General features: G+C 42.2%; 434 protein-coding genes, 13 tRNA genes, 18 pseudogenes, 1 riboswitch and 1 other annotated feature (2 of these 467 cut by a window edge). Of the genes and pseudogenes, 283 read left to right on the plus strand and 182 right to left on the minus strand.

The genetic code is table 11. The features are described 5' to 3' along the window. The 3 genes from NQU59_RS03545 to NQU59_RS03555 all read left to right on the plus strand — a co-directional run. Positions 1-902, plus strand: the 3' portion of a protein-coding gene (locus tag NQU59_RS03545) for an aldehyde dehydrogenase family protein (RefSeq protein WP_257065041.1). The gene continues 541 nt to the left of window position 1, outside the view; only the last 902 of its 1,443 coding nucleotides appear in the window; its start codon lies off the left edge, out of view; the stop codon is at positions 900-902. A gap of 377 nt (positions 903-1,279) precedes the next feature. Then, positions 1,280-2,758, plus strand: a complete 1,479-nt coding sequence (locus NQU59_RS03550) for a sodium-dependent transporter (RefSeq protein ID WP_257065042.1) — start codon at positions 1,280-1,282, stop codon at positions 2,756-2,758. A 10-nt stretch (positions 2,759-2,768) separates the two neighbouring features. Continuing rightward, the gene (locus NQU59_RS03555) at positions 2,769-2,912 is read left to right on the plus strand and encodes a methionine/alanine import family NSS transporter small subunit (protein WP_005237973.1); all 144 of its coding nucleotides are present in this window, start codon (positions 2,769-2,771) and stop codon (positions 2,910-2,912) included. Between the two features lie 41 nt (positions 2,913-2,953). Here the strand turns inward: NQU59_RS03555 and rsmB are convergent, their stop codons facing one another. Further along, a complete protein-coding gene (gene rsmB / locus NQU59_RS03560) occupies positions 2,954-4,261 on the minus strand; it encodes a 16S rRNA (cytosine(967)-C(5))-methyltransferase RsmB (protein ID WP_257065043.1) in 1,308 nt (435 codons plus the stop codon). Further along, positions 4,258-5,220 carry a methionyl-tRNA formyltransferase gene (fmt, locus tag NQU59_RS03565; protein WP_257065044.1) on the minus strand — a complete coding sequence of 321 codons (963 nt, stop codon included), beginning with the start codon at positions 5,218-5,220 and terminating at the stop codon, positions 4,258-4,260. Before fmt ends, rsmB begins: the two co-directional genes overlap by 4 nt. A gap of 210 nt (positions 5,221-5,430) precedes the next feature. On the opposite strand from fmt, the gene ilvD reads away from it, so the two are divergent. The 3 genes from ilvD (at position 5,431) to NQU59_RS03580 (ending at position 9,504) form a co-directional block, all read left to right on the plus strand. Next, entirely contained in the window at positions 5,431-7,260 is a 1,830-nt protein-coding gene (gene ilvD / locus NQU59_RS03570) for a dihydroxy-acid dehydratase (protein ID WP_010590150.1), read from the plus strand. Positions 7,261-7,403: 143 nt separating this feature from the next. Next, positions 7,404-8,693: a hypothetical protein gene (locus tag NQU59_RS03575; protein WP_005237980.1), complete on the plus strand. Its 1,290-nt coding sequence runs from the start codon at positions 7,404-7,406 to the stop codon at positions 8,691-8,693. Between the two features lie 79 nt (positions 8,694-8,772). Then, positions 8,773-9,504 (plus strand): sulfite exporter TauE/SafE family protein, encoded by a 732-nt coding sequence (locus tag NQU59_RS03580; RefSeq protein ID WP_257065048.1) that lies wholly within the window; start codon positions 8,773-8,775, stop codon positions 9,502-9,504. A gap of 6 nt (positions 9,505-9,510) precedes the next feature. Here the strand turns inward: NQU59_RS03580 and NQU59_RS03585 are convergent, their stop codons facing one another. After that, complete coding sequence (locus tag NQU59_RS03585) at positions 9,511-10,407, minus strand: LysR family transcriptional regulator (RefSeq protein WP_257065049.1); 897 nt, start codon at positions 10,405-10,407, stop codon at positions 9,511-9,513. 101 nt (positions 10,408-10,508) lie between these two features. Next, a complete protein-coding gene (locus NQU59_RS03590) occupies positions 10,509-11,411 on the minus strand; it encodes a LysR family transcriptional regulator (RefSeq protein WP_257065052.1) in 903 nt (300 codons plus the stop codon). A 123-nt stretch (positions 11,412-11,534) separates the two neighbouring features. Here NQU59_RS03590 and NQU59_RS03595 point away from each other — a divergent pair, with 123 nt between their 5' ends. Further along, the gene (locus NQU59_RS03595) at positions 11,535-12,281 is read left to right on the plus strand and encodes an SDR family oxidoreductase (protein WP_257065055.1); all 747 of its coding nucleotides are present in this window, start codon (positions 11,535-11,537) and stop codon (positions 12,279-12,281) included. Between the two features lie 52 nt (positions 12,282-12,333). Here NQU59_RS03595 and NQU59_RS03600 read toward each other — a convergent pair whose 3' ends face one another. The 3 genes from NQU59_RS03600 to NQU59_RS03610 all read right to left on the minus strand — a co-directional run bounded on the left by NQU59_RS03600 (position 12,334) and on the right by NQU59_RS03610 (position 17,324). Continuing rightward, the gene (locus NQU59_RS03600) at positions 12,334-13,629 is read right to left on the minus strand and encodes a solute carrier family 23 protein (RefSeq protein WP_257065056.1); all 1,296 of its coding nucleotides are present in this window, start codon (positions 13,627-13,629) and stop codon (positions 12,334-12,336) included. Between the two features lie 306 nt (positions 13,630-13,935). Next, positions 13,936-16,617: a phosphoenolpyruvate carboxylase gene (gene ppc, locus NQU59_RS03605; RefSeq protein ID WP_257065058.1), complete on the minus strand. Its 2,682-nt coding sequence runs from the start codon at positions 16,615-16,617 to the stop codon at positions 13,936-13,938. Between the two features lie 83 nt (positions 16,618-16,700). Further along, positions 16,701-17,324 (minus strand): TetR/AcrR family transcriptional regulator, encoded by a 624-nt coding sequence (locus tag NQU59_RS03610; protein WP_257065059.1) that lies wholly within the window; start codon positions 17,322-17,324, stop codon positions 16,701-16,703. Between the two features lie 151 nt (positions 17,325-17,475). Between NQU59_RS03610 and NQU59_RS03615 the strand changes: the two genes are divergently transcribed. The 6 genes from NQU59_RS03615 to NQU59_RS03640 all read left to right on the plus strand — a co-directional run bounded on the left by NQU59_RS03615 (position 17,476) and on the right by NQU59_RS03640 (position 25,159). After that, positions 17,476-18,576 carry an efflux RND transporter periplasmic adaptor subunit gene (locus NQU59_RS03615; protein ID WP_005237988.1) on the plus strand — a complete coding sequence of 367 codons (1,101 nt, stop codon included), beginning with the start codon at positions 17,476-17,478 and terminating at the stop codon, positions 18,574-18,576. A 2-nt stretch (positions 18,577-18,578) separates the two neighbouring features. Beyond that, positions 18,579-21,707 (plus strand): efflux RND transporter permease subunit, encoded by a 3,129-nt coding sequence (locus NQU59_RS03620; RefSeq protein ID WP_257065063.1) that lies wholly within the window; start codon positions 18,579-18,581, stop codon positions 21,705-21,707. Between the two features lie 133 nt (positions 21,708-21,840). Next, entirely contained in the window at positions 21,841-22,218 is a 378-nt protein-coding gene (locus NQU59_RS03625; protein WP_005237992.1) for a hypothetical protein, read from the plus strand. 142 nt (positions 22,219-22,360) lie between these two features. Continuing rightward, positions 22,361-23,476 carry a molecular chaperone DnaJ gene (dnaJ, locus tag NQU59_RS03630; protein WP_005237993.1) on the plus strand — a complete coding sequence of 372 codons (1,116 nt, stop codon included), beginning with the start codon at positions 22,361-22,363 and terminating at the stop codon, positions 23,474-23,476. Between the two features lie 114 nt (positions 23,477-23,590). Continuing rightward, entirely contained in the window at positions 23,591-24,412 is an 822-nt protein-coding gene (gene dapB, locus NQU59_RS03635; RefSeq protein WP_005270115.1) for a 4-hydroxy-tetrahydrodipicolinate reductase, read from the plus strand. Positions 24,413-24,508: 96 nt separating this feature from the next. Further along, positions 24,509-25,159 carry an START domain-containing protein gene (locus tag NQU59_RS03640; RefSeq protein WP_005270116.1) on the plus strand — a complete coding sequence of 217 codons (651 nt, stop codon included), beginning with the start codon at positions 24,509-24,511 and terminating at the stop codon, positions 25,157-25,159. Between the two features lie 44 nt (positions 25,160-25,203). On the opposite strand, the gene NQU59_RS03645 is transcribed toward NQU59_RS03640, so the two are convergent. Further along, positions 25,204-26,391, minus strand: coding sequence for an MFS transporter (locus NQU59_RS03645; RefSeq protein WP_257065066.1), 1,188 nt, complete (start codon positions 26,389-26,391; stop codon positions 25,204-25,206). A gap of 1 nt (position 26,392) precedes the next feature. Beyond that, positions 26,393-27,199: a 2,5-didehydrogluconate reductase DkgB gene (gene dkgB / locus NQU59_RS03650; RefSeq protein WP_257065067.1), complete on the minus strand. Its 807-nt coding sequence runs from the start codon at positions 27,197-27,199 to the stop codon at positions 26,393-26,395. Between the two features lie 137 nt (positions 27,200-27,336). Between dkgB and NQU59_RS03655 the strand changes: the two genes are divergently transcribed. After that, entirely contained in the window at positions 27,337-28,239 is a 903-nt protein-coding gene (locus tag NQU59_RS03655; protein WP_257065070.1) for a LysR family transcriptional regulator, read from the plus strand. Here the strand turns inward: NQU59_RS03655 and NQU59_RS03660 are convergent. After that, positions 28,187-28,597, minus strand: a complete 411-nt coding sequence (locus NQU59_RS03660) for a hypothetical protein (protein WP_257065073.1) — start codon at positions 28,595-28,597, stop codon at positions 28,187-28,189. The two genes, NQU59_RS03655 and NQU59_RS03660, sit on opposite strands and share 53 nt — an antisense overlap. Positions 28,598-28,687: 90 nt before the next feature. On the opposite strand from NQU59_RS03660, the gene NQU59_RS03665 reads away from it, so the two are divergent. Continuing rightward, entirely contained in the window at positions 28,688-30,115 is a 1,428-nt protein-coding gene (locus NQU59_RS03665) for an aminotransferase-like domain-containing protein (RefSeq protein WP_257065075.1), read from the plus strand. Between the two features lie 101 nt (positions 30,116-30,216). After that, the gene (locus NQU59_RS03670; protein WP_257065077.1) at positions 30,217-30,972 is read left to right on the plus strand and encodes an isocitrate lyase/PEP mutase family protein; all 756 of its coding nucleotides are present in this window, start codon (positions 30,217-30,219) and stop codon (positions 30,970-30,972) included. Between the two features lie 50 nt (positions 30,973-31,022). Here the strand turns inward: NQU59_RS03670 and ahr are convergent, their stop codons facing one another. The 7 genes from ahr to NQU59_RS03705 all read right to left on the minus strand — a co-directional run bounded on the left by ahr (position 31,023) and on the right by NQU59_RS03705 (position 36,051). Then, positions 31,023-32,048, minus strand: a complete 1,026-nt coding sequence (ahr, locus tag NQU59_RS03675; RefSeq protein WP_257065079.1) for an NADPH-dependent aldehyde reductase Ahr — start codon at positions 32,046-32,048, stop codon at positions 31,023-31,025. Between the two features lie 36 nt (positions 32,049-32,084). Then, on the minus strand, positions 32,085-32,639 hold the full coding sequence (locus NQU59_RS03680; protein ID WP_257065081.1) for a DNA-3-methyladenine glycosylase I: 555 nt from the start codon (positions 32,637-32,639) through the stop codon (positions 32,085-32,087). A 36-nt stretch (positions 32,640-32,675) separates the two neighbouring features. Continuing rightward, positions 32,676-32,921 (minus strand): hypothetical protein, encoded by a 246-nt coding sequence (locus NQU59_RS03685; protein ID WP_005238008.1) that lies wholly within the window; start codon positions 32,919-32,921, stop codon positions 32,676-32,678. A 9-nt stretch (positions 32,922-32,930) separates the two neighbouring features. Next, the gene (locus tag NQU59_RS03690) at positions 32,931-33,434 is read right to left on the minus strand and encodes a M23 family metallopeptidase (protein ID WP_373462998.1); all 504 of its coding nucleotides are present in this window, start codon (positions 33,432-33,434) and stop codon (positions 32,931-32,933) included. 62 nt (positions 33,435-33,496) lie between these two features. Beyond that, on the minus strand, positions 33,497-34,543 hold the full coding sequence (mutY, locus tag NQU59_RS03695; RefSeq protein WP_005238010.1) for an A/G-specific adenine glycosylase: 1,047 nt from the start codon (positions 34,541-34,543) through the stop codon (positions 33,497-33,499). Between the two features lie 446 nt (positions 34,544-34,989). Beyond that, positions 34,990-35,727: a dienelactone hydrolase family protein gene (locus tag NQU59_RS03700; protein WP_257065087.1), complete on the minus strand. Its 738-nt coding sequence runs from the start codon at positions 35,725-35,727 to the stop codon at positions 34,990-34,992. 165 nt (positions 35,728-35,892) lie between these two features. Further along, positions 35,893-36,051 (minus strand): DUF1328 domain-containing protein, encoded by a 159-nt coding sequence (locus NQU59_RS03705; protein ID WP_004656956.1) that lies wholly within the window; start codon positions 36,049-36,051, stop codon positions 35,893-35,895. A gap of 186 nt (positions 36,052-36,237) precedes the next feature. On the opposite strand from NQU59_RS03705, the gene NQU59_RS03710 reads away from it, so the two are divergent. From NQU59_RS03710 to NQU59_RS03740, 7 genes are all read left to right on the plus strand, one after another. Beyond that, entirely contained in the window at positions 36,238-36,690 is a 453-nt protein-coding gene (locus NQU59_RS03710; RefSeq protein WP_257066144.1) for a YcgN family cysteine cluster protein, read from the plus strand. A gap of 107 nt (positions 36,691-36,797) precedes the next feature. Continuing rightward, complete coding sequence (locus tag NQU59_RS03715) at positions 36,798-37,961, plus strand: PQQ-dependent sugar dehydrogenase (RefSeq protein ID WP_257065089.1); 1,164 nt, start codon at positions 36,798-36,800, stop codon at positions 37,959-37,961. A 72-nt stretch (positions 37,962-38,033) separates the two neighbouring features. After that, positions 38,034-39,173, plus strand: a complete 1,140-nt coding sequence (gene ampC / locus NQU59_RS03720) for a class C beta-lactamase (protein WP_373462999.1) — start codon at positions 38,034-38,036, stop codon at positions 39,171-39,173. An 83-nt stretch (positions 39,174-39,256) separates the two neighbouring features. Beyond that, complete coding sequence (locus NQU59_RS03725; protein ID WP_005270145.1) at positions 39,257-40,534, plus strand: replication-associated recombination protein A; 1,278 nt, start codon at positions 39,257-39,259, stop codon at positions 40,532-40,534. A 101-nt stretch (positions 40,535-40,635) separates the two neighbouring features. Continuing rightward, positions 40,636-41,520 (plus strand): aromatic amino acid DMT transporter YddG, encoded by an 885-nt coding sequence (yddG, locus tag NQU59_RS03730; protein ID WP_257065091.1) that lies wholly within the window; start codon positions 40,636-40,638, stop codon positions 41,518-41,520. A gap of 129 nt (positions 41,521-41,649) precedes the next feature. Next, positions 41,650-42,768 (plus strand): acyltransferase family protein, encoded by a 1,119-nt coding sequence (locus NQU59_RS03735; RefSeq protein WP_257065094.1) that lies wholly within the window; start codon positions 41,650-41,652, stop codon positions 42,766-42,768. Between the two features lie 147 nt (positions 42,769-42,915). Next, a complete protein-coding gene (locus NQU59_RS03740; RefSeq protein WP_257065096.1) occupies positions 42,916-44,655 on the plus strand; it encodes an amidohydrolase in 1,740 nt (579 codons plus the stop codon). A gap of 40 nt (positions 44,656-44,695) precedes the next feature. Here NQU59_RS03740 and NQU59_RS03745 read toward each other — a convergent pair whose 3' ends face one another. The 4 genes from NQU59_RS03745 to dapA all read right to left on the minus strand — a co-directional run bounded on the left by NQU59_RS03745 (position 44,696) and on the right by dapA (position 49,610). Then, positions 44,696-47,104, minus strand: a complete 2,409-nt coding sequence (locus NQU59_RS03745) for a TonB-dependent receptor plug domain-containing protein (protein WP_257065098.1) — start codon at positions 47,102-47,104, stop codon at positions 44,696-44,698. 238 nt (positions 47,105-47,342) lie between these two features. After that, positions 47,343-48,062 (minus strand): phosphoribosylaminoimidazolesuccinocarboxamide synthase, encoded by a 720-nt coding sequence (gene purC / locus NQU59_RS03750; protein WP_005238020.1) that lies wholly within the window; start codon positions 48,060-48,062, stop codon positions 47,343-47,345. 36 nt (positions 48,063-48,098) lie between these two features. Beyond that, positions 48,099-48,701: a lipoprotein-34 precursor (NlpB) gene (locus NQU59_RS03755; RefSeq protein WP_257066146.1), complete on the minus strand. Its 603-nt coding sequence runs from the start codon at positions 48,699-48,701 to the stop codon at positions 48,099-48,101. 15 nt (positions 48,702-48,716) lie between these two features. Then, positions 48,717-49,610, minus strand: a complete 894-nt coding sequence (dapA, locus tag NQU59_RS03760; protein ID WP_005238024.1) for a 4-hydroxy-tetrahydrodipicolinate synthase — start codon at positions 49,608-49,610, stop codon at positions 48,717-48,719. Between the two features lie 292 nt (positions 49,611-49,902). Between dapA and pncA the strand changes: the two genes are divergently transcribed. The 3 genes from pncA to NQU59_RS03775 all read left to right on the plus strand — a co-directional run bounded on the left by pncA (position 49,903) and on the right by NQU59_RS03775 (position 51,946). Beyond that, entirely contained in the window at positions 49,903-50,535 is a 633-nt protein-coding gene (gene pncA, locus NQU59_RS03765; RefSeq protein WP_005238025.1) for a bifunctional nicotinamidase/pyrazinamidase, read from the plus strand. Positions 50,536-50,626: 91 nt separating this feature from the next. Then, entirely contained in the window at positions 50,627-51,091 is a 465-nt protein-coding gene (locus NQU59_RS03770) for an Lrp/AsnC family transcriptional regulator (RefSeq protein ID WP_257065100.1), read from the plus strand. 216 nt (positions 51,092-51,307) lie between these two features. Next, positions 51,308-51,946 carry a YitT family protein gene (locus NQU59_RS03775; RefSeq protein WP_257065101.1) on the plus strand — a complete coding sequence of 213 codons (639 nt, stop codon included), beginning with the start codon at positions 51,308-51,310 and terminating at the stop codon, positions 51,944-51,946. 69 nt (positions 51,947-52,015) lie between these two features. Here the strand turns inward: NQU59_RS03775 and glmS are convergent, their stop codons facing one another. The 8 genes from glmS to NQU59_RS03815 all read right to left on the minus strand — a co-directional run bounded on the left by glmS (position 52,016) and on the right by NQU59_RS03815 (position 60,324). Further along, positions 52,016-53,854, minus strand: a complete 1,839-nt coding sequence (glmS, locus tag NQU59_RS03780) for a glutamine--fructose-6-phosphate transaminase (isomerizing) (RefSeq protein ID WP_257065102.1) — start codon at positions 53,852-53,854, stop codon at positions 52,016-52,018. Between the two features lie 12 nt (positions 53,855-53,866). Next, the gene (gene glmU, locus NQU59_RS03785) at positions 53,867-55,231 is read right to left on the minus strand and encodes a bifunctional UDP-N-acetylglucosamine diphosphorylase/glucosamine-1-phosphate N-acetyltransferase GlmU (RefSeq protein ID WP_257065104.1); all 1,365 of its coding nucleotides are present in this window, start codon (positions 55,229-55,231) and stop codon (positions 53,867-53,869) included. Positions 55,232-55,253: 22 nt separating this feature from the next. Next, entirely contained in the window at positions 55,254-55,769 is a 516-nt protein-coding gene (locus NQU59_RS03790) for a phosphatidylglycerophosphatase A family protein (RefSeq protein ID WP_257065105.1), read from the minus strand. Then, positions 55,747-56,664 carry a thiamine-phosphate kinase gene (gene thiL, locus NQU59_RS03795; RefSeq protein WP_257065106.1) on the minus strand — a complete coding sequence of 306 codons (918 nt, stop codon included), beginning with the start codon at positions 56,662-56,664 and terminating at the stop codon, positions 55,747-55,749. Before thiL ends, NQU59_RS03790 begins: the two co-directional genes overlap by 23 nt. A 14-nt stretch (positions 56,665-56,678) precedes the next feature. Continuing rightward, positions 56,679-57,128: a transcription antitermination factor NusB gene (gene nusB / locus NQU59_RS03800; RefSeq protein WP_004657014.1), complete on the minus strand. Its 450-nt coding sequence runs from the start codon at positions 57,126-57,128 to the stop codon at positions 56,679-56,681. A gap of 3 nt (positions 57,129-57,131) precedes the next feature. Further along, positions 57,132-57,602 carry a 6,7-dimethyl-8-ribityllumazine synthase gene (gene ribH / locus NQU59_RS03805; RefSeq protein WP_004637206.1) on the minus strand — a complete coding sequence of 157 codons (471 nt, stop codon included), beginning with the start codon at positions 57,600-57,602 and terminating at the stop codon, positions 57,132-57,134. An 11-nt stretch (positions 57,603-57,613) separates the two neighbouring features. After that, positions 57,614-58,735: a bifunctional 3,4-dihydroxy-2-butanone-4-phosphate synthase/GTP cyclohydrolase II gene (ribBA, locus tag NQU59_RS03810; RefSeq protein WP_005238032.1), complete on the minus strand. Its 1,122-nt coding sequence runs from the start codon at positions 58,733-58,735 to the stop codon at positions 57,614-57,616. Between the two features lie 293 nt (positions 58,736-59,028). Then, complete coding sequence (locus NQU59_RS03815; RefSeq protein ID WP_171057842.1) at positions 59,029-60,324, minus strand: hypothetical protein; 1,296 nt, start codon at positions 60,322-60,324, stop codon at positions 59,029-59,031. A 61-nt stretch (positions 60,325-60,385) separates the two neighbouring features. Between NQU59_RS03815 and serB the strand changes: the two genes are divergently transcribed. The 3 genes from serB to NQU59_RS03830 all read left to right on the plus strand — a co-directional run bounded on the left by serB (position 60,386) and on the right by NQU59_RS03830 (position 62,972). Next, positions 60,386-61,606, plus strand: a complete 1,221-nt coding sequence (gene serB, locus NQU59_RS03820) for a phosphoserine phosphatase SerB (protein ID WP_257065107.1) — start codon at positions 60,386-60,388, stop codon at positions 61,604-61,606. A gap of 402 nt (positions 61,607-62,008) precedes the next feature. Then, on the plus strand, positions 62,009-62,344 hold the full coding sequence (aciT, locus tag NQU59_RS03825; protein WP_005238035.1) for a ciprofloxacin tolerance protein AciT: 336 nt from the start codon (positions 62,009-62,011) through the stop codon (positions 62,342-62,344). A 148-nt stretch (positions 62,345-62,492) separates the two neighbouring features. Then, positions 62,493-62,972 carry a hypothetical protein gene (locus NQU59_RS03830; RefSeq protein WP_005238037.1) on the plus strand — a complete coding sequence of 160 codons (480 nt, stop codon included), beginning with the start codon at positions 62,493-62,495 and terminating at the stop codon, positions 62,970-62,972. Positions 62,973-63,026: 54 nt separating this feature from the next. Here NQU59_RS03830 and dtd read toward each other — a convergent pair whose 3' ends face one another. Continuing rightward, positions 63,027-63,467, minus strand: coding sequence for a D-aminoacyl-tRNA deacylase (dtd, locus tag NQU59_RS03835; RefSeq protein WP_010589860.1), 441 nt, complete (start codon positions 63,465-63,467; stop codon positions 63,027-63,029). 197 nt (positions 63,468-63,664) lie between these two features. On the opposite strand from dtd, the gene NQU59_RS03840 reads away from it, so the two are divergent. The 8 genes from NQU59_RS03840 to NQU59_RS03875 all read left to right on the plus strand — a co-directional run bounded on the left by NQU59_RS03840 (position 63,665) and on the right by NQU59_RS03875 (position 73,383). Continuing rightward, positions 63,665-65,188 carry a catalase gene (locus tag NQU59_RS03840; RefSeq protein WP_257065110.1) on the plus strand — a complete coding sequence of 508 codons (1,524 nt, stop codon included), beginning with the start codon at positions 63,665-63,667 and terminating at the stop codon, positions 65,186-65,188. Positions 65,189-65,314: 126 nt separating this feature from the next. Further along, positions 65,315-65,800, plus strand: coding sequence for an ankyrin repeat domain-containing protein (locus tag NQU59_RS03845; RefSeq protein ID WP_257065111.1), 486 nt, complete (start codon positions 65,315-65,317; stop codon positions 65,798-65,800). A gap of 142 nt (positions 65,801-65,942) precedes the next feature. After that, positions 65,943-67,160, plus strand: a complete 1,218-nt coding sequence (pncB, locus tag NQU59_RS03850; RefSeq protein ID WP_257065114.1) for a nicotinate phosphoribosyltransferase — start codon at positions 65,943-65,945, stop codon at positions 67,158-67,160. Positions 67,161-67,486: 326 nt separating this feature from the next. Beyond that, positions 67,487-68,335 (plus strand): sulfurtransferase, encoded by an 849-nt coding sequence (locus tag NQU59_RS03855; RefSeq protein WP_257065115.1) that lies wholly within the window; start codon positions 67,487-67,489, stop codon positions 68,333-68,335. Further along, positions 68,332-69,183, plus strand: a complete 852-nt coding sequence (asd, locus tag NQU59_RS03860; RefSeq protein ID WP_257065116.1) for an archaetidylserine decarboxylase — start codon at positions 68,332-68,334, stop codon at positions 69,181-69,183. The genes NQU59_RS03855 and asd overlap by 4 nt, the downstream gene beginning before the upstream one ends. 274 nt (positions 69,184-69,457) lie before the next feature. Next, positions 69,458-70,276, plus strand: a complete 819-nt coding sequence (locus NQU59_RS03865; RefSeq protein WP_257065117.1) for a hypothetical protein — start codon at positions 69,458-69,460, stop codon at positions 70,274-70,276. Next, positions 70,273-72,375 (plus strand): DNA methyltransferase, encoded by a 2,103-nt coding sequence (locus tag NQU59_RS03870; RefSeq protein ID WP_257065118.1) that lies wholly within the window; start codon positions 70,273-70,275, stop codon positions 72,373-72,375. The genes NQU59_RS03865 and NQU59_RS03870 overlap by 4 nt, the downstream gene beginning before the upstream one ends. A gap of 138 nt (positions 72,376-72,513) precedes the next feature. Next, the gene (locus NQU59_RS03875) at positions 72,514-73,383 is read left to right on the plus strand and encodes an IS982 family transposase (RefSeq protein WP_161419859.1); all 870 of its coding nucleotides are present in this window, start codon (positions 72,514-72,516) and stop codon (positions 73,381-73,383) included. A gap of 404 nt (positions 73,384-73,787) precedes the next feature. On the opposite strand, the gene NQU59_RS03880 is transcribed toward NQU59_RS03875, so the two are convergent. Beyond that, a complete protein-coding gene (locus NQU59_RS03880; protein WP_257065119.1) occupies positions 73,788-74,705 on the minus strand; it encodes a LysR family transcriptional regulator in 918 nt (305 codons plus the stop codon). A 96-nt stretch (positions 74,706-74,801) separates the two neighbouring features. Here NQU59_RS03880 and NQU59_RS03885 point away from each other — a divergent pair, with 96 nt between their 5' ends. After that, a complete protein-coding gene (locus NQU59_RS03885; RefSeq protein WP_016651291.1) occupies positions 74,802-74,927 on the plus strand; it encodes a hypothetical protein in 126 nt (41 codons plus the stop codon). A gap of 265 nt (positions 74,928-75,192) precedes the next feature. Here NQU59_RS03885 and NQU59_RS03890 read toward each other — a convergent pair whose 3' ends face one another. Beyond that, positions 75,193-76,086 carry a LysR family transcriptional regulator gene (locus tag NQU59_RS03890; RefSeq protein WP_257065120.1) on the minus strand — a complete coding sequence of 298 codons (894 nt, stop codon included), beginning with the start codon at positions 76,084-76,086 and terminating at the stop codon, positions 75,193-75,195. Positions 76,087-76,180: 94 nt separating this feature from the next. On the opposite strand from NQU59_RS03890, the gene NQU59_RS03895 reads away from it, so the two are divergent. Beyond that, positions 76,181-76,633, plus strand: coding sequence for a PACE efflux transporter (locus tag NQU59_RS03895; RefSeq protein WP_257065121.1), 453 nt, complete (start codon positions 76,181-76,183; stop codon positions 76,631-76,633). 96 nt (positions 76,634-76,729) lie between these two features. Here NQU59_RS03895 and NQU59_RS03900 read toward each other — a convergent pair whose 3' ends face one another. The 4 genes from NQU59_RS03900 to NQU59_RS03915 all read right to left on the minus strand — a co-directional run bounded on the left by NQU59_RS03900 (position 76,730) and on the right by NQU59_RS03915 (position 80,317). Beyond that, positions 76,730-77,197, minus strand: a complete 468-nt coding sequence (locus tag NQU59_RS03900; RefSeq protein WP_257065122.1) for a DUF2147 domain-containing protein — start codon at positions 77,195-77,197, stop codon at positions 76,730-76,732. A 112-nt stretch (positions 77,198-77,309) separates the two neighbouring features. Further along, positions 77,310-78,668 carry a phosphate regulon sensor histidine kinase PhoR gene (gene phoR / locus NQU59_RS03905; RefSeq protein WP_257065123.1) on the minus strand — a complete coding sequence of 453 codons (1,359 nt, stop codon included), beginning with the start codon at positions 78,666-78,668 and terminating at the stop codon, positions 77,310-77,312. 10 nt (positions 78,669-78,678) lie between these two features. Beyond that, positions 78,679-79,389, minus strand: a complete 711-nt coding sequence (phoB, locus tag NQU59_RS03910) for a phosphate regulon transcriptional regulator PhoB (RefSeq protein ID WP_004657056.1) — start codon at positions 79,387-79,389, stop codon at positions 78,679-78,681. Positions 79,390-79,639: 250 nt separating this feature from the next. After that, the gene (locus tag NQU59_RS03915) at positions 79,640-80,317 is read right to left on the minus strand and encodes a TetR/AcrR family transcriptional regulator (protein WP_257065124.1); all 678 of its coding nucleotides are present in this window, start codon (positions 80,315-80,317) and stop codon (positions 79,640-79,642) included. Between the two features lie 305 nt (positions 80,318-80,622). On the opposite strand from NQU59_RS03915, the gene NQU59_RS03920 reads away from it, so the two are divergent. Continuing rightward, entirely contained in the window at positions 80,623-81,450 is an 828-nt protein-coding gene (locus tag NQU59_RS03920) for an SDR family NAD(P)-dependent oxidoreductase (protein ID WP_257065125.1), read from the plus strand. A 387-nt stretch (positions 81,451-81,837) separates the two neighbouring features. Here NQU59_RS03920 and NQU59_RS03925 read toward each other — a convergent pair whose 3' ends face one another. The 5 genes from NQU59_RS03925 to NQU59_RS03945 all read right to left on the minus strand — a co-directional run bounded on the left by NQU59_RS03925 (position 81,838) and on the right by NQU59_RS03945 (position 87,161). Further along, entirely contained in the window at positions 81,838-83,205 is a 1,368-nt protein-coding gene (locus NQU59_RS03925; RefSeq protein ID WP_257065126.1) for an MATE family efflux transporter, read from the minus strand. A 97-nt stretch (positions 83,206-83,302) separates the two neighbouring features. Then, entirely contained in the window at positions 83,303-84,457 is a 1,155-nt protein-coding gene (locus NQU59_RS03930) for a pyridoxal phosphate-dependent aminotransferase (protein ID WP_257065127.1), read from the minus strand. A gap of 245 nt (positions 84,458-84,702) precedes the next feature. Beyond that, entirely contained in the window at positions 84,703-86,010 is a 1,308-nt protein-coding gene (locus tag NQU59_RS03935) for a DUF445 domain-containing protein (RefSeq protein ID WP_257065128.1), read from the minus strand. A gap of 17 nt (positions 86,011-86,027) precedes the next feature. Then, positions 86,028-86,585, minus strand: a complete 558-nt coding sequence (locus NQU59_RS03940) for a CC0125/CC1285 family lipoprotein (RefSeq protein ID WP_257065131.1) — start codon at positions 86,583-86,585, stop codon at positions 86,028-86,030. Positions 86,586-86,621: 36 nt separating this feature from the next. Beyond that, positions 86,622-87,161 (minus strand): DUF924 family protein, encoded by a 540-nt coding sequence (locus NQU59_RS03945; RefSeq protein ID WP_257065132.1) that lies wholly within the window; start codon positions 87,159-87,161, stop codon positions 86,622-86,624. Positions 87,162-87,389: 228 nt separating this feature from the next. On the opposite strand from NQU59_RS03945, the gene gshA reads away from it, so the two are divergent. From gshA to NQU59_RS03990, 8 genes and pseudogenes are all read left to right on the plus strand, one after another. Beyond that, the gene (gene gshA, locus NQU59_RS03950; protein WP_257065134.1) at positions 87,390-88,964 is read left to right on the plus strand and encodes a glutamate--cysteine ligase; all 1,575 of its coding nucleotides are present in this window, start codon (positions 87,390-87,392) and stop codon (positions 88,962-88,964) included. 18 nt (positions 88,965-88,982) lie between these two features. Continuing rightward, the gene (locus tag NQU59_RS03955; protein WP_005270227.1) at positions 88,983-89,489 is read left to right on the plus strand and encodes a disulfide bond formation protein B; all 507 of its coding nucleotides are present in this window, start codon (positions 88,983-88,985) and stop codon (positions 89,487-89,489) included. A 178-nt stretch (positions 89,490-89,667) separates the two neighbouring features. Next, positions 89,668-92,994: a type VI secretion system Vgr family protein gene (locus NQU59_RS03960; RefSeq protein WP_257065137.1), complete on the plus strand. Its 3,327-nt coding sequence runs from the start codon at positions 89,668-89,670 to the stop codon at positions 92,992-92,994. Further along, positions 92,991-95,201, plus strand: coding sequence for a LysM peptidoglycan-binding domain-containing protein (locus tag NQU59_RS03965; RefSeq protein ID WP_257065138.1), 2,211 nt, complete (start codon positions 92,991-92,993; stop codon positions 95,199-95,201). Before NQU59_RS03960 ends, NQU59_RS03965 begins: the two co-directional genes overlap by 4 nt. Positions 95,202-95,211: 10 nt before the next feature. Next, a pseudogene (locus tag NQU59_RS18825) lies at positions 95,212-96,139 on the plus strand (hypothetical protein). 711 nt (positions 96,140-96,850) lie between these two features. Further along, positions 96,851-97,724 (plus strand): annotated as a pseudogene (locus NQU59_RS03980) (hypothetical protein). A gap of 101 nt (positions 97,725-97,825) precedes the next feature. Continuing rightward, positions 97,826-98,526 (plus strand): annotated as a pseudogene (locus NQU59_RS03985) (hypothetical protein). A 46-nt stretch (positions 98,527-98,572) separates the two neighbouring features. Further along, complete coding sequence (locus tag NQU59_RS03990) at positions 98,573-99,121, plus strand: hypothetical protein (protein ID WP_257065141.1); 549 nt, start codon at positions 98,573-98,575, stop codon at positions 99,119-99,121. 80 nt (positions 99,122-99,201) lie between these two features. Here NQU59_RS03990 and NQU59_RS03995 read toward each other — a convergent pair whose 3' ends face one another. Continuing rightward, positions 99,202-100,548 carry a PGAP1-like alpha/beta domain-containing protein gene (locus tag NQU59_RS03995; protein ID WP_004803536.1) on the minus strand — a complete coding sequence of 449 codons (1,347 nt, stop codon included), beginning with the start codon at positions 100,546-100,548 and terminating at the stop codon, positions 99,202-99,204. A gap of 262 nt (positions 100,549-100,810) precedes the next feature. Here NQU59_RS03995 and NQU59_RS04000 point away from each other — a divergent pair, with 262 nt between their 5' ends. The 7 genes from NQU59_RS04000 (at position 100,811) to urtE (ending at position 109,161) form a co-directional block, all read left to right on the plus strand. After that, positions 100,811-101,401 (plus strand): YqiA/YcfP family alpha/beta fold hydrolase, encoded by a 591-nt coding sequence (locus NQU59_RS04000; protein ID WP_005270254.1) that lies wholly within the window; start codon positions 100,811-100,813, stop codon positions 101,399-101,401. 14 nt (positions 101,402-101,415) lie between these two features. Continuing rightward, entirely contained in the window at positions 101,416-103,299 is a 1,884-nt protein-coding gene (gene parE / locus NQU59_RS04005) for a DNA topoisomerase IV subunit B (protein WP_005238075.1), read from the plus strand. Between the two features lie 258 nt (positions 103,300-103,557). Continuing rightward, positions 103,558-104,835: an urea ABC transporter substrate-binding protein gene (gene urtA, locus NQU59_RS04010; RefSeq protein WP_257065143.1), complete on the plus strand. Its 1,278-nt coding sequence runs from the start codon at positions 103,558-103,560 to the stop codon at positions 104,833-104,835. Positions 104,836-104,927: 92 nt separating this feature from the next. Beyond that, positions 104,928-106,550: an urea ABC transporter permease subunit UrtB gene (gene urtB / locus NQU59_RS04015; RefSeq protein WP_257065144.1), complete on the plus strand. Its 1,623-nt coding sequence runs from the start codon at positions 104,928-104,930 to the stop codon at positions 106,548-106,550. Positions 106,551-106,554: 4 nt separating this feature from the next. After that, positions 106,555-107,625: an urea ABC transporter permease subunit UrtC gene (gene urtC / locus NQU59_RS04020; protein WP_251115862.1), complete on the plus strand. Its 1,071-nt coding sequence runs from the start codon at positions 106,555-106,557 to the stop codon at positions 107,623-107,625. Next, positions 107,626-108,453 carry an urea ABC transporter ATP-binding protein UrtD gene (gene urtD / locus NQU59_RS04025; RefSeq protein WP_257065147.1) on the plus strand — a complete coding sequence of 276 codons (828 nt, stop codon included), beginning with the start codon at positions 107,626-107,628 and terminating at the stop codon, positions 108,451-108,453. A 9-nt stretch (positions 108,454-108,462) separates the two neighbouring features. Then, on the plus strand, positions 108,463-109,161 hold the full coding sequence (urtE, locus tag NQU59_RS04030) for an urea ABC transporter ATP-binding subunit UrtE (protein ID WP_004776300.1): 699 nt from the start codon (positions 108,463-108,465) through the stop codon (positions 109,159-109,161). A gap of 291 nt (positions 109,162-109,452) precedes the next feature. Here urtE and NQU59_RS04035 read toward each other — a convergent pair whose 3' ends face one another. The 3 genes from NQU59_RS04035 to NQU59_RS04045 form a co-directional block, all read right to left on the minus strand. After that, positions 109,453-110,193, minus strand: a complete 741-nt coding sequence (locus NQU59_RS04035) for a hypothetical protein (RefSeq protein ID WP_257065148.1) — start codon at positions 110,191-110,193, stop codon at positions 109,453-109,455. Between the two features lie 82 nt (positions 110,194-110,275). Beyond that, positions 110,276-110,827: a GNAT family N-acetyltransferase gene (locus NQU59_RS04040; protein ID WP_257065149.1), complete on the minus strand. Its 552-nt coding sequence runs from the start codon at positions 110,825-110,827 to the stop codon at positions 110,276-110,278. Between the two features lie 128 nt (positions 110,828-110,955). Further along, positions 110,956-111,681, minus strand: coding sequence for an outer membrane protein OmpK (locus tag NQU59_RS04045; RefSeq protein WP_005238090.1), 726 nt, complete (start codon positions 111,679-111,681; stop codon positions 110,956-110,958). 370 nt (positions 111,682-112,051) lie between these two features. Here NQU59_RS04045 and NQU59_RS04050 point away from each other — a divergent pair, with 370 nt between their 5' ends. From NQU59_RS04050 to NQU59_RS04070, 5 genes are all read left to right on the plus strand, one after another. Beyond that, the gene (locus NQU59_RS04050; protein WP_005238092.1) at positions 112,052-112,426 is read left to right on the plus strand and encodes an HPF/RaiA family ribosome-associated protein; all 375 of its coding nucleotides are present in this window, start codon (positions 112,052-112,054) and stop codon (positions 112,424-112,426) included. A gap of 143 nt (positions 112,427-112,569) precedes the next feature. Then, entirely contained in the window at positions 112,570-113,115 is a 546-nt protein-coding gene (locus NQU59_RS04055; protein ID WP_005238094.1) for an ankyrin repeat domain-containing protein, read from the plus strand. Positions 113,116-113,146: 31 nt separating this feature from the next. Then, entirely contained in the window at positions 113,147-113,914 is a 768-nt protein-coding gene (locus tag NQU59_RS04060) for a transporter (RefSeq protein ID WP_257065150.1), read from the plus strand. A gap of 79 nt (positions 113,915-113,993) precedes the next feature. Beyond that, positions 113,994-115,844: a protein-disulfide reductase DsbD gene (gene dsbD / locus NQU59_RS04065; protein ID WP_257065151.1), complete on the plus strand. Its 1,851-nt coding sequence runs from the start codon at positions 113,994-113,996 to the stop codon at positions 115,842-115,844. A gap of 2 nt (positions 115,845-115,846) precedes the next feature. Beyond that, positions 115,847-116,548: a glutathione S-transferase family protein gene (locus NQU59_RS04070; protein ID WP_257065153.1), complete on the plus strand. Its 702-nt coding sequence runs from the start codon at positions 115,847-115,849 to the stop codon at positions 116,546-116,548. Between the two features lie 38 nt (positions 116,549-116,586). Here NQU59_RS04070 and NQU59_RS04075 read toward each other — a convergent pair whose 3' ends face one another. Next, positions 116,587-117,774 carry a GGDEF domain-containing protein gene (locus NQU59_RS04075; RefSeq protein WP_257065154.1) on the minus strand — a complete coding sequence of 396 codons (1,188 nt, stop codon included), beginning with the start codon at positions 117,772-117,774 and terminating at the stop codon, positions 116,587-116,589. Between the two features lie 271 nt (positions 117,775-118,045). After that, entirely contained in the window at positions 118,046-118,957 is a 912-nt protein-coding gene (locus tag NQU59_RS04080; RefSeq protein ID WP_257065155.1) for an alpha/beta hydrolase, read from the minus strand. Between the two features lie 205 nt (positions 118,958-119,162). On the opposite strand from NQU59_RS04080, the gene NQU59_RS04085 reads away from it, so the two are divergent. After that, on the plus strand, positions 119,163-119,600 hold the full coding sequence (locus tag NQU59_RS04085; protein ID WP_005238113.1) for a DUF2147 domain-containing protein: 438 nt from the start codon (positions 119,163-119,165) through the stop codon (positions 119,598-119,600). A gap of 63 nt (positions 119,601-119,663) precedes the next feature. Here NQU59_RS04085 and NQU59_RS04090 read toward each other — a convergent pair whose 3' ends face one another. After that, a complete protein-coding gene (locus NQU59_RS04090) occupies positions 119,664-120,014 on the minus strand; it encodes an arsenate reductase (protein WP_257065156.1) in 351 nt (116 codons plus the stop codon). A 424-nt stretch (positions 120,015-120,438) separates the two neighbouring features. After that, positions 120,439-121,263: an exodeoxyribonuclease III gene (locus NQU59_RS04095; protein WP_005270296.1), complete on the minus strand. Its 825-nt coding sequence runs from the start codon at positions 121,261-121,263 to the stop codon at positions 120,439-120,441. Between the two features lie 41 nt (positions 121,264-121,304). On the opposite strand from NQU59_RS04095, the gene pyrE reads away from it, so the two are divergent. Beyond that, the gene (pyrE, locus tag NQU59_RS04100; protein WP_005209496.1) at positions 121,305-121,955 is read left to right on the plus strand and encodes an orotate phosphoribosyltransferase; all 651 of its coding nucleotides are present in this window, start codon (positions 121,305-121,307) and stop codon (positions 121,953-121,955) included. Positions 121,956-121,958: 3 nt separating this feature from the next. Here the strand turns inward: pyrE and NQU59_RS18830 are convergent. From NQU59_RS18830 to NQU59_RS04120, 4 genes and pseudogenes are all read right to left on the minus strand, one after another. Beyond that, a pseudogene (locus NQU59_RS18830) lies at positions 121,959-123,201 on the minus strand (benzoate/H(+) symporter BenE family transporter). Beyond that, positions 123,202-123,513: a GNAT family N-acetyltransferase gene (locus NQU59_RS04110; protein WP_306436585.1), complete on the minus strand. Its 312-nt coding sequence runs from the start codon at positions 123,511-123,513 to the stop codon at positions 123,202-123,204. It abuts the pseudogene before it with no gap. A gap of 120 nt (positions 123,514-123,633) precedes the next feature. Beyond that, entirely contained in the window at positions 123,634-124,245 is a 612-nt protein-coding gene (locus tag NQU59_RS04115) for a 2OG-Fe dioxygenase family protein (protein ID WP_257065158.1), read from the minus strand. Positions 124,246-124,712: 467 nt separating this feature from the next. Next, complete coding sequence (locus tag NQU59_RS04120; protein WP_257065159.1) at positions 124,713-125,432, minus strand: SDR family oxidoreductase; 720 nt, start codon at positions 125,430-125,432, stop codon at positions 124,713-124,715. 214 nt (positions 125,433-125,646) lie between these two features. On the opposite strand from NQU59_RS04120, the gene NQU59_RS04125 reads away from it, so the two are divergent. The 3 genes from NQU59_RS04125 to NQU59_RS04135 all read left to right on the plus strand — a co-directional run bounded on the left by NQU59_RS04125 (position 125,647) and on the right by NQU59_RS04135 (position 127,029). Further along, on the plus strand, positions 125,647-126,600 hold the full coding sequence (locus NQU59_RS04125) for a hypothetical protein (RefSeq protein WP_257065160.1): 954 nt from the start codon (positions 125,647-125,649) through the stop codon (positions 126,598-126,600). After that, the gene (locus NQU59_RS04130) at positions 126,579-126,959 is read left to right on the plus strand and encodes a hypothetical protein (protein ID WP_257065161.1); all 381 of its coding nucleotides are present in this window, start codon (positions 126,579-126,581) and stop codon (positions 126,957-126,959) included. Before NQU59_RS04125 ends, NQU59_RS04130 begins: the two co-directional genes overlap by 22 nt. Continuing rightward, positions 126,954-127,029 (plus strand) — tRNA-OTHER (locus NQU59_RS04135). The genes NQU59_RS04130 and NQU59_RS04135 overlap by 6 nt, the downstream gene beginning before the upstream one ends. A 46-nt stretch (positions 127,030-127,075) precedes the next feature. On the opposite strand, the gene NQU59_RS04140 is transcribed toward NQU59_RS04135, so the two are convergent. Both NQU59_RS04140 and NQU59_RS04145 read right to left on the minus strand, forming a co-directional pair. Then, on the minus strand, positions 127,076-127,279 hold the full coding sequence (locus tag NQU59_RS04140) for a DUF3565 domain-containing protein (RefSeq protein WP_257065162.1): 204 nt from the start codon (positions 127,277-127,279) through the stop codon (positions 127,076-127,078). Beyond that, complete coding sequence (locus tag NQU59_RS04145; protein ID WP_257065163.1) at positions 127,280-127,732, minus strand: MarR family winged helix-turn-helix transcriptional regulator; 453 nt, start codon at positions 127,730-127,732, stop codon at positions 127,280-127,282. A gap of 182 nt (positions 127,733-127,914) precedes the next feature. Between NQU59_RS04145 and NQU59_RS04150 the strand changes: the two genes are divergently transcribed. From NQU59_RS04150 to lpxC, 9 genes are all read left to right on the plus strand, one after another. Beyond that, the gene (locus NQU59_RS04150; protein ID WP_257065164.1) at positions 127,915-128,394 is read left to right on the plus strand and encodes a glutathione peroxidase; all 480 of its coding nucleotides are present in this window, start codon (positions 127,915-127,917) and stop codon (positions 128,392-128,394) included. 225 nt (positions 128,395-128,619) lie between these two features. Continuing rightward, complete coding sequence (gshB, locus tag NQU59_RS04155) at positions 128,620-129,564, plus strand: glutathione synthase (RefSeq protein WP_257065165.1); 945 nt, start codon at positions 128,620-128,622, stop codon at positions 129,562-129,564. A gap of 228 nt (positions 129,565-129,792) precedes the next feature. Continuing rightward, entirely contained in the window at positions 129,793-130,890 is a 1,098-nt protein-coding gene (gene murG, locus NQU59_RS04160) for an undecaprenyldiphospho-muramoylpentapeptide beta-N-acetylglucosaminyltransferase (RefSeq protein WP_257065166.1), read from the plus strand. 13 nt (positions 130,891-130,903) lie between these two features. Further along, positions 130,904-132,355 carry a UDP-N-acetylmuramate--L-alanine ligase gene (gene murC / locus NQU59_RS04165; RefSeq protein ID WP_257065167.1) on the plus strand — a complete coding sequence of 484 codons (1,452 nt, stop codon included), beginning with the start codon at positions 130,904-130,906 and terminating at the stop codon, positions 132,353-132,355. A 91-nt stretch (positions 132,356-132,446) separates the two neighbouring features. Beyond that, the gene (locus NQU59_RS04170) at positions 132,447-133,373 is read left to right on the plus strand and encodes a D-alanine--D-alanine ligase (RefSeq protein WP_004657145.1); all 927 of its coding nucleotides are present in this window, start codon (positions 132,447-132,449) and stop codon (positions 133,371-133,373) included. Positions 133,374-133,380: 7 nt separating this feature from the next. Then, positions 133,381-134,238, plus strand: coding sequence for a cell division protein FtsQ/DivIB (locus NQU59_RS04175; protein ID WP_257065168.1), 858 nt, complete (start codon positions 133,381-133,383; stop codon positions 134,236-134,238). 61 nt (positions 134,239-134,299) lie between these two features. Beyond that, positions 134,300-135,562: a cell division protein FtsA gene (ftsA, locus tag NQU59_RS04180; protein WP_005238132.1), complete on the plus strand. Its 1,263-nt coding sequence runs from the start codon at positions 134,300-134,302 to the stop codon at positions 135,560-135,562. Between the two features lie 164 nt (positions 135,563-135,726). Then, entirely contained in the window at positions 135,727-136,908 is a 1,182-nt protein-coding gene (ftsZ, locus tag NQU59_RS04185) for a cell division protein FtsZ (protein WP_005238142.1), read from the plus strand. Positions 136,909-137,019: 111 nt separating this feature from the next. Then, positions 137,020-137,922 (plus strand): UDP-3-O-acyl-N-acetylglucosamine deacetylase, encoded by a 903-nt coding sequence (gene lpxC, locus NQU59_RS04190; protein WP_005238144.1) that lies wholly within the window; start codon positions 137,020-137,022, stop codon positions 137,920-137,922. Between the two features lie 98 nt (positions 137,923-138,020). Here lpxC and NQU59_RS04195 read toward each other — a convergent pair whose 3' ends face one another. Beyond that, positions 138,021-138,461, minus strand: coding sequence for a DciA family protein (locus NQU59_RS04195; protein ID WP_005238147.1), 441 nt, complete (start codon positions 138,459-138,461; stop codon positions 138,021-138,023). A 105-nt stretch (positions 138,462-138,566) separates the two neighbouring features. Between NQU59_RS04195 and NQU59_RS04200 the strand changes: the two genes are divergently transcribed. The 10 genes from NQU59_RS04200 (at position 138,567) to recJ (ending at position 151,950) form a co-directional block, all read left to right on the plus strand. After that, positions 138,567-139,268, plus strand: a complete 702-nt coding sequence (locus tag NQU59_RS04200; protein ID WP_005238149.1) for a M23 family metallopeptidase — start codon at positions 138,567-138,569, stop codon at positions 139,266-139,268. 205 nt (positions 139,269-139,473) lie between these two features. Then, positions 139,474-142,191, plus strand: a complete 2,718-nt coding sequence (aceE, locus tag NQU59_RS04205; protein WP_257065171.1) for a pyruvate dehydrogenase (acetyl-transferring), homodimeric type — start codon at positions 139,474-139,476, stop codon at positions 142,189-142,191. 2 nt (positions 142,192-142,193) lie between these two features. Then, positions 142,194-144,170: a 2-oxo acid dehydrogenase subunit E2 gene (locus NQU59_RS04210; RefSeq protein WP_257065172.1), complete on the plus strand. Its 1,977-nt coding sequence runs from the start codon at positions 142,194-142,196 to the stop codon at positions 144,168-144,170. Positions 144,171-144,291: 121 nt separating this feature from the next. Continuing rightward, on the plus strand, positions 144,292-144,579 hold the full coding sequence (locus tag NQU59_RS04215) for a hypothetical protein (protein ID WP_257065173.1): 288 nt from the start codon (positions 144,292-144,294) through the stop codon (positions 144,577-144,579). A 34-nt stretch (positions 144,580-144,613) separates the two neighbouring features. After that, positions 144,614-144,755, plus strand: a riboswitch (yybP-ykoY riboswitch). An 83-nt stretch (positions 144,756-144,838) separates the two neighbouring features. Further along, positions 144,839-145,414, plus strand: coding sequence for a TMEM165/GDT1 family protein (locus NQU59_RS04220; protein ID WP_005238156.1), 576 nt, complete (start codon positions 144,839-144,841; stop codon positions 145,412-145,414). 165 nt (positions 145,415-145,579) lie between these two features. After that, entirely contained in the window at positions 145,580-146,386 is an 807-nt protein-coding gene (locus NQU59_RS04225) for an MBL fold metallo-hydrolase (RefSeq protein ID WP_005238158.1), read from the plus strand. A gap of 267 nt (positions 146,387-146,653) precedes the next feature. Continuing rightward, positions 146,654-148,120, plus strand: a complete 1,467-nt coding sequence (gene guaB, locus NQU59_RS04230) for an IMP dehydrogenase (RefSeq protein WP_005238160.1) — start codon at positions 146,654-146,656, stop codon at positions 148,118-148,120. Positions 148,121-148,248: 128 nt separating this feature from the next. Next, on the plus strand, positions 148,249-149,586 hold the full coding sequence (glmM, locus tag NQU59_RS04235) for a phosphoglucosamine mutase (RefSeq protein WP_005238161.1): 1,338 nt from the start codon (positions 148,249-148,251) through the stop codon (positions 149,584-149,586). A 12-nt stretch (positions 149,587-149,598) separates the two neighbouring features. Beyond that, on the plus strand, positions 149,599-150,249 hold the full coding sequence (pdxH, locus tag NQU59_RS04240) for a pyridoxamine 5'-phosphate oxidase (RefSeq protein WP_257065177.1): 651 nt from the start codon (positions 149,599-149,601) through the stop codon (positions 150,247-150,249). After that, complete coding sequence (gene recJ, locus NQU59_RS04245) at positions 150,250-151,950, plus strand: single-stranded-DNA-specific exonuclease RecJ (RefSeq protein WP_257065178.1); 1,701 nt, start codon at positions 150,250-150,252, stop codon at positions 151,948-151,950. A 50-nt stretch (positions 151,951-152,000) separates the two neighbouring features. Here recJ and NQU59_RS04250 read toward each other — a convergent pair whose 3' ends face one another. Together NQU59_RS04250 and NQU59_RS04255 are read right to left on the minus strand one after the other, a co-directional pair. Next, the gene (locus NQU59_RS04250) at positions 152,001-152,858 is read right to left on the minus strand and encodes a putative porin (RefSeq protein WP_257065179.1); all 858 of its coding nucleotides are present in this window, start codon (positions 152,856-152,858) and stop codon (positions 152,001-152,003) included. 203 nt (positions 152,859-153,061) lie between these two features. After that, entirely contained in the window at positions 153,062-153,868 is an 807-nt protein-coding gene (locus tag NQU59_RS04255; RefSeq protein ID WP_005238170.1) for a putative porin, read from the minus strand. Between the two features lie 408 nt (positions 153,869-154,276). On the opposite strand from NQU59_RS04255, the gene prfB reads away from it, so the two are divergent. From prfB to NQU59_RS04270, 3 genes are all read left to right on the plus strand, one after another. Beyond that, positions 154,277-155,372, plus strand: a protein-coding gene (prfB, locus tag NQU59_RS04260) for a peptide chain release factor 2 (protein WP_111841898.1) whose coding sequence is annotated in 2 segments (ribosomal slippage) — positions 154,277-154,348 and positions 154,350-155,372 — 1,095 coding nt in all. Because the reading frame shifts where the segments join, the coding sequence is not laid out codon by codon here. 161 nt (positions 155,373-155,533) lie between these two features. Next, entirely contained in the window at positions 155,534-155,836 is a 303-nt protein-coding gene (locus NQU59_RS04265; protein ID WP_010590065.1) for an ArsR/SmtB family transcription factor, read from the plus strand. Positions 155,837-155,863: 27 nt separating this feature from the next. Next, the gene (locus NQU59_RS04270) at positions 155,864-156,928 is read left to right on the plus strand and encodes an alkene reductase (RefSeq protein ID WP_005238173.1); all 1,065 of its coding nucleotides are present in this window, start codon (positions 155,864-155,866) and stop codon (positions 156,926-156,928) included. A 60-nt stretch (positions 156,929-156,988) separates the two neighbouring features. On the opposite strand, the gene NQU59_RS04275 is transcribed toward NQU59_RS04270, so the two are convergent. Then, positions 156,989-157,939 carry a hypothetical protein gene (locus tag NQU59_RS04275; protein ID WP_257065180.1) on the minus strand — a complete coding sequence of 317 codons (951 nt, stop codon included), beginning with the start codon at positions 157,937-157,939 and terminating at the stop codon, positions 156,989-156,991. Positions 157,940-158,391: 452 nt separating this feature from the next. On the opposite strand from NQU59_RS04275, the gene NQU59_RS04280 reads away from it, so the two are divergent. Together NQU59_RS04280 and NQU59_RS04285 are read left to right on the plus strand one after the other, a co-directional pair. Next, positions 158,392-159,711 (plus strand): 3-deoxy-D-manno-octulosonic acid transferase, encoded by a 1,320-nt coding sequence (locus NQU59_RS04280; protein ID WP_257065181.1) that lies wholly within the window; start codon positions 158,392-158,394, stop codon positions 159,709-159,711. Beyond that, positions 159,708-160,418, plus strand: a complete 711-nt coding sequence (locus NQU59_RS04285; protein WP_257065182.1) for a 16S rRNA (uracil(1498)-N(3))-methyltransferase — start codon at positions 159,708-159,710, stop codon at positions 160,416-160,418. The genes NQU59_RS04280 and NQU59_RS04285 overlap by 4 nt, the downstream gene beginning before the upstream one ends. On the opposite strand, the gene NQU59_RS04290 is transcribed toward NQU59_RS04285, so the two are convergent. Beyond that, complete coding sequence (locus tag NQU59_RS04290; RefSeq protein ID WP_005238179.1) at positions 160,407-161,378, minus strand: mechanosensitive ion channel family protein; 972 nt, start codon at positions 161,376-161,378, stop codon at positions 160,407-160,409. The two genes, NQU59_RS04285 and NQU59_RS04290, sit on opposite strands and share 12 nt — an antisense overlap. A gap of 123 nt (positions 161,379-161,501) precedes the next feature. Next, positions 161,502-162,065, minus strand: a complete 564-nt coding sequence (locus NQU59_RS04295; RefSeq protein ID WP_005238180.1) for a DUF805 domain-containing protein — start codon at positions 162,063-162,065, stop codon at positions 161,502-161,504. Between the two features lie 283 nt (positions 162,066-162,348). On the opposite strand from NQU59_RS04295, the gene acs reads away from it, so the two are divergent. After that, positions 162,349-164,292 carry an acetate--CoA ligase gene (gene acs, locus NQU59_RS04300; RefSeq protein ID WP_257065184.1) on the plus strand — a complete coding sequence of 648 codons (1,944 nt, stop codon included), beginning with the start codon at positions 162,349-162,351 and terminating at the stop codon, positions 164,290-164,292. Between the two features lie 55 nt (positions 164,293-164,347). On the opposite strand, the gene NQU59_RS04305 is transcribed toward acs, so the two are convergent. Then, entirely contained in the window at positions 164,348-164,893 is a 546-nt protein-coding gene (locus NQU59_RS04305) for a cysteine hydrolase family protein (protein WP_257065185.1), read from the minus strand. 104 nt (positions 164,894-164,997) lie between these two features. Between NQU59_RS04305 and NQU59_RS04310 the strand changes: the two genes are divergently transcribed. After that, complete coding sequence (locus tag NQU59_RS04310; protein WP_005238183.1) at positions 164,998-165,411, plus strand: AsnC family transcriptional regulator; 414 nt, start codon at positions 164,998-165,000, stop codon at positions 165,409-165,411. 75 nt (positions 165,412-165,486) lie between these two features. On the opposite strand, the gene sfnG is transcribed toward NQU59_RS04310, so the two are convergent. Together sfnG and msuE are read right to left on the minus strand one after the other, a co-directional pair. Beyond that, positions 165,487-166,593: a dimethylsulfone monooxygenase SfnG gene (sfnG, locus tag NQU59_RS04315; RefSeq protein ID WP_005275589.1), complete on the minus strand. Its 1,107-nt coding sequence runs from the start codon at positions 166,591-166,593 to the stop codon at positions 165,487-165,489. Positions 166,594-166,618: 25 nt separating this feature from the next. After that, positions 166,619-167,359 (minus strand): FMN reductase, encoded by a 741-nt coding sequence (msuE, locus tag NQU59_RS04320; protein ID WP_005238185.1) that lies wholly within the window; start codon positions 167,357-167,359, stop codon positions 166,619-166,621. 348 nt (positions 167,360-167,707) lie between these two features. Between msuE and NQU59_RS04325 the strand changes: the two genes are divergently transcribed. Further along, complete coding sequence (locus NQU59_RS04325) at positions 167,708-168,358, plus strand: response regulator transcription factor (RefSeq protein WP_005238186.1); 651 nt, start codon at positions 167,708-167,710, stop codon at positions 168,356-168,358. Between the two features lie 108 nt (positions 168,359-168,466). Here NQU59_RS04325 and omp33-36 read toward each other — a convergent pair whose 3' ends face one another. Beyond that, entirely contained in the window at positions 168,467-169,363 is an 897-nt protein-coding gene (gene omp33-36, locus NQU59_RS04330; RefSeq protein ID WP_257065186.1) for a porin Omp33-36, read from the minus strand. A 729-nt stretch (positions 169,364-170,092) separates the two neighbouring features. On the opposite strand from omp33-36, the gene blaOXA reads away from it, so the two are divergent. Together blaOXA and NQU59_RS04345 are read left to right on the plus strand one after the other, a co-directional pair. Continuing rightward, positions 170,093-170,929 (plus strand): OXA-286 family carbapenem-hydrolyzing class D beta-lactamase, encoded by an 837-nt coding sequence (gene blaOXA, locus NQU59_RS04335; protein ID WP_373462973.1) that lies wholly within the window; start codon positions 170,093-170,095, stop codon positions 170,927-170,929. 1,316 nt (positions 170,930-172,245) lie between these two features. Then, positions 172,246-173,967 (plus strand): GGDEF domain-containing protein, encoded by a 1,722-nt coding sequence (locus NQU59_RS04345; RefSeq protein WP_257065188.1) that lies wholly within the window; start codon positions 172,246-172,248, stop codon positions 173,965-173,967. Between the two features lie 334 nt (positions 173,968-174,301). Here the strand turns inward: NQU59_RS04345 and uvrA are convergent, their stop codons facing one another. Next, entirely contained in the window at positions 174,302-177,139 is a 2,838-nt protein-coding gene (gene uvrA, locus NQU59_RS04350; RefSeq protein WP_257065189.1) for an excinuclease ABC subunit UvrA, read from the minus strand. Between the two features lie 265 nt (positions 177,140-177,404). Between uvrA and NQU59_RS04355 the strand changes: the two genes are divergently transcribed. The 3 genes from NQU59_RS04355 to NQU59_RS04365 all read left to right on the plus strand — a co-directional run bounded on the left by NQU59_RS04355 (position 177,405) and on the right by NQU59_RS04365 (position 179,428). Continuing rightward, positions 177,405-177,971 (plus strand): DUF2939 domain-containing protein, encoded by a 567-nt coding sequence (locus NQU59_RS04355; RefSeq protein ID WP_257065190.1) that lies wholly within the window; start codon positions 177,405-177,407, stop codon positions 177,969-177,971. Between the two features lie 53 nt (positions 177,972-178,024). After that, complete coding sequence (locus NQU59_RS04360) at positions 178,025-178,378, plus strand: DUF1304 domain-containing protein (protein WP_257065191.1); 354 nt, start codon at positions 178,025-178,027, stop codon at positions 178,376-178,378. 315 nt (positions 178,379-178,693) lie between these two features. Then, positions 178,694-179,428 carry a hypothetical protein gene (locus NQU59_RS04365; protein ID WP_005238201.1) on the plus strand — a complete coding sequence of 245 codons (735 nt, stop codon included), beginning with the start codon at positions 178,694-178,696 and terminating at the stop codon, positions 179,426-179,428. Positions 179,429-179,491: 63 nt separating this feature from the next. On the opposite strand, the gene tenA is transcribed toward NQU59_RS04365, so the two are convergent. Then, positions 179,492-180,160 (minus strand): thiaminase II, encoded by a 669-nt coding sequence (gene tenA, locus NQU59_RS04370; RefSeq protein WP_257065192.1) that lies wholly within the window; start codon positions 180,158-180,160, stop codon positions 179,492-179,494. Positions 180,161-180,332: 172 nt separating this feature from the next. Between tenA and NQU59_RS04375 the strand changes: the two genes are divergently transcribed. The 4 genes and pseudogenes from NQU59_RS04375 to NQU59_RS04390 form a co-directional block, all read left to right on the plus strand. Beyond that, complete coding sequence (locus NQU59_RS04375) at positions 180,333-181,415, plus strand: DUF475 domain-containing protein (protein ID WP_005238203.1); 1,083 nt, start codon at positions 180,333-180,335, stop codon at positions 181,413-181,415. A 156-nt stretch (positions 181,416-181,571) separates the two neighbouring features. Then, positions 181,572-182,933: an MFS transporter gene (locus tag NQU59_RS04380; protein WP_257065193.1), complete on the plus strand. Its 1,362-nt coding sequence runs from the start codon at positions 181,572-181,574 to the stop codon at positions 182,931-182,933. 51 nt (positions 182,934-182,984) lie between these two features. Further along, entirely contained in the window at positions 182,985-183,581 is a 597-nt protein-coding gene (gene ssb / locus NQU59_RS04385; RefSeq protein ID WP_005238205.1) for a single-stranded DNA-binding protein, read from the plus strand. Between the two features lie 138 nt (positions 183,582-183,719). Continuing rightward, positions 183,720-183,836, plus strand: a pseudogene (locus NQU59_RS04390) (LysR family transcriptional regulator); the annotation flags it as partial. 10 nt (positions 183,837-183,846) lie between these two features. Here NQU59_RS04390 and NQU59_RS04395 read toward each other — a convergent pair. Both NQU59_RS04395 and ycaC read right to left on the minus strand, forming a co-directional pair. Then, positions 183,847-184,773, minus strand: a complete 927-nt coding sequence (locus NQU59_RS04395; RefSeq protein WP_257065194.1) for a LysR substrate-binding domain-containing protein — start codon at positions 184,771-184,773, stop codon at positions 183,847-183,849. Positions 184,774-184,842: 69 nt separating this feature from the next. Beyond that, positions 184,843-185,469, minus strand: coding sequence for an isochorismate family cysteine hydrolase YcaC (gene ycaC, locus NQU59_RS04400; RefSeq protein ID WP_005238209.1), 627 nt, complete (start codon positions 185,467-185,469; stop codon positions 184,843-184,845). 283 nt (positions 185,470-185,752) lie between these two features. Between ycaC and NQU59_RS04405 the strand changes: the two genes are divergently transcribed. From NQU59_RS04405 to NQU59_RS04420, 4 genes are all read left to right on the plus strand, one after another. Then, on the plus strand, positions 185,753-186,619 hold the full coding sequence (locus NQU59_RS04405) for a pirin family protein (protein WP_257065195.1): 867 nt from the start codon (positions 185,753-185,755) through the stop codon (positions 186,617-186,619). 431 nt (positions 186,620-187,050) lie between these two features. After that, positions 187,051-188,349: an FAD-dependent oxidoreductase gene (locus NQU59_RS04410; protein ID WP_257065196.1), complete on the plus strand. Its 1,299-nt coding sequence runs from the start codon at positions 187,051-187,053 to the stop codon at positions 188,347-188,349. 2 nt (positions 188,350-188,351) lie between these two features. Beyond that, a complete protein-coding gene (locus tag NQU59_RS04415) occupies positions 188,352-189,179 on the plus strand; it encodes an SAM-dependent methyltransferase (protein ID WP_257065197.1) in 828 nt (275 codons plus the stop codon). A gap of 7 nt (positions 189,180-189,186) precedes the next feature. Beyond that, a complete protein-coding gene (locus tag NQU59_RS04420; protein ID WP_257065198.1) occupies positions 189,187-189,609 on the plus strand; it encodes a GFA family protein in 423 nt (140 codons plus the stop codon). Between the two features lie 9 nt (positions 189,610-189,618). Here NQU59_RS04420 and NQU59_RS04425 read toward each other — a convergent pair. Together NQU59_RS04425 and NQU59_RS04430 are read right to left on the minus strand one after the other, a co-directional pair. Continuing rightward, positions 189,619-189,694 (minus strand) — tRNA-Thr (locus NQU59_RS04425). Between the two features lie 100 nt (positions 189,695-189,794). Beyond that, positions 189,795-190,121: a gamma-glutamylcyclotransferase family protein gene (locus NQU59_RS04430; RefSeq protein WP_257065199.1), complete on the minus strand. Its 327-nt coding sequence runs from the start codon at positions 190,119-190,121 to the stop codon at positions 189,795-189,797. 316 nt (positions 190,122-190,437) lie between these two features. Here NQU59_RS04430 and NQU59_RS04435 point away from each other — a divergent pair, with 316 nt between their 5' ends. From NQU59_RS04435 to NQU59_RS04480, 9 genes and pseudogenes are all read left to right on the plus strand, one after another. Further along, positions 190,438-191,694 (plus strand): hypothetical protein, encoded by a 1,257-nt coding sequence (locus tag NQU59_RS04435; protein ID WP_257065200.1) that lies wholly within the window; start codon positions 190,438-190,440, stop codon positions 191,692-191,694. A 56-nt stretch (positions 191,695-191,750) separates the two neighbouring features. Beyond that, a pseudogene (locus tag NQU59_RS04440) lies at positions 191,751-192,038 on the plus strand (type VI secretion system tip protein VgrG); the annotation flags it as partial. Positions 192,039-192,251: 213 nt separating this feature from the next. Continuing rightward, a complete protein-coding gene (locus NQU59_RS04445) occupies positions 192,252-192,704 on the plus strand; it encodes a T6SS immunity protein Tli4 family protein (RefSeq protein WP_257066153.1) in 453 nt (150 codons plus the stop codon). A 10-nt stretch (positions 192,705-192,714) separates the two neighbouring features. Beyond that, the gene (locus tag NQU59_RS04450) at positions 192,715-194,607 is read left to right on the plus strand and encodes an esterase/lipase family protein (RefSeq protein WP_005238228.1); all 1,893 of its coding nucleotides are present in this window, start codon (positions 192,715-192,717) and stop codon (positions 194,605-194,607) included. Positions 194,608-194,794: 187 nt separating this feature from the next. Next, positions 194,795-195,085: a hypothetical protein gene (locus NQU59_RS04460; protein WP_257065201.1), complete on the plus strand. Its 291-nt coding sequence runs from the start codon at positions 194,795-194,797 to the stop codon at positions 195,083-195,085. A gap of 214 nt (positions 195,086-195,299) precedes the next feature. Then, positions 195,300-195,797, plus strand: a complete 498-nt coding sequence (locus NQU59_RS04465) for a DUF4007 family protein (RefSeq protein WP_257065202.1) — start codon at positions 195,300-195,302, stop codon at positions 195,795-195,797. Positions 195,798-195,805: 8 nt separating this feature from the next. Continuing rightward, positions 195,806-196,240, plus strand: coding sequence for a DUF4007 family protein (locus tag NQU59_RS04470; protein WP_257066155.1), 435 nt, complete (start codon positions 195,806-195,808; stop codon positions 196,238-196,240). Beyond that, a complete protein-coding gene (locus NQU59_RS04475; RefSeq protein WP_257065203.1) occupies positions 196,230-196,631 on the plus strand; it encodes a hypothetical protein in 402 nt (133 codons plus the stop codon). The genes NQU59_RS04470 and NQU59_RS04475 overlap by 11 nt, the downstream gene beginning before the upstream one ends. 38 nt (positions 196,632-196,669) lie before the next feature. Next, positions 196,670-198,499, plus strand: coding sequence for a hypothetical protein (locus tag NQU59_RS04480; RefSeq protein WP_257065204.1), 1,830 nt, complete (start codon positions 196,670-196,672; stop codon positions 198,497-198,499). Here the strand turns inward: NQU59_RS04480 and NQU59_RS04485 are convergent. Continuing rightward, positions 198,496-199,035, minus strand: a pseudogene (locus NQU59_RS04485) (IS3 family transposase); the annotation flags it as partial. The gene NQU59_RS04480 and the pseudogene NQU59_RS04485 overlap by 4 nt on opposite strands. Positions 199,036-199,041: 6 nt before the next feature. On the opposite strand from NQU59_RS04485, the gene NQU59_RS04490 reads away from it, so the two are divergent. Continuing rightward, a complete protein-coding gene (locus tag NQU59_RS04490; RefSeq protein WP_257065205.1) occupies positions 199,042-199,821 on the plus strand; it encodes a phosphoadenosine phosphosulfate reductase family protein in 780 nt (259 codons plus the stop codon). A gap of 119 nt (positions 199,822-199,940) precedes the next feature. Here the strand turns inward: NQU59_RS04490 and NQU59_RS04495 are convergent, their stop codons facing one another. The 9 genes and pseudogenes from NQU59_RS04495 to NQU59_RS04535 all read right to left on the minus strand — a co-directional run. Beyond that, positions 199,941-200,264 carry a hypothetical protein gene (locus tag NQU59_RS04495; protein ID WP_257065206.1) on the minus strand — a complete coding sequence of 108 codons (324 nt, stop codon included), beginning with the start codon at positions 200,262-200,264 and terminating at the stop codon, positions 199,941-199,943. Positions 200,265-200,593: 329 nt separating this feature from the next. Next, the gene (locus tag NQU59_RS04500; RefSeq protein WP_257065207.1) at positions 200,594-200,926 is read right to left on the minus strand and encodes a hypothetical protein; all 333 of its coding nucleotides are present in this window, start codon (positions 200,924-200,926) and stop codon (positions 200,594-200,596) included. 158 nt (positions 200,927-201,084) lie between these two features. Continuing rightward, positions 201,085-201,402: a hypothetical protein gene (locus NQU59_RS04505; RefSeq protein ID WP_257065208.1), complete on the minus strand. Its 318-nt coding sequence runs from the start codon at positions 201,400-201,402 to the stop codon at positions 201,085-201,087. Between the two features lie 318 nt (positions 201,403-201,720). Then, positions 201,721-202,065 (minus strand): ATP-binding protein, encoded by a 345-nt coding sequence (locus tag NQU59_RS04510; protein ID WP_257065209.1) that lies wholly within the window; start codon positions 202,063-202,065, stop codon positions 201,721-201,723. 312 nt (positions 202,066-202,377) lie between these two features. Next, positions 202,378-203,247: an IS982 family transposase gene (locus NQU59_RS04515; protein WP_161419859.1), complete on the minus strand. Its 870-nt coding sequence runs from the start codon at positions 203,245-203,247 to the stop codon at positions 202,378-202,380. A gap of 74 nt (positions 203,248-203,321) precedes the next feature. After that, complete coding sequence (locus NQU59_RS04520; RefSeq protein ID WP_257065210.1) at positions 203,322-203,555, minus strand: hypothetical protein; 234 nt, start codon at positions 203,553-203,555, stop codon at positions 203,322-203,324. 106 nt (positions 203,556-203,661) lie between these two features. Continuing rightward, positions 203,662-204,855, minus strand: coding sequence for an ATP-binding protein (locus NQU59_RS04525; RefSeq protein ID WP_257065211.1), 1,194 nt, complete (start codon positions 204,853-204,855; stop codon positions 203,662-203,664). After that, complete coding sequence (locus NQU59_RS04530) at positions 204,828-205,094, minus strand: hypothetical protein (RefSeq protein WP_257065212.1); 267 nt, start codon at positions 205,092-205,094, stop codon at positions 204,828-204,830. The genes NQU59_RS04525 and NQU59_RS04530 overlap by 28 nt, the downstream gene beginning before the upstream one ends. Positions 205,095-205,245: 151 nt before the next feature. After that, a pseudogene (locus tag NQU59_RS04535) lies at positions 205,246-205,848 on the minus strand (tyrosine-type recombinase/integrase); the annotation flags it as partial. A gap of 50 nt (positions 205,849-205,898) precedes the next feature. Between NQU59_RS04535 and NQU59_RS04540 the strand changes: the two are divergent. Then, positions 205,899-207,118, plus strand: a protein-coding gene (locus NQU59_RS04540; protein WP_107114716.1) for an IS3 family transposase whose coding sequence is annotated in 2 segments (ribosomal slippage) — positions 205,899-206,175 and positions 206,175-207,118 — 1,221 coding nt in all. Because the reading frame shifts where the segments join, the coding sequence is not laid out codon by codon here. Next, positions 206,174-206,290: a sequence feature (AL1L pseudoknot), on the plus strand. (Overlaps the previous gene by 117 nt.) A gap of 39 nt (positions 207,119-207,157) precedes the next feature. On the opposite strand, the pseudogene NQU59_RS04545 reads toward NQU59_RS04540, so the two are convergent. Next, positions 207,158-207,728 (minus strand): annotated as a pseudogene (locus tag NQU59_RS04545) (tyrosine-type recombinase/integrase); the annotation flags it as partial. A 166-nt stretch (positions 207,729-207,894) separates the two neighbouring features. Then, positions 207,895-207,984: transfer RNA gene (locus tag NQU59_RS04550), tRNA-Ser, on the minus strand. A gap of 125 nt (positions 207,985-208,109) precedes the next feature. On the opposite strand from NQU59_RS04550, the gene NQU59_RS04555 reads away from it, so the two are divergent. From NQU59_RS04555 to NQU59_RS04565, 3 genes are all read left to right on the plus strand, one after another. Further along, on the plus strand, positions 208,110-209,990 hold the full coding sequence (locus NQU59_RS04555) for a potassium transporter Kup (protein ID WP_257065213.1): 1,881 nt from the start codon (positions 208,110-208,112) through the stop codon (positions 209,988-209,990). Between the two features lie 158 nt (positions 209,991-210,148). Continuing rightward, positions 210,149-211,222, plus strand: coding sequence for a DNA/RNA non-specific endonuclease (locus tag NQU59_RS04560; protein ID WP_010589714.1), 1,074 nt, complete (start codon positions 210,149-210,151; stop codon positions 211,220-211,222). Positions 211,223-211,293: 71 nt separating this feature from the next. Then, positions 211,294-211,536, plus strand: coding sequence for a hypothetical protein (locus NQU59_RS04565; RefSeq protein ID WP_016651382.1), 243 nt, complete (start codon positions 211,294-211,296; stop codon positions 211,534-211,536). 50 nt (positions 211,537-211,586) lie between these two features. Here the strand turns inward: NQU59_RS04565 and aqpZ are convergent, their stop codons facing one another. Together aqpZ and NQU59_RS04575 are read right to left on the minus strand one after the other, a co-directional pair. Next, positions 211,587-212,276 (minus strand): aquaporin Z, encoded by a 690-nt coding sequence (gene aqpZ / locus NQU59_RS04570; RefSeq protein WP_005275701.1) that lies wholly within the window; start codon positions 212,274-212,276, stop codon positions 211,587-211,589. 176 nt (positions 212,277-212,452) lie between these two features. Further along, positions 212,453-213,460, minus strand: coding sequence for an AraC family transcriptional regulator (locus tag NQU59_RS04575; RefSeq protein ID WP_257065214.1), 1,008 nt, complete (start codon positions 213,458-213,460; stop codon positions 212,453-212,455). A 115-nt stretch (positions 213,461-213,575) separates the two neighbouring features. Between NQU59_RS04575 and NQU59_RS04580 the strand changes: the two genes are divergently transcribed. Continuing rightward, positions 213,576-214,229, plus strand: a complete 654-nt coding sequence (locus NQU59_RS04580) for a sterol desaturase family protein (RefSeq protein ID WP_257065215.1) — start codon at positions 213,576-213,578, stop codon at positions 214,227-214,229. Positions 214,230-214,537: 308 nt separating this feature from the next. On the opposite strand, the gene hisF is transcribed toward NQU59_RS04580, so the two are convergent. Next, entirely contained in the window at positions 214,538-215,296 is a 759-nt protein-coding gene (hisF, locus tag NQU59_RS04585; RefSeq protein WP_005238260.1) for an imidazole glycerol phosphate synthase subunit HisF, read from the minus strand. A gap of 101 nt (positions 215,297-215,397) precedes the next feature. Between hisF and NQU59_RS04590 the strand changes: the two genes are divergently transcribed. From NQU59_RS04590 to NQU59_RS04600, 3 genes are read left to right on the plus strand one after another with little or no spacing between them, the layout of a single operon-like run. Beyond that, a complete protein-coding gene (locus NQU59_RS04590; RefSeq protein ID WP_005238261.1) occupies positions 215,398-216,348 on the plus strand; it encodes a homoserine kinase in 951 nt (316 codons plus the stop codon). Positions 216,349-216,357: 9 nt separating this feature from the next. Beyond that, positions 216,358-216,975 carry a DUF1294 domain-containing protein gene (locus NQU59_RS04595; RefSeq protein WP_257065216.1) on the plus strand — a complete coding sequence of 206 codons (618 nt, stop codon included), beginning with the start codon at positions 216,358-216,360 and terminating at the stop codon, positions 216,973-216,975. 22 nt (positions 216,976-216,997) lie between these two features. Then, positions 216,998-217,393, plus strand: a complete 396-nt coding sequence (locus NQU59_RS04600; protein ID WP_005238265.1) for a DUF4870 family protein — start codon at positions 216,998-217,000, stop codon at positions 217,391-217,393. 33 nt (positions 217,394-217,426) lie between these two features. Here NQU59_RS04600 and NQU59_RS04605 read toward each other — a convergent pair whose 3' ends face one another. Next, a complete protein-coding gene (locus NQU59_RS04605) occupies positions 217,427-218,827 on the minus strand; it encodes an LLM class flavin-dependent oxidoreductase (protein ID WP_257065217.1) in 1,401 nt (466 codons plus the stop codon). 351 nt (positions 218,828-219,178) lie between these two features. Here NQU59_RS04605 and NQU59_RS04610 point away from each other — a divergent pair, with 351 nt between their 5' ends. Together NQU59_RS04610 and NQU59_RS04615 are read left to right on the plus strand one after the other, a co-directional pair. Beyond that, the gene (locus NQU59_RS04610) at positions 219,179-220,429 is read left to right on the plus strand and encodes an SfnB family sulfur acquisition oxidoreductase (RefSeq protein ID WP_257065218.1); all 1,251 of its coding nucleotides are present in this window, start codon (positions 219,179-219,181) and stop codon (positions 220,427-220,429) included. 12 nt (positions 220,430-220,441) lie between these two features. Continuing rightward, positions 220,442-221,701, plus strand: a complete 1,260-nt coding sequence (locus NQU59_RS04615) for a monooxygenase (RefSeq protein WP_257065219.1) — start codon at positions 220,442-220,444, stop codon at positions 221,699-221,701. 54 nt (positions 221,702-221,755) lie between these two features. On the opposite strand, the gene NQU59_RS04620 is transcribed toward NQU59_RS04615, so the two are convergent. Continuing rightward, entirely contained in the window at positions 221,756-222,664 is a 909-nt protein-coding gene (locus NQU59_RS04620) for a DMT family transporter (protein ID WP_257065220.1), read from the minus strand. A gap of 96 nt (positions 222,665-222,760) precedes the next feature. Here NQU59_RS04620 and NQU59_RS04625 point away from each other — a divergent pair, with 96 nt between their 5' ends. After that, a complete protein-coding gene (locus NQU59_RS04625) occupies positions 222,761-223,312 on the plus strand; it encodes a helix-turn-helix domain-containing protein (protein ID WP_257065221.1) in 552 nt (183 codons plus the stop codon). A gap of 44 nt (positions 223,313-223,356) precedes the next feature. Here NQU59_RS04625 and hisA read toward each other — a convergent pair whose 3' ends face one another. The 5 genes from hisA to hisB all read right to left on the minus strand — a co-directional run bounded on the left by hisA (position 223,357) and on the right by hisB (position 226,835). Continuing rightward, entirely contained in the window at positions 223,357-224,088 is a 732-nt protein-coding gene (gene hisA, locus NQU59_RS04630; protein WP_005238277.1) for a 1-(5-phosphoribosyl)-5-[(5-phosphoribosylamino)methylideneamino]imidazole-4-carboxamide isomerase, read from the minus strand. 66 nt (positions 224,089-224,154) lie between these two features. After that, entirely contained in the window at positions 224,155-224,826 is a 672-nt protein-coding gene (locus NQU59_RS04635; protein WP_257066157.1) for a 3'-5' exonuclease, read from the minus strand. 90 nt (positions 224,827-224,916) lie between these two features. Continuing rightward, on the minus strand, positions 224,917-225,450 hold the full coding sequence (locus NQU59_RS04640; protein ID WP_005275728.1) for a DUF805 domain-containing protein: 534 nt from the start codon (positions 225,448-225,450) through the stop codon (positions 224,917-224,919). A gap of 174 nt (positions 225,451-225,624) precedes the next feature. Further along, the gene (hisH, locus tag NQU59_RS04645) at positions 225,625-226,242 is read right to left on the minus strand and encodes an imidazole glycerol phosphate synthase subunit HisH (RefSeq protein ID WP_257065222.1); all 618 of its coding nucleotides are present in this window, start codon (positions 226,240-226,242) and stop codon (positions 225,625-225,627) included. After that, positions 226,242-226,835, minus strand: a complete 594-nt coding sequence (hisB, locus tag NQU59_RS04650) for an imidazoleglycerol-phosphate dehydratase HisB (protein WP_000194096.1) — start codon at positions 226,833-226,835, stop codon at positions 226,242-226,244. The genes hisH and hisB overlap by 1 nt, the downstream gene beginning before the upstream one ends. Positions 226,836-226,939: 104 nt before the next feature. Here hisB and NQU59_RS04655 point away from each other — a divergent pair, with 104 nt between their 5' ends. From NQU59_RS04655 to NQU59_RS04670, 4 genes are all read left to right on the plus strand, one after another. Continuing rightward, positions 226,940-227,317 carry a GNAT family N-acetyltransferase gene (locus NQU59_RS04655; protein WP_005238285.1) on the plus strand — a complete coding sequence of 126 codons (378 nt, stop codon included), beginning with the start codon at positions 226,940-226,942 and terminating at the stop codon, positions 227,315-227,317. A 110-nt stretch (positions 227,318-227,427) separates the two neighbouring features. After that, positions 227,428-227,503: transfer RNA gene (locus NQU59_RS04660), tRNA-Phe, on the plus strand. 140 nt (positions 227,504-227,643) lie between these two features. Further along, positions 227,644-227,719, plus strand: a tRNA-Phe gene (locus tag NQU59_RS04665). 98 nt (positions 227,720-227,817) lie between these two features. Beyond that, a complete protein-coding gene (locus NQU59_RS04670; RefSeq protein ID WP_257065223.1) occupies positions 227,818-228,555 on the plus strand; it encodes a class I SAM-dependent methyltransferase in 738 nt (245 codons plus the stop codon). A gap of 47 nt (positions 228,556-228,602) precedes the next feature. Here NQU59_RS04670 and NQU59_RS04675 read toward each other — a convergent pair whose 3' ends face one another. From NQU59_RS04675 to ompR, 3 genes are all read right to left on the minus strand, one after another. Continuing rightward, the gene (locus NQU59_RS04675; protein WP_257066159.1) at positions 228,603-230,117 is read right to left on the minus strand and encodes an acetyl-CoA hydrolase/transferase family protein; all 1,515 of its coding nucleotides are present in this window, start codon (positions 230,115-230,117) and stop codon (positions 228,603-228,605) included. Positions 230,118-230,410: 293 nt separating this feature from the next. Beyond that, positions 230,411-231,868: an ATP-binding protein gene (locus tag NQU59_RS04680; protein WP_005238291.1), complete on the minus strand. Its 1,458-nt coding sequence runs from the start codon at positions 231,866-231,868 to the stop codon at positions 230,411-230,413. 17 nt (positions 231,869-231,885) lie between these two features. After that, positions 231,886-232,650, minus strand: coding sequence for an osmolarity response regulator transcription factor OmpR (ompR, locus tag NQU59_RS04685; RefSeq protein ID WP_004657337.1), 765 nt, complete (start codon positions 232,648-232,650; stop codon positions 231,886-231,888). 395 nt (positions 232,651-233,045) lie between these two features. On the opposite strand from ompR, the gene NQU59_RS04690 reads away from it, so the two are divergent. Together NQU59_RS04690 and NQU59_RS04695 are read left to right on the plus strand one after the other, a co-directional pair. Then, positions 233,046-235,397, plus strand: a complete 2,352-nt coding sequence (locus NQU59_RS04690; RefSeq protein ID WP_257065224.1) for a Tex family protein — start codon at positions 233,046-233,048, stop codon at positions 235,395-235,397. Between the two features lie 108 nt (positions 235,398-235,505). Beyond that, positions 235,506-235,994: a hypothetical protein gene (locus NQU59_RS04695; RefSeq protein WP_257065225.1), complete on the plus strand. Its 489-nt coding sequence runs from the start codon at positions 235,506-235,508 to the stop codon at positions 235,992-235,994. 31 nt (positions 235,995-236,025) lie between these two features. On the opposite strand, the gene NQU59_RS04700 is transcribed toward NQU59_RS04695, so the two are convergent. Further along, positions 236,026-236,769, minus strand: coding sequence for a hypothetical protein (locus tag NQU59_RS04700; RefSeq protein WP_043972411.1), 744 nt, complete (start codon positions 236,767-236,769; stop codon positions 236,026-236,028). Next, on the minus strand, positions 236,770-237,693 hold the full coding sequence (locus NQU59_RS04705) for a DUF2167 domain-containing protein (RefSeq protein WP_257065226.1): 924 nt from the start codon (positions 237,691-237,693) through the stop codon (positions 236,770-236,772). A gap of 311 nt (positions 237,694-238,004) precedes the next feature. On the opposite strand from NQU59_RS04705, the gene NQU59_RS04710 reads away from it, so the two are divergent. From NQU59_RS04710 to NQU59_RS04720, 3 genes are all read left to right on the plus strand, one after another. Then, on the plus strand, positions 238,005-238,835 hold the full coding sequence (locus NQU59_RS04710; RefSeq protein WP_257065227.1) for an AraC family transcriptional regulator: 831 nt from the start codon (positions 238,005-238,007) through the stop codon (positions 238,833-238,835). A gap of 77 nt (positions 238,836-238,912) precedes the next feature. Then, positions 238,913-239,626 (plus strand): AzlC family ABC transporter permease, encoded by a 714-nt coding sequence (locus NQU59_RS04715; RefSeq protein WP_257066161.1) that lies wholly within the window; start codon positions 238,913-238,915, stop codon positions 239,624-239,626. Further along, on the plus strand, positions 239,623-239,940 hold the full coding sequence (locus tag NQU59_RS04720) for an AzlD domain-containing protein (protein WP_005238305.1): 318 nt from the start codon (positions 239,623-239,625) through the stop codon (positions 239,938-239,940). The genes NQU59_RS04715 and NQU59_RS04720 overlap by 4 nt, the downstream gene beginning before the upstream one ends. Before the next feature lie 49 nt (positions 239,941-239,989). On the opposite strand, the gene NQU59_RS04725 is transcribed toward NQU59_RS04720, so the two are convergent. Next, positions 239,990-240,745 carry an SDR family oxidoreductase gene (locus NQU59_RS04725; protein ID WP_257066163.1) on the minus strand — a complete coding sequence of 252 codons (756 nt, stop codon included), beginning with the start codon at positions 240,743-240,745 and terminating at the stop codon, positions 239,990-239,992. Positions 240,746-240,852: 107 nt separating this feature from the next. Here NQU59_RS04725 and NQU59_RS04730 point away from each other — a divergent pair, with 107 nt between their 5' ends. Further along, positions 240,853-241,737, plus strand: a complete 885-nt coding sequence (locus NQU59_RS04730) for a LysR family transcriptional regulator (protein ID WP_257065228.1) — start codon at positions 240,853-240,855, stop codon at positions 241,735-241,737. A 50-nt stretch (positions 241,738-241,787) separates the two neighbouring features. On the opposite strand, the gene NQU59_RS04735 is transcribed toward NQU59_RS04730, so the two are convergent. Next, entirely contained in the window at positions 241,788-243,095 is a 1,308-nt protein-coding gene (locus tag NQU59_RS04735) for a CitMHS family transporter (RefSeq protein ID WP_005238309.1), read from the minus strand. Between the two features lie 399 nt (positions 243,096-243,494). On the opposite strand from NQU59_RS04735, the gene NQU59_RS04740 reads away from it, so the two are divergent. Beyond that, positions 243,495-244,256 carry an HD domain-containing protein gene (locus NQU59_RS04740; protein WP_005238310.1) on the plus strand — a complete coding sequence of 254 codons (762 nt, stop codon included), beginning with the start codon at positions 243,495-243,497 and terminating at the stop codon, positions 244,254-244,256. Between the two features lie 66 nt (positions 244,257-244,322). Here NQU59_RS04740 and NQU59_RS04745 read toward each other — a convergent pair whose 3' ends face one another. Together NQU59_RS04745 and NQU59_RS04750 are read right to left on the minus strand one after the other, a co-directional pair. Continuing rightward, entirely contained in the window at positions 244,323-245,615 is a 1,293-nt protein-coding gene (locus NQU59_RS04745) for an MFS transporter (protein WP_005238311.1), read from the minus strand. 499 nt (positions 245,616-246,114) lie between these two features. After that, positions 246,115-246,492, minus strand: a complete 378-nt coding sequence (locus tag NQU59_RS04750) for a MerR family DNA-binding protein (protein WP_005238312.1) — start codon at positions 246,490-246,492, stop codon at positions 246,115-246,117. Between the two features lie 107 nt (positions 246,493-246,599). On the opposite strand from NQU59_RS04750, the gene NQU59_RS04755 reads away from it, so the two are divergent. After that, positions 246,600-247,697 (plus strand): SDR family NAD(P)-dependent oxidoreductase, encoded by a 1,098-nt coding sequence (locus tag NQU59_RS04755; RefSeq protein WP_257065229.1) that lies wholly within the window; start codon positions 246,600-246,602, stop codon positions 247,695-247,697. Positions 247,698-247,766: 69 nt separating this feature from the next. On the opposite strand, the gene NQU59_RS04760 is transcribed toward NQU59_RS04755, so the two are convergent. Next, on the minus strand, positions 247,767-248,654 hold the full coding sequence (locus NQU59_RS04760; protein ID WP_005238314.1) for an SDR family NAD(P)-dependent oxidoreductase: 888 nt from the start codon (positions 248,652-248,654) through the stop codon (positions 247,767-247,769). A gap of 245 nt (positions 248,655-248,899) precedes the next feature. Then, positions 248,900-250,177 carry an O-acetylhomoserine aminocarboxypropyltransferase/cysteine synthase family protein gene (locus NQU59_RS04765; RefSeq protein WP_005238315.1) on the minus strand — a complete coding sequence of 426 codons (1,278 nt, stop codon included), beginning with the start codon at positions 250,175-250,177 and terminating at the stop codon, positions 248,900-248,902. Between the two features lie 301 nt (positions 250,178-250,478). On the opposite strand from NQU59_RS04765, the gene ettA reads away from it, so the two are divergent. Then, positions 250,479-252,140: an energy-dependent translational throttle protein EttA gene (gene ettA, locus NQU59_RS04770; RefSeq protein ID WP_005238316.1), complete on the plus strand. Its 1,662-nt coding sequence runs from the start codon at positions 250,479-250,481 to the stop codon at positions 252,138-252,140. Between the two features lie 43 nt (positions 252,141-252,183). Here ettA and NQU59_RS04775 read toward each other — a convergent pair whose 3' ends face one another. Further along, positions 252,184-252,561 (minus strand): tetratricopeptide repeat protein, encoded by a 378-nt coding sequence (locus NQU59_RS04775; RefSeq protein WP_005238327.1) that lies wholly within the window; start codon positions 252,559-252,561, stop codon positions 252,184-252,186. Positions 252,562-252,866: 305 nt separating this feature from the next. Continuing rightward, the gene (locus tag NQU59_RS04780) at positions 252,867-253,559 is read right to left on the minus strand and encodes a hypothetical protein (RefSeq protein ID WP_257065230.1); all 693 of its coding nucleotides are present in this window, start codon (positions 253,557-253,559) and stop codon (positions 252,867-252,869) included. 152 nt (positions 253,560-253,711) lie between these two features. Here NQU59_RS04780 and NQU59_RS04785 point away from each other — a divergent pair, with 152 nt between their 5' ends. The 5 genes from NQU59_RS04785 to NQU59_RS04805 all read left to right on the plus strand — a co-directional run bounded on the left by NQU59_RS04785 (position 253,712) and on the right by NQU59_RS04805 (position 261,031). Further along, positions 253,712-254,092: a cation efflux protein, CzcI-like gene (locus NQU59_RS04785; RefSeq protein ID WP_202948693.1), complete on the plus strand. Its 381-nt coding sequence runs from the start codon at positions 253,712-253,714 to the stop codon at positions 254,090-254,092. Between the two features lie 54 nt (positions 254,093-254,146). Further along, entirely contained in the window at positions 254,147-255,565 is a 1,419-nt protein-coding gene (locus NQU59_RS04790; RefSeq protein ID WP_005238334.1) for a TolC family protein, read from the plus strand. Then, positions 255,565-256,800, plus strand: coding sequence for an efflux RND transporter periplasmic adaptor subunit (locus NQU59_RS04795; RefSeq protein ID WP_257065231.1), 1,236 nt, complete (start codon positions 255,565-255,567; stop codon positions 256,798-256,800). The genes NQU59_RS04790 and NQU59_RS04795 overlap by 1 nt, the downstream gene beginning before the upstream one ends. Beyond that, a complete protein-coding gene (locus NQU59_RS04800; RefSeq protein WP_257065232.1) occupies positions 256,790-259,957 on the plus strand; it encodes an efflux RND transporter permease subunit in 3,168 nt (1,055 codons plus the stop codon). The genes NQU59_RS04795 and NQU59_RS04800 overlap by 11 nt, the downstream gene beginning before the upstream one ends. Before the next feature lie 129 nt (positions 259,958-260,086). After that, positions 260,087-261,031, plus strand: coding sequence for a cation diffusion facilitator family transporter (locus tag NQU59_RS04805; protein WP_257065233.1), 945 nt, complete (start codon positions 260,087-260,089; stop codon positions 261,029-261,031). A gap of 27 nt (positions 261,032-261,058) precedes the next feature. Here NQU59_RS04805 and NQU59_RS04810 read toward each other — a convergent pair whose 3' ends face one another. Beyond that, complete coding sequence (locus NQU59_RS04810) at positions 261,059-261,397, minus strand: hypothetical protein (protein WP_005238340.1); 339 nt, start codon at positions 261,395-261,397, stop codon at positions 261,059-261,061. Between the two features lie 230 nt (positions 261,398-261,627). Here NQU59_RS04810 and NQU59_RS04815 point away from each other — a divergent pair, with 230 nt between their 5' ends. Next, positions 261,628-263,238, plus strand: coding sequence for a hypothetical protein (locus NQU59_RS04815; protein WP_257065234.1), 1,611 nt, complete (start codon positions 261,628-261,630; stop codon positions 263,236-263,238). A gap of 177 nt (positions 263,239-263,415) precedes the next feature. Beyond that, a complete protein-coding gene (locus NQU59_RS04820; RefSeq protein WP_004657391.1) occupies positions 263,416-264,351 on the plus strand; it encodes a hypothetical protein in 936 nt (311 codons plus the stop codon). Positions 264,352-264,394: 43 nt separating this feature from the next. Here the strand turns inward: NQU59_RS04820 and NQU59_RS04825 are convergent. The 7 genes from NQU59_RS04825 to NQU59_RS04855 form a co-directional block, all read right to left on the minus strand. Next, a tRNA-Glu gene (locus NQU59_RS04825) sits at positions 264,395-264,470 on the minus strand. A gap of 101 nt (positions 264,471-264,571) precedes the next feature. Next, positions 264,572-264,647, minus strand: a tRNA-Glu gene (locus NQU59_RS04830). Between the two features lie 208 nt (positions 264,648-264,855). Continuing rightward, the gene (locus NQU59_RS04835) at positions 264,856-266,262 is read right to left on the minus strand and encodes an amino acid permease (protein WP_257065235.1); all 1,407 of its coding nucleotides are present in this window, start codon (positions 266,260-266,262) and stop codon (positions 264,856-264,858) included. A 110-nt stretch (positions 266,263-266,372) separates the two neighbouring features. Then, a tRNA-Glu gene (locus NQU59_RS04840) sits at positions 266,373-266,448 on the minus strand. A 69-nt stretch (positions 266,449-266,517) separates the two neighbouring features. Next, positions 266,518-266,593 (minus strand) — tRNA-Ala (locus NQU59_RS04845). A 58-nt stretch (positions 266,594-266,651) separates the two neighbouring features. After that, positions 266,652-268,160, minus strand: a complete 1,509-nt coding sequence (gltX, locus tag NQU59_RS04850; RefSeq protein WP_043973327.1) for a glutamate--tRNA ligase — start codon at positions 268,158-268,160, stop codon at positions 266,652-266,654. Between the two features lie 105 nt (positions 268,161-268,265). Next, a complete protein-coding gene (locus tag NQU59_RS04855) occupies positions 268,266-268,571 on the minus strand; it encodes a hypothetical protein (RefSeq protein WP_043973329.1) in 306 nt (101 codons plus the stop codon). 394 nt (positions 268,572-268,965) lie between these two features. Here NQU59_RS04855 and NQU59_RS04860 point away from each other — a divergent pair, with 394 nt between their 5' ends. The 8 genes and pseudogenes from NQU59_RS04860 to NQU59_RS04895 all read left to right on the plus strand — a co-directional run bounded on the left by NQU59_RS04860 (position 268,966) and on the right by NQU59_RS04895 (position 278,183). Further along, a complete protein-coding gene (locus NQU59_RS04860) occupies positions 268,966-269,961 on the plus strand; it encodes a sulfate ABC transporter substrate-binding protein (protein WP_096911218.1) in 996 nt (331 codons plus the stop codon). Positions 269,962-270,158: 197 nt separating this feature from the next. Further along, positions 270,159-271,079 (plus strand): 16S rRNA (cytosine(1402)-N(4))-methyltransferase RsmH, encoded by a 921-nt coding sequence (gene rsmH / locus NQU59_RS04865; protein WP_257065236.1) that lies wholly within the window; start codon positions 270,159-270,161, stop codon positions 271,077-271,079. A 2-nt stretch (positions 271,080-271,081) separates the two neighbouring features. Then, positions 271,082-271,420 carry a cell division protein FtsL gene (gene ftsL / locus NQU59_RS04870; RefSeq protein WP_005275798.1) on the plus strand — a complete coding sequence of 113 codons (339 nt, stop codon included), beginning with the start codon at positions 271,082-271,084 and terminating at the stop codon, positions 271,418-271,420. A 10-nt stretch (positions 271,421-271,430) separates the two neighbouring features. Next, positions 271,431-273,264: pseudogene (gene ftsI, locus NQU59_RS04875) on the plus strand (penicillin-binding protein PBP3). 3 nt (positions 273,265-273,267) lie between these two features. Next, entirely contained in the window at positions 273,268-274,767 is a 1,500-nt protein-coding gene (locus NQU59_RS04880; RefSeq protein WP_151837928.1) for a UDP-N-acetylmuramoyl-L-alanyl-D-glutamate--2,6-diaminopimelate ligase, read from the plus strand. 21 nt (positions 274,768-274,788) lie between these two features. Further along, on the plus strand, positions 274,789-276,186 hold the full coding sequence (locus NQU59_RS04885; protein ID WP_257065237.1) for a UDP-N-acetylmuramoyl-tripeptide--D-alanyl-D-alanine ligase: 1,398 nt from the start codon (positions 274,789-274,791) through the stop codon (positions 276,184-276,186). After that, on the plus strand, positions 276,187-277,305 hold the full coding sequence (mraY, locus tag NQU59_RS04890; protein WP_257065238.1) for a phospho-N-acetylmuramoyl-pentapeptide-transferase: 1,119 nt from the start codon (positions 276,187-276,189) through the stop codon (positions 277,303-277,305). It begins immediately after the preceding gene. 59 nt (positions 277,306-277,364) lie between these two features. After that, positions 277,365-278,183, plus strand: a complete 819-nt coding sequence (locus NQU59_RS04895) for a putative RNA methyltransferase (protein ID WP_005238355.1) — start codon at positions 277,365-277,367, stop codon at positions 278,181-278,183. A 15-nt stretch (positions 278,184-278,198) separates the two neighbouring features. Here the strand turns inward: NQU59_RS04895 and ponA are convergent, their stop codons facing one another. Continuing rightward, positions 278,199-280,814, minus strand: a complete 2,616-nt coding sequence (ponA, locus tag NQU59_RS04900; protein WP_257065239.1) for a penicillin-binding protein PBP1a — start codon at positions 280,812-280,814, stop codon at positions 278,199-278,201. 163 nt (positions 280,815-280,977) lie between these two features. On the opposite strand from ponA, the gene NQU59_RS04905 reads away from it, so the two are divergent. The 24 genes from NQU59_RS04905 (at position 280,978) to NQU59_RS05025 (ending at position 306,456) form a co-directional block, all read left to right on the plus strand. Continuing rightward, complete coding sequence (locus NQU59_RS04905; RefSeq protein ID WP_005238361.1) at positions 280,978-282,036, plus strand: pilus assembly protein PilM; 1,059 nt, start codon at positions 280,978-280,980, stop codon at positions 282,034-282,036. Next, complete coding sequence (locus NQU59_RS04910; RefSeq protein ID WP_005238362.1) at positions 282,036-282,686, plus strand: PilN domain-containing protein; 651 nt, start codon at positions 282,036-282,038, stop codon at positions 282,684-282,686. The genes NQU59_RS04905 and NQU59_RS04910 overlap by 1 nt, the downstream gene beginning before the upstream one ends. Next, positions 282,683-283,426, plus strand: a complete 744-nt coding sequence (locus NQU59_RS04915; protein WP_043973348.1) for a type 4a pilus biogenesis protein PilO — start codon at positions 282,683-282,685, stop codon at positions 283,424-283,426. Before NQU59_RS04910 ends, NQU59_RS04915 begins: the two co-directional genes overlap by 4 nt. Positions 283,427-283,428: 2 nt before the next feature. Beyond that, positions 283,429-283,956 carry a pilus assembly protein PilP gene (locus NQU59_RS04920; RefSeq protein WP_005238366.1) on the plus strand — a complete coding sequence of 176 codons (528 nt, stop codon included), beginning with the start codon at positions 283,429-283,431 and terminating at the stop codon, positions 283,954-283,956. Between the two features lie 61 nt (positions 283,957-284,017). Next, entirely contained in the window at positions 284,018-286,153 is a 2,136-nt protein-coding gene (pilQ, locus tag NQU59_RS04925; RefSeq protein WP_257066167.1) for a type IV pilus secretin PilQ, read from the plus strand. A gap of 19 nt (positions 286,154-286,172) precedes the next feature. Then, positions 286,173-286,733 carry a shikimate kinase AroK gene (gene aroK / locus NQU59_RS04930; protein WP_005238370.1) on the plus strand — a complete coding sequence of 187 codons (561 nt, stop codon included), beginning with the start codon at positions 286,173-286,175 and terminating at the stop codon, positions 286,731-286,733. A gap of 20 nt (positions 286,734-286,753) precedes the next feature. Continuing rightward, positions 286,754-287,836 carry a 3-dehydroquinate synthase gene (aroB, locus tag NQU59_RS04935; protein ID WP_257065240.1) on the plus strand — a complete coding sequence of 361 codons (1,083 nt, stop codon included), beginning with the start codon at positions 286,754-286,756 and terminating at the stop codon, positions 287,834-287,836. Positions 287,837-287,855: 19 nt separating this feature from the next. Continuing rightward, positions 287,856-288,719, plus strand: a complete 864-nt coding sequence (locus NQU59_RS04940) for a hypothetical protein (RefSeq protein WP_043973354.1) — start codon at positions 287,856-287,858, stop codon at positions 288,717-288,719. A 461-nt stretch (positions 288,720-289,180) separates the two neighbouring features. Then, on the plus strand, positions 289,181-293,659 hold the full coding sequence (gene gltB / locus NQU59_RS04945; protein ID WP_257065241.1) for a glutamate synthase large subunit: 4,479 nt from the start codon (positions 289,181-289,183) through the stop codon (positions 293,657-293,659). 71 nt (positions 293,660-293,730) lie between these two features. Continuing rightward, entirely contained in the window at positions 293,731-295,152 is a 1,422-nt protein-coding gene (locus NQU59_RS04950) for an FAD-dependent oxidoreductase (RefSeq protein WP_005238378.1), read from the plus strand. A 217-nt stretch (positions 295,153-295,369) separates the two neighbouring features. Further along, positions 295,370-296,749 (plus strand): MFS transporter, encoded by a 1,380-nt coding sequence (locus NQU59_RS04955; protein WP_257066169.1) that lies wholly within the window; start codon positions 295,370-295,372, stop codon positions 296,747-296,749. A gap of 114 nt (positions 296,750-296,863) precedes the next feature. Continuing rightward, positions 296,864-297,754 (plus strand): metal-dependent hydrolase, encoded by an 891-nt coding sequence (locus tag NQU59_RS04960; RefSeq protein WP_257065242.1) that lies wholly within the window; start codon positions 296,864-296,866, stop codon positions 297,752-297,754. A 176-nt stretch (positions 297,755-297,930) separates the two neighbouring features. Further along, entirely contained in the window at positions 297,931-298,521 is a 591-nt protein-coding gene (locus NQU59_RS04965) for a LemA family protein (RefSeq protein WP_005147322.1), read from the plus strand. A 36-nt stretch (positions 298,522-298,557) separates the two neighbouring features. Further along, on the plus strand, positions 298,558-299,625 hold the full coding sequence (locus tag NQU59_RS04970) for a TPM domain-containing protein (RefSeq protein ID WP_257065243.1): 1,068 nt from the start codon (positions 298,558-298,560) through the stop codon (positions 299,623-299,625). Then, positions 299,619-300,179, plus strand: a complete 561-nt coding sequence (locus NQU59_RS04975) for a TPM domain-containing protein (protein WP_257065244.1) — start codon at positions 299,619-299,621, stop codon at positions 300,177-300,179. Before NQU59_RS04970 ends, NQU59_RS04975 begins: the two co-directional genes overlap by 7 nt. 426 nt (positions 300,180-300,605) lie before the next feature. Then, on the plus strand, positions 300,606-301,025 hold the full coding sequence (locus NQU59_RS04985) for a pilin (protein ID WP_373463000.1): 420 nt from the start codon (positions 300,606-300,608) through the stop codon (positions 301,023-301,025). A gap of 69 nt (positions 301,026-301,094) precedes the next feature. Beyond that, positions 301,095-301,412, plus strand: a complete 318-nt coding sequence (locus NQU59_RS04990) for a hypothetical protein (RefSeq protein ID WP_257065245.1) — start codon at positions 301,095-301,097, stop codon at positions 301,410-301,412. Positions 301,413-301,944: 532 nt separating this feature from the next. Then, the gene (locus tag NQU59_RS04995) at positions 301,945-303,033 is read left to right on the plus strand and encodes a tetratricopeptide repeat protein (protein ID WP_257065246.1); all 1,089 of its coding nucleotides are present in this window, start codon (positions 301,945-301,947) and stop codon (positions 303,031-303,033) included. After that, positions 303,030-303,881 carry a glycosyltransferase family 2 protein gene (locus NQU59_RS05000; RefSeq protein WP_257065247.1) on the plus strand — a complete coding sequence of 284 codons (852 nt, stop codon included), beginning with the start codon at positions 303,030-303,032 and terminating at the stop codon, positions 303,879-303,881. The genes NQU59_RS04995 and NQU59_RS05000 overlap by 4 nt, the downstream gene beginning before the upstream one ends. An 8-nt stretch (positions 303,882-303,889) precedes the next feature. Continuing rightward, positions 303,890-304,240, plus strand: a complete 351-nt coding sequence (locus NQU59_RS05005; RefSeq protein WP_257065248.1) for a hypothetical protein — start codon at positions 303,890-303,892, stop codon at positions 304,238-304,240. Between the two features lie 422 nt (positions 304,241-304,662). Continuing rightward, a complete protein-coding gene (locus NQU59_RS05010; RefSeq protein WP_257065249.1) occupies positions 304,663-304,911 on the plus strand; it encodes a hypothetical protein in 249 nt (82 codons plus the stop codon). Positions 304,912-305,082: 171 nt separating this feature from the next. After that, a complete protein-coding gene (locus tag NQU59_RS05015) occupies positions 305,083-305,577 on the plus strand; it encodes an ATP-binding cassette domain-containing protein (RefSeq protein WP_257065250.1) in 495 nt (164 codons plus the stop codon). A 46-nt stretch (positions 305,578-305,623) separates the two neighbouring features. Then, positions 305,624-306,109 (plus strand): hypothetical protein, encoded by a 486-nt coding sequence (locus tag NQU59_RS05020; RefSeq protein ID WP_257065251.1) that lies wholly within the window; start codon positions 305,624-305,626, stop codon positions 306,107-306,109. A gap of 5 nt (positions 306,110-306,114) precedes the next feature. Then, the gene (locus tag NQU59_RS05025) at positions 306,115-306,456 is read left to right on the plus strand and encodes a hypothetical protein (RefSeq protein WP_257065252.1); all 342 of its coding nucleotides are present in this window, start codon (positions 306,115-306,117) and stop codon (positions 306,454-306,456) included. On the opposite strand, the pseudogene NQU59_RS05030 reads toward NQU59_RS05025, so the two are convergent. The 7 genes and pseudogenes from NQU59_RS05030 to NQU59_RS05050 all read right to left on the minus strand — a co-directional run. Beyond that, positions 306,449-307,039, minus strand: a pseudogene (locus NQU59_RS05030) (TylF/MycF/NovP-related O-methyltransferase); the annotation flags it as partial. The gene NQU59_RS05025 and the pseudogene NQU59_RS05030 sit on opposite strands and share 8 nt — an antisense overlap. Positions 307,040-307,248: 209 nt before the next feature. Then, positions 307,249-307,611, minus strand: a complete 363-nt coding sequence (locus NQU59_RS18835; RefSeq protein ID WP_373463001.1) for a glycosyltransferase — start codon at positions 307,609-307,611, stop codon at positions 307,249-307,251. Positions 307,612-307,675: 64 nt separating this feature from the next. Continuing rightward, a complete protein-coding gene (locus NQU59_RS18840; RefSeq protein WP_373463002.1) occupies positions 307,676-308,128 on the minus strand; it encodes a glycosyltransferase in 453 nt (150 codons plus the stop codon). 627 nt (positions 308,129-308,755) lie between these two features. Further along, the gene (locus NQU59_RS05035) at positions 308,756-309,031 is read right to left on the minus strand and encodes a hypothetical protein (protein ID WP_257065253.1); all 276 of its coding nucleotides are present in this window, start codon (positions 309,029-309,031) and stop codon (positions 308,756-308,758) included. 40 nt (positions 309,032-309,071) lie between these two features. Further along, a complete protein-coding gene (locus tag NQU59_RS05040) occupies positions 309,072-309,446 on the minus strand; it encodes a hypothetical protein (protein ID WP_257065254.1) in 375 nt (124 codons plus the stop codon). Continuing rightward, the gene (locus NQU59_RS05045) at positions 309,447-309,857 is read right to left on the minus strand and encodes a glycosyltransferase (RefSeq protein WP_306436586.1); all 411 of its coding nucleotides are present in this window, start codon (positions 309,855-309,857) and stop codon (positions 309,447-309,449) included. It abuts the gene before it with no gap. 253 nt (positions 309,858-310,110) lie between these two features. Next, a complete protein-coding gene (locus NQU59_RS05050) occupies positions 310,111-310,587 on the minus strand; it encodes a glycosyltransferase (protein WP_257065255.1) in 477 nt (158 codons plus the stop codon). A 217-nt stretch (positions 310,588-310,804) separates the two neighbouring features. Between NQU59_RS05050 and NQU59_RS05055 the strand changes: the two genes are divergently transcribed. Beyond that, positions 310,805-311,260, plus strand: coding sequence for a pilin (locus tag NQU59_RS05055; RefSeq protein ID WP_043972822.1), 456 nt, complete (start codon positions 310,805-310,807; stop codon positions 311,258-311,260). Between the two features lies 1 nt (position 311,261). On the opposite strand, the gene tviB is transcribed toward NQU59_RS05055, so the two are convergent. Then, positions 311,262-312,536, minus strand: a complete 1,275-nt coding sequence (tviB, locus tag NQU59_RS05060) for a Vi polysaccharide biosynthesis UDP-N-acetylglucosamine C-6 dehydrogenase TviB (protein ID WP_373463003.1) — start codon at positions 312,534-312,536, stop codon at positions 311,262-311,264. A 267-nt stretch (positions 312,537-312,803) separates the two neighbouring features. Between tviB and NQU59_RS05065 the strand changes: the two genes are divergently transcribed. Next, positions 312,804-314,444: a PglL family O-oligosaccharyltransferase gene (locus NQU59_RS05065; protein ID WP_257065256.1), complete on the plus strand. Its 1,641-nt coding sequence runs from the start codon at positions 312,804-312,806 to the stop codon at positions 314,442-314,444. 61 nt (positions 314,445-314,505) lie between these two features. Here the strand turns inward: NQU59_RS05065 and bfr are convergent, their stop codons facing one another. The 6 genes from bfr to gmk all read right to left on the minus strand — a co-directional run bounded on the left by bfr (position 314,506) and on the right by gmk (position 319,550). After that, the gene (gene bfr / locus NQU59_RS05070; protein ID WP_005238394.1) at positions 314,506-314,970 is read right to left on the minus strand and encodes a heteropolymeric bacterioferritin subunit Bfr; all 465 of its coding nucleotides are present in this window, start codon (positions 314,968-314,970) and stop codon (positions 314,506-314,508) included. A gap of 244 nt (positions 314,971-315,214) precedes the next feature. Further along, positions 315,215-315,409 (minus strand): bacterioferritin-associated ferredoxin, encoded by a 195-nt coding sequence (locus NQU59_RS05075; protein ID WP_004657461.1) that lies wholly within the window; start codon positions 315,407-315,409, stop codon positions 315,215-315,217. 177 nt (positions 315,410-315,586) lie between these two features. Continuing rightward, a complete protein-coding gene (locus NQU59_RS05080; protein ID WP_257065257.1) occupies positions 315,587-315,967 on the minus strand; it encodes a RidA family protein in 381 nt (126 codons plus the stop codon). Positions 315,968-316,124: 157 nt separating this feature from the next. After that, entirely contained in the window at positions 316,125-318,248 is a 2,124-nt protein-coding gene (locus NQU59_RS05085) for a RelA/SpoT family protein (protein WP_005238399.1), read from the minus strand. A 329-nt stretch (positions 318,249-318,577) separates the two neighbouring features. Continuing rightward, positions 318,578-318,856 carry a DNA-directed RNA polymerase subunit omega gene (gene rpoZ, locus NQU59_RS05090; protein ID WP_004657467.1) on the minus strand — a complete coding sequence of 93 codons (279 nt, stop codon included), beginning with the start codon at positions 318,854-318,856 and terminating at the stop codon, positions 318,578-318,580. 70 nt (positions 318,857-318,926) lie between these two features. Further along, the gene (gene gmk / locus NQU59_RS05095; RefSeq protein ID WP_005238402.1) at positions 318,927-319,550 is read right to left on the minus strand and encodes a guanylate kinase; all 624 of its coding nucleotides are present in this window, start codon (positions 319,548-319,550) and stop codon (positions 318,927-318,929) included. A 103-nt stretch (positions 319,551-319,653) separates the two neighbouring features. Between gmk and ispH the strand changes: the two genes are divergently transcribed. From ispH to NQU59_RS05195, 20 genes and pseudogenes are all read left to right on the plus strand, one after another. Then, positions 319,654-320,604, plus strand: a complete 951-nt coding sequence (gene ispH / locus NQU59_RS05100) for a 4-hydroxy-3-methylbut-2-enyl diphosphate reductase (RefSeq protein WP_005238404.1) — start codon at positions 319,654-319,656, stop codon at positions 320,602-320,604. A gap of 140 nt (positions 320,605-320,744) precedes the next feature. Continuing rightward, a complete protein-coding gene (locus tag NQU59_RS05105; protein ID WP_043972830.1) occupies positions 320,745-321,251 on the plus strand; it encodes a pilus assembly FimT family protein in 507 nt (168 codons plus the stop codon). Next, entirely contained in the window at positions 321,248-321,811 is a 564-nt protein-coding gene (gene pilV, locus NQU59_RS05110) for a type IV pilus modification protein PilV (protein ID WP_257065258.1), read from the plus strand. Before NQU59_RS05105 ends, pilV (NQU59_RS05110) begins: the two co-directional genes overlap by 4 nt. A 1-nt stretch (position 321,812) precedes the next feature. Beyond that, positions 321,813-322,982 (plus strand): PilW family protein, encoded by a 1,170-nt coding sequence (locus NQU59_RS05115; RefSeq protein WP_043972835.1) that lies wholly within the window; start codon positions 321,813-321,815, stop codon positions 322,980-322,982. Then, complete coding sequence (locus NQU59_RS05120) at positions 322,979-323,788, plus strand: PilX N-terminal domain-containing pilus assembly protein (RefSeq protein WP_043972838.1); 810 nt, start codon at positions 322,979-322,981, stop codon at positions 323,786-323,788. Before NQU59_RS05115 ends, NQU59_RS05120 begins: the two co-directional genes overlap by 4 nt. Positions 323,789-323,798: 10 nt before the next feature. Then, a complete protein-coding gene (locus NQU59_RS05125; RefSeq protein ID WP_257065259.1) occupies positions 323,799-328,154 on the plus strand; it encodes a PilC/PilY family type IV pilus protein in 4,356 nt (1,451 codons plus the stop codon). A 10-nt stretch (positions 328,155-328,164) separates the two neighbouring features. Beyond that, a complete protein-coding gene (locus NQU59_RS05130; RefSeq protein WP_043972843.1) occupies positions 328,165-328,689 on the plus strand; it encodes a type IV pilin protein in 525 nt (174 codons plus the stop codon). Further along, a complete protein-coding gene (locus tag NQU59_RS05135; protein WP_043972846.1) occupies positions 328,689-329,153 on the plus strand; it encodes a type IV pilin protein in 465 nt (154 codons plus the stop codon). Before NQU59_RS05130 ends, NQU59_RS05135 begins: the two co-directional genes overlap by 1 nt. Before the next feature lie 362 nt (positions 329,154-329,515). Beyond that, a complete protein-coding gene (locus NQU59_RS05140) occupies positions 329,516-330,103 on the plus strand; it encodes a GspH/FimT family pseudopilin (protein ID WP_257065260.1) in 588 nt (195 codons plus the stop codon). Continuing rightward, a complete protein-coding gene (pilV, locus tag NQU59_RS05145; RefSeq protein WP_005238423.1) occupies positions 330,100-330,588 on the plus strand; it encodes a type IV pilus modification protein PilV in 489 nt (162 codons plus the stop codon). The genes NQU59_RS05140 and pilV (NQU59_RS05145) overlap by 4 nt, the downstream gene beginning before the upstream one ends. Position 330,589: 1 nt before the next feature. Next, positions 330,590-331,615, plus strand: a complete 1,026-nt coding sequence (locus NQU59_RS05150; RefSeq protein ID WP_151837770.1) for a PilW family protein — start codon at positions 330,590-330,592, stop codon at positions 331,613-331,615. Further along, a complete protein-coding gene (locus tag NQU59_RS05155) occupies positions 331,612-332,364 on the plus strand; it encodes a pilus assembly PilX family protein (RefSeq protein WP_042876170.1) in 753 nt (250 codons plus the stop codon). The genes NQU59_RS05150 and NQU59_RS05155 overlap by 4 nt, the downstream gene beginning before the upstream one ends. Before the next feature lie 12 nt (positions 332,365-332,376). After that, a pseudogene (locus NQU59_RS05160) lies at positions 332,377-336,890 on the plus strand (pilus assembly protein PilY). Further along, the gene (locus tag NQU59_RS05165) at positions 336,883-337,407 is read left to right on the plus strand and encodes a type IV pilin protein (protein WP_010589700.1); all 525 of its coding nucleotides are present in this window, start codon (positions 336,883-336,885) and stop codon (positions 337,405-337,407) included. The pseudogene NQU59_RS05160 and the gene NQU59_RS05165 overlap by 8 nt, the downstream one beginning before the upstream one ends. A gap of 163 nt (positions 337,408-337,570) precedes the next feature. Further along, positions 337,571-337,828 carry a 30S ribosomal protein S16 gene (gene rpsP, locus NQU59_RS05170; protein WP_004776006.1) on the plus strand — a complete coding sequence of 86 codons (258 nt, stop codon included), beginning with the start codon at positions 337,571-337,573 and terminating at the stop codon, positions 337,826-337,828. A gap of 16 nt (positions 337,829-337,844) precedes the next feature. Then, the gene (rimM, locus tag NQU59_RS05175) at positions 337,845-338,393 is read left to right on the plus strand and encodes a ribosome maturation factor RimM (RefSeq protein ID WP_005238430.1); all 549 of its coding nucleotides are present in this window, start codon (positions 337,845-337,847) and stop codon (positions 338,391-338,393) included. Positions 338,394-338,438: 45 nt separating this feature from the next. Then, entirely contained in the window at positions 338,439-339,179 is a 741-nt protein-coding gene (trmD, locus tag NQU59_RS05180) for a tRNA (guanosine(37)-N1)-methyltransferase TrmD (protein WP_005238432.1), read from the plus strand. A gap of 193 nt (positions 339,180-339,372) precedes the next feature. Next, positions 339,373-339,744, plus strand: a complete 372-nt coding sequence (gene rplS / locus NQU59_RS05185; RefSeq protein ID WP_004657502.1) for a 50S ribosomal protein L19 — start codon at positions 339,373-339,375, stop codon at positions 339,742-339,744. Between the two features lie 138 nt (positions 339,745-339,882). Continuing rightward, positions 339,883-340,776, plus strand: coding sequence for a tRNA pseudouridine(55) synthase TruB (gene truB / locus NQU59_RS05190; RefSeq protein WP_257065261.1), 894 nt, complete (start codon positions 339,883-339,885; stop codon positions 340,774-340,776). A gap of 11 nt (positions 340,777-340,787) precedes the next feature. Continuing rightward, positions 340,788-341,555 (plus strand): sulfite exporter TauE/SafE family protein, encoded by a 768-nt coding sequence (locus tag NQU59_RS05195; RefSeq protein WP_257065262.1) that lies wholly within the window; start codon positions 340,788-340,790, stop codon positions 341,553-341,555. A 15-nt stretch (positions 341,556-341,570) separates the two neighbouring features. On the opposite strand, the gene NQU59_RS05200 is transcribed toward NQU59_RS05195, so the two are convergent. The 4 genes from NQU59_RS05200 to serA all read right to left on the minus strand — a co-directional run bounded on the left by NQU59_RS05200 (position 341,571) and on the right by serA (position 345,179). Continuing rightward, positions 341,571-342,428 (minus strand): EamA family transporter, encoded by an 858-nt coding sequence (locus tag NQU59_RS05200; protein WP_257065263.1) that lies wholly within the window; start codon positions 342,426-342,428, stop codon positions 341,571-341,573. A gap of 39 nt (positions 342,429-342,467) precedes the next feature. Next, the gene (locus NQU59_RS05205) at positions 342,468-342,944 is read right to left on the minus strand and encodes a GNAT family N-acetyltransferase (protein WP_151837768.1); all 477 of its coding nucleotides are present in this window, start codon (positions 342,942-342,944) and stop codon (positions 342,468-342,470) included. A gap of 16 nt (positions 342,945-342,960) precedes the next feature. Beyond that, a complete protein-coding gene (locus tag NQU59_RS05210; RefSeq protein ID WP_005238443.1) occupies positions 342,961-343,842 on the minus strand; it encodes an EamA family transporter in 882 nt (293 codons plus the stop codon). 104 nt (positions 343,843-343,946) lie between these two features. Next, complete coding sequence (gene serA / locus NQU59_RS05215) at positions 343,947-345,179, minus strand: phosphoglycerate dehydrogenase (protein WP_005185444.1); 1,233 nt, start codon at positions 345,177-345,179, stop codon at positions 343,947-343,949. Positions 345,180-345,526: 347 nt separating this feature from the next. Between serA and NQU59_RS05220 the strand changes: the two genes are divergently transcribed. The 4 genes from NQU59_RS05220 to NQU59_RS05235 all read left to right on the plus strand — a co-directional run bounded on the left by NQU59_RS05220 (position 345,527) and on the right by NQU59_RS05235 (position 348,547). Further along, positions 345,527-346,936: an FAD-binding oxidoreductase gene (locus tag NQU59_RS05220; RefSeq protein ID WP_005238444.1), complete on the plus strand. Its 1,410-nt coding sequence runs from the start codon at positions 345,527-345,529 to the stop codon at positions 346,934-346,936. Positions 346,937-347,004: 68 nt separating this feature from the next. Further along, positions 347,005-347,133 (plus strand): hypothetical protein, encoded by a 129-nt coding sequence (locus NQU59_RS05225; RefSeq protein ID WP_257065264.1) that lies wholly within the window; start codon positions 347,005-347,007, stop codon positions 347,131-347,133. Further along, positions 347,121-348,239: a DUF262 domain-containing protein gene (locus tag NQU59_RS05230; RefSeq protein WP_257066176.1), complete on the plus strand. Its 1,119-nt coding sequence runs from the start codon at positions 347,121-347,123 to the stop codon at positions 348,237-348,239. The genes NQU59_RS05225 and NQU59_RS05230 overlap by 13 nt, the downstream gene beginning before the upstream one ends. A 44-nt stretch (positions 348,240-348,283) precedes the next feature. Continuing rightward, positions 348,284-348,547: an HNH endonuclease gene (locus NQU59_RS05235; RefSeq protein ID WP_257065265.1), complete on the plus strand. Its 264-nt coding sequence runs from the start codon at positions 348,284-348,286 to the stop codon at positions 348,545-348,547. Positions 348,548-348,610: 63 nt separating this feature from the next. Here the strand turns inward: NQU59_RS05235 and NQU59_RS05240 are convergent, their stop codons facing one another. Then, a complete protein-coding gene (locus NQU59_RS05240; RefSeq protein ID WP_257065266.1) occupies positions 348,611-349,405 on the minus strand; it encodes a xanthine permease in 795 nt (264 codons plus the stop codon). A gap of 136 nt (positions 349,406-349,541) precedes the next feature. Between NQU59_RS05240 and NQU59_RS05245 the strand changes: the two genes are divergently transcribed. After that, entirely contained in the window at positions 349,542-350,306 is a 765-nt protein-coding gene (locus NQU59_RS05245) for a nucleotidyltransferase domain-containing protein (protein WP_257065267.1), read from the plus strand. A gap of 100 nt (positions 350,307-350,406) precedes the next feature. Here the strand turns inward: NQU59_RS05245 and NQU59_RS05250 are convergent, their stop codons facing one another. From NQU59_RS05250 to NQU59_RS05260, 3 genes are all read right to left on the minus strand, one after another. Then, entirely contained in the window at positions 350,407-350,721 is a 315-nt protein-coding gene (locus tag NQU59_RS05250; protein ID WP_257065268.1) for a putative quinol monooxygenase, read from the minus strand. A 13-nt stretch (positions 350,722-350,734) separates the two neighbouring features. Continuing rightward, entirely contained in the window at positions 350,735-351,325 is a 591-nt protein-coding gene (locus NQU59_RS05255) for an NAD(P)H-dependent oxidoreductase (RefSeq protein WP_257065269.1), read from the minus strand. Positions 351,326-351,437: 112 nt separating this feature from the next. Then, on the minus strand, positions 351,438-352,313 hold the full coding sequence (locus NQU59_RS05260) for a DUF4349 domain-containing protein (protein WP_257065270.1): 876 nt from the start codon (positions 352,311-352,313) through the stop codon (positions 351,438-351,440). A 180-nt stretch (positions 352,314-352,493) separates the two neighbouring features. Here NQU59_RS05260 and NQU59_RS05265 point away from each other — a divergent pair, with 180 nt between their 5' ends. Continuing rightward, positions 352,494-352,865 (plus strand): hypothetical protein, encoded by a 372-nt coding sequence (locus NQU59_RS05265; RefSeq protein WP_005238457.1) that lies wholly within the window; start codon positions 352,494-352,496, stop codon positions 352,863-352,865. 361 nt (positions 352,866-353,226) lie between these two features. After that, positions 353,227-354,457, plus strand: a pseudogene (gene craA / locus NQU59_RS05270) (chloramphenicol efflux MFS transporter CraA). Positions 354,458-354,835: 378 nt separating this feature from the next. On the opposite strand, the gene yccS reads toward craA, so the two are convergent. The 4 genes from yccS to NQU59_RS05290 all read right to left on the minus strand — a co-directional run bounded on the left by yccS (position 354,836) and on the right by NQU59_RS05290 (position 359,778). Then, the gene (gene yccS / locus NQU59_RS05275) at positions 354,836-356,986 is read right to left on the minus strand and encodes a YccS family putative transporter (RefSeq protein WP_257065271.1); all 2,151 of its coding nucleotides are present in this window, start codon (positions 356,984-356,986) and stop codon (positions 354,836-354,838) included. 240 nt (positions 356,987-357,226) lie between these two features. Next, positions 357,227-357,808 (minus strand): superoxide dismutase family protein, encoded by a 582-nt coding sequence (gene sodC, locus NQU59_RS05280; RefSeq protein WP_043972872.1) that lies wholly within the window; start codon positions 357,806-357,808, stop codon positions 357,227-357,229. 108 nt (positions 357,809-357,916) lie between these two features. Beyond that, positions 357,917-359,011: an AI-2E family transporter gene (locus tag NQU59_RS05285; RefSeq protein WP_043972889.1), complete on the minus strand. Its 1,095-nt coding sequence runs from the start codon at positions 359,009-359,011 to the stop codon at positions 357,917-357,919. Between the two features lie 122 nt (positions 359,012-359,133). Continuing rightward, entirely contained in the window at positions 359,134-359,778 is a 645-nt protein-coding gene (locus NQU59_RS05290) for a ParA family protein (RefSeq protein ID WP_043972874.1), read from the minus strand. 130 nt (positions 359,779-359,908) lie between these two features. Between NQU59_RS05290 and NQU59_RS05295 the strand changes: the two genes are divergently transcribed. After that, positions 359,909-360,376, plus strand: a complete 468-nt coding sequence (locus NQU59_RS05295; RefSeq protein WP_005238469.1) for a Holliday junction resolvase-like protein — start codon at positions 359,909-359,911, stop codon at positions 360,374-360,376. On the opposite strand, the gene NQU59_RS05300 is transcribed toward NQU59_RS05295, so the two are convergent. Continuing rightward, positions 360,373-361,008, minus strand: a complete 636-nt coding sequence (locus NQU59_RS05300; protein WP_043972876.1) for a class I SAM-dependent methyltransferase — start codon at positions 361,006-361,008, stop codon at positions 360,373-360,375. The two genes, NQU59_RS05295 and NQU59_RS05300, sit on opposite strands and share 4 nt — an antisense overlap. 169 nt (positions 361,009-361,177) lie before the next feature. Here NQU59_RS05300 and NQU59_RS05305 point away from each other — a divergent pair, with 169 nt between their 5' ends. Beyond that, entirely contained in the window at positions 361,178-361,741 is a 564-nt protein-coding gene (locus NQU59_RS05305; RefSeq protein ID WP_005238473.1) for a hypothetical protein, read from the plus strand. A gap of 54 nt (positions 361,742-361,795) precedes the next feature. On the opposite strand, the gene NQU59_RS05310 is transcribed toward NQU59_RS05305, so the two are convergent. Both NQU59_RS05310 and NQU59_RS05315 read right to left on the minus strand, forming a co-directional pair. Continuing rightward, positions 361,796-362,368, minus strand: coding sequence for a hypothetical protein (locus tag NQU59_RS05310; RefSeq protein WP_005238475.1), 573 nt, complete (start codon positions 362,366-362,368; stop codon positions 361,796-361,798). 19 nt (positions 362,369-362,387) lie between these two features. Further along, a complete protein-coding gene (locus NQU59_RS05315) occupies positions 362,388-363,167 on the minus strand; it encodes a class I SAM-dependent methyltransferase (RefSeq protein WP_005238477.1) in 780 nt (259 codons plus the stop codon). 121 nt (positions 363,168-363,288) lie between these two features. On the opposite strand from NQU59_RS05315, the gene NQU59_RS05320 reads away from it, so the two are divergent. Next, the gene (locus tag NQU59_RS05320) at positions 363,289-364,560 is read left to right on the plus strand and encodes a hypothetical protein (RefSeq protein ID WP_257065272.1); all 1,272 of its coding nucleotides are present in this window, start codon (positions 363,289-363,291) and stop codon (positions 364,558-364,560) included. A 63-nt stretch (positions 364,561-364,623) separates the two neighbouring features. On the opposite strand, the gene NQU59_RS05325 is transcribed toward NQU59_RS05320, so the two are convergent. Continuing rightward, complete coding sequence (locus tag NQU59_RS05325) at positions 364,624-365,238, minus strand: hypothetical protein (protein WP_005238481.1); 615 nt, start codon at positions 365,236-365,238, stop codon at positions 364,624-364,626. A gap of 608 nt (positions 365,239-365,846) precedes the next feature. On the opposite strand from NQU59_RS05325, the gene NQU59_RS05330 reads away from it, so the two are divergent. Beyond that, entirely contained in the window at positions 365,847-366,158 is a 312-nt protein-coding gene (locus NQU59_RS05330) for a hypothetical protein (RefSeq protein ID WP_005238483.1), read from the plus strand. A gap of 74 nt (positions 366,159-366,232) precedes the next feature. Next, the gene (locus NQU59_RS05335) at positions 366,233-367,588 is read left to right on the plus strand and encodes a S8 family serine peptidase (protein ID WP_257065273.1); all 1,356 of its coding nucleotides are present in this window, start codon (positions 366,233-366,235) and stop codon (positions 367,586-367,588) included. Positions 367,589-367,676: 88 nt separating this feature from the next. Here the strand turns inward: NQU59_RS05335 and NQU59_RS05340 are convergent, their stop codons facing one another. The 7 genes from NQU59_RS05340 to NQU59_RS05370 all read right to left on the minus strand — a co-directional run bounded on the left by NQU59_RS05340 (position 367,677) and on the right by NQU59_RS05370 (position 373,437). Next, the gene (locus tag NQU59_RS05340) at positions 367,677-368,087 is read right to left on the minus strand and encodes a hypothetical protein (RefSeq protein WP_257065274.1); all 411 of its coding nucleotides are present in this window, start codon (positions 368,085-368,087) and stop codon (positions 367,677-367,679) included. 221 nt (positions 368,088-368,308) lie between these two features. Then, the gene (locus tag NQU59_RS05345; RefSeq protein ID WP_043971449.1) at positions 368,309-368,731 is read right to left on the minus strand and encodes a hypothetical protein; all 423 of its coding nucleotides are present in this window, start codon (positions 368,729-368,731) and stop codon (positions 368,309-368,311) included. Positions 368,732-368,836: 105 nt separating this feature from the next. Beyond that, positions 368,837-369,310, minus strand: coding sequence for a hypothetical protein (locus tag NQU59_RS05350; RefSeq protein WP_257065275.1), 474 nt, complete (start codon positions 369,308-369,310; stop codon positions 368,837-368,839). A gap of 73 nt (positions 369,311-369,383) precedes the next feature. Next, complete coding sequence (glyS, locus tag NQU59_RS05355) at positions 369,384-371,450, minus strand: glycine--tRNA ligase subunit beta (protein WP_257065276.1); 2,067 nt, start codon at positions 371,448-371,450, stop codon at positions 369,384-369,386. Continuing rightward, complete coding sequence (locus NQU59_RS05360; RefSeq protein WP_005238496.1) at positions 371,447-371,923, minus strand: DUF6678 family protein; 477 nt, start codon at positions 371,921-371,923, stop codon at positions 371,447-371,449. Before NQU59_RS05360 ends, glyS begins: the two co-directional genes overlap by 4 nt. 13 nt (positions 371,924-371,936) lie before the next feature. After that, positions 371,937-372,914, minus strand: a complete 978-nt coding sequence (glyQ, locus tag NQU59_RS05365) for a glycine--tRNA ligase subunit alpha (protein WP_004657598.1) — start codon at positions 372,912-372,914, stop codon at positions 371,937-371,939. Between the two features lie 112 nt (positions 372,915-373,026). After that, positions 373,027-373,437 carry a phosphoesterase gene (locus tag NQU59_RS05370; RefSeq protein WP_257065277.1) on the minus strand — a complete coding sequence of 137 codons (411 nt, stop codon included), beginning with the start codon at positions 373,435-373,437 and terminating at the stop codon, positions 373,027-373,029. 191 nt (positions 373,438-373,628) lie between these two features. Between NQU59_RS05370 and NQU59_RS05375 the strand changes: the two genes are divergently transcribed. From NQU59_RS05375 to NQU59_RS05390, 4 genes are all read left to right on the plus strand, one after another. Further along, on the plus strand, positions 373,629-374,891 hold the full coding sequence (locus NQU59_RS05375; RefSeq protein WP_005238500.1) for a putative DNA modification/repair radical SAM protein: 1,263 nt from the start codon (positions 373,629-373,631) through the stop codon (positions 374,889-374,891). Positions 374,892-374,893: 2 nt separating this feature from the next. Beyond that, positions 374,894-375,685, plus strand: a complete 792-nt coding sequence (locus tag NQU59_RS05380; RefSeq protein ID WP_257065278.1) for a TIGR03915 family putative DNA repair protein — start codon at positions 374,894-374,896, stop codon at positions 375,683-375,685. Positions 375,686-375,815: 130 nt separating this feature from the next. Beyond that, positions 375,816-376,232 (plus strand): lysozyme inhibitor LprI family protein, encoded by a 417-nt coding sequence (locus NQU59_RS05385; RefSeq protein ID WP_043971440.1) that lies wholly within the window; start codon positions 375,816-375,818, stop codon positions 376,230-376,232. Positions 376,233-376,353: 121 nt separating this feature from the next. Next, a complete protein-coding gene (locus NQU59_RS05390) occupies positions 376,354-377,454 on the plus strand; it encodes an HPP family protein (RefSeq protein ID WP_257065279.1) in 1,101 nt (366 codons plus the stop codon). Positions 377,455-377,527: 73 nt separating this feature from the next. Here NQU59_RS05390 and NQU59_RS05395 read toward each other — a convergent pair whose 3' ends face one another. After that, positions 377,528-377,797, minus strand: coding sequence for a PspC domain-containing protein (locus NQU59_RS05395; protein WP_257065280.1), 270 nt, complete (start codon positions 377,795-377,797; stop codon positions 377,528-377,530). A gap of 344 nt (positions 377,798-378,141) precedes the next feature. On the opposite strand from NQU59_RS05395, the gene NQU59_RS05400 reads away from it, so the two are divergent. Beyond that, positions 378,142-378,813, plus strand: a complete 672-nt coding sequence (locus tag NQU59_RS05400; protein WP_257065281.1) for a hypothetical protein — start codon at positions 378,142-378,144, stop codon at positions 378,811-378,813. A gap of 56 nt (positions 378,814-378,869) precedes the next feature. On the opposite strand, the gene NQU59_RS05405 is transcribed toward NQU59_RS05400, so the two are convergent. Further along, positions 378,870-380,693, minus strand: coding sequence for an acyl-CoA dehydrogenase C-terminal domain-containing protein (locus tag NQU59_RS05405; protein WP_005238515.1), 1,824 nt, complete (start codon positions 380,691-380,693; stop codon positions 378,870-378,872). Between the two features lie 239 nt (positions 380,694-380,932). On the opposite strand from NQU59_RS05405, the gene NQU59_RS05410 reads away from it, so the two are divergent. Beyond that, positions 380,933-383,239 (plus strand): hypothetical protein, encoded by a 2,307-nt coding sequence (locus NQU59_RS05410; RefSeq protein ID WP_257065282.1) that lies wholly within the window; start codon positions 380,933-380,935, stop codon positions 383,237-383,239. Between the two features lie 64 nt (positions 383,240-383,303). Here NQU59_RS05410 and aroE read toward each other — a convergent pair whose 3' ends face one another. From aroE to ribA, 5 genes are all read right to left on the minus strand, one after another. Continuing rightward, entirely contained in the window at positions 383,304-384,092 is a 789-nt protein-coding gene (aroE, locus tag NQU59_RS05415) for a shikimate dehydrogenase (protein WP_257065283.1), read from the minus strand. A 49-nt stretch (positions 384,093-384,141) separates the two neighbouring features. Further along, entirely contained in the window at positions 384,142-384,579 is a 438-nt protein-coding gene (locus NQU59_RS05420) for a type II toxin-antitoxin system VapC family toxin (protein WP_257065284.1), read from the minus strand. Further along, the gene (locus NQU59_RS05425; protein WP_005238519.1) at positions 384,573-384,845 is read right to left on the minus strand and encodes a type II toxin-antitoxin system Phd/YefM family antitoxin; all 273 of its coding nucleotides are present in this window, start codon (positions 384,843-384,845) and stop codon (positions 384,573-384,575) included. The genes NQU59_RS05420 and NQU59_RS05425 overlap by 7 nt, the downstream gene beginning before the upstream one ends. 107 nt (positions 384,846-384,952) lie before the next feature. Continuing rightward, a complete protein-coding gene (hemF, locus tag NQU59_RS05430; protein ID WP_005238520.1) occupies positions 384,953-385,894 on the minus strand; it encodes an oxygen-dependent coproporphyrinogen oxidase in 942 nt (313 codons plus the stop codon). Between the two features lie 130 nt (positions 385,895-386,024). After that, positions 386,025-386,627, minus strand: coding sequence for a GTP cyclohydrolase II (gene ribA, locus NQU59_RS05435; RefSeq protein WP_257065285.1), 603 nt, complete (start codon positions 386,625-386,627; stop codon positions 386,025-386,027). A gap of 304 nt (positions 386,628-386,931) precedes the next feature. Here ribA and dxs point away from each other — a divergent pair, with 304 nt between their 5' ends. The 8 genes from dxs to NQU59_RS05475 all read left to right on the plus strand — a co-directional run bounded on the left by dxs (position 386,932) and on the right by NQU59_RS05475 (position 395,934). Then, positions 386,932-388,827: a 1-deoxy-D-xylulose-5-phosphate synthase gene (gene dxs / locus NQU59_RS05440; protein ID WP_257065286.1), complete on the plus strand. Its 1,896-nt coding sequence runs from the start codon at positions 386,932-386,934 to the stop codon at positions 388,825-388,827. 133 nt (positions 388,828-388,960) lie between these two features. Next, on the plus strand, positions 388,961-389,791 hold the full coding sequence (locus tag NQU59_RS05445; protein ID WP_005238523.1) for an inositol monophosphatase family protein: 831 nt from the start codon (positions 388,961-388,963) through the stop codon (positions 389,789-389,791). Between the two features lie 585 nt (positions 389,792-390,376). Further along, on the plus strand, positions 390,377-392,293 hold the full coding sequence (locus NQU59_RS05450) for a DEAD/DEAH box helicase (protein WP_257065287.1): 1,917 nt from the start codon (positions 390,377-390,379) through the stop codon (positions 392,291-392,293). Positions 392,294-392,711: 418 nt separating this feature from the next. Continuing rightward, positions 392,712-393,530: an ABC transporter ATP-binding protein gene (locus NQU59_RS05455; protein WP_005238527.1), complete on the plus strand. Its 819-nt coding sequence runs from the start codon at positions 392,712-392,714 to the stop codon at positions 393,528-393,530. Next, positions 393,527-394,306: a lipid asymmetry maintenance ABC transporter permease subunit MlaE gene (gene mlaE / locus NQU59_RS05460; RefSeq protein WP_005238529.1), complete on the plus strand. Its 780-nt coding sequence runs from the start codon at positions 393,527-393,529 to the stop codon at positions 394,304-394,306. The genes NQU59_RS05455 and mlaE overlap by 4 nt, the downstream gene beginning before the upstream one ends. Further along, the gene (mlaD, locus tag NQU59_RS05465; RefSeq protein WP_005238530.1) at positions 394,306-394,983 is read left to right on the plus strand and encodes an outer membrane lipid asymmetry maintenance protein MlaD; all 678 of its coding nucleotides are present in this window, start codon (positions 394,306-394,308) and stop codon (positions 394,981-394,983) included. Before mlaE ends, mlaD begins: the two co-directional genes overlap by 1 nt. Positions 394,984-395,002: 19 nt before the next feature. After that, the gene (locus tag NQU59_RS05470) at positions 395,003-395,635 is read left to right on the plus strand and encodes an MlaC/ttg2D family ABC transporter substrate-binding protein (protein ID WP_257065288.1); all 633 of its coding nucleotides are present in this window, start codon (positions 395,003-395,005) and stop codon (positions 395,633-395,635) included. 11 nt (positions 395,636-395,646) lie between these two features. Next, positions 395,647-395,934 (plus strand): STAS domain-containing protein, encoded by a 288-nt coding sequence (locus NQU59_RS05475; RefSeq protein WP_005238532.1) that lies wholly within the window; start codon positions 395,647-395,649, stop codon positions 395,932-395,934. Between the two features lie 48 nt (positions 395,935-395,982). Here the strand turns inward: NQU59_RS05475 and NQU59_RS05480 are convergent, their stop codons facing one another. Continuing rightward, positions 395,983-396,999 (minus strand): CorA family divalent cation transporter, encoded by a 1,017-nt coding sequence (locus tag NQU59_RS05480; protein WP_005238533.1) that lies wholly within the window; start codon positions 396,997-396,999, stop codon positions 395,983-395,985. Between the two features lie 167 nt (positions 397,000-397,166). Here NQU59_RS05480 and NQU59_RS05485 point away from each other — a divergent pair, with 167 nt between their 5' ends. Together NQU59_RS05485 and NQU59_RS05490 are read left to right on the plus strand one after the other, a co-directional pair. Continuing rightward, positions 397,167-397,751 carry an LOG family protein gene (locus NQU59_RS05485; protein ID WP_043971415.1) on the plus strand — a complete coding sequence of 195 codons (585 nt, stop codon included), beginning with the start codon at positions 397,167-397,169 and terminating at the stop codon, positions 397,749-397,751. A 10-nt stretch (positions 397,752-397,761) separates the two neighbouring features. Further along, positions 397,762-398,166: an NUDIX hydrolase gene (locus NQU59_RS05490; RefSeq protein WP_005238538.1), complete on the plus strand. Its 405-nt coding sequence runs from the start codon at positions 397,762-397,764 to the stop codon at positions 398,164-398,166. Here NQU59_RS05490 and NQU59_RS05495 read toward each other — a convergent pair. Both NQU59_RS05495 and recG read right to left on the minus strand, forming a co-directional pair. After that, on the minus strand, positions 398,111-398,794 hold the full coding sequence (locus NQU59_RS05495; RefSeq protein ID WP_257065289.1) for a ComF family protein: 684 nt from the start codon (positions 398,792-398,794) through the stop codon (positions 398,111-398,113). The genes NQU59_RS05490 and NQU59_RS05495 overlap by 56 nt on opposite strands. Continuing rightward, entirely contained in the window at positions 398,787-400,832 is a 2,046-nt protein-coding gene (recG, locus tag NQU59_RS05500) for an ATP-dependent DNA helicase RecG (RefSeq protein WP_257065290.1), read from the minus strand. The genes NQU59_RS05495 and recG overlap by 8 nt, the downstream gene beginning before the upstream one ends. An 18-nt stretch (positions 400,833-400,850) precedes the next feature. On the opposite strand from recG, the gene NQU59_RS05505 reads away from it, so the two are divergent. Continuing rightward, positions 400,851-401,669 (plus strand): NAD-dependent epimerase/dehydratase family protein, encoded by an 819-nt coding sequence (locus tag NQU59_RS05505; RefSeq protein WP_005238542.1) that lies wholly within the window; start codon positions 400,851-400,853, stop codon positions 401,667-401,669. Positions 401,670-401,794: 125 nt separating this feature from the next. Continuing rightward, positions 401,795-402,778, plus strand: coding sequence for a putative solute-binding protein (locus NQU59_RS05510; protein ID WP_005238544.1), 984 nt, complete (start codon positions 401,795-401,797; stop codon positions 402,776-402,778). Between the two features lie 40 nt (positions 402,779-402,818). Here the strand turns inward: NQU59_RS05510 and plsB are convergent, their stop codons facing one another. Continuing rightward, positions 402,819-405,365, minus strand: a complete 2,547-nt coding sequence (plsB, locus tag NQU59_RS05515) for a glycerol-3-phosphate 1-O-acyltransferase PlsB (RefSeq protein ID WP_257065291.1) — start codon at positions 405,363-405,365, stop codon at positions 402,819-402,821. A 299-nt stretch (positions 405,366-405,664) separates the two neighbouring features. On the opposite strand from plsB, the gene NQU59_RS05520 reads away from it, so the two are divergent. Then, on the plus strand, positions 405,665-406,537 hold the full coding sequence (locus NQU59_RS05520; protein ID WP_005238548.1) for an acyl-CoA thioesterase: 873 nt from the start codon (positions 405,665-405,667) through the stop codon (positions 406,535-406,537). A 130-nt stretch (positions 406,538-406,667) separates the two neighbouring features. After that, a complete protein-coding gene (locus NQU59_RS05525; protein ID WP_005238550.1) occupies positions 406,668-407,909 on the plus strand; it encodes a dicarboxylate/amino acid:cation symporter in 1,242 nt (413 codons plus the stop codon). A gap of 54 nt (positions 407,910-407,963) precedes the next feature. Here NQU59_RS05525 and NQU59_RS05530 read toward each other — a convergent pair whose 3' ends face one another. The 6 genes from NQU59_RS05530 to NQU59_RS05555 all read right to left on the minus strand — a co-directional run bounded on the left by NQU59_RS05530 (position 407,964) and on the right by NQU59_RS05555 (position 414,546). Beyond that, the gene (locus tag NQU59_RS05530) at positions 407,964-408,908 is read right to left on the minus strand and encodes a metal-dependent hydrolase (RefSeq protein ID WP_005238552.1); all 945 of its coding nucleotides are present in this window, start codon (positions 408,906-408,908) and stop codon (positions 407,964-407,966) included. A gap of 132 nt (positions 408,909-409,040) precedes the next feature. Further along, positions 409,041-409,817: a ribosome biogenesis GTP-binding protein YihA/YsxC gene (gene yihA / locus NQU59_RS05535; RefSeq protein WP_005238553.1), complete on the minus strand. Its 777-nt coding sequence runs from the start codon at positions 409,815-409,817 to the stop codon at positions 409,041-409,043. A gap of 84 nt (positions 409,818-409,901) precedes the next feature. Continuing rightward, positions 409,902-410,354 carry an RrF2 family transcriptional regulator gene (locus tag NQU59_RS05540; RefSeq protein ID WP_005238554.1) on the minus strand — a complete coding sequence of 151 codons (453 nt, stop codon included), beginning with the start codon at positions 410,352-410,354 and terminating at the stop codon, positions 409,902-409,904. A 79-nt stretch (positions 410,355-410,433) separates the two neighbouring features. Continuing rightward, on the minus strand, positions 410,434-411,645 hold the full coding sequence (hmpA, locus tag NQU59_RS05545) for an NO-inducible flavohemoprotein (protein WP_257065292.1): 1,212 nt from the start codon (positions 411,643-411,645) through the stop codon (positions 410,434-410,436). A 140-nt stretch (positions 411,646-411,785) separates the two neighbouring features. Further along, positions 411,786-413,333 carry a DUF853 domain-containing protein gene (locus NQU59_RS05550; RefSeq protein WP_257065293.1) on the minus strand — a complete coding sequence of 516 codons (1,548 nt, stop codon included), beginning with the start codon at positions 413,331-413,333 and terminating at the stop codon, positions 411,786-411,788. Positions 413,334-413,352: 19 nt separating this feature from the next. Beyond that, entirely contained in the window at positions 413,353-414,546 is a 1,194-nt protein-coding gene (locus NQU59_RS05555) for a PLP-dependent transferase (protein WP_257065294.1), read from the minus strand. A 167-nt stretch (positions 414,547-414,713) separates the two neighbouring features. Between NQU59_RS05555 and NQU59_RS05560 the strand changes: the two genes are divergently transcribed. The 32 genes and pseudogenes from NQU59_RS05560 (at position 414,714) to NQU59_RS05715 (ending at position 432,284) form a co-directional block, all read left to right on the plus strand. Beyond that, positions 414,714-415,442: a type 1 glutamine amidotransferase gene (locus NQU59_RS05560; RefSeq protein ID WP_005238558.1), complete on the plus strand. Its 729-nt coding sequence runs from the start codon at positions 414,714-414,716 to the stop codon at positions 415,440-415,442. A 226-nt stretch (positions 415,443-415,668) separates the two neighbouring features. Then, entirely contained in the window at positions 415,669-415,980 is a 312-nt protein-coding gene (rpsJ, locus tag NQU59_RS05565; RefSeq protein WP_000070912.1) for a 30S ribosomal protein S10, read from the plus strand. Positions 415,981-416,038: 58 nt separating this feature from the next. Beyond that, positions 416,039-416,677, plus strand: a complete 639-nt coding sequence (gene rplC / locus NQU59_RS05570; protein WP_004657674.1) for a 50S ribosomal protein L3 — start codon at positions 416,039-416,041, stop codon at positions 416,675-416,677. Between the two features lie 11 nt (positions 416,678-416,688). Next, positions 416,689-417,291, plus strand: coding sequence for a 50S ribosomal protein L4 (gene rplD, locus NQU59_RS05575; RefSeq protein WP_004804113.1), 603 nt, complete (start codon positions 416,689-416,691; stop codon positions 417,289-417,291). After that, a complete protein-coding gene (gene rplW, locus NQU59_RS05580) occupies positions 417,288-417,608 on the plus strand; it encodes a 50S ribosomal protein L23 (protein WP_004641070.1) in 321 nt (106 codons plus the stop codon). The genes rplD and rplW overlap by 4 nt, the downstream gene beginning before the upstream one ends. Positions 417,609-417,619: 11 nt before the next feature. Further along, a complete protein-coding gene (rplB, locus tag NQU59_RS05585) occupies positions 417,620-418,444 on the plus strand; it encodes a 50S ribosomal protein L2 (protein WP_004657675.1) in 825 nt (274 codons plus the stop codon). A 13-nt stretch (positions 418,445-418,457) separates the two neighbouring features. Then, positions 418,458-418,733, plus strand: a complete 276-nt coding sequence (gene rpsS / locus NQU59_RS05590) for a 30S ribosomal protein S19 (protein ID WP_004775885.1) — start codon at positions 418,458-418,460, stop codon at positions 418,731-418,733. An 11-nt stretch (positions 418,734-418,744) separates the two neighbouring features. Continuing rightward, positions 418,745-419,074: a 50S ribosomal protein L22 gene (gene rplV, locus NQU59_RS05595; RefSeq protein WP_005238559.1), complete on the plus strand. Its 330-nt coding sequence runs from the start codon at positions 418,745-418,747 to the stop codon at positions 419,072-419,074. A gap of 1 nt (position 419,075) precedes the next feature. Further along, positions 419,076-419,892, plus strand: a pseudogene (gene rpsC, locus NQU59_RS05600) (30S ribosomal protein S3). Then, positions 419,832-420,245: a 50S ribosomal protein L16 gene (rplP, locus tag NQU59_RS05605; protein ID WP_004657678.1), complete on the plus strand. Its 414-nt coding sequence runs from the start codon at positions 419,832-419,834 to the stop codon at positions 420,243-420,245. The pseudogene rpsC and the gene rplP overlap by 61 nt, the downstream one beginning before the upstream one ends. Beyond that, complete coding sequence (rpmC, locus tag NQU59_RS05610; protein ID WP_000849927.1) at positions 420,245-420,442, plus strand: 50S ribosomal protein L29; 198 nt, start codon at positions 420,245-420,247, stop codon at positions 420,440-420,442. The genes rplP and rpmC overlap by 1 nt, the downstream gene beginning before the upstream one ends. Next, positions 420,439-420,696: a 30S ribosomal protein S17 gene (rpsQ, locus tag NQU59_RS05615; protein ID WP_004657679.1), complete on the plus strand. Its 258-nt coding sequence runs from the start codon at positions 420,439-420,441 to the stop codon at positions 420,694-420,696. The genes rpmC and rpsQ overlap by 4 nt, the downstream gene beginning before the upstream one ends. A 92-nt stretch (positions 420,697-420,788) precedes the next feature. Then, entirely contained in the window at positions 420,789-421,157 is a 369-nt protein-coding gene (gene rplN, locus NQU59_RS05620) for a 50S ribosomal protein L14 (RefSeq protein WP_004657680.1), read from the plus strand. A 9-nt stretch (positions 421,158-421,166) separates the two neighbouring features. Beyond that, positions 421,167-421,484, plus strand: coding sequence for a 50S ribosomal protein L24 (gene rplX, locus NQU59_RS05625; protein ID WP_004641054.1), 318 nt, complete (start codon positions 421,167-421,169; stop codon positions 421,482-421,484). Between the two features lie 15 nt (positions 421,485-421,499). Next, positions 421,500-422,036, plus strand: a complete 537-nt coding sequence (gene rplE / locus NQU59_RS05630; RefSeq protein ID WP_004657683.1) for a 50S ribosomal protein L5 — start codon at positions 421,500-421,502, stop codon at positions 422,034-422,036. Between the two features lie 9 nt (positions 422,037-422,045). Then, positions 422,046-422,351, plus strand: coding sequence for a 30S ribosomal protein S14 (gene rpsN, locus NQU59_RS05635; RefSeq protein ID WP_004641050.1), 306 nt, complete (start codon positions 422,046-422,048; stop codon positions 422,349-422,351). A gap of 11 nt (positions 422,352-422,362) precedes the next feature. Further along, entirely contained in the window at positions 422,363-422,758 is a 396-nt protein-coding gene (rpsH, locus tag NQU59_RS05640; protein WP_004775883.1) for a 30S ribosomal protein S8, read from the plus strand. Positions 422,759-422,771: 13 nt separating this feature from the next. Further along, complete coding sequence (gene rplF, locus NQU59_RS05645) at positions 422,772-423,305, plus strand: 50S ribosomal protein L6 (RefSeq protein ID WP_005238560.1); 534 nt, start codon at positions 422,772-422,774, stop codon at positions 423,303-423,305. Between the two features lie 14 nt (positions 423,306-423,319). Next, complete coding sequence (gene rplR, locus NQU59_RS05650) at positions 423,320-423,670, plus strand: 50S ribosomal protein L18 (RefSeq protein ID WP_005147119.1); 351 nt, start codon at positions 423,320-423,322, stop codon at positions 423,668-423,670. A gap of 2 nt (positions 423,671-423,672) precedes the next feature. After that, positions 423,673-424,170 carry a 30S ribosomal protein S5 gene (gene rpsE / locus NQU59_RS05655; RefSeq protein ID WP_004657688.1) on the plus strand — a complete coding sequence of 166 codons (498 nt, stop codon included), beginning with the start codon at positions 423,673-423,675 and terminating at the stop codon, positions 424,168-424,170. 6 nt (positions 424,171-424,176) lie between these two features. After that, complete coding sequence (gene rpmD, locus NQU59_RS05660; protein ID WP_000849088.1) at positions 424,177-424,353, plus strand: 50S ribosomal protein L30; 177 nt, start codon at positions 424,177-424,179, stop codon at positions 424,351-424,353. 3 nt (positions 424,354-424,356) lie between these two features. Then, positions 424,357-424,797, plus strand: a complete 441-nt coding sequence (rplO, locus tag NQU59_RS05665) for a 50S ribosomal protein L15 (RefSeq protein ID WP_005238561.1) — start codon at positions 424,357-424,359, stop codon at positions 424,795-424,797. A 45-nt stretch (positions 424,798-424,842) separates the two neighbouring features. After that, positions 424,843-426,162 carry a preprotein translocase subunit SecY gene (gene secY / locus NQU59_RS05670; protein ID WP_171067087.1) on the plus strand — a complete coding sequence of 440 codons (1,320 nt, stop codon included), beginning with the start codon at positions 424,843-424,845 and terminating at the stop codon, positions 426,160-426,162. Positions 426,163-426,183: 21 nt separating this feature from the next. Continuing rightward, a complete protein-coding gene (gene rpmJ / locus NQU59_RS05675) occupies positions 426,184-426,300 on the plus strand; it encodes a 50S ribosomal protein L36 (protein WP_000867907.1) in 117 nt (38 codons plus the stop codon). A gap of 107 nt (positions 426,301-426,407) precedes the next feature. Next, positions 426,408-426,764, plus strand: a complete 357-nt coding sequence (gene rpsM, locus NQU59_RS05680) for a 30S ribosomal protein S13 (RefSeq protein WP_004657696.1) — start codon at positions 426,408-426,410, stop codon at positions 426,762-426,764. 19 nt (positions 426,765-426,783) lie between these two features. Next, positions 426,784-427,170 carry a 30S ribosomal protein S11 gene (gene rpsK / locus NQU59_RS05685; protein WP_004281491.1) on the plus strand — a complete coding sequence of 129 codons (387 nt, stop codon included), beginning with the start codon at positions 426,784-426,786 and terminating at the stop codon, positions 427,168-427,170. Between the two features lie 12 nt (positions 427,171-427,182). Further along, positions 427,183-427,809, plus strand: coding sequence for a 30S ribosomal protein S4 (gene rpsD / locus NQU59_RS05690; RefSeq protein WP_005238565.1), 627 nt, complete (start codon positions 427,183-427,185; stop codon positions 427,807-427,809). A gap of 18 nt (positions 427,810-427,827) precedes the next feature. Next, complete coding sequence (locus NQU59_RS05695; RefSeq protein WP_004657700.1) at positions 427,828-428,835, plus strand: DNA-directed RNA polymerase subunit alpha; 1,008 nt, start codon at positions 427,828-427,830, stop codon at positions 428,833-428,835. 18 nt (positions 428,836-428,853) lie between these two features. After that, positions 428,854-429,219: a 50S ribosomal protein L17 gene (rplQ, locus tag NQU59_RS05700; protein WP_004641032.1), complete on the plus strand. Its 366-nt coding sequence runs from the start codon at positions 428,854-428,856 to the stop codon at positions 429,217-429,219. A 195-nt stretch (positions 429,220-429,414) separates the two neighbouring features. Then, positions 429,415-429,912 (plus strand): GNAT family N-acetyltransferase, encoded by a 498-nt coding sequence (locus NQU59_RS05705; RefSeq protein WP_257065295.1) that lies wholly within the window; start codon positions 429,415-429,417, stop codon positions 429,910-429,912. A 254-nt stretch (positions 429,913-430,166) separates the two neighbouring features. Continuing rightward, positions 430,167-431,657 (plus strand): flavin-containing monooxygenase, encoded by a 1,491-nt coding sequence (locus tag NQU59_RS05710; protein ID WP_005238570.1) that lies wholly within the window; start codon positions 430,167-430,169, stop codon positions 431,655-431,657. A gap of 126 nt (positions 431,658-431,783) precedes the next feature. After that, a complete protein-coding gene (locus NQU59_RS05715) occupies positions 431,784-432,284 on the plus strand; it encodes a DUF2059 domain-containing protein (RefSeq protein ID WP_257065296.1) in 501 nt (166 codons plus the stop codon). 59 nt (positions 432,285-432,343) lie between these two features. On the opposite strand, the gene NQU59_RS05720 is transcribed toward NQU59_RS05715, so the two are convergent. After that, positions 432,344-433,516, minus strand: coding sequence for an acyl-CoA dehydrogenase family protein (locus tag NQU59_RS05720; protein WP_005238572.1), 1,173 nt, complete (start codon positions 433,514-433,516; stop codon positions 432,344-432,346). 187 nt (positions 433,517-433,703) lie between these two features. On the opposite strand from NQU59_RS05720, the gene NQU59_RS05725 reads away from it, so the two are divergent. The 9 genes and pseudogenes from NQU59_RS05725 to NQU59_RS05755 all read left to right on the plus strand — a co-directional run bounded on the left by NQU59_RS05725 (position 433,704) and on the right by NQU59_RS05755 (position 440,450). Then, positions 433,704-433,961, plus strand: coding sequence for an FAD assembly factor SdhE (locus NQU59_RS05725; protein WP_005238573.1), 258 nt, complete (start codon positions 433,704-433,706; stop codon positions 433,959-433,961). After that, a complete protein-coding gene (locus NQU59_RS05730; protein ID WP_005238574.1) occupies positions 433,954-434,343 on the plus strand; it encodes a hypothetical protein in 390 nt (129 codons plus the stop codon). The genes NQU59_RS05725 and NQU59_RS05730 overlap by 8 nt, the downstream gene beginning before the upstream one ends. A gap of 205 nt (positions 434,344-434,548) precedes the next feature. After that, the gene (locus NQU59_RS05735) at positions 434,549-434,758 is read left to right on the plus strand and encodes a hypothetical protein (RefSeq protein WP_005238575.1); all 210 of its coding nucleotides are present in this window, start codon (positions 434,549-434,551) and stop codon (positions 434,756-434,758) included. A 359-nt stretch (positions 434,759-435,117) separates the two neighbouring features. Beyond that, positions 435,118-436,233 carry a hypothetical protein gene (locus NQU59_RS05740; RefSeq protein ID WP_005238578.1) on the plus strand — a complete coding sequence of 372 codons (1,116 nt, stop codon included), beginning with the start codon at positions 435,118-435,120 and terminating at the stop codon, positions 436,231-436,233. Between the two features lie 76 nt (positions 436,234-436,309). Next, positions 436,310-436,870 (plus strand): rhombosortase, encoded by a 561-nt coding sequence (gene rrtA, locus NQU59_RS05745; protein ID WP_257065297.1) that lies wholly within the window; start codon positions 436,310-436,312, stop codon positions 436,868-436,870. Positions 436,871-437,032: 162 nt separating this feature from the next. Next, positions 437,033-437,203, plus strand: a pseudogene (locus NQU59_RS18845) (hypothetical protein); the annotation flags it as partial. After that, positions 437,193-437,387 (plus strand): annotated as a pseudogene (locus tag NQU59_RS18850) (hypothetical protein); the annotation flags it as partial. The pseudogenes NQU59_RS18845 and NQU59_RS18850, both read left to right, overlap by 11 nt. Positions 437,388-437,872: 485 nt before the next feature. Beyond that, positions 437,873-440,077 carry a TRAP transporter large permease subunit gene (locus tag NQU59_RS05750; RefSeq protein ID WP_005238586.1) on the plus strand — a complete coding sequence of 735 codons (2,205 nt, stop codon included), beginning with the start codon at positions 437,873-437,875 and terminating at the stop codon, positions 440,075-440,077. Between the two features lie 64 nt (positions 440,078-440,141). Continuing rightward, positions 440,142-440,450 carry a hypothetical protein gene (locus NQU59_RS05755; protein ID WP_043971373.1) on the plus strand — a complete coding sequence of 103 codons (309 nt, stop codon included), beginning with the start codon at positions 440,142-440,144 and terminating at the stop codon, positions 440,448-440,450. A 2-nt stretch (positions 440,451-440,452) separates the two neighbouring features. On the opposite strand, the gene NQU59_RS05760 is transcribed toward NQU59_RS05755, so the two are convergent. Then, positions 440,453-441,334, minus strand: a complete 882-nt coding sequence (locus tag NQU59_RS05760; protein ID WP_257065298.1) for a DMT family transporter — start codon at positions 441,332-441,334, stop codon at positions 440,453-440,455. 91 nt (positions 441,335-441,425) lie between these two features. After that, complete coding sequence (locus tag NQU59_RS05765) at positions 441,426-442,205, minus strand: AraC family transcriptional regulator (protein WP_257065299.1); 780 nt, start codon at positions 442,203-442,205, stop codon at positions 441,426-441,428. A 119-nt stretch (positions 442,206-442,324) separates the two neighbouring features. Between NQU59_RS05765 and NQU59_RS05770 the strand changes: the two genes are divergently transcribed. Then, complete coding sequence (locus NQU59_RS05770; protein ID WP_257065300.1) at positions 442,325-443,239, plus strand: DMT family transporter; 915 nt, start codon at positions 442,325-442,327, stop codon at positions 443,237-443,239. 48 nt (positions 443,240-443,287) lie between these two features. Here the strand turns inward: NQU59_RS05770 and NQU59_RS05775 are convergent, their stop codons facing one another. Genes NQU59_RS05775 through NQU59_RS05785 form a run of 3 tightly spaced genes read right to left on the minus strand, consistent with a single transcriptional unit; the run spans position 443,288 to position 446,020 of the window. Next, the gene (locus NQU59_RS05775; RefSeq protein WP_373462978.1) at positions 443,288-443,725 is read right to left on the minus strand and encodes a hypothetical protein; all 438 of its coding nucleotides are present in this window, start codon (positions 443,723-443,725) and stop codon (positions 443,288-443,290) included. A gap of 10 nt (positions 443,726-443,735) precedes the next feature. Continuing rightward, the gene (locus tag NQU59_RS05780; protein WP_043971358.1) at positions 443,736-443,942 is read right to left on the minus strand and encodes a YheV family putative metal-binding protein; all 207 of its coding nucleotides are present in this window, start codon (positions 443,940-443,942) and stop codon (positions 443,736-443,738) included. A 38-nt stretch (positions 443,943-443,980) separates the two neighbouring features. After that, positions 443,981-446,020 carry a M3 family metallopeptidase gene (locus tag NQU59_RS05785; RefSeq protein ID WP_043971463.1) on the minus strand — a complete coding sequence of 680 codons (2,040 nt, stop codon included), beginning with the start codon at positions 446,018-446,020 and terminating at the stop codon, positions 443,981-443,983. A 314-nt stretch (positions 446,021-446,334) separates the two neighbouring features. Here NQU59_RS05785 and NQU59_RS05790 point away from each other — a divergent pair, with 314 nt between their 5' ends. Then, the gene (locus tag NQU59_RS05790; RefSeq protein WP_373463004.1) at positions 446,335-446,748 is read left to right on the plus strand and encodes a putative four-helix membrane protein; all 414 of its coding nucleotides are present in this window, start codon (positions 446,335-446,337) and stop codon (positions 446,746-446,748) included. Between the two features lie 125 nt (positions 446,749-446,873). On the opposite strand, the gene rnr is transcribed toward NQU59_RS05790, so the two are convergent. Further along, entirely contained in the window at positions 446,874-449,309 is a 2,436-nt protein-coding gene (gene rnr / locus NQU59_RS05795) for a ribonuclease R (RefSeq protein ID WP_257065303.1), read from the minus strand. 260 nt (positions 449,310-449,569) lie between these two features. Between rnr and NQU59_RS05800 the strand changes: the two genes are divergently transcribed. From NQU59_RS05800 to NQU59_RS05810, 3 genes are all read left to right on the plus strand, one after another. Further along, positions 449,570-449,659, plus strand: a tRNA-Ser gene (locus NQU59_RS05800). Positions 449,660-449,670: 11 nt separating this feature from the next. Then, positions 449,671-449,747, plus strand: a tRNA-Arg gene (locus NQU59_RS05805). Between the two features lie 46 nt (positions 449,748-449,793). Further along, a tRNA-Arg gene (locus NQU59_RS05810) sits at positions 449,794-449,870 on the plus strand. Positions 449,871-449,991: 121 nt separating this feature from the next. Here the strand turns inward: NQU59_RS05810 and NQU59_RS05815 are convergent. Continuing rightward, positions 449,992-453,159, minus strand: a pseudogene (locus tag NQU59_RS05815) (hypothetical protein); the annotation flags it as partial. A 125-nt stretch (positions 453,160-453,284) separates the two neighbouring features. On the opposite strand from NQU59_RS05815, the gene NQU59_RS05820 reads away from it, so the two are divergent. Next, positions 453,285-453,361: transfer RNA gene (locus tag NQU59_RS05820), tRNA-Arg, on the plus strand. A gap of 42 nt (positions 453,362-453,403) precedes the next feature. On the opposite strand, the gene NQU59_RS05825 is transcribed toward NQU59_RS05820, so the two are convergent. Continuing rightward, on the minus strand, positions 453,404-454,702 hold the full coding sequence (locus tag NQU59_RS05825) for an SRPBCC family protein (RefSeq protein WP_257065305.1): 1,299 nt from the start codon (positions 454,700-454,702) through the stop codon (positions 453,404-453,406). 310 nt (positions 454,703-455,012) lie between these two features. On the opposite strand from NQU59_RS05825, the gene NQU59_RS05830 reads away from it, so the two are divergent. Together NQU59_RS05830 and NQU59_RS05835 are read left to right on the plus strand one after the other, a co-directional pair. Beyond that, entirely contained in the window at positions 455,013-455,510 is a 498-nt protein-coding gene (locus tag NQU59_RS05830) for a YcxB family protein (protein WP_005238614.1), read from the plus strand. Between the two features lie 33 nt (positions 455,511-455,543). Continuing rightward, complete coding sequence (locus NQU59_RS05835; RefSeq protein ID WP_257065306.1) at positions 455,544-456,185, plus strand: fumarylacetoacetate hydrolase family protein; 642 nt, start codon at positions 455,544-455,546, stop codon at positions 456,183-456,185. A gap of 107 nt (positions 456,186-456,292) precedes the next feature. On the opposite strand, the gene NQU59_RS05840 is transcribed toward NQU59_RS05835, so the two are convergent. Next, entirely contained in the window at positions 456,293-457,093 is an 801-nt protein-coding gene (locus NQU59_RS05840) for an AraC family transcriptional regulator (RefSeq protein WP_257065307.1), read from the minus strand. Between the two features lie 107 nt (positions 457,094-457,200). On the opposite strand from NQU59_RS05840, the gene NQU59_RS05845 reads away from it, so the two are divergent. Beyond that, on the plus strand, positions 457,201-458,106 hold the full coding sequence (locus NQU59_RS05845) for a DMT family transporter (protein ID WP_257065308.1): 906 nt from the start codon (positions 457,201-457,203) through the stop codon (positions 458,104-458,106). A gap of 28 nt (positions 458,107-458,134) precedes the next feature. On the opposite strand, the gene NQU59_RS05850 is transcribed toward NQU59_RS05845, so the two are convergent. Continuing rightward, positions 458,135-459,385, minus strand: coding sequence for a YihY family inner membrane protein (locus tag NQU59_RS05850; RefSeq protein ID WP_005238622.1), 1,251 nt, complete (start codon positions 459,383-459,385; stop codon positions 458,135-458,137). 113 nt (positions 459,386-459,498) lie between these two features. Here NQU59_RS05850 and wrbA point away from each other — a divergent pair, with 113 nt between their 5' ends. Beyond that, positions 459,499-460,098, plus strand: a complete 600-nt coding sequence (gene wrbA, locus NQU59_RS05855; protein WP_005238623.1) for an NAD(P)H:quinone oxidoreductase — start codon at positions 459,499-459,501, stop codon at positions 460,096-460,098. Here wrbA and NQU59_RS05860 read toward each other — a convergent pair. Then, positions 460,095-460,420: pseudogene (locus NQU59_RS05860) on the minus strand (type ISP restriction/modification enzyme). The gene wrbA and the pseudogene NQU59_RS05860 overlap by 4 nt on opposite strands. Positions 460,421-460,570: 150 nt before the next feature. Further along, positions 460,571-461,373: the 3' portion of a prolipoprotein diacylglyceryl transferase gene (gene lgt, locus NQU59_RS05865; RefSeq protein WP_005238626.1), read on the minus strand. Its footprint extends 10 nt past the window's final position; 803 of the gene's 813 nt are visible here — the last part of the coding sequence; the start codon falls outside the window, past its right edge; the stop codon is at positions 460,571-460,573.

The raw sequence follows: 461,373 nt of genomic DNA on the forward strand, positions 1-461,373 counted from the left end.
TGAAACCTGCCAGTTTGACTCCGATCAGTGCCTTAATGATTGCCAAGGTATTAGCCGAAACCGATTTACCGAAAGGTTCGTGGTCGGTATTGCCTTGTGAGCGTCAGGCCGCTGATATTCTGGTCACGGATGATCGCTTCAAGTTGTTAAGCTTTACAGGTTCCGATCAGGTGGGGTGGGACATGAAAGCCCGTGCTGGTCGTAAGAAAGTCACCTTGGAATTGGGCGGGAATGCTGCGGTTCTGATTGATGCGGATACAGTGATTGATGACGCTTTGATTGATCGTTTAATCAGTGCAGCCTATGGGCATGCGGGGCAGATCTGTATCAGTGTGCAGCGGATTTTAATTCATGCTGACTTATATGCCGAAGTGAAAAAGAAACTCATCGCCAAATTGAAAAAAATTAAAGTGGATGATCCCACTTCAAGTACCACATTGGTTGGCCCCATGATTAAGGAGGCTGAAGCGATCCGTCTGAAAAAATGGCTGGATAAGGCCGAGAAAAAAGGAGCAAAAATACTGACAGGAGGACGTTTAGAAGGGGTTTTGTTCGAGCCCACTTTACTGGAAAATGTAGATGCCAAGCTGGAAATCTATAAGGATGAAGCATTTGGTCCAATTGCAATCTTGGAGAAATTTAAGGACTTTCAGCAGGGGATTGCGACCATCAATCAAAGTCGTTTTGGCTTACAGGCAGGCGTATATACGCAAAATCTGAATAAGATGCTATATGCATGGGATCATTTACATGTTGGAGGTGTGATTATTAATGATGTCCCGACATTCCGCGTCGATAATATGCCGTATGGTGGGGTGAAGGATTCGGGCCTTGGCCGTGAAGGGATTCAGTTTGCTATTCGGGATATGCAAGAGGAAAGATTATTAGCCATCAAACAATAAAAAGAGAGTGGCCCAAGCGGAGTAAATGCTTCGCTTGATTGTTTTATGTACTTGATTTTTATAGCTTGACTGTAAGGTCAAAATTACAGGCTGTTGAAAAATAATCAGTTGTTTAAAAAAGATGATTTTTTCTTGCAGAATTTACAGTAAAAAGAAATAAAAACAGGTATTGTTCGGCTATTAAAAGCAGAAAAACAACGCCCGATCTTTAAGGAAGATGGTTTGGTTTTTTGTTTGTTTGTGCATGGAAATAACACACTCACAAGGTTGAATTTTCATACAAACAAGACAAGATTTTTATGGCATTTTTCATGTCTGTTGGACAATAACAAACCACAAACAGTATGGAAAGGCCAGCAGGACAATTTAGGTGTTTTATGACAGATACTCGTGAAAACTGGACATCACGATCTGGTTTTATTATTGCAGCTGTAGGTTCAGCTGTCGGTTTAGGCAATATTTGGCGTTTCCCTTACGTTGCCTATGAAAATGGCGGCGGGGCGTTTCTTATCCCTTATTTACTGGCGTTGATTACCGCTGGTTTACCTCTTTTATTCCTGGACTATGCAACGGGTCATCGTGCGCGTAATTCTCCACCAAAGGCGTATCGTGCGCTATTTAAAGGCGGAGAGACGCTGGGTTGGTGGCAGGTTTGTGTCTGTATCATCATTGGCCTGTACTATGCCAGTGTACTGACGTGGGCGGGGAGTTATGTGTACTTCTCGATCGGTCAGACATGGGGGAGTGACCCGGAAAGTTTCTTCTTCAATACGTATTTACAGACCTCGAAAGCGGCAGGTTTTGACCTTAATTTCGTGAGTCATTTGTTCTGGCCAATCGTCGGAATCTGGGCACTGACCTTGATCATTTTATATGGTGGGGTGAAGAAGGGCGTTGAATTATCCAACAAGATTTTCATGCCATTGTTATTCGTGTTGTTCACCATTCTGGTGGTTCAGTCATTACGTTTACCAGGTGCGGTGCAAGGCTTAAATGCTTTCTTTACCCCGAACTGGTCGGCCATGATGGATTATAAAGTGTGGTTAGCCGCATATGGCCATACTTTTTTCTCACTGTCTGTGGGCTTCGGGATCATGGTGACCTATGCCTCTTATCTCAAACCTAAAACCGATTTAACTGGCTCGGGCCTGATTGTTGGTTTTGCCAATGCCTCGACTGAAATTTTGGCAGGCATCGGAATCTTTGCAGCCTTGGGCTTTATGGCGCATACGGCAGGTAAAGAAGTACAGGACGTAGTGAGTGGTGGTATTGGTCTGGCATTCATCGCTTTCCCGAAAATCATTTCAAGTTTGGGTGCAGGTGCTGACTTATTCGGTCTGCTGTTCTTTTCATCACTCTTCGTTGCGGGTATCTCGTCAATGGTGAGTATCTTGGAAGTGCCGATTGCCGCAATGCAAGACAAATTGAAATGGGGGCGTACCAAAGCCGTGACCATTATTGGTGGCGGTAGTGCCTTGGTTTCGGTGTTCTTATTCTCCAGTGTCAATGCGATTAAACTGGTCGATATCGTCGATCACTTCATCAATAACATTGGTATTGTTGGCGGAGCACTCGTTTCTATTCTGTGGATTACATGGTTTAAGCGTTCGGCTTTGATTGAACTGCGTGATCATATCAACCGCATTTCAACGATTCAACTGGGTAAAGGCTGGGCATTTACCTTAACGGTGATCACTTCTTTGATCTTGTTAACCACCTTAAGCATGACGGTATTTAACTTGGTGAAAAACGGTTACGATAGTTATAGCATGAGCTTACAAGGCATCTTTGGATGGGGCAGTGTGATTTTCTGTGCTGTTGTTGCAATCGTCCTCAGCAAGCTCAAAGATCGCTAGGAGAAAGAATATGAATACTTCTGCAATCGTGATGATGGTTATTGCTATGTTGTTTGTTTGGGGGGGATTGGCTTTGTCGATCCTGCACCTGATGAAGCATCCAGAAGAACTCGATGAGGTTCTGGAAGAAGTCAAAGATCAACATACGCTTTAAAACAGATTTAAAAAAAAGCAGGCTTCAAGCCTGCTTTTTTATTATGCCAATTTTTTAATCCGGCAATAATAGAAACCATCACCAGCGTGTGCAGAAGGAAGCAACTGACGACCATGCGTCTGCTCAATCCCCCAATCGGCTTCGATTTTGACTTCTTCGGCATCGGTATGTTCAGCAAAGAAAGTTGCCATTTGCTGCTCATTTTCAGCTTTAAGTATTGAGCAGGTAATATACAGCAAGGTGCCACCGACTTTAAGCTGTTGCCACATCTGCTGCAAAATCTGCTGTTGTAGTGCCACGGTTTGTGCAATATCGGTTGATTGTCTCAGCAGACGAATATCGGGATGACGACGGATCACGCCTGTTGCAGAGCAGGGTGCATCCAACACGATACAATCGACAAGTTCTGGTGCCTGCCACGTGGTCGCATCTGCTGTCACAATCTCTACAAGCTTCTGATCTAGGACAAGACGTTCTAAATTTTCAGAAACACGCAGTAAACGTTTTGCATCATGATCAAGTGCAATCAATTTTTTCGGATTAAAGCGCTCAAGGATATGCGCGGCTTTACCTCCTGGTGCAGCACAAGCATCGATCACCACTTGGTTATTTAAGTTGGGTAAAAGCGTGGCACATAATTGAGCATGCTCATCCTGAACAGAAAAACCGCCTTCTTCAAAACCGGGTAAATGGGTAATATTGCCGGTTTGTTCCAAAACAATACCTACATTTGAAAGCATACAAGGACGAGCATCAATCTGTTCTTCGTCCAAAATCTCTAAATATTCGTTACGACTGACTTGGCGTTCATTGACGCGCAGCGTCAGTGGCGCGACTTGTTTCAAGGCTTGGCATAGCGACTCTGCTTGCTCAGGCCAATCTTTTTTGAGCCGTTTGAATAACCAGCTTGGTAAACCATGCGTATTATTCAAAGCGGTTTGAAATTCATCTGTTTCACGTGAAACACGACGTAGAATTGCATTGACCAAACCACTCATTGGCTCAAAACCGAGTTGCTTAGCCGCATTTACGGTTTCTGAAATCGCAGCATGTACAGGAACACGCGTACATAAAATTTGATATAAACCCAGATATAAACAACTTTCGAGTGCTTCATTATCTAATGGTTTTGTGAGCAAGGGTAAGGTAATGGCTTTTAAGGAATACCATTGGCGTAAACAGCCTAAAGTAAGCTCGTGATATAAACCACGGTCACGTTCAGAAACCATATTGAGATGTTGATTCAGAACAGAAGACAAAGATTGCCCATTTTGAACAGCCAAAAGAGTTTTGACCACTTGCGCACGCAGATTCAAATTTTTTGCAGCTGATTGATTCGATTGGCTCATGGGAGAATTTGTCCAATATGTAATTTCTGGGTTTGTGCAATTTGTACTGGATTTAAGGCTTTCGCGCCGGGCCATTGCAAGCTGGTGAGGCACACGGCTGCATTGTCGCCACACGCCACATGCACGCCTTGTTTATCCAAAGCCAAGATTTCACCTGCTTGAGCATCGGCTTTGCGGTGTTGGGAAAGCATTGAGCCCCAAACACGTAAAGCATTGTTTTCATCTAACTGAATAAACGCCACTGGCCAAGGATTAAAAGCACGAATATTACGGTCGATTTGCACTGCACTTTGCTTCCAGTCAATACGCGCTTCGGCTTTGACTAACTTATGCGCATAGACCGTCAGTGTCTCATCTTGCACTTCACGTTTTTCGATGAAATCCTGCAAGCTTTGTTCTGATTCGAGTACTGTACAAATCGCTTCTGCACCTTGAGCAGCCAATTTGTCATGCAAGCTGGCAGAGGTATCTTCCGCAGTAATTGGACAATAGGTTTTATACATCATATCGCCCGTATCTAAACCTGCCGCCATTTGCATGATGGTAATCCCCGTTTCTGCATCACCTGTGGCGATGGCACGTTGAATTGGGGCAGCCCCGCGCCAGCGCGGCAGCAATGAACCGTGAATATTCAGACAGCCGTACTTTGGAGTGTCTAACACGGCTTGCGGCAAGATCAAGCCATAAGCGGCCACCACCATCACATCCGCGCCTAAGGCTGCAAGTTGTTGTCGGGCTGCCAAGCCATCTTCCGTCGACGCTTTAAAATTCAAAGGTTGATAAACGGGCAAACCATGTTCAAGTGCCAATTGTTTAACAGGAGAAGGTGTTAATTTTTGCCCACGGCCCGATTTACGATCCGGCTGGGTATAAACCGCAATAATCTGGTGGGATGTTTTTAATAATGCCGCCAATGCGGTTGCCGCAAATTCAGGCGTACCAGCAAAAATGATTTTCACAAATGGAATCCAAACAAAACTTACCTCAAATTATAAGCGAAAAAGCGACGAGTCCCTAATTCACTGCCTGAATTGCTTTTGTGCAAAAAAAGATAGGCCTGTTGGTCATCTGTTAAACGATAACTTGTAGTATGATGCAGAGAGCTCAGTATCATTTCGCCAGAGCGAATGTCCTATTCGTCTCGAGCACACACTTGTTGGGAATAAAAAATGCCTGATTATCGTTCGAAAACATCGACACATGGAAGAAATATGGCTGGCGCACGTGGTTTATGGCGTGCGACGGGTATGAAAGATGAAGATTTTGGCAAGCCCATTATTGCAGTGGTCAACTCATTTACCCAATTTGTGCCAGGTCATGTGCATCTCAAAGATTTAGGTCAACTTGTTGCACGAGAAATTGAAGCGTCTGGTGGTGTGGCAAAAGAATTTAATACCATTGCCGTTGATGACGGGATTGCCATGGGTCATGACGGGATGCTGTATTCACTGCCATCACGTGATTTGATTGCCGATTCTGTAGAATATATGGTCAATGCCCATTGTGCCGATGCAATGGTATGTATCTCGAACTGTGACAAGATCACACCGGGAATGTTGATGGCAGCAATGCGCTTGAACATCCCTGTGGTATTCGTGTCTGGTGGGCCGATGGAAGCGGGTAAAGTCAAATTCCGTGGTGATGAAAAAGCAATCGACTTGGTTGATGCGATGGTGGTTGCAGCCGACGAAAGCTATACCGATGAAGAAGTCGCTGCGTTTGAACGCTCAGCATGCCCAACCTGTGGTTCTTGTTCAGGCATGTTCACCGCGAACTCGATGAACTGTTTAACCGAGGCTCTGGGTTTGTCTTTACCGGGCAATGGTTCTATTGTGGCGACGCATGCCAACCGTGAAAAATTGTTCTTGAGAGCAGGGCGTTTAGTGGTTGAACTGGCGAAGCGCTATTATGAGCAGAATGATGACAGCATCTTGCCGCGTTCGATTGCCACCAAAGCTGCTTTTGAAAATGCCATGACCTTGGATATCGCCATGGGTGGTTCGACCAATACGGTATTACATTTGCTGGCTGCTGCACATGAAGCAGAAGTTGATTTCACCATGGATGATATCGATCGTTTGTCACGTCAGGTTCCAGTCTTGTCAAAGGTTGCACCTGCAAAACAAGACGTACATATGGAAGATGTACACCGTGCGGGTGGGATCATGGCGATCTTGGGTGAGCTCGATCGTGCCAACTTACTCAATACCTCATGCCCAACCGTACATGAAAAAACCCTGAAAGATGCTTTGGACAAGTGGGATATTATCCGTACCGAAGATGCAGATGTTTATGAATTCTATCGTTCATCTCCAGGGGGGATTCCAACCCAAGTCGCGTTCTCACAGAACCGTTATTATTCAACCTTAGATGGTGACCGTGAGAAAGGTGTGATTCGTAATGCTGAACATGCCTTCTCTAAAGATGGCGGTTTGGCTGTGCTTTACGGCAACATCGCTCTAGATGGCTGTATCGTCAAAACCGCAGGTGTGGATGAGTCGATTCTTAAATTCACTGGTACAGCCCGTGTGTTTGAGAGTCAGGATTCGGCAGTTGAAGCAATTCTGGATCATAAAATCGTGGCGGGTGACATCGTGGTGATTCGTTATGAAGGCCCACGTGGTGGACCCGGGATGCAGGAAATGTTGTACCCGACCAGTTACCTGAAATCGAAAGGTTTGGGTAAAGACTGTGCCTTGATTACTGATGGTCGTTTCTCGGGTGGTTCCTCAGGTTTGTCGATCGGTCACGTATCTCCAGAAGCTGCCGAAGGTGGTGCAATTGGTTTGGTTGAGGATGGTGATACGATCCAGATTGATATTCCAAATCGTACCATTCACCTTGATATTGACGATGCCACCCTGGCACATCGCCGTACGGTTCAGGAAGCCAAAGGCTGGCATCCGGCAGAAGAACGTAAACGCAAAGTGTCTAAGTCATTGAAGATTTACGCATTGCATTCAACCAGTGCAGCCAAAGGCGCAGTACGAGTTTTGTAATCCCTTTGAGTCCCTCTTTCAATTAAGGGGGACTTTTTTGTTATTTTATAAGATACTGAACATATTTATTGGCTCACTTGTTCCGACACAAGTTTGAGTATATCCATCCATATTTCAATTTATGACCATTAGAGGCTGTCGACATGTCTTTGTTACGTCGTTGGTTTGATCCCATACGATCGAGTTGGTACTATCAGAAACCTTCTCGTCAGGCGGAGTTACCCACGGAACAGGGTTTAAGTATTTACCTGCGTCTAGACGATGTTTATAGCTATCTTGCAGTGCAACAACTTGGTCAGCTCAATGAAATCCTGAGTGATGAACTCAAACCGTTAAAGGTGATTATTTCGAGGCAAGACGCTGAACCTCCTAATGAGATGTCGAAGCAAGACTGGCAAACTTATTGTTTAAATGATGCCAAAATTCTCGCCAAGCAACATCGTTTTGGTTTTGATGACACCCCAGAAATCCCCAGCGCAGAAGCCTTACAACAAGCTGAAACCATTCTTAGAAACACGCCATTGCGTGAGCAGAACTTCTTACATTTGCTCGAAGACGTCTTTCATATGTTGTGGCAACAACAATATGGCAAATTGCGTACCTTGCATGCCATGGCTAGCCAGCATCAAAGCCCTCAAGATTATCCTGAACGCATTTTTAAAGATGTGCCTGTAGCCGCCAGTTATTTCGAGTTTGGCGAGCGTAAATATCAAGCCGTTGATGACTTACTCCGCTTGACCCGTCGGCTAAAACAACAGAAATTGCTGACAGGAAATCCAATTTTCCTGATCAACCATATCGAATGGCGTGAGCATTTGATTAATGATGGTGAAGCGCTGAGCGAAGTTCAAGCCATGCATTCTGAGTTGGATCTGTATATTGCGCTTGAAGATCCAATGAGCTGGTTATTATTGGCATATATCAAAGAAGAACTGGCGGATTATTATAATATTCAGTTGAAAGTTTACCCATTGAGTTATCATGGGCGAGACTGGTTTGACTGGAGTCTGGCCACTCGCGTCTCCAAGCGGACACAAGTCGCATTTACACCATTCTGTCGCCCAACCAAAGACGCAACCTACGAGATGGCACGGCTGTTTTATAGTGTGCCTGAAGAACAGCAAGTGGACTGTATTCATCAGATATTAGAAGGCGTGTGGACACGCGGTAGAGACCTGTCATTTAAAGCCCATTTTCAGCGTATGCAGAGACGCTTGGAGATCGATCAGATAACTGAACAGGATGTGGAGGCTCTATTGCAACAGAATGATGAACTGTGCCAGCAAAAGCATCAGCCTGATTTTCCAGTTCTGGAATTGCGCATTGATGGACAGAGCTATGTATTTAATAGCTTATACCGGGTCTGGATGATTGAAAGTATTATTAGCAATGTGTTGGAAGATAAATACCGAATAGCCTCAAGCTCTGCCTGAGGCCAGCTCCCAAAAATAAGAATAGGGGGAGCCCCCGTTTTTTCGTAGCATAACTCCGGTGCAACATCGGAGATCGCGCATGACTTTTTTAGCAATCATTATTGTAGTATTTGCCTTTGCAGGCATGATCAAAGGTATGATTGGTCTAGGCTTGCCTGCGGTATCCATGGGGCTACTGACCATTGCCATGAGTCCCTTTCAGGCTGCATCCCTGTTGATTGTTCCTTCCATGGTGACCAATATTTGGCAACTGTTTGCTGAGGGGCGGGTCTGGATGTTTATCCGGCGTTTCTGGACCTTACTTGCAGGCATTATTGTGGGTTCGATCTGGAGCTTTTTACCGACCTTAAACCAGAGTCATGGGCATAGCAGCGAAATTTTATTGGGATGCATGCTGGCCTTATACGGATGTTATGGCCTCTGTGTCAAAAAGCTGCCCCATCTGGCCAAATATGAGCGTTGGCTATCTCCTGTCGTGGGCTATATTGGTGGTGCAGTCACAGTCGCAACGGGCGTGGTGATTATTCCCGTTGTGCCGTATTTGCAGTCTTTGCATTTAAAACGAGATGAACTGGTACAAGCCTTAGGATTGACCTTTACCGTATCTACGATTTGTCTGGCGGTATTTCTACAGCATAACCCGATGGCTGGCATGCACCTGGATTATCGACTCTCTGCCGTAGCTTTAGTGGCGGCATTGGTTGGGATGTGGCTCGGTAAAAAGATCCGTTACCAACTCAATGAGCAACGCTTTCGTCGCCTGTTTTTTATTGGGTTAATGACTTTAGGGATGTATATGATTGCGCATTAGCATGGATCAGTTGGTGGGTTGATGCTGTAGTAAAAATTCAGCAAATTGTTGATAGCCAAGCGGCAGTTGGGAAAAGTCCTGTGCGGCCAAAAGCAGCTTACGATTGGCCCATGCACCCAGTAACTGCACGGTATGGAAAGCGTAATCGGCCTGTAAGCGCTGTGCCGCACGGGCAGGCATAATGGCAATGCCGACCCCTTTCGCCACCACTTCTGCAATTGCAGCAAAATTGGGCAAACGCAAACGGTATTGGATATTAAAGCCCAGCAATTTGGCTTGGGTTTCAATCGATTGCTGTAATGAATGATGCGGCATCAAGCCAATAAAGCCGTAATTTAAGGCCTCGATCAGGTTCAGGGCTGCCTGTTGGGCTAAGGCATGTTCTGCTGGACAAATCAGCACCAGCGGGTCGCTGGCAAATTCTTGGGTGTGTAAATGCTGGGTATCAAAAAAGCTGGATACCAATCCCAAGCGTGCAATGCCTTGGGTCAGGGCTTCAACAATTTCAGAGCTTTCCGCTTCGTGTAGATCAAGATTAATGGTTGGATGTAACATCAGATATTGCGGCAAGAGTGGGGGTAAATACTCACTTTGAGCAGAAGAGTTACACCAGAGCGTCAGAGCTTCAGGTTGCTGTTGCCGAAAGCGTTGCATGTCATGTTCAAGCACCGCTTTTTGTTTCATTAAACGGCGGGCATGTTCTGCCAAGGCATGACCCGCAGTGGTCAGTTCAAGGCCATTGCTATGACGAATAAATAAGGGGGTATCGAAATAGAGTTCAAGTTTTTTTATGCGTTCGCTGGCGGCCTGCAAAGAAATTGCAGAGCATTCCGCGCCTTTGGTCAGACTGCCGGTACGGATGATATGTAGAACAAGCTGTAAATCAAAAAAATCAAAACGCATGATGGCAACGTATTGAAATGTAAAAATTCATCATACTAAATATCGCTTCAGGAAAGATAGTGGACTGAAGTGTGGCACAAACTGTTTTTGGTAAGGCGATTTTAACTTTGATCCAAAGGATGATCTTTAAACAACTGTATGATCCATTCTATAAATACGCGTTGTCGGGGTGAAACCCATGTTTTTGAAGGGTAAAGCAAAGAAACGGGTAAAGAGGGAACCGTGTATTGGGGTAATACAGGGCAAAGCTGACCATTTTCGATTTGTTGTAAATGAGCATAACGTGGCACCTGAATAATACCAAAGCCTTGTTCTGCTGCAGCCGAATAGGTATGCGCCCCATTGACTTGAATTAAGGAACTGAGGTCATAAAATGCAAGCTGATGATTGATGATGAATTCTAGGGGAAGCTGTTTTTGGCGTGCGCTGGAGTAAAAACCCACCATAAAATGCTGTTTTAAATCGCTGAGTAGCTTCGGTGTGCCGTATTTGTTGAGGTATTCAGGACTCGCAAGCGTGATTTGCGGGATCTGGCCCAAGGATCTGACCACCAGTTCACTATTATTTAAATGACCAATCCGAATCACACAGTCTATGCCTTCTTTAATCAGATCAACATAGCGATCACTTTCAGTCAGTTGTAATTGTATTTGAGGATATTCACCGAGAAACTGATGTAGTTTGGGCAGAATAAAATGCGCAGCAAAGAGACCGTGAACTTCCACCTTTAACGAGCCTTGCGGTTTGGCATGTAAAAAATCATGATCTGATTCATTAATATAAGTCAGAATATATTTACAGCGCTGATAGTACAAATGGCCTTCGTCAGTCAGATTGACCTGTCGTGTGGTCCGAAACAGTAAGCGGGTATTTAGCTGCGATTCCAATTGTTTAATCGCATCTGTCAGGGTCGAGCGTGGCAGACTCAGAATATGAGCTGCTTTGGTAAAACTGCGCTGCTCAACCACATGCACAAATGCTGACATTGCATTTAACTTGTCCATAGGCTTGATTGTTTTGTTCGCTCTATTCGGATAAAGAAGCCGAAATTTGATGGATTATCTTGTTCTCACTGAACAGTATCATAGATCGTATTCCGTGATAAGTTGACTTGAGTGAGGTTAAACATGAATATGCCATCAAATCATAAGAAAGTAATTTTGATTACAGGAGCATCCCGAGGAATTGGTGCTTTTACCGCAACCTTATTGGCACAGCAAGGCCATCAAATCGTGATTAATTATGCACGCAATGATTTAGAAGCAAATCAGGTCGTTGAAAAAATTACAGCTGCGGGTGGTACAGCAAGTGCATTTAAAGCAGATATCAGCCAGTCGCATCAGGTTGAGCGGCTATTTGACTATGTCATGCAAAACTACGGGCGAATGGATATTCTGATTAATAATGCAGGCATTATGTGCTTTCAAAAAATTGAAACTTTAGATGATGAAACTATTGAGAAGGTTCTGGCGATTAATTTAAAAGGTAGTTTATATACCATGCGAGAAGCGGCGAAACGACTTGAGCAGGGTGGGAAAATTATCAATCTCTCTAGTAGTGTGATTGGTATGAAGCTGGAAGGGTATGGTATTTATAGTGCCTCTAAAGCAGCCATAGAAGCTTTGACGGCTATCCTTGCCAAAGAATTAAGAGGCAGAAACATTAGCGTTAATGCGATTGCACCAGGACCTACAGCAACTGAACTATTCTTTGAAGGGAAGAGTGAGGCATTAATTGAACAGTTGGCCAAAGCAGCCCCTTTAGAGCGTTTAGGCACAGTGGAAGATATTGCTGCGGTGCTTGATTTTGCTGTGAGTGATGCGAGTAACTGGATTAATGCACAGGTGATTAGAGCCAATGGAGGCATTATCTAGTCATGTATCCTTCTCAACATAAAAAAAGGCAGCTTGTGCTGCCTTGAATATTTTAGTTTTTGTCTTTTAAATTAAACAGCAAGTTTAGGAAAATCGCAGCAAAAGTTGCAGTGCCGATCCCACCTAAATTGAAGCTACCAAATAACAATTCAAAGTTACCTGCGCCGAGGATAATCGTAACAGAAGCGATGATCAGGTTTTTATTGTTTGAGAAATCGACTTTGTTTTCGATCCAGATTTTCGCACCTGCAATGGTAATCAGACCAAACACCACAATCGATGCGCCAGTGAGTACCGCATTTGGAATGGTGCTGATGACGGCACCAAATTTAGGGGAAAGGCCCAAGAAAATAGCAAACACACCAGCAATCACAAAGACCAGCGTCGAGTAAACGCGAGTGACAGCCATCACCCCAATGTTCTCGCCATAGGTGGTCATTCCGGGTGCTCCGACACCGCCTGATAAGGTGGTTGCAACGCCATCGGCAACAAAAGCTTTACCCAGTTGCGGTGTGAGGTTTTCACCTGTCATTGCGCCAACGGCTTTGATATGGCCCAGATTTTCTGCCACCAAAATTAGTGCTACGGGTGCAATGATCAGAATCGCATTTAAATCAAAAGTTGGGTGTGACAAGCTCGGAATACCGAACCAAGGCGCGGCCGAGATTTGGGAGAAATCAATCGGTTTGCCATAACCTAAACCATTACTGGCGATTGCATAAATCGCATAGGCAATTAAAAGGCCAATTAGCAGTAATAGACGTTGTAATAGCCCTTTGGTAAAGACGGCGATGATGCCCATGCTGAGTACCGTAATCAGCGCCATCCACATTTCAAACGGCTGACCTGCAACCGCTTTGATGGTCACGGGAGCCAGATTAAGGCCAATAATCATGACGATCGCACCTGTCACCACAGGGGGCATCAGTTTCTCAATCCAGCGTGTACCAGTCAGCATCACTGCAAAACCGATGAGGGCATAAACAATCCCGCAGACCACGATCCCGCCCAAAGCGACTGACAGGTTTGGATTGGTACCCGAGCCGGTAATATGACCTGTTGCTGCCGCAACCACCCCGATAAAAGCAAAACTTGAACCTAAATAACTCGGAACACGACCACCTGTCATAAAGAAGAACAGGATGGTACAGATTCCTGACATTAAGATGGCCAGATTGGGGCTAAAGCCCATCAATAAAGGTGCAAGGACGGTTGAACCGAACATTGCAAATGCATGTTGGACCCCGAGCACCGCACTTTGTAAGGGCGGTAAATATTCATTTGTTGCAACAGGGCGATGATCAACCTGTCCCTGATACGGCTGCCATTTTGGAAACCAACTTGACATAAATTAGACTCATTATGTGATATCAGCGCGTATGATACCCTGTCTTAAAACGCGCTTTCACCTATAAGTCATTGAGGGGATTGCCAGATCAGCCTTTTAGCGTTTGTATTTTTACCTTTTGGTAAAATTTATTTCAAAATAAGCGTGTGGATTTATTATTGATTTTGTCGAGATTATTTGAAAAGTTAAATATCTTATTTTCAAAATAATTTTTTGAATTTTTCTCATTTTTTATTGAAATGGCATATTTTGCCAGCCTTGCCATCAACAGGAGCCTTTCTATTGATGGCAAGGCTGAGGTGCGACTTAACCTGTGTTACGCAGACCTGCGGCAATCCCTGCAATACTGACCATGAGGGCATGATCGACAGGGCTGTGTTCGGTCTGGTGTTCGGCCAGATACAGGCGGCGACGTTTCATCAACTCGGCTTGGAGTAAATGTAACGGCAATAAATACGGTTTACGCACCTGCATGGACTGATCCAGTACATCATTATTACTCAGCAGTTTCGATTCCCCTTTCAGGCTGAGCAGGGTATCCACTGCATTTTGTAAGCGTTGCCGTAATTCCACGCCAAGCACTTTTAAATCCTGATCTTGGGTTAGATGAGATTCATAATACAGGGCAATATCAGCATCGGATTTAGACAACACCATTTCCAGCATATCAATCAAAGTCTGGAAATATGGCCATTGTTCCAGCATCTCGTTTAAGGTGCTTTTATGTTGCTCGTGCACCTGATTAATCGCGGTACCTGTCCCCAGCCAAGCCGGTAGCATCAAGCGGATTTGAGTCCATGCAAATACCCAAGGAATGGCGCGCAGCGATTCAATACCACCACTGACTTTACGCTTAGCAGGACGTGAACCGAGTGGTAGCATTTGTAATTCCAGCTCAGGTGTGACGGTACGCAGGTAGCTGACAAAGTTAGGATTTTCACGCACGGTTTGACGATACACTTTGACCGATAAATCCGTCATGTGGTTCATTAGCTCACGCCATTCCTGTTTCGGTTCGGGTGGCGGCAACAAGGTCGCCTCTAAAGTCGCTGCGGTATAAATTTCCAGATTTTGTAGCGCGATACCTTCCAAGCCGAATTTGAAGCGAATCATCTCACCTTGTTCGGTCACACGGATGGCACCAGAAATTGAACCTGGTGGTTGTGAAAACAGGGCTTGCTGCGTTGGCGCACCGCCACGGCTAATAGAACCACCACGACCATGGAACAGGGTCAATTGCACACCATGCTGTTTGGCGATGGCGGTCAGCTCTTCCTGAGCACGATATTGCGCCCAGTTGGCCGACATAAAGCCAGCATCTTTGGCTGAATCTGAGTAACCAATCATCACTTCATGTTTGCCTTGAATATGCTGTTTGTACCAATGCATATTGAACAAGGTATTCATGGTTTTGGCCGCGCCGTCCAGATCCTTTAAGGTTTCAAATAAAGGCACCACACGCAGTGGATGTTGAATCCCAGCCTCTTTTTGCAGCAGCAACACGGCCAGCACATCACTTGGATATTCTGCCATGGAAATAATATAGGCACCCAAGCTCTCGGTGGGCTGTTCCGCCAAAGTGCGCATGGTAGCAAACACTTCCAGAACATCGGGGTGTTGAATCAGGCTGCCTTCAGGTTCATTGAAGAATTTCGGTAATAATGGGCGCTTGCTCTGTAATTCTTGAATCAGAAAGTTCTGACGTGCTTGTTCGGTCCATGATTCAAAATTACCCAGACCTAAATATTCGGTAATCGCAGAAATGGCTTGGCGATGGCGGCCGGACTCCTGACGGATATCCAGTTTGAGCAGTTCAATGCCGAAGCAATTGACGCGATAAATAAAATCCAGCAATTGCCCATTGGCAATCTCGGCCAGATTGCTGTCGATCAGTGAGCGGTAGCAGAGGAGCAATGGCGCCAACAATTCATCTTTGCTTTTGATGATATTGCTGTCATCGGCTTCAGTGCCTTGAAGGCGGTGTGCCAACCACGAACGGGTGGCTTTTAAACGCTCACGGGTGTCACGTAAATATTCACGATAGGGCTCAGGGTGTTCATAGCCCAATGCTTGAGTCAGTTCTTCAGAACAGCTCTGAATTGACAATTCCCAACGTAGATTTTCAATATCACGCAGGTATAGGTCGGCTGCTTGCCAACGTGATAACCACAATACTTCTTGGGTCACCTGATGGGTGACATTCGGGTTGCCATCACGGTCACCGCCCATCCAGGAGGCAAAACGAATCGGTGCGATGTGCAGGGGTAAGGCTTGCGCACAATGTTGCTGGGTCAGCTCATTCAGTTCGCGTACAAATTTAGGTACGGCATTCCAGAGCGATTGTTCTATCGTAGCAAAGCCCCATTTGGCTTCATCGACAGGGGTTGGACGATGCTGGCGGATTTCATCGGTTTGCCATGCGGAGCTAACCAGTTGTTTCAGGGTGGCGATGGTCTGTTGACGTTCTTTGGGTGTCAGCTTTTGCTGATCGAGTTGTGATAGGCAATCGGTAATATCATCATATTTTTGAATAAGAGTACGGCGGCTGACTTCAGTTGGATGAGCCGTTAGCACCAGTTCAATTTTTAAATCACAGATCTGTTGAAACAGTTGCTTTGCGTTGATCTGTTGGGTTTTGAATTTTTCAAATAGATGCGGGAGCGGATTTGGACTGGGTGCATGTTCATCAAACTCGGCCTGACGACGGCTACGTACCACATGATACTGTTCAGCAATATTGGCGAAGTTAAGAAAATGTGAGAATGCGCGAGTCAGTGGCAAAATCTCTTCATCTTTTAAACCGAGAAACAATTGTTCGAGCTGTTTTTCCGCTTCGATCTGGCCGTCACGTGCGCCTTTGGCTAATGCCCGAATTTGCTCAATCTGATTAAACAAATCTTGCCCAGCATGTTGCTTTAAGGTCTCTCCAAGTAAATTGCCGAGTAAACGGACATCTTCACGTAGTGGAGCAGTGATTTGCTGAATCATTCTAATTCTCCTGTTGTTCTCACTCGACTATAGCGCGATTGCGAGACATTCCAAGAGCAGAACGTAAAAAATGTGAATATTCTCTAATTTTTCGGTTGATATTTAAGCAAAAAAATCTCAATCGCGTGCTGAATCATCTGGTCAATTTCAGTTGCTGTTGGCACAGGGGCTAGACCCAGTAACACTTGTTGATGACGGATGCCCAACATTAGCGAGATGATCAGCTCAGTTTGTTTTATCGGTTCATCGGCTTGAATAAATTTAAAGGCGATGGCTTGCTCGAAAAAATCACACCAGACATGGCACATGCGGCTATGCGAGGCATCAAAGAATTGTTTGGCTAACGGACTTTGTTCGGCCGCCAATTCAAACAGCAAGCAGTCCAGTTTCAAGGCTTCTGGCAGATAAATAATACTTAAAGCCCGGTGGCACATCAGTACCAAGGCCTGCTTAAAGTCGGAATCCGCAGTGAGTTCAAACTGTTTGGCACGAATCGATTCTTCACAGCTTTCTTCAATCGCGCACATAAACAGATTACTTTTGTCCTGAAAGTGATTGTACACCGTGAGTTTGGTGACGCCCGCTTCTTTGGCAATCTGATTCATATTGGTGGCGTGATAGCCCATTTTTAAAAAAATAGATTTTGCGGCTTGTAAAATTTTGGCTCTTTTCTCTAAATCTTTAGGACGGCCACTGCTGATTTGCACGTTATCGTTCTCTGTTAATCAATTTTAAAAATCAGAATTCTAGCTTTATTTTTTAATTAATGTACCCATGAGTATATTAATTAAAAATAAACAATCTATGATAATGCTCATATCACGCCTTAAAAATCAATTTGAATAAGAGCGCCATTAGATGAATCAGATCAATCGTATCATATTGGGCTTACTGGTTGTCAGTAGTGTAGTCCTCAGTGCTTGCCAAAAAGAAACACCCAAGACTGAAGAAATCCCTTATGTCATGGTGACCCAGCCGAATAGCAATCATATCGAGCAAAAGAGCTATGCGGGGAATGTACAGGCACGGCAGCAAACGGCTTTGGCTTTCCGTGTCGGGGGACAGATTACCGAACGTTATGTCGATGTCGGTGATCGGGTGAAAGTCGGGCAGGTGCTGGCCAAGCTGGATGTCAAAGATGCACAACTGCAAATGAATGCAGCCAAGGCACAGTTACAGAGCGCCGAAGCAGCGGCCAAAATTGCCGCTGAAGAATATCAGCGTTATCAGCAACTTCTACCTGTCAATGCCGTGAGTCGCTCACAATTTGATGCGGTCAAGAATCAATATGAATCGGCACAAGCCAGTTTGCAGCAGGCCCGTTCGAATTATCAAGTGTCCTCAAACCAGACGGGCTATAACCAGCTGATTTCGAATAAGAATGGGGTGATTACCCAACGCCAAATTGAGATTGGACAAGTGCTTGCCGCAGGGCAGGCGGCCTATCAATTGGCGATTGATGGGGAGCGTGAGGTGGTTTTCGGAGTACCTGAACAAGCCGTCAGTACCATCAAAGTCGGGCAACCGGTATGGGTGACCTTGTGGTCGCAACCCGACGCCCGTTTTGCGGCCAAAGTGCGGGAAGTATCACCCGCTGCCGATCAGTCACGAACTTTCACCGTTAAGGTGTCTTTGCTTGAAGGGCAGTCCAGCATTCAACTAGGTCAAAGTGCACGGGTATTTTTTGTTGCACATGACAACAATGTTTTGAGCGTGCCGTTATCCAGTGTTACCGCCAATGATCAGCAAGCCTATGTCTGGGTGGTCAATGCCAATCAAACCATTCGTAAAGTGCCTGTGACCTTGGGCAACTATGCACGTGACAGTGTCCCTGTGCTCTCGGGCTTAAAAGCCACGGATTGGGTGGTGGTTGGCGGAGTACACTTATTGCGTGAGCAACAAAAGATTCATCCGGTTGATCGTGATAATCGCGATGTTAGTGTCAAAACGGGAGGTTAAAGATGAAATTTAACCTTTCAGAATGGGCGCTTAAGAATAAAGGCATCATCCTTTATTTTATGCTGTTGCTTGGCATCGTGGGCATTATGTCCTATTCCAAGTTGTCACAAAGTGAAGATCCACCGTTTACCTTTAAAGTCATGGTGGTACAGACCTATTGGCCGGGAGCAACGGCCAAGGAAGTCTCGACGCTGGTGACCGACCGCATTGAAAAAGAATTAATGACCACCGGGCAATATGACCGCATCATGGCCTATTCGCGGCCAGGTGAATCGTTGGTGACCTTTGTCGCCAAAGACAGTTTGCCTTCGAGCGCCATTCCTGATGTCTGGTATAACGTGCGTAAAAAGGTCAATGATATTCGTTCACAATTGCCGAGTGGTGTACAAGGACCGTTCTTTAATGATGAGTTTGGCGATACCTTCGGTAACATCTATGTACTGACAGGGCACGACTTTGACTATGCGGTGATGAAAGAATATGCCGACCGTTTGCAGCTGCAATTGCAACGGGTTAAAGATGTCAGCAAGGTTAATCTGGTGGGTCTGCAAGATCAGAAAATCTGGGTTGAGCTATCAAATACCAAGGCGGTGCAGTTAGGTGTGCCTGTTAGCGCCATTCAGGAAGCGATTCAAAAACAAAATGATATGGCAGGTGCAGGTTTTTTTGAAACCGGCACAGACCGGATTCAAATTCGGGTCAGCGGGCATTTACACAGTATTGATGATCTGAAAAAAATGCCGTTGCTGGTGGGAGATAAAACCATTCAGCTGGGGGATGTGGCAGAGGTTTATCGTGGTTTTAGTGAACCTGCGCAACCGCGCATGCGTTTTATGGGCGAAAACGGTATCGGAATTGCAGTCTCGATGCGCAAAGGGGGAGACATTATTGCGCTCGGTAAAAATCTGGAAACCGAATTCAACCGCCTGCAAAAAAGCTTGCCTTTGGGCATGAAGCTGCAAAAAGTTTCGGATCAGCCAGTCGCCGTACAACGCAGTATTCACGAGTTCTTAAAAGTTCTGGCTGAAGCAGTAATCATTGTTTTATTGGTGAGTTTCTTCTCGCTCGGTTTCCGTACTGGTTTGGTGGTGGCGCTGTCTATTCCATTGGTACTGGCCATGACCTTTGCAGGCATGAATCTGTTTGATGTCGGGTTGCATAAGATTTCACTGGGAGCATTGATTCTGGCACTGGGCTTGCTGGTTGATGATGCCATTATCGCCGTGGAAATGATGGCGATTAAAATGGAACAAGGCTACAGCCGCCTTAAAGCTGCGGGTTTTGCTTGGCAAACCACCGCCTTTCCAATGCTGACGGGGACATTAATTACAGCCGCCGGATTTTTGCCGATTGCTACGGCGCAATCTGGGACGGGGGAATATACCCGTTCTATTTTCCAAGTGGTGACCATTGCGCTGATGGTGTCATGGATCGCGGCAGTGTTATTTGTACCGTATTTGGGTGAAAAATTATTACCCGACTTCAGCAAACAGAAGCAACAAGCCGCGTGGTACTTACGCTTGTGGGCAAGATTGCGCAAGCAACCTACACCTATCGTGGAAGCACATGGTCAGCATCATGACCCGTATCAGTCCAGATTTTATCAATCTTTCCGCCGTGTGGTGGAAATCTGTATTAGCTATCGTAAAACCGTGATTGCCGTGACAGTCGGGCTCTTTGTGCTATCGGTCGCGATGTTTAAATTGGTGCCACAACAGTTCTTCCCGCCATCGAATCGGGCTGAAATTTTGGTGGATTTAAAACTGGAAGAAGGTGCATCACTGACCGCCACGGAACAGGCCGTGCATAAGGTGGAACAGTTCCTGTCTAAACAAAAAGGCATTGATAACTATGTGGCCTATGTCGGTACTGGGTCACCGCGTTTCTATTTGCCTTTAGATCAGCAATTGCCGCAAGCCAGTTTTGCCCAGTTTGTGGTATTGGCTTCGTCGTTGGACGATCGTGATGAAATTCGCCGCTCTCTGGACCAACAGATTAAGCAGTTATTGCCTCAAGTACGAACTCGCGTGTCTTTATTGGAAAATGGCCCCCCAGTCGGTTATCCATTGCAGTATCGTGTCTCTGGTGAAGATTTGGGGACGGTGCGTCAATGGGCGCAGAAAGTGGCTAAAGTGCTGAGTCAAGACCCGAATACCACCAATGTACATCTGGATTGGGGTGAGCCGAGCAAAATCATTGCCATTGAAATTGATCAGGATCGTGCACGTCAAATGGGCGTTTCCAGTGTTGATTTGGCCAATTTCCTCAATGCTTCGGTCACGGGTGCGGTGATGAATCAATATCGTGAAAAGCGTGAATTGATTGAAATCCGTTTGCGTGGTGATAAATCAGAACGGGTTGAAGTGGCTTCTTTAGCCAGTTTGGCCGTCCCGACCAGCAAGGGCACCACCGTACCTTTGGCTCAAATTGCCACAATCGAACCCCGTTTTGAAGAAGGCTTGATCTGGCACCGCAATCGTTTGCCGACCATTACTGTTCGTGCTGATATTCGGACCCATTTACAACCCGCCACGGTGGTACAGCAGCTGGCTGATCAGATGCAGCGTTTACGTGCTGATTTACCAAGCGGTTATCTGCTTGAAGTGGGGGGCACGGTCGAAGAGTCAGCCAAAGGACAAAACTCGGTCAATGCGGGTATGCCCTTATTCTTGGCGGTGGTGATGACCTTATTGATGATTCAATTGCGTAGTATGTCACGGGCGACCATTGTGTTACTGACAGCCCCTTTGGGATTGATCGGTGTGGTGGCGTTCCTGTTATTGTTGAATAAGCCCTTTGGTTTTGTGGCAATGCTAGGCACGATTGCACTGTCAGGCATGATTATGCGCAACTCGCTGATCTTGATTGATCAGATCGAGCAGGATATTCAGGCAGGGCATGAGCCGTGGGACGCGGTGATTGATGCGACCATGCGTCGTTTCCGTCCCATTGTGCTGACTGCACTGGCTGCGGTATTGGCCATGATCCCGTTATCACGCAGTATTTTCTTTGGTCCGATGGCCGTTGCGATTATGGGCGGATTGATTGTTGCCACATTATTGACCTTATTTTTCCTGCCTGCGCTCTACGCGGCATGGTTTAAGGTCAAAAAAACAACACAACTATCGTAATTATTTTGTGAATAAAGGTGCGAAACATTGAAAATTTCAATATAGTAGCACCTATATTTTAAGACCAAAAAATAATTGAATTTCATTGCATGATAAATTCTGCAAGATGCAGTGAATCGAGGTGATATAGAGCATGGGGCAAGACAATATTGAGCAGCATCGCCGCTATGTGGCGATTTCTTACGTGTTCATGTTTCTTGCATTATTTACAATCGTGTTTGCAGCGTTTGCATACCTGTTAGCACGAAAAGTTGCAATTGTGGATAATGCTGAAGTATGGATACATGCGCATGCACTCTGGATTATGCGTAATGTGCTGTTATTTCTGGTGATGGCGTTCTTTGCAGCTCTATGGTTTATTCCACTGTTCTTTTTCGCATGGAACAGCATTCTCTGGGTTACCGCAATGACGGTTGCCGGTGTGGTGTTTAGTTCGATTGCATGGTTGTTTTTATTGAATGCATGGTTAAAAGGTATTGCCAAATACTTTAAAAATAAAGCAGTTTTTTAATTTTCTGCTTTTTTATTGCAATAGACCTTGTAAATTTATCGTACAGTCCCTATTAAGGCTCTGTTGACTTTTTATTTGTTAAGTCGGCAGAGCCTATTTGTTTTTTAGATTTAAATAAATTCCGTGAGGAGCATCGCCAACCATGGCTAAACGTGATTATTATGAGGTTTTAGGCGTTTCGAAAACCGCAAGTGATGATGAGATCAAAAAAGCCTATCGTAAGTTGGCGATGAAGTATCATCCAGACCGTAACCCAGACAACGCAGAAGCAGAAGAAAAATTCAAAGAAGCGGCAGAAGCGTATGAAGTGCTGTCTGATGAAGAAAAGCGCAGCATGTATGACCGTGCTGGACATAGTGCCTTTGAAGGCGGCTTTGGCGGCGCAGGTGGTGGCTTCGGCGGTTTTAGCGCAGAAGACATCTTTAGTCAGTTTGGCGATATCTTCGGTGGTGCATTTGGTGGCGGTGGCCGTCAGCAACAACGTCAACGCCGTGGTTCAGACCTCCGTTATGTGATGGAACTGACGCTTGAAGAAGCGGTCAAAGGGGTGAAAAAAACCATTACCTTTACTGCACCAGCACCATGTGAAACCTGTGATGGTAAGGGATCTAAAAATCCGAATGATGTTGAAACCTGTCGTACCTGTCATGGTGCGGGTCAAGTGCGCATGCAACAAGGTTTCTTCTCGGTTCAGCAGACCTGTAGCACCTGTCGTGGTCAAGGTAAAATCATCAAGAACCCATGCACGAGCTGTCATGGTTCAGGCGTTGCAGACCGTCAGCAAACCCTTGAAGTCACCATTCCTGCAGGCGTAGACAATGGTGACCGAGTACGCTTAACTGGCAAAGGTGAAGCGATTCGTGATGGTCAAGCGGGTGACTTATATGTTGAAGTGGTGGTTCGTGAACACGAAGTCTTCCAACGTGATGGTGCAGATCTGTATATGGATGTACCTGTCAGCATTGCAGATGCAGCTTTAGGGAAAGAAATTGAAATTCCGACCCTTGATGGTCGTGTCAGCTTAAAAATTCCAGAAGGAACGCAAACCGGTAAATTATTCCGCTTACGTGGTAAAGGTGTTCGTCCTGTACGTAGCAGCATGGTTGGGGATTTACTCTGCCGTATCGTGGTGGAAACCCCAGTGAACTTAAACAGTCGCCAACGTGAATTGTTAAAAGAACTGCAAGCGTCTTTTGATGGTGATGGCCATGCTGCATCGCCAAAGAAAAAATCATTCTTTGATCGCCTATTTGATTAATTGGCATTCATAAAAAAACCTGCTGCGGCAGGTTTTTTTATGGGAAATTTTTAGCGCAGCCAAAGAGTTTTGCTATAGTAGCTCAATTGTTTAAATAAAAGACTGGGAAAAATTATGTCAACTTCTCCACGCATTGGAATCTTGGGTGCAGGCGGACGCATGGGACGCATTCTGATTCAAGCGGTACAACAAGCAGGCTATCAACTTGCCGCAGCTGTTGAGCGTCCTGAAAGCAGCTTGGTGGGTGCGGATGCAGGTGAGCTTGCAGGGATCGGTAACATCGGTGTCAAGATCGTGGGAAGTTTGAGTGAGGTTCTAAAAGATTGTGATGTGGTGATTGATTTTACTGCACCTGTGGCCACTGAACAGCACTTGAAGTTATGCCGTGAAGCAGGCGTGGCCATGGTGATTGGGACTACAGGCATGTCGGATGAACAAAAGGCATTTTTGGACGAAACCGCTACCCAGACCCCAGTCGTCTATGCTGCTAATTATTCAGTCGGTGTCAATGTCTCGATTAAATTATTGGAACTGGCTGCAAAAGTGTTTGGCGATACGGTGGATATTGAAATCATTGAAGCGCACCACCGTCATAAAGTCGATGCACCTTCTGGTACCGCATTTATGATGGGCGAGGCGATTGCGGATACCTTAGGCCGCAACTTGAAAGACGTGGCAGTGTATGGCCGTGAAGGCTATACCGGCCCGCGTGATCGTCAGACCATTGGTTTTGAAACCATCCGTGGTGGTGATATCGTCGGTGAACATACGGTGATGTTTATTGGTGAAGGCGAGCGGGTTGAAGTGACACACAAAGCCACCAACCGTATGAACTTCGCTTCAGGCGCAGTCCGTGCCGCGGCGTGGGTGGTTGGCCGTGAAGCACGTAAATATGATATGAAAGATGTTTTAGGCTTTAACGAGATTGAAGTATAAAACGCTACGATTTGCTACTATAAAAGCGCTTGTTGAGCTTGGTTTCCAGTTAGAGTGAGACAGGCGCTTACCATCATTAAAACAATTGAGCATGACATGAATAAAAAACATATTGTTCTTGCTACACTGCTAAGCGTGACCAGCTGGGCTGCAAGTGCTGCGACAGACACTGCCAAACTGAGTTTAAACCGTAATAATATTAAAGTCTGGACGTATCAGGCCGAAAATAATCCGATTATTCAATATAAAGCTGAAACCACCTTTGATGTGCCTTTAGAACGCGCTGTTGCCGTGGTCTTGGATGTTGAGCGTACCCCACAATGGGTACCTTATGTCGGTAAAGTGCAGATGCTGTCTCGAGATGATAAAAAGGGTGAGTTTACCTTGTACATGGTGCTGGATTTCCCTTTTCCTTTAAAAGACCGCGATGTGGTGATTAAAGGAAAAATGAGCAAAAATGCAGATGGCAGCATCAGTATTAAAAATAATGCCATTCAGAATAACTACCCTGAGCAGCCTGATGTGGTGCGTTTAACCAAGTATGCGGGCGATTGGACTTTCCAGAAACTCGCCAATAATAAAGTGAAAGTCACCACCAATGGTTATGCCGATCCTGCGGGTTCAATTCCATTGAGCTTTGTGAATATGTTTGTGCAGCAGCAGCCCTATCAAATGCTGATGAAGATGAAAAAAGAAGTCAATAATCCAATCTATGCGCAACCGAAATTACCGGATGTATTAAAATAAAACAAAGCCTGATTTTAATCAGGCTTTGTTTTATTTGGGGAAGATTAAGCTTGCGGACATTGTTGTAATTGCGCACTGGATTTGGCCGCCAGTTTGATTTGAATCAGAACCAAGATCAGACCGATACCTGCCAACATAGCGCCGATTATCGAGACTGCTGCGTAGTTCAAGCCGAGACTTAACACCGCACCGCCTGCAGCTGCACCAATGGCATTGCCGAGGTTAAAGGCGCCGATATTGACTGAAGAGGCAAGACCAGAGGCCTCATGCGCAACTGACATCACTCGCATTTGTAATGGCGGAACGATGGCGAAGGCTGCAGCTCCCCAGATCACTAAAGCAAACGCTGCCCCCAATTGTGTTTGAGCAAGGATTGGGAAAATCAGCATTAAGCTCATCAGCAACAACAGGAAGCCAATCAGGGTTTTGTTCACGGATACATCTGCAAACTTGCCACCGAAATGGTTACCGATTGAGAAACCAATCCCGATCAAGACCAACATCAGGGTTATAAAGGTCGGTGAAGCATGAGTGAACTCCACCAGACTTGGCGCGATATAGGTATACAAGGTAAACATGGCTGAGGCACCAAACACGGTGGTCAGTAATGCCAAAACGACAGGCAGGCGCGTCAAAACTTTGAGTTCCATTTTTACATTCGGCTTTTGACCCACAGCACCGATGGGTAGGGCTTTCCAGAGTGCCAGCATGGTAATGACCCCGAGCACAGAAATGGCAAGGAAAGACATGCGCCAGCCAATATTTTGTCCCACCCATGTTGCCAGTGGTACGCCACCAATATTGGCGATGGTAAGGCCCATAAACATGCTGGCCACCGCACTGGCCTGTTTATTTGCTGGAACAACACTGGCGGCCACCACAGAGCCAATTCCGAAGAAGGCACCGTGATTCAGACTGGTAATCAGGCGAGCGCCCATCAAACTCATATAGTTGGGTGCAAAGGCTGCGATCAGGTTACCAAGGGTGAAGATTGCCATGAGCAGAATCAGGGCATTGCGACGGGCAAAGCCACCAAACCATAAGGTCATGATCGGTGCACCAAGCATCACGCCGAGCGCATAACCCGTAATCAGCATGCCTGCACTTGGGATCGAGACCCCAAGATCATTGGCAATATTGGGCAATAGCCCCATGGGAGAGAACTCTGTTGTACCAATGGCAAATGCACCAATAGCCAGTGCCAGCAACGGAAGGTTGAGGCGGCTGCTCATGTTATTGGTCCCATTCAGGTGCAAAAGGGTCAGGGCTCACTTCTCGACCATTACGTTCCAGTTGAGCGATCAGCTGCATTTCCTCTGCACTTAAAATTAAGTCTTGTGCTTTTAAGTTGCTGATCAGGTTTTCGCGTTTGGTGGATGATGGAATCACAGCAAAACCGTTTTGTAAGGCCCAAGCCAATGCCACTTGTGCGGTGGTTGCCTGATGTTGTGCTGCAATCTCCGATAAGGTTGGATCATGTAGTACTTTGCCATAGGCCAGTGTCATATATGAGGTCACATCAATATTTTGTTCACCTAAAAAATTGACCAAGGTGCGGTTTTGTAGATACGGGCTTAACTCAATTTGGTTGGTGGCAATGTGTTCTACACCAATGCTGTCAATCGCTTGCTGAGTCAAAGCAATATTGAAATTCGAGATACCAATTTGTTTGGTCAAACCTTGTTGTTTCGCTTCTAACAGCAATTGCATCACACTGGGGATGGACACACCGAGTTGTGGCGCAGGCCAGTGGATCAGGGTCAGATCAACAGCATCGGTACGAAGTTTTTGTAAGCTGTCTTTTAAGCTGGGAATGAATTTGTCTTCAGCAAAGTTATCGACCCAGATTTTTGTGGTGAGGAACAGATCTTGACGAGCGACGCCACTTTCAGCAATGGCTTGGCCAACCGCAGCTTCGTTTGCATAAATTTGAGCAGTATCAATGGCACGATAGCCTACTTCTAGGGCAGTTTTAACTGAATCAATCACTACTTGATCTTTAAGACGGAAAGTACCTAAGCCAAATTGAGGGATACGCATATTTTTCACCTAATCTTGTATTGCTCAATGGAGCGTTTTCTGTGGATGGCTGCTATTTTGCGATGATTATTGTTGCTAAAAAATAGAGGAATTTGCAAAATACAGTTGACTAAATATCAATAATTGAGAGGGTGGCAATGAAGTCTACGGTAGAAGAACTGCTTGCTTTTATGACCATCGTCGATACAGGTTCATTTATTGCCGCAGCTGAACGATTGGGACAGACCGCATCGGGGCTCAGTCGTTCACTCAGCCGTTTAGAATCCAAGCTCGAAGTGACCTTGCTGGAACGCACCACGCGCAAATTAAAACTTACCCAAGAGGGGCAACAGTTTCTACAACAGGCACGTAAAATCCTCAGTGATCTGAATGCGGCCGAAGAGGCTTTACAAAAATCAGATCAGGATACTTCGGGGGTAATTCGAATTGACTCGGCCACACCGTTTATTCTGCATGTGATTACGCCGTTAGTACACAAGTTTCGGCAGTGCTATCCCAATATTGAGGTCGAGCTGAATAGCAATGATTTGGTGATTGATCTGCTGGAACATAAAACCGATGTGGCGTTTCGTTTTGGTGAATTACATGATTCCAGTCTGCATGCCAAATTGGTGTGTAAAAGCCGGATCTATATCGTTGCCAGTCCTGAATATCTAAAGCGTAAGGGTAAACCCGTACAGCCTCAGGCATTGTCTGAACATGATGTGATAGGTTTTACCCGTCCGACCTATATCAACACTTGGCCGATTAAAATTGAGGGTGAATATTTTCAGGCACAACCCAAAGTCAGAGCCTCAAGTGGTGAAACCGTGCGACAACTCTGTTTACGTGGGCAGGGGATTGCCCGACTGTCTGAATTTGAGATTTGGCAGGACATTAAACAAGGGCGCCTTGAGGCATTGTTTGAGGACCAGATTGAACATTCTTATCAAAGCATCCATGCGGTGTATTATCAGCAAGAGCACTTGCCGAAACGGGTCCGTTTATTTATTGAGTTTTTGACTGAGCAACTAAGTCAGGGCTTCTCGGTGTGCCAATAGCTTCATTTTGCAGTTGTACATTCAGCACTGGAATTGACGGTCCTGCTTTTTGGATCACTGACACCACAATCTGTTGCTGCTGTAGCTTACATTCAAGTTCGACCGTTGGCAGAAATGTGCTTGAGAGCATTACGCCATTTTCATTGGGCTTTTTATAGGTTAGTTTGATGATCTGAGCGTGTGCTGGGGCTGTAGCTTGTTCCATTTTCCATAATTCATAGGTCGGTTGGTTCTGAATTTGCAGATAGCCCTGTGAGAGTGATTTACACACTTGTTGTTGCTGATAGGTGGCTTGTTCGGTGAAATGGCAGCCTGTAAATAAAATGGCACTTAATATAAATAAAATATTATTTTTCATAATCTTATCCTTTGGCTGTTGATTTTTGTAGCTTAACGGTGTTGTATAAACCAATACAGATACAGAAATTTATAAAAAAGCAGTACAGAAATGACTTTCCAATATCAACGTTTAGCAGAACAGCTGGCGCGTAAAATTTACCAGCATGAGTTACAGCCCCAACAAAAGTTAAGTTCTTTAAGGGAATTTGCACGTCAGCAAAGCATTAGTTTGAGTACTGCCCAGCAATGCTATGAACTGCTAGAAGCCAAGGGACTGATCTATGTAAAAGCCAAATCAGGCTATTTCGTTAATTCGAGACAATATCAAAGTGCTGTTCCTGATAGCCCGCAGTTTGAATCCAAAGCTCGACAGGTTTCAAATTTAGATTTGCAAAACCAAATTCAAACCGCATCGATTCAAAACAATTTAACGCCTTTGGGGGCAATTCAATTGTCTCCTCATTTGATTCCTGTGGATGGTCTACGTCGTTCTCTGCAACGTGCCTTGAAACACTGCCAACCTGAGGATTTTTTATATTGTAATAAACAGGGACATCAACATCTGCGCCAAGCGTTGTCCGATCATTGGCGTGAAGATGGGATTTATGTGGCGACAGAAGATATTTTTATTAGCAATGGCTGTATGCCCGCTTTATCGCTGTTGATTCAACAGATCAGTCAAGAAGGCGACAGTATTTTGCTTCCAACTCCGACCTTTAATGGTCAGTTGCAAATGTTGGCCAGCCTGAAGCGCAACATTATCGAAATTCCTGCCGATCATCGTGGTATTGATCTGGAACGTTTAGAGTTTTTTATGCAGCAGGGCAGTGCCAAGCTGTGTTTGCTTACCGCCAATTTCCAGAATCCATTGGGCTACTGTCTCAGCAATGAACAGAAACAGCAGATCGCGCGACTGGCACAGAAATATCAATGCTTTATTTTGGAGGATGATATTTATGGCGAATGTAGCTTCCAAAAAGAACGGCCTTTGCCAGTGCGTTATTGGGATCAGGAAGGCTATGTCATCTGGTGTGGCTCGGTGTCTAAATCCTTATCCACCGCCTATCGAGTAGGATGGTTTTGTTTAGGGCGACAGTTACAGCATTTACGTCCGCAGCTTTTGGCCAATAATGTCGGTGTGAATACACCACTACAGTTGGGCTTGGCAGATTTTATTTACAGTCGTGGTTATCGGGAGCATCTGGATCGCTTAAGACCCAAGTTGATGCAGCAGGTGGAACAGTATCGAGCCTATATTCTAGAGTGCTTTCACGGTATTCCGATTGCGCTGAGCCAATCACAAGGTGGCTATGCCTTATGGATGCAACTACCAGAAAGTATTACGGGTTTGGAGCTCTATTATATGGCGCAAGCACAGGGGATCAATATTGTACCTGGCGAGGTGTTTGGCGAAGACCGTCGTTATCAGCATTTTATTCGATTAAATGCAGGGCATGCATTAACGGCAGAAATCCGTCATGCCATTCAAAAGTTAGCGCAGTGGACACAAGCCAGTTTGAGTTCATTAGAGCGTTAAGGTCCAATCCACCATCAGAATGAAAAGAGGGATAAAACAATGCAACCTACAATTGCTGAGAAAAGAAAATATTTCGTGACCTGCATCAGACAGGCTGTTTTGTGTTGCCCAATCCATGGGATGCAGGCAGTGCCAGAATGTTGCAGCAACTTGGTTATCACGCCTTGGCAACAAGCAGTGCAGGTTATGCTTGGTCGTGTGGCAAGACCGATGGGCAGTTGTCACGCGCAGAGGTACTGGCTCATCTGCGCACTCTGGTTCAATCAACCGACCTGCCGGTAAATGCAGATTTTGAAAGTGGTTTTGCCGAGACCATTGAGGGCGTGTTTGAAAGCGTCAGTATGGCAATCGCAACGGGTGTTGCGGGTATTTCGATTGAAGACTCGACCGGCAATATGGAACAACCCTTACGAGAGCTTGAAGATGCGGTTGCGCGGATAGCTGCCGCACGTCAAGCGATTGATGCAAGTGGTGAAGATGTGATGCTGATCGGACGTGCTGAAAACTTCTTTGTTGGTGTTCCTGATCTAGAGGATACCCTTACGCGACTGAAAGCCTATGCTGCTGCGGGTGCAGATTGTCTTTATGCACCTGGTATCAAAACAGCTGAGCAAATTGTTGCGGTGGTACAAGCTGTGGCCCCCAAGCCCGTCAATGTTCTGATCGCTTGGGACAGTGAACTGAGTGTGCAAACACTGGCATCCTTAGGCGTTCGCCGAATCAGTGTCGGGAGTGCATTGGCGCGGACGGCATGGAACAGTTTTATTCAGGCAGCCAGCTCGATTGCTGAAACCGGCCGTTTTAACTGTTTTGCAGAGAATATCTCTGGGGCGGAACTGAATAAAAGATTGGGCTAATAGCCGCCAAGCGATTGGCGCATTGACGGACCATAATGAAATCAGCTGAATTAATCGAAATCGGCTTTGAGCACGATACGATAACGGGCTTGCCCTGAATGCAGTCGTTCAATGGCTGCATTCAGTTGTGACATTGGGAACAACTCAATTTGTGGTGCAATGTTTTTTCGCGCCGCAAACTGTAACAACTGGCGTAGTGCCAAAGGAGAACCTGTGGGTGAGGAGGTGACTGATTTGGCACCGCCCATGATTGCACCCACGGAAACTGGGATCGGTTCTAAAGTCACGCCAAGGAAATGAAGACGACCTTTGGGTGCAAGGGTATTCAGATAGGCTTGCCAGTTCAAGGTCACATTGACAGTGCTAAGTAATAAATCAAATTTGCCGCGTTGTGCCTTGATGGCTTGTGCATCGCGACTATTCACCACATGGTCAGCGCCCATGGCTTTGAGTTCTTCAGTTTTGTCAGGGCTTGAACTAAAGGCGGTAATTTCACAGCCCCATGCTTTCAGCAATTTAATCGCAATATGACCGAGACCACCAATACCGATCACGCCGACATGATGCGTGGCTTGAATTTTATGTTTGAGTAAAGGATCAAAGACTGTAATACCACCACACAGCAGTGGACCTGCACTTTCAGGATCTAAGTCCTCAGGCAGGGGAATGACCCACTGCCAGCCCGCACGGACTTTATCAGCGAAACCACCAGCATGACCCACAATGGTCGAGATCTTTCCGCCCGTACAGAGCACCTGATTGCCACCGATACACGGATCGCAAGCTTGGCAGGTTTCTGCGGTCCAGCCAATACCGACGCGTTGACCAAGCTTAAGCCCCTTGGCTTCCGACCCTAGTGCAATAATGGTACCAATGATCTCATGACCTGCAACAGCAGGGTAAACCGAGGATTGCCATTCATTATTGATGATGGAAAGGTCAGAATGACACAGTCCGCAATATTCGACTTTGACTTCAACCTGATGGGCTGCTAACTCACCCGCATCAAATTGGTAGGGCACCAGTGGCTGACCTGCTTGCATTGCAGCATAAGCTCGTACTTGATTTTGACTCATGACAACTCCCATTCAAGGAAAATCGATGAAGATTGGTTATTTAAACTGACAACTATTTTCATGGTCATTGACCATGCCGACCGCTTGCATAAAGGCATAGCATGTGGTGGGACCTACAAATTTAAAGCCACGTTTTTTTAAGGTTTTGGATAGTTTCTGGCTGATCTCGGTCTGGGCGGGCGCATCACGATAATGAACGACATCATTATTTGATGTTTGATGATCGACAAAACTCCATAGCCAAGCAGGCACATCTTCAACGTCATCCTTAAGTTCTAGCCAGGCAATCGCATTATCCCGAATGGCTTTGAGTTTACCGAAATGACGGATTAAACCGGCATCGCTGAGTTTGAGTTCGAGTTGATCATCACTGAGCGCTGCGACTTCGGCAATCGGATGTTGAAAGAAATGTTTACGGTAGTGTTCACGTTTTTTTAACACCGTGATCCATGATAAACCCGCTTGTTGTCCTTCCAGACAGAGCATTTCGAATAGATGTGCTTCCTCATGTTGTGGCTTGCCCCATTCTTGATCATGGTAAGCCATATAGAGAGGATCATCGGAGCACCAGCCACAGCGTTGAGTTGTCATATTTGATGCTCCTTGTTGTTATTAGAACAGAATGAATTAGAGTTTGAATATCACCCATTCATTTGGGCGAGTATCCCAATAATACAATTCTGCATCGCTTAAATCAGCAAATTTAAGCCAAAAGTCTTTACCTGATTTATCGGCAAAGCCGGTACTGATGAGTAAGGCATCTTCAGTAATTTCCATGATCCAACCCTGATAGCTGGCGCCATTCAGGATGATTTTTTGCTGATTTCCAGACTCTGCAAATTCAACCAGACGTTTAATCAATGCTTCTGACATTGTGTGTTCCTAACGTAAATATGGGTATGGGTTGACTGCGCCACGGCCCTTGCCATTCAAATAAATTCCGTAGTGTAAATGCGGAGCGGTATAGCGGGCATTTCCAGTATTGCCCACATAGCCGATCAGATCACCTTTGCGCACATAATCTCCTACATTGAGACCACGTTTGTGTCCATCCAGATGCGCATAATAGTGCCAAGAGCCTGCTGGCCCCATGATCCAGATGACTTTGCCACCTAAATTATTATTACGTAAATCAGCAACTAAGCCCTCGGTTGCACTATACACTTTCGTGCCTCGCTCTGCCATGATATCAATGCCTTCATGACTACGACCCTGACTACGTGCGGCACCCCAAGTATCACTTAATTGGTTTCGACTCACCCCTTTGACTGGCACGGGTAAACGGCTGTCTAAACGCATCGTTTTAAGTTTATTCACCTGAGCATCGGGTAATGGGGTAGGTTTCTTTGGCGCAGTTGCACATGCTGATAGTAGAATCATCAACATACCTAGAACCGTATAGGAAATCGAATGACGCACACAAACTCCTTGCGTTTTGAGCTACAGCATTAACAGGACTCAGCCTTTTGTTTTGCTGTAATCAATTTTTTCATGGCTGTGGGAATGCCTTTGGCAATCGCGGTTTCTGGGCTCAGCCATATGCCATTTAATTCGATACTGAGTTGTTCTTTTTGATCGTGTTCCACGTGGAACAGCTGTTCGTATAACAACCAAGTAAAGTGAGTAAAGCTATGGCTAATCTGCAAAGATGATACTTGAGCTTGGAGTTTAAAGTGCTGTTCGATCTGTTGTAATTCGGTTGCTTGCTCAATAATGGGTAGGCAATACAGCCCACCCCAAAGTCCATGTGCTTCACGTTGCTGCCACAACCATTCATCACCTGACTGAATCAGGAGGACATTCGCCGTTTTCACGGGAACAGGTTTCTTGGCTTTTTTAAATGGCAGTTCATTTTCTAAGCCTTGTTGATAGGCCTGACAGTGTTGCTGCATGGGACAGTATAAACACAGTGGTTTTTTCGGGGTACACACGGTTGCCCCTAAATCCATAATCGCTTGGGTATAATCATGATTGCGCTCTTTTGGGCAGAGATCTTCCGCAATTTGCCAGAGTGCCCGTTCATGTTGGGGCTTGGATAGATCATCCTCGATGGCAAAAAAACGAGCCAATACACGTTTCACGTTACCATCCATAATCACGCCATACTGACGTAAGCCCAGTGACATGAGCGCCCCAGCCGTGGAACGTCCAATGCCCGGTAATTCGATCCATTGCTCTAGCGTTTCAGGGAAGTGACCTTGTTGGCTAACAATGCCTGCTGCTTTGTGCAGATTGCGTGCACGGGCGTAGTAACCGAGACCTGCCCAATAGGGCGCGACATCATCCCAACTGGCTTGACCTAAGGTTTCGACGCTTGGGAAGCGTTCAATAAAACGATCAAAATATTGTAGTACGGTTTTGACTTGCGTCTGTTGCAGCATGATTTCTGAGACCCATACTTTGTAGGGATCATCGGCCACTTGCCACGGGAGGTCGTGACGACCATGTTGGTCGAACCAGGTAAGCAGTGCATCAGAAAATGAGAAATCAGGCATGAATCAGAACAGTAAAAAGCAGAGGCGTAGTATAGCCGAAATAGGTTTTTTTAGGCGTTAAAATTCTATTGGAACATCAACGAGATGTAGGGCGTCAAAGACAAAGTGTGAAATTCGCTGAGAACTTGGCAAGACTCCGTTAAGTTTGCACTGCCCAATTTTTTGAAAGTTTATATATTTACGTGCAGGCAATGTCTTACTTTTGACAGGGCAAAAGTAACAAAACCTCTTTGTTCGGCTGACTGCATATTCTGCGCAATTTCAAAGCAAGGCTTTGAAAGCAGCGCAAGGCAACCAAACAGGCAACATCCATGTCGCCTCTACTCCAGCAAACGTTTACGAGCGTCTAAATTTGGGATTTGCCTAAGCAGATGTAATCAAGAGCTTAATGGATGTAATTATTTAATTTAGACGTTTGTTTAGATGCCGTTGGATAACCTTTCACATCACTTTAAATGTTTATCTAACAGTTCATACATCGCTTCAAGACTTTGACGCTCTGCTTCGGCGTTATAGCCTAAGTCAACATTATTGGCCTTGGCGCGTTCATCTGCGAGTGGATTGCTAAAACCATGTTTGGCATCTTCAAAAATAATGACTTCATGATCTACGGCTGCATCATGCATTTCCTGACGGAAGCTCGCGACATTGTCCAAGGTGACCATGCTGTCGAGTTCACCATGCAGCACTAAAATCTCGGCTTTGACTTTGCCTTTCTCAGCAGGCGCTTTCGGACTTAATATCGCATGGAAGGTGGCAACGGCTTTGATATCTGCGCCTGAACGCGCCAAATCGAGTACTACTTTACCGCCGTAGCAGAAACCAACCGCTGCCAATTTGTCGGGATTCACTTCTGCTTGAGCCGCTAAAGCATTTAAACCTGCTTGAGCACGGTCAACAATGGTATCAGCATGCTCAAAAGTCTGGTTCATCCATTCAGAGGCTTGTGGAACATTGGTTGTAACTTTCTTATCACCATACATATCAATGGCCAAAGCGGCAAAGCCATGTTCTGCAAGTTCACGGGCACGTTGTTCGGTATATTCATTACGGCCCCACCATTCCGGTGCAACAATGACACCTGCAACAGGCATATCAATTGCAGGTGCAGCGAAATAACCAATCAGGTGTTGACCATCTGGCGCGGTATATTCAATTTCACGTGTATTAATCGGGAAGCTCATTCTATAATCCTGATCTGTATTTTTAAAAATGTATTGATTAAAGCATAAAAAAGAAAAATTGATGACATCATCACCACAAAAATGCGGCTGTCATTGAGAGGGTTGAGACATAAAAAAAGAAGAATACCAAGATTCTTCTTTTTCTTGTTCAATGCTATTTAGCCTTTAGACTTTGCCTCTGGATAAGAAACCGACGATTGCTAAAATCACGGCAACCACCAGTAAAATAACGGCAAAATCTTTAGATAAACCTGCCACGCCACCAAAGCCCAATAAGCTGGCAATGAGTGCGATTACAGCAAAAATAATGGCCCAGCGAAACATGATGTGTCCTCCTATTTTTTCGTTATTTTTTTACTATAACGCGTGTTTTTTGCACAAAATGTGGTGTTTATGTGGTTTAAATGTTCAATTCTTAAAGAGATGTTCAAGCAATTAAAACAGATTCGGTCAAGCAGATCCTCGATGAGTGCTATAATCAAAAAGTCATTTAAGATTGAAACAGCTGGTATGTCCATCGAACTACGCCCTAATTTCTGGAAACACTATCCCCTTGATCAGCTGAGTAATGCTGAATGGGAAGCATTGTGCGATGGCTGTGGTCTATGTTGTTTGGTCAAGCTTGAGGATGAAGAAACGGCAGAGGTGGCTTATACCAAAGTATCTTGCAAGTTACTCGACTGTAAAACGGCGCGTTGCTCGGATTATGCCAATCGCCAGCAACAGGTTCCTGATTGTATCCAGTTGACCCCAGCGCGTCTTGCAACCATCTCATGGTTACCGCCGAGTTGTGCTTATCGCCGTTTAAGCGAAGGTAAGAATCTACCTTCATGGCATTATCTCAATACGGGCTCGCGTCAAAGTGTGATTAAGGCCAAAAAATCTGCAGCTGGGCGTTGTATTTCAGAAACGGATGTTGATGAGGAGCAGATTGAAGACTACATCGTCCGCTGGATCCGTTGATTTTTGCAGGCAATGGATAAGTCGTGCTGATCATAGACACAACACTTTTACAGTATTTTTATTGATTAAACTCCCTAAGATAAATTTTATAAAGAGGGAGATAAGCAATGAATAAACTGTTAATGACACCTTTGCTCTGTAGTAGCTTTTTATTTTTGTTGGCCTGTGGTCCAAACCATACCAATTCAAAACCGCCTGAAAATAATACCGCTCAGCAAAGCTCACCCCAGACACTCAAGCAGACCTATCAACTTGAATCCGTCACAGGCTTGAATGAGCCTTGGGCAATTGCAGTTTTGCCCGATCAGCGTTTACTCATTACAGAGCGCAAGGGACAATTAAAACTCTTTGATCCAAAAACCAAAACCAGTCTGAATGTTTCAGGTGTACCTAAGGTTAGCTACGGTGGCCAGGGGGGCTTGGGGGATGTGGTCCTGCATCCTGATTTTCGCAACAATCATCGGCTTTATCTGAGTTATGCCACACAAGGACAAGGCGGGTATGGGGCGATGATCTCAACTGCAAAATTGGACTTATCCAATCCTCAACAACCGAAACTTACGGATTTAAAAGCAATCTGGCAACAAGTACCGAAGGTTTCTGGTCAGGGACATTATGGACATCGCATGTTATTTGGTGCTGATGGCAAACTGTGGGTCAGTTCGGGCGAGCGGCAAAAATTTGATCCCGCCCAAGATTTAAAAAGTAATTTGGGCAAAATTCTACGTTTAAATGAGGATGGAACAGCTGCTGAGGGTAATCCTTTTGCTGCGCAAGGTGGAGTCACTGCGGAAATCTGGTCATTGGGTCATCGTAATCCGCTCGGTATGGCATTTGATGAACAAGGACAGCTGTGGGTGGTTGAAATGGGTCCCAAAGGTGGTGACGAGCTGAATCTGATTCTGAAAGGGGCCAATTATGGCTATCCAAAAGTTTCGAATGGTGATCATTATTCGGGTTTACCGATTCCTGATCATCATACCCGTCCTGAGTTTAAAGCCCCTGAAATTGATTGGACGCCAGTGATTTCACCTTCCAGTTTGATCATTTATTCAGGTCAGCAGTTGCCTTTATGGCAACATAAGGCACTCATTGGAGGCCTCTCCTCCAAGGCAATTGTGGTTGTCGATCTAAAATCTCGACCTGTGCAAGAGGTACAACGACTTGAGATGCAACAGCGTATTCGAGGATTACAGCAGGCACAGGATGGTTCGATCTGGGTAATTGAGGATGGCCCTGAAGCCAGACTACTCAAGTTGAGTGCAAAATAAAAGTGAATGGATAGTGAATGGAAAATGATGAAATTGAATAATATCTCTAGGACTTCGAAACAGCTGTTATTCATGACGGGCTTGGTGTGTGCTAGCCCAATGTTATGGGCGCAACCGTTAAATGAGCCGCAGGTAAAAGCCATCGTGGATCAGCAATTTAAGCCACTGCTCGCACAATACAATATTCCGGGGATGGCGGTTGCTGTGACTCTGAATGGACAACATTATTTTATCAATTATGGGGTGGCTTCTAAACAAAGCCAGCAAGCTGTCAGCAACGATACCTTATTTGAACTGGGTTCAGTGAGTAAGACCTTTAATGCAACCTTGGCAAGTTATGCCCAAGCACAAGGGCAGTTGTCCTTGTCTGATCACCCGGCCAAGTATTTTCCTGAACTAAAAAATACTGCCGTGGATCGTGCCACCCTGTTGAATCTTGGGACCTATACTGCAGGTGGTTTTCCATTGCAGTTTCCCGATCAGGTGGTTCAACAGCAGGATATGATTCAGTATTTCCAAAGCTGGAAACCAAAAACCAGCATAGGCGCTGCTCGCCAATATTCCAATCCAAGTATTGGTTTGATGGGCTATGTCACGGCGCGGGCAATGAAAAAACCCTATGCAGAGCTGCTTGAAAAAACACTGTTTCCGCAGCTCGGTTTGACCCAAAGTTTTATACAGGTGCCTGAACAACAGATGCCACAATATGCATGGGGATATAAAGCCGATCAAGCCCTACGTGTTTCACCGGGAATGTTGGATGCGGAAGCGTATGGTGTGAAAAGTAGCAGTGCCGATATGCTGAGATTTCTGGATGTACAAATCAATCCACAACACTTGAAACAGCCGTTACGCAAAGCGATTGAAAATACACATGTCGGTTATTTTAAAGTGGGTGCCATGACGCAAGGTTTGGGTTGGGAGCAGTATGCTTATCCTGTTAAGCTAGAGACGTTATTGCAGGGTAATTCAAGCAAAATGGCGTTAGAAAGCCATCCAGCAATTGCAATTAAACGGCCAAAGATTGCCCCAGCCGCCACCTATTTTAATAAAACAGGTTCAAGTAACGGTTTTGGCGCCTATGCTGCATTTATTCCAGAACAAAAAATTGGAATTGTGATGTTGGCCAATACCAACTTTCCGAATGAAGCACGGATTCAGGCCAGTTATACGGTTATACAACAGCTGCTTCAAGCCAATACTGCGCAATAGAATGTCGCAGCGATTGCAGATTCAAATTGTAGATTTGGGTCAGACACAATAGACTAGGGTAAAAGATCATAAAGCCAGTGATGATGTCAGATACGCATATTCCTTTACCTGAACGTTTACGTCCACGTGACTTGTCCGAAATTATCGGACAAGATCATTTGCTGGGTGAGCATGCTCCTTTACGCCAGATGATTGATCAGGGGCATTTGCCTTCAATCATCTTCTGGGGCCCACCAGGGGTAGGCAAGACCACGATTGCATTGTTATTGGCTCAAGCGGTGGATCGTCCTTTTATTAGCTTGTCTGCGTTGAATACAGGGGTAAAAGAGCTGCGAGAGGTGATTGCGGAGAGTGGTGATCTGTTAACCCCCGTGGTCTTTATTGATGAAATCCATCGCTTCAATAAATCGCAGCAAGATGCGTTGCTAAATGCGGTAGAGAAAGGCAAAATTACGTTGATTGGCGCAACCACCGAGAATCCATCCTTTGAAGTCAACAGCGCGCTGTTGTCGCGCTGTCAGGTTTATACCTTAAACAATTTGAGTGCTGAAGCAATTCAAACGCTACTGAATAAGGCGATTCAAAACGATAAGTTTTTAAAAGAGCGTTTTATTCAGATCGAAGAATACGATGCGTTGGTGCAATTCGCTGCGGGTGATGCACGTAAGGCACTTAATCTGATTGATCTGATTGCCAGTACTTTTGAGCCTGATGTCGAAAATATCGTGACCAATGCGATTGTGGTCAAAGTGGCGCAGCAAAATATTGCACGCTATGACAAATCGGGTGAGCAGCATTATGATCTGGTTTCGGCCTTTATCAAATCGATTCGCGGCAGTGATCCAGATGCAACGCTATACTGGATGGCACGCATGTTAAAAGGTGGTGAAGATCCGGTCTTTATTGCACGTCGGATGTTGATTGCCGCCTCAGAAGATATTGGCAATTCCAACCCGAATGCCTTATTGCTGGCGGGAGAGTGTTTCCGTTCAGTACAAGCTGTGGGGATGCCTGAGGCACGGATTATTTTGGGTCAATGTGCCGTATATCTGGCCACCAGTCCGAAAAGTAATAGCACCTACCTCGCGATTAATAAAGCGCTGGAGCTGGCTGAGAAAACGGCAAATCTGCCTGTGCCATTACACTTACGCAATGCCCCGACCAAGTTGATGAAGCAACAAGGCTATGGGGTCGATTATCTGTATCCGCATAACTATCCAGAGCATTTTGTTCTGCAAGAATATTTGCCACCTGAATTACGTGGTACCAAGTTGTATGAACGCGCCTTAAATAAACGTGAAGTTGAAGGTGAGCGTTTGCAACAACGACGCTGGCAGCAGGAACAGCAACAGCAGCAGTAAGGATTCAACTCGAATCCTTACGGGTCATTTACAACTATCCAAAGCAAGTTTTTGAGTGAAAGCGGAATTTTGCTTTGGTTTAAATGTCTATTTGTATAAAAATGAACGCAAAAAAAGCAACACTGATTGGACTGGTGGCCATCTTTTTATGGAGCTTGATCGTTGCCTTGATCAAGGATGTCAGCAGTCATTTTGGTGCAGTCGGTGGCGCGGCCTTAGTCTATACATTGGCTTCAATTTTTCTGTTGTGCTCAGTGGGTTGGACCCGCCTGAAAAGCTTTCCCAAAGCTTATTTAATTTGGGGCAGCATTTTATTTGTTGCTTATGAGCTTTGTCTGTCACTGTCGATTGGTTATAGCAGTAATAATCGGCAAGCTATTGAGGTGGGCATGGTCAATTATTTATGGCCCACCTTTACCATGGTCGCTGCGATTTTGTTTAACCAACAGAAAGCCAATTTTCTGATCATTCCTGGTTTTGCCATTTCTTTGCTGGGGATTGGCTGGGTGCTGGGAGGCGAGCAGGGCTTTGACTTGGCAGGCATGTTGCAAAACATACAGCAGAATCCGCTGAGCTATGGTCTTGCCTTTATTGGAACCTTGCTATGGGCGGCTTATTGTACGCTCACAGCGAGAATTGCAAAGGGTGTAAATGGCATCACTTTATTTTTTATGCTGGTTGCCATCGTACTTTGGATTAAATATCTGTTGATGGGGGGCGGAAGCTTTGATTTCGATTGGTCATCTTCGCTTTCTTTGTTGTTTGCTGCGGCTGCGATGGGTTTTGGCTATGCCGCATGGAATGTTGGGATTCTGCATGGCAATGTGACTTTGTTGGCTGGAGCTTCTTATTTTATTCCTGTTTTTTCAGCTCTTTGTTCAGCAATTTTACTGAGCACTCCATTGACGCTTTCATTCTGGTCAGGTGCCTTGATGGTCTGTTTAGGCTCTATTTTATGCTGGATTTCGACACGGACACAGCACTAAAGGCTAGGTGGCTTGATGCCGTATTTGAGATGCGTCGCTACAGTCACTGTATTTTTGTAAGTGCCCTCTAGACACTGCCGATAAAAGGTCGCATCATCATCCGCTTATCAAGGATGATTAAGTTTCACCATGACCACAAACAAAATTAATGCCGCGGAAAGTATCCGAGGCTTGGCATGTCTCGCCGTTGTGTTGTCACATATCTCACTGACTTTCTTCCCACAGCTGCATAATTTTGATGCCAGTAGGGTGCCGCAATATGAGTTTCTTGCGCAGCTCCATCATTCTCCTCTGGCATTCTTTTATTCGGGTACAGGGGCGGTTTTTGTTTTTTTTGTGCTAAGTGGATTTGTACTGAGTTTATCCAGTTTTAAGAAGCAAAATAGTGCAGCACAGTTGAAAACATCCTTAATTAAGCGCTATCCACGTTTGGCCATTCCGACCTTTGTGTCTTGTGTGATTGCCTATCTGGTGTGTTTTATCCCTGTCGATGTGTCTCATGTTTCAGAATGGGGCGCAGCGTTGGCCAATCCACATCCACAACTGAGTACAGCACTTTATGAAGGCAGTATCGGTGCATTCTTATTTGGGGATTCCAGCTATAACTGGGTGCTGTGGACCATGCAAATTGAGTTACTTGGGTCACTGGTCATTTATCTTGCCTGTTATTTTTATGGCAAGTTGCCTATTCTCTGTGGTCTGTTTTTGATCTTGAGTGTGATTACTGCTTATCTGATTTCACAAACGGTATTACTTGGCATCCTGAGTTTTATTTTGGGGATGGGACTGTTTCTGTATGCCGTAGAGCTGAGTACCGTCGTTTCGGTTGTGCTGTTTATATTGGGCTTATATTTGTGTGGTGCGCATAACAGTAGTGCCAGCTATCAGTTTTTCACCCGCTTTTTAGGTGAACAAACGTACGACTACCTCAACTTTGTCGGTGGTTTTTGTATTGTGTATGCGGTGCTTAAAGGTCAATGGCTCGCCCAATGTTTTGATCGAACCGTTTGGGTGTTTTTAGGTAAGATTTCATTTTCGATTTATCTGATCCACTTAGCGGTACTGTATGCTTTGGGCATTCCATTGTTTAATTTCTTCTACGTACAAGGCGGCTTGTCTTATCTCAATGCGGGATTACTGGCGAGTGTAGTGATTATGTTGCTGAGTATTCTTTTGGCACAACCCTATAGTCGTTATGTCGATGATGCCGCGATTAAAATCTCGAATAAGCTGGCAAAAATGTTTTAACTGCTAAGTTATGCCGTCGCTATCCGTTGGCTTGCGGCATATTGAAAAATTGAACAAACATTACAAAAATCATCAGACAAAGCTTTCTATTGTCGCCAGAATCAGTTTTAATCAAAAAAGACATAATAAAAATATGGGTTTTAATACATGAACCGTACTCATCTCAAACACTTTAGCCTATTCACTTCGATTTCGGTGGCGATGGCAGGCTGCGCAAGCACAGCAGTACCCGTCACAGCAACAGAACAGCTGTTTTATGGTGGTCCAATTCTCACTATGTCGGGCGATGCACCTGAATATGCAGAAGCCATCCTGGTCAAAGATGGAAAGATTCGTTTTGTCGGGTCTAAGCAGCAGGCAGTACGCTTGGCGGATCGAAAAGTTCAGTCGATTGATCTAAAAAATAAAACCTTATTACCGAGCTTTATTGATGCGCATAGTCATGTGAATATGGTCGGTTTCCATCAAATGGTCGCCAATCTCTACCCGATGCCTGATGGGCAGGTTTCAGATATCAATTCTCTGGTGAATGTATTGACGCAATGGAAAGCTCAGAATCCTGCTGTAATTAAAACCATGGGCGGCTGGATTCTGGGTAATGGTTATGATGATGCGCAACTGACTGAGCAACGCCATCCGACAGCAACCGATCTAGACCGGGTCTCCAAAGATCAGCCAGTGATGATTTTGCATCAATCGGGGCATTTGGCTTCGGTCAATCATAAGGCACTGGAATTACTGAAGATCGATCAACAGACCCCAAATCCAGCGGGTGGGGTGATTCGCCGTGAAGCAGGTTCAAATGTACCAAATGGTGTATTGGAAGAATCGGCGTTATTTAGCGCAATTGGCTCAATTTTTAAAGATGTTCCCCCTGCGGTGATGTTTCAGATTGCAGAAAAAGGCATTGCTGCTTATGTGAAAAATGGCTTCACCACAGTACAAGAGGGACGGGCTGATCAGGGCACCACGGAAATGTGGCATGCTTTGGCTCAGCAAAATCGGTTGCCGATTGATGTGGTGTCTTACCCTGATATCACCACCAGTCAAGACTATATGCTTAAGCAAGGCAGTAGCCACCAGTATGATCATCATTTTCGTATTGGCGGAATCAAAATTAGCTTAGATGGCTCACCTCAGGGGAAGACCGCTTGGCTGACACAGCCCTATTTAGTTCCACCTGAAGGTAAAGATAAGACTTATAGAGGCTATCCTGCGATCAGTAATGATCAACAGGTCAAGGATTATATCAATTTAGCCTTTAAGCAAGGCTGGCAAGTACTGGCCCATGCCAATGGTGACGCAGCCATTGATCAGTTTATTGGCGCGGTAAAAGATGCCACAGCAAAACAAGGCAAAGCAGATCGCCGCAGTGTACTAATCCATTCGCAAACCATTCGGGATGATCAGCTGGATCAGCTCAAAGCACTTGATATTATTCCGTCATTTTTCTCTTTACATACTTTTTATTGGGGGGATTGGCATCGCCAACAAACGCTTGGAGAGACCAGAGCTGCCCGTATTTCGCCAACGGCAACGGCATTCAACAAGCATCTGATCTTTACCGAGCACCATGATGCCCCGGTGGTACCACCGAGTAGCATGATGATGCTGGACGCCACGGTAAATCGAGTGACACGTACGGATTATGTACTGGGCGCAGATGAAAGAATTAGTCCTTATCTGGCATTAAAATCGATGACAGCTTGGGCGGCGTATCAATATTTTGAAGACCAGACCAAGGGCACATTAACTCAAGGCAAGTTGGCTGACTTGGTGATCTTGGATCAGAATCCGCTGACCGTACCGAGTCGTGAGATTAAAAACATTAAAGTGTGGGCCACCTATAAGGAAGGCAAGCTGATTTATCAGGATTCAAGCCATTAAAAGCATAAAAAAACCGAGCTAAAACGCTCGGTTTTTATTTCTACCAACGATAATTGATCTTGCCGTAATAGAACGCGCCATTAAAGCCAAAAGGCGAGAACTGGCTATACGGTAAGCTTCCCCCAGTCGGTTGGTTGATGTCATATACATCCTTATCAGGATAAACATCGGTAATATTGTCGCCACCCACGGTAAAGTTCCAGTTTTGATATTGGTAAGACAGGGCTAAGTCCAGTAACCATTTGGCTGAGAATTTTTGGTCTTTGGCTGCGCCTGAATTATTAAAGGTCTTAAAACTGCCGTAGCGGGTGAGATTGGTATTCACACTGAAATTTCCAAGCTTATAGTCATTCGCTAAACTGAATTTATGTTCAGGGGTACTCGCGGCAAGTAGACCATATTGCTCTCGGCGGTCCAATCGGGTCAGATTGATTCCCAATGCATCTAAGATCGCAGGATTGCCATCTACATGAGTGACTTTATTTTTATTGTAGTTATAAGCCAAAGAGCTATTCAGTTCCCCATAAGGCAAGTCCGTCCACTTATAGGTCGCGACTAAATCAACACCGCGGGTGCGGGTATCGCTGGCATTGTTGAAATAACGGATGGTGCTGAAGTTGGTGTTGCTGATGCCATTTGAATTCAGATATTGACGTACTGTATTGCTACTGGCATTGATATTGGAAGACAGGCTAATGCGGTGATCAATGTCGATTTGATACGCATCCAGGGTCACATACAACTGATCTGTCGGCGTCAGTACCAGACCCACACTATAGTTTTTTGATTTTTCTGGTTTCAGCTGTTCGGCACCGAGTAATTGTGCCACTTGTGAGGTGGTTGGAAAAGTGCCAGCTTCAACCAACTGACCATTGACCAGTTGAGAGGAGGTCTGAGCAAAATATTGTTGCGCTAAGCTTGGTGCACGAAAACCTGAAGAGGCACTGCCACGGACTGCAAGCGTAGGATGAATGGCATAGCGTAAAGACAGGGATGCATTATCGGTGTGACCAAAATCATTGTAATATTCATGGCGATAGGCTGTAGATGCAGACAATTTTTCAGTTAAATTGGCTTCTAAATCCAGATAAGCCGCATAACTGTCGCGTGACCATTCTCCTGCATCAGCAGCACGAAAACCGGCTAAACCAGAAGAGCCACTTTTATAATAAGAAGCAGGATCACCTGCTTGAATCTGATATTTCTGATTCAGATATTGCGTTCCAAAGGCAACATTCAGTGGGCTGGCGAGTGCTGCGAGATTAAACGCTCGAGAAAGATCAAAATTCACTACGGTTTGAGCATTTTTCAGCGTACCATTTTGGAAGCCAAAAGGGGTGGCAGCGGTGTCTTTATAGAGATCGACATTAATCGTTTTGGTATCGACATCATAACGATTTAAGCCATAATTGACCGAGGCATCATAATGCCATGCTGACCAATCACCTTTGATCCCTGCCACCGCGCCAAAATCATCCAGTTGTCCTTGTATGATTGGCAGATAGCCATTTGGATAGAGGGCAGGAATATTATTGGAGGCATTGCTTAAACGATAGAATCCCGCAGTCTCGGCATTACGGTGGCTATAGGTGGCAAAGGAATACAGTTCCGTGTTATCACTGAGATCGTAGCCCAGATTGATGGCTGCTTTGACTTCATCGGAATCTGGATCACCAAAGCGGAAAGTGCGTTGCCCATAGGTGCTTGATTTCGGATCACGCAAGTCAGGTCCTGCACGGTTGGTGGCTTGGCTATCCTGCCATTCTCCTGAAAAAATCGCATAGCCATAATGATTCAGTTGGGTGCCACCTGACACAAAAGATTGTTTTTGCTCACCATCGCCCTTGTTATAAATGCCGTATTTAATCCCTGCTTCGCCATGTTTTGGATTGGATTTCAAAATAATATTAATCACGCCTGCAATCGCATCAGAACCATAGCGAGCCGATGCACCTTCACGCAACACTTCGACACGGCTAATCGCCGAGATGGGAATGGCATTTAAATCAGTGGGCGCAGAACCTCGGCCAATGGTCCCGCCGAGATTGATAAAAGCCCCTGTATGGCGACGTTTACCATTGACCAAAACCAGTACCTGATCAGGTGCGAGTCCTTTCAGTTGTGCAGGCCGAACCAGTTCAGTGCCATCGACGACGGTAGGGCGGGGAAAATTAATTGAAGGGATAATCCGTGATAAGGCTGTGCCCAGTTCGTTGGAACCGGTGCGTTCAGTTAGCTCTTTGGCACTAATCACATCAATCGGCTGTAATGATTCGGTTTGTGAGCGATTGTTGGCACGGGTTCCTGTCACCACAATCGTCGCGAGTGTTTTGACCTGTTCGGGTTCGATAGGATTGTTTTCTGCTGCATGTAGATTGCTATACAGGGCCAGTAGAATCAGACTCGTACTGAGACGAAAGGGAAAGGTTTTGGTCTGGGGAGTATTCATGTTGATGTTCTAACTCAAGTTCTGTAAACATTTGTGAACATGGTAGGAGCATCAAAATATTTTCAAAAACAATATAAAAACATAAGATTAGAACAAAATTTGCAAAGCTGAAAATGATGTTTTTAAGTAAATTATTTATAGAATATTGATATTTAAAATGAAGTTGTTTTTTGAAACGAAAATAAAAAACCAGCCCGAGCGGACTGGTTTTTCAGAAGCAGTAACGGCCTAATCTAACTTAGATATCGTCTAAGTTAATGCCTAAACGGGCAGCGACTTCTTCATAAGCTTCAACCACACCACCTAAACCTTGGCGGAAACGATCTTTATCAAGTTTCTTCTTGGTGTCTTTATCCCATAAACGGCAACCGTCTGGAGAGAACTCATCACCCAACACGATACGGTCATGGAACACGCCAAATTCAAGTTTGAAATCAACCAGAATCATATTACCTGCATCGAATAATGCTTTGAGTACATTATTCACTTGGTAAGTGAGTTCTTTCATTTTTTCAAGTTGTTCAGCGGTTGCCCAACCCAAAGCAATCGCTTGAGATTCGTTTACCATTGGATCGCCAAGCGCGTCATCTTTAAAGAACAATTCAAAGGTTGGAGGCGTTAATTCTTTACCTTCTTCAACGCCTAAACGACGGCACAGTGAACCTGCTGCGTAGTTACGAATTACGCATTCAACCGGGATCATGTGCAACTTTTTCACCAATACTTCAGTTGGAGAAAGCAGTTTTTCAAAATGCGTTTCGATACCGGCTGCAGCCAATTTGTCCATGATGAAGGCGTTAAAACGGTTGTTGACCTTGCCCTTACGATCGAGTTGCTCAATTTTTTCGCCATTGAATGCTGAAGCATCATCACGAAAGACCAAAATCAGGTGATCAGCGCTATCTGTCTCGTATACAGATTTAGCTTTACCAGTATAGAGCAAGGTTTGTTTTAACATGGAGGAACCTTTTGAAAAAAAATGCCTAGTAAACGACTAGGCTGGCCAATTTTGGTAAATCTGGGTTAACACTTCAGTCGCAACCGCTGGGTCTGCGAACGTGGTGTCAGGTTTGAACAGGGCAATAGTATTGTTTGAGCCTACCGCAGACAGCTTTAACACGTAGTTCTGATCATTCACCTTAATCGTTGCTTCATAGCCATGATCTGCTTGCGAGATGACTTTATAGTTGAGGCTGCTCACGGTAGCAAAGGCATATTGCCACGCAGTCGCCGTTGGGCCTTCCACCTTCAATAATGGATTTTTATTGCCATCCATCACCAGTTGTGGACGCCCTAAGCGGGTTACTGTCGCTTCAGTGCTATTGCTTGTGGTTTGCATTGACTCTGGACGAGGTAATGCATAACGGTTGCCAGTTTTATTCTCAAATGTTGGCGCATGTTGAATCGCAAGTGGGTCAACCGTTGGTGCTGGATACAATGGCGTGAATGGTCTTACCGTTGCATTCTCAGGGAATTTGAGAGGTTCAAGCGCTTGCGCTTTTTTATAATCTAAAGAATGATTATTGAGGGCAAAACGACCACAACCAGCCAAACTTAAAGCTGAAATGACAAGGACAACACCAAGACGTAATTGCATCATAAATTGCTCGTATTAAATAATGCCCGCAGTTTTTAAATCTGTGCGGAGCGGTTCACGATATTGTTCTGCGAGAGCGGTTAAAGGCAGGCGTAAACCTGTACTAATGTATCCCATCTCATGCAACGCCCATTTCACAGGAATTGGGTTTGATTCGCAAAACAAAATATTGTGTAGATTTGCAATTTGTTGATTCAAATGCTGTGCTTTGGCTTGATCGCCAGCCAAGGCGGCTTCACAAACTTCGCTCATTTGTTTTGGTGCAACATTGGCCGTAACCGAGATGTTTCCTTTCGCACCCAGTAAAATCAGTTCCCAAGCAGTTTCATCATCGCCTGAGTACACTGCAATTTTACCTTTTAAACCTTCGATGAGCGCTTGACCACGAGGTACATCACCTGTTGCATCTTTAATCCCAACAATGTTTTTAACATCAGCAAGACGAATCACGGTTTCATTTTGCATGTCAACGCCGGTACGGCCTGGAACATTATAAAGAATTTGTGGAATATCAACGGCTTCAGCAATCGCTTTATAGTGTTGATATAAGCCTTCTTGTGTGGGTTTATTATAATATGGTGTAACGAGCAATGCGGCATCGGCACCGAGTTCTTTGGCTGCTTTGGTGAGTTCGATTGCTTCGTGAGTCGAGTTTGCACCTGTACCCGCGATAATTGGAATGCGTTTATTGGCTACACGAATCACTTCTTTGATGACTTGTGTGTGTTCTTCCATGTTTAACGTAGAGGCTTCGCCCGTTGTGCCAACAGCAACAATACTATGTGTACCTTGTTGGATGTGCCACTCAACGAGCTTCTCAAGGCTCTTCCAATCTACGCGACCATCTTCAAACATAGGGGTGACGAGTGCGACAATTGAACCTTGAATATTCTGTGCTAGCTGAGTCATTTTAAAAAACTATCCTATTTTCCCATCCGAGATTGAATTAGTTGAAACGAAATATTGGATGGTTGCAGTATTTTGATTCGCCGTTCAATAATGAATTCGATTGAATGACAATTATGCAAATTATGACTGATCAGCGGCATAAGAACAATATGCTTTAGTCAAACAGCTGAAAACTTTCCTTCATCTTTAAGCTGAATGATTTTCATCTTAAGAAAAGTTTATATCGGGTTGGCTAGCCAGATGAGATGAGGCAAGGTATTGTACTCGGGAGTAATCTAGATTGAATAATGAGATGCAAACTGATTCAAAACACAGCGCCTTAATTGTGGTCGATGTGCAAAATGGATTTACCCCAGGTGGAAACTTGGCAGTCACGGATGCGGATCAGATTATCCCTGTGATTAACCAACTGGCACAACAGTTTGATACGGTAATCCTGACGCAGGACTGGCATCCTGATCAGCATGTCTCCTTTGCTGATAATCATCTAGATAAACGAGCTTTTGAGACCATCGAGTTGCCTTACGGGACTCAGGTCTTGTGGCCAAAGCATTGTGTACAGGGCACACAGGATGCTGAATTTCATCCCAAGCTGGATATTCCCACCGCACAGCTGATTATCCGTAAAGGCTTCCATGTGGAGATTGATAGCTACTCTGCCTTTATGGAAGCGGACCGCAAAACTCCGACGGGTCTCCAGGGCTATTTAAAAGAACATCAAATCGATACGGTCTACCTTGTCGGGATTGCCACTGATTTTTGTGTCGCATGGACGGCACTGGATGCTGCACAGATGGGATTCACAACCTATGTGATTGAAGATGCCTGTAAAGCGATTGATTTGAATGGTTCACTGCAACAGGCGTGGCAACAGATGTTAGAGCAAGGGGTTCAGCGGATTCAATCGACTGTAATTTTGGCATAAGCTTGAGCTATCTGATCTAAAGGCGCTAAACTTCGAAAGCGGGTGCATCTGCATCTGTTAAATTATGCCTTAAACCTGAATTGAGCGTTTTATGACTGTTGAACTTGATGATTTTGATCAAAAAATTATCCATCATTTACAGATGAATGGACGCTTGGCCAATCAGGAACTCGCTGAATTGGTCGGGTTATCGACCTCTCAATGTTCACGCCGCCGTGTGCAGCTTGAGCAGAAGAAGATTATCACGGGTTATTATGCACAAATCGCATTGAGTGCTGATCCGGCACCGATTATGGGGATTATTGAGGTAAAATTGCAAAATTATAGTGATGCAACCCATGATCGCTTTGTTGAATTTTTAATGCATGAGCCAACAGTCAAAGATATTCATAAACTGACAGGCAGCTACGATTTTGCATTGAAAGTTGCAGTTAAAAATCTCGATGAAATGGTCAAGCTGATCGGGATTTTATCCTCCAAGAACTTTGGTGTCAGTAATCTCAATACTTCGATTGTGCTGGAAAAGTTGAAAGAAAACGGGATTGCAATTAAATAAAAAACGGATCTCGTTGTCACATTATCTACTACCAAGCCAAAGCAACACAGGTCAAAGCATATAGATTATTCGAAATGGATTATTTTGAATATAAATTGCATTTATGCCAAAAATATAAGAATAAATTGCGAAATTTAAATAAAAATGATCAAATATGGCATGTCTTTGCTTGAAGACGTCTCTCCCTTCTGCTGTTCTGTTTTTGAGTTATGCCTTATGAATACCGAGCAAAATGTATCTCTGGTAAGTCCAGTCGTGTCTGTCATCGACCAACATTCCAAGATTGAAGATGCATTGGCCATGTTGACAGGGACATTTATCCTTTCTTTTGCCATGATCTTATTAAAACAAGCTGGCATTATGAGTGGAGGAACGGCTGGTCTATCTTTGTTACTCCATTACGTTACAGACATCAAATTTGGTACGCTATTTTTCCTAATCAATATTCCATTCTATTATTTTGCCTATAAAAAGATGGGGATAGCACTGGTGGTGAAAACCTTTATTGCCGTGACATTGCTAGCGGGATTTAGTGAGCTTATTCCGCAGTTTTTCCATCTTTCAGATGTCAATCCAATTTATGCCACAATTTTTGCCAATGTATTGATGGGGGTGAGCTTTCTGATTTTATTTAGACATCGTTCAAGTTTAGGGGGCATTAATTTGCTGGCCTTGTATTTACAGGAACGTTTTAATATTCCAGCAGGTAAAGTTCAGTTGGGGCTGGATATGGCAATCTTGTTCACGTCATTATTATTTGTGGACTGGAAATTGATTTTGATTTCGATTTTGGGTGTGATCATTTTGAATTCGATTATTCTACTGAACCATAAAACCACGCGCTATGTGGCATAAAACCATTGTGTTGTTATTCTAATAAATAAAAAGATAGAAGAAGGGCAAACCCTTCTTCTATCTCAAGGTTTATTCTACGGTCACACTCTTGGCAAGGTTTCGAGGCTGATCCACATCTGTTCCACGTAATACAGCAACATGATAAGAAAGCAACTGCACAGGAATACTGTAGACAATAGGTGCTAACCATTCATTAACTGCTGGGACATGTACGACATGTTGGCGATCTTTGCCGTGAATGCCGCTGTTTTCATCTGCAAAGATAAATAACTCACCACCACGTGCTTGTACTTCTTCCATGTTGGATTTAAGTTTATCCAGCATATCGTCATGAGGTGCCAAGATCACCACAGGCATGTCATTGTCGACTAATGCCAATGGGCCATGTTTGAGCTCACCTGCGGCATAGCCTTCAGCATGAATGTACGAAATTTCTTTTAGTTTCAATGCACCTTCAAGTGCAATCGGGAAATTCGTACCACGACCCAAGAACAAGCAATGATTTTTTTCAACAAATAATGCAGACAGGCGAAGAATTTCAGTATCACCTTGTAAGGTATCTAAAATAATTTTCGGGCAGTGCCATAACGCAGTTGCAATTTCTGTAAGCTTGTCCGCAGACAAACGTTGTTTCACTTGACCCACTTTTAGTACCAATAACATCAATGCGGCAAGTTGGGTAGTAAAGGCTTTGGTTGATGCCACGCCAATTTCCGGCCCTGCCAGTGTCAGCAAGTGATGATTTGTTTCACGAACCATAGATGAAGTTGCAACGTTGCAAATCGTCATGGTGCTGATATCAAGGTTGTTGGCTTTCGCACGTTTTTGTGTTTCACGTAATGCCGCTAAAGTATCCGCGGTTTCACCTGATTGTGAAATACAGATATATAGGGTATTGGCGACGATTACTGGATTGCGGTAGCGGAACTCGCTTGCAATTTCAACTTGGCAAGGCACGCCAATCAATGCTTCAAACCAGTATTTGGCAATCATTCCAGCATGGTAGCTGGTTCCGCAGGCTATGATTTGCACTTGTTGAATTTTTGCAAAATCAGCATTGGCATGACTGAGAAAATCATCACGTAAGCTATTGCCGTTGAGCGCTTGGGAAATTGTTTGCTGAATGGCTTCAGGCTGCTCATAAATTTCTTTGAGCATAAAGTGCTTATATTCACCTTTAGAGGCATTGCTCACCGTTGCATCCAATTCTTTCACTGGACGTTCAACAGCTTCACCATTGACAAAAACTTCAATGCTAGTACGAGTTAAGCGTGCAATATCGCCTTCTTCCAAGTACACAAAGCGATTGGTCACTGGCAATAAGGCCAATTGGTCTGAACTGATAAAGTTTTCACCTATCCCTACGCCAATGACGAGTGGCGAACCTTCACGAACGGTAATCAGCTCATCAGGATGGGCCGTATGAATAATACCAAGCGCATAAGCCCCTCTAAGGCGAGGGGTGATGTTTTGCACCGCTTCGAGTAGGCTATCGGTTTGCTGCAATGCATGATGAACAAGATGTGCAACCACTTCGGTATCGGTTTGCGATGTAAATACATAGCCCAGTGCTTGTAATTCATCTTTCAGTTCTTGGTAGTTTTCAATGATCCCGTTATGAACCACGGCGACATTGCCAGAAACATGCGGATGCGCATTATTTTCGGTTGGTTTACCATGTGTCGCCCAACGGGTATGTGCAATACCGACATTTCCCGTTAAATTTTGTTCTGATACCGCTTCAGCCAAATTAGCGACTTTGCCAACACGACGTTCACGTAAAATATTCTGATTATTCAGTAAGGCTAATCCTGCAGAGTCATAGCCACGATATTCGAGGCGTTTTAGGCCTTCAATGAGAATATCGGTTACACAACGTTCAGCAACGCCACCAACAATACCACACATAATTTTATCCTCTTATTTTTTCAGTTTTTGGGGACGTTGATAATTTGCTTTTTCAAACTGTTTTGATCGTTCGACAGCTAAACTATGGTCAGCCACATCTCGGGTTAAGGTTGACCCCGCACCTGTGGTCGCACCTTGACCAATCTTGATGGGTGCAACCAGTGAGTTATTGGTTCCGATAAACACATTGTCTTCAATAATCGTACGGTGTTTATTGGCACCATCATAGTTACAGGTAATGGTACCTGCACCAATATTACAGCCTACACCAATCTCGGCATCACCTAAATAAGTGAAGTGATTGGCTTTAGATCCTAGACCAATTGTTGAGTTTTTAATTTCAACAAAATTGCCGATATGGACATCATTGGCAAGGTTGGCACCTGGACGTAGACGGGCGAAAGGGCCGATCTGGGCGTTTTCACCGACTATAGCATTTTCAAAAATGCTATAGGCCTGAACTTTGGTACCCGCAGCAATACGGGTATTCTTTAAAATACAGCCTGCACCAAGATGTACGTTATCGCCAAGCTCACAGTCACCTTCAATAATGACATTGACATCGATTTGCACATCTTGACCACATTGCAGGCTGCCACGTAAATCAAAGCGATTTGGGTCAATCAGGTGTACACCTTGTTGCATTAATTCTTTGGCTTGCTGCTGCTGGAATTGACGCTCTAAGGTTGCAAGTTGTAAACGATCATTGACGCCTTCAACTTCGAATTCAAGCTCTGGTTGAATAGAGGCAATTTCTAAGCCATCTGCAACCGCCATTGCCACAATATCAGTCAGGTAATATTCACCTTGAACGTTATTGTTCGAGAGTTTTGGTAGCCATTGATGCAACTTGGCATTGCTGACACAATAGATTCCCGTATTAATTTCTTTGATCTGACGCTGTTCTTCATTGGCATCTTTATGTTCAACAATGGCCTGAATTTTGCCCGCTTGACGAACGATACGACCATAACCTGTTGGATTTTCGACATTCAGGGTAATCATACCAATCCCTGATTGGCTTGATGCCTCGAGCAGTTGTTCCAGTGTACTTTGACGAACCAAGGGTACATCACCGTATAAAATCAATGAGATACCATCCTGCGGCAACACAGGCAAGGTCATCTGCACAGCATGGCCTGTGCCAAGTTGTTCAGCCTGTTCAACCCATTCAATTTGTTCCGCTGCAAAGCTTTGCTTGACCAAATCGCCACCATGTCCATAAATGGTAATGATGTTTTGGGCATGTAGTTTTTTTGCTGTTTGAATGACATGTCCAAGCAACGGACGGCCTGCGAGGGGTTGTAATACTTTTGGTAGTTGTGAACGCATTCGCGTTCCTTTCCCTGCTGCAAGAATAATAACAGTTGTTGACATAACTAACTCTAAATGGCTTAAGTCAAAGGTAAGAGTGGAGAATAAAAATACACAGCGCTGCCCAGAGGCCAGCGATGATGTCATCAAGCATAATTCCTAAGCCGCCAGAGACTTTTTGGTCTGCCCAGCTGATTGGAAATGGCTTCCAGACATCAAATATACGGAATAAAACGAAGCCCGCAATGACCCATGGCCAGTTCATCTGCCCTAAGTAAAGCAAAGGAAGGAGGGTAATTGATTGTCCCGCAAATTCATCCCACACAATACGTCCGTCATCATGCACATTGATGACTTTTGCGGTATGGCCACAAATATAAATGCCAATCACAGACATTAAAATGACCACCACCAAGCTGGCGGATAAACCAAGATATAACCAGAAGGGAATAAACAGCAATGCAAAGGCTGAACCAAAGGTTCCAGGGGCTTTAGGAGCTAAACCCGAGCCAAACCCGACACCACAGAAAACGATGAAACGGTCTAGCCAGCTCATTTGGCTAAATTGAATGGGAGGCTTATGCAAAGTGTTGGTATCCATGAACATGTAATGGGGTAATTTCACCCATATACTCAAATAACAATCCTGTTTTTGGGGTAATTTCGCCGATTATTGTAAGCGGAACATCTAATTGTTGTCGCGACAGTTGTTTAAAGTTTTGCGGTGATATTGTAAAGCATAATTCGTAATCGTCACCACCTGCGAGTGCATAATGCCAAGCCTGTTGCAGATCCAGTTGTTTGAGCGAGGGATCGAGGGGAAGTTGATCAAGCTGTAGTTTGGCACCGACATGAGAGGCTTTTAAAATATGTCCGAGATCTTGGGCAAGTCCATCTGATACATCAATCATACTTGATGCCAATCCCTTTAGCTGTTGGCCGAGCTGGCAACGTGGTGTTGGGTAATCTAAGCGTTGTTGTAAGGCATGCCCCAAATGCTGCAATCCAAAGGCGGCATCACCAATTTGTCCACTGACACAGATATAGTCACCCACCTGAGCGCCTGCACGGGTAATGGCCTGACCTTGTTCAATCCAGCCTAAAGCGGTCACACTAATGCTGAGTTGAGTGCTTTGAGTGGTATCTCCGCCAATCAGACTCACAGCAAATTGATCGCAGCAATCAAATAAACCCTGACTAAAGCCAGTCAACCAGTCATGATCAATACTGGGCAGGCTAAGCGCCAGTAAAATACTGTGGGGTTTTGCTCCCATTGCCGCCAAGTCAGATAAATTGACAGCCACACTTTTCCAGCCAATTGCATGGGCAGCGGTATCTAGGGGGAAATGTCGTCCAGCAACCAGCGTATCTGCACAGATCACCAATTGTTGTAAGGGCGGGGGAGTAACGATGGCTGAGTCATCGCCGATACCCAAGCTCACATCGGAATTGGATGCTCGCTGAAAGTAACGCTCGATAATTGAAAACTCAGCCATGTAACACAAGCCTATTATTTTGCTTGTTGTTTTTCAGCTTCACGAAGCTTCGATGAAAGACGGTCTAATACACCATTGATGTATTTATGACTATCTGCACCACCAAAGTGTTTAGCTAGCTCAATCGCTTCATCAAGTACAACGCGGTACGGAACTTCGAGGTGATCTCGGAGTTCATAGGCACCTAATCGTAAAGTGGCAAGTTCTACGCCATCCAGGGCATTTAACTCACGGTCAAGTACAGGGATGAGTAACTCATCTAAAGCTTCATGTTGAGCAACCACTTGAGTGAGCAATTCATGGTAATAGTTAAGGTCAACTTTGTGCATGGCATTTTCAACACGGGTACGTGCTTCAATTTCATGGACTGGGTTATGACTCATTTGCCATTCATAAATCCCTTGTACAGCAAAACGACGTGCTTTGCGTTTCGCTGCATAAGCGGCCTGAAGTGTTTGCGACATGCTTTAAATTGCCTTTAATAAGTTAACCATTTCGATTGCAGTCAATGCAGCTTCGCTACCTTTGTTACCTGCTTTCGTACCAGAACGTTCAATTGCTTGTTCAATACTGTCTGTGGTTAAGACACCATTGATCACCGGCATTGTGCTTTCAAGTGCAACCACACCTAAACCTTTTGCACATTCGCCTGCAACAAAATCAAAATGTGGTGTGCTACCACGAATCACTGCACCTAAAGCAATGATGGCATCAAATTTATTTGATGCAGCAAGTTTTTTTGCAACGATTGGCAGTTCCCATGCACCAGGTGCATGAATCACGGTAATCGCGTCTTCTGCAACACCATGACGTTTTAAGGTGTCGATTGCACCTTCGAGTAAATGTTCAACCACGAAGCTGTTGAAACGACCGACTAAGATCGCATAACGACCTTCGCTTGCGAGATGTAATAAACCTTCAATTCGGCGAATTGCCATAGCAACCTCGATTATTTTGCTGTGATTTGATCGGCAGTGATGTATTCCACTACCTCTAAATTAAATCCGGATAAGGCATTGAAGCGAAGCGGCGAGCTGAGCAGCTTCATCTTCTCAACACCTAAATCACGTAGAATCTGTGCACCGACACCAATCGTCTGGTATTGATGGGATAATGCTGCATTGGATTTCAGCGGTTTTGGCTGATTTAAGCTATTCAGTGCAGGCCCTAAATCTTCCAGATGATCCTGACCAATCCACACCAACACACCACGATCACTTGCTGCAATGGTTTTCATTGCATGATCTAAATTCCAGGCAGATGAACCATCGGCTTTATTGAGTTTTAATAAGTCACGAATTGGGCTGAAACCATGAACACGGACCGTGGTCACCCCTTGCTTTGGGTCACCTTTCACCAACGCCACATGAATGTCTGGATTACCGATTTCACGGTATTTATACAGTTCAAATGCGCCGTATTCGGTTTCAATGCTTTCTTGAGACAGACGTTCAACGGTTTGTTCATTGGTCATGCGGTAATGAATCAGATCCGCAATAGTGCCAATTTTTAAGCCATGTTTTTCTGCAAATACTTCTAAATCAGGACGACGCGCCATGGTGCCATCATCGTTAATAATTTCACAGATCACAGAGGCAGGTTCTAAACCCGCTAGGCGGGTTAAGTCACAGCCTGCTTCAGTATGACCTGCACGATGCAATACACCGCCAGGTTGTGCCATCAAAGGAAAGATATGACCTGGTTGCACGATATCACTTGGTTTGGCATGTGCAGCAACCGCAGTGCGAATGGTATGCGCACGTTCAGCTGCTGAAATCCCTGTGCTGATTCCTTCCGCAGCTTCAATGGAGAGCGTAAAGTTGGTCGCGTGTTGTGCGCCATTTTGATCAACCATCAATGGCAAGTTGAGCTGTTTGCAACGGTCACGACTCAGTGTTAGGCAGACCAGTCCGCGTGCATGGGTGATCATGAAGTTAATATCTTCTGGACGAACATGCGTTGCAGCGATGACTAAATCACCTTCATTTTCACGATCTTCATCATCCATGAGGATGACCATTTTGCCTGCACGAATATCTGCGACAAGCTCTTCAACACGACTCAGCGGCATTCGCTTTCACCTTTGATGTTGCCTTTTCAGGCACTAGTATTCGATAAATCTGGCATAGTTTACCGCATTTTAAAAAATTTCGCCTGTGCTTCTTTAGCAATAAAAAAGACAGGGGCGCCAAATTTCAAAGCAACACTTTAGCCTGCAAAGGCATTTCGTGTTGTGCAGATGGTGATTACCCCAGTAGAGCATTAATATTTGGGTGCTGAGAAAAAATACAAGGCTTTGTATTGAGACAAAGCCTTGTATTTTTAATCACTCAACTGTGGAGCTAGAAGAAGTCAAGCCGAGGCTTATTCAAACTCTGTGGAAGCTCTGGTTTTTTTACCCATTAAAATTTCAGTGCGTAAAGTTTGAGCCAGCGTTGCACATTCTTCATTCATGCCGTTAATCATGAACGCATGACGGGTCATAATATTGCTCGGGTTTGGCATTGCCACCAATTCATAGTTGTTCTGAATCGTTTTCAGTTGCTCATGGTTTAAATGCAAAGCAGCTTCTTTGGCATGTAAATGCTGTGCCAAACGTTTTGCGGCTTCAAGTGCATCTAATTGCATGGCATCGACAGCACTGGCAACAGCCCCGCGGGTTTGCAAGGCAAAACGTTTATCTTCACGATAACGTTTATACAGTACATCGGCCAGGAGTTGGAAAACAGCACCGACCATCATTAGACACTCAAGTGCATGGGCTTTTTCCGAAGTGGTGGCCAAGCTTGCACCGTCGGCATTAAATTCTTGTACCACCTGAATTTGGGCAGCATCAATTTGATAATGCTTGGCACACAGATCAATACTTTTGTCCAAGAACAGTTGGCACAGTTTGAAATAAGGCACAGAAACAGATTGGTTGACACTGTTGAGCAACTGCTTAGGGTCATAAAACTGGATATTAAGTGCCAAAGCCTGATCGTCCAGCGTGATTGGCTCAACTGGATTTTTTTCAATACGGGGTTTGGCTTGGGCTTTTGCCTGTTGTTGCGCTTGGGCAACTAAAGTCACTGCATTCTGTTTTTCAAGTGCGAGTGCTTGAGTGAGGCGTTGAATCTCATGTTTGAGATGATTTTCCTGATTGATTTTTGCAAGGTATTCACTGCGGGTTGGGCGCGCAATAGCACGATAAGCCAACCAAATCAGACCATGAATAAATAAAGAAACTAAAATAGCCAGCCATTGAGTCCGTAGGATTTCACCGATGCTCGGTTGGATTAAGGTGATTTCAACTGTACCTACTTTTTTTTCATTTTGCAGTGCATCGCGCACAAACACTTCACCTTGGCGGGTTTTGGCCATACCGCTGGTTGCCAGTACTTGTTTATTGGCATCCAAAATGCGAATGGATGCAACACTTGGGTTGGTTGCATAGCGATTGGCCACCAATGCCAATGAAACGGTATTGGCTGGTTCCAATTCGGAAAGCGTATCTGCCACTAACTGACTGGTCATCAGCTGGCCTTGGCTGGCGCGATTTTCATTGAGTTGATGTGTCGTTGCAATCACCAATAAAAAGGTATGCAATGCAAAACTTACGATCAGTAGGCTAGCAAATAGCCCTTGGCGAGGCGCATTCAAGTTAAACTTCCAAGGCAAATAGATTCATGGGTTATGTTATGATTCTTACAATAGTTGTCGCTCAACCACGAGTCAATTCATGCGAGAAATCATTCTTATATCCTTTCTAGGACCAGATCAACCGAATCAGTTTACTCGATTAATGCAAGTACTATCCGTACATTCTTTGCAAATACTCGATGTAGGTCAGGCCGTTATCCATAATCAACTTACCCTTGGGATTGTTGTTGCTTCGGATAATGAGACTGCAACTGCATTAGCAATGAAAGAGATTCTGATTTTAGCACATGATATTGGCTTAACTGTGCGATTTAAACCAATCTCCAACGCAGAATATGATCAATGGGTGAGTGAAGGTGGACGAACACGCTATATCGTCACCGCACTGGCGCCTGAACTGACGGCTGCACATTTGCAAGCCGTCACTCAAATTGTTTCAGGTCAAGGATTCAATATTGAAACGGTTACGCGATTATCGGGTCGTTTAGAGCTTGATGTTGAAACTGCATTCCCACGCCGTGCCTGTGTACAATTTGGTCTGAGTGGACAGATGCTCGATGCACAAGCCATGCGAGCGGCCTGCCTCAGTTTATCGGGTGAACTCAATATTGATGTGGCGGTACAAGAAGATAATGCCTATCGCCGCAATCGTCGTTTAGTTTGCTTTGATATGGATTCGACCTTGATTGAGCAAGAAGTGATTGATGAGCTGGCATTAGAAGCAGGCGTGGGGGCTCAGGTCGCTGAAATCACTGAACGTGCGATGTTGGGTGAGCTTGATTTTCAGCAAAGTTTCCGTGCCCGTGTTGCGTTGCTCAAGGGTCTAGATGCATCGGTTTTACCTAAAATTGCAGAACGTCTAACGGTGACTGAAGGGGCGGAGCGTCTGATTTCAACGCTGAAAGCATTGGGTTATAAAACCGCAATCCTGTCCGGTGGTTTCCAGTATTTTGCGGAGTATTTACAAGCCAAATTGGGAATTGATGAAGTCCATGCCAACATTCTGGATGTCGAAAACGGTGTGGTGACAGGTGAGGTCAAAGGTGCAATTGTAGATGGTGCACGTAAGGCTGAACTCCTGCGTCAATTGGCCGAGAAGATGGGCATTTCACTTGAGCAGGCCATGGCCGTTGGTGATGGTGCCAATGATTTGCCAATGCTCTCAATTGCAGGTTTAGGCGTTGCGTTCCGTGCCAAACCGCTGGTTCGTCAAAATGCCAATCAAGCGATTTCAAGTGTGGGTTTAGATGGTGTTTTGTATTTGTTGGGTATGCATGACAAAGATTTAAATCGCGCTTAAAACCATGATTCATGTATTAAATAAGGCCGCTTTTTAAAGCGGCCTTATTGATTTTCAGGACGTCACTATTCCGTCATATTTATGTCTAAATGTATAGAAAAACAACAATAAAAAAATCTGAAAAAGTTTTTAGGGCATAAAACAACGATATTTTTTTGTAATGACACGCCGCAATTGATGCTATATGGAGATTGAGGACTTTTGTAATTTTAAAAAATGTAATGACAAAAGCATATTGCGACAGCTTATGTCGTAAGGTTAATTTCAGGCTCTTCTTTTCTAAAAAAAACCCTCCATAATGCATAAAGACGTTAATGCAACACCAAGTACTGTTTGAGATTACAGAACAAAATAGAGGTCTGAACACAATTGCAGACCACCCTTTTTTAGACGGAGGTTTCTATGGAAGCAGCGAATTTCACCATGTTGGTTGGATTTGGCTTAATCGCTGTCGCAATTATTGCTGTTTTCTTTTCTCCTTATCGTCGTTGGTTAGGTTTTATGTTGGCGGGTATGTTGTGCTGGGGACTGTTAGAGGTGGTACGCTTTGGTGCGCAAACCATATTCGATATGTCCGTGGCCTATAGTTATCTGACTGCCTTGAGCCTCGCGATGATGACGGTTACATTTATTCTTTTACGTGAAGATAAACAAGCACAAAAGCAATTGGCAAATCGCCAGTATATTGAACATACACCTGTATATAAGGATGATCAGCAACAATGTTCTAGCCGATAAATCATAATAATTTGAACAGCAAAAAAGGCATGCTCAGCATGCCTTTTTTGTATTAATTTTCTGCAACAAAGCTTTTACAGACAACTCTACAATTGTGCTAGGATACTGTTGTCTTAATTTTCATCATTATACTGTAGGCATAATTGTCATGAAGCTTTCTTCTTTACCTGTGGTTAAGTTACCTATCGTTGATGTCAGCACTGATCCACTTGATTTGTTGGTGGCAGGTTTGGCGCTACGGATGAAGCAATTGGCACGTACAAGTCCGAAGTTTATTGAATTGGTGCATGATCGTGAATTTCGTATTCAAATTGGTACAGATTTAGGTTTTGCACGTCAGATTATTGTGAATCATGGCAAAATTGATACCGTTGCAGGCAGCCCGCAACAAGCAGATTTCATTTTGCAATTTGCTTCAAGTGAGCAAGGTGTCAAGACTCTCATTAAGGGTGACCCCACTGCATTTATGACGGGGATGCAAGATGGCAGTATCAAAATGGAAGGTGACTTTAGCTTATTGGTTTGGTTTAACCAAGCGGCAAAATTGATTCCACCCAAAGTGCCAAAACCGGTAAAAGAGAAAATTCGTCAGGCACGTGCATTTATTAAAGAAAAAACTGGCAAATAATAAAAGAGCTGTAATCAAAAAACTCCCTCTCGGGAGTTTTTTTATGTTTTATGATTATTCAACTTCCAGATTAAACGTCACCGGGCCATCATTGATTAAATGAACTTTCATATCGGCCGCAAAAATACCTGTTTGTACCTGATTGAACTGTTGACGGGCATAGTCAACCAGTTGCTCATATAAGGCTTGCGCCTCGGCAGGTGGCATTGCGGGGCCAAAGTCTGGTCGCAAGCCTTTCTGGGTTTGAGCCATTAGGGTAAATTGTGAGACCAGTAGCAGGCCACCATTGGCTTGGCTGAGGTTCCAGCCCATTTTGCCTTGCTCATCATCAAAAATCCGATATTTCAGAATCTTATCAATCAGTTTTTGGCCTTTTTCAAGGTTATCTTCTTTACCTAAGCCTAAAAACACCAAGAGGCCGTGTTGGATCTCACCTGTAGTTTGGCCCTCAACGACAACTTTGGCTTCGAGGACACGTTGAATTAATGCACGCATAGAAAAGTGAAAATTTGTCTGGTAGAGATGTCGCAGTCTAGCAGATTCAGCGGCTTTACATCGAGCTTGAAAAATGAGGAGATTTTCCATGATCTTATTTTTCGATTTGTTTTATTAAAATTATCTTTTTATCTATTGTTAAAATCTTTGTATAGTTGCCGTGCAGGAAAGGTATTTAGATTTTTGGATTTAACAGTATGTTTAAGCGAACATTTTTATTCACAATAATGGCGGCAATGCTCGGCACAGCGTATGCAGCTCCTTTAACAAAAGACAATGGTGCACCTGTTGGTGACAATCAAAACTCAATGACAGCGGGTGCCAATGGTGCAACCTTGTTGCAAGATGTTCAGCTGATTCAGAAGTTGCAACGTTTCGGCCGTGAACGTATCCCAGAACGTGTGGTGCATGCCCGTGGTACAGGGGTTTATGGTGATTTTGTGGCGACCAAAGATCTTTCTGATCTGACCGTTGCTTCTATGTTTAAAGCAGGAACAACCACTCCCGTATTTGTTCGGTTCTCGACCGTGATTCATCCTAAAGGTTCGCCAGAAACCGCGCGTGACCCGCATGGTTTTGCCGTGAAATTCTATACTCAACAGGGGAATTGGGATTTGGTCGGGAATAACCTCCCTGTGTTCTTTATCCGTGATGCGATCAAGTTTCCAGACTTTGTCCATGCGATGAAGCCTGATCCGGTCACCAACGTTCAAGATCCGAACCGAATTTTTGATTTCTTAAAGAGTCAGCCGTGGTCGATTAATATGTTGACCTATGTCTATTCCAATTTGGGGACACCAGAAAGTTACCGTACCCTAGATGGTTTTGGCGTACATGCATTTAAGCTTTATAACGATAAAGGTGAATATAAATACGTCAAATTTAACTGGCGTTCTAAACAAGGCGTGAAAGGTCTAAACTTAGATCAGGTCAAAGAAGTACAAGGTCGTGACTGGAGTCATTTGACCAATGATATGTACCAAACCATTTATGCAGGTAACTATCCAAAATGGGATCTGTATATTCAGGTACTTGATCCCAAAGACCTCGATAAATTTGATTTCAACCCATTAGATGCAACCAAAATCTGGCCGAATGATCTGGTGCCTGAAGTCAAAGTCGGAACCTTAACCCTGAATCGTATGCCAAAGAACTTCTTTCAGGAAACTGAGCAATCTGCGTTTGCTCCAGGCAATTTGATCCCGGGTATTGAGCCATCGGAAGATCGTTTACTGCAAGGTCGTGTCTTCTCTTACTCGGATACACAGTTATATCGCCTAGGCGCCAATCATCAGCAAATTCCTGTAAATCGCCCTCGTGTCGCGGTGAATAACAATAATCAGGAAGGGGCGATGAACATGGGACAGACTGAGTCGCATGTCAATTATGAGCCAAGTACGATTGAACCAAAGCCTTCAACTGAGAGTGCACGTGCGGTTGCTACACCTTTACAAGGAACAGTGATGCAGCATGCGATTCAAAAACAGCAGCCATTTAAACAGGCGGGCGAGTTATATCGGAGTTATTCGGCAACGGAAAAGAATGACTTGATTCGTAACCTGACTGCGGATTTAGGCCAAGTTAAGGATATGGAAACCAAGACCATCATGCTGTCTTACTTCTATAAGGCAGACGCCGACTATGGAACGCGTTTAGCCAAGTCGCTCAATGTTAACCTTAAAAATGTGCAGGCCAAAGCAGCACAATTGCAAGACCAATAATACGTTGAGCATGTGGTAACAGGTGCCATCATTGTTACCCCCAGCAAGTCCTGTAACCTCAATCGCCTTTCCTGCACCTAGGGTGAGTGTTACAGGCACTCCTTTTTAAATTCAGAGGATGTTGTGATGATTGGTTTAAGAGCGACAGTCTGTGCAATTTGTATCGTGTGCAGTAGTTTATCCATCTCGAGTTATGCGAACCCAGCATCGACTACGGTAAACGGCTCAGAAGAGGTGATTGAGCTGTTCTTTTCAGCAGCAAAAGTGGGCAATACTGAAGTTTTACAAGAATTTTTAAAGCATGGCTTTCCAATTGATATCCAAGATCACTCAGGTTACACCGCATTGATGATGGCGAGTTATTACGGACAGAAAGAGGCGGTTCAGCTGTTGCTGGATCAAAATGCCAATCGCTGTCTTCGGGATAAGCGAGGACATACGGCATTGATGGGAGCCATTGTCAAAGCTGAATGGAGCATTGCCAAGCAATTGCGTCGGGTGGATTGTGATACTCATGCTGTGAAAACAGGTCAACTGACCGCTGAGCAGTTTGCGATTGAGTTTGGGCAACTGAAACAGTTGCAGGAAATCCAGCCTGCTAGTTCGGAGTGAGCTAGGATATTGCTTAACTATTTGAATTTAAAAAGACTCCAGGCAAGATTATGACAAGAACAATAACCATCGTCGTAGACAGCCTCATTTCTGGCTAAAAGTATGCTTTAATGCTTGAAATAGAATAGATCCTAAGTCAGTCATGTCTACACCCATTATTCAATCTTTGCTGGATACCGACTTATATAAATTCACCATGTTACAGGTGGTGTTGCATCAGTTTCCGCAAACACATAGTGTTTATTTATTTCGTTGCCGCAATTTAGAAGACACGGTTTATCCCTTAGTTGATATTTTAGATGACTTGAATCAGCAACTGGATTTGCTCTGTGAACTGCGCTTTGCAGAAGATGAATTACAATACCTGCGTTCATTGCGTTTTATTAAAAGTGATTTTGTTGATTACCTCGAATTATTCCAGTTAAAACGTCGTTTTATTCAGGCCAGTATTGATGAGGCTGGACGCTTGGATATCCGAATTGAAGGCCCTATGGTTCAGGCGATGATGTTTGAAATCTTTGTCTTGGCCATCGTCAATGAATTATATTTCCGTCGTATCCGTAGCGATGAGGTTTTGGCCGAGGGTGAACGCCGTCTGCAACAAAAACTGTTGCAGTTACAACATTATGCCCAAGAACAACAAGATAAAGAGCCACCCTTTTTAGTGTCTGACTTTGGCACACGCCGTCGTTATAGTTTTGCATGGCAGAAACATGTGGTCCAAGCCTTTCAGGCTGTTGCACCGAAAGTCTTTCGCGGCACCAGTAATGTATTACTGGCCAAGCAATTGGGGATTAGTCCGATTGGTACCATGGCACATGAATTCCTACAGGCTTTTCAGGCACTTGATGTGCGTTTGCGTAATTTCCAAAAAGCTGCTTTGGAAGCATGGGTACAAGAATATCGCGGTGATTTGGGCATTGCTCTGACCGATGTGGTCGGTATGGATGCCTTCCTGCGTGATTTCGATTTGTATTTTGCCAAGTTGTTTGATGGCTTACGTCATGACAGTGGCGACCCGTATGAATGGGGTGATAAGGCGTATGCGCATTATCGCAAACTCAAGATTGATACCAAGACCAAGATGTTGACCTTTAGTGATGGTCTGAATTTGGAAAAAGCCTGGTTATTGCATCAATATTTTAAAGATCGTTTCCAAGTGAGTTTTGGGATTGGTACCAATTTAACCAACGATATGGGGCAGAAGCCTTTGAATATTGTGTTGAAACTGGTGGAGTGTAATCGTCAGTCGGTGGCGAAAATTTCGGATAGTCCAGGGAAGACCATGACCGATAATGATACTTTCTTGGCGTATTTGCGTCAGGTGTTTGAGATTGAAGAAACAAGTGAGACTTTATAACTTTAATTCGATACGCGTAAACGTCATCCACAACCTGCGTGATATAAGCAAGAAACCTTTTTTGCGATATAGCTAAATAGATGAAAGAAGTGAACAGGTTTTGTGGATGACAATGGTTTTGCCTACTTTTGTCGAAACAAAAGTAGGTCGAGCCGAAGGCTTATCCCGAAATAGGATGAGAACACAGTAAGACTCTGTAATGAAAATTCAATTATTTAACTTCGCTATATCTTCTTTTCTGCTAAACGAATGCAAAAAATCAGACAAAGATAAAAAGTCGGCTATGCTAAAATCACCCCCAATGCGGATGATAAAACAGCATAACAATGACTGACGTAGATTTTAAACTGGGTTTACTGATTGAGCCTGAACAATTGGTGCCTTATTTAGGCAGCGAATTGATTCGAATTGTCGATTTAAGCCGAGCATCGGTGTATGAACAACTGCATATCCCTCATGCAATGCATTTACAACCTAAATTTCTGGTTGCACAACAAGAACAAGCCAGTGGGGTATTGCCTGATTTAGCAGGTTTACAGGCTTTAATCGAGAAGCTGAATATTTCACCTCAGCATCATGTCGTGGTTTATGACGATGAAGGTGGCGCATGGGCAGGGCGTTTAATCTGGAACTTACATTGCCTTGGTTTTAATCGAACCAGTTTGATTAATGGTGGGATTCATGGCTGGTTGGGGGCAGGTTTGCCGACTACGGCTGAAGTCGACCCCGTAAAACCTGTTGCAGATCTGTTCCTGATCGATTTAGACACGGTACAGCAGCATCGCATTGAATATCACGAATTGTTACAACAGGTCGAACAGGACAATATTCAGCTCTGGGATTGCCGTACCAACGAGGAATATACAGGCTTGCGCTTGGCTGCGCGACGCGGCGGTCACATCCCAAATGCACTGCATTTTGAATGGAGTACTGCCCTAAACCGTGAAAATCATCTAAAATTACACCCGCTTGAACGCACACAACAACGCTTAGAACAATTAGGCTTTAATTTACAACAACCTGTGGTGGTGTATTGTCAGTCTCATCACCGTTCTGGCTTGGCGTATATTTTGGCAAGATTGCTCAACTGGCAAGTGAGAGCCTACGATGGTGCGTGGAGTGAATGGGGCAATCGCCTCGATAGTCCTATTATTTCAGGGGAGTCACCGTCTTGAGTTTTGCAGCAGATTTAAAAAAACAACTCTTTATCAAAGCACAGAATCTTGTGCCGCAACATCAACTGAGTCGTGTTGTCGGTAAGGTTGCCGCAAGTGAAAATGTCTTGGTAAAAACTGCTGTGATTCAGGCATTCAAAGCAAAATATGGCATTGATATGAGTATTGCGGCGCAAAGCAATGCACTGCAATATAAGTCATTTAATGAATTTTTTACCCGTGCGTTAAAAGAGGGGATCCGTGGAATTGACGAACAAGCGGATAGCATTGTTTGTCCTGCGGATGGTGCGATTTCACAGCTCGGTAAAATTGAAGCGGGTGATATTTTTCAAGCTAAGGGTCAAAGCTTTTCAGTCGAAAAATTGATTGGTGATCCACAGTTAGCGAAGCCTTTCCAAGAGGGTCAATTTGCAACCGTGTATTTATCACCAAAAGATTATCACCGCGTCCATATGCCTTTGGCGGGCACATTGACTGAAACTTTATATATTCCGGGTGAGTTGTTCTCAGTTAACCAAACCACGGCTGAAAACGTACCAGGTTTATTTGCACGCAATGAGCGTATGGTGTGTTTATTTGATACCGAACTGGGTCGTATGGCGGTGGTTTTAGTTGGCGCCATGATTGTGGCGGGTATTGAAACGGTTGCCACAGGCAAAGTAAAACCATCTGGCAAAGTTGAATTGCAGCATCACCAAATGAAATTGGAGAAAGGTGCCGAGTTAGGTCGTTTCTACCTAGGTTCAACCGCTGTGGTTTTATTTGAAAAAGATAAAATGGTCTGGGAAGAGCAGTTTAAAGCCAATTCGACGGTGGTGATGGGTGAGCGTTTAGGTCATTCGGTTTAATTTAGATGTGATTTTAAAAAGCTCTTTAAAATTTAAAGAGTTTTTTACGTATTTCGCATAAGGCGTATTATGTTAATTTTAGAAAAATTAAATTTAATATTCCAAAGTGATGTTCTCTCATACATATCCTCATCTAAAGATATTATGGCTAAAATACGTTTACCTCTACCATTCACCAGATTTCAAGATCCAGATTAACTACTATTCTGAAAACCTTTAAGAATATGTTATTAATTTAGATAGGTGTTTGAATTTATTAATAATAAGGATGATTATGTCAAAAGATAGTACAGTTTTCGATGTTTTTGAACAATGTGTTTTAGCTATTCAAAATGGTGAGTTGATTGAAGCAATTTCTTCAAAAGATAAAGAATTTCATTTCCAAAACTGGTTTCAAAAACGCCTTGAAAACTTAGGTATCTACTTTGAAGGATCTGGAAGAAATACTTATCCTGATTTCTGTTTAGTGAATAAAGCTGAAGGTTTTGAAATTAAAGGACTTGCCTGGCCAGGTCGTGAACGTGACTACGACTCAAATAGTCAAGTGCCTACAGGTTTCCATAATGGCCGTACTATATTTTATGTATTTGGCCGTTATCCTGCAGACCTTTCAGATTATTCTGTCGGTGATAGTAATCAAAAACAGTATCCAGTTGTTGATTTAGTCATATGTCATGGTGACTTCTTAAATGCAGATCATAATTACGTCCACAAAAATAAAAATGTTAAAGGATTCGGTACTTATGGCGACATTATGATTCGTGATCGGAAAATGTATGTTGCTCCGACACCTTTTGCTTTAACAGAAGGTACTACCGGATTAATAACTTTAATTTTACCAGAAGACTTTGGAACAGATATTCGATACCAAGAGGTCGGACAACTTACTAGAGTTGAAGCAAATTCCTTAGTGGTAGGCTATAACTTCGATTTGCGTACAAATGACTTAGTGGCAGAAAGATGTGTGAATCCTAAAGGAAAAACTGAACACAAATTTATTGCATATCGCTTATATAGCCAAACTGATAAACCAGTTCTTATGGCAGATAAATCATCTTTAGTAAAAGATGATAAGAAGTTGCTTAGTAAATGATAGATGTTGCAAAAACAATGCAGGATACAGAAACAACAGCTCTAGAAGGTCAATTTCCTCTAGTTGAAATTAGTCAGATTGCTGAACAAGAGAGTTGGCGTAAAGAAATTAATCGCCCGATTTACCATATTCATAAATGGTGGGCTACTCGCTTAGGTTCAGTCTTTCGTGCTATCACAATAGGTGCTTTAACTCCTCCAGGAACTAATATTTGGGAAGAGTTTTATAAGACTCATAATTTAAAGGATAAAGTGGTTTTAGATCCTTTTATGGGTAGTGGAACTTCTCTTGGAGAGGCATTAAAGCTTGGTGCAAAGGCTATTGGTAATGATATTAACCCCATCAGCACTTTTTTAGTTCGTCAAGCGTTCACACCAGCTGCTGAAGCAGATTTACATGCTGCATTTGAATACTTAGAGCAAACAGTAGCTCCTAAAATTCGACACTATTATCAAACTCGAGATCCATTAACTGGTGAAAAAATCCCTGTTCTATATTACTTTTGGGTTAAAACAGTAACGACTCCTGATAATGAAGTAATTCCGCTATTTTCACGTTATGTTTTTTCGCAAGATGCTTATCCGAAAAAAAAACCAAAAGCTCAAATTGTCTGCCCTAGTTGCTGGGAAGTACTAGAAGATAGATATGACTCGACTGAATTATGTTGTAAAAGTTGTGCGTATATTTTCAACCCACAAAAAGGTCCTGCTAGTGGTCAGAACATAACGGCAAAGGATGGAACAAAATATAAAGTTAAAGATTTAATACCTAAGAATTCTCCTCCAAAGCAACGTATGTATGCATTAATGGCTTTGCGTAAGGACGGTTCAAAAATCTATTTAAAAGCTACTCCAGAAGACTTTGATTTATATGATGAAGCTGAAAAAAGACTAAATATAGAAAGCCTTCCACTACCTCAAACAGAGGTTCGTCCTGGTCATAATACAGACCAAGCACGAGGTTATAACTATATTAAATGGCGTGATTTTTTTAACTCTCGTCAACTGCTTTGCTTGGGATTACTCTTACAGGAAATCTTAAATATAAAAGATCAAATAATTCAGGAGCAGATCCTTTGTCTATTCTCCAGTACATTGGAATTCAACAACCTTTTCTGTAGTTTTAAAGGTGAGGGAACTGGTGCTGTCCGCCATATGTTTTCAAACCATATATTAAAGCCTGAGCGCACCCCACTAGAGAATTCCATTTGGGGAACTAATCGAAGCAGTGGGACATTCAGTACTTTATTCGAATCTCGATTATTACGAGCTAAACGTTACTTAGATACTCCCTTTGACATAGAGTTTAAATATGACATGTTTGGTGAGCGGATAGGCTCTAATAAAGTTATCGTAAGTAATCCAATTACAGCTCAGCGTGTAGAAAACTGGGAAGAATTAAAGCGTCAAGAACATGGAGTACTAATTCTGAACGGAGATAGTTCAAAACTGCCATTACCAAAAAAAACTGTAGATGCAGTTATTACTGATCCACCATATTTTGACTTTGTACATTATTCTGAACTGAGTGATTTCTTCTTTGCCTGGTTGTCTCCCGTTTTACGTGATCGTTATGACTGGATGTCATCTATAGATTCATCTCATCCAGGAGAAGTTCAGCACAATGACCCAAGGATATTTTCAAATCAATTATCTTCGGTATTTAGTGAAGCTTGTCGTGTTCTAAAAGATGAAGGAATCCTTGCATTTAGTTTTCATCATTCACGTGCTGAAGGATGGGCCGCAATCTATGAAGCTATAAATAAAGCTGGTTTAGCTATTGTTACAGCACATGCAGTTCATGCTGAGCAACGTTCTGCTAGCCCTAAAACTTCAGCTAAAGAGCCTATCAGTATTGATGCAATTCTTGTTTGTCGTAAAAAAAGATTTGCTACAAATAACTTTGTTACTGTGCCAGAACTAAACACTATTATCGAAAAAACTTCAGCTCAACTCCAAAATGGGGGAATGAAAATTTCAAATAATGACAAATTTGTTATCAGTGCTGCTCAAACCTTAATTTCCTATGCTACTCATGACTTAAGCTATGATGAAATTAAAAAGCATTTAGAAGATGTAAGAATGCTATTTAATAGTTAAGTAATCATTTTATATAGGGAAAATGTATTTATTATTTTCCCTATATAACCCGAATCGCGGATAAGAAATTGACTTGAAAAATAAGAGGACTAGAGCCATCAGTTGAGTTACCACACCAAACTCACAACTCTAGTCCTGATGTTCAATAGTACCGAATTATTCTGCGTAATTGATGATTTTTTTCTTAAATTTGAATCAACTTATTGGGAGTTTCTCAAACAAAACTGTGGTTCCTTAAGAATCAGAACTGCTCAACTCAAAATTTCAGAAATCTGCTTTATTGCCATTTGGTACAAATGCTCTCATTTCAATAATTTCAAAGCCTTTTTCACCTGGTTAAAAGAAGATAAAAGCCATTTATTTAAGTACTTGCCTTGCTATCAAAGGATGATTCATCTGATCAATATGCACCAATTGGCCCTACACGCTTTACATGTGGCGCTGATGAAAGACCAAACTACACAATATTTATGGATTGATTCAACAACTCTGCCAGTTTGTAAAAATCAACGGATTCAGCGTCATAAATCATTAGTCCAAATTGCATCACGTGGTAGAAGCTCAATGGGCTGGTTTTATGGCTGTAAATTACATATTGCGATGAATCAATTTGGTGAAATTGCCTGTTCTGCTTTATCGAATGGACATGTTGCTGACATAAAAATGGTTGAGCAATTGGTTGCTGGTATAGAAGCAAAACTTTACGGGGATCGAGGTTACATCAGCCAAGAATTAAAAATCAGATTGAAAGATCAAGGTATTGATTTAATTACTTATCATCGAAAGAATATGCAGGCTATTCAACTCTGTGCATCAGATGAATATCACCTAAGACAACGCAATAAGATAGAAACATTATTCAGTTTATTGAAGGGGCAATACAATTTAGTGACGAGTAAAGCACGTAGTATTCATGGATTTCTTGGAGGAATTTATGCCTCGCTATGCGCATATCAATTAACCCATCAAAATAAGCCAACAATTCAAATTAAGGAATCATCGGCTTAAGCAGGATCCGGGTTATATAAACTATTTAACATAATGAGCGTTATGAGAAACTCGCTTAAAAAATATAAATTAAATCAATAGTTTATTTTTTCAAACATACTAAAAAAAACAGCAAAGATCCGAATTAGATACAAGCAGGCCCTTTTTTGAGCAGTTTTGATATATTTTGCCAAGCTCTAACCTTATCTGTACGTTTTTGCTTACAGCAATTCAGGGCAATGTCCCATTTTCAACCTAAGCTGAATTGCCTAAGATCAACTCATCAGGAACAGGAAGTTCCAAAACATAAAACAAGAATGATAAGTTTGCGCATCAGGATGTGAGATATGACAGGAGTTGTATCTAGTGAAAGGAATACGAAAAAGCCCGACAGGATGTCGGGCTTTTTTCATTTGAGCTAAAACTCAGTAAGTTTTTAAGTTCATCTGCTTGGAACTGTAATAGGCATGAATCGCGTCTGCACAGCTATTAATGATCGGGTCTTCATCTTTTTTCCAGATGAGTTTTACTTCGCTAAGTGTGTTTTTATCTTGAAGGGGAATCAGTCTGACATCGCTCGGCAAAATTACTTTAAATTCTTCAGGCACAATACAAATGCCAAAGCCATTGGCGACCAGTTCCAATTGAGACCTTTTTCTTGAATAAATTCGGGTTCTTTTTGGACTAAAACCATTCACCAAACATAAATTGGCTGCCAAATAACTTAAACCACCACGTGCTTTATGCGGAACAGAGACAAAATTTAAGGACGCCAACTCACGGATCGAGATACTTTCTTTTTCACTTAAAAATGGATCTGAAATATGGGCAGCGACATATAAAGGTGCGGTATATAAACTGATGGTATTGACGTCATTTAAATTGTGATAAATCGGCGGTCGAATAAAGCCCAGATCTATACTGCCATTCAATAAATATTCGAGCTGTAATTCAGAGGATAGGGTATTCATTTCGATATCAATGTTATGACGATCACAAAGCTGTTCAAAAATTTCCAGCTTGCTTTGATCCAACACAATACTGCTGGAATGGGCAATTTTAATGATTCGATCTTCACCTCGACTGATACTTTGGGCGCTGACAATGGAACTTTTTAAATGATCAATATTGCTTTTTAAACTTTTATACAGTGCTTCACCTGCAGGTGTGAGTCTAATTTTCTTTTCAGATCGATCAAAAATTTCAAAACCGATTTCTTCTTCTAAATTTTTAATTTGTCTGCTCAGGGCAGATTGAGCAATAAACAACTTCTCCGAGGCAGCAATAAAGCCCCCAGTTTCTACAATCGTGATTAGATAATTAAATTGTTTGAAGGTCCACATATCTCAAAATTAGATCAGTGCTTGTTTTTTCTATATTAGATGAGATGAGAGAAATCTTATACCTTTTTTATAGATCCTTGATTCAGGTCGCTGACGATGACAATGAGAAATAAGATTTTGACCTTGATTGCTGCTGTAGTGATTTGTCTACTGGCACAAAGCTATGATCACTATATGGGCGTAATGAAGACAGAACAGACTATTGATTTATGGGGAGATTGATACATTCACGAGACTTATATCGCTATTCTGAGTTACTTTTTTAAATGATGAGCAGCTCAGTGATGTACGCTTTTTCTTACATCGATTAGGGGCAATGTCCCATTTTCAGCCAAGGCAGAATTGCCTAATATGAACTCATCAGGAACAGGACGTTCCAAAACATAAAACAAGAATGATAAGTTTGTGCATCAGGACGTGAGATATGACAGGAGTTGTATCTAGTGAAAGGAATACGAAAAAGCCCGACTTGGATGTCGGGCTTTTTTTATGTGAGATTGATTTGTTTTTCCCACAGTTCAATCAAGCATTGCATGGATTTGCTCAAAGGTTTATATGCTGGCCAAATGGCATGAATCGGCATATCTAGTCCATTGGTGGTATCGAGAAAGGCCAAGCGTACCAGACTCTGTTTGGCAAAATGTGCTTGTACTACGGAGAGGGGGAAATTGCCCCAACCGAGCCCTTGTTCCACCATATCAATGGCTATAGATAAATTATCGCTATACCAGCATGAATCTGAGACCAGTACTCGACTATCAGGCAGTGGATAATGTTTACTGGCTACAATAATTTGTCTGAGTTCAGACAGCATGGTGAGTTCATTCTTATTCTGGGCTTTGAGCTGTTGTGCATCTTTGGGTGAAACCGCCGCGACAAATTGTTCCATGCCCAATAAACGAAAGCGTTCATTATTATCGAGTTGCGATGAACTATAGGCAATATACAGATCAATCTCGTTATTGTGCAATCGTGTCTTGAGCTCCTGTTGCGGGGCACTGACCATTTCAATATTGAGTAAGGGATAGCGTTGAATTAACTGTTCAATTCCTGCCAATAGAAACTTTTGATTGACATCCGCGGCAATCCCAATGCAGAGATTGGTTTCCAGACCCGTTGAAAGCTCGGTCAGATGCAGGTCAAGCTGACGCAACTTGGTCAGAATTAACCGGGCATGCGGTTCGATCGAGAGTGCAACTTCGGTGGGGGCAAGATGATTTTTACTGCGTTCAAATAATTTTAAATTCAACTCTGCTTCGAGATTGGCAATCGACATACTGACGGCTGAAGGCACACGATTCAAGGCACGTGCCGCTGCGGAAAAATTACCTCGGTCAATAATCTCAAGAATCAATTCGAGTTGTTCACGACTGAGCTTCATGGTTACTTCCTTGTCAGTAGAGCTGATAACGATTGACTTTTTTTATCAAATTTAAAGCGTAAAATCCACTCATTATTGATTTCAAGGTGTGGTTATGCAAGGAACCAAGAGAAGAGTCACCTACGTGTTTTTCTATGAAGTGTTCAGCTTTTTTATCTGTGCGATGGTGTTAGCCGTGCTTTCAGGCACCACTATGAGTCATACAGGGCCGTTATCAATCTTGATTGCGGTGATCGCAGTGACGGTGAATTTCTTTTATAACGCTGTATTTGAGATGTGGGAAAAGCAGCAGAGCTCTAAGAAACGTACGGTACTCAGACGTGTGGCACATGCGATTGGTTTTCAAATTGTCTTGGTGATGATTTTGATTCCCCTCATTGCCTGGTGGATGCAGATCAGTTTGCTGAAAGCTTTCTTGCTGGATTTTAGCTTGATGCTGCTAATTCCATGTTATACCTTTGTTTATAATTACTTTTTTGACCATATTTTTGGTTTACCCAGCCATTTGCTTGAGCCGACAGCGCTGAATGCTAAAACCAGTTCTTGATGTGCTAGCTGATGGTTAAAATGATAAAAAAGAGTAGATAAAATATACTCTTTTTTATGTGATTTTTATCTATTTTGTAGCAAGTAAGGCAGACGCTTATAGACGAATCCAAGTCATGTTGCGAAAGTTATTATTGCTTGGGTTTTTGGCATTGATGCTGAGCATTTTGCCGGTTTTGCTTAAACGCGCATTCAGCTGGTATTTCTGTCCGTCATAGGGGTTGAGCCAAACACCCTGCCCAAATTCTTCATTTTGACTGAGCATTTTCAGGCCAGTTAATACTTCCATCCCGATGATCTGCTGATTCTTTAAGGTACCCGTACATGCGCTACATAAAGTCGGCGCAGCTTCCTTGGCAGAAGGATACATTTTGACAATCACGGCACTGTATTGTTCAGTGGCAGAATGTCTGCGAATCACGATATCAGACAGGTAAGAACCAGTACGTTCATCCACGACTTTCCACGTTCCAATCAGTGGATCTGTCGGAGCAGCATGAATCGCCAAAGGCGTGCCGAGCCCAAGCAAGAGGGCACATGCACGAAGAAAAGGTGTGTTTAGCATGAGAAATACATCGATAAAAGTAGAAATGATGAAATGAAACAACAATTTATTATATTGTTTTAGTGGAATGATCACATCATATTTCAGGGAACTTGGCAGTTCCCTGTCTGGTTTAAATCATGCGGTACAGACGTTCTTTCGGGAATACTGCAGTAAAAGTTGAACCTTCATTTTCCTTTGAGATAATTTCCAAATGGGCGCCGTGTTGCATTAACACGTGTTTTACAATTGCCAAGCCTAGGCCTGTACCACCTGTCTGACGGCTACGCGCGCTATCAACACGATAGAAACGCTCGGTTAAGCGCGGTAAATGTTTGGGATTAATTCCGATCCCATTATCCTGTACGGTAAAGTAGGCATGGTCACCATCCTCATGCCAGCCGATGGTAATGATTCCACCCGCAGGGGTGTATTTAATGGCATTGGTAATCAGATTACTAAAGGCACTGGCAATTTCGATATCGGAACCAATCAGATCACAATGGCTATCAATATCCAGATTTAAGGTATGACCATAATCGAGATTGTAGGCACGCGCATCATCAAAGATCTGGTTCATCAGATTGGCCATATCAATAATCTGATTTTTCGCGACTTTTTTATTGTTTTCTAAATTGGATAACAGCAGCAAGTCATTTACCAAAGCATTCATACGCTTGGTTTGGGACTGCATCTGGGTAAAAGCCCGTTTCCAGCGCGGGGTAATGTCATCTTGATCAATAAAGGTTTCGATATAACCACTCAGTACGGTTAGCGGTGTACGTAATTCATGTGAAATATTATCGACAAAGTCTTTGCGCATTTGCTCGAGGTTATGTACCCGTGTGGTGTCATAGGCAACCAGTAGACGACTTTCCCCGCCGAAACGGGTCAGTTTGACTTGTACATAACGCTCTTCATCCATCTGGGCTTGCAGACGAATTCCATCTGGCGACTGGTCGCTATGGTTAAAATATTCAATAAAACTCGGTTGGCGTAAAATCGACAATAAGTTTCGACCACGATCCAAAGGACTAATGCCCAAGAGTTTTTCAGCAGCAGGGTTCCACCATTCGATTTGATGTTGATCATCAATCAAGACCACAGCTTCGGCCAATGCCACCAAAGAGGATTGTGCACGGTCAATCAAGCCGACCATTTCTGCTTGAACAATACGTTCTTGACGCTGTGCGCGATAGACATTGAACAGCAATGCCCCCCAAATCCCATTCAGATTGGGCGGGACATCATAAGGACGGTTGGAAATCCATTCATTGACCAGATAAAGCGAGCGCAGCTGTAGAAAAAAGAACAGCACGAAGGCAATAAAAACACAGCTCCAGAAGTATCCCACCCCGAATCCGACTAAGCTTGCAATCAATAAGAAAAAAAGTAACAGTCTTAAATCTTGTTTTGCAAAGGTCCATAAACTGCTGTAGCGAAAACGCTGATGTTCACGTGCCAGTTCCGGGACGGGGTAAGGCTCATACATAAAGGATTTTTTAACCTACTGCTAAATCTGCTCGTGTGGAGAAGCGGTAACCAGTGCCACGAACGGTTTGTACAAAGCGATCGACACCAAATGGCTCTAACACTTTGCGTAAACGACGGATATGCACATCAATGGTACGGTCTTCGATATAGACATTGCCACCCCAGACCTGATCCAGCAATTGAGCACGGGTATAGGCCCGCTCTGGATGAGTCATAAAGAAAGCCAATAAACGATATTCGGTTGGACCCATGTCTAAAATGCTATTGCCAAAGCTGACACGCTGGCTGACAGGATCAAGCAATAGGCCATTGGCGTCAATGACTTTTTCACCGCTCAGCGCATTGGCACGACGCAGTACCGCCTTGATACGGGACACCAGTTCACGCGTCGAGAACGGTTTGGTCATGTAATCATCGGCACCGGCATCCAGACCCTGAACTTTGTGGTCTTCTTCGCCACGTGCAGTCAGCATGATCACTGGAATCTCGGCCAAGTTCTCATCACGTTTGAGGCGGCGGCATAAATCCACACCACTCACACCACCCGGTAGCATCCAATCCAGCAGAATAAGTGCAGGACGCTGATCAACGATAATTTGATGCGCTTGTTTGGCATCCTCAGCTTGTAAACATTGGAAGCCTGCCATATCCAAAGAGGTATGGATCATTTCGCGGATCGGTAGCTCATCATCGACAATTAAAATATAGTCATCTTTCACAGCGCAATACCCTTAAAATCTGTAACGGTGAACCGTTTTGTTGTTATGACAGGCTTATTACAAAGATTAATTATGACAATATCATTGCAAAAGAATTAATAAAGTCGAATTTAGCAATAAATTGTGACAATCATGGGGCGTAGAGGTGACGAATTGATGACAATTTGCCTACCCATAAAGCAAATGAATTCATTTGCTTAACTGAATTGTTGTTTTACCGCCGTGCTTGTCACAAAACTGTAAAACGATTTTAATTTTTTTGTGATGTGGTTTCGATAAATGACAAAAAGACAGCACAGCAGGCAGACAAGACATCTTCTAAAGGCTGTTTGAAGCCTTCCGAGACCCAGCGAATAATAATATGGGTGACATAACCATTTAAGCCTGTGGCCATCAGTGAAACTTCTTCAGTACTTTGCGGTGCATTGGGCATGGTGATCATCACAAAGCCCTGAATAATGCGATCAAACTGGGTCAAGGTCTCCTGAATAGTGGCTTGATTATGCAGGTCTTGCACCAGCATGGCATCAATATAAATAATGCGTGCCATACGTGGATCATCTTTAATCGCACTCAACAAAGCCGATAAACCTGCAGTCACCATATTCTTGGGTTCAGGTGCCGCCATTAGGACAGCCTGAGTTAAACAGCTTTGCATTTTCTCAATCATTTTTAAGAACACGGTTTGAAACAGCTCTTCGCTTTTCTTAAATGATTCATAGAAGTAGCGCTCAGTCAGTTTGGCTTCATTACAAACATCTTTCACGGTTACCGAGAAAAAGCCCTGTGTACCATAGGTGGCAATACCTGCTTCAATGAGTTTTTCACGACGTGCTTCTTTACGCTCGGTTAAAGAGAGCCCCTTAAATTGTCGCTCTTTGACTGCGGTATTGTTTTTCTTGCCTGTCACTTGATCTTGAGTTGCCATTGAGAAAACCGTTCCCTAAAAAATCTTTCAATCGTCTGTCTAATGTTTATTTGCATTTCAACGCTGTTGTGCCGACTTAGCATAACCAAAATTTGAAAATATGCCTTGTCTCTTTTAAACATGTTCGGTCATAAAATGTAAATAGGCCTATTATGACATGTGCAGTGTCGCTTATTGCCATTTGTCTTAAAGCTGGAGTGTACTATATTGACAACATGTATTGTCAAAATTATATTGGTTATAGCTTAAACTGCACATGATCTAAGCGAATATGTGCATATCACTCGCAATACAAAGGATAGGCAATGAAAAATTTTAAAAATAAAGTCGCAGCGATCACCGGTGCAGGTTCTGGGATTGGACAGCAATTGGCAGTTTTATTGGCGAAGCAAGGCTGTCATTTGTCATTGAGTGATATCAATGAAAAAGGTTTGGCGCAAACTGTAGAATTAGTGAAACAGTATCCTGTCTCGGTCACCACCAAAGTGCTTGATGTTTCAGATCGCGAGGCGGTGAAACAGTGGGCACAAGAAACCGTGCAAGATCATGGTTCAGTCAATATGATCTTCAATAACGCAGGTGTTGCTTTGGGTTCAACCGTTGAAGGGGCAAGCTACGAAGATTTAGAGTGGATTGTGGGCATTAACTTCTGGGGCGTGGTGTACGGAACCAAAGAATTCCTGCCATTTATCAAACAAAGTAAAGATGGTCATATCATCAATATCTCCAGTATTTTTGGTTTGACCTCACAACCAACCCAATCGGCGTATAACGCAACTAAATTTGCGGTACGCGGTTTTACTGAATCATTACGTCAGGAACTGGATATTGAAAAGAGTGGTGTCAGCTCACTCTGCGTACATCCGGGCGGGATTCGTACCAATATCGCTAAAGCAGCGAAAATGAATGACAGCTTGAAGAGTTTGGGGATGGACCCGAACAAATCGATCAAGCAATTCGACAAGTTCCTGCGCACGCCACCCGAAGAAGCAGCACGTCAGATTCTTAATGCAGTTTTGAAAGATAAACGCCGTTTATTGATTGGGACCGATGCCCGTATTGTGGATTCGTTCCAGCGTTTATTCCCAACGGGTTATCAACGGATTGCAGCGTTTGCAACCAAGATGATGTAAGTCGTTAGCAAATAAAAAAGCCATTCTCTGTGAATGGCTTTTTTATTTGCGCCAGAACAAGCAGATATTAAACAATCTGAGTTCGGTTTGACGACTTTCTAAGCTATTGAAAATAATTAGCTTGGTGGAATCTTGCCATATTCTCACCCAATTTTAGGATCAGCCACTATCTCTTGCACGTCATTAAAGCTTCAATCGCTTTAAATTGTTCAGGCTCGCCCTACTTTTGTTTTGGCATGAGGAGCGAATGCACCGCAAGATGAAAGCTAACTTGAATAGCAAACTACGCACAGTGTTTATCTTGCGCTTCATCAAAGCTTTAGTCGCTTTGGCTTGCTCAGGTTGTAAATGACGTTTCCAAGTATCATATTCAGCCTCGAACTCAGGTTAAATAAGGACTTTAATCTTGGTCTTTTTCCAGAAGAATTGATAATAAAATGCTTGGAAGACACATAGACTCACAAAGGAAAGTGCGTAAGCAATCCAGATGCCTGTTAAGCCCCAAAGTGAGCTAAACCAATAGGCACACGGTACTTCGATCAGCAGAATGGTGAAAATATTGATCAGCATCGGGATATTGACCGCACCGCTGGCCCGCATGATCGAGGCAAAAATGGCACTGGCCCCAAAGAACAGAATCGACCAGAGCACGATAAATAACAGCTGTTGGCCCAGTTCAATCACGCTGTGATCGGTAATAAACAGCGCCATTAGATATTTTGAGAACAAATAGGCTAAGATAATCAACGTGCCTGTAAATAACAGATTCATACCCAAAGCGGTACGGGTGACTTTGGCCAATAAATCGGGTTTACCTGCGCCAATCGCTTGTGCAGCAAAGATCGAGGCAGCAATTGAAATCGACAGCGCTGGAAATTGAATATAGTTCAGCACCTGATTGACTGCACCATAGGCTGCTGTGGCATGTGCACCATAATGGTTAATCAGGCCAATAATCACCAGACCTGCTAAGGAGGTGGTAACCATCTGAATGCCTGTTGGAATTCCAAGTTTTAGAATTAATTTACTGAGCTCGGCATCATAACGAATATGTTGCAGCAATAGACGGTCGATCTTTAACGGATGATTTTTATAGTTCAGATAAATCGCTAAAAAAATCAGTACCGCGGCATAACCGAGAATGGTTGCAATCGCAGGGGCAACAATACCCAAAGCCGGAAAACCAAAGTAACCTTTCAGCAACACCGGTGTTACACCTAAACCAATCAAGCTGGTCAGGCTCAGGGCAATCAAAGGGGTTACGCTGTCGCCAACACCCCGTAAAATCGAGGTGTAAATAATATAGACGAACAGTAAGGGGCTACCCACCAACATCCATTGTACATAAGGCAAAGACAGATGCATGACTTTAGGATCTGTGCCGAGGAGCTCTAAAATATGTTTGGCAAAGATCAAACCCAGTACCGCAATGATACTGCCCCCGATCAGGGTCATAAATACGGTAGAGCCAATCACGGAGCGGACTTTTTCCAGATTCTGTGCCCCCCATGCCTGTCCAATCAGTACCGTGCTGCCTGCAGAAACTCCAATCACAAAGGCCAGTAAAAAGAACAGGATGGGGAAGAAGACCGAGACTGCGGCAATGGCATTGACGCCCATCATTTGACCGACAAAGATGGTATTAATCGTGCCTGACAGGTTTTGTAAAATATTGGTGGCAATCAGCGGCACCAGAAACACAAAAAAGGTTTTCCAGAGATTCGGTTGCATCACCAGAGGTTGGCGTGGTGTCATTCAATTTCCTTCACGCTTCATCCTGAAACGATTGTATTTTTGTCAACATAACATTCTCAGTTGTGTTGAAGATGAGGGTTCAGTTTCTTTTTGTTGATCAACATTGTACGAGAATTTCACCGGCACGTTGTAAGGTTTGATCGGTCTTGGCGAAGCAGAAGCGAATCAGTCGCAATGATTCAGGTGCCTGCTGATAAAACACTGAAATTGGAATCGCCACAATTTTGTGTTGCTCGGCAAGGAATTGGCACATCTCGACATCATTCAGATCAGGGCGAATGTTGCTGTAATCCAGATTCTGGAAATAAGTCCCTGGGGAGGGAATAAAGTTAAAACGCGAGTTTTGAATCTGGGTATTGAACATGTCACGCTTGGCCTGATAAAAGCTTGGCAATTGCTGAATATGCTCAGGATGCTGCTGCATATAGTTAGCCAATGCAATCTGGCACGGGGTAGTGCCACAGAAATTGGCAAACTGATAAATCTGGCGAAATAGACGCATGAGTTGTGGTGCAGCAACACAATAGCCGGTTTTCCAGCCTGTGACATGATAGGTTTTGCCAAAAGAACCAATCACGAAACTACGTTCACGTAATTCAGGGAATTGCAGTGCACTATGGTGTTTTTGCCCATCAAAAATCAGATGTTCATAGACTTCATCGGAAAGCACCACGATATTTTTATCTTGGATCAGCTCAATCAGTTGGCGCCAATCCTGCTCTGACCAGACCGCACCTGTGGGATTGTGTGGCGTGTTGACAATGATCATACGGGTGTTGGCATTGATACTGTCTTTGACCTTCTGCCAGTTCACCTGAAAGCTGGGTGCTTCTAAATGAATATGTACTGATTTTCCACCTGCCAACTGAACCGCAGGGGCATAGCTGTCATAGCTTGGGTCGAAAATAATCACTTCATCGCCTGCATGGATACTGGCTTGAATGGCACAGAAAATCGCAATGGTTGCACCAGGGGTGATGGTGATTTCAGTGACTGGGTCGAGTTGCAGTTGATCTCGTGCCAAGAATTGTGTCGCCAGCTGCTGTCTTAACGCCAGTACGCCGTCACCTGCAGGGTATTGGTTATAGCCTGAAAGCGTGGCTTGGCTCAGCGCTTCGAGTAGGGCTGGCGGGGCTGGGAAATCGGGGAAGCCTTGGGAGAGATTCAGTGCATTGAGTCGTTGTGCGAGTTCAGTCATGACGCTAAAGATGGTCACGCCTTGGCTTGGGAGTTTTGACTGAAGTTGCAACATCGGATGTCCTTTTTAATATCTAATTTCTTTTTTACGATGACTCTGCACAGCCTCGTATGCTGTGAGAAATTATATGTAATTTGCATAGGCATGTTTTACTTTTCAAGGATGAAAAGTAACAAAAATCCTTTGTAGTGCTGACGGCCCGTCCTTGAGGCCGCAGCACTACGGGCGGCATCCATGCCGCCATCACGATAGCTAATCCTGATTTAAATTGAGCTAGAGGATTTTAGGATTTGATTTATTTACAAAACATTTTCAACAATGGCACGGATCACACCAAGTGCTAAACCAATAAAGGCACCGACAATCACACCATTGACGCGGATCATATGCAGATCACCGCCCACCTCGCTTTCGATTTTGGCAATCATTTCTCGTGAATCCCACTCATGAATCCGTTCACTGATATAACGAATGATCTTGTCACTGTATTGCTCACTGAAATTAATGGCCAAGCCGACCATTTTTTCATTCAGTACCTGACGTACTTTTTCATTTTGAATCAGACTTTCACCGAGTTGCTGGATCGCCGCCTGTAGGTTAGTGGCAATGCCTGAATCTTGCTGCATTAAATCGGTTTTAATCGCATCACATAATATTCCCACCGCACCACTGATAAAATTCAGGACCTGTGGGCTATCAAGTAGTGCATCTTTACCACGATTTAAACGCTGGCTAGCTTCACTATCGGGTTCTGCCAGTTCCAGCATCAGCTTATGGGTGGTGGCTTCAATATCCTGACGCCATGGATGGTCGGGATTGGCCAGCATCGATTCAACTTTTTCAATCAGAGAGTCAATGGTGCGTTGCTGTACATCAATGCCGATCCAGCTTGCGCCTTTGGCCAGCTTCCAGACCCCTAATTCTTGGAATAATTTACGTGATAAATCACGTGCTTCTTCCGGATGTGACACCATCCATTCATGTGCCAGATCGAGACCACGCTGTAACACATCTTGGTGGAAATCATTTTCCAGTACCGCACGTAGCATTTCACTGGCCAGTTTATTGACCTTGGTACTTCTGACCCACTGCACACTGTTGTTCTGGACGAAGTGTGCAATTTGCTCTTGGCTGACAAATTCAAAGATTCTCGGCACGGTGTGCTGAATCATCTGCACCACTTGCTGATTGTTTTTGGGACTGGCTAACCATTGGCCTACAGCCAAACTGATATCAGCATTTTGTAGACTGCGTTGCACGATCTGTGGGGAAAGAAAATTTTCCTGTACAAAGCGACCCATTGACTCGGCAATACGAGCCTTATTGCGTGGGATAATTTCGGTGTGGTCACGCAACAGTTTCGGTAGCGGCATTCTGCCAAAGGGGTTGCGGAATAACACAGTCACCGCATACCAGTCCGCCAAGCCACCGACCACGCCTGCTTCTGCACCGAGCATGAAAATATGGATGAGCCATTTATATTCAGGCAGAAAGTGCGCCGCGACCATGAAAGCGATCCATGACACCACTGCAATGATCAGTGCCATGGTGGCGAAGTATTTACTTCGTTGTAAGCTCGGGACGTGGATTTCTTCGACTGAACTCATGGAGTCATCCTTTTAATTTATTTTTTGTTTTGAGGCGGTGCAGGAGGCTGCAACACGTCTCCTGTCGGGCTCAAGCCATATTTTGGCCCTAAAGACTGCAAAATCATTTGAGCATCAAAGGCATCAGGAGATTGCTGCTGTGTCTTAAAGCACTCGATAGTATACGACACTTGAATTGGATCAAGATTGACCACTTGTGGGGTATCGTAGAATGGATCCGGCCAAAAGGCAGGATGACGACGATAATAACCATAAGGGTAATACGATGGCGTCGGATAAATCACGGCTTGGCGCGGTGTCTTATGGCGGGCATTACTTGGATCATCCACCACACTAAAATAACGGAAACCATTTTTAACCGTGGTTTGTGCGGCTTTGAGCAAGGTAATTTCCTCAGCTGTACCATAACTCAAGTTATTGTCTGCTTGGAAACCGACACGGTAAGTTTTGTTATTTAACGGATAAGTGGTGAATTGGCCCAGTTGGTCAAAGGTTCTGGGTTTGGACGGAACCGTTGCACATCCTGCAAATGTCAGTGCGACAAGCAGCGGGGTGCATATTAATACGCTTTTCATATGCTATTCCTATGTACAGTGTCGAGGGGAGTCGACTTAAAAACTGCTATTCGGTTGAGTTAAAAACTCCAATTCTTCAGCGCTTGAGTGACGTCCTAATAGTGCATTGCGATGCGGATAACGCCCAAAACGATCAATGATCACTTTGTGCTTTTTCTCAAAGCTTAGATTTATTTCATTGCCTAAGCGTTGAAATAATTTCAGGGCAAATTCATGCATGCGTTTGGATTCACTATGCATAAACGGCATATACAGGAAGGAACGTTGCTCTGGGCTGAGTTGTGCGTCCAGCTGTAAGCTAATCGCTTCTTGTGCCAATGCGAGTGCAAGGCTGTCATAAGCAAAAGCTTGGGCTTGATCCCGATATAAATTTCGGGAGAATTGGTCGAGTATAATAATTTCCGCCAAACGACCTTCAGGTGTCTGGCGCCATGACCACAGCTCCGCCTGAGCAGCTTGTTGATGGATCTCTGCAAAGGACGCGCGAATTTTTGCATCAAAATCATCACTTTTAGCAAACCAAAGTGAACGATGGTCAGGGTCAAACCAAAAATTAAGAATGTCTTGCGCTTGCATGGGGGAGTATCCACTGGAAGATTTATTTTTTAATAAAATCACAATTTCAGCGTGTCTTATGTAACAAGATTGTGATAAAAATTGCCAAACTAAATCAGATGACTAGATTGTAATTGTCGTTATAATTGGCTGAGTCGAAGGGATTGGCATGCAGATCATGCCTGTAGAATCGACGATGTCGTTACCATGCATGTGGTCGGCTGATCCTGAATAAGCGAGCAATAGAATATGAATCAACCCAGCCTTACTTCCTCTGTGATACCAACTTGGGTAGATGCCTCGCTATTAAAGGGGATGTTACGTGGCATTGAGCGTGAAAGCCTGCGAATGCAAAGTAATGGATTTTTATCACAAAAAAATCATCCAGAAGCGCTCGGTTCAGCCCTGACACATCCATATATTACGACGGATTATTCAGAAGCATTGATGGAGTTTATCACCACGCCACAAACAACGATTGCGGCGGCACTCAATGAACTGAGTGATATTCATAGTATCGTCCATGAGCAACTGGAAGATGGCGAACGCTTATGGCCTCTGTCGATGCCCTGTATGCTGGATGATAACGAAGAAAATATTAAACTGGCACAATATGGCAGTTCCAATATTGGTCGCTTTAAAACCTTATATCGTCGTGGTTTAGGCGTGCGTTATGGTCGCCGTATGCAGACCATTTCCGGGGTGCATTATAATTTATCTTTTCCAGAACAATTATTTGCGCTTTTGCAGCAGCATGAAAGCAACCCACAATTAAAACAGCTCAGCCTGCAAGATTATCGTAGTCATCGCTATTTCGGTTTGATCCGCAACTTTATTCGTTTGATTCCTTTGGTGATGTATATGTTGGGTGCGAGCCCATCGGTGTGTCGTTGCTTCCTGACAGGTCGTCAGCACCATTTACAACCTTTGGTTAAAGGTACCTTATATCTGCCTGAAGCAACCGCTTTACGGATGGGGCGTTTGGGCTATCAAAACTCAGCGCAAAAAGAGCTCGGCATTCATTATAACGACCTGCATGATTATCTGGATGGCTTACAAAAAGCCGTGCATACGCCATATCCAGAGTTTACGGCACTGGGCCTCAACGATGAGCAGGGTGAGCCGATTCAGATCAATGATCATGTGCTACAGATTGAAAATGAATACTACAGTCTGGTACGCCCTAAACAGGTACCACAAGCGGGTGAAACACCATCACAAGCCTTAAAAAATCGTGGTGTGGGTTATGTCGAATTGCGTGCCGTGGATGTGAATCCGTATAGTGCGATTGGGATTGATGAAATTTCGGCAGGCTTCCTTGAAAGTCTGGCGTTGTATTGCTTGCTCAAAGACAGCCCAGATTTATTTGCTGAAGAACAAGAACAGATTGACCGCAATCAAACAGAAGTGGTCAATCGTGGGCGTGCAGCAGATGCCAAGATCGAAGAGGGAGAGCACTCGATTGCATTAAAAGATTGGGCACAAACCCATTTAAATGCGATTCAAGACTGCGCCAAGCTATTAGACCAAATGGATGGCACACAGCTGTATCAAGATGCGATCCAAGTGATGCAGCAGCGCCTAGACCATGTCGAAAATACCCCTTCGGCTCATGTGATTGCAGACACCTTGCAGCATGGCGGCACATGGAGTTTTGGCAGTGTCATGGCGCAGCAACATGTTGATCATTATCACCAACATCCACTCAGTGAAGAACGCAAACACTATTTTGAACAATTGGCGCAAACATCGTTGCAAAAACAGGCGCAACTTGAACAAGATAACGACATGAGTTTTGAACAATATCTTGCACAATACCGTTAAAATTTTAGAGGACTTCCCATGCGATGGAATTACCGCCTAGTCAGCGCTGTTTTGGTACTGACCAGCATCATTGGTATCTCATTTGCGTTGTATCTAGAGCATGTGCAAGGTTTAAACCCTTGTCCATTGTGTATTTTCCAACGTATCGGCTTGATTATAATGGGCTTGATTGCCCTCGTTGCCTTTATTCATAATCCAGTTTCGAGTGCATTCAAACGTTTTTATGCTTTCTTGGCGACCGTATCAATTGGCTGGTCAGTCGCCGTCGCAGCACGCCATATCTGGTTGCAGCATTTACCTGCTGACCAAGTGCCAAGCTGTGGGCCGGGTTTAGATTATCTGGTTGATGTGTTGCCGATGAAGGCGGTATTACAGGAAGTGCTTTCAGGTTCTGGTGAGTGTGCAGTGATTGACTGGACGTTCTTGGGACAATCTTTGCCAGTTTGGTCTTTGTTGTATTTCAGCCTGATTTTATTGATCTGCTTATGGCAGCTGTTTAGAAACTATGGTGTTGCTGCAAAATAACAGCATGCCTCTGTACTCGCTGGATAAAGCCCGAAATGTGAATGCACATTTCGGGCTTTATATTCTCTATAACTAAACAAGTTGTGCCATTTTGTTGCTTGCACGCTTTTTTTTATGGACAGATAAGTCTGTTTTTTGTAAAGTTCAGCCAAATCCCAGCACAATCCGATTATAAAAAATGCTTTTTAATATATTTAATGTATTAGAAAAAATAGGGCTAAATGCACAGAAACGTGCTATCCACGTACAGTTTTCTAATCATCTACTGAATAATCAAGTTTTTTTACAACGCATACAAGGCCAGCATCAGCTCAATGTGGGTTTGGAAGCTGAGCTGATTTGCCTGTCGACCAATGCCCAGATTCCCCTCAAACAGTTTATTGGGGTTCAGGTTGCAGTTGATCAGGTTACCGATTCAGGGCAGTTGTTTCGCACCACGGGGATTGTGACTGAGGCCAGCTATGGGCAAAGTGATGGTGCATTAACGCTGTATAAGCTGACTATAAACGATGCGACTCATTTATGGCATAAACGCCGTAACAGCCGTGTGTTTATGAATAAAACGGTTGTGGAAATTACCGAAGTTTTATTCAAGGAGTGGCAGCAAAGAAGCCCACTTTTTGCGGCAAGTCTGAATCTGGATCTGAATGGCTTAAGCCAGAATTATGATATACGCCCCTTTGTGATGGGCTCGAATGAATCTGATTATGACTTTCTAACGCGCTTATGGCGCAGTGAAGGCATTAGCTGGCTGATTGATGAAGCTGAACTTTTTGTGCCGCATTCGAGTACCCCTGTTAAAGCGCAGAAGCTAAGATTAATTGATGACAATAGCCAGTATCAGGCTCTGGCTCGACGCAGCATTCGTTATCACCGCAGCAGTGCCACAGAATTTCAGGATAGCATTACTGGCTTTGTGGCGGTGCGAAGCCTGCAACCCACAGCCGTGCATCTGCAACGCTGGCAACCCGATGCCTTGGCACAAGAAGAAGGCGCAGGTTCAGTCGTCACCAGCCATAACCATTCGGACAGTTTCGACTCTGCCAGTTTAAGTCTTGAGCAGGCATGGCATATCAGCCCGGCCTGGATGCAGGATTTAAAGGGTGAAGACCAAGCGACGGCTTCTGGGAACAGTCAGTTAGAAAAACTGAATCAGCAATTCAATGACATGTATGCCAGTCAAGCCAAATATTTTAAGGCTTACAGCACGGTACGGGATAGTCAGGTTGGCTATTGGTTTAATCTGAGGGAACATCCTGAAATTGATCAGCATGAAGGGGCCGATCAGGAGTTCCTGATTATTGCCAAGCATTTCTACAATCAAAATAATTTACCGAAAGATTTACAGCAACAGGTGAGTCAGCTGCTCAGCCAAAGCCGCTGGGATCAACACGGCTATGACGAGGCAGAGCGTCAGGGTAATGAACTGACCTTGATTCGCCGTCAGATTAAAATCATCCCTGAATATGATCCAGAGTTGCATCGTCCGGTTGCCTATCCGCAACGCGCCAAAGTGGTTGGGCCTGAAGGCGAAACCATTTATGTGGATGAATGGGGACGGATCAAGGTGCGCTTTCTGTTTACCCGTAGCGATGACCATGGACATGATGGTGGTGCGGGCAGCAATGACAATGACACCGACTCCGCATGGGTGGATGTCCTCACGCCTTGGGCGGGGGAAGGCTATGGTGCACGCTTCTTGCCACGGATTGGTGAGGTGGTGGTTATTGACTTCTTTGATGGCAATATCGACCGTCCTTTTGTGACAGGGCGAATCCATGAAGCACAGCGTTCTCCGGCCAAATTTGATGTCAAAGGACAGCTTCCAGATACTAAAAAACTCAGTGGTATTCGCAGTCAGGAAGTCAATGGCAATGGTTTTAACCAATTACGCTTTGATGATACGACAGGGCAAATCAGTACCCAGTTACAAAGCAGCCATGCTGCAACACAGCTGAATTTAGGTAATTTAAGTCACCCTAAAGTGCAGGAAAGCAGCAACGGTCGTGGTGAGGGCTTCGAGCTCAGAACTGATGCTTGGGGGGCAGTACGAGCAGGTAAAGGCATGCTGATCAGTACCTATGCCCAAGAACAGGCGATTGCTGATCATCTGGAAGCTGCGCAAGCACAATCTTTGCTGTCACAGGGCTATGACAGCATGAAAATGCTCAGTGAAGTGGCTGCTAAGCAACAGACCGATGCGCTGAATGTGATTAACCGTTTACCGAAGTTTATTCAGTCACTGGAGCTTAAAACCACAGGTCAAGCACTGGATAGCACTTTAAATTTATTTAAAGAAGGGATGAGTAATGACCCAATTCATGCTTTAAAGGATTGCGGTGGTTTTATTGAGGATATTGGTGCACTCGGCGGCAATGCCAAAGGCGCGGTCGAAGAGTTTAATGCGTTCTTTAGTGATGCCAAAGATGCGGTTGAAAATCTGAAAGAGTTCATTGAAAACGTAGAAGAGCATGGCGCTGATATTGTCAAAGGTAAGCTTGCCAGCATTAAAGATCGGATTCAGCAAAACCCGTTTGAGAGTATTAAAGAAGTCGGAAAGGTTTTGGCCAATGTCGATATTAAAGATTTTGAGCTGATGAGTACCTGTGGAACCTTTAGTAAAGGCAGCAAGTTAGACATCACTCCGTCCAAAGCATTAAGCTCCCTACAAGGCTTTATGGAGGGTTATACCCAAGGTTTGGAAAGCAGTTCGAATGCTAAACAGCAAGAGCAAGGCAAGATTTTCAGACAGGCCTTGATGTTGTTGGCATCACCGAATGGAATTGCGTTAACCACGCCTGAAAATATTATTTTACAGGCTTCTCAGGATATTGCCGAGAGTGCCAGTGGTTCAATTAACTTGAGCGCACAGAAGAATATTATTGGGCATGCACAGGACAAAATCAGTTTGTTTGCCGCGCAAAAGGGCTTTAGAGCTTATGCAGCAAAAGGCAAATTGGAGTTGCAGGCGCAGGATGATGCGATTGAAGCGATTGCCAAGAAGGTGATTAAACTGATTTCCACTGAAGATAAGATTGAAATTACCAGTCCTAAAGAGATTGTACTAACAGCGGGTGGTTCTCAGCTGAAGATCAATGCCAACGGGGTATTTTCAACCACAGGTGGTAAGTTTGAGAGCAAGGCTGGTCAGCATTTGTTTGTGAGTGGCGCTAAAGTTTCATATGAGGTTCCGCAATTACCTAGCACACCGACTTTTAGCAATCGCTTAGATATTTATGATTTATTTTGGGAGAGTGATTTTAGCCAGCTCAGTTATAAAGCTTTTGTACCGGGAACGAATTCATTTACTTCGGGATCAATAGATGAACATGGTCGTACAGGGAAAATTAGTACGCCAGATCCAACCAAAGTTCAGGTTCTTGTTGGCTCTAATGATGAATGGGGATTAGTCATTGATAGTTTTGATGAAGATGATTTTTTAGCAGATCAAAATGTGAGTGACTCAGAAATAGAGAATAATGTAGAAGATAGGGATTGGAAATGAATAAAAAATCATTAGTTACGATACAACTCTTAGATTTATTTGGTAGCCCAATCTCAAAAGCACAATATGAAGTAAAAAATCAGAGGACTGGGCAAGTTATTGCTGCTGGATTTACGAATTCATCTGGATGTATCGTTGAGATTAGTCGAGATAAGGGTACGGCTTTAGATGTTTATATCAAAAGTATGTTTAATGGCTTGATGATCAAGGTACAAAGTTTTGTAATGTCTAAAGATCGCATGCTCGTAAAAATTACCAGTCCAAAAGTAATGTTGGATTTAAAAACACTAACAAATCAAGGTAACAATGGACAATATAAAAGAAAAACGCATGTTGTAAAAAAGGGTGAAACTTTATTTGAAATAGCTCAAAAAAATCATACTACTGTTCGAGCATTAGAACGTTTGAATAACATAGATGATCCCAATAAAATTAGTATAGGGCAAGTGATTAAGTTGCCAGTGAATATTCCTGCGACAGGAAATAATACACATCAAGAAAAAGCTAAGCAGACCACTAGAACACAACCTTCGGCTAGCAGCACTAAAACAAAAGCACCACAGGCTCCACCTGTAAGGCCATCTAGTACAACACCTCAGAAAAAGCAGGAAGAAGGAATTTTTGGAGCAAATTTTGGCAGTAAAATCCTAGATCAAGTAAATGAACTTTATGAAGAAGGTAAAAAAACGCTGAACGAAGCTACAAACGCTGCTTCCAAGATATTGACGGTTGATAATCGCAGTCAGGATGGTGGGACACCTAAAGCAGATGCTCCAAATTTATGTAAAACCAATCCGCAATGTATTTCAAGTGGTAAAAGTGAGCTTATTCGAGAAGTGAATATTCGTTTGGCGGGCTTTGGTGGAGCCTTACCTACGGATGAGTTCACTGAGCTAACTGAAAATTGTATTAAGCAATTCCAAAGGGATTATATGGGAGTCCCTGAAACAGGGAAAATTTGTGGTTCTGTTGTAGCTGCTTTAGATGAGTTTAATCAGAAGTATCCTATTCAAAAATATATGCAATCTATAGCATGTCCCTGTGCAAAATTTGGTGGTGGTGTTCAATGTAAAGGTTTTGGTGCTAGTAGAAAAAAACAATATAAGGCTTTAGGTGTTGAGGCACCAGGAATGCATAGATCTACAATGTGGATTTTAAAAGCTGCTCATTTTTATTTAGAAAAAGAAAAAGATTTAGGCGTAAAAATAACAGGTATAAGTTCTGGTTACCGATGCATTGAGAATAATGCAGGGCATAATTCAAGTAAACAATCTCGTCAGACAGTGAATCATATGAGTGGTGCTGCTCTTGATGTTCTCATCAGCGATAGTACTAAGCTTAATCTTGTCAGGGAAAAAGTATTTATGAAATATATGAATGCAGCTTCTACAGGGACAAGAGGTGGAAATCGTATATTTTTAGAATCACGAGGACAGGGAGCAACAGGTTGGGTACATTTTGATATCTTATGGTATGAGAACTTGAATGTACAAGATTTGGTATATTATGGTACGAATGTTGAGAAAATAATTAATGGTACTTTGAGTGAGCTTTGTAGAAAAAGTAAAATTAACATTCTAAGTTGTAGCGGAAAAATACTTAATTCGAGCCTTCCAGTAAGCAATAATAAAAGTATAGTGGAATTAGTAAAAGAGCTAGGGGATGCTATTGCAAGTGGTGAAGGAAGTTATGAAGCTTGGAATGCTGGAGCACCAGAAGGGAAAAGAGTTAAATTCGGTAAAATGAATGATAAAGCTGGAACAATAACAGGAAAGACTATTAATCAGTTACTAGATGCTTCAAAAAATTATACTTGGGAGGATGAGCGTAGGCGTTTTGCAACTGGAAAATATCAAACAATTCCAAAGACACTTTCAGCTGCTAAAAAAGCGTTAGGATTATCTGGTGGAGAATTGTATGACAGTGATACGCAAGAGAAGGTTTTTAGGGAATATTTATTGTTGAATCGACGTTCAATTAAAGCACTTATTGAAAATGGTAGTGCCACAGTTGATCAGGCAATGACTGATGCTTCAAAAGAATGGGCCTCAATTGCTCTCCCTAACGGTGAAAAGAATAAATTTGGTAATGTATCAGACGGTACTATCGGATATCATCAATCGGCTACAAATAAAGCCAATAGTCATTCTACGGCTAAAGTAAGAGCTATTTTTGAAAAAATTAAAGCAGTTCATTTAAGCAAATAGGAAATTTGAAATGAAATTTTTGAAAACAGTAATGATATTTTCTATTGGTTTAGTAGTATCAAGTTGTGGCTTCTCTAAAGAGAATAATCAAAATATTGATGTCGAAAATAAAAGCATTTTTAATGGTATTGTTACACGAGAAAAAGTTTTAAAATGTAAATTTGAACAAGGATATATTGATTTTTGCTCAGATAATTATTTAAAGCTTTATAATAATACATTGAGTAAAAAAGTAAACTTTGCTCAAAATAAAGTTGCTTTAGTGATTGATAAGGAAAGAGATACAGGAAAAGGTGTACCCAGAAAAGTTAAATACTTTGTTGTATTGGATCCGACAACTAAAAGAGTCTATCCATTAGAACAATCTGTTGGTTACTTTGTTAATGATAGGTTGGAAGAAATCACCACAGAGCCTTCGATTATTAAGTTTAGCCAAAATAATAATCAAGTTTGTCTGTCAGGTACAACATTTTCGTATCAAGATAATAATGTAAATGTTGAGAACGAATGTTATACGTTTAATCCAAATGATAAAAACTTTTTAAAAAAGTACAAAAAGAAAAAGCATAAAATATGAAAATGGGAATCTTCCAATTTCATTTGAAAAGAAAAAATTTTTGTGTAATGGAGTAAAGTGTAAAGAAAACACTCTCACAATTGAGAGGTTAAAAGAAATATCAAATAATGATAAAAATAGTGAGCTTCGCTTTCTTGTAAATGAAAGAGGATTTGATACAACTTATATTAATGCTTCTGCTGGTAGTAAAATTTTATATGTTTTAAAATATAGTGAAGGAGATAGTGAGCAAGAAAATATTTATTTATCCTATTTTTTAAATGATTCATTTAAAACGAAGGCATTAGGTGAGGTTAAATCATTTAAAGTGGATAGTAATCAGAAGGTATATTTTAACGGAAATGAAATTTCCTTAAATTAATTTTTAATAAAACAGTGGTGTTTTTATAATCACTGTTTTATTTTATATATATAGGGTTCCTCTAATAGTGGATAGTTTCTATGAAAATAAATGGGTGGTTATATTTTGAAATATAAATTTTTCTTGATCTGTTTTTTTAATTTATCAATTTTAGGATGTTTAGTTAATACATCTGAAGCAAAAAATATTCATAGAGTAGAAGAAAATGTTAGAGTAGTTAAATATCCTATATCATCAAATTTTTATTCAGAATGTAGGGAAATAAATCTGAAAAAGAATGCAGAAAAATAAGTGATATAAAAGATTATTCTTATCAATCAACGAAAATTTTAAAAGAACTCCCAGTTGAAGTAAGTTTTTGTCAGATAGTAAGATAAAAGATCTTAATGTCGATAATTTTAGATTTATATCTAAGGGTAATGATATAGTTTACTCTATAGCTGAAAAGTATGTAGATACAGATGAAGAGGCTAAATCAGAATTTTATTTGATTAAAGTTAAGCCAAAATTGGAAATAGAAAAATAGGTGATTATTACTCAATTGATAGCTTAGGGATAATGACTTATAAAGACAACAATGGGAAATTATTAAAGAGAAGTTTAAAATAAAAATTACTTAATATTGAGCTGACATGCCCTAACTGAGTTGGGGTGCTTTTAAAATAAATTAAAAATTAAGAGTGGTTGATTTAGACTAATAGGAAATTTGAAATGAATTTTTTGAAAAAAGTAATGATGTTTTCTATTTGTTTAGTAATATCAAGTTTTTGTTTTTCTAAAGAGAATGGTCAAAATATTAAAGTTGAGCCTTGTGGTTTTGATTATGATGTTAATAACTATTACTGTAAAACGGATAAAATTAAAGTTTTTGAAGGAAATATTGGAAGAAAGTCAGATTTTAATAAAGATTATTCTGTAATAAAAATTGATGATGGAAAATATTATAGATTGGTCGCATTAAATCAAAAAAGTTATAAAGTTTATCCTTTGAATTATCAAATAAATAAGAAAAAAGCTAACTTTAATTACTCTGCTGAAAAAGATGAGTTGTGTATATCAGGGATTTATATTCTTATAGAGATACATATTTAAATTCAAAAGCGTGCTTTAAAATTATTGATAACGCTTTTGTAAAAGTGAGTATTGTAGAGGGTATAAGTCAAAAAATAATAGTAATAGCGTTGTGTTTATTAAAACACCTATCTCATCTGATTTCTTCTCTAAATGTAATGAGAAAAATCCAGTGAAAAAATGTGAGCAGCTTGAAAGTTCTAATAATCGGGCATATTCTTTATCTGAGTTAAAGAAAATATCTCCTGATTTTTTGAATATATTTGATAATCCTAAAGTAGATTCATTGAATGCAAATACGTTTAGGTTTCTTCCTAAAATGAAAGATGGTTTTTATTCTATTGCTGAAAAGTATATGGAAACAGATGAAGGAACTAGTTCTGAGTTTTATCTGATAAAATTAAAACCTATACTAAATGTAGAGAAAATTGGTGATTATTACTCAATTGATAGCTTAGGGATAATGACTTATAAAGATAAAAATGGAAAATTATTGAAGAGGAATTTAAATTAATTTGAGCACTATATTTAGTATTTTTTAGTACACCTCAATAGTTTTGGGGTGTGTTTTTATAAATTAATCTAATTTTTTATAGGGAGGTTGAAATAAAGATTATGAATAAATTTATTTTTTTAAAGATGATAGTTGCTTATAGTTTTTCTTTAACTTTTGTTATGCAAAAGAAAATTCTTCATGGAATGATTATCTTCAAGATTCTACCCAAGTGAAATCACCTGTGGAATATCTAGATGTATATAATAAGTATTCAGTTATTAATCCTAATTTAAAAATAAAGTTAATAGATTTTGGTAATATTGATAAAACAAAGAAAAATATTAACTACACATTAAAAAAATATGGTGTCCAAATATTAAATGGTAAGATTGTATATGATGTTTTAAGGACAGTAGTGCCTGTGGAGTCTAATATTGACTTAGCTTTACTATATCACGATAAAGCTATTCTAGCTTTTAGAATAAGAGAGTTAAGTACTATTAACTATGTTAAAGCTCCATTTAAAAGTAATAAAGTCACTGTTTTTATATATAATATAAATAATAATAATTTTACCGAAATACCCGTTATACATTCTGATAGTGAAGATAAGAGTGAACAAACAGACCAACTCATGGGTGATCAGGTAACATATGACACTAAGAAAGGACAGTATACGTACCTTGCAAATGTTAAAACTTATAAAGATGGAAAAATTTCCCAATTCAAGGCTGTTTTGAATGGTAGCTTAAAATGTATTTCATCGACCTTAGGTTGTGAAACAACAGGAATTCTGTCTGCTGAAAAACAAGCTAAGTAATTTAATTTAGATTTTGGTTAGGTATTTTATATTAAAGGAATTTATTATGACTTCACTCTATAAAAAATATACCTATATTCTAGGTTTGGTCAGCCTAAGTCTCTTAGCTTCTTCCTGTAGCGCTACCTCAGAAAAGAAACATGAGATTTCTCATCAAAGCCAAACTCAAAAAGCTTCATCAAATCCTGAAAAGTTAAAAAATGATGATGGTTTTCTGATCACTTCTCTTCCTTATAACTCAAATGCACATCTTAACTGTATTTTATCGGCACAAAGAATGAACTGTGGCTTAATTAATTTGATTGATAGTGTTGGTTTGACCAAAGTTTATAAATTTATGAATCCAAGTTATGGCGATTCCGTTGTTTTTCCACAAACAAAACATGGTGTTCTATTAATTGCCTCGCCATCATCAAGTAAGAGTGGAAACCCAGAAATAAATCTGACAACGGTAAACCGATTTGGCTTGGTTAAAAGCATTACCTTAGATGCATCTCAAAATATTGTCATTAATCAGAAGTATGAAGTTTTATACAAAGAATATGGAAAAGATCTAAAACTAAAATTAAATGACCAAGGTGAATTTGTTCAGTAAGGGTATTTCTAAGCTGATGAGGTTTGTCACTGATTTTGATCGATAAAAGCTCAGCTAGATCCTAACTGAGCTTTTATGGTTTAGGTTTCAACAATGCCTTCTAAATCATCAAAGGTATAGTTTTGAGGTACGTTGATCATATGGGTTTGTACACCGGCTTCAACTTTCTCTTTAGCATCTGGATATAACCAGCGTGTGATTTGTTCGGCCACACTGGAATGATACTGAATTTCAAAATGATTCAACCCATAGAAAACCGCTTTATGGGTGTCAGGTAATTTCAATTGGAAACGTGGATTTTGGTGTTCACCCAAAGCACTTTTCACACTGACCAGATAATCCCCAATCACTGACAGTGCTTTGTTACGTAACTTCTCAAATTCCAAAGTTCCTGCGATCAAAAAGGTATTGATATGGGACGGTAGCGGAGCGGGTTTACGATTGTCGTCGGCAAAGCCAATGCGAGCATCATTGTGTTCCCAGTCATCATCACGAACACTGCCATAACGCAGATCGAGTATGCCGTTACTACGCACATTCACCAACTGACCAAGCAAGTTGATAAAGGGGAAGCCACCGAGTTTGTCCTGCAAGACAAAACCAAAGCGTTCAAGCACTGCACCATGATGAGGCGAACCGATGCAGACCAGATTCTCGACCATATGCACCCATTGATACAGATTCTGTTTGCCATAAAACAGGGCACTACGCGAAACCAAGCCGCCCATACTGTGACCAATCAGGTCGATACTGGTGATACGTGGGTTACGTTGCACCAAATCCTCTAAGGTATTGGCAAAACTACGGCCATTGGCAGAAATTCGGCGTCCGGTGTTGTAGTTGAGATACAACATGGTGTTGTTATCACGTTGCGCAAGTAAGCGTTCACCAATCCCGCCATAGCGATGATTTGACCAGGTCAAATGGTTCATGCATAAACCATGGGCAAGAATTACCACACGTCCAGTTAACTCGCCTTGCTGTAAAGAACCATAGTGATCATAAAGCACCATTGGCAAGGCCATTGGATTGTGTTGCTTTAAAAAGAAATCACCAAAAATTCCATTCAGTGCGCCTACTAAAAAATGCAGTGTGGGAGTCAGAGGCTTGTCATGTAAGACTGGAAATTTTTCAATAATGCGACGTAAATTGGGCGCAAGAAAATGACTGCCGTATTTTTGCAGTGCTACATAAGAGAACTGATAAAATTTTTGCAGTTGTGGGTGCTTTTGTAATTGTTTGGCTTTTTGTGCACTTAAACCGAGCGTTGTCCTTAATACCTCAGTCTGCACCACTTGTATCAGTTCGTGTACGCCACTGAGGCTGGTACTGACCAGCTGTGCCAAACCCTCCAAAACATCTGCCTGACTTGGGGGCGTGCGATCCCACTTACAATAAGTTTCATGCAGAGGTGTTAAACTTGGCATATTAATTTCCCCATCCTTGATATATACCGAAGGTTTGAAGTGATTTTTCTGAATATTGTTTAGATAAACTACAACAAACGCTTACATCTTATGTCTTTCATGCGTAATTTTTTTAGAATACTGATGAACGGAGTACAGTATCGTTTTTTGTGTCAGACAATATCGAGCTTAAATGTAATTTATATTGTTGTTTGATTAACAATCAATCAAAATAATGTGATTTATTTCACTTTATGTCAAGCTATTGCCTATTTGGGTCCGTATGCAAATTATCTATCTACATGGTTTTCGCAGCAGTCCGATGTCAGTAAAAGGGCAACAGCTGCAACAATTTTGTGCACAACATGACACGATACAGGTGCATTTACCCGATTTAAATCAAACGCCCGAGCAGGTACTGACACAACTTTCGCAGCTTATCGAAAATTTACCATCTGATAAAGTGGTTTTAGTTGGAAGCAGCCTTGGAGGCTTTTACGCGACATATCTTGTCGCCAAATATGCCTGTCCTGCTGTACTGATCAATCCAGCTATGCAACCATGGCAATTATTCGAAGATTTATTCGGGATTGAGCAAATCCCGCTCAAAGTCACTGAATCATGGACGCTTGATGCCGATCAATTGCAGCAATTACAATCGATTGCTGACACGAAACTCAATCATGCTGATAAAATTCTGGTGCTGTTGCAACAAGGCGATGAAGTCTTGGATTATCGTGAAGCTCAACGTTATTATAGTGCTGTTCATCCATCATCATTGATTTTAACCGACGCAGATGGTAATCATGCAATGGATGATTTTGAAGAAAAATTACCTTTAGTTCTCGAATTTTTATCGGCAGCCCTCCAATAAGGAAGTCAGACCCAGTGACACAATACACGGCACAATCCCTTGAAGTTCTTTCTGGTTTAGATCCAGTTCGTCGTCGACCAGGCATGTATACCGATACCTCACGTCCAAACCATTTGGCGCAAGAGGTAATTGATAATGCAGTCGATGAAGCGCTTGCAGGGCACGCCAATCAAATTTGTGTCACGGTTTATGAAGATGGCTCATTGTCGGTTGAAGATAATGGACGAGGTATGCCTGTCGATATCCATCCTGAATATGGACAAAGTGGTATCGAAATCATTTTGACCAAATTGCATGCCGGTGGCAAATTCAGCACCGATAACTACCAGTTTTCGGGGGGATTGCACGGGGTCGGGATTTCGGTGGTGAATGCACTATCGACCCGTGTTGAAGTTGCGGTACAGCGTCAGGGTAACCTGTATCAAATGGCCTTTGAACAAGGTGAGCCTGTTGCTCCTTTATCGGTGCTTGAAGGTAAAGTGGCCAAGCGCGCAACGGGTACAACGGTGCGTTTCTGGCCTGAAGGCAAGTATTTTGATAGCCCTAAATTTGCACTGAAAGCGCTGAAACATAATTTAAAAGCCAAAGCCGTTTTAGCTGCGGGCTTAAAGATTATTTATGACGATAAAATCAATAAAGAAAAGATTGAATGGCAGTTTGAAAATGGTCTGGTCGACTATTTGATGGATGAACTGCAAGATCGGGACATCTTGCCTGATCCTGCTTTTGTCAGCAGTGGCCAAGCAGACCGCGCGGCCTGTGAGTTTGCGATTTGCTGGAATGTCGAAGGTGGCGAGCAGATTCAGGAAAGTTATGTCAACTTGATTCCCACCGCGCAAGGCGGGACTCATGTGAATGGTTTACGTTCGGGTGTAACTGAAGCCTTACGTGAGTTCTGTGAATTACGTAATTTATTGCCACGTAATATGAAGCTGTCTGCGGAAGATGTTTGGGATGGGGTGAATTTTATTCTATCGCTGAAATTCCAAGAGCCACAATTTTCAGGCCAAACCAAAGAACGGTTATCCAGTCGTGAAGCCTCTAATATTGTACTGAACATCGCCAAAGATGCGTTTGCTTTATGGCTGAATCAACATGCGGAGATTGCGACACAACTGGCTGAAATGGCGATTGCCAAAGCTGGACGTCGTCTCAAAGCCGCTAAAAAAGTTGAACGTAAAAAGATTGTTGCCGGCCCGGCTTTACCTGGAAAGTTGGCAGACTGTGTCGGCTTAACGCGTGAAGACAGTGAGCTGTTTATTGTCGAGGGAGATTCTGCGGGCGGTAGTGCCAAACAGGCACGCGACAAGAATTTCCAAGCGATTATGCCGATTCGCGGAAAAATCCTGAATACTTGGGAAGTCTCTTCGGATGAAGTCTTGGCTTCTCAAGAAGTGCATGATATTGCCATCGCCATTGGCGTTGATCCGGGCAGTGATGATCTGTCTGAATTACGCTATGGCAAAATCTGTATCCTTGCCGATGCTGACTCGGATGGTCTACATATCGCCACCTTATTATGTGCTTTATTTGTCAAGCATTTCCCGACTTTGGTTGAAGAAGGTCATTTGTTCGTAGCAATGCCACCACTCTATCGTATCGATATTGGTAAAGAGGTGTACTATGCCTTGGACGATGATGAGCTTGAAAGCATCTTGAAGAAGGTCAAGGGCAATAAAAATCCGCAGATCACCCGATTCAAAGGGTTGGGTGAGATGAATGCCAGTCAGTTGCGTGAAACGACTATGGACCCGAACACCCGTCGTTTAGTGCAGCTGGACTTGGATGATGCACATTTAACCGCAGGTTTATTGGATAAATTGCTGGCGAAAAAGCGTTCAGCTGACCGCAAACACTGGTTAGAGCAAAAGGGTAATCTCGCTGATATTACTGTCTAAATGGCTTGAGCCATGCACCGATTAAAGCCAAGCTGATGCTTGGCTTTTTCTTTGGCTGCTTGATTCTGATTCGAGCTGAACAAATTTGCATCATTTTAGTTCATCGCGTATTTTTTGTATGCAATGTTGTATACAAGATCCATGAAATAATCAGAGTCCTTGATTAAATATAATTAAAAACAATTGCTTATTGTGTTGGCATAAAAATTGAATAACTCCACCCAGTAAAAATCACAATATTGATGGGTGGAGAGGAAGATGCAAAATAAATTGTCGATGTCCGTACTGATGGCTGCCATGATGGGAATCGGTCTGGTCGGCTGTTCAAAACCAGCAGACAAAACAGAACAAACCAAAACAGAAACCAAGACGGCACCCGCAACCAGTGGCGACACCATTAAAGTGGGAATCCTGCATTCACTTTCAGGCACCATGGCGATTTCAGAGACGTCGCTGAAAGACACCGCCTTGATGACCATCAATGAAATCAATGCCAATGGTGGAGTACTCGGTAAAAAATTAGAACCAGTGATTGTTGACCCTGCGTCGGATTGGCCATTATTTGCAGAAAAAGCCCGTCAGTTGATTACCCAGGATAAGGTCGCAGTCATTTTTGGCTGCTGGACATCGGTTTCGCGTAAATCGGTGCTGCCTGTGGTCGAAGAGTTGAATGGCTTGTTGTTCTACCCAGTGCAATATGAAGGCCAAGAACAATCTAAAAATATCTTCTATACCGGTGCAGCACCGAATCAACAAGCGATTCCTGCGGTTGAATATTTGATGGGGGATGAAGGCGGTAAAGCAGAACGTTTTGTGTTGCTCGGCACCGATTATGTCTATCCACGCACCACCAATAAAATCTTACGTGCCTTCTTGAAGTCGAAAGGCGTGGCTGATGCCGACATCATGGAAGAATACACCCCATTTGGTCACAGCAATTATCAAACCATTGTTTCCAATATTAAGAAGTTCTCTGCGGGTAAAAAGACTGCGGTGATCTCGACTATTAATGGCGACTCCAATGTGCCGTTCTATCGTGAATTGGGTAACCAAGGCATTAAAGCATCCGATATTCCAGTCATGGCCTTCTCTGTAGGTGAGGAGGAATTACGTGGGATCGATACCAAACCATTGGTCGGTCATTTAGCAGCATGGAATTATTTCATGTCGGTGAAAAATCCGAAGAACACCGAGTTTGTGAATAAATTCAAACAATATGCAGTGCAATACAAATTGCCAAATGCTGACAAAGTCGTGACCAACGATCCGATGGAAGCGACCTATGTCGGAATCAATATGTGGAAGCAAGCCGTTGAAAAAGCAGGCACGACTGAGGTCGACAAAGTCCGTGATGCGATGGCGGGTCAGACTTTTGCTGCGCCATCGGGTTATACCCTCAAAATGGATGAAAGCAATCACCATCTACATAAGCCAGTGATGATTGGGCAGATCCGTGCGGATGGTCAATTCGATGTGGTCTATAAAACACCGCAAACCATCAAGGCCGAGCCTTGGAGTCCGTATATCCCGAAATAAAGTTTTTTCGCCTGCTGTGATGTATTGGCAGCAGGCATTTTTATTCTGATTTTTTTTGATCTATTTAAAACCGTAATAATAAGGGGAGTTCTATGGCGAAACACTATGTTTTGGCACTGCTCTGCATCATGGCACAGATAATGTTTAGTCCTGCATGGGCAGAAGCCACATCCGCAACAACCGTGACGTCTACAGCTTCTCAAGATGCGATTCAGACCTTTGTGAAGTCCGATTTTGCGACGCGTCGTGCCATGCTCAATCAATGGCCTGCCAGTATTGAACAACTGGATCAACTGGTGGCCTATATAGATCAAAATGAGCTGTATACCGACAGTGCAGGTAATACCTATCTGTTAAAAAATGATGACAAACTGTTCAGTTACCCCGCACAGCAAGCCATTGAAAATTGGCCTGCCGATCTCACCCAAGTCACTTTGGTCAATACTTTACGCAAGGCGCTGAATTTTGGTCAGGCCAAGGCGAAACTCAATTCAACCGATGCTTCACAGCGTTTGGCTGCGGTGGATATCTTAGAAAATAATTTGGCTGAACTTGACGTGACGATGGTGAAGCAGCTGTATCTAAATGAAAAAAATGATCAGGTCAAAGCACGTTTAGCACAGCTCAAAGCCCGTTTGGATTTTAACAGTGCTGATGCGTTTACCCAGCTTGAAGCCGTAAAAGTCTTGGCGGATTCCAATCGTCCTGAGGTGTTTGCCTTAATCACTCAAACTTTAGAACAACCACAAAGCAATCCTGCATTGAAGGCAGCGTTGTTGGATGCACACAATAAAATAAAAACCCGTCTGCAAATCAGCGAGTGGTCAGGTCATATCTTTTCTGGCCTCAGTACCGCCAGTATTTTATTGCTTGCAGCGCTTGGTTTGGCCATTACCTATGGTCTGCTGGGTGTGATTAACATGGCCCATGGTGAGCTGATCATGATTGGTGCCTATACCACTTATGTAATCCAGAGTTTTTTTAAAACCCATTTTGCGGGGTTGGTGGATTGGTATTTGTTGGCGGCAATTCCTGCGGCTTTTCTGGTCAGTGCCTTGATCGGGATGTTGATTGAACGCACCGTGATTCGTCCGCTCTATGGTCGACAATTGGAAACCTTGCTCGCCACCTTTGGGGTGAGTCTGATCTTGATGCAATTGGTGCGGATGGTATTTGGTGCGCAAAATGTCGAAGTCTCCAATGTGGCATGGCTGAGTGGTGGAATTGCGCTCACACCGAGTCTGATGTTGCCCTATAACCGTATCGCGATTATTGGCTTTACTGTTGCGGTGTTATTGCTGTTGCTGTTTTTACTCAATAAAACCCGTTTTGGTTTATTCGTTCGAGCCGTGACCCAAAACCGTCAAATGGCACGCGCTGTGGGTATTCGTTCTGCACGAATTGACATGATGGCCTTTGGACTGGGCTCAGGCTTGGCAGGGTTGGCAGGCTGTGCTTTGGCGCAGGTGGGTAATGTTGGCCCAGATCTCGGGCAAAACTACATTATTGATGCCTTCCTTGTGGTGGTGGTCGGTGGTGTTGGTCAAGTCTGGGGCGCGGTATTGGCAGCCCTCGGATTGGGCATTAGTGGCACGGTGCTGGAAATTGGTTTAGGTGCAGTGCTGGCAAAAATTATTCTCTTGGTTCTTGTGATTTTGTTTATCCAAAAGCGTCCACAAGGTTTGTTCGCCATCAAAGGCCGTTTTGTGGAGTAAGCCCATGAAAATCACTTCTTTATTTGCCGACAAACCGTATAGCGCCGTGGCGATTGCAGTTTGTTTCGGTGTGCTCTTATTGTTGCCGTGGTTGCATCTATTGTCGCCTGATTCGGCCTTTTATCTATCCGCTTATTGGATCACCTTGATTGGTAAAATCATGTGTTTGGCCTTAGTGGCTTTGGCACTGGATTTGGTCTGGGGCTATGCTGGCATTTTGAGCTTGGGGCATGGTTTGTATTTTGCTTTGGGCGGTTATGCCTTTGGCATGTACCTGATGCGTCAATCCGCAGGCGATGGGCTGCCTGATTTTATGCGCTTTCTCAGTTGGACGGAGTTGCCATGGTATTGGGTCGGTACCGAGCATATTGCCTGGGCCTTGGCTCTAGTCATTCTTGTCCCTGGTCTGATCGCATTTATTTTTGGTTTCTTTGCCTTTCGCTCCAAAATCAAAGGCGTGTATTTTTCGATTATTACTCAAGCCATGACCTTTGCTGCAGCGTTATTGTTCTTCCGTAATGAAACAGGCTTTGGCGGTAATAATGGTTTTACAGGCTTTAAAACAATTTTGGGTTTTGATATTACCTCTGCACCAATGCGCGCAACGCTATGCTTTTTGACGGCATTGATGTTGATGTTGTGCTTCCTTGGTCTGCGCCAACTGATGAATCGTCCTTATGGAAGGGTCTTGGGTGCAATTCGTGACAGTGAAAATCGCTTGCAATATCTTGGCTATCGCACGCTGTGGTACAAGCTGTCGGCATGGGTATTGTCGGCGGTGATTGCGGGTATTGCTGGGGCGTTATATGTGCCGCAGGCGGGCATCATCAATCCCAGTGAAATGAACCCCGTCAACTCAATCGAAATGGCGGTGTGGGTGGCTGCGGGTGGACGCGGTACTTTGATTGGCCCGATTTTAGGGGCTGGTTTAATCAATGCAGTGAAAACCTATTTCACGGTGGCTGCACCAGAGGCATGGTTATTGATCTTGGGCGCGCTGTTCATTGTGGTGACCTTATTCTTACCTAAGGGTGTGATTGGTTTATTTGACCGTTTTAAAAAGGAGCGTGATTAAATGAGTGATGTATTAATAGACTCAGCTCAACATGGCGGTCAACTGGGCGAGGGCTATGGTCGTGCCAAGCCACAAGGTGCGGATTTTAGCCACGGCATAGCCTTGTATCTGGAAAAAGTCAGTGTCTGGTTTGACTCATTTCAGGCTTTAAATGACCTGTCGCTGTACATTGCCGAGGGCGAATTACGCTGTATTATCGGGCCAAATGGGGCGGGTAAAACCACCTTGATGGATGTGATTACTGGTAAAACTCGTCCGACCACAGGCACGGCATTTTTTGGGCAAAACTATGATCTTGCCAAAATGAGTACCGAGCAAATTGCCGAAGCGGGCATTGGTCGAAAATTCCAAAAACCAACCGTATTTGAAAATTTTACCGTCATGGAAAACCTGCTATTGGCTGCACCACGAGATAAACGGGTGAAAAAAAGTTTATTTTCCCGTTTAGATCCAGAAGCGCAATTGGCTTTGGATGAAAGTCTGGAACAGATCCGCTTACAGGAATTTGTGCAAAAGCCAGCAGGGTTACTTTCACATGGACAAAAACAGTGGCTGGAAATTGGCATGTTGCTGATGCAACGACCGCAGTTAATTTTACTGGATGAGCCTGTTGCTGGTATGACCGATGCTGAAACTGAGCGCACCGCTGAACTGTGTCTGGAGCTGAAGAAAAATCATACTCTTGTGGTGGTCGAGCATGACATGAGCTTTATTGACACCATCAGTGAGAAAGTCACGGTATTGGCACAAGGGGCAATCTTGGCCGAGGGTACATTGGCAGAGGTTCAGGCCAATGAAGATGTGATTGAAAAGTATTTAGGACGCTAGGAGAGACACATGCTAGAAGTGAAACAAATCAATCAATTCTATGGTGGCAGTCATATTCTGCGTGATGTGTCTTTTAACGCGCCTGTGGGGGAGTGCAGTGTGGTCTTGGGGCGCAATGGCGTGGGCAAAACCACCTTGCTGAAGTGCCTCATGGGAATTCTGCCGATTAAGTCAGGGCAAATTTTGCTAGATGGCAAAGACATCGCCAAAATGTCGCCTGAGCAACGGGTGCGAGCAGGTTTGGCCTATGTGCCGCAAGGTCGCGATATCTTTTCAACTTTAACGGTAGAAGAAAATATTTTAATTGGCATGGCGAAATTTTCAGGAGCTAAGACCCGTAAAGTGCCAAGCCATTTATATGAGATTTTCCCTGTGCTGGATGAAATGAAACATCGCCGTGGTGGTGATTTATCCGGTGGGCAACAACAACAGCTTGCCATAGCCCGTGCTTTGGCTTCAGAGCCGAGTGTTTTGATTTTGGATGAACCGACCGAAGGGATTCAGCCCTCGATTATTAAAGATATTGGCCGGGTGATTCGTAAGCTGGCCGATCAGGGCGAAATGGCGATTATTCTGGTAGAGCAGTTTTATGACTTTGCCGAGGAGTTGGCAGATGCGTATACCGTGATGGCGCGTGGGCAGGTGATTGCGCAAGGGCGGGGGGAGGAGATGCCTGAGAAGGGGATTCGGGAACTGGTGGCGATTTAGTATCAATCTCTACATATTACTATTTAGAAAAGTAGATATTAAAAAATGATTATCTTTACGGAGTTATACCAAGTCGTTTTCTAATTTCTAAATAAGCCTTCGGCTGGAGTTACTTTGGTTTTGCCCAAAGTAACCAAAGGCATTGTCATTCACAAAACCTGTTCAATTCTTGGATTTTTTCTATTGTTTCGCAGAAACAATATCTTTCAAAGATCACGCAGGTTGTGAATGACGTTTCCGAGTCTCATACTTTTTCTTAAATTTTTTGTTGAGTTTGGGTGTAAAGATCATTCATTTGTTTTCCACTTTATAAAACGTGCCGCCAGCATAGACATTGTGTCCAAAGCCACATGAGGACTCACCACTGTTTTGTTCAACTTCAATTTTTTGTCCAAGCTTTGCATCATTGGCAAATTGAAGTTTGATCTGACAGTCTTCATAGCGATAGCTGGCTTGCTTTGACTTGAGTGGCATGGTCGTTTCGAATTGCCCCATATTCGGACCATAGATCAAACCGCGCAGCCCGAAGTAGTAGCCATCGAAGGCGATCTGATATTGATTCTGTTTTTTGCTGACCTTGAGATAATCCCATTGTCCAAAACCATTGGCACGGACATAAGTCCCTTGTAGATCAGAGGATATTTTAGGTTTAGGCAATTGTTTTAAGTTGTATTGACTAGTTTTCGAGTCTTTATCTCTGAGAAACCAAACGCTTGCCCATTGCGGTTTGCCTAATTTGGCATAACTCAAGCCGACATTGTTGTTGGCAATTTCAATGTCTCGGTCACTAACCTGAATGCCACTTTCGTCAGCATTGGCCTGACAGAAATGTGCCCATGCCGCTTGATCTTCAAATTGTTTGGCAGCTTTGAGATATTGCTTTTGATCGTAAAACTTTTTACCTGCTTGCGCATATTGTTTCACTTTGGCGCAACTCTGTTGCAATTCTTGTTCAAAAGAAACTTCGGCAAAGCTCGCGCTTGAAACGATTGCAATGGAAAGGCACAGACCGAGTTGAGATGTTTTAATCATTTTGGCTATTTTTTGAAATCAAGTATTGCTTTCATTCTAAGCCACAATTTAGTGGTAGGACAGTAGGGTAAAAGTGAGCTTTTTATTGAGATTCTGTGAGTTGCAGTTGCATCCAGACCAAATCCCGCCATGTCCCAAACTTTTGTCCAACCTGTGGCATATAACCTGTTTGAATAAAGCCAAGCTGTTCATGTAGCACTATCGAGCCCTTATTTTCACTATCAATGGCAGCCACCATGATATGCATGTTTTGCTGTTTTGCCAGATGAATCAGTTGTTGCATCAGGGCCTTGCCCAGACCTTGGCGTGCATAGCTGGGGTCAACAAACACAGAATGTTCAATGCTTTGACGATAGCCGCTGATGGTTCGAAAGGCGGTGTAATAGGCATAAGCAGCGACTTGATGGCTATTCAGGTCTTCAACCACAATCATGGGGAAATGCTGTTGCTGCATGTTCTGGAAGCGTTGTTGATAATCCGCAAGTGAAACAGCTTGATCATTCCAGTTCGCCGTGCCATTGAGAATCTCTGCATTATAGATGGCAAGGATTGTCTCAAGGTCATCAACGGTGGCAAAACGAATCTTGAAGGGTGCAGCTACACATGATGGGGCAAGCGTGGCATTTATGGACATAGGTAAAGGTCATCACATCAATCAATAGATACAGCGTTGATAGAACCAAAATCAACGATGCTTAATATTCGGTGATACACATAAAAACAGCAAGGAATTCCTTGCTGTTTTTTAACATTTTAAAGCGTTTAGAAGTGGTATTTAATTAAAGCGCTGACGTTGTTTTCGTCACGGTTTTTCATACCGAATTTGTTATTCCAGACCGAGTGCTCTACACCTAAGTAGAGACGTGTATCTGGTGAAATATGTTTACCCAGATTCCATTTGTATTGCGTGGTCCAGTTCAATTCGCTGGCGTGATCTTTTTCGCCAGTCGACCAGTCGAGGAAGCCATCAACCAGAAAATCTTCATTTGATACTTTAAATGGCAAAGCATAAGCGATGGTCATTTGATAGTCATCAGCAGTTTTTTCATTGTTGGCGCGATAGAAGTTGACATTCATATATTGAAAATATGGCACTGCAAGATCGAAGCCGACACCATACAAGAAGTTATCAAAACTAGAGAAATCATCGTTATTGCTTTCCCAGGTGGTAGAGATCAATACATCTTTAATTGGGCCAAACGCAAGTTTCTGACCTGAAATTTCACCTAGGCTTAAACGAGGAGAAAGCTCGAAATACGTGCTTTTATGATCATCGCTGCCGCGCATACGATCCATAAAGAAAAATACATCGGCATATTTGACTTTTGCCGCATACTCAATGGTCAACGTTGTTTGTTTTTTATCAACAACTTCATAGTTTTCACCATATAGTCCAGTCAAGCTAAAGTCTTGCCAAATCGGCTTTGCCTGCGCAAAAGTTGCTGTTGATCCTAATAAACATACCGCTGTAAGTTGCTTCAATTGCATTTAAAAAATCTCCCCCCAAAAAGGCGTGTAAAGCATACAAGGTATTAAGCAAAAATAAAGTCAAATTTGACCAAATGAACAAAAGAATTGTATATGGCAAAAGCGGGTAATTCAGGTGGTAAAAATAACGCTCTTTTTGCTGAAGATTTCATCAAAATGTCAAAAATCAGCTTGCATATTTGTGAGGAAAGACAGATATTGAAGTTATAGAAGATCTTCTTACATACTGAAAAGCAACAGATGCAAGCGAGGAGACAACAGGTATTTACATAATCAAAATATACAACTGCACTGAATGATCGCATGCTCAAAGCGTGCCAAATAAGAAAGTTTTGTAGCACCGTCTCACAGATAAGAGAGGAAGATATTTATGAATATTGAAATCCGTACAGATAAAAACATTCAAGGTAGTGAACGCTTAATCAGTTATGTTCGTGCAGAACTTACACAAGAATTTCAGCGCTATAGCGAGCGTATTACACATTTTTCGGTTCATATTAGTGATGAGAACGGGGAGAAAACGGGCGATCATGACAAGCGTTGTATGATTGAGGCCCGTCCAGCAGGAATGAAACCTGTTGCAGTGACACATAAAGCAGCAAATATTGATAATTCGATTCATGGTGCGATTGATAAACTGAAACGTAGTTTGGAGCATCTCTATGAGAAAAAAGAGCATCACCGTGGTGGTTTACCCGAATATGTTGATGTCGATGATGATATAAAAGTAGATGATGAGGCCTAAGAGGCAACGCATAAAAAAAGCCCTGTGTGGGGCTTTTTTTATGCGTGTATCAAATTTATACATGATTTTTTAGATGCTTTTATAAAATCCTGTCAGGATATTCGGCATAATAGACCCATTAAAAAATATTGTGAGAAATGGTCATGTTAAATAAGCAGCAGCAGGCCTTGGTGCAAGCCATACAACAACTCGATTTAGACCAAGTGCGAGCTTTACTTGCTGAAGGACTTGATCCGAACTTTATTGACCCCGAACAAGGCCCTCCGGTTTCCATCATTTGTGATGGTTTATTTGTGTGGTGGGAACAAATCTGTGAGGCCTATGAAGCTGGAAAACCATTGAGCGAAAAAGAAAAGCAACAACAGCTACAAGTTTATTTAGACATTTTAGACGCGCTCATTCAAGCCAAAGCCAATTTACATTTATGGGACGCAGAAGAATTTTATGGTCCGCTTTGGGATGCAGCCAGTTCTGCCTGCGTACCTGTGGTCCAACGTTTACTTGATGAAAAAGTAGATCCGAATACCCGTGATGAAGAAGGTCTCACCGTTTTATCATCGATCAGTCAATTATTTTTTGATTGCGAATTTGATGAAATTGATTGGTCTGAATCATTGCAGGAAGAGCGTGCAACATTGGAGTTGCTACGTCAACATGGTGCAAAAATGTCAAAAGAGCTCAGCGCATAAGCTAAGCCAGCAAAATACAAAGAGGAATATGATGAAAACATTTCAAACATTGAGCTTGGTTACAGCATCGATGCTGGCAAGTACGGCTTTTGCGGCTGACTTTTCTTTTGATCGTCCTGGTTCGGGGATCAGTACGGGGATTACCCCTGTAGGGCAGTTAGCTTGGGAGCAGGGTTTGCCAACCGTCAGCTATCATGAGGGGAGTACCAATGGGGTCAAAGACAAGACCTTAACCTTGAATGGTGACATGTTATTGCGTACTGGTTTAGCAGATGGCCTGGAATTGCAACTCGGTTGGCAAGGGCCTGTTTGGCAGCAATACAAACGTGCAGGGACGACTAAAGAAAGCAATGGTTTAGGCGACGTCAGCATTGGTTTGAAAAAAGCGATTGATTTAAAAGATGATCGTTTATCGATGGCATTATTGGCTAAAGCGATTATTGCAACGGGCAATGATGAATTCACGGCCCATGATGATATCTATAGCTTGACTTCAGCTGTGTCATATAAGTTCAGTGATTTAATTGATACCTCGATTACTATGCGTTATGAAGCGCAGAACAGTAATTGGGCGGTGACTGCAATTCCAACCATTGGCTATAAAATTGCCGGGAAATTATCGGGCTATTCTAAATTCGTTTACCACAAAGCAGAGAGCCAAGACTATGAATATGGTCTCGGTACGGGCCTGATTTATGCCTTGAATAACCGTATGCAATTGGATGCCAGTGTTGGAGTGGATCTCAATGGAGATCGAAAAGGCTATAACGGTGGCTTCGGCGTATCGGTTTTATTCTAACCATAATACTCCTGAATTCTCTTAAATTCACTTCTGCATAAGTGGCAGGGAGACTCAGGAGAATAACAGTGAGATCATCATGAAAATGTCTGTTCAAGGTGGGCATCGTTTCCCGCTGATGCGTTGGTTCATAGGAACCATTTTGCTGTTATGCGGGGTTTTGACTTACGCGCAAGCGAATTCATCAACAGCTTTGCTGAGCCCTGAACAGGCATTTGCATTTACAGTTGAATCGACGCAGTCGAATCAGGCCCGTTTACATTGGTCTATTCAGCCCAATTATTATCTGTATCAGCATAAATTTGAAGTACAACAAGGCAATCAGCCACTTGTATTAACATTGCCTAAAGCGGTCGAACAGTATGATGAGAACTATGGTCATAGCCAAGTCTATTATCAACAAGCTGAGTTTAGCATTCCGACTCAGGCATCACAGCATTATCGGGTGACTTGGCAAGGCTGTGCCAAAGACCGGATTTGTTATCCTCCGCAAAATATTGAATTCCAGACCGATGCCGATGGCCTGGTTAGTGTTCAGAATGTCAGTGCAAATACTAAAAAAAGCTTTTTAGATGCGGCTCGCTCATCGAGCGCCTTAACTGTTCAAGCAGCAAGCAATGATGACATGCAAGCCGAGCCAACTGCACAAAGCTCAAATTCAAATCATTCGGCTGGTATGGCACAAGACCAAAAATGGTCCAGTGCACTTGAACAGCACTCCTTGGCCTATAGTCTTTTACTGTTCTTGGGCTTAGGGATTTTATTGGCTTTTACCCCATGTTCCTTACCAATGTTACCCATTTTGACCTCCTTGATTGTACGAGACAATAAAGGGGTGAAAGCATGGTCGATTGCACTCACTTTTGTGGTGAGTATGGCTTTGGTCTACGCCGTATTGGGCTTGATTGCATCGGCAGCAGGACTAAATTTTCAGCGTTGGTTACAACAACCTGCCACCTTGATTGCGTTTAGCTTATTGTTCGTGGTATTTGCGCTTAATTTATTTGGCTTGTTTGAGTTAAAACTGCCACAGAACTGGGTCAATCGACTCGATCAGATGCAATCCAACCAAAAAGGTGGCACCTTGGTGGGTGCCAGTGTCATGGGCATGATTTCAGCCCTGTTGGTGGGGCCCTGTATGACTGCACCTTTGGCAGGAGTGTTACTGTTTATCTCGCAAACGCAGAACCAATGGCAAGGCGCGCTGTTGCTGTTTACACTGGGTTTTGGTATGGGAATTCCCTTGCTGCTCGCCAGTGTATTGGGAGCAAAAGCCTTACCCAAAGCTGGCGACTGGATGAATCAAATCAAGGTGATTTTTGCCTTTTTGATGTTGGCATTGAGCATTTATTTTATTCGTCCCTTATTGCCCGAACTGGCGATTCAGGTTCTGAGCCTGATGCTCGGTTTGGCCTTTATTGTTTATGCGGCGTATCGTCTATTTGGACAGAAATCTAAATTGCAATGGCTGTATGCAGTGTTGCTGATTTTAGCGATTCCAGCATTGGCGTTTAACCAATACCAACATATTCAAAATCTCAGCTCGGTTCAGGCAGATAAATTGGCGGATTGGCATGTAGCACAGACGGCAACTGAATTTCAGCAAATCCTTGCTCATGCGCCTAAAGATCGTGGCATTGTGATCGATGTCTATGCGGACTGGTGTGTGGCATGTCAGCCGATTGAGCACCGCATTTTAAAAGATGCAGAGGTACAACAAGCGTTATCGGGCTATTATCTGGTTAAACTGGATTTAAGCCACTACGATGCATCACATCAAGCCTTGTTGGCACAGTGGGATATTTTAGGACCACCCACTTATTTATTTTTAGATCAGCAACAACAAGAAATTCGCTCGCTACGCTTAACTGGTGCATTCCAGAAAGCTGAGCTATTACAGCAACTGGCTTTCTTTAAAGGGAAACAATAACAATGTATCAGCTCTTTATTGGTAATAAAAACTATTCAACCTGGTCGATGCGTCCGTGGATTTTATTCACACAAGCGGGGATTTCCTTTCAGGAGCATGTGATTCAGTTCGATAGCTTTGAAGCAGATAGTCAATTTAAAACAGAGATTTTAAAGCTGAACCCGACAGGCAAAGTTCCTGCATTGCTGAATGGTGAGCTTATGGTGTGGGACAGTCTGGCGATTTGTGAATATATTGCCGAGCAGCATCCTGAACTTGACCTGTGGCCACAAGAAAAAGCCTTACGTGCACGGGCGCGTTGTATCAGTGCAGAAATGCATAGTAGCTTTCAAAGCTTACGCAATTTGTGTCCGATGAATGTAGAAGCTGATCTGACGCATATCGGCAAACAGCTTTGGGCAGAACATGCGCAGTTGCGCACCGATGTGGCGCGGATTGACCAGATCTGGTCACAACGTCCGAATGCAGACGGTTTTTTATGTGGTGATGCGTTTAGTATCGCAGATGCCTTTTATGCACCTGTGGTGATGCGTTTTGAATGTTATCAACTGCCACTTTCCGCATCTAGCCAAGCCTATGCGCAAAAAATCTTGTCTTTGGCATCAGTACAGCAATGGATTGCAGAAGCCAAACAAGAACAGATGTTCGTGCCTTTTGATGAGCCCTATCGTCAACACCGTGAAGAATTTTTGAAAGGTGAATAGCGCTTGGACCATAAAGGCGTAGCAAAGCCTTCATGCTGTTAACTGCTGATCAGATCCGTAAAAATTCTCACCTGATTGCGGCCAGCGGCTTTGACCGCATACAGCGCCTGATCGGCTTGGCTGATAATCAGGTGAGGTGCATCGGCACTGAGTGAACTGCTGATGCCAAAACTGGCGCTGATGACAAATTGCTGTTTTTGCTCGGTGATAAAATCTAGCTGTGTTATTGCAAGACGACAACGTTCTGCCACATTGTGTGCTTGTGCCGTGGTGGTGTTGGGCAGTATCAGAATGAATTCTTCTCCGCCAAAACGACCAATTACATCTTGATCACGCAGATTATGGGTGAGACATCTGGCCACTTGCACCAAGACTTGATCCCCCATGCTGTGGCCGAAGTGATCATTAATACTTTTAAAATGATCCAGATCGAGCAGGATAATTGAATATAAGGGATCAGGCTGCTGATGTAATTTCTCTAAATAGCTGTCGATACTGCGTCGATTGAACACATTGGTTAACGGATCCAGACGGCTGAGGATCTGAATGGTCATTTCCCGTTTTCGCCATTGTGTCAGCAAAATTTCAAACAGAAACAAACAGGCCAACATGATCGGCAATAAGAAAAACATCATGCTACCGACCCAAAACGGGTGCATGGGAACTTGATTAAGATGTTGCATGTTAAACAGCGGTGCGTAGCTTAGAACCCCAATCATGCTTAAATAATTACAGAACAGTAGCGCCAGTGTTGCTGGAATGAGCGCACAATACACCATTCTACGGTCAAACAGTACTAAGCCCACACCCACAACACTGACATAACCCACCATTGTTGCCGGACTAAAGCTTCCGACTAAATAGCTGTTATGGCAGAGCATCGCAGTAAAAATCTGTACGCTGAGAATTGGTAAAAAGCTTTGTGCCCAAAGTTGTTCTCTAAAAATATGGCAAGGAATGATCAGCAACAACAGAATGCCCAGCATAAGCAGACTGGTCGATAATTGCGAACGTACCAGATTCAAATGTACCCATTCTGAATACTGTGGATTGAGCAAGACAAAAATGTCCCAGCTGATCCAGAACAGATTCATAAAAGCGGCAAGTATCAGTAATAAAATACTTTTTTTGAGTATGGTCCAATTGACGACAATATGATGTTCCCAAGAAAGCCGAAAGCCCCATCTTTTTGTGTCAGTTGACCGATTAAAACGAATCTTGACCATTGGCATGCATCCTTTTATGCAATGAGATTCCCAGCAACTGTAGATTTGTCCTCAAAATATCGAACAATGATTATTGAAATAACAATAGCATCTTTAGAATGAGAAAAAAGTCGGGTGGTCAGGTTTTAGTGCAAATCAGGACGGGAAAAATGCCTCAAAAAATAGGCTATGATCTAAATATCCAATCATTTTTATTTTCTAATGACAAAATTGAATTAACAGTGACAATGGTCAGACATAGCTGACCATTTTTCACACGATTTTATTTTAATCAATCCCGATCAAGTGCATGAGCAAATTCAGCAATATCAGCCAGAGCCTGTTTTGCTTCAGGGAACCATGCATTAAACATCTGGAAGTTATGCCACATGCCCGTATACAGTTTGAAGCTGACATCGACATCGGCTTGCACGGCTTTTTCTCTAAAGCGTTTTGAATCATCTAATAGGATTTCTTTAGAGCCGACTTGCACCAAAGTGGGCGGCAGTCCTGTTAAATCATCAAAGAGTGGTGAAACACGTGGATCATCGGCTTGGATACTATCCGTCAGATAATGATTGATGCCGGCTTGCAAGGCTTCGATTGACAGCAGTGCATCATGTTTCTGGTTAAAACGTAGCGATTCGCTGGTCAAGGTCAGATCAAGATAAGGTGACATTAGAATCAGGCCACTTGGCATCAACCCTGGCTGCTGTTTGAGACGTAAACATAAGGCCAAAGCCAGATTGGCACCACAAGAATCACCTGAAATAATAATATCTTTTGGTTTAATGCCTTGTACCAGCAAGGCTTGATAAACATCAAAAATCGCATCAATGGCTTCAGGAAAGGGATGCTCGGGCGCAAGAGGATAATCAACATGAATGACTTGCATCTGGGTACGTGCGGCGATATCGGTCATCAAGGCACGATGGGTATTTAAACTCCCTAAGAAGAACGCGCCGCCATGGATATGGAAAATCAGCTGAGTTGCCGTAGCTTGCGCCTTAATTTCCTCACCGCGTACACCTGCCAGACGTATTGAACGGATTTGTACCGTCGGATCGTGTGGAAATACGCGACACAGTTGATCCAGAAGAGGACGTAAAGCATTGGGAGCCAAGTTAAATTGACTTGGTGTCCGGATTGCCGCTTTAAGTAGAGATTCAGTAAAATAATATTTCCAAACAGTAGCAAGTTTCATAATTTTTCCATATTGTTAGATCAGTATCGGAATAAGAATATTCTTGAAGATAAGCGATGCCTAAGCGTTACGATAAAAACTGAAAAAATTGTGCGCTACGTCACCCTTACTCAGGTTATACCAAATAGTCATAATCAAGAATTGCAATATTGATCGAAGTTCTCAATACTCTGAGTTTGAAAGACCCCTTAAGGATATTACAAAAATGAAGAAAATTGCTTTAGCATTTGGATTGCTTGGTTTAACAACTTTTGCCAATGCGGCAGATGCGCTGAACGGCAGTGTTTGGCAGACGATTGATGATGAAACAAAGCAGCCAAAGGCAATCGTGAAATTTACGGAACAAAAGGATGGAACACTGACTGCATCTATTCAAAAATATTTAGTTGCAGATCAGGAAAATGCCTGCTCTAAATGTGAAGGAACCTATCACAATAAGCCATTGAAAGGTTTAACCATTGTACATGGTCTTAAAAATGTCGGCGGGACAAGCTATGACAATGGTTCGATTATTGATCCTAAAAACGGTAAAACCTATCGATTAAAGGCTGAAATCCTAGAAGGTGGCAAGAAGCTGAAATTACGTGGCTATATTGGTGTTGCGGCTTTAGGTCGTAACCAGACTTGGATTCGCACCAACTAAGCAAGATTGAATAATAAAAAACCGAGTCGTGAGACTCGGTTTTTTATTATTGTAAGATGGTGTTTAGGCAGATAAATCCTGATAGACGACTTCATCAAAGCCAATCACAAAACCTTGTGGTGTTTGCAGCACTGGGCGCTTGATCAGGCTAGGCTGCGCGATCAGGGTTTCAATCAGGTTCTGCTCATTACTGGTCGCATGTGTTTGCTGATCTGCGCTTAATTTGCGCCAAGTAGTGCCTTTTTTATTCAGTACTTTGTCTGCACCGATCTCTTTCAGCCAAATCGCCAAAGTTTCTGCATCAATACCTTGTTTTTTGTAATCATGAAATTCGTAATTGATACCTTTGGCTTGTAATGCATCAAAGGCTTTCTTCATCGAATTACAATTTTTAATGCCATAAATTTTAAACATGTGAAAAACCATAGAAAACAATAAAAGAGATGGCTCAAAGCCTAACGTAAAAGTAGGGGAGTGTACCAGTTGAAATTTTTGATTAGGTTGATCGGCCCTGATTATGAAATAGAAATGATAATATGCTTTGATTACACATGCTTCAGACAGGTCAAACAAAGAAAACGAAGTTCTAGAAAAGAGAAAACCCGCATATAATCTTCCTGATTATGCGGGTCTCATTTCAACGTCCATTGTCTCATCCATGCAAATAAACTTAATCTAAGTTTATTTTATCTTCCTACGGCTTCCTATCCCTTTTTGGTCATCCTGACCGCTTCCTTGTGCCGTGAAGCTATAATGCCGTTCTAGCTGTGAAATAAAAATATACAAAAGCGACAAGTTCTGTAAGCTAAAGAAGCGACCTAAGTGAACAAGTGTTCACTTATTCGTGTATTTTATAGTCGATAATTACCGGTGCATGGTCGCTAAACCATTGTTCTTTATACACCCACGCATTTGTTGTACGTGCTTTCCAGTCTGGAGAGCAGGCTTGGTAGTCGATACGCCACCCAACATTTTTTGCACGCGCTTGACCGCGATTTGACCACCATGAATACAATTCTGCTTCAGGGCGAACTTCGCGGAAGGTATCCACATAACCCAACTCATCATAGATATGATCGAGCCAAGCACGTTCATGTGGCAATACGCCAGATGATTTCTGGTTACCTGACCAGTTTTTAATATCGATGCGTTTATGCACGATATTGTAGTCCCCGCAGACAATGATTGATTTATTTTCATCTCGCCACTGTTTGAGTATTTTGGCGTATTCTTGTAAAAACACGTCTTTGCGTGCTTGCGCTTCGTCACCGCTTGATCCTGATGGCAAGTATAACGAGGCAATATGAACAGTTTGTGACAGACCTAAATCAAATTCAGCAGTAATAAAACGGCCCTGAGAATCAGCGAGTTCAAAGCCTAAACCATCTTTTACCGATACGAATGGCAGACGACTATAAATCGCCGTACCTGCATAGCCTGCACGTTCAGCAGGGAACAGATGGGTATACCAGCCTTCAGGTTTAAATTTATCGGTCCATTGCTCATGGGTGATGCGGCTTTCCTGCATACATACCACATCGGCACCTGACTGTTCTAACCATTCGAGCAGGCCTTTGGTGACTGATGAGCGCAAGCCATTTACGTTAATTGAAACGACTCGAAGAATTTTTACATCACTTGGATAGCTATCCTTTGGTATCATACGTCTGTTTAACCTCAATTGAAGAATTTGGAGCACTTTATATGACAACGCCTGTGTCATTTCATCCGCAAGCTTTTATCGAACTCGCATTATCACGTGGAGTGCTTAAATTTGGTGAGTTTACCTTAAAATCAGGCCGTGTCAGTCCTTATTTCTTTAACGCAGGTTTGTTAAACGATGGTGAAGCACTGTCGTTGTTAGCGCAAGGCTATGCCGATAAACTGGTGCAGTGTGACAATGTTGGTGTGATCTTTGGCCCAGCGTATAAAGGGATTCCTTTTGTCGCAGCAACAGCGGTGGCGTTGTCTCAAGTGCATGGCAAAAGCGTACCGTGGGGCTTTAACCGTAAAGAAGCTAAAGATCATGGTGAAGGTGGTGTGTTGGTGGGTGCATCGGTTGCAGGTCAAAAAGTTTGGATCATTGATGATGTGATCACTGCGGGAACGGCAATTCGTGAAGTGGTCACCATCTTGAAAAATGCAGGTGCTGAAATTGCTGGGGTATTGGTTGCGCTAGATCGTCAAGAACGTGGTCAAGGTGAGCTTTCTGCGATTCAGGAAGTGCAAAAAGAACTCGAAATTCCAGTTCATGCTCTCATTACCATGAAAGATTTGATGGATTATCTGGATGCGAAAGGCGAAAAAGACGCTTTGGCTAATATGCAGGCTTATCGTGAAAAATACGGCATCTAAGTTTTAGATGTGAACGAAAAGGAAGCTGAGGCTTCCTTTTTTATTATAAGGGCCTAAGTTTAATTTTTTTATAAATTGCTGCTTTTTTCTTAAAATAAAATATAAGACCATTCCAAAAAGCAGCCCTAATATAATTGAATTTATTCCAAAAATTTTTATATCAGATATTGTAATTAGAAAAGTGAGTATTGCTGGTTCTTGTTCGCCTTTTACACTAAAAGCATCTAAGAAACTATTTATAAGTGTTGATAATAACGCTAAACCAGCTAATGTGATCACGAATTCTTTAGGAAATAAAAATAACAATGATGTTATGGTAGCACCTAAAATACCAACCAAGACGTAAAAAAAGCCTGCAATAACAGAAGCGATGTAGCGTTTACTTTTATCTTCATGTACATCAGGGCTTAAGCATAATGCAGCACTTATAGCAGCTAAATTTGTTGAAAATGCCCCAAACGGTGCAAAAATGGTATTGAAAAAACCAGTTATTCCAACGGCTTGATTTGTAGGGCAAGGATAACCAAATGATTTGATTATGGAGACTCCAACTAGATTTTGAGAAACCATTGTGATAATGAAAAGTGGAATAGCGATATTCCAAATAGAATGAAGGTTGAAAATTGGATTAATAAATATAGGCTGTGCTAATTCAAATGATATTGGTATATTGTTTAGACCTCCTTGGTAAAGGGTAAAAAAACGCCTATAGTTAATGTTGTTAATATGCTATATCTTGGAACGAATACTTTGCTTAAAAAGTATGAAATAGTCATTGCTATGATTAAACTGGTATTTTTTGAATACATTTCAATTATTTTTAAACAGAAAGGAAGTAATATTCCAGCTAGCATAGCTGATGTAATTGTAGTAGGGATGTGGCTAATTATTTTTTAAATAATGATGAAAATCCAGCTATTGTAATTAGTAGGCCACTTATTATAAATGCTCCGACAGCTTCATTTAAGGTGACCTGATGGCCATTAATTGCTAAATATGCTGCACCAGGTGTAGACCAAGCGGCAATGAGTGGAATCTTATAATAAAGGGATAGAACTATACTTGATAATCCGAGTGTTAAACCAAGTGCCCAAATCCATGATGCAATTTCTGCTGAATTCGCTCCTAAAGCAGTAGCTGCTTGAAAGACGATAATAATCGAGCTGGTCACACCCACAAGGACTGTAGTGAAACCAGCTGCAAACGCGGAAACTGAAAAATCTTCGATAAAGCTTTTAATATTCATCTAGAACAAATTTTTTTCGTAAGTTACTTCTGCGTTAGAAGTTGTGTAAAAGTTCATTTTTTCCCAAAACTTATTTGCAATAGCATTATTCTTTTCTACAAACAGAAAGTAACGTGCTATACCTCTATTTCGAAGCTCTATCTCAAATTTATTGACTAATACTGTTCCTATACCATATCTTCGATAAGCATTATTGATAGCGACATGATTTATTGTAGCTCGGGTTCCCAAAGTTCCACCGATTAGGATAGCTACTATTTGATTAAACTCATTACTTGCTGTAACAATAATAGTATTAGGCTCTTGTATAATTTTTTAAATTTATCTATAGAACTTTGGGATACAAACGATACTTCTGAATGATGACTAAAAAAATTTACAATATCTTGGGGAGGCATTGTTTTTCCTAAATGATATTTAAAATTATCTTCCTTAGATTTTGGTGGCATAATCGGTCCCCGGTCGAGAAAATGAAACAGCAATAATTTGGCGATATGCATTTTCCTGTGTAGCAGTTGTTGGTGTTACGTAGTGAAGCATTTCTTTATCTAGGAAAAAAGTCGTATCTAATATTTGACTATAAGTGGTTGCTGCTAATTGATTTTTATCCTTGTCAAACAGTTGACTTTCCGCACCATTAACGTTTTCTCTTCCCCAGAAATGTACACCACTGTAGGGATAGCCATCTGAATGGATACCTTCTGGTGTGATTTCTAAAGTTTTGTTTTTATATATTTCAATTCTTATTTGATGGATTTGGCATTGCCAAATTTCTTTCTTTAGGTTTTCATCTAATAAGCCAGAGAAAATTTCAAAATTAATATCAATTAGTTGCTTTAAAATAGGATGTTGTATTATTTCGGTCTCGAAATCTCCAAAATGTCTATCTTTTCCCCCTACATATTTATTTAATTCTGTAGATTGATGGTATGGCCTATGCTCAAGTTGGCTAATTTGTTTTGTGACAGGGTTATAGTCAAAGTCACTATATCTTCTGAATCGTCGTCCTGAATCTTTTTGCCCAAAATAGATATCCTCTGGCATATTTTCCCAACTTTGACTAAATTCAATGAACTCAAAAAACCTCCTGAAAGTGAAAATGATTTTCCTGTTACATTAGAAAAGCCAAATTCTTTTATTTCATTAATAACTTTCTCTTTTCTGTTGATTCAATTGATAGCATTATTTTTTTCGCTTTTTGGCTGGTTGTTAATTCGTTTCAATATTATATATTTTAATGGCTATGTAAAATTTATTTTATCAAGTGGTTGGTTTTTCTATTTGTTTTTTACACATAAATCTTTTTGTTGTCATTTTGGGTCTTTTTTGAAAAATTTAATTTTTTATTTTTCATGAATAACAATATATTATATTTTCTTTTTGTTAAAAAATAAAAAAATTAATATTTATTTATTTTGGCATTTTTGTTGAGAATAATTGATTAATATGTTTTTGTATGGAGTGTCAAAGTTTTTGCTGATTTTTTGTGATTAATAATGTGAAATTTAAACTTAAACATTCTGATCCAACATCGCAGGCATCAAGATTTCTTTAACACAGCTTGCCTTCGTGGTTGAAAGAATAAAATGAATCGCCTGAATCACATCGGATAATGGAATAAGAGAGAATTTAGTTTCTTCTAAAACATCTTGAGTAGGTTTATCAATCTCATATTCACTGGCCAGATAGCCCAAGTTCAGTACACTGACCCCAATCAGGTGTTCACGTAAGATTTCTCGTAGTGATTGTGCAATGCCCCTTAGAGCAAATTTGGTAGCGGAGAAAACAAGTTCTTTACCGTTATGATTATCAACACCCCAAGTGGAACCGATCAGAATAATTTTGGCATTATCTGAGAGTTTTAGATTTTCAATAAGAGATTGAATCGACAGGATACAGGTGCTGATATTGGTATGAATGATTTGGTTGATTTCAGCAGCAGAAACATTTTCAAAATTATAGTTGTTGCTAAAAGCCTGTTGTTCCCAAATACCAACGTTATAAATCAGTACATCAATTTTTTGCTGTCCAATTGTTGTTTTTACATCGCTTACAGCCTGCTCTGGTTTGGACAGATCAGCACAAATCCAGTTTACGTTCGGAATTTCTTGTGGTTGTGTGCGAGAGACACCATAGATGGTATCTGTTGGCTTTGGTACAGCTTGAACAATGGCTTTGCCTAGACCTTTGCTGACGCCGTATATGAGAAACGTTTTATTTGAGTTATCCATCCATCTATCCGTACTTTTTGGATTAAAAAAGTAACTATAAAAGCTCAAGTTGGCTTGAGGTCAATAGAGTTATTTGTATGGCGTGACTCAAAGGTGTTTAAACAGTTGGGTTGTAGTATGTTAGATTCTGGAAGATTTTAAATTTTTAGATTTAACCTAAATTACTTTCACTTCTTAATGTTTTGAAAGAAGCTGTTTGATGGACAATAAAAGTATGGATTATATTAAAAATTTATATCAATCTTTAAGTGAGAGAAAGCGTCCAGAAGATATTGCAGAAGTGATCAAAAACTATATGTCAGATCACTATAGCGTTCGAGAACGTATAATTTTAGAAAAAGCCGCACAGCATGCTTTAGTACGTAGACATATTCCCTATACATCAATGCCGGAAGATTTTAGAAAAATAGTGGGAGCAGAAAAACAGCTTTTAAAAGCTAGTGAGCTTTTTGATGTGTCGTTATATACAAATTTTGATTATTGTGATGTTGGAGAGATCCAATCTGCTCTAGAAGAAATAGAGATGCTGGTAAAAAAAGAAATTGGGAGTAATAATTTTATTCGCGATAGATTAAATAAAAATGAAAGGAAGAAATCGAATATACAGCTTTCAAAGCGGCAATATAATAAACGATGGAGATTGTTAAAACGTATCGAAGAGAAGCAAAAAAAACTTCAGAAAGAATTACATAAACTGGAGTTTGAAAAAATTGCAAAGCATGGATTAGCCCATCACCTTTCTTATAGTGAGTTTGCTCAGGATGCTGATAGCGCATGTTTTATTGCTTATTATACAGCACGTTGTAATTTACGTAGTGTATTCACTAATACGTCCCAGGAACGTCCATTTGATGAAATTTGTGAAATGCTTTTAACTAGGTGTCGTTTAAATTGTCCAATTACTACCAATTGGTGGGCCATTTCTCATGTTTATATTTCTGACTTTGTTACAAGTCATCTAACTGAAGAGCAGAAAGGGTTACTTCTAGGGCGTTGGACATGTATCCTTGAGGAAATTTCTAATTTTTTACATGATCTATGGTTGAAAAATAATATTAATAGGCAAACTATGATTGTGAAAAAGGAAATGATTCTTCAACATGGAACCATGCAGCTGGGGCTTGGAATAAAGCTCGTGATCAATGGATGCATCTTATATATGCTTTAGGTTTGGAAATAATATTAGAAAATATATGTATAGGTAAGGTATTACGGTTAATGGCTGGAGATATAGCGGCATGGCATTTAGAGTCAAAAGGGACTCTGGACCCTGATACCTATGTTTGGAATGAACTTCCTTTACCATGGGAGGTTTTGCAGGGACGTGTTGTTTGTACAAAAGATGATATTATAGTTCAGTGCTTAAAAGTTAATTTAGATCCAGAAAAATCTGGTTGGATTGCACCTAAATCACATTCTACTGTACAGTTTAAGACAACACCTGAATTGGTCCATGGTGTAGAAATTAGTAGTCCATTTTTAGCTAGTATATTAAAAAGAAATAAATTTTTTTCAGGTAAAGGGTAGGTTAGTTCAGTGGTAGAACGTTCGGCTCTCTTATCCGAATGGACGCAGGTTCGAGCCCTGCACCTATCCATCATTCTTTGATATTTTTAACTATGTTATTGTTTTATTTATTGTAATTAATGTGGGGTGTTGAAAGCTTCCTCACACTTCTTACATTCCAACATCACCCCTAATTTCTCATTCCGCCCTTGCTCGGTTAACACCCAAGGGCGATTCTGCCAAGGCGGGCTATGACGCACATGTTGCCCATGCCCACAGGCGAGATCAGCAACCCAATGTCCTTCCTCATCGAGATGAAAACCGACAATGGCTTGCTGCATTTAATTTTCCAGAGACTCGAGTTTAGATTGTTCCAAACCCTTTAAAAAACGATGGCATAAGTTATGAATCGCCAGCAGATCATTCGGGTCCATATCCAATGAGCAGGCGAGTTTAAACGGGATCAGGGTAATGTCATCTTTTGACGCCAGCGCTTTTTCCAGCAAGATCACTTTTTTCATCCGCTCATCTTCTTTGACCGCAACACGCTTTAAAAACTGCTTTTCTTCGAGTTTTTTAATAATTGGTGTCAGCGTTCCAGAATCAAAAAAAGTCTTTTGTCCAATCTCAGACAACATCACATTGTCTTGCTCATACAAAGCCAGCAATACAATAAATTGCGGATAGGTCAGATCATATTCCTGCAGCAAAGGGCGATACTGGCGAATCATCGCATTGGTCGCGGAATACATGGCAAAACACACTTGGTTATCCAAAAATGAAACGTCAGCCATGATGATCTGTCCTCGACTCGGTTGTTGAACATTCAGTATAAATTGGGTTGCTCAAAAAGTACATTGTGCATAATAAACTTGTGCACAAGATAATTGTGTGCAATATTAAGTAAACGAGCTGAATGATTCAGTAAACGATTTTGAGTACATCCACCATTGGATAGATAGAAGAGAGAGCACCTATGAGCAAGATTTATGATTTTCAGGCTGAACTGTTAGAAGGCGAACAAAAGAAACTTGCAGATTACCAAGGCAAAGTTTTATTGGTGGTGAATACCGCAAGCCAGTGTGGTCTAACGCCACAATTTGAAGGCTTGGAAAAGCTATATCAGGACTATCAACAACAAGGGCTCGTGATTCTTGGTTTTCCATGTAACCAATTTGCCAACCAAGATCCATCCAGCAATGAAGAAATCGGCAGCTTCTGTCAGCGTAACTATGGCGTATCGTTTCCGATGTTTGCCAAGGTTGATGTGAATGGCCCAACCGCACATCCCTTATATCAATACCTCACTTCTGAAGCCAAAGGTTTATTAGGCAGCAGTATTAAATGGAACTTCACCAAATTTCTGATTAATCAAAACGGTGAAGTGGTTAAACGCTACGCCCCAATCACCAAACCTGAAAAAATTGCCAAAGATATTCAAAAGCTTTTGCGATAAATAGCCTAGAAAATGAGGAAGATGGAAATAACTGGTCTACGATGCATCCACTGGTGATTTCCTCTTCCGAAACAAATTAAATCATAAAGCTGAATATTTTTAATATGTTGTAATTAATTGAACAAAATAGATTTTTTAATCTTTAAGATTTATACAAGTTGTTTCACGATTGACCGCAAACTTCGCTATACTTTTTGCCAAGATTAAAAATACGAGCGTCAGAATATGCGTGTACTGGTGGTGATGGACCCGATTGAAACTGTGAATCTTAAAAAAGATTCAACCATGGCGATGTTATGGGCGGCCAGCCGTCGCGGACATGAATTGGGTTATGCATTACAACACGATTTATATATCGACCAAGGCAAAGCCTTTGGCCTGATCTCACCGCTGAAAGTATTTGAAGACTATAACCATTACTATGAGCTAGGCGAAAAACGCAAAGAGTCGTTGGCGGATTACGATGTGGTGTTGATGCGTAAAGACCCACCGTTCGACATGAACTTTGTCTATACCACTTATATTTTGGAACAAGCCGAGCGTGAAGGGGTGTGGATTATCAACAAGCCACAATCGCTACGTGACTGTAATGAAAAGTTATTTGCCACGCAGTTCCCAGAACTACAAGTGCCAACTTTGGTGACTTCTCAACAAAGCCTGATTCGTGAATTTATCAAAGAACATGGTGATGTGATTGTAAAGCCTTTGGATGGCATGGGGGGTATGGGGATTTTCCGCCTATACCAAGATGGGGTGAACATTGGTTCGACCTTGGAAATGCTTACGGAAATGGGCACACGTCCAATCATGGCGCAACGTTATATCCCTGAAATTGTGGAAGGTGATAAGCGCATCTTGATGGTCAATGGTGAGCCGATTCCATATTGCTTGGCACGTATTCCGCAAAATGGTGAAGTGCGGGGGAACTTGGCGGCAGGTGGCTTAGGTCAGGCCCGTCCACTGACTGAAAATGATAAATTGATTGCCGCAAAAGTCGGTCCATTCCTGCGTGAAAAAGGGCTGGTCTTTGTGGGTTTGGATGTGATTGGCAATTATGTGACTGAAATTAACGTAACCAGTCCAACCTGTATCCGTGAGATTGATGCACAATTCGGGACGTCAATTGCCGATGATCTTTTCACGGTGCTCGAAGCAGGTCGTAAAAACTAAAAAAGTTGTATTTTTGACCAAATTGCCCATTTGCATTTCACTGAAATTGGAAGGTAAATGGGCTTTTCTCTATCGACAGAACCTTGTTTTTAACAAAGAATCGAAAAAAGCCAAGCTTTCTGTTGTAAACAGGTGAAATTCGCTTTTCGTGAATGAAGCTTTAGGATTAAAATAACTTCCGAAAACAATAGACGATAACCTTCTTTTTTTGAGTTGAAGAATTAGACTGTGACCAATTCCCCACAAAACAAACCTAAACATGTCATGATGATGGCCGCTGGTACAGGTGGACATGTTTTTCCTGCACTTGCTGTTGCCAAACAACTGCAACAAGAGGGCTGTCAGGTCTCTTGGCTGGCAACTCCGACAGGAATGGAAAATCGGTTACTCAAAGATCAAAATATTCCGATTTACCAGATTGATATTCAAGGTGTCCGCGGTAATGGCCTGTTACGTAAAATCAGTGCACCGTTTAAAATTTTAAAAGCGACTTTAAGCGCTATACGCTATATGAAACAGCTCAAGATCGATGCTGTGGCGGGTTTTGGCGGTTATGTGGCAGGCCCAGGCGGCTTGGCTGCACGTTTGCTGGGTATTCCTGTGCTGATTCATGAGCAAAATGCGGTTGCAGGTTTTACCAATACCCAATTGGCGCGTATTGCCAAGACCGTATGTCAGGCATTTCCAAATACTTTTGCAAACAGTGATAAAGTCGTGACCACCGGCAATCCGGTGCGTGCGGAAATCACTGCGATTTTAAATCCTTCTTGGCGCTATCAAACCCGTGAACAAGAACAACTGCCACTGAATATTTTGATTGTGGGGGGGTCGCTTGGTGCACAGGCGCTGAACGAGCGTTTGCCTGAGGCCTTGAAAAAGGTCACTATGCCGCTGAAGGTATTTCATCAATGTGGTCAAAACAAGCAAGATGCCACGCGTGCCCTGTATCAAGATGCCCCGGCCAGTTTGAATATTCAGGTTGAGCCTTTTATTCAGGATATGGCCAAGGCTTATAGTGAAGCTGATTTGATTATCTGCCGTGCCGGTGCTTTAACGGTGACGGAGGTGGCAACCGCAGGTTTGGCAGCAATCTTTGTTCCTTTACCGATTGCAGTGGATGACCACCAAACCGCAAATGCGAAATTCTTGGCCAATGCCGGTGCTGCAAAGATTTGCCAGCAAGCAGACATGACACCTGCTGTTTTGGATGAGTTGTTAGCAACCTTATTAAATCGCCAACTCCTGTCTGAAATGGCAGTTAAAGCACGTCAACAAGCACAACCGAATGCAACACAGCATGTGGTTGATCTGATTAAAAAATTGTAATTCGAGTTTATCTATGTCTCCTACAAATCCAAGCCAAGCCAAAAAGCTGATTAAAGTGCCAGAAATGCGCCGTATTAAAAATATCCACTTTGTTGGTATTGGCGGTGCGGGGATGTGCGGTATTGCCGAAGTATTGAGTAACCAAGGTTATAAAATTTCAGGCTCAGACATTAAAGCGTCGAAAACCACGGCTCAACTCGAAGCCAATGGCATTAAGGTATTCATTGGTCACTCGGCTGACAACATTAAAAATGCTAATGTGTTGGTAGTGTCGACAGCAATTGATCCAGAAAATCCAGAGATTAAAGCAGCGATTGAACAGCGGACTCCGATTGTCCGTCGTGCGGAAATGCTGGGTGAATTGATGCGTTATCGCCACGGGATTGCGGTTGCAGGCACACATGGCAAAACCACCACCACCAGTTTGTTGACCACCATGCTGGCAGAAGAAAACCTTGATCCGACCTATGTGATTGGTGGTTTACTGAATAGTACAGGTGTGAATGCTGCACTCGGTGAAAGCCGTTTTATCGTGGCAGAAGCCGATGAGTCAGATGCCTCTTTCTTGTATTTGCAACCAATGGCTGCGATCGTGACCAATATCGATGCAGATCATATGGACACCTATGAAGGCAGCTTCGATAAGTTAAAAGATACCTTTATTCAATTCTTACATAACCTGCCATTCTATGGTTTGGCTGTGGTCTGTGGTGATGATGCCAATATCCGTGAGATTCTGCCACGTGTCGGTCGTCCAGTCTTGACCTATGGTTTTGATGAAGACAACGATATTCGTGCGGTCGATGTTGAGCAAGAAGGCATGCGATCACATTTTACTGTATTGCGTAAAGACCGTGAGCCATTGCGTGTCACCATCAATCAACCGGGCTTGCATAATGTCCTGAATGCATTGGCTGCGATTGGTGTAGCAACCGATGAAGGCGTTTCTGATGGTGCGATTTGCCGTGCCTTAGAAGGCTTTAGTGGTGTGGGTCGTCGCTTTCAGGTTCAGGGTGAATTTGAAGTGGGTGAAGGCTTGGTGAAATTGGTGGATGACTATGGCCATCATCCAAAAGAAGTTGAAGCCACTATTAAAGCGGCACGTGCCAGCCATCCAGACCGCCGTTTGGTGATGTTGTTCCAACCGCACCGTTTTAGCCGTACCCGTGACTGTTTTGATGACTTTGTCGATGTGCTATCGCAAGTGGATCAATTATTATTGCTTGAGGTTTATCCAGCAGGCGAAAAGCCGATCGTAGGCGCTGACAGTCGTGCATTAGCACGCAGTATTCGTCTACGTGGTGAGGTTGAGCCGATTCTGCTCGATCCAGTCGAAGGCAATTTACCGAACGTTTTACAAAAAGTGTTACAAGCAAATGACCTGTTATTAACACAAGGCGCGGGTAACGTCGGTGCAATTTCGGTAGAATTGGCTCAGCATCGCTTGTATGCCAAATCCCCCTAACCCCCTTTGTTAAAGGGGGAACGCCTCCCTTTGAAAAGGGAAGCGGGGAGGGATTTAATAGAATATATGAAGTTTTTTTAAGGATATAAACGTGTCAAATGCTGCAAAATTCGGCAAAGTTGCTGTGTTGTTTGGTGGGAAGTCGGCTGAGCGTGCTGTGTCGTTGGACAGTGGTCAAGCCGTTTTAGAGGCGTTATTGCGTTCGGGCGTACAGGCAGAAGCATTTGACCCACAAGATCGTAGTGTGACTGAACTGGTGGGCTATGATCGTGCTTTTATCGTATTGCATGGTCGTGGCGGTGAAGATGGCCAGATCCAAGGCGTATTGGAATGGTTAAACCTGCCATATACCGGTACGGGTGTACAAGGTTCTGCGATTGGCATGGACAAAGTCAAAACCAAGCAAATCTGGCAGGGCAGTGATCTACCAACTGCACCCTACCGTATCATTACCAAAGACACGGACCTTGAACCTGTGATTGCAGAATTGGGCTTGCCTGTGATTATCAAGCCGGTGCATGAAGGTTCAAGCGTTGGCATGAGTAAAGTTGAAAAAGCTGAAGATTTTGCTGCTGCGATTGAAAAAGCCACTCAGCACGATGCCGTGGTGATGGCAGAAAAATGGATCACTGGTCGTGAATTCACCATTTCATTCCTGAATGGTCAGCCTTTGCCCGTGATTCGTTTACAGCCACCTGCTGATGTTGCGTTCTATGACTATGAAGCCAAATATCAACGCAATGATGTGGAATATGGCATTCCTTGTGGTCTGAGCGAAGCAGAAGAAAAAAGCTTACAGGCACTTTGCTTACGCGCTTTCCAAGCGGTCGGTGCAGAAGGCTGGGGTCGTATTGATGCAATGCAGGATGAGCAAGGTAACTTCTGGTTATTAGAGGTAAATACAGTTCCAGGTATGACCAGTCACTCGTTGGTGCCAAAAGCGGCACAAGCAGTGGGCTATAACTTTGATCAGCTCTGTGTTGCGATTTTAGAGCAAACCTTAGCAAAGTCGGCTTAACTATATTATGGCTCAACTACCTGCCTCGATGCGCCGTAAAACACGGCCAGCCATTAGCTCGATTCACGAGAAGCCGCCTTCGCCTCGACAAAAGATGGTGAATGCGGGTGGTTGGGTGCTACTGGTCATTGCTTTTGCAGTACTGGCACTGGGGCTGTTTGGCTTATATAAAGTTATGACTGATGCTCGCGCAGCACAGTTGCAAGTGGTTGGGACCAATTCTGATGTCGAGAATCAGCAGCTGGTTCAGTATCTGAATCCAATTATTAAAGATAACTACTTCACTTCAGATTTAGAACAAATTCGCGATCAAGCCTTAAAAGTGTCATGGGTTGATCGTGTGGTGGTGTCACGAGCATGGCCAAATGCAATTCGGGTGCGGGTGATGCCGCGCCATGCGATTGCACGTTGGGGAACAGGGCGCTTGCTCAGTGACAATGGTGATGTATTTAGTGAGGCGGTGCCAACAGCAAATCCAAATCTGCCACTTTTACATGGGCCAGCCAGCCAATCCAAAATGATGATGCGTCGCTATAATGAAATTAATCAATTGTTTCATCCAGCGAATTTGAGATTAAAAGAATTGTATTTAACCGAGCGTATGACCTGGTTTATGCAGTTTGATTCAGGCCTGCGGATTATTGTGGATCAGGATCAAACCATGAACAAGCTGCAGCGCTTGAGCCATTTGGCACAAACGGATTTAAAACCTGTATGGTCAAAAATCACGGCAATTGATCTGCGTTACCGGAATGGTCTTGCCATTCAGTGGAAAAACGCAGCTCCGCCAAAGATTGTCAACGGTCAGTTAGTTGTAACGATTGATGACACAAGCCTTGCAGGGGCAATTCAGGCAAAGCCATAATACGTGGCTTAAAATAAAGGGCAGTGGTCCTAAACAACACTAAAGATATGGTATTGAAGTAATGAGTGAAACTGTTCCCTCAGTTGTTGCGATTGATATTGGGACTCATAAAGTCACAGTTTTGATTGGTAAGGTCCATGCACCGGATAAGATTCAAGTCATTGGCATGGCAACTGCTCGCAACCGAGGTATGGTTAAGGGCAAGATTGTTAGCTTGGACAAAGTGATTGCGGCCATTAAAAATGCGGTATCCGAGGCGGAGGATATGGCTGAATGCCGTATTCATAGCGCTTGGGTGTCGATTCCAAGTACTGAATTGCAAAGTTTTTATGCTTCAGGCCGTACGCCAGTTGCCAACCACGATCATATTATTAGCACCAATGAAGTGGTCAGAGCTTTAGAATTGGCTAAAGCCAGCCATGTCTCGCCAGATTATTATTTGGCCAGTGCCGTACCGCTAGGATTTGAGTTGGGTGATTCGGCTGAATGGGTGCAAAACCCAGTCAATATGTCTGCGCATAGCATGACGGGGCATTATCAGCTAATGATGATGCCAATCAGCACCATGCAAAACCTTGATCGTGCCATGAAAGGGGCCAATATCGGGGTAGAGAAAATGGTGGTGTCTTGCTTGGCAACGGCAGAAGCCAGCCTGCTGAAAGACGAAAAAGAATATGGTGTTTGCTTGGTGGATATTGGTGCGGGTATTACCAATATTGCTGTGTATCTGGATGGGCGTTTGGCTTTGGCTCGTACCCTTCCGCGTGGTGGTGAGAATGTCACCCGTGATATTGCCGCTGTTTTGCAGACTACCACGGAAGAAGCTGAACGCATCAAGATTTTACATGGCTGCGTGGATATGAGCGTAGTTAAGCCTGATCATATGATTCAAGTGCAAGGGATTGATGGCACACAAACCATCAGTCGTATTGAACTTGCAGAAATCATCATTGCACGTTATGAAGAAATCTTTAGCCTGATTCGTGAAGAGTTGGAGCATAGCGGTGCAATTCATGGTCTCTATCATGGCGTGGTACTCACTGGAGATGCCTGTCAAATTGAAGGCATGGTGAATCTGGCACGTCGTATGTTGGGGGTGTCTGCACACTTGGGTAATCCACCGCTACAAGTCTATGCAGATGATCAACATTTACCGGCTTTGCGTCGCTCGATGTATGCAACTGCAGCGGGTTTGTTGATGTTTAGTCAGAGTGATTTGCAAGATACGGTAGAAGAACCAGAAGAGACAAGCGATCGTAGTTTTGTTGATCGTGTTGCCAATGGTTGGAATGCATTAAATAGCAAGTTAAAGGCCATCTTTTAAGTTGTAGTTATTTTTGGGAAAATTTGTTAGGAAGTTGTTCGAAATCTGCCACTGTACTTGACAAGCTAGCGATTATTGAACAGCATCCTAAACATCAGTTGTTTAAAAATCAGGGCAGTAACGGGCTGAAGTAACTGCCATTAATATTAGGAAATCTAAAGGTCATGGCCTCATTTGAATTTATAGAAGATGAACTAGACAATGGCAACGGTCAAGCCCGTTTCACAGTATTTGGTGTTGGTGGTGGCGGTGGTAATGCCGTGCAACACATGGCGCAATCAGATATTCAAGGTGTAAAGTTTGTTTGTGCAAATACAGATAAACAAGCACTGGATAGCATGAATGCCCCATTCAAAATTCAATTGGGTGAACAAAGTACGCGTGGTTTAGGTGCGGGTGCAAATCCAGAGGTGGGTCAAATCGCAGCGGAAGAAAGCCGTGAAGTGATTCGTCAGCACCTTGAAGGGACTGACATGGTCTTCGTAACCGCAGGTATGGGCGGCGGTACAGGTACCGGTGCAGCACCCGTGGTTGCTGAAGTTGCCAAAGAAATGGGCATCTTGACGGTGGGTGTAGTCACTACACCATTCAACTTTGAAGGTCGTCGTCGCCAGAAGTCTGCTGAAAAAGGCATTGATGCTTTAGAAGCACATGTGGATTCATTGATTATCATTCCAAACCAGCGTTTACTCAGCGTTTATGGTGATATTTCAATGAAAGATGCCTATAAAAAGGCAGATGATGTATTGCTGAATGCTGTTCGCAGTATCTTTGACCTGGTGGTTAATCGTGGTCATATTAACCTTGACTTTGCTGACTTGAAAACCGCCATGAGTACCCGTGGTTATGCCATGATGGGGGCTGGTTTGGGCCGTGGTGAAGATCGTGCTCGCCAAGCTGCTGAGCAGGCAATCCGTAGCCCATTGCTTGATAATGTGAATATTATCAATGCAAAAGGCGTATTGATTAATATCACGGGCGGTGATGATATTACCCTGCGTGAAACAGAAATTATTACTGATGTCGTCAACCAGATCGTTGATTTGGATGAAGGTGAAATCTTCTACGGTACGGTATTTGATCCAGACGCGCGTGATGAGTTGCGTGTTACTGTGATTGCAACAGGTTTAACCCGTAATGCCAGTGAAGTTGATCAGAAAAGACGTGCTACGGTTTCCCATGCACCTTCTGCTCACGCCGCACATCAGTCGGTTGATGAAGATGATGTGCCAGCGATCAGTAAACGTGCAAATACAGATGTACCAGCAACTGCGACAGCAAGTTCTACGCCACGTTCATCGCCAATGAGCATTCAAGACTATCTGAAAAATCAACAGCGTAAATAATAAAATCATGTATTTAGAGAAAGGGGGTAAGTAATTACCCCCTTTTTTATTTTTTTAAAATGGCAAAATATGCTAAGTTATATCGGTTTTTGCAAATGAAGTTGGTATGGCATGTTGAAACAACGTACTCTCAAGCGTGTGGTGAAAGCGAGCGGGATTGGTCTGCATAGTGGTCAAAAGGTGCTGATTAATTTTGTTCCACACCATATTGATGGAGGTATTGTCTTTCGCCGTATCGACTTAAATCCCTCTGTAGAGATTCCTGCGAATGCTTTACTTATTCAAGAAGCCTTCATGTGTTCGAATCTGGTTCGTGAAGATATCAAAGTCGGTACCATTGAACATGTGATGAGTGCTATTGCAGGACTGGGGATTGATAATCTGATTGTAGAGGTTTCTGCTTCTGAAGTTCCGATTATGGATGGCAGTGCAGGGCCTTTTATTTATTTGCTGATGCAGGGTGAGTTGGCGGAGCAAGATGCGCCAAAGAAGTTCATTCGCATTTTAAAGCCAGTTGAGGCTTTAATTGATGATAAAAAAGCCATTTTTTCTCCGCATTTAGGTTTTCAACTGAATTTCACCATCGACTTCGACCATCCTGCCTTTGCCAAAGAATATCAGTCAGCCACGATTGATTTTTCGACCGAAACCTTTGTTTATGAAGTGAGTGAGGCGAGAACTTTTGGTTTTATGAAAGATTTGGATTATCTCAAGGCCAATAATCTGGCGCTAGGGGCAAGCTTGGAAAACGCCATTGGTGTTGATGATACTGGCGTGGTGAATGAGGAAGGTTTGCGCTTTGCCGATGAGTTTGTTCGTCACAAAATTTTAGATGCAGTCGGTGACTTATATTTACTTGGGCATCAAATTATTGCCAAGTTTGATGGCTATAAGTCTGGTCATGCATTGAACAATCAGTTATTGCGCAATGTTCAAAATGATCCAAGCAGCTATGAAATTGTAACATTTAATAACGAGAGTGATTGTCCAATTCCTTATGTAAGTGTGACATAAGTCATTGTCTTTTATTGCCTATGTTATATTATAACAATTGAATGTGAGATTTTCGTCACATAAAAAGATTGTTTATTCCAGTACTTAATATATGTAGTTTACTTTTTATTGCTTGCCAAACGTAGCAAAGCTTGGCTAAGCTTAGGGTCGCTCACATATTCAGCGGCGCTGCGCAATAGCTCTTGGGTCTCTGATGTAAGTGCTTTTGTTGGGGGAGAGGGTTCACGAGAGGCAGTTGTTTTGTTTCTTAAACGAACTTGGATTTTTCGTAATTCCTTGAGTCCTTCGAGCTGAGCTAACTGCGCAACATAGTGTCTTTGTAAATAGCTGAGTTGACTAATCATGGCCTGATTTTCACCAGTGATGATCAAAACACCATGTTGATAACAAACAACCTGCCATTGCTCTGGTTGGGGCAGCAAGGGTTGAATAATTTTCGTAAGTTGTTTCCATTGTGTGACTTGCGTCGTCAGAAACGTTAAGTTTCCAGTTTTTATGTGTTGTCCTTTCTGTTGGAAAACGTTGTTAGGTTCAGACATAGAACTTCCTCGGAGGTGATGTGTCCATCTTAAGCGTTTGGTTCAGCTGTTATCAAGGAAGAGATGATAAAGGAACGTTTGAAGGACGGTTTCAAGAGGTTTTTTATGCATCATACGCGTCGTATTTTACTCGCATTTTCGTTGGCTGCTTCAGCTGCTTCGGTTGCTTTCGCAGATTACCAGAACATCGGTCAAGCTACAGGCGATGATCGCTTAGAGCAACTCTCTAAAACCTTAGCTCAAGGTTCTTATACTCATTCTGCTGATATGGATTTGCCAGCCGTATCGAATGTGTCAGTTAAATTACGTGAAAAAACCATTGAATTGAATAACGCCTCGATCGAAAAGAAATATGGTCGTTCAGCGATTTCATCTCCAGATAATGCAGCTTCATTCTCTGCCAATACAGGTTATTCTTGGTTGGTGAGTCACCCATTACAAGAAGGGCGTGTGAGTTCTTCTTGGGGCAACCGCACACTACTTGGTTCAACGCGTCATCATTCAGGTGTTGATCTCGCTGCGCCATCAGGTACGCCAATTTATGCAACAGGCCCTGGTGTAGTCACTAAATCAGGTTGGGGGACAGGTTATGGTCAATATGTTGAAATTGATCATGGTAATGGTTACATCACCCGTTATGCGCATGCCTCCCGTTTGATCGTGAACGCGGGTGATCGTGTCAGTGCCGGTGAGCATATTGCAAATGTTGGCTGTACGGGTCGTTGTACCGGACCGCATTTACATTTTGAAGTCGTGAAAGATGGTCAACGTAAAAATCCATCAACGTACTTAGCAATGTTGCCTTAATGTAATTTGTTAACAGTTGTATATCAATGTGAAGAAAGAATCGCCTTTATTGGCGATTTTTTATGTGTTTTGTGTTATTTCGGTCAATGACTATTTTTTCAGAAAATAATAAGGCGTTTTGCATTCAGCTAGGGCAATACCCCTCGTAAAGCAAAACATGATAAAAATAGGGTCGACAAATAACTTAAGGGAAAAGGTGAATTGTATGGCGTTTTATGGCGACTCTGACGCGCAAGAAACCCAAGAATGGCAAGAAGCATTTGATTCTGTATTACAACACATGGGCACGGAACGCGCTGCTTTCTTACTAGAAAAACTCTATCAACGGGCAATTGCGAAACATGTGCCAATCCAGCGCTTAAATACACCTTACCTCAATACCATTTCAGTTGCAGAACAACCCGCGATGCCTGGCGATCAGGATATGGAACGCCGTATTCGTGCCTTGATTCGCTGGAACGCTCTGGCGATGGTATTACGTGCGAACAAGACCGGGGATGATCTCGGTGGTCACCTTGCAAGTTTTGCCTCGTCTGCAACTTTGTACGATGTAGGCTTTAACCATTTCTTCCGTGCTGCCTCAAATAATTTCGGTGGCGACATGATTTATTACCAAGGTCACTGTGCACCAGGTATCTATGCACGTTCTTTCCTTGAAGGTCGTTTAAATGAAGAACAGTTAAGTAATTTCCGCCGTGAAGTGGGCGGTAATGGTTTACCAAGCTATCCACATCCCTATTTAATGCCGGACTATTGGCAATTCCCAACCGTATCCATGGGTCTGGGTCCAATCATGTCGATTTATCAGGCACACATTCAAAAATATTTGATGAATCGTGGCTTGATCAAAGAAGAAGATCGTAAAGTCTGGGCTTATCTGGGCGATGGTGAGATGGATGAGCCAGAAAGTACAGGTGCAATTTCACTGGCTGGCCGTGAAAAGCTGGATAACCTGATTTGGGTGGTAAACTGTAACTTACAGCGCCTCGATGGCCCTGTACGTGGTAACGGTAAAATTATTCAAGAATTAGAATCGTTATTCCGTGGTGCGGGCTGGCGTGTCATTAAAGTGGTGTGGGGCCGTCATTGGGATCCACTGCTTGCGCAAGACAGTTCTGGTGCTTTAAAAGCAGTCATGGAAGAAACGGTTGATGGTGAGTATCAGCGCTATCAGGTAAAAGGTGGTGCCTATACCCGTGAGAAATTCTTTGGCAAATACCCAGAAGCTGCGGAACTGGTCAAAGATTTAAGCGATGAAGACATCGATAATCTTAACCGTGGTGGTCATGACCCGTACAAAGTTTTTGCTGCCTATGCAGAAGCAATGAAAGCCAAAGGTCAACCGACAGTGATTCTTGCGAAAACGGTTAAAGGTTATGGTTTGTCTGAAGAAATTGAGGCGGTGAACAAGACTCACCAAATCAAAAAAATGCAGATCGACTCTTTGAAATATGTACGTGACCGTTTTAACCTGCCATTTACAGATGATAAGTTAGAAGAGCTCCCATTCTACCGCCCAAGTGAAAACTCTCCAGAAATGAAGTATATGAAGGCGCGTCGTGAAGCATTAGGGGGTTACCTACCTGCACGCCGTCGTGAGAGTGAAACTTTAGCGATTCCTGAATTATCAGTCTTTGATGCTGTCTTAAATGGTTCTGGTGGTAAAGAACAATCGACCACGATGCTGATGGTTCGTTTAATTGCTGCTTTACTGAAAGAAAAAGCCATTAAAGACCGTGTCGTACCGATCGTTCCAGATGAAGCACGTACCTTTGGTTTAGAAGGGATGTTCCGTCAACTCGGTATTTATGCCGCTCACGGTCAAAAATATACCCCAGAAGACCAAGAACAGTTAATGCATTATCGTGAAGCAAGTGATGGCCACATGCTGCAAGAAGGCATTAACGAAGCGGGTGCAATGAGTGCATGGGCTGCGTTGGCAACCAGTTATTCAACCAATAACTTGCCGATGATTCCAATGTACATGTACTACTCAATGTTCGGTTTCCAACGTATTGGTGATATCGCATGGGCTGCGGGTGATGCACAGGCACAAGGTTTCTTGCTCGGTGCAACGGCTGGCCGTACCACATTGAACGGTGAAGGTTTACAGCACCAAGATGGCCATTCACATATCTTGGCAAATACTATTCCAAACTGTGTATCTTATGATCCATGTTTTGGTTATGAGTTGGCGGTGATCGTACATGACGGTTTACAACGGATGTATGTGAACCAAGAGCGAGTGTTCTATTACTTAACCGTAATGAATGAAAACTACGAGCATCCTGCAATGCCAGAAGGCGCTGAGGAAGGCATTAAACGTGGTATGTACTTGTTCGAAAAAGATGAAAAAGCAACGGTTCAATTACTGGGCTCAGGTGTCATTCTTCGTGAAGTGATCAAGGCTGCGAAAATCTTGCGTGATGAATACCAAATCCATTCAAACGTTTGGAGTGTAACCAGCTTCAATGAGTTGTCACGTGATGGTATGGCATGTGAAGAATATAACCGCTTACACCCACTTGCTGAAGAAGTGAAAGAATCCTGGGTATCTAAGCAATTACGTGGTACGGAAGGTATTGTCGTTTCTGCGACTGACCATATGCGTGCCTACAGTGAACAGATCCGTGCATATCTTCCAGATGGTCGTCCATTTGTTGCATTAGGTACAGATGGTTACGGTCGTTCAGATACGCGTGCTAACTTACGTAGTTTCTTTGGTGTTGATGCTGCGCATATCGTGGTTGCGACATTGAAAAAACTAGCGGATGAAGGCGAAGTAGACGCACGTTTAGTCAAAGATGCAATTTCTAACTTTGAGTTAGATACGGACCGTCCAGTGGCGTGGGCACCACAAGCGCATCCAGAAGTTCAGGCCGTTGCTGAATACAATGAAACGCAAACAGGTGAGGGGAAATAATCATGCAAATCCAAGCACCTGATATTGGCGTTGAGAAAGCACTGGTTGCAGAAATCTTGGTCAAAGTCGGCGACCATGTTGCGGTTGACGATAGTCTTCTGGTTTTAGAATCCGATAAGGCAACGGTAGAGGTACCAAGCACGGCAGCCGGTATCGTGAAAAGTATTCTGGTTCAACAGGGCGATGAAGTCACTGAAGGCGTCGCATTGATTGAATTAGAGTCTGAGTCTGCCGCTGAATCACCTGTGAACGAAGCACCGAAAGCGGAAGCGCCAAAAGCCGAAGTAAAACCTGTGGCAGCTGAAACAAAAGCGCAACCAGTTGCTGCTTCAGCAGCGACTTCAAGCCAGATTGTGGATGTAAAAGTTCCAGATATTGGCGTAGAAAAAGCGTTGGTTGCAGAAGTGTTGGTCAAAGTGGGTGATCAGATTGAACCTGAACAAAGTATTGTTGTGGTTGAATCTGACAAGGCAACTGTAGAAGTACCAAGCTCGGTTGCGGGAATTGTGGAAGCCATTCAAATCAAAGAAGGTGATAGCATTAAAGAAGGCGTGGTGTTGATTCAGGTCAAGACTGCGAGTTCGGCTGCTGCACCAGAACCACAAGCAGCACCTGCACCTGCTCAAACAGAAGTGCCAGTAGCAACAACAGAAGCACCAGCTGCAACGAATACCTCAACAGGTAATGTTGAAATTGAAGTACCTGACCTGGGTGTAGAAAAAGCACTTGTTTCAGAAATTCTGGTCAATGTTGGTGATCGCGTTGAAGCCCAACAAAGCTTATGCGTGGTTGAGTCAGATAAGGCTTCGGTTGAAGTGCCAAGCTCAGTAGCAGGAATTGTGAAAGCAATTCATGTCTCTGCCAATCAAGAAGTTCGTCAAGGCATGGCTTTGGCAACAATTGAGGTGAGTGGTGGTCAGGCTGCTGCACCAGCAGCAGTGCCAAAAGCTCAACCAGCCGCGACGCCTGCTACTCAAGCTGCACCAGCAAAAGCACAGGCAGCAGCGCCAACAGCACCGAGTGCCCCAGCGCAAGCTGAGAAGCTGACCAAAGAGCAAGAAGCCGACAATGCCAAAGTCTATGCTGGCCCAGCGGTACGTAAACTGGCACGCGAGTTAGGTGTGGTTCTTGGACAGGTCAAAGCCTCGGGTGAACATGGTCGTGTGATGAAGGACGATGTTTTTGCCTATGTGAAAACGCGTTTGACTGCACCACAGCCTGCATCGACCTCTCAAGCTGCGCCAGTGGCTTCGGGCTTACCGAAGTTGCCAGACTTTAATGCATTTGGTGGCGGTGAAGTGAAAGCGATGACGCGTTTACAGCAAGTGTCTGTACCGCAATTGTCGTTGAACAATTTCATTCCACAAGTGACACAGTTTGATTTAGCAGATATTACCGAACTCGAAGCATGGCGTGGCGAACTGAAAGATGGCTTTAAAAAGCAGGGTCTTAGCTTAACCATTTTGGCCTTTATCGCTAAAGCAGTCGCGCACTTGTTGAAAGAAGAACCGTATTTCGCTGGCCATTTGGCTGATGATCAGAAGTCAGTATTGTTGCGTAACGAAATTCATATGGGGATTGCGGTTGCAACGCCAGATGGTTTAACGGTTCCAGTACTGCGTAATCCTGACCAGAAATCAATTAAGCAAATTGCAACTGAATTGGCGGAACTCAGCCAGAAAGCGCGTGATCGTAAATTGTCACCGAAAGATCTACAGGGTGCTAACTTTACCATTACCAGCTTGGGCAGTATTGGTGGTACCGCATTTACGCCATTGGTGAATTGGCCGCAAGTCGCGATTTTAGGTATTTCACCTGCAACCATGCAACCGGTTTGGAATGGCAAAGACTTTGATCCACGCCTGATGTTGCCATTATCCTTGTCTTATGACCATCGTGTGATTAATGGTGCGGATGCAGCACGTTTTACCAATAAGCTAACCAAGTTATTAAAAGATATTCGTAGCTTATTGCTCTAATCGTATTTGAATCTAGACAACCTCGCATACGCGGGGTTTTCTATTTTTAGGCAGAAAATAGACGACTTCATTTATGCTATGTTGGACGGGAAATAGATTTTCATTGATTGCAGGAGCACGGATGTTGGTGGTTTATCGGGTGATGTTGCCGTTATTGCTCATTGTTTTTGTCTTGATGGGTGCATGGGTGAGCTTTCTGCATTTCCCTTGGGAGTGGGTCATGTATGTTGTTCTGGGCTTAGAAGTCTTTGTGGCGACCATCGTGATGATGATGGAATATCAGGCGCAACATATTGGAGGTGCCAGTGGCTGGGGCAGTTTTGGTTTTTTAGGTTTAAGTGCCTATTTGGCTTTCTTTTTGGGGCTTGCCCGCGTGTTGCTCTGGAGTTACCAAAAATTTTGCTCATAAAGATTCAAAACGATTTTATTGTTTGATAGAATGAACTCACTTCATTGGGGAGTAGCCGCTCTTTACGCAAAGTAAAGAGGTGATGATCAACATAATTGTTCAACTGAACATGGTCATCATAGCAAAGAACCAAGAACAGCTTTTCAGCTGTGCTTTTGTTGGCAAGACCTTTGATTTACCACTCTGCATCAATCTATTTGATTTTGGCTAGCAGGAGGGGTAGGTCATCGGTATATTTTGCTAGCCAGAGCATTCAATCATGTATGAATTTCTCATCTCGACTTCAATTGTTGCCCTCGCTGAAATGGGCGATAAAACGCAATTACTTGCACTCTTGCTTGCAGCACGGTTCCGTAAACCGATTCCGATTTTAATTGCCATCTTACTGGCCACTACGATTAACCATGGTATTTCTGCTGTTTTAGGGCAATGGATTACCACAGTACTCAGTCCTGAAGTTTTGTTATGGATTTTGGCGCTTGGTTTCATTGGGATGGCGATCTGGATGCTGATTCCAGATGAGTTGGGTGATGAAACGGAAAACATCAATAAATGGCAGAAATTTGGGGTCTTTGGCGCCACCTTTATTCTGTTTTTCCTGGCTGAAATTGGTGATAAAACCCAGATTGCGACCGTCGCTTTAGCAGCACGTTTCGACAGTGTGTTTTGGGTGATGTTGGGCACTACCTTCGGTATGATGCTTGCCAATGCCCCTGCCGTGTTTATTGGTGATAAATTAGCTGATAAATTACCGATTTCATTGATTCATAAAATTGGGGCTGCAATTTTCTTGATCGTTGGTGTTTCAGCTTTGGTACAACACTATTTCCTTTAAACGGATTGAATTTTAAAGCCATCAACACCCATCCAGAAGAGATGGGTTTTTTTCTTATCAATTTAGGATAAAAGTCAAATCTCTGATTGAAACATCAACTAAATCCCATTATTTTATTATGGAATTAAAAATATTTCATATTTAAAGAATTTTTCTGGGGTAATTATGAGTTTTGAGCGGACAACATCGCAAATATTATTTGATAATGGGACACATAAATGCATTAGTTTTACCAGTTTGGTGAAAGGGGAAGGTATCCAGGCCAATCAATTTTTAATTATTGATCATGAGCGTGCCGCTGTTCTGGATCCAGGTGGTGATCTCACCTATGTGCCTTTAACTATGGAACTCAATCGCTACACCAAACTAAAAAATCTGGATTATGTGATGGCCTCGCATCAAGATCCTGACATCATTACCTCAATGCCGCGCTGGTTGGTGTATACCGATGCCAAAGTGGTGGCATCCAAGTTGTGGGCGCGTTTTCTTCCTCATTTGAATTCAGCTTTTATGAGTGACCGTATGAAGGGCGATTGGGAAGAGCGCTTGATTGAATTGTCAGATACAGGACAGATTATTGCTTTGGGCGAATCCAGTATTGTGGCTGTCCCTGCGCATTTCCTGCATTCGGTAGGAAACTTTCAGTTTTATGATCCGACCGCAAAAATTCTGTTTTCGGGGGATATGGGGGCTTCGATCGTCGAAGATGCCAGTGTGCCGATGACTGATTTTGAAGCACATATTCAAAAGATGAAAGGCTTCCACCAGCGCTATATGTGTTCCAATAAGGTGATTCGTTTATGGGTCAATATGGTGCGACAAATGGATGTGGAGATGATTGTACCGCAGCATGGTACGGCTTTTGTCGGGAAGGACATGATCAATCAATTTTTAGATTGGATTGAAACATTGGAATGTGGTGTGGACTTGATGAATGAATATGTTTTTAGTTTGCCCACTGCGATGAGTTAAGTGATGATGAGTGAAATATAACGTTTTGTTGGGGCGTGAAGCAGCCAAGTCGCTGCTCCACTCAATGTTTTCGATATTTAGTAATAGGCTACTGAAAATAAAAAATAATGATGAGCAAAAAGGCAGGTTGATTTTTAGGATTTGAAGCGAAAAGTGAGGGTGTAGACCCTAGATCAACATGCAGTTAAAATTATTTTCATCATAGAAAATGAAAATCACATCGAAATTTGTTTATAATAGCTCACGGAAATTACCAGTGAGATTGTTATGCTGACCATCGTTCAAGAAGCGTTAACCTTCGATGATGTCTTATTACTTCCTGCCTACTCAACTGTTCTCCCAAAAGATGTCTCCCTAAAGACACGTTTAACTCGCGGAATTCAACTTAATATCCCTCTCGTCTCTGCTGCAATGGATACCGTGACTGAGTCACGCATGGCAATTGCAATGGCACAAAATGGTGGTATTGGTATTTTGCACAAAAACATGGATATCGCAGCACAAGCCGCTGAAGTCCGTCGTGTGAAAAAATTCGAAGCGGGTATGGTGAAAGATCCAATTACGGTCACCCCTGAAACCACAGTTCGTGAGCTAATTGCGATTACCCAAGCGAATAATATTAGCGGTGTACCAGTTGTAAAAGATGGCAAAGTGGTCGGAATCGTGACAGGTCGTGATACACGCTTTGAAACGAATCTTGAGCAGCCTGTAAGTAATATCATGACAGGTCAGGATCGCCTCGTGACTGTGCGTGAAGGCGAGTCGAAAGAAAATATCCAAGCATTATTGCAAAAACACCGTATTGAAAAAGTATTGGTGGTTGGTGAAAACCATGAGCTGAAAGGCTTGATTACGGTCACTGACTTCCGTAAAGCTGAAAGTTACCCAAACAGCTGCAAAGATGATTTGGGCCGTTTACGTGTGGGTGCTGCAGTGGGTACTGGTGCTGAAACACCAAGCCGCGTAGAAGCTTTAGTGGAAGCAGGTGTTGATGCGATTGTGGTCGATACTGCACATGGTCACTCTGCTGGTGTGATCGAACGTGTCCGCTGGGTGAAACAAAACTTCCCGCAAGTACAAGTGATTGGCGGAAACATTGCAACAGGTGATGCAGCTTTGGCATTACTTGATGCAGGTGCAGATGCGGTTAAAGTGGGTATTGGCCCTGGTTCGATCTGTACCACGCGTATTGTGGCAGGTATCGGTATGCCGCAGATCTCTGCGATTGATAGCGTCGCCAATGCACTGAAAGATCAAATCCCGTTGATTGCAGATGGCGGCATTCGTTTTTCTGGTGATATGGCGAAAGCGATTGGTGCAGGTGCGAGCACGATTATGGTCGGTTCACTGCTTGCAGGAACTGAAGAAGCACCAGGTGAAGTTGAGTTCTTCCAAGGCCGTTACTATAAAGCTTATCGTGGTATGGGTTCATTGGGTGCAATGGCAGGTGCATCGGGTTCTGCTGACCGTTATTTCCAAGACGCTAAAGCGGGTGCGGAAAAGTTAGTACCGGAAGGCATCGAAGGCCGGGTGCCATACAAAGGACCAATGGGCAATATCGTCCATCAAATGATGGGTGGCTTACGTTCATCAATGGGTTATACCGGTTCATCTGTGATTGAAGATCTTCGTCAAAATGCAAAATTTGTGAAAATTACTTCAGCCGGAATGTCAGAATCACATGTCCATGACGTTACGATTACCAAAGAAGCACCAAATTACCGTGTCGGTTAACTTTTAGTAATTTTGTTGACAGATAAACCGTCAGTTCGCTGACGGTTTTTTCGTTTTGGTGTAAAGTGAACAAGATGAGGAAAGATTATGGTTAGACACCATATAAAAGATAAGAAAGTGAGTAAAAGATGAGTTATTTTGGTACTGATGGAATTCGCGGTAAATTTGGGCAAATGCCAATTACGCCAGAATTCGCATTAAAACTAGGCTTTGCTGCAGGAACAGTATTAAAAAGAAATAGCCCTAAAAATAAACCGATTGTGGTGCTGGGAAAAGACACGCGTTTATCTGGCTATATTTTGGAAGCGGCTTTACAGGCAGGACTGAATGCAGCAGGTGTGTATGTGCATTTATTGGGTCCATTGCCAACCCCTGCAATTGCGCATTTAACTCGTGCACTGCATGCACATGCTGGAATCGTCATTTCAGCATCCCATAATCCTTATTTTGATAATGGGATTAAATTTTTCTCTAGTGAAGGCAAAAAATTACCAAATGCTTTACAAGATGAAATTAATCAAGAACTTGAGCGAGAGATTGTGATTGATGATACGGCTCACTTAGGTAAGAGTGTTCGTGTTAAAGATGCCAATGGCCGTTATATTGAGTTTTGTAAATCGACCTTTCCTTACCATTTTGACTTACGTAATTTAAAAATCGTGGTGGATTGTGCCAATGGTGCAGCTTATAGCGTAGGACCATCGGTATTCCGTGAGTTAGGTGCCAAAGTTATTCCATTATTTAATGAACCAGATGGTTTAAATATTAATGAAAATTGTGGTTCAACCCATCCAGAGCAGTTAAGAAAGGCTGTGTTTGAACATGAGGCAGATCTCGGTATTGCCTTTGATGGTGATGCGGATCGCGTGGTGATGGTGGCCAAAAATGGTCAGTTGATTGATGGTGACCATATCCTGTATATCCTTGCAACGCAGGCACAAAATAAGCCAGAAGGTGTTGTGGGGACGGTGATGAGCAATATGGCATTGGAACTGGCTTTGCAAAAAGCAGAGGTGGGTTTTGTCCGCGCCAAAGTGGGTGACCGCTATGTGTTACAAGCACTGGAAGAAAATGCTTGGGTAACGGGTGCTGAGCCTTCAGGACATATCTTGACCCTAGATAAGAGCACCACCGGTGATGCAATTATTGCGGCTTTACAAGTGCTCACGGTGATGGTTGAGCAGGGTAAAGCGTTACATGAATTGGTTGAAGGTTTTGTACTCTTCCCTCAGGTGTTGGTCAATGTTCGTCTGCAACACATGATTGATCCCTATTCCATCCCAGCGTTGGTTGCCGAGTTTGAAAAGGCTGAACAGCAACTGAAAGGTCGTGGCCGATTGTTGATTCGTAAGTCAGGTACCGAGCCTATGATTCGTGTCATGGTTGAAGGTGACCAGCAACAAGAAGTTGAAGCTTTGGCTCATCATCTGGCTGATGCGGTACGTGCTCACGCTCAGGCTGCTTAAAGGGGTGCATTTATGAGTGATGTCATTAAAGACTTGAGTGAATTGCGATTGAGCTACGAGCAAGGTGAGTTACACGAAGACCAGGTGAGTGGCCAACCTCATTTGCAGTTTCTCAATTGGTTTAATCATGCGCTGACTGCTCATTTACATGAGCCTTATGCGATGTCCTTGGCAACCGCCAATCGACAAGGTCGTGCGCATGTGCGTACGGTGTTGTTGCGTGGCGCGACAGAAGCAGGTTATGACTTCTATACCAATTATGATAGCCAAAAAGGTTTAGATTTAGCTGAAAATCCCTATGCTGAACTGCTGTTTTACTGGCCAAGTCTAGAGCGTCAGGTGCGTATCGGGGGCAAAGTCATCAAGATTTCTGAACAAGAGTCAACGGATTATTACCATAAACGTCCGCGTGACAGTCAGATTGCGGCGCATATCAGTACCCCGCAAAGTGGCGTGATTGAAAGCCGTGAATTATTGCAACAGCGCTTTCAAGCGCTGCAAAGCCAAGCTCAACATGAACTGGATAAACCTGAATTCTGGGGCGGTTATCGCTTAGAAGCGGATTATTATGAGTTTTGGCAGGGCCGACCAAATCGCCTACATGACCGTTTAAGTTATGAAAAACAGAACGGTGTTTGGACTATACAACGTTTGATGCCATAAATGACCCAGATTCAAATTCAAAAAAGACCCTTGCTGACACGCCCTGAACAGTTTCAGGGCGTGCCTGCTTTTATCGCTGAAATTTTAGCAAGACGCGGTGTTCAGTCAGAACAAGAACTAGAGTTGAAACTGAAGTATCTACTTCCGCCCGATTTAAAAGGTTTGGAGCAGGCGGTTGTCTTGATTGATCAAGCTATTGATCAACAAAAGCAGATCGTGATTGTCGGGGATTATGATGCAGATGGTGCAACCAGTACCGCTTTGATGGTTCTCGTGTTGCAAGACATGGGCGCCAGAGTGGAGTATTTGGTACCTGACCGTTTTAAATATGGTTATGGGCTCACGCCGGCAATTGCAGAACTGGCCAAGCACAGCTACCATCCCGATTTGTTGATTACCGTGGATAATGGCATTTCTAGCCATGCTGGGGTGGAAACGGCACAGGCATTAGGGATGCAGGTGATTATCACCGACCACCACTTAACCACCAAGCCGACACCGAGTGCCGAAGCGGTGGTTAATCCGAATCAGCTGGGTTGTGACTTTTCCAGCAAAGCCCTGGCTGGGGTGGGGGTTGCGTTTTATGTGTTGGCACGACTGGCCAGCACGCGCAGTCAGCAGGGTAAAAGTAGCAGCAAAGTAACGCAATACCTTGATCTGGTGGCTTTGGGTACCTATGCCGATGTGGCGACACTGGATTACAACAATCGTATCTTGATTGATGCAGGGCTAAAACGTATTCAGCAACATCAGTGTCGTGCAGGCATTTTAGCTTTATTGGATATTGCGGGGCGTGACGCCGCTAGTTTACGTGCGCAGGATTTAGGTTTCGTACTGGGCCCGCGTATTAATGCGGCGGGTCGGATGGAAAGTATGCGCATCGGGATTGAGTGTTTACTGGCTGCCGATATGCAAACAGCCTATCCGATTGCACAACAATTGAATCAGCTCAATATGGAACGCCGTCAAGTTGAATCGGAAATGAAGCAGCAAGCGTTGCAAGCACTGCAACATGTACAACTTGAAACAGCGCATTTACCTGCCGCCTTGGTGATGTTTGATCAACAATGGCACCAAGGGGTGATTGGGATTGTGGCGGGACGCTTAAAAGAACAGTTCCACCGGCCAAGTCTGGTGTTTGCGCCTGATGAAGATGGCATCCATATTAAAGGTTCAGCACGTTCGATTGATGGGATTCATATTCGGGACACCATTGAGCAGGTTGCGGAGCAATACCCGCATCTGGTCAGTCATTTTGGTGGCCACGCGGCGGCGGCAGGTTTGACGCTAAAAAAAGAGCACTTTGATGAATTCAAAGCGGTATTTATTCAGTCTATTGCTGCAATGGATGAGGAGTTGTTTCAAGCGACCTTATGGACCGATGGAGAATTGGGCGATTCAGCTTTGCATCTTGGAACCTTAGACTGGATTGAACAGCTTGGACCTTGGGGGCAAAAATTTCCCCTTCCTCAATTTGAGGGGCACTTTAAGGTAATTGATTATCGCTGGCTCAAAGATCAGCATCTCAAACTAAAACTTGCAGTAGGCTCACATTCGGTTGATGCGATTGCATTTAATGCCATGGATCGGTTTGAATTCAACCCGATGCTGGGTTATGTGGACTTGGTTTATACCTTGGAACGTAATGTCTTTAATGGCAACACCAGCCTGCAATTACAAGTTGCTTATTTAAAACAATAAAAAATCCGCTCATACGAGCGGATTTTTTGCCATTTGTACTTCGGTCTGTATCAGAAACGTACCGTTCCGTTGAGTGCAAAAGCATCCATACCATCTGTAGTGGTATAACCCACACCTAAAGCAAATTGTGGTGTGAAGAATTTCTGAGCATGAATATTAAAAATACTGTCTGAGTCTTTTGCGGTAGAGTCAGCAAATGAGACACCAACATTAAGCGTTGGATCAAGATAAAGATCTGCGCCTAAACGGTAGGTTGTTTCATCACCAATATAGCTGAGCGCTTCAAAGTTGGTATAGTAACCACCAATTTGTGCGACATATTTAGCACGCAAAGAAACTGCGGTATCGTCATTTTCCCCCGACACGATTGCTGCATTTGAGAGAGTACTGCTAAAGCCATATTGAGCAACCTGTACTGGATTTAAGCTATCCGATAAATCTGCAACGCCGACAGCAAGGAGTAATCCAGAGATTGGCAGGAAACCTGCTTCTAAGTTATAGCCATCACTCTTTTTAGAATCTGAGCCGATCCCATTGATTGTCGCTTTAACATTGGTACGATGTAGGGCACCAGAAAGATAGAACTGTGTATTTGGAACGTAGAACTCACCTTGTAGTCCTAGCATATTAAACTGTAAATCACCGAAATCTTGGTCATCTTTAAGTTTGCTATAAGCATAGCCACCGCCAAGATTTGAAGCTTTATCTAAGAACGCCGCTTCTGCCCAAGGCACATTTCGGGTGTGTACCGGATTAAAATAATATTTAGCGCTGATCACGGCACTATTGCCTTTGCCATCATCCATATTGATATGTTCATATGCACCGTTGGCTTCAGTTTGATAAGCATGGGCATTGATTGCAAAGCAAGCACTCACAAGTACTGCAAGAAGATTTAAATTTTTCATTTGTTATTTTCCCCGTTTAAAAATAATACATATTTTGTTACAGGCGCTAGTGTAGTCAAAAATATATAGCCGTCAATTCTTTAACGCATAAAATATTAAAATACAGCACAGGAATAAGGGGGAGAATGGATGAAAGGCTGGTTGAAAAAAAACGCCCTGAATGACTCAGGGCGTTTTTTATGTTTGCAATTTCGATTTCAAAATTAGAAACGGTATGCAGCACGAAGACCGAAAGAGGTGTAATCGTTGTCAATATATGACTTGTCGTTACCGAAACCTACACGGCCTTCTAGGCTTACTTGTTGATTGAAGAATTTCTTCGCAGAAATACCCCATTCATTCGAATTAACGATAGTGTCATCATATTTAAGTTTTTGATAATCTACACCAACACTTAACGTTTTGTCGATGAAGTAATCACCTTTTAATTTCACTTCTTTGTTGTCACCAAAAGCACTATAAGCTTCTAGATTGACGTCATTCTGACCCACTTTAGTCACATACTTGGCACGAAGTGTTGGACTGGTTTCACGATCACCATCTTTAACGTCAACAGTTTTTGCACCCGCAGCAATTAATAAACCAGGTGCTGGTAAATAACCCACTTCACCCGCATAGTGGTTAATTTTTACTTTGCCATCAAGGTAGTTGCTATTTGGTTTGATTTCTTCACGACCAATAGTACCGCTTAAGTAGAAATCAGAGTTTGGAACGAAGTATTCAATTCCTGCGCCATACTGGTTGTTTTTAATGGCATCATCTTTTTCATAAGCGTACTGTGCACTTACATTGCTTGCACGGTCAAGGAACGCTGCTTCTGCAAGTGGTGCATTACGTGTTTGTACTGGATTGAAATAATACTTACCATCTACGCTGAAACGATCACTGTCACCAAAACGATCTTGGTCTTTATAGGTATAAGAACCACCGACCTCAGCTTGATAAGCATGAGCAGTGCCAGTTACTGCGATTGCAGATAAAAGTGCTGATGCAATTGCTAATTTTTTCATGGTTGTTTCCTCGTTAAGATTTAAACCAAGTGTTAAATACGGGTACATGTTTTGTTACAACTCGAGTCTAGAGTAATTTTCATGATCGTCAATCTTGATAAGGTAATCGAACTGTACAAATGTAATTAACTTGTAATTTTGACATTTTATCTAATTGATATTTATTAATAAATATGGATTGTTTTGATTTATTAAAACTTAGGAGATATTGTGTGTTTTCGTGAATTTAGTCTGATTTTTATACATTGAGCCAGTCTAAATTGAGGTTGGAAAATATTTCAAACAAAAATAAATTCATTTATAAAGCTGATTTTAAGAAAGCACATTATTCAAAAACACATGGCTGTGTCGGCTAAAACAGTTATGTTAAAATAGCGAATTAAGTGAAAAAATTGTGAGAAAACACGCGTGGAAATTAATCCGTATTTAATTCAATTGAAAGATTTAGCTGATCGTAGCCAAACACTACGGGGGTATCTTTGACTACGATCTAAAGGTTGAGCGTTTAGAAGAAGTTTTAAGAGAATTAGAAGACCCTGCGATTTGGAATGATCAAAACCGTGCTCAAACCATCGCCAAAGAAAAGGGCAGTTTAGAAAATACCATTGGTGTGTTTGATCGTCTTGCTGAACAGTTAGATGATGCTAAGGCTATGCTTGACCTTGCAGTTGAAGCAGATGATGAAAGTTTATTATTGGATGTTCAGGCTGAGTTGGACAGTGCTGAAGAAGCTCTGGGCAATCTTGAATTCCGCCGTATGTTTAGCAATCCAATGGATCCAAATCCATGCTTCCTTGAGATCCAGTCTGGTTCGGGTGGTACTGAGGCTCAAGACTGGGCGTCGATGTTATTACGTATGTATTTACGCTGGATCGAACGTCATGGCTTTAAAGCTGAGCTGATGGAAGTCTCTGACGGTGATGTGGCAGGAATTAAATCAGCCACCATCCGTGTTGATGGTGAGTTTGCCTATGGTTGGTTGCGTACCGAAAGTGGCGTACATCGTTTAGTACGGAAGTCACCATTTGACAGCAACAACAACCGTCATACCTCATTCTCAGCAGTGTTTATTTCACCTGAGATTGATGACAATATCGAGATTGATATCAATCCATCCGATGTTCGTACCGATACTTACCGTGCTTCGGGGGCAGGTGGTCAGCACATTAACAAAACCGATTCTGCCGTTCGTTTAACGCACGCACCGACAGGTATCGTAGTGGCTTGTCAGAATCAGCGTTCACAGCATGCCAACCGTGACCACGCGTGGAAGCAATTACGTGCCAAACTTTATGAGCTCGAAATGAGCAAGCGTAATGAAGCTGCTCAAGCCTTGGAAGACTCGAAGTCTGATATCGGTTGGGGCAGTCAGATTCGTTCGTATGTGTTAGATGACTCACGTATTAAAGACTTGCGTACCGGAGTGGAAAATTCCAATACCAAAGCCGTGTTAGATGGTGACTTGGATAAGTTCATTGAAGCAAGTTTGAAGCAAGGTTTATAAGTTTTAATCCAATTAAAACGGCAATCTCGTTCAGCATCGGCTGGTTAATCGAAAAAATATGATATTAATATCGAAAAAATGGATATTAATATTTAAAAAGTTCGATATACTAGATTCAGGTGCTGAACAAAGCGTTGCCGCTTGAGAAACGTGGTGAGTCTATGGATATTGATGTTATAAGCAAAGCCTTAGCCAATCCATTACGTCGACAGATCTTGCAATGGTTGAAAGAGCCTGAGCAATTTCTACCCGTTGAGCAATGTGGTGGTAGTTTTGAACGGGGCGTATGTGCAGGGCACATCGAACGTTTAGGTAAAGTTGCGCAATCGACCATGTCGAATCATTTGTCTGTATTGCAACAGGCAGGTTTGATCAAGGTCGAGAAATATGGACAGTGGTCTTATTTCACACGTAATGAAGCTTTGATTCAGCAATATATCGAACATTTAAAACAAGCACTTTAAATCGAAGAAGTGTAAGTTGAGGCGATCATGGCTGAACTAAATTCTACTTTGCAAGTAGGTGATTTCACGATTAAAAACCGTCTGGTTTTAGCTCCTTTAACCAGAGCGCGTAGCGGTGCACAGCGTATTCCAAACGATTTGATGGTGGAATATTACCAACAACGTGCCAATGCTGGCCTGATCATTACCGAAGCAACGGTGATTAGCCCAAAAGCAGCAGGGTATGCCAATACACCAGGTTTGTGGTCGCAAGAACAAGCGCAGGCATGGCATAAAATTGTTGAAGCCGTACACGCACAAGGTTCAAAAATTGTGGTTCAGCTCTGGCATGTCGGTCGTATTTCACATCCAGACCTATTGGATGGTGATACACCTGTGGCACCTAGTGCGATTCAACCTGCGGGTGAAGTAAGTTTACTTCGTCCAAAGCGTCCTTTTGTGACACCACGTGCCTTATCGCATGAGGAAATTCAAGAAATCGTTGCGCAGTATAGAAATGCAGCTGAACAGGCCAAAGCCGCTGGGTTTGATGGTGTGGAACTGCATGCTGCGAACGGCTATCTGATCGATCAATTTCTACAAAGTAGCACCAACCAGCGTGATGATGAGTACGGTGGTTCAATTGAAAACCGTGCGCGTTTATTACTGCAAGTGGTAGATACCTTCATCGAGGTGTGGGGCGCTGGCCGAGTGGGCGTACATCTTGCACCACGCGGTGATTCACACGATATGGGTGATGAGAATCCGTTGGCAACGTTTGGCTATGTGGTCGAGCAATTAGATCAGCGTAAAGTGGGTTTTATTTTCACGCGTGAATATGAAGCTGCAGATAGCTTATTACCTAAATTACGTCCTAAATTTAAAGGGGTGTGGATTGCCAATGAAGGTTTAACGGCGGATTCTGCGAAACGTATTTTGGCGACAGGCCAAGCAGATGCGGTTGCATTTGGTAAACAATACATTGCCAATCCGGATTTATTGGACCGTTTACAGCATGATTTGCCTTTAAATCCACTTCAACCTCAAACCTTGTATGGTGATGGTGCTGAGGGATATACCGATTATCCTGTCTTTGAACAGTTAGAAGCTTAAAAATAAAAAAATGCTCATCCTCACAGGACGAGCATTTTTTTTATAATGATATGATATTGCTTAAAGACGTGGCAGTCCTTGAATCACCGTTTTTAATAGATCCGTTGCCGATGCATTATAGAGATCACAGATACCATCTTTGAAGATTTGTGAGTCACTATCTGAGATTGAGTGGTCATTTACTTGAGTACCATCGTAGTAAGCAAAATATAATTGATGATTTATTTCTACAACAAGATGGTCATGAGCATTTTTAGGATCATCTTGTTCCATTACGAAAGCAACGCGATAGCCAGCCCATGTTTCTTGTTTTACGGTGAAATTATTACTTTGTTTATCTGCAATCCACTGTTCTAGTGTTTGGTTGACGGTAAAATTGTCATCAAAAGAAATGGTTTCCTGATTATTCTTGGAATTGAGATATTGATAACATTCAGCATTTTTGTTGAAAGTTGTCGACGATTTTTGGAATGCTGTTTTGAGGTTGAGGTAATTGCTGTCTATAGCATCAGATTGATCGAATAACTGATGAGTAACCGCCGAACTTGTCACAGCTTGGTTGGCCAAAGGAATGATTTTATAATTGATGGTTGTTGTTAAACCTTGTCCATTATTTTCATAACCAATTGTTATCGAATTGTTTTTATTTTCCACTAAATTCATGGCGTGATTTCCATCTTGATTATAGTAGAGCTTATCTTTGGTAAGAATATATTGATAATCCCCACGGTCTATTTGGGGGTGGCTACTTTGTTGCTGAAAAATAACGTTTGATTGAGTTGTAAGACTATTATTGTGGTTCGACAATTGCGTTTCAACGATAAAAAACTGCTTATCTTCATCTACATCAAGTGTAAACTGGCTTGCAGGAAAGCTTATGCTATTCGTGGTTGTAGGAGATGTTGGCTTATTTTCAGTGACAGGCGAGTCATTACCACCGCCTCCACAAGCAGAAAGCATTAGCGCTATTACGATTGAGGATAATGTGTTCTTGATATATATTTTTTGCATTGTTTCAATGTTCCAGTGAGGATGTAAATGATGCTGTAAAAACCAAAAGATTGGGGGGCTTTTTTCGGTAATTTGCCTAAAAAAACAGCAGTTTTAATTTGTAATATTGATTCATCCAGATGAATCCAGACAACAATAGCAAATCATTTTAAGTTTTTGAAATAATTATAATATTTTGGCCTATTAAGTTTTTAATTAGCGTTTTTCTTGTAAGGTTTTAGAAGAGCATTCGGTCGCATGTGATATCTATTATTCAGCGGTAAAATGAGCTGCGGTCTTGGTCTGATAATCAATGTTTAGCGTCATTTTATTTGGTTGAACATCGATTGGTACTGGTTAAAATGCTTTAGCTTTAAGAACAAGAAATTTTTTGCAATCACAATTAAAAATTGTCAAAATATTATAAATTTCCGCATAATGAACGGGAATCACATTGTCTATTATGGTCCCGGATGGCGCAGAATACAGCAGCACAGCAAACACCGCTTTGGTATAACGTTCTATTGGCTTGTCTCAAGCCCTTATACCGTTGGAAAATCAAACAACGGGCAGAAACTGATGCGCTGTTTCAACAAGAATGCATCGAGCGTTTTGGTCCATTCCAACCACCAAAAAACTTAGCAAGCATCTGGTTTCATGCGGTATCAGTCGGTGAAACCAACGCTGCACAGCCTCTTATTGAACATTATTTAAAATTAGGCCATCCCGTTTTGGTGACCAATACCACCAAGACTGGACAAGCACGGGCAAAATCCCTGTTTTTAAAAGCGCCTTATCTGGATTTATTTCAGGCGGTGTATTTGCCTGTCGATCAAAAAGTATTATTAAAACAATTTTTTAATCTGTATCAACCCAAACTATTGGCATTGGTTGAAACAGAGATCTGGCCAAATTTAATTGCCACAGCACAACAGCAACAGATTCCCTGTATTTTACTCAATGCACGCCTGTCAGAGAAATCGGCCAAAGGTTATGGCAAGGTTCGCCGTTTAACTCAACCGATGCTACAACAACTCACTTGGCTATTGGCACAAGATGTCGCAACGCAACAGCGTTATGTCAATTTAGGTCTTGATCCTGCCAAAAGTCAGGTAGTTGGCAATATTAAATTTGATATTGCTGCACCAGAACATTTTGTCGCGCAAGCCCAGCAACTCAAACAAGAGTGGCAACTGGCCGATCGTCAAATCATCACCTTGGCGAGTACCCATGCCCCTGAAGAAGAAAGTTTACTTAAACAGTTACAGCCACATTTAAATTCAAATCCAAATTTACTCTGTATTGTGGTGCCACGACATCCAGAACGTTTTAATGAAGTATTTAAGGCGTGCCAAAGTTTAAATTTAAAAACCCAACGCCGAAGTTTGCAACAGCCTATTCACGTAGATACACAGGTGTATCTTGCTGATAGTATGGGTGAAATGTGGCTCTGGTATGCCCTCAGCCAAGCCTGTTTTGTCGGTGGTTCATTGAATGAGCCGGGCGGTGGGCATAATATTTTGGAACCGATGGTGTTGAATGTACCTACAGTGATTGGTCCGCGCTATTTCAATTTTCAAACCATTGTAGATGAGTTTGTGGCGCAACAGGGTATTTTGATTGGAGTGGATGCGGAGCAGGTGGCACAGCAATTATTGGCTTGCCTAGAAGATACTGCACAGGCCCAGCAATTGGTTCAGCAGGCAGAGCAGGTTTTGCAGGCGAATAAAGGTTCTTTACAACAGCATATTCAGTGTCTTGATCATTACTTACAACGCACAGCTGCATCATGAATATTGTGTTACTTGAAGCCGAACAATGCAGCTCGATGGACGCATGGCAGATTAACCAGTCCAGACAATTACAGCATTTACGCCAGCACTTACAGCTCAATGTTGGTGATACCCTGAAAGTTGGCATTCGAGCGGGGCAGCGCTACCTTACCGAGGTTGTCTGTATCACGGAACAAGCTATTACGGTTCGTCCAATTCAAACAGAAGTCGTTCCTGCAAAGCTACCCGTACATTTGATTCTTGCTTTACCCCGCCCCAAAGTATTGCGCCGTATCATCATGGATGTGGTGACCTTAGGGGTGGAACGGATTAGCCTGATTCATAGTTATCGAGTGGATAAGAGTTATTGGCAAACGCCGTTTTTACAGCAGCTGAATGATTATGTGACTCTGGGGCTAGAACAGGCTGGTGATACCATTGCACCAGACATTCAGATGTATAAACGCTTTAAACCTTTTGTTGAAGATGTTTTACCAACGTTGATTCGCGCAGAACAGCCTGCCTATGTGGCGCATCCCTATGCCGAGCAGAAAATGCCATATGCGATTCCACATGCGTGTAGTTTGATTATTGGCCCAGAAGGCGGATTTATTCCTTATGAAGTTGATTTGTTGCAAAAAAATGGTTGCCAAGCCATGTGCTTAGGCAACCGGATTTTGCGAACAGAAACTGCGGTATCGAATATTATAGGACGTTTATTTGTCTGAGTTGTCGCCCGATTCAATTTGATCGCCACGATAGACTTTCACTTCCTGTACTGGATAAGGAATCGAAATTCCTTTTTCATCAAAAGCAGTCACCACCAATTCCTGAATTTCACTGATAGAGGCTGAGGTGCTGGTTTCTGTGGTATTGACCCACCAGCGTACCGTTAAATTAATTGAGAAATCTGCTAGCGCGGTGACATTGACCGAGAAGCCTGGTTGACTCAGTACATTCAGGTTACGATCCAGAATATCCAGAATAATTTTCTTGGCTTTCTGCATATCATCTTCATAGCCAATACCGACTACAAATTCACAGCGACGACGCTGATAGGCATTATTCACAGTGACGGCACTGGTGTACACCGTGGCATTAGGAATTACGATACGACGGCCATCAGGTGAACGTAAGAAAGTCGCACGAATTTGAATATCCTCCACATTGCCTTCTAAACCATTCACCACAATATCATCGCCGATACGGAAGGGTTCACTGATCAGAATCAAAATCCCTGACAGTAAGTTCTGGAAGATGTCTTTAAAGGCAAAACCAATTGCAACCGAACCAATTCCTAAAGCGCCAATCAACTGACTAGGGGTAAAGCCCGGAATAGCAATCACCAGTGCGATCAGGAAACCAAAGAAGATAATAAAGGTACTACCGACGCGATTAAGCACCAACACCAGATTCTGACGGGTATAGCTACGATTTTCTAAAGTCTTGCGAATAAAAAATTTAAATAATTTAGTGAGTAACCAAAAAATAATGAAAACCGTAATCGCGATACCGATATAGGGGATGCGTTCCCAGAAATTATCGATGATTTTATCAATCGTGGTATAGGCATCATGATACTTTTCAGTATGTGCGAGCACCGTTTGAGTCGTCTTGGCACCAGCTTGCTGGATCAGTTCACCAGTATCTTTTGCCACTTCAGTCAAGGTTGTTTGTTGGTTTGCCACAGCAAGATCTCTATTTCGCAAAGGAAGGAGTAAATGAGGGAAGCCATCATAAAGAATTTATGGCTGATACGCATGCAAAATTAAGTTTTGACTTCCACTCATCATCAGACAGAATAGCGTGGGTTAGAAATATCCGGTCGTATTTTGAAGGATTTGTGTTGGGGCATCCCACAGATCTGGACTGGCAAAATAATAAGCAAAGGTGAAGATACCGAACATCATCAACAAGCTGACCAGAATCATGATCCATGCCAGTAATTTTTCCCAGGCACGCGATGGACGTACATCGCCATAGTCGTTGCGATGAGGTGTTCCTGGTGCGAATAAGACATATAAAGTAAATAAGAACTGGAGGACTGGAACCAATAACAGTAAGCTCAACCAGCCCGTTTTATTTAGATCATGCAAACGGCGAATTAAGAATACAATTTGAAAATAAAGTGTGATGAGCCAAAGGGCAATAAAGGCAAAGAAGGTGATGCCGGAGAAGGCCGAAAATACAGCCTCATCGATGTTGCTGGTCGTAAAGATCCCCGCAAAGGCAAAGATACCGAGAAAAGCCGCCATACAAATTAGGCTGAGTAAACCATACCAACCGATATAACTGAGGCGGTTGAAACGCCCATTTGGTGAAAGTGGCTGATCTGTAGAGATCAGGGTCGGGGCTGGTGATTCGGGATTAAACATGAGCGATTCCTGTTTTTCTGATTATTAAATCTTTTAAGATCTAGGCAATGATCAAAATAATCACTTATTTTAAAAACAAAAAGCATAGACAAGCAGTTCAAATTTAAATTATTTTGAGTAAATTTTTGAAAATAAGTCCGTCGGGACAGTATAAAACTTCTACGACCAAAGCCGCATTGTTTGCCTTTGTGAATGGTGCCCATACTGCAAGAGAGAACAAAACATATCCAAAAGAATAGGTGAGAACATCTAGGATATGAGATAAAGACCAAGGAAGTAAGCTATGAAAGACATCTACCCAGTGCCTGATAAATTCAAAGAAACGGCAAGAATCTCGGAAGCAGACTATTTCAAACGTTATCAGGAATCCATTGAACAGCCTGAAGTTTTTTGGGCGGAACAAGCAAAAAAAATTGACTGGATCAAGCCTTTTACGCAGGTGAAAAATACCAGTTTTCAGCAAGATAACTTTAAAATCGAATGGTTTGCAGATGGCGAGTTGAATGTCTCTGCAAATTGCTTAGATCGTCATTTAAAAGATAATCCATTAAAACCTGCCATTATTTGGGAAGGTGATCATCCATCGCGCCATAAAATTATTTCTTTTGTTGAATTGCATGATGAAGTCTGCCGTTTTGCCAATGTGCTTAAAAAACAAGGTATTGGCAAGGGCGATCGTGTGGTGCTGTATATGCCAATGGTGCCCGAAGCCGCAATAGCGATGCTGGCTTGTGCACGGATTGGTGCAGTGCATTGTGTGGTGTTTGGTGGCTTCTCGCCAGATTCATTGGCAAGCCGTATTGAAGACAGTCAGGCGAAATTGGTAATTACCGCCGATGCAGGGATGCGGGGTGGTAAGTTGCTGCCACTCAAAGAAAATGTGGATGCAGCTTTAGCGATTGCTGGAACGGACAGTGTCCAAAATGTGATTGTGGTACATCGAACGGGTAATCCGATTCAGTTCAATTCGAACCGTGATATCTGGTATCACCTTGCGATTATGGAGGTGGATGAGCATTGCCCACCTGAGCCGATGAAAGCAGAGGATCCGCTATTTATTCTATATACCTCAGGCTCGACCGGAAAACCGAAAGGGGTACTGCACACCACTGGCGGTTATCTGGTGTATGTGAATACGACCTTTAGAGAAGTCTTTGACCTAAAAGAAGATGATGTGTATTGGTGTACCGCAGATGTGGGCTGGATTACAGGGCATAGTTATTTGCTCTACGGTCCGTTGAGTAATGCTACCACCACGGTGATGTTTGAAGGGATTCCACAGTATCCGACATGGGCACGTATCGGTCATGTGATTGATAAGCACAACATTACGATTCTGTACACGGCACCGACTGCGATTCGTGCCATGATGCGTGAGGGCGATGCCTATGTCCGTGAAAGTAATCGGAGTAGCCTACGTTTACTGGGTTCAGTTGGTGAGCCAATCAACCCAGAAGCATGGAACTGGTATCACGAAGTGGTCGGTGAAGGGCGTTGTCCAATTGTCGATACATGGTGGCAAACTGAAACAGGCGGGATTTTAATTTCACCACTGCCAGGTGCAACCGCACTCAAACCTGGTTCGGCAACCCGTCCATTTTTTGGTGTGCAACCCGCACTGGTGGATGGTGAGGGCAATGAGCTGCAAGGCGCAACTGAAGGCAATCTGGTGATTAAAGATTCTTGGCCAGGACAGATGCGAACCATTTGGGGCGACCCAGAACGCTTTATTGAAGCGTATTTCTCGACTTTTAAAGGCTATTATTTCACTGGCGATGGCGCTCGTCGGGATGAGGATGGTTATTTCTGGATCACGGGACGTGTCGATGATGTCCTCAACGTTTCAGGGCATCGTTTGGGGACTGCCGAGATCGAGAGTGCTTTGGTAGCACATGAGGCGGTGGCTGAGGCTGCAGTGGTCGGAATGCCGCATGAGATTAAGGGGCAGGGGATTTGCACCTTTGTGACTTTACAGGCCGATGTGGCGGAATCTGAAGAGCTACGTAAAGAGTTGGTGAATTGGGTGCGTAAAGTGCTTGGTCCTGTGGCAACCCCAGATGCATTGCATTGGGCACCGGCTTTACCTAAAACCCGCTCAGGTAAAATCATGCGCCGTATCTTAAGAAAGATTGCGGCCAATGAACTGGATAGTTTGGGGGATACTTCAACGCTGGCTGAGCCTGCGGTCGTAGAGGCTTTAATTGCCACGGTCTATCCAAACCGATAAATCAATTCAAATGAACAAGAGCGCTCGATGAAGCGCTCTTTCTATTTTATATGGATCATTTATGTGTGGCTAAAAAATCTTCGGTATTTTGTACTGTCGCAAAGAAGCCTAATGCCGATAGAAAAGCAGTTTGCACATCAGCAGCTGTAACCGTGTTGCCATTATACTCAAGGTCACGGGTTGCGGTGGCATCGGCGATCACAATCGGCTGATAACCGAGTTCTTTGGCGGCACGTGTCCCCGAATCAATACAGACATGGGTCATCATGCCGGTAATCACCAGTTGTTCTACCTGATGTTGTTCCAGTACTTTTTCAAGATCGGTGTCTAAGAAACTATTTGGAAAATGCTTTTCGATAATGATTGAACTGTCAGTAGCTTTAAGCTGAGGATGCAATTCAACACCGATGGTATTTTCCTGAAAGAAACTGGCTGAGGCAGGATTAATATGCTGGATATAAATAATCGGTAAATTGTTTCGGATAAAATGATCTTCTAACTGGTTGGTATATTGCAAGGCACGTTCTGGATTGACCAGTTCCATTTTGCCATTTTTAAAATAATCGTTTTGCACATCAATAATCAGTAAGGCCTGTTTCATTAGGGTTACGTCCAAGACTAAGATAAAACAAGCATAGGGTGAAACAGAGAAATCGGCTATATTCAGGTGAAAGCATTGTTACTGGTTTTCTTTCGTACTGAAAAATGAATATTGAACTTGATCCGATCGACTTAAAAATTATTGAACTTTTAAAACAGGATTCTCGCCTGAGCCATAAAGAAATTGGACGGCGCGTACATCGTACAGGGCAGGCTGTTGGGGCGCGAATTGCTCAATTGATGGATGTGGGTGTGATTAAAAATTACACCATCGCGATAAAATACGAGCATAAACAATTCATTCAACTGTTTATGAATGATCAGCAAGCTTTTATCGAGGTTGAACGTCTGGTCAAACAATACCAAGAGGTGGATGAGTGTTTTAAAATTCTTGGTAATGCCTGTTATATGATTGTCAGCCATTTTAATCCATCGCAATTAAATGAATTTATTGAACAGCTGTCGAGATGGTGTCGTTATTCAGTTGAAACAGTCATGCGAGAAATTGACACGACTTAAAATAAAAAAGCCCCAAGCCGAGCCTTGGGGAGGATGTGTATTTCTTTTGTTTTTCTTCTTATTTAACGCTGAAAACTAAGCTGATTTCGCTGCGAGATGATGCTCCTGTTGTTGTTCGAGTTGACGGACCAGCGGTAGAACTTTTTCTCCAAAATATTCCACTTCCTCGATGAAATGTAGAAAGCCAGAAAGAACAAGATCCACCCCCACATTTTTTAAGGCCACAATCCGCTCTGCAATTTGCTGCGGTGTGCCAATCAGGTTGGTTTTAAAGCCATCGTTATATTGCACCAAATCATCAAAGGTTGATTTTGCCCAGTTGCCTTCACGTTCGGGTGCTGCTGCGCCAGCTTCACGGGTGGCATCACCAAAGGCATTCACTGCTTCAACATTGGCTTGTGCAATGATTTCATTCAGAACTGCTCTGGCTTCCTCTTCCGTATCACGGGCAATGATAAAAGCATTGACCCCAATCTTGACTTGTCGATTGGCCTGTTTGGCTTTGCTGCGTACATCATCAACCTGTTTTTTAATTTCTTCAACACTGTTGCCATTGGTAAAATACCAATCGGATACCCGTGCAGCCATATCTCGTGCAGCACGGGAACTACCGCCCTGAAACACTTCGATCGAAGGTTGTTGCAGTGGTTTCGGCTTGAGGGTGTAATTCTGAAACTGGTAATACTTACCATCAAAGCTGTAATTGTCAGTACTCCAGACCCCTTTCAAGGTGCGGATAAATTCCTCTGAACGCACATAACGTTCATCATGTTCAGGCCAAGGTTCACCAATGGCATCAAATTCGCCACGAAACCAGCCACTGACCACGTTAATGGCAATACGCCCTTGGCTAAGATAGTCAATGGTCGCCAGCTGTTTAGCAGCCAATGCGGGCTTCCAGGGGCCAGGCAGGATGGCAGCAATCACACGCAGTTTTTCAGTTTTTGCCAGTAACGCATGACTAAAACTCACCGATTCATGCTGGTTTTCTGCACCATATCCAGCGGTAAAGCGGATCTGGGTCAGCGCATATTCAAAACCGCTTCGTTCTGCCGCCTGTGCGAGACGCACATTATAGTCATAGCTCCAGTCTGTACGTTGTTCAATGTTGCTTACAACGAGACCACCACTCACATTGGGAACCCAGTAAGCAAATTTAATTGCGGATGCTGTTGTCGTCATCGTTGTATCCTCCACTTTATAAGGTTTATGCGACGTGGGTTAAATTCTTGGCTGACTTGGGATGTAGGCGAGACTCAGCTGCATCCAGATCAGGCACTGCCGCAGAGGGGAGTACTTCTGCCTGCTCAATCTGTTTATTAATCCCGAGATTCTGATTGGCTTGTTCAGTTTTGGCTTTAATGGCTGCGGCACGCTGTCCTTTGGCTGGCGCCCATTCCAGTATCGGTAAGGCACGTGCCACTGCCAGGGTGACACGATCGGATAACTGCTCGCTTTTCACGGTGTATTCAGGGGTGAAATCACGATCTGTTGCATAGACCCCAATTGGCAATGTCTGTGCCTGAAAGAAGCTAAAGAGTGGGCGTAATTGATGCTCTAACACGAGTGCATGACGGTCACTTCCACCCGAGGCTGCCAGTAATACCGGGACATCGACCAACGCTGTCTGTTCAACAAAATCAAAGAAATGTTTAAATAAACCTGTAAAAGATGCGCGATAAACAGGGGTGCCAACAATCAGGGCATCTGCTGCTTCAACCGCGGCAAGATCATCTTGTACCCGTTGCGGTAATTGATTGCGGTAAATTGCGCCACCGAGCAAAGGCCCAATTTCGCTGAGTTTAACAAAATGTACTTTGATATTAATTGCTTCTGAAAGCTCATCCAGAATCGCCTGAACCAGACTTTCTGTTTTTGATGGACTGTTTAAACCGCCAGATACAGCAACAATATTGAGTGGGGTTGAGGGAGTATTGTAATTCGACATAATAACGGCCTAAAAGATCATTTTGAATTGCTATTTATTTATCTATAGCTCGGCCTTGGCTGTAAAATAAGGAAATGCTGCAAGCTTATCTTTTTTATAGATATATCTATAATTCGCTGTAGATTTATAAGCGTGAAGATTTAATTCACTGTTTCTACTGGGTATTTATCGATGTTTTTATTTGTAATGATATTGGTGTGGTTTATATGAATATTTGATTTATTTTGCGCGAAAAGGAAATAAATCAGTGCTTGTGCTTGACCTCAGCTGTAATTAAAAATAGGCTTAGACGGATTGAATTTAAATAAACATCGTACAGTGACGTACTTGCAGACAGCTTAAGCGCTTATGAATATTTTAATTGTAGACGACCATCCACTCTTTAGACATGCTTTGATTCAAGCGGTTCGTTATAGTTTGCCACAAGCGCAGATCCAGGAAACAGCCGATGTTGATGAGTTCTATGCGCGCTTAGAACATGGTGCAGAGCCTGATCTGGTCTTGCTGGATTTGAACCTTCCTGGCGCATCAGGTTTTTCTGCTTTGGTCTATGTACGCGCGCAATACCCTGCGATTCCGATTATTATTGTTTCAGCTCATGAGGAAGTTTCGATAATTCAACGTGCCATAGCACATGGGGCTATGGGCTATATTCCCAAATCGTCACATCCAAGTCATATAGGTGAGGCAATTAAACATGTCTTGGAGGGGGAGATTTGGTTACCGCCGAATTTACCAAGCCACGCCAGCTTTGATCCTCGTGCAGCAGATGAAACCGCTTTGGCCGAACGTTTACAATCGCTGACTCCACAGCAGTTCCGTGTATTGATGATGGTGGCGGAAGGCCTGCTGAATAAGCAAATAGCCTATGAACTAGAGGTATCTGAGGCAACCATTAAAGCACATGTAACTGCAATCTTCCGTAAATTGGGCGTACAGAACCGTACTCAGGCGGTTTTGGCGATCAGTGCATTGAATATCGAAGAGAAGAAGATGTAATACTTTTAAATCTCATATGTTATGAATCTTCAGATAATAAAAACCAGTTCTAATGAACTGGTTTTTATTATGAATTAAATCTTCTCAAGTGAGAACTTTAATCCAATATTAGAAACGGAACTTCGCGTTTAAGCCAACAGTTTGCGTATCTACGTTTGCATGTACTGCATTCGCATTTACATAGCTAGCACCAACTGCTACTGCTGGAGTAATGAAGTAGTTTACGTTTGCACCCCAAGCAGATTTGATTGGAGAGAAGTTATCGTTAGTTGGGTTCTTGCTGAAGTTAGCTTCGGCATAAGAAGCACCAACGCTTAACTGTGGTGTTACATAAAGATCAGTTTTTAAACCGTAAGCTTGGTTTTCGCCGTATACAAGGCCAGTTTCAAAACCTACAGCCATGTTTGTACCGTCGATGTTACCAACGTATTTAGTACGTGCAGTAACAACGTCTTGTTTGTCACCAATAGTCGCTGCATCAGCAACAGCGCTGAATACGCCATTTTCAAGAACTTTGTTAGAATCTAAAGCAATTTGGTCAGCAACGCGAGCATAACCTACAGCAACCAAGAAGTTAGGTACAACCATCGCACCAAGTTCTACAGAGTAGCGGTCGCCATTGTCTTTTTCGCCTTCAAACTTAGTTTGAGAGTGGTTGTATGCAGCGCTTACATAAGCTGGTACATATGGAGTTGGAAGGTAAGCTTCACCTTTCACGCCAAATGAGTTGTTCTTAATCGTTTGTACTTCATCACCGCTTAATTTTGCATAGCTATAAGCAGCAGAAACATTAGAAGCTTGGTTTAAGAATGCAGCTTCAGCTAAAGGACCTTTAGAAGCATCTACATTTTTGAAGTAGTAAGTACCTTTAGCAGCACCAGTGTAGTCTTGATCATTTAAAGCTTTCGCTTCGATGAATTCAGATTGACCTTGAACTTCGTATTGATATGCATGAGCGCCGGTCATGGCTAAAACTAGAGCAGTGGCTAAACCGAGTTTTTTCATAATGATTTCCAGCTTTAAAACAATTAAAGGGTAAAGTTGGAGCCATTGTATTGTAACAAAGTATGAAGTCAATGTAATAAATTTGGGTTTGCGACCAATGAACAAATCCGAAACGGGCTGTGGTTGAAAATTAATCAATTGGAAGTAGTGTTGTCAACCGATTATAAAATATATATCTAACAAATAGATAAGTTTATTTTTTACAAGATAATGGATGAAATAATAATGTCATATCTCGCTATTTTTAATTGGTTTAAACGATAATATTAATCGTTTTTTCATTCAATTAATTCTTCTTAATGTCATAAGTCTGCAGTAGAAAATGTGAGAGCAAAATCTATTCTCGCTTTTTTGCGACAAGATTTACAATTTTATGATACTTATTCTCAATTAATATAAACTAAAAATCACGAGAAAATCGGATTTTTAATGATCAATTAACAAAAACGATTGTAATAACAAATCCGATCTATTTAATCAACTTTACTTTTTGAGAGCTGATTCACATAATACAAAGCAAGGGATATCTAATTTGCATTTAAATATCTCATAACATTTTCTTTTAAGTATTTTGATGTTTGTACATCACAGTTTTACTAGCTCGGCTTTCCCCAAGGCTGAGCTTTTTTTTATCTTCTTTTTTAAACTATCGATCAGATAACACTACAGAATAAGTCAGTTAAAAGCTTTATAGTGACAATTTTATTGCACTTTTCCTGTTTTATGATGATGTCGAAAAAATTAAAATGTCTAGCGCTTCTTACACCCTGCATATTGATTCTTCCATTGACTGCTTGTCAAAGTGTTAGCCAGCAAAAGCAACAGCTTTCGACACAAACAAATGAACAGCAACAGATTTCAAGCTTATTTCAAAGTGCCCAAACCAAGGGAGTTTTGGTGATTTATGATGGCAAGAAAATTCAAAGTTATGGCAATGATCTTAATCGTGCAGAGCAGCGTTATATTCCTGCTTCGACCTTTAAAATCTTAAACGCCTTGATTGGCATACAGTATCATAAGACCACACCAAATGAAGTGTTTAAATGGGATGGTAAAAAGCGGACTTTCAGCAGCTGGGAAAAAGATTTAAGCCTAGCTGAAGCCATGCAGGCATCGGCTGTACCTGTCTATCAGGAGCTAGCACGACGGATTGGTCTAGAACTTATGACCCATGAGGTGAAGCGTGTGGGCTATGGCAATAAAAATATTGGCACCCAAGTCGATAATTTTTGGTTGGTCGGGCCTTTGCAAATTACACCTGTAGAAGAAGTTCGATTCGTTTATGCATTAGGAAAGCAAAAACTACCATTTGACCAGTCAACTCAACAACAAGTGAAAGGTATGTTATTGGCAGATGAGCGTCAGGGGACCAAGATTTATGCCAAGAGCGGTTGGGGCATGGACGTTAGCCCGCAGGTTGGATGGTGGACCGGCTGGATTGAACAGCCAAATGGCAAAACCATTGCATTTTCACTGAATATGCAAATGAGTCAGCCTGAGCATGCAAATGCGCGTAAAGTGATTGTTTATCAAGCATTGCAAGAATTGGGATTGTTAGCGAATTAAATATTCAAAAAAAAGACCCAGCTTTTGGGGAAAGCTGGGTTGAGAAAGGATGTTTAGCTTGGGGAGAAAAACATCCTAGAGGGTTAGGGTTTTAAATTCTGAAATCTGTCTATGTTTAAATTATCTGCCATGAAAGATAATTTGTAAAATTGATAATTTTTATTTTTAAATAGAATTTTTCGATTCAAAGATGTTGGGCGATAAAAAGATTGGGTTAAAATCAACCTATACCGAGCTTAATATTTTTATACTTTAATTCAATGGTTTGTGTGAATTTTATCTAAAAAACTGTATGGGCAAGTCTTTTTGGGTTGCTGGCAAAAAGATGTGGCTGTGGTCTATTTTGCCTTGGATGAAAATAAGACAGGCTTTGTCAGATCTATTCATTCATCATGCTTTTTGGCATGTCAGAAAATAGCATTGGACTTTTGATTGCTAGTTTCGATCTATATTGGATTGTAGTTCGACAATGATGTGTTCACTTCGATAAGCTAGCCGATATCAGTAATGAATTGGCGAACCCTACTCATCTGCCATATTACAACTGTTCATGAGATCTTCCTTCCATTTCTGTTGAGTGATAAGTAAGGGATTAATTAATGAGTTGTGGACTTGCAGTTAAAGCATTGCGATCGAGACTCATTCCCTTGTTAGGTAATATGAACTCATGTTCTGGACTCTTTCGGTTGATCCTAGTCAAGACATTATTCATGGGGAAGCATATTGAATCTCATCTTTACCATTATTGAAGAGCACTGTTAAATTTTATCTCAGCATTTTTGTTTTTATCCAATAAAATTAATAGATGAAATAAAAATTTAGAATAATATTCGAAAATGAATATTGATGTAGTTGATCTAAAAATTCTAAATTTCTTGCAAATGTGATTACACATGAGTCGAAGGTTATGGATTCATGTTACTGCTAAGGACTTGAATGCATTTTCACAATTCATTATTAATAAATTGAATAAGATGAACGGCATTATGAGTATTAATGCTAAGATCATTCTAGATCAAGTTATTCAAAAAAAGCACTCTTATTTTTATCTTGAATTAAACGCCTTATCCAAATTTAAAACTATTTATTACAATAAGATTAGTTGCTTAGGTGAATTTATTTAAATGAAAACCATTCTCAAAAAATGATCTTGAGTAATAATTTAGAACTTGAAACAGCGATTAAATATAATCAGTTTGGACGCCTGTAACCAAAAACCTCGGTTTAAGCGTGGTAGTGTGATTTAGAATTCAGGTAAAATTGAGTTCTGTTTAAAAATCCATTGAGATCGTTTTTGAAAAGTGCAAGGTGTATGAATGGGGCGTAAATTAAAAAGCTCAAAATTACGTTCTGAGCAGATTAGCCGTCGTCTCTTTTTTTGTATGATTGCCATTATCTTTTCAATTTTTTATCTCTCCATTCCTTTAATTATCAATAGCTATCAAGAATATATAAAATCGGAACAAACCCTGACAGAAATTACCAGCCTTCGGGCATTGGTCAAAACAGCGAATAAGCTTTCGAGAGAGCGGGCACCTTCAAATAAAGTGATGTCAAGCCAAGCAGATGTCTTATTGAAAAATCAAAAGGAATTAGAAGAATATCGAAAAAGTGTTGATGCGCAAATTGATGACACCATTGATGTGTTACAACAAAATGGTTTTAAGTTGATTGCTCATGAGTTGGAAACTGACTTAAAAGTTAAGTTAGCTACAGCGCGTCGTATTGTCGATGCTTATGCCACTACACCTCAGAATAAGCGTACTTCAAAACAATATGATCATGCGATTTTATCGATGTTTCGTGTTTGGGATGAAAGTCGTGAGTTTTTAACTTGGTTATTGGTGCGTTCAAATAGCAAGAACAGCAGCATGTCGAATTACTTTACCTCAATCTTGATACTGACCGATATGCGCGATCAGGCAGGACGGATTGCCTCGAATATTATGGCACCTGTGACGTTTGATGAGAAAATTCCAGATGAAAACCGAGCAAGAGCATTACAAACACAACATCAAGCTGTTTATCTTTGGGAGTTAATTGATACCATTCAGCCAGAACAGTCGAAAACGCCAGAATATGTAAGTTTATATCGACATGTGAAAACGGAGTTTTTAGATCTGGGATTGCCTATTATTGCGCGCTTACTTGATGAAAGTAAAAACAACAGAGCTTACTTTCTCTCGGGGACTGAACTGACTGAACGGATGGTGGGGAAGTTCACCCCAGTCATGGAGCTGCAAAATTATATTCTGGATTACAGTATTGCGGTGGCCGATGAGCAGAATAAGTTAGCCAAACGACAGTTTATTTTTACCTTGTGCATTTCAAGCTTATCTTTGCTGATCGCAATTTTCACTATGATCTATGCCAAGAGAAGAGTATTTAGTCCTTTGATTCATGCCCGTAATATGATTTTAGGCCTCTCGGGGACTTCGGATGTGCTTCCTGCACATAACAAGAATAAGGAAGAGTTTTTCTCGCTATTTGAAGCGATTGATAAATTAAAAGGCATGTTAAAGCAGCGTGATACGATGGAGTTGCAACTGAAGAAAATTGCCAATACCGATGTATTAACAGGCGTTGCTAACCGTTTGGCTCTGGATGAGTATATTCAAATGCTTGAATCCCAGCCTGAGTCATTGTCACAGACCTGTGTGATTGCCATTGATATTGATAATTTTAAGTTTGTGAATGATCAATATGGACATATTGTGGGAGATCAGGTGATTAGCATGATTGCTGATCAGCTGAAACATAATGTTCGCGCGTCGGATTTAATTGTGCGTTATGATGGCGATGAGTTTTTGGTGGTGATTGAACATATTCAAATGGGCGCTGCCAAAGTGGTCGCAGAAAGTATCCGCGCAGCTATTTTAAAAGAAACGATTGTCGTACCGAATGTAGCGGCATCGATTCATGTTTCGGTCAGTATCGGTGTCGCAATTGGGGCAAATAGCTGGTTAGAGTTATTAGAAAAAGCGGATCAGTCGTTGCTTAAAGCGAAGGCAAAAGGGAAGAATATTGTACAGTTTTGATGTTCGCCCTTTGGTTATTTACGTTCACTTCAAGTTCTTCTTTATTTCTGTTTAATTTATCCGTTTAGTAGTTCCATCGTTGATCGATATTCCTTTAAGTTGTAAACATGGTATAGCTGAGAAAGAGACCGTATTTTTCTATGCAGGATTAAATTGCCTATAATTATTTTAAGTTTTATAGATTGTAAAATAGAGAAACTGTATGTGGAACTTTTATCGACATTTTCACTGTTAAATAGATTAGAACAGTGAAAAGTGCCTGTCTTCAAAGAAGAGGTAAATCCAAGCTAGAGAGATGAAGCCAGCTTAAATTTACCCTCGTATTGGCATAGTATTAAACTGATTTCAACATCGGTTTCAAGAATCGACCAGTATGTGAAATTGCAACCTCAGCAATTTGCTCTGGTGTCCCTTCGGCAATGATTTGACCACCACCAGAACCGCCTTCAGGACCTAGATCAATCACCCAATCAGCAGTCTTGATCACATCCAGATTATGCTCAATCACCACAATGGTATTGCCCTTATTGCGTAGCTCATACAGGATGTCGAGTAACTTGGCAATGTCATGGAAATGCAGACCTGTGGTCGGTTCATCCAAGATATATAAGGTGCGGCCTGTATCGCGTTTGGCCAACTCGCGTGCCAGTTTGACCCGTTGCGCTTCACCACCAGAAAGGGTGGTTGCCGCTTGACCCAAACGGATATAACCCAGACCCACTTGGGTCAAGGTATCTAAACGACGATGAATCACTGGAATCGCATTAAAGAACTCCGCTGCATCTTCCACGGTCATTTCTAATACATCAGAAATGTTTTTGCCTTTATAGCCGACTTCCAAGGTTTCACGGTTATAACGCTTGCCATGACAGGCATCACAAGGCACATACATATCTGGCAAGAAGTGCATTGCCACTTTAATCATGCCATCGCCTTCACAGGCTTCACAGCGGCCACCTTTCACGTTAAACGAGAAACGGCCCGCACTATATCCACGCGCTTTGGCTTCAGGGGTTTGCGCGAATAACTCACGAATCGGGGTGAATAAACCCGTATAGGTTGCAGGGTTGGAACGAGGGGTACGTCCAATTGGGCTTTGGTCAATATCAACCACTTTATCCAAATGCTGTAAGCCATCAATTGAATCAAACTTTTCCGCAGTCAGGGTCGTCGCACCATTCAGTTGAGTCGCAGCCAAAGGTAATAAAGTACGGTTAATCAGCGTTGATTTACCTGAACCTGAAACCCCTGTGACACAGGTCATGATGCCCAATGGGATGGTCAAATCCACATTCTGCAAGTTATGCCCGCTGGCGCCAGACAGTTTGATCACTTCATCTGGACGAGGGGACAGGGTGCGTTGTTTCGGTACTTCAATTTTCAGCTTACCTGACAGATATTGACCTGTCAGTGAGTCGGCATGATTAGCCAACTCATCGTAGGTACCTTCAGCAATCACAGCACCACCATGAATTCCTGCACCGGGGCCGATATCAATAATATGGTCAGCGGCACGAATCGCATCTTCATCATGCTCAACCACCAGCACGGTATTACCCAAATCACGTAAACGAATCAGGGTTTGTAGCAAGCGGTCATTATCACGTTGATGCAGACCTATCGACGGCTCATCCAACACATACATCACACCCATGAGACCTGCACCGATCTGTGATGCCAGACGAATACGTTGTGCTTCCCCCCCCGAAAGAGTTTCCGCTGAACGTGCCAAGCTAAGATAATTTAGGCCAACGCTGACCAGAAAGTGTAAGCGTTCACGAATCTCTTTAAAGATTTTATCGGCAATTTCACCTTTAGCCCCTTCTAGGTTCAGGTCTTGATAATAGTTTTCAGCATCGCCTATCGACATCTTGGTAATTTGGGCAATGGTCTTGTCTTTGACCCGAACATGACGTGAAATTTCATTCAGACGTGAACCACCACAGGCATCGCAGGCTGCATTCGACAGATATTGTGCCAAATCATCACGTACATAATTCGATTCGGTTTCACGATAGCGACGTTCCAGATGCGGCAAAATTCCTTCAAATGCCTGTACCCGACTGTGTTTACGACCACGTTCATCAATATAACTGAGGTCGATTTTCTCTTTGCCTGTACCTTGTAAGAACTTCTTTTGCGTGTCTTTATCCAGCTGATTCCATGGTTGATCGAGGTCAATATTGAAATGATCAGCCACTTTTTGCAGCATGGTGTAGTAATACGGACGCTGTCTGTCCCAACCCCGAATCGCCCCTTGGCTGATCGAAACCTCAGGATTTGGAATGAGTTTATCCGCACTGAAATGACTACGGGTTCCCAAACCATCACAGACAGGGCAGGCTCCAAATGGGTTGTTGAAGGAGAACAGGCGTGGTTCGAGTTCAGCTACGGCGCGGTCACATTCTGGGCAAGAGTGTTTAGCTGAAAACACACGTTCAGGATGTTCACCATTCATCCAGGATAACACTGCAATATCGCCGCCTAGACGCAAGGCGGTTTCAAAGGATTCGGCGATACGGTTCCCCAGATCATCACGCACTTTAAAGCGATCCACCACCACTTCAATGGTATGTTTTTTCTTTTTGTCCAGTTCAGGCGGGGTATCAATATCAATGATTTCACCATCGACACGGGCACGTACAAAGCCCTGACCCTGAAGCTGTTCAAACAGTTGGGTGTATTCACCTTTACGCTCACGTACCACAGGGGCGAGCAACATCAGTGCTGTACCTTCTTCAAGGCTTTTTACTGCATCGACCATTTCTGAAATGGTTTGTGCCACCATTGGGAGATCATGTTCAGGGCAATACGGCGTACCGACACGTGCATAGAGTAACCGTAAATAGTCATAAATTTCGGTAATGGTGCCCACGGTTGAACGAGGATTGTGGCTGGTTGATTTTTGCTCGATCGCAATCGCGGGCGATAAACCTTCAATGGAGTCTACTTCCGGTTTTTCCATTTGTGACAGGAATTGACGGGCATAAGCCGAAAGCGATTCAACATAGCGACGTTGACCTTCGGCATATAGGGTATCAAAGGCCAAGGAGGATTTACCTGAGCCAGAAAGTCCCGTAATCACCACAAACTTGTCACGTGGAATATCGAGTGACACATTTTTTAAATTATGGGTACGTGCGCCTCGAATACGGATATGACTTTGACTCATAAATATATCTCAATAAGCTGAATATGAAAAATTAAGGTCTGTTGATGCTTCTATCCAGCGTGTTGCCGAGAAGTTTCTCCAGACCTTCTATATAATAACGATTTAAAATTGTTCAAGCTGTAACAAAACGATTTTAAACGTCAGATTGTGTCGGATTAATGATTTCAACACTGTTTTTAACATAAATTTTCATGTGAAATCACAGTTTATCTGTGAACTGTTTCAAGCATTGATTAAAAAATAAAGGGCTAAAATTGAGGGCTGCATGTCAAAAAAATTGAAAATCTCCATAGTTGCGCTGCTTTTGCTGATGATGGCTTATCTTTTTGCATCGCCTTATTTGACGATTTATCAAATCCGTCAAGCGTTGAAAAATGAGGACACGACCGCTTTAGCCCATTATGTGGACTTTCCAAGTGTACGCCAAGATCTTAAAGATCAATTCAATGCAGCCTTATTAAAAAAATTCCCAGAAGATGAACAAGGCCGTGAAGGGAGTTTTGCTGCACTAGGTACGTTGTTGGCTTCATCCATGGTGGATAAAATGGTCGATATGATGGTGAGCCCACAAGGGGTTTCGATGTTGTTGCAAGGCAAAAAGTTAAAAGAAGGTTTGCCTTACTCGGTACACTCGCAACCTGTGCAGGCTGAGACCCAGAAACAGTCATCACCACAACAGGTTAAATATCGAAGTCATTATCAGTCTTTGAACCAGTTTGTGGTGGAAATTCAACAGGCTGAACAGCGGTCGAAGATGAATGTGATCATGCAAAGACAGGGGTTGAGCTGGAAAGTCACACAAATCCAATTGCCTATGCAGCAATTGCAATAGATTGGTGATAGATTGAAATAACGCACAAGCGAACAGATAGGGAAAATAAAAAAATGTTAGGAAAGATACTGATTGCATTGCTTGGGGTATTACACGTATATATTTTGGTGCTGGAAATGTTGTTGTGGGATAAGCCCTATGGTTTAAAAGCCTTTGGCAATAGTCTGGAAAAAGCGCAGCTCACCAAGGTTCTGGCACAAAATCAGGGATTGTATAATGGCTTTCTGGCTGCTGGATTATTTTGGGCATTACTGGCGCCCGCAAACTATGCCACGGCAATTGCCAATTTCTTTTTAGGCTGTGTGCTGATCGCGGGTATATACGGTGGACTGACAGCAAGCAAAAAGATTATTTATATTCAGGCAATCCCTGCATTGCTGGCTTTAATTGTGGTGAATGTTTTTTAACCCAGCAATAAAAGTAGGCATTTGATCTGATTTATGCTTTAATGCGCCTAGTTTGAGATGAGCCTCATACAGTATATCGGACGATACGATATACGACTAAGCCCCTTAAGTGGGGCTTTTTTATACCTGTGAAAACACACACTATTTCCTGTATAGCAAGAGGCGTATTTTGATCGGGAATTATTGGGAACTAGTGATACAGAAATGCAAAAAGCTGCCGTTTTTGTCATTCAAATACAATAAAATCAAATATTTATTTATGTTTTAATTTTTTCTGGATTAAAATAAATCGCATGCAGACATTGAGCAATAATAATGCTAAGAAAAATCATATTATTTGGATGGGGCGTGTGCTTAAGCTTTGGGGTACTGGCACAGGAAACAAAAATTATTGGATTTGATCAAGTATTTAATTTAAATCATGATGAGTTTTATCAAGTCGAGCTGAAAAATCTAGCACCAAGTTCACAACTATGGACGGCTTTTTATTTGATCGGAGTACCTAAGTCTGGTGCAATGACCACTCAAGCTGATTTTGCGGTTAAAGGCGAGGGCATCATCAATAAGGCACATCCAAGCAATTCAACGGATGTTATTAGCTTGGTTGCCAATCATTTACCGATACGGCAAAATTATTCTCTTAAAGCATTTGATGATTTAGTTGAAGAAATTGAAGATCAAACAGGTCAAAAGGTACTAGATCCTACGATAAGCACAACAGAAAATGTTCGCGTGTATGGACAGATTATCGATTGGATTCCAGAATATAATTTGCAGAAGCCTGCAAAACTTAGTTTTGGGGTGATCAATAGTCAAGACTTTGATATTAAAGCGGCTTATTTGGTTGTTGGTGAGGCTGATAAAACACCACAATTATTAGCGTTGGATATTCATCAAAAAGCAGACGTGGAACAGGTTGAGCAATCTTTTCGCAACACCAGCCGTAGTCATGAATTTCGCTTTGCTCAGTTTGAAACTAAATTTCTGATTTTTCTGACCATTCTGGCTGCTACCATTTTTCTGAACTGGGGAAAATGGCGCAGAAATTAGATGGTATTGCTTGACATAGAAGGAAGCCCCAACCTTCCTTCTATTCGAGGTCGTCGCATTAAACTAATCCAAACCTAACCATTGACGTTGCTGATAAGCGCTGTCCCAGAACAACCATTCCAGTTTTGCCCCCATGGTATAGGCCGCATGCATTTTGGCTAAGGTGTCTTCATCACAACGGGCCGCGACTTTATCCACGGTTGCAATTACATTACGCACCGCCGTATTAAATTCTTCACCTGCGTAGGTATCGATCCATGCCTGATAAGGGTTGTTGGCAACCGACTGGCTGACGATATCTTTCCCCACTTCTGCATAAATCCAGAAGCAGGGCAATAAGGCTGCTAAAATCACCGGATAGCTTTCTGACCATGCGGTTGCCGTCAGGAAAGAGGTGTAATGATGACACGCCAGCGTCAGTGGAGTGTTTTCAAACTCGATTTTGCTGACATCAAATTCCTGCATGAAGTCATTGTGTAAACTGCGTTCTACAATAATGGCAATTTTAGCCGCTTCAGAAAATTGGATCACGTCATCTGCTGCATAGGCTTTTGCTGCAGCAACCGCAAGCGCACGGCCGTACGCCAATAAATAATGGGCATCCTGAATCACATAATGACAAAAGACATCGCGATCTAATGTACCTGCGGCCAGTTCCTGATTAAACGGCAGCGCTAGTATTTTTTGGTATAAGTCTTGATTGCGTTGCCAAACATCTTGAGAAAACGTCATCGATTTGAACCTGTTAAAATACGAAAAAATAAATCTTGCTGAACTATAACAGAGTCTGATTCGGATATTTTTTTCTTCAAAACAAGAGCAACAATCTTTTCTAACTTTTACTGAAAACTCGCCTACAATAGACATATTTTTATAACTCAACGATTTGAATAAAAGGCTGCTCATGAAGCATTTTCGTTTTTCAATTTTCTTTACGGTAGTGTGTTTGGCATTGTCTGCTTACTGGGGCTATACGCATGGCCCTGAAGCAGGGGTTACGACAATGCTGAAAGCATTGACCATTACTGCAATTCTGGCAGTGATGGAAGTTTCTTTATCTTTTGATAATGCCGTGGTCAATGCATCTGTACTTCGTGGTTGGGATCATTTCTGGAAAATGATTTTCTTAACCGTTGGGATTCTGGTTGCTGTATTTGGGATGCGCTTAATCTTCCCTGTGGTGATTGTTGCGGTGACCGCTGACATGGGCATGATTGAAGTAGCAAAATTGGCTCTCAATGATCCGAAGACCTATTCTGAACGCTTAATGGCACATCATGCTGAAATTGCAGCATTTGGTGGAACCTTCCTGTTGCTGGTATTCCTGAATTTCTTCTTTGATGATGGTAAAGAAACCCACTGGTTCAGATGGCTAGAAGCGAAACTGGCACATTTGGCCAGTGTGCCCGCGATGTCGGTTTTCCTCGCCTTGATTGCAATGCTCATCATGGCGGCTAATGTAGATGAATCTGCTCGCCTAGCGGTGACCATGGCGGGGATTTGGGGCATTGTGGTGTATATCGGGGTGCAGGTTTTGAGTCATTTACTGGGAGGAGAGCCTGAGATTGATGAAGATGGCAATGCGGTGACGCATGACTCAAATGGTGCCGCTTCTGGCGTCGTAAAAGCAGGTTTTGGCGGCTTCCTTTACCTTGAAGTATTAGATGCATCGTTCAGTTTTGATGGGGTGATTGGTGCCTTTGCGATTACCAGCGATGTGGTGATCATCATGCTTGGCTTGGCGATTGGTGCGATTTTTGTCCGTTCAATGACCATTTATCTGGTAGAGAAAGGTACGCTGGATGCCTATATTTTCCTAGAGCATGGTGCACATTATGCAATTGGTGCCTTGGCATTTATTATGATCGCCAGCGGTACGGGGCTGCATGTACCTGAAGTGGTGACCGGCTTAATCGGTGTGGCCTTTATTGTCTGGGCGGTAATTGCCTCGATTCAATATAGCAAGCGGGAACAGCAAGCCTCTTAAGCTTGCTTTCAGCTTGGTTAGCTATTTTAAATACAGGAGCGATAGTCGCTCCTTTATTTTTTCTCTGCAGAAAGATTGTGTTTTTCATAATCTCTTACAACCTTTGTAGGCGAATGGCTTATAATTCGCTGAGCCAGTTATAGTGTCTTATCAACAATGAATGCTTTAGAACGTCGTTCAACCTTTGCCTTAAGTAGCATTTTTGCCTTACGCATGTTGGGCCTGTTCATGATTATTCCTGTGTTTTCAGTTGCAGGACAATCTTACCAATATGCTACACCCGCCTTGATTGGTCTCGCGGTTGGAGTCTATGGTTTAACTCAGGCGATTTTACAGATCCCCTTTAGTTTGTTGGCCGATCGTTTTAGCCGTAAGCCTTTGGTCGTCCTGGGGTTATTATTGTTTGCAATCGGCGGTGCAATCGCAGGCTTATCCGATACCATTTATGGCGTGATTATTGGGCGTGCCATTGCCGGTGCAGGCGCGGTCTCTGCTGTGGTGATGGCATTACTGGCCGATGTCACTCGTGAAGAACAGCGTACCAAAGCCATGGCGGCGATGGGCATGAGTATCGGTTTATCCTTCGTTGTCGCTTTTAGTTTGGGACCTTGGCTCACCAGTCTGGTCGGTATTTCTGGCTTATTCTTTGTCACCACTATTATGGGCTTGGCTGCGATTTCGATGTTGCTTCTGGTGCCAAAAGTCACGCGACATCACCGCAATTATCAGCAAGGTTATTTGACCCAACTCAAACAAGTGATTCAAATGGGTGAGTTGAACCGACTGCATGTGTCGGTATTTGCTTTGCATTTACTCCTCACGGCAATGTTTATCTATGTACCCTCGCAGTTGATTGAGTATGCGCAAATTCCATTGGCCAAGCATGGTTTAGTCTATTTACCGCTGTTGGTGATCAGTCTGTTTTTTGCTTTTCCCAGCATTATCATTGCGGAAAAATATCGTAAAATGCGCGGCATTTTTCTCACTGCAATTGCGGGGATTATTGGCGGATTGCTGATTCTGATTTTTGGCTATGAGTCTAAATATGTATTGCTGGCAGGACTGGGTTTATTCTTTATTGCCTTCAATGTGATGGAGGCATTATTGCCTTCATGGCTGTCTAAAGCCGCACCGATTCAATCTAAAGCCACGGCGATGGGCGTCAATGCCAGTAGCCAGTTTTTAGGTGCTTTCTTTGGTGGTACTTTAGGTGGACAGCTTTTGATGTTACAGAATACTGCGCTTGGGTGGAGTGTACTGACGGGGATTGCTATAATATGGCTGCTGATTAGTTTTGGTCTGGCTCAGCCAAGATATTTATCTTCCATCGTGTTGCCTTTACCTCAGGCAATACAAACAGATGAATGGACTTCAAAACTGTTGGCAATTCGTGGTATTGAAGAAGTCGTGGTGATGCCTGAACAGCAAGTTGCGTATATTAAAGTCGATAAACAGAGCATTGATGATACTGGGCGACAAGATTTAACGCACTTGATTGGCAAAGAGGTAGCCATTTAATCATAACTCTTATAAAGTAAAACATAGAAATATATAGGATGAAGACAGCTAATGCGTGGTGTGAATAAAGTTATTTTAGTCGGTACTTTAGGTAAGGATCCAGAAACGAAAACCTTTCCAAATGGTGGATCATTGACTCAATTCTCGATTGCAACCAGTGAATCGTGGATGGATAAAAGTACGGGTGAGCGTAAAGAGCAAACAGAATGGCACCGTATCGTGTTGCACAACCGTTTAGGTGAAATTGCGCAGCAGTATCTGCGTAAAGGTTCGAAAGTGTATATCGAAGGTTCATTGCGTACCCGTCAATGGACAGACCAAAATGGTCAAGAGCGTTACAGCACGGAAATCCGTGGTGATCAAATGCAAATGCTCGATAGCCGTCAACAAGGTGAGCAGAGCGGTGGTGACTTTAATCAACCTCGTTTTAACAACAATAATAACCAAGGTGGTGGTTACCAAAATACGGGCTATAACAATAACAACAATCAAGGTGGTTATGGTCAAACTGGTGGTTTTAATGGCGGCAACCAGCAAGGTAATTATGCAGGCAGTCCACAAGCGGGCAATGGTTTTAATTCACCAAAAGCAGCACCGCAACCGGCTGCAGCGGCACCTGCGGATTTAGATGACGACTTACCGTTCTAAACTTTTGCACCCAGCATGAAAAAAGGCATAAAACTCAGTTTTATGCCTTTTTTGTCGGACTCGTTTGTTATCGAATTGAGCCCAAAGCCTCGTGGTGAGTCACTATTTTTTGGACTTTACTATCGCTTTGATCTATAACTGATCCACTTGGCCTACATTGCTAGACGAGGCTTATTAGCGTCGATGAAATTATTGATCGATTTTTTGGTCAAAAAATTTGCTGAGCTGAAGCAACAGAATTCGGTACTCTATTAAAAAAACGGGGCTATAAGGAATAGCCACTGTCAGTTTTTGCCAATTCCCTCAGGCCCGCCATGAGGGTCTCTATCAGTTTCTCCACCACCAAGCGTTGGCCTTTGCGTGAGGCATAGACCAATTGCACGGTACCCCGATTGGATTTCCATTCAGGTAAGAGGTGAATCAGTTTGCCTTTTTTAATATCGCTTTGTACTGTCAGATAGGGGAGGTCGGCAATGCCAAGTCCATCATGGACCGCATAATAGACTCCAGCCAAATCATTGCTTTTGACCCGCGGTTGATAAGGCACATCGACAGTTTCATCACTGTGGATATGACATAAATGCCAATAATATTGATGTTTCTGAATACCCAAGGCGACGCTTGGGTAGTGCTTTAGCTCTGAATAATGGCGAATGCTTCTGCCTTCTAATAATTCGGGCGCAGCGACTAGACAGTGCTCGGTGCGAATCACATCGCGCACAATTAAGCTGGAATCCTGATTGGGTTCAAAACTGGTGCGGATGGCGATATCAATATCATCATGCAGTACATCGACCCGTCGACTGGTGAGCTCTAAGGAAATTTCAACTTTGGGGTAGGCTTTTAAAAATTGATTGAGTAATTTCCGAATTTGGAAATGCATCATCAAGGGCGGGCAACTGATTTTAACCACACCTTGTGGTTCATTTTTTTGTTTGAGCAAGATATTTTCGGCACATTCGACCTGTGCAATCACTTTACAGCACTCTTCATAAAATTCTTGGCCCAAATCCGTGACTTTAAAATGACGGGTGGTACGCTGGATCAGGCTGACATTGAATTTATGTTCTAGCTCAATGATACGGCGGCTGAGTTTGGATTTACTGATATTTTCAGCTTCGCTGGCGGCACTGAATCCGCCATGTTTCACCACCAAGTAAAAATAATGAAAGTCATCAAATGAGTTGATCAAGGCCAATCGAATCCGATAAAGATGAAAAGATTAGGATAGCATTAACAATCCTAATCTTAATATGCGCATTTATTTTTGCGTGGTATTTTGTGCGTAACTGTTCATCAGGTTGCGATAATCAGGAATGTGATTCGAGAATAAAGTACCTAAACCTTCAATGTCATTACGCCAGTCACGATGCAATTCACAAGCCATCCCAAACCAGGTCATTAGTTGTGCGCCGGCTTGTGACATCCGATCCCATGCTGCATCACGGGTTAAGGCATTAAACGTTCCAGAAGCATCCGTAATCACAAACACCTCGAAGTCCTCTGCCAAGGCAGATAAGGCAGGAAAAGCCACACAGACTTCTGTAACCACACCCGCAATAATCAATTGCTTTTTGCCTGTGGCTTTGATGGCTTTGACAAAGTCTTCATTGTCCCAAGCATTGATTTGACCGGGACGGGCAATATAAGGAGCATCGGGAAACATCTCTTTCAGTTCAGGTACCAGTGGGCCATTCGGGCCATTTTCAAAACTGGTGGTCAGAATCGTGGGTAAATTGAAATACTTTGCGGCATTTGCCAACGCCAAAACATTATTTTTAAATTTGTCTGGATCAATATCCCGAACCAAGGAAAGTAGACCTGTTTGATGGTCGACTAAAAGCACCGCAGCATTGTCTTTGTCTAGGCGAGCGTAGTTGTTAGCCATAATTTTATCCTCATGTTTTTGTGAAAGAAGTTTAAAAGATCGAGATTTTTCCTCTTGCCTGAAAGGATGCTAATTAAATTTTAGTGTGGGATGAAGTCTGAAAAATGAGATAAACAATGTCAAAAATAGGATGATTGTTGATATCTTGCTATTAATTTTATTTTTAAGATCAGATTGTCCTATCTGTAGAATAATGTGTTGCCAAACTGGTGCTATAAGCATTGAGAACGGAGGGGTAAAATAAGCATCAAGAACAGAACTTCTACCCTCAGGGAGAAACCAAATGAAAAAAATTCTTGGTGTGTATCAAAACAAGCACATGCACTGGGTAGGTGATGGTTTCCCAGTCTATAACTTGTTTTCCTATGACCGTTTAGGCCAAAGCATTAGTCCTTTTTTATTGTTGGACTATGCGGCACCATACCGTTTTGACCCAACCACAGCACAGCATGGCGTGGGTTCACATCCGCATCGTGGTTTTGAAACAGTGACCATTGCCTATCAGGGTGAAGTCACCCATAAAGACTCGAGTGGCGGTGGTGGAACTATTAAAGCGGGTGATGTGCAATGGATGACTGCAGGTGGCGGGATCTTGCATCAGGAGTTCCATTCTCCTGAATTTGCCCATCATGGTGGTTTGTTTGAAATGGTACAGCTTTGGGTCAATTTGCCAGCGCATTCAAAAATGACGCCAGCAAAATACCAAGCCATTGAAGCGAATCAAATTCAGCATATTGCACTGGATGATGCAGGCAGTGAAATGCGAGTCATTGCAGGTCAATACCAAGACACTGCAGGTGCAGCAAGCACCTTTAGTCCAGTCAATGTCTGGGATGGCAAAATTGTTCAAGGTCAAACGCATACGTTTTATATATCTGAAGGGCAGACTACATTGTTAGTATTACTATCAGGTCAGGTGCTTTTGAATGAAACTCAAAGCATTGAAGCGCCAAGCTTGGTGATCCTTAGCCGAGAGGAAATTGACTTTAGTATTCAGGCCGAGCAAGACAGCAAATTCCTGATTTTGACGGGTCAACCGTTGAATGAGCCGATTGAAGGTTATGGGCCGTTTGTCATGAACAGCAAAGCTGAAATCGTCGAGGCAGTTCGTGATTTCAATAGCGGTAAATTTGGTTCGATGCATGCTTAAGTATTGAATTAAATCAATAGTCTATATAAGAAAGCCTATCACTCCTTTGGAGTGATAGGCTTTAGCTGTAAGGGTCCTCTATTGATTTTTTAATATTATGTCACTTATAATTATTCAGCTTGTTATGTGACTTTGTTCTCGTTGTTATGCAATAAACATAGCACTGATTTAGCACCTTGCAAAGCGAATAAAGTACTGAAAATGGTAAAATATAGAATGTTCTGTATGTTTTTTGGCCTAAAATGTAATAAGTCCATTTTTTTCATTATGTTACGTTTAAAATTCAAATTGTGATAAAATGTAACAAGAAAGTAACAACGATATTACGACAAAAGTCTGGCAGAAGGCTTGAATCTGGTATTTTTTAATACCGTATTTCGCGGAAGTATCAGTCATAATCAAGAAAAATCATCAACTGATGGGACATAATTTTGGATATTGCAATTATTGGCAGTGGAATGGCAGGACTTGCCTCAGCCAGAATCCTACATGATGCCGGGCATAAAGTAACCATATTCGAAGCACTCGCAGGCCGAGGCATGGATAGTCATAGTATTGATTTTGATGGTGGCATTATTGATGCACCGTTAAGGGTCATGAATCCAAAACTTTGGCAGAATACCCTAAGTTTAGCCAGCTATTTAGGCATCGAAACTTTTCCTGTCCGTACCTTTATGGCTTGCAGTTGGTTATTTGATGATAAAACCGATACATGGCTGACCACCTCACGCAGCCGTATCGGCAATTTCCCGATTATCAATAACCGTAAAGGGATTCAGCAATATGGCTGGCGTCTGGTCAAAGGTATGCTGCAACTGAAAACCGCGGTACATCAATTTTTTAAATCAGACAATCAAGACATTACCTTGGCCGAGTTCATGAATCAGTATCATATTGAGGAAGTGTTCTGGCATGGTACCGTGATGCCAGTGCTGTATACCATTTGTACTTGCCATCCCAAAACCATTGGTGAATGGCCTGCGAAACCTTTACTGGAATTTATCCGACAGTTGACAGAAGGTGAAGCCTTATTACGGATGAAAGGTGGAACGCCTGCGTTGGTCAATCGCTTGATTGAAGGTATCGACATTCATAGTGGTTCAGCTGTTCAAAAAGTCGAAGAGCAGGGTGAAAAAGTGTTGGTGGAAAATGCACAAGGCGAAAGCCAGTTATTTGACCGTGTAGTGATTGCCACGCCAACCCCAGTGATTGAAGATTTTCTGAAACAACCACAATTTGCTGAAGACATTGCCTTATTGAAAAAGTTCCGTTTCGAACAAGGCGATTTAGTTATTCATACCGATCCGATTGTGATGCCGCAACGCCGCAAAGATTGGGCGGTATTGAGCTATATGATGGATCGTAAATTTACTCGCCAGCAATTTACCGTGTGGATTAATGCGATTGAGCCGAGTTTGGTCGGTAAAAATGCCGTGTTCCAAACCTGGTGTCCGGTGATTGATATCGATCCAAAGAAAGTGATTTCCAAAGTTAAACTCACCCGTGCAGTGGTCGATTCGGAAACCGTGGCCTTGAATAAACAAATTCAGCAGCGTCATCTGGATTTAAACCGTAAAGTATTTTATTGCGGTTCATGGTCATGCGATGGCTTGCCAATTTTAGAATCTGCTGTGACCTCGGCCATGCATATTTCTGAAATCCTAGGTGCAGCCATACCTTTTGTTGGATTAAAACCAAAAGTCAAAGTAGCGCCTGAACTCGGTTATTAAGTATGAGTTCCTTCAAGCAAGCGCTGATCGAAAAAGTCATTGGGCACAAATATGCGATTGATGCCAAACGGCTTGGTGATGATGCGCTGCTTGCTTGGAGTAATTTAGGCTTTTGGCAAGGCCAACATTATGATTATCCACAGGCCTGTCGAAGTCTGGCCGATCAAGTTGCCCAATCGATTCAACTGAAATCCACAGATCGTGTTTTAGATCTCGGCTGTGGGCAAGGCGCCAGTCTGCTGCACTGGCTTCAGCATTATCACATTCAACAACTCAGTGCTGTTGAGTTACAGCCCGAATGCGTCAAACGAATTCAAAAACAATTACCGCAAGTGCAAATTCATTGTGGATCTTTTTTGAATTTAAAAACACTCGGACTTTTGAATTCATTTGATCTGGTGCTGTGTATAGATGCGGCTTATCACAGTGATTTGAATTCATTTCTTGATTCGACATCCGTAGTTTTGAATTCAAAAGGTCGGATCGCGTTTCACACCCTGATGTGGTCGGATAATTGGCTACACTGTTCTGCTCTACAAAAACAAAAATATCGCTATCTATTAAAAAGTGCCGATGTGAATTGGCAGTATCTGATGGATCAGCAACAGCTTGCGCAGACTTTAGCGCAGCATGGTTTTATTGATATTAAAATTCAGGATTTTTCTAAGCCTGTGTTGAATGGTTTTGCCGAATATATTGAAACACGAAAATCTAAAAAAACCGCCTTTGATTTGGCTCAACTCAAAATCGAGATGACTGCCAAGTTGTGCCGAAAACTCTACCAAGATGGATTAGTACGTTATATTCAAATCAGTGCAGTAAAAAAGTGAGAAAAAGATGCCAAATCAATATCAAGGTTCATGCCTGTGTGGGGCAGTGAGCTATCAGGCCGAGGTTGCGCCACGTTATCGTTTTAATTGCCATTGTCGTGATTGCCAAAAAGCCACGGGCAGTGCTTATGCACCGATTGCTTTCTTTCATCACTCTGAACTAAAAATTAATGGTGAACTCAAGTATTTTGAGTCTTTGGGGTTATCTGGTAAGCCGATACGCCGTGCATTTTGCCCTAATTGTGGATCGCAAATGTTTGGCCTACCCGAACTCGTGCCCGAAATGATTTCAATCCGTGCAGGAACACTGGATGATCCAAATCTGTATCAACCGCAAGCAGAATGTTTTGTGAGTCATGCAAATGAATGGGATTTATTAAATCCGAATATTTCGCATTTTGAAAAAATGATCGGGAAAAAACGAGAGTAAAGCGAGAAATGGTGCCGGCACACGGATTCGAACTGTGGACCTACTGATTACAAGTCAGTTGCTCTACCAACTGAGCTATGCCGGCAACGTGGCGAGAATTCTACAGAATCTAATTAAAAAAACAAGCGAAAAAATAAGCAAACAGATAAATTTAATTGAATCAGCAAATTTTCGCCAATTCTGATTTATGTGTTGAGCGCATAAACAAAGGAATCAATCACTTCACCCGTGCTTAAGTGTGCTTTCATAGGCACACGTTGATAGCCTGCACCTTCGAATTCATCCAGTGCTTGCCAGTGTTGTTCTAGGTTATCTGAGAAAAACACAAAGCCAGAGACCTTTTGATCTGTTTGATCAAGCATAATGCCCGGAAAGCCCAGTTCAGCGCCCCAACCTTGTTGTTTGAGTGTGCCAAATACATGTGCGTCTGCCCATGTACCACCAATATTTTCCATGATATGGGCATTGGGACGGTTTGGTCCTAGAGTCCCGTAAACAAATAAACTGAGCATAGTGAAAGCGAGGAAAGTAAAAGAAATAGGGTAGCAAAAAAGGGTAAGCGCGGATATCTGTGAGAATAAAAAGAATTCTGCTTTTTTAGGTGAGCTGTTGTCTTTTGATATAAATGTAGATGTTTAATTTTTATCTTCTATTTTAATCATAATACGAAGAATGTTGTGATTTAAAGCATAGGCATAAAATAGGTCAGTTTAATATCCATGTTAGGTCGATTCTTGATCTCTGAAATGAGTATTCGCTAGTATTAAGCTCAGTAAAAAGTCTGATGGATATGACTTTCTATTTTATGGTGAGTAGTGAACTAAAATAATGGGAAAATATAAACATTTTAAAATTAAAACCATCAAGGATTGGGAGGGCGAGTATTGGGATGCTTACGAAGAGCGAAAAACACATACTGGGATTAGGGTCTATCGTGGCTGGCCTTACGGGTTTACCGCTAAAGATGAGGGCATTAGTCCAAGTTTTTCAGTGATTTTAACGTCAGAAATGGCTGATCTGGTAAAAGAATACAAAGTCTTTGAAGTTGCGAAACAACTTGAACTCTCTTTAAGTATGGTTGGTAAATTCAGACGGTTATTAGGTATTCAAAGAAATTTTATCTATCGAAATGATCCATGGATTCTGGCACATCAAGATGAATTGTTGTACGACAGTTTAGAGACATTAAAAGCTAAGTATGGATTAACGCGACCTCAAGTTTATCAACATAAAATCTGGTTGGCTGAACTTGTCGATATTCCTGTGCCGAAGAAACTTAGAAAAAAGCAATCTGAGGTGATTCAAGAACAGTGGTTTCAAGCCAATAAACAGCAGCTGAATGGCTTAACTGTTCAGGAAATCGTAGAAAAATTTGATGTCAGTGTATTCATCGCTAAAAAATTTTATAACCGTATTCAACAAGAGCTAGATGAATTCAGTTTTTCTGAAAAATTTCAAAATGATAAGCAAGAAAAGCGGCAATGGTTATTGGATCATCAGGAGGAATTATTAAACTCAGGAAAAACGGTTGCCGTCTTAGCTGATCAATTCCAAAAAATGCCAGGAGAAATTTTAAGAGCAAAAGCAAAATTAAGAGAAATCCTAGATATCCCTAAAATGAAAGTACAAAAAGAGGCTTGGTTTGCGCTACATCAAGAAGACCTCCTTAATCCTGAGTTAAGTAATGAAGATTTAGTCAAAAAGCTTGGTTTGAGCCTTGAACAGATTTTTCGGAAGAAAGATGAATTAAGACAACGTTTAGGTCTGGCAAAGCATAAGGATCGAGTTCAAGCATGGCGTTTAGAAAATCAGGAGATTCTATTGGACTTGCATTTAAGCGTGACTGAAGTTGCGAAAAGATTAAAACGAAGTGAAAAATATATTATTAAAAATCGTATGGTCTTAAGAAAATTTTTAAATATTACCATTGAGGATCAAAAGAGGGCTTGGGTAAAACAACACCAACAGGATTTGGAGCAACTCAGTATTTCAAAAATACAAGAAAAATATCAGTTGGGTCGCTATGTAGTGCAAGGTTATCGAAGACTTTTAGTTACAATGACACAAAACGAAACCTGTTCATAATTGAATCAGATAAATCATTCTGGTAATTTTTTTTGATCAAGAATAAGGCAATAATAATGTTGAATAATATCTTTAGCGTCTTGGATAAATTAGGCGTTGGTACTCAAAAACGTGCAATGAGTATTCAGTTTTCAAATGCAGCGCTTAATACTCAAATCATGCTGCAACGCCTAGAGGGCTATCATGGCATTAATGATGGGCTATCTGTAGAGTTAATTTGCTTATCAACCAATCCTTATATCGAACTCAAACAGTTTATTGGATGCCAAGTTGCTGTAGATCAAGTGACAGATTCAGGCCAACTGTTTAGAACCACAGGCATTATCACAGGGGCAAGCCAGGGGACATTCAACATTTGCAAATGGTAGATTACCTGTTGAGGTTTATGCATTTGTATATGATCAATCGTTAAGAACTCTTTTTAAAATTACAGGTTCTTATTCAAAAAAAATGAGGATAAAAGCATTAATGGAATTAAATATCTCGTTAAAAATTTAAGAGCTCGAGATAATAATAAAATTCCTACAGAGCAGGGAGTTTGTCTTAAAAATGGATTTATTAAAGACAATGGAAAAGACTATAAATTTACAAAACAACGAGTAGGGTTTAATTTTGCAAATGCCCCTTCAGTTGTGATTACAGCTGAAACAGAAGCGATTTATAAAGCAGAAGATAATTTATTGGTGAGGACGGAAAAAAATCTTCAAAAAAGTCCCAACTATATAACAACTAAAAATCAGACCAAAGATTTAAGAAAGGGTGAAAAAACAGTGAACCAGAGCTCACCTTTGAGCGGGCTTGAGTTAGTCACACAAGTCCCAATGGAAGGGGGGACAGGGATCATCGCCACATGGGAGCATGCAGGGACCGTGAATTCAGCTCTAGATCCATTCGTTTCCATGACGGTCGACACCGCCAGAACTGAAAATTATGTCAGAACCTCAAGCATTTCCAATAATCATGGACTTCAGATATATGAAGCTATCTTAAATTCATTAAAGAAATTCTAGGATAATAAAAATGGGCTTTGAACATCAACCTTATAATACTGAAGATAATGCCAAATTTGTTTCTCAGACAACACCCACGAAAACTGAAACCTTATGTAAGGTAACCTTACCTGCTAAATATGTCGTGCCGATTATTTTTATTCCCGGGATTATGGGGTCTAATTTGAAAAATAAAGGCGATGGTCGACATGTTTGGTATCCGCCTAATGGGACTAGGGAGGGGTTGGCAGCCGCCAGTGCAGGTGAACAACGGGATGCTAGAACCAGACAAATGGAATTAAACCCTGAAACCACGATCGTTGGGCAGGATGGTTATATTGATGAAGATGCGATTGAGGACATTGATCATTTTGATCGCGCAAAAGCAATCCGTAGAGGTTGGGGATCTGTGTGGTGGGAAGGATATTCTAAGATCCTTATTTATCTAGAACGATACTTAAACCATGAGTTGGTAAAGCAAAAGACAACCACAAAAGATCTAAATGATCCAGATCATTTTGCGGGTACGAAAGAATGGAAGAAAATCGTAGCAACTGGTTCTAAATCTTTTCTTGGGATGGGTTCAAGTGATGAATCTAAATTAGAAGATATAAAAGAAGACTGGGGGCCGATAAATCAAGAAATTGAATTATTGACCAAAGAGTTACACGGGAAGCTCGCCAATTATAGCTTTCCTGTTTTTGCCATAGGTTATAACTGGCTACAATCAAATGATGATTCTGCTAAATATGTTGCTCACATGATGCAAAATTATGTCAAAGCTCAAATTAAAAAGGAATTTCCAAAACAAGAGTTTAAGAAGTTTATTATTGTAACCCATTCCATGGGTGGGTTAGTGACAAGAGCCTTAATACAAGAAAGTTCTGTTAAAGATGATATTTTAGGTGTAATGCATGGTGTCATGCCTGCGAGTGGTGCTCCAACCGTTTATCAACGTATTTGTCGCGGCTGGGAAGGTGGAGAAGTTGTTGATGGCTGGATAGCCAAAATAAAAGCGAATAAGAGTGCTCAGGTTTTTGGAGCGACCTCCGAACGGCTGATGCCTGTTTTGGCGAATTCACCCGGAGCATTGCAATTATTACCATTTGGCAATTTTTTACAGCATAAAGCTCAGGATGGTAGTCAGACGAAAACCTGGTTAACGTTGCGAGCAAGGAATAGAAGTGGCGAGATCGTTACGGCAAGATTGCCTAAAGATGACCCTTATTCTGATATTTATACACGTACTGATACTTGGTGGAGCATGATCAATGAAGGTTTTATTGATCCAGCAGGTATTTTGGAGGCTCAATTAGATCAAGAGAGTGGGCTAGGTATTGTTGATTTTTACTTAAGAAATGTTAAAAAAGTACAAGATTTTCACTCAAAAATAGCCGATAGTTATCATCCGAATACTTATGCTCATTATGGGCGGGACGAAAAGCATTTGGCTTATAATGAAGTGCTCTGGAGTACGGAGCAAGTTTTGCCTATTGATACTGAAGACGATTTAATCGAATACCGTGGATATGCTAAGCATGGCGCGGAACAAGCAGAAACGCCAGAAGAAACTGCTGATAAATCACCCCCTCTTACAGAAGAAGAAATCGCAAGAACGGTCACTTTGGAACCTATTGTTGTTACCGCACAAAAGCATGACGGTTTTAAACGGTTATTTGATCAGGATAGTTTTAGAACCATTGAAGATACCGAAGGCAATATAGTTACTTTTAATATTCGAATTCTGCCGACTTCCGCGGGCGATGGAACGGTTTGTAGTGAATCTGGAGCCGACGTTGAAAAAAGAGGTTTAAAACAGGTTTTTGTCATGCGCGGGCTCGATCATGCTGCAAGTTATGATGATAAGAATGTGCACCGAAGTACAATTTTTTCCATCGCAAAAATTATGGAACAGTTGTGCTGAGTTTTAGGTTTTACCTTTCATGGTCTTAAATTTATTTAACTGATTCGTAATGATTAATAAGAAATTAAAGTCTTATGATCCGAGATTTGCTCAGCCTATAAGATTAACTGAAATGCGTATTGGTTGGTCAGCTTGGGAGATTCATCAGTGGATTGAGGCTAAGTTAGAGCAGAGGGTAAGTTGATTTATGGTTGAAAATAATCTGAATGATGAAGTGATCAAAATTTTCATTGAAAGTAGGCTTGTAAAATATGAATGTTTTAAACAAGTACAAGACTACATAGGCAGATCATTTAATAGATGTGATGTAGTTTTTAGATTAAATGAAAGAAATTTAGAATTAGTCTCAGTTGAGGAAAATAAAGTATTGCAAGAGGTGCCGATAGTGGATATGGAAGCTAAAGAGAGTATTGCATTTGCAAAACAGGCTTATATGGTCTTTCATCAAGCTATTTGTGAAATTAAGAAAAACCATTAAATGGTTTTTCTTTTTTTAAGCTAATGTTTTGGGCGTCACGAGCTGTCGTGCAGAATAAAAAAATTATGTTCAAATTTGTTTTTTACTATACTTTGTTGTTTTATATATAAATATATAAAGAAGACACAGTTTTTAGAATATGACTTTTAAATGTTATTACTGGTATAATTCACCAGTCCATTTTTATAACTGGTAACTTTCACCAGCAAGCAATATGATTCAATTACCTTCCCATATAAAGCTCATATTTTCTGGTCATGAAACTTTTGCACTTCGACAGTTGTGGCTAAAGAAAGCTTATTCACAAGTAGAAATGCATCAGGACACTTTTGAGTTAGTGTGCCCAAAATCTGTATTTTCATCAAGTGATGCTGTTGAACGCTTTGGTGTGGGTAAAAATATGGTAGCTTCAATTAAACATTGGGCATTGGCTACTGATGTAATTAGAGAAAGCAGTGAACCCAACGGGTTTATGCTTGGTGAGATTGGAAAATTTCTTTTTGATAATGATAAGGGAATAGATCGTTTTTTAGAGAATGAATCATCTTTTTGGCTAATACATTGGTATTTAGCAGGGAAAAGTATACGTTCGACAAGTTGGTATATTTTGTTTAACTATTTGAATAATAATAATTTTTCTCAAGATGATGTGCTTAAGTTAACGATTGAACTCGTTTTAGAAACAGAAAATGCTAGATCAAAAAAACATTAGAGAATGATATTGATACATGTCTAAAAAGTTATGTTTCGGATAATGAGACAGAAGATGGAATTGAATCTCTTTTATCTAAATTAGGTTTAATAAAAAAAATAAATAAAAGCTTATATCAATTCAACTACGCTTACCATGAATCATTATCTGACTCTTTATTTTGTTTTGCCATTTTAGATTTTTGGGAAAGCTTAGAGAAAAGATATGAGTCATCACAATCAACACTTTCGTTTAAAAATATAACTTATGATTATGGTTCACCTGGCCGTGTTTTTAAATTAACAGAATATTCCATTAATGAACGACTTTCAAGAATTGAAGAAATTTCAGATGGTTACTTGGGTTGGACAGATAGCTCTGGTTTGAAGCAAATAACAAAGCTTAAAAATGAAGATATTTGTGAAGTTAAAATGAATTTGTTGAGATCAGCATATGGTTGCTAATAAAACTCTAGGCGATGTTGTTTCTATCAATAGAAACTTTATAAAATCTATAAATATAGAATTGGATTTTGGAAGTTTTGACTCAATCAAAGAATATATAATTCAACCTTCTGCTCTTAATGTTTTAGACATTATGGCAAATCAAATTATTACTACTAAACAGCGTACTTTTACATGGACTGGCCCTTATGGTAGTGGTAAATCCTCATTGGCTTTAATCCTAGCAAGTTTAGCTGGTGGGAAGGAGGACATTAGGAAACAGATAAATAAGAAAATAAACTTAGACTCAATAACTTCAGTTTTTTACTCAAGCAAACCTTGGTTGGTTACTCCAATTACAGGGAGCAGAGCTTCAATCGAAGAAGTATTTTTATCAATTGTAAAAAACTAACGAATAAAACAGTTTTGAAGGTTAAAAAACGATCAGATTTGATTGATTTATACATTGAGTATATTGAAGAACAGAATCACATTGAGGGTAGTATTCTCATTATTGATGAATTAGGTAAATTCTTAGAATATGATGCGTATCAGAATCAAGATATTGGTTTTTATCAAGAATTAGCTGAAAAAACTGCAAGAGCAAAAAAGAAAATAGTTGTTGTCGGTATTTTGCACCAAGCATTTGGTGAGTATGCAAGACATCTTGGATTAGTGAAGCAACAAGAGTGGATTAAAGTTCAAGGAAGATATACAGATCTACCATTAGTTAGTAGTATTGATGAAAATATAAACCTGATTAGTAAGGCCATTTTAACTAATTATAAGCCTGAAAATAAACTTAAAGTAGTAGAGAGTTATATAGCTGCTTATAATGCTAGCCATATCTCTAAATTAGAAAATAAAGCTAAAATTCTTCATGAGTGTTGGCCTCTACATCCAGTAACAGTAACCTTACTAAGCTCACTTTCAAGAAAACAGTTTGGTCAAAATGAGCGAAGTATATTTAGTTTTCTATCATCGTATGAAATGTTAGGGTTTCGCGATGTTTTGCAAAATTTACCATTGGCTGAAGAAAGCTATTATTCTCCAGATATGCTTTGGGACTACTTACAAGCAAATTTAGAGTCTATGATTCTCTCTTCATCAGATGGGCATAAATGGGCATTAAATGTTAATGCAGTTGAAAGAGCACAGTCACAGTTTCCCTCGGATCACGTAAAGATAGTAAAAGCGGTGGCTGTTATAGGATTATTAAAAGATGGCGTTAATATACTATCTACTCAATCAATTATAGAAACTTGCTTCCCTCAGATTCCTATCCACTCAATTCTAGAAATTTTAAAGGCTCTAGAATCTGCATCTATATTAATATTTAGACGTCATTTAAACACTTGGGGGATCTATGCTGGTAGTGACTTCAATATCGATGAAGAAGTAAATAAAGTTTTAGCTATTCAGGGTGATGTCAGCATCTCTGAATTACAGACTTTATTAGATACTGTACCTGTGATTGCTTCACGTCATTATTGGGAAACTGGAGCAATGCGATGGATGAATAAAAATATTGTTTTTGAGAATAATTTAAAAGAGTTTAGGGAAAGGAATGATTTTAAAAATAAGAAGGAAGGCAGTTTCGTTTTAGTATTGCCTAATAAATATTATTCGGAAAAGCAATTATTGAATGTAGCAAAGAAGCTTTCTCAAGAAGAACGAGAAGATAACTTAATTGCGGTAGCAAGATTCGAAAGTCAAATAGTTGATTTACTTAAAGAGCTGAAAGCTTTGGAGTGGTTGAAAAAAAATAAGCTTGAACTTCAATCGGATAGTATTGCATTAAGAGAAGTTGATGCAAGGCTAAGTTCATTAAGAAATGTATTATCAAATAAATTTAAGAATGAGTTTAATAACAGTATTTGGTTTGATCATAATTCTCATAAATATGAAGGAAATTTATCTAAATTAGCATCAGATATTGCTGATAAAGTTTATGCGTATGTACCTGTGGTTCATAGCGAAATAGTGAATCGAGATGCCTATTCCGTGCCAGCAAGTAAAGCAATAAAAGACTTGATGAAAGCAATGTTATTTTTCAATGGCGTTGAAAATCTCAATTTGGATGGTACATCTGCTTCAGCTAGTTTGTATAAAACAGTTATTAAAAGTCAGAAAATTCATAAAAATGAACATGGAGTTTGGAAATTTGTAATACCAGCGCAGGAAGATAATTCATCGATTTTTTATCTTTGGGATACAACAATAGAGTTACTAAGAGGTGAACCGTACCGGGTTTGTCGGAGACTTTTTTATTTAAGTTAGGCCACCTGACCTAACGGGTTAATCTTATCATAGTACATTGCTTCAAACTCAAAAGGCGATACATAACCCAGTGCACTGTGTACACGCTTTTTATTGAACCAATCTACCCAGTTTAGTGTCGCAAGTTGTACATCTGCTAAACCTTGCCAATCTGCTTTTAAATATTCAATCACCTCTGTTTTGTATAAGCCATTCACCGTTTCAGCCAGAGCATTATCGTATGAATCACCTGTCGTACCGACTGATGCTCGTAAATTTGCAGCATCTAAACGATTGGTATAGCGAATAGAAAGATATTGAACACCTCTATCGGAATGATGAATCACATTCTTTGGCATGCCTCGATCGTGCAATGCTTGCTCCAATGCATCGAGCACCATATCTGTATTCATCCGTGTAGATACTTTCCATCCAACAATTGCTCGTGAGAACACATCAATAATAAAGGCGGTATAGACCCAGCCTGAATGTGTTTGAATATACGTAAAGTCACTGACCCATAATTGGTCAGGTCGATCAGCACTAAAATTCCGTTTCTATACATGAGCCAGTTTCACCCTGAAATTAATCTTCGTTATTTTTTTACAGATACTGGTAAAGAGTTACCAGAAGTTTATGCCTTTTTAGATCGCTTGGAGGCAGTTTTAGGGCAGGAAATTGAATTTATTAATGGTGATCGAGATTTTGATTTTTGGCTAAAACAATACAATCATTATTTACCAAGTGCTCAAACTCGTTGGTGTACTCGTCAGTTGAAATTAACCCCATTTAAAAAATGGATCAAACCTTGGTTAGATAAAGGAGATACAGTTTATAGTTATGTTGCGATTAGAGCTGATGAAGAACATCGAACAGGTCTTATTTCAGATCATAAAAATCTAAAAGTTATTTTACCATTCAGAGAAGATGGTATCGATAAACCAAGTGTCATAGAGATTCTTGAAAATGTTGGATTAGGATTACCAGAATATTATTCTTGGCGTTCAAGAAGTGGATGTACATTTTGTTTTTTTCAACAAAAAATTGAATGGGTTCGTCTAAGAGAAATTCATCCAGAAGCTTTTGAGGAAGCAAAGGCTTATGAAAAACTAGCTATAGATTCTGGATCACCATTTACCTGGACTCAAGGTGAGTCATTGGCTGATTTAGAAAAACCAGAACGTGTAGCTGCAATTAAATCAGAATTTGAGAAAAGACAAGCAAAGATGCAGAAACGGAAAAAAATAAATCCTTTACGTCCTCAGCTCATCGATATGGTAGATATCGATGAGCTATATTTTGAGGAGGAGGGAGGAGGAGCTTGTCTAGTTTGTCATAAGTAATCTACACTCTAATAAGTACTTGATGGCTCATCTTTCAATCCTAATGATTAAAGAATGTTTTCTATCATTGGGTTCAGGTATTTTAAATTTTGAATCTTTAACTAAAAGATCAAAACCTTTTAAGTTTTTATACTATCAATTTTTTTTGGTTGCATTATTTCATCTAGGATTTGCTTAGGACTAAGATCTAAATTTGGTAAATGGACTTTCAACCAGATTGAGATATCAATAGCTAATCTATCTGATGGTATATATTTGTCATCTTTAATAGCAATTATTTCCTGTCCGTTTTTAGCATGAGGGAAATTTTCAAATGTTTTATCGTTCTTTAATAAGGTTATATTAAACTTACAAGACCCTAAACGGCTAATGCGTGTTTGAGCGGGCTTTAAAATTGTTAATGCTGTATCTTGTTGAAGGGATATAACGTGTTCAGATCGCATGCGACCAATCAATTTTAAGTTACTTTTTTGATTAAATCAATAAAATCATCAAGGGAGCAACTTAATAAATGTTTTGAATTTGGATTTATGTCAATAAATTCTGTAATTTCTGTTAAAGTTTTTTGTGTAAAATTGATACTAAAGATTTAGAATTATACGGTATATAATCAGAATTTCTTAGTTGTAGAATATCTGCTTTAATAAATAATAAAGAGTTAAGCGCATGTTTCTCTTCTCTATATATTCCAGTTAAGTTACATTGCTGTGTAATATTAATCCAAATAGTATTCGTCTTGTAATCACAAAAATTCCACCAAAAGGAAAAATGGTTAATAGATTTTGTTTAAAAAATCTAAAATTTTAGTTTTACTTTTTGTTTTTCCACTAGGATATTTACAGTATGCATTAAGTAAATCAATTTCATTTGAACTACCACCCGTGTAAAAGTGATGAGAAAGGAGGGTGCGATGAGCATTAATATCAGACTCATATGCTAACATTCTATTGTTTTTACTAATAAAAGATTCTTCTAATTTTTTTGTAGATTCTTTTAGTGTTTCAGATTCTTCAATATTCCAAAGTAATTCTTTAATTAAAAAGTTATTTATCATATCACTAAATAAGACATGGTCATCTACAGAGTCAGTATGAATTCTCTCCATAATGGTAGCATCGAGTTTCCATAAAATCTTTGAGAACTCATTTTTAGCATTCTCTAATACATTATCCCATGTTTTTATTAAGTTTTTAGTGTTGTTGGAGATGTCTCTTTGAGAAATTAATTGATCTGCTAATAATTTTAATTTGATAGCACCATTTTCTAAATTTTTAAGTCAGATTTTGATAATAATGTTAAGCCTGTTGAGCTAATATGTGTTTCCTCAAAGTAATCACTTAATTTGTATTGTTCAGTATTAAAGTGAGAAGAAATTAAAATTATAGGAGGTAAGTTCTCAAGTTCAGAAATGCTTTTAAGGAAATCTTTAGAGTATGTATCTTTAAGTCTTAAATCTACAATCAAAAGAGCATAATCTTGTAAATTATCTATTTCGCTTTTAGTAGGAACATCTTCTTTAAAATTTAAATCATAATCATTTTCTGGGAATGATGATTTAATAATAGTTTTAACTTTTAACAAAGAGTCATTATTTGAATAAATTGTTTCAAGCGAAGATGTGAAAATAGGTAGACTTTTTCTCTAAAAAAATCTTTATTGAAATAATCATTAAATAATTTTTGAGGAGATAGCTGCGTTAGTTCGGCTAAAGATCTTAGTTGGAAGTCATCAGGATGTTTTTAATAAACTCATATAACTCAATGGTTTCCTCTTGATCTGGATCTGTAAGATTTAAGAAAAATCCTCAGCATATTCCATATACATTTCAGGGCGCAATCCGTTAATTTCGTCATCAATAATTAATATCTTATTTTTCACAATTTCATCTCTAAATATATATTAAAAGTTTGGTAATTCGATAATAAATGTTCTTAAACGTCCATCCTTCTCAACTTCATCATCTAGATAAAGCTTGGAAGAGTGATATTTTGCAATTTCTGATGCAATATATAATCCAAGTCCTTTCCCTTTTTTCTTATTTGAAAAGTAAGGCTTAAAGACATCCTCTTTATAATGAGGATCAATACCTGGGCCATTGTCACTAATAAAAATTACACGAGCTTTACTATCAATTTCAATGTTGATTTCAGCCTGATATTCACCTGACTTTAAACCTTGTTGCAACCAATAAACGGAATTAACTAAAAGATTTTCTAAAATTTGGGCAACTAGACCTCTAACCATGATGACTTGTACAGGTTTTAGTTCAGTCTTTCCATCAACAAATAATTTCGCAGTGATATTGTGTCTTTTAAACTTAGGTTGATAACCTTCAAGAATAGTATTTAATTGGGCTGTAATATTAAATTCTTCATTATCTTTCTTACTAGCTGGGCTAAGTATATCAATGCTTCTAATTCTCTTATGTGTTGCATCTATTTGTTTCTTTAATTCTTTTATTATAAGTTCTACTTGTTTTGGTGTATTTTCTTCATTATGTAACTGTGTAAGTAAATCAGAAGTATTTTCTGTAATTCTAGATAACCCGGATCCTGCTTAAGCCGATGATTCCTTAATTTGAATTGTTGGCTTATTTTGATGGGTTAATTGATATGCGCATAGCGAGGCATAAATTCCTCCAAGAAATCCATGAATACTACGTGCTTTACTCGTCACTAAATTGTATTGCCCCTTCAATAAACTGAATAATGTTTCTATCTTATTGCGTTGTCTTAGGTGATATTCATCTGATGCACAGAGTTGAATAGCCTGCATATTCTTTCGATGATAAGTAATTAAATCAATACCTTGATCTTTCAATCTGATTTTTAATTCTTGGCTGATGTAACCTCGATCCCCGTAAAGTTTTGCTTCTATACCAGCAACCAATTGCTCAACCATTTTTATGTCAGCAACATGTCCATTCGATAAAGCAGAACAGGCAATTTCACCAAATTGATTCATCGCAATATGTAATTTACAGCCATAAAACCAGCCCATTGAGCTTCTACCACGTGATGCAATTTGGACTAATGATTTATGACGCTGAATCCGTTGATTTTTACAAACTGGCAGAGTTGTTGAATCAATCCATAAATATTGTGTAGTTTGGTCTTTCATCAGCGCCACATGTAAAGCGTGTAGGGCCAATTGGTGCATATTGATCAGATGAATCATCCTTTGATAGCAAGGCAAGTACTTAAATAAATGGCTTTTATCTTCTTTTAACCAGGTGAAAAAGGCTTTGAAATTATTGAAATGAGAGCATTTGTACCAAATGGCAATAAAGCAGATTTCTGAAATTTTGAGTTGAGCAGTTCTGATTCTTAAGGAACCACAGTTTTGTTTGAGAAACTCCCAATAAGTTGATTCAAATTTAAGAAAAAAATCATCAATTACGCAGAATAATTCGGTACTATTGAACATCAGGACTAGAGTTGTGAGTTTGGTGTGGTAACTCAACTGATGGCTCTAGTCCTCTTATTTTTCAAGTCAATTTCTTATCCGCGATTCGGGTTAGATAGTTCATGAGCAATAATATCTGCCATTTGTCCTAAATTAGCTAGTTCAAGTATTTCTGTGCTTTTTTCGGATAGATTATGTATTCGTGTGTTTAGTCCACCTATAATTTCATTTTGATTTTTAATTAATTGTTGGATTTCTTCTATATCTTTATTGTCTTCGTCATTAAGTTTTTTGAGATTTTGGTTAAGTTTTTTCTGCTTTTTAATCAAAAGTCCAGATGAATTAACTTTTTATCTAGGTCAGTTTGTAGAAATATTTCTTGGACAGACTTATATGCATGAATATGTTTCAGTAAATCTTGACGTAATGTCTCACTTAATAATTTTTTAGTATTTTAAATTCATTAGATTCTGTGAGGCTTTGTCGATTAGCTGTATCTTGTAATTTAGGATTTTCAATTTTAGAAATTTCTAAAGCGCCAACTGTTTGGTATCTATTTAAGGTATAACCTTGTCCTCTTAATGCCTGATTATCCCATTCTAACCAATCATCATTTAACCCACCTGTAAATCCAATACGGAAATTGTCTCGATATATGCTAATCCCACCTACCCATTTATCTAATTCACTTTTTATCATGCGAAGTGTTTTATCTAAAGTTGCTGTAAGATCTTTCCTATTAAACCAATATAAAGTAACATTAAATTTCCCCAAAGATTTTAAGATAGCACTATAGTTTATATAGTCCTCATCTTTTTCCTCGCCTAATATATTAATTAATTCATGACCAAACCAAGTTCGTGTTTCAGCTGAATTATGATCTTTCCATGTTACCTTTCCTTCCAACCATGGTTTACTTACATCATTTGAACTTGGGTCAAATATGTACTCTGCCCTAAAATTGGCCTGCTCAGTTAGCCAAATTGGAATACTTGTTAGTCTTAATCTCTTATTGTTTTGATAAATATTAATAGGAAAATTTTTCTTATCTGCAGAAAATGGATTTCTTAACCTACGTATATAATCTTCTACAAATATTTGTGTCTTTTTTAAATCCCAGTGGGATAATAAATCTGTAATTATAATTTTTGTTCCATGTTGAAAATCACATTCTATTTCATTTGCAGTAAGCTCAATATCTGTTAACGCAATATTGGGGTTGTCAAATTTATTCCAATCAAAAATTATACTATTACCAATCTTGTCATTAGAGGTTTTTGTAATAACTTTAGCTTTATTCCCTAATTTCATCATTGAGAGTCTGCCAATACCTTTTTCTCCTAGTAGAACACGTCCATTTTCTTCTGCCTTATTTAATTTATATGGAGTGCCTATCACTAAGAAGACTTCTTCTAATTCTTCTCTAGTCATTCCCTTGCCCGTGTCTATTATTTGAATCGAATAGAACCTTTTTTTCAGTTTTTGGATATTTTCTATAATAAAATTTTCAAACTCTTCTTTATTATTGAACGAATTGATTTTTTCTAGAATATTATTGATTTCTTCAATAAATGGATTGTTATAAAAATCCTCATCAATTTTTAAATCATTGGCTGTGTATTTTTGCATGTTGAGTTGAATTGAGCTAATAATCTTTTTTTATCAATATCTTGTTTGTTGAAATTTTTAGCCAAAAGGGTTTCTAAATAGTCTAGGCTCATTGGGTATTTAATTTTAATTTTGACATCTTCAGAATGTGCATCAAAAGAATTCTTCATTAATTCGTTTAAGGCCATTTCTTCAGATGTGATAAGCTCAGCTCCAAGGTGTCTGAGAGTTCTAGCTGCTATTTTAAAAGTAATAGCCATAAAATAACCTATAATTTTATATATTTAAATGAAAGCATCATATCAAACATTTTAATCAAAATGTTTGATTACATCATCATACAAAAAATTGAATTTAGGAACACCTTTTCTCTTTGTTTGTTTAAGATCTTAGTTGTCTGAATAAATTGAACTATTTTCTCAACCCATCAATAAAATCAGACCATTCCTGCATCATCTTTATTCGATATTCTAGATGTTGTGCATGATTGTAAGCTTGGGAAACAGCATTACCCACTCTATGAGCTAGCTGAATTTCAATTGCATCATGCATATAACCCTGCTCATGTAAGGTCGTAGAGGCAAGCCCACGGAAGCCATGACCCGTCATTTTACCGTTATAGCCCATTGTGCGGATCACATACAAAATTGCATTACTACTCATAGGTTTGGCTGTGCTGTGATTATAAAAAACATAGGGCTTTCTGCCTGTGAGTGGTAATAAGCTTTCTAGTAGTTCGATTGCTTGCGTAGATAATGGAACGAGATGAGGCAAAGCCATTTTCATTTTTTCGGCTGGTATACGCCATATCTTGTTCTCAAAATCGATTTCACTCCACTCCATCATTCTGTGTTCAGCAGTCCGTACAAAAGTTAGAGTCATCAACTGAAGTGCAGTCTTGATCACTGGATTGCCATGATAACGGTCCATGCGTTCAAGAAAGGGAGGAAACCCTGAAATATCCAATCGAGCCATATGCTTCACTTTACGAGGCTTTAAGGCTTCTTGAAGGTGTGAACCGTACCGGGTTTGTCGGAGACTCAATATTCTGAGAGACTATTCCGATGAAAAAACCAAACTATACCCCCGAAATTAGAGAAAGAGCGGTTCAATTACTAATTGAATCTGAAAAAGATTATCCATCGAATTGGGCAGCAGTTTCCGCAATTGCTCCTAAAATTGGCTGTACTCCTGAAACACTTCGTGTTTGGTATCAAAAATACTTAGATCAACAAAATCCCGCCAAAGTACAACAGGTATCTGACCAAGAAAAAATGAAGCAAATGGAACGTGAAATTAAAGAATTAAAACGTGCCAATGAAATTCTACGTAAAGCAGCCGCTTTTTTCGCCCAGGCGGAGCTCGACCGCCCACACAAATAATGGTGGATTTTATCCATAACAATAAGGCGTTATATGGTGTTGAAGCGATTTGTAGAATTTTACCGATTGCAGCTTCGACCTATTATCGGGCTTTAGATTTCGTTGATAACCCAGAACATCGAGCGAAACGTGCTCTGCATGATTTACATCATGCAGAGCAAATCAAACGTATTTGGAAAGAAAGTTCAGGTCGATATGGTGTACGTAAAGTTTGGCAAAAATTGAAACGTGAGGGTTATGTTATTGCACGTTGTACAGTTGCTCGATTGATGCAAAAGCTAGGTATACAAGGTGTTTGGCGTGGTAAGAATAAACAAACCACCCGTAGCCGAGATGATCAAAAACGAGCAGATGATTTAGTGAAACGGAATTTTAGTGCTGATCGACCTGACCAATTATGGGTCAGTGACTTTACGTATATTCAAACACATTCAGGCTGGGTCTATACCGCCTTTATTATTGATGTGTTCTCACGAGCAATTGTTGGATGGAAAGTATCTACACGGATGAATACAGATATGGTGCTCGATGCATTGGAGCAAGCATTGCACGATCGAGGCATGCCAAAGAATGTGATTCATCATTCCGATAGAGGTGTTCAATATCTTTCTATTCGCTATACCAATCGTTTAGATGCTGCAAATTTACGAGCATCAGTCGGTACGACAGGTGATTCATACGATAATGCTCTGGCTGAAACGGTGAATGGCTTATACAAAACAGAGGTGATTGAATATTTAAAAGCAGATTGGCAAGGTTTAGCAGATGTACAACTTGCGACACTAAACTGGGTAGATTGGTTCAATAAAAAGCGTGTACACAGTGCACTGGGTTATGTATCGCCTTTTGAGTTTGAAGCAATGTACTATGATAAGATTAACCCGTTAGGTCAGGTGGCCTAACTTAAATAAAAAAGTCTCCGACAAACCCGGTACGGTTCAGTGAGGTGTTAGATCATTTTCAATAATGTCTTTACGGATAGCAAAACGAAAAATTCGACTAGTTAAAGGGATTGAGGGTTTCGCCATTTCCAGCGCACCACGCTCTTCAATTTTCTTGGCGCAAGCTAATACGTCTTTACCTTTGATTTGATCAATTGGCATATTACCTAGGGCTGGGAAAAGGTCTTTTTCAAATACCGATAAATCGCGTAAATAGGTCGCTTCTTTAATCACTGCTTTACGGTCTTCCATCCATTCCATTGCAAGTGCTCTGAAAAGTGTATTTTCATCGACCTGCAATTTTTTTTGTTTCTTCGCTTCGTTTGGATTAATTCCATCTTTTAAGTTTAAGCGTGTTTCATCACGAATTCTTCTTGCTTGGGCAAGTGTGGTGTCAGGATATGAACCAATACTAAAAATATTTTCTTTGCCATTGAAGCGAAATTTCATACGCTAATGTATACCACCTGATGGCATGGCTTCCAGATATGCCTTTTTCATCAGAATATTTGGTTTTCTTTTCTAATAATGGTTCGATCTTTCTAACCTGAGCATACTGTAAGTATTGCAGCGCTTCCCGTGGAAATTTGGGGGTATAAAAATGGGGGGAATTTATTATATCCCCAGTAAATTTAGGATTTAATAGAGTCAATTAGAAAACATAAGGCAATAAAAAAAGCCTAAACCCTTTAGATTTAAGCTTTCTCATTTCATGTAATCACATGAATAAAAAATTCTGGCGGTGAGAGAGGGATTCGAACCCTCGATACGCGCAAACGTATACACACTTTCCAGGCGTGCTCCTTCAGCCACTCGGACACCTCACCAAGGTGTGCGATAGTAACCAAAAAAATGCACGCTGCCAAGTTGTAGTCGAACAGATTTGCAGAAAAACTTTTTGGCTAGTGATAATATTGCGCCATATAACGTTCTATTTTGAAGACGACATAATATGCAAAGTACTGCAAAAAAAGCCGCTTTGCCCGCGATGACGCTGGCAGCATTAGGGGTGGTATTTGGAGACATTGGAACCAGTCCCCTCTATGCGATACGGCAATGCTTTGTCACAGGACATGTTGATATCAGCGAAGGATCGATCTTAGGTATTCTTTCCCTGATCTTCTGGTGTATGAACCTGACCATCAGTTTTAAATATGTGTCGATGATCATGCGCGCAGACAACAACGGCGAAGGCGGGATTATGTCCTTGCTTGCACTGAACCTGCGTTCTACCGTTTTTAGCAACAAAAATAAAATCTTCCTGATTGCATTGGGTTTTATCGGTGCATCGCTATTCTTTGGTGACGGGATCATTACCCCGGCCATTTCTGTACTGTCAGCGATTGAAGGTCTGAGTCTGGTGACGCCTGCTTTAGATCGTTGGTTGGTGCCGATTGCTTTAGGCATCCTGACTGCACTGTTTATGGTACAACGGCATGGTACCGCCACCATGGGCAAATTCTTTGGGCCAATTACCTTATTATGGTTTGCGTCCATTGGTCTGATTGGGCTATGGAGCATCATTCAAACCCCATATGTGTTGATGATGATTAACCCTTATTGGGCATTCCATTTTGTCTTTGATCAACCAACAGTTGCCTTTATCACCATGGGCGCAGTGATTCTGACCATGACTGGTGGTGAAGCACTGTATGCCGATATGGGCCATTTTGGGCGCGTGCCGATTAAACTGGCCTGGTTCTGTGTGGTTCTTCCTTGCTTATTACTGAATTATGCAGGGCAAGGGGCATTGCTGTTACGTGATGCCAAAGCCATTGAAAACCCGTTCTATTTACTGGTTCCTGATTGGGCTTTATTCCCAATGATCGGTTTGGCAACAGCCGCAGCCGTGATTGCATCTCAAGCGGTGATTACGGGCGTATTCTCGATGGCAAACCAAGCTATTCAGTTACGTTATTTGCCGCGCCTAACCGTACACCACACTTCAGATGTGGAACAAGGTCAGATCTATCTGCCTTTCATCAACTGGGTGCTCTTCATCTCGGTGGTGATCCTGATTTTACTGTTTGAAAGCAGTGCGGAATTGGCCAGTGCTTATGGTGTAGCCGTGACCATGACCATGCTCTGCGGTACGATTTTGATCTCGACTTTGGCTTATGGGGTTTGGCGTTGGCCAGTATGGAAAGTGGCATTATTTGCGGTGCCGTTCCTTGCAATCGATTTAGTTTTCGTTGCTTCAACCTCATTAAAAATCCTGTCAGGCGGCTGGGTGCCAATCTTGATCGGTGTGGCCGTGTTTACCATCTTGATGACATGGAAACGTGGTCGTGAAATTGTCTACAACCGCATGGAAACCAATGCCTTACCGATTGAATTATTTATCCAGAGTATTGGGATGAGCAAAGAAACCCATTTTGTACCGGGTGAGGCGATTTTCCTGACGGGTACGCCAAACATTGTGCCGCATGCGATGTTGCATAACATCAAACACAATAAGGTGCTGCATGAGCGTAATGTGATGGTGACGGTCTATACTCAAGATATTCCGTATGTGACTGATGAAGATCGCCTGAAAGTTGAAAAACTGGACGAGCATTTTTATCGTATCTATGTGTATTACGGTTTTAAAGATCAGCCGAATATTCCCGTTGCTTTGGCACAAGCTTATCAAGCACTGGATTTTGAGTTTGATATGATGCAAATGAGCTTCTTTATTTCACGTGACCGTATCGTGCATACCGTGGGGGATGGCATGTCGCCGTGGCGTGAAAAACTGTTTATTTCGATGCAGCGTAATACCAGCCCGGTCAGTGACTTTTATCAGATCCCGACCAACCGTGTGGTGGAACTGGGCAGTCAGATTGAAATTTAAATAAAAACAATAAAAAAGGCACTTTCGGGTGCCTTTTTTATTGTCTGTTGCCTGAGTGTACAGATTTGCGACATAAAATGTCGCTCTGGGCTGAAACTCAATGTACACAGGGCTTTTGAGTTGTTAAGCTGCGCGTTCATATTGATTTTGATGTAGTTATGGCAAAGAAACCAACCCGAAAGAGTAAAAGCCCATTTGCATTTTTGAGCCAACATGTTGGAAAGATGATGTTGGCATTGGTCGCAACAGGCAGTTTTGCGATCGCATTTGGCAGTGAAAAAATTTCGAAGTTGATGCCATTTCAATCTAGTAATAGCGCATGTTTGAAACAGTTTTATCGTGACGTTCCACCGTTATTGAGCAGAGACAGCCTGAAAAAAGACAGCTATGCACTGTGTTTTAATGATTTTAGTGTGATGTATTCTGGTCTTTCCAAAACACCATTATGGTCAGCAGAGTATCTGACCCCTGAACGTCTTAGTGTCAAAATTAAACGTGAAGACAATTTCCATGAAGAAACCCGGGTGAAGCTGCAACATCGTGCTTTATTATCGGATTATCGTGGTTCGGGCTACGACCGTGGTCATATGGCACCGAATGGTGATATGAGTAATACCGCATCGCAATATGACAGCTTTTCTTTAGCCAATATGGTGCCACAAGCACCGAAAAACAATCAGGAAGTCTGGCGCAAATTAGAAGAAGCGGTGCGTTCGATGGTGACCAAACAGCATAAAGATGCTTACGTCCTGACAGGTCCTGTATTTGAAGGCAAACGCCTGAAAACCATTGGTCAAGGGGTGATTGTCCCAACAGCGGTCTATAAAGCGGTATATTTACCCAAGCAGGGCATTATTGGTGCCTATTACGCGCCAAACAATAATTCTTTAAAGGTCGAAGTGGTCAGTGTTTGCTATCTCGAAGAAAAACTGGGCATCAACCTATTTCCACAACTGACTGAGCAGCAAAAGCGTAATGTGTACCAGCTGCCAGTATCTGCGCAGCAAGTGAAGCCGAACAAAGACATTAGCTATTTGCATTGGGATGGGCGAAGTCAATGTGCGGAAGAAGCCAAGACCGATGCCATTCAAGCGCAGCAGCGTGAATTTAGCTCACAGCCAACCGAGGCACCTGACAGTAAATTCCCGCAAATTGATGAAGAGACCAAACAAGCCTTGATCAACCAGCTGGTAAATGCCTTGGTGCAATATTTTTTACAAATGTTGAGATAATGTAGAACATCTTGCAATGTCCGCGTGCTTGGCTCATGTTGTGGGATAGACAAGAACAATGAGAGAAAAACATGTTTAAACCGTTTGAACAGGGCGATGAGTCGTCTGCGATCTATGATCTGACCTTAGAAAATCAGGTCGATTGTGTCAGTCTCTATGGTAATTTGCAGATTACCAAAGATCAGGCCGGTCTAAAAACTGCGAAGGCACTGCAAAATTTTATCAATGATGTGGTTACTGCATTAGAGCAGCAAGATTTGCCTGAACAGATTGAACGTCAGCCTGAACAGGATATTGAAAATCCTTTTCTATAAATAAAAAAAAACAGCCGTTACAGGCTGTTTTTTTATGGGCTGTTTCGAGCTTAGTTTTTCTCGCTACTTACCACTTTATAGATCACTGCACCAATGATGGCACCAATAATTGGCGCAACCCAGAACAACCAAAGTTGACCGAGAGCAGCGGTTTCAGCAAAGAAAGCCACACCTGTACTACGCGCTGGGTTGACCGAGGTATTGGTCACTGGAATACTGATCAAATGGATCACCGTGAGCGTCAAACCAATCGCGATTGGAGCAAAGCCAGCAGGTGCATTTTTATGCGTAGATAATAAGATAATGATTAAGAATACCGCGGTCAGTACCACTTCAATCAGGAACGCAGATGCGATAGAGAAATGGTTTGGAGAGAGTTCGCCATAACCGTTGGTTGCAAAACCACCTGTCCCTGCGAAGCCAGCTTGGCCTTGTACAATAATGTACAGCACGAATGCTGCAAAAGTTGCGCCAATGACTTGAGAAATAATATATGGAACCAAGTCTTTGGCATCTAAACGCCCACCGACCCATAAACCGACACTGACGGCTGGGTTAAAATGTGCTCCAGAAATATGACCGAATGCATAAGCACCGGTTAAAACAGTTAAACCAAACGCAAATGCAACACCTAAGAAGCCAATCCCAAGTTCTGGAAATGCAGCTGCAAGTACAGCACTACCACAACCACCGAAAACAAGCCAAAAGGTTCCGAGAAATTCTGCTAAATATTTGTTCATTGTTATCACCACACCAATTCTAAAAAAATAAAAAAGCAAGCATCCAAAATTTATTATGGATATGTTTAACCCTTGTGAAAAAATTGTGAACTAATTCACATAGGTATATAGGCTCTTATATAAAACGTGCAATCAAATCGATCAGTTGCGAAACCGTTAGTTCTTAAGTTGTTTTATTAAGAATTGTAAGTTGTGTTGTTGTTTCGCCACTGTTGCGGGGTTTGTCCCGTCCAAATCTTAAAAGCACGTTGAAAAGCACTCTGTTCAGAATAGCAGAGCAGTAGCGCGATTTCTTGCAAACTCAGATGAGGATCTTTCAAATATTCAGTCGCCAGCATAAAGCGTACTTGCTGTACCCTTTCCTGAAAGGTGCTGTGTTGTTGCTGTAAATGACGCTGTAACTGACGCACGGACAGGCCGAGTTTTTCAGCGATAAAATCGAGTTGATATTGGTTTTTTTGTAGTCCAGTCAAAATTGCATGTTGCAGGCGTTGATCCAGTTGGGTGGAATTCGGCAGCTTGTCCAGCAAGGCCTGGGCTTGCTGTAAGAGCAGTTGTTGTAAGGTATGATCGCCTGTACGTAAGGGTTTAAACGCCTCACTGATGGGGATTAATAATTGGGTTTTCGGCTGTTCAAAACGGACTTTACAGTGGAAATATTGTTCATAGACGCTCATGTTTTTAGGCGCGGCATTCACAAAATGGACTTCATGTAGATGAATTCGGTCACCTGACATAAACAGTTTAAGAAACTGCACCATTAGTGCAATTGCAATTTCATCGGTCAATTGGGTCGGATGTAGTTCAGGTGCTTCCCAGCGGATAGAGCCATAGGGATGACTAAACTCGACCACCAGCGGGCTGCCATCATAAATCAGGCGATGAAAATCATGATAACGCGCCAACGCTTCGCCTAGATTTTCACAGGACAGGGCCAGATAGGCAATGATCCCCAAATGTTTGGGTTGTACATATTCTGCGATTTCTAGGCCTAAACCAACTTTTGGATGGTGCTGGTTCAGGTTTTCGAGCAGGTCACGCCAGATCACGTAATCAAAGCGTTCCTGATTCTGAACCTGTTGTAATTGTTCAGGAATCACAATGTTTTTTGCCTCGCAATAGGCTTTTAATAAATGCCCCAACCCCCCAAAAACAGAGCCAGTATAGTTCTTGAGTTGAGACATCCTGTCCACTCCTGATATTGTCGTGTTTTGTCAATATAAATATATCGTATCGTCAATACTTCGCCTACAAAAATTTATATCTTGAATAAAAATAAGGAAACATTGGGAGAAAACCATGATCAAGGGTTTTATTGCAGGTTTGGCAGTTGCCAATGCATTTGAATGGTTTGCACATAAATATATTTTGCACGGGGTACATCGCTCTGGGCAGCCGCGTTATAGCCCTGTGCCAAAGAGCATGGAGTCACATTGGGCGCATCATCGGGAAGTACGTAAACAGCAGTTTTCGGATGATTGCTATGTGGAAGGGGTCGAGCATTGGCGGACCCGTAATGAAATCATGTCATTGGCGGTGGTGGCAGGGGTAGCCAGTGTGGCGTTTTATCCTTTCTCGAAAGGTATGTCTTTGGCGGCGTTGTATAGTGCAGGCAATTATTATTATGTACATCGTCGTGCGCATCTGGAACCTGATTGGGCCAAACGCACCATTCCTTGGCATTATGACCATCATATGAACTCCAATCAGGATGCCAACTGGTGTGTAACCCGTCCATGGTTTGATTATGTGATGGGGACACGTGTGGTGTCTTCGGCCGATTTAAAAGAGGCCAATCCACTGGGTATCCCCTTACCAGCAGCATTGTCTAAAGCACTGACCCAAGCGGTGGAAGCCGTTTTTCCAGTAAAATGGGTAGAACAAAAGCCAAAATTGGTCGAGGCGCCGAGCGTGACAACACCGCCGAAGGAAGCACAAGAATCAGTCGCCTGAATTTAAAGAGCAATAATCGAGGGAAGCCTTGTTTTTATTGACGCATCCTCGTGGCAAAAAAAAGCTCATGTCGTAAATTGTCAATAAAATTGGTTTTTGATGTCAATATCTTTGTGCATTTTCTCGCTAATTTAGCTCAAGCATTTTAAATGCTCAGAATTTGTTCAAATTGACCGTGTGATGTTTACCCTCTAGCGTTGTATAACGCAGTTTCCATACCTTGCTTAGCAAGGTATTTTTTTGTCTGCATAAAGCGATGTTCGAATAAAAAAACCTCTCCAGTGAGAGGCTTTTGATGGTTCATTTTATTAAAGACGCATTTCAATGCCTTGTGCAGCCAGATATTGTTTTGCTTCTGGAATGGTATGTTGACCAAAGTGGAAAATAGATGCTGCCAATACCGCATCTGCGCCACCTTTTAAGATGCCGTCCGCCAAATGCTGTAAATTTCCGACACCGCCTGAGGCAATAGTTGGAATATTGACGCGATCGTTGATCTGACGCATCAAGGCAAGGTCATAGCCCGCTTTGGTACCATCGGCATCCATACTGGTAATCAGCAACTCACCTGCACCGAAGTCGGCCATTTTTACTGCCCATTCAATCGCATCGATGCCTGTTGGCTTACGACCACCGTGGGTAAAAATTTCCCACTTGTCTTCGCCCGTTTTTTTGGCATCAATCGCCACGACGATACATTGTGCGCCAAAACGTTGTGAAGCTTCCTGCACAAACTCTGGGGTAAACACCGCTGCCGAATTGATACTGACTTTATCGGCACCAGCATTGAGTAATAAACGGATATCTTCAACTTTACGGACACCACCACCGACGGTTAATGGCACGAAAACGCTTTCTGCCATACGTTCTACTGTGCGATATGTGGTGTCGCGTCCATGATGGGTAGCAGTAATATCTAAAAAGGTAATTTCATCGGCACCTTGTTCGTTATATCGACGCGCCACTTCGACAGGGTCGCCTGCGTCACGAATATCAAGGAATTGAACGCCTTTGACGACTCGACCATTATCAACATCTAAGCAAGGGATAATACGTTTTGCGAGCATAAAATTTTCCAAAAAATCGCCAATAAAGAAAGGGGTGCTACACCTTCATGGAGGGAACAGGTATTCTATCAAACTTCACAGCTATTTTTTGCAGGTTTTCCATGTCGGTTTATACCCCGTTGAGTTTAGAAGAAGTTCAAGCCTTTGCTGAGCCGTATGGTTTAGCGGTGATTGACCTGATTCCAATCCAAGGCGGTATTCAAAACACCAATTATTTTTTGGTGGATCAATCACAGAAACACTATGTTTTAACGGTTTTTGAAGAATTAGATGCTGAAGGTGCGGGTGAACTGGTACCTGTACTGGATTGTTTGGGTCAGGCAGGTGTGCCTGTGGCGGTGCCGTTAAAGCATAGTGCTCAGGCCATTCATACTATTGCCGATAAGCCTGCGCAAATTGCACCACGCTTGATGGGTGAGCATCCTGAAGATGCCAGCCTTGTTCAAATTCAGGCGATTGCACAGGCGCAGGCAAAATTGCATTTGGCTTTGCAGGACTTTCCTTTAGAACGTGATTTTAATCGTAATCACCAGTACTGGTCAGAGGTTGCAACACAGCTCAAGCCGCAAATGAATGCGCAAGATCAGGCGCTATTGGCACAGGTGTTCCAGCAGTTTGCACAGATCACGCAACAGCATCCTGATCGTCCGACGGGTTTTATTCATTCGGATTTATTCAGAGATAACACCTTGTTTGAAGGCGATCAACTACAAGGTATTCTTGATTTTTATGAATTAAATCAGGATGAATGGTTGTTTGATATTGCGATCAGTATCAATGACTTCTGTACGGCCTATCCGCAAGCCCATTTAGATCAGGCCAAGGCAGATGCTTTTCTCTCGGCTTATCAACGCATTCGTCAGCTCACCGCTGATGAGCTGGCCTGTTTAAACATTTTCTTGGCGATGGCGGCGTGCCGTTTCTGGAGCATGCGTTTACAAGTGGCACAGAAAAATGCCGAGCAGGGGCGTACAGGGGATGACATTTTGCAAAAAGATCCGCTGCAAATGCGTATGATGTTGCAAGACCGTTTACAACGAATCACAGTTTAGGAAACAGAGATGCGAGATCAAGGTCGCTTAGTTGAATGGTTTGATGACAAAGGTTATGGTTTTATTCAACCGAATGATGCGCATAAAGACCGTGTTTTTATTCATATTAAAGACTTTGCTCGTACGGGGCCACGACCGATTGTGGGCTGTGCTGTGGAGTATGTGGTGATTCTGGACGAGCGTGGTCGTTATCGCGCTCAGCAGGCGACTTATCTTAAAGCATCGCAAGTGTTTGAACATAAAGCCAAAGCTGTAAAGCCTACGGCTTCTAAACCTTGGTCAGCGATGCAGATTGCGATTGTGATTTATATCGTCTTTATGGTGATTGCCAGCCTTAGCAAATTACTGCCGCCGTATACCTTATTGTTTGTCAGCTTGATGAATGTGTTGAGCTATTGGCTGTATGCCCAAGACAAAGAGGCGGCACAATTGGGCAATCGGCGTATTCCTGAACAAACTTTGCATATCGTGGATTCTTTGGGAGGATGGTGTGGGGGTTGGCTTGCGCAGCAAAAACTGAGACATAAAACACAAAAACAACCGTTTGGTAAGATTTATTTCTGTACCATAGTCTTCCATATATTGTTGATATGTTGGCTAATTTCTCCGCTCAATGTGTTCTATTGACGGAGTTTGGAGATAAATAAAAATGAATTATTCCGTTGATCAAGATCCAAACCGTACGTTAACGTTAGTGTTGTATGTGCTTTATATCATTGCGATTTTTACCGGTGGTCTATTGGCGATCATTGCCTTGATCATCAACTATGTCAAACGCAGTGACGTACAAGGTTCAATTTTTGAAAGTCACTTTACTTGGCAAATCCGCACCTTCTGGTGGTATTTGGCTTGGAATATCATTGCCTTTATTCCGTTCTCGTTCCTGTTCTTGACAGGGGACAATGAGACTGCCTTTGCTGGTGTGGCGATTTCTGCAACCACTTTCGCCTTTGCCGTGATTTTTGGGGCATGGGTATGGATTGTGTATCGTGCCATCCGTGGCTTGATTGCCTTAAATGACAATAAACCGATGTATCAAGACTAACATCGATCAGCACTCGCTTGGGGCAGTAAAGCACTAAGCGAGTTCTGGATGATTGACGGCTTTCGTTGTTGAAAGAGAGCGATAGCCTGCCCCACGGTGTGGTTCTGTCAGTAGCGGACCTTGACCAAACAGTTTCTCACGTAGTGTTCCTGCAGCATACTCAGTTGCATAGACACCGCGTTGTTGCAACTCAGGCACCAAATATTCCACCACATCTTCAAAGCTTTGATGCGCCAAAATATAGGCCAAGTTAAAGCCATCAATATCGGTTTCTTCCGCCCATGCTTGCAGTTGATCGGCCACAGTTGCAGCCGAGCCGACCAGTATCGGACCATTGCCACCGATACTAATAAATTTGGCGATCTCTTCAATGGTCCAAACTCGATTGGGGTCGGCTTTGACATAAGAATCGAGCATCGATTGAATCGCATCGGTATGAATATATTCAACTTTGTCTTCGGCATGGAATTGCGAAAAATCGACACCCGACCAGCCCGAGGCTAAAGTGAGTCCACCGTGATAACTGGCATAGCTCTGATAGTCTTTAAATTTTGCTTGGGCCTTGGCATCGCTTTCATCCACCACAATCGACAGCATGGTGTAGATTAAAACCGAATGGGGATCTTTGCCTTGTTCAACTAGGTTGGACCGAATGCCTTGTACCAGTTTTTTGACGGCAGCTTTAGTGGGGGCAGAAATAAACACACATTCGGCATTTTGACTGGCAAATAACTGGCCGCGACTAGAGGCACCTGCTTGATAGAGTACAGGGGTGCGTTGCGGTGACGGTTCGCAAATATGAATGCCGGGAACGCTAAAATACTGACCTTGATGATTGATCGGATGGACTTTACGATGGTCTGCAAAAATACCGCGCTCTTTATCACGCAACACCGCATCTTGTTCCCAAGAGCCTTCCCAAAGCTTATAGAGAACCTCTAAATATTCATCGGCGATGTCATAACGTTGATCATGGCTGACTTGGGTTTGAAGACCTAAGTTTTTTGAACCACTTTCAAGGTAGGAAGTGACAATATTCCAGCCGATACGACCTTTGGTCAGATGATCCAAGGTACTCATGCGCCGTGCAAAAGGATATGGGTGTTCAAAAGAAATCGAGGTGGTGAGGCCGAAGCCCAAATGTTGGGTCACGGCTGCCATAGCAGGCACGATTTGCAAAGGATCATTGACCGGAACTTGCACAGCACCTGTGAGCGCATATTCAGCGGATTGATGGTAAACATCATAAATGCCTAAAACATCGGCTATAAACACACCATCAAACTTGCCACGCTCTAAGATTTTGGCCAAATCGGTCCAATACGCAAGATCTTTATATTCAGTTGAGCGATCCAAAGGGTGACGCCACAATCCAGGTGATTGATGCGCAATACAGTTCATTTCAAAGGCATTAAATCTAATTTTCTTGGTCATTGGTTTTTACTAAATTAAAGCTTTTTATTGATGTTAATTAAAAAGATCGAATTGATTAATCATAAAAAATCAATGTTTATCATGAATATTTTGAATTGGATGCCGATCTTTTATTTTTTGTGGTTATTTCTAATTAAATTCAAAAGGTTATTTTTTATGAAAGTGAGGGCGCTCTGGTGGAGGGGAGTTCTATAAATGTTATTTATCTATTGATTTTAAATGAATATTTTTAAAAATAAGTGGCAGCTGAAGGTTATTTAAAATAAAAAGATTTGTTTCTAAATTTAACTTATAAATAGGCAATAAAAATAGTGCTAGTTTATTTTTATAACTGAAAAATGAGTATTTATAATGACCTCAAAAATAGAAATAAAACTGGAAGATGCACAGAGTATTCCAGCAGATTTTTATCTGAATAATACTTCAGCACATGTGATTGCTTCAGATCAAGAAGCTATTGCTGTGGCGCATCGCGTAGCGGCTGCTTTTGCCAAAGGCGCCGCCCAGCGTGATCATGAACGCAAGCTGCCCTTGCAAGAAATCCAGCAATATTCAGCCTCTGGTCTGTGGGGCATCAATATTCCGAAACAGTTCGGGGGTGCAGGGGTGAGTTATAAAACTCTTGCTGAGGTGGTGACCATTATTTCCAGTGCAGATTCATCTTTAGGGCAAATTGCCCAAAATCATTGGGCCTTCTTAGAACATATCCGTTTGGATGCCTCACTTGAACAGCAGCAATTCTTCTTTACACAAGTGCTGCAAGGTAAGCGCTTAGGCAATGCATTTTCTGAGAAAAACTCGAAAACCGTGGCAGATCTGACCACCAAAATTGAATTTCATGATGATTATGCGGTGATTAATGGTCAGAAATTCTTTGCCACGGGGGCTTTGTTGGCCCATTGGGTTCCTGTGGTTGCGGTCAGTGATGATGGCAAAGTATTTGCTGCATTGGTGCCGCAACATACGTCAGGATTGACCATTGTAAATGATTGGAGCAGTTTCGGGCAGCGCACCACCGCCAGTGGCAGCGTGCAGCTGGATCAGGTGCGAGTCGATTTAAAATACGTTGTTCCAATTCATCAGGCGTTTGAACGTCCTACCGCAGCAGGTGCCATTTCACAAATTATTCAATCCGCTGTTGATGCAGGGATTGCACGTGGGGCCATTGAGGAAACCATTCGCTATGTGCGTGAGCATGCCCGACCTTGGATTGACTCAGGTGTGGAACATGCCAGCCAAGACCCTTATACCATTAGCAATATCGGTGAACTGAAAATTAAACTGCGTGCAGCCGAGGCGGTTTTAGCCTTGGCAGGCGAAGCCATTGATCGTGCTTTAGCAGATCCGACTGAAGACACTGTAGCCGAAGCGACCTTACTGACGGCTGAATCGAAAGTGCTGACCACTGAAATTGCATTGTTGGCGGCCAATAAATTATTTGAGCTGTCTGGTACCCGTTCCACCTTATCGGAGTTGAATCTGGATCGGCATTGGCGTAATGCACGAACCCATACCCTACATGATCCCGTACGTTGGAAGTTTAATCTGGTGGGTAATTATTATCTGAATGGTGTGGCACTGCCACGTCATGCCTGGAGCTAAGAGGGCAGTATTATGACCAGTCAAAGTAATCAAAATCTTGCCTTGGGTGCACATTATGAGCAGGTGGCGGCGAAGTTCCGCCCGATCTTCGAACGAATTGCGGAAGGCGCTTTAGCACGGGAAAAAAATCGAATCCTGCCCTATGAACCGATTCAATGGTTAAAACAAGCAGGCTTTGGTGCGGTACGAGTGCCAGTCGCTTTTGGTGGTGATGGTATTTCGCAAAAGCAACTATTCCAGTTATTAATTGAACTAGCTCAGGCCGACTCCAATGTAGTGCAGGCCTTACGGGGGCACTTTGCCTTTGTCGAAGACCGTTTAAATGCACAAAAAACTGAAGTACAGACGCAATGGTTTGAGCGCTTTGTCCGTGGTGAAATCGTGGGGAATGCGTGGACCGAAATTGGTCAAGTCGAAATCGGCGATGTCGTGACCCGAGTGACAGCAGCACAGGATGGAAAACTCCGTATCAATGGTCAGAAGTATTATTCTACAGGTACGATTTTTGCAGATTGGATTGATCTGTTCGCTTTGGATGAAACCACTCATCAGCATGTGATTGCGGCGGTATCTACTCAAGCTGAAGGCATTGATGTTGTGGATGATTGGGATGGCTTTGGGCAAAAAACTACGGGCAGCGGTACACTGAGCTTAAACAATGTAGAGATTGCTCGAGATCATATTCTGGTGTTTGAAAACCGCTTTAAATATCAAACCGCCTTTTATCAAGTGGTCCATCTGGCGACTCTGGCGGGTATTGCGCAAAGTGCAGTACAGAACTTTAAGCAGGAAGTGCGTCAACGAACCCGAATCTATAGTCATGGCAATGCCAGTCTGGTCCGTGACGATGCACAAATCCTGCAAGTGATTGGTAAAGCTTCTGCACAGGCTTATGCGGCGCAAACTATTGCACTTAACACTGCGGAAGCCTTAGATGCAGCGTATTTACAACATTTTCAGAATGATCAACAGCTGGAGTTAGCGGCCAATGAGCATGCTGAATTAGTATCGGCGCAAGGTCAGGTGGTGATTGCGGAATTGGTACTCAATTTGAGCACTGAGCTGTTTAATGCCTTGGGGGCATCGGCCAGTAGCACCGACAAGCAATTAGACCGTTTTTGGCGCAATGCCCGTGTGATCGCTTCACACAATCCATTGGTGTATAAACAGAAAGTGATTGGAGACTGGGAAGTGAATCAGGCACCTTTGCCTTATGTCTGGCAGATTGGCAATAGTCCTGTTGCGGCGAATCAAAAACAAGTCCCGGTTTAGTGATCAGCGCACAGTAGTGGTATTGAATGAAAACTATTGTGCGTTTTCCGATATTTATTTATTTTCTGGCAGTTGTTGCTTCGCAAAGAATTTAAATTTTAATTCGCTGACCAAGACCCCAAGCACCACCAATAATCCTCCAAACAAGGCCAATAAGGGTAAACGTTCTCCTGCAATACGACCGATGACACCTGCCCAGACCGGTTCACCCGCATAAATAATCGCAGCACGGGTTGGATCGACCATACGCTGTGCCCAGTTCATCACAAACTGAATTAACGCACTGGCTAAGCCTAATGCCACGGCAATAATCAGCAATTCCCATGAAAAATCAGGGATACGGTGTTCATCAACCAAAGGCATACTGGCAAATGATAGCAATGAGGCCACCGCCAATTGAATCACCGTGACCCGTCTCAGATTGACTTTCCCAGCAAAATAACCAATCAGAATAATTTCCAGTGCAATCACAAAGGCACAGACCAAGGTTAGCGTTTGTCCATAACTAAAGTTAATACTGGAGAAGCCATTGCCGGTTAACAAGACCAAACCGGTAAAGGCCAGTGCCGTGCCGACCCAAGTCATTACAGAAGGTATTTTTTGGAAAATCACCCACATCAGAATGGGGACAAGGGGCACATACAGCGCCGTTAAAAAAGCCGACTCACTACTCAGGATGCTTTGCAGACCGATGGTTTGAGTGCCATAACCAATCGCAATCACAATCCCGATGGCGGTACCAGCCAAGCTCTCTTTTAGGGTTAGGCCACGCATGGATTTAATCGAGATTAGAAAGATTGCCAAAGCCGCGACTGCAAAACGACAGCCGACAAAAAACATCGGACTACTAAAATTCAGGGCATATTGGACGGCTAAAAAAGTGCCACCCCAAATCATGGTAATCAAAATAAGTGCGAGTTGTGCGGCTTTAGGAGATTGAGATAAAGCGATCAATGTAGCCATCCTTGTGAGTAAAGTGCAATATACTGCACATATTGCATTGCTTATTGGTTTTGTGCAATATATTGCGCATGTTTTTTATTTTCTCTGTGGGAATGAATGAGTCATTCAGAGACCGTATTGCAATATGTTGGGCAGAATATTCGTCTTTTTCGTACGGAACGTCAGCTCAGCCAGCAAGATTTGGCTGATCGAGCAGGCGTCAGTCGCCGTACCATAGCCGCTTTGGAAACAGGACAGGTCAATATTAGTCTGGCTAAGCTGGATGCAATTGCGATTGCATTAGCCGTCGATTTTAAAAAGCTGGTCAGCCCATCTGAGCTGAGTGAATCTGCCATCGTCAATACCTTGGCGTGGCAAGGTCAACAAGCTGAAAGCCATGCCACACTTTTGGCAGCGGTGCCGACTCGAACACAGGCTGAATTATGGACATGGTCGCTGGCTGTGGGTGAGGTATATCAGGCTGAGCCAGATCAAAAAGGTTGGCAGGAATTGATTTATGTGGTGGAGGGAGAGTTGACGATTTCGTTTGAACATGAAAATCGTGTGCTTCAGGCCGGCGAGTCGACTTTATTTGAGAGCTCTATTCAGTATTGTTATGCCAACCGTTCGAAACAGCCTTTAAAATTTATTCGCAATGTACTGTATTAAGGCAAAGAAGTTACCCGTGTAGGTAACTTCATAGACCAAACTGCTTAGAGGCGGTCTTCATCCAGCAATAATTGTGCTTCACGTAGGTTCAATGTGCCTTCATAGATAGCACGACCAGTAATGGCACCTAAAATACCTTTTTTGCCTTTTAAATGACGTACATCATCTAGATTGGTGACGCCGCCAGAAGCAATCACAGGCAGACCTGAATAGTTGGCCAGGTTCACGGTTTGTTCCACGTTCACACCTTGCATCATGCCGTCACGTGCAATATCGGTATACACGATGCTGGAGACACCTGCATCTGCAAAACGTTTGGCAAGGTCAGTGGCTTTTACATCAGTAACATTGGCCCAACCATCGGTTGCCACCATGCCATTGATGGCATCAATACCAACAATGATATGGCCTGCGAAGCGTTTACATGCTTCTTCAACAAACTCAGGCTCTTTCACCGCCTTGGTGCCGATAATCACAAAGGAAACGCCCGCTTCCAAATAGTGTTCGATGGTTTCAAGCGAACGGATACCACCCCCAATCTGAATTGGAAGTTCAGGTTGTGCACGTGCAATTGCTTCGACCACGGGTTTGTGAATTGGCGTACCTGCGAAAGCACCATTTAAATCGACTAAATGTAAACGACGTGCGCCTTCATCCACCCAATGCTGTGCAGTTGCTACAGGGTCTTCAGAGAAAACGGTATCGTCCTCCATACGTCCTTGCTTCAAACGGACACATTTACCATCTTTCAGGTCAATTGCTGGGATGATTAGCATGCTTTCGCTCCTTGCATCATCATAGAGTTTAAATTGGCTACATATTAGCAAAGTATTGATCAATCGCTAAGCCTTGTCTGCTGAACCTGCCAGTATTTGCATGATTTGTTGTTGTAATTGAGGCGTCAGCAATTGTTGCTGATACAGTTGCTCAAAGCACAGTCGCGCAGCGTAGGCATCTGCTGCGGCATAATGGATTTGTTGCGGACTCAGATAGTTAACAGACCAGTTGGATGTACTGATTTTTTTACTCTTGGCGAAATAGCGCTGGAATAGGAGAGCGATTGCCGTTTGAGTACCGACTTGGCTGCGATAACCAAAACTTGCAAAGCTCTTGGAGAGATCAAGCATGGCATTGGGATGAATGCCTTTACGACGAAAGATATGGGCATCATTTTTCAACCCAAAACCGACTTTGAGTTGTTGTTCATTTTCGAGAATGGGACGAAGAAAATCCAAAATTTCAGCACTAACCTGAAACAAATAAGCTTTATGCGGTGTCGCAAGCTGGATCAGGTGAGGGCCTGTCGATTGTTCACCGACTTTAAAGGTGGGTTTAGACTCGGTGTCGAAACCAAAGATCCGGATGGCATCGAGTTCAGCTTGCAGTGCCAGACATTGCTCAAGGGTTTGGATGACCAGAATGTTTTCAGCGGTGAGGTTTGGAAATACAGGCAAAGTCCGGATGTATTCTTTGGTTACAGGGAGGGCGAGGTGTTGGGGTGTATCCATCTGCATTAAAACCCAAGTCATTTATTTGAGCTTAAACGGTTTTATCCAAATGTAAAAGCCAAGTGAGAATACTTGGCTTATTGTCCTGTGAAATATTTATTCGGCATAAGGATGTTGCTGTTCAAATTGCAGTTGCTGACTTTTCTGGATGTAACTTTGGTAAGCAGGAATGGCAGTCGCTGCGAGAATTAACATACTAATTGGGATCAGGATGATGTAGATCCAGGCTAAAACTTTTTCCCAGCCCTGTGTAATACGGGGAGCGCCATAATTATTTGTATTCTCATCTCCTTTTGCACAACTTAAATAAATAAAAAACAAGAAATTCACCAGTGGAATTAGCATTAAAAGTGATAACCATCCTGTTTGATTTCGATCATGTAGGCGACGGATAGAGAAAATAAAACTGTAGTAAAGGACAGCGATATAAATAATGATAAAAACGCCACCTAAGAGGTAGACCAAAATACCTGTAGAAGAATTACTAAACGCCGGCATGAAGATCGCAGCAATAATACCAAGGACCAACATGGAAAGTCCAAGGAGCATATTCCAGCCTAAATAAGAGAGTCTGCCAAAACGCCCATTTGCGCTAAAACCTGAATCATTTGCTTGAAAATTAGCGGTCATTTTAAGTTCCTATATTGATTAATTTTTTAAGGATACGCTGTTTGGTTTTTATTCAAATCGCTTGCATGATAAGCAAAATAGTATTGAAAATAAATAGAAAAGAAGAATTAAAAAAATCAAGCCAATATTGATTGGCTTGATTTTGGATCGATGGTTTTGGGTTCTAGTAGAAAGTTAAATCTTCCATTCCACAAAATTCTTTAACAACTGCAAACCAGCGGTATGACTTTTTTCAGGATGGAACTGGGTCGCAAACAAATTGTCTTTGTGAATCGCGGTGCAGAAATTTAGACCATAATTGCAAGTTGCAGCGGTAACAGCTACATCTTTAGGCTCGACATAATAGCTATGCACAAAATAGAAACGCGCATCTTGCTCAATGTTATTCCACATCGGATGACTTGGATCAAGTTGATGCACCTGGTTCCAGCCCATGTGTGGCACTTTTAAATTCGGAATTTCAGGGAAATGTTTAACCACACCATCGAAAATACCAAGCGCATCAACACCGCCATTTTCTTCCGAGCTTTGCAGTAGTGCTTGCATACCTACACAAATTGCCAGAACAGGCTTGTTGAAGGCTGCCTGACGCACCACCTCATCAATACCTGCTTCACGCATACCTTGCATGCAGTCACGCATTGCGCCTACACCTGGAAACACAATCTTATCAGCTTTGGCAATGAGTTTAGGATCATTGGTCACGTCTACTGTCGCCCCGACATGCTCCAGCGCTTTTGCCGCAGAGTGCAGGTTACCCATGCCATAATCAAGTAAAGCAATCCGGGTCATTACAAACTACCTTTGGTTGAAGCAATGGTGTTTTCTGCTCGTGGATCAATTTCACAGGCCATACGCAATGCACGTGCCAAGGCTTTAAATACACTTTCAATCTGGTGGTGACTGTTTTTGCCTTTTAGGTTATCAATATGCAATGTCATCAGTGCGTGATTGACAAAACCTTGGAAGAACTCTGAAAATAAATCGACATCAAACGTACCGATCCGGGCACGGGTAAATGGAATATCCATGAATAAGCCTGGACGACCAGACAGATCCACCACCACACGAGACAATGCTTCATCTAGCGGTGCATAGAAATGACCATAGCGACGTAAGCCTTTTTTATCGCCCAAAGCTTGTGCAAAGGCTTGTCCCAAGGTAATTCCGCAATCTTCAACGGTGTGATGGTCATCGATTTCCAGATCGCCATCACAATGAATATCGATATCAAATAGACCATGGCGCTTGATTTGATCAATCATATGGTCTAAAAATGGAACTCCAGTGTTGAGTGTGCCTTGACCAGTACCATCGAGATTGAGACGAACTCGAATTTTTGTTTCGTTGGTATTTCTTACCACTTCACTGATACGTTGCGTCATGGACACGTTCCTCAAAAAACGTCAAAAATGATTGAATTAAAAACCGATAGTTTCGCTGTGACGAAAAAGTGACAGCATCATAGTTTGCTCAGGAGGGTTAATCAATGCCTATTACCGTACATGCTTACAGTTCTCTGGAAGATTCAGGGATTCGTACTCAGCTCGAGCGACTTTACGATACCAGCCCAGAGTTTGGCGATGGGCAAGATGCAATGGAACAACTTGAACAAAATCTACAGCAATATACCACAGTTTATACTGCTGAATTTAACACCAAAATTATAGGTGCAATTTGGGCAACAGGACAAGGTGAAAGCCGTGTTTTGGAATATATTGTGGTACATCCTGCCAATCGCGGGCGTGGGGTGGCAGAACGCTTGGTTGAAGAAGTATGCCGTATGGAAGAAGAGCAAGGGGTTAAACAGTTTGAACCGGGTTGTGGGGCCATCCATCGCTGTTTATCGCATATTGGCAAAATCTAAGCCTTAATCGGGTATTACTTGCTCCTTTGCAGCAAAATTAAGCGTTTAAGAGAAAAACTCACAAATTTGCTTGACGGGCTTAGGCAAACATTGTTTAATACGCCCACTTTGGCGTGATAGCTCAGTAGGTAGAGCAACGGATTGAAAATCCGTGTGTCCCCAGTTCGATCCTGGGTCTCGCCACCATAAATTTGTATTTTCAATCCCTGATCCCATCAGGGATTTTTTTTGCCTTAAAATTGATTGCGTGAAAAATGTGCATTCAAATCAAAAGCTCATGATAATTATTGACTATTGCCCTGAGATACGGCTTAATACACCCCATTGGCGTGATAGCTCAGTAGGTAGAGCAACGGATTGAAAATCCGTGTGTCCCCAGTTCGATCCTGGGTCTCGCCACCATATTCAAAAAGCCTCAAACGAAAGTTTGGGGCTTTTTTTTATTGCTTCAATATTTTGCTATATTGGGGCCAAGTAGAAGAATTGAAGAATAACATCGCATGAAAGATCTGTTTTCGGCGCAAAGTGAACTTTATCAACAGGCGCGACCGACTTATCCACAATCGCTCATAGACAGCTTAATTAAACAGCTCAAAGGTTTTGACTGTACGTGGGACTGTGGCGCAGGTTCAGGACAATTAACGCGGCTAATTGCACCGTATTTTCAACAGGTGATTGCAACTGACCTGAGCCAGAACCAGCTCGATCAAGCGCCTGCCTTAAGTAATGTTAGCTATTTACAACAAGCCGCAGAACACAGCGTTTTCCCTGATCGATATTTTGATTTGATCACCGTCGCACAGGCGATTCACTGGTTTGATTTTGAAAAATTCTATGCAGAAGTTAAGCGAACACTGAAAGCAGATGGTCTTTTTGCAGTGATTGGTTATGGCTTAATCCAGTTAGATGATACAGATCTAAATCAGCGAATCGATCAGCTCTATCATCATACTTTAAAGGGCTTTTGGGATGTGGAGCGGCGTTATATTGATGAATGTTATCAAACGATTCCATTTCCCTTTGAGGAAATCAGCATGCCGCAGTTCCAGATCGAGTTAAGCTGGACAGGACCGCAGTTGTGGGATTATTTAAATACCTGGTCTGCGGTAAAGCATTACCAAGATCAACAGCATGAGAGCCCATTGCTGAGCTTACAGGGGCTGTTACAGCAACAGCAACCCATTGGAGTCACCTTTCCAATTTTGCTCAGAGTCGGGCGCCTAACTACTTCAGGATAGGAAAATAAAAAAGCATGCCGAAGCATGCTTTTTATGAAGAGAGGGGATTATGCCGATTTAGCAATATCCACACGTGCTAGCATATGACCTGTTTCTTCAAAGTTGGCATGCCACGACAATGCTTCACGAAGAATGTGTGGGGTATGTCCGCCACGTTCACACGCACGGTCAAAGTAATCGTTGAGTGCGCCTTGATACAATGGATGCACACAGTTATCGATAATCACACGCGCACGTTCACGTGGTGCTAGGCCACGTAAGTCAGCAAGCCCGACTTCAGTCACTAAAATGTCAACATCATGCTCATTGTGGTCAACATGGCTCACCATTGGCACGATTGATGAGATATCACCACCTTTGGCAATGGATTTGGTCACGAAGATCGCAAGATGTGCATTACGGGCAAAGTCACCTGAACCCCCGATACCATTCATCATTTTGGTAGCGCAAACGTGGGTTGAGTTCACGTTGCCATAGATGTCAAACTCAAGTGCAGTATTAATGCCGATAATGCCTAGACGACGCACAATTTCAGGATGGTTTGAAATTTCTTGCGGGCGTAACACCAATTTGTCTTTGTAATTTTCAAGATTGCCAAAAACACGTTCGCCACATTGAGCCGATAAAGTAATAGAGCTACCAGAAGCGAATTTCATCTTACCTGCGTCAATCAATTCAAAGGTACAGTCTTGAAGAACTTCTGAATACATGACCAGATCTTCAAAATTTGAATCTTTCAGGCCAGTAAGCACTGCATTGGCAATTGAGCCAATTCCTGCTTGTAATGGGCCAAGGTTTTTCGCTAAACGACCTGCAGCGACTTCCTGTTCAAAGAACTTGATCAGGTGGTTGGCAATACCCTGAGTCTCGGCATCAGGTGCCGTTACGGTTGAAGGTGAATCAGCTGTATCGTTAAAGACGATACCCACGATTTTTGCTGGATCAATTGGAATCGCTGTTGAGCCAATACGATCATCTACTTGCGTTAAAGGCAACGGGGTACGGGTTGGGCGATAAGTGGGGATGTAAATATCGTGTAAGCCTTCAAAGTTTTCGCTGAGTGAGGTATTGATTTCAACAATGACTTTTTCGGCAAAAATGGCAAAACTCGCTGAGTTACCAACAGAGGTAGTTGGGACGATGTGACCGTCTTCAGTAATCGCAACTGCTTCAATCACGGCCACATCTGGGCGTTTCAATTGTTGATTACGCATTTGTTCAACGGTCTCGGACAAATGCTGGTCAATAAACATTACTTCGCCGTTGTTAATGGCACGACGTAAGGTATTGTCGACTTGGAATGGCATACGACGCGCAAGCACACCTGCTTCCGTCAATTGTTTGTCTAAGTCGTTGCCGAGGCTTGCACCGGTAATTAATGTGATTTTTAACGGATTTTTTTTAGCTTGTTCAACCAAGGCTTGTGGGACTGCTTTGGCTTCGCCCGCACGGGTAAAACCGCTCATACCGACCGTCATATCATTTTTAATAAACTGAGCTGCCTGCTCTGCACTCATCACTTTGTCATGCAGTGCTGCAAGACGAATACGACTTAAAGACATCATCCATTCTCAATATTGCTTTTCATTGGCTATGGATTTTAGCGCTAAAACATGAAAAGTGAATTGAAATAAGGCTAAGGTCTAATACAGCTGCATACGCTTTATTCACCTGCTTTTCAGTTGCTTATTTTCTGTGTGATATTTGCTTGAATTTATACAGGAAAGACACTTTAGGGCAGGGCGTTTGTTTGATTTGAATCAGCAGCAAACCGAATCAAAGCTATCAATCCGGCATTCATTGGATTGCAGACTTTAGTCGAACAGGTATGACAGACGCGGCTGATCAGCTAACTTTAAAAATGCCCCGTTAGGGTTTGCTTGATCTTATCAATCGCATTATTTTGTGGTTCATCGCTAGGCGTCGCAGCATGAATCGGTAGAGAAATTACCACCTCTAGGCCACCTTGATCACGGTTACGGATGCTGATCTGCCCCTGATGAATATCTACAATACGTTTCACGATGGCTAGGCCCAGGCCACTCCCTTGAATTGTTCGTGCTGAGTTGCCACGAACAAAAGGTTGCATTAACTCTTCTACCTGATCGGGTGGAATCCCTTCGCCATGATCGGCTACCGTAATCAGAATATGGTCGTCGACATGACTGGCCGATAATTCAATCGGTTCTGCACCATAACGTTTGGCATTATTGACCAGATTGGCAATCAGGCGTTTTAAAGACAAGCTACGTGCAGGAATGATCGGTAACTCTTGTGCTTCAAAACGAATATCCAGTGGTTTGAATTGCACCACCAGTTCTTGCAATAGGGTATTCAGATTGGTCTCTGTGAGTTCTTCATCTGAACCATCACGCATATAGGAAATGAACTGATTCAGAATTGCATCCATATCATCCACATCGTAAATCAGCCCTTCACGGAAAAACTCATCGGGGAGCATTTCAGCAGTTAAACGAATCCGCGTAAGTGGCGTGCGTAAGTCATGCGAGATCCCTGCCAGCATAATCTGACGATCACGTTCGGTTTGCTCTAGTGTATAGACCATGTGGTTAAAGGCTTGGTTCACCTGACGGATTTCGAGTGGACCATGATTGGTATCTAAATAAGGCGCTTTACCTGTCTTACTGTAATTATTGGCCGTATTTTGTAAGCGACGCAAAGGTCGGTTCATTTGACGAACCAAAATTAAAATAATAATGGAAGAGACAATTGGGACACCAAAGAGCCAACCTGCGATCAGCTCAACACTATAGTTGGTATAGGTTTTTAATGGTTCTCGTACCCAGTTACCATTCATTTCCGGGGTTTGAATCCAGATTCGAGGAATCGGTTTAAATTTAAAATAAACAGTAACGTCTTTGACACCAAGTTCGTTAGCTAGCTTCTGTTCAATCTGATTGGTAAACAGTTCTGCGAGGAATTTGTCTTCAACTTTTGGGAATTCGGCTGGATCGGTAATATATTCAATACCAATCCGATTTTTGAGCCACGTGTCGACATCCACTTCATTATCACGATGCAGGATACGGATGTCTGGATTATTGACCAGTTCTAATTCAATCGCCAGATAACGGGCATGTTGCTGCAGTTCTGGAAGATAGAGGGTTCGCCAAAAGAACCACAAGGACATAAAAAGACTAAAGAACACCATGAACAGTACCAAAATGGTGGTACGCATGGCTGCGGAACGTGGTTTGATTTTATCTAAAAAACGTTCCCATTGGGTTCGAGGCCTTTCTGAATAAGCCGCGAAGTCAGTAAATTCTTGTGGATCAATGGGTTCAAGTTTCAACGTTTAATTTCCTAAGCTTATTCTGCGCCATCTGGAACAAAAACGTAGCCTACACCCCAAACGGTTTGGATATAGCGCGCACGAGCAGGGTTATCTTCAATTAAACGACGTAAACGAGAGACTTGGACGTCAATTGAACGCTCCATTGCACCCCATTCACGGCCACGTGCCAAATTCATCAGTTTGTCACGTGTTAACGGTTCACGTGGATGTTGAACCAGAGCTTTCAGAACGGCAAACTCGCCTGTTGTTAGCGTAACCACCTGACCTTCACGGGTCAATGTACGCGTGGATAGATCTAAAGACCAGGGGCCAAAGCTGACCACTTCAACTTGTTGGCTTGGTGCACCTGGAACTTCACGAACTTGACGACGTAATACTGCACGGATACGAGCCAGCAATTCGTTCGGATTAAACGGTTTTGGTAAGTAATCGTCAGCACCCGCCTCTAAACCTGCAATACGGTCAGAGTCGCTACCGCGAGCGGTGAGCATAATGATTGGTGTATCGATATTGGATTGGCGTAGACGGCGGCAAATGCTTAAACCATCTTCGACGGGAAGCATGAAATCAAGCACAATAAGCGAGAACAGTTCACGTTGCAGTAAACGGTCCATTTGTGTTGCATCATGAGCAGTTTTTACCACGAAACCTTTATCTTCGAGGAAGCGTTGTAAAAGCGTACGCAAGCGCACATCGTCATCGACCACTAAAATGCGTTCGACTCGGTCTGTCTCATGGTGTACGGTTTCCGTCGATTCAGCAGGTACAACTAAACTCATGATGTGCTCCTTTATCGTTTATTGTCATCGTCTTTCAGCAATGCAAAGAAGTATACGATTCATTGCACAGTTTTGGCTATGTTATAAAGCAACAAATATTGCCAATAAAATCAAGAGATAGATACCAAATATATACAGGCAAAATGATGACAATCAACCTATTTATCAATATTTAGGCGAAAAAAACTTGGTATTTTAGAAACATTCAAAGATTTGCATAAAAGATTGAGGACTGAGATTTTTGCGCGCGCTGGGTACTGAATCGACAATTCTGCTGGGCTGAATAAAAGTTAAACAGGATTAAAACACAATATTCAAAAAAACAATGGTGGATTTTATAGCCATGAACTTTATAATCAGTGCTTTTAGACTTAACCCTTGTGGAATCAATCACGATGACTGACTTAGTTCAGCAGTTGGCAAATGAACTTGCCGTACGTCCAAACCAAGTAGAAGCTGCTATTCGTTTAATTGATGAAGGTGCCAGCGTTCCTTTTATTGCACGTTACCGTAAAGAAGTCACGCAAGGCTTAGACGATACGCAATTACGTCAACTCGATACACGTTTAACTTATTTACGTGATTTATATGAGCGTCGTGAGAAGGTAATCCAATCTTTACAAGAACAAGATAAATTAAACGATGATTTATTAGCGCGTGTGAATGCAGCAGAAACCAAAAATGCATTAGAAGAAATTTATGCGCCATACCGTCCAAAACGCACCAGTAAATCATTTAAAGCGAAAGAAGCAGGGCTGGGTGCGATTGCTGAGAAAATTATTAGCGAGCAAGTTGATCCAACTGAAGCTTTGGCTGGCTTTAGCCACGAAGAGTATCCAGATGTTGAAAGCCAGCTTGATGCAATTCAGCATATCCTGATTGATGACTGGGCACAAAATATTGCTTTAACTACTGAATTAAAACAAACTTTTGCTAAAACTGCGGTATTGAAAAGTACAGTGGCTTCTGATGAGAAAAAAGAAGTCGGCAAAAAGTTCCGTGATTATTTCGAGTTTTCAGAAAACCTGAACAAAGTGCCATCACATCGTTTGTTGGCGATGTTGCGTGGTCGTCAAGAAAATGTCTTGGGCTTGAAAGTGGATGGCGAAGATGAAGCGCCTTTAGCTCGCATTGAGACTGAATATAATCTTGAACAAACTCAACCCCAAAGCCGTCAGGATTATTTAAAACAGACCGCAAAACTATTCTGGTTGGGTAAGATTCGTCCACAAATCGAACATTCATTATTAACCGACAAACGTTTGGCTGCTGAAGCTGAAGCCATGGATGTGTTTGCTGAAAACCTACGTCATTTATTACTTTCCGCACCTGCGGGTAGCCGTACTACCTTAGGTGTGGACCCTGGTATTCGTACAGGTGTAAAGCTTGCTGTGGTGAGCGATGCTGGCGATGTCTTGGCACATAGCACCATCTATCCATTTGCACCAAAAGAAGATAAAGAAGGTTCACTTGCGGAACTTGCACGTTTATGCAGAGAGTTCCACGTGGAACTTATTGCGATTGGTAACGGAACGGCAAGTCGTGAAACCGAAGCATTGATTGCAGAAATGATGGCAGCCAATCCTGATCTCAAATTGACGCGTATTACAGTAAGTGAAGCGGGTGCATCGGTTTATTCGGCAAGTGAACTGGCCTCACAAGAGCTTCCTGAACTGGATGTATCGATTCGTGGTGCAGTGTCAATTGCACGCCGTTTACAAGATCCGTTGGCAGAACTGGTAAAAATCGATCCAAAATCAATTGGTGTGGGTCAATATCAACATGACGTCAACCAAACTGGTCTCGCAAAAACATTGGATGCGGTGGTTGAAGACTGTGTGAATGCCGTGGGGGTGGACGTGAATACTGCCTCACCTGCGATCTTGGCCTATATTGCGGGTCTGAATAAGTCGATTGCTCAGCAAATTGTTGAATACCGTAAAGAAAATGGTCGTTTTGATAACCGTCAGGCATTGAAAAAAGTACCCCGTTTAGGTGAGCGTACTTTTGAACAATCTGCGGGCTTCTTGCGTGTTCAAAATGGTTCAGAGCCATTAGATGCTTCAGCTGTTCATCCTGAAAGTTATGGTTTGGTCGAAAAAATTGTTGCAGCAAAAGCGACAACGGTGAAAGACATTATTGGTAATACTGAGATCATTCGCCAAGTCAAAGCCGATGAATTTGTCGATGACAAATTTGGTTTACCAACCATTCAAGATGTTCTAGCTGAATTGGAAAAGCCGGGTCGTGATCCACGTCCAGAATTCCGTACTGCAAAATTCCGTGAAGACATTACCGAAGTTGCGCAGTTGACTGAAGGCCTACAGCTTGAAGGTGTAGTGACCAATGTCACCAACTTCGGTGCATTCGTCGATGTGGGCGTACATCAAGATGGTTTGGTGCATATTTCTGAATTGGCAAATGAATTTGTAGCTGATCCACATAAAGTGGTCAAACCAGGTCAAATCGTACAAGTCCGTGTCATGCAGGTCGATGTGGAACGTAACCGCGTGAATTTGAGTATGCGTGCCGAAGGTGCTGCACCAGCCAAGGCGGCTCGCTCGCAGCGTCCACCGCAAGATCGTACTGAACGTTCAGAGCGTAAGCCACAAGGTCAACGTCCGCCACGTAAAGATGGGGATAAACGTCCGCAACAGCACAAGCCAAAATCTGAAAAACCACAAGAGCAAAAAATTGGTGGTTTAGGTGCCTTGTTATTACAAGCAGGGATTAAAGGTTCTAAATAACCAAGATATTAAAAAAGCCTCTTCGGAGGCTTTTTTTTTCAGTGATTTTATTTTAATTTTTTGAATAGAAGAAAGGCTATTCGCCATAACATATCAAAGGGTCAGAAAATGAAAAAAATATTGCTTTTATTACTACTTTCAAGCTTAAGTTGTGCTGCACTGGCCAAGGCTCCTTATCGTGCAACCGCTGACTGTCGCTTTGATTATGATGATTTTAACTTTTGCTCCAAACAAAATATTGCTCGATATAAATCCGCCTTGGCAAAGCAGTCTCCAAACTTTGATGTAACCAAAATTTTGTTGAATGTTGGATCGGCTCAAGCGATTCGTTATGTTGTGATTGATGCCGAAACTGGGATCGTGTTTCCATTACGCGATGAAATCTTGGGCTTTAAAGATGAGAAAGGCGGATTAAACGGGAAACCTGCATTGATTCAATTTTCGCTTCAACAGCCACAATTGTGCATTCAAGGCAGTGTCTATGCTTATCGAGATGCCTATGACAATGTCAAAGTTTGTTATCGCATGGGAAAAGACTCAGGACTCAAATATGGTCAAGAGGTAAGACGCGTTGATATTCCGGCATCATTAAAGTAATCCGTGGTTTAAGACCTCCAGAGTGAGGATTTTATTGCTGTTCAATTGACGCTTTTAACTGGAGAAGTTGTTGTTCTCTTAGTTCGAGTTGCGTGATGTTCTGTTCATTTGACGCCATTTTTAATGCTTGGATATCCAGCAAAATATTATCAAGTAGGCGTTGATATTGCTGCAAATCGAGTATTTGGGCGGCGAGTAATATACCATCCGTTTTGGCCTGATAATTTAAACTAATTTTTCTTAATAGGTTTAAAGCAAACGGTGGGCATAATAAGGCATCCAATAAGAGCTGCATGATTTTAAAATTAGAGAGCTGTAATCTTTTTCGTTTTATCATCACCACAAGGATTGAAATAAGATTGAGGCTATAAATAAGCACTAAGATGATCGCAACTGCAAGATAGTTTGCTTTAAATATCATCAATAAGGGCAAAACAATAATGGTCAGAATAAAAATCAAGATATTAATTCCTTGCAGTGGTTTTAATATCTGGCTGATATTTTTGATGTGGAGCAGATCATGGGCATGAATACTGGGCTCAGGATCTTTAATTTTCCATGCACATTTAAAAAGTAGTTGATGCGATAACAGTAGGTTTGGAATAAACAGATATTTATGCAAGACATTGATTTGTCTTGAAATCAATTCCGATTTAAATCTAGATCGCATCCCTTTGTGAAGATTGAACTCATTATAAAAATAGAGAGAAGCCGAGTCATAGATATAGAACCCGACTATCCCAATCGTGAGCAGTAGTTCAACAGCGAGGTGCATTTAAGATTTATTTTTATTAAATAAAGAACGAACCCAGCCACCGACTGCAATCGCACCCACGGCAATAAATTTCCATGCAGCCGCAAAGAAGGCTGCAATGGCGGCCCAGAAGCCTTTTTTGGTGGCGACAACTGCAGCACCGCCTGCAATCAATGCGGCTAGACCATATTCAGCGACTTTATCGCCTTCACGATATTCGGCATATTTCTCACCAAAATTATAATCAAAGCCTTTTAAACTGGTTTTAAACGCACCAATATTTTGCGTTAAATGTTCTTCATCAGACACCAAGGTCGCGCTGGTTACACCGGTACGACCCAAGATCCGAATGGTATAGTTAATTGCTTGGTTATTGTCCTGATCTTTGATTTTGAGTGCCCATTCCAGACGTTTGGTCTGGTTGTCATAATGGGGAGGTACGGCCCAACCCAAGGTATACAGTTTTGGATAACCTAGACGCGTGCGTTCTTCATTTGAAGACTCATCAGAATCTTTGATTTGTTTTAATAAGGCATCGGCATCGATTTTCTCATCATCTTTCACATATCCTGCTGCATCAAAATCAAAGGTTGCCCACCATGAATCATCAGGCGCGACTAAAATATTAGTGCTGCCTGTAGTTAAATTGCCTGTTAATTCTAGGAATTTATCTGCATTTTTAGGATCTAAAAATCCTTCATCTTTCAGTGTATTTAAGGTAGCAACATTAGCGACATTTTCTTTCTTGGGTCCTAAATGCCAATCTAATGTGGCCATTGGATTTTGTTCAGCATGTGGTGATGAAGCTGAATTTGTGCTGGTTTGTTCTGTGGATGCTGAAGCATATACATCAGCTGGAAAGGTTGTGGTTGCTACTACTGAAAGGCTCAGTGCAATGGCATAGCTTAAAGGGATTAATTTTTTAGGGTGCAAAGGATTTAACATCTGTTTCTCTCAATTTTTAACTTTTGGTTTTATTACAATTTATTGCATAAATTATGCGCGGATTTTAGAATATTTTGATTAAGAATTAAATCTATTTAAACGACGCTTTGCTGTTTAATTTACTGCGATTTCGATGATCTAAAATAGAGGCCTTATTTAAATGAATCGGTTTAACTTTAAAAATGCAGAGTGTGCCATCGGCGTTTATTTAGCCCCATTGATCTTTGTTTTGAACAAACAGCAATTTTATTCTATAAATCTGATTCAATTGGGTTAACCTGATTTGATGCAAAAAATTAAAGGAGGTCGTGATGTCGCGTAGACCTCGTGAACAAGTCGATTATTTACACCTAGAGGAACTGGGTGGTCTGGAAATGCTGAAAGCTAGCTACTATCAGCAGGAATTTTCACGGCATGTTCATGAAGGATTTTGCATCGGTGTAATTGAAGAGGGTGCACAACGCTTCTACCGCACAGGGGGCAATCATGTGGCACCACAGGGCGATATTATTCTGGTCAATGCCGATGAAGTGCATACCGGATCTTCGGCGGTAGAAACAGGCTGGCGTTATCGCGCAATCTATCCAACCCCTGAAGTCTTTTATGAGCTGACACGTGATTTAACTACCGTGCACGGCACAGCACCTTGGTTTAGAGAAGCGGTATTGCATGATGAAGGTTTAGCGCAACAATTTCGTTTACTGTTTGATTTACTGGAACAACAGAACAATACCTTATTAAAGCAGACCTTATTCTTGTCTACGATTGCATGGCTGGTGTCGAAGTATAGCCAAGTCAAACCGCAAATCGTGGATTTGAGTAATGCCAAGCAGCGCATTCTCAATATCAAAGAGTTGATGGCGAGTATGCCTGAACAAGAATTTTCCTTGGCTGAACTTGCTGCGATCGCCAATCTGAGCCAGTGGCATTTTCTACGTCAATTTAAAAAATATGTGGGACTATCTCCGCATGCATGGTTGATACAGGCTCGTTTGCAGAAATCACAAAGACTCTTAAGGCAAGGGCTGAATTTGTCCGAAGTGTCGCAGCAATGTGGTTTTTCGGATCAAAGTCATTTTAGCCGACATTTTCGTCAAACTTTTGGCATTACCCCAGGAGGGTATATCGCCTATCTCACATAAAACAGCAATTTTATACAATTTTGATTGATCGAATTTTGGCATAGTTTGCTGATCTTGTATGAAAAATTGTGATGTTGATGTTAAGTGAGACCATAACAGATAACACGCCAATGGCCGCATCTCGGGTATTTTTAAACGGTGTGATTAAAATACTGCCTCTATGCTTTGCAGTTCTACCTTGGGGTTTGCTTGCGGGCTCCATGGCGATACAGGCGGGACTGACCACCCTACAAGCGATTGGCATGTCAGCCTTGGTTTTTGCTGGTGCGGCGCAATTGATGACCTTAGGTTTAGTGATGGCTGGAACACCCGCACTCACGATTATCATTTCCGTATTTCTGATTACCACCCAGCATTATTTATATGCGCTGTATTTACGTGAAGACATTGCCAAACAGCCATTAAAGCATCGTTTACTGTTGGGCTTTTTACTGACGGATGAGCTGTTCGCGGTCAGTATTAAAAAGCAGCCGCATTATATTTACTATTTATTGGGAGCAGGCAGTTGCTTCTATCTGTGTTGGGTACTGTTTAGTGTTTGCGGGATCCTGTTGGCGGCCTCTGTGCCAAATCTGGATCAATACCATCTGGATTTTTCTATTGTTGCCACCTTTATTGCGATTGTGATTCCTTTTATTAAAAACCTGAATACCTTGGTGGGTGTGTTGGTCTCTGTGGGTTTAACCTTGGTTTTCCTGAGCTTGGGCATCAAAAGTGCTGCGATCTTGGCGGGCGTGATTGGAATGTTGACGGCCACCTGTATACAGAATCTTCGGGAGCGTACAGCATGAGTTGGTCTCTTCTGATTGTTCTGGCAATCGTGGTGTTTATGAATCGCTATATGCTGCTGGAACCGAATATCCCTTTACGGCTACCGAAATGGTTTCAGCAATCGTTACAATATTCTGCACCGTGTTTGTTGACTGCGATTGCGACCCCGATTGTGTTTATGGATGAGCAGGGTAGCTTTCGTGAGACTTTATTGAACCCGTATTTTCTTGCCACAATTCTAACCATTGCAATTGCTTATAAGGTCAAGCATACCTTGCTGACAATTTTCCTTAGTCTGGCCTGTTTTTATGCCTTGGTCTTTTGGCTGCCTTAGTCGACTTGGGCAGTGGCAAGCCATGCCCAAGCATGAGTAAGTCTCAAAATTAACGTGTGGTATAACCGCCATTGGCGAAAATGGTTTGGCCTGTAATCCACCAGCCATCTGTGACTAGAAAGCGAACTAAAGGTTCAATATCTTCGATCTTGGTCAGTCCACCCAAGGCGGACGCCGATTTATGGTAAGCCACGGCTTCAGGTGTTTCCTGACCATAGAAAAACGGCGTATCCATAGGCCCAGGTGCAACGGCGGTTACCGAGATACCACGCGCGCCAAACTCTTTCGATGCAGCACGGGTATAGTGCTCGACCGGTGCTTTTAGACCTTCATAGGTTGAATAAAGACCTGTATAGGCGGCAAGCAGACTGGTCACGATACTACAGATTTTGCCGTTCGCATTGAGATGACGGCCAGCCGATTGAATAAAGAAATAGGCAATTTTGTTGTTGATGTCATTCATGCCATCAAATTCTTGTTCGGTGGTGTCCAGATATGGTTTTTTCAGCACTCGCCCTACAGTATTAATGGCAATATCGATGCCACCAAATTCGGCTTTGGCGGTAATAAAGAGTTGTTCGATATTTTGAATGTCAGCTAAATCGGCTTGGACCAAAATCGCTTTTGCCCCAAATGCTTGTACGTCTTTTAAGGTTTGTTCCGCGTCGGCTTGCGTGGCAGCACTATTGTAATGAATCAATAAATTTGCACCTTGTTCGGCAAATTTACGTGAAATTAGTCCACCAAGGTTTTTAGCACCACCCGTGATCAAGACGGTTTTGCCCTTTAATTGATGTTGTGACATAGGATCGTTCTCGTGTTGTTTTGGCATGAAAATCATCCTAATCCAATTTATTTGTTTGAAATAGTTGTTAGTATGGAACTGATTGTGCAACAAAGTTGAATAATAAAATGGACAAGATTGATCGTTTAAAAATTTTCTGTTTGGTTGCAGAGAAACAGTCTTTTGCACAAGCTGCAGTACAACTCGGATTGCCGCGTTCGAACGTAACCTATGCCATACAGGCATTGGAAAAAGAATATGAAGTGCTGCTGTTTTATCGAACCACCCGTAAGGTGGCATTAACGCATGAAGGAAGTTTATTTTATGACGAGGCATTACGTCTGGTCATGCAGTTAAAAGAGTTGAATCGTTTTAAACGTCAGGCACGCAGCCAAGAGGGCACGATCAGTATCGGGATGCCAAAACGAATGGTTACCCAGATTCTCCTTCCTCATTTATTTTCTTTTTATCAGCGTTATCCCAAGGTCAAAGTGCTGATCAACGGTAGTGATGATTTCTCCAATTTGATCGAGCAACAGCTTGATTGTGTGGTACGTGTGGGGCAGGTGCAGGATGAGTATTTATTGATTCGGCCCATTACCCACACTCAGATCTGGACGGTGGCTTCGCCGCAATATCTGGCAGAGTTTGGTGAACCAAAGCATGTAGATGAGCTTCAGCAGCATTTCGCTGTGGATTATCATGTTGCCAAGCATTATCGTGAATTTAGTGAACTGGTCTTTCAGGACCAGCGGATCAAGCTGCCGTATCGCTTGTTGATTGAAAATACTGAAGCTTATATTCAAGCGGGTTTAGCCGGTATTGGCATCATTCAAATTCCTGAATTTGATGCAGCTGCCTATGTTCAGCAAGGTCAGTTACAGCGCTTATTTATGGATATTCCAAACTTGCAGTTGCCCGTCAATATTTTACTGACGGATCGCCAATATCGTCCCAAATATCTTCAAGATTTTATTGATTGGCTCGATGGATTATTAAAAGCCCAACTTTAGTCGGACATAAAAAAAGCATACCTGAGTATGCTTTTTGACGGTTACAACGATTAGTACAGGCCAAGCAAGAAGCCCACACCCAAGGTGAAAAAGCTAAATAACCAGATCCAGCCAAAGGAATAGCGTAAGTGACGTCCCATATCCGTTCCTGCCAGCCCCATAGCCAGCCAAGTGGCGGGTGAGAATGGGCTGACGAAGGTTCCCGCATTATTGCCAATAGCCATGGCATAAACCACCGAGTGAGCAGAAACTCCAGCTGTTGAGGTGACTTCATGTACGATCGGGAGCAAGGCAAAATAGTAGGCATCGGTACTGGTAAATAAGTCCATTGGAACGCCGAGCATACCCACCAGAATATGTAGACTACCTACCCATGTACTTGGCAAAATCTTGATCAGATCCAGTGCAATCGATTGCAACATACCAGATTCGGAGAGAATCCCTAAAAAGGCACCAGCAGCAAAAATAATGGCAACCATGCTAAGTGCTTGTGGCGCGTGGCGGCTAATAACAGCCATTTGCTCTCTAGGTTTGGGGAAATTCACCAGTAAAACCAGCGATAAGGCAATCATAAAGACATAAGGGGCTGAGAACAGACCAAATGCAAGACAGATCACGGCAAGAATAACCAAGGCAATGTTAAACCAGAACTTTTTAGGCTTTACTTGTTCTTGTGTATCTTCTGCAAGATCTGCGGCCATACAATCTTGTTCAAATGGCGTGGTGCCGAAAGCTTGGGCGGCCAAGATCCGTTTTTTTTCACGAAGCCCCATCAGAACAGCAAAACCCATCATACCGAGTACCCCAACCACCTGAACCGGGATCAGGCTACGCCAGAGTTCTGCTGCTTCAATTCCTGTAACGGCTGAGGCACGTCCTAAAGGACCACCCCACGGAACCATGTTCATCACCCCCATGCTGCCTGCCATTAGCAATAGCATCAGGTAAGGACTCATCCCTAATTTGCGGTAAAGTGGAAGTAATGCGGGAATAATGATGAGAAAAGTGGCTGCACCTGAACCATCCAGATGCACAACAGCCGCAATTAAGGTGGTCATGACGGCAACAATCACCACATTACCGCGTGTCATACGCACCATGCTTCGAATCATTGGATCAAAGACATGTAACTCTTTTAAAATACTAAAAAACAAAATGGCAAATAAAAACATGGTGGCCACTTTGCTGACTTTTAATAGCCCTGCTTCAAAGAAGCCGGAAATATCGCTAATCGAAAAGCCTGCAATTAAAGCGCCAATCAGTGGAACAATCGACATGGCTACAATCGGACTGGTTTTACCAGACATGAGCAGCACGACAATCGTCACAATAATTAGAATACCTATCAGCGTAAGCATTATTTACTCCCTTAAGTTGTAACCTCTTGCCATAAAAAAGTGTTAAAAATACACCAAAAATAAAAAAATGAAGCGCCGTCCATTATGCATAAAAACTTAATTTAAACTTAAATTTAAGCAGGAAAATTAAACGAAAAGGCGAATAAATCGCCAGATCATTTAAATTTTAATAAATAATAGTGGTAGGTGAAATTTAAAAATAATTGATAAATAAAGAAATATTAATTCTATTTTGGACTCTTGCATAAAATCACCCTAAGGCAATAGGGCAGCTAAAGAATAGTCTTCATCAAGATGAACGACCTCATACATGTGCTCAGGATAAAAGCGATTAAAACTTTGACTTTTGAGGACTGGATAAATTAGAGTAAATGCTCTAATTTATCCAGTGAGATGAACATGCGGATTGGCCGACAAGCCTGGATGGTGCAAAGTTCGGGTGATTTATCCTTAAAAGATCGCATGGCGCTACTACGCCATAGTCTGCTGCCTGTGCTCAAACAGAGCATAAACATGTATAGCTTGTCGCACCGTATAAGGCCTGCATCTCAGTTTCAATTGAATCTGGACGATCTAAAGTTACCTGATAGCTTAGAGGTACAACAGGCATTGGAGTTAATGCAATCTTGCAGCGCAGAGGCTTTGCAAAATCATTGTCTGCGCACATGGTGTTATGCCGTTGCATTTGCCAAGATGCAACAATTAAAACGCGATGATGAATTATTGGCAGTTTCGTGTTTATTGCATGATTTGGGTATGACGAAGCAATATGATCAGTATCATGCAAACTGTCGCTGTTTTGCCGGGCAAGGGGCATATGCTGCAAAAGACTGGTCAATTCAACGAGGCTGGCAAGACTTACGCGCAGATCAACTGTTTGACGCAATCAGCCTGCATATGAATCCTTATGTCGCATTGGATGAAGGGGTCGAGGCACATTTACTGCAACAGGCTGCCAGTTGTGATGTGATTGGCAGTCGCGGTTTTGAATTTTCCAGCCTGTTCAGACAACAATTACAGCAGCAGTATCCGCGCCTGGATTTCAGTCAAAACATGATTGAATTTACCCAGCAGGAAGGACAAAGACGTCCAAAATCTCGGACCGCAATGTTGGTAAATAGTGGTTTAAAACACTTGGTGAAGTTAAACCCTTATGCATGATGAATACCGCATATAAAAAAACCACCTTTGCTACAGCAAAAGTGGTTGGAGTTTTAGGAGCTTGAGTTAATGATCATGTTCCAGATATTCAGGTTTTTTCGGTATTGCCCAACTACAGAAGAAACAGATCAACAGCATAATAATCACGTAGACGAAGAAGGTATTTTCTATGCCTGCATCTTTGAACAATAAGGCCACCGAGGGAGCAGAACCGCCAAACAAGGCATTACCGACTGCATAAGAAAAACCAACGCCCAAAGCACGAACATGTGGTGGAAACATTTCAGCTTTGACCAGACCACTGATCGAGGTATAGAAGCTCAGTAACATCATCAGGAAAATCAACAATAAGGTGATCATGACTGGCGAATCGGCAAAGCTACGCATGCCCGTCACCATCACTGGATAGATAAAGATGGCGCTGAGTAAGCTGAAGGCCAGCATGGATGCACGACGGCCAATACGGTCAGAAAGCATACCAAATAGCGGTTGAGCCAACATAAACACAAACAAGGCAGTGGTCATGATGAAACCAACGGTTTTGCCATCCATGCCGATATTGGTGAGATAGGTTTTTGAGTACACGGTGACCACATAGAAGGTCAGTGAACCTGCAGAAGTATAGCCCACCACTAATAAGAAGGTTTTCCAGTGCTGCTTCAGCAAAGCGATTAAGCTGCCCGATTCTTCACGCTCAGCATCTTCATGCGATAAAGTTTCTTCTAAGCGGCTTCGTGCAACTAACGAAAGCAATGCCGCCATACCACCAATAACAAATGGAATACGCCAGCCACCATCATTCAATTGCTGCTCAGTCATGAAACCAAGCAAGATTACTCCCAGCAAGCTGGCCAGTAACTGCCCCCCTGACAAGGTGACATACTGGAAGGAAGCAAAGAAGCCGCGTTGTCCTTTTAAACCCAGTTCACTCATATAGGTCGCCACAGCACCGTACTCTCCACCGACAGAGAGACCCTGTAATAAACGCACCATAAGCAGTAAAAACGGTGCCCACATTCCGACTTGATCATAGGTCGGTAAAGCGGCAAAGAGGAATGAGCTGAGTGCCATCAAGCAAATCGAAATGACCATCGACTGCTTACGGCCCTGACGGTCAGCAATCCGTCCGAACAACCAGCTCCCAATTGGTCGCATAAAGAAGCTGGCACCAAACACCCCCCAAACATAAATGGCTTTGGTGGTTGGTTCCATATCTGGTGCAGTTAAGGCATGGGTAAAATAAGCCGCAAAAACTGCATAAATATAGAAATCAAACCATTCAACTAGATTCCCTGATGCCGCACCGACAATACCCTTGATACGGCTTGTTCTTTCTTCCTTGCTATATGTCTGACTCATATACGTTCCTTTTCAACCAAGCAAGATTCTGTAACTGAATCTTTACAGAATGTTATATACCGCTAAAAAAGCATGAAAATGGCACTATTTTGTATGTTTTTTATGAAAACATTTTTATATGTGGAGAATAGGCACGATTTTTTACTGACTCTTTAACAGGGGAAGAATGTCAAAATAGTCAATATTGAGAATTTAATGTTTTTAAAAAGCAATTAATTGAGTTATGGGAGGGGGATTCTTTTCAGTAAAGCATATGGTGTCATGTACGTCGATTGTCATGAAAGCATGTAGATGAGTTTAATTTTATGATTCCGCTTTAAGCCCGTGCATGAGGATGAGTGTAGCTAGATTTGATGATCAGACTGCAAACGAATGATTTAGAAAATAGGCTTATGGATAAAGCAGTAGGGGGAGTTGCTGCTTAATGCAGCAAAGCTGTGGATAAGTTTTGATTTATACACATCGCTATTATTGAGATGCAAGCATGTTTTTATGGTCATTAATTGAGTCCTGGAACAGCACAGTCTGCTCTTAATGGACATGGTTCTCCTTGTGTCAGTTTATGCAGCATTGCTTTGATTTGATCAAGTTGGGCAATTTTTTCATCGATCCGGCTGAGCTTTTCCTGAAGGATTGTTTGGAGCTGTGCGGCAGGAATTTCATCTTGTACCGTCATTGCCAAGATCTGTTTAATTTCACTCAGCGCAAAGCCTAGATTTTTAGCAGTACGAATCAATTGGAGTTGTTGTAGGGTTTGTTCAGGGTAATCTTTATAGCCATTATTGCAGGTCATCGACTGGATCAACTGCATTTTTTCATAAAAGCGAATGGTATCTCGACTAAGATCGGCCTGTTTTGCCAACTGTCCAATCAACATAATGAATATCCTTTGTTATTTTAAAAAGTAATTGCATAAATCCCTTGACCATTGAGTGTACTCCATCCTTTAGCCTATGCCTATATTCAATCAAAAGAGCGTGAGAGATGGATCATAACAACTTCAGAATACAGCAAGATAAACCAGTCGCTTTGGTTGCAGGTGCAACAGGATTTATTGGTCGTTACTTAATTTTGGAACTCTTGAAACAGGGCTACTCGGTCTTTGCCTTGGTTCGGAATCAGGCGAAACAGCAAACAATACTTATGCATTGGCTTAGTCAAAAGGGTATTTCCTTGGATCAACTGATTTTTATTCAAGGTGATATAACGCAGGTGGATTTGGCCATCAGCCGCGAGGACTGGGACAAATTAAAGTCCGTCAACACCTTATATAATAGCAGTGGATTATTTGCATGGAATCTCAGTATGCAGCAGGCAAGGACTGTCAATGTTAAAGGTGCATTGAATTTATTAGATTGTGTGCATCAGCATTGTGATTTAAAACGCGCTGTCCATGTTTCGGGTTATATGTTGACGATTCAAAATCATTTAGAACAAGCGGGAGTTTGCCTTGATCGGCCTGACAAGACCAATTGGCTCGCAGTTTACCAGCATTTAGGTGCCTATGAGGCATCGAAAGTAGAAGCTCATTTTGCATGGATACAGCAGGCGCAACAGTTATCTGTTGACTGGACCATCATCCATCCAGCAACAGTTGTTGGCGATGAGGAGTCCGGTGAAATACCCACAAATCAGCCGATCGCGCAAATGATTGATTTGTTAAAGCGGGGAAAAATGAGCGCCATCCCTGCAACCGCCCAACATTATCTACCTCTGATCCGTGTCGATGATTTGTGTCAGATCATGGTGAAGGCATCGATGGATCAGGATTTAGTGAATCAATCGATGTTGGTAGTCAGCGAGCATCAGCTCAGCCTGCCTCAATTGACAGGCATGATTGCTGCTCAGTTGCAAGTCAAGGCTCCCACACGGCAGGTTCCGATCGGTTTATTGAAACTAATTTTAAAGTGGCAATGGTTGGCGAAGAAACTAGAAATGTCTACGGAAATGTTAGATTTCCTAAGAACTGAACCTTTAGAACAAGCCGATTTACAGCAGTTCAAACAGCGTTGGCAGATCTCAACCGGTAATGTAGAGGTGGCGATCCGTAAAACTACGGACTGGATCAACCAAGTAAGCTAAAGTCTTTTGCAAATAAAAAACAGCCAATCAAAAGATTGGCTGTTTTTTATTGAACCTGGTGACAAAAGACTACCAATGCTCACCTGGAAATAAACGTGCATAGGCGCGTTGGATCAGGTTTAATTTCTCTTGTTTACCCACAGAGGCGGTAGAGCTTGGGAACAAGTTATAACCAATGGACATTAAAATATTGTTGATGTCAGGCGCGATGGCATATGTAATTGACGCAAGGCGGCCGAGGTTGGTGGCAATTTTCTTTGGACGTTTCACGATGGCATAAGCAATCAAGTCTGCTGCTTCTTCTGGAGAAAGCGTCGGGACATATTTATAAATCTTGGTCGGTGCGATCATTGGCGTACGGACCAACGGCATATAAATAGAGGTGATCGCAATTTTGTGTGAATGAACTTCTGCAGACAAACAACGGCTAAATGCATCCAGCGCTGCTTTAGAAGCCACATACGCCGAGAAACGGGTTGCATTGGCCAATACACCAATCGAGCTGATGTTAATGATCTGACCATCTTTACGTTGCATCATATGCGGTAAGATATTCAGCACTAGACGAACTGCACCGAAATAATTGAGCTGCATGGTTCGTTCGAAGTCATGGAAGCGGTCCACTGACTCGTGTACGGCACGACGAATTGATCGACCTGCGTTGTTGACCAGAATATCGATATGATCCACCGCCGCCAAAATTTCTTTTGAAACGGCATCAATCGATTCCATTTCATTTAGATCACATGGAAAAACAGAGGCTTTACCTCCTTCAGCTTCGATTTCTGCTTTGACCTCATCTAACTTCTCTTTCGTACGAGCGAGCAATAAGACATGGGCACCTGCCTGAGCAAGATATTTTGAAACCGTTAAACCAATGCCACTTGATGCACCAGTGACAATGATTGTTTTACCGTCGACTTTTTGCTGAAAAAGTTTTTTGAGTTTTGCATTCATGTAAGTGTCCTACATTAATCACGCTGTTGTATGCAATGCTTTCTTATTGCGATTAACATTGCAATTTATTTTGGTCTAATAATAGTCGATATTTTTTGTTTGTCTAGTGTAAATATCTGAAAAATAATAGTTTTTAGATTAAAAGCTCTAAAGTAAGATGTTGTAATAGTTGAAAAAGAAATAATATTTTTGAGTATTTGTATAAAAATAAGCCCCGTATCCGGGGCTAATCGATTTCATTCAAATTAAACGTGTGCAAGGGCCTGTTCAAGATCCGCAATCAGGTCATCTACATGCTCAATCCCAATAGACAAGCGGACGAGGTCTTCACTGACCCCAGCTGACTTTAGCTCTTCGGCATTGAGTTGACGATGGGTGGTCGTCGCAGGATGGCAAGCCAGACTTTTGGCATCGCCAATGTTGACTAAGCGGGTAAATAGCTGTAATGCATCAATAAAACGTGTCCCCCCAGCCAATCCATCTTGGACGCCGAAAGACAGGATGGCGGAAGGTTTACCTTTCACATATTTTTGGGCCAAATGATGCTGTGGGTGATCGGAGAGGCCTGCATAATTCACCCATTTTACTTTCGGGTGCTGTTTTAAATATTCAGCAACCTTGATGGCATTTTCAGTATGGCGCTCCATGCGTAAGTTCAAAGTTTCCAGGCCTTGTAGAATCAAAAATACGCTGAGAGGGCTAATCGCGGCGCCTGTATTGCGCAATGGCACCACGCGCGCACGTGCAATATAAGCCGCTTCACCCAATACTTCGACATAATTCACACCGTGATAGCTTGGGTCTGGCGTATTCAGGGCTTTAAAGCGTTCAGGATATTTGCCCCAAGGGAATTTCCCACTATCGACAATCACGCCACCAATACTGTTGCCATGACCACCGATATATTTGGTCAGTGAATGAATCACAATATCTGCACCAAATTCAAAAGGTTTGAGCAACGCAGGTGTGGCCACCGTATTATCTACAATCACAGGTACGCCGTATTCATGTGCAATTTTGGCAATCACGTCTAAGTCGATGATATTGCCGAGTGGGTTACCGATCGACTCAACGAAGACCAGTTTGGTTTTATCATCAATAATCTGACGCAATGCCTCTGGGTTTTGATAGTCGAAGAAACGGACTTCAATGCCTTGCTTTGGCAAGGTGTGAGCAAACAGGTTATAAGTACCACCATATAAGGTCGATACCGATGCAATATTGTCACCCGCTTCGGCAATGGTTTGAATCGCATATGTAATCGCAGCCATGCCAGAGGCTAAAGCCAAGGCACCAATCCCGCCTTCCAGTGCTGCAATACGCTGTTCCAGCACGGCTGTGGTCGGATTCATGATTCGGGTATAGATATTGCCCTGTACTTTGAGATCAAATAAATCTGCACCATGTTGCGTATTATCAAAGGCATAAGAGGTCGTTTGATAAATCGGCACGGCCACGGCTTTGGTGGTCGCTTCTGGTGAATATCCCGCATGAATGGCTAAAGTTTCATCTTTATAGGTCATGATTACATCATCTACGTGAGTTAAATACTGACCGAGTCTAGCGCATATTTTATCCAAAATGGTGCATAAATTTTGCGCTGTATAGCGTTTTTCCTGATATAACCAGTGCTCTGCCCATGGAAAATCTTTTGATAAAAGTGAAATCATTCGATCCTGTAATGTCTTGAAAAATAAAATCTGCCGTTCGGGATAAACAAATCCTAACTTAACTTCAAGTCGATTGGGTTTTCAGCGTATAATACGCCCGATTATTTATTCGCTTTATTTGCGATGTATTGGTTTTTCAATTGAGGAGTCCTGCGTGGCCCAATATATTTATACGATGAACCGAGTGTCGAAAATGGTTCCGCCGAAGCGCGAAATCTTAAAAGACATCTCTTTATCATTTTTCCCGGGCGCAAAAATTGGTGTGCTTGGTTTGAACGGTGCAGGTAAGTCAACCTTACTCCGTATTATGGCTGGCGTAGATAAAGATTTCTCAGGTGAAGCACGTGCACAACCAGGAATCAAAATCGGCTACTTAGAACAAGAACCGCCACTTGATCCAAGCAAAGACGTTCGTGGTAACGTTGAAGATGGCGTACGTGAAGCACTGGATGCTTTGGCGCGTCTTGACCAGGTTTTTGCTGAATATGCTGAACCAGATGCAGATTTCGATGCACTTGCGAAAGAGCAGGAAAAATTGGAATCGATCATCCATGCATGGGATGCCCACAACCTGAACAATCAGCTTGAAATTGCTGCGGATGCATTGAACCTGCCCGCTTGGGACGCTGATGTATCCTTGCTTTCAGGTGGTGAACGTCGCCGTGTTGCACTGTGCCGTTTATTGTTGTCTAAGCCAGACATGTTACTTCTTGACGAACCGACCAACCATTTAGATGCTGAATCCGTGTCTTGGTTAGAGCGTTTCTTGAAAGACTTCCCAGGTACGATCGTGGCGATTACGCATGACCGTTATTTCTTGGATAACGTGGCTGAGTGGATTCTTGAACTTGACCGTGGACATGGTATTCCTTACCAAGGTAACTATTCTTCTTGGTTGGAACAGAAAAATGCCCGTTTAGAGCAGGAACAGAAACAAGAAGAATCTTTTGCTAAAGCATTGAAAAAAGAACTTGAATGGGTTCGTTCAAATGCCAAAGGTCAGCAAAAGAAAAACAAAGCGCGTATGGAACGTTTTGAAGAGCTTAACTCTAAAGAATTCCAACAACGTAATGAAACATCTGAAATCTACATTCCACCTGGCCCACGTTTGGGTAACAAAGTTGTGGAAGTGGAAGGGATCAGTAAATCATTCGATGGTCGCTTACTTTATGAAAACCTGACTTTCACTGTCCCTCCTACAGCGATTGTGGGTATCGTTGGTCCAAATGGTGCGGGTAAAACCACTTTATTCCGTATGATGACTGGCGAACAGCAACCGGATACGGGGACTGTGACTTTAGGTGAGTCAGTTAAAGTAGCTTACGTCGGTCAGATTCGTGACACCTTGGATAACAACAAAACGGTTTGGGAAGAAGTTTCTGGCGGTTTAGATATCCTGAAAATTGGTGATTATGAAATCGCATCACGTGCTTATATCGGTCGCTTTAACTTTAAAGGTCAAGATCAGCAAAAACGTGTAGGTGAATTGTCTGGTGGTGAACGTAACCGTTTACAACTGGCAAAGATCTTGCAGATGGGCGCAAACGTGATCTTGCTGGATGAGCCATCGAACGACTTGGATATCGAAACCTTACGTGCGCTTGAGGATGCAATTCTGGTCTTCCCAGGCACTGTGATGGTGGTATCGCATGACCGTTGGTTCCTTGACCGTATTGCAACGCATATCTTGTCATTTGAGAACGAACAGCCAGAATTCTACACAGGTAACTATGCAGAATATGAGGCTTACCGCCAATCTCGTTTAGGTGATGATGCCGCTCAAAAACGGACCAAGTACAAAAAAATCACAGGCTAAGACCTGAAACAAAAAACCAGCTTTTAAGCTGGTTTTTTTTAGCTTATGAAAAAGCCAGTTCACTAAATGCAGTATAAAGGTAATCTTTTGCCTGAGGATGGCCTTGGTTCATTGCTCTTTCTAGCCAATATTGGGCTTTTTTATAGTCCTTATCTAAACCGAGTTCACCGTGTAAGTAACTTTCACCTAATTTAAATGCGGCATTCGAATTACCTCTTAGTGCGGCACGTAAAAAGTACCACATTGCATTTCGATCATTAGAGGAAATGGTATAGTGATCTTCTTTATAGTGATCACTGATTGCTAAACTTTCGAAGAATTGTGCTTTATTAATTTCTCGCTCTGATTCAGGAACAGCATCATTCTCCTTAAAGCTAAGGAAACATGAGCGCAATTGTTGTTTTACGATATTTAGATTCATGGCAGTCTCCTTTAGTTCAAGCTTTTTCATTATTGTGATTTGAATATAAATCTTTTTATTAGTTTGTGTTAATTTATTTATGTATATAATGAGATTAAAATGTAAACACGGTCACGTTTATTTAAGCCGTTATATTAAAAAGAATGAACAGGGAGTATGATCCACTTTTTCTTCATATAGAAGGTCTTTATTGATTTAAATCAATGAGACTTTTTAGTTATAATAAATAAAGCTCATGATTGTATTTTAAAGAATGAGCTGATAATGCTAACCATTCAAAAGTGAGCGTTAGCATTAACCTCCAGCTATTTATTAAAATCGCCACGCAGATCTGACCAGATTAATAGCGGCGTAATGGTTACAACATCAAAAACCATGGCTAAAGGATATAACACCGTACGAGTTGCTCGTTTCACTGGATGTTTGGTGGTAATGGTTGTTTCTTGCTGTAGCTGAACAGGATATGGTACTGCTAATTTTTGCTGAATTTTTTGGCTATCCAAGCGCTGATACAACTGGCCTTTGAAAAAAACATTAATATAAGGATAAGGAGCGGTTTGCTGATTTTGAATCAAGTCAAAATTTTGTCTAAAGCCTAAAGACTTTAATAAATCCTTTTGCTTCTGATTGAGATCAACCATGCGGGTATTATATTGAATTTGTAAGACGCCACGAAAATGATTTGGATCTTCCATCGTGAGAAGCAAAGGAGATGCGCCGCTGAAAGATCGCTGTTGCGCTGGAATTGCATGCAGAAGCTTAAGTAGCTCAGCACTCCCATCCGTCATTAAATAATTAAAATCCTGACCAATAAACACCAGTCCTTGGCTTTGCTGGTTTTGAATGGCTTGCCCCAGTGCAATAATCTGGTCGGTTTTTATAGTATCGGTTTGAATGCGGCTGGTCTCATTGGGAAGTGCTGTTGAAAGAAGGGTGGTGGCACATCCGCTGAGGTTAAGCCCCAAAGCCAACAGCAAAATAGAGAAGATTTTAGACATAAAATACCTGTCAAAGAAAAATTATAGTGATCAAAGTCGACGAAAAAACTTTTTAAATCAGTGAGAAATTGACTAAAAATTGTTTTGTAATTTTATTACATCGCGATAGCCTGCTATAGTGCCTTTGTGCAATTTACTGTAAGGGTGTGCTGTTGCAACGCTCAACTGTTTTCGTGACCGTCTTGCTGAGTCTGTTCATGTTCCAAAGTTTCTGGAATGTGGCGGCAGCGTTTTGCGCGCATGAAACCTCAAGTGAGTACAGCAGCCTAAACCATTTCGGGCATCATGTACCAGAGAAAAAGCAAGTCGTGGTAGATCAGGATGTCTCTGACTTACCGATGCCGCTCAGTCTGCAAGATCATCATGATCATTTACCTTCCTGCTTCCATGTGGTGGTGGCTGAAGTTCAACAGCAACTGAATGAACCCATGTTGCGGATGCATAAAGCAGAACAAAAATATTACTGGTCTAATTCGTATCAGTCCCCACATTTAATCGGATTAAATCCGCCCCCTGTATTGACCCCGCTATAGGTGGGGTAGCCGAAAAATAGCCCACCGTAATCTTATTATTTTGCGGGGCTTTATATGTCTTTTCGTTTAAATCAGCGTATCCATGCGATTGAGCAGCATACGCAGAAAAATCGTATTCAATTGTCATTGCAGTGGTCAGTCATCGCGATTGCCTTAAGCACTGCCGTTTTGAGTCCATCCATTGCAGCAGAGACGTTGCTTGATGCCAATCAACCACCAAGCAAGGTGGTACAACGTAACCTGAGCTTTGAACAAGTTTTGCAAGATGTTAAACAACATCAAGCAAGCATGGGGGTATGGCAAACCCAGCAGGGGATTGCCGAGGCCAATGTCAAACAAGCCGCTTTATGGGCAAACCCAAGTGTCTCTATCCAGCAAACGGATTTCAGGTCTGGTAAGGATAAAGAGCTTGAATTTGGTGTGTCGCAAAAACTGGATGTTTTTGGCCAACGCCGTGCTGCGGTCAAACTCGCCGATGTGCAAGCGACCCAAGTGGGGCTTAATCAGGCGCTTTACGACGCGCAGCTAGAGCTCGCTGTCAAATATCTTTGGTCACAAGTGGTGATTTTAGAGCTTGAGCATGATGTGGTACAGGCACAGTTAAAAACCAGTCAGGCGACTTTAGATGCGACACGTTTAAGACTGAAAGCAGGCAGTATCGCACAGGTCGATTTAGACCGTACGTTAATGGCACATATTGAGAATCAGCGTTTATTTCAGCAAACCGAACTGGCTTTAGCCACAGCAAAGCGTCAGTTGGCAAATTTGTGGGGCAGTACCGACAATCGCTACTCCGCTGAAATGGCCAATGCTTGGCCGCAGCAACAAGATTTGCAAAGCTATTTGCAGGACAATTTATTTGAGCGTGCAATTCAGCTCGATATTGTGCGACAAAAAGCCAATATTGATTATTTAAAAGCATCCAACCGCCCGAATCCAACGATCAATCTGGGCATGGTGCAAAGTAAAAGTGCAGATACAAACTCCACGGATAACAAGTTCAGAGTGGGTGTCGAGATTCCTTTGAATATTTTTAACCGTCAGCAATATTCTCTGCGGATTGCCAACGCCAAACAAGATTTGCTGGTCAAACAGCAGCAGTTTTACAAACAGCAAAACTTAAATGCCATTCAGACACTTACCGCTGAACTGATGGGTTTAAAACAACAGTTTGATTTGGTCAACCAACGACAAATTCCACTGTCTGAAAGCGTACAAGAAAAAATGTTGCTGGGTTTTAAAGTGGGTAAATATGCCATTACCGATGTGCAGCAAGCCACCATGCAATTGCAAGATCAGCGTTTAAATAAAGTGCAATTGCTGAAAAGTGCATGGCAAAAACAAATTGAAGCGGAGAGTTTAGCACTCGGTATTGAGCCAAGTGTTGTGAGCTCAACAGATGCTTTAAACCAGATTAATCAAACCCTTTGGAAAGATACCAATAACCTTCCCACTGTAGTAGGAGCAGAATAATGTCGACAAATAAATCTAAAAAGCAGTGGTTTTGGGTCATTCTGGTTGTCGTGGTTGGCTTAGTCCTCAGCGCATTATTATTTTTCACTGGCAAGAACAAAGCTGGTGGTGATGCCGCTAGTGCGGGCGATAGCCATGCTGAGGGTGAAGACGGGCATGCAGAAGGTGAAGCTGGGCAAAGCAAGGAAAGTGAGGAAGGCAGTTTAAATCTAAGCCCCAAACAGATGACTGAATATGGCGTTAAACTGGCTCAGGTGGGTGTTGGCGAGGTGGGTCAGCAATTTGCCTATCCTGCGAAATTGGTAACCAATACTGATCAACAAGCGCATGTTTCAGCAACCTTTGCTGGACGTGTAGAAAGCGTCAATGCCGTACTGGGTCAACAGGTCAAGAAAGGGCAGGTGTTAGCTACATTATTCATTCCGGATTTAGTCGATCAACAAGCCAATTTAAGTATTGCGCAGCAAGCGTTAACGCTTGCCCAACAAGACTATCAGCGTGAAAAACAACTCTGGGAACAAGGTGTTTCGGCACGTCAGGATTATCAACGTGCCTACAATGCCTATCGTCAGGCGCAGATTCAGGTACAGGCTGCACGAAGCCGTCTATCTGCCTTGGGTGCATCCAGTGGCAGTCAGGGGCGCTATGTCTTGACCGCACCGTTAAGTGGGGTGGTGAGCCTGAAAGATATTGTGGTTGGTGAGCAAATTACTGCAGATAAGCAGCTCTTTGTGATTGATCAGCTGGATCAACTCTGGATTGAATTTATTTTACCGAGCGTGAATAACATCAATGTCCAACCCGATCAGCAGATCGAGTTTAAATCACTGCAAACCAATAATAGCTTTAAAGCACAAATTCAGACCTTAACTACAGCAGCAGATACGCAAACGGGTCGTTTGCAGGTACGTGCCAAAGTGTTAACGCCTGCCAAAGAATTACGACCAAACTTAATGGTGAATGTGCTGCTAGATGGCACCGATAAAAAACCTGTGTTGCGGGTTGCCAAAGCCGCGATTCAGCAGATCGATGGCAAAGCCACGGTTTTTGTGGCCAAGCAAGAAAAAGACCAAATGCATTTCACGCCAACACCTGTTCAGCTCGGCAGTTATTCAAGTGATGGGCAATGGGTGGAAATTCAATCTGGCCTGACTGAAAAGCAACAATATGTTAGTCAAGGCAGTTTCCTTTTGAAATCTGAGATCGAGAAAGGAGAGGCCGAGCATGGACACTAAGGATAATTTGGGGCTTCCGCCTGCGGAAGGCCTATTTGATCGGATTATTCAGTTTTCAATCCGCAATGCGATCTGGGTCATGCTGTTTGTGGTGGCATGGATCGGGGTTGGGATTTATAGCTATCAGAAGCTTTCGATTGATGCCGTCCCTGACATTACCAATGTACAGGTACAAATTAACAGTCAGGCTGGTGGCTTTACTGCGCCTGAAGTTGAGCAACGGATTACCTATCCGATTGAAAATGCCATGTCTGGTATTCCAAATCTGGAACAGACCCGCTCAATCTCACGCTATGGCTTATCGCAAGTCACGGTGATTTTTAAAGATGGAACCGATATTTATTGGGCGCGTCAGCTGATTAATCAGCGCTTGCAGGAAGCCAAGAGTGCTTTGCCAGATGATATTGACCCGCAAATGTCACCGATTTCAACCGGTCTGGGGGAGATTTATCAATGGGTGGTCAAGGCGGAACCAAATGCGAAAAAAGCAGATGGGACGCCGTATCAAGCCATGGATTTGCGTGAAATTCAGGACTGGATTATTCGCCCTCAATTACAGCGAGTGCCAGGCGTTGCAGAAATTAATACCATCGGGGGATATAACAAGACCTATGTGGTTTCTCCTGATTTAAAACGTTTGCAACAACTGCAAATTCCGTTATCCGATTTGCAAACGGTGCTGACCGAAAATAATGAAAACCGCGGTGCGGGTTTTATTGAAGAAAATGGTCAACAGCTCACCGTGCGTATTCCAGGTATGCTGAAAACCGTACAAGATATTGAAAACGTGACGGTCAGCACCAAAAATGGTTTGCCGATCCGTGTTGCTGATGTCGCAACCGTTTCGATTGGCCATGATTTGAGAACTGGTGGTGCGACCTATAACGGTGAAGAAACGGTACTGGGTATCGCGATGATGATGATGGGCGAGAACAGTAAATCGATCGCCCAGGCACTCGACAGCAAAATGCAGGAAATCAAACGCTCATTGCCTGAAGGGGTGGTGATTGAAACTGTATACAACCGTAGTAATTTAGTGGATAAGGCCATTAAAACGGTAGCCAAAAACCTGATTGAAGGTGCAATCCTGGTGATTGTGATTCTGTTTGTGTTCTTGGGGAACTTCCGTGCCGCATTAATTACCGCCTGTATTATTCCTTTGTCGATGTTGTTTACCCTGACGGGGATGGCGGAACAGAAAATCAGTGCCAACCTGATGAGTCTCGGGGCACTGGATTTTGGGATTATCGTCGATGGTGCAGTGGTGATTGTTGAAAACTGTATTCGACGGCTAGCCGAAGCACAACATCATAAGGGGCGATTGCTGACCCGTTCTGAACGTTTCACCGAAGTTTTCTTGGCAGCGAAACAAGCGCGACGTCCACTGATTTTTGGACAAATCATTATTATGGTGGTGTATTTACCGATCTTTGCGTTGGCTGGTGTGGAAGCAAAAATGTTCCATCCTATGGCAATGACGGTGGTGTTGGCCTTGATCGGTGCCATTATTTTATCAGTGACCTTTGTCCCTGCGGCAGTGGCTTTATTTGTTACTGGTGAAGTGAAAGAGAAAGAAAGTCGCTGGATGGCGGCATTAAAGCGCAATTATGAGGCCTTATTGGATAAAGCCTATGCTTTCCGTTATGTCGTGATAGCAGGAGCAGTCACGATTTTAGTCTTAACTGCTGCAATCGGCTCGCGCGTCGGCAGCGAGTTTGCACCACAACTGAGTGAGGGTGACTTTGCCTTGCAGTTGATGCGTGCGCCGAGTACCGGGATTGAAGAGTCACTCAAAATTCAGGAAAGCGTTGAGAAGCAATTACTCGCAGAATTTCCTGAAATCAAAGCGATTTTTGCACGGACAGGGACCGCAGAGGTGGCAACGGATGTGATGCCACCAAACATTTCCGATGCCGTGGTGTTATTAAAACCGCGTGATCAATGGCCAGATAAGTCGGAAACCATCGATGACCTTCGGACTCGAATGTTGGCTTATGTGGAGAAAATCCCGGGTAATAACAGTGAGTTTTCACAACCGATTGAACTACGTTTTAATGAATTAATTTCAGGTGTGCGCAGTGATATTGGGGTGAAGGTGTTTGGTGATGATATGCAGGTCTTGAATCAAGAGGCTGAAAAAGTTGCTCAAACTCTGAAAACCATTACTGGTTCGAGCGAAGTTAAAGTCGAGCAGACGGACGGTTTACCGTTGTTGAATGTGGATATTGATCATGCACTGGCGGCGCAATATGGCTTGTCGGTGAAATCGATCCAAGATTTGGTTGCCGCAAGTATTGGTGGTCAAAGTGTCGGGCAGATTTTACAGGGCGACCGCCGTTTCGATTTTGTCGTACGTTTAGATGATGTGATGCGTACGCCACAACAATTGGCCATGTTACCGATCCAACTCCCGAATGGCGGATTAATCAAATTGCAAGACGTTGCAAAAGTGGAAAACATTTTAGGCTTGGCTCAGGTCAGTCGTGAGAATGGGAAACGCCGTGTCGTGGTGACCACCAACGTTCGAGATCGCGACTTAGGCTCGTTTGTGGGTGAGATGCAACAGAAGTTATCACAGCAAAAATTACCAAGCGGTTATTGGCTGGGTTATGGTGGGCAATTTGAAAATCTTGCCTCGGCTAAAGCCAGAATGCAGATTGTGGTGCCATTGGCCTTGTTGATGATCTTTATTCTGTTGATGGCTGTGTTTAACAATTTTAAAGAAAGTTTGTTGGTCTTTAGTGGTGTACCGTTTGCGCTGTCGGGTGGATTGGTGGCGCTGTGGCTACGTGATATCCCATTGTCCATGTCCGCAGGGGTGGGGTTTATTGCCCTTTCGGGTGTTGCAGTATTAAATGGTTTGGTGATGCTCAGCTTTATTAAAGAGCTGCGGGCACAATATGATGTTCATTATGCTACCTGGCATGGCGCGATATTGCGTTTACGTCCCGTTCTGATGACTGCTTTTGTTGCATCGCTTGGTTTTATTCCGATGGCGATCGCTACAGGTACGGGTGCAGAAGTACAGCGTCCACTGGCAACCGTGGTGATTGGTGGGATTATTTCATCCACCTTGCTGACCTTACTGATCCTGCCCGTGGTATATCGTTGGATGAATGAAGCGAAACAGAGCAAACATCAGGAAAGTGCAATTTAATCCGTTTATGTTATCTTCTTAATGAAGCACTTGATTAAGAAGAATCTGAACCAGCCAAAGCGATTTTCGCTTTGGCTGACGGTAAGACTGCAACAGGTCTTGCTTTGATAATGATAAAAGGAGTCCTACATGAGTGGACATCAAGGGCATGACCATAGTCATGCAGCAGTCACAGAAGGTAATATCAAAAAACTCACCATTGCGCTGATACTGACTTCAACCTTCTTGGTGGTTGAAGTGGTCGCAGGTTTAATAACGCAAAGTTTAGCCTTACTGTCCGATGCAGCGCATATGTTTACCGATGCCGCTGCGTTGGCGATTGCGTTGGTGGCGATTAAAATTGCCAAACGTCCAGCGGATAACAAGCGCACATTTGGCTATCAGCGTTTTGAGATTCTGGCAGCATTGTTTAATGCGTCGATGTTGTTCTTTGTGGCCATGTATATCCTGTACGAAGCGTATCAGCGCTTTACGCAACCGCCTGAAATTCAAAGTGTTGGTATGTTGATTGTGGCGAGCTTGGGCCTGATTATTAATCTCATTTCCATGAAGCTGTTAATGTCCAGTGCAGCAGAAAGCCTGAATATGAAAGGTGCCTATCTGGAAGTGTTGAGTGATGCACTGGGTTCAGTCGCAGTTATCGTGGGTGCGGTCATTATCTATTACACCAACTGGTACTGGGTTGATACCATTCTTGCGGTCGCGATTGGTTTCTGGGTCTTACCGAGAACATGGATTCTGCTCAAGCAGAGTATCAATATTTTATTGGAAGGCGTGCCTGAAGAAGTGGATATTGAAAAGCTCAGAAATGATTTACTGGCGTTAGAGGGTGTTGAAAGTATCCATCAGTTGAAGGTCTGGGCAATTACCTCAAAGAATATTCATTTGACTGTTCATCTGTTCGCACCAAATGCTGATCGTAATCAGTTGCATCGTGCTGCCACGGAAATGTTATCGCATGAGCATGGCATTGCTGAAGTGACTTTGCAGATTGAAGATGATGCAGAAATCAACTGTCAGCATACCCATCAACATGCTGACAATGAAGAACAGGCTCATTCACATCAGCATTAAGCTGATGTGAATCTCCATCTCGATATTTTAGTTCTGCCACTCATGATTGCAGTCACGGCATTTCCAATATTTCTGTGCCTGCATAAACGCTTGCATAGAAATTTTAAAATCAGGTAGATCACGCCAGAATAGAACACCTGCAATGACACAGATTGCAAAGACGACAACCGTCGCAATTTGCAGGCCTTGTCCCGCACCATTGCCAAAAATCCACATGCCAACGCTGATCAGCACCAAGAGCAATAAAATAAAAATTGCTGGAACTAAAAGCACCAAACTTTTAGGTACATTCGGACGGGGGCTGTTCATCCCTTGACTGACAGGCATGATTTTTGCGCTTTGACATTTGGGGCAACGATATTGCATAGAGAATTCCTATTCGGTTTTGTTCATTTTAACGAAAATTATGTGAAAGCAAAAATCCTGAGCCTTTCAAATACATAAATTTACTTATTTTTATTGTTTATCGTACTCCAGCGTCAAGCATCGTATTGGCTTTAGAAGCGCTGCGACAGCTCGTCTAAAGCCATTCGCAAAAGCAGGGGCAGTCTGCTAAGTTGCAACTTGAGCAGGCTGAAGAATGCGAAAGGAAGCGCATGTTACCCACCAAGATTCTCAAATTGCGTTTAGCGCGTATTCAGAAGGGAAAAGAACATCTGTCAGCTCAAGAGAAGCTCATGCTGGTGACGATGCAAAGCCCTGACCTCAGTGCGCATTTTCTGTTACGTTTATTTAAAGTGGTTTTACCCAAACAATGGCAATTCAGGCATGAGAATGCGGAAGACATGCTCTATGCTGACCAATTGATTCAGCTGATTGAAGATGAATTGCTAAATGCCTATGAGTCACATGCACGTAAACATGCATGGTATGAACAGTGTTTGGTCTATAGACTGAATTTCATTGTGAAACAGCCGAATCAGCAACACATCAATGGCTATCTGCGTCAGTTGGATCGCTGTCTGGATCAACAACCGAAAATTGATCTCTTGCATTATTTCCAACAACATTATCCGAGTGCACAACATGCGATTGCACTGGCCAAAGCTTATGCCGGGGCGACGCAATACACGCAAGCGATTGAATACTATGAATGGGCAGCACAACAATCGCAACAACGCAATGAAAGCGCTTTTTATGCTTATATTGATTGTTTATTAAGTCGCAATCAGCCTGAATACCAGCCACAGCTGAGTGATGTTGAATATGCGCTGTATTTGTTGTTGCATCATCTGAAGCCGATTGACCAAAAAAATCAGAACCAACGATTACAACGTGCAGTCAGCTTATTATTACCCAAGTCCATTCTGCAAACACGGACATCAAATCCCCCTCTGCTGGCCGATTTGGGGCGTGGTCTAAATTCACTGGGAAAATCCTTAAATAGCATTTTGGGTGTTAAGCAAGTGCATCTTCCTTTTAGTCAGGAGGTGATTGCAACTGCACCACAGCTTTTAACCGGGCAGAGTGTGTTCACCAGCTTGCATCAGCAAAATACGATGCAAGCCGCATGGCAGCATCTGCTGGCGCAAGGTATGAGCAGTACAGGGCAAGCCGATCTACCGCTAACTTGTTTATGGCAAGCCATCCAACAGAATGCAGAGATTTTGTGCTTATTACAGCACCCTGTTCAATATGCGGTATTGCTTGATCAACTGAGCCAGACTGATTCGGAACCAAAGCGAGATTTTGATTTAGGTCATATTCAGATCATCTTGGAACAAGGTTTGATGAGCTATTTAGGTGATATTCGTTTGAATAAACGGCATCCTGAACGGAATGCACTTTATATGCAACGAGATGTGGTTGTTCAAGATATGATTGCTTTTGCATTCTGGTTTAATCAGGAGGTTTTAAGTCCTCATCTGCAACAACAGACTCAACAGCTTCGCCAGGTTCAAGGATTGTTGAGACAATTGGATGCATCAGCTTTAATCAGTCATTTATTTGCATTGCAGTTTGAAATGCATAAACGTGTGCACGATCTCGCTGACTGGATGATGCTAAAACTGGTTAAAGGTAGTCAGTTTGAGCAAATGCAAGCCGCATGGGTGGCTTTACGTGAATTATCGAATTTCGGTGTTGGGCAAGAGCACGTACGGCAGTTGGGATCGATTTTAGAACAGTATAAAGTGCTGCGTTTAGAGCAAATTCAGATGCTTGGCTCTGACGATAGACAAGCATCTATTCAGGTTGATGAACCATAGAATTTTATCTAAAACTGCTGTTGGTCTGATGTGGCAAATAATTTGAAGCGATGCAACAAAAATACGCAAATCACAGCGCAGAGCATGCTAATCTACAGAAAAATATCTAATAAGTTCAGAAAGCAGATTGATGCTCATAAGAAATGAGTCTGTAAGAAAGGGAAGAGGGAGAGCATCTTGAATCGACAAGATGATAAAAAGGCGATGTTCGATATAATGCCGGCTGATGCGGAAGTTTCTGCCGAGAAACCATCATTATCACGTCGACTGATTAATAAAACATTGCAGCATGCACAGGATGCGGTGGAATTTGCCAGTGATACGTCGCGCAATATTGCGGGTGTGGCAGATGCAGCACTCGATGCCCTGGATCATGTCACACATCATACCAAGCGTGGTGTCGAAGGAGTGCGCAATACCGTACGAGATATGGTATCGGAGACCAGTGAAGCAGCACGTCAGGTGGCTTTGGCCATGGCGAGAGCCTCTTTGGGCAAAAGTAGTCTGACCTTGTATCTACCCGAAATGTTGCTCAATAATCAAATTCGCAAGCGAATGGATCGTAGCGAAATTGATGACATTAAAATTGAATGTGGGAATGACCGTTTCCATATTGAATTGGATGGGCACTATCGCCGTTTTCTATATCGTCTTTCACTCGAATTTAATGTCTTAGAGTGTCGTATCGGACAAGAAAAATATTTACGTTTACGACAGGTTGATGAGCATCTTGATTTGCAAATCCGTCATGGCGGAACCCTGACCAATTGGGCAGCACGTCGTGTTGGCAATGTCAGTTTTGAATTAATTAACTCCTTACCAATTCCGTTTTTGATTAATCATCTGATCCGTGATGTGCCTGGCATTCAAAAAGAAGGGCATCGCTTATGGTATATCGATCTGGAAGAAGCAGGCTTTATTGATTTCATTAATAACCGCTCATGGATGGTGGATAAGTTATTAAACCTGACTGATTTTAGTATTTTACCGGGCTTAAATATCTTGCAAGAAAGCCGTGAGCTGGTCCAGCAACTGGTGGATCAATTCGAGATCCGTGGTCTGCGTGTACAGTCTGGACGATTAGAAGTTCAGGTCGGGATTGGAACTGAATAGGCAATAAAAAAGCCACTGTCAATGCAGTGGCTTTTTCAGAATTTGGCGTCCCTACGGGGATTCGAACCCCGGTTACCGCCGTGAAAGGGCGATGTCCTAGGCCTCTAGACGATAGGGACATATCTGAGGAAGTTTACCTGAGCGGTATATGTAATACATACTGATCGCTAGGCCTAAATTCTTGGCAAAGATTTAATTCTTTGCTTTTCCTCGAATTTAGTGGCGTCCCTACGGGGATTCGAACCCCGGTTACCGCCGTGAAAGGGCGATGTCCTAGGCCTCTAGACGATAGGGACGTTTCAGAGGTGGGCGTATATTAGGGTGAATCGGTTGGGGTGTCAAACACTTTTCTCAAGAAAATCTAAAAAAAGTGGATAAGTGTTTAAAAATAAAACATGTTGCGGAATAAATAATCAAAAATAAGCAGTTAAGTAAAAATGTTGAGAAAATAATGTGTTTAAAGGTAAAAAAAATGCAGCTAAAGCTGCATTTTTTGGTGGTTCTTTATTTACGATCACGATAAAAAACATAATGGCTTAAATAGCAGGCTGCGATAAACAGCAAGCAGCCAATAAAGCCCGCCTGCATGTCAGGGTCTGCAGCCATACTCAAACCGGTAATGAAACAGAAGACAAAGCCTAAAATTGGCACAATCGGGTAAAGCGGTGCCGCAAATTTTAAATCTTTTGCTGAATGACCGGCCTTATACCACTCACGTCTAAAGTTAAACTGACTCCAGCAGATGCTCATCCACACAATAACCATTGTGAAGGCTGCAACACCCAGTAGATTCTTGAAAATCGTTTCAGGCGCAAAGTGTTCGGATAACAGGCCGGGAATCGCACCAAACATCGTGACGACCAGTGCAATCACAGGCGTACCACGTTTTGATAAACGTGAGAATACACTTGGTAGCTGGCGTTGATCGGACAAAGACCACATCATACGTGATGCCGCATACAGTCCTGAGTTTGCAGCCGAAAGAAGTGCGGTAATAATCACGAAACGGATAATGTCATCGGCATAAGGAATACCAATGTAGTTAAATACCGTCACAAAAGGACTGCTACTCACGCCTTCACCACCTAAGCCTGCAACTTGGAACGGCAGTAGGGCACTGATCACAATGATGGTACCGACAAAGAAAATTAATAGACGCCAGATCGCTGCATTGATGGCTTTAGGCACGTTTTCAGCAGGGTCTTTGGTTTCACCTGCAGCAACCCCGATCAACTCTGTGCCCGAGAAAGCAAAGTTGACAATCAGCATGGTGGTAAAAATGGGGATCAGGCCTTGCGGGAACCAACCGTGCGCGGTCAGATTGTGGAACAGCGGGGCTGACTCGTAACCATTGAATGAGATCAAACCAAAAATCGCCAATAAGCCTAAAATAATGAAGGCAATGACGGTGACGACTTTAACCAAGGCTAACCAGAATTCCGACTCAGCAAACATTCGGGTTGAGGTCAGATTGAGTCCTAAAATGGTCACGGCAAAGATGATGGTCCAAACCCACATTGAAATATCAGGGAACCATTCCTGCATCAACAGGGCCGCAGCAGTAAATTCGGTGCCTAAGGTCGCGGTCCACGTGAGCCAGTAGACCCAGGAAATCATATAACCTGTGCCTGGACCAATATATTTTTGAGCGTATGCACCAAAAGATCCAGCAACAGGCATATGTACTGCAAGTTCACCTAAACAGAGCATGACCATGTAAGCAATTAAACCACCTAGGATATAGGCAATAATTGCACCCACAGGGCCAGTTTGAGCGATAACTTCACCAGAACCTAAAAATAAACCTGTACCAATTGCACCGCCTAAAGAAAGCATCACTAAATGGCGAGTGCTCATTGCACGTTTTAAAGTTTTTGATTCTGAATGCGTATTCGAGTTGGAAGATTGCATACGACAATTTGTCCAAGCATAGAGAAGCGGCTATTTTATGGAAAATTCGGAAATGTGCAATCTGATTGAAGAAGATTGTGAGAAAAATATAATTATTAGCGTAAAGAATATGGCGTCCCTACGGGGATTCGAACCCCGGTTACCGCCGTGAAAGGGCGATGTCCTAGGCCTCTAGACGATAGGGACAGATGAGGCAACACACGAATGAGCGAAATATAGCGTTTATCTCGATAACGTATTACGATTTCGAGATTCTGGTGGAGCCAAGCAGGATCGAACTGCTGACCTCTACAATGCCATTGTAGCGCTCTACCAACTGAGCTATGACCCCAGAATGTGTGAGCGCAATATTAGGGGGAATGCGCTCACACGTCAATCATTAAACTGAATTAAGTCTCACTATTTGCATCATTTTTCGGCAGTTTTAGTGATTCATTGAGCTTTTCCCAAACTTTCAGTTCTTTCTTGCTTGGTGCACCGACCAGTTCTAAGGCATGACGGAGACGTGCAAAGGTCAAATCTGGACCCAGCGTCACCATGGATTGCATTACTGGGGTGGAGCTTGTTGATCCAGCAATCGCAATAAAGAAAGCAGGCATGAAATCACGTAATTTGATTTCCATCTGGTTGGCCAAGTCCATCAGGGTTTGGCTAACGGTGTCATTGTTCCACGTGAACTGGCTTTCTAGACGCCAGATTGCAAACTGCAAGCTTTGACGCACTTGTTCTTCAGTCAATTTCTTACTTTCAAATTGTTCTTTACTGATTTGAGGCATATGATTGAAGTAGAAACCTGCCCAATTCACGGCTTCAGACAATAAGTGAATACGTGGTTGAATCGCAGCAGCAATCTCTTCAAGTGTTTGACGATCACTTTTCCACGCCAACAAACGGTCTAAAAGCTGTCCTGGCGTCAGTCCTTTGATCCACTGACCATTGAGCCAGTTGAGTTTCTCAACATCAAAGATCGGTCCGCCGAGTGAAACACGTTGTACGTCAAAGTGCTCAATCATGTCATTTAAGGTAAACACTTCACGCTCATCCGGCATTGACCAACCCATGCGACCGAGGTAATTCAACAAGGCTTCAGGGAGGACACCGATGTCGCGATAGTAGTTGATTGAGGTTGGGTTTTTACGTTTAGACAGTTTTGACTTGTCCGGGTTGCGTAATAGAGGCATGTGACATAAGGTTGGCATGTCCCAACCGAAATATTGATACAACAACTGGTGTTTTGGTGCAGAGGGTAACCATTCTTCGCCACGTAACACATGGGTGATTTCCATTAAATGGTCGTCTACAACATTGGCAAGGTGGTAGGTAGGCAAGCCATCTGTTTTTAACAATACTTGCATATCCACTTGTGCCCAAGGAATTTCCACTTCGCCACGCAGCAGGTCGTTGATTTTACAAATCCCTTCTTCAGGCACTTTCATGCGAATCACGTGCGGTTCGCCAGCAGCTAAACGCTGTTGTACTTCTTCTTGTGAGAGTTTTAAACCACGACCATCATATTTTGGTGTTTCGCCACGTGCCTGTTGTTCTGCACGCATTTGATCAAGTTCTTCTGCGGTTGCAAAACAATAGAACGCATGACCTTTTTCAACCAGTTCCAAAGCGTATTGTTTATAAATCCCCATACGTTCTGATTGACGATAAGGTGCATGTGGTCCCCCCACATCTGGGCCCTCTGACCAATTTAAGCCCAACCAACGTAAAGAATCTAAAATCATCTTTTCAGATTCAGGGGTTGAGCGAAGTTGATCCGTATCTTCAATACGTAAAATAAACTCACCGCCGTGCTGTTTGGCAAAACATAGATTAAATAACGCAATATAAGCTGTGCCTACATGTGGAAAACCAGTAGGAGAAGGCGCAATACGGGTACGAACTTTCATAAATGATCGGAGCTAAAATTTAAATTAAAATGATTATAACGAAAAAGCCTAGTCACGGCATGACTAGGCTTGATTTAAATATGTGAAGGGGCACATATTTAAAGATTAAGAAGTATGGGGTTGAAATATGGTCTGAACGAAACGAGAAAAACGTTCATGCTGACTAGCAAAGAAGGTTTGTGTTGGCGTTGTGCGAATCGTATTCAGCATTTTTAACTCGTCATCTGATGACGGTAACATGCTGGTATTACGTTTTTGCTGATCAAGTGCCTTAACAATCAGGCTCGAAGAGGATTTATCAATCGTTCTTATGTTACTGCTTTCTTTAATTGCAGCTGCATGCCCCAGTTGAACAGAACATGCTAAAAACAAGCTTAAGCATAGTGTTTTTTTCAATTTTAATGCTCGCATTGCTCACACCCCTTTATGACTTTGAGTCTACAAGACTAACCAAACTACTATAGTATTGCTTTAATAATACGATTCAAACATAAATCTTAATAAAAAGTAGAACCAAGTCACACTTTTTACAAAAATATAAAAATTGACACATTCTATTCGATATTTATAGCAAATCGCCTACTTTCTATACAAGTGTAATTTAGCAAGTAAATGTGTAGAAAAAGTGGAGGATGATAATTTTTCTCATTTTAGCTGGAAAATAAAGATACCTAGATCAAATATACCGTTCTTATCATATCTAAAAACAGAATAGCAATTGATTTATTTGTATAAACATATGATTGTAAAATATTTTTAAATAAATATAGTGAACACAAACGGGGTGATAGGAGCGAAGAATAAAATGAAAACAGTTATTGCAGCAGCGTTATTGGCTTTGGGTCTGAATGGCGCTGCGCAAGCAGCAACCACTTTTTTAAACGTGTCTTACGATCCTACACGTGAATTTTATCAAGAATATAATCAGGCATTTGGCCAATATTGGAAGAAAAGAACCGGGCAGGATGTGGATTTTAAACAGTCCCATGGTGGGTCTGGCAAGCAGGCACGTTCAGTAATTGATGGTCTGCAAGCGGATGTGGTGACCTTGGCGCTAGCCAATGATATTGATGAAATTGCCAATGCAGGTCTAATCCGTAAAGACTGGCAAAAACAATTTAAAGACAATTCAGCTCCTTACACTTCAACGGTTGTATTTTTGGTACGCAAAGGCAATCCCAAAAATATCCGTGATTGGAACGATTTGACCAAGTCTGGAGTGGAAATCATTACCCCGAATCCGAAAACAGGGGGGGCGCCTCGCTGGATTTATCTGGCAGCTTGGGGATATGCACTGAAGCAGCCAGGCGGAAATGATGCCAAAGCGCGTGAACTGGTAAAAAAACTCTATCAGAATGTCAAAGTTCTCGACTCGGGTGCACGCGGCTCCTTAACCACGTTTGCTGAGCGCGGTATTGGTGATGTGCTATTGTCTTGGGAAAATGAAGCATTATTGGCGACCCAAGGTTTGGGCAAGGATAAATTTGAAATTGTATATCCATCCATTTCCATTCTGGCAGAGCCTTCAGTGGCAATCGTGGATAAAACCGTCGATAAAAATGGTAACCGTCAATTAGCACGAGGTTATTTGAACTTCCTTTATTCACCTTTGGGGCAAGATCTGGCTGCAAAATATTATTTCCGCCCACGTAATCCTCAAGTGGCTGCCAAATATGCACAACAATTCCCGAAGATCAAACTTTTCAAAATTAATGACGTGTTTGGTGGATGGGCAAAAGCGCAGAAAACCCATTTTGTAAACGGAGCAATCTTCGATCAAATTTATGCAGAAAAACCATAGGTCAGACTGCTATTTTGTGTGTGTCTTAATTTAAAAAAGCAAATACAGGCAGTATTTGCTTTTTTATTGACTGAAAAATGATAAGAAAACGGTTTTATCTATGAAAAGTTAAGAATTCTCTACAAAAAGTCGTTTGGTACTGGCATAAAACAAGGTGATAATGTGCAGTTACATTTTTAGCTGTTGATTCATTTCTTATGTCGCATATTTCTGTCTTACTTCATGAAACCGTTGATGGCGTATTGGCAGGCCGCGATACTGGTATTTTCGTTGATGCAACCTTTGGACGGGGGGGGCATACCAAGCTATTACTGTCAAAACTAGATGCCAATGCACGCGTCTATGCTTTTGATAAAGATCCACAAGCCCTTGAGGTTGCAGCACAATTAGAACAAGAAGATCCGCGCTTTAAAATTATTCATGCCAGTTTTGCTGATATTCAAGCGCAGCTCGCTCATATCGGGATTACCGAAGTTGACGGGATTATGGCGGACCTTGGGGTTTCATCGCCACAGCTGGATCAAGCAGAACGTGGTTTTAGCTTTATGCAAAATGGGCCACTGGATATGCGTATGGACAATTCACAGGGTCCAACCGCAGCAGAATGGTTACTTGAAATTGAAGAAGAAAAACTCGCAAACATTATTTACCAATATGGTGAAGAACGTTATAGCCGCCGTATCGCCAAAGCGATTAAACTGGCGGGTGAAATGAGCACTACCGCACAACTGGCAGAAGTGGTTAAAACAGCACATCCAAAGTGGGAAAAGCATAAACACCCTGCAACGCGGACTTTCCAGGCGATTCGTATTGCAATTAACAAAGAACTTGATGATATCGAGAGCTTTTTGCCGCAAGCTGTAAGCTTGTTAAAAGCAACAGGGCAGTTGGCAGTGATTAGCTTTCACTCTTTGGAAGATCGTTTAATCAAGCAGTTTATTCAAAAAGAATCGAGCTTACCTGAAGATTCGGGTTGGGGCATGCCTCAAGCACAGGTGGATACTCGACGTTTAAAGAAAGTTTCTCGTATTCGTGCGAGTGAAGCAGAAGTGAAAGCAAATCCTCGTTCGCGTAGTGCATGGCTACGTGTTGCAGAGCGCTTAGGGCAAAAAGGCTGAGAATGAACAACAACAATGACGAAGACCTTATATCAAGCAGCAGAAAGGGACTGAAAAAGGTTGCTGTTTATGCTGTACTCGTTGCATTGGTATTTATCAGTGCGATGATGGTGGTGTTTCAAGTGTTTGAATATCGGCATGATTATCGTGACTTGAGTGCCTATATGCGTGAAAGAGATGATTTAAACGCTGAATGGGGGCGTTTGCTGATTGAGCAACAGACCTTCGGGGCAACTGCCCAGATCGGTTCACGTGCAGTGACGCAACTCCGTATGTTTTCACCACCAGCGACGCAGACGGTCGTGATTTCTTTACCTATGACTTCAAAGCAAGATAAATAAGGCATGCTGTATGGCAGATAAGCGAAGTAAACCAATACGAAAAAAACAGCAGTCCATTTCTGAAAGACCGACCCTTGCTTTGGATATGTGGCGATTTTACTTGCTTTGGGGTGCAGTGCTGCTGTGCTTTGTGGTACTGGTTGCGCGTGCATTCTATGTGCAAGTGGTGAATAAAGACTTTCTGCAAAATAAAGCCAATGCCAATATTTTACGTACCGAACGCTTAGAAGCGATGCGTGGTGTGATCAGTGACCGTCATGGTGTTCCTTTGGCGATTAGCACGCCAATCATGAAAATTGTGATTGATCCAAGAGACTATTGGGAAACTAAGCAGCAATTTGATGAAATTACTGCTGAGCTAAAAAAAGATCCACATAACCGTAAATTAAAACGTCAATTGCCCGATAAAAATTTAAATCTGGATGAGTTGGCGGATGCTGTTGGTGTTGACCGTGCGGATTTGAAAAAGCAAATGCAGGCACGTCCACGCTCACGTTATTTGGTGCTACAAAAAGAAATTCCACCGCAGCAAGCGGATTTAATTACCAAGCGTAATTTCCAAGGGGTATATGCCGAGAAAAGTTATAAGCGCTATTACCCGCAACCACAACCGAATGCACAGATTATTGGGTTGACCAATAGTGAAGGGGTGGGAATTGAAGGCTTGGAAATGCAACTGAATAAACAGTTGTCTGGAGTTGATGGCGAGCAGAAAATCATTCGTGATAAAAAAGGCAACCGCCTTAAAGTCTCAGAAGTAATTAAAGAAGTAGAATCAGGCGAAAATGTTACCCTGAGCATCGATTCACGTCTGCAATATATCATGTATCGTGAATTGACTGCAGCAGGTGTCGCCAATAATGCACGTTCGGCGACTGCGATTGCGGTTGATGTGAAAACGGGTGAGATTTTGGCAATGACCAGTTGGCCATCGTACAACCCGAACGACAAAAATGGTCTCAATAATAAAGACGCCATGCGTAACCGTGGTGCGATTGACATGTTTGAACCAGGTTCGACCATGAAGCCATTTACAGTCGCAGCAGCGTTGGAAAGTGGTAAATATACGCCGAACACTATTGTTAATACTTCACCCGGCTCAATGCGTTTAGGCTGGCATACCATCCGTGATACACATAACTATGGTGCATTAACGGTTTCAGGGGTAATCATTAAATCTTCGAACGTAGGCTCGGCTAAAATTGCGCTATCTCTGCCCAAAGACACGGTGCCGTCCTTCTTTAGACGTGCAGGCTTTGGTCAACGTTCGGCGGTCAAATTCCCGGGTGAAAGTGCAGGTTTATTGTACTCGGGTGACAAGCTGAATCCTTCTCAATTGGGTACGATGGCCTATGGCTATGGTTTGAATGCGACTATTTTGCAGGTTGCACAAGGCTATGCCATGCTGGCCAATCATGGTGTGCAAATGCCATTGAGTCTGCGTAAATTAGATAAAGCCCCTGAGGGCAAGCAGGTTCTTGCACCTAAAATAGCGGATCAAGTCTTAACGATGCTTGAGCAAGTGACTATGCCAGGCGGAACCGCAAAGCAAGCAGTGATTCCAGGTTATCGTGTCGGGGGTAAAACAGGAACTGCACATAAATTGCGTGCAGACCGTAAAGGGTATTCAAACAATGAATATCGTGCTTTGTTTGCTGGGGTTGCCCCGATCAGTGATCCGCGTCTGGCCATGATTGTAGTGGTGGAAAATCCGCAAGGACGTTATTACGGTGGTCTTGTTGCTGCTCCAGTCTTTGCAAGAATCATGCAAGAATCATTGCGTCTGCTGAATGTGCCTTTAGATAAGCCACTTGATACTTCTATAAAATCCAATCCGTAGGTAGATTATGTCGATTAGTTTTCAACAGATACATCCGATCAATATCGATGCGGCTTGGTATACGCAACCTTTTACAGGGTTTTGTCTGGATAGTCGCAAAGTCAGCACAGGGCAAATTTTTATTGCCCTAAGTAGTTATAGCCAACCTGAAAAAACTCGTCAGTTTGCACAAAATGCCTTAAATGCAGGTGCATTGGCGATTATTAGTGAAGTTGAATTGGGGCTAGATAGGGAATGGGTCTGTTCAGATGTTCGTTATCGAATGGGTGAATGGCAAAAGCAATATTTGCAAGCGCTTGATCCTGTCGTGCCATTGCGAGGCATTGCAGTGACAGGAACCAATGGTAAAACCACCATTTCTCGTTTAATTGCGGAATTGGTCAGCTCACAAGGGCAAGGTTGCGCTGTAATGGGAACAACGGGCAATGGTATTTTGCCAGATTTAACCCCATCAACGCATACCACCTTGGATGCATTGCAATTGCAACAGGCACTACATGACTATGCCAAACAAGGGGCGAGTTTTGTTGCATTGGAAGCCAGCTCACATGGTTTGGAGCAAGGCCGCCTGAATGGCTGTGAACTCGAAATTGCAGTATATAGCAATTTAAGTCGCGACCATCTGGATTATCATGGCACTTTAGACGCCTATGCTGAAGCCAAAGCTTTGTTATTCAAGTTTACGACTTTAAAAGCTGTGGTCATTAATCTGGATGATGAACATGGGGCTCTGATGTTGGCGGCGGCGAGAGCCAATCCAGCACAACCTAAAATTTTGACGTATTCCTTAACGCAAGCGACAGCGGATTATCATATTGCGGACTTACAGTATCGTCTGAGTGGAGCAAGTTTTAGCCTGATCAGCCCAAGCGGTTCGTATGTAGTACAAAGTCCATTACTTGGACAGTTTAATGTTGAGAACTTACTGGCAAGTTTGATTGCGGCTGAGTATGCAGGTTTTGCCTTGGCTGATCTGATTCAGTTTGTGCCTCAGCTTAAAGGTGCTCCAGGCCGCATGCAGGTGATCCAAGATACATCGCGTTTGTTTGTAGTGGATTATGCACACACCCCAGATGCCTTGATCCAAGTGCTGACCACGCTAAAGCGCCACGTTACGGGTCAGCTTTGGGCTGTCTTTGGTTGTGGTGGTGATCGTGATCGGGGTAAACGTCCTTTGATGACGCAGGCTGCGCTTGATCATGCCAATCCTGTGATTCTCACATCAGACAATCCACGAACTGAAAATCCTGAACAGATTTTTGCAGATATGAAACAAGGCATCAACTTTGTACAACATGTGATGCATGAAATTCATGATCGTCGTGAAGCGATTAAATTTGTGGTGGCTCAGGCGCAAGCGGGAGATATTGTCGTGATTGCAGGTAAAGGGCATGAGAACTATCAAGAAATTGATGGGGTCCGTCATTGGTTTGATGATGTGGTGGAGGTGCAGTCTGCCATTGCAACACAGCTTCATGCTGTCGATTCAGCTTATTCTGCGCAATAGGTTTAAAAGGTAAAAAAGCGTATGCATACTTCAACCACCAGTACCGTTCCATTACAACCTTGGACAGCAGAACAATTACAGCAGGCGACTCAAGGTGAGTGGTACAAGCAAAATCTGCCTCAGGGTGAAATTAAGCGTATTTTAACCGACTCACGTCATGCAGAAGCTGGTGATGCTTTTCTTGCCTTAAAAGGTGAGCGTTTTGATGCGCATAATTTTGTGGCGCAAGTGGCAACGCAAGGGTGTCAAATTGCGATCGTAGAGCACCCGATCGATGCAAATATTGCACAGTTAATCGTAAAAGATACCCGCTTGGCTTTGGGGCAGCTTGGTGCTTATCGCCGTCAACAGAATCCGCAACTGAAAGTGATTGCTCTGACAGGCAGTAGTGGTAAAACCACCACCAAGGAAATGCTTGGTAGCATATTATCCCGTCTGGCCCCGACCTTAATTACCCGTGGCAACCTCAATAATGATTTGGGTGTACCGATGATGCTACTTGAGTTACGTCCAGAGCATCAATATGCGGTAATGGAACTGGGTGCCAGTCATCAAGGCGAAATTGATTATACCTCGGATCTGGTTCAACCGCATGTGGCAGGTATTTTAAATATTGGCACAGCACATCTCGGTGAGTTTGGTGGTCGTGATGGCATTTGTCGTGCCAAGTCCGAGATTTATGCGCATATCTTACCGCAAGGCACTGCGATTGTTCCTGCGCAGGATGATTATGCAGCACGTATCCGTGCAAATGCGCAATCACATTCAATTTTAAGTTTTGGTCATGGAGGGGATGTTTATACAACTGAGATTCAGTTACATCCCCAATCTGCACAATTTAAACTGCATACGCCACAAGGCGTACGCGTGGTGAATTTACCTTTTGCAGGTGCCCATAATGTACAGAATGCAGCAGCAGCGACCGCATTTGCCTTGGCAATCGGCATTGCACTGGATGATATTGTGCAAGGTTTGGAACAGGCACAAGGGGCAAAAGGTCGTTTGAACTTTATTCAACACCAAAATCATCTATTTATTGATGATACTTATAATGCAAATCCAACGTCTATGCGTGCAGCGGCACAGGTTTTGCTGCAACAGCAAGGCTTAAAAGTCATGGTGATGGGAGATATCGGGGAGTTAGGTGAAAGTAGTTGGCAAGAACACCATGATCTGGGGAAAGACTTAACCGCTTTGCCTTTAGATCAATTGATTGTCGTCGGTGAGTTTGCTGCAGCTGCTGAACAGGGTTCCAGCCATGCGGAAAAGTTACATGCTTTTGCTTCTCAAGCAGATGCATTGCCGTTTTTAATTAATTTAGTCCAAACACATCAACCCCAGTCAATGAGTTTCCTGTTCAAGGGGTCTCGTTATACCCATATGGAAACGTTGATGACTGACTTGATGGAGAAAATTTAAATGTTGTTATGGTTATTTGAGCAATTGGCGGGCTATAACAGTTCGTTTCAGGTTGTTCGTTATTTAACATTGCGCTCTTTGTTGAGTTTACTGACTGCCTTGACGATCGGGCTGGTTTTAGGGCCAGTGATGATTCGTAAATTACAAGCATTAAAATATGGTCAGGCGGTGAGCTCGTTTGCACCTGAAAACCATGCCAAGAAAATGGGGACACCAACCATGGGCGGGATTTTAATCCTGCTTTCGATTGGGATCAGTACCTTGTTGTGGGCTGATCTATCCAATCCTTATGTCTGGATTGTGCTCGGCGTGATGGTGGTATTTGGTGCAGTGGGTTGGGCGGATGACTGGATTAAAGTCCGTTATAAAGACAATGCAGGTTTGCCAGCGCGTAAGAAATTTTTCTGGACTTCAGTGGCATCTTTGGGTGCAGGCATTGCCTTATATCTAATTGCGAAACAACAAGATAGTCTTCACCATACGGCAGATATGCTGGATCTACTGATCCCGTTCTTTAAGAATCTGTCCATTCCACTTTCGGCTGTGCCATTCGGTTTAGCTTTTATTGGCTTCACTTATCTTGTTATTAATGGTGCCTCCAATGCGGTCAACTTGACCGATGGTCTGGATGGTTTGGCGATTATGCCGATTGTGATGGTGGCAGCCGGTTTAGGGGTATTTGCTTATCTATCAGGCGATATTCGTTTTGCTGAATATCTGCATATTCCTTATGTAAAATATACCTCGGAACTGGTGGTAATCTGCTCTGCTATGGTCGGTGCTGGTTTAGCCTTCCTCTGGTACAATGCACATCCAGCCCAAGTATTTATGGGGGATGTGGGTGCATTGGCACTTGGAGCCATGCTTGGCACGATTGCGGTAATGGTTCGTCAGGAAATCGTATTTGCCATTATGGGCGGTGTTTTTGTGATGGAAGCAATTTCGGTCTTCTTGCAAATCGGTTCATTACGTATGCGTAATAAGCGCGTATTCTTGATGGCACCTTTACACCACCACTATGAAAAGCAAGGCTGGAAAGAGACGCAAGTGGTTATCCGCTTCTGGATTATTACCATTTTCCTCGTTGTATTGGGTCTAATGACGCTAAAATTACGTTAAACCATGATTCAAGAAAGAAGCTGGTGATGACCAGCTTTTTTTATGTTTGGAGAAAATAGATGAGTTTATTGATGTGTCCTGTTTGTCGCCAAGCCTTGAATTTGGTCGCGAATTCTTGGCAATGCGAAACAGGGCATCATTATGATGTTGCCAAACAAGGCTATGTCAATTTGCATGTAGTACAACACAAGCATAGCAAGAACCCAGGAGATACAGCTGAGTCGGTATTGGCACGCCGTGAGTTCCTGCAAGCTGGCTTTTATCAGCCGCTACAACAAGCCGTTGTTGCATTATTGCAGCAGCTCCAACCACGCGCTGTTTTAGATATTGGTTGTGGTGAGGGATATTATACCAGTGCCATGCAAGCACATACTCAGCAGTGTATAGGTGTGGATATTGCCAAAACTGCGGTACAACGCGCTGCGAAATTAAATACAAAAGTGACTTGGGTTGTGGGAACAGGGGCAACATTGCCCGTTCAGGATCACTCGATGGATCTCTGTACCAGCTTATTTAGTCCCATTCCACAAGATGAAATCGTTAGAGTCTTAGCTGATGATGGCCACCTAATCGTAGTCACACCTGCACCAAGGCATCTTTTCGATTTACGTGAAGCCCTGTTTGAACAAGTCAATTTACATGAGCCGCAGAAGTTTGTGCAGCAGTTGGAGGCTCAGTTTGAATTAAAACAGGCTCAAATTGTTGAAGCGCCAATGCAATTGGAACAACAGGCTTTAAAGAACTTAATCGCGATGACCCCTTATGCATATAAAGCGAATCCTGAGCGACGTAAAGCACTGGAGCAAGCACAGACCTTTGAGGTGACTGCTGCTTTTCAAATTTATCTGTTTCAGAAAAAAAACAAGCCATCAATTTGATGGCTTGTTTTTTATTTACTGGATCTGATTAATCAAATGCTCAATACCGTCCTTTTCTTTAGGTGGCGGCGGGGTCTGAGTTTTTGAGTTTGACCCCATTGCTGGTGGTTGTTTTTTAGCAGGCTCAATTGGTTGTTCGTCAGGCGTTGCTGGTGTTCCAGGTAAGTCTGAAAAGTCATTTTGTACAGAACGTGTTGGTGCTGGTGGTGCAGGGCGATAAAGTGGACGAGCCAATGGCGGAGAGGCGCGATATTCCTTTTTATCTTCGCTTTGCTGGATTTGCAACTTATCACGAGAGATTGGATCTTTGGCATCTTTATCCAGACGAACCCATGCGGATGGTGTGTCTTTTAAAGACTGACCCATAAAGTTGGTCCAGATTGGAAGTGCAGCAACGCCACCATATTCACGACGGCCCAAGGTACGTGGTTGATCAAAACCGACCCAAGCAATCGCAACTAAGTTACCATTAAAGCCTGCGAACCATGCATCTTTGGCATCATTGGTGGTTCCTGTCTTACCGCCTAAGTCATCACGGCCAATTTTCAATGCTGCCCGACCCGTACCATGCTGGATTACATCACGCAAGATGTTGGCCATGTCATAGGCTGAGCTTGATTTTAAAATGCGTTGTGCTTGACGGTAATCGCTATTGGTTTTGGTTGCCTGTGTTGTATCCGCTGCCACCAGTTGTGCCTCAGAAGCAGCACCATCTTGATCTAGGCTTTGATTGGTGATGTCTGTGACCTGATCTTTGGATTTATTTTTATCTTTGTCTGTTTCTGCAGTTTGCTGTTCTGTATTGGTATTTGGATTGCTAATACATGGAATACATGCATATTCAGGCTTCGCTTCATAAATCACTTTGCCTGAAGCATCTTCAATACGTTTAATAAAGTGTGGCTGAATACGATAACCACCATTCGCAAAAGTGGCATAGCCTGTTGCCATTTGTACAGGGAGTACCTGAGGTGTTCCCAAAGCAATGGTATAGTTACGCGGGATTTGGTCTTCTTGTAAACCAAAATCCATAAACAATTGACGCGTACGTTCGATCCCGACATTTTGTAATAAACGCACAGACACCGTATTTCGAGATAAATAAAGCGCACGGCGTAGAGGAATCATGCCAAGGTAGCGGCCATCCGAGTTTCTTGGAGACCATTTACCAATGGTAATCGGGCTGTCATTGACCATGCTATACGGGGTCATGCCACGCTCTAGTGCCAATGCATACACAAAGGGTTTAATGGTTGAACCAGGCTGTCTCCAGCCTTGTATTGCGCGGTTGAATTTAGATTGATAAAAGTTATAGCCGCCTACAACAGCTTCAATCGCGCCATCATTTGGGTTGATGGCAATGAGCTGCCCCTGGACTTTAGGAACCTGAACCAGTGACCAAACGGTTTTGCCTTCATTTGGACGTAGGCGAATGATATCTTTGACTTTAACAATCTGAGAGGCATTCGATGGCGCACCGCCGACACTATTTGCATTGCGGTAAGGGCGCACCCATGACATCCCTGACCAGTTCACCGTCACGGTTGAGCCATCTTGCATTAAGGCATCAAAAGAATTGTTATTGACCTTGATCACTTGTGCAGGATAGGTATTGGCATAAGCAATAAATTGCTTCAAGGGTTTATCATGAGCCTCAGGACCACGCCAGCCATGACGACGATCGTAGGCTTCCAAACCATCTTGAATTGCTTGCTCAGCATAACGCTGGCGTTTGCTGTCAATGGTAGTGTAAACCTTATAACCTGAATCGACGGCTTGTTCGCCAAAATGTTCGACCAGTTCTGAACGGACCATTTCACCGACATAGGGGAAGACATTGCTGACGGAACGATCAACCATATTTAAATTGATTGGTTCTGCGACTGCTTGCTGGTATTGGTTTTGGTTGATATAGCCCAGCTGTAGCATGCGACCTAAAATCCAGTTGCGGCGTTCTAGCGCTCGCTCTGGATTAACCACAGGATTATATTTTGAAGGTGCTTTAGGAAGGCCCGCGATCATGGCCATTTGTGCGGTGGTCAGTTCATTCAGGTTTTTGTTGTAATAGACCCGTGCAGCTGCCGCAATTCCATAGGCATTTTTACCTAAGAAAATTTTATTGACGTAAGCGGTCAGAATTTCCTGTTTTGTTAAGTTTTGCTCGATTTTACGTGCTAGAAACACTTCGGTTAGTTTGCGTCGAAGGGTTCGGTCTGGACTTAAATAATAGTTTTTCGCCACCTGCATGGTAATGGTCGAGCCCCCAGTTTGGACATCAGACCCAGTAACAGATTCAGTAAGTGCTCGCCCAAGCCCTTTAAAACTAATCCCATTATGTTCAAAAAAAGAAGAATCCTCGGCTGCGAGAAAATCATGAATAAAGGTTGGCGGGATCTGTTCATACTTAACAGGAATGGATAATTTCCCACCATATTCTGCAATCAGCTGGTTATCCGTCGTATAGACTTGCAATGGTTTTAATAACGGCGCCTTTTTGAGTGAACTCATATCTGGCAGCGAAGGTGCAAGATAGAGATACATGCCATAAAATCCCATTGGAAGTGAGACTAAGATAATAATAACGATCAAAAAAAATGGGCGAACAATACCAGAACTGGATAGCTTTTTCATAATAAGTAAGTTTTAATAAGAGCGAATGGCAAACTAATTGTGGTCAGTATATCCTTTAGACATGCGGATTGTTAGATGAGTTATTGTATCCGTATCAATTAAAGACCAAAACTAAATTAGTATGTTGTATTTTTTGGGGATAAAAAAATAATAGGAAAGTACTGTGCTCAGGTTATATCGTAAACCAAATAAGGGGTTAGTGGGTGTCGATATTAGTTCGACAACTGTTAAGTTATTGGAGCTCTCTGTAAAGAACGGTAGATATTGGGTTGAAAGCTATGCAGTGATGCCATTGCCTGAAAGCAGTGTCGTGGAAAAAAGCATATTGAATCCAGAGGCGGTAGGGGATGCGCTTGAGAGAGTAGTTAACCTTGCAAATCCTCACACCACCAATGTCGCTATAGCCGTGCCGACATCTATGGTGATCAACAAGATCATTGAAATGGATGCGGATATGTCTGATGAAGAACGAGAAGTTCAGATTCGGATGGATGCTGAGCAATATATCCCGTTTCCATTAGATGAAGTCAGTCTTGATTTTGAGGTTTTATCTGATCGTCTGGCGAATCAGAATCGGGTCAATGTACTCTTGGTCGCGACTCGTACCGAGAATGTCGACACACGCGTAGAAGTACTTGAACTTGCCGGTTTAACTGCCAAAATTGCTGAAGTTGAAAGCTACGCGATGGAGCGAGCGTTTAGTGTATTTGCTGATACCTTGCCAATGGGGGCGAATACTGTCGGTATTTTAGATATTGGCCATACCATGACCACGTTGTCTGTGATGCAAAAAGGCAAGATTATCTATACCCGTGAGCAAGTGTTTGGTGGTCGTCAGCTGACACAGGATGTTCAGACCCGTTATGGCCTTTCTTTTGAAGAGGCAGGTCGTGCCAAGAAAGAGCGCACTTTGCCTGATGATTATGATACCGAAGTGCTTGAACCGTTCTTGGATGCTGTGGTTCAACAAGCAGCACGTTCACTGCAATTCTTCTTTTCATCGTCTCAATTTAATGAAATTGATCATATCCTGTTGGCGGGTGGAAATGCCAATATTCCAGGTCTAGCCAAGCTATTACAGCAAAAACTCGGTTACCGCGTCACGATTGCCAATCCATTTCTACAAATGGGTTTCTCTCCCCAAATTGATATTAAAAAAATTGAAAACGATGCGTCTTCTTTGATGGTCGCATGTGGTTTGGCATTGAGGAGTTTTGATTAATGGCAAAGATTAACTTACTCCCTTGGCGTGACGAGCTAAGAGAACAAAAAAAGAAACAGTTTATTGTCTTTTGTGTTGGGGTTGCTGCATTGGGGGTCGCATCGGTTTTTTCAGGATGGGTGTATTTTGATCATAAATTGAGTGATCAAGAGCAAGCCAATCAGTTGATTGTGAGTACCAATCAGAATTTGGATACGCAATTGAAAGCATTGGATGGCTTGCAGGAACGCCGTAATGCCATTATTGAAAGGATGAAGTTGATTCAAGGCTTACAAGGTCAACGTCCAGTTACGGTGCGTTTGGTGGATGAGTTGGTACGTGTCACGCCACCCACCATGTATTTGACCAAGTTTAGCCGTACTGGTGATAAGTTTAGCATTGAAGGAAAAGCGGAAAGTCCAAATACCGTGGCGGAACTGTTGCGTAATCTGGAAGCTTCTCCGTGGTACCGAAATGCCTTCATGAACTCATTCCTCGCTGTGGATGAAAACAAGAATAAAGATAAAACAGCCAGTTCTTTGGTGCCTCGGGTTGAGGAGAATTATGGCAGTTTTGTCGTCACTGTAGATTTGGGTGAGCTTGGTACAACGGCTGAGGCTGCACCAACCTCAGAACCAGCGGCATCAGGGGTAGTCGGGGTAGCAAAATGAGCCTAGATAAATCAGAGGATCTGAATCAAGATACCGTTGTTACCAAGAAAAAGAAAATGACGGTAGATCAATTTTTCCAGCAATTCAATACGCTGGATATGAATAATTATGGTAGTTGGCCATTATCCGTCAAAATTACTTGCTGGATTTTTATTTTCTTGGCTGTTGCTGCGCTGGGTTATTTTTTGGTGATTAAGTCTCAGTTGGAGTCGATTGATAATGAACAAGCCAAAGAGCAAAGTTTATTAAATGAGTTTAAAGAAAAAGACTCAAAGCTACGTAACTTGCAGCAATACCAAGTACAGCTTCAGGAAATGGAAGCCAATTTTAATCAACAGTTAGAACAGCTGCCAAAAGAAACGGAAATTCCAAGTCTGGTTGAAGATATTAACTTGACAGGGGTGAACTCTGGACTGAAATTTAAAAATATCCGTTTAGAGAATGAGGTCAAGCAAGAGTTCTTTATTGAGCAGCCAATCAGTATTGATGCGACAGGGGATTATCATGCTTTTGGCTCATTTGTAACGGGTATTGCTGCTTTACCGCGTATTGTAACTTTGCATGACTTTACTGTTGAAGCAAAAGAAGATACACAGAAAAAATCTGATATTCCTGTGGTGAATTATACGGTTAAGGCAAAAACCTATCGTTATGTTGGCACGGATGATCAAGCTAATAATGCTGCGGGGACACCAGCCGCTCAAACAGCAACTACTCCACCTGCACAAGGAGGAAAATAGTAGTGAATAACTATAAATTATTACTTGGCTTTTTAATTGGGGTAAGCCTTGTCGGTTGTGATTCTCGTATTGATGCAGTCAATCAAAAGATGGCAGAAATTCGTAATCAGCCGCCGCTGCCGATTGAGCCTGCACCGGTATTTACGCCTGTGCCTTTATTTAATTATTCAGCCCATCAGTTGAAAAGCCCATTTATGCCGAGCTCGCTGGCTGCTGAATTAAAGATTATGGCCGGTAAACGTGTTTATCCGAACTTTAACCGCCAGCCACAGCCACTCGAAGCTTATGCACTGGAGTCGCTGAATATGAAAGGCAGTATGCGTGGTAAAAGCAATGACACCATTGCGCTGATCCAAACACCAGATGGTCAGATTGAACGTGTACAAGTCGGCAGTTATTTGGGGATGAATCAGGGACGTATTATTAAAATTAGTCCAACCCAAATTGATTTGGTGGAAATTGTACCTGATGGACGAGAAGGTTATGTCGAAAGACCTCGCACACTCGTTCTAATTGGGCCAGCGCCGTAAGATTAAGGGAATAACAATGAAAAAACAGTTTAAAGATTCTTTATTTGGGGAAGCGAAGACCATGAATCATGCATTCCGTCAATTTTCTATGGCTGCTGTTGCGATTGCGGTGATGCAAGTGGCATCAGCACAAGTCAGCATGACCAATATCGTACCAATGAGCTTGGCCGATCAAGGCACAGAAATTCGTGTGATGTTTGATGGTCTACCTCCACAGCCGCAAGCTTATCAACTCGAGCAGCCTGCTCGTTTGATTCTGGATTTTGATAAAGCGCAACAGAGTTTAAAACAAAATTCAATTCCCGTATCTACAGCTGAAGCCAGTTCAGTGGAAGTTGCATCAGATGACCAACGTGCTCGTGTGATTGTGAATTTAAAAGATGCAGGTGCATTTACGACCCGTGTTGAGGGAAATACCTTTGTTCTCAAAATTAATTCTGCAAAGCCTACTGTGAATGCAGCATCGGTTGTTACACGTCAGCTACAACAGGGGGTTTCAAATATTGGTTTCCAGCGAGGAAGCCAAGGTGAAGGTTTGGTCGTCATTGATTTGTTGGGAAATAATACGCCTGTCGATGTACAGCAGCAAGGGAGTAAAATTGTTGTCCGAACCATGGGGAATAAGATCCCAACCCATTTGGCACGTCGTTTAAATACCAATGATTTTGCCACTCCGGTCGCGAGTGTGGATGCTTATAACGACAAGGGGAATGGTGTGATTACCATTCAATCTGCAGGGAGCTATGAATATATGGCTTATCAGGCAGAGAATAAATTGACTATTAGTTTGAAACGTCCTGTAGACAACTCTCCAACCAAAGCCAAGGCACAAACCTATACGGGGAATAAGATTTCTCTGGATTTCCAAGATATTGAAGTGCGTCGAGTATTGCAGTTATTGGCCGACTTTACCGGCATCAATATGGTGGCAGCCGATACGGTACAGGGTAATATTACCTTACGCCTCAAAGATGTACCTTGGGATCAGGCACTTGATATTGTATTAAAGACCAAAAATCTGGATAAGCGCCGTAATGGTAATGTGATCTGGATTGCGCCTGTTTCTGAACTGATTAAAGCAGAAGAGGAAGAAGCCAAAGCCGTTGCACAGAGTGTAAAATTGGCACCGTTACAAACCGAATATATTAAATTAAATTATGCCAAAGCGACGGATCTTGAAAAACTGATTACACAAGGAAAAAATGTAAATAATAACAGTAGTAGTCCTTCTTCAGGCTCTGTCAGTAACGATACTTTGACAGGTGGATTACTGAGTCCACGAGGAACCATTTCCGTTGATCCTCGAACCAATACGCTTATTGTGAACGATACTTCTCAAAAAATTGATCAAATCCGCAAAATGGTTGATTTGCTCGATGTGTCGGTTAAACAGGTGATGATTGAGGCACGCATTGTCAGCGCCAGTACAGATTTCACCAAAGAAATGGGAGTGAAGTGGGGGATTCTGTCTCAAGGGATTACCAAAAATAATGACCTGTTGGTGGGTGGTAGTGATACAACTTTATGGAACTTAAGAAAGCCTGAGAAAGATAGCGATACGGGGGGCTGGAAATATGAAATTGAACGTCCGGATAACCTGAATGTCGATTTGGGTGCGGTAACTCCTGGTGCAAGCCGTATTGCTTTCGGTTTAATTAGCTTGTCTGATTTTATGTTGGACCTTGAGTTGTCTGCTGTGCAAGCAGATGGTTATGGGGAAGTGATTTCGACGCCAAAAGTGATGACTGCGGATAAGCAACCAGCAAAAATTGAATCAGGTAAGAAAATTCCTTATACCTCTTCTACGGGAGGCGGTGCCAATGCTGTACCTAAAACCGAATTTATTGATGCAACACTCAGCCTTGATGTCACACCAAGTATTACCCCAGATGGTAAGGTAATGATGAAGCTGAACATTACCAAAGATTCACAAAGTACACCAACACCAACGGGCCAGTTGACAATTAATAAAAACCAGATTGATACCAATGTTCTGGTGGATAATGGAGAAACAGTAGTTCTAGGTGGTATTTTTGAACAGGAAAATGTCAGTTCACAGGTGAAAGTGCCTTTCCTGGGTGATCTGCCATACGTGGGGCGCTTATTCCGTCGTGACCTTAAAACGGATAATAAACGAGAGTTACTTATTTTTGTGACACCGAGAATTGTTAATGACACTTTGACCAGAAATCATTAATATATTTTCAATAATCGCAATGAATATAGGTGGCGCGTTGCCAAGCAAAGCGTTTGAAACCCTGCCAAATATCTATTTGGTAGGGCCAATGGGGGCAGGAAAAACAACAGTAGGTCGGCATTTAGCAGAATTGTTAGGTCGTGATTTTATCGATAGTGATCACGAAATTGAGCGCAAAACCGGTGCGACCATTCCATGGATTTTTGAAAAAGAAGGGGAAGTTGGATTTCGTTTACGTGAAACCAATGTATTAAATGATCTCACCTCCCGTTCTTTGTTGGTATTGGCGACAGGTGGTGGTGCGATTACACAATCCAAAAATCGTGAATTCTTAAAACAGCGTGGTATCGTTGTTTATCTCTATACACCTGTAGAACTGCAATTACAGCGGACCTATCGCGATAAGAATCGCCCATTATTACAAGTCGAAAATCCAGAGCAAAAATTACGTGATTTACTGGCCATACGCGATCCTTTGTATCGTGAAGTTGCGCATCATGTCATTGAAACAAATCAAGGGGCAGCGCGAGATCTGGCACAACGTATTTTGCACGTTATTTTATCGAAACAAGTTAAATAGTCTTTGGTTGGTCTAAGTTTATGCAAACGTTACATGTTGAGTTAGGTGATCGTCGTTATCCGATTTTTATTGGTAGTCATTTAGATCCAAAAACATTACTTGAACCCTATCTGCATGGACGTCAGGTGATGCTGGTTTCGAATACAACGGTAGCGCCTTTATACCTACAGCATTATGCCGATGCTTTGGCTCAGTTGGATAAACAAGTTGCACAGTGCATTTTGCCAGATGGCGAAAAATATAAAGACATTCAGCATCTGAATCTCATTTTTGATGCGTTACTGGAAGCTGGGTTTAATCGCGATTGTACCGTACTCGCATTGGGAGGCGGTGTTATTGGTGATATGGCAGGCTTTGCCTCTGCCTGTTTCCAGCGAGGTGTATATTTTGTACAAGTGCCGACGACTTTATTATCGCAAGTAGATTCGAGTGTCGGGGGGAAGACGGGCATTAATCACCCCTTGGGTAAAAATATGCTGGGTGCTTTTCAGCAACCGCAAGTGGTGCTTGCGGATATGGCTCAACTGGATACTTTGCCAGATCGTGAGCTTTCCGCAGGTTTGGCTGAAGTGATTAAATATGCCTTGCTTGGAGATATTGATTTTCTTGAATGGTTAGAGCAGAACATGGATGCTTTACTTACTCGAAATCCAGATTTGTTGGCGGAAGCGGTTTATCGTTCATGTGCGCACAAAGCACGTATTGTCGCGAATGACGAAAAAGAACAAGGTGAACGTGCATTGCTCAATCTTGGACATACTTTTGGGCATGCGATTGAATCTTACCTCGGTTATGGGACATGGTTACATGGAGAGGCTGTTGCCACAGGAATGGTGATGGCTGCAGATTTGTCACAGCGTTTGGGCTGGATTTCAGTTGAAGCATTACAACGTACAAAAAATATCATTCAACGCGCTCATTTACCGATATCATGTCCGCAAATTCCATTAGATGAATTCTTGGCTTATATGTCGCACGATAAAAAAGTTTTAAATGGTCAATTACGTCTGGTTCTGTTGAAGGAGTTGGGGCAAGCGACGATTACCAAAGACTTTGATATTGAGCTGATGAAACAATCTATTCTTGCAAATCAAACTGCATAATTAATCATTTGGGAAAAGCATGGCTGTATCACGATCAATTTGGCAAAATATTCAACAGTATAGCTGGCTCGTTTTTGCGCTAGCGTGTTTAATTGCTGCATTGATATTCTGGGGTGTTACAGATAGTAATGCGCTGGTCAAAGAGGCGCAGCCAGTTGAAACGGATGCACAAATTCAAATTCAGCCAGAAAAAGTAGCGGCAACCACGCATCTTGGTGCACTTTCCGATGAAGTAAAACCATTGGACTTAACCACGCGTGTTGTGGTGTCTAGTGAGCATGCACCTGAATTTCGTGGAACTAAGTTTATCAAAGAAAATCAACGCCAATGGACGATGGAAATTTTCCGTAGTTCGGATGAGGCGATTGTGAAAAACTTTTTGCTCAATCGTGAAGACCGCAGAAAATTTGTATATTTCCGTTTAAGTGGCGAAGATCAGGCTGAACAATACGTTTTAGCTTATGGAGTATTTGCCAGTGCAGAAGACGCTAACCGTCAATTGTCGCAGTTGAATTTAGCATTACCTGAATCAATTCACCCTACAGCACATCAATTATCAAGCTATGCAGCTTTGGTAAATGACTTGGGTTCTGATGAAATGAAGTCTGCGACCAATCAGCTATATGCGGTACAGTTAAGACCCGCAGCATTGCCACGTGTAGATGAAAGTCTGCTGATCGGCAGTGGTTCACAATCTACAAGTACGCCGCGGACAACAGACACATCCTCCACAGTAAAAACGACAGTGACTCAGCGTGATGCACAGGGCAATGTGGTGAATGTCAAGCAAAGCCAATCGGCGCCTAAACCCCCTGCAACTACTGAGAAAATAAAAGAAAATTCAGATGCTCCAAAAAGAGAAGTGAGTGATCCATTTAATTAAAATTGCACCATTATGGTTCAAAGATGTTTCCTTTTATAGCATCATGAGATCTTTTGGTGCATTTTTGTGCGCAAAAATGAGCCCTTAACGCTAAATATTCTGATGTTATTTTAACTTTTTTAATGATTTAGTAAAAACATGCCTATATGGCATGTTTTTTGCTTTTTTGTGGTGCTAATTTGTCTGCTCATTACTCCTTTTGGTACTAAATGATTCATTAGTTTAGTGAAATGGAAAGTTTTTGTGCTTTACAAACATTTGTGAGGGTGTAATAACTGAAAACACTTTATATGGCGAATTGCGCTGCGTCTGGGACAAGAAAGGCGTATATTGCAAATCCGCCATGAAAAATGTTTTCGCGAAGCATTGAACTTTATATGAGTTGCTCGGCAATATCGCAGAAAATGAATTGATTGTTTGTTGCTCGAAAGAGCCATGTTAAAGAAGGGTACGCTATGCACATGCCATCGCCTAATACTGTAGCTCCCGCTCAAGGTTTATATCAGCCTGACGAGTTTAAGGATAACTGTGGTTTTGGTCTGATTGCCCATATGAAGGGTGAATCAAGCCATCATCTGGTCGAAACTGCGATTCACAGTTTAAGTTGCATGACGCACCGTGGAGGTATTGCCGCGGATGGTAAGACAGGAGATGGTTGCGGATTGTTATTGGCGATGCCGAAACAGTTTTTCCGTGAAGAAGCGCAGAAACTCGGGAGTAACCTGACAGAGATTTTTGCTGCAGGAACTGTATTCCTAAACATCGATCCTGCTTTAGCGCAAAATGCCAAAAACATTTTGAATAAAGAAATTGCTGCCGAAGGCTTAACTGTTGCAGCATGGCGTGTTGTACCGACAAATAATGACGCCTTGGGTGAGATTGCATTACAATCATTGCCTGCATTTGAACAAATTCTAGTGAACTGCCCAATGGGCTTAACTGAGGTTGAGTTTAACCGTAAACTCTTCTTGGCGCGCCGTCGTGCAGAACAACAATTACAAAATGACCCACTTTTCTATGTGACCACATTAGCCACAACAGTGATCAGCTATAAAGGTTTGATGATGCCAGCTGCGATTGCTGACTTCTATACTGACTTGGCGGATGCACGTTTAACCTCACATATTGTGGTATTCCACCAACGTTTTTCGACCAATACCTTACCACGTTGGCCGTTGGCACAGCCGTTCCGTTATTTGGCGCACAATGGTGAAATCAACACTATTACTGCAAACCGTAATTGGGCATTGGCACGTACACCAAAATTTGAAAATCCATTACTTCCAGGTTTAACTGAGTTAAATCCAATTGTGAACCGTACTGGCTCGGATTCTTCAAGCTTGGACAACATGCTTGAAATCTTGGTGGGCGGTGGTATGGACCTGTTCCGTGCGCTACGAATGCTGGTTCCACCTGCATGGCAAAACGTGGAAACTCTAGATGCAGACCTACGTGCTTTTTATGAGTTTAACTCGAAGCATATGGAAGCATGGGACGGCCCAGCAGGTCTGGTGATTCAAGATGGCCGTCATGCCATCTGTATGCTGGACCGTAATGGCTTGCGTCCAGCGCGTTGGGTGATCACCAAGAATGATTACATTACACTGGCATCAGAAATTGGTGTATGGGGCTATGAGCCTGAAGATGTGGTATCTAAAGGCCGTGTTGGTCCAGGGCAAATTCTGGTGGTTGATACCTTGACGGGCAAAGTGCTGGATACCAAAGATGTCAGCAACCATCTTAAAAATATGCGTCCTTATCGTGAATGGTTACGTGACCATGCGATCCGATTACAAGCCAACCCTCAGCTTGAAGAGCAGTTACTTGATCAGGGTTTAACGGGTGATGCCTTAAAAGTAGCGCAAAAAATGTTTATGGTGACATTTGAAGAGCGCGACCAGTTATTGCGTCCAATCGCAGAAAGTGGTCAGGAAGCAGTGGGTTCGATGGGTGACGATACGCCAATGGCAGTATTGTCTCGTCAAGTACGCCACGTGTCTGACTACTTCCGCCAGCAGTTTGCGCAAGTGACTAACCCACCAATTGACCCATTACGTGAATCAATCGTGATGTCGTTGGAAACTTGCTTAGGCCGTGAACAGAACGTGTTTGAGCAAGGCCCGGAACATGCGGATCGGATCATCATTTCAAGCCCTGTCTTATCGAATTCGAAAATGCAGCAGCTTCGTGATGTTGAAAAAGAACGTGAAGGCTATGGCGTTGTTGATATCAATTTGAACTATGCAGAAGCTGAAGGCTTGCAAGCGGCAATTGCACGGATTTGTGAAGAGTCAGCTCAAGCGGTTCGTGACGGTAAAACGTTAATTGTGCTCACGGATAAGAACCTGCGTGAAGGTTATTTACCTGCGAACTCTGCATTGGCAACTGGTGCTGTGCACCATCATTTAATTAAAACCGGTTTGCGTACCGATGCAAATATTTTAGTCGAAACAGGTTTTGCACGTGACCCACATCAATTTGCTGTGTTACTTGGTTTTGGTGCAACCGCGGTGTATCCATACTTGGCTTATGACGTAATCAATGACTTGGTTGCAAAAGGCGAACTTTTGGGTGACCCAATCCATGCACAGGCTAACTTCCGTAAAGGGATTGAGAAAGGCTTACTCAAAGTTCTCTCTAAGATGGGGATTTCGACAGTTGCTTCTTATCGCGGTGGTCAATTGTTTGAAGCGGTGGGATTATCTTCAGAAGTAGTGGATAAATGCTTCCTTGGTGTACCAAGTCGTATCCAAGGTGCGACTTTTGCTGATCTGGAAAGTGATCAGAAGAAATTGGCAAGCACGGCTTGGCAAAATCGTAAACCGATTGATCAAGGTGGCTTGCTTAAATTCGTATTTGGTAAAGAGTATCACGCGTTCAATCCAGACGTGATTAACTCATTGCATAAAGCGGTACGTTCAGGTCAATACCAAGACTTTAAAGAATATGCAGAATTAGTGAATAACCGTCCAGTTGCCACTATTCGTGATTTATTTAAGTTAAAAACCATGAATTCAATTGCAATTGATCAGGTTGAAACGATTGAAGAAATTCTGCCACGCTTTGACTCAGCAGGCATGTCTTTAGGTGCATTGTCACCAGAAGCACATGAAGCCATTGCCATTGCCATGAACACCATTGGTGGTCGTTCAAACTCAGGTGAGGGCGGTGAAGATCCTGCGCGTTATGGCACCATCCGTAACTCGAAGATCAAACAGATTGCATCGGGCCGTTTCGGTGTTACTCCAGCCTATTTAACCTCTGCTGAAGTATTGCAGATTAAAGTGGCGCAAGGTGCAAAACCAGGTGAGGGTGGTCAGTTACCAGGTGGTAAAGTGAATGGCTTAATTGCACGTTTACGTTACTCAGTGCCGGGTGTGACCTTGATTTCCCCACCACCGCACCACGATATTTACTCGATTGAAGATTTATCGCAATTGATTTTTGACTTGAAACAAGTTAATCCTGAAGCGATGGTCTCAGTAAAACTCGTATCTGAGCCGGGCGTTGGTACCATTGCGGCAGGTGTGGCAAAAGCTTATGCCGATTTCATTACCATTTCTGGTTATGATGGTGGTACAGCTGCATCACCACTGTCATCGATTCATCATGCGGGTTCGCCATGGGAGTTGGGTCTCAGCGAAGCGCATCAAGCGTTACGTGTGAATGACTTGCGTGGCAAGGTACGGGTACAAACCGATGGTGGTTTGAAAACCGGTCTAGACGTGATCAAAGCCGCGATTTTAGGTGCTGAAAGCTTTGGTTTCGGTTCAACCCCAATGATTGCGCTCGGTTGTAAATACCTGCGGATCTGTCACTTAAACAACTGTGCAACGGGTGTGGCAACACAACAGGATCACTTGCGCCAAGAACATTATATTGGCGAGCCACAAATGCTGATCAACTTCTTCAAGTTTATTGCAGAAGAAACACGTGAATGGTTAGCTGCATTGGGTGTTGCATCGCTGAAAGATTTGATCGGTCGTGTCGATTTACTTGAAGTTTTACCAGGTGAAACAGAAAAACACGCGCATCTTGATCTCAGTGCGTTATTGACGTCGCATCCTGCTGCTGAAGGTAAGGCACAATATTGCCAAGTTCAAGGCAATGCACCATTTGATAAAGGTATCTTGGCGGAGAAAATGGTGGCAGAGATGTTACCAGCAATTGAAGCAGGTTCAGGCGGCTCATTTAACTTCACCGTAGGGAACTGTGATCGTTCGATTGGTGCACGTATCTCGGGTGAGATTGCGCGTCGCTATGGCAACTTGGGGATGGAAGGCAGCCCAGTGGTGATGAACCTTGTTGGTACTGCAGGCCAATCACTTGGTGTCTGGAATGCGGGTGGTTTGCATATCAAATTGGAAGGTGATGCCAACGACTATGTCGGTAAAGGGATGGCGGGCGGTCGTGTGTCGATTTTCCCACCAAAAGGTTCACCGTTCCAGACCCAAAACACAGCGATCATTGGGAATACCTGTTTATACGGTGCAACGGGCGGTAAAGTCTTTGCTGCAGGGACTGCGGGCGAGCGTTTCGCAGTGCGTAACTCAGGTGCATTTGCGGTGATTGAAGGTGCGGGCGACCACTGTTGTGAATATATGACAGGTGGTGTCGTGACAGTATTGGGTAAAGTGGGTCATAACTTTGGGGCAGGCATGACCGGTGGTTTCGCCTATGTGCTTGACCTTGATAATGACTTTGTCGATTACTACAACCATGAGTTGATTGATTTGAATCGTATTTCTACAGAAGCGATGGAAGATCATAAAGAGAACTTACTACGTATTCTCGATGAGCACATCAAGGAAACAGGTAGCGCTTGGGCCTACAAAATCCGTAATGAGTTCGACTTCTATAGTCGTAAATTCTGGCTGGTAAAACCGAAAGCTGCTAATTTACAATCGCTTTTGAAAACGACTCAAGCTGATCCACAATAATTCCACGACTGCAAAGACATAGGCAGGTGCAGCGGTGAAGGACATCACTGCGCCTACCCACGGAGAGAGACATGGCAGAGCGCCTTAATAATGACTTTCAATTTCTGGATGTAGCACGCCAAGATCCAGAGAAAAAAGATATTACTGTCCGCAAGGCAGAGTTTGTGGAAATTTATAAACCTTTTACTGCGGAAGTGGCGGCGAATCAGACCCACCGTTGTTTAGGCTGTGGTAACCCGTATTGTGAGTGGAAATGTCCAGTACATAATTACATTCCAAACTGGTTAAAGTTGATTGCGGAAGGTCAAATTTTTCAAGCCGCTGAACTTTGCCACCAAACCAATACCTTGCCAGAAGTTTGTGGTCGCGTATGCCCACAAGACCGCCTGTGCGAAGGGGCATGTACCCTGAATGATGGTTTCGGTGCTGTCACCATCGGTAATGCAGAAAAATACATCAATGACACTGCGTTCGCTTTAGGCTGGCGTCCAGATATGTCTGGCGTTAAATGGACCAATAAAAAAGTAGCCATTATTGGTGCAGGTCCTGCGGGTCTAGGTTGTGCAGATATTTTGGCACGTGGTGGGGTTAAACCTGTTGTATTTGATAAACGTCCTGAAATTGGTGGCCTACTGACCTTCGGTATTCCAGAATTTAAAATGGAAAAAGATGTGATGAAACGCCGCCGTGAAATCTTCACGGGGATGGGCATCGAATTCCGTTTAAATACTGAAATTGGTGTTGATGTCACCATTGAGCAATTACTTGCTGAGTACGATGCCGTGTTCATGGGCATGGGAACTTATACCTATATGAAAGGTGGTTTCCCTGGTGAAGATCTTGACGGTGTTTATGATGCCTTAGATTTCTTAATTGCCAACGTGAACCGTTGTCAAGGCTGGGAAAAAGATCCAAGCGAATACATCAGTGTCGATGGTAAAAAGGTGATCGTTCTAGGTGGTGGTGATACTGCCATGGACTGTAACCGTACTTCATTACGTCAAGGTGCGCATGATGTAACTTGTGCTTATCGCCGTGATGAAAGCAACATGCCGGGTTCTGCACGTGAAGTGAAGAATGCCTATGAAGAAGGGGTTAAATTCCTGTTCAACCGCCAGCCAATCGAGATTGTCGGTGAAAATGGTAAAGTAACGGGTGTTAAGGTTGTAACCACACAAATGGGTGAAGCAGACAGCCGTGGTCGTCGCAGCCCTGAACCAATTCCGGGTTCTGAAGAAATTCTACCCGCGGATGCCGTATTATTGGCCTTTGGTTTCCGTCCAAGTCCAGCAGACTGGTTCGGTGGTGCGAATGTGAGTTTAGATGGTTCAGGTCGTGTGGTCGCGGCTGAACAGCAAGAATTTAAATTCCAGACTTCGAATCCAAAAATCTTCGCAGGTGGAGATATGGTTCGTGGTTCTGACTTGGTGGTCACCGCGATCTGGGAAGGTCGTCAAGCTGCTGAAGGTATCTTGGATTATCTTGGCGTATAAACCTATTGTGCATATTTAAGTTGTTAAAAAGCCCAAGCCTCGTGCTTGGGCTTTTTTTATAGGGTTGATGATCTGCAATCTATCTGTTGTGGCCAAAGTAAATAAAAACTTTAACAAGTGTTCAATAACTTGTTATGCTATTAATGATAATAATTCTCATTTTAATTTTTACTGAGTGGATAAAATAATGACATCAAAACTCAATGATCGGCTGTAAATTGCGGCACTGTATACCAGCACCTTTCTCTGCTTGGTGGATTTGAGCAGTGTTAATCTGGCTTTAACGGCAATTCAAGCCCAATTCAATAGCCATCTTGCCGATTTACAATGGGTGATTGATAGTTATGCGTTGAGTATGTCGAGTTTGATGTTAGCAGTGGGTGCTTTAAGCCAATGGTTGGGGCGTAAACGCTTGTGGTTAGTCGGTGTCATCATCTTTATTCTGGGCTCGGTGATTTGTGCTGCTGCACCTGATTTTGGCATATTGATTATTGTGCGGGTGATTCAGGGCATTGCGGGAGCGATGCTGATTCCACTGACTTTGGCCATCATCGTACATCATTTTACCCAAGCCAATCGCAAAGCACGGGAAATTGGTAACTGGAGCTCATTCAGTGCCTTTGCCTTAATTATTGGGCCCTTGATGGGGGGATTGATGGTGCATTATTTGGGCTGGCAGAGTATTTTCTGGCTGAATCTGCCGGTTGGATTATTGGCCTTATTTTTGGGCTGGAAAGGTATTGCTGAAGATGCGAATCAGCAAAAAATCAGTTTCGATTATTTAGGGCTGATTTATAGCGTGATTGCGATTGCCACCTTAACCTATAGCATTATCATGGTTCAGCAAGCGCATTTGGGTTATTTGATTGCTTTTAGTTTCTTGATTTCAATAGTTTTTGCTCTGATTTTTATTCGACATCAAAAACATGCTTTGCATCCATTGATCCCACGGCATTTATTCCATAACCGCATTTTTTTGCGCTTTAATCTGATTTCATTTCTACTGGGATTTGCAGGCTATAGCTCCTTATTTGTGTTTGCCTTGTTTTATCAGGAACAGGTTCATTTAAGTGCGGCCCAAGCAGGTTGGTTGATCGCCCCACAATTCCTGATGCAGGCATTGGTTTCCATCGGGTTTGGTCGCTTACAGCAAAGTTATGGTGCTTTGTCATTACTTCGAATCGGTTTGCTCATTTCGGGAATGGCATTGATCGCAATGATCAGTTTCCAGAGCAATTCTTCCTATCTGCTGTTTATTGGTTTAAGTGGCATGATGGGCGCAGGCATTGGATTGATTGTACCGAGTTCCAGTACTTTGAGCTTACATACGGTATCGCAGGCTGATGCGAGTTTTGCCGCAGCAATCTTGAATATGCTGAGACAGCTTGGGCTGACTTTTGGCATCGCGGTATTGGGCACGCTGACTGCGTTTATGATCAAATGGGCGGTGACAAGCTTGCATTATCCGATGGTACAGGCACAGCTATTGGCATTTCATGTGGTGGTGGCGATCATGGGTGGACTATTCCTTGCAGCGATGTGGAGCTTAAGAAAAATTAAACAACAAGAATGTGTGGCACCGATCTCATCGACCTAGACCAGTCATCATTTTGGTAGTTTTGGCAAATTTTGTAAGCTTTTTTGCCCTGTGCATGCATTTTTTACAGCGTGATACTCGAACACAGTCTAGAAAATGATGCAGGCAATCGAGATGGCTCTTGCAAATGCGAATGTGGAAAAAACTTATTTAAATCGCCCCAGAGCTTTGGGGATTACGGTACGACGTTTGCAATTTAATCCAAACAAAATCAAACGTCATTATTTTGCCAATTCTCCGGTGATGTCACACTTACTCACGGCACTGTCGTCAACTTTCCCGATTGGAGAGCAGTATTTTGTCAATAGTGTGCGCAATTTCCGAGACAAAGTGCAAGACCCACAATTACAAGCACAGATTGCAGCATTTATTGGGCAGGAGGCGATGCACTCCAAAGCGCATACCGAGTTTAATGATGCTTGGCGACGCGAGGATTATAATCTTGATCGTTTTCAGGCGTGGCTGGCAAAACGTGATGATGTGCTGCGAAATATTCATCCGAAACTGCAGTTGGCTTTGACCTGTGCCTTTGAGCATTTTACTGCAATGCTCGGTGCTTATATTCTTAAGCATCCTGAAATTCTCAGTACCTTGGATGAGGATGCCATGAAACTGTGGGTCTGGCATGCGATTGAGGAAATTGAGCACCGTTCGGTGGCCTTTGATGTCTATCAGGCGGTGTATGGTGATGACCGTATTCGCCGTTTACTGATGCGCAGTGTGACGACGGGTTTTGCTAGCCTGACGTTGTATGCCACCACACGACTGATCTGGCAGGATAAATGGAAGAGCCTACCGAAATTGGGCGGTAATCTATTTGGCATGTATTTACTCAGTAAAATGTTGCTGCAATTGATTCCTGAATATTTATCTTATTATCAGGCCGATTTTCATCCTGCCAAACATGACTACAGTGCATTGGTGAATTACTGGAAAGCACGTATGGCCGATGAATATGGCATGGCGAGTTTTCAAGAGGAAACTGCATCTAAAATTTATAGTTAATTTCAATTCAAATCATAAAGTTTGTGCTTAGCGCGGCATTACTTCAAGCTTGCTTGAGTGATGCCTTTTATTTAAATACCCATAAAGCAACTTTAATAAATGTTACACAGCTGACAAAAATCTCATTACAATAAATTATCGCAAAAATATAAAGAAAAACTTGAGGATAAATTTTTATGAAAATTATCAAACAGACTGCACTCGCAACCGTATTGGCCAGCAGCTTGCTATTTACTGGTTGTGGCTATAATACCTTGCAGGTCAAAGACGAAGCGGTAAATGCTTCTTGGTCTGAGGTGCAGAACCAATACCAACGCCGTGCAGACCTTGTTCCAAACTTGGTGAATGTGGTGAAAGGCTACGCCAAACATGAAGAACAAGTCTTGGTCGAGGTCACTCAGGCACGTTCGAATGTCGCAGGTTTAAAAGTCGATAAAGAAGTGCTCGAAGATCCGGCACTTTTCGAGAAATACCAACAGGCGCAAAGCCAATTGACGGGCGCGCTATCTCGCTTGATCGCGGTTTCAGAAAACTATCCAGATTTAAAAGCCAATGAGCAGTTCCGTGATTTACAGGCACAGCTTGAAGGAACAGAAAACCGTATTGCAGTTGCGCGTAACCGCTATATCACCACGGTTCAGGACTACAATGGCTATGTACGTCAGTTCCCGCAAGCCCTGACCGCAAAAGTGATTGGCATGAAAACCAAAGAAAACTTTAAGGCGGAACAGTCTGCACAGCAAGCACCTACAGTTTCATTTAATTAATTGTTGAAATGATTCTGAACTGTAAGGAGCAACCGTATGTTGAGCGTGCTTAAGCAAAACTTGAAACAGAAAATATTTGCTGTTTTAACCCTCGTCTTTGCCGCACTATTTTTCCAGCATACGGTTTGGGCTGAAGTGGCGACTGCAACAGATCAAAGTGATTTGATCGTTGCGGGTAAAATTATTCAGCAACAGCAAAAAGCCAACACATCATCTACAACGCAGCCGCAAGTAGAAACAGCCAATCCGCCACAAGTCGCCAATGATATGGCCGAAGGCGAATCCATCCGTGGTTTACCGACCTTAAATCAACCAGTGATTGATCAGGCCAAAGTATTGAGTGTTGCTGAGATGCAGCAGCTTAATCAGAAAATTCTTAACCTGTATCAACAAGGTAAAGCCCAAATTGGAGTCATTATCGTACCGACTACAGGGCAGGAAGCCATTTTTGATTTTGCTTTGCGTACGGGCGAAAAATGGCAATTGGGTTCAGCCAAACGTGACAATGGTTTGTTGATGGCGATTGCGGTGAATGACCGTAATATCCAGATCTTGACCGGTTATGGTCTAGAGGGTGTTCTGCCCGATGTGGTGCTGAGTCGGATTATCCGCAATCAAATCACCCCGTATTTTAAACAGGGCCAATACGCACAAGGGATTTCCGCGGGCTTGGATGAAATTAGCCGCATTGTCAATCTGGACCCTGAAATTGCGCAGCAAGCCGCGCAAGAGTTGAAAGATCGGCATGAACAAGCGATTCAAGCACAACAGGCCAAAGGCAATACCTTGACTATGGCATTATTTATCCTGATTGCGGGTGTAGTGGGATCATTCATTGTTGGTAATCGTTTAAGTGCTGCCACAGCGGGGGTCACCGCTGCTGCGGCAGGATTACTGAATGGTGCAGGTTTAGTGATGAGCCTGTTACTCGGTTTCGGGATTTTCTTTTTATTGATTACCTCACTGGCACAGCTGATTTTTCAGGCTTTCCTTTCTGGTGGAGGTCGTGGTGGCGGAGGCGGTGGTTTTGGCGGCGGCAGCGGCGGTGGTTATAGCGGTGGCGGTGGTAGTTTTGGCGGGGGAGGAGCATCAGGCTCATGGTAACAAAAACGGATACAACGCAGATTATTACGCAACCGAAATTGAATGAGCACGTGCAGCCGAGTCTAAAACGTTGGTTTAAGCATTTTCTTTACGTGTCTTCTGCGCATCGTTATTTTAATAAACAAGATCGGCTAGACATCGCTGAAGCAGTACAACGGGCAGAGAAAGGTCATATCGGGGAAATTCAGGTGGTGATTGAGGGACATATTCCCTGTTCACAAGCTTACCATCAAAATACCCGTTTACGTGCGCAACAATTGTTTGCTGAACTTGGGGTTTGGGATACCGAGCTTAATAGTGGTGTACTCCTGTATTTAAACCTGTGTGAGCGCAAAGTTGAGATCGTGATCGACCGTGGTTTAAAAGATGCCACACCTACTGAAACATGGAATGCGATTTGCCAGAGTATTGTGCTGTTATTGGCGCAAAAACAATATTTACAAGCAGTAAGTAATGGTGTTGCTGAAATTGGACAGGTACTGGACCAGTACTATGTGAAATCAGATTCAAATGATCAAAACGAATTGCCAAACGAACCGATTATTTTGAACTAGCCTTTAAATTTTTCTCAAAATTAGTACTTGTTATTTTAGGAAAAATAAACTAATGTGCAGACGATTCTGTATATCTTGAATTTCTTTATAGCAAGCTTTTAGATAAGCTTCCGATAAACGGTAAAAAAATTTGAATAAATTACAATAAATTTTCTGTGAAATAGGTCGCTCAATTTAAGTACAATTAGAAAGTAGTCAAATTCAATAGCTGAAAAAATGAATAATAAAGCAGTAAAGTTGACGTTATTTGTCATTTTTCTCGTTAAATGTCTAATTTGCTCTCATTTTATTCAATATGATTTTTTTAAGTCCCTGTTTTTTAGGGTAAAATTGGCTAAGCTAAGGACTGGCATAAAACATGCTAAATACTAAGTAGCTGAAAAAAGCTTATAAAAAAATATCCATTGGAGAAATGTTATGAAATCAATGCAAAAGGGTTTTACTCTTATCGAATTGATGATCGTTGTCGCGATCATTGGTATCTTGGCTGCAATTGCGATTCCTGCGTATCAAAACTATACGAAGCGTTCACACGTTTCTGAAGGTTTGAGTTTGGCTGCGGGTGCAAAAGCTGCGGTAACTGAGTTCTACTCTTCTAATGGCCACTGGCCTACAGCGAACGCTTCTGCTGGTTTAGCAACAGATTCAAGTATTACGGGTAATGCTGTTAAAAAAGTTACGGTCTCTGGTAGTGCAATTACTGTTACATATAATGACAAAGTTACTGATAATGGAACAATTAAATTGCAAGGTGCTAATACTGCTGGTGGTGTAACCTGGATATGTACAGCAACTGGTACAAATCAACCTGTTGATAGCAAATTCTTACCATCTAACTGTCGTTAATAGTTGGCAAAAAAGAAGCATCTATGAGGTGCTTCTTTTTATTATTTAAAGAAAGTAAATGAATAATTTTTGAAAAAATATAATATATATTTTATTTTTGTCCTAATCTTAGGGGTAACTTTCTATATTTATTACTTCGGTTTATTTGGGGATTATGTTTTTGATGATTCTGGGAATATTTTAGAAAATAAAAAAATAGCAATAACATCAATAGACTGGAATAGTTTAAATGCTGCATTTTGGTCTGGTGGAGCTGGGCCATTAGGTCGTCCAATTAGTATGTTATCTTTTGCACTTAATTATTATTTTACTGGCTTTGATCCTTACTATTTTAAACTAACAAATTTAATAATTCATCTTGTTAATGGTATTTTAATTTATTTTTAAGTTTATTGATTTTTAAAATGTTGTATGCTGGAGAAAAACAAAAGATAAACCTAGTTCCTTATCTTGCACTTATTGTAAGTACAGTATGGTTGATTCACCCCTTGAATTTAACGAGTGTACTTTATGTAGTGCAACGAATGACCAGTTTATCTACATTATTTGGTTTTTAATGTTGGTAGTTTATTGTTATTGGCGGAGTTGCTCTAAAAATAGATGGGGTACAATATTTGCTTTTTTACAATAATAAATTGTTTCTTTGCATCCATTTTGAGTAAAGAGTCGGGTTTTTATTTCTAGGTCTACTTTATTGGATTGAATTACTTATTTTTCAGGGACGAAATTTAAAAGGAGAAGATATTCTGGTTGGAAGGCTTAAGCTTATTCAATTGTTATGGTTTGGAGTGGTTGTAGGTTTATTTTTAATTATTTGTATGGCATTTCCTTATATAAATAATCCAATTGTAGGGAACCGAGATTTTAATACGATTGAGCGATTATTTACTGAGTCGAGAATTATTTTTATTATTTAAAAATGATTTTTTTACCTTTGCTTTCTGACTTAAGTTTATATCATGATGATTTTATTGTTTCTAAGTCCATTATTCAGCCAATAACAACTCTTTACTCTATATCAGGCTTAATTTTTATTTCGGTTCTAAGCTTGCTTTTTGTTAAGAAATATCCATTAATCCTATTTGCATGGGGTTGGTATTTGATTAGTCAGTTGATGGAATCAACATTTATTAATCTTGAACTAATTCATGAACATAGAAATTATTTTGGTACTATTGGTTTTGTTACCTTAATTGTTTATTGCATAGCTTGTATAAATAATCAAACAATTAAAAAAATTATGATTGCTCTTGGTGTGATTTATACTTTTAATCTTGCTTTCACAACTTGGCAACGAAGTATTATTTGGTCAAATCTTGTTGATCAGGCGGCTTATGAAGCTGCAATGCATCCTTATTCTGATCGTGCAAACTATCAGATGGCTCGTATTTATATGAAGTTAATGGTTGAGATTCCCACTAAACGTGAGGAATATGCCAAAAACGCCTATTATTATTTAAGACAATCCCAAAAGAGTTATTTACCATCTAATGGAGCATGGTTTGGCGAATTGCATCTTGCTTCGGAAATGAAATGGACTATTTCAGAGAAAACAATTCAAGAATTACAAGCTCGTTTAGCACGTGGTTCTTTTACAAACAATAATATTGGATTCTTGAGTGCATTTTCTGATTGTCAAATTAAAGAGTTTTGTCATGTTCCTCATGATCAAGCTGTGAGAATCATTGCTGCTGGCATAGATAATCCTAATGTAAATAATGATGTACGTGCAGAACTTTATAAACTTTTAGCAAATTACTTTGTTTCAGTCATTGGTGACTTTCTTAAAGGTGAAGAATTTATGCATGATGCGATAAATCTAAAAGATGATATTAATGGTCGCCTGTTGTATTCACAGATTTATCGCCTACAAGGTAAATTTCTAGAAGCAGAGCAACAGTTGGTTCAAGCAAAAAAATTAGATACAAAACAAGTGTGGTATAAAGAAATCAGCTTAGAGCAAGAACAAATCATTCGAGCTCAAAAAACCTATAGGGAAAGGCATTGAAAATAAGTGTAGTACTTCCTGCAAAAAATGAAGCGGGTGCGATTGGAAAAACAACCGAAAAAATTAAGCAATTAAACATTGCTTATGAAATTATTGTTGTCAATGATGGCTCAACAGATGAAACTTCTTTGCTTGCGGAACAAGCTGGAGCAAAAGTTGTATCGCATCCTTATTCAAAAGGGAATGGTGCGGCAATTAAGACGGGCGCAAGAACTGCAACAGGGGATGTAATAGTTTTTATGGATGCAGATGGGCAACATGACCCTAATGATATTTCTCGATTAATTGAAAAAATTGAACAAGGCTATGATTTAGTTGTTGGTGCAAGACAAAAAGGTTCGCAAGCAAGTGTTGGCCGCGGGGTTGCAAATACACTTTATAATAATTTAGCGGCCTATATGACGGAACATAAAGTCGAAGACCTCACATCAGGCTTTCGTGCAGTACGTGCAGAGAAATTCAGAGAATTCCTCTATTTGTTACCAAATGGTTTTTCTTATCCAACTACTAGTACTATGGCATTTTTTAGAGCTGGCTACTCGGTGACTTATGTACCTATTCACGCTGCTAAACGGGTTGGAAAAAGTCATATTCATCCATTAAAAGATGGAATACGTTTTTTCTTGATCATTTTTAAGATTGCTACCTTGTTTTCACCTTTGAAAATGTTCTTACCTATCGCTGTTGTCTTATTTTTAATGGCAACAAGTTGGTATGGTTATACACTTTATGAATATCATCGTTTTACTAATATGAGTGCATTGCTTTACACTGGAAGTGTGATGATATTTTTGATGGGGCTAATTTCAGAGCAAGTGACTGCTCTCATGTATAAAGATAATAAGTAGGAATTACTGTGTTTAGTATATCAATACAGTTGTGGAAAATTCTGACACCACTTGATAAAAGAAAATTATTGGTTGTCCTTATTCTTGTAGTTGTTATGGCTGGTATTGAAGCAATTGGTGTTGTTTCGATTATGCCCTTTCTTGCCGTATTGGCTAATCCTACAGTTATAGAAAGCAATCTATTACTCCAAAAAATTTCAAAAACTTTATTGGTGAACGATACACGTCAATTTATTGTATATTTAGGTATGCTTTCACTTGGTATAGTTGTTTTTCTACATTTATTAAGATTATTACTCAATATGCGTTATATAGATTTTCTAACTTACAGCGCCATTATTTTTCAACTCGACTTTTAGAAATTTATTTGCAACAGCCTTATGAGTTTTTATCGAAAGAAATAGTTCAAATTTGATAAAAAATATCTTGTCAGAAGTAGATGAACTCGTCCGAGGGATAATTCAACCTATATTGTTTTTAATTGCTTACAGTGTTGTTATTTTCTGTATGATTGCCATTTTAATATTTTATGATCCTATTATGGCAATTTCAACAGCATTAATTTTAATGTTTTTTATGTTTCTATTTTTTTAACGATAAAAAAATTCTTGATCAAATTAGCCAAAGTTTTATTGAAGCAAATGAAGTACGTTATCAAGCTTGCTCAGAGGTCTTAGGTGGGATTAAAGATATCATTATTAATCATGCAGGGAAACAGTATATAGAAAAAGTTGATCAGAGTTCAAGGCTATACTCACTTCATTTGGCGACTAAAGAGACTTTGGGCCAAGTACCATTGCATATCGTGGAAACGATAGGTTATGGCTGCATCATTATTCTTGCAATTGTATTGGTTATTTCTGGGAAAGAGATTTCTCATATTTTACCTATATTAGGGTTATATGGTATAGCTGCTTATCGTATGCTGCCTGCTGCACAAAATATATATCGTGCAATTACACAGATAAAATTTTCTCAAAATGTTTTTAAAAGCATAAGAGACGAATTTTTGTTAAATAATAAAAAATAGATTACAAAAAAATCAAAAAATAGTATTTGAAAATAAAATTCAATTGAAAAATATTTGCTTTTCATATGCAAGCAGATCTAGTAATTTAATTTTAGATCATTTTAACTTAATTATTTCAAAAAATAAAACTATTGGAATTGTTGGGAAAAGTGGAAGTGGAAAAGCACGTTAATGGATATTATGTTAGGTTTATTGCAACCACAACGTGGAAAGGTGTTAGTCGATGATGTCGAGTTAAATCAGAATAATATACAAGCTTGGTACCAAATAGTAGGTTATGTGCCACAGTCAATTTATTTAGCAGATAAAAGTATTGCTGAAAATATTGCTTTTGGTGTTGAAAAAGATCAAATAGATTTTGAAGCAGTAAAACTGGTGGCTCAACAAGCGCAGATTGATGATTTTATTATGCAAAAATTACCACAAGGCTATCAAACAAAAGTTGGTGAACGAGGAGTTATGCTATCTGGTGGACAGAAGCAGCGAATAGGAATTGCTCGTGCTTTATATAAAAATCCTCAAATTTTGTTCATGGATGAAGCAACAAGTGCATTAGATATCGAAACCGAATATGCTATAAATGAAGCAATTCAGAATTTAAATGGGAAAAAAACGATTGTAATCATTGCCCATAGAGAAAGTGCTGTAAAAGTTGTGATCAAGTAATTAGATTAATAAGCTAAACTTAGCAAAAATCATTGAGAGGATGTAAATGGGGATTGATAGTCAAAATTTTAATTTTTTGAAGTATGTTCAAAAAAATAAGGTTACTTTTGGAAGAACAATTACATTAGGTAGATTGGCTCTTTTTAATATTGAAGATACTATCTTCGAGAGATACGCTATAGAAGACCAAAAATATGCTGAACAACTTTTAGAGAAACTATTTGGTGCTAGTAGTATAGAGTCTATTGATAACTCAGGCTATGAGAACTCTACATATATTTTTGATATGAATAAAGATTTAATAGATTTTAAGAATTACGATACGGTAATCGACTTTGGTTGTACTGAACATATATATAATATTGGTAATTGTTTTAATAATATCAGAAAGTTATGTGATGTTGGTGGTGTTATATTGCATGCTGTCCCAAGTAATGGCTGCTGTGGTCATGGTTTTTATCAATTTTCACCAGAGTTTTTTATAGCATGTATTCAGAAAAAAATGGTTTTTCGAATACTGAAATTTATTTAGTTGATATGGATAACCATAAATATTGGTATAAATTAGACCCAAAATTTAAAGGAAACAGAATTAATATTAAATCATTAAGTGAATTATATGTTTTTGTTACAACAACTAAACAAAGGCATGTTGAAACGCTTGAGATCCAGCAGTCGGATTATGAGGTTATCTGGGATAAGTCTTTCAGAAAAGATACAGCCTTGAAGAGTGGCAATAAAAGCATATTAAAGTTTATTAAAAAATTTATTTTTCTGACAAAATTATATAGAATTTTAGATGATTTCCTTTCACCTAGTGGTGCGAAAAATTTAAATAGCAATACTTATTCAAAAGTAAAATACTCAGCAATTAATTAAAATTGCTGAGTATTTTACTTTGAATAAGTATTGCTGTTTCATCAATAAGGTGAATATAAGTTTGATTGTTTTGAAAATATTCATCTACAGCCTGTCTTGCTCCTTTCCAATGGCCATAATCATCAACAATCAAGATACCTTTTTCAACTAGTCTGGGGAATAATTTTTGTAGTTCTAAAATTGTTGATTCATACCAATCGGTATCTAATCTCAATAATGCAATAGAATCATGTGTCTTAGTACTTAAGGTATCTTCAACTTTACCTTTTATGAAATGAACTTTATCCATTGGATAACCTATTTTCTTTATATTTTCCTTAACTTCATCTAAAGATGCATAGCACCAGATATTTTCTTCAATATTGTGTTTATTTAATAATGTTTTTGCATTATCGCCGTAAATAGAAAGATCATTATCTGTTGGTTGAGACATACCTTCAAATGTATCATAGAGATATAAGTTTCTCGAAGTATCATTTAACTCAATAAGCTGTAAAGCGATAAGCATCATACTGCCACCTCGCCATACACCACATTCAACAATATCTCCGGGAATTTTATTCTTTACAATATATTGTACTGAGTTTTTAAACTTAGCATTCGAGGAATACTTGTCATCGTATAAGGTCGGACTTGGTTAATAATAATTTTATCTGATTCAGAAATATAAGCATCATATTGGACTAAATATATATATTTACTATTTTTAATGATTCTATAACCAATAATATTTAAAATATTTTGGAGAATATTAGCTATTTTTTGTTTCATTGATTAAATCTAACCATTTTCTTATTGAGTTCTCAATATTAAACTGTTTTGATTTTTCAGTAAATGGTTTAATTTTAATAGTTTTTTTGTTACGATGATATCGTAAATTTTTTTCTCGAAGTCTAAAGGATTTTGATTATCAATTAGAATACCATATTTTCCATCCTCTAAGATCTCATATGGACCATGTTTACAATTATATGCGATGCTCAATAATCCACATGACAAAGCCTCAATAAGAACTGTTGGAAGACCCTCGAATCTCGAGGGAAGTAAAAAAATATCTGATCGATTCATAATTGAAAGAGGATCTGCTGTAGCACCTTTCAAAAAAATATGTCGATCCAGACCTAATTTATTTATTTTTTTGTTAGATTTATATATTCTTCACCATCTCCCCAAATTTCTAGCTGCCAGTTTTTATATTCTTTAAAACGATGCATTATATCTATGAGATTATCATAACCTTTTGATATGTTAGTCTTCCAATAGAAATAAATCGTATCATTTTAAAATCTATGCAATTGTTTCTAATTTGAATATTTTTATTTGAAATGACTGGGTTGTAAATGCATTTTATTTGGGTTTTACTTACATTGAATTTTTCTTTTACCTCATTCAATAATCCATTAGATACGCAAACTAAATGATTTGTTCTTTTATATAATAGGCTTGCACATATGTAATCAATAGTTTTTCGCTTAATACCATTTCTTGACTTAGGGTAAACAATACTGTCATGTGTATTATGTATAGTATGAATATGTATGATTTTACTATCAATAACTAAAGATGTTAATAAGCCTAAATCAGTAAAGGCAGTAATAACATGAGTTGGTTTGCTTTTATTTATTTCTTTTTTTAAACTTTTAATAATTTGAAATATATTGTTATTTTCTATTTTTTTACGGAAGTAGTTGCGTAGGCTTCTTCCTTTAAATTACCTTGATCACTTAAAACAATTAAATGGCATTTGATCCCATTTTCTTGAAGATTTTTATTAAATTTAAAGTTACTCGTTCAACACCGCCAAAAACGAGTCTTGGTAAAATAAATGTAATTTTTGGTTGATTCATTTTAGTCATGGGAATTAAGTTGTAAATATTATACACTAAGTTTTTGTTTAGATAAAGGTTTTTATCTTTTAATAAAAATGGATGGTTGTTTATATATTTAAGCTAAAGGAATTTGATATTACCTTCCACTCATGATTTAGTTTAATGTTTAGTTTTATTTTATTTTTAATTGAAACTCAATGCAAGTTGCAAGGTTTCTAGGATTGTTACATTGTGAAAATAAAAAGAATCGTTTATGTTTTTTAAACAAAAGTTACTTTGAATGTTTGGGTTCATAGTAGTTACAATAGGTATTTCCATTGAAATGTATTCTGCTATCTTACATGATGCCCCATTATCCATCATATCTGAATTTCGGTATGGTAATGCTAACAGATCACAACTTGCTATAGCAAAAGGAATCTTATTGAATGAAATATTACCTAGATAATGAATGAAATTATAATCTAAATTTAAATTTTCTCTCTTTTTCCAGCTAATAGGATTTTTAGGTCGATACCATTTTCTCTGATAATATTAACTGCTTCAATTAAATCATCTATACCACGATCTAATTCCATACTACCAAAATATCCAATATATAAATCTTTCTCTGATAAATTAAATTCTTTTCTGGATTTGTTTTTGTCACGTGGGTAAAAATGGTTCTTATCTATTCCGTTTGGCAAAAAAATGTTTTTACATTGTGTTCTGGAATCATTTAAAAGTTTTTGGCTTGCAAAAAGCACATGTCTGATTTGTTTAGTAAAAATTTATAAATATTTATTCCTAATAAATTTCTATACCCTGTAAAGGTGTCATATTTATCATAAACATCAAAAAAAATTTAGAAAAAGTTAATTTTGCTAGAAGAAATCCTAATAATCCAATATAGCAATCTCCGCTTGCAATAACTATTTTAGGTCTCTTAATAAGATTTTTAAAAATACAAGTTAAAAAGCTCAAACTAAAAATAGGAGTAGAAGTGATCTTTAGTTTTTCCTCATAATCTGTTATCTTTTCTTTTGAATGGTAGTCAATTAACCAAAGTTGGCATGATTTCTCTTGCGACCAGTAGTAAGGCAATTTATAAATACGCCCATACTTTTCTATATAAGCATCACGATTTGTATAGAAACGCTTACCAATAAAAAGTATATCCATTTATAGTTTCTCAATAGCTGCTTTCAACTGCAGTCTTAAATTATACCATGCAAATCGTTCAGCAAATTCTATACAACTTTTCTTTTCGATTAAAAAATAGTTTTCTAGTACATGAATTACCACTTTAGTCAGTGAAATATAGTTTTGTTTTTCAATAAGAAAACCAGTTTTTCCATCTTGAACAGCATCTATTATGCCGCCTGTCGCAAATGCAATCGTTGGTGTACCATGTGTTGCTGCTTCAATTGCAACCATACCAAAGCCTTCGGGATCTTCGGGAATGTACTTGACTGGAAAAACATGAATATCAGCCAAATAATACCAAGCTGAAAGTAACTTATCATCTGAAATATTGCCAACAAAAAGTATATGATTCTGAATATTGTATTTTTCGCTGTAATAAGAATAGATTCTTTACTTTGTAAATTTTTATTTAATGACTGGGAGGGCGTATCACCAATAATAACTAATATGGTATCTGGACAGGATTGAATAATTGTTGGGAGACTGTTCTCGACAAACTCACGTATAGCTTTACGTGCTGTTAAACGTCCAACGGAAATGAGAACTTTTTTATTTTCTAGTTTGAACTGTGTTTTTAAACTACTTATGAGATATTGATTTTTTTCAGGAGCCGGGAAACTGACTCCTGGATGAATAATTTCTATTTTATTCTGATAGACTCCTTTTGAACGCAAATATCAAATGTAGAAGTACTATTTGCAATAATTTTATCAGCCATTCTAATTATTGGAATCCAAACTAAATTATAGACGATATTATTAGTTCCGATATCTAAGCCATGTATATAAACTAAGCTTTTTTTTCTGAAAAGCTTTGCCCAAAAAACTGTAATGGGAGCTGTTAAACCGCTCCCTGCAAATAAAATATCTGGGCGTTGGGTTAAGCATATCCAAAAGGTTTTGATAAAAGCCAATATAAGAAAAATAGGAAGAGGATCTAATGTGACACCATAAAATTTGGCTTTTGATGGCGCGATTGTTCTTGCTTTGGTATGGCTAATAAGCAGAACATCATGATCCTTAGATAGTTCATCTGCGATATGCCAATTTAAGCGTTCCATTCCTCCAATTAATGGAGGAAGATTGCGGGTCACGATCAATATTTTTTTCTTAGACATGATTTTAAGAGATTATAAGCTCTTTTAAAGTGTATATGATTTGAGGTTCTTTCGTTAAATTTTTTATTAAATAAAATTATCTTATAAGTCATCATGTGACAAAATGCGTCATTCACTTATTCTTTTAATTTTGTATATATATTTGAAATTATTAATTTTATTTTTGGCATGTTTTTTGATACTAAGGTCATATAATGCATTTTTGGGGAGCAATGTCATGATTGGTGCGAAAGGATTTACACTCATTGAACTTATGATTGTAGTAGCAATTATTGGTATTTTAGCAAGTATTGCTATTCCAGCCTATCAGAACTACACCACGCGGGCACAGGTTGCCGAAGCACTTAATATGGCAAGCTCAATTAAAGCTGAATTATTGGCAAAATATGGTGAAAGTGGGAGTTGCCCGACTTCACCAACAGATTTAGGGCTGAATGCATCAGGAACAATGAATACTAAATATGTACAAAGTGTTGGGATTAATACCACATATACAGGAGCGTTATGTGCTTTTGAATTTACGTTTAGTACTACCAACATGAATACTGGGGTGGCTGGAAAGACGCTTGTTTTTGCGATGATGAATTATGCTGGTAATGGTTCAGCACGTTGGGAATGCGCATCCTCGCAAATTTCTCAAAAGTTTTTGCCTTCGGTATGTAGAGGCATTTAAATCATAATCTGAGATTGGACTGATGAGGGGGAAGAATAGACTTTAAATCATAAAGAATAAAATTCTCCTTACCCAAAGCCTGAATTTCTTTATAATCCATATTCTTGAATTGTTGATGCCCAATAGCCAGTACAATCGCATCGTAATGAGCTGGTTGAAGCACTTGAACAGGTTCCAAGCCATATTCTTTAATGACTTCTGATGGATCAACCCAAGGATCATAGACATCAAGGTTCAAATCGTACTCTTTGAGTGATTGAATCAGATCAATGATTTTGGTATTGCGAATATCTGGGCAGTTCTCTTTAAATGACAGTCCCATCACCAGAATATTTGCTCCGACAACTTGGATCTTTTGTTTAACCATTTCTTTTATGAGTTGTGTCGCAACATATTCACCCATCCTGTCATTTAACCGACGTGCAGCTAAAATAATCTCTGGGTGTAGGCCAATAGATTGGGCCTTATGGGTAAGATAATATGGATCTACACTGATACAATGCCCACCAACAAGTCCAGGACGAAAAGGTAAAAAGTTCCATTTAGTTGCTGCAGCTTTCAATACTTCTTCAGTATCGATGCCGAGCTTATTAAATATGAGGGCAAGCTCATTGATGAGGGCGATATTGACATCACGTTGTGTGTTTTCGATTACTTTTGCTGCTTCGGCCACTTTGATTGAAGAGGCTTTGTGTGTACCTGCGGTAATAATACTTAAATAAATTTGATCAATTAAGTCAGCGATTTCTGGTGTTGAACCTGAAGTAATTTTTTGAATGGTTGTAACGCTTTTAGTTTTATCACCAGGATTGATACGTTCAGGACTATAGCCTATAAAGAAGTCTTGATTCAATTTAAGTTGTGAATGTTTTTCTAATATTGGTACACAAACTTCTTCGGTTGCCCCAGGGTAAACTGTAGATTCATAAATAACAATATCGCCATCTTTTAAATGTCTTGCAATTGTGGTTGATGCCTGAATTAATGGATTTAAGTCGGGTTGTTTAAAATGATCGATCGGTGTCGGTACCGTGACGATATAACAATCACCTTCTGCAAGGTGGTCGGAATTTGAACTGATTTGCAGGTTGGCTAAATTACCAAGTTCAGTTTGACTAATTTCTAATGTAGAGTCTTGTTGATGTGAGAGCTCATTGACTCTTTTGAGATTGGTGTCATAGCCAATGACCTTAAATTGCTTGCTAAAGGCTAAGGCTAAGGGTAAACCGACATAACCCAAGCCAACCACAGCAATCGTCAATTGCTTAGTTGTGATCTTGTTGTTAATCATAGCGTAAAGATGTGACATATTTTTGTTTTTAGACTCGTTTTTCATCTTGGTAAAGTATTGATAATAATGTGTATTCTAATATGTATGTCTGAATAAAAATACTAAAAACTTATAAATATCTTTAATTTCCTTAAACAAAAATATGGTTAGAATCATCAAAAACGATTTTGATATGTAGTTTATTTGACTTGTTTAAGCTGTCTAAAGTGCTTTGTTGTATCATAGTGTCTAGTGTCTTTTATAAAATACCTTATGCAATTTATATGCTTTTTCTTTGCCAGTGTTCTCATTGGTTTTGCCTGGCTCTCCCCATTTCATACTTATCCATGGGTCACCTTCTCGGGTGAATTGGCGAGTTTTGGTGCCGGACTGACGCTACTGGCGGTGTTCCTCAATAAAAAAATGCTTGTACCTCGAGCACAACTGTTGATTGCTCCGATTATTCTGGTGCCTTTGGTTCAGTGGGGTTTTGGACTGGTATATGACTTTAGTACGGCGTTGTTAAGCTCACTCTATGTCTTTGCCTTTTGGTTGATGATTGTACTTGGCTTCAACCTTTCTGTGCAGACCAAGAAGCGTGACGCCTTGATGGAAGAGATCTCTAAACTTCTGTTTGGTATTGCGATAGTCTGTAGTGGAATCGCGATTGCGCAATGGTGTGGTCTAGGTGGCGTGATCAATGGTGTCATGCAGCTCAAAGGCGATCGACCTTATGCTAATTTTGGGCAGCCTAATCATTTAGCCACCTTTCTAATTATGGGGCTGATGGGTGCCTTATATCTTTATGAGAAAAGAGCACTGCCATCATGGTGCTTGGTTCCTCCAAGCGTGATTATTTTATTTACAGTTGCCTTAACTCAATCCCGAACATCATGGGTGGTATGTTTATTCATTCTGTTTTATTGGATGTATAAGCAGTACAAGCAGCAACCACGTTTTAACTTTGCCCAGCTTTGGGTCTGGAGTATTGGCTTTTTTGTGATTGCAGTATGGGGACTGCCATTGCTTACTCATCTCATCGATACTTTCTCAAACTCAGCAGTGGTCCAAACCAGTAGTGTGGCTGAGCGTGCCAGCTCAGGATATTTACGTTTTGAGATATGGACGCAAATGTTATTGGCATTGAAGGAACAGCCTTGGTTTGGCTATGGATGGAACCAGATCAGTGTTGCGCAAATAACTGTTTTTCATTTGTATCCAAACCATGAGTGGGTTGTGAGTGCCCATAATGTATTGCTGGATATTTTGGTCTGGAATGGATTACCCCTTGGTCTGTATATAATTGTGTATATGGTGTTGTGGTTTTTTTGGCTGGATAAAAATGCTAAAGATACAACCTCGATTATTGGGATTTTGATGGTCTCAGCGATTCTGATTCATGCCTTATTAGAGTTTCCACAGCGTTATGCTTATTTCTTGCTTCCAATGGGTTTTCTTCTTGGCCTGATTCAAGCACAAACCCCTGAGTTAAAAGGGATTTATTTATATAAGAATGTGATTCGCTGTATTTGGCTGATCGCGATTGTGGTCATATTGTTAATTTGGCGTGATTATAAGCTTTTTCAAGAAAATAGCCGTTTAATCTTTAAAAAGCAGCAACCGACAGTTGAAATATTGGGCAGCTCGAAAATTCTGTTATTGACTCAATTTCAGCAACGTATGGACTGGATTCGTTTAAAACCACAAACAATCATGGCTGAAGCTGATTTAGAGCAATTTGGAAAGCTGGTTAAGAATAAAGCAACGCCGTATAACTTGAAGAAGTATGCACAGTTACTTGCTTATAATCAAAAGCTTGAACAAGCGGAACAGCAGCTATTTATTTTACAGCAGTTGTATGGGCAACAGCTGAGCCTGCCTGAAGTTGTAGAAATGAATAAGCGAGCAATGTAAAAAAATAAAGCCCTAATCAGGGCTTTATTTTTGGATGAAACTCAAGCGTTGTGTGAATTTCTTAAATTTGGCTTTGAATATAGTTTTCAATACCGACATTTTCAACCAAATCAAGTTGCGTATCTAGCCAGTCCCAATATTCTTCTTCTTTCTCTAGAATTTCTTGGACTAAATCTCGGGTCACATAGTCTTGTTCTGACTCGGCAAGCTCAACCGCTTGCTTGAGTGCTGCGATATTCTCTTTAACCTTGCGAATATCGCAGTTCAGGACTTCTTCCGTATGCTGACCAATATAGAGCTTGCCTAAATGTTGTAGGTTGGGTAAGCCTTCTAAAAATAAGATGCGTTCGATGACTTTATCTGCATGTTTCATCTGGCGAATAGATTCTTTGTACTCGGCAGAACCAAGTTGTTCAATGCCCCAGTCATTAAACATGCGAGAGTGTAAAAAATATTGATTAATTGCTGTTAAATGGTGGTAAAGCACCTGATTCAGCTGATTGATAACTTCACGATTGCCTTTCATTGCGTTTACTCCAAAACACCAAGTGATGCCCTAGTGGCTAAGGCAATTTATCTTATCTTAATCAACAAAAAATGTTCTGGCGAGTAATTTATAGAACGGCAAATGAAAATCACAATCAAAAACATCCTGATAGGATTATGATTTTTATAAAAAAACCGCTTATATGAGTACTATTTAAAGTTCAGCAAGAAGCGGCGGAGTCGTAAAGCACGAGTTGAATCTGATGAATAGTTTTGAAGCTAGATCAAGCAGCTATAGAAATACGCGCGGCGATTTCTGCAAGTTCGTCACTGATAATGGCACGCGCTTCAGGTGCACAACGACCACAACATGTGCCTAAATCGAGAAGCTCACGGATTTCACGATAGCTTTCAGCGCCGTTTGCAACAGCGTCTTTAATATCCTGATCCGTAATTCCACGACATAAACAAACATACATGGGAGTAAGCCACAAATATAAATGCGATAATTGATATTATTGATAATTATTATCGTTTGTCAATGAATTTCATTCTAACAATGAGTATATTCTTATTGGGAATTTGAATAAAAAATACCGCCTGATCGGCGATATTTTTAATGATTTATATCTTTTGATAAATCTAAATTTTAAAAATTATGGAATGATTACGATTCCATCCATTTCGACTAATGCATCTTTTGGCAGGCTTGCAACACCTAGGGCTGCACGAGCTGGGTAAGGCTGAGCAAAGTATTCGCCCATAATCTGATTCACCAATTGGAAGTGAGAGAGATCAGTCAGAAAAATATTCAATTTCGCGATATCCGCCAGACTACCGCCTGCAGCAGTACAGACCGCTTTTAAGTTATCAAATACGCGACGAATCTGGGCTTCAATGCCTTCCACAAGTTCCATACTGTACGGATCTAAACCAATTTGACCAGAAAGGTAGAGTGTGTTGCCAACTAGGATTGCTTGAGAATATGTTCCGATCGCAGCAGGGGCGTGTTCAGTATGAATAACTTGACGTGACATTAAGCTCTCCTATGTCGTTTTTTCTATCTTAAACCATGCGACTTTAACACAAAACCAGATTGACGAAAGGGCAGAGTACTGAATAGTCGCCTTGAACCAACTGATTATCCAGATTTTTATCTTTGCAGCATGTGCCTACTTTAGGGCAATATATTTTTTAAGCTGAAGGAACACTGGTTGCTTTTGTGACTTCAGGCTGAACAATTGGCATATTTAAGCGTTCAATACGTGGAAAGCCAAAGTGCATACGGAGATCGCGAATAATCTGAGCAATTTGATTCCGGTTGCTGACCACGATATTGACATAAGTTTTCTGGTCTTGTGAATGAACCATTTCTACGCCCGTTTTGGCTTTACGGCATTGATAAATCAGATCGGAAATTTGTTCATCATTCATGGCCATATGAATACAAAGATAAGCACTGAAGCGAACATCGTCGATTTCTTCAGATTGCCAGTGTAGCGGCATGATATTTTCTGGATGCAAATGCTGTTCGTGTAATAAGTTCCGACAACGGGAACGGTGTACAATAAGACCGCGTCGAGATAAATGTCCTTGAATTGGATCACCTAATACTGGGTTACAGCAATGCGCATATTTGACATCGACGCCTTCTGTGCCGACGATCAAGCGGTCAGATGCATCTTGATACTGTGAATGATAGTCTTGCGCAAACAGATGATTTGCGACCAATTGTGGTAATAGATCACCCACCGCAATCTGTTCAAATAGCGTGTCTTTACTACCTAAGTGTCGCCATTCAAGTACATTGATCCAGTCGGTTGGAGAGAGATCGTTAATTGAACGCTGGAACAGTTTTAAGGCACGATTTAAGGCTTGTTGTCCGACTAGGCGTTGTTCGTCAATATCTTGTTCTCTCAGAATATTCTGTAATGCGCGACGCGCTTTTTGGGTATTGATGAAACTGAGCCAGTCTGGATTTGGAGTTGCTAATACATCCGTAATAATCTCAACCACTTGCCCACTGTGTAACGGGGTGGACAATGGACGAATTTCGCCATCGACTTTGGCACCTACAGCGTGGTTGCCTAAGAACAAACTGGCTGAATAGGCGAAATCAACCACAGTGGCACCTTGTGGTAATTCATGTAATTGTCCATGTGGGGTGTAGACCCAGATTTTTTCTTGGTGCAAATAGTCGAGTAAATCACTAAAGGTGGTTTTCGCACAGCCGCTGTCAATCAGGGTATTCAAGTTTTGCATAGAAGCCTGAATCGCTGAACGACAGGCTTGTGGTGCATTTTCACCCAGCACCACACCAAAACGAGCTGCTTTACGCATCAGTTCAGTCTGAATGGTCAATGAAAGTGTGGTTTTTTCGCCTTTGAGCTGGATCATGAGCGATTGGTTGCCGCCTGGTAAAGGACGGCGAATATGATCTCGGTATTGTAATACCTGAAAATTATCTTTCAGCGCATCAACTAGACGGTCGCAGTCAGCAATACTTTGTAAAATAATTTCAAAGGCATGGCTGTGGCTGAGTTCATTCAAATCAATTTCATTTTTAATAAAATGACGCAGTAATTCGATATTGTTGTTTTTCTTTTTAATTCGACCCTTGAGGTCATAGGCTTTTAACAGTTCAGAAAGCTTTTGTTCCCAAACGGCTTGGTACTCACAACGTTTTGGTTTGGTTTCCAGTAAGGCCGTTTGCACATCATTAAACATGTCTAAATCAAGATTTTGATAGCAGAGATGTTCAAGGTTATCCGCCATCTCATTCATACCCACCAGACGTGACATGGGTACAAAAATATCGAGGGTCTCTTGTGCGATACGCGCACGCTTATCCGGACGCAGTGCACCCAAGGTGGTCATGTTGTGATAGCGGTCAGCCAGTTTAATAATAATGACACGAGGATCTTGTAAAGTCGCCTGTAGAATTTTTCGGAATGATGCGGCTTTGTTATATTCTTTATCGCTGGAATGGCTGAGTTTGGTGACGCCATCGACCAGTTCTGCGACGACGACTCCATATTTCTGCCCAATTTCATCTTTGGTAAATTCAGTATCTTCAATTACATCATGTAAAAGTGCTGCCATTAAGGTTTCTGCATCAAGACGCATATGTGCCAAAATGCAACTTACTGCTATTGGGTGCAGTACATAGGGCTCACCACTTTTACGGGTAATACCGCTATGCGCTAAATCAGCAAAATCGCAGGCAGCAAGCACACGTTGAACATCACTATCTTTGAGATAGGCTTCAATAATTGCTTTGAGCTGCTGCTTCGCTTGGCTGACTTCTTCGCCTGGCATATAACACCTTTAATAACTTGAATTCAGTAATGATCTGTCTGTTGATAATTTAATGATGTATTACATGGATGAATTTTTGACTTAGTGCGGTCTTCATGTGCTCAACCATATTGGATACCATTGAAAACGTACGTTTGATGCAAGTATTCGCAAACATTACGCCTTTCTTCTAATGAAAAGCAAATTGTGAAACTTGTCAATTTGTTCATTAGAAAAACTCGTAAATTTTTTCAATGACGGATATTGCTTTTATCAATATGTATCAAATTTTGCAAGAAAGAAAAAAGCCCAGAGTATTCACAATGGGCTTTTCGCACAACAAATTCGGTTTAGAAAGTGAAACCTTCTAAGTTTAATGAATTTGTAGACAGTACCATATCAAGGTTTGATGTCTGGTAGTCTTGATCGCGTTGTTTTAAAATTTCTTTGGTGACATGACCGACTGCAATTTCGCGTAATGCAACCACTGTTGGTTTGTCATTGTCCCATTCTACAGTAGGTTCCATGCCTTGACGTGCCAATTGACGTGCACGTTTACTCGCTACCAGTACCAACTCGAAGCGGTTATCTACATGGTCTAAACAATCTTCAACGGTTACACGTGCCATAAGTTGTCTCGTTTGAACATTACATTTGGAAAGACTGAGTAGTATAAAAGGCTTTTCTGCCAGACTCAAGTCATTCGCGATTAAGGGTAATCAAGTTTTCGATTAATTGTTGATGACGTGCACTTTGTTGTGAGGTTACTAAACGGTTTGCACTAATAATAGCTTCCAGATCATGGACGGCTTTATTGAAATCATCATTGATAATGACATAGTCAAAACTGGCAAAATGACGCATATCTTCAACCGCACAACTGAGACGATGCTCAATTACGTCGACTGAGTCTGTACCACGGTTCGAGAGACGCTGTCTTAAATCATATTGTGTTGGTGGCAGAATAAAGATTTGTTTAGATTCAGGAAAGAGTCGACGAACTTGTTCTGCACCTTGCCAATCGATTTCAAGCAAAACATCATGACCTTGTTGCAATTGCTCTTTCACTTTGGCTTGGGAGGTGCCATAGTAATTGCCAAATACTTCTGCGTATTCGATAAAGCCACCTTCATTAACTTGTGCTAAAAAGCTTTCTTTGCTGGTAAAATGATAGTGAACGCCATCGAGTTCACCAGGACGTTGACCACGTGTAGTATGTGAGACAGAAACGTGCAGGTTGCTGACTCGATCGAGTAGGGCTTTGACCAAAGATGTTTTGCCTGTTCCTGAAGCTGCAGAAACGACAAACAAGAGACCCGACATGATATTTTTCCTGAATATGATAAAATATCTTGGCTATTGTAGTGTAGCGTGCCATTAAACGAAATAGTTTGGTGTAAAAATTCAGATGATGAGAGAGGATGTTATGGAAATCGTGTTGGCCAATCCACGAGGCTTTTGTGCTGGTGTTGACCGTGCTATAGCAATCGTCAATCGGGCACTGGAATGTTTTAATCCACCAATTTATGTACGCCATGAAGTGGTACATAACAAGTTTGTGGTCGATGATTTACGTCAGCGTGGTGCTGTTTTTGTTGATGAGCTGGATCAGGTGCCTGATGATTCAATTGTGATTTTTAGTGCGCATGGCGTATCTAAAGCGGTACAGCAAGAAGCCGATCGTCGGGGTTTAAAAGTCTTTGATGCAACTTGTCCTCTCGTCACCAAAGTACATATCGAAGTGACTAAATACGCGCGTGAAGGAACAGAAGCAATTTTGATCGGGCATGAAGGCCATCCAGAAGTTGAAGGCACTATGGGGCAATATGATAAGTCTCGAGGTGGTGAGATTTATCTGGTTGAAGATGAGCAAGATGTCGAAGCGCTCATGGTTAAACATCCTGAAAAAGTCGCGTTTGTTACCCAGACTACGCTTTCGATTGATGATACGGCCAAGGTGATTGATGCATTACGTACGAAATTCCCTCTCATTCAAGGCCCGCGTAAAGATGATATCTGCTACGCCACTCAAAACCGTCAAGATGCGGTGCGTGATCTGGCCGAGCAGTGCGATGTGGTCTTGGTTGTAGGCTCACCAAATTCGTCGAACTCCAATCGTTTACGAGAATTGGCTGAACGTATGGGGAAATCTGCCTATCTGGTCGACAATGCGGATCAGCTTGAAAAAGACTGGTTTAAAGCTGACACTAAAATTGGTGTGACCGCTGGTGCTTCTGCACCTGAAATTTTGATTAAACAGGTGATTCAGCGCTTGCAAGACTGGGGGGCAACTCCACCCAAAGAACTGCAAGGACGAGAAGAAAATATTACTTTTAGTCTACCAAAAGAGTTGCGTATCCAGGTGATACAAGCCTAATTTTATTAGAAAAATGTGAACTGGAAACGGATGGATGACACTCCATCCGTTTTTTTTTGGTGCTTATCTGCTTTGTATTGGTTCTGTAAAAATAAAATTTAATATAGAGTAGTAAATTTTAAAAATTGGGTGCTGGGGAAATGGGGAAAACTCGGGGGTTCACCTTAATTGAGCTGATGGTGGCTATAGCTGTGCTAGGCGTAATTGCGACGATGGCAGTGCCATCCATGTCGAGTTTGATGGAAAAAAGGCGCTATGAACGTAATACAAGAGATTTATTGAGTACTTTATCTCAAGCAAAAAGCCAAGCAATTTTAAATCGAGCCAATGTTGATGCTTATTTAGTGGCTTCGTCTAGTAGTACGAATAACTCAAGAACCCTCAGTTGGGCCGTAGTAAATAGTAATACAACAGTGACGATTTCTCCGACCCCAACTTCAATTAGTGTCATTACTACTCTACCGTCTACAACAACTACAACAACTTCTGCCTTTAGGTTTGATAGCAATGGTCTGGTCGCCAATATTACAGGTGATACCACAATTACCTTATGTAATTCTAAATTATTGCTGCAAAAAACAGTCGTGATCACCCGATTGGGGGCATACATTATTAAGCCTGATATCGCAGTGAGTGCTTGCACATGATTATTAGACCTAAAAAACAAGCAGGCGTGGGCTTAATAGAAGTGCTTGTCGCATTATTATTGTTAGCCATCGGGGTGTTGGGCTATGTCGCTTTACAGTTAAGAGCATATGATGCTTCTGCTGAGGCAATGCAGAAGTCCCAAGCAATAGTGATTATGCGAGGCCTTGCCGAAAATATGCGCATTAATAAGAGTCAAATGGGGAGTTACCCTGCATTTGTTCGTAGTTACACTGGTCTTACATCGGTGACAACAGCACCTACAAGTTGTTTTAATTCTGGATGTACAGCCAGTCAGGTCGCTCAGTTTGATGCGTATCAGGCAGCGCTTAACGCTAATAAACTAGGAATGCAATTGACCATGGATAATTGCCCAGGGGTAACTTCTACAATGACGATACGTCGCCAGTGTTTATATGCATTTTGGGGTAAAACATCGCCTACAGTTCAAGAAGATACGGCTTCAGGTGTAACGACCAGTTCTGCAGATGTCTCTAGTTGTATGGGAAGTAATGGTATTTATGTTGCAGGTGCCTCCTGTTTAATGATGGAGGTTTATTAGAATGAAAAAAAATAATGCGAAGTCACAGTCAGGTTTTACTTTAATTGAGTTAATGGTTGCACTGGTTCTTGGCCTAATAGTTGTTGCAGCTGCAGTGCAATTGTTTACGGGAGGAATTCTTTCAAGCCGTTTGCAGCAAGCTAATGCTGAAATTCAGGACAGTGGCATTTTTGGTTTAGATTATATTGTTCGAGACATTCGATTTGCGAATCAAGACAATTTAGCTAATCTAAAACTGGATGATAAAACACCTTATGGTGGAATTGTTTTAACGGGGTTAACCGCAACAAGTTCAACCAATGTTAACTTTGTACCGAAAGTGAGTAGTTCGGCTTACATTGATTCTGCTTTATTAAGCCGTGGGCAGGATGATACTGTTTCAACTACATCAAACTATTGGAAAGGACTAACTCGAGTAACTTTAAAAGACTCAGCAGGTGCTGTGATTGCAAATCCTGTAAGTGATCAATTGACGATTCAATTTTTTGCACCAACGCAGATGACCAACTGTGAAGGTGCGACTGTCTTGCCTGGAGATTTGGTTGTTCAACGTTATTTTGTACGTCCAGATAATAATGGGGCTTCTACAGACTATGCTTTAGCTTGTGATGCAAATACCCCATCAGCAACAACTGCTGATGTTAAGGCTGCTGCCACAGCGCGAACAACTGTGAACGCAACAACAGAGACAATTTCTCCTTTACCAATTACAGGTTTAGGTGATGCAGGACAAATTATTATTCCTCGTGTTGATCATTTTCATGTTTTACTTGGGGCAATGGTAACAACCGAAACTACAACTACCGTTACCAATAGAACAGTGACGCCAGCAACTTCTACAACGACAAAAACAGTCTCAAATCAATTTGGTTACTATACGATTCCACAGTATCGTACATTAGCTCAAACTACAGCGACAGATAACACGACAGGTACTGGAAGTAAAGTAGAAACCAATATAAAAGTAACAGTGAGCTCACGAATTTTATCAACGCAGATTTCAGTATTAGTACGTTCCGCAAATAATGCACAAAATCAGGCCATTGACCCAACTCAGCCGCTCTTAATGTTGGATCAAACAGCTACGCCATCAGATACAACGACACGTTATCAACGTCGGGTATATAGCACCACTGTTGCACTACGTAATGCAATGGGAGATTCACTATGAACCATCCAAAACGCACATATTTAAAACATCAGCGTGGTGCGACCTTAATTGTAGTCATGATCATATTACTAATCATTATTGTGGTTGGAATACTTGCTGTTCGAGTTGCTATTGTTTCATTGGGAGTAGCAACAAATAGTCAAGTCGGTCAATTAAATTTTCAATCCTCCGATGCTCCGTTGGCATGGTTCAATAATTTTGATCCAACAACGGTAACCAGCGTTGGTAATGTGATTGGAGCTGCACTAAAAGAAAATGAAAGTAACCCAGGTGGGGAATATATTTTCTGTTATAAACCCACGACAAATAGTTTTGCTCAGACCATTAATTCGAGTCTGATGCGTAAAGCTGATTCAGGAAATATTGCAACAGTTGAAGCGGGAGGGGTGGCTGGTTTTTGTAATTTAACCTCAGATTTTGGCAGTAATCGTCCTGCTGTTGTCACTCAAGTTGCAGTAAGCATTCCAACTGAGGCACTGAATAATAAGCCAGGCGCAAATTTACCTCGAGGAATTAATGTTTCTGAGGGGACACAGTTACCTAAAAGCATGACTTCTGCCCAACGAATTCGTGTAACCACAACGGCGATGTTACCTGCATATACCAGTGATATCTCCTCTGTACAAAGAGATTGTTTAAGCTCGAGCAATGCCAAAATTAGTGACGATCTTAACGCGACTTTAGGTACAGGTAGTGAATATACCTTGGCAAAATGTCTTACTGATAAAGGTGTTCCATTTACTACCCAAGTACAAGAATTTAACTACGTGAACCAATTAACTGAAGTCACTGCTCCAGGAAATTAAGGGGGATATCATGACTAAACTAGAAAAATTTCAAAGAAATAAACTGTGGTATGTTATTTGTTCAAGCTCTTTAACGATGTCTTGGTTAATGATGGCATCCGTGGTTGAAGCAAGTGATTTGCAGATTTATGCTGTCCCTACCGCTGGGAAAAAAACCATTGTAATGATGCTGGATACTTCTGGGTCGATGGGGCCAAATTTAGGTTCTGGCTATAGTTTATATGATGATTATGGTTTAACAAGCCGTACCTGTTCAGTCACCTCAACAACAAGTTCTACAACACCATCTTATTCCCGTAATTATTGTGTTGTAGCTTCAAACACTACAAATGCTAGGGTTACAAATACTGATACAGGGTGTGAAAAGCAATCGGATAATAGTTATCGTTGTTATGATCGCTTAACACGTTTAAAAGATGGTATGTTTACTTTTTTAAATAGTACTAATCCAGTTCTTAATAGTGTCAGTGTCGGTTTGGGGCATTTTTCTGGATATAATGTTGGTACAACGACGGGTGATAATAATAGTGGTGAAATTTTGGTGACCGCAGCAGATTTAGGAGCGGTTGGTTCATCTCAGAGAGTAGCTTTAAAAACAGCAGTAGCGAGATTAGAGGCAAGTGGGGGAACTCCGACATCCAATGCTTTTGCTGAAGCTGCTGCTTATTTATTGGGGACAAGTACTCGAACATTTGTAGATATTAATAAGGATATTTATAAAAAAGTAACCACGATTTCTCAAGTGTTTGATCATTATGAGTGCCAAAATACTGCTTATCCTAATTTAAATCCAATGGATAATAGATGTTATCAATATCAAGGTTTTTCTGGTCGTACACTGGCTGCGACAGTAACAAATAATTATAGTTGTACAGACCCTTCTTACCCTTATCTTAATGGCAGTAAATGTTATAGAAGTAGTACCAGTACTAAAAGTATTAATGCAACGAATAATCCAACTTATAGCTGTACATCAAGTTCTTACCCTTATTTAAATCCTGCAAATAATACGTGTTATCAAAGTAATAGTGGCTATAGTGGGGGCACAGTCACCCCTACGACCATAACTCGACCTGTCAGCACAGATCAATATTATCAATGTACTAGTTGGGCAACTACGGATTTTACTAATCAATATCAACAATGTAATGGCCGTACAGGTACAAATTCTAGCTACTGGCAAAATTTAGGCTCAACAGCACCAGACGATTTAGCTTTGGATGGTAGCGTTGACGTTGTCACGAATCCGGTGCATACAGTCTATTATCGAGTTGTGCAGCAAGCTGGAGCAAATGCATACAGTGGTTTTGATAAATCTATTCGTGCTTCCAAAAATGCTGATGAAACCGCATATATTTCGCCTTTACCTGCTGTAGAAAATCGCCAAAGCTGTGATGGCCAAGGGGTTTATATTTTATCTGATGGAGCACCTTCATCCAATCCTGATTCGGGAGTTTTGGCAGCTGCCTTAGGACGAAACTCTTTTAGTAATAGTGGTGGTTTAAGTGGTGGAGCTTCAGATTGGGCTTATATGAGTAATTTTGCCCGAGCTTTATATAATGGGGGAACGATTCAAAGTAACGCGAGTAATGCAACAAATCCAGCGAATGTCTCTATTCAAACCGCTTTTGTTGGTTTTGGTGCGGCGTTGAATGCATTAAGTACAAATGATGCCATAAATGCTTGTAAAATGAGTTCTCGAACTCAAGGTGATCGGAGTGGCGATGATGCTTGTTCTCCGAACCAAACGACTAATGCAATCGCTGCACCAGGTTATGGAAATGGTGGTTTCTTCCCAACGATTGACGCTAATGGTGTTACACAAAGTGTCATTGCCTTTATTAATAACTTGGGTAATGTCCCTTTAGACCCCTTAACTACTGGACAAATCTCGGTACCTTATGATGCACTAAATCCAAATAATCTATCGCAGTATGGCTATTTACGTGCATTAGAACCAGACCCTGCGCATAGCTATCTGACTTGGCGCGGAAACCTTAAGCGTTATAGTGCCACGCTTACGGGTACGAATATCGGTGCATTTAGAGGTAATTCTGGTGGTTTGGTTTACGATGCAGCAGGGGCGTTTAATACTGGAACAAAGGATTATTGGAATAGTTCAAGTTATACCGATGGTGGTAAAGTTTTCTTAGGTGGGGCCTATTCTAAAACGCCTTTACCTTATAACGGGCAGACGGAAGTAAGTTCAGGAGGTATTATTTCAAGATATGCGTATAGCGCTTCTCAGAAATTACGCAACTTATTTACGGATGTTTCTGCTGTAGATACTACTACAGCTAAATTAACGGCAGCAACTGGAAGCACAACAGGTACAGCATTATTAAAAATTCCTGAATCAGCAACGTCGCCTTTTGCGAATGTTACGGCTGTAGGTACCCATGTGTTAAGTAAATTTAATCCGTCTACAGGACAAGATATCCTTAAAGATTTTCCTGTGGCGATTAAACTTAAATTATTAAACTATCTAGGCTATAGCACAGATATTACAGCAGACACTTTGCCAACTTCGCTCGCTGCACCAGATGCACCATATTTATCTATGGGTGGTAGTATTCACTCAATACCAGTCCAGTTAACCTACTCTGGTACTTTAGATAGTCAAGGTAATTTAACCAATGCGCGTAGTCAATCTATTTTATATGGTTCGATGGAAGGGGGCTTACGTCTTGTTGATGCTTCAAGCGGCGAAGAGCAAATGGTCTTTGTTCCTGCTGCAATTTTAAATGACAGTACAAAATCCAAGGCGTTAGTTGTAGGTCAGACCGACTTAAACGGACCAACACATGGTATGGATGGGTCATGGGTGGCAGATCCGACGTATAACATCACCTCGACTACTTCTGGCTCGTCGACAACCTCAAGTGTAACTGCGCGACAAATGAATGTTTATGGTGGAATGCGAATGGGTGGGAGTAGCTATTATGCTTTAAACCTTTTGACGCCTACAAATCCAAAATTACTGTTTAGAATTGATAATTCAACCTCCGGTTTTGAGCGTTTAGGGCAAACTTGGTCTAAACCTGTATTAGCAAATGTTCGTTACAATAATGTAATTACCCGAGTGATGATTGTTGGTGGTGGGTATGATGAATGTTATGAAAATCCAACTTTCAGTTTAGCTTCCACTGGAGATGATAGCACTTGTTCAACTCGGACTAAGGCCAAAGGGAATGCTGTTTATATGATTAATGCGAAAACGGGCGCATTAATCTGGTCAGCTACTTACAGTGCTGATGCAACCGATGACCAGCGATATATGAAGCATAGTATCGTAAGTCGAATTAGTACTCTGGATCGTGATGCTGATGGACTAGTTGATCATTTGTATTTTGGGGATTTAGGGGGGCAGGTTTTCCGTGCTGACTTTAATAATATTGCGGGTACTAGTACCTCAAATTTTGGAAAAAGAGTAGTTCGCTTAGCTAATTTAGCAACCAATGATACGACCAATGATGCTAGTAATGATTATACTGGTGCCAAAGCACCTCGTTTTTATGTTCAGCCGACTGTAACGATTCATGACCAAGGAGCAAATACATTTATTGTAGTTGGGATTGCTTCTGGCGATCGCAGTACACCGTTGGATGTTTATCCAATTCAAGGAAGAGAAGGGATGAGCCCAGCAAATGCATTATCAGGCCAACCCGTCAATAATGTTTATGGTATTTTGGATCATGACTTTATTAAAGCAGATCTTATTACTGGGACACCAACTTTAGTTACTCAGAATAAAACACGTATTGATTTGAAGAAAAATCCTCAGATTCTAGCTACAGGTGAAACAGTTGCTGCATTTTTCTTTCCCACATCGGGAACTGGTAAATTCGGATGGTATCGTTCACTGTCAAGTAAAAGTAGTACAACAACAGCAATTGACAGTGTAGAGAAAGCCGATGGCTCTTTTAGAATAAGAGGGGGATTAAAAGCCTTTGAAGAAGAGCCAGTTGCGATTACAAATAATTTATTGGTTCCTGTATACGATCCACAGGGTACGGGTATTGCTCAGCAGGATCCCTGTAAACCACGTGTGATTGGCGAGACTGATTGGCAAAGATATTGTTTACCGTTTGGAGCGTGTATAAAAACAGACGGTACTTTAAATACTGCACTAGAAGCCAAGAGTGGTTTTCAGACAAAAACAACAGGTTGTCCTGCAGGGGTAACTGAGTGTAATGATAATGTGATTGGTGGTGGTATTCGAGGAATTACGTTTGTACCAAAACCTGATACGAGTAATGGAAGCTGTGGAAAACTTACAATGGCTGGTAATACACAAGGTACAGGTGAATGGCAATGTACTAGCCGCTTAATACAAACACGTTGGTATGAGCGTTACCGTCAATAAGAGATAAGCTATGCGAAACTACCAATTCCAATTTAAGCTCAATCAAGGATTTACCTTGATTGAGCTTATGCTAGTATTGATTATTGTTGCTATTTTTACGGCAATTGCGCTACCGAGTTATCAAAATTATGGACGTCGTGCAAATGCTGCTGCAGCTCAACAAGAAATGCAAAAGTTGGCGGAACAACTTGAGCGGCATAAATCGAGAAATTTTAGTTATAAAGGTTTTAGTGCGCAGTATTTGTATAATTCAACTGGAACAACACCGTTTGATGGAAGTACCCAAACTTTGACAGTCCCTTTAAATGCGACAGGTGCATCGGTTAGGTATACATTAACCATTGTTGATGGAATGACTGGAAACCCACTTCTGTCTGCATCTGATGCTACGGGCCAAAGTTGGGCGATTCGGGCGATTAGTGCAGATGTACAAAACTTTTCATTTTTAATGACGAGTACTGGGTTACGTTGTCAGAATAAAACGATTGCAAATATTACGTATGCCACATGTGGAACAGGTGGGGAAAGTTGGTAATGAATAAAATTGCACAAGGTTTCACGTTAATTGAATTGATGATTGTTGTAGCAATTATTGGTATTATCGCGGCTATTGCTTATCCTTCATATGCACGATATGGGCAAAGAGTTAAACGTGCTGATGTACAAACAGAGATGATTAATATTGCTCAGATCTTGCAAGCAAGGAAGTTGGCATATAATAGTTATCTTAATGCAGATACATCAAAAAATACGATAACCGCTATTTATGGTTCATCGGTTAGTCCTAAGCAAGGAACACCATTATACGATCTTTCGTTTAGCACGCTTACAGCTTCGGCATGGGTACTCACAGCAACGCCTAAAACAGGTTCTCCACAAGCTGGAAATGGTGTGATTTGCCTTAATGATCAAGGCCAAAAGGACTGGAACAAAGCTTCAACTGATGCTGCAACATGTGTTGCAAGGTTATCAAATATTTCTACGTGGGACGGTCGTTAACGTTTCACAGCATTTAAATGTTTTACAAAAGCAAACCTACATCTGGTTTGCTTTTTTATGTGTATTATTTAACATTTTTAATAACAATAATTAATGAATGTGATCTATTTAACATTTATCTGCTGTTATCTACCTTTTATCTCTTAAGGGTGGATTTAAGTGCATTTTCGATAGAAATTGATATGAAACATGAAAACAATCACGAAAAATAACGTTCATTTCATTCATATAACAATTTGATTTTACAGCCTTAAAATTTTTTCACTTATAAAGTCAAGATGAAATAATTTGTAAGGTGAATTGAATAAAAATTAATTGAGATGCTCGTTAAAACAAAAAGATTTGTGCATATGGAGGACTGTATGCAACAAGCATATTCTGACTTACAGCCTCGCTCTGCAGTTTCTGGTCTTGCGATAGGGCCGAGTGTTGCCCAACATCATCCGTTCAACTTCGAGCGTAGCTCTCCGTCTTGCACTCAGACAAAGCAGAGCTTAGTGCATCTTCGCTCAGGATTTACCTTGGTTGAATTGATTGTCATGATCGCTGTTTTAGCCATTATTGCTGTAATGGCGGCGCCGTCATTTGCAACGATGTATAGCCGCCAAAAATTAGAATCTTGTGCACGTGAACTGATCATGAAAGTTTCGGAAGCACGGAGTCAAGCCGTTTTACTCCGTCAAACTACAGGGCTCTGCCTGTCTTCTTTGTCTGAAGATGATTGTGCGACTGCAATTGCCATTCCGAAGACAGAGGCACAACGTATTTTTGTCGTCCGTTTAGACAATGGCGTAAGCAGTGCAAGTCTTTCATCAACCAATCTCAGCTTTAGAAAAAATGGCAGTCTTGCAGCGCAAAAGGACTTTATTTTACAGCACCAAAATCTTTCTTATTGTATTCGGGTAGGGGTGATTGGAGATACCACAATCAAAGAAGGAGCTTGCACGTGAATATTCAAAAACAAAAAGGTGTCGGGCTAGTAGAGGTTTTGGTAGCCCTTGTTCTTTTGGCAATTAGTGTGCTGGGCTTTGCTGCTTTGCAAATAAAAGCGATTGATTCCAGTTTCGAAGCCAATAAACAGGTGCTGGCACTTACCATTGCGCGTGATTTGGCAGAACGGATGCGAGCTAATCCACAAGCAACACGTGCAGGGAAATATAGAGTGCAAGCGGTGGAGACTCCTAAAGCAGAAGTCCCGACCATCGCGGATAAACCTGAAAAGGTTGCATTACAAGACTTACAGAAGGCTGCGCTTGAGGCCCAAAACAACGGGATGAATCTGGCGGTCGACCAATGTCCGGCAGGCAATAACCGGCAATGTATTTATGTGGCTTGGGATGGAACCAATTTAGCAGGTGACCAAGGTATCGCCGCATGTATCAAAGATGGTAGTTATGTTTCAGGATCGCACTGTTTGTTTTTGGAGGCATACTGAAATGGAAACAGGCCTCTTCTATTCAAAATCTGGTCAAGCTCAAGCTGGGTTTACCCTGATTGAGCTGATGATTTCCCTGACTTTAGGGTTGCTGATCGTTGCTGCCGCTATCCAGTTATTTATTACAGGAATCACCAGTTATAAGTTGCAAAAAGCCATGGCACATATTCAAGACAATGCCAGTCTCGGCTTGAACTTTATTGTGGACGATATTCGTAAAGCCAATCTCAGCTCGCCCGTCCCGGCAATTAATGATCAGACCAGCTATGCTGGAATTCTACTGAGTTCGAATAATGTCGGAGGGAAAATTGACCTGAATTGTACAGATTGTTTCTCGAATAACCAGATTGCCAGTTTTGGCAATGCCAATGTGGCTGGATTGACCAATGATCAGTTAATGATTCGTTATCAGGCACCACAAGGGGGGCTGGATTGTTCTGGTCAAAATGTAGCAAATGGGACTTTTGTGATCCAGCGTTACTTTGTTGGTTCTACTTCTACGGACTTGCGTCAATCTTTACGTTGTCAGGCTGCCCAATATACACAAGCGATGCTTGATGCAAAGACCACAACAGACCGACTCAAACTGGTTTGGGGGGAGAGTCAGGTCATTTTACCCAATGTCGATCTTTTTCAGATTCGGTTAGGGTATATGGATGGTGAGCTCAATAGTGCGAATAGCATGATCGCCTATACAGATGTTAAAAATTATATGGCTTTAACTGCAGCTAAAAAAAATATTGATGGCATTACACAGACCGTTCGTCCTTATGTACATGCCATTCAAATCGGTGTGTTAGTACGTTCGGATGATAAGACCGGAGACCAGTCGGTCATTAAGCAAAGAAATAAAGAACCATTCCAAGTCCTCGGTACCAAGGTCAATCTCACCCCTGCATCACAAGATACTTATTTAAGACAAGTGGTGGATCAAACGATCTCATTGAGAAATGCAATGGGTTGGGTTTCAGAGGGCTGTGATAGCAGTAAAAGCTCAAGCTGTACAAATGGGGGGGCTGGAACATGATAAACGCACAACGTGGTTCAACACTGATTATTGTCTTAATGATTGTGCTGATGATTACCATTGTTGGCACACTGGCAATTCGGCAAAGTATCAGTTCGCTTAAATTGGTCAGTAATCATCAGATACAGACGCTACTGGCACAAAATGCGGATACTGCACTGATGTATTTTCAGGATCCCAATACCCAGCAAAACTTAGCTTCTGCCAATGGTGTGGTTGGTTTCTTTAAAAATGAAAATAATAAAAATGCTGAACTGGTCTTCTGCTTTTCAGGAACGGATCCATTTGCCCTAACCAAAGCTGCATATCGCTTAAATAGTGCCAACTTTGAACCGATGGCAAGCAATGCCGGGATGTGTAAAGTTGATTCGAGTAACGCAGCCAATGACACAGCCTCTCAATCCAGTGGTCGTAAACAAGTGGTGACACAGGTTTATATTAAAAGAGAAATCAACCCTACAGCACCCTTTGCAGATTTATCTCGTGGAACGGAAGTATTTGGAGCAAAAACGGAAAACAATATTCGCTTAAGGGTCTATGTGGTGTCCGTGATGCAAGGCTTATTAACTTCGGATGCTTTATTTAAAGCAGATCGTGATATTAACAAAGGTTGTTTAACTAAAAGTATCGACAATAACGGTGCCAATGATGTTGCTACTTGCTTAAAACAAAATATAGAAAAACCGTTATATAACATACAAGTCGCAGAATATCGTTTCTTGTCTGACTTTGAACCTTCGAGTTCATAAGGGAGAAATGTCATGAATAATAATAAGATAAAAAAATTGACGCAGGGTAATCAACAAAAAACAAAATGAAGTGTTTGTGGTTGGGCTCTAGCGTCCTATCCAGCCTGCTTGTACTTTCTTCTGTTGCATCTGCGAGCGATATTGAAATTTATCAACCTGCGGCAGGGAATAAGAAACGCCTGATGCTGATGGTGGATCAATCTCGGAGTATGGGGGGCGCCGGTCTTTTAGATTTGGTTAAAGATTATCCATTATGTATTGATCAGGGGGTTACTGATGTATTGGGTAAAAATGGCTTGAATTTGGGAATCAAGATCGCGGGTCAAACCGATTTGATTAATGTCACCAAAGAAGCCTCTGATCTGATCAATAAAGCCATTTTAAAAGGCTTACTCGGCAATGGCCAAGGTCAGGGACTACTTGATTCGATTGCCGAAATTAAAACAGAACAGCCGAATGCGGCTTATCCATTTCCGCGTCAATCCTGTACGGTGGTTACTACAGATGCAACGGTACGTTTATTGGATAACTTGCTCAGTGGGTTGTTGGGGGTGAAAACAGGATTATCTGCCGAACAATATATCCGTGAAACCTGTGACCCATTAATTGATATTAGCCTGCTTAAGTCCATTACCAATTCTTCTACGGTAGGAATTTACCGTTGTTATGATAAAAATTCACGCGTTCGTATGGCATTGACCGATGTTTTAAAAGGGAAAAAAGGTAGCGGGGGGCTGCCGGATATCGATCAAATCCCAGATAGTACAATGGTCGGGCTATCCATTTCACCTTATAACCAAACGCTGAATGATCGTGCTGGTGCGATTGTTTTTGAACCTAAGTTGCTCAGTGATGTCTATCTTTATAACGGTAAAACTCAAACCCATCGTCAGCATATGATTGACTATATTGCCAGTGCCAATATGGACTCCAAAGGTGAGTTTAGCCTGCAAAGTTTACTCATGATCGTACCTAAGCTGGTGGGAGGATTACTCAATGATGTGGTTGCAACACTGGGCAAAATTTTAAGTAATCCGCTGGATGCCGTGAGTGAGTTATTGAATCTGGAAAATACCAATAATACCCTGAATGATGTGCTGACCATGTTAGGTCTGGGCGGCAATAACCCAATGGCCAGTACCTATGCGGAAACAGGTGCATACTTGTTAGGCAACACCACCAAGGGAACGGGTGCCAGACAATATGCCAAGCGGAACGCGTTATTGGGACTTGGTGGCATATCCCTGTTATGGACAGATTATGAATGTAAGGCATGGAAAGCAGATGGCATGACCTGCGATGACTGGAAATATGCCGGGCTATTTGGTGTAAACACTAATGGATATAAAAAAGTCGATGGCAACCTGTTAAATTTACTGGGTATTCTACAGGTCGGAAAACAGGAAATCTTTTATGAATACCGTGCCGATGTTGATGCAAAATATAGTGGTTTTACTGATAGCCAGAAAAATAACAGCACCATTAATCCGCTGATTAAAAGCAATGGCAGCTTCTATCAGGCACCATCGACAGCCCCACAATGCGATGCCAATGGTTTAATGGTGATTGCGGGTGGGGTGCCAACGATAGCACCGACATTGACGGACTCGTTATTGCAACCGCAAGGCAGCCAATCCGATGCGACCAAAGTTGCCATGGAGCGTTTAATGGCCCGCTCATTGGATAACAGTCAAACCCTCAATATTCAATATAAAGATGGGCGCTTGAATGATAATTGGGGATTTAGATGTAATTCTACCGATTTAAAAGCGACCACTTTGGGAAATAATAAAAACTCAAATGATAATACTGATTTTGCAACCTGGCAGTGTATCGGTGCCTATGCCCGAGATATTCGGGCATTAAAAGCCAATCCGATTAAAACCGCTGTCATTGGACTGGATCGGTCGTTTTTACAGCTTCCCAATTATATTGCAGGACAAGAAAGTAGTTCCGATACTAAAGGCTTGACTCAAATTTCAAGTACCAATGTGGCGCAAGATCAATTGCTAACCGGGATTGTGCCGAAGGCTGTTCGCGACTTATTGGGCGTAACAGGTTCACTGCTGGATGGCCTGTTGCCAAATAGCTTGATCGGGAGTGGCTTAACCACAGGAATTACCAGTCTATTGGATCGATTATTACCTCGTAATCCAGAGGACATCAAAAATATGGCACGTTGGGGGGTCATTGGTGGCGGTGGTTGGTATAACGCTGCCAACAGCCAGAATATTGCACAAAGTATTCGGGATTTTCACGATAATTTGGGGGTGACGGATGGTGATCCTATTGGTTTGCAAACACTACCTGAAGACCCGTTAACACCATATCGTATGAGCAACGAAGTGTATAAAAGTATGTTTGAACCAACAGAAAAAGCCAGTTGGTTTGGTAACTTTAAAAAATACTATGTCGAAACCGATAATTCGATTAATAAACTGAAAGATGCCTGGGATGTAACGTCAACAAGCTACGATGTGCAAGATTGGAATAAAGGTGGCGTACTAGCCAAGCTTAAAAATTTAAAAAATAAAACGGATAATTCTGATCCGAACAAACCGATCATTACAGAACGTCTGGTTCTGACGAATAGGGATTGCCAGCAAATTGCCAATACCTCTACTTATCAATTTACGGAGGTTGGCGCATTAAAAACCGTGAATAATAAATATCTGGATGTGAAATGTGGTTCAGGGACTTCTGCTGTTACAGATGCTAAAGGCTATTTGTTAATGAATTTGTTGGGTTATAACGTCGGAAATGCGGCTAGCACGGCAGATCTGACTGAAACGAATCGAACCAACTGGCAGGTAGGCATGAACTTGCATTCAATTCCAGTCAAACTTACCCAAGAAGCAACTTTTAATGCGGATAATAGTATCAAAGAGCGCAAAGATTATATGCTGTTTGGTACAACGCAAGGTTTATTGCATGTCGTTGATGCCAAAACGGGTGAAGAAAGTTTTGCTTTTGTACCCAATGAAATGTTGGAAAATACTCAACAGAGCAAGGCATTCTTGGATAAAGCGACAGGCGTTAAAGCAAATATGGCTTACGGGATTGATGGCGCATGGACAATCTATAGCGAATACGTCTATGGAATGAAGGCGCTGAGCAGCGGCAGTAGCAGTAGTGCAGTGGTTGCAACCGTTGGCGAAATTAAACAAGGTGATCAGGTCCTCGCCAAAGGAAAGCAAATTGCCTACGGTGGTTTGCGTATGGGGGGGCGTAGTTATTATGCCTTGGATCTGAGTGATCTGACTCGTCCAAAATTGAAGTTCCATATCGATCCAGATAATAATCGCATTATTAGTCTACAAGCAGATGGGAGCTATAAAACCACCACCAATACGGTTTTAGCTAGCATGGGGCAGAGTTGGTCTAAGCCAACCATTACGACGGTAATGTATAAAGGTGCTGCGAAACGCGTGATGCTAGTAGGGGGAGGCTATGATATGGAATATGAAAAAGTCACGCCAAGCATTAGCAATACCACCAGAGGCCGCATGATTTATATGTTTGATGCGGATAATGGAGATTTGCTCTGGTACGCCGGCGGAGATAGTGCAAGCACTTCATGTGATCAGGGAGATAGTAATCTCGGCTTAAGAATGAAAGACTTATATAGTGTGGTGAGTCGTATCAATGCTGTGGACCGTGATGGCGATGGCATCACAGATCATCTATATTTTGGCGATTTAGGGGGGCAGGTTTGGCGCATCGATTTAGGTAAGGATCTTGGCTTAAAAGGTGGAGGATGTGGTCGTTATAGCATGCTATTTAAAGACAGCAATAGCCGTTTTTATGAAGCCCCTAATTTTAGTGTCTATGGCTATGAACAACCATTGGCTGTGCTGAGCATTGCCTCAGGCAATCGTAGCCTGCCTTATAGCGATAAAAATTCAAGCAGTACGATCTATAATCTGTTTGATCAGGAGGTGGTCAGTCCTAATTTTGTCACCACAGGCAATGTCAATAGCAGTACACCAAAACTATTGGTGACAGATCTTAAAGCCATGCTGACTGCGGGCGATGTAAAAGGGAAAAATTTGGTCCAAGCCAAAGCGATGATGCCAAACGGCTGGTATGTGCTGGCAAATACAGTGGTTGGAAAAGAGCTGGATGCACAAGGCAATGAAATTAGCTTGACGAATCAGGTCGGCAGCAAAGTGTTGAACGAAATGGTGGTCATGAATAAGAGTCTTTACGCCAGTGTTTATAATCCAAATACCAGTGCTGGAAATGGATGTAAAATTCAGGCCAATGGGGCAACCACTGTTCAGCGGTTCTGTTTGCCATTTGGTGTCTGTGAGCAAGACGTTAAGGATGTGACCATGAGCTTTGGTGCTGGACATGGTATCGTTGATTCGATGGTCGGTGCGGGCATTGGTCTAGGTGATAAAAATGGTTTGACGCGTCAACTGCTCAATCCAAATGCAAAAGACAAAATTGGCAATAGCAAACTGTCGGTAAATACCATGCGTCGTCAATTAGTTCCACTGACATGGTATGAACGTAATGAATAACAATAAGTTGAGCCGGCAATTTACGCTCAGAATGAATGTTTGTTTTATTGTGCGTAGTTCAGGTTTCACCTTGATTGAGCTGATGATTACGATGGCGATCGTGGCAATTATTGCAGCGATCGCGATTCCCAGTTATGACGTCTATATTCGCCGTGCAGATTTAGCCACAGCACAGCAAGAAATGCTTAAAATTGCGGCGCTATTGGAAAAACATCGGGCTCGCAATTTTAGTTATGATGGTTTTGTGCTTAAAGGCACGGCCGCGAATCAGGGGGCGTATTACACTGTTCCAAATGCAACGAACACCAGCTTGCTTGTACCTTTGAGTGCGAGTCTAGGTGATCAGAAATTTACATTAACCTTAACAGCAAATGCTCAGGCATGGTCTTTAAATGCAATCAGTCAAAGTCCGAGAAATTATTCCTTACTGATGACCAGTACAGGATTCAAATGTAAGACGAAAACGGCAGCCAATATGACAACATCAAGTTGTGGCAATGCTGCTGAAGACTGGTAACTTATCAGATTTTATAGATTAAATTCATAACTGTGGATAACTCGAAAAATAATCTTTATTTCAAAGTCAATTTAACGTAGAATATCGCCCTCTATGAAAGGGGTTTGAAGTGTCGCCGATGGTCGGCGCAGGGATAATCCGTAAAAATTATAAGGTTGTTCTCATGGTTGTTATTCGTTTAGCGCGCGGTGGTGCAAAAAAACGTCCATTCTATCAAATCGTTGTGACTGATAGCCGTAACGCACGTGACGGTCGTTTCATCGAGCGTATTGGTTTCTTTAACCCAACTGCACAAGGTAAAGCTGAAAAAGTTCGTTTAGACGCTGACCGTTTTGCACACTGGGTTGCTCAAGGTGCTCAACCTTCAGAACGTGTTGCTTCTTTAGCTGCTCAAGCTAAGAAAGCTGCAACTGCTGCGTAATAGTAGTAGGTAGCCCATGACATCGACACAGAATGTGCCAGAAGATCGTATTCAGATTGGACAGTTACGTTCAGCTTATGGATTGAATGGGTGGCTCTGGGTTTACTCTAATACAGAACCTATGAGCAATATGTTTGACTACCTTCCTTGGTACATTGAGACCAAGGCAGGTTGGCAAACAATTGATGTGAAACGTTGGAAACCACATGGCAAAGGCTTGGTTGTTGCATTAAAAGGCGTGAATGATCGTACTGGTGCAGAGAACTTGGTTGGCGCAAATATCTGGATTGCCAAATCACAGCTTCCAAAAGCAGATGTAGACGAGTATTACTGGTCTGATCTTAAAGGCTTGACCGTGTTAGGTCTTGGAGAGGATGAGCAGGAAGTCAATCTTGGTCAAATCTACGAGCTGTTTGAAACAGGTGCCAATGATGTCATGGTCGTAAAAGCGACGCCTGACAGTATTGATGCTGAAGAGCGAATGATTCCTTGGCATAAAGATGTGGTACAGCGTGTTGATCTTGAAGCTGGTCGTATTTACGTCAATTGGGGCGTAGACTACTAATCCTTTCGGGGACAGTAGCGCAGCAGGAAAATAGAGGAGTCTGCGGTGTTTTTTGCAGTCATCACATTGTTTCCTGAAATGTTTGAAGCGATTACAGCGTACGGGATTAGCGGACGTGCAGCAAAGCGTGACATCGTGCAAGTGACTTGTATTAACCCACGAGATTTTGCTGAGGGCAATTACAAACGAGTGGATGAACGTCCTTTCGGTGGTGGCCCTGGTATGGTGATGATGGCTGAGCCTTTGGCACAAGCAATTAGCCATGCCAAACAACTTGCAATGCAAGTCGGTTGTGTTCATGCCCCAGTGGTGTATATGTCACCGCAAGGCAAGACCCTCAATGAGCAGGCAGTACAACAATTCGTTGATTATGATGGTTTGATTGTATTGTGTGGGCGTTATGAAGGGGTCGATGAGCGTTTAATCCAGCATTATGTTGATCAAGAATGGTCAATCGGGGATTACGTATTATCGGGTGGTGAACTTCCTGCCATGGTGTTGCTGGATAGTATTATTCGTCGATTGCCGAATGTCATGTCTGACGAGCAATCTGCGATACAAGATTCTTTTGTAGATGGTTTACTGGACTGTCCACAATATACCAAGCCAGATCATTTTGAAGGGCTGGATGTGCCTGAGGTACTTAAATCAGGACATCATGCCAATATTGAAAAATGGCGTTTTTTGCAGCGTTATCAACGAACTTTAGAGCGTCGGCCAGAACTGGTGGAAAAAGTAGAGTTGACCAAACAGCAAATTAAATGGTTAAAAAATTCTAAAGGTTAAACTGCTATCAGTTTTTCTTTTGTACCCAACGAGAAGCTTTGCTTCGAGTTCTACTTAAACCTGGTTTAAGTTAAAAATAGGCTCTTTAAGACCTTTGTCTTAAGGGGAAAGTTAAACGGGAGATATGCGCTTTAGCCTCTATTCCCAGCGGTGTCAGAGACCTCTTCTCTCCCGCACATATTGGAGATTCCACATGAGTGGTAAACATCCTTTAGTTCAAGCTGTTGAAAATGCACAGTTAAAATCAGACATCCCTGCTTTTGCACCGGGCGATACAGTTATCGTTCAAGTTAAAGTAAAAGAGGGTGACCGTGAGCGTCTTCAAGCATTTGAAGGTGTTGTAATCGCGAAGAAAAACCGTGGTTTAAACTCTGCTTTCACAGTTCGTAAAATCTCTAGCGGTGTTGGTGTTGAGCGTGTTTTCCAAACTCACTCTCCAATCGTTGCTAAGATCGAAGTGAAACGTCGTGGTGACGTTCGTCGTGCTAAACTTTACTACCTACGCGAGTTGTCTGGTAAAGCTGCACGTATTCGTGAAAAGTTACCAGCTCGTAAACAAGGTTAATTTTAACTTTGTTTTAAAGCGAAAAAATGCGCCTTTGGCGCATTTTTTTATGCCTGTTTGCGTCGACAAGCACTTTCTTTTTAATCATCTCAGACCTGATTTTGCTAAAATAGGTCTTTATACGTTGACTTTTCTTTTATGAAAAAAAGTTCTTATCGCCATTTGAGCGGTGTTTTCCTATTAAATAAACCTTTAGGTTTGAGCTCTAATTCTGCACTTCAAAAAGTCCGTCGTCTGTTTAATGCACAAAAAGCAGGGCATACGGGTGCCTTGGATCCGTTGGCAACAGGATTATTGCCAATCTGTTTGGGCGAAGCCACCAAGTTCTCACATTATTTACTGGATTCAAGCAAACGTTATCAAACTACGGTGAAATTGGGACAAACCACAGCAACCGGTGATGTTGAAGGTGAAATTCTGCAACAGAGAGAAGTGCCTGCATTGACGCAAGAACGGATTGAACAAATACTTGAGCAATTCCGTGGTGATATTCAGCAAGTACCGCCGATGTATTCAGCGTTAAAACGTGATGGTCGTCCACTCTATGAATTGGCGCGTAAAGGCATTGAGATTGAGCGCGAAGCACGTCCAGTCACCATCTATGATTTAAGCTTGGTTGATTTTACAGAAGATAGCTTAACGCTGGATGTGACGTGCTCAAAAGGGACCTATATTCGTGTCTTAGGTGAAGACATTGGCGAGGCTTTGGGCTGTGGTGGGCATCTAACACAATTGCATCGTACTCAAACAGGCCATTTTGAGATTAATCCAAGCTATACCATTGAATATTTAGAGGATCTTTCACTGGAAGAACGCGATGCGTTATTGCTGCCAGTCTATGCACCTGTTGAGCATTTTCCACGTGTGCAACTTCCAGAAGGGCGTGAAAAATATTTCGGCAATGGTCAGGAAAGCAATATTGAGCATGAAGCTGCGGCGGAAGTGCTGGTGTTTGACGGCGAACGTTGTCTAGGACTGGCTGAAATTACTGATAAAAAACGTTTGGTGCCAAAACGCTTGTTAAATTTATAAGAGTATCTTCAATGGAATGGGAACTGATTCTAACTTTAGTGTTCTTTGCGTTTTGTGCGGGAACCATTGATGCGGCCGTCGGTGGCGGCGGGTTGATTCAGATTCCTGCATTGATGGGAGCTTTACCACAAACTGCACCTGCGACCTTATTTGGTACCAATAAGTTAGCCTCCATTTGCGGCACAGGTTCGGCTGCATTTTCATTTGTACGTCGGGTCAAATTGCAATGGTCATTACTGGGTGTGATTGCACTATTTGCCTTTATCAGCTCTTTTATTGGGGCGGCCTGTGTATCATTGGTGCCGACGCATATTTTAAGACCGATTGTCTTGATCATGCTGATTGTGATTGCGATTTATACCTTTATGAAAAAGCAATTCGGGCAAGTGCACGTCGATCAAAAAATTACACCTAAGTTACTGCTTCTGGCTGCGATGGGTAGCCTAGCGATTGGTTTCTATGATGGTATTTTTGGCCCAGGAACAGGCAGTTTCTTTATTTTCTTTTTTATCCGCTTTTTACAGGTCGATTTTCTACATGCTTCGGCTCTGTCCAAGATTGGCAATTTCATGACCAATCTGGCAGCATTAAGCTTCTTTATTCCAACGGGTCATGTGCTGTTTGCACTGGGCTTGATGATGGCGGTTGCCAATATTGCGGGCTCATTATTGGGTGTCCGTTTGGCTTTAAAATACGGCAGTGGCTTTATCCGTATTTTATTCCTGATATTGGTCAGTATTTTAATCTGTCGATTGGGCTATCAGATCATTACCAGCTAGAAGTCTAGACATAGACTAAGCTTTTCCACCGCGTAAAGTAACACCAATTGATGCTACCATAATACAGGCCAATGCGACCCATTGAATCAAGCTAATGCGCTCATGTAACAGTACCAGACCAGCTAATGCCGCTAATGCAGGCGCAAGACTGGACAGCGTTCCATAACTCAATTTACTTAAGCGTTTCAGTGCCATTAAATCCAGGGCATAAGGAATTGCAGTTGCGAGTAGGGCAATCACCAGCGCTTTGCCCCAATATTGAGTGTCTAGCAGTACAGGCGCATTATTCCATAGTCCGAAAGGCAGGAGCGTCAGTGCGGATAAGCCAATGGCAATGGTCAGTGCATGCATGCCAATATTCTGTTGCACTACGCGATGCCCGTAATAGATATATAAGGCCCAAAAGAACCCTGCACCTAATGCGCATGCTGCACCGATATAGGAAAAATGCTGTGCTTGAGCATCGTGCCACGGCACCATTAAGGCAATGCCCAAAATCGCAAAGGCCACCCAAATATAGTCGCTGCGCTGTTTAATTGAGAGTAGAGCCAAACCCAGTGGGCCAATAAACTCTAAACCCACCGCAATGCCTTGAGGTAACTTGCCTAAAGAGGTGTAAAACAAGATGTTCATACAGCCCAGTGCAGCACTATAGCAAAGTAAATCTCGCCATTTTAGTTCCTTCAATTTGGAAATGATTTTCCATGAGCGGAACATGATTGCGACCAGAAGGGTAGCAAAACACAGTCTTAAAATCGTTACAGTGAGCGGATCCAGTGTCGCAATTAACTGCTTGGCAAAGGACGCACTGATTTGATAAGACAGCATGGATAAAACCATGTACAGTACTGCGACCAACTGAATATTTTTCATGTGTATAGCCACTCCATACATAGAATGACGATAAGGTGTTTAGCCATGAGAATGTATTCCTTGTGAATAAAAACAACACCAGGTCTTTTTGATGGCTTCAGTGATATCGAGTTGAAATTCAAAAGCAATTTGATTTTCTCGAATGACTTTAAAACCTAACCGTTTATGGAATTTTATAGATAAGGTATTACTTTTGAATGCGTGGCTGACGATCGTTGTAGCCTGTTTAGCTTCAATAAATTGAATAAATTGCGCAAGTAATGAAGCAAATACCTTCCGTGTTCGGTGCTTTGGGTGAACCACTAAAATTGGAATAAACCATCTCTGCTGTTGCATGTGTTCAACAGTGAAGTAACCCAGTAATTGCTGATGGTTTCGATATTCGAATAGATAGCCTTGAGTTGAGGCCTGCATTAAAGAGGCCAGATAAGCTGATCGGTTGATGGGTTTACCTGCTTGCTCAGACAAGGTGTTTAAGGTCATCAACGTGAGTTCTAAATATTCTTCCATATGCATTTAATGAATACTTTGATTATCCAGCCTCTTTTTGCTGTCGAGCTTGTTGCGTGGTAAAGGTACAACCAATCGAAGCAATGATAATCGTACCTAAGGCAAGCCACTGATTCCAAAGTAACATTTCTCCCAGAAAGATAAAGCCTGAGAGAGCAGCCACTGCGGGTTCCAGACTCATTAAGGTACCAAAACTCAGCGGAGTTAAACTCCGTAGCGCAATCATTTCTAGGGTAAAGGGTAAGGCACTGGCTAATATCGCAAGACCGATAAAATAATATAAATTAGGTAGTTCAAAGACCCGATCAATCGCCCCTGAAAAGAGTGCGAAAGGCAGCAAGCAGAGCATACCAATTGACATACCTAAGCAAACGGTATGATTGCCAGAGATACCCGAAGGTTTTTGCCCTGCAATAATATACAGCGCCCAACATGCACCTGCACTCACTGCAAACATTACACCGACCAAATCTAGACCTTGCTGTGCCTGTTGCAAAGGAAACAGCAGGATTAAGCCTAAAATGGCACAGCCGACCCAAATAAAGTCGTATTTCTGCCGAGCATGATACAGCGCGACACTTAAAGGGCCGATAAATTCAAAGGCAACGGCAAGGCCTAGTGGTAAGCGTTCAAGTGATAAATAGAACAGGGCATTCATCCCTGCAAGGGCAACCCCATAAGTCAGAATGGCTTTCCAGCGTACCACTTTGAAATTGATGGTCCAGATTTTAAAAATCACGGCCAGAATCAGCGCACCAAAAAACAGGCGCATGGCCGAGACTGTTAGGACGGGAAAGCTTTGGAACAGAATTTTGGCCAAAGAACCACTGCCTTGCACACACAACATGGCAATCATCAACAGCAATAAAGCATGGAGTGGTGTTTTTAGTACAGGGCTAGACATCTTATTTTTTTAACATTCAGTATAATATTCACATAATAAGTCAAACGCCTATAAAAAAGCCACAGCGAATGCTGTGGCTTTTTTAGCATTGTTCTAAATGTTGTTTAGAACAATACGCGAACGCGGATCGTGCCTTCAACGTGGTTCAAGGTATCCAGCGCTTCTTGAGAAGCAGATGCGTCAACATCCATTACCAAGTAACCGATATCACCTTTAGTCATTAACGACTGACCAGAGATATTGATGCCTTGTTCAGCGAACAAGGTGTTGATTTTCGATAATACACCTGGCACGTTTTTGTGGATGTGAAGTAAACGATGCTGACCATCAGAAAGTGGTAATGCGATTTCTGGGAAGTTCACCGCAGAAAGGGTCATCCCTTTGTCTGAATAAGCAACGAATTTTTCAGCCACTTCCAAACCGATGTTCGCTTGCGCTTCCATGGTCGAACCACCCACGTGCGGGGTTAAGATCACGTTGTCTAAACCACGAAGTGGAGACAAGAATTCTTCACCATTGGCTTTTGGTTCTTTCGGGAATACGTCAACTGCGGCACCTGCGATGTGACCAGATTTGATCGCATCAGCTAAATCTTCGATCACCACACAAGTACCACGTGCTGCGTTCAAGAAGATTGAGCCTTTTTTCATTTTCGCGAATTGTTCTTTCTTGAAGAAGTTGCGCGTAGATGGTACGTCTGGAACGTGTAGAGTCACCACATCCGCAGTTTCTAATAGTTCATCTAAAGAGCCCACTTGACGTGCATTACCCAATGGCAATTTAGTCACAGCATCAAAATAGATGACTTTCATACCCAAACTTTCTGCCAATACAGAAAGTTGTGAACCGATCGAGCCGTAACCGACGATACCTAAAGTCTTACCACGAGTTTCAAACGAACCCACCGCAGCTTTATTCCAACCGCCCGCATGAGTATCTTTCGATTTTTCAGGCACACGACGAAGTAACAAAATGGTTTCAGCAAGAACCAATTCTGCAACCGAACGTGTATTTGAATACGGTGCGTTGAAAACAGGGATACCACGAGACATTGCCGCTTTTAAATCGACTTGGTTGGTACCAATACAGAAACAGCCAACCGCGATCAATTTGTTCGCAGCTGCAAAGATTTCTTCAGTCAATTGAGTACGGGAACGAATACCGATGAAGTGCGCGTCTTTAACCGCTTCTTTCAAAGCGTCGCCTTCAAGCGCAGTTTTGTGGTAGTCGATGTTGGTATAACCCGCTGCATTTAAAGTATCGATGGCATTTTGATGCACACCTTCTAACAGAAGGAAACGGATTTTGTCTTTAGGTAGTGATAGATGTTGGCTCATTACGGCTCCGCTACAAAGGCCAAAATTTAGTTGCAGTACTATAGCATAGAGCTTTGAGATATAAATATTTGGTTTAAAATTCCCGCAGCAGAATTGCTGAGAATTTTTCAGTGAGTGCTGAATTTTACTGGTTAAACACATTTTGTTATTACAGTATCTTTATCCTAAGCTTTATCCCATGCCTGCTTCTATGTAAAATGCAGAGATCTGATAGTCAAATCTGAAAACATCAGGTTTGCGCTGTTCTGCCGAGTTTCTATATGTTGAATACAGCATTTTAAGATATTGAAAAATATTATGTTGTTATTCAAATGCTCTATCTTTACTTCTTGCTAGGCCTGTAAACGATGAATGCTTCAGTCGCTTTAACACCTGAGTTATTGACCCAATTAACGGCAATTGTGGGTGAAAACCGAATTAAAACCGATGCCGACAGTTTAGAAAATTGGGGACGAGATCATACTAAACATTTTGATCCGAACCCATCAGTCATCGTTTTCCCTTCAAGCACTGAACAAGTGCAGGCCATTGTTAAACTTGCCAATCAATTTCATGTCGCGATTACCCCATCGGGCGGTCGTACTGGTCTTTCAGCGGGTGCAGTAGCTGCTAATGGCGAGATCGTGATTAGCTTTGACAAGATGAACCAGATTCTTGAGTTCTTCCCCGCAGATCGTATGGTACGTGTGCAAGCAGGCGTGGTGACTGAGCAATTACAGAATTATGCCGAACAACAGGGCATGTACTATCCAGTCGATTTTGCTTCAGCAGGTTCTAGCCAGATTGGCGGCAATATTGGTACCAATGCGGGCGGGATTAAAGTGATCAAGTACGGTATGACCCGTAACTGGGTGCTTGGTTTAACCGTGGTGACGGGCAAAGGTGACGTACTGCGTTTAAACAAAGGCATGATCAAGAATGCGACTGGTTATTCGCTTCAGCACTTGTTTATTGGTGGTGAAGGCACATTGGGTCTCGTGACTGAAGCTGAAATCAAGCTTGAGCGTCAGCCGCAGAACCTACAGGTTCTAGTTCTAGGTGTGCCTGATTTTGATGCGGTGATGCCTGTACTGCATGCGTTCCAGAAAGATATCGACTTAACTGCATTTGAGTTCTTTGGTGAGCTTGCAATGCAAAAAGTACTCGATCGTGGTCATGTACAACGCCCATTCGAAACGCAATGCCCATTCTATGTATTGCTTGAGTTTGAAGCACCGTATGAGCCGATTGTCGACAAGGCAATGCAGATTTTTGAGCATTGTATGGAGCAAGGTTGGGTGCTTGATGGTGTCATGAGCCAGAGCCTTGATCAAGTGGAAAGCTTATGGCGTTTACGCGAAGATATTTCTGAATCAATTGCGCCGTTTATTCCATACAAAAACGATATTTCTGTATTAATTACCCATGTGCCTGCATTTATTCGTGAAATTGATGCGATTGTTCAAGATAACTATCCTGACTTTGAAATCTGCTGGTTTGGTCATATTGGTGACGGTAACTTGCACTTAAATATTCTCAAACCTGAAAATCTGACCAAAGATGAATTCTTTGCCAAGTGTCAGGTGGTGAATAAATATGTGTTTGAAACCGTGAAAAAATATGATGGTTCGATCTCTGCCGAGCATGGTGTGGGCATGACTAAAAAACCGTATTTAGGCTACTCTCGCTCGCCTGAAGAAATTGAATATATGAAAGCATTGAAGTTGGCGTTTGACCCGAATGGGATTATGAACCCAGGCAAATTATTTGATCTTTAATGCTTGATTAAATAGAATAATCTCTGTTAAAAGCATATCTTAGGATATGCTTTTTATTGAGTAATATAATGAGTAAAGTAAATTTAGATGCACTTATTCCAAGAGAAGATTTCGAAATAGAAGAAGTTACAAATTCTGGAACTAAGAAAAATACATTATCAATTGAAGATTTAAAGTCTGATTCATTCTTTTTTTAAATCTTAGGAAACCAGATTTTCAAAGAGAAACGAATGAATGGGATGAAAAGAAAATCTGTCAATTAATAAAGTCATTTTTAGATGGTGAACTAATACCAGCACTAATTCTATGGAGAAGTACTGGGGGATTTGTTTTTGTTATTGATGGGGCTCATCGACTTAGTTCCTTATCTGCCTGGATAAATAGTGACTATGGAAATGGGACAATGTCTAAATATTTCTTTGATAGCCAAATTCCAGAAGAACAAATAGAAATTCATGACAAAACTAAAAAGTTATTAGATTCAGAAATTGGTTCTTATGATGATTTCAAAATGGCTTTACAATTTCCAGATAAAGTTAAGCCCGAAATTCTACAAAGAGCTAAGAACCTAGCTTCTTTAGCAATACAAGTTCAATGGGTGGAAGGTAATGCTCTAAAAGCAGAGAATTCATTTTTTAAGATTAATCAACAAGCAGCGCCAATCGATAAAACAGAATTAAAACTAATCGAGAACAGAAGGAATGCAAATAGTATAGCAGCTAGAGCAATTATAAGAAGTGGAACAGGGCATAAGTATTGGTCTAAATTTGATCAAAACTATCAAGATCAAATTACTCAACTGGCAAAAGAAATAAATACTTTACTATTCTATCCAAAATTAGAGACCCCAATACGTACTCTTGATGTCCCTGTTGCTGGCAAGTTATCAACTAGCTCAACTTTACCTTTAATTTTAGATATTATTAATATTACTAATAAGATTAGCAAAGAGCTAAATGAAGATAAAACAGGTGAAGAGACAGTTAGCGTTCTCAAGAGAACACAGAAATTTATTCGAATATTGAATAGTGCACATGCAAGTTCACTAGGTTTACATCCAATTATATATTTTTATTCTAAAGATGGACGTCTAAAAGTCGCAATGCTTTATGCAATGACTTACTTTATAATGTTACTGAATGAAAAAAATAAAATGAAAGAATTTATTCAGGTTCGTAAATCAATCGAAGATATTATTATTAATTATGATTATATAATTCAGCAGATTAATAGGAAATATAGATCTGCAATTAATGGTGCTGAACATATAGCTAAATTTTTATATCAATGTCAAATTTTTTAAATAATAATTTGAGTGTTAGTGAATCACTAAAGAAAATTAAGGCTATGGATAATTATAATTACTTGACATTAAATGAAGTTGATAGTGTAAATACAACTACTTCTTCGGATTTTAATGAAAACAGAAAAAGTGCTGTTTTTATTCAAGAGAGTTTGAAAAATATAAATTTATGTAACATTTGTGGATGTCCGGTTCATAAAAACAGCATATCTATTGATCATATTCAGAAAAAATCTGATGGTGGTTTAGGTACAATCAAGAATGGGCAAGTTACTCACCCATTCTGTAACACTGGATTTAAAAACTAGTGAAGTAGGTCTTGACTGCTAAGGAGCATATTCATATAAAAGTATGCTCTTTATTGAAATTTCTTAGTTTTTTATCAGGTACGCTTTCCAACCTGTCAAAATATGATAAATCAGCGGTAAAAGGCAGAGTGCAAAGAAGCTACAGATTGCAACTGCCCAGACAGGTAGACTCTGTGGATCTCCCAAAAAGAAATAAGCAAAAACCGAATAAGACAGCATCCCAAACATCGCCATTGTGCCGAGTGGAAGGCTAATTCTAAAAATTAAGACCTTAGCAAAGGCTTTGTAAGGCGTCATATTTCGATTCAAAGCATAGGCAATAATCATGACCAAGATATAGCCCATAATAAACAGCATAAATAGGGTAGCGGCAAACAGTAGACCCGTGCGCCAACTCTTTTCCTGAGCAGAATGATCACCTGCCTCATAAACCACTTGAATATGATCTCCGATCACGGGCACATCGCCTGAACGAACTGAGTTATCCAAGATCAATGTTCTGTTTTGATCATCTTTGAATTGTACTTGTGCGGTATGCATGAAAGTTTTGGTCTTATATTTATGCCCGTTGGAATCTGTACGTTCGGTATCGACCCATTCTGAGGTATAGCTCACGATGGTTGCATCGTAGCTCGGTTTGGTTGCCAAGCCATATACCGCTTGCGACACCCAATAAGTAAAAGGGAAAAATAGGGAGCTGATGCTAAACACCACAACAAATAAATAAGCAAATTCAAACTTATTGCTGTCACGATTCTTAGCTAAACGTTTCAGCCAAAACTTTGTCAGCACAAAAGACCAGATACATAAGATCGCAACCACCACCAAGAAAACCTGTCCCGCATAAGTCAGTTGCATGCATGATCCTATTTGTTATATTGAATAGAGCTTGATTTTATCAGTTGGTGATCTTTTTAAAATCAAATTAATGAGTACAGTCAAAAAGAGTATTGTCTCTCACAAGTATAAATTTTTAAATAATGAAGCCATTGCAATGAATATCCATTACGAAATTGAAAAACTGTTTCAACAACGCCAAGATATCCCATTATTTTATATCGAAAGTGGCAGCCGTTTATGGGGCATGGCTAGTCCAGATAGTGACTATGATGTGCGTGGTTTTCATCTATCAAGTAAAGACCAATATTTTGATTATAAAAAATATCGTGATCTGATTGAGATTATGGACGGGGACTTTGACTTTGTTTCTTATGACTTGGATAAAATGTTTGGGTTATTGGCAAAAAGTAACCCCACCGTTTTGGAGTGGGTCAGAGCACATATTGTGTATTTTAATGCCTTTCCTGAATGGCAGAATTTTCGTGATGGATTGCTGGAGCGAATCGACTATAGCGCCTTGTATCACCACTATTTATCGTTGGCAAAAGGTGGCATGAAAGTGATGCAAAGCGCAGATAACTTTACCTATAAAAAAGTGTTTTATTCGATTCGTGGATTGATGTCGGCTGAATTGGCAACTCAAGAACAGATGCCTGAATTACTGATTACCGATCTGTTTGCACAAGTCGATGCAAATGATCCATTACGGCATTGGGCGGAAGATTATCTGGAAATTAAAAAGCAGCAGAAAGAGAAGGCGCAATTGCCTGAAGCAGAACAAGCCGCGATTCTTAATTTATTGGAAAGCAAGATTGAGCAGTTGGCCACCAAGTCGATGCAGAAGGCAGATCGGCGTGCCAGTTTGGAAGCCTATTTAACCGATTATAGCCGTCATTTAAAACAGCATTACTATCAGTAAAACAATGCGCTTACTTAACACCTGAGTCGACTTAAATATTCAATGGACTCATTCCTGAAAATTATATTTCTTGTCGAACTCAGGTTAATCATTTTATCTGTTAAATCCCGCTTTCTAAAATACGAATTTTTACATCGGCAACATGGTCTTTGGTTGCTTCAAAATGCTGCTGCATATGGGCTGTTTGCATATGCGCTGCTAAATGAGCGGTACTCTGCCATTTCTCTAACATGATAATCGTATTCTCATCAGTGGTCTGCATCTCAATCGCAGGAAGATGATCAATCAATGGCTCATAGCCATGACAGCCGTCTTCTGCAAGCACCGTTGGAATAATCTTTTCAAAGGCATCTAAAACGGCTTGGCGATGTTCAGCACCTGCATGGGTATGAATTTCAGCAATAATGGTTAGCATGGTATTTTCTCACTTAATGGCTTGTGGCAAACAACTGATCTAAATGTGCTTTGTACGCTTCGATATAACTTGGCACATTGGGCGCCTTGATCACATCATTGACGATAAAGGTCGGCAGTGAGTCCATACCCAAGAATTGATTAGCTTTATGGAAAGGTAAATAAACGCCATCCACACCAACGCCGTGGAAGAACTGGTCTGGATCGGTAAAGGCTTCCATCGGTGCATTCCAAGTTAAAGACAACATGTATTTTTTACCTTGGATTAGACCGCCTGAACCATACTTTTTCGATGCATCTGAACGACTACGGCCATCGCTGGCATACAGTGAACCATGACCAATGGTGAAGATATCATCGATGTATTTTTTCATGGTCCACGGTGCGCCCATCCACCAACCTGGCATTTGGTAAATCACCACATCTGCCCACAAGTATTTGGCTATTTCGGCTTGGATGTCATAGTCACTGTCGGTACGTGTCACTTGTACCTGATGACCTAAGGCAGTTAAATGTGCCTGAGAAAACTCGGTCAGGGTGTCATTCAATTCACCATTCGAATGTGCAAACTGTTTGGCACCATTAATAATTAAAATATTGCTCATGCGATTACTCAAAAATAAATCTCTAAAAACTGGAACGCATTTTAGGAAATCTATTCATGAGTAAAAATGCATAAATGAGCAAAATACTATTGATCAAAAATCAATAATTGAACTATTCAGCTTTGGATTTTTTAGCTTTATACCAACGACGAATGCCCCATAAAATTGTAATCGCAAGATACAGTGGCCATAACATCACGAGCCAAATGAGGGTTTCTCTAAAGCCATAGAGTCCCACTTTGATGGCTTCCCAAATCCGACTGAATAGCGGATCACTGTCCAAGGTGGCAATACGATTGATATTCAGATCATGGGATTTACGCACTTGTGATTGCTGGAAGAATTCCAGTCGAATGGTGCTATAGGCTAAACGGTCTTTGACTTCTAAATTGGTCAGTTGCTGCAGCTGATTGTTCACCGCATTGGATCCGCTATTACTTTGATTGGCGGTATTAAGTTTTTCTTCGAGCAATTTTAATTCATAACGCTTGGCTTCATAGCTTTGGGTATTAAAGTTCAGCATGAGTGGCAATAAGTTATTTAAGAATGCTGTTACGTCTGCATTGGGAATACGGACTGTCAGTTGTACGGTGGGGGTGATCTTTTCATAAATATCGACACTGCCATCAATACGATCACGTTCAGATCGGTCACTGACTTGATAATTAATCTGCTTCTCTTCGATATAGCCATTGTATTGCAATAACTGCTGTTCCAGTGCCGATGTGGTTTTTAGCACATCCTTCACTTCAAATTGCAATTGTGCGCTTTTGACCAATTGGCGGTTCTGTTCCAGAGCACTTTGTTGGTTACTGGCGAGTTGCTCTGGATTTTGAACGGCATTGTCGTGAACGGCTTGACTGTCTGCCGCGGCAGTTTCAGTTGTCATCGCGGCTTCACTAGCAGGGCCTTCAGGTTTTTTCGAGCAACCTAAGGCGGTGCTCCCGAGGATTAAAATAATCGTTAATTTCTTTGCTAAATCTGACATATCGGCATGTCCAAACTAAGGTGATTTTGATGTTATAAACTGTGTTTTTCTAATCATTTGTTATGATCATTATCTTTGATAATGACAACAAATTTAATGCACGCCATATACATTTTGTTGCGTGGCAAGTCTGTTTTGCATAGTAGCATAAATGAGCTAAATGGATTGGATGGGTACAAAATGTATAAAGTTTGCATGGTTTTAGGTTGCAGCTTATTTTTGGCTGCATGTAATCAACCTGCGGTACAGTCCCAGCAACAAGCGGAGCTACAAAAAAGTACAGCCATGCATGCCGTGTTATTGGATCAGCCCAATCTGTTTCATCAAGACAGCAATTTAAAAATTGATCAACAGTTTAATCGTGCAGAAAATCCAACCAATGCACAAATTATGATTGAGCAAACACAGCTCGACGATTCTGTTAGAGCAATACGGACTGAATATCAGCTAAAACGCGATCAAGATAGCTGGAAAGTGGTAAATAAGAAGCAGAGTTATCAATGTGCCAGAGGGCAGAATACTCAAACTTTCCAATTTGAGTTATGCCCATAATTTTGTGCATGATTAAACAGTGGATAAAAGTTCAGCAAAATTGTGGATAACTTTTCGGTTATACACATTGCTGAATTGGCGTGATGGGTTGTTTAAATTGCAGTCATTTTGAAAAAGTGCTACAGTTGCGCGTGGCAATTTAGCCAAACGGTAAAATATTTACCAATCTCACGTAAATAAATTGTTTTTCCTTATATACACCCAGTGAATACGGTGTTTTCACATTTATCACATGCTGGCTCACAGCATGGAATCAAAATTTAATTTAAATCTAAACCATAACATCTTGTGGTGATGGGCCTATTTTTCTTGTTGAAACATGGGACGAACCTGAGTTGGTTATTTTTGTGAATAAAACATGATGACGAATAATCAGAACATGACGTTAAACCGTATAACGCTCATGTTTCCTTTAGCTTTGGTGCTATTCGAATTTTCAGTTTATATCGGTAATGACTTGATTCAGCCTGCGATGTTGTCGATTACAGAACAATTTTCTGTAAGTGCAACCTGGGCACCCTCGTCAATGTCATTTTATTTATTAGGTGGTGCCAGCGTGGCATGGCTACTTGGACCGCTTTCAGATCGTCTTGGGCGTAAAAAAGTACTCTTGGCCGGTGTGGCATTTTTTACCCTTTGCTGCCTACTGATTTTACTGACCCATAATATTGAACAGTTCCTGACACTGCGTTTCTTGCAAGGGATGGGGCTGAGCGTTATTTCTGCGGTGGGTTATGCCGCAATTCAAGAAAGCTTTGAAGAACGTGATGCCATTAAGGTTATGGCACTGATGGCAAATATTTCCTTGTTGGCACCTTTACTTGGCCCTGTATTGGGTGCATTTCTGATTGATTATGTGTCATGGCATTGGGGCTTTGTTGCCATTGCTGCCGTATCCTTTATCAGTTGGTTTGGTTTAAAGAAATTTATGCCATCAATGCAGGAAAGCCGAAAGCAACCCAAACAGCCTTTTAGTCATATTTTTGATGACTTTAAAAAGGTATTTAGCAATAGCCGTTTCTTGGGTTTAAGTATTGCTTTACCTTTGGTGGGGATGCCATTGATGTTATGGATTGCCTTATCACCGATCATTTTGGTCGATGAGCTAAAGCTCAGCAGCGTGCAATATGGCTTGGCGCAGTTCCCTGTGTTCTTTGGCCTGATTGCCGGCAATATCATCCTGATCAAGATCATTGATCGTTTCCCTCTTGGTAAAACCATTCTGCTTGGTTTGCCGATTATGTTATTGGGTACGGTCTTCTTGGTGTTGGGCGTGATCTGGCAAGCTTATCTGGTACCTTGTCTGTTGATTGGTATGACTTTAGTGAGCTTGGGCGAGGGGATTAGTTTCTCGGTGATGTATCGCTTTGCCTTGATGTCTTCTGAAGTGTCCAAAGGAACAGTCGCAGCGGCAGTCTCGATGTTGATGATGGTCAGTTATTTTGTGGTGATTGAATTGGTTCGGGTACTGTATACCCATTTCCATATCTGGGCGTTTGCTTTAGCCAGTCTGGTTTTGATCGTATTCTGGTTTAGCTCGCCACGCCTTGAAACAGCATATGCTGGCACGTCAGCAAGACGGGTTGAATTAAGCTTAGGTTTATAGGGCTTATTTAGCTTGAGTTTAATGAAATTCATTTCTAACATTTGCGATGAGAGTAATCCTAACGGTGTCGTCCCGAGCTCTCACCTTAGTTTAGGATAAACCACTGCGTCTTGCTCTTCAGCTGAAATATATTTCAACCTCGTTCAGGTTCGACCTACTTTTCTTTCGGGATGAGGAGCGTAGCTGCGCAAGGGTAACCATCTTGCGCAGCCTTAGCGCTGCTCATCTGCAAAACCTATTCACTTCTTTCATCTGAAGAATAGTATTGAAAAAACAGTATATTATAGATATTCCGCAGGTTGCAGATGACACTTCCGAGTATCATATTTTTAGCTGATTTCAGTTTTACTTGCACTCATTACGCTCACTTAATTTCTAAGCTGAGCAGTTTATTTTTTAATAGCACGAATTCAGGCAAAGTTTCGAGTAAAAGGCTCATTTGTTTTAACAACAAGGGGTGCTGTTTAGAGATCTGCTCTTGCAGATTCAACACTTCAATTTCTTTCAGCAATTGCTCCACCTGATGCTGTGGAACGGACGCTTGTTCAATCAAACTTTGTTTGAGTAGCTCTTCAATTTTATCTAGTAGTTGCAGCAGTTTCTGATCTTCGATTTTTTCCCGTTGATGTCCCAAGGCAGAAACATAGCTGAGTTGGCTATGGCTATAGACCAAATAACGAAATGCATGTTGAATGAGTTCTTGATTGGGCTGAGGTTCGGTACTTAGACTGGAGATCATATTGGAGAGTTCGATTTGCGCATTATGTGCGGCACGCCGCGTGCTTCGGTATTCCAGATCGAGTTGGCGTCCTTGATGATATTGTTGTACCACCACATGCAGATAATCGAGTGTGGTTTGATTGCTTTGCTTGATGTTGCTAGAGATATTACGGAAATTCCAGTCTGGCCAGATAAAATTAACGGCGAGCCATGCAATGGCGCAGCCAATCAAGGTATCGATAATACGTGGCAGGATAATACTAAAACCAGCCCCTTTTAAATTAAAAATCAATAACACCATCAAGGTGGCCATGACGGTGGCGAGTGCATATTTCTTCTGTCTTAAATAGAAAAAGGAGACCCCACACAGCACGGTCAGGACTAACTGACCTTCAATACTCGGTACAAAATAAAGAATTGGAATCCCCAATAGTACTCCGAGTAAGGTACCGATAGTTCTCAGTTTAAGACGGCTTTTGGTGGCAAAGTAGGTAATCTGGCAGACAAATAAGCTGGTGAGTAAAATCCAGTAGCCATTCTGGGCAAAAGGTAATAAGGAAATGGCATAACCAATTGCAAAGATCACTGCTAAACGGACCGCATGGCGGAACAGGGCGGATTGCGGACTGAGTTGCTGTTTGATTTTTAAAAGCAGATCCTGCGCACCCTGAATATCATCATCAAGTAAATTGAGATGGTCGTGATGTTGCTGTGGAGAGGGTTGTTCCATATTTTGATTAAGTTGTAGCTGGGCAAACTGCTCATGCACACTGTTTAAATTGTTGAAGATCAGTTCCAGATTTTTAACTTCGAGATTGTGGGGATGTTGTTGCACCCAGTCACGCATCGACAATTCTAAATTGCTTAATGCTTTACTGGCAGACTCACGCGGCTGATAGCTCTGATGCTGTAAAATTGCTTGGCTTAAATCGTGGCAGGCCAAGGCTTGCAGCTGCATATTTTTTTGAATGCGAAAAATCAGATCACTGCGGCTAAAGTTCTGGTGAATTTTTTCATAATGCAGATAGCTGGAGGTGACCTGTTCATGCATGTCTTGAGCAAAATAATATAAATTCAGCCAATAAATGCTGGTGCTATTAACCCGAGAGGCCTTTAAACGGGTCAGTAAGGAGGTTTTCGCTTGATTCAGGCTGCTGACCACTTGGCTATTTTTCTGCGAAAGCTCGAACAGCAACGTTTCGACATTATCAAGATTATCAGGGTCGAATAAACGTGCTTTGGTGTGTAGTAATTCAGCAAGCTCCTGAAAAATCGTTGCAATCTTCTCTTGCAGGGGCAAGGTGGGACGAATCAAAAAAAATAAAATGGAGCTGAATCCATACCATAAAGCACCTAAAACAAAATAACTCGGTTGCTGATACCAATGTGGATACTCCCCCAAGCCAAACATGGTATAGATCGACAATAGAATTGTGCCAAAGGAAATCGTGGCATAGCGCTGTCCTAGTGCACCCATCAAAATCAAGGCTGCACTGGAGAGGCTGAGATAGACAATAAACCAGAATTTATACGGGGCGAGAAACTCTAAAATGGTACTGACCGTAAAAAACAGTACGCAGACATAGATCAGGTTACGTAAACGAATGCTGAGACGATCATCAAAATCGGTCAGTGCGGCCGCAATTGCACCTAAGGTCACAGGCACAATTAACGACCCAAATCCGAAATGATGTAAACCGAGTGTTGTACCAGACAGGACTATAAAAATCTGTACGCAATAAAGCAGAATCGAGTTGGAGCGAAAGCGATTGAAGAGGACAGAAAAATTTTTCACGATTGTTATTCTTTGAAATGTTCTGGTTTCATCATACGAATAAATTTCCCAAAGGAAAGCATTGTTCCCCAGCAACAGGCACTATTTTTAGCATCAATATGGGCATGATCTTTCAAATAAGAGATAAGATGCAAAATTCATGCTCAGTTATATTTTGTTGTTGTGAGATGAGCAAAGAACTAAAACTGGCTAAAAGCAGAGCAACTGTGGATAACTCGGAAGATACCCACAGTATTGAAATTACTTAATCACGCCGCAGGCAATACGGTCACCGCCGCCACCTAAAGGTTTGGGCGTATCTGAATAATTATCTCCACCGACATGGATCATAATGGCACGGTTCTGAATATCGGCTAGTTTTAAACGGGGTGCAATCACAGGTGTGGTTGCAAAGCCTTTTTCATTCACGACCAATACAGGTAAATCGCCTAAGTGCCCATTTTCAGGTGTGCCATGATGTGCCACTTTTTCAGGATTTAAGTGGCTGCCTGCTGCCAAGGCGGCTCCCATTTTGCCATCTTTTAACGCAGCTTCACAGGATGGATTTTCATGGATGTGAAAACCGTGTTCGCCTGGTGAAAGTTTCCAAAGTGCAGGGGTGATCAATAAACCTTTTGGTGTTTGTTGAAATGCAACCGTTCCAATTGAAGCACCAACACCATTGGCATCGACTTGATAGACTTGGATTAATTGTTTCTGATCGCTCGTATGCGTTTTGGTCTGAATTTTAGCTGCGTTATCATCTAAAGTAACTGACGAGCAGGCTGCGACACTTAAGCTGAGACAGCCCAGTAGAGAAATTTTTTGAAGCATTGAAGTCATGGCGAAGATATCCTTATAAATTATCTTTATCTGACGATTCAAACAAAGTCCAGGATATCCCACAAGCCAAGTTAATCAATTGATGACAAAAGATTAAACAAAATAAACTTACTTGCTGTCTGGTGGTGCTTCCAAGACGGCAACAGCTTCCTCGACATTTTCATGCAGCCATTCCCGCCAGATGGCCAATAAAATGGCTAGAATGACAGGGCCAACGAATAAACCGACCAAGCCAAAACTGGCAATCCCACCCAGTACGCCAAACATAATCAGTAGGAACGGGATTTGAGTTGCGCCAGAAATCACCAATGGGCGAATCACATTATCCGAGGTACTCACAATACAGATGCCCCATACAATAACACCAATGGCTTCTACGGTTTGGCCTTGAGCAAATAGCCATAAGCCCACTCCTAAATAGGATACCGGGGTTCCAAATGGAATCAGCGCTAAGATAAAGGTTACGATGGTCAAGAGCATCGGATTCGGAACACCCGCGACAAAGTAGCTGAGGCCTGCCAAAATTGCTTGGGCAACTGCAGTTAAGCCAACACCATAAACGACGGCACGGGTTGTTTCAGAAATGGTATCTAGATAATGATGTACACGCGGACCAATCACCATTTCCATCGCTCGACTGACCTGCGATAAAATCATTTGCCCGTCACGATAAAAAAAGAACAGCGTCATGATGGCAAAAGTGAGTTTGACCAGATTACGGCTAATTTCACTCAGTACAAAACGGCCATAACTCAAATGGCTTTGTATCCATTCGCCGATATTTTTAGTAATACTATTAGGATCATTACTCAGTTCATTGACTGTACGACTGATGTCTTGACCAATAATCGGCAGGTTTTTGATAAACTCAGGTACTTGAATGTGCCCTGAAAATAATTGTCTTTGTAAATTAAGATATAAGTTACGACCTTCTAGTTGCAGCATGAAAATGGCACAAACAAAAGGAATTCCAATCACTAAAATCACCAGACTGATCATGATGCTGGCATTCAGTGTTGGACGGTTTTCTCCAAAAAAACGACGTTGTACCCATAAGTAAGCGGGCCAGGTCATATAGGCAATAATGGCAGCCCAAAGGACGGGAACAATAAAATATTTGAGAATACTAAATCCCAAAAAGAGCAGGACAAAGAATAGTCCAAACAGCAAAACGCGTTGTAATATGGGAGCGTATTGTTGCACCATAGTATGTCTCTAGTGCTGGAAATTGAATGAAACCATCTTAACTGAAAAAGCAATTGAGGGAAATTTTCATTTCCCGATTTTAAGATTTGTGATCAAAAGATTACGTTTCTTTGCAAAGCCTAAAACCACTCGCTTGGATCATCAACCAACTGGTTTAAAATGGGCTGCCATTGACTCTGAATGCTGACAAAGTTTTTCTGGGTTTTATCAAATATGCTGAGACCTTGCATGGCTAAAGAGCCATAAGCACTGCGTTCGGAAATCCACGCCACAGGATCTTGCTCAATTTTGCTAAAGAAGTCTTGAATGTCTTTGGAACTGGCACTATTCGGCTTGACCCGATTGGCAATCAACAGAATTTGTACTTTACCTTTACGAATACGTTTGATGTCTTGTAAATGCTTCAGGAAGCGGCGAGTACTGTCGATATCGAAAAACGAGGGTTGTAGTGGTGTCACAATGGCGTGCGCTTCACTGACCAATTGCTCGGCATGTTCACCTGAGAGTGCACCTGGCGCATCGATAATTAAATAATCTAAATTTTTGGGTGCTTCACCAATGGATTTTTCATGTCGCCAATCCAGGCTCTGAATACCTGTAACTGTTTCAGGACGTTGCTTTAACCATTGCAAAGATGATTTTTGGTTGTCAGCATCTGCCAGCGCAACTTTATATCCTTTTTGGGATAAAGCGGTAGCGAGTGTAATAGCGGTCATAGTCTTGCCACAGCCACCTTTTTGATTTGCGATTAATATTGTCTTCATGTACTTAGATTTATTTAGCAGGCTCTCGTATTCATCTATACCTTAGCATCTTTTTAGAACAAGTGTGTTACACATGACAAAAGTTTAATGTTGCAGTTAAATAGCAGCACGGAAGAACAGGAAGGTCGATATGTCGGTTTGGTTGGCGATGCTGATTGGTGGTTGTATAGGTGTCGTGATCACCACAATTATTTTATCCAGCACCCGTAATGGGCGGATTCAGGCTGAATATGAAAAATATATCGCCGAACTTGAACTTGAGCATAAACAAGCCTTGCTTGATGCCCAGAAGCGCAGCGTCAATACCAGTCGCGCAGTATTAAAAGGTAAAATGGCGGAGCAGTTTGCACCAATCCTGCCTCAATTCCAGTATTTACCCAGTGATGCCAAATTCTTGGGAGATCCCGTCGACTATGTGGTTTTTGATGGTTATACCGACTTCCGCGATGGCGATGGTAGCGCAGAAGACATAGAAGTGATTTTACTGGATATTAAAAGTGGTGGCGCGCGCTTAAGCAAAGGGCAGCAGGCCATTGCCCAAGCCGTTAATGAAGGACGTATTCGATTTGAAACGCTTCGAATTGATTTTGAAGATTAAGCTACAAGTTGTAATTTTTGTACTCGGGCCAGTAACATTTTTTGGGCCAGCACTGGAATTCCTGCAGCATCAAAATATTCTTTTTCGATAAATCTGAATTTGGCCTGTAGGAGATGGCGCTCCATATCCCGATTCAGGTGGCAGCCGTCGGCAATACGTTTTTGAATTGGCGTCAAGAGTGTTTGTAAAGATTGTATTTTGGCTGAGTTTGGATGTTTGACATGCTCAACCAAATGAAAACTGCCAGTCGGCTTTAATACCCGATAAATTTCAGCCAACGCTTGATCCAGTTGTTCAATACTACACAGTGTCCATGTTGAAACGACATGATCGAGCGAGGCATCGGCAAAAGGAAGCTTCTCGGCACTGGCTTGCACATGCTTTACGAAGAATGGGGCATGTTGAACCCGTTCAAGTGCCAGATGATAAATATCAGGATTAGGTTCCACCGCATAAAGCGTATCAACATTACCATAAAAAGCAATATTCAGACCGGTCCCAAAGCCGATCTCGAGTACGTCGCCTTCAATCGGCAGCAGGAGTTCGCGCCGTCGATCCATCAAACTGGCAGTTTGCATGACTTGGTTCAGTAAATGCGGAAATACGCGACGTTGATAAAATTGGTAAATCATAGTGATCCATGTGTTGATTCAAATGAGCAATACAAAATTTACACCACAAAAACATGACCAAAGTGGGTTTGATTGTTACCAAAAAAAGCACTTTTTTTCACCATCTAAGCATACTATGAAGAGAAATGATTTTCTAAGTTTTTGGTTATAGTTTGAGGATGATTGAGCCATGAAAAAACGTCTATGGATGAGTTTATGCATGGTTGCTGCAATTGGGCAGACACATGCATCAACGGGTCAGGCAGAATATAATATTGCCAATGGCTTAGCGCCTACGGTGGCCTATCAATCGATTTCAGTCCTCAAACCTTTTGATGGAAATTTCCGTATTCTCGGTTCAAAAGTCTATCAGGATGACGAGCAAGCCAAATTTTCTCCGATTGACTATGCGGTGAGTCTGGGACTTTTTGCTGATCCAGCAATTGCAAGAACCATCGATGTGCGTCAGTATGACCGTTATCTAAACTGGAAAATGACAAAATTACCCGTACCACCAGATCAAGCGATCAAAATGGTGTCTAATATGCATATTATTCCGGCCAATCCAGAGATTGCGAAACAAATCAAACAAGTGAAACGAGGTGACTTGGTGCAGTTAAAGGGCGAGCTGGTCGAGATCCGAGATAAGGACTTGGTGTGGAAATCGTCATTAACTCCAGGTGGTGTCGGCGATGGTGCGTGTGAACTGTTCCGTGTGAGCTCAATTCACTGGATTGAGAAACAGAATATTTAATAATGAATTTGCAATAAAAAAAAGGGGCATTAGTCCCTTTTTTATTTATTTCAGTTACTCAGCTTGCATTTTAGTTTCAGCTGGTTGCGCATTTCTCCAGTAGTGTAACTGGCTTTGGGCATGTAGATATTCATTGAGATGATTGACCTGTTGGCTGGTATCTGTCTTTTGAGGGCTAGTACTGCGATTTGCCTGTTCTAGAACCTTGGCCTGATGATCCCAATAATCATAGAGTAAACCTTGAATATAGCGTCCTTGCTCAGTTTTGAGTTCCAGTTCTTTGAGCATTTTCAACGCGGAGTTCACGTTATCTTTTTGGCGCTGCTGCTCGAATTCTGGGGTTAAGCTATTGGCCTCTTTCATCTTGGCCAGTTCCATTTCCATGCTATCACTCATATCGGTAAAGCGACGGTCATAGTCATCCAAGATGGCAATATCATGCCCATCATCTGCTGTGGCTGGGAAATGTTTAATCGGGGTTTGATTGAGTTGACCAATCGCATCTTTGGCCGAGCTGCTTTGCTGCTCCTTATTTGCCGCTGGTTCTTTGTCCTTATTACAAGCGCTGAGCAGCAGCACTGAACTGAGTAGGCAGGTGATGGCAAAGGTGGTTTTAAGCTTAGACATAGTTCAACTCGTTCAATAATTAATTTGATATTTTCTGAAAATGGTAGGCAAAGGTGGTATAGGGGAAACTAATCTGATCTTGTGCAGTTAAACCTGTAAAATCAAATACAATTTGTTCAAACTTTGCTTTGAGTTGTTGCTGTTCAACGGTCGGCATTGCTGCGATAAAACTGGTGGATAGCAAGCGTTTACTGACCACTTGTTCGACAGTCCCCTGATGTGACTGCTGGAAGGTCTGTAATCCATCTAATTTAAATAGCGTTTGGTTCTCAAAGACCTGTTTCCATAATTCACTATGATAACGAGGGGTGTTACCTTCCAAGGGGGCAATTGCATCGGCCAAGGCTTTGACCCAATCGACACGGATATCACGCTGATTCCAGATCAGCCCCAAGTGTCCAGATGCGGTGAGGACCCGATGGATTTCAGTTAAAGTTTCAATATTGGCAAACCAGTGGAACGATTGAGCACACAGAATGGCATCAATTGACGCATTGACGAATGGTAGCTCGCTACTGAATGCTTGCAGGCAGTCGACAGTTGGATAGGTCTGTTGAAGCTGCTGTAACATTTCCGTGACAGGCTCGACGGCAATCACTTTGGCCTGCGTCTGAATCAGGGAGGGTAAGAATTTGCCAGTCCCAGCACCGAGGTCAACAACCGTGGAGCTTTTACCTATTTGGAGCCGATCTTGCAGCCAAACTACTATTTCTTGCGGGTAACTAGGGCGCACCTGTTGGTATAGTTCGGCCCCTAAACTAAAGCCTTTTTCAGCAGCAGGATGTAAGGATTGTGTCATTTTTTGCGCTTTTTAATCTGTCTTAACTCTATAAAATAAGATACTCCGCAATTATGGTTTGGCAAAGCGATCATTTGGTGACTTTTTGCTACAAGCCTAGGATCAATTTTTCAGTGTGAGCATGGATAAGCAAATAATATTTGAAGATGAGCATATTCGCGTTATTTTTTTAAAAGGTGCAAGTGACACTTTAGTGATTTCGTTTGGTGATTTGATTAGTCGCGCGAAAGGCATGTCAATTAATGCTGAAAAATCCTTAATCAAATATCAGTACAATGTGATCGGTATTATGCCGAAGCAAAAATCATGGTTTCCGAAAACGAGCATGTTGCAGATGCAGCAACAGATCCAGCCGATTTTGCAGCAATTCAAGGATATTGTGGGTTATGGCGGCTCAATGGGTGGCTATGCTGCAATCAAGTATTCAAACTTATTGAATATGCAAAAGATCGTGGCTTTTGTACCACAATTTTCGATTGATCCTGATGTGGTACAGGATCGCCGTTATGCTGAGTTCTTTGATACTTCTATCCATCAAGATATGCAGATTCAGGCCGATGAAGTGGATGCATCGCGTGAATACATCATCGTCTATGATCCGTACTTTGCAGAAGATAAAGAGCATTTCTTAAAGATTCAGCCTTTATTGCCTAAAATGCATGTGATTCATCTACCTTTTACAGGTCATGAAGCACTTTCCGTGTTGGCAAGTTCCCAGCTGTTGAATGATTTTGTGGTTAAACCATTTGAAATCACGTATTTCTATCAACGCGTTCGGGAGGTTAAGAAGCAGAGCAAGTTCTATTATCGTCACATACTCGATGCCTTGTTGCCACGCCATCATCATGCCTTATTAAAAATTCTAGAGCAGAATGAAATGGCTTTAGATGAGCGTTATTTTGATGCGATCCTTAAACAAAAACTGGTACAACAGCTGTTTAATTTGAAACAGGGGACAGAACAGAATCTGCATAAGCTAGGAGTTCATCTGCATTTTGTACAACACAGCGAGACATTACCCGCCAATGTGATCAATGCGCAGAATCAGTTTCTGGTGTTTAATCTGGCAAGCTTGAAATTAGAGAGCTACAGCGCTGACATCATTGCAGCCAATCCAGCCTATCTCTTGCCTTTAAACCTGACGGCCAATAGCTTGGTCAAACTGAGATTGAATGATGAATATTATTTCCTCACGATGAATGATCGAGGTATTCATAAATTGGTCAAAGAGGGTGAACCTTTTGCGCTGGATCAATCGCCGTTGGTGTTTAAACACTACGCAGATTTCTATAGTCTGAGCTATAAACAGCTGAGCCTATGTTGTGATGTACACGGTCTAACTCATTTTATTGAAAATAACACGGATGAGCAAAGCAAGCTGCAACTTTGCTGAGTGAAATCATGTGTATAAAAAAGCCCTTTGACGCAGCAAAGGGCTTTTTAGATTAGATTTTAATTAGTTTCTGCCAATTTTGGCATTGGTATTGACGTTCGCATTAACACCAAGCACTTTTACACCGACATTCGCACCGGTTTGTAGGTTCTTCTTATCTGCATTCAAGCCTGTTTGGGCATTTACAGATGAGGTTTTACCATTGACTTGTGCTTGCGCGTTGGTTTGAGCGCCAACATTGAGCGATTTAGATTGAGTTGCATTCTTCTTCTCTGCAATACGTTGTTTTACATTTGCAGTAGTATCTGCGGCCAACTCTTTGCCATCTACAGCTTTATCTACTGCATAGTTTGTCGTGGTTTTTACTGCTTCACCAGTTTTATTGACAACGGTTGAGCCAACATTGCTTGCTGCGCTCACAGTTTTTTGTGTGGCTGAAACACCTGTATTTACCGCAGCATGTCCCACATTATGTGCAGTTTGGCCAACGCCTTGTGCGACTTGACCAACGCCTTGTGCTGTACCTTTGACTGCACCTGTGACGCCTTTAAGCAGTCCACCAGATTGTACATTGACTTGAGCTGAGCCACTGGCATTTGCATCAACATTCTGTGCAAAAACGGAAACAGAGGTGAGGATACTAGTTGTGACGATAGCTGTTTTGATCATTTTTTTCATTGCGATTTCCTTAAGCGATGTACCGTATTGAGGTACTTCATCAACGCCATTGCATCATAGCGAGCAAAAAAACAGAAATGTGTGATTTTCATCAAACGTTACAACCAGATTACAGCTTGAAAACAATCTGGCGAGAAATTGTGGAGATATGTTTTTGTGTTAAGCACGTGAAAAGTAATGTTTTTAATAAATATAAGTTGCTGTAAAAAATAAATTTTAGATTGTTTTTAAGACAATTATTATTAACTTTATTTCTTATTTTTAGCTAAATGAATATGAAAATTAAGAATATCTAAATTGATTTAAACTCATTTCAAATTGATTAAAAAATGGCATTTTTATTGCTTGGTATATCGATGTGAACTCATGATTTGGCTTTTTAGCTAATATTTTTGTCATAAGATCGATCTTTAGGGTGTTAATTGTACTTTTAAACGTATAAAACTAAAGCAGAAGCTTGCGGTATTTTTAGATAACACGACGATTTAAATCGTATTTTATTTAAATATATAAGTGAAATATAAAGTGAATATTAAAATTTATTCGTATTGTGCATAGAAAAAACTGAAAACCAAGTCATGGCCAATAAAGAGCGCTGGAGAATATAAATGAAACAGATTGCAGCATTCCTACTTGTCTTAATCGGGCTCGGTGTGGTGGTTTTTTATTTTGAACCAGCAGAATCGAACAGTTCAGCAGCTGATGCTGCGATTTATCAAATTCACCCTGAACAAACAGGGGTAAGTGCAACCGTTTTACATCCACAGGAGAACAAAGCCACAGAACATACCACCTCAACCATGTTAAATAAATTGGATAAAACTCAAAAAGATGACCAATTTTATGACACCAAAAGCGATCCTTCGATACAACCGATTGATCCTGAAACTGATCCAGCAAATGAAATTAAAACACTTTAAATGATCTGGATTTCTTTACCCAAGAAAAACAGGCAATAAAACAGTTCTTTATCCAAGAACGATGGAGATGAATAGTGAACAATAAAACTTTATTACTTTTAAGCTTATGTACTCTTATCACCACGACCACCTCAGCCGCGACACTGAATGCGGTGCAACTCAAACAAAGTCTGAGCTCAGCAGCATTAAACAAGGTCGAGAAAGGTAAAATTAATCTTGCCGCCTTGCTCGATAATGATTCAAATGATTTATTGATCGAATATGAGAGCAGTGCAACGCGCACTGCTTTGGGGCGAGAAAAACGTAGCCTGATTGCAGAGGGTAAAAACCAGTTTAAAAATAAATTTGATAAAGCAGCCGGCTTTCAAACCTTAAGAGAGTTTAATGGTTTACCTTTGGGCTTATATCGTATTCAGAATCGGGAAACGCTGGCACAGGTTTTAAATGATCCGAATGTCAAAGGTGTTTATCCAAATCGTAAAAATGTGCCAACGACCATGCAAAGTTTGCCTTTAATTAATCAGCCACAAGCGGTGAGTAATGGCTTTACTGGAGAAGGCACCAGTGTGGTGGTCATTGATACAGGGGTAAATTATAAACATGCTGATTTTGGCTGTACCGCAGTTAATACCCCAGCTTCAAGCTGTCGCGTGGTCTACGCTTTTGACAGTGCACCTGACGATAACAGCTTAGATGATGATGGACATGGTAGTAACGTTTCAGCCATTGTTGCCAAAGTTGCGACTAAAACCAAAATTATCGGAATTGATGCTTTTAGAAAGGTGAGATCACAGGGACAATTAGTGAGCACGGCTTATGACAGCGATATTCTGGCGGGGATCAATTGGGCTGTGAATAATGCACAAACTTATAATATTAAAGCGATTAATTTAAGTTTAGGGACACCCGGGGTGAAATATACCTCTGAATGCAGTAACAGTAGTTATGGCACTGCATTTGCCAATGCACGTGCAGTAGGGGTCGTGCCTGTGGTGGCTTCGGGCAATGATGCCTTTGCTGATGGGATTTCTTCTCCTGCTTGTGTAGCAGGTGCAGTACGCGTAGGTGCAGTCTATGATAGCAATATTGGCGGTGTATCGTGGGGCAATCCGTTGAAGTGTTCTGATCCAACCACAGCCGCGGATAAAATTACCTGCTTTAGTAATGGCGGCTCATTGGTGACTTTATTGGCACCAGGCGCGATGATTACTGCAGGCGGTGAAACTCAAGGCGGTACTTCACAGGCAGCACCGCACGTGGCAGGGGCAATTGCGTTATTACGCGCCAATGGCGTAACACCATCAGAGACTATCGATCAAACCGTAAATCGTTTAAGAGTGACGGGTAAACCCATTACCGATACACGCACGGGTTTAGTGTTCCCACGTATTGATTTACTTGCTGCAACCAGTGGGCTTAGTTCAAATTAAGGTGATTGTGTAATTAAAAGATTGATCTAAAATAGTTTAAAAGCCATAACGCGTTGCAGCTAGAGATAGATGCAACGCGTTTTTTTAGTTAATGGCACTGTGCTAGGTTACTGGAGCTAAAATTACTTTGTAGTTTTTGAAAATTGGCTTGAGCAGTCGCATCTTGTACATCAAAGGCGGTTGCGATTGCCGGTTGACCAAGAATTTTATCTTTATAGTATTGCGTTGTAGAGTTTGCTGAAATTAACCCATGTTGATTAAAGACCCAACGTTCAACTGCCTGACCACCCTCGAAATAGCCAGTAAACTCAATCAGGCAGTGATGATCATGTTTGATTAATTTTGCAATATTACCTTGCGTTGAGGGTGTCGCACCAATATTTTTCACTTGTTGTAAGGGCTGGGTGATGTTGCTCTGGGTGGAAAGTGTCGAACAAGCAGTAAAACTGATTGCACTGACGCAGCAAAGTAGACTGGTTTTGAGAGGGTGTTGGGTCATATGCAAAAATTCCGATCCTATGAATTTATGCGTTTGAGTGTGTCGGCAAAGTCGGTGAAATTCAATGAATGTTTTGAGTAAGCACTGTAAATTTAAGGCTTATTTTTAAAATCCATATTGTGCCGTTTTTATGTAGTGGTATTCGGCAGGGCTCAAGTTTGTTGATGTTGGATTAAATTTGAAGAAATAAAAAAGCCTCTACGTTATCGAGGCCTTGGCATTTAGTTTTTTGAGGACTGACTAAGTTCAGCACGTTCAATCGGGACATTACCCTCATTGGTCCCCACGACAGCATCTTTGGTGTCTTGCCATTTCTTAGCCGTGTATTGTGTCGCTTTCTTGGTTTGCTCTTGCACGATTTCAGCTTGTTCAGCTGAGTATTCTTTGGTGCTTTTCCATTTTTCACTCATCTTTTGCGATGTGTTATCCGATGCACCTTGGATTGAATCGCCCAAATTCTGCATGCCTTTACCTGTTTTATAGAGCAGGATGCGCCCTAGACTTGGGTTGTCGCCATAGGGCATGGCTTTTTCAGGCACAGCATTAGAAGCAGTGCTTGTGGTGTTGGTTGTGTCTGCTGCCCATAGAGAAGACGATGCCGCCAATGCAGTGGTTAAACATAATAGTTGTACTTTATTCATCATCTTTTCTGTCCTTTCCGCGATAGGGTCGCAATCGAGATTTTATATCTTATCGTTGGAGCGAAGAAAAGAGTGGGGATGATATGAAATTGATACGGTACGTAACCTTTAACTAAAACTTATGCAGAAAAAGAAGAGAAATAAAACGCCAAAAATGCCTAAAAAAATGAAGTAATCTTGTTTACGTATATTTGCAAATCGTATAACGGATAAGTAGATTGAGCCTAAAAAGATAGATGAGAAAGTCAGGATACAAGGGAGTGGCTGATTAAAGAGCAATACTGTATTGCCAAATAAAATAAAAATGATGCTGCTGCTGATCCAGTAGAGCGAGGAAAATAAAAATTTCTTGAGCGCTAATTGACTGACAGATTGATCTAAACGGGGTAAGACAACTGCCAAAATAATCAGTGCAATCATTCCACCCAAAATCGAAATGATCATAAAAAACAAGCCACTCATATCGGGTTTGGTTCGAATGAATGGATAGCGTTGGTAGGCTGCCCAACTGATTAAGAGTAAAGCGGCATGTATAACGGTAAGAATGAGATCGATACGATAGTAATTTTTAGATTGAATCATTTTTATTAATCAAAGTTCATAAAAAACCTGCTATTACTAGCAGGTTTCTTTAAGCATTCAAATAAATACAGGCTTAACCCTGCAATACACTTACATCTGCAATTGCCGTGAATAAATCACGCAACTGAGCCAATAAACGTAAGCGGTTGGCTTTCAATTCAGCATCATCTGCCCTCACCATTACACCTTCAAAGAAAGCATCGATTGGTGCACGAAGCGCAGCCAGCTTAGACAACGCTTCAGTGTAGTTACGTGCAGCAAGCAATGGCTGAACCACAGGTGTGAGGGTAGACAACTCTGCATAAAGTGCTTTTTCAGCAGCTTCAACCAGATTGGCTTCAACCACAGCACCTTCAGGAGTTGCCTCTTTAGCAAGAATATTGGCAACACGCTTATTTGCCGCAGCCAATGCCGCCGCTTCTGGCAAAGTACGGAAATGGTTGACTGCAGTGACACGCTTGTCAAAATCAAGAGGAGATTTTGGTGCAAGCGCTTGAACCGCTTGAATCACATCAACCGCAACGCCTTGATCTTCATACTTGGCACGGTAACGACCTTCAAGGAATGCCACGGCATCCGCACGGGTTTTATCATGATCTTTAACCACATCGCCATAACCTTGCAAGGCAAAGTTCACTAACTCTTCGATGGTCACATCAAGTTCATTTTCGATGATTAAACGCAAGATACCGATTGCAGAACGACGTAATGCAAATGGATCTTTCGAACCTGTTGGTGCTTGACCGATACCGAAAATACCGACCAATGTATCTAAACGATCTGCAAGGGCAATGGTGGTACCTGTCTTGGTTTGCGGCAATACATCACCAGCAAATTTCGGTAAATACTGCTCACCTAAAGCTTCGGCAACCTCAACGTTTTCACCTTCAAGGCGTGCATAGTACGTGCCTGCAATCCCTTGAAGTTCTGGGAATTCACCCACGAGTTCAGAGGTTAAGTCACATTTAGCCAGTAATGCTGCTTTCTCAGCATCAGCCACATTGGCACCCGTAATTGGAGATAATGCCACAGCCAGTTTCGCAATACGTTGTGATTTATCCCATAGCGTACCCAATTGAGCTTGGAATACCATGTTGGCTAATTTTTCTTTACGAGAGGCAAGCGGTTGCTTTTGATCTTGCAAGAAGAAGAATTCCGCATCAGACAAACGAGGGCGTACAACTTTCTCATTGCCTTCAATGATTTGAGTCGGATCTTTAGACTCAATATTTGAAATGGTAATGAAGTAAGGCTGTAATTTACCTTCGGCGTTGATTAAGCAGAAATACTTTTGGTTATCCTGCATGGTGGTAATCAAGGCTTCTTGTGGAACCGCTAAATAACGTTCTTCGAAAGTTGCACGTAAAGCTACAGGCCATTCAACCAGACTGGTGACTTCATCAAGCAAGTCTGCTGGCACAATAGCAGTCGCATTGACTTCATCTGCCAATGTTTTGACTTGTGCTTGAATCGTCGCTTGACGCTTTTCAAAGTTTGCAACTACATATGCTTGTTCTAAAGTCACCAAGTAGTCATTTGCATGTGCCAAAGTCACGGCTTCAGGTGCATGGAAACGATGACCATAAGTCACATTACCTGCTTTGTGATCTTGAATGGTTGCTTCAACCACTTGATCATCTTTGAGCAATACCACCCATTTTACTGGACGAACGAATTCAGTGCGGCTTGCTGCTGAACGCATACGTTTTGCGATAGGTAAGTTATCCAATGCAGTCTGTAAAATTTGTGGCAGTAAAACATCAAGGCTTTGACCTTTGACATCTTTCAAGAAGCACACTTTTTCAACTTTACCAGCTTGGAACGTCGAAAGTTGGTCAGCCGTGATGCCTTGACCGCGCATAAAGCCTTCAAGTGCTTTGGTCGGTTTGCCTTCAGCATCATAAGCCGCTTGTACCGCAGGGCCATCAAAACGTTTTTGTGTATCTGCCTGAGCTGCATCGATATCAACAATTTTCAATGCTAAACGACGTGGTGCAGCATAGGCTTCGATAGAGGCAAAGTTTAAGCCTGCCTCTTTTAAGCCTTTTTCAGTTTCTGCTTTAAGTGCGTCACGCAAAGTCTTTAAGCTTTTGGGTGGAAGTTCTTCACAACCCAATTCAAATAGTACGGTATGTGTCATTTCCATGTATCCGAAAAAATATGGTGTGGCTGTACAAAGTTGGTTTGGGGTGGAAAATCCGTTTCATCTTTGGGTAGGTATCCCCAAATCCGAATGACATCTTCACGTTGTTCAAACTCTAAACCAATCTTTACCAATAAATTTTTAAATCGAGCCGAGTGGTCAATGATTTTTTTATGTCCCCAAGGCTTTTCAATCTGATGCTCTAATGTACTTAAGTCTAGCCATAACACCCCTGCGAATGGATAGGGTAAATGACCAAACCACTCAACATCCCAATTGCTGATAAATTTATTACTGATCCAGCAATAACGATAACTAGGACTCCAGTCGTCATTTTGCATAAATGTGATCAGCTCAGACCACTTGGTATTGTTGGCAGCACTCACCCATTGACCATTTTTAACGGCATTGGCAATACTTTGCTGCTGATCGTCAATACCATAATGGACAATAGAGTGAGGATTTTGCATCAGAAAAACAACTTTAGTCTTTTGCTTTTAATGAAGCTTCTGCTTCAACTTGTGCTTTAAGTTGAGCCAATACTTCATCGCGCAAATGTGGTTCTGCCATTGGGAAACCAAGTTTCGCGCGGGCCGCCACATAACTTTGAGCAATTGAACGCGCCAAAGTACGGACACGTAAAATATAACGTTGACGTTCAGTTACCGAAATCGCACCACGGGCATCCAACAAGTTAAAGCAATGCGATGCTTTGATCACTTGCTCGTAAGCAGGAAGTGGCAATTCAGCTTCGATTAAACGAGACGCTTCAGCTTCATAGAAGTCAAACAATTCAAACATTTTATCGACTGGCGCGTATTCGAAGTTATAGGTTGATTGCTCAACTTCGTTTTGATGGAATACATCACCATAAGTTACGGTACCGAATTGACCTTTGGTCCAAACCAGATCGTAAACTGAGTCTACACCTTGCAGGTACATCGCCAGACGTTCTAGGCCGTAAGTGATTTCACCCGTAACTGGGTAACATTCAATACCACCAACTTGCTGGAAGTAAGTGAACTGTGTCACTTCCATACCATTTAACCAAACTTCCCAACCTAAGCCCCATGCGCCAAGGGTTGGAGATTCCCAGTTGTCTTCAACGAAACGAATATCGTGAGTGAGGGTATCAATTCCGATGGCTTTTAATGAATCAAGATAAAGCTGCTGGATATTGTCTGGGTTTGGCTTAAGTACCACTTGGAACTGATAGTAGTGTTGTAAACGGTTCGGGTTCTCGCCATAACGACCGTCTTTCGGACGACGTGATGGTTGAACATAAGCCGCGTTCCAGGTTTCTGGCCCCAATGCACGTAAGAAGGTTGCAGTGTGGAAAGTACCTGCGCCCATTTCCATATCATATGGTTGTAATACGACGCAGCCTTGCTCCGCCCAATAGTTTTGTAGGGCAAGAATTAAGCCCTGAAAGGTATCAATATGCGATATAGCACGACTCATGGTGCATCCACTGGAATCAAACAAAAATTGTGCTTAAGTATAAGGATTTTGTAGAGGAGTGGCAAAGGCTTCTAGCACTTCGCCAGCAAGTTCTGATCAGAAATAAAAAAAGTTATTTTATTCCGCATTCATTTCTACTTTTGGCAGAGAGCAAACCTTTCATATAGGTAATTTCTTGGTTAATTTTCATTTGTTGAATGTATTCTTCTATCTGTTGATCGGCAGTTGAACTTTGAGAGGGGGTTATGGATGGATTTCTCGGTGTATTATCATCGACTAAAAATGCCTTACCCTCCATGAACCCCCAGTTTTTATTGATTTCATTTCCATCTTCAAGAATTGCTGATGTCTGTAAAAAACATGTTCTGTCATATTTAATTAAAGTAAATGCTTTTATAAAATATGGGCTTTGAGTGGATTGAAAAGTCCTTACTTCGATGAATTCGGGCTCATTTCTAGAGCTACAGGCGGCTAGTAGGAAGGTTAAAAATAAGCTCGGCAATAAAGATAAAAAATTGTACATGAGATGGAAGAAATAAAGTTTTCTTCATTTTATTATAGATAGATTATATTCCCTTCAAATCAACAATCTGTACTGAAGAGGAAAATCCTCACGTCAGCTCATGACGTATTGCATCTCACATGCTCTTAATTTCACAACTTTGAAATGTTAATTTTTAAACGATATCCTCTGTTTTCTTCAGGTCGTTTGAAATGTCTGATCGCATTCGTGAAAAGCTGCAAATTTTAGCGGACGCTGCCAAATATGATGTGTCCTGTTCATCCAGCGGCAGTGACCGTAAAAATAAAGATAAAGGTCTGGGTGACGCCAGTCGGGCAGGGATTTGTCACAGCTATACTGAAGATGGACGCTGTGTTTCTCTGCTAAAAATCCTGTTCAGCAATGTCTGTATTTTTGACTGTGCCTATTGTGTGTCACGCCGTTCCAATGATGTGAAACGGGCCGCATTTACGGTGCAGGAAGTGGTTGACTTGACCATTAATTTCTATCGACGAAATTATATTGAAGGATTATTTCTCAGTTCAGGCATTTTCAAATCCGCCGACCATACCATGGAACGGATGCTGCAAGTGGTGAAGAAACTACGCCTAGAAGAAAACTTTAATGGCTATATTCATCTTAAAACCATTCCAGGTGCTTCCCCTGAATTGATTCATGAAGCAGGTCTATATGCAGATCGGATGAGTATTAATTTAGAAATGCCTACCGAGGTTGGTTTAAAAGCCTTTGCGCCTGAAAAATCACATCAAGAAGTACAAAAAGATTTGGGGCTGGTTCGGGATCGCTTGATTCAGCTTAAAGATGAGCGTCAAATTATCAAGCATGTGCCGAAATATGTCCCAGCAGGGCAAACTACGCAGATGGTGGTAGGTGCACATCAGGAAACCGATCAGGATGTACTGTTTATGGCAGATCGGCACTACAAAGAATTTAAGTTAAAACGGGTCTATTTCTCAGGCTATATCCCGATTAATACCGAGAATAATTATCTACCTGCGGTGGGTTCTGCACCGCCTTTGCTACGAGAAAATCGACTGTATCAGAGTGATTGGTTGATGCGTTTTTATGGTTTTCAGGTCAATGAAATCGTGAATGAGCGCTTCCCGCATCTGGACTTGGATGTTGACCCGAAACTGAGTTGGGCCTTACGTCATCCTGAGCAGTTTCCGGTAGATTTAAATCGTGCTGATTACTTTATGATTTTGCGCGTGCCCGGCATCGGGGTGAAATCCGCTAAGAAAATTGTGCATGCCCGTCGTTTTGGCAAAATCCATATCGACTTGTTAAAGCAATTAGGTGTAGCTTATTCCCGTGCGCAATATTTTATTCGTTGTGAAGACAGTCCACGTTTCCAGAAGGAACTTTCTTCTGGTTTTATCCGTCAGCAAATTTTGACCCAAGGTTCATCTAAATATATCAAGCCACTGTCTCCACAGCTGAGTTTGGGGTTTTAGTAATGTTGACTCAGAAACTCAATTATTGTTTTGATGGCTCAATGCTGGGGTTGCTGAGTTGTGTATTTCGCGCATTTCAGTTCAAAGAGTTTGATGTGCAACTTTGTTTACTGGGTGAGACACAACATGGCTTATTTTCCGAGGTTATTGATGTGTCCAATCATGAGCAACATGCCCAACGGGTGTGGTCTGCCTTACAACAAAAGCTTTCCCCAGCTGCGCTAAAGCAGATTTATTTTGCCTCCTTGTCTGAGTCACTAGAGGCCTATCAGCATCTTTTTAATTATTGCATCTATGTGTTTCAGCAGTCCTATTCGGTTGAAAAAGACTATTTACATCCCAGTGTGTTGGCGATTTCACAGTGGACCAAAAAAGTTGGGCGCGAAAAGCATAGGATGGAGGCTTTTATCCGTTTTAAGAAAAGCACAGATGGGTTATTTTTGAGTTTAGTCCGTCCCGATTTTAATGTGTTGCCTTTGATTCAGCCACATTTTAAACGGCGCTATCAGGATCAGCGCTGGCTGATTTATGATGAACAACGTAACTATGGTCTTTATTACGATCTCAAGCAAATTCATGAGGTCGTTATGGATGCTGATAAGATTGATCGCAATCTGCAAAAGGGCGGTAGCCAAAGTTTTCAGTTAGAGTTGGATGAGCAAGAGATCTTATATGATCAGCTTTGGAAGGATTATTTTCAGAGTATCAATATTAAAGAACGGCAGAATATTAAATTGCATGTGCAATATCTGCCGAAACGCTATTGGCGTTATCTGAATGAAAAATATGTTTAGCTTAGTTGGATCCTTGCAAAATAGATTGCATCACAACCATGACCAGCCGTATGTGGAAGAATAAAAATCAGCATCGGCATAATTTTTGATTATGATTTGAATAGATGACAAAAAATAAAAGAGCCAATCAATGACAAAATTAATGTTTAAAGTCGCATTACTGATCATGACCTGTTTGAGTGGTAATGTATTGGCTAAAGCGCAGGATAAAGTAACAGATCCCTATAGCCAATGTGTTGATGACACCATTCAAGAATTAAAGTTGGGTAACATCAACAATGCAGTGGTGGAAATCTGCAGTACCAGAACTAAAACCTTATATGCCAAACAGATCGTACAGTTATTGGATCAAATTAAGAAACAGAGTCAGGAATACAAGCAGCCTGAACGTTATAACGACATTATGAAATCGCAGCAACTCTGGAAAAATTTTGTGGATCAGGAATGCCGAAATGCGGGTGCTTATATCGGTTCGCCGATGTATGAATTTTGTCCGATGCAAAAATATGCTGAGCGATTGGAACAGCTAAAAGAATATTTAAATTGATCAGCTTTCTTATTTAATCGTTTTAGTCATGACTTAAAACTGTAATTTAAATACACCTTAAGCTTGAGTAGGCGTATACTGCTGCATCGAATAAAACAACACGATTCCAGCAAGGTGCATTGTGAGCTTGATCCAATCAGACTGGCTAAATTTTCTCAAACCTAATTATAAGGTTATGCCCTTAAAAGAGAGGGTGCTCTCAGGTGTTGGTGCTTTATGTGGATTGGCGATTTCATCGTTGATTAGCTGGTATGTACTAGGGGGCATGAATGCATGGTATATCGCGCCGATGGGCGCTTCTTCTGTGTTGTTATTTGCACTACCCAACAGTCCTTTGGCGCAGCCTTGGAATGTGATCGTCGGAAATACCCTTGCTGGATTCATCGGTGTTGCCTGTACGCAATATTTACCCGATCTCACCAGTGCCTTTAGTGTGGCTGTGGGCTTGGCGATTTTTGTGATGATGACAACTGATTCTCTGCATCCACCGAGTGGGGCTGTCGCAATTACCGCAGTGCTTGGCGGAGAAGCTGTCCATCGATTGGGTTTTCACTTTATTTTGTACCCGGTGTTGCTGAACTCAATTTTATTATTGCTGTGTGCGGTGTTTTTTAATCGTTTGATTGGACGCCATTATCCGATTACGGCACATGTCAATGAACGTTCTAAAGATCCGACACCGACCCAGAAAGTCTCGATTCAACCCAAAGATATTGAATACGCCTTAGAGCGTCATACAGAACTGTTGGATATTAGTCAGTACGATTTGGAAAAAATTATTTTAGAAGCACAATCACATGCCAACGAGCGCTTGATTAACTCATTCGTCTGTCAGGACATCATGAGTCGTGATGTGATTAAACTGCATGAGCAGGATGATATTCATCAGGCGCTAGACAAGTTTAAGGCAGTGAATTTAATGAGTTTGCCTGTGGTCGATGCCGAAGATCACTTGGTTGGGACTTTGGCTTTATACCAAGTGGTGGAATGGTTTAAAGGTGCAACAGATCCACGAAATTCATGGCAGCATTACGTTCGACAAATCATGAACCATAAAGTCGTGACGGTAAGCCCTATGCAGCCGATTCAGGCTCTAGTCCCTTATTTTGTAGAAAAGTCGTTTAACTACATTCCTGTCGTAGACGAACAACGCCTGATTGGAATTGTGAGTCGAGCGGATATGATTGCAGCCTTACAACAGCAGCTTAGTCGTCAAGCCTGAATTTTAGATAAAAAAAAGCTACGGCTGGATTAGGGGTAATTTCAACCGTAGCGACCAAAAAGGGAACAGAGAATTAACGTTTTATGCTTTGGTCTTCATAAATGGTTTTCACTGGTTGTTGATAGCCTTGTACATAATCCACACGCGTTTGCTGCTGTTTTGGAATCACCAACCATAAAATCAAATAGACTAAAATACCTGGAAAAGCTGCGCTCATGAGTGAGATCACAACAAAGATCAGGCGTAATAAATTTGCGTTCCAACCAAATCGTTCCGCAATACCGCCCATTACACCAGCGATCATGCTTTGTTGGTTTGAGCGATATAAACCAGAATTGGCCATCGAGTTTTTCTCCTTAAATTTATGAAACAGCAGCAAAAAATAAATTGTTTCAATATGAGTTGCTGTTAATTAAGAGATAAGGGCGAACAGTTTTTTTTAAAGTTTAAACAGATGGGAGATTGGTTAAGTTGTGTAAATCTGTGATGGAAAAATCAACAGCATCACCTAAAATGCACCGAATTAAAGCATACTGCTTTTTCAATTTGCTATTTCAGTCTTATCGAATTTGTTATTCCCCTTTTGGGGAATAGACGAATATTTGAATGATCCTTATATTTTTCCACAGTCTGGAAGATGTTTGTGAAATGTACGCGATAATGATGTTGATGTTAGAGATTTAGGATATGCAGTTCAGGTTATTCTTACAGCTTGTTAGTGTAGGAGTTTTATTGAGTTTTGGCTTGATTGCGTGTGATAGTCGTCATCCAGATCCAGTAAAGCAACAAGCCCGGACGCAACCAAGTCGTAATGCAAGTGAAGTGCTTGCAGATGAACAGGAACAAAGTGAATCTGATGCGCAGGGCGTGTCACTCACTCAAGTGGCAGGACAAGCGACATTACCGTATTCTGCCGATCGTAAACATAACTTGAGTCAACCTTCTGAAGCAGACCTCATTTATGCGGGGCGTTATCATGCACGTATTCCATGTAGTGATGCTTTTGCGGGTTGTGTGAATAATGAGAAAGAAGCAGAATATATTCTGAATTTAATGGATGATGGCTCTGTATTCTGGACCAATACCAGTTTTAGCCGTCTAGGTTCAGATCCGTCACGCAACACTGCCAAGATCGAGCAGACCTGTAAGCAGGTACAGTGGCATGTGCATAAAGAATTGAATGAAATTATGATTCGTTGTGATGCTGCGGATGTTAATTTGTATTATCAGATTAATCCGAATCAGGATCTGGTTTTAGATCTGGATAAAATCTGGAATGGCGACAACGGGCGTAACCGTAAGTTCTTTAAAGACTACCCATTTCCACAGCAGGCTTATGTTTTTAAGAAAGCGGAATAATATTTCCCCAATAAAAAAAGAGCGCATTAAGCGCTCTTTTTTTATTGCAGCTGCAATTAGTAATCGAAGCTGAAGTGTTCAGGTGCAAGCGATGTCAAAGTACGAGATGTCGTCACCATTGCTTCTGCATGACCTTGTGCACGTGGCAATAAACGGTCAAAGTAGAAATCGGCGACTTTGATTTTTGCTTTATAGAATTCAGGGGTTTCGCTGCCGTTACCTGCTTCTAATTTCTCAGAAGCAACCACTGCTTGTTGTGCCCAGAAGTAAGCCATCATCACATAGCCAGAGAACATCAAGAAATCAACCGAAGCTGAAGAAACGATGTCACGGTCTTTACGTGCAGCAAGCATGATACGAACGGTTAAAGTATTCCATTGTGCGCAAAGCTTAGTTAAGTCCCAAGCAAAACGGCGAAGGTACTTATTACGTGCGTGCGTTGCACAGAACTTCAAGATTTCAGCAGTGTAGTCACGAACCACTTTACCTTTCGAGCTGAGTAGCACTTTACGGCCAATCAAGTCCAGTGCCTGAATCCCCGTCGTCCCTTCATACAAAGTAGAGATACGTGCATCACGTGCGATTTGTTCCATGCCCCATTCACGGATATAGCCATGACCGCCGTATACTTGCATACCGTGGTTGGCTGCTTCTAAGCCAAGCTCAGTCAAGAAACCTTTTAAGATTGGGGTGTAGAAACCGAGTTTGTCATCATAAGCTTCATACGCTGCTTGATCACCACTCACCAGAGCATCTGTCATTTTGTCTGCAAGTTTTGCTGCATGATAGATCATTGAACGACCACCTTCAGCAATCGCTTTTTGCGTCAATAACATACGACGAACGTCAGCATGGTGAATGATTGCATCACCTACACGCTCAGGTTCTTTCTTGCCAGAAAGGGCACGCATAGACATACGGTCTTTCGCATACGGTAAAGCGCCTTGGAATGAAAGTTCAGCGTGCGCAATCCCTTGAACTGCGGTACCGATACGTGCAGTGTTCATAAAGGTAAACATCGCGTGTAAACCTTTGTTGATTTCACCGATCAGATAACCTGTAGCATTGTCAAAGTTCAGCACGGCTGTTGCAGATGCTTTGATCCCCATCTTGTGTTCGATTGATCCACAAGAAACGGTATTGCGTTCACCTACACCGCCATCCGCAGTCGGGATGAATTTAGGTACGATGAATAGAGAAATACCACGTGTACCTGCTGGCGCATCTGGAAGACGAGCTAATACGATGTGGATGATGTTCTCAGTTAAATCATGCTCACCGGCAGAGATGAAGATTTTAGTCCCAGAGATTTTGTATGTACCATCAGCAGCAGGTTCTGCTTTGGTTTTTACTTGGCCTAAGTCTGTACCACATTGCGGTTCAGTTAAGCACATGGTGCCTGACCAAGTCCCTTCAACCAGTTTAGGCATATAGGTATTTTTTTGCTCGTCTGTACCGAACTGCATGATGGTATTCATACAGCCTGTGCTCAAACCTGGATACATGGTGAATGACCAGTTAGCCGTTCCCATCATTTCAGATTTGATCAGGTTTAAAGACATCGGCAAGCCTTGACCACCAAACTCTTCTGGATAAGAAAGACCTTGCCACCCACCCATGACGAATTGGTCATACGCTTCTTTAAAACCTTTTGGTGTTGTCACTTCGCCATTGTTAAAGGTACAGCCTTCTTCATCACCTGATTGATTGAGTGGAGAAAGTACGTTTTCGCAATAATCTGCCGCACCTTCAAGAATCATATCCACTGTTTCAGCATCCGCATTTTGACCACTTGTCAAAGTTTGGTAATGTGCTGGATAATCTAACATTTCGTTCATTAAGAAACGAATATCACGGAGCGGGGCTTTATAAGCTGGCATAATCTTAATCCTGTATTTGAATCATTTTGGATTATCTGTTTCGATACTTTGATTATTCACAATGCTGATAAAAATACATTGATAATCACTAGGGAAAAGAATGTCAGAAAAGCGAATTTCCTTGAAGACAAGTTCTTAGAAAAACCACATTTCTGTTGCGGTGAAAACTGAAATGAAATGTGAAAATTACTCAATTTTAGAATTGAAAATATAATGATATAAAGGTGTTTGGTAAAGCTATGCGTCTAAAATATTTAACTTTATGTTTAATGGGGCTGAGTCTCTCAGCATGTTCTCAACATGTCATTAAAACCAATACAGCTTCGGCAGGTCTGGAACAAAAGGCCATCAATAGCATCAATGCGATATATGAATATCCGAGTTATGATTATCGTGGAAAATTTAAAATCCAGATAGAGTCTGACCAGACTAAAAGTAAGGCAAAAGAAGACAATTCAGCTTTAGATGCAGCAGTGAAGCAAAAAATAGATCAATACTTAAGAGATCAGAAGGTCAATTTAAACAACCGGCAGAAACAGGCTTTGTATGTGGCGTTGGCACAAGAGCAAAAAGGTTATGGCCGATCTAAAGCTGATAAATTCACCGAAATTATGGCCAATGTGCTGAATGATATGCAGTTTGAATATGATGGTTCAGTACATTATCGTCAGAAAGTTGGATCATTTAATTTAACCGCACGTTATGAGAAGCCAACCCTGTTAGTTCAGGCGAAAGTACCGATGGTGCTTGATTTGAACAATTATAAGTTTTACATCAATTACTTTGCTTTGATGCCATATTTGGTCAATAAAGAAAATCAAAATAATCTTGCCTATTTGGATTTTTCTAAATACCAGCATTTGTTCAAGCAAGTGGATTACAAAAAATTTGCTGACTACGTGAAAGCTTCCAGTGCCGTGTATTATCGTCTTGCAGATCCACATAATATTCAGGCTTTACCAGTCTCTTCTGCTGAACAGGCCGCAGGAATCGTAGAGAAAATCCGTTTAAAAAGTTCGATTGAAGAGCTGATTTTACAAGCGAACTTGTATAGTAAAATCAATGAAAAATACTTTATGCAAAGTGTTCTCAATATCAAAGAAGAAAACCTGGAAAAGTTGATTGCCAGTGAGGTGGATGCTGCGAGCCCATCTAAATCAGCAAAAACAGCTTCATTATTGAGTAAGAAAGATGCTGTTGATGATGCCAGTGTCGTGAGTCAGGAACTGTATCGTCTGGTGAATCAACATTTTGGTGTGGAGGATACCGAAGAGGATACGGTTGATGGGAGTACAGATGCGGCGGAAGATGCAACACAAGCAGCGCAGGTGACTGATGCTGAGGCTTCAGTTGCAATGGCGGATGATGAGGAAGTGGGTTTAAGCAAAGAGCAATGTACAGCATTGCAAAGCGTAACAAAAGCGACCTATGGCGATGCACAGTATTGCCAAAGTGTGTATGACATTGATGTTTTTGGTGGGCAGAAAGCAGAATCAGGTTTCTTGGATTATATTGCCAAACTGCAAACGGTAGAAAAACAGTTTGCTGCATATGATCAAAATCAATTTATTGATGATCAGGCATTTAAGGCACTTTGGGTTAAGCATCAAGCGGATATTGTCAAAGCCTTACCACCAGTTGAAAAACGAAATCCATTTATTATGGATGTTGGTTTGGATGCTCAAGGCCGCGCGGTTAAATTAGACTATGATTTGAACTATGGCTTATCTGAATTGAAGTCACGTTTTAGTGTCAAAGCTGATATGTTGATTTCAAATTATGGCAAAGCGACACCAATTGATCAGGTGCAATTGAAACGTGCGAAGACTTGGGCTGAAACAAGCAAGGGATCAATGCTGGAACAAGCTGTAAATAGCTTCTCTGAGAAATTAGGTCAGACGGGTGTCCAAGAGCGTTCAGCAGAGCCGTATAGCCTGTCTTTGGAAGATCAACTCAAAGTGATTGCTGAGCAACGGTATGATGCAACGCACGCCTATGAAGCAACTTATAAAGCCGTATTCATTGCGAAATTAACGGAAAGCACACCTCAACTTGTACAGCGTTATTCAAGCCAAGAGCTGCAAGAAATTGCCAGCGTGTACGCATATTGGTATGCCAGTGAAGACGACTATAATCCAGAAGGTAAGGCCCTGCAAAATATAGAGGCTTTACAGAAGAAGCATCATCTTGAAAATGAAGGCCAGTTCGATGACAAATTAGGTCAAGCGGTGAATCGTATTGTAGTGGATGCGATGCATGGCGATAAAGACCGTCAGGCGTGGAAAAAACTTCAGTCGCAATATAAACAGCCGCAACAGTTATTTGCCAAGCAATATCAAATCCAGTTCGAACAGCAAAATGGTGCTTCAAATGAGGAAAAAGTCTTGCTTGGACAAACGGCTAACATCTTGGGACAAGTGTACGTGGATGCACGTAAGAATAAACTGTCTGAAAAATCAATACAGTCTTTAAAAATCGAACATAACGAATTTATTGATTATGAGATTTTTAAACAGGTATATCAGAAGATGCTGACCGTGAAATAATTTCTTTATCCCCCCAATAAAAAAACCTGCAAAGTGCAGGTTTTTTATTTTTGTATTTTGATGATTATAAAAAGTCTTTTAACTCTGGTTTTACTCCGTTCCAGATCGAAAATGCTTCAATCGCTTGCCCCACCAGCATCCCAAAACCATCAGTAGAGGGGACTTGGCGTTGTTTGGCCTGATCTAGAAAGCTCGAGGGTTTGCCATAAGCCATTTCATAAGCATGATGAAATACTAAATTTTCAGGGAGTTGAAGCGGATCACCAGTTAAACTTGCAGAGGTTGCATTAATGACAAAATCAAACTCGCCCGTTAACTGATCTAAGCCAATCGCTTTAAGCTGAGTTTGTGGAACAGCATCTTTTAAATCGTCAACCAGTTGTTCAGCACGGGCGAGGGTACGGTTGGCAATCACAATCTGTTTTGCACCTGCCTGCACCAGCGGATAAATGACACCACGGGTTGCACCACCTGCACCTAAAATTAAAATACGACTCTCTTTAAGTTCCCAACTTAAAGCCTGAATCGCTGCAACCAAGCCTTGACCATCAGTATTATCACCATACAGTTTGCCGTCCTGCATCCACAAGGTATTGACGGCTTTGGCAATCTTGGCACGTTCAGTCAGTTGGTCGCAAAGGGAAAAGGCTTGTTCTTTAAAAGGTACGGTGACATTCATGCCGATGCCGTTGTGTGCAAAGAAATCTTTTACAGCACTTTCGAAACCATCTAAGGCTGCAAGAATTTTTTTATAGTGTAGATCGACCCCAGTTTTTGCTGCAAACGCATGATGAAGCTCGGGTGAGCGGGATTGTTCAATCGGATTTCCAATAACAGCAAATTGTTTGGTCATGAGTGATTCACCAATATCATAAGAATGATCAAGGAATATGTTGAGTTGTTTAGCGATCTATAGTGTCGGTAAACCAATTGATTTGCCGTAATCCTTCTATGGCTTGAAAATCTGTGGTATTCCGAGTGACTAGAATTAAGCCCTGAGCCATCGCAATAGCTGCAATCTGTCCATCAACAAAAGGAATATTATTTCCCATTTTCTGAGTTTGTATTCTAATTTCTGCATGGATTTTTGCAGCTTGCGCATCATAATCCAAAATCGGAATCAGACTCACCACATCATGTAAAAATTTTGTGATGAGCTGCTTGCGTTGTCCATCAGGCATTCTCAACCAGCCAAAGCGTAATTCATGCCAGACGATACTTGAAATCGAAATTTCATGTTGCGCGACATAAAATTGTTGTAAAACGGCTGAGTTCGGTTGAGGTTTAGCCAATTCAGAAATGATATTGGTATCAAGTAAATAACTGATTTGGCTTACCATGAAAACTCACGTCCTTGGCTAGTGTCTCGTTCAGTTTGAAAGTCAGTATTCTCAGTATTTAATTCTTGAAGTGCTTGTTGATGCCAGTTTTCCCAAGCCTGCATGAAGTTTTCTGGCTCACCTTGTAATTTTTTATATTCAGAATAAGAAATAAGAACAGCCGAAGTATGCCCATGTTGGGCAATAAAGGTTCTTTGACCCTGTTGGCTTTGCTGAATTAATTTAGCGAGATTCGCTCGGGCATGTGTAAATGAGATATTAGACATTTTTAATCCTTTTTATTGTACATTTTTATTGTACATTTTTAAGGGTGGAAATGTCTATTTCAATAATCAAAAAAATCCCTAATAGAAATATTAGGGATTGCCGCTTTTTACTTCTGCAAACTCAACCAATCTCTTGGTTTTAGATAATAATCGGTAAGACGTTTTTCTGCTGAGTCCGCATCCCACTCAGGGCGATACGACCAACCTGCCAGATTAGGTAAGCTGACCAAAATTGATTCAATACGCCCACCTGTTTGTAAGCCAAACAAGGTACCACGGTCATAAACCAAATTATATTCGACATAACGACCACGACGATACAGCTGGAACTCACGTTGTGCTTCGGTATACGGCTGCTCACGGTGCTTTTCAAAAATTGGCAAGATCGCTGCTAAATAACCATTACCCACGGCTTGAATGTATTTAAAGCAGGTTTCGAAATCCCATTGATTTAAATCATCAAAGAATAGACCACCCACGCCACGCTGTTCATCACGATGCTTTAGATAGAAATAGTCATCACACCATTGCTTATGTTCCGCATAAACCGTGTCGCCAAAGGGCTGACACAGGTCATACGCAGTTTGGTGCCAGTTAAGAACATCTTGCTCGTCAGGATAGAAAGGGGTTAAATCAAAACCACCACCAAACCACCACACTGGATCTTGACCTTCAGGCTCAGCGACAAATAAGCGAACATTGGCATGCGAAGTTGGGATATGTGGATTTTTCGGGTGAATCACCAGCGATACGCCCAACGCTTGTGCCTTTGCGCCCGCAATTTGTGGATGACGTTCAGTCGCAGAAGCGGGCAGTTTACTGATGTTGATGTGGGAAAACATCACCCCACCTTTTTCAATCACTTCACCATTTTGCAAAACACGAGAGCGGCCACCGCCACCTTCGGTTCGTTGCCAATCATCAATGATAAACTCAGCGGCGCCACCGCCTGCACGTTCCTGTTGCTCTAGTCCTGCACAAATCCGTGCCTGTAGATCGAGTAAAAACTCACGAACACGTTGAATATCAGCTGAAGTTGGGTGCTGCATGATGATCCTCGTAAAGTGACTAGGAATAGGCTATATCAAAACATAAAACCCATAAAAAAAGTAAGGGATTTTTGTTTTTTACAATAAAAATCCCTTAACTGACTTATTTTTAAACGTTCTATAAAGTGAATTAGAAGTCATCTTTTTTATAAAGATGATCCATACGCTCACGTTTGGTTTTTAAATATTGTTCATTGAATGGATTGCGGCCCACAGTTAAAGGAACTCGATCAACTACATTGATGCCTAAATCAGTCAGAGCCTTTAATTTCAAAGGATTATTGGTGATTAATTTCACTTCTTTGACTTGAAGATGATCAAGCATAATGCTGCACATATCATAGCGACGTGCATCAGCAGGCAAGTTCAATAGCAGGTTGGCATCAACGGTGTCATGACCTTGATCTTGCAAGGCATAGGCACGGATTTTATTGGTTAAGCCAATGCCTCGACCTTCCTGACGTAAATATAAAATCACGCCTTGACCTGCGTCATTAATCAAACGTTGAGTCGCCTGTAATTGTGGTCCGCAATCGCATTTAAGCGAAGCAAAGGCATCACCCGTCAAACATTCAGAGTGGATACGCACCAGTATGGGCTTATCTGGAGCAGTTTCTAAACCTTTAGAAAGCGCCACATGTTCTTCACCCGTTTCAGGGTCTTGAAACACGGAAATATTGAAGTCACCAAAAGCGGTTGGTAGCTTTGATGTTGCAATAAATTCAATCGGCACAGAGAACTCACTATGATAATAAAAACAGTCTGAGTATAGCTCAATGTATGAAGATTGCGTGAATTGGAATTTCTGATTTTTCACATAAGTTTTTCTTTTTCATATAAAGCACACAATAATGGTTGATAAACAGTGACATAATTCAGGATAATCTGCGAGCCAGTCATTAAGATTGACATGCAAATGTTCAGCACTGCGTCATTTGCACATGTGGCTGATTGAAGGTAGATCATATTTAATTGTATGATTGCCCCCATTTAACCCAGCTTCGGATTTGCCAGGCTTAAAAAGGCTTTGCCACATTATGTTGTATACCGAAATTCCAACTCAACGTCCTGTTACGCCATTGTTAGATGGAATTGATCATCCACAACAATTACGTCAGCTCGAACAAAGTCAGCTCGAACAGGTGGCGGATGAGTTACGTCAATATATTTTGTATGCAGCAGGACAAAGTGGTGGACACTTTGGTGCTAATTTAGGGGTGATCGAACTGACGGTTGCCTTGCATTATTGTTTTAACACGCCTGATGATCGTTTGGTGTGGGATGTGGGCCATCAAGCTTATCCACATAAAGTACTGACAGGACGCCGTGAACGTATTAGCACCATTCGCAGCAAGAATGGCTTGGCTGCATTCCCTGCACGTGATGAATCTGAGTTTGATACGTTTGGTGTCGGTCACTCATCGACTGCTATCTCAGCAGGTCTGGGCATGGCATTGGCACGTCGTTATCAAAAAGATCCATGTGATGTAGTGGCGATTGTGGGAGATGGTGCAATGACTGCGGGAATGGCCTTTGAAGCCATGAATGATGCAGTTGCCCATAATGCCGATCTCATCGTCGTGCTGAATGACAATGATATGTCGATCTCTTGTAGTACTGGTGGTTTTGCCAAACATCTGGCAGCCATTTGGGAAACAGGTCAATTGGTCAATGTGAATGAACAGGGTGAAGCCTATGTTCAACCTCATCCAAAGTGGACCTATAATTCACGTTTGCATCAATCTGCGACAGATGCCGCTGATAATTTATTTAAAGCAATCGGTTTTGATTATTTCGGCCCATTTGACGGACATGATGTGGAACAACTGTCACAGGTTTTCCATGCACTTAAAAAACGTAAAGGTCCACGCCTAGTTCATATTTATACCAAAAAAGGTAAAGGTTTTGCGCCTGCGGAAGCAGATCCGATTACCTATCATGCCATTACTAAAATTGCACCCGCTTCAGCAGCACCCGTAAAAAAATCACCACCTAAATACTCAGATGTATTTGGGCAATGGCTATGTGATGAGGCTGCTCAAGATGAACGTCTGCTTGCGATTACACCGGCGATGTGCGAAGGCTCAGGCATGGTTAAATTTGCACAGCAATATCCTGAACGTTTCTTTGATGTTGCGATTGCTGAACAACATGCAGTGACTTTAGCGGCGGGTATGGCGTGTGAAGGGTTAAAACCGGTTGTTGCGATTTATTCAACCTTCTTGCAACGTGGTTACGATCAGTTGATTCACGATGTTGCCTTGCAGAATCTTGATGTCACTTTTGGTATTGATCGTGCAGGTTTGGTGGGTGAAGATGGTCCAACCCATGCAGGGGCATATGACTATGCGTATATGCGTACTGTACCAAACATGGTCATTATGGCACCGAAAGATGAAAATGAATGTCGTCAAATGCTACATACCGCGTATCTGTATAAAGGTCCAACGGCGGTACGTTATCCGCGTGGTGCAGGTACAGGTGTTGAAATTCAACAGCAGATGACTGCTTTAGACATTGGTAAAGCTGAAATCGTGGCTGAATTCAATCCAGATGCTGAACAACAGATTAGTGTCCTTGCCTTTGGTAGCCGTGTTGCAGCGTCTATTGATGCTGCTGAACAGTTTGCTCATAAACATGCGATTGGTGTGCGTGTGGTAAATATGCGTTTTGTGAAACCACTAGACGAGCAAATTATTCGTGATCTTGCTGAAAGTACCCAATTGTTTGTGACGGTTGAAGAGCATGCGGTGATGGCTGGTGCGGGCAGTGCGGTGAATGAATTTCTGGCACAAGCACGTATTCTTAAGCCGATTTTGAACCTGGGTTTACCAGATAGCTTCTTACATCAAGCGACGCATCAACAAATGTTGCATGATTGTGGCTTAGATGGACAAGGAATTCTGACTTCAATTGAACAAGTTTGGTTTTAATGTATAAGTTCATGTAAAAGCGAAAATAATTTTTCGCAACATTTTTCCCCTAAAAGCGCTTATATTTGCTAGAATATACGCGCTTTTATGCATTATTCTTTGTCAAAATCTTCAAATTTGTAGTGGGTGTTCAATGGAACCTATGGTGGTTATGGCTGCGCGTGCGGCTCAAACAGTTGGTCAAGAGCTTTTAAAGGCACATCAGAATCGTCATAAACTCGATTTACAAGTTGAAGAAAAAGGCATTGATGGTCCAGTAACGCGTGTTGATCGTTACCTGGAAGAATTGACAATTGAAACGCTTCGTAAAAGTTATAAAAACCACAGCTTCCTTGGTGAAGAGTTTGGTATGCAAGAAGGTAAAGGTCACGATGCAGATTGGTGCTGGGTGATTGATCCTTTAGATGGTACGCAAAACTTTATCAACGGCTTTCCGCATTTCTGTATTTCGATTGCTGTACAACATAAAGGTGTGACTCAACACGGTGTGATTTATGATCCAGTCCGTGATGAATTATTCTCTGCTAGCCGTGGTCGCGGTGCAGTCATGAATCAACGCCGTATTCGTGTCAATGTAAAAGATAGCTTGGAAAATACTTTCCTTGCTGTCGGTCATCCGTACCGTGCAAAGCGCAATGGTGAAATCGTTTCTTATGCAGAACAGCATTTCGCTTCATTATTGGCTGTAACTAAAGCAGGCGCACAAATCCGTCGCGGTGGTTCTGCTGCATTAGATTTGGCTTATGTTGCTGCTGGTCGTTTTGATGGTTTCTTTGAATTAGGCTTAAAACCGTGGGATATCGCTGCGGGTGAGTTAATTGTGAAAGAAGCAGGTGGTGTTGTGGTTGATGCGCGTGGCGGTAGTGAATCATTTGACAATGGTCAAGTGCTTGCATGTTCGCTTAAAATGTTAAAACCATTGATGCAAGCCGTTGTCCCAGCTTGGGGTGATGCTGCAAAATAATTTGTAGATGTCAAAAAAGCTCTCAATATTTGAGGGCTTTTTATTTTGGAGAAATTTTTGCAGATTCAGAGTGAGCTTTATTGACATGAATTGTGGTTAAAATTCTGAAAATTATTTGAGAACGAAAACAAGATCTAATGGATGGGTCTTTGAGTTTTAACTTACTGATATTTTGAATTAAAGAGTTAAAAACCTATTGAAGAATGTGGGTGTATTTATTGGTGTGATCGAAGTTGGAAGGCCAATAAAAAACTTACCGCATAGAAAAACCAACTAAAAAACGTGACTTTTAAAATTATTCTGCTATAATCCGCCAACGCACTTAAATTCCAGTTCATTACCTGAACATTCAGTTCTATTCATATTAGCGCACGCTGTCCATAGAGAGGACCACATCTTGCGCCCAAATCGCTTAGCGATTCTTCAGGTTGAGGCAGTAATCAAGCGTGCGTTTAGTCCACATCGTCGTTATTCGGATCGCCGCTGAATTTCATCTATTTTCAGCTTGAGTCGCTTTGCCGCTTGTTGCCGATGTCTATTTTTTGTATTTATTAAAATGGAGCACCCTTTAGGGTGAAACTCTCTATGAGCAAAACTTTTGCCGAATTTTCTTTGCACGAAACTTTACAACAAGCCCTAGAAGGTTTGGGTTTTACTACGCCAACTCCTGTGCAAGAACAAGCGATTCCAGCTGCGTTAGAAGGAAAAGATTTATTGGTTTCAAGCCAGACTGGTTCTGGTAAAACAGCAGCATTCTTACTTCCTACATTAAACGCGTTAGCGGGTCAGGAAACTTTCGTGCCATTTAAAGAGCGCATGAAAGCTGTCACCCAGCCGACAATTTTAGTTATCTCTCCTACACGTGAATTGGCTCAACAAGTTAGCCAAGACGCGATTGCATTTGTACGTCACATGAAAGGTGTTCGTATTGCTGCAATTATGGGGGGTATGCCTTTTGGTAAACAAATCCAACAGCTTAAAGGTGCACAAGTAGTTGTTGCGACTCCAGGTCGTTTACTTGACCTTGTAAACCGTCGTCAATTAAAGCTTGATAAAGTTGAATCTTTAATCGTTGACGAAGCTGACCGTATGCTTGATCTTGGCTTTGCTGAAGATTTAGAAGCGATTGGTGAATTAGCTGCTAACCGTAACCAAACGTTGATGTTCTCTGCAACTTTTGCAGATCGTATTATCCGTCTTGCTGAACGCATGATGAATGATCCACAACGTATTGCGATTGAAACGGGTCACAGCACCAACACTGATGTAACGCAAACATTACATTGGACGGATGGTTTTGAACACAAGAAAAAATTATTAACACATTGGTTGTCTGATGAGTCAGTAGACCAAGCTGTTGTGTTTGCAAGTACCCAAGAAGATACTGATATGCTGGCTGAAGAGTTGGCTGAAGCAGGTCACTCAGTTGTTGCGTTGCACGGTGCAATGCCACAAACAGTACGTAACCGTCGTTTACGTAGCATTCGTGAAGGTCGTGCAAAAATCTTGGTTGCAACTGACGTAGCAGCACGTGGTTTAGACGTACCAACCATTTCTCACGTCATTAACTTCGGTTTACCGATGAAAAATGAAGACTATGTACACCGTATTGGTCGTACAGGTCGTGCTGGCCGTACAGGTCAGGCGGTAACTTTAGCGACTTACCGTGAGCGTGGTAAAATCCGTGCTTTAGAAGATTATTTAGATGCACGTTTAAATGTATCTGAAATCGAAGGTTTAGAGCCATCTCCACCTCCTGCACGTTCAGGCCGTGATGGCGGTGGTCGTGGTCGCGGTGGTCGTGATGGCGGCGGTCGTGGTCGCGGTGGTTTCGGCGGTGGTCGTCGTTTTGAAGGTGAAGGTAACTTCAAACGTCGTGAAGGCAGTGATGATCGTCCACGTCGTAGCTTCGATGACAAACCTCGTGGCGAACGTCCATCATTTGGTGGTGAAGATCGTCCACGTCGCGAATTTAATTCAGATCGTCCACGCCGTGAAGGTGGTTTCGAAGACCGTCCACGTCGCGAGTTCAACTCTGATCGTCCACGCCGTGAAGGTGGTTTTGAAGACCGTCCACGCCGTGAGTTCAATTCAGATCGCCCACGTCGTGAAGGTGGTTTTGATGATCGTCCAAAGCGTAGCTTCGGTGGTGAAGACCGTCCACGTCGCGAGTTCAACTCTGACCGTCCACGTCGTGAAGGTGGCTTCAATGATAAACCACGTTTTGATTCGAATGATGACAACCGTGGCAACCGTGTAGACTACAAACCACGTCGTGAAGGTAGCTTCGGTGACCGTCCAAAACGTGATTTTGGTGATCGTCCACAACGTGAAGGTGGCTTTGGCGACCGTCCAAAGCGTAGCTTTGGTGATGACCGTCCAAAACGTAGTTTCGGTGGTGATGATCGTCCAAAACGTAAGTTTGGTAGCGATGACCGCCCAGCACGTGGTTCACGTGAAGAAACTTTCGGTGGCGACCGTCGTCGCAAAAACGATTTTTAATCGTTAAAAACCGATAAAAACAAGAAGCCAGTTGAAAAACTGGCTTTTTTATTTTGTCTTAGTCATGTAAAATCTAAAAAATGTGTACTAATTCAAACTTTATATAAGAAATGAATAAGATTGAGCAAAATAACAGTCTTTTGAGTCAATTGTGGTCTTTCATGTGTAGTGAAGGATTACCATGTCTATTTGTGATCTTGATGCTCTGTAATGGTTTATTTTTCGCTTATGCGCTTTTTGATAGCAATCATTCAGACACGTATAAGGTGAGTTCTCAACATACGATGAAGCAAACTGATTCAAAGAATAACTACATAAATTAAATAATCTTGATACATCGTTTATCAAAATAAAAACAAGCGTTTAATGTTTCAGTGTATAGTATGCGTGCATAAAAAGTGCAGGAAAGAATGCCATTATGAATAACAAATCTCCTCTCGATAGCGAAGCCTTAATTGAAGTTAAAAACTTGAGCTTTAATCGAGGAGAACGCGTCATTTATGACGATATCAGCCTTAAAATTAGACGTGGTCAAATTACTGCCATTATGGGCCCATCAGGTACAGGCAAGACAACTTTATTACGTTTAATTGGTGGGCAGCTCAGTCCTGACCAAGGTGAAATTCTGCTTGATGGTAAAAATATTGCCACCATGTCTCGTCATGAGTTATTTGCTGCCCGTGCGCGTATGGGGATGCTATTTCAGAGTGGGGCATTATTTACCGATATGTCCGCTTACGAAAATGTCGCTTTTCCGATTCGTGCACATACCCAATTGCCTGAACATCTGATAGCTGAGCTGGTTGGCTTAAAACTGGAGTCTGTTGGCTTGCGAGGGGCTGAGCAATTGATGCCATCGGAGCTATCAGGCGGTATGAATCGTCGTGTCGCATTGGCGCGTGCAATCGCACTTGATCCTGAATTGATTATGTATGATGAGCCATTTGCTGGACAAGACCCAATAGTCATGGGGGTTTTAACGCGTTTAATTCGCTCTTTGCGCGAAGCTCTGGATTTGACGACCATTATTGTTTCACATGATGTCGCAGAGACGCTTTCAATTGCCGATTATATTTATGTGGTTGCAGAAGGGAAAATTCAGGGAGAAGGTTCGCCTGAACAATTAAAAAATCATGCCTCACCTTTTGTTCGGCAATTTTTGACAGGTTCGGCTGAGGGTCCTGTTGAATATCAATTTACTCACCAAGCATATTTAGATAACGAGGTTCGTCCATGAATGCGATTGCCTGGTTAGGTAGACTCGTTATTGAGCGGATAAAGGGGATTGGTGCTGCGGCATTGATGCTCCTGCAAGTTTTATTTTCTATGCCATCGAAAGGTGGTTTTCAGCGTTTTATCTATCAGATGTATCGTGTTGGGGTCATGTCGCTGCTGATTATTGCTGTTTCAGGCTTATTTATCGGCGCTGTTCTTGGCTTACAGATGTATAGCATTCTTGTTACATTTGGTAGTGAGGCAATGCTCGGTACTGCAATTTCATTAACACTTTTGCGTGAATTGGCTTCGGTTGTTGCGGCCTTATTGTTTGCGGGTCGGGCAGGCTCTGCTTTAACAGCTGAAATTGGTTCCATGAAACAGAGTGAACAACTTGCCAGTATGGAAATGATTGGGGTTGATCCACTTCGACAAATCGTATCACCACGATTATGGGCGGGGATCATCAGTTTACCGATGCTCACCGTGATTTTTGCAACCATTGGTATTGTTGGTGGCAAGCTGGTGGGTGTTGATTTTTTAGGTGCGGATGAAGGGTCGTTTTGGAGTGGAATGCAAAACAGTGTGCAATTCTGGCATGACATTTTCAATGGTACCATCATCAAAAGCATTGTCTTTGCTTTAATTTGTACATGGGTAGCGGTCTATCAAGGTTATGCTTGTGACCCGACGCCAGAAGGGATTGCGACTGCGATGACGAGAACGGTGGTCTATTCTTCTCTTTGTGTATTAGGTTTTGATTTCGTGTTGACTGCGGTCATGTTCGGAGGGATTTAATGAAATCACGTACTAGTGAGCTGGCCGTAGGTATTTTTGTCATTATCTTCGGTATCGCTCTTTTTTTTCTTGCGATGAAAGTCAGTGGCTTAGTGGGTACTAATTTACGTGATAGCTATAGCATGACAGCACAGTTTGATAACGTAAATGGTTTAAAACCACGTGCAAAAGTGACGATGAGCGGTGTGACCATTGGTCGCGTTGAATCGATTACATTGGATCCTGTAACACGTTTGGCAACAGTGAAATTTGATCTAGATGGCAAGTTGACCAGCTTTAACCCGGAACAGTTGAAAGAAGTTCAGAAAAATGCACTTGAAGAATTGCATTACAGCTCTGATTATCAACAAGCTGATGCGGCGAAACAAAAAGAAATGGAACAGCAACTTATCAGCAACATGACCTCCATCACCAGTTTGGATGAAGATGCTTATATAATGATTGCAACCAATGGTCTTTTAGGTGAAAAATATTTGAAAGTTGTCCCAGGTGGTGGTGTGCATTACTTGAAACGTGGTGATGTGGTTTCAAATACCCAAGGTACAATGGATTTAGAAGATTTAATCAGTAAATTTATTACTGGTGGCGTTGGTAAAGCCACATCTAGCTCAACAGCTCCCGAAGGTTCAGCTTCACAACCAGCTGCTGTTGGTACAGAACCATCTTTCGTTGAGTAATTCAGGTTAGGAGATTGAAGTGAAAACATTATTGAAACAAACGCTAACAGCAAGCGTATTATCTACTATGCTTGCAAGTGCAGCATTTGCAGCACCAACAGAGACCCCACCTGATTTCGTGAAGCGTGTGGCTGATGGCTTGATTACACGTCTAAAAGCAGATAATGCCAAATTACAGAATAACCCGACGTTGGTAAGATCGATTATCCGTCAAAATCTTGATCCGTATGTAGATTCACAAGCGTTTACACGTATTGTATTGGGTACATATGCGAATAACCAATATACAACTGCCGCACAACGTGCACAGTTTGAGAAGAATTTCCGTGAAGTAATTATCGAAAACTATGGCGGTGCTTTTGCGAAATATACCAATGAAAGCTACACCATGCGTCCGTTTAAAGCGACCAACAGTAAGAATCCTGTGGTAACTTTAGACTTCTTGCATAACGGCGAGAAAATTCCTGTATCGTTCCAGTTAACCGACAACGGTAGTCAGTGGAAAGTACGCAATATCAATGTGTCTGGTATTGATTTAGGTTTGCAATTCCGCAACCAGTTTGCTGCAACAGTGCAACGTAGTGGCGGTGATATAAATAAAGCGATTGCAACATTTAAACCAGATGCAGATGCTGCGGTTAGCAAAAAGTAAGTAGGTGACGGGTGATTCAGTATATTGATCAGCAACTTATCGTTTCGAAAACGATTAATTTTGCCAATGCAGAACAGATTTATCAGGCTGGCTTAAAGCATATTCAACAACATAAGAATTTTCCTTTAGTGGTTGATTTGTCTCAGTTAGAACAGGGTAATACTTTATCTTTGGCGGTATTGGTGCAATGGTTGCGTCAAACACCAGACAATAAAGGGCTGCATTTTAAAAATGTGTCTGAGAAAATGCTGAATATCATTCAGGCTTGCCATTTACAAGATGATTTGAAGCTCATTTAATCACAATCTTGTAGATCTAAAAAAAAGCACCATTCGGTGCTTTTTTTATTAAATCCACTTTTTCCAACGGAAATAAATGGTGGGCCCAATTAGGAAAGTCAGTACTAGAGTAATAACAATTCCAAAACTGGTAGCTCCATGGGCAAAAGGTAATACTTCAGTGTTCATACCATAGATACTGGCGATCAGCATGGGCGGTGCAAGCATACTGGGTAAGATCGAGAAACGTTTAAAAGTTTCATTCATCTCGGTATTGGCAAAACCAGTGGTAATATCCAGTAAGAATTTGAGTTTTTGAAACAAGAAGGTGTTGTGCTCTAGCAGGGAACGAACATCCTCACTCATTTCTCGGATATCAGCATCGTAAATATGACTGCCTAAAGCACGTGGCCGGGATAAGAAAGATAAGACACGGCGCAGATCGGTAAGGCAGAGCTGTGCTTTCCCTAACATATCTTCTTGATGCGCCAGTCGTGTAATCATATCGTCTAAATCTAGAATTTGTTCACGATGATGATCGTTTAGAACTTCGGCAGAATATTCTTCTAGATATTTATGCGTATCTTCCAGAATATCTGAAAGCTCATCGAGTTTGGACTCAAGTAGGCCTAATAAAATCCAGACTGGTTCTTTATAATCGATACTGTAGTCGTTGCGCCTTGCTCTAGCTCGAAAGGCGCGAAAGGCCACGAGTTTTTCACCACGCAAGGTGATGAGTTGTTTTTTGTCGAGTAAAAAAGCGACGGTGTGCACAGTTGCTGCGAGAGTATTCTCTAGATCATCCTGTTCACGGTCAGATTGTAAATTTTTATTCTTTGTTAAAAAATATGTGCTGATATGCAAAATTCCATCATCATCACGGTAAAATCGTGCGGATGAGGAGATGTCTTCTAGTGACTTTAATGTGGGGAGGTTCCGCTCATAAGCATCAAAGATCCATTGTTGTTCTTCTTGTGATGGAGCAATAAGATCGATCCAAACCAAATCAGGGTGGAGGTCGAAACTTCCGTTGATGGTTGCGTCCTCAAGACTACCGCGCTCTGTGGCATAAAAGGCTTCAAGCATGTCTTTTTTCCTTGCGCAGTCCAGGTAAAGTTTCAGTCTGTTACCGAAAGCATGTATTTTAGACAAGGATGAGATGAAAAACACTTGCCTAAACGTTAATTTCACAAAAATTTTGTTACATAGCCTACTTTATCAGCATGACAGTTATATAAAACGGTTTTAATGGTATGAATTCAATCTGTATTTTCTGTGGTTCTTCTCTTGGTAATGATCCAATTTATCAACACATGGCGCAAGCAACGGGTCAGGCTATTGCAGCACAAGGAAAAACCTTGGTTTATGGTGGTGCTCGTTCTGGTCTGATGGGTGTGGTGGCCGATAGTGCTTTGCAGGCTGGTGGTCGCGTCATTGGTGTAATTCCCGATGCACTGGTTGACCGTGAGCTAGCTCACCAAGGTTTAACCGAGTTGCATATCGTCAATAATATGCATGAGCGTAAAACCAAAATGGCTGAATTGTCTGATGCTTTCGTCGCATTGCCTGGAGGCGCAGGAACATTGGAAGAAATTTTTGAACAATGGACGTGGAGTCAGTTGGGAATTCATCAAAAACCTTGTGCATTTTTAAATGTTGATGGCTTTTACGACGACTTGATCAAAATGATCCAAGGCTCTGTAGCTCGTGGTTTTAGTCAGGCCCGTTTTGTGGATAGCTTGATTGTGGCGGAGCAGATTGAAGCGATTCTTGCTGCATTTTCGAATTACCAGCCTGTGACCCCCAAATGGATGTCAACGACTGAAATTCAGGCCTAAGGAGCAATTTGTGAAAATCATAACTGTGGCAGCAGCCGTTATTTTGAATGAACAAAATCAATTGCTCTTGGTCCGTAAACGAAATACCTATGCTTTTATGCAAGTCGGCGGAAAGCTTGAAGCGGATGAAGCACCGGAGATCACGCTGCAACGTGAGATTCTGGAAGAAATTGGTTGCGAATCTGAGATCCAGCAGTTTATTGGAAAGTTTGAAACCGCTGCGGCTAATGAACCTGATCATGTATTGGTGAGTTATGTATATGCGGTTGAATTAAAACAGACACCAAAAATTGCCGCTGAAATTGCAGAAATGAAATGGATTGAGTTGAGTGACCGATCTACCGTGTTGGCGCCACTGACTAAAGAAGTTGTGATTCCGTGGTGTTTGCAGCAACAAATGAATGTGTATGTTTGATTTGGGCGGCTGCTACGCAGGCACTGTAAATGTGTTGGCAGCCGAGTTGTTTTAAAACATCAGATAACGCACTGATTGAACTACCTGTCGTGACGACGTCATCGACAATCAGGACGCGACGATAACGAATCTGATTCGATGCTGCTGCAAGAAATTGCTGTTCGATGTTTTCCAGTCGCTCTAACCGTGACAAGCCTTTTTGTGAGTGTTGGGCTAAGCGTTGTACGGGTTGCCAGATTGGTACATTCAAGTGTTTGCTTATGGCTTGGGCGAGTAAAAGGGCTTGATTAAAGCCGCGCTCTGCTAAGCGATCGGTTGAAATGGGCATCGGCACAATGGCATGAATCTTGGGCAGTTGCAGTTGCAGCAATAACCCGCTCAATAAGCGTTGATGCTGTAGTTTCTGCTCGTATTTGAATTGTTGAATCATCCTGTCAATTGGATAGTCATAATGACAGGCAACGAAGACCTGTTGCTGATGCCGTTCAATTGATTGTTTTAACCACGGTAGCTGTTGCCAACAGCTTTGACAAACGCCAAAGTGCCGTTTTATTCCAATATCACACAAACTGCATGGGGTGAAATAATCCAACAACTGTTGGGTGGATGTCCTGAGGCGTTTAAACATAAGCATATCTTGGTGCTTCAGGCAGCCAGCGTTTGAGCAGGCCATCGGCATGTTGTGGGTAGTCTTTCAGGACCTGTTCAGCCACATAATGTGCTTGTGTGAGTAAGTGGTCGTCCCGTTCTAAGCGGGCGACCCGAAAGCCCATATCTCCGGTTTGTTTGGTACCGAGTAATTCCCCCGGACCTCGAATCTCCAGATCTTTTTCTGCAATCACAAAGCCATCATTACTTTCACGTAATATTGAAAGCCGTTCCTGACCATTCTGAGATAAGGGGGTTTTATAGAGCAGCGCGCAGAAGCTAGCCGTGGCACCACGTCCTACTCGACCTCTTAATTGATGCAGTTGCGAAAGGCCTAAACGTTCTGCATTCTCAATCACCATAATTGAAGCATTCGGCACATCGACACCCACTTCAATCACTGTGGTAGCAATTAATAGTTGTAATTGGTTTTCCTTAAAGGCTTGCATCACCGTTTGCTTTTCATCGGCTTTCATTTTGCCGTGTACCAGTCCAATATTGATGTCAGGAAAACGTTCTTTAATCTCTTGGTATGTTGCTTCCGCGGCTTGAGCATCGAGCGTTTCGGATTGTTCGACCAAGGTACAGACCCAATAGGCCTGTTTACCTTCACGACAATTTGTCGCGATACGCTGTAATACCTGTTCACGACGTTCTAATGGAATGGTTACGGTTTGGATCGGGGTGCGGCCGGGTGGCAGTTCGTCAATAATCGAGGTGTCGAGGTCACCATAGGCACTCATGGCCAGTGTCCGAGGGATTGGGGTTGCAGTCATCACCAGTTGATGTGGTGTGAACTGGTCAGCACCTTTATTGCGTAAAGCAAGCCGTTGGTCAACACCAAAACGATGTTGTTCGTCAATGATCACCAAGCCAAGTTTGGAGAATCCAACCGTATCTTGGAACAAGGCATGGGTTCCGACAATCAGTTGGGCGTGACCTTCTTTAATTTGTTGTTCAGCGAGGGTGCGGGCTTTACCTTTTTGTTTGCCTGATAGCCAGGCGACTTGAATACCCAAAGGTTTAAACCAGCGCTTGAAGTTTAAATAATGTTGTTCAGCTAAAATTTCGGTGGGTGCCATTAAAGCCACTTGCCAATCGGCTTCGAGCGCATGGCAGGCTGCAACAGCTGCGACCAGTGTTTTACCTGCACCAACATCGCCTTGGACCAGACGCAACATTGGTTGATCCTGTTTTAGGTCCTGCAAGATTTCCTTTGACACTCGCTTTTGCGCATTGGTCATTTGAAAGGGGAGTGCTTCCAATAACTTCTTGGCGAGTATTTTGCTGCTACTAAAGCGTGGCGCTGCAATCTGGCGAATATAGGCACGCCGTGTCAGTAGGCTGATTTGATGGGCAACCAGTTCTTCAAAAATCAGACGCTGCTGTGCTGGATGTGAACCTCGATTGAGTTGCAGCATATTGGCATCAATCGGTGGTTCATGAATATAGTGTAAGGCCTGTTTCAGTTCATAGCCGTTGCTGTATTGACTTGGCAATAATTCTGGCAGGTGATCACTATGATGTTTGAGCGCTTGGCGCACATATTCACGCAGTTTGGGTTGTGTGAGTCCTTCAGTACTAGGATAAATTGCGGTCAGTTGGGTCTTCGGTAAAGCGCTATGCTGCTGGATCACCTGAATTTCAGGATGATATAACTCTAAACCCCGTGCACCAACACGGACTTCACCAAAAATTCGTAACCGTTGTCCCATCTGGATACGATCAGTGAGACCTTTATAAATATGATAAAAGCGTAAGGTGACCTTGCCAAAATCATCCTGTAACAATGCGGCGAGGGATTTCTTTTTCCCTGGCGGGAAATCGACCGAGCGAACTTCACCTTCAAGCAAATAGCTGCGCCCAACGACCAGCTGATTCATTGGAATAATAGTGCTACGATCTTCATAGTCACGGGGCAGATGAAACAATAGATCATCCGTGCTAAAAATATGAAGCTTTTCTAAGAGGGTCGCTGCGGCAGCACCAACGCCTTGTAATTGCTGAACTGATGTCATCTCTGGTCAAAGGTGTGTATGCATATTTTATTTATTGGTTATGGTAAAACATCTCAGCGTGTTGCTAAACACTTATTTGAGCAAGGTCACCACATTAGCACAATTAGTCGCAGTGAAAAAACAGATTGTTACGCGACGCATTATCTTCAGGATATTCACCAACTTGATTTAACCAGGCTACCGCCTATTGATGTGGTCTATGTACTGCTTGCACCTGCACAAAGTGGGATTGAGGCTTATCAGCAGACTTATGTTGAGACTATCGTACCGATGGTTGAAGCGCTCAAAACCCATCCTGTACAGCGTATTGTGATTGTCTCCTCAACTCGGGTCTATGGCGAAAATGCGGGGGAGCGGATAGATGATGAATCCGAGATTCGACCTGCGGATGCACAAGGGCATGTGCTTCGTAAGATGGAGTTACTGTGGCAAGCGCATTATCCACAGCAAAGCATTATTGTTCGCCCCACTGGAATTTATGGCAGTTCAATTGTCCGATTAAAAAAAATGGCTGAACAGAGCCAGACCTACCCAGCTGTGCATTTTAGTAATCGAATTCATATTGATGATTTGGCCAAGTTCTTAGCTTTATTGATTAATTTGTCTAAAGTTGAAAAGAGCTATATTGTCAGTAACAATCAGCCATTAGCCATGCATGAAATTCTGTTATGGTTTCAGCAACAGTTAAATTTACCTGCTTTAAAACTCTTGTCACAACAACCTACAGGCAAACGGATTTATGCAACCCGATTAGTTGAAACAGGATTCCGATTTGACCATTTGATTTGCTTTAATGACTATGCAGCGGCGTTATTGGCACATAGTAATGAAGAATAATTCGATTAGACTGTAAAGAACATTTAAAGAGTTGCGATGTATTTTGAATATTAAATACTAACACATTCCGTAAAGGAACTGCCTGAATTGAGCACATGGTTTGCGGCGAGGCGTAGAGGTAATACATGAGAAAAATAATTTGCATGATCCTATTTGGATGGATCACCACCAGTAGTTGGGCGACAGAGCAGTCATGGTGTGTCTTTGATCCTTTAAATACACAGGGTGATATTAGTCGTCGCTTACAAGATATTCGTCTGTATGCACTCCAAAATCAAGTTCAACTGAAATTTCAAACCTTTAAGGATGAAAAAGAGGCGATACAGGCCTTTGATCAGGGTAAATGTTCAGGTCTGGTCGCGTCGAACTTTAATACCTATCGCTATAATCAGTTTATGGGGACAACCGGGGGGATTGGACTGATTCCGAATAATCGTGTTGCTCGTGTATTCCTGCAGTTATTAAATAATAAAAATGTTGAAAAGCGTATGGTGGGCACGAACTATGAAGTGCTTGGTATGATCCCGATTGGTACAGCCTATATGATCATGAATACGCAACAGATTAATAAAGTGTCTCAGCTAAAGAATAAAACCATTGGGATTCTGGAGAATAATCCACCACAGCAGGCACTGGTACAGAGTGTTGGCGCCAAACCTGTCTATGTTGATTTTTCTAATGCGGTAGATTCTTTTAAGCAGAAAAAAATTGATATTTTGGCTGCACCTGCGTATGGGATATTGCCGTATAACTTGAAAAAAGAATTCGGTGAATCAACTCAAGTGGTCAACTTCCCAGTCGCTTACTTTGCGATGAATATCGTGATTCGACCACAAGCCTACCCAAAGGGCTTTGGTCGACTGGTACGGTCCTGGTTTGTACGCAATAGCAGTATACTGGCTGCGCAAGCCATTCAATGGGAAAACCATTTACCTGCTTATTATTGGGCTGATATTTCAAGCTATGAAAAGCAGGGCTATGATGCCATGGTGGTCAAGATTAGCAAGCGTTATGTCGATTCGGGCTATTACGATGCCTATTTTGTTGAACTGATTAGACGATTACGTTGTTTGGATGATCCCAAATATCTGGAATGCCGCAATAAATAGTCATTAAAGAAAAAGGCAACCGAAGTTGCCTTTTTTATGTTTAAGATTTTTTGCGTTTTAAACGACGTTTGGCTTGTTGTGACGCCATGGCTTCTAAGGCTTCTGCCAGTTCTTCATCGCTGAAAGTAGTGATGTGCTGCAACATTTGTAAGGTGGTTTCATCCAACACCAGTTGAGCACCAGCGGCCATCTCACTGAAGTTATCTTTGTACTCAATAAAGCCTTGTTCATTGTTGCGAATATAATTTTGTTGTGTGAGGACTTTAATAAAGCTTTGGAATAAGGCTTTATCGAAGAATTCAGGTGAGTTGAACTCATACAGTACAGATAGACGTTGACCCAATAAATGACTCAGCTCTTCCACTTGCTTGGTGGAAATATTGCCCGAACCACGTTGTGTGATCAGTGCCAAAGTCATGTAGTAACGCTCTAAACTCTGCTTCACTGGCATCGCCAAGGTCACGAGTTTTTGATGTTCTTCACTATTTGGCGTTGGGCTAAATAAATTGTCTTCATGATCTTGGAAAATCAGACCGATTTTAACTAACGCATCGATATAGCTATCAATTTGCTGCTGTAACTCGCTCGCTTGCCATTTCATGAACAATTCAGCTTTTAAGAACGGATATAAGGTACGAATCACGTTACTTAAATCGTTCTTGTGGATTTTACCGTTATGTTCAACCAGAGAAGCCACCAATGACGGCAATACAAAGGCATGTAAAATATTATTACGGAAATAGGTGAGCAGAACTGCCTGATTATCTTCAATCGCAATAATATCGCCGAGCACGTGTTGAACACGTTTAATCAGCTTGAGTTTTAGACCATAGGCCACGATTTCTTTGCCCGATAATGAAGTGACTTGAGTCCGTTCATCGTAGGGTTGTTGAGTGGCTAAATCGCGATAGATATCCAGTTGCTTGGCACAAATCTCTTCATCAAGGGTGTGTTTTGGTGTTGCCAATAAAATGAGAGACAACAATGACACAGGATTAATTACCACAGCACGGTTAATATTTTCTAAAATCAGGTTGGCTGAATTTGCTACAACATTGGAAATTTCTGTTGTGCTTGGCGTCTCATTGACAAGATGTTCAGCATTATTCTGCTTTAAGATGTCATTCAGGAAGACGGGCTCACCAAAGTTGACATGGACTTTACCAAAGATACGCTCAATTTTACGTAAGGTTTTCACGATACCAAAAATCGATTCGGCTTCTTTCGGTTTACCTTGCATTTCACCGACATAAGTCGACCCTTCCATGAGACGCTCGTAACCAATATAGGTAGGAACAAATACGATTGGTTTGGCTGGGCCACGTAAATGACCTTGGATGGTCATGGCCAACATGCCTGTTTTGGGTGGCAATAAGCGACCTGTACGTGAACGTCCCCCTTCAATAAAGTACTCAATAGGGGTGTTGCGAGATAAAATGCTGTATAAATATTCTTTGAATACAGAAGTATAAAGTGCATTGCCACGGAAAGAACGGCGAATAAAGAAGGCACCGCCACCACGCAATAACTGACCTACAAAGGGTAGATTCAGGTTATCACCCGCAGCAATGTATGGAATCATCAAACCGCGTTTATAAATAACATAGGACAATAATAAATAGTCGATATGGCTACGATGGCAAGGGGTGTAGACAATTTCGTAGTCTTTGGCTAATTCACGAATGGTACTGAAGTTATGTACTTCAACGCCGTCATAGAGTTGCGTCCATAAACGGGTTAAGGCCATATCGGCAAAACGGACAGCGGACGCAGAGTAGTCCGATACAATTTCATTGACATAACCAATAGCACGGCGTTCAGCTTCAAGCATGCTAATTTTATGCTGAATGCTTTCACGGCGAATGGCATCTTGTACCTCAGGTGACTTCACTACCGATTGCATCACATTACGGCGGTCTGACAAGTCTGGACCAAGCACGACTTCACGTTGCTGATCCAGATAGGTGTCTAAAGAGCTTGCAATGTAGGTTGCTGGTGAAACATTTGGATGATTGGTCTTGGCATAATCTACCAACTCACGTAAAGATTGTGCTTCATGAAACTCTAAATAAGACTGGCGACCATGCAGGCCGATGTTCATGAGTTGTTTGACTGTGCCTGGTGTTGCCCAAGTATCGGAGAAAAGTAATTTGAACCAAGAATCTTCCTTATCTGGAGAGCGTCCCCACAGTACGGTGACGGGAACCAGTTCAATATCAATCTCAGGGTTTTGCTCAAGTGCTTCAACCAGTTGCAATAAACGGGGAGGAAAGGTTTGGGTATTAAAAAAATTATTTTCGTTATGATGTAAAAAAAGAACTGAGTTTTTTTCCTGATAGCTGCCAAAACTTAAGGGGTCTAGCGCAGGTTTTAAATGCAGCCGACGGGTTTCACCATCCACCACCAAGGCATTACTGCGTGAATAATTTTGTAAAACATAGCAAACGAGTTTATTTGAATCGGTTGTGTTTTGCTCTGTTGAGGTGGATTCTGCAGGAACTTCACCAAGAACATGTGGGGTTACCACAAGGTCAAGTAACTTACTCGAAAGTTGGCGATACATTTGACCAAATCCAGTCTTGGACATTACAAACTCCTAAATAATAATCCTGACAGCAAGTCATGATGAACACGACATTCTGCGATATTCTTACATGAAACGGTATGTTATTTTCTGACAAAATATAGCGTATTTGGTAGATTTTATCGTTAAAAATCGTATTTTTAGCGGTTATAAATAAAGATTGGGATTGTGAATGCATCATTAACGTGACGCATCAATCATTTTATCCTGATCATTGTGCTTTGAATTTGTGGCACAATCAAAATTATCAACCCTGAAAGGAATTGGTTGATCTCTCCTCATTGATGTTGGAAGACTATTACATGAATGCGTTAACTCAAGAATTGGTAGAACTGTTGACTCTGGAAAAGCTGGAAGAGCATATTTTTCGAGGCAATAGCCGCAATTTGGTAGGCAAGCGAGTATTCGGTGGACAGGTGCTTGGACAGGCCTTGAGAGCAGCGTCATATACTACAGATCGTCCTGCACACTCTTTACATGCCTATTTTTTGTATGGCGGCGATGTCAATGCACCGATTATTTATGAAGTTGATCCGCTTCGTGATGGAAAGAGTTTTGCCAGTCGACAAGTTCGTGCGATTCAACATGGCCGAACCATTTTTTCTGCAATGGTATCTTTTGCCAATCAGGAAGAAGGGCTGAACTACCAGCATAAAGAGCCAGAATATCCTGCACCTGAAGCATTGAAGTCTGAAAAAGAGCTGAAAGAAAGTCTGATCAATTTCGTGCCTGAAAATGTGCGTGCCAGTTTTATGCGTGAACGTCATGTAGAAATTAGGCCGACGCAGTTGATTAATCCGTTTCAGCCACAGCCTGAAGCACCGTTTTATGCGCATTACATTCGGACTCATGACGCGATTCCGCAGGATCTGGATGAGATCTCTCTGCATCAAGCTATTGTTGCTTTCTACTCTGATTTTACCTTGATGACCACGGCATTGCGTCCACATGGACTATCTTGGATTTCACCGAATTTACAATGTGCCAGCATTGATCACACCATTTATTTCCATCGTCCACTACGTGCCGATGAATGGATGCTTTACGATATGGAGGCAACCATCAGTGCCAGTTCCCGTGGCTTGAACTTTGGGCGGATGTGGCAAAATGGGCAGTTGGTGTGTAGTACCGTACAAGAAGGTTTGATTCGGCTTAGAGAAATTGAAACCCAGTGAAAAAATGAATCAACACTAAAGCCATCATTCTGATGGCTTTTTTTATCATAAGGATGTGACAAAAAATTGCTCGATTCTTCAACATGAGCATGCCATAGTACGGCTAAGTTACAACGCTTTATCGCATAAAATGAATTTAAATACGCAAATTTTAATTGCAGCTATACTTGGCGTGGCCTTTGGTTTTCTATTGTTGGCCTATCCCCAGACTGCATTTGTTGATCACAGTCTCTATGGCTTGGGTATTTTAAGTAGCATTTTCATTGGCTTGTTGAAAATGCTGCTGGTTCCCCTGATTTTTAGCTCGATTGTGGTTGGCGTTTCCAACTTACAGGCGGGTGGGCAATTCGGCCGAGTCTGGAAGATTACCGCATTAAGTTGTTTTACCACCACGACCTTGGCTTTAATTCTGGGAATTAGTTGTGCGCATCTGTTTGAAGTGGGCAAGGGTGTGGATATTCAATTATTCCAAGCCGCGATGGACAGTCATCAAACCCCTGACACGCTAACACCGTCGAGTTTCTTCACCACCTTTATCCAGAATACCTTAATTAATCCGTTTAAGGCCTTTAGTGATGGCAATGTGCTGGCGGTGGTAGTATTTGCCTTGTTTGTGGGTGTAGCTTTGGTCAAAGGCGGCGAGCGTTTTGTTCTGGTGCGTAATATCAGCCAACAATTTTTTGACATCATGATGATGCTGGTCGGCTGGGTGATGAAACTTGCGCCGATTGGTATTTTTGCTTTACTGGCAAAGTTGATTGCCACTGAAGATTTGTCGGTGTTGAGCCGCTTGGTTGAATTTGCTGCGGTGGTGACAGGTACAACCATTTTTCATGGCGTCGTGGTGTTGCCAGCCTTGTTGTGGATTTTTGGGCGCATGAATCCCCTTACTTTTTTTAGAGGGGCGAGAGCCGCCTTGGTCACGGCTTTTGCCACCAGTTCCAGTTCTGCCACCATGCCGTTGAGTATGAAGTGCGCGCAGGAAAATTTGGGCGTGCGTCCACAAACCGCAGGCTTTGTCATTCCATTGGGCACGCAGTTAAATATGGATGGAACTGCGCTTTATGAGGCAGCAGCAGCATTATTTATTGCCAATTTAATGGGGTTGGATCTAAGCCTGACCCAACAGCTGATTGTTTGTTTAACCGCCATGATTGCATCCTTAGGCGCACCGGGGATTCCAAGTGCGGGAATGGTCACCATGATCATGGTGCTACAGTCGGTGGGTCTACCTGCGGAAGCGATTGCAATTTTACTGCCGATTGATCGTGTGCTTGATACGGTACGCACCGTGGTCAATGTACAAGGCGATATGATGATTAGTGTTGTGGTTGATCGTTATGCCAAGAAAGCTGAAGCAGAATCCAGTTGATTGGATGCAATAAAAAAAAGCAGGAAATCACTCCTGCTTTTTTATATTTAAGACTTAAGCGGCTTGCTGTAAAGCGCGTTTTGCAGCAGGTGAATTGTTGAGATAATTCACAGCATCCTGCGTATTGCCTTCTTTGACCGGGTCATACCATGGCATCAGGTAGTCTAACTGTTGTGCCACCAACCATGCCGGGCCGGGTAAAATCTTGGCGTCTTGCAAAGCGATCTTTGACCACTCAATCCAGATCCAAGGCTTAAACACACTTGGTTTTTTCGCTGCAAAGCGTGGATCTTGGCTCATGATATGTGCTGCACCATCGACCCAGAGGCCAAGTACACCAATAATCACAGCAACACTCAGGTAATAACGGGCGATATAACCACCACCTAAATGGCGGTAAAGGTCAAATGCAACGGTACGGTGTTCGATCTCTTCAGAACCATGCCACTTGATTAGATCAAGCATTTCAGGGTCAGCCCCCAGTTCTTGCCAGCGTTTGTTGTACAGCGCATATTTACCCAGTACACAGGTCATATGTTCAACGGTTGCAATCACACCCAGACGGAATAAATCCCATTGATGCTCCAGTGCTTTTGGAATCTCTTTATCAAAGGGCTTGTCAGCTAAGACTTTGGTAAACAGAAAATCCATGATGTCGAGATTACGCTGAATATCGATATTACGTTTACTGAGATACTCTTTATTGGCTGAAGTATGTGCAACTGCATGCATCGCTTCCTGACGAATAAAGGCTTGGACATCTTGCTTTAATTTTTCATCAGTAATTTCAGGCAGGACTTTGTTATATAAACGACAAAACCAAAATTCACCAGCAGGTAAGATATTGTTAATTTCATTAATAAAATAGCTGGCAAAAGGCTGGTGAGGAATCCAATCCACTGGTGTATTTTCCCAGTCAAATTTTACTTTGCGTGGGAGGATTTTATAGTCAATCGAAGAACCAAGAACTTTGTTCTTCACAAATGATAGTAATTTCATTGTTATTTAGTCCTAATCGATAGTGCAATAAACCAACACTAAGCAGTATATGAAAACTACCTAGTGTTTGTGTTTAGCAATTCGGGACAATTAAAAATTATTTTGTGCATCAAGTTGCATAAAATGCATTTTTTACTCTTCTAGATCAGTTTCTGAAGCTTCAGCAATCTGATCAAGGTTAAATTCAGCCGGTTGATCAAGAGTGAAGTTCAAGCGACCAGCCATCACACTTGCCAACTCTTCTAGCCCGATACGATTGAGCGAAGAGAACAGTTGAATAGAGAAATCAAGTTTCATCTTTTTCAACTGCTGTTTCACTTCTAACAAGACTTTATTGGCTGGGCCACGGTTCAGCTTATCCGCTTTGGTGAGCAGGATATGCACAAATAAATGACGTGAATGTGCCCATTCCAGCATCATCAAGTCAAAGTGCTGTAATGGATGACGGATATCCATTAATAACACCAAGCCCTGTAAGCTCTTACGATGAATTAAATAATTTTCCAGCTCTTTCTGCCAAACAATTTTCATGGCCTCAGGAACTGCGGCATAGCCATAACCCGGTAAGTCGACCAAGCGCTGATCAGGATTGCCTAAACTAAAAAAGTTGATCATTTGGGTACGACCAGGTTTTTTAGAGGCACGTGCCAATTGCTTTTGATTGGTTAAAGTATTGATCGCACTTGATTTACCTGCATTGGAACGACCAGCGAAGGCGATTTCATAACCTGTATCTTCTACGCATAAAGCCAGTTTCGGCGCACTCATCAAAAATTCAGCTTGGCGTAACCACGTTAAAGACTGAACTGCATATTCAGTTAACGCAGGATCAGCCTTTTTTTCATAACTGATTTTTTGTTTAGGTGCGAGTTTGGCTTTGGTGTCTTTCGATTTTTCACTGCGACGCATAGAAGCTTACTTTTGAATAGAAATAGCAACGACCATTATAAAGGATGTGGGGCATTCGTGCGAACCCTCATCTGCATAGACGGTTTAAGCTTTTTGAATCAGTTCTAAAAAGTCGATATTTGAGCGGGTTGAAGAGGGTAGAATACCGTGTTGTACCACTTCGCCGAGCGTATATTGATCCAGACTCTGATAAAAACATTCGAGTGCCTGATCTAAAATACCTTTCAGTCCACAGTTGGCTCGAAGGACACAGGGAGGGGTATTGCACTCAACAATTTGATGGTTACCTTGTAAGGTTCGGACAATTTCACCGAGTTTCAAATTCTTGGCTTCTGGATTTAACCGTAAACCACCGCCTTTACCACGGATGGTGACAATCCAGTGTTGTTTCCCCATGAAGTGCACCACTTTCACCAAGTGATTTTGCGACACATGCAAATCTTCAGCGATATCTGCAATCGTGTACGGTACATCACTCGGGCGAGCGACATACATCAGAATCCTGAGTGCATAATCAGTAAATTTATTGAGTTGCATGGGATTTCACTCAATTGATTGCTTAAAATAGAAAGGGCCAGTCTAACATAGACGAGCCCTCTGCAAAACGTCGCGTGAATTAGCTGAGCTTCACACCACCGGTACCAAAGGCTTCACTGTGAATATTGGCCGCAGGAATACCTCGTGCAACCAGTGCCTGATGTTGTGCTGCCATAAATGGCATTGGGCCACATAAATAATAGTCGGCATTGCTTGGTAATAAGGCTGCATCCATCGTGCTTAAATCAAGCCGGCCAGCAGCATCATAATCTTGACCCAGTACATCTTCTGCATGTGGGAATTCATAGGCCGTGAAGGTACTTAAACGAGGGTATTTGGCTTTAACCTCTTCAATGTGTTTCTTCATGGCATGCACTTGGCTGCTACGACAGGCGTGAATGAAGTTAACGGGTTGTGGTAGATCCAGAGTCACCAACTGATTCAGCATGGCAATCATTGGGGTAAGGCCCACACCACCACTGATAAAGACATTGCGTTTAGTACTGTCAATCAGATAGAAATGACCTGTGGGTGCAGACACTTCAATCTCTGAACCTTCAGCCAAACTGTGTAAAGTGCTAGATACCCAGCCCCCTGCAAGCTCACCTTTTTCATCTTCACGTTTCACCGAGATACGTAAATAATCCGCTTGTGGGCTGGTTGATAGCGTGTACTGACGCGGTTGTCTTAAGTTTAATTCAGGGACAAACACGCGAACTGAAATATATTGGCCTGCTTCGTAGTGCGGTAATGCGCCGCCATCGACAGGTGCTAAATAGAAAGAGGTGATTTCATCGCTTTCTACGACTTTTTTGGCAATCTTGAAATTACGCCAGCCTAACCAACTGCCTTTCGCTTGTTGGTGCTGATCATAAATCGCTTTTTCAGTGCTGATAAATAAATCTGCCAATTGGCCATAAGCGGCAGCCCAAGCTGCGATCAATGGATCTTCCATCGAGATGCTGAGTACCTCACTGATTGAATGCAGCAGGTTTTCACCGACAATACCGTAATCAGGAGCTTGAATATTCAAGCTCACATGTTTATGTGCAATCATTTCAACCACAGGCAATAGTACCGAAGGGTCTTCGATATTTTCAGCATAAGCCAACACAGCGCCAGCCAATGCCTGTGCTTGAGCACCGCTACGCTGATGACCCATATTAAAGGTTTCTTTTAATTCGGGATGATTGCTTAACATACGGTTATAAAAGTATCCAGTCAATGCAACACCATTTTCACGCAGAACAGGAACAGTGGCTTTTACTAGGTCAATTTGCTGCGGAGTCATGTTTGATCTCTCTTGGCGATTACTTATAAGATGTATTTAAAATACATCTTATAAGGTGTATTTGCAATGCATATTTAAATAAAAGCCATAAAAATTAAGGGATATTAAAATATCCCTTAATTTTTAGAAAGATAAGGTTTTTATTTACCAAATAGTGAACCCAGTAAACCACGTACAATTTTCTGTCCTGTAGTGCCACCTAGGCTGCGTGCAGCGCTTTTAGCAAAAGTTCCGACGATATCTTGAGTGAGCTTTTCCCGATCACGTTGGGATTTTTCAGCAGCTTTTTGTTGCTCGCGCGCAAAACGTTCTTGTTCTTTGGCTTGTTGCTTGGCCAAAGCATCCTGTTCTTTACTTTGCTGTTTGGCTAATGCGTCGGCCTCTTGTTGTTGAGACTGTTGCAGTACTTTCTTTTGCAGCATTTCATAGGCACTGTCTCGATCTACTGCTTGGTCATAGACCCCTGCGACAATACTTTGCCCAATAATCACTTGGCGTTCTTCGGGAGTAATTGGGGTAAAGGAAGAGTAAGGGGGCATCACCCAGCCGCGTTCCACGATTTGTGGTGTTCCTTGTTCATCAAGGCAGCTAATCAAGGCTTCACCGACTGCGAGTTCGGTAATCGCTTGATCGACTTTAAACTCAGGATTGGCGCGGAAAGTATCGGCTGCAGTTTTGACTGCTTTTTGATCTTTGGGGGTGAAGGCGCGTAAGGCATGTTGTACGCGATTCCCCAATTGTCCTAAAACGCTTTCTGGCAAATCCAGTGGATTCTGGGTGATAAAATAAATTCCCACACCTTTAGAACGGATCAGGCGGACCACTTGTTCAATCTTTTGCTGTAAGGCTGGGCTGGCATTATCAAACAATAGGTGGGCTTCATCGAAGAAGAACACTAACTTCGGTTTGTCCATATCGCCGACTTCAGGGAGTTGCTCAAACAGTTTCGACATCATCCACAATAGGAAGGTGGCATACAGCTTCGGGGTGTTCATCAACTTATCAGCAGCGAGAATGTTGATATAGCCATGACCATTGCTATCGGTTTGAATGAAATCGAGGATATTCAGGCTTGGCTCGCCAAAGAACTGTTCACCACCTTGATCGCCTAAAGCCAGTAAATTACGTTGGATTGCACCCAAACTGGCAGGAGAGAGGTTGCCATATTCTGCTTTAAGCTCAGAGGCATTTTCACTGACATAGCTCAGCATGGATTTAAGGTCTTTGAAGTCAATCAGCAGTAGACCCTGATCATCAGCGATCCGAAATACAGCTGAAAGCACACCTTCTTGAGTATCATTCAGATTCAGCATTTGTGCCAAAAGGAGAGGACCAATTTCTGAAATGGTGGTGCGAATCGGATGACCTTGCTGACCAAATAAATCCCAAAAAATGACAGGCGCAGCGGCAAAAGGAATGGATTCTATCTGCAGGCTTTTTAAGCGCTCATCAAACTTTGGATTGCTGCTACCGGCTTTGGCAAGACTGGAGACATCGCCTTTGGCGTCAGCAAGAAAAACAGGGACGCCGAGGCGAGAAAAACTTTCGGCCATGACTTTGAGCGTGACGGTTTTGCCCGTTCCTGTGGCACCTGCAATCAGGCCGTGTCGGTTTGCAAATTTAGAATGCAAAACAATATCTTGTGTCGTATCTGTGGTTTTTTTAGCAATAACGATTGGTGTACTCATTCTTCACCTGTTTCTAATTTCATTCGAGCTGTTTTAGTGCGTTTTGGATATCTTGAATTAAATCTTCTGGATGTTCTAGTCCTATACAGAAGCGAACCAATAAACCTTGTTGTAAATGTGTATTCTCTAATGTGCGTATCTGTTTGAGGTCATACAGCATGACTAGACTAACGGGGCCGCCCCAACTAAACCCAAGTTTAAAGAGTCTTAAGTTGTCACAGAATTTTCGAATTGCAGCAAGATCATATTCAGCTTTGAAAATGACACTGACCAAACCTGCACTTTTGCCTGTGGTACAAATCTCGCTCCAGAATGAATGGCCTGCTGCATCTGGTGAACTCGGATGTAAAACCTGACTGAACTGAGGTTGTTGCTTGAGCCAATCAAGCAGGAGCTGCGCATTCTGAGCTTGTTGCTCATAACGTAAAGACATATGTGCCAGACTGCGCTGAATCTGTGCAGCATCATCCCCTGAAATTGCAATGCCTTGAATCGCATGCATGCGAAACAGTCTGTGATGGAGTGCTTGGTTACGGGTCACGACTGAGCCCATCAGGATATCCCCCCCGCCACTTGGGTATTTGGTCAGTGCATGCACGGTGATGTCTACGGACAGATGCTCATCTGAAAAATCAAAGGCATTAAATGCCAGCCCAGCGCCCCAGGTATTGTCCAGTGCGGTGAGCACCTTGGCTTGTTGGGCTTTTTTTACCAAGTTTTTTAAATCGGGAAATTCGAGTGTGACCGATCCTGCTGCTTCGAGCCAGATCAGTTTGGCTTTTTCGGTCGGTTGAAAACTGTCAGCGTCAACAGGGTTGTATATTTTAACCGTGATGCCATAACGGTCTTGCAAGTTGTTTAAATGTTCCAGATTGGGGCCATAGATGTTGTCTGCCACCCAGACCTCATCACCCGAATTTAAAATTGCACTATTCACGAGATTAATCGCGGATAAACCACTCGGTGCAAGCAGGCAATAACGCCCGCCTTCAATTTGGGCAATATTGTCCCCTAAAGTAAAGGTGGTTGGTGTGCCATGGGTACCATAACTATAGTCATAAGCATCAGTCCAATGACGATCAAAAAGGTGCGCTGTGCTTTTAAAAATAATCGTCGATGCACGAAATAGGGGAGGTTGAATGGTTTCAATGTATTGAGGAGCTTGTCTAGGTGCATGAATCAACTGGGTTTGTACTTTATTGTGTGTTGTCATAGGGCAGAATCAAGTCAAGATAATGAGTTAGGTTAAGAGAAAATTGGACAGGCGACTAGTACTTTGCTGCTTTTGTGCTGAATCGTTACAGATTAAAGCAATCGTTAAAAACTGGCTTTATTTTTGCTAAGACTAATCATCATTCTAACGATAATAGGTTTTAGCGCATGAAGTCGCATTTAAGAGTACATTATTTTCAGCACATTGCTGGCGAAGGTTTTGGCAGTTGTTATGACTATTTGAAAGCACATCAAGCAAAAATTACCGCAACTGAATTTTTTGCCTTACCCGTTGATTTGCCATTGGAACTGGAAGCCCTGCCACGTGTAGATGAGGTTGATCTACTGATTATTATGGGGGGAACCATGAGTGTGAATGATGAGGTAAATTATCCTTGGTTGAGATTGGAAAAGAGATGGCTGCGCCGATATTTGGCAGCAGGCAAACCTGCGATTGGCCTGTGTTTGGGTGCGCAGTTGATCGCAAATGCGTTGGGAGCGGCAGTGGGTCGTAACCCTCATCAGGAATTGGGCTGGATGGATGTTGGACGTGCTTCACACGTACCAGACGACTATTTTCAGATTCCGGAACGGTTGAATATTTTACAATGGCATAGTGAGACCTTTGAAATCCCGAAAGGTGGAATTCGTCTGGCGGAGAATAAAGTATGCCGCAATCAAATGTATCAAATTGGACGGAATGTATTGGGATTTCAGTTTCATCCGGAAATGACGCCCCATGCATTGGCCTTGTTAATTGAAAATGAAGAAGAGATGGCTGTTTTTAATGGCGCATATGTGCAGCCGATGTCTGAATTAAAAAGAACTTTGAAAAATAAATTTGAGCAAGGCAATCGTTTGTTGAATCAGGCAATTGATTATGTCGTGAGTGCTTGAACGGAGAAAATGCTTAAAAAATGAAAAGAGGAATTGCATAAGACTTAAACAATCGTTATAATGGGCGACCCTCAAATGGAGGGCGTTCACTACGAAGAAAGTAGTCAACGCATTACAGTCGTGGCATCGATCACGACCATAGTGATTTTCACTGCCCTTGACACTTACCAAAAGGTGAGGTGCGTCATGGGTGATTCTTTATATATTTGGCTTGGAGTTTACTGGTATGTCTAACCAGAGAATTCGTATCCGTTTGAAGTCTTTTGATCATCGTCTGATTGATCAATCTGCTCAAGAGATCGTAGAAACCGCTAAGCGTACTGGCGCACAAGTGTGTGGTCCAATCCCGATGCCTACTCGCATCGAACGCTTCAACGTTCTTACTTCACCACACGTCAACAAAGACGCTCGTGACCAGTATGAAATCCGCACTTATAAACGTTTGATCGACATCGTTCAACCAACAGATAAAACTGTTGATGCATTGATGAAGTTAGATCTTGCTGCTGGTGTAGATGTTCAGATCGCTTTGGGTTAAGGCTTTCGGTTGATTAACTTTTAAGTTAATTAGGCCGCTTTATTAGAGGTTTATGCACATGGCTATTGGTTTAGTCGGTCGCAAATGTGGTATGACTCGCGTCTTTACAGATGCTGGTGTATCTGTACCTGTTACAGTTATCGAAGTCGATCCAAACCGCATTACGCAAATCAAAACACTTGAAACTGATGGTTATCAAGCAATTCAAGTAACTACTGGTGAACGTCGCGAATCGCGCGTAACTAACGCTCAGAAAGGTCACTTCGCGAAAGCGGGTGTTGCTGCTGGTCGTTTAGTTAAAGAGTTCCGTGTTACTGAAGCTGAGCTTGAAGGCCGTGAAGTGGGTGCTTCTATCGGTGTTGATTTGTTCACAGTTGGTCAAATTGTTGACGTAACTGGTCAATCAAAAGGTAAAGGTTTCCAAGGTGGTGTTAAGCGTTGGAATTTCCGTACGCAAGATGCTACTCATGGTAACTCTGTATCTCACCGTGTATTAGGTTCTACAGGTCAAAACCAGACACCTGGTCGCGTGTTCAAAGGCAAGAAAATGGCTGGTCACTTAGGTGACGAACGCGTAACAGTTCAAGGTCTTGAAATCGTATCTATTGACGCTGAACGTTCTGTTTTAGTTGTTAAGGGTGCTATTCCTGGTTCAACTGGCGGTGACGTTATTGTACGTCCTACCATCAAGGCCTGAGGGGAAATACTGTGAATTTAAAAACTGTTTCCGGCTCTGCTGTTGAATTGTCTGAAGTTGCTTTCGGACGTGAATTTAACGAAGCTCTTGTACACCAAGTTGTTACAGCTTACTTAGCTGGTGGTCGTCAAGGTACTCGTGCTCACAAATCACGTGCAGATGTTTCTGGCGGTGGTAAAAAGCCATTCCGTCAAAAAGGTACTGGTCGCGCTCGTGCGGGTTCTATTCGTAGCCCGATCTGGGTAGGTGGTGGTAAAACTTTTGCTGCTCGCCCACAAGATTGGTCTCAAAAAGTAAACCGTAAGATGTATCGCGGTGCAATGCAATGTATCTTAGCTGAACTTGTTCGCCAAGATCGTCTTGTATTAGTTGAAGAGTTTGCTGTTGCAGCTCCAAAAACTAAAGACTTGCTTGCAAAACTTACAGACTTGAATGCAACTCGCGCATTGATCATTACAGATGCTGTAGATGAGAACTTGTATCTCGCAGCTCGCAACCTTCCACACGTTGATGTGGTTGATGCTACTGCTATTGATCCTGTTAGCTTGATCGCATTTGATAAAGTTGTAATGTCTGTAGCTGCTGCTAAGAAAATTGAGGTAGAACTCGGATGAACAACGAACGTATCTATCAAGTCCTATTAGGACCAGTATTCTCAGAAAAAGCACAAGTTTTAGGTGATACTGCTGGTGTTCAGGTGTTCAAAGTTGCATTAAATGCAAACAAACTTGAAATCAAAAAAGCAGTTGAGCAACTCTTCGGTGTTGAAGTTGTAAAAATCAATACAACGATCACTAAAGGTAAAACAAAACGCTTTGGTAAAACATTAGGACGCCGTTCTGATGTGAAAAAAGCATACGTCACCCTGAAAGCTGGCCAAGATGTAGAAATGGCTGACTTGGGCGATACCGCTGAAAACGCAGCGGAATAAGGACGAGAATTATGCCAATTCAAAAATGTAAGCCAACGTCTCCAGGACGTCGCTTTGTAGAGAAAGTGGTTCATGACCATCTTCACAAAGGCGCGCCTTATGCACCGTTGGTAGAAGCTAAAAAACGTACTGGTGGTCGTAATAACAATGGTCACATCACTACACGTCACGTGGGTGGTGGTCATAAGCAAAACTACCGTATTGTTGACTTTAAACGTAACAAAGATGGTATTCCAGCGACTGTAGAGCGCATCGAATACGATCCTAACCGTACAGCTCATATTGCTTTATTGAAATATGCTGACGGTGAACGTCGTTACATCATTGCACCTAAAGGCTTACGTGCTGGTGATAAAGTTCAATCTGGTAACGATGCTCCAATTCGTCCAGGTAACTGCTTGCCACTTCGCAACATGCCAATCGGTTCTACCCTTCATAACCTTGAACTTAAAATCGGTAAAGGTGCTCAATTAGCACGTTCTGCTGGTACTTCAGTTCAGTTATTGGGTCGTGATGGTTCTTACGCTATCGTTCGTTTACGTTCTGGTGAAATGCGTAAAGTCCATGTTGAATGTCGCGCTGTTATTGGTGAAGTTTCTAACCAAGAAAGCAACCTTCGTTCATTGGGTAAAGCTGGTGCTGCGCGCTGGCGTGGTGTTCGTCCTACCGTTCGTGGTATGGCGATGAACCCAGTAGATCACCCGCATGGTGGTGGTGAAGGGCGTAGCAAAGGTATTCAACCTGTAAGCCCATGGGGTCAAAAAGCTAAAGGGTACAAGACACGTACCAATAAGCGTACGACTAAGATGATTATTCGCGACCGTCGCGTCAAGTAAGGGAATCTGAATAATGCCTCGTTCATTAAAAAAAGGTCCATTCGTCGACGCGCATTTGTTCGCTAAGGTTGAAGCTGCTGTAGCTGCTAACAACCGTAAGCCGATCAAAACTTGGTCACGTCGTTCAATGATCCTTCCAGACTTTGTTGGTTTAACAATTTCTGTTCACAATGGCCGTAACCACGTTCCAGTAATTGTTACTGAACACATGGTTGGTCATAAATTGGGTGAATTCGCGCCAACTCGTACCTATCGTGGTCACGGTGTTGATAAGAAGTCTAAACGTTAATAGGTGCTATGATGGAAGTTACTGCTAAATTACGCGGTGCCGCTATCTCGGCACAAAAAGCACGTTTAGTTGCTGATTTGATCCGTGGTAAGTCGGTTGCGCGAGCGCTAGACATTTTAAACTTCAGCAACAAGAAAGCAGCTGTGCTCGTTAAAAAAGCACTTGAATCTGCAATCGCGAATGCTGAACACAACAACAGCTTAGATGTTGATGACCTTAAAGTAAGTACGATTTACGTTGATGAAGGCATGAGCCTTAAACGTATCATGCCACGCGCTAAAGGCCGTGCAGATCGTATTACTAAGCGTACTTGTCACATCACCGTTAAGGTAGGGGTTTGATATGGGTCAGAAGGTTCATCCAATCGGTATCCGCCTAGGTGTTGTGAAACGCCATAACGCTAACTGGTATGCGAATCCGAAACAATACGCTGAATACTTGCTTAAAGATCTTCAAGTTCGTGAGTTTTTAATCAAAAAACTTAAAAACGCGATGATCAGCAACATTCTTATCGAACGCCCTACTGGCGCTGCTAAAGTAACAATTAGCACTGCTCGTCCTGGTATCGTTATCGGTAAAAAAGGCGAAGATATTGAGAAATTACAGCGCGAACTCACCAACATTATGGGTGTTCCAGCTCAAGTTAGCATCAATGAAATTGATCGCCCTGACTTGGACGCACGTTTAGTTGCTGAAGCGATTGCTTCTCAATTAGAAAAGCGTGTTATGTTCCGTCGTGCTATGAAGCGTGCGGTTCAAAACACGATGCGTGCTGGCGCTAAAGGTATCAAAGTTGAAGTTTCTGGCCGTTTAGGTGGTGCAGAGATTGCTCGTACTGAATGGTATCGTGAAGGTCGTGTACCTTTGCATACACTTCGTGCTGACATCGACTATGCTACTATGCGTGCAGAAACAACATACGGTACGATCGGTGTTAAAGTTTGGATTTTCCGTGGCGAGATCTTAGGTGGCATGAAACAAGTCATGAACCCTGCTCCTGCTGAAGAGCGTCCAGCTAAACGCGGTCGTGGTCGTGGTGAAGGTCAAGAGCGTCGTGGTCGTCGCGGTGACCGTGCTGCTGACAAGGGAGAATAATCCATGTTGCAACCTAAACGTACCAAATTCCGTAAAGTGCACAAAGGCCGTAACACTGGTCTAGCGCATCGTGGTAGTACAGTATCATTTGGTTCGATTGCAATTAAAGCAACTGAACGTGGTCGTATGACTGCGCGTCAGATTGAAGCTGCACGTCGTACCATTAGCCGTCGTATCAAACGTGGTGGTAAAATCTTCATCCGCGTATTCCCAGACAAACCAATTACCGAAAAGCCATTAGAAGTTCGTATGGGTAAAGGTAAGGGTAGCGTGGAATACTGGGTTTGTCAGATCCAGCCAGGTAAGATCCTGTACGAAATTGAAGGTGTTAGCGATGAGTTAGCGCGTGAAGCTTTTGCTTTAGCTGCTGCTAAACTCCCGTTTAAAACCACTATCGTGACTCGGACGGTGATGTAATGAAAACTAAAGATCTACGTGAAAAGTCGGTAGAAGAGTTGAAAGCTTTGCTTGATGAGCAACAGCTTAACCAATTCCGTCTTCGTATGGCGAAAGCAACTGGTCAACTAGGCAAATCGCATGAAGTGCAAATTGCTCGTAAGACAATTGCTCGTATCAAGACACTCCTTACCGAAAAACAGGGGAACGGACAATGAGTGAAAAAACAGTCCGCACGTTAACCGGCAAAGTCGTAAGCGACAAAATGGACAAGTCTATTGTTGTGCTTATTGAACGCCGCGTTCAACACCCGTTGTATGGCAAATCAATCCGCCGTTCAACTAAATTACACGCTCATGATGAAAACAATGTTGCTAAATTAGGCGACTTGGTAACCATCAAAGAAAGCCGCCCAATTTCTAAAACTAAAGCTTGGACTTTAGTGGAAGTAGTTGAAGCTGCTGCTGAGTAATTAGACGTTCTTGTTGCATCATCGGACAATTTCGAGTACTCTTTGAGCCTTTCGAAATTGCGACCGGTGATGCTCGGTTTTGGAGTAGGGCAATGATTCAAACCGAAAGTATGCTCGACGTAGCAGACAACAGTGGTGCACGCCGCGTACAATGTATTAAAGTACTTGGTGGTTCACACCGTCGTTATGCTTCAGTTGGCGATATTATTAAAGTTACTGTAAAAGAAGCAATCCCACGCGCACGTGTTAAAAAAGGTGACGTGATGAATGCTGTAGTTGTTCGTACAAAATTCGGCATCCGTCGTCCAGACGGTTCAGTTATTCGTTTCGACGATAACGCAGCTGTTATTTTGAACAACAACAAAGCTCCGATTGCTACTCGTATCTTCGGACCAGTGACTCGTGAACTTCGTACTGAACAGTTCATGAAAATCATTTCATTGGCTCCTGAAGTTCTATAAGAGGCAATCATGGCTAAGATTAAAAAAGGCGATCAAGTAATTGTGATCGCAGGTAAAGAAAAAGGCAAACAAGGTGTTGTTTTGTCTGTTTCTGAAGATCGAGTTAAGGTCGAAGGTCTTAACTTAGTGAAGAAGCATCAAAAGCCAAACCGTGTAACTGGCGCTGAAGGCGGCATCGTTACTCAAGAGGCTACGCTTCATATTTCAAACGTGGCAATTTTTAATGCTACAACCCAAAAGGCTGACCGTATTGGTTACCAAGTGATTGATGGCGCGAAAACTCGTGTTTATAAATCAAATGGTGAATCAGTGGCGGTAGCGAAGTAATAGGTTGAAAAGGCAATGGCCAGACTTAAAGCACGTTACAACGACGAACTTAAAGCGAAGTTACAAGAAGAACTTAGCGTTAAGAACGTGATGGATATTCCTCGCATCACGAAAATCACCCTTAACATGGGTGTAGGCGCAGCTGCAACTGATAAGAAATTATTAGATGGCGCTGTTGCTGATATGCAACTCATTGCTGGTCAAAAACCAGTTGTGACGCTTGCGCGTAAATCAATCGCTGGTTTCAAAATCCGTGACGGTTGGCCGATCGGTTGTAAAGTTACTTTACGCGGCGACCAAATGTACGAATTCTTGGATCGTTTGATCTCGATCGCAATCCCTCGTATCCGTGACTTCCGTGGTTTCTCTGCGAAATCATTTGATGGTCGTGGTAACTACTCTATGGGTTTAAAAGAGCAAATCGTTTTCCCTGAAATCGATTTTGACAAGATTGATCGTATCCGTGGTTTAGACATCACTATTACGACAACTGCTCGTAGCGATGACGAAGGCCGTGCGCTTATGCGTGCATTCGGCTTCCCGTTCAAATAAGAGGTCGATATGGCTAAGAAAGGTATGATTAATCGCGAATTGAAACGCGAAAAGACAGTTGCTAAATACGCTGCAAAACGTGCTGAATTAAAAGCAACGATTGCAAATGTAAATGCAAGTGACGAAGAACGTTTCGAAGCGACATTAAAGTTACAGGCACTGCCGCGTAACGCATCTCCAGTACGTCTTCGTAACCGTTGTGGTTTAACTGGTCGTCCTCATGGTTACTTCCGTAAGTTCGGTTTAAGCCGTAACAAATTACGTGACACAGTAATGCAGGGTGATGTACCAGGCGTTGTTAAGGCAAGCTGGTAAGGAGCGACTAAATGAGTATGCAAGATACCGTTGCCGACATGCTAACACGTGTTCGTAACGCACAAATGGCAAAGAAACAAACTGTTTCTATGCCTTCTTCTAAGTTGAAAGTTGCAATTGCAAACGTACTTCAACAAGAAGGTTATATTTCAGATGTAGCAGTTGCTCAAGAAGAGACAAAAGCTACGCTGACAATTACTTTAAAATATTTCGAAGGCAAACCAGTTATCGAAACCGTTAAGCGCGTAAGCCGTCCAGGTCTTCGCCAATACCGCGGTAAAGATAAAATTCCTAGCGTTAAGCAAGGTTTAGGTATTGCAATTGTTTCTACAAGCAAAGGCATCATGACTGATCGCGCTGCACGTGCTGCGGGCATCGGTGGTGAAGTTATTGCTTTTGTTTCTTAATAGGTGATTCCTCATGTCTCGTGTGGCTAAAGCCCCAGTAACTGTACCTAATGGTGTAACAGTTACTCAGAACGGCCGGCAGGTCGAAGTGAAAGGCAGCAAAGGTACATTGTCTTTCAACCTGCATGCGCTGGTCGAGCTAAAACAGGAAGAAGGTAAACTTCAACTTGCTCCGGCTAAAGAGTCGAAAGACGCTTGGATGCAAGCTGGTACTGCTCGCGCTGTATTGAACAACCTTGTAAAAGGTGTTAGCGAAGGCTTCGAACGTAAGTTACAGCTTGTTGGTGTTGGTTATAAAGCTGCGGTTAAAGGTACTGTTGTAAACCTTAACCTTGGTTACTCACACCCGATTGACTACGCTTTACCTGAAGGGGTAACAGCGGAAACTCCAACTGCGACTGAAATCATTTTGAAATCAGCAAACAAGCAGATGTTAGGTCAAGTGGCAGCGGAAATCCGTGCATATCGTGCTCCTGAACCATATAAAGGTAAAGGTGTTCGTTATTCGGATGAAGTTATTCTTCGTAAAGAAGCTAAGAAGAAATAAGGCGCGAGGTTCTTATGAACGAAAAGAAACAAACCCGTTTGCGTCGTGCGAAAAGCACACGCTTGCACATTCGTGCATTGGGTGCGACTCGTTTGTGTGTAAACCGCACGCCGCGTCACATCTATGCGCAAGTTATTTCAGCAGATGGTGGAAAAGTTTTAGCGCAAGCTTCAACTTTAGATGCATCTTTGCGTAGCGGTTCTACAGGTAATGTAGATGCAGCTACAAAAGTTGGTGCTTTGATCGCAGAACGTGCTAAAGCAGCTGGTGTTACCAAAGTTGCATTTGACCGTTCTGGTTTTAAATATCATGGTCGTATCAAAGCCTTGGCTGATGCTGCTCGTGAAGGCGGCTTGGAGTTCTAATCATGGCGAAAGTTGAACAAAACGAAGGTCTCGTTGAAAAGCTGGTTGCCGTTGATCGTGTAGCCAAGGTTGTTAAAGGTGGTCGTATCTTCTCTTTCACAGCATTAACTGTTGTGGGCGATGGTAATGGTCGTGTAGGTTTTGGTCGTGGTAAAGCACGTGAAGTTCCAGCTGCTATTTCTAAAGCACTTGAAGCTGCTCGTCGTAACATGATTACTGTAGACCTCGCGGGTACGACTTTACAACACCCTGTGAATGCTCGTCATGGCGCAAGCCGTGTATACATGCAACCTGCTTCAGAAGGTACTGGCGTAATTGCTGGTGGCGCTATGCGTGCTGTTCTTGAAGCTGCAGGTGTACATAACGTACTTGCTAAATGTTATGGTTCTACAAATGCTGCTAACGTAGTAAACGCAACTTTCAAAGGTTTGCGTGATATGACTTCTCCTGAGAAAGTCGCTGCGAAACGTGGTCTTTCAGTAGAACAAATTCAAGGGTAATCAATCATGAAAACGATTAAAGTTACCCAGACTAAATCTTCTTCGCATCGTTTAAAAAATCATAAACTTTGCCTTCAAGGTTTAGGTCTGCGTCGTATTGGTCATACTGTAGAAGTGCAAGATACGCCTTCTAACCGTGGTATGATCAACAAAGTTTACTATATGGTTAGTGTAGAGGAATAAGCCATGACTCTGCGTTTAAATGAACTTGCACCTGCAGAAGGTGCTAAGCGTGATAACCGTCGTTTAGGCCGTGGTATTGGTTCTGGCGTTGGTAAGACTGGTGGCCGTGGTGTCAAAGGTCAAAATTCACGTAAAAGTGGTGGTACTCGTCCAGGCTTTGAAGGCGGTCAAACAGCGTTATATCGTCGTTTACCAAAATTCGGCTTCACTAGCCAAATCGCTTTGAAAACTGCTGAAGTACGTTTGTCTGAGCTGAATAAAGTTGAAGGTGATGTTGTTAGCCTTGAAACTTTAAAAGCTGCGAATGTTGTTCGTCGTGACCAAATTCGTGCTCGCATCGTTCTTTCTGGTGAAATCACTCGCGCATTCACTGTTCAAGGTGTTGTGTTGACTAAAGGCGCTAAAGCTGCTGTTGAAGCTGCTGGCGGTAAAGTCGAGGAGTAATCTCGAGTGTCTATGACTCCTAGTTCTTCAGGTCATGTCAACATGATGAAAGGCCAACCATTTCATGTGAAATACCGTGAAATTATTCGTCGATTAATGTTCTTGATTGGCGCGTTGTTGGTCTTTCGACTAGGAGCGCATATTCCGTTGCCGGGGATTGATAATGTAGCGCTAGCGCATTTCTTTAAAGCTAATGAAGGTACCTTCTTAGGTTTATTTAATATGTTCTCTGGCGGTGCATTAGAACGCATGTCGATTCTAGCGTTGGGAATCATGCCGTATATTTCTGCATCGATTATCGTGCAGTTAATGTCTACGGTAGTCCCTTCGCTGGAAGCTTTGAAAAAAGAAGGCGAGCAAGGCAAACGTAAAATCAATCAATACACACGTTATGGCACCTTATTTCTTGCACTGGTGCAAGGTGTAGGGATGTGTGCTGGCTTGATTAGTCAAGGTATTACCTTAACATCAGGTTTGGCATTCTATGTTCCAGCAGTAACTTCGTTAGTTGCGGGAACAATGTTCTTGATGTGGTTGGGCGAGCAAATTACCGAACGTGGTGTTGGTAATGGTATCTCGATGATCATTTTCGCAGGTATTGTGGCAGGTTTGCCGAATCTTGTGATTCAGTCGTTTACGTCTGTTCAAAATGGTCAGGGTAGTTTAATTGGATTAGTGGTATTCGGCTTACTCTCATTAGCCGTTTTAGCTGCGATCGTGTTTATTGAAAAAGCACAACGTCGTATTCCAGTGAATTACGCACAAAAGCAACAAGGTCGTCGTGTATTTACTGCACAGCAGACACATTTGCCATTAAAAATTAATATGGCAGGTGTAATTCCAGCGATTTTTGCAAGCTCATTGTTATTATTTCCAGCGAGCTTGGGGCAATGGTTAGGAAGTGCTGATCCAAATGCAGGGATTGTAAAACGTAGTCTACAAGATCTGGCATTGGTGTTATCGCCTGGACAGCCGTTGTATCTAATGCTCTTTGGCGCATTAATTATCTTCTTCTGTTATTTCTATACTGCGCTAGTATTTAGCCCGAAAGAAGTATCAGAGAATTTAAAGCGTAGCGGGGCATATGTGCCTGGTATCCGCCCAGGTGAGCAAACGGCTCGTTATTTAGATCATATTCTTAACCGTTTGACCTTCATTGGTGCAATCTACATTACCGTAGTGTGTTTAATGCCTATGGTGCTACAAAGCTCGTTCGGTATTCCATTCCATTTGGGTGGGACATCGTTACTGATTGTAGTGGTAGTGGTAATGGACTTTATGGCGCAACTCCAAGCGCACCTTACTTCGCATCAATATGATAATCAAACGTTAATGAGAAAAACGACTGCTCATCCTAAGGGATAAGCGCACTTAGAAGGTTTCATCATGAAAGTACAAGCTTCTGTAAAGAAAATTTGTGGTAGCTGTAAAGTTATCCGTCGTAATGGGGTTATTCGCGTAATTTGTAGCGCAGAACCTCGTCATAAGCAGCGTCAAGGTTAATTTAATTAAGACCTGTTGATTTCAGTAGGCTAATTAGGTTATTATCCGCCCCTCAAGATTTTTGTGGGGCGGTTGATTATCTTGACTGCCTTTTTGGAGAAAATTGAATGGCTCGTATTGCCGGTGTAAACATTCCGGATAACAAGCATGCTGTTATCTCTCTCACGTATATTTTTGGTGTAGGTCGCCACACTGCTAAGAACATCTTGGCTGCTGTAGGTATCACTGAAACTACAAAGATCCGTGAATTAGATGATGCTCAGCTTGATGCGATTCGTGCAGAAGTTGCTAAGGTTCCGACCGAAGGTGATTTACGTCGCGAAATTTCCATGAACATTAAACGTTTAATGGATTTAGGCTGCTACCGCGGTCTTCGTCATCGTCGCAGCTTGCCTGTTCGCGGACAACGCACCAAAACTAACGCACGTACCCGTAAAGGTCCGCGCAAACCTATTAAGAAATAAGATTTCTGGAAGCTAAAAGATGGCTAAAGATACTCGCGCACGCAAGAAGGTCACTCGTACCGTCTCTGAAGGTGTCGCACACATTCACGCTTCTTTTAATAACACCATTGTTACGATTACCGATCGTCAAGGTAATGCATTGGCTTGGGCTACCTCAGGTGGACAAGGCTTCCGTGGATCACGTAAATCAACTCCGTTTGCTGCTCAGGTAGCTGCTGAAGTTGCTGGTAAAGCTGCTTTAGATTACGGTTTGAAAAACTTGGACGTCCTTGTAAAAGGTCCTGGTCCTGGTCGTGAATCTGCGGTTCGTGCATTAGGTGCAGTGGGTTATAAAATTAACAGCATTACCGATGTGACTCCAATTCCGCACAACGGTTGCCGTCCACCTAAAAAACGTCGCGTGTAAGGAGAAACATTCATGGCTCGTTATATTGGTCCAAAATGCAAACTCTCTCGCCGCGAAGGGACAGACCTGCAATTAAAATCTGGCGTTAAACCGTTTGACGTTAAGACTAAAAAACATGCTAAAGCTCCTGGCCAACATGGCGGGGCTCGTGGTAGCAAACAATCAGAGTACTCACTACAATTACGTGAAAAACAAAAAGTACGTCGTATGTACGGTGTGTTAGAGCGTCAATTTAGTAACTACTACAAAGAAGCTGCTCGTGTGAAAGGCGCAACAGGTGAAAACTTGTTGAAATTGCTTGAAAGCCGTCTTGATAACGTTGTTTATCGCATGGGTTTTGGTTCTACACGTGCAGAAGCTCGTCAGTTAGTATCTCACCGTAGCATCACTTTGAATGGTCGTCGTGTTAACATTGCATCTATCCAAGTTAAAGCTGGTGATGTAATTGCAGTACATGAAGGCGCTAAACAACAATTACGTATTAAAAACGCAATTGAATTAGCTGCTCAACGTGGTATCCCTGCTTGGATGGAAGTTGACCATTCTAAGTTAGAAGGTACATTCAAAGCTGCGCCAGATCGTTCTGATTTACCTGCTGAAATCAACGAAAGCTTGATTGTAGAATTGTATTCTAAATAATCCTTGAGGTAGCAATAAATGACGCGTACTGCAAACGAGTTTCTAACTCCGCAAGCGATCAAGGTCGAAGCGGTGAGCGGGACCTCGGCAAAAGTGATTCTGGAACCTTTAGAGCGTGGCTTTGGTCATACTCTAGGTAATGCTTTACGTCGCATTCTATTGTCTTCTTTACCTGGCGCTGCTGTGGTTGAAGTGGAAATAGAAGGTGTCGAGCACGAGTACAGTACTTTAGAAGGCTTGCAGCAGGACATCGTCGAGCTCTTGCTGAACCTAAAAGGATTGTCTATTAAGCTGTTCGATCAAAATGAAGCATATTTAACATTAGAGAAACAAGGGGCAGGTGATGTAACTGCAGCTGACCTTCGTTTACCTCATAATGTTGAAGTGGTTAACCCTGATCATTTAATCGGTACTTTGAGTTCTACAGGTTCATTAAAAATGCGCCTGAAAGTTGCTCAAGGTCGTGGTTATGAAACATCTGACTCACGTTTCCCTGAAGGTGAAACACGTCCAGTAGGTCGTTTACAGTTAGATGCTTCTTATAGCCCAATCAAGCGTGTTTCATACACAGTAGAAAATGCTCGTGTTGAACAACGTACCGATCTTGATAAGTTAGTGATCGATCTTGAGACTAATGGAACTGTTGATCCAGAAGAAGCAATCCGCAAAGCGGCAACAATCTTGCAACAACAAATTGCAATTTTTGTTGATCTTCAGAAAGATCAAACGCCTGTTGCTCAAGAACCTCGCGAAGAAGTTGACCCGATCTTGCTTCGTCCAGTAGATGATCTCGAGCTTACTGTTCGTTCTGCTAACTGTTTGAAGGCAGAAAATATTTACTACATTGGTGATCTTGTTCAACGTACTGAAGTTGAGTTGTTAAAAACTCCTAACCTAGGTAAAAAATCGTTAACAGAGATCAAAGATGTTTTGGCATCGAAAGGTTTACAACTCGGCATGCGTTTAGAGAACTGGCCACCCGCTAGTCTCCGTATGGATGACCGTTTTGCCTATCGTAGCCGTTAATTAAGTAGGACTATCACCATGCGTCATCGTAATAGTGGTGTGAAATTAGGCCGTACAAGCAGCCATCGTAAGGCGTTGTTCCAAAATTTAACAAATGCTTTAGTAGAGCACGAGTTAATTAAAACAACTTTGCCTAAAGCGAAAGAACTTCGCCGCGTTGCTGAGCCTTTAATCACTTTAGCTAAAAACGATACAGTAGCAAACCGTCGTTTAGCGTTTGCTCGTACTCGTTCTGCAGCAACTGTTGGTAAATTATTTACCGTTCTTGGCCCTCGTTACAAAGAACGTAACGGCGGTTATCTTCGTGTTCTTAAAGCGGGCTTCCGTGCAGGTGATGCTGCACCGATGGCTTACGTTGAACTCGTTGACCGTGAAGTAAAATAATACTTCTACGTGTAGAACAGTCAGTTGTTCCAAAAAAGACCGGTGTAATAACCGGTCTTTTTTATTGTCTGGTTTTCATCAGCATTTGAAATAGAAAACTTTTAAATCATAATTTGCTGATCAATTGTCATTCGTAGATCAGGCCGATGTGCTAAATTAAGCCGTGTCACTATAAAAAATTAAATATAGATAAATATGTTCGATGTTGAAATTAAAATTCTAACTGTGAATGAGCTCAATGATTTTAGGGCGATTAGACTCTCCGCTTTAGTGAACACCCCAGAAATGTTTGGTTCTACTTATGCCGTAGAAGTGCTGAAACCATTGACGTTTTTTGAAAGCTGCTTATCAAATTCAACTACCTTTGGTGTTTATCACCACAATAGTATTATCGGTTTAGCAGCTTTGACACGAGAGCTTGGGGTAAAGCTTTGTCATAAAGCCTATTTATCCAGCGTATTTATTGAACCAGAATTTCAAAGACAAGGGATCGCCAGTCAATTACTGGATGCTGTCATTGAATATAGCAAAGACGATGTCGAACAAATTTTACTGAGTGTTGCCGATGATAATCAGCCAGCCATTGATTTCTATCAGAAACGAGGCTTTCAAGTTTATGGTGTAGAATCAAAGGCATTGAAAAATAAGGCAGAATATACAGATGAACTGTTAATGAAGCTTTTCTTGCGCTAGCATTTATTTGCAGCTGATGAGTTTTTGGATCTATTCTTTCAAATTGCTAACTTGTCCATCGCTACAAATTTCACCCTTTCATTCATCTCTTTGTTTAAAGAGATCCGATCAAAAAACTCAGGATTTTTTACCCATCAATTTCTTTAAAATGTCCCGAAGTGATATGAAAAAACCGATGAATGACCAAACTTGACATTGCGTATTGTCAAATTTGTGCTTTAATAAAGTCATGGTTTATACAGGGTATAAAAAAAATGGAAAAGCAAGTCGATGTATTAATTATTGGTGCAGGTATCTCTGGGATCGGGTTAGCTGTGCATCTGTCTAAGAACTGCCCACAACGTAAATTCGAAATCTTGGAACGTCGTGATAGCTTTGGTGGAACTTGGGATTTATTCCGTTACCCTGGGATTCGCTCTGACTCGGATATGTCAACCTTTGGTTTTAATTTTAAACCATGGGCAAAAGACAAAGTCTTGGCCAGTGGTGCGGAGATCAAGGGTTATTTAAGCGATGTGATCAGCGAAAATCAGTTAAAAGAGAAAATTCATTTTGGCCATCGTGTATTGTCTGCAAACTACGATTCAAGCAAGAAAAAATGGTCGGTTGAAATCGAAGACAGCAATAAGAAAAAGCAAATCTGGTCAGCAAATTTTGTGATGGGCTGTACCGGTTATTATAACTATGATCAAGGCTATGCACCGAAATTCCCGAAACAAGAAGATTTCAAAGGTCAATTGATTCATCCACAACACTGGCCTGAGAATTTAGATTACACAGGTAAGAAAGTGGTGATCATTGGGAGTGGTGCTACTGCAATTACCCTTGTTCCTTCAATGGTGAAAGGTGGGGCAGGACATGTCACCATGTTACAGCGTTCGCCTTCGTATATTGCCACGATTCCTTCAATTGACTTTATTTATGAAAAAACCCGTAAATTTATGTCTGAAGAAACCGCGTATAAATTTACCCGTGCACGTAATATCGGTATGCAACGAGGTATCTATGCCCTGGCACAGAAATATCCGAAAACTGTTCGTCGCTTACTGTTAAAAGGCATTGAATTGCAGTTGAAAGGTAAGGTGGATATGAAACACTTTACCCCGAGCTATAATCCATGGGATCAGCGTCTTTGTGTCGTACCAGATGGTGATTTATTCAAGGCATTACGTGAAGGCCATGCTGATGTTGAAACAGATCAAATTGAAAAATTCACTACCAATGGCATCCAGTTAAAATCGGGGAAACACCTAGAGGCCGATATCATTATTTCTGCAACAGGCTTGGAAATTCAGATTTTGGGTGGGATAAAAGGTACGATTGATGGCAAGCCAATGGACACCTCTCAACACATGCTCTATCAAGGTGTGATGGTCAGTGATATACCCAATATGGCAATGATTATTGGCTATATCAATGCTTCTTGGACATTGAAAGTTGATATTGCAGCGGATTATATCTGTCGCTTGCTGAATCACATGGATAAAAATGGCTATGACGAAGTGATTGCTCATGCTGATCCGGCATTACGTGAACACGATACAATTATGGGCAAAATGTCTTCGGGCTATATCGCACGTGCGGCCAATGTGATGCCGAAGCAAGGGAAAAAGGCACCGTGGAAAATTACCAATAACTATCTAGCCGACCGTAAAGAATTGAAAGATGCATCATTCAGTGATGAAGTCTTACACTTCCATAAACGTGGTGAGCAAGTTGAGCGTAAACCAAAGTTAGTGTCATAACTCATTTATTTCGTTCATGAAAACCCTATGCACCTGCATAGGGTTTTTTATTTGTAATGCGGCTTTAAATCTAGGCAATATCGCGTATATTGAGCAGATTAGAACATTTAGATTAGGGACAATTCAATGAAGCACATCTTCATCTTGGGGACATTATTACTTAGTACACTCGCCTTTGCAGATGATCTAAAACAAAAACAAGTGATTGCACAAAAGTTGGTATCTGTAGATGGAACAGAGCAGGGCTTGCAAAATACCGATAAAATGATTGTCGAGCAAATTCGTATGCGTTTGCCGAAAGATTTACCTGAAAGCTTTTATACGGACTTAAGCAAGAACCTGAATAGTGAACAGCGTAAGCAATTTATTGTACAGCGTTATGTCGAGAGTTTTAGCGAAAAGGAATTACAGGCGGCTTTGAATTTCTATCAGTCTGCTGAAGGCAAGGCTTGGGCAAAAAAGGCCAGTGATGTCGGTGCTGAAGTTGCACATTTCACCACTCAGAATGCCCGTACCGCATTAAATACCACCATGCAGCAATATATGGATAATCCTTCCATTAAGCAGCTCTCGGCACGCATGAATCCACAGTCAGCACAAGCCACAGAAAAGGCTGCTAAAAAATAAATAAAAATGGGATCATGCATTCGGCGTGATCCCATTTCGTATTCAATTGGATCGATTGATTAGAGCGTACGTGAAATCAGTTCTTTCATGATTTCATTGGTACCTGCATAGATACGATTGGCACGATTATCGATATAAGCGCGAGCAATTGGATATTCCAGCATATAGCCATAACCACCATGTAGTTGTAAACAATCATCCACGACTTTTGAGAACATATCTGATATCTTGTATTTGGCTGCGGCAGCGGCATCAACCCCCAAGCTTTCTTCAAGTTGTAGTTCCATACATCGATCCAGATAGGTACGGCAAAAATCAATTTCAGTACGTAATTCTGCCAGCTTAAAGCGAGTATTCTGGAAAGTACTAATCGCTTTGCCAAAGGCTTTACGATCTTTAGTGTATTGCACGGTATGCGCAAAGGCTGCTTCTGCACCTGCTTGGCAGATAATCGCGACCAGCATGCGCTCCCAAGCCAATTCTTTCATTAACATGATAAAGCCCATGCCTTCCATTCCCAACAAGTTTTCTTTCGGGACACGGACATTATCAAAGAACAATTCACAGGTATCTTGGCCTTTCATGCCGATTTTATTCAAAGGTTTGCCTTTGCTAAAGCCCGCACGATCTGCTTCCACAATCAGCAAAGATAAATTAGCTGAACCTTTTTCATTGTTGCCAGTCTTACAGACCACGATTGCCATGTCACAGAGATAACCATTGGTAATAAAGATCTTTGAACCATTGATGACATATTCATCGCCATCCAGTACCGCAGTCGTCCGTACTGCTTGAAGGTCTGAACCTGTTCCAGGCTCAGTCATGGCAATGGCCGTGACTGCTTCACCAGTGGCCATCTTTGGTAACCAGTATTGCTTCTGTGTTTCATTACCAAAGTTGTTGATATAATTGGCAACAATGTCGGAATGCAAAGAGAAACCAGTACTGGAATCCATGGCATAGGCTTGTTCTTCAATCAGAATCATGCTGTAAAGGCGGTCGACTCCTGAACCACCATATTGTTCTGGCATGGTCGTACAAAGCAAGCCAAGTTCACCTGCCTTATTCCATAAGTCACGGTCCACATGTTGTTGCTTCTCATATTTCTCAATATTTGGAACTACTTCTTTTTCATAGAATTTGCGCACGGTCTCGCGGAAGGCTTCATGATCTGAAGTAAACAGTTTGCGTGGAAGCATGTTTGGAACTGGACGAATAGCACCTGATTGCATTTGTTATTTTTCCCTAGTGTGTTGGATTTAAATCATCATGATCACCATACAAGAAATCGAAAATACTGAACAATGTGATCAATGCTCAATTTGATTGATGTATTTGGTCACTTGAGAAAAATCTCTAAGAACTTCATTGGCGAGATCAGGTACACTATGGAAAAATTGTTACATTGCGGAGCCCATCATGTCTGATGAAATGACACTGGAAGAGCGTAAGGTCGTGTATCGTGCACGTCGTGGTTTAAAAGAAATTGATGTGTATTTTGACCCGTATGTTAAAAACTACTATTTAACTGCCGATACGGCTGAAAAAGCCTTATTTGCAGAGCTTGTCGATCAAGAAGACCCTGATTTATTGGACTGGTTTATGGAAGTTGGGGAACCACCTCGTACAGAATTAAAAGACTTTATTCTCAAACTCAAACATTATGTACATGGCTAAGCATGTTTTTGAGTTGCAATACAGCAGGTTTGCGTTTGTGTTGCAACTCTTGCTGTTAATCTTTCTCCTGAGTTTACTCTATGCGTTAGTCAGCATTGGATGGTGGCTACTTAGTCTTCTAGGAATGACGATTTCTTGGTTTGTTTTTTTGAGACAGCCTCAGATCAGACGGTTTGAATACTTGGATCATCAGGACTGTTCATTCGAATTTTCGGATCCGACATTGAAAATTCAGCGTCGACAGATTGTTAAAATATTGGATCATCAACTCTATATTGCGCTCTATTTTTCTCATAAAAAGCATAAACCTTGCATCGTTTGGTGGGATCAATTGTCATACGCACAATGGAAAAAGTTAAAAATACGAGCAAAACTCAGCTGATTGTTTGACAATTATACAACTGTGCATAATTTAAAATAATATAAATTTCAAAGCCTTAAATTGTTTTTTTGCTATTTTGATTAAATTGTTAGATTAAATACTCTAAAAATCATAAAAGTAATGATTGTCAGACAATCTGACCATCAAGCCCGATTTATTTTCGTTAAAGTACAAATACCAACGTAAAGGGTGGTGGAGGTTCTAAATGGAAATTCCAACATGGTCGTTTCTGGTGATCGCAATTATTTTTGCGATTGTAGTAGGAAGAGCAGGAACTTTACTCAGGGAATATCTTGAATCACGTCAATCGCAACATGTTGCAGTGATCAAGAGAAAGAGATTGAAAGTGTCGTCAATATATCACTCTCCCGTGAATATCGATGATGAACGCCAATCTAGTATCTATCAAAAATAGATACACAAGTGTAGGAGGTCTCTATGGAGATTTCAATGTGGATGTTTCTAGTAATTGCAATCGTTATGGCGATCGTAGTAGGAAGAGCTGGGACATTACTCAAGGATTATTTTCAAAAAAACTAAAATATAAAGAGTTTCACGATTTTACCAGTTAATAAGTAGCATGTGCTGAACCGTCGCAATGCTACTTTTTTTTGCCTGAAATTTCTGTTGATGTGCCCAATTGTCAATTCTTTCGTCTGTGAATTGTGTCAAAATGTCCAAGTTAAAATTAGAGCAATTACTCTTTAATTCAAGTTTTGCATCTGATAATGTACAGCTAAAAGGAAAAAACAAATTATTAGAGGGACAGGAAGTATGTCTAAACTCCATAAAATTGGACAAGGTGTGGCGGTTACCGTTTTGGCAACATCAATGCTATCAGGATGTTCATATGTGATTAAAACGGGCGCCAATGTGGCACTTGGTTTTGGTGAGAAACATATTGTTCCACCGATTTTGGCAATGGATGATGCTGAAATGGTGTGTAATTCAGGTAATGCCTTAACTCCAGCGGTGATGTCAACCAAAGATATGGGGGCTGATCCAACCCGTATGGCTGTTTTACTTTATACGGCATCGGGTGTTTGTGCGGAAAATCAGGCCCTGGAAGCAGAGTTGCGCTATTTACGTGCATCCAAATCAGGTCAGGTTTCTGAGGCACAAGATGCGCGTATTGAACAAAAACGTTGGGCTGCGATTGCGGCAGAGCGGCAATATGCGGGTTATCAGTTATTTGCCAACCGTTGGGAAACTAAATACAAATATAAACTAGGTGACTCATGTCCAACCATGCGCAATGATCTTGATCAAACCGTGTATTTACTTGGAATGGTGAGTGGCTTGCAAGCTATGACCAATGATATTAACTCGGGTGGTGCAGTTAACGTGCCTAAAGATATTGCCGGAATTGTTGAACGTGGTATGACCTGCTTGGACAACGAAAAATTCTGGGGCGCGCCAATGGCGACCCGTGCAGTGATCTGGACTTTATTGCCAGGAGCGGGTGATGGTAAGCCTGAACCTTATGCAACCATGAAACAATCGATGCAAATTGGCGAGAAAAAAGGGGTACGTCTGGCACATGCTTTATATGCTGTTGCAGCCCAGGCGAGCGGTGATGATGCCAAGTTACGCGATGCATTCCGTTCTTATGCGAAGGCGACAAGTGATGATAAGCCTGCTAATCCACAGTTCCGTTTAATTGATAGAATGGCGGGTCTAATGGTGCGTGGTATTGCAGATCGTTACTGGACTGAGCATACCGGTGTTAGAGCGGGTGATGAAGGCTTAACTACTTTCTGGGATGATAAACAAGAAAGTTCGGCAGAATTAGACTCGCTGTTTGATGGTGGTGAGGGGGCTCCTGCGCAAGATCAAGTCGCTCCAGTACAAGATCAAGCCGCACCAGCACAAGAAACACCAGCTGAGTAACCTGAATTAAACGACCTTTTATAGGTGAAGCATCTAAACTTATAGAAGGTCGGTTTTTTCAAAAGGTGAGCGATAAATGAAAGATCAAATATGGATAAGCAAAATCATTTTGATCGCGATATGTATTTCCATATCGGCTTGTCTGCAAGTTTTTTCTGATCATTTTATTTATTGGCGACCCATCTTGCTTGACGAATTTTGGCGCATCTGGACTGCACACTGGGTACATGTCGGTTGGATTCATTTTCTGCTCAATATGATGGCCTTTGCTTGTTTGCCTTTTATTTTTCCGCATGTGCGCAATTGGCATCTAGGTGCATTATTGTTGATTTTGCCACCATTCATTAGTCTGATTTTTTATTTTTATTTACCTTATGTTGATGCTTATGCTGGACTTTCTGGAGTCTTGCATGGTCTCTATACCGCAGTCGGTGTAGTGTATTTGCAATATAAGAATGAACGAAAATTTGCAATCTTGGTGCTGGCATTAATTGCTGCCAAACTCATTTGGGAAAATACCTTTGGACAAACAGGGACAGCACAGTTGATCGGGAGTCCTGTGCTGACCGAAGCACATTTGATTGGCGCAATTGGTGGTCTGCTCTGTGGTATGGCTTATTTATTGATAAAAATATAAAAATGAGAATGTAATAATCATTTGATAAATAAACTTAATAATATTTCAGTGGGTGTATAGAGGGATTGGTTATAAAGAGAATAAATCTATTCTCTATTGACCATGTACATTGAAAACTCAGCATCTTCGGAGGGATGTTGATCACAATAAACTGGAATAGATATGCAAGATGATGAACAGAAAAAATCTGGGTTAGGTCTATTAAGTAATATTTGGACCGAGTGGATATCAACTTTTATTTTCCTTTTTTTATTGCTTATTCGCTGGATTATTGGTATTGGAGAGATGATCCATGGCCAGTTATTACGGAAGGGGGAGCTTCTATATGGTGATTATTATAGGAGGTGCTTTTACTTTCTTTATGGTTTATCCGATGAGGCAAGCAACCGATCTGGGCCAGTTGGTTGAAATTTGAAGTATTTTCCTGAATCTAACCTTGTTTATCTGGGTGGGGATGTTGTTAAAACAGATGTGGATTGTCGATTTGTTTCTCAATATCTGGCGTCCCTGCAATCTCGTTTCCTAAACCTTGACCTGATTGATCGAATCGCTGCTAAAAATCAAACAAGCGATTTGTTGATCGGTATAGTGGGTGATTAAGGAGCAGAGAGTCATAAGAGCTAGGTTGAAACTTATGACAATTATTATGTGATTAAAGATCGATACAGTTATGTTATAAATAGACGGAAAAGATTGAATAGCTTGCTTTAGGGTTAAACGCTCTGACCGTTTGAACAACGGTAAAAGTTTATTTAGGCTGTTAAATTTGTAATCAAAATAAGGATGAAATGCGAGGGTAGTCGAGAGAGTACATATAAATTGATAAAAACAACCAATAAAAAAGTGATTGCAGTCATTCTTTTTTCTAGAAGTTTGCTGCAAATTTAAGCTGTTAAAAAAGGACTGGTGATTCGATGGGTAAATGCATTTATCCATCAACCATGGACATCGCATGATTCAACATCTTCGGATGGATGTTGATAACAATAAATTGGAATAGACATGCAAAATGATCAAGAGAATAAGTCTGGATTAGCCCGGTTAGGCACTATCTGGAATGATTGGATATCAACCTTCATTATTCTTGCCTTGTTGCTAATGACTTTGCTTATTGGTACAGGCGAAATGATTCACGGTCAGATGCTTCGTATGGGGGAGCGTCTTTATGGTGATCAAACAACGGGGATGCAATATTCGTTTTTACGTGCGGAACCTGAAAAACCATCTTGTGATCGGCATCCAAACATTGATGCACAAGTTCAAGCGCAGATGAAAGCGAATGCTGCTGATGAGTTTGCGAGTATGTTTGGGGCTGCCTCTGAATCTGACGTTCGTGCCTCGCTATTAGCGGCACAACAACAATGTGAAGAAAAATATCAGTTCTATGATAAAGCGATGAAGCACTTGGAAGAGCATCCAAGTATTCGTACTTATCGTAAGGTTGAAACGACTTTCTTCGGTATCTTTAAATACGGTACTGAAAATCAAACAGTTATTTTATTGATTATGGTGTTGTTTGCTTCTATTACGGCATCTTTACGTTATCACCATATTAGTTTACGTGCACCTAAAACCAAGATTGATTTCCGTGTCTATTCTGCGTTGATGGTTGCGGGTAATGCATTGCTCAGTTATTCAGTATTGAGTCAATATCATTCAGTATTAAACTCGGGTGTAGAGGTTGCAGGCAAAACGACGGTATTGTACTGCTTGTGGATCACCTTATTTGTGTCTCTCACCATCATTAGTATCTTCCAGTTCATTTTTATTCCAAAGTCTGCCCAACCGAATGGAAACTTTGGTTTGGCAGTATTGAGTGTTCCGCTGTATGCCTTCATGTCTCTGGTAACAGGGATTGTATTTACCTTCTTCATGGATTATCCAATGGGGCAAGGGATCTACTTAGGTATTCTGGTTGAGTTCTCGGGTATTTTCTTAAATCTGGCATTGTTCATCTGGGCTGGTATGTTGCTGACCCAAACCCGTGTCATGGATTTATTCTTAAACATCTTGCGTCCTTGGAACTTGGCACCAGAGACCTTAACTTGGTTGATCTTGATTGCAGCCGCGATTCCGACAGCCTATACAGGGGCTTCAGGGATTTTCGTTATTGCAGCGGGTGCGATCATTTATAAAGAAGTGTGGAACTCGGGTGCACGTCGTCAATATGCCTTAGCGGTCTCCGCAATGTCAGGTTCTTTGGGGGTGGTGATTCGTCCATGTTTATTGGTCATCCTGATTTCAATGCTGGATAGCCGTCATGTCACATCGACTGAATTATTTGATCATGGTATCTATGTCTTCTGGTTAACTGCATTCATCTTCCTCGGAGTTTCTCTGATTCTTGCTGAAGAAAAATTCCGTGTGAACTCGCCTAAAATTGCGGTTCCTGGCATGTTGCGTGCCTGCGTACCCGTGATTCCTTATGTGGTCATTGGTTTTGCGGTGGTGATGTTCTACAAGCTAGCTTTAGATACCTCAATCAATGAATTTACCGCACCAATGATTTTGCCATTGGTGTTGATTGCCATGATCTTGTTTGACAAGTTATTTGCATCGAAACTTGCACCTGCTCCAGTGGTTGATGTTCAGCATGAAGCCTTGGTTCGTGAACACGAGAAAAAATCTGAGTTCCTGAAATCACATGATCCACATGGCAGCAAAAGCCTTGGTTTTGGTGGAGCACTACGTTTTGCAACTTCAGAAACGGTGGGGCATATCGGCGCTTTAATCTTGCTGATGGCTTTGTCTGCGAGCGTGGGTGGTTTAATCGAACGGGCTGAAGTGGTTGAATTATTACCGACACACTTGGGCAATATCTATATTTCACTTGCCTTCATTGCGTTGTTACTTGCGATTATTGGGATGACCACTGATCCATTTGGTGCGGTGATTCTAGTTGCTGCGACGGTTGCACCAGTGGCCTACGAAAATGGTATCCATCCGATCCACTTCTGGATGATCGTATTGGTGGCATTCGAATTTGGTTATGTAACACCACCTGTTGCCTTGAACCACTTGCTGACGCGACTCTCCGTCGGGGATGAAGAGGTCTCGGCCGCCGATCGGGAAGCAAAAGAAAAATACACCAGTTTCTACTTCCGTTATGAGCGTTGGTTATTGCCGATTATCGTATTGTTCTCATCTTTGGTATTGGTGACTTATGCACCATATGTCTTCCAGATGTTTGGTTGGTATAAACATTAAGCGTTGAACCTAAAAAGCACCTTCGGGTGCTTTTTTATTGTTATTTTATTGAATAGGCTAATCTATGAAAGCATTGAGCCAGAAAGAATATCAGGCAACCTTTTTCCCTCCCATGTTAGATGTTACGGAGAGTGCCGAGGAAATTGTAGATTTATGGGGCTATGCTGATCTTGTGATTGAACAGTGGTATCATTCCTGTACGGCTTGGGAATGGTATGTGAAACATATTTATGAAACTCAAGATGGGCAATTCCAGCATATTAATATCCCAGTACCCTTAGATAATACCTATCTTGTGGTCGTTGTTGATAAGCCGAAACGGGAAATTCTAGGTCATTATGTACTGGATTTACACCCTGATCCAAAGTCATGAACTTACAATACTGACTTTTTTGACCTTTGTATTAAAGGGCTACATAACAAAATCGCTGAGAGAATAATGCCAAAACCAATCACGCTATATAAATCAGGCACTTCATTCCACAGTAAAAAGCCCCAAAGTCCTGCAAAGATAATTGCAATATAGTTGACCGGCGCAATCTGCCCAGCAGGGGCCAGACGGTAGGCATGTGACATAAATATCTGGCTGACATTGGCCAGTACACCTGCACCAATCAAAAACAATAATTCTTGTAAATGATAAGGGCGCCATACCCAAAACATGGGAATGACAGACAATAAAGAACCAATCAAGCAGAAATAAAACACAATACGTTCAGGCGGTTCGGTTTGAGTCAGGGCACGTACTGTGACAAAGGCCATCGAGGCCAACAGGCTGGAGCTGATCCCGACAACAGAAATCCAGTTGAATAAGCCTTGATCAGGCTTGGCCACACAGAACACCCCGATAAAGCCGAGTACTGCGGCGAGCAACATTGCCGTGGTGACTTTTTCTTTGAGAAACAACCAAGCAATCAGCGGAATAAAAATCGGAGATGAGTAGGTAAACACCATGGCATTGGAAAGTTTTAAATGGGCAATCGCATAGAAAAAGCCATACATGGCAGCAAGCCCGACAATGCTACGCCAAGTATGCATCCACAGTTTTTCTGTTTTTACAAAACTGGTTCCTTGTTTAAATATAAAAGGCAAAAACAGGATCAACCCAACCACATTGCGGAAAAATACAATGGTGTAGTTATCGACGCTATGTGAAGCATAACGAATACAAATGCCCATTACAGAAAAAAGCAGCGCAGAAAGGGTAAGGCAACCAATCGCCATCATTAGGTTGCGATTGGTGTGTTGAGCATCCATAGCGATTCGGGTATTGGAAGATTGCGCTTATTTTATGCTGCTGTAAGGATGAAAGGAATGAGATTCTTCACCCAATCTATGCTCAGGACACTTAACTCAATGTGTCAGAAAATTGTTTCAGATAATCACTGGGTGTCATGCTGGTTTCACGCTTAAACATGGCACTAAAGGCACTTGGACTGTCATAGCCCAAGTCCAAGGCAACATTTAAAACGGGTTTGTTCAGAGACAAATCAATCATGGCTTGCATTAGTTTGGCTTGGCGTACCCAGTGAGAAAAATGCAGACCAGTTTCATTCTGGAAATGCCGTGCCAGAGTTTTACTGCTGATATGCAGTTGCTGTGCTGTCTCTTCGAGCCCCCAGTCCAAGGCCAAATTGTCTTTAATTCTTTGGCACAGTTGCAAAAGCTTGGGGCTTTGAGGATCTGGCAAATTAAAGGCAAGGGCTGGCAATATCCGAACTTCGTCTAAGATTAACTGTAACAGTCTTTCATCACGACTATTCGGCTGGATGGCTGTTTTGATCTGCATTGCGCTACTCATTAGCTCTCGTAGTAAAGCAGGAATGGCAACCACACGGCATTCTGAACTCAGATGGGTTTGTGCTGAGGTTTCTATAAAAATCCCTCGGGCTTTGACATCACCACTACTGAGCAGGGCATGTGGTTTATGCGCTGGAATCCAGACCCCACGTCCAGGTGGGGTAATCCAAATCCCTTCATGCGTTTGCAACCGAATCACGCCAGAAAGAGTATGAATCAATTGAATTCGGTCATGACTATGCCAATCCTCAATATGCCCATGCGGATAGTTTTCCGAAAAAGCATAAACGGGATAATCCATAAATCCATGTTGAAAATTTTTTCCCATCTTGGCAGATATCCTGAATAGATTGTCTGTTTTTCGATAGTGGTCGTCTTATTATCGAGGAACAGTGCATTGATTATTTTTTAGCATGACTGGTACTGCAATGTATAGGTATCTAGATCATGTTTCAGAAAGCGTATTTTTATCCCTTATTGGCCATTTTGTTTTGGGCGGGCAATGTGGTGGTGTCGAAAATGGCCAGTCATGCCATTTCGCCTGTGGCGATTACATTTTATCGTCTGGTGCTGGCACTCGCCGTGATGAGTACCTTTGTGCTGATTCCAGTCTGGAGAAATCGCAAAACCATTCAGCAGTACTGGAAACAATTGGCATTAGGTGGTTTTCTGTCCGTGTCTCTCTTCCAGTTTTTGTCTTATCAGGCGGCATCGACCACGACGGCGACCAATATGGCGATTGTAACGGCATTGATTCCTTTGCTGACCATGATTTTAAGTAGTGTGATGCTGAAAGATCGGCTAAGTTACGGCATGTTGTTTGGCGGTGCCTTATCTTTTTATGGCATCTTGTATTTGCTGAGTCATGGTTCAATTACAGATATCTGGAAGCAAGGAGTGCATTTGGGTGATGGTTTGATGCTGATTGCTGCGGCTGGTTATGCCCTATATGGGGTGCTATTAAAGCGTTGGAAAATGCCAATTCCTGCATGGCAATCGAATTTTGTACAATCCTGTTTTGCGATTGTCTATGTATTGCCTTTCTTTATCTTCTTGCCTGCTTCGCAAATGCAATTGAACCAACAGACTATTCCCTTAATTGTCTATGCCAGTATTTTTTCGTCAGTATTGTTGTCGTATTTATGGATCGAAGGAGTAAGACATTTAGGGCCAAATCGAAACAGTATTTTTATGAACCTTTTACCTTTATTTACTGCGTTGATTGCGGTGGCCTTGTTGGGTGAACATTTACAGATGTTCCACTACATTGGCGGTGGTTTAACTTTGCTGGGCATTCTAATTGCACAGACGATTCAAAAGCCAATTCAGTTTAAACAGGGTACCAAGCAAATTTTAGATTAAAGGGAGATGATATGAAAAAGCATTAACTGCTGTTAATGCTTTTATTTATCAAGATTTACTTTGTGCCGCAATTTGGGCTTCTAGCAGTTTGATTTGATCTTCTTTCAATTTCAGCAGAGTATCAACATCGTGATGTTGCTGCTTTAATTCATGCTGCTGGTCTTGCAATTGTTGATGAATATCATCCAGTTTGGCAATTTCTTCTTTTGCCAAACTATCATTTACAGGCAAGGGGTCTTTCACAATCGATTCTTCAACCAATTGGATTGGAGCAGCAACATCACTTGTTGCGGTGCTCACCTCATCAGACGTGGCAGCTTCTGCTTGCGCAGGAGCAACGGTTTTTTCTGCAACAGGCTGTGCAGATGGCTGGTCTTTTTGTGCTAGAAACCATTGGACAGCAAGGAACAGCACCACAACAACACTCATTCCACCAATTATTATCCATAATAATTTGGAATTTTCTGTTTGGTATGCGGACATCACTTTAAACCTTCTAGTCAAAATGACGAGGTTTGAACTGTATCACCCCAATTTCATCTGGCTCAGCGGATTGCGCCGGTTCCACGTGGGTCGGGCGCTTTTCGCTATAAGCACATTCGATACATTCAATCCACTCGTCATCCACAGTGATGATCTTAACCACACGATCTAAGGCTCCACATTTTGGGCATTTTGCGCCCGCGATGAACTGTCTTTTCATGTCAGTTAATTACATCCTGTGAACAATAATGACGTAGTTTAAGCGGTTTTATCGGTGTTCGTCCAACCTTGATGGCGTAATAATGCATCTATTTTCGGTTCTCTTTTTCGGAAATTGCGAAACGCATCAAGTGCTGTATCTTTTCCGCCAACTGCTAGAATAAACTTTCTAAACTCTTTTCCAGTCTCGGTATTAAAAATACCTTCGCTTTCGAAACGATCGAAGGCATCACTGGCTAAAACTTCTGCCCATTTATAAGAGTAGTAACCTGCCGCATAACCACCTGCAAAAATATGACTAAAGCTGTGCTGGAAACGGTTATAAGCTACCGTGGGAACCACGGCAAATTGATCACGGATATCGTCCAATGTCGTTTGGATTTGCTGACTGTTTAAGGCTGGTGCTTGGCGGTGAATGCTGAGATCAAACAATGCAAATTCAATCTGACGCAAGGTTTGCATACCAGACTGGAAGAAACGTGCATTCAACAATGCAGATAGCAATTCTTGCGGTAAAGTCTGTTTAGTTTCGGTGTGCTCACTGAGTACATCCAAACTTTCATTGTCCCATGCCCAGAATTCCATAAACTGGCTTGGTAACTCCACTGCATCCCACGCCACGCCGTGAGTACCTGCTACCGAGATATTATCCACTTCGGTGAGCATATGATGTAAGCCATGACCAAACTCATGGAATAAAGTAATCACTTCATCGTGGGTGAGGAGCGCAGGTTGGTCGCCAATCGGTGGGGTGAAGTTACACACCATATAGCAAATCGGTTTTTGTAGACCCTTGGCGGTTTGTACACGAGAACGGAAACCGCTCATCCATGCACCACCACGTTTTCCGTTACGGGCATATAAATCGAAGTAGAAACCGCCGACCACTTGGCCTTGATCTTCAATTTCGAAATAACGGACATCATCTTGCCAGACAGGGGCTTGGCGCTCAACGATCTGGATGCCGTAAAGGCGTTGTACGATCTGGAATAAACCTTGTACCACTTTGGGTGCAGGGAAATAGGGTTTCAATGCTTCTTGAGAAAGATTGAACTGTTGTTGTTTCAGCTTCTCAGAATAGTAGGTTGCATCCCACGGTTTTAACTCTGCAATGCCATCTTGTTGTGCAATCGCTTTCAGTTCTGCAATTTCGGCAAGCGCTGGGGTACGCGCATGTTCTGCCAGATCAACCAAAAATTGATTCACCGTTTCCACATCAGGTGCCATTTTGCTGGCAAGGGAATATTCAGCGAAGTTGTTGAAACCAAGCAGTTGCGCCATTTCTTGGCGTAAGCTCAGGATTTCTTCCATCACCGGGGTATTATCAAATTCAGTCTTATCAGATTGTTCTGAGGCACGGGTAACATAGGCCTTATACAGCTCTTCTCTTAATTCACGATCATCAGCATAGGTCATAATCGCAAAATAAGCGGGGAAGTCGAGTGTGGCAACGGCTTGTTCAAGCTCACGTTGTTGTCCGTATTGTTTTAACAATTCAACACTGCTTTGCGGCAGACCTTTGAGTTGTGCTTCGGTCAAAGGCTTGAAGTAGGCTTGGGTTGCATCGAGGACATGATTGGAAAAGTCTGAAGACAGTTGGGATAAACGTGCCGAGATTTCAGCATAACGCTTTTTGGCTTCACCTTGGAGTGCAACACCTGACAGTTTAAAGTCACGTAACGCGAGTTTGATTGCGCTTTGTTGTGCTTCGCTCAGCGTTTGAAATACGGCGCTGTCATGGATCTGTTGATAGGTTTGATACAACGCCGTATGTTGTCCAAGCTGCGTATAGTACTCACTTAAACTCGGTAACAGCGCTTGATACACTTCACGGGTTTCAGCATTGTTCATGACCGCATTCAGATGCGACAAAATGCCCCACGATTCACTCATGTTATTTTCAAGTTGGTCGACTTCTGCCAAGGTTGCCAGTTGGGCTTCAGGGCTTTGCGGAACTTCATTGAGTTGGTTTAAGAAGTTTTGACCGTTTTGAATGGTCTGTTCAATCTGTTGTTTTAAATCGGCAAGTTGAATTTGATTAAATTGAGGAACGGGAAGCGTTGCTTGTTGGAGTGTCATTGTATTTTTGCCATATTCATCTTTAAACATAGTTATAGATGTAGGGCTTAGTGGGGAGGAAATCAAGTGCGACTATGCTTCATCTCTCATCTTTAGATTAATTTTTTCTATTCATAAACCTGTATATGTATTTTTAAATCATTGATATCTATGATTGATGGGGAGATTTATGAGTTATGCTGAGGAGCAGACAGTTCATCTCTAGAATGGCAATTTTAATGAAAAATTATTTCGTGATAAACTTATACCAAAGAATAATTTAACCAATTAGTTTCTGTTGAACAATTCGAGTCTAGATCAGTAAAACCGTAATCATTATGCTAAAAAAGATCAATGCCCTTATCTTATTTTTGTCTGTTTCTGTCCAAGTTGAGGCTACAGTAAATAATGCGATATATATTGGCGCTAGGGGAACCGGAAGTTCATCTGCCAATGGTCCAGCCTCGACGCTTTTCTTTCTGGTATTTGGCGCTGGGGCGCTATATGTTTACTATAGATTATTCCTAAGTTGGATTAAACGTAAGAAAAATAGTGAAGAACCACAACGTTTATATGGTTTGGGGGATTGGGCAATAATGCTGGCAGTATTTGGGCTGTTAGCACTGTTTGCATCTGGACTCACTTTTGAAATAATGAGTAGTTTCGGTGGGAAAGAATTGGTAGCTCAGATTTGGTATCTTGTTTTATTGGGCTTTTGGGGAGTACTTGTGTTTTTAGATAGAACTTGATTGATCTTATTTGAACCAAACTGTGTTCAGTGATTTTTCTTAACATAATTCAATTTTAAAATAGAAACTAAGTGGTTGAAAAATTTAATAAAAAAGAGAGCCGAAGCTCCCTTGTCTTTTCAAAATTATTCAGCCTTTGTTTTCGCGTTCGACTTTTTCTTTTTCACTTTCTTTTTGGCCTTTTCTTTGATTTCTGGTTTAGCAGACGCTTTTTTAGCTGGCTTTTTGCTATAAGAGCTTGGTTTGTTCTTATCCTTTTTCTTACGTACAGGCTTCTCACCATCTTCACTGACTTTAGACTTCGTAGATGCCGGTTTGCCAAAGACTTCTTCAGTTGTTGAAGTACGATTTGAGCTAGAAGGATTCGCAGTACGAGGGGCTTTCTGGCGAATTACACGGCCTAAATGCGTTAATTGCTGAACCAACTGAAAGTCAATCTTACGTTCTTCCAGATTTACGCCTGCTACTTGGATCTTCACTTCATCGCCAAGGCTGAATGACTGTCCACGATTCTGACCAATCAAACTTTGGCTGGCTTGATCATAAAGGAAAAAGTCTTCACCGAGCTGGCTGACATGAATCATGCCATCGACATACAGATCTTTGAGCGTTACGAATAGACCAAATTCTGTCACCGCACTAATGATACCAACAAACTCATCACCTAAATGCTGTTGCATATAATGGCACTTCAACCAAGTCGTCACGCTGCGTGAAGCTTCATCGGCACGACGTTCAGTTTGTGAGAAATGCTCGCCCGCATCATCTAAAGCAGCACCTGACAATGGGTAAGGTTTCTTAGCGAGATAGGCTTTAATGGCACGGTGTAACAATAAATCTGGGTAACGACGAATTGGTGAAGTGAAATGCGTATAGGCTTCATAAGCAAGACCGTAATGTCCGGCATTGTTTGCACCATAATAGGCTTGCATCATTGAACGTAACAGCACCGCATGGATACTTGGCGCATCTAAACGATCTTTGGTCGCTTCAATCACCGCTTGATAATCAGCTTGAGTGGGTTGTTCTGGGAATGGCAAACCGAGTAATTTGACAAAATCACGTACTTTTTGAATACGTGAGAATTCAGGTGCTTCATGCACACGATACAACATCGGAATATCATGTTCTAACGAGTATTCAGCTGCGGCAACATTGGCCAACAACATGCATTCTTCAATCAGTTTATGCGCATCATTACGAGTACGTGGCAAGATTTCTTTGATCCCGCCCAACTCATCAAAGGTCATGTAGGTTTCAATGGTTTCAAATTCCATTGCATGACGTTTCGCCCGTAACTCTTTCAATGTTTGATAGAGCTGGAATAAGGTATTCAGTGATTTATGGATGGTCTTGTCTTCAGGAATCGCATCTGTTGCCCCTTCAAAATATTGACCAACTTGGGTATAGGTCAAACGGGCTTTGGAATGCATTACTGCAGGGTAGAACTCATAACCTGTCACTTTACCTGCACGAGACAGTTTTAAATCGCAGACCATACATAAACGGTCAACATGTGGATTTAAAGAACAGAGGCCATTGGATAATGCTTCTGGCAGCATCGGCAGCACGAAATGTGGGAAATAAACAGAGGTTCCACGTTCTTCAGCTTCTTCATTTAAAGGTGAGTCTAAACGAACATAGTGACTGACATCTGCAATCGCAACCACAACTCGGTAACCACCACCTGCACGTTTTTCTGCAAAAACGGCATCGTCAAAGTCGCGTGCATCTTCGCCATCAATGGTGACCAGTGGTAGATCTCGTAAATCAACACGACCTTTAAGATCTTTTGCCGAAGGTTCTTTAAAACTCTCTGCTTCTTTAATCACCGCTTCCGGGAATTCATAAGGTAGACCAAACTCTAGAATGGTTTGCGGAATAATAATCTCGGTATCGGCTTTATCTGACATCGATTGAACAATGTGACCTGTCGCCAGCTCTTCACGGGTCGGGTAGTCATCAATCGCGACACGCAGCATATCACCCACTTTGGCATTGGCGTGTTGAATCAATTCTTTTTCAAGGGTAATCGGTTGATGCTGATTCGGATTACTTGGTTGAATAAAGTATTCACCTTCATGCTCAGACACTTTACCAATAATTTGTTTGACGCGACGTTGCACCACTTCGGTAATAAAGCCCCATGCTTTACCTTTACGGTCAACTGAGGTCTGACGGACCTTAACGCGATCGCCATTAAAGACCAGACGTAACTCACGTTCAGGCAGCAGTACATCATTCTGTCCCGCAATGTTGGCAGTCCCCAAACCTTTACTATTAATATAGACCGTTGCTTCGTGGCTTGGTAAATCGGTTGCAGGCTGGTATTTAAATCCATCCTTCATCAATTGTCCGTCACGGACCATCGCACTTAAACGATGATTCAAGGCATCGATACTTTTTTGATCGGGGATATTAAAGTGGTCGACAAGCTCTGCATGAGACTGTGCAGTTTTTAGTTGTTCTAATGTAGTTAAAATAAGAGTTCGGCTAGGAATAGGATTATCGTAACGTTGCGCTTCTGCTTTTGCTTCGGGATCGGCCCAATTTTTAGTCATATCGTTTCATTTCACATCTGGCAGATCGGTTTAGCATAAGTCATTCAAACTCTAACTGCACGTCAAAGATTGCAAGATTCTGTTTATTGCCCCGATCCAAATAAAGGAGATAAGCCTATATTAACAAGCACGGCGCTAAAAAATGCTGAAAAAATGCGAAAATTGATTAAAAAGTATTTGATTGAACTGAAAAAGAAGAAAAAAACAGGAACATCCCTTGTGTAATGTGGTTTTAGTTTGTATTATTGCGCTCGTGTTACGGTGAGATGGGTGAGTGGCTGAAACCACATCCCTGCTAAGGATGCATACGGGTAACTGTATCGAGGGTTCGAATCCCTCTCTCACCGCCACTTTACTTAAAGCGCTCATAGCTCAGCTGGATAGAGCACTTGGCTACGAACTAAGGGGTCGGGAGTTCGAATCTCTCTGAGCGCACCAAGTAAAGATTTAAAGTAACACATGCCTCATTGGCAACATAAGTAATGCGCTCATAGCTCAGCTGGATAGAGCACTTGGCTACGAACTAAGGGGTCGGGAGTTCGAATCTCTCTGAGCGCACCAACTTAATAAAAGAAACCGCTTAATTGCGGTTTTTTTGCGCCTGATATTTGTGAACCGCATGTGAGTAATCGCATAAATATAAAAAAGCCGCTGATGACAGCGGCTTTTTTTATGAATTGATTTAGAAATGATTCACTGAACTTAATAGATGATCTGTAAGTGAATTTAATGGTGATTGAAGTGACACAAGATCTGTTAAAGAACCACCATTTGGATGTGGTTCGCCAACAGCAATGCCTGAAGCCACTGTTCCTGTCAACGCATCTAAAATTCCATCTATGCTTCCATGTGCATTGTAATCGCCATGTCCAACACTAATATTGATTAGATTATTGAGACTATCTAGTGATCCATCGCTGGCTAAGTGGCCTACATGATTTTGAAGCGCATCAATCGCGATATTACCATTACTAATGACGGTTTGGATCGGTTGAGCAATACCTGAAATCACATCTGCGCTATTTACACCATGGTTAAGCGTACCCAGAATATCTGTAATTGAGCCAAGATGATTGCTACCACCACCTGTAATACCGCCAATGATATCGGTAACTGAGCCTAAATGACCGCCAGCACCACCACTAATGCCACCTGTGATACCACCGATAATATCGCCAATAGAACCACCGATACTACCTGTACCACCACCTGTAATACCGCCAGTGATACCGCCAATGATATCGGTAACTGAACCTAAATGACCGCCAGCGCCACCACTAATGCCACCTGTGATACCACCGATAATATCGCCAATAGAGCCACCGATACTACCTGTACCACCACCTGTAATACCGCCAGTGATACCGCCAATGATATCGGTAACTGAACCTAAATGACCGCCAGCGCCACCACTAATGCCACCTGTGATGCCACCGATAATATTGCCGATAGAGCCACCGATACTACCTGTGCCACCACCTGTAATACCGCCAGTGATACCGCCAATGATATCGGTAACTGAACCTAAATGACCGCCAGCCCCGCCACTAATGCCACCTGTGATGCCACCGATAATATTGCCAATAGAGCCGCCGATACTACCTGTACCACCACCTGTAATACCGCCAGTGATACCGCCAATGATATCGGTAACTGAACCTAAATGACCGCCAGCCCCGCCACTAATGCCACCTGTGATGCCACCGATAATATTGCCAATAGAGCCGCCGATACTACCTGTACCACCACCTGTAATACCGCCAGTGATACCGCCAATGATATCGGTAACTGAACCTAAATGACCGCCAGCCCCGCCACTAATGCCACCTGTGATGCCACCGATAATATTGCCGATAGAGCCACCGATACTACCTGTGCCACCACCTGTAATACCGCCGGTAATGCCACCGATAATATTGCCAATCGAACCAAGTGGACCACCTGTACCGCCACCAATACCGCCGATGAGACCACCTACATTGGTAAGATCACCTACCGCATGCTGAACCAGACCCGAGGCAGTAGAGCCATTATGAATCAGTGTACCGACTACACCTGTAAGAGAGCCCACAGCACCACCGACATCGGCACCTGCCAGATGAGATACTGCTTCAAGTGTGCCGTTTACGGTATCGCGTGAGGTATCAAAGGTAAGGGTACCTAGATGGGTCAGGTCAGAGATTGGATGAACGCCAGGGAGTGCACCACTTAGCACGCCACCCACTGTGTTAATCCCTGTATTGATAATATTGGTTTTGAGGCTTTCAACGCCCTGAAGTACATCAATGCCTGTTTGGATAGCGCCAGTGACAGGATTATGGCTCAGGTCACCACCTGTAATACCGCCGATGATGTGTGTAATTGCACCTAAAGGTCCGCCTGTACCGCCACCGATACTGCCGGTAATACCACCGATAATATTGCCAATCGAACCAAGTGGACCGCCTGTACCGCCACCAATACCGCCGATGAGACCACCCACATTGGTAAGATCACCTACCGCATGCTGAACCAGACCCGAGGCAGTAGAGCCATTATGAATCAGTGTACCGACTACACCTGTAAGAGAGCCCACAGCACCACCGACATCGGCACCTGCCAGATGAGATACTGCTTCAAGTGTGCCGTTTACGGTATCGCGTGAGGTATCAAAGGTAAGGGTACCTAGATGAGTCAGGTCAGAGATTGGATGAACGCCAGGGAGTGCACCACTTAGCACGCCACCCACTGTGTTAATCCCTGTATTGATAATATTGGTTTTGAGGCTTTCAACGCCCTGAAGTACATCAATGCCTGTTTGGATAGCGCCAGTGACAGGATTATGACTCAGGTCACCACCTGTAATACCGCCGATGATGTGTGTAATTGCACCCAAAGGTCCGCCTGTACCGCCACCGATACTGCCGGTAATACCACCGATAATATTGCCAATTGAACCAAGTGGACCGCCTGTACCACCACCAATACCGCCGGTAATGCCACCGATAATATTGCCAATTGAACCAAGTGGACCACCTGTACCGCCACCAATACCACCGATGAGACCACCCACATTGGTAAGATCACCTACCGCATGCTGAACCAGACCCGAGGCAGTAGAGCCATTATGAATCAGTGTACCGACTACACCTGTAAGAGAGCCCACAGCACCACCGACATCGGCACCTGCCAGATGAGATACTGCTTCAAGTGTGCCGTTTACGGTATCGCGTGAGGTATCAAAGGTAAGGGTACCTAGATGAGTCAGGTCAGAGATTGGATGAACGCCAGGGAGTGCACCACTTAGCACGCCACCCACTGTGTTAATCCCTGTATTGATAATATTGGTTTTGAGGCTTTCAACGCCCTGAAGTACATCAATGCCTGTTTGGATAGCGCCAGTGACAGGATTATGACTCAGGTCACCACCTGTAATACCGCCGATGATGTGTGTAATTGCACCCAAAGGTCCGCCTGTACCGCCACCGATACTGCCGGTAATACCACCGATAATATTGCCAATTGAACCAAGTGGACCGCCTGTACCGCCACCAATACCGCCGGTAATGCCACCGATAATATTGCCAATCGAACCAAGTGGACCACCTGTACCGCCACCAATACCGCCGATGAGACCACCTACATTGGTAAGATCACCTACCGCATGCTGAACCAGACCCGAGGCAGTAGAGCCATTATGAATCAGTGTACCGACTACACCTGTAAGAGAGCCCACAGCACCACCGACATCGGCACCTGCCAGATGAGATACTGCTTCAAGTGTGCCGTTTACGGTATCGCGTGAGGTATCAAAGGTAAGGGTACCTAGATGAGTCAGGTCAGAGATTGGATGAACGCCAGGGAGTGCACCACTTAGCAGAGTCTATTTCACTCAAATGATTGAAAAGTGTTGAATCTGTAGCCAGTTGATTACAAGTTTTTGAAAAAAGGCTTATCATTGAGTGAAAATTACGTATAATGCGCTCCATCAAATATGCGCTCATAGCTCAGCTGGATAGAGCACTTGGCTACGAACTAAGGGGTCGGGAGTTCGAATCTCTCTGAGCGCACCAATTTGAACAAAGAAAACCGCTTAAATGCGGTTTTTTTGCGTCTTATGTTTTTGCTTTGATTTTTTGTACAAACACTGCATTGCCACCGACAGCAGGAAGTACATCATGATAAGGCAAGCTGCGCATGGCTCTTAACAAGAATGGCGCTTTCTCATCAATTTTCATCGCGCTGGTCATTTTTAATAATGTCCCTTGATTGAAGGTGTGCAACTGCATTTGCCCCTTAACAAAACGAAGATCTCCACCATTGGCATAAAAATTATTCTCAATTGTCTGTGGGTAGTTAAAGCGCAATCGAAATGCAAAGGGAATATTGATGACACCTAGTCCCACATTGACCTGAATATTGGCATCTTGTCCCTGATTTTGAATGGGGGTGGCAATGACCTTTTTAATCTGCCGAGGAAATAGTTGCTGATATGTTAATGGGCTCAGCCATTTTTGTAAGGATTGAACAGGTTGCTGGTAAAATTGATAGGTGGTGGTAAAGCGCATGGACTCTCGCCCATGCGTATAGAGCACATTGGTGGGGGCGTGTAGAATACTTACGGGTTGTTGAGCTGCTTGAATCAGTTGGGTAATTTTACTGAGTTGTGCTACATTCAGTTGCGGAGTTGGAATTTGTCCTGCATCCAGCGGTGTAACATTGGACTGAATAAAACGGCTTCTTAACGACTCTAAAATAAAAGCATTGCTACTACTCGGAATCCCGAGTTTCGCTTCTGGAATGGCATTGAGAATCTTCTTAAAAATAAATCTCTTGGGTTGGTTTAAATCGCCCCATTGGGTCAATGTGATTAAGGTGCGGTTCTCGTCTAGCGCAAACCATTCAAATTTACCGACGCCATAGGGAATCGGTGCATCAATCACCAAGCTGGCAATACTATTCGACTTAATCTGATGTTGTAATGTGACGTCTTCATTAAAATTGAGTACAGGAATCGGGGGTGGAATCGAGACCCGATATTTCATTTGAACAATGTTGCCAGACTGTTCTAATGTTTTCGCTGATTTGAGGGTTGGAAACAAACCGACATACTGATTAAAATCGGTCAGTGTTTTGGCCACTTGTTGGGCATTGACGGGGACAATGATTGCGGCTGAATTAAAACTGACATTGGGCTGAGGATTACTTTTCAATGTGGGCACGGCTGTTCTGGTGGCAGGGTGACCATACATGAAAATATTGTTTTGGGTATAACTGGCCAACAGTTGTGGATTGTTTTGAAATGGTTGTAGGGCACTCGGAATATTGTCCGTCCAAGGCACGATCTGTGCAAAACAGCTTTGTGTGAGCCCCAATAACAGACAGGGTAAAATTAGACCATTCAAATACGCCATCACATTCCTTTGATTTTTATCCGTGATTTTATGCAATGAGTTGATGCGCTTATTCGAGCCATCAATCCTGCTTATTAATAGAATTTTTTGTGTGTAAAAAATAGGCATGTTGTGTAAAGCTTACTTCGGGCAGCTTCAATCATTCACAGTGAATGTAACGGTGATTTGAGCCATAAAGAATGCAGTGCTTGAATCTCAAAACAGAGAAAACATCAGCTTTAAATTTTGTATTAAATCACGATAAATGTGATTGCCCATAAAGTCATTTATGTTCTAATAGGTCAGTTTTTTCAAATGTTAGAAATTAGAAATGTCTGAACAACGTCCAAGTGTATCGGTGCGCTATTATTTGAATTTAGAAGAATCACAAGATGGTTTTGCTTTGGTCACGTTTGGCAAAAAAACCTTTAGCCGTTTTTTAACTCCAGTGATCAGTATTGCGATTATTCTATGGGGAATCTATTTAGGTTTTGCTGGCGTTGGGCGCTATTACGTTGCATTGGGTGCTTTTTTTCTGATCATGCAAGCGGTCATGCGCTATTGGTTATTACCGATGCTGTTTAAGCGTCAATTTGTACGCTATCAATTTGGAAAAAGCGAACAGGGAATTGATCTTTATCAAGATTATTTTGAACTGTATGCAGCAGGCAAAAAACAAAGTGCGCAATATGCCGAAGTCCAGTCATTTGCAATTGGCAAGTTGACTTACATGTTGGAGCTAAAAAGCCATACTGTGGTGATCGTACCCAAGCGTGCGTTTAGTGATACAGCAGATCAAACAAAATTCGAAAATAGTTTTAAAAAGTAAATGTATTGACGGTTGAAAGAACAAGGAGTTTTCATGAGTATACGCCCTTCAAAAATTGTATGTGTTGGCCGAAATTATGCAGAACATGCCAAGGAATTGGGCAATGCCATTCCTGAACGTGCATTATTATTTATTAAACCGCCAAGCAGTATCGGTTCTTTAGCTCAAGGTATCAGCTGGAATCTGGCTTTGGGTGAGTGTCATTATGAATGCGAAATATGTTTGCAAATTGCCCATCCATTATCACAAGAAACCGATCCAGCCAAAGCCCTAGAAGCGATTGGTGCAGTGACTTTGGGTCTGGATTTGACCCTGCGTGATTTACAGGGCGATTTAAAATCTAAGGGTGAGCCGTGGGAACGTGCCAAAGCCTTTGATGGTGCCTGTATTTTGGCTGACTGGATTGAAGCGGATGAGATTGGCGACCTGCAAGAGTTAGAGTTGATTCTGAACATCAATGGGGTTGACCGTCAGCATGGCTTCACCAAAGATATGATCTTCGATATTGGCACTTTATTGGTTGAAATTAATCAATCTTTTAGTCTGGAAGCAGGTGATGTGATCATGACGGGTACACCCGCTGGTGTTGGGGCACTACGTGCCAATGATCAATTGACCATGAAATTGATTACCCAGTCAGGCGAATATGACTGGGATACCTTTGTCAAAGCCTAAGTTGAAATAAAAGGAGGGTGCTGTTCTGAAGAGCAGCGCCATTTTTTATATCTAAAAGCATGATTTTTCCACTGAATCAGATATTGGTTAAGGCATGAATAGCAAAATTAACTGCCTTGATACAGCTTACGAAATTGGTCTGGGGTGAAATGCATCCAGCGTTTAAACATATAAATAAAAGCGGATGAACTGGCGTAGCCTAAATCTAGTGCAATGCTTTCAATGGTCTTGCCTTGATTTAACATCGACATCGCTTTCATGACTTTTAGGCGCTGTCGCCATTCGTGTAAAGACATGCCCAATTCTTTCTGGCTATAACGGGCAAGAGTGCGTTCGGTCATATTGATCATCTGTGCAAGCTGTTCCAGTGTGCTGTTATCGGCAGGGAACTCATGTAAATGTGTCAATATCTTCGCCAGTGCAGGATGCTCGGTGGTCGGTAGATAACTGCCGACCAACTCGGCATGAGTTAGTGAATCGAGTAAAACGTGCAGCAAGCGTAAATATTCTGGATCGTGTTCAGCAAATGGATGCTGACGAATATGTTCAAGCAGCGCAGAGACCAAGGGCGCAGACAGTAAGATACCTGCCTGTTGCGGCATGTTGTGACAGAGTGATTCATGCACGTACAGGGTGCAATGGGTCACGTCATTGCGATTGATACCACTATGTTGTAAATGCGGTGGCAACCAGATTCCATAAGGTGGTGGGGTTAAATAATGAATTTGCTCAATATTGACTTCTAAAACACCGTCGAAGGCATAGATAAATTCACCCCATGCATGGGCATGTTTGGGATAAAAAGTCTCCGCAGGTGCATTGCGGATTTGTAGCCATAATGGGGCAGGAATCTCGTTGTAGGTCGGGATGGCCTGAAAATCTTGAATCCTGTATGCTGATTTTTTCATAACATGAGAATTGCCTGAAAACACGCATCTATTGTCGTATTTTCACTATATCATGAAAATCCGACAGCCTTATATTGATGCTCAAGTCATAAAATCAGGAACGCGCAATGGATGAGCGTAAAGCATTAGATGCAACCGCATCGGGTCTGATGATCGTACTGTGTATGATTTGGGGACTGCAACAGGTCATTTTAAAAATGGCAGCGCCTGACATTTCTCCCTTAATGCAGATCGCGTTGCGTTCAGGGCTGGCTGCACTGCTGTTATTACCACTGTTATATTTGGATAAAAGCAGTCAGCTCTTCAATCGCCAGAATTTAAAAGCGGGTTTAGTGGTTGCTTTTCTATTTTCTTTGGAATTCTTTTTATTGGCACAGGCCTTACAGCTGACCTCGGCTTCGCATGCCGTGGTACTGCTGTATACTGCCCCGATTTTTGTGGCCTTGGGCTTACATTGGAAGCTTCCTTCGGAGCGTCTCAGTCTGTTGCAATGGACCGGTATCGGGATTGCATTTTTTGGGATTGCCGTGACTTTTCTACGTGCAAATTCAGGCGTATCGATTGTGGATCAACAGATGTTGTGGGGTGACTTACTGGCTTTGGCTGGAGGGATTGCCTGGGCAGCCACCACCATTACCGTCCGTTTATCTTCACTGGCACAAGCCGCAGTGACACAAACGTTGTTTTATCAATTGGCGGGTAGTTTTGTATTGTTGTTTGGCCTGGCGCTTGTTCTGGGGCAAGCGACCATTCACTTTAGCCCACTGGTGATAGGCAGTCTGGCCTTCCATACTTTGGTGGTTTCTTTTGCCAGTTTCTTGGCATGGTTCTGGTTATTAAGGAATTACTTAGCATCACGGCTGGGCGTCTTTTCCTTCCTCACCCCCCTGTTTGGGATGGCTTTTGGTGTCTGGTTATTGGGTGAAAAAATTGAGCTGAATTTCATTATCGGCTCAGCTCTGGTCTTGCTCGGCATTGTCGTCGTGAGTTTACAAGGTTGGTTAAAGAAATAAAAAAAGGCCTCTTAAGAGGCCTTTTTGCTTACTTTTGTTCAAACAGCGTGGAAAGTGGAATCGACAGTTTGGCAGCTAAATAATCATTGCTTTCAATCAGAGAAGGGCCGAGTCGCTCCATCCATTCATCATCTTGATGGATATGTTCAACATCGGGACGTAAAGGCAGTGGATAAGGCAGGGCAGTGAAGAAACTCCAGAAATCCACCTGAGCCAGATTACGAACCAGGACATATTCGTCCTTGTCTGTTCGCATAATTAAATTTTGAGCTTCGAGCTGTAGGATATATGAAGGTAAACGGCCTAGCTCGCCACGACCAATGATTCCTAAAAGCTCTTTTTCACTAACACTTTTTCCGATTTGTTGTTTCTTATAAAACAATTCCAGAATATCCAGCAGCATTAAAATAGGATGACGTTTTTGTTCTTTGCCCGAATGAAAAGCGGTCAGGGCATAACTGATTTCGACACCCAATAAAATAATGTTCCAAGATAAGTAAATCCACAGCAGGAAAATAGGCACTGCGGCAAAGGCGCCATAGACGATTTCGTAGCTGGTAAAATTACTCATCACCCAACCAAAAAAACGCTTCAAAATTTCAAAGATGGTCGCACTAAAGCAGGCCGCAATCAGGGCTGAAAGTACAGGAACAATACGATTGGGAATGGTCCAATATAAAATGAAGAAACCGATAATGGTTAATAAAAATGAAATCAGCCACAGAATAAAAGAACCATCGAGTTGATAACCCGCAAAATTATTACTGAGTACATTGATTGAGGCCACCGTGGAGGACAGTACAAAGGCACTGCCTAAAACAATCGGTCCTAATGAAATGATGGTCCAGTAACGCATAAAACCGACCAGACCCGTTCGGGTCTCCTTCACTCGCCAAATCCGGTTAAATACATTCTCAATTGAAGTCAGCATCAGCACGGTGGTGACAAACAGGAACAGCACACCAATAATGGTCAGGTTACTGGATTTTTCGGTAAAGGCATTTAAAGCCTTGTCAAAAGCGATGGTACTTTTCGGTAAGAAATTACTATAAATCAATTGTTGTAGTTGCTGTCTGGCAGGCTCCAAAGCTCTAATCGAGGAGATAATCACTAAAAAAACGGTCAGCATCGGCACGACGGCAAACAGCGTGGTATAGGTCAATCCTCCCGCTTGTTCACGGCAGCGATCTGCCTCAAAACGGCGTAACACAAATACAATAAATTGAAACCATGTTTTTTCTAAAAAAGGCAGTTTTTTTAGATAACGATTTAGGGTCATGGGTTCTATCCTAGTTATTTTTAATAAAAATCCTGTGTTATCACAGGATTTACTACAGCTCAAAAAGTAAAAAATGTCGTATAGTGTCCTTTTTAACAAAATTCTTGAAAGTGATGCAACCTTACGTTCTTGTTCTTTATTACAGTAAATACGGTGCAACCAAGCAAATGGCGCATCTGATTGCCGATGGAATTGAAGCGGCAGGTGTGACTGCACGCATCCGAACTGTGCCGAATTTGGCCACCGTGGTCACAGAGGCCGCAGCGAGTATTCCAGCCGATGGCGATATTTATTGCACTTTAGAAGATCTTAGTCATTGTTCAGGCTTGGCTTTGGGTTCGCCAACACGATTTGGCAATATGGCCAGTGAGATGAAGTATTTTTGGGATCAAACCACCAGCTTATGGTTGAATGGTGCTTTGCATAACAAACCTGCCTGTGTATTTACTTCATCCGGCTCAATGCATGGTGGTCAGGAAAGTACGTTACTTAGTATGTTACCTCCCTTGTTCCATCATGGCATGATGATCATGGGCTTACCAAACTCAATACCTGCTTTGTCGAATACCAAAACAGGTGGTACGCCGTATGGGGCCAGTCATGTCAGTGGGCCGCGTCATGACCAAAGTTTGAGTCAAGATGAGAAGATCTTGTGTGAGGCACAAGGCAAGCGTTTAGGTGATGTCGTGCAAGCATTGGCTGGAAAGTTTTAATGTTGCGAAAGTGGTATCGTTGTCCGATGGAGACCAGTTTCCAGAACAGCAGATGATCAGTTGGATAGGGAATTGGAGCTAAAGCAGGATTCAACAGCTGTATTTCCCCTGTACGTTGCTTTTCCGAGCTTAAGATTGCATAGACATAATCTACGAGATCAACTGCGCTAAATATCTATTTATACGCATCTTGTAATTCGGTGTTTTGCTTGGCGAAACAAACCTGAGATGCTGCTTCTTGATGGATAAAAACCAACCGAGACTTTTTTTCTAGGGCAAGGATGATGTCCTTATTCAGCGTTAACGGTGCAAGAGAGAGAATGAGATCAGAACTTTTAACCTAAGATTGGCTTTGATTATGCTCAGGCAGGCGTGCTTATCCTGATAGAGACAAGATCGATATATGCTTTATCTTGGTTTATAAATTTACTGATTGCCATAATAAAAAAGGGAGCTATTGCTCCCATTTTTATTATTTCTTTAACTGCCAGTCATAGATATTTTTACGGTAAGCGTACCAGATCATCCACAGACCAATAATAATCATTGGGAAACTGAGAATCTGACCTTTGGTCATCCAGCCAAATAAGATATAGCCTTGATCTGCATCAGGTTCGCGGAAGAATTCCATAAAGAAGCGTGCGACCCCATAACCGACGAGGAATAAGGCTGAAACGGCCATGCGTGGGCGAGGCTTAGAACTGAACCACCACAGTACAATAAATAGAATCAAGCCTTCACAAAGGGCTTGATAGATTTGTGACGGATGGCGTACCAATGCCAATGGGTCCGTTGGAAAAATCATCCCGAATGGATAGCTTGGATCTTGTACTGGGCGACCATACAGTTCTCCCCCGATAAAGTTACCAAAGCGGCCAAACATCAAGCCTGTTGGTACACAGGGTGCGATAAAGTCCAAGGTTTGGAACCAGGTTTTTTGGTATTTTTTACACCAAAATAACATCGCAATCATGACACCGAGGAAGCCGCCGTGGAAGCTCATACCACCAGTCCAGACTTGGAATAACCACAGTGGATTTTCTAAGAATTTACCAAATTCGTAGAACAACACATAACCAACACGTCCGCCAAGCACAACGCCCAATGCGCCATAGAAGACCAGATCTGACACCATGTCGGCTGTCCAGCCATCACGTTGTTTAGCGCGATACGATGCTAAGCCCCATGCACAGAGAAAAGCCAACAGATACATGAGTCCGTACCAGTGCACTTTGACTGGTCCTAAGCTCAGTGCAACTGGATCAATATTTGGAT

It is taken from the genome of Acinetobacter colistiniresistens, assembly GCF_024582815.1.
Lineage (GTDB): Bacteria > Pseudomonadota > Gammaproteobacteria > Pseudomonadales > Moraxellaceae > Acinetobacter.

Excerpts from the sequence above, each read along its gene's own strand:
- NQU59_RS03550 (WP_257065042.1), top strand. The coding sequence starts at position 1,280 with ATGACAGATACTCGTGAAAACTGGACATCACGATCTGGTTTTATTATT.
- NQU59_RS03555 (WP_005237973.1), top strand. The coding sequence starts at position 2,769 with ATGAATACTTCTGCAATCGTGATGATGGTTATTGCTATGTTGTTTGTT.
- rsmB (WP_257065043.1), bottom strand. The coding sequence starts at position 4,261 with ATGAGCCAATCGAATCAATCAGCTGCAAAAAATTTGAATCTGCGTGCG.
- ilvD (WP_010590150.1), top strand. The coding sequence starts at position 5,431 with ATGCCTGATTATCGTTCGAAAACATCGACACATGGAAGAAATATGGCT.
- NQU59_RS03575 (WP_005237980.1), top strand. The coding sequence starts at position 7,404 with ATGTCTTTGTTACGTCGTTGGTTTGATCCCATACGATCGAGTTGGTAC.
- NQU59_RS03580 (WP_257065048.1), top strand. The coding sequence starts at position 8,773 with ATGACTTTTTTAGCAATCATTATTGTAGTATTTGCCTTTGCAGGCATG.
- NQU59_RS03585 (WP_257065049.1), bottom strand. The coding sequence starts at position 10,407 with ATGCGTTTTGATTTTTTTGATTTACAGCTTGTTCTACATATCATCCGT.
- NQU59_RS03590 (WP_257065052.1), bottom strand. The coding sequence starts at position 11,411 with ATGGACAAGTTAAATGCAATGTCAGCATTTGTGCATGTGGTTGAGCAG.
- NQU59_RS03595 (WP_257065055.1), top strand. The coding sequence starts at position 11,535 with ATGAATATGCCATCAAATCATAAGAAAGTAATTTTGATTACAGGAGCA.
- NQU59_RS03600 (WP_257065056.1), bottom strand. The coding sequence starts at position 13,629 with ATGTCAAGTTGGTTTCCAAAATGGCAGCCGTATCAGGGACAGGTTGAT.
- ppc (WP_257065058.1), bottom strand. The coding sequence starts at position 16,617 with ATGATTCAGCAAATCACTGCTCCACTACGTGAAGATGTCCGTTTACTC.
- NQU59_RS03615 (WP_005237988.1), top strand. The coding sequence starts at position 17,476 with ATGAATCAGATCAATCGTATCATATTGGGCTTACTGGTTGTCAGTAGT.
- NQU59_RS03620 (WP_257065063.1), top strand. The coding sequence starts at position 18,579 with ATGAAATTTAACCTTTCAGAATGGGCGCTTAAGAATAAAGGCATCATC.
- NQU59_RS03625 (WP_005237992.1), top strand. The coding sequence starts at position 21,841 with ATGGGGCAAGACAATATTGAGCAGCATCGCCGCTATGTGGCGATTTCT.
- dnaJ (WP_005237993.1), top strand. The coding sequence starts at position 22,361 with ATGGCTAAACGTGATTATTATGAGGTTTTAGGCGTTTCGAAAACCGCA.
- dapB (WP_005270115.1), top strand. The coding sequence starts at position 23,591 with ATGTCAACTTCTCCACGCATTGGAATCTTGGGTGCAGGCGGACGCATG.
- NQU59_RS03640 (WP_005270116.1), top strand. The coding sequence starts at position 24,509 with ATGAATAAAAAACATATTGTTCTTGCTACACTGCTAAGCGTGACCAGC.
- NQU59_RS03645 (WP_257065066.1), bottom strand. The coding sequence starts at position 26,391 with ATGAGCAGCCGCCTCAACCTTCCGTTGCTGGCACTGGCTATTGGTGCA.
- dkgB (WP_257065067.1), bottom strand. The coding sequence starts at position 27,199 with ATGCGTATCCCTCAATTTGGCTTAGGTACTTTCCGTCTTAAAGATCAA.
- NQU59_RS03655 (WP_257065070.1), top strand. The coding sequence starts at position 27,337 with ATGAAGTCTACGGTAGAAGAACTGCTTGCTTTTATGACCATCGTCGAT.
- NQU59_RS03660 (WP_257065073.1), bottom strand. The coding sequence starts at position 28,597 with ATGAAAAATAATATTTTATTTATATTAAGTGCCATTTTATTTACAGGC.
- NQU59_RS03665 (WP_257065075.1), top strand. The coding sequence starts at position 28,688 with ATGACTTTCCAATATCAACGTTTAGCAGAACAGCTGGCGCGTAAAATT.
- ahr (WP_257065079.1), bottom strand. The coding sequence starts at position 32,048 with ATGAGTCAAAATCAAGTACGAGCTTATGCTGCAATGCAAGCAGGTCAG.
- NQU59_RS03680 (WP_257065081.1), bottom strand. The coding sequence starts at position 32,639 with ATGACAACTCAACGCTGTGGCTGGTGCTCCGATGATCCTCTCTATATG.
- NQU59_RS03685 (WP_005238008.1), bottom strand. The coding sequence starts at position 32,921 with ATGTCAGAAGCATTGATTAAACGTCTGGTTGAATTTGCAGAGTCTGGA.
- NQU59_RS03690 (WP_373462998.1), bottom strand. The coding sequence starts at position 33,434 with ATGTTGATGATTCTACTATCAGCATGTGCAACTGCGCCAAAGAAACCT.
- mutY (WP_005238010.1), bottom strand. The coding sequence starts at position 34,543 with ATGCCTGATTTCTCATTTTCTGATGCACTGCTTACCTGGTTCGACCAA.
- NQU59_RS03700 (WP_257065087.1), bottom strand. The coding sequence starts at position 35,727 with ATGAGCTTCCCGATTAATACACGTGAAATTGAATATACCGCGCCAGAT.
- NQU59_RS03705 (WP_004656956.1), bottom strand. The coding sequence starts at position 36,051 with ATGTTTCGCTGGGCCATTATTTTTGCTGTAATCGCACTCATTGCCAGC.
- NQU59_RS03710 (WP_257066144.1), top strand. The coding sequence starts at position 36,238 with ATGTCCATCGAACTACGCCCTAATTTCTGGAAACACTATCCCCTTGAT.
- NQU59_RS03715 (WP_257065089.1), top strand. The coding sequence starts at position 36,798 with ATGAATAAACTGTTAATGACACCTTTGCTCTGTAGTAGCTTTTTATTT.
- ampC (WP_373462999.1), top strand. The coding sequence starts at position 38,034 with ATGACGGGCTTGGTGTGTGCTAGCCCAATGTTATGGGCGCAACCGTTA.
- NQU59_RS03725 (WP_005270145.1), top strand. The coding sequence starts at position 39,257 with ATGTCAGATACGCATATTCCTTTACCTGAACGTTTACGTCCACGTGAC.
- yddG (WP_257065091.1), top strand. The coding sequence starts at position 40,636 with ATGAACGCAAAAAAAGCAACACTGATTGGACTGGTGGCCATCTTTTTA.
- NQU59_RS03735 (WP_257065094.1), top strand. The coding sequence starts at position 41,650 with ATGACCACAAACAAAATTAATGCCGCGGAAAGTATCCGAGGCTTGGCA.
- NQU59_RS03740 (WP_257065096.1), top strand. The coding sequence starts at position 42,916 with ATGAACCGTACTCATCTCAAACACTTTAGCCTATTCACTTCGATTTCG.
- NQU59_RS03745 (WP_257065098.1), bottom strand. The coding sequence starts at position 47,104 with ATGAATACTCCCCAGACCAAAACCTTTCCCTTTCGTCTCAGTACGAGT.
- purC (WP_005238020.1), bottom strand. The coding sequence starts at position 48,062 with ATGTTAAAACAAACCTTGCTCTATACTGGTAAAGCTAAATCTGTATAC.
- NQU59_RS03755 (WP_257066146.1), bottom strand. The coding sequence starts at position 48,701 with ATGCAATTACGTCTTGGTGTTGTCCTTGTCATTTCAGCTTTAAGTTTG.
- dapA (WP_005238024.1), bottom strand. The coding sequence starts at position 49,610 with ATGACTCAGCTAGCACAGAATATTCAAGGTTCAATTGTCGCACTCGTC.
- pncA (WP_005238025.1), top strand. The coding sequence starts at position 49,903 with ATGCAAACTGATTCAAAACACAGCGCCTTAATTGTGGTCGATGTGCAA.
- NQU59_RS03770 (WP_257065100.1), top strand. The coding sequence starts at position 50,627 with ATGACTGTTGAACTTGATGATTTTGATCAAAAAATTATCCATCATTTA.
- NQU59_RS03775 (WP_257065101.1), top strand. The coding sequence starts at position 51,308 with ATGAATACCGAGCAAAATGTATCTCTGGTAAGTCCAGTCGTGTCTGTC.
- glmS (WP_257065102.1), bottom strand. The coding sequence starts at position 53,854 with ATGTGTGGTATTGTTGGTGGCGTTGCTGAACGTTGTGTAACCGATATT.
- glmU (WP_257065104.1), bottom strand. The coding sequence starts at position 55,231 with ATGTCAACAACTGTTATTATTCTTGCAGCAGGGAAAGGAACGCGAATG.
- NQU59_RS03790 (WP_257065105.1), bottom strand. The coding sequence starts at position 55,769 with ATGGATACCAACACTTTGCATAAGCCTCCCATTCAATTTAGCCAAATG.
- thiL (WP_257065106.1), bottom strand. The coding sequence starts at position 56,664 with ATGGCTGAGTTTTCAATTATCGAGCGTTACTTTCAGCGAGCATCCAAT.
- nusB (WP_004657014.1), bottom strand. The coding sequence starts at position 57,128 with ATGTCGCAAACACTTCAGGCCGCTTATGCAGCGAAACGCAAAGCACGT.
- ribH (WP_004637206.1), bottom strand. The coding sequence starts at position 57,602 with ATGGCAATTCGCCGAATTGAAGGTTTATTACATCTCGCAAGCGAAGGT.
- ribBA (WP_005238032.1), bottom strand. The coding sequence starts at position 58,735 with ATGCCGCTGAGTCGTGTTGAAGAGCTTGTCGCAGATATTCGTGCAGGC.
- serB (WP_257065107.1), top strand. The coding sequence starts at position 60,386 with ATGCGAGAAATCATTCTTATATCCTTTCTAGGACCAGATCAACCGAAT.
- aciT (WP_005238035.1), top strand. The coding sequence starts at position 62,009 with ATGGAAGCAGCGAATTTCACCATGTTGGTTGGATTTGGCTTAATCGCT.
- NQU59_RS03830 (WP_005238037.1), top strand. The coding sequence starts at position 62,493 with ATGAAGCTTTCTTCTTTACCTGTGGTTAAGTTACCTATCGTTGATGTC.
- dtd (WP_010589860.1), bottom strand. The coding sequence starts at position 63,467 with ATGCGTGCATTAATTCAACGTGTCCTCGAAGCCAAAGTTGTCGTTGAG.
- NQU59_RS03840 (WP_257065110.1), top strand. The coding sequence starts at position 63,665 with ATGTTTAAGCGAACATTTTTATTCACAATAATGGCGGCAATGCTCGGC.
- NQU59_RS03845 (WP_257065111.1), top strand. The coding sequence starts at position 65,315 with ATGATTGGTTTAAGAGCGACAGTCTGTGCAATTTGTATCGTGTGCAGT.
- pncB (WP_257065114.1), top strand. The coding sequence starts at position 65,943 with ATGTCTACACCCATTATTCAATCTTTGCTGGATACCGACTTATATAAA.
- NQU59_RS03855 (WP_257065115.1), top strand. The coding sequence starts at position 67,487 with ATGACTGACGTAGATTTTAAACTGGGTTTACTGATTGAGCCTGAACAA.
- NQU59_RS03865 (WP_257065117.1), top strand. The coding sequence starts at position 69,458 with ATGTCAAAAGATAGTACAGTTTTCGATGTTTTTGAACAATGTGTTTTA.
- NQU59_RS03870 (WP_257065118.1), top strand. The coding sequence starts at position 70,273 with ATGATAGATGTTGCAAAAACAATGCAGGATACAGAAACAACAGCTCTA.
- NQU59_RS03875 (WP_161419859.1), top strand. The coding sequence starts at position 72,514 with ATGTTCAATAGTACCGAATTATTCTGCGTAATTGATGATTTTTTTCTT.
- NQU59_RS03880 (WP_257065119.1), bottom strand. The coding sequence starts at position 74,705 with ATGTGGACCTTCAAACAATTTAATTATCTAATCACGATTGTAGAAACT.
- NQU59_RS03885 (WP_016651291.1), top strand. The coding sequence starts at position 74,802 with ATGACAATGAGAAATAAGATTTTGACCTTGATTGCTGCTGTAGTGATT.
- NQU59_RS03890 (WP_257065120.1), bottom strand. The coding sequence starts at position 76,086 with ATGAAGCTCAGTCGTGAACAACTCGAATTGATTCTTGAGATTATTGAC.
- NQU59_RS03895 (WP_257065121.1), top strand. The coding sequence starts at position 76,181 with ATGCAAGGAACCAAGAGAAGAGTCACCTACGTGTTTTTCTATGAAGTG.
- NQU59_RS03900 (WP_257065122.1), bottom strand. The coding sequence starts at position 77,197 with ATGCTAAACACACCTTTTCTTCGTGCATGTGCCCTCTTGCTTGGGCTC.
- phoR (WP_257065123.1), bottom strand. The coding sequence starts at position 78,668 with ATGTATGAGCCTTACCCCGTCCCGGAACTGGCACGTGAACATCAGCGT.
- NQU59_RS03915 (WP_257065124.1), bottom strand. The coding sequence starts at position 80,317 with ATGGCAACTCAAGATCAAGTGACAGGCAAGAAAAACAATACCGCAGTC.
- NQU59_RS03920 (WP_257065125.1), top strand. The coding sequence starts at position 80,623 with ATGAAAAATTTTAAAAATAAAGTCGCAGCGATCACCGGTGCAGGTTCT.
- NQU59_RS03925 (WP_257065126.1), bottom strand. The coding sequence starts at position 83,205 with ATGACACCACGCCAACCTCTGGTGATGCAACCGAATCTCTGGAAAACC.
- NQU59_RS03930 (WP_257065127.1), bottom strand. The coding sequence starts at position 84,457 with ATGTTGCAACTTCAGTCAAAACTCCCAAGCCAAGGCGTGACCATCTTT.
- NQU59_RS03935 (WP_257065128.1), bottom strand. The coding sequence starts at position 86,010 with ATGAGTTCAGTCGAAGAAATCCACGTCCCGAGCTTACAACGAAGTAAA.
- NQU59_RS03940 (WP_257065131.1), bottom strand. The coding sequence starts at position 86,585 with ATGAAAAGCGTATTAATATGCACCCCGCTGCTTGTCGCACTGACATTT.
- NQU59_RS03945 (WP_257065132.1), bottom strand. The coding sequence starts at position 87,161 with ATGCAAGCGCAAGACATTCTTAATTTTTGGTTTGACCCTGACCATCGT.
- gshA (WP_257065134.1), top strand. The coding sequence starts at position 87,390 with ATGAATCAACCCAGCCTTACTTCCTCTGTGATACCAACTTGGGTAGAT.
- NQU59_RS03955 (WP_005270227.1), top strand. The coding sequence starts at position 88,983 with ATGCGATGGAATTACCGCCTAGTCAGCGCTGTTTTGGTACTGACCAGC.
- NQU59_RS03960 (WP_257065137.1), top strand. The coding sequence starts at position 89,668 with ATGCTTTTTAATATATTTAATGTATTAGAAAAAATAGGGCTAAATGCA.
- NQU59_RS03965 (WP_257065138.1), top strand. The coding sequence starts at position 92,991 with ATGAATAAAAAATCATTAGTTACGATACAACTCTTAGATTTATTTGGT.
- NQU59_RS03990 (WP_257065141.1), top strand. The coding sequence starts at position 98,573 with ATGACTTCACTCTATAAAAAATATACCTATATTCTAGGTTTGGTCAGC.
- NQU59_RS03995 (WP_004803536.1), bottom strand. The coding sequence starts at position 100,548 with ATGCCAAGTTTAACACCTCTGCATGAAACTTATTGTAAGTGGGATCGC.
- NQU59_RS04000 (WP_005270254.1), top strand. The coding sequence starts at position 100,811 with ATGCAAATTATCTATCTACATGGTTTTCGCAGCAGTCCGATGTCAGTA.
- urtA (WP_257065143.1), top strand. The coding sequence starts at position 103,558 with ATGCAAAATAAATTGTCGATGTCCGTACTGATGGCTGCCATGATGGGA.
- urtB (WP_257065144.1), top strand. The coding sequence starts at position 104,928 with ATGGCGAAACACTATGTTTTGGCACTGCTCTGCATCATGGCACAGATA.
- urtC (WP_251115862.1), top strand. The coding sequence starts at position 106,555 with ATGAAAATCACTTCTTTATTTGCCGACAAACCGTATAGCGCCGTGGCG.
- urtD (WP_257065147.1), top strand. The coding sequence starts at position 107,626 with ATGAGTGATGTATTAATAGACTCAGCTCAACATGGCGGTCAACTGGGC.
- urtE (WP_004776300.1), top strand. The coding sequence starts at position 108,463 with ATGCTAGAAGTGAAACAAATCAATCAATTCTATGGTGGCAGTCATATT.
- NQU59_RS04035 (WP_257065148.1), bottom strand. The coding sequence starts at position 110,193 with ATGATTAAAACATCTCAACTCGGTCTGTGCCTTTCCATTGCAATCGTT.
- NQU59_RS04040 (WP_257065149.1), bottom strand. The coding sequence starts at position 110,827 with ATGTCCATAAATGCCACGCTTGCCCCATCATGTGTAGCTGCACCCTTC.
- NQU59_RS04045 (WP_005238090.1), bottom strand. The coding sequence starts at position 111,681 with ATGCAATTGAAGCAACTTACAGCGGTATGTTTATTAGGATCAACAGCA.
- NQU59_RS04050 (WP_005238092.1), top strand. The coding sequence starts at position 112,052 with ATGAATATTGAAATCCGTACAGATAAAAACATTCAAGGTAGTGAACGC.
- NQU59_RS04055 (WP_005238094.1), top strand. The coding sequence starts at position 112,570 with ATGTTAAATAAGCAGCAGCAGGCCTTGGTGCAAGCCATACAACAACTC.
- NQU59_RS04060 (WP_257065150.1), top strand. The coding sequence starts at position 113,147 with ATGAAAACATTTCAAACATTGAGCTTGGTTACAGCATCGATGCTGGCA.
- dsbD (WP_257065151.1), top strand. The coding sequence starts at position 113,994 with ATGAAAATGTCTGTTCAAGGTGGGCATCGTTTCCCGCTGATGCGTTGG.
- NQU59_RS04070 (WP_257065153.1), top strand. The coding sequence starts at position 115,847 with ATGTATCAGCTCTTTATTGGTAATAAAAACTATTCAACCTGGTCGATG.
- NQU59_RS04075 (WP_257065154.1), bottom strand. The coding sequence starts at position 117,774 with ATGGTCAAGATTCGTTTTAATCGGTCAACTGACACAAAAAGATGGGGC.
- NQU59_RS04080 (WP_257065155.1), bottom strand. The coding sequence starts at position 118,957 with ATGAAACTTGCTACTGTTTGGAAATATTATTTTACTGAATCTCTACTT.
- NQU59_RS04085 (WP_005238113.1), top strand. The coding sequence starts at position 119,163 with ATGAAGAAAATTGCTTTAGCATTTGGATTGCTTGGTTTAACAACTTTT.
- NQU59_RS04090 (WP_257065156.1), bottom strand. The coding sequence starts at position 120,014 with ATGTTTAAAATTTATGGCATTAAAAATTGTAATTCGATGAAGAAAGCC.
- NQU59_RS04095 (WP_005270296.1), bottom strand. The coding sequence starts at position 121,263 with ATGATACCAAAGGATAGCTATCCAAGTGATGTAAAAATTCTTCGAGTC.
- pyrE (WP_005209496.1), top strand. The coding sequence starts at position 121,305 with ATGACAACGCCTGTGTCATTTCATCCGCAAGCTTTTATCGAACTCGCA.
- NQU59_RS04115 (WP_257065158.1), bottom strand. The coding sequence starts at position 124,245 with ATGCCAGAGGATATCTATTTTGGGCAAAAAGATTCAGGACGACGATTC.
- NQU59_RS04120 (WP_257065159.1), bottom strand. The coding sequence starts at position 125,432 with ATGGATAACTCAAATAAAACGTTTCTCATATACGGCGTCAGCAAAGGT.
- NQU59_RS04125 (WP_257065160.1), top strand. The coding sequence starts at position 125,647 with ATGGATTATATTAAAAATTTATATCAATCTTTAAGTGAGAGAAAGCGT.
- NQU59_RS04130 (WP_257065161.1), top strand. The coding sequence starts at position 126,579 with ATGCATCTTATATATGCTTTAGGTTTGGAAATAATATTAGAAAATATA.
- NQU59_RS04140 (WP_257065162.1), bottom strand. The coding sequence starts at position 127,279 with ATGCAGCAAGCCATTGTCGGTTTTCATCTCGATGAGGAAGGACATTGG.
- NQU59_RS04145 (WP_257065163.1), bottom strand. The coding sequence starts at position 127,732 with ATGGCTGACGTTTCATTTTTGGATAACCAAGTGTGTTTTGCCATGTAT.
- NQU59_RS04150 (WP_257065164.1), top strand. The coding sequence starts at position 127,915 with ATGAGCAAGATTTATGATTTTCAGGCTGAACTGTTAGAAGGCGAACAA.
- gshB (WP_257065165.1), top strand. The coding sequence starts at position 128,620 with ATGCGTGTACTGGTGGTGATGGACCCGATTGAAACTGTGAATCTTAAA.
- murC (WP_257065167.1), top strand. The coding sequence starts at position 130,904 with ATGTCTCCTACAAATCCAAGCCAAGCCAAAAAGCTGATTAAAGTGCCA.
- NQU59_RS04175 (WP_257065168.1), top strand. The coding sequence starts at position 133,381 with ATGGCTCAACTACCTGCCTCGATGCGCCGTAAAACACGGCCAGCCATT.
- ftsA (WP_005238132.1), top strand. The coding sequence starts at position 134,300 with ATGAGTGAAACTGTTCCCTCAGTTGTTGCGATTGATATTGGGACTCAT.
- ftsZ (WP_005238142.1), top strand. The coding sequence starts at position 135,727 with ATGGCCTCATTTGAATTTATAGAAGATGAACTAGACAATGGCAACGGT.
- lpxC (WP_005238144.1), top strand. The coding sequence starts at position 137,020 with ATGTTGAAACAACGTACTCTCAAGCGTGTGGTGAAAGCGAGCGGGATT.
- NQU59_RS04195 (WP_005238147.1), bottom strand. The coding sequence starts at position 138,461 with ATGTCTGAACCTAACAACGTTTTCCAACAGAAAGGACAACACATAAAA.
- NQU59_RS04200 (WP_005238149.1), top strand. The coding sequence starts at position 138,567 with ATGCATCATACGCGTCGTATTTTACTCGCATTTTCGTTGGCTGCTTCA.
- aceE (WP_257065171.1), top strand. The coding sequence starts at position 139,474 with ATGGCGTTTTATGGCGACTCTGACGCGCAAGAAACCCAAGAATGGCAA.
- NQU59_RS04210 (WP_257065172.1), top strand. The coding sequence starts at position 142,194 with ATGCAAATCCAAGCACCTGATATTGGCGTTGAGAAAGCACTGGTTGCA.
- NQU59_RS04215 (WP_257065173.1), top strand. The coding sequence starts at position 144,292 with ATGTTGGTGGTTTATCGGGTGATGTTGCCGTTATTGCTCATTGTTTTT.
- NQU59_RS04220 (WP_005238156.1), top strand. The coding sequence starts at position 144,839 with ATGTATGAATTTCTCATCTCGACTTCAATTGTTGCCCTCGCTGAAATG.
- NQU59_RS04225 (WP_005238158.1), top strand. The coding sequence starts at position 145,580 with ATGAGTTTTGAGCGGACAACATCGCAAATATTATTTGATAATGGGACA.
- guaB (WP_005238160.1), top strand. The coding sequence starts at position 146,654 with ATGCTGACCATCGTTCAAGAAGCGTTAACCTTCGATGATGTCTTATTA.
- glmM (WP_005238161.1), top strand. The coding sequence starts at position 148,249 with ATGAGTTATTTTGGTACTGATGGAATTCGCGGTAAATTTGGGCAAATG.
- pdxH (WP_257065177.1), top strand. The coding sequence starts at position 149,599 with ATGAGTGATGTCATTAAAGACTTGAGTGAATTGCGATTGAGCTACGAG.
- recJ (WP_257065178.1), top strand. The coding sequence starts at position 150,250 with ATGACCCAGATTCAAATTCAAAAAAGACCCTTGCTGACACGCCCTGAA.
- NQU59_RS04250 (WP_257065179.1), bottom strand. The coding sequence starts at position 152,858 with ATGAAAAATTTAAATCTTCTTGCAGTACTTGTGAGTGCTTGCTTTGCA.
- NQU59_RS04255 (WP_005238170.1), bottom strand. The coding sequence starts at position 153,868 with ATGAAAAAATTAGCAATTGCATCAGCACTTTTATCTGCAATCGCAGTA.
- NQU59_RS04265 (WP_010590065.1), top strand. The coding sequence starts at position 155,534 with ATGGATATTGATGTTATAAGCAAAGCCTTAGCCAATCCATTACGTCGA.
- NQU59_RS04270 (WP_005238173.1), top strand. The coding sequence starts at position 155,864 with ATGGCTGAACTAAATTCTACTTTGCAAGTAGGTGATTTCACGATTAAA.
- NQU59_RS04275 (WP_257065180.1), bottom strand. The coding sequence starts at position 157,939 with ATGCAAAAAATATATATCAAGAACACATTATCCTCAATCGTAATAGCG.
- NQU59_RS04280 (WP_257065181.1), top strand. The coding sequence starts at position 158,392 with ATGGCGCAGAATACAGCAGCACAGCAAACACCGCTTTGGTATAACGTT.
- NQU59_RS04285 (WP_257065182.1), top strand. The coding sequence starts at position 159,708 with ATGAATATTGTGTTACTTGAAGCCGAACAATGCAGCTCGATGGACGCA.
- NQU59_RS04295 (WP_005238180.1), bottom strand. The coding sequence starts at position 162,065 with ATGTTTAATCCCGAATCACCAGCCCCGACCCTGATCTCTACAGATCAG.
- acs (WP_257065184.1), top strand. The coding sequence starts at position 162,349 with ATGAAAGACATCTACCCAGTGCCTGATAAATTCAAAGAAACGGCAAGA.
- NQU59_RS04305 (WP_257065185.1), bottom strand. The coding sequence starts at position 164,893 with ATGAAACAGGCCTTACTGATTATTGATGTGCAAAACGATTATTTTAAA.
- NQU59_RS04310 (WP_005238183.1), top strand. The coding sequence starts at position 164,998 with ATGAATATTGAACTTGATCCGATCGACTTAAAAATTATTGAACTTTTA.
- sfnG (WP_005275589.1), bottom strand. The coding sequence starts at position 166,593 with ATGACGACAACAGCATCCGCAATTAAATTTGCTTACTGGGTTCCCAAT.
- msuE (WP_005238185.1), bottom strand. The coding sequence starts at position 167,359 with ATGTCGAATTACAATACTCCCTCAACCCCACTCAATATTGTTGCTGTA.
- NQU59_RS04325 (WP_005238186.1), top strand. The coding sequence starts at position 167,708 with ATGAATATTTTAATTGTAGACGACCATCCACTCTTTAGACATGCTTTG.
- omp33-36 (WP_257065186.1), bottom strand. The coding sequence starts at position 169,363 with ATGAAAAAACTCGGTTTAGCCACTGCTCTAGTTTTAGCCATGACCGGC.
- blaOXA (WP_373462973.1), top strand. The coding sequence starts at position 170,093 with ATGTCGAAAAAATTAAAATGTCTAGCGCTTCTTACACCCTGCATATTG.
- NQU59_RS04345 (WP_257065188.1), top strand. The coding sequence starts at position 172,246 with ATGGGGCGTAAATTAAAAAGCTCAAAATTACGTTCTGAGCAGATTAGC.
- uvrA (WP_257065189.1), bottom strand. The coding sequence starts at position 177,139 with ATGAGTCAAAGTCATATCCGTATTCGAGGCGCACGTACCCATAATTTA.
- NQU59_RS04355 (WP_257065190.1), top strand. The coding sequence starts at position 177,405 with ATGTCAAAAAAATTGAAAATCTCCATAGTTGCGCTGCTTTTGCTGATG.
- NQU59_RS04360 (WP_257065191.1), top strand. The coding sequence starts at position 178,025 with ATGTTAGGAAAGATACTGATTGCATTGCTTGGGGTATTACACGTATAT.
- NQU59_RS04365 (WP_005238201.1), top strand. The coding sequence starts at position 178,694 with ATGCTAAGAAAAATCATATTATTTGGATGGGGCGTGTGCTTAAGCTTT.
- tenA (WP_257065192.1), bottom strand. The coding sequence starts at position 180,160 with ATGACGTTTTCTCAAGATGTTTGGCAACGCAATCAAGACTTATACCAA.
- NQU59_RS04375 (WP_005238203.1), top strand. The coding sequence starts at position 180,333 with ATGAAGCATTTTCGTTTTTCAATTTTCTTTACGGTAGTGTGTTTGGCA.
- NQU59_RS04380 (WP_257065193.1), top strand. The coding sequence starts at position 181,572 with ATGAATGCTTTAGAACGTCGTTCAACCTTTGCCTTAAGTAGCATTTTT.
- ssb (WP_005238205.1), top strand. The coding sequence starts at position 182,985 with ATGCGTGGTGTGAATAAAGTTATTTTAGTCGGTACTTTAGGTAAGGAT.
- ycaC (WP_005238209.1), bottom strand. The coding sequence starts at position 185,469 with ATGGCTAACAACTACGCTCGCCTAGACAAAGACAATGCTGCGGTGCTT.
- NQU59_RS04405 (WP_257065195.1), top strand. The coding sequence starts at position 185,753 with ATGAAAAAAATTCTTGGTGTGTATCAAAACAAGCACATGCACTGGGTA.
- NQU59_RS04415 (WP_257065197.1), top strand. The coding sequence starts at position 188,352 with ATGAGTTCCTTCAAGCAAGCGCTGATCGAAAAAGTCATTGGGCACAAA.
- NQU59_RS04420 (WP_257065198.1), top strand. The coding sequence starts at position 189,187 with ATGCCAAATCAATATCAAGGTTCATGCCTGTGTGGGGCAGTGAGCTAT.
- NQU59_RS04430 (WP_257065199.1), bottom strand. The coding sequence starts at position 190,121 with ATGCTCAGTTTATTTGTTTACGGGACTCTAGGACCAAACCGTCCCAAT.
- NQU59_RS04435 (WP_257065200.1), top strand. The coding sequence starts at position 190,438 with ATGGGAAAATATAAACATTTTAAAATTAAAACCATCAAGGATTGGGAG.
- NQU59_RS04450 (WP_005238228.1), top strand. The coding sequence starts at position 192,715 with ATGGGCTTTGAACATCAACCTTATAATACTGAAGATAATGCCAAATTT.
- NQU59_RS04460 (WP_257065201.1), top strand. The coding sequence starts at position 194,795 with ATGGTTGAAAATAATCTGAATGATGAAGTGATCAAAATTTTCATTGAA.
- NQU59_RS04465 (WP_257065202.1), top strand. The coding sequence starts at position 195,300 with ATGATTCAATTACCTTCCCATATAAAGCTCATATTTTCTGGTCATGAA.
- NQU59_RS04475 (WP_257065203.1), top strand. The coding sequence starts at position 196,230 with ATGGTTGCTAATAAAACTCTAGGCGATGTTGTTTCTATCAATAGAAAC.
- NQU59_RS04490 (WP_257065205.1), top strand. The coding sequence starts at position 199,042 with ATGAGCCAGTTTCACCCTGAAATTAATCTTCGTTATTTTTTTACAGAT.
- NQU59_RS04495 (WP_257065206.1), bottom strand. The coding sequence starts at position 200,264 with ATGCGATCTGAACACGTTATATCCCTTCAACAAGATACAGCATTAACA.
- NQU59_RS04500 (WP_257065207.1), bottom strand. The coding sequence starts at position 200,926 with ATGGAGAGAATTCATACTGACTCTGTAGATGACCATGTCTTATTTAGT.
- NQU59_RS04510 (WP_257065209.1), bottom strand. The coding sequence starts at position 202,065 with ATGGTTAGAGGTCTAGTTGCCCAAATTTTAGAAAATCTTTTAGTTAAT.
- NQU59_RS04515 (WP_161419859.1), bottom strand. The coding sequence starts at position 203,247 with ATGTTCAATAGTACCGAATTATTCTGCGTAATTGATGATTTTTTTCTT.
- NQU59_RS04525 (WP_257065211.1), bottom strand. The coding sequence starts at position 204,855 with ATGCAAAAATACACAGCCAATGATTTAAAAATTGATGAGGATTTTTAT.
- NQU59_RS04530 (WP_257065212.1), bottom strand. The coding sequence starts at position 205,094 with ATGGCTATTACTTTTAAAATAGCAGCTAGAACTCTCAGACACCTTGGA.
- NQU59_RS04555 (WP_257065213.1), top strand. The coding sequence starts at position 208,110 with ATGCAAAGTACTGCAAAAAAAGCCGCTTTGCCCGCGATGACGCTGGCA.
- NQU59_RS04560 (WP_010589714.1), top strand. The coding sequence starts at position 210,149 with ATGGCAAAGAAACCAACCCGAAAGAGTAAAAGCCCATTTGCATTTTTG.
- NQU59_RS04565 (WP_016651382.1), top strand. The coding sequence starts at position 211,294 with ATGTTTAAACCGTTTGAACAGGGCGATGAGTCGTCTGCGATCTATGAT.
- aqpZ (WP_005275701.1), bottom strand. The coding sequence starts at position 212,276 with ATGAACAAATATTTAGCAGAATTTCTCGGAACCTTTTGGCTTGTTTTC.
- NQU59_RS04575 (WP_257065214.1), bottom strand. The coding sequence starts at position 213,460 with ATGTCTCAACTCAAGAACTATACTGGCTCTGTTTTTGGGGGGTTGGGG.
- NQU59_RS04580 (WP_257065215.1), top strand. The coding sequence starts at position 213,576 with ATGATCAAGGGTTTTATTGCAGGTTTGGCAGTTGCCAATGCATTTGAA.
- hisF (WP_005238260.1), bottom strand. The coding sequence starts at position 215,296 with ATGCTCGCAAAACGTATTATCCCTTGCTTAGATGTTGATAATGGTCGA.
- NQU59_RS04590 (WP_005238261.1), top strand. The coding sequence starts at position 215,398 with ATGTCGGTTTATACCCCGTTGAGTTTAGAAGAAGTTCAAGCCTTTGCT.
- NQU59_RS04595 (WP_257065216.1), top strand. The coding sequence starts at position 216,358 with ATGCGAGATCAAGGTCGCTTAGTTGAATGGTTTGATGACAAAGGTTAT.
- NQU59_RS04600 (WP_005238265.1), top strand. The coding sequence starts at position 216,998 with ATGAATTATTCCGTTGATCAAGATCCAAACCGTACGTTAACGTTAGTG.
- NQU59_RS04605 (WP_257065217.1), bottom strand. The coding sequence starts at position 218,827 with ATGACCAAGAAAATTAGATTTAATGCCTTTGAAATGAACTGTATTGCG.
- NQU59_RS04610 (WP_257065218.1), top strand. The coding sequence starts at position 219,179 with ATGACCTCAAAAATAGAAATAAAACTGGAAGATGCACAGAGTATTCCA.
- NQU59_RS04615 (WP_257065219.1), top strand. The coding sequence starts at position 220,442 with ATGACCAGTCAAAGTAATCAAAATCTTGCCTTGGGTGCACATTATGAG.
- NQU59_RS04620 (WP_257065220.1), bottom strand. The coding sequence starts at position 222,664 with ATGGCTACATTGATCGCTTTATCTCAATCTCCTAAAGCCGCACAACTC.
- NQU59_RS04625 (WP_257065221.1), top strand. The coding sequence starts at position 222,761 with ATGAGTCATTCAGAGACCGTATTGCAATATGTTGGGCAGAATATTCGT.
- hisA (WP_005238277.1), bottom strand. The coding sequence starts at position 224,088 with ATGCTAATCATCCCAGCAATTGACCTGAAAGATGGTAAATGTGTCCGT.
- NQU59_RS04635 (WP_257066157.1), bottom strand. The coding sequence starts at position 224,826 with ATGCAGATGGATACACCCCAACACCTCGCCCTCCCTGTAACCAAAGAA.
- NQU59_RS04640 (WP_005275728.1), bottom strand. The coding sequence starts at position 225,450 with ATGACCGCTAATTTTCAAGCAAATGATTCAGGTTTTAGCGCAAATGGG.
- hisH (WP_257065222.1), bottom strand. The coding sequence starts at position 226,242 with ATGACCCGGATTGCTTTACTTGATTATGGCATGGGTAACCTGCACTCT.
- hisB (WP_000194096.1), bottom strand. The coding sequence starts at position 226,835 with ATGACGCAACGTATCAGTGAAGTGGTAAGAAATACCAACGAAACAAAA.
- NQU59_RS04655 (WP_005238285.1), top strand. The coding sequence starts at position 226,940 with ATGCCTATTACCGTACATGCTTACAGTTCTCTGGAAGATTCAGGGATT.
- NQU59_RS04670 (WP_257065223.1), top strand. The coding sequence starts at position 227,818 with ATGAAAGATCTGTTTTCGGCGCAAAGTGAACTTTATCAACAGGCGCGA.
- NQU59_RS04675 (WP_257066159.1), bottom strand. The coding sequence starts at position 230,117 with ATGTCTTTAAGTCGTATTCGTCTTGCAGCACTGCATGACAAAGTGATG.
- ompR (WP_004657337.1), bottom strand. The coding sequence starts at position 232,650 with ATGAGTTTAGTTGTACCTGCTGAATCGACGGAAACCGTACACCATGAG.
- NQU59_RS04690 (WP_257065224.1), top strand. The coding sequence starts at position 233,046 with ATGACTGACTTAGTTCAGCAGTTGGCAAATGAACTTGCCGTACGTCCA.
- NQU59_RS04695 (WP_257065225.1), top strand. The coding sequence starts at position 235,506 with ATGAAAAAAATATTGCTTTTATTACTACTTTCAAGCTTAAGTTGTGCT.
- NQU59_RS04700 (WP_043972411.1), bottom strand. The coding sequence starts at position 236,769 with ATGCACCTCGCTGTTGAACTACTGCTCACGATTGGGATAGTCGGGTTC.
- NQU59_RS04705 (WP_257065226.1), bottom strand. The coding sequence starts at position 237,693 with ATGTTAAATCCTTTGCACCCTAAAAAATTAATCCCTTTAAGCTATGCC.
- NQU59_RS04710 (WP_257065227.1), top strand. The coding sequence starts at position 238,005 with ATGTCGCGTAGACCTCGTGAACAAGTCGATTATTTACACCTAGAGGAA.
- NQU59_RS04715 (WP_257066161.1), top strand. The coding sequence starts at position 238,913 with ATGTTAAGTGAGACCATAACAGATAACACGCCAATGGCCGCATCTCGG.
- NQU59_RS04720 (WP_005238305.1), top strand. The coding sequence starts at position 239,623 with ATGAGTTGGTCTCTTCTGATTGTTCTGGCAATCGTGGTGTTTATGAAT.
- NQU59_RS04725 (WP_257066163.1), bottom strand. The coding sequence starts at position 240,745 with ATGTCACAACATCAATTAAAGGGCAAAACCGTCTTGATCACGGGTGGT.
- NQU59_RS04730 (WP_257065228.1), top strand. The coding sequence starts at position 240,853 with ATGGACAAGATTGATCGTTTAAAAATTTTCTGTTTGGTTGCAGAGAAA.
- NQU59_RS04735 (WP_005238309.1), bottom strand. The coding sequence starts at position 243,095 with ATGCTTACGCTGATAGGTATTCTAATTATTGTGACGATTGTCGTGCTG.
- NQU59_RS04740 (WP_005238310.1), top strand. The coding sequence starts at position 243,495 with ATGCGGATTGGCCGACAAGCCTGGATGGTGCAAAGTTCGGGTGATTTA.
- NQU59_RS04745 (WP_005238311.1), bottom strand. The coding sequence starts at position 245,615 with ATGAGTCAGACATATAGCAAGGAAGAAAGAACAAGCCGTATCAAGGGT.
- NQU59_RS04750 (WP_005238312.1), bottom strand. The coding sequence starts at position 246,492 with ATGTTGATTGGACAGTTGGCAAAACAGGCCGATCTTAGTCGAGATACC.
- NQU59_RS04755 (WP_257065229.1), top strand. The coding sequence starts at position 246,600 with ATGGATCATAACAACTTCAGAATACAGCAAGATAAACCAGTCGCTTTG.
- NQU59_RS04760 (WP_005238314.1), bottom strand. The coding sequence starts at position 248,654 with ATGAATGCAAAACTCAAAAAACTTTTTCAGCAAAAAGTCGACGGTAAA.
- NQU59_RS04765 (WP_005238315.1), bottom strand. The coding sequence starts at position 250,177 with ATGACCTATAAAGATGAAACTTTAGCCATTCATGCGGGATATTCACCA.
- NQU59_RS04775 (WP_005238327.1), bottom strand. The coding sequence starts at position 252,561 with ATGAATCTAAATATCGTAAAACAACAATTGCGCTCATGTTTCCTTAGC.
- NQU59_RS04780 (WP_257065230.1), bottom strand. The coding sequence starts at position 253,559 with ATGTCTAAAATCTTCTCTATTTTGCTGTTGGCTTTGGGGCTTAACCTC.
- NQU59_RS04790 (WP_005238334.1), top strand. The coding sequence starts at position 254,147 with ATGTCTTTTCGTTTAAATCAGCGTATCCATGCGATTGAGCAGCATACG.
- NQU59_RS04795 (WP_257065231.1), top strand. The coding sequence starts at position 255,565 with ATGTCGACAAATAAATCTAAAAAGCAGTGGTTTTGGGTCATTCTGGTT.
- NQU59_RS04800 (WP_257065232.1), top strand. The coding sequence starts at position 256,790 with ATGGACACTAAGGATAATTTGGGGCTTCCGCCTGCGGAAGGCCTATTT.
- NQU59_RS04805 (WP_257065233.1), top strand. The coding sequence starts at position 260,087 with ATGAGTGGACATCAAGGGCATGACCATAGTCATGCAGCAGTCACAGAA.
- NQU59_RS04810 (WP_005238340.1), bottom strand. The coding sequence starts at position 261,397 with ATGCAATATCGTTGCCCCAAATGTCAAAGCGCAAAAATCATGCCTGTC.
- NQU59_RS04815 (WP_257065234.1), top strand. The coding sequence starts at position 261,628 with ATGTTACCCACCAAGATTCTCAAATTGCGTTTAGCGCGTATTCAGAAG.
- NQU59_RS04835 (WP_257065235.1), bottom strand. The coding sequence starts at position 266,262 with ATGCAATCTTCCAACTCGAATACGCATTCAGAATCAAAAACTTTAAAA.
- gltX (WP_043973327.1), bottom strand. The coding sequence starts at position 268,160 with ATGAAAGTTCGTACCCGTATTGCGCCTTCTCCTACTGGTTTTCCACAT.
- NQU59_RS04855 (WP_043973329.1), bottom strand. The coding sequence starts at position 268,571 with ATGCGAGCATTAAAATTGAAAAAAACACTATGCTTAAGCTTGTTTTTA.
- NQU59_RS04860 (WP_096911218.1), top strand. The coding sequence starts at position 268,966 with ATGAAAACAGTTATTGCAGCAGCGTTATTGGCTTTGGGTCTGAATGGC.
- rsmH (WP_257065236.1), top strand. The coding sequence starts at position 270,159 with ATGTCGCATATTTCTGTCTTACTTCATGAAACCGTTGATGGCGTATTG.
- ftsL (WP_005275798.1), top strand. The coding sequence starts at position 271,082 with ATGAACAACAACAATGACGAAGACCTTATATCAAGCAGCAGAAAGGGA.
- NQU59_RS04880 (WP_151837928.1), top strand. The coding sequence starts at position 273,268 with ATGTCGATTAGTTTTCAACAGATACATCCGATCAATATCGATGCGGCT.
- NQU59_RS04885 (WP_257065237.1), top strand. The coding sequence starts at position 274,789 with ATGCATACTTCAACCACCAGTACCGTTCCATTACAACCTTGGACAGCA.
- mraY (WP_257065238.1), top strand. The coding sequence starts at position 276,187 with ATGTTGTTATGGTTATTTGAGCAATTGGCGGGCTATAACAGTTCGTTT.
- NQU59_RS04895 (WP_005238355.1), top strand. The coding sequence starts at position 277,365 with ATGAGTTTATTGATGTGTCCTGTTTGTCGCCAAGCCTTGAATTTGGTC.
- ponA (WP_257065239.1), bottom strand. The coding sequence starts at position 280,814 with ATGAAAAAGCTATCCAGTTCTGGTATTGTTCGCCCATTTTTTTTGATC.
- NQU59_RS04910 (WP_005238362.1), top strand. The coding sequence starts at position 282,036 with ATGGCAAAGATTAACTTACTCCCTTGGCGTGACGAGCTAAGAGAACAA.
- NQU59_RS04915 (WP_043973348.1), top strand. The coding sequence starts at position 282,683 with ATGAGCCTAGATAAATCAGAGGATCTGAATCAAGATACCGTTGTTACC.
- pilQ (WP_257066167.1), top strand. The coding sequence starts at position 284,018 with ATGAATCATGCATTCCGTCAATTTTCTATGGCTGCTGTTGCGATTGCG.
- aroK (WP_005238370.1), top strand. The coding sequence starts at position 286,173 with ATGAATATAGGTGGCGCGTTGCCAAGCAAAGCGTTTGAAACCCTGCCA.
- aroB (WP_257065240.1), top strand. The coding sequence starts at position 286,754 with ATGCAAACGTTACATGTTGAGTTAGGTGATCGTCGTTATCCGATTTTT.
- NQU59_RS04940 (WP_043973354.1), top strand. The coding sequence starts at position 287,856 with ATGGCTGTATCACGATCAATTTGGCAAAATATTCAACAGTATAGCTGG.
- gltB (WP_257065241.1), top strand. The coding sequence starts at position 289,181 with ATGCCATCGCCTAATACTGTAGCTCCCGCTCAAGGTTTATATCAGCCT.
- NQU59_RS04950 (WP_005238378.1), top strand. The coding sequence starts at position 293,731 with ATGGCAGAGCGCCTTAATAATGACTTTCAATTTCTGGATGTAGCACGC.
- NQU59_RS04960 (WP_257065242.1), top strand. The coding sequence starts at position 296,864 with ATGGCTCTTGCAAATGCGAATGTGGAAAAAACTTATTTAAATCGCCCC.
- NQU59_RS04965 (WP_005147322.1), top strand. The coding sequence starts at position 297,931 with ATGAAAATTATCAAACAGACTGCACTCGCAACCGTATTGGCCAGCAGC.
- NQU59_RS04970 (WP_257065243.1), top strand. The coding sequence starts at position 298,558 with ATGTTGAGCGTGCTTAAGCAAAACTTGAAACAGAAAATATTTGCTGTT.
- NQU59_RS04975 (WP_257065244.1), top strand. The coding sequence starts at position 299,619 with ATGGTAACAAAAACGGATACAACGCAGATTATTACGCAACCGAAATTG.
- NQU59_RS04985 (WP_373463000.1), top strand. The coding sequence starts at position 300,606 with ATGCAAAAGGGTTTTACTCTTATCGAATTGATGATCGTTGTCGCGATC.
- NQU59_RS04995 (WP_257065246.1), top strand. The coding sequence starts at position 301,945 with ATGATTTTTTTACCTTTGCTTTCTGACTTAAGTTTATATCATGATGAT.
- NQU59_RS05015 (WP_257065250.1), top strand. The coding sequence starts at position 305,083 with ATGGATATTATGTTAGGTTTATTGCAACCACAACGTGGAAAGGTGTTA.
- NQU59_RS05020 (WP_257065251.1), top strand. The coding sequence starts at position 305,624 with ATGGGGATTGATAGTCAAAATTTTAATTTTTTGAAGTATGTTCAAAAA.
- NQU59_RS05025 (WP_257065252.1), top strand. The coding sequence starts at position 306,115 with ATGGATAACCATAAATATTGGTATAAATTAGACCCAAAATTTAAAGGA.
- NQU59_RS05040 (WP_257065254.1), bottom strand. The coding sequence starts at position 309,446 with ATGGATATACTTTTTATTGGTAAGCGTTTCTATACAAATCGTGATGCT.
- NQU59_RS05050 (WP_257065255.1), bottom strand. The coding sequence starts at position 310,587 with ATGTCTAAGAAAAAAATATTGATCGTGACCCGCAATCTTCCTCCATTA.
- NQU59_RS05055 (WP_043972822.1), top strand. The coding sequence starts at position 310,805 with ATGATTGGTGCGAAAGGATTTACACTCATTGAACTTATGATTGTAGTA.
- NQU59_RS05065 (WP_257065256.1), top strand. The coding sequence starts at position 312,804 with ATGCAATTTATATGCTTTTTCTTTGCCAGTGTTCTCATTGGTTTTGCC.
- bfr (WP_005238394.1), bottom strand. The coding sequence starts at position 314,970 with ATGAAAGGCAATCGTGAAGTTATCAATCAGCTGAATCAGGTGCTTTAC.
- NQU59_RS05075 (WP_004657461.1), bottom strand. The coding sequence starts at position 315,409 with ATGTATGTTTGTTTATGTCGTGGAATTACGGATCAGGATATTAAAGAC.
- NQU59_RS05080 (WP_257065257.1), bottom strand. The coding sequence starts at position 315,967 with ATGTCACGTCAAGTTATTCATACTGAACACGCCCCTGCTGCGATCGGA.
- NQU59_RS05085 (WP_005238399.1), bottom strand. The coding sequence starts at position 318,248 with ATGCCAGGCGAAGAAGTCAGCCAAGCGAAGCAGCAGCTCAAAGCAATT.
- rpoZ (WP_004657467.1), bottom strand. The coding sequence starts at position 318,856 with ATGGCACGTGTAACCGTTGAAGATTGTTTAGACCATGTAGATAACCGC.
- gmk (WP_005238402.1), bottom strand. The coding sequence starts at position 319,550 with ATGTCGGGTCTCTTGTTTGTCGTTTCTGCAGCTTCAGGAACAGGCAAA.
- ispH (WP_005238404.1), top strand. The coding sequence starts at position 319,654 with ATGGAAATCGTGTTGGCCAATCCACGAGGCTTTTGTGCTGGTGTTGAC.
- NQU59_RS05105 (WP_043972830.1), top strand. The coding sequence starts at position 320,745 with ATGGGGAAAACTCGGGGGTTCACCTTAATTGAGCTGATGGTGGCTATA.
- pilV (WP_257065258.1), top strand. The coding sequence starts at position 321,248 with ATGATTATTAGACCTAAAAAACAAGCAGGCGTGGGCTTAATAGAAGTG.
- NQU59_RS05115 (WP_043972835.1), top strand. The coding sequence starts at position 321,813 with ATGAAAAAAAATAATGCGAAGTCACAGTCAGGTTTTACTTTAATTGAG.
- NQU59_RS05120 (WP_043972838.1), top strand. The coding sequence starts at position 322,979 with ATGAACCATCCAAAACGCACATATTTAAAACATCAGCGTGGTGCGACC.
- NQU59_RS05125 (WP_257065259.1), top strand. The coding sequence starts at position 323,799 with ATGACTAAACTAGAAAAATTTCAAAGAAATAAACTGTGGTATGTTATT.
- NQU59_RS05130 (WP_043972843.1), top strand. The coding sequence starts at position 328,165 with ATGCGAAACTACCAATTCCAATTTAAGCTCAATCAAGGATTTACCTTG.
- NQU59_RS05135 (WP_043972846.1), top strand. The coding sequence starts at position 328,689 with ATGAATAAAATTGCACAAGGTTTCACGTTAATTGAATTGATGATTGTT.
- NQU59_RS05140 (WP_257065260.1), top strand. The coding sequence starts at position 329,516 with ATGCAACAAGCATATTCTGACTTACAGCCTCGCTCTGCAGTTTCTGGT.
- NQU59_RS05150 (WP_151837770.1), top strand. The coding sequence starts at position 330,590 with ATGGAAACAGGCCTCTTCTATTCAAAATCTGGTCAAGCTCAAGCTGGG.
- NQU59_RS05155 (WP_042876170.1), top strand. The coding sequence starts at position 331,612 with ATGATAAACGCACAACGTGGTTCAACACTGATTATTGTCTTAATGATT.
- NQU59_RS05165 (WP_010589700.1), top strand. The coding sequence starts at position 336,883 with ATGAATAACAATAAGTTGAGCCGGCAATTTACGCTCAGAATGAATGTT.
- rpsP (WP_004776006.1), top strand. The coding sequence starts at position 337,571 with ATGGTTGTTATTCGTTTAGCGCGCGGTGGTGCAAAAAAACGTCCATTC.
- rimM (WP_005238430.1), top strand. The coding sequence starts at position 337,845 with ATGACATCGACACAGAATGTGCCAGAAGATCGTATTCAGATTGGACAG.
- rplS (WP_004657502.1), top strand. The coding sequence starts at position 339,373 with ATGAGTGGTAAACATCCTTTAGTTCAAGCTGTTGAAAATGCACAGTTA.
- truB (WP_257065261.1), top strand. The coding sequence starts at position 339,883 with ATGAAAAAAAGTTCTTATCGCCATTTGAGCGGTGTTTTCCTATTAAAT.
- NQU59_RS05195 (WP_257065262.1), top strand. The coding sequence starts at position 340,788 with ATGGAATGGGAACTGATTCTAACTTTAGTGTTCTTTGCGTTTTGTGCG.
- NQU59_RS05200 (WP_257065263.1), bottom strand. The coding sequence starts at position 342,428 with ATGAAAAATATTCAGTTGGTCGCAGTACTGTACATGGTTTTATCCATG.
- NQU59_RS05205 (WP_151837768.1), bottom strand. The coding sequence starts at position 342,944 with ATGCATATGGAAGAATATTTAGAACTCACGTTGATGACCTTAAACACC.
- NQU59_RS05210 (WP_005238443.1), bottom strand. The coding sequence starts at position 343,842 with ATGTCTAGCCCTGTACTAAAAACACCACTCCATGCTTTATTGCTGTTG.
- serA (WP_005185444.1), bottom strand. The coding sequence starts at position 345,179 with ATGAGCCAACATCTATCACTACCTAAAGACAAAATCCGTTTCCTTCTG.
- NQU59_RS05220 (WP_005238444.1), top strand. The coding sequence starts at position 345,527 with ATGAATGCTTCAGTCGCTTTAACACCTGAGTTATTGACCCAATTAACG.
- NQU59_RS05225 (WP_257065264.1), top strand. The coding sequence starts at position 347,005 with ATGAGTAAAGTAAATTTAGATGCACTTATTCCAAGAGAAGATTTCGAA.
- NQU59_RS05235 (WP_257065265.1), top strand. The coding sequence starts at position 348,284 with ATGGATAATTATAATTACTTGACATTAAATGAAGTTGATAGTGTAAAT.
- NQU59_RS05240 (WP_257065266.1), bottom strand. The coding sequence starts at position 349,405 with ATGCAACTGACTTATGCGGGACAGGTTTTCTTGGTGGTGGTTGCGATC.
- NQU59_RS05245 (WP_257065267.1), top strand. The coding sequence starts at position 349,542 with ATGAATATCCATTACGAAATTGAAAAACTGTTTCAACAACGCCAAGAT.
- NQU59_RS05250 (WP_257065268.1), bottom strand. The coding sequence starts at position 350,721 with ATGCTAACCATTATTGCTGAAATTCATACCCATGCAGGTGCTGAACAT.
- NQU59_RS05255 (WP_257065269.1), bottom strand. The coding sequence starts at position 351,325 with ATGAGCAATATTTTAATTATTAATGGTGCCAAACAGTTTGCACATTCG.
- NQU59_RS05260 (WP_257065270.1), bottom strand. The coding sequence starts at position 352,313 with ATGTCAGATTTAGCAAAGAAATTAACGATTATTTTAATCCTCGGGAGC.
- NQU59_RS05265 (WP_005238457.1), top strand. The coding sequence starts at position 352,494 with ATGTATAAAGTTTGCATGGTTTTAGGTTGCAGCTTATTTTTGGCTGCA.
- sodC (WP_043972872.1), bottom strand. The coding sequence starts at position 357,808 with ATGACTTCAATGCTTCAAAAAATTTCTCTACTGGGCTGTCTCAGCTTA.
- NQU59_RS05290 (WP_043972874.1), bottom strand. The coding sequence starts at position 359,778 with ATGAAGACAATATTAATCGCAAATCAAAAAGGTGGCTGTGGCAAGACT.
- NQU59_RS05295 (WP_005238469.1), top strand. The coding sequence starts at position 359,909 with ATGTCGGTTTGGTTGGCGATGCTGATTGGTGGTTGTATAGGTGTCGTG.
- NQU59_RS05300 (WP_043972876.1), bottom strand. The coding sequence starts at position 361,008 with ATGATTTACCAATTTTATCAACGTCGCGTATTTCCGCATTTACTGAAC.
- NQU59_RS05305 (WP_005238473.1), top strand. The coding sequence starts at position 361,178 with ATGAAAAAACGTCTATGGATGAGTTTATGCATGGTTGCTGCAATTGGG.
- NQU59_RS05310 (WP_005238475.1), bottom strand. The coding sequence starts at position 362,368 with ATGTCTAAGCTTAAAACCACCTTTGCCATCACCTGCCTACTCAGTTCA.
- NQU59_RS05315 (WP_005238477.1), bottom strand. The coding sequence starts at position 363,167 with ATGACACAATCCTTACATCCTGCTGCTGAAAAAGGCTTTAGTTTAGGG.
- NQU59_RS05320 (WP_257065272.1), top strand. The coding sequence starts at position 363,289 with ATGGATAAGCAAATAATATTTGAAGATGAGCATATTCGCGTTATTTTT.
- NQU59_RS05325 (WP_005238481.1), bottom strand. The coding sequence starts at position 365,238 with ATGAAAAAAATGATCAAAACAGCTATCGTCACAACTAGTATCCTCACC.
- NQU59_RS05330 (WP_005238483.1), top strand. The coding sequence starts at position 365,847 with ATGAAACAGATTGCAGCATTCCTACTTGTCTTAATCGGGCTCGGTGTG.
- NQU59_RS05340 (WP_257065274.1), bottom strand. The coding sequence starts at position 368,087 with ATGACCCAACACCCTCTCAAAACCAGTCTACTTTGCTGCGTCAGTGCA.
- NQU59_RS05345 (WP_043971449.1), bottom strand. The coding sequence starts at position 368,731 with ATGATGAATAAAGTACAACTATTATGTTTAACCACTGCATTGGCGGCA.
- NQU59_RS05350 (WP_257065275.1), bottom strand. The coding sequence starts at position 369,310 with ATGATTCAATCTAAAAATTACTATCGTATCGATCTCATTCTTACCGTT.
- glyS (WP_257065276.1), bottom strand. The coding sequence starts at position 371,450 with ATGACACATACCGTACTATTTGAATTGGGTTGTGAAGAACTTCCACCC.
- NQU59_RS05360 (WP_005238496.1), bottom strand. The coding sequence starts at position 371,923 with ATGCAAAATCCTCACTCTATTGTCCATTATGGTATTGACGATCAGCAG.
- glyQ (WP_004657598.1), bottom strand. The coding sequence starts at position 372,914 with ATGAGTCGTGCTATATCGCATATTGATACCTTTCAGGGCTTAATTCTT.
- NQU59_RS05370 (WP_257065277.1), bottom strand. The coding sequence starts at position 373,437 with ATGTACAATTTTTTATCTTTATTGCCGAGCTTATTTTTAACCTTCCTA.
- NQU59_RS05375 (WP_005238500.1), top strand. The coding sequence starts at position 373,629 with ATGTCTGATCGCATTCGTGAAAAGCTGCAAATTTTAGCGGACGCTGCC.
- NQU59_RS05380 (WP_257065278.1), top strand. The coding sequence starts at position 374,894 with ATGTTGACTCAGAAACTCAATTATTGTTTTGATGGCTCAATGCTGGGG.
- NQU59_RS05385 (WP_043971440.1), top strand. The coding sequence starts at position 375,816 with ATGACAAAATTAATGTTTAAAGTCGCATTACTGATCATGACCTGTTTG.
- NQU59_RS05395 (WP_257065280.1), bottom strand. The coding sequence starts at position 377,797 with ATGGCCAATTCTGGTTTATATCGCTCAAACCAACAAAGCATGATCGCT.
- NQU59_RS05400 (WP_257065281.1), top strand. The coding sequence starts at position 378,142 with ATGCAGTTCAGGTTATTCTTACAGCTTGTTAGTGTAGGAGTTTTATTG.
- NQU59_RS05405 (WP_005238515.1), bottom strand. The coding sequence starts at position 380,693 with ATGCCAGCTTATAAAGCCCCGCTCCGTGATATTCGTTTCTTAATGAAC.
- NQU59_RS05410 (WP_257065282.1), top strand. The coding sequence starts at position 380,933 with ATGCGTCTAAAATATTTAACTTTATGTTTAATGGGGCTGAGTCTCTCA.
- aroE (WP_257065283.1), bottom strand. The coding sequence starts at position 384,092 with ATGACCAAACAATTTGCTGTTATTGGAAATCCGATTGAACAATCCCGC.
- NQU59_RS05420 (WP_257065284.1), bottom strand. The coding sequence starts at position 384,579 with ATGGTAAGCCAAATCAGTTATTTACTTGATACCAATATCATTTCTGAA.
- NQU59_RS05425 (WP_005238519.1), bottom strand. The coding sequence starts at position 384,845 with ATGTCTAATATCTCATTTACACATGCCCGAGCGAATCTCGCTAAATTA.
- hemF (WP_005238520.1), bottom strand. The coding sequence starts at position 385,894 with ATGCAGCACCCAACTTCAGCTGATATTCAACGTGTTCGTGAGTTTTTA.
- dxs (WP_257065286.1), top strand. The coding sequence starts at position 386,932 with ATGTTGTATACCGAAATTCCAACTCAACGTCCTGTTACGCCATTGTTA.
- NQU59_RS05445 (WP_005238523.1), top strand. The coding sequence starts at position 388,961 with ATGGAACCTATGGTGGTTATGGCTGCGCGTGCGGCTCAAACAGTTGGT.
- NQU59_RS05450 (WP_257065287.1), top strand. The coding sequence starts at position 390,377 with ATGAGCAAAACTTTTGCCGAATTTTCTTTGCACGAAACTTTACAACAA.
- NQU59_RS05455 (WP_005238527.1), top strand. The coding sequence starts at position 392,712 with ATGAATAACAAATCTCCTCTCGATAGCGAAGCCTTAATTGAAGTTAAA.
- mlaE (WP_005238529.1), top strand. The coding sequence starts at position 393,527 with ATGAATGCGATTGCCTGGTTAGGTAGACTCGTTATTGAGCGGATAAAG.
- mlaD (WP_005238530.1), top strand. The coding sequence starts at position 394,306 with ATGAAATCACGTACTAGTGAGCTGGCCGTAGGTATTTTTGTCATTATC.
- NQU59_RS05480 (WP_005238533.1), bottom strand. The coding sequence starts at position 396,999 with ATGCTTGAAGCCTTTTATGCCACAGAGCGCGGTAGTCTTGAGGACGCA.
- NQU59_RS05485 (WP_043971415.1), top strand. The coding sequence starts at position 397,167 with ATGAATTCAATCTGTATTTTCTGTGGTTCTTCTCTTGGTAATGATCCA.
- NQU59_RS05495 (WP_257065289.1), bottom strand. The coding sequence starts at position 398,794 with ATGTTTAAACGCCTCAGGACATCCACCCAACAGTTGTTGGATTATTTC.
- recG (WP_257065290.1), bottom strand. The coding sequence starts at position 400,832 with ATGACATCAGTTCAGCAATTACAAGGCGTTGGTGCTGCCGCAGCGACC.
- NQU59_RS05505 (WP_005238542.1), top strand. The coding sequence starts at position 400,851 with ATGCATATTTTATTTATTGGTTATGGTAAAACATCTCAGCGTGTTGCT.
- NQU59_RS05510 (WP_005238544.1), top strand. The coding sequence starts at position 401,795 with ATGAGAAAAATAATTTGCATGATCCTATTTGGATGGATCACCACCAGT.
- plsB (WP_257065291.1), bottom strand. The coding sequence starts at position 405,365 with ATGTCCAAGACTGGATTTGGTCAAATGTATCGCCAACTTTCGAGTAAG.
- NQU59_RS05520 (WP_005238548.1), top strand. The coding sequence starts at position 405,665 with ATGAATGCGTTAACTCAAGAATTGGTAGAACTGTTGACTCTGGAAAAG.
- NQU59_RS05525 (WP_005238550.1), top strand. The coding sequence starts at position 406,668 with ATGAATTTAAATACGCAAATTTTAATTGCAGCTATACTTGGCGTGGCC.
- NQU59_RS05530 (WP_005238552.1), bottom strand. The coding sequence starts at position 408,908 with ATGAAATTACTATCATTTGTGAAGAACAAAGTTCTTGGTTCTTCGATT.
- yihA (WP_005238553.1), bottom strand. The coding sequence starts at position 409,817 with ATGCGTCGCAGTGAAAAATCGAAAGACACCAAAGCCAAACTCGCACCT.
- NQU59_RS05540 (WP_005238554.1), bottom strand. The coding sequence starts at position 410,354 with ATGCAACTCAATAAATTTACTGATTATGCACTCAGGATTCTGATGTAT.
- hmpA (WP_257065292.1), bottom strand. The coding sequence starts at position 411,645 with ATGACTCCGCAGCAAATTGACCTAGTAAAAGCCACTGTTCCTGTTCTG.
- NQU59_RS05550 (WP_257065293.1), bottom strand. The coding sequence starts at position 413,333 with ATGAGTACACCAATCGTTATTGCTAAAAAAACCACAGATACGACACAA.
- NQU59_RS05555 (WP_257065294.1), bottom strand. The coding sequence starts at position 414,546 with ATGACAACACACAATAAAGTACAAACCCAGTTGATTCATGCACCTAGA.
- NQU59_RS05560 (WP_005238558.1), top strand. The coding sequence starts at position 414,714 with ATGAAGTCGCATTTAAGAGTACATTATTTTCAGCACATTGCTGGCGAA.
- rpsJ (WP_000070912.1), top strand. The coding sequence starts at position 415,669 with ATGTCTAACCAGAGAATTCGTATCCGTTTGAAGTCTTTTGATCATCGT.
- rplC (WP_004657674.1), top strand. The coding sequence starts at position 416,039 with ATGGCTATTGGTTTAGTCGGTCGCAAATGTGGTATGACTCGCGTCTTT.
- rplW (WP_004641070.1), top strand. The coding sequence starts at position 417,288 with ATGAACAACGAACGTATCTATCAAGTCCTATTAGGACCAGTATTCTCA.
- rplB (WP_004657675.1), top strand. The coding sequence starts at position 417,620 with ATGCCAATTCAAAAATGTAAGCCAACGTCTCCAGGACGTCGCTTTGTA.
- rpsS (WP_004775885.1), top strand. The coding sequence starts at position 418,458 with ATGCCTCGTTCATTAAAAAAAGGTCCATTCGTCGACGCGCATTTGTTC.
- rplV (WP_005238559.1), top strand. The coding sequence starts at position 418,745 with ATGGAAGTTACTGCTAAATTACGCGGTGCCGCTATCTCGGCACAAAAA.
- rplP (WP_004657678.1), top strand. The coding sequence starts at position 419,832 with ATGTTGCAACCTAAACGTACCAAATTCCGTAAAGTGCACAAAGGCCGT.
- rpmC (WP_000849927.1), top strand. The coding sequence starts at position 420,245 with ATGAAAACTAAAGATCTACGTGAAAAGTCGGTAGAAGAGTTGAAAGCT.
- rpsQ (WP_004657679.1), top strand. The coding sequence starts at position 420,439 with ATGAGTGAAAAAACAGTCCGCACGTTAACCGGCAAAGTCGTAAGCGAC.
- rplN (WP_004657680.1), top strand. The coding sequence starts at position 420,789 with ATGATTCAAACCGAAAGTATGCTCGACGTAGCAGACAACAGTGGTGCA.
- rplX (WP_004641054.1), top strand. The coding sequence starts at position 421,167 with ATGGCTAAGATTAAAAAAGGCGATCAAGTAATTGTGATCGCAGGTAAA.
- rplE (WP_004657683.1), top strand. The coding sequence starts at position 421,500 with ATGGCCAGACTTAAAGCACGTTACAACGACGAACTTAAAGCGAAGTTA.
- rpsN (WP_004641050.1), top strand. The coding sequence starts at position 422,046 with ATGGCTAAGAAAGGTATGATTAATCGCGAATTGAAACGCGAAAAGACA.
- rpsH (WP_004775883.1), top strand. The coding sequence starts at position 422,363 with ATGAGTATGCAAGATACCGTTGCCGACATGCTAACACGTGTTCGTAAC.
- rplF (WP_005238560.1), top strand. The coding sequence starts at position 422,772 with ATGTCTCGTGTGGCTAAAGCCCCAGTAACTGTACCTAATGGTGTAACA.
- rplR (WP_005147119.1), top strand. The coding sequence starts at position 423,320 with ATGAACGAAAAGAAACAAACCCGTTTGCGTCGTGCGAAAAGCACACGC.
- rpsE (WP_004657688.1), top strand. The coding sequence starts at position 423,673 with ATGGCGAAAGTTGAACAAAACGAAGGTCTCGTTGAAAAGCTGGTTGCC.
- rpmD (WP_000849088.1), top strand. The coding sequence starts at position 424,177 with ATGAAAACGATTAAAGTTACCCAGACTAAATCTTCTTCGCATCGTTTA.
- rplO (WP_005238561.1), top strand. The coding sequence starts at position 424,357 with ATGACTCTGCGTTTAAATGAACTTGCACCTGCAGAAGGTGCTAAGCGT.
- secY (WP_171067087.1), top strand. The coding sequence starts at position 424,843 with ATGAAAGGCCAACCATTTCATGTGAAATACCGTGAAATTATTCGTCGA.
- rpmJ (WP_000867907.1), top strand. The coding sequence starts at position 426,184 with ATGAAAGTACAAGCTTCTGTAAAGAAAATTTGTGGTAGCTGTAAAGTT.
- rpsM (WP_004657696.1), top strand. The coding sequence starts at position 426,408 with ATGGCTCGTATTGCCGGTGTAAACATTCCGGATAACAAGCATGCTGTT.
- rpsK (WP_004281491.1), top strand. The coding sequence starts at position 426,784 with ATGGCTAAAGATACTCGCGCACGCAAGAAGGTCACTCGTACCGTCTCT.
- rpsD (WP_005238565.1), top strand. The coding sequence starts at position 427,183 with ATGGCTCGTTATATTGGTCCAAAATGCAAACTCTCTCGCCGCGAAGGG.
- NQU59_RS05695 (WP_004657700.1), top strand. The coding sequence starts at position 427,828 with ATGACGCGTACTGCAAACGAGTTTCTAACTCCGCAAGCGATCAAGGTC.
- rplQ (WP_004641032.1), top strand. The coding sequence starts at position 428,854 with ATGCGTCATCGTAATAGTGGTGTGAAATTAGGCCGTACAAGCAGCCAT.
- NQU59_RS05705 (WP_257065295.1), top strand. The coding sequence starts at position 429,415 with ATGTTCGATGTTGAAATTAAAATTCTAACTGTGAATGAGCTCAATGAT.
- NQU59_RS05710 (WP_005238570.1), top strand. The coding sequence starts at position 430,167 with ATGGAAAAGCAAGTCGATGTATTAATTATTGGTGCAGGTATCTCTGGG.
- NQU59_RS05715 (WP_257065296.1), top strand. The coding sequence starts at position 431,784 with ATGAAGCACATCTTCATCTTGGGGACATTATTACTTAGTACACTCGCC.
- NQU59_RS05720 (WP_005238572.1), bottom strand. The coding sequence starts at position 433,516 with ATGCAATCAGGTGCTATTCGTCCAGTTCCAAACATGCTTCCACGCAAA.
- NQU59_RS05725 (WP_005238573.1), top strand. The coding sequence starts at position 433,704 with ATGTCTGATGAAATGACACTGGAAGAGCGTAAGGTCGTGTATCGTGCA.
- NQU59_RS05730 (WP_005238574.1), top strand. The coding sequence starts at position 433,954 with ATGGCTAAGCATGTTTTTGAGTTGCAATACAGCAGGTTTGCGTTTGTG.
- NQU59_RS05735 (WP_005238575.1), top strand. The coding sequence starts at position 434,549 with ATGGAAATTCCAACATGGTCGTTTCTGGTGATCGCAATTATTTTTGCG.
- NQU59_RS05740 (WP_005238578.1), top strand. The coding sequence starts at position 435,118 with ATGTCTAAACTCCATAAAATTGGACAAGGTGTGGCGGTTACCGTTTTG.
- rrtA (WP_257065297.1), top strand. The coding sequence starts at position 436,310 with ATGAAAGATCAAATATGGATAAGCAAAATCATTTTGATCGCGATATGT.
- NQU59_RS05750 (WP_005238586.1), top strand. The coding sequence starts at position 437,873 with ATGCAAAATGATCAAGAGAATAAGTCTGGATTAGCCCGGTTAGGCACT.
- NQU59_RS05755 (WP_043971373.1), top strand. The coding sequence starts at position 440,142 with ATGAAAGCATTGAGCCAGAAAGAATATCAGGCAACCTTTTTCCCTCCC.
- NQU59_RS05760 (WP_257065298.1), bottom strand. The coding sequence starts at position 441,334 with ATGGATGCTCAACACACCAATCGCAACCTAATGATGGCGATTGGTTGC.
- NQU59_RS05765 (WP_257065299.1), bottom strand. The coding sequence starts at position 442,205 with ATGGGAAAAAATTTTCAACATGGATTTATGGATTATCCCGTTTATGCT.
- NQU59_RS05770 (WP_257065300.1), top strand. The coding sequence starts at position 442,325 with ATGTTTCAGAAAGCGTATTTTTATCCCTTATTGGCCATTTTGTTTTGG.
- NQU59_RS05780 (WP_043971358.1), bottom strand. The coding sequence starts at position 443,942 with ATGAAAAGACAGTTCATCGCGGGCGCAAAATGCCCAAAATGTGGAGCC.
- NQU59_RS05785 (WP_043971463.1), bottom strand. The coding sequence starts at position 446,020 with ATGACACTCCAACAAGCAACGCTTCCCGTTCCTCAATTTAATCAAATT.
- rnr (WP_257065303.1), bottom strand. The coding sequence starts at position 449,309 with ATGACTAAAAATTGGGCCGATCCCGAAGCAAAAGCAGAAGCGCAACGT.
- NQU59_RS05825 (WP_257065305.1), bottom strand. The coding sequence starts at position 454,702 with ATGGCGTATTTGAATGGTCTAATTTTACCCTGTCTGTTATTGGGGCTC.
- NQU59_RS05830 (WP_005238614.1), top strand. The coding sequence starts at position 455,013 with ATGTCTGAACAACGTCCAAGTGTATCGGTGCGCTATTATTTGAATTTA.
- NQU59_RS05835 (WP_257065306.1), top strand. The coding sequence starts at position 455,544 with ATGAGTATACGCCCTTCAAAAATTGTATGTGTTGGCCGAAATTATGCA.
- NQU59_RS05840 (WP_257065307.1), bottom strand. The coding sequence starts at position 457,093 with ATGAAAAAATCAGCATACAGGATTCAAGATTTTCAGGCCATCCCGACC.
- NQU59_RS05845 (WP_257065308.1), top strand. The coding sequence starts at position 457,201 with ATGGATGAGCGTAAAGCATTAGATGCAACCGCATCGGGTCTGATGATC.
- NQU59_RS05850 (WP_005238622.1), bottom strand. The coding sequence starts at position 459,385 with ATGACCCTAAATCGTTATCTAAAAAAACTGCCTTTTTTAGAAAAAACA.
- wrbA (WP_005238623.1), top strand. The coding sequence starts at position 459,499 with ATGCAACCTTACGTTCTTGTTCTTTATTACAGTAAATACGGTGCAACC.